Annotated in this window: 444 protein-coding genes, 17 pseudogenes and 2 riboswitches (2 of these 463 running past the window's edge); of the genes and pseudogenes, 169 read left to right on the plus strand and 292 right to left on the minus strand. The window is 47.1% G+C overall.

Features of this window, described 5'->3' with window-relative positions; genetic code table 11:
• The 4 genes from ACW9JV_RS12685 to ACW9JV_RS12700 all read right to left on the minus strand — a co-directional run.
• On the minus strand, positions 1-276 hold the beginning of the coding sequence (locus ACW9JV_RS12685) for a YeeE/YedE family protein (RefSeq protein ID WP_457335001.1). 975 nt of this gene lie to the left of the window's left edge; only the first 276 of its 1,251 coding nucleotides appear in the window; the start codon lies at positions 274-276; its stop codon lies off the left edge, out of view.
• A 189-nt stretch (positions 277-465) separates the two neighbouring features.
• Positions 466-1,995 carry an alkyl hydroperoxide reductase subunit F gene (gene ahpF / locus ACW9JV_RS12690; protein ID WP_457335003.1) on the minus strand — a complete coding sequence of 510 codons (1,530 nt, stop codon included), beginning with the start codon at positions 1,993-1,995 and terminating at the stop codon, positions 466-468.
• Between the two features lie 115 nt (positions 1,996-2,110).
• A complete protein-coding gene (ahpC, locus tag ACW9JV_RS12695) occupies positions 2,111-2,674 on the minus strand; it encodes an alkyl hydroperoxide reductase subunit C (RefSeq protein WP_457335005.1) in 564 nt (187 codons plus the stop codon).
• Between the two features lie 286 nt (positions 2,675-2,960).
• Positions 2,961-3,542, minus strand: a complete 582-nt coding sequence (locus ACW9JV_RS12700; protein WP_457335007.1) for a DNA-3-methyladenine glycosylase — start codon at positions 3,540-3,542, stop codon at positions 2,961-2,963.
• A gap of 114 nt (positions 3,543-3,656) precedes the next feature.
• A riboswitch (cobalamin riboswitch) is annotated at positions 3,657-3,846 on the plus strand.
• Between the two features lie 139 nt (positions 3,847-3,985).
• Between ACW9JV_RS12700 and metE the strand changes: the two genes are divergently transcribed.
• From metE to ACW9JV_RS12720, 4 genes are all read left to right on the plus strand, one after another.
• Complete coding sequence (metE, locus tag ACW9JV_RS12705; RefSeq protein ID WP_457335009.1) at positions 3,986-6,265, plus strand: 5-methyltetrahydropteroyltriglutamate--homocysteine S-methyltransferase; 2,280 nt, start codon at positions 3,986-3,988, stop codon at positions 6,263-6,265.
• Positions 6,266-6,298: 33 nt separating this feature from the next.
• A complete protein-coding gene (locus ACW9JV_RS12710; protein WP_457335011.1) occupies positions 6,299-8,596 on the plus strand; it encodes a ribonucleoside-diphosphate reductase subunit alpha in 2,298 nt (765 codons plus the stop codon).
• A gap of 24 nt (positions 8,597-8,620) precedes the next feature.
• A complete protein-coding gene (locus ACW9JV_RS12715; RefSeq protein WP_457335013.1) occupies positions 8,621-9,658 on the plus strand; it encodes a ribonucleotide-diphosphate reductase subunit beta in 1,038 nt (345 codons plus the stop codon).
• 80 nt (positions 9,659-9,738) lie between these two features.
• On the plus strand, positions 9,739-10,935 hold the full coding sequence (locus tag ACW9JV_RS12720; RefSeq protein ID WP_457335015.1) for a CynX/NimT family MFS transporter: 1,197 nt from the start codon (positions 9,739-9,741) through the stop codon (positions 10,933-10,935).
• A gap of 9 nt (positions 10,936-10,944) precedes the next feature.
• Here ACW9JV_RS12720 and ACW9JV_RS12725 read toward each other — a convergent pair whose 3' ends face one another.
• Positions 10,945-12,120: a DUF2515 family protein gene (locus ACW9JV_RS12725; protein ID WP_457335017.1), complete on the minus strand. Its 1,176-nt coding sequence runs from the start codon at positions 12,118-12,120 to the stop codon at positions 10,945-10,947.
• A 79-nt stretch (positions 12,121-12,199) separates the two neighbouring features.
• On the opposite strand from ACW9JV_RS12725, the gene ACW9JV_RS12730 reads away from it, so the two are divergent.
• A complete protein-coding gene (locus ACW9JV_RS12730; RefSeq protein ID WP_457335019.1) occupies positions 12,200-13,528 on the plus strand; it encodes a DUF2254 domain-containing protein in 1,329 nt (442 codons plus the stop codon).
• A gap of 166 nt (positions 13,529-13,694) precedes the next feature.
• Here ACW9JV_RS12730 and ACW9JV_RS12735 read toward each other — a convergent pair whose 3' ends face one another.
• Positions 13,695-14,201 carry a hypothetical protein gene (locus ACW9JV_RS12735; protein ID WP_457335021.1) on the minus strand — a complete coding sequence of 169 codons (507 nt, stop codon included), beginning with the start codon at positions 14,199-14,201 and terminating at the stop codon, positions 13,695-13,697.
• Positions 14,202-14,380: 179 nt separating this feature from the next.
• Between ACW9JV_RS12735 and ACW9JV_RS12740 the strand changes: the two genes are divergently transcribed.
• Positions 14,381-15,103, plus strand: coding sequence for a DUF421 domain-containing protein (locus ACW9JV_RS12740; RefSeq protein WP_457335023.1), 723 nt, complete (start codon positions 14,381-14,383; stop codon positions 15,101-15,103).
• Positions 15,104-15,139: 36 nt separating this feature from the next.
• Here the strand turns inward: ACW9JV_RS12740 and ACW9JV_RS12745 are convergent, their stop codons facing one another.
• Positions 15,140-15,808: a CAP domain-containing protein gene (locus ACW9JV_RS12745; RefSeq protein ID WP_457335025.1), complete on the minus strand. Its 669-nt coding sequence runs from the start codon at positions 15,806-15,808 to the stop codon at positions 15,140-15,142.
• A gap of 96 nt (positions 15,809-15,904) precedes the next feature.
• On the opposite strand from ACW9JV_RS12745, the gene ACW9JV_RS12750 reads away from it, so the two are divergent.
• Positions 15,905-16,513, plus strand: a complete 609-nt coding sequence (locus ACW9JV_RS12750; protein ID WP_457335027.1) for an RsiV family protein — start codon at positions 15,905-15,907, stop codon at positions 16,511-16,513.
• A 44-nt stretch (positions 16,514-16,557) separates the two neighbouring features.
• Positions 16,558-17,013, plus strand: a complete 456-nt coding sequence (locus tag ACW9JV_RS12755) for a hypothetical protein (RefSeq protein WP_457335029.1) — start codon at positions 16,558-16,560, stop codon at positions 17,011-17,013.
• A gap of 89 nt (positions 17,014-17,102) precedes the next feature.
• On the opposite strand, the gene ACW9JV_RS12760 is transcribed toward ACW9JV_RS12755, so the two are convergent.
• The 10 genes from ACW9JV_RS12760 to ACW9JV_RS12805 form a co-directional block, all read right to left on the minus strand.
• On the minus strand, positions 17,103-17,276 hold the full coding sequence (locus ACW9JV_RS12760; RefSeq protein WP_457335031.1) for a hypothetical protein: 174 nt from the start codon (positions 17,274-17,276) through the stop codon (positions 17,103-17,105).
• Positions 17,269-18,456: an MFS transporter gene (locus ACW9JV_RS12765; protein WP_457335032.1), complete on the minus strand. Its 1,188-nt coding sequence runs from the start codon at positions 18,454-18,456 to the stop codon at positions 17,269-17,271. The genes ACW9JV_RS12760 and ACW9JV_RS12765 overlap by 8 nt, the downstream gene beginning before the upstream one ends.
• Before the next feature lie 168 nt (positions 18,457-18,624).
• Positions 18,625-20,622, minus strand: a complete 1,998-nt coding sequence (locus ACW9JV_RS12770) for a sulfite exporter TauE/SafE family protein (RefSeq protein ID WP_457335034.1) — start codon at positions 20,620-20,622, stop codon at positions 18,625-18,627.
• A complete protein-coding gene (locus ACW9JV_RS12775; RefSeq protein WP_457335036.1) occupies positions 20,597-21,499 on the minus strand; it encodes an ABC transporter ATP-binding protein in 903 nt (300 codons plus the stop codon). The genes ACW9JV_RS12770 and ACW9JV_RS12775 overlap by 26 nt, the downstream gene beginning before the upstream one ends.
• Positions 21,492-21,875, minus strand: a complete 384-nt coding sequence (locus ACW9JV_RS12780; RefSeq protein WP_457335038.1) for a GntR family transcriptional regulator — start codon at positions 21,873-21,875, stop codon at positions 21,492-21,494. The genes ACW9JV_RS12775 and ACW9JV_RS12780 overlap by 8 nt, the downstream gene beginning before the upstream one ends.
• A 141-nt stretch (positions 21,876-22,016) precedes the next feature.
• Positions 22,017-23,417 carry a tetratricopeptide repeat protein gene (locus ACW9JV_RS12785; protein ID WP_457335040.1) on the minus strand — a complete coding sequence of 467 codons (1,401 nt, stop codon included), beginning with the start codon at positions 23,415-23,417 and terminating at the stop codon, positions 22,017-22,019.
• A gap of 75 nt (positions 23,418-23,492) precedes the next feature.
• Positions 23,493-24,479: a Gfo/Idh/MocA family protein gene (locus ACW9JV_RS12790; protein WP_457336048.1), complete on the minus strand. Its 987-nt coding sequence runs from the start codon at positions 24,477-24,479 to the stop codon at positions 23,493-23,495.
• A gap of 72 nt (positions 24,480-24,551) precedes the next feature.
• Positions 24,552-24,926, minus strand: a complete 375-nt coding sequence (locus tag ACW9JV_RS12795; RefSeq protein ID WP_457335042.1) for a YbaN family protein — start codon at positions 24,924-24,926, stop codon at positions 24,552-24,554.
• Between the two features lie 287 nt (positions 24,927-25,213).
• Positions 25,214-25,873 (minus strand): HAD family hydrolase, encoded by a 660-nt coding sequence (locus ACW9JV_RS12800; RefSeq protein WP_457336050.1) that lies wholly within the window; start codon positions 25,871-25,873, stop codon positions 25,214-25,216.
• Between the two features lies 1 nt (position 25,874).
• Positions 25,875-26,792: an aldo/keto reductase gene (locus ACW9JV_RS12805; protein WP_457335044.1), complete on the minus strand. Its 918-nt coding sequence runs from the start codon at positions 26,790-26,792 to the stop codon at positions 25,875-25,877.
• A 309-nt stretch (positions 26,793-27,101) separates the two neighbouring features.
• Here ACW9JV_RS12805 and ACW9JV_RS12810 point away from each other — a divergent pair, with 309 nt between their 5' ends.
• Positions 27,102-27,974 (plus strand): glycosyltransferase family 2 protein, encoded by an 873-nt coding sequence (locus ACW9JV_RS12810; RefSeq protein WP_457335045.1) that lies wholly within the window; start codon positions 27,102-27,104, stop codon positions 27,972-27,974.
• On the opposite strand, the gene ACW9JV_RS12815 is transcribed toward ACW9JV_RS12810, so the two are convergent.
• Positions 27,975-28,664, minus strand: coding sequence for a glycosyltransferase (locus tag ACW9JV_RS12815; RefSeq protein WP_457335047.1), 690 nt, complete (start codon positions 28,662-28,664; stop codon positions 27,975-27,977).
• The gene (locus ACW9JV_RS12820) at positions 28,661-29,947 is read right to left on the minus strand and encodes a nucleotide sugar dehydrogenase (RefSeq protein WP_457335049.1); all 1,287 of its coding nucleotides are present in this window, start codon (positions 29,945-29,947) and stop codon (positions 28,661-28,663) included. The genes ACW9JV_RS12815 and ACW9JV_RS12820 overlap by 4 nt, the downstream gene beginning before the upstream one ends.
• 165 nt (positions 29,948-30,112) lie before the next feature.
• On the opposite strand from ACW9JV_RS12820, the gene ACW9JV_RS12825 reads away from it, so the two are divergent.
• Positions 30,113-30,817 (plus strand): glycosyltransferase family 2 protein, encoded by a 705-nt coding sequence (locus tag ACW9JV_RS12825; protein WP_457335051.1) that lies wholly within the window; start codon positions 30,113-30,115, stop codon positions 30,815-30,817.
• Here ACW9JV_RS12825 and ACW9JV_RS12830 read toward each other — a convergent pair whose 3' ends face one another.
• Positions 30,818-31,759, minus strand: coding sequence for an SDR family oxidoreductase (locus tag ACW9JV_RS12830; protein WP_457335053.1), 942 nt, complete (start codon positions 31,757-31,759; stop codon positions 30,818-30,820).
• Between the two features lie 31 nt (positions 31,760-31,790).
• The gene (locus ACW9JV_RS12835) at positions 31,791-31,916 is read right to left on the minus strand and encodes a hypothetical protein (RefSeq protein ID WP_457335055.1); all 126 of its coding nucleotides are present in this window, start codon (positions 31,914-31,916) and stop codon (positions 31,791-31,793) included.
• Positions 31,917-31,970: 54 nt separating this feature from the next.
• Here ACW9JV_RS12835 and ACW9JV_RS12840 point away from each other — a divergent pair, with 54 nt between their 5' ends.
• Genes ACW9JV_RS12840 through ACW9JV_RS12860 form a run of 5 tightly spaced genes read left to right on the plus strand, consistent with a single transcriptional unit; the run spans position 31,971 to position 36,201 of the window.
• Positions 31,971-32,681 carry a galactosyltransferase-related protein gene (locus ACW9JV_RS12840; protein ID WP_457335057.1) on the plus strand — a complete coding sequence of 237 codons (711 nt, stop codon included), beginning with the start codon at positions 31,971-31,973 and terminating at the stop codon, positions 32,679-32,681.
• A complete protein-coding gene (locus ACW9JV_RS12845) occupies positions 32,678-33,460 on the plus strand; it encodes a polysaccharide pyruvyl transferase family protein (protein WP_457335059.1) in 783 nt (260 codons plus the stop codon). Before ACW9JV_RS12840 ends, ACW9JV_RS12845 begins: the two co-directional genes overlap by 4 nt.
• Positions 33,461-33,474: 14 nt before the next feature.
• The gene (locus tag ACW9JV_RS12850; protein WP_457335061.1) at positions 33,475-34,377 is read left to right on the plus strand and encodes a glycosyltransferase; all 903 of its coding nucleotides are present in this window, start codon (positions 33,475-33,477) and stop codon (positions 34,375-34,377) included.
• 19 nt (positions 34,378-34,396) lie between these two features.
• Positions 34,397-35,353 carry a glycosyltransferase family 4 protein gene (locus ACW9JV_RS12855; protein ID WP_457335063.1) on the plus strand — a complete coding sequence of 319 codons (957 nt, stop codon included), beginning with the start codon at positions 34,397-34,399 and terminating at the stop codon, positions 35,351-35,353.
• Positions 35,354-35,376: 23 nt separating this feature from the next.
• The gene (locus ACW9JV_RS12860; RefSeq protein ID WP_457335065.1) at positions 35,377-36,201 is read left to right on the plus strand and encodes a hypothetical protein; all 825 of its coding nucleotides are present in this window, start codon (positions 35,377-35,379) and stop codon (positions 36,199-36,201) included.
• 381 nt (positions 36,202-36,582) lie between these two features.
• On the opposite strand, the gene ACW9JV_RS12865 is transcribed toward ACW9JV_RS12860, so the two are convergent.
• Together ACW9JV_RS12865 and ACW9JV_RS12870 are read right to left on the minus strand one after the other, a co-directional pair.
• The gene (locus tag ACW9JV_RS12865; RefSeq protein WP_457335067.1) at positions 36,583-37,761 is read right to left on the minus strand and encodes a hypothetical protein; all 1,179 of its coding nucleotides are present in this window, start codon (positions 37,759-37,761) and stop codon (positions 36,583-36,585) included.
• A gap of 240 nt (positions 37,762-38,001) precedes the next feature.
• Positions 38,002-39,165, minus strand: coding sequence for a BMQ_0737 family morphogenetic spore coat protein (locus tag ACW9JV_RS12870; RefSeq protein ID WP_457335069.1), 1,164 nt, complete (start codon positions 39,163-39,165; stop codon positions 38,002-38,004).
• Positions 39,166-39,357: 192 nt separating this feature from the next.
• On the opposite strand from ACW9JV_RS12870, the gene ACW9JV_RS12875 reads away from it, so the two are divergent.
• Complete coding sequence (locus ACW9JV_RS12875; RefSeq protein WP_457335071.1) at positions 39,358-40,551, plus strand: hypothetical protein; 1,194 nt, start codon at positions 39,358-39,360, stop codon at positions 40,549-40,551.
• A gap of 299 nt (positions 40,552-40,850) precedes the next feature.
• Complete coding sequence (locus tag ACW9JV_RS12880; RefSeq protein WP_457335073.1) at positions 40,851-41,429, plus strand: hypothetical protein; 579 nt, start codon at positions 40,851-40,853, stop codon at positions 41,427-41,429.
• A gap of 235 nt (positions 41,430-41,664) precedes the next feature.
• Here ACW9JV_RS12880 and ACW9JV_RS12885 read toward each other — a convergent pair whose 3' ends face one another.
• The 4 genes from ACW9JV_RS12885 to ACW9JV_RS12900 form a co-directional block, all read right to left on the minus strand.
• Complete coding sequence (locus tag ACW9JV_RS12885) at positions 41,665-42,231, minus strand: nuclease-related domain-containing protein (RefSeq protein ID WP_457335075.1); 567 nt, start codon at positions 42,229-42,231, stop codon at positions 41,665-41,667.
• A gap of 82 nt (positions 42,232-42,313) precedes the next feature.
• Positions 42,314-42,532: a YdbC family protein gene (locus ACW9JV_RS12890; protein ID WP_457335077.1), complete on the minus strand. Its 219-nt coding sequence runs from the start codon at positions 42,530-42,532 to the stop codon at positions 42,314-42,316.
• Between the two features lie 200 nt (positions 42,533-42,732).
• On the minus strand, positions 42,733-43,077 hold the full coding sequence (locus tag ACW9JV_RS12895; protein ID WP_457335079.1) for a hypothetical protein: 345 nt from the start codon (positions 43,075-43,077) through the stop codon (positions 42,733-42,735).
• A gap of 1 nt (position 43,078) precedes the next feature.
• Entirely contained in the window at positions 43,079-44,794 is a 1,716-nt protein-coding gene (locus ACW9JV_RS12900) for a hypothetical protein (RefSeq protein WP_457335081.1), read from the minus strand.
• 302 nt (positions 44,795-45,096) lie between these two features.
• On the opposite strand from ACW9JV_RS12900, the gene ACW9JV_RS12905 reads away from it, so the two are divergent.
• Complete coding sequence (locus ACW9JV_RS12905; protein ID WP_457335083.1) at positions 45,097-45,276, plus strand: H-type small acid-soluble spore protein; 180 nt, start codon at positions 45,097-45,099, stop codon at positions 45,274-45,276.
• Between the two features lie 30 nt (positions 45,277-45,306).
• Positions 45,307-46,629 carry a LysM peptidoglycan-binding domain-containing protein gene (locus ACW9JV_RS12910; RefSeq protein ID WP_457335085.1) on the plus strand — a complete coding sequence of 441 codons (1,323 nt, stop codon included), beginning with the start codon at positions 45,307-45,309 and terminating at the stop codon, positions 46,627-46,629.
• 257 nt (positions 46,630-46,886) lie between these two features.
• Here the strand turns inward: ACW9JV_RS12910 and ACW9JV_RS12915 are convergent, their stop codons facing one another.
• Complete coding sequence (locus ACW9JV_RS12915; protein WP_457336052.1) at positions 46,887-47,396, minus strand: ferritin; 510 nt, start codon at positions 47,394-47,396, stop codon at positions 46,887-46,889.
• A 100-nt stretch (positions 47,397-47,496) separates the two neighbouring features.
• Positions 47,497-47,655 (minus strand): hypothetical protein, encoded by a 159-nt coding sequence (locus ACW9JV_RS12920; protein ID WP_457335087.1) that lies wholly within the window; start codon positions 47,653-47,655, stop codon positions 47,497-47,499.
• A gap of 179 nt (positions 47,656-47,834) precedes the next feature.
• Here ACW9JV_RS12920 and ACW9JV_RS12925 point away from each other — a divergent pair, with 179 nt between their 5' ends.
• Positions 47,835-48,776, plus strand: a complete 942-nt coding sequence (locus ACW9JV_RS12925; protein ID WP_457335089.1) for an L-lactate dehydrogenase — start codon at positions 47,835-47,837, stop codon at positions 48,774-48,776.
• Between the two features lie 277 nt (positions 48,777-49,053).
• On the opposite strand, the gene ACW9JV_RS12930 is transcribed toward ACW9JV_RS12925, so the two are convergent.
• From ACW9JV_RS12930 to ACW9JV_RS12945, 4 genes are all read right to left on the minus strand, one after another.
• Entirely contained in the window at positions 49,054-49,362 is a 309-nt protein-coding gene (locus ACW9JV_RS12930; protein ID WP_457335091.1) for a hypothetical protein, read from the minus strand.
• A gap of 60 nt (positions 49,363-49,422) precedes the next feature.
• The gene (locus ACW9JV_RS12935) at positions 49,423-51,138 is read right to left on the minus strand and encodes a putative ABC transporter permease subunit (protein ID WP_457335092.1); all 1,716 of its coding nucleotides are present in this window, start codon (positions 51,136-51,138) and stop codon (positions 49,423-49,425) included.
• Positions 51,135-51,914, minus strand: coding sequence for an ABC transporter ATP-binding protein (locus tag ACW9JV_RS12940; protein ID WP_457335094.1), 780 nt, complete (start codon positions 51,912-51,914; stop codon positions 51,135-51,137). The genes ACW9JV_RS12935 and ACW9JV_RS12940 overlap by 4 nt, the downstream gene beginning before the upstream one ends.
• 115 nt (positions 51,915-52,029) lie before the next feature.
• The gene (locus ACW9JV_RS12945) at positions 52,030-53,232 is read right to left on the minus strand and encodes a CHAD domain-containing protein (RefSeq protein ID WP_457335096.1); all 1,203 of its coding nucleotides are present in this window, start codon (positions 53,230-53,232) and stop codon (positions 52,030-52,032) included.
• A gap of 162 nt (positions 53,233-53,394) precedes the next feature.
• Here ACW9JV_RS12945 and ACW9JV_RS12950 point away from each other — a divergent pair, with 162 nt between their 5' ends.
• Positions 53,395-54,411, plus strand: a complete 1,017-nt coding sequence (locus ACW9JV_RS12950) for an LLM class flavin-dependent oxidoreductase (RefSeq protein ID WP_457335098.1) — start codon at positions 53,395-53,397, stop codon at positions 54,409-54,411.
• A gap of 693 nt (positions 54,412-55,104) precedes the next feature.
• Here the strand turns inward: ACW9JV_RS12950 and ACW9JV_RS12955 are convergent.
• Positions 55,105-55,935: a rhamnogalacturonan acetylesterase gene (locus ACW9JV_RS12955; RefSeq protein ID WP_457335100.1), complete on the minus strand. Its 831-nt coding sequence runs from the start codon at positions 55,933-55,935 to the stop codon at positions 55,105-55,107.
• Positions 55,936-56,218: 283 nt separating this feature from the next.
• Between ACW9JV_RS12955 and ACW9JV_RS12960 the strand changes: the two genes are divergently transcribed.
• From ACW9JV_RS12960 to ACW9JV_RS12975, 4 genes are all read left to right on the plus strand, one after another.
• Positions 56,219-57,073, plus strand: coding sequence for an AraC family transcriptional regulator (locus ACW9JV_RS12960; protein WP_457335102.1), 855 nt, complete (start codon positions 56,219-56,221; stop codon positions 57,071-57,073).
• Positions 57,074-57,266: 193 nt separating this feature from the next.
• On the plus strand, positions 57,267-58,907 hold the full coding sequence (locus tag ACW9JV_RS12965) for a hypothetical protein (protein ID WP_457335104.1): 1,641 nt from the start codon (positions 57,267-57,269) through the stop codon (positions 58,905-58,907).
• The gene (locus ACW9JV_RS12970; RefSeq protein WP_457335106.1) at positions 58,897-59,097 is read left to right on the plus strand and encodes a YwbE family protein; all 201 of its coding nucleotides are present in this window, start codon (positions 58,897-58,899) and stop codon (positions 59,095-59,097) included. Before ACW9JV_RS12965 ends, ACW9JV_RS12970 begins: the two co-directional genes overlap by 11 nt.
• Positions 59,097-60,128: an exonuclease domain-containing protein gene (locus ACW9JV_RS12975; protein ID WP_457335108.1), complete on the plus strand. Its 1,032-nt coding sequence runs from the start codon at positions 59,097-59,099 to the stop codon at positions 60,126-60,128. Before ACW9JV_RS12970 ends, ACW9JV_RS12975 begins: the two co-directional genes overlap by 1 nt.
• Positions 60,129-60,290: 162 nt before the next feature.
• Here the strand turns inward: ACW9JV_RS12975 and ACW9JV_RS12980 are convergent, their stop codons facing one another.
• Both ACW9JV_RS12980 and ACW9JV_RS12985 read right to left on the minus strand, forming a co-directional pair.
• The gene (locus ACW9JV_RS12980) at positions 60,291-60,710 is read right to left on the minus strand and encodes an RND transporter (protein WP_457335110.1); all 420 of its coding nucleotides are present in this window, start codon (positions 60,708-60,710) and stop codon (positions 60,291-60,293) included.
• Between the two features lie 93 nt (positions 60,711-60,803).
• Complete coding sequence (locus ACW9JV_RS12985; RefSeq protein WP_457336054.1) at positions 60,804-61,127, minus strand: RNA polymerase sigma factor; 324 nt, start codon at positions 61,125-61,127, stop codon at positions 60,804-60,806.
• Positions 61,128-61,379: 252 nt separating this feature from the next.
• On the opposite strand from ACW9JV_RS12985, the gene ACW9JV_RS12990 reads away from it, so the two are divergent.
• Positions 61,380-62,954, plus strand: a complete 1,575-nt coding sequence (locus ACW9JV_RS12990) for a cation:proton antiporter (RefSeq protein ID WP_457335112.1) — start codon at positions 61,380-61,382, stop codon at positions 62,952-62,954.
• 83 nt (positions 62,955-63,037) lie between these two features.
• Here the strand turns inward: ACW9JV_RS12990 and ACW9JV_RS12995 are convergent, their stop codons facing one another.
• Both ACW9JV_RS12995 and ACW9JV_RS13000 read right to left on the minus strand, forming a co-directional pair.
• Entirely contained in the window at positions 63,038-63,409 is a 372-nt protein-coding gene (locus ACW9JV_RS12995) for a DUF2512 family protein (RefSeq protein ID WP_457335114.1), read from the minus strand.
• Between the two features lie 263 nt (positions 63,410-63,672).
• Positions 63,673-63,852, minus strand: coding sequence for an H-type small acid-soluble spore protein (locus tag ACW9JV_RS13000; RefSeq protein ID WP_457335116.1), 180 nt, complete (start codon positions 63,850-63,852; stop codon positions 63,673-63,675).
• A gap of 2,490 nt (positions 63,853-66,342) precedes the next feature.
• Here ACW9JV_RS13000 and ACW9JV_RS13005 point away from each other — a divergent pair.
• Positions 66,343-66,528 (plus strand): hypothetical protein, encoded by a 186-nt coding sequence (locus ACW9JV_RS13005; RefSeq protein ID WP_457335118.1) that lies wholly within the window; start codon positions 66,343-66,345, stop codon positions 66,526-66,528.
• Between the two features lie 342 nt (positions 66,529-66,870).
• On the opposite strand, the gene ACW9JV_RS13010 is transcribed toward ACW9JV_RS13005, so the two are convergent.
• The 13 genes from ACW9JV_RS13010 to ACW9JV_RS13070 form a co-directional block, all read right to left on the minus strand.
• Complete coding sequence (locus tag ACW9JV_RS13010; RefSeq protein ID WP_457335120.1) at positions 66,871-68,058, minus strand: aminotransferase-like domain-containing protein; 1,188 nt, start codon at positions 68,056-68,058, stop codon at positions 66,871-66,873.
• Between the two features lie 84 nt (positions 68,059-68,142).
• Positions 68,143-69,195, minus strand: coding sequence for a galactitol-1-phosphate 5-dehydrogenase (locus tag ACW9JV_RS13015; RefSeq protein WP_457335122.1), 1,053 nt, complete (start codon positions 69,193-69,195; stop codon positions 68,143-68,145).
• On the minus strand, positions 69,192-69,356 hold the full coding sequence (locus ACW9JV_RS13020) for a hypothetical protein (protein WP_457335124.1): 165 nt from the start codon (positions 69,354-69,356) through the stop codon (positions 69,192-69,194). The genes ACW9JV_RS13015 and ACW9JV_RS13020 overlap by 4 nt, the downstream gene beginning before the upstream one ends.
• Complete coding sequence (locus ACW9JV_RS13025) at positions 69,353-70,408, minus strand: zinc-binding dehydrogenase (RefSeq protein ID WP_457335126.1); 1,056 nt, start codon at positions 70,406-70,408, stop codon at positions 69,353-69,355. The genes ACW9JV_RS13020 and ACW9JV_RS13025 overlap by 4 nt, the downstream gene beginning before the upstream one ends.
• Positions 70,409-70,429: 21 nt before the next feature.
• Positions 70,430-71,692 carry a PTS galactitol transporter subunit IIC gene (locus ACW9JV_RS13030; protein WP_457335128.1) on the minus strand — a complete coding sequence of 421 codons (1,263 nt, stop codon included), beginning with the start codon at positions 71,690-71,692 and terminating at the stop codon, positions 70,430-70,432.
• A gap of 132 nt (positions 71,693-71,824) precedes the next feature.
• Complete coding sequence (locus ACW9JV_RS13035) at positions 71,825-72,106, minus strand: PTS sugar transporter subunit IIB (protein WP_457335130.1); 282 nt, start codon at positions 72,104-72,106, stop codon at positions 71,825-71,827.
• Positions 72,103-72,591: a PTS sugar transporter subunit IIA gene (locus tag ACW9JV_RS13040; RefSeq protein WP_457335132.1), complete on the minus strand. Its 489-nt coding sequence runs from the start codon at positions 72,589-72,591 to the stop codon at positions 72,103-72,105. The genes ACW9JV_RS13035 and ACW9JV_RS13040 overlap by 4 nt, the downstream gene beginning before the upstream one ends.
• 20 nt (positions 72,592-72,611) lie before the next feature.
• The gene (locus ACW9JV_RS13045) at positions 72,612-74,669 is read right to left on the minus strand and encodes a BglG family transcription antiterminator (protein WP_457335134.1); all 2,058 of its coding nucleotides are present in this window, start codon (positions 74,667-74,669) and stop codon (positions 72,612-72,614) included.
• A gap of 174 nt (positions 74,670-74,843) precedes the next feature.
• Entirely contained in the window at positions 74,844-75,842 is a 999-nt protein-coding gene (locus ACW9JV_RS13050; protein WP_457335136.1) for a Gfo/Idh/MocA family protein, read from the minus strand.
• Between the two features lie 347 nt (positions 75,843-76,189).
• Complete coding sequence (atzF, locus tag ACW9JV_RS13055; protein WP_457335138.1) at positions 76,190-77,926, minus strand: allophanate hydrolase; 1,737 nt, start codon at positions 77,924-77,926, stop codon at positions 76,190-76,192.
• Positions 77,926-81,561 (minus strand): urea carboxylase, encoded by a 3,636-nt coding sequence (uca, locus tag ACW9JV_RS13060; RefSeq protein ID WP_457335140.1) that lies wholly within the window; start codon positions 81,559-81,561, stop codon positions 77,926-77,928. The genes atzF and uca overlap by 1 nt, the downstream gene beginning before the upstream one ends.
• Positions 81,562-81,584: 23 nt before the next feature.
• Positions 81,585-82,232, minus strand: coding sequence for an urea amidolyase associated protein UAAP2 (locus ACW9JV_RS13065; protein ID WP_457335142.1), 648 nt, complete (start codon positions 82,230-82,232; stop codon positions 81,585-81,587).
• Between the two features lie 22 nt (positions 82,233-82,254).
• Positions 82,255-82,962: an urea amidolyase associated protein UAAP1 gene (locus tag ACW9JV_RS13070; RefSeq protein ID WP_457335144.1), complete on the minus strand. Its 708-nt coding sequence runs from the start codon at positions 82,960-82,962 to the stop codon at positions 82,255-82,257.
• A gap of 45 nt (positions 82,963-83,007) precedes the next feature.
• Positions 83,008-83,107, minus strand: a riboswitch (guanidine-I (ykkC/yxkD leader).
• 326 nt (positions 83,108-83,433) lie between these two features.
• On the opposite strand from ACW9JV_RS13070, the gene ACW9JV_RS13075 reads away from it, so the two are divergent.
• Entirely contained in the window at positions 83,434-84,774 is a 1,341-nt protein-coding gene (locus ACW9JV_RS13075; protein WP_457335146.1) for an APC family permease, read from the plus strand.
• Between the two features lie 381 nt (positions 84,775-85,155).
• The gene (locus tag ACW9JV_RS13080) at positions 85,156-85,926 is read left to right on the plus strand and encodes a hypothetical protein (protein ID WP_457335148.1); all 771 of its coding nucleotides are present in this window, start codon (positions 85,156-85,158) and stop codon (positions 85,924-85,926) included.
• A gap of 56 nt (positions 85,927-85,982) precedes the next feature.
• Here the strand turns inward: ACW9JV_RS13080 and ACW9JV_RS13085 are convergent, their stop codons facing one another.
• Positions 85,983-88,313, minus strand: coding sequence for a CBM35 domain-containing protein (locus ACW9JV_RS13085; RefSeq protein ID WP_457335150.1), 2,331 nt, complete (start codon positions 88,311-88,313; stop codon positions 85,983-85,985).
• A 224-nt stretch (positions 88,314-88,537) separates the two neighbouring features.
• Positions 88,538-89,020 carry a metallophosphoesterase family protein gene (locus ACW9JV_RS13090; protein WP_457335152.1) on the minus strand — a complete coding sequence of 161 codons (483 nt, stop codon included), beginning with the start codon at positions 89,018-89,020 and terminating at the stop codon, positions 88,538-88,540.
• 143 nt (positions 89,021-89,163) lie between these two features.
• Between ACW9JV_RS13090 and ACW9JV_RS13095 the strand changes: the two genes are divergently transcribed.
• Entirely contained in the window at positions 89,164-89,823 is a 660-nt protein-coding gene (locus ACW9JV_RS13095) for a type 1 glutamine amidotransferase domain-containing protein (protein WP_457335154.1), read from the plus strand.
• 53 nt (positions 89,824-89,876) lie between these two features.
• Here the strand turns inward: ACW9JV_RS13095 and ACW9JV_RS13100 are convergent, their stop codons facing one another.
• The 4 genes from ACW9JV_RS13100 to ACW9JV_RS13115 form a co-directional block, all read right to left on the minus strand.
• Complete coding sequence (locus ACW9JV_RS13100) at positions 89,877-90,695, minus strand: carbohydrate ABC transporter permease (protein ID WP_457335156.1); 819 nt, start codon at positions 90,693-90,695, stop codon at positions 89,877-89,879.
• A gap of 13 nt (positions 90,696-90,708) precedes the next feature.
• Complete coding sequence (locus tag ACW9JV_RS13105; protein ID WP_457335158.1) at positions 90,709-91,584, minus strand: carbohydrate ABC transporter permease; 876 nt, start codon at positions 91,582-91,584, stop codon at positions 90,709-90,711.
• Between the two features lie 118 nt (positions 91,585-91,702).
• Positions 91,703-92,929, minus strand: coding sequence for an ABC transporter substrate-binding protein (locus tag ACW9JV_RS13110; RefSeq protein WP_457335160.1), 1,227 nt, complete (start codon positions 92,927-92,929; stop codon positions 91,703-91,705).
• A gap of 15 nt (positions 92,930-92,944) precedes the next feature.
• Positions 92,945-94,873 (minus strand): glycoside hydrolase family 127 protein, encoded by a 1,929-nt coding sequence (locus tag ACW9JV_RS13115; RefSeq protein ID WP_457335162.1) that lies wholly within the window; start codon positions 94,871-94,873, stop codon positions 92,945-92,947.
• Positions 94,874-95,115: 242 nt separating this feature from the next.
• On the opposite strand from ACW9JV_RS13115, the gene ACW9JV_RS13120 reads away from it, so the two are divergent.
• Positions 95,116-96,012, plus strand: coding sequence for an AraC family transcriptional regulator (locus ACW9JV_RS13120; RefSeq protein WP_457335164.1), 897 nt, complete (start codon positions 95,116-95,118; stop codon positions 96,010-96,012).
• An 80-nt stretch (positions 96,013-96,092) separates the two neighbouring features.
• Positions 96,093-97,202, plus strand: a complete 1,110-nt coding sequence (locus tag ACW9JV_RS13125; RefSeq protein WP_457335166.1) for a 5-methyltetrahydropteroyltriglutamate--homocysteine S-methyltransferase — start codon at positions 96,093-96,095, stop codon at positions 97,200-97,202.
• Positions 97,203-97,468: 266 nt separating this feature from the next.
• On the opposite strand, the gene ACW9JV_RS13130 is transcribed toward ACW9JV_RS13125, so the two are convergent.
• The 14 genes from ACW9JV_RS13130 to hisD (ACW9JV_RS13195) form a co-directional block, all read right to left on the minus strand.
• On the minus strand, positions 97,469-97,894 hold the full coding sequence (locus tag ACW9JV_RS13130; RefSeq protein ID WP_457335168.1) for a hypothetical protein: 426 nt from the start codon (positions 97,892-97,894) through the stop codon (positions 97,469-97,471).
• A gap of 52 nt (positions 97,895-97,946) precedes the next feature.
• On the minus strand, positions 97,947-98,429 hold the full coding sequence (locus ACW9JV_RS13135) for a hypothetical protein (RefSeq protein WP_457335170.1): 483 nt from the start codon (positions 98,427-98,429) through the stop codon (positions 97,947-97,949).
• Between the two features lie 412 nt (positions 98,430-98,841).
• Positions 98,842-99,600: an HpcH/HpaI aldolase family protein gene (locus ACW9JV_RS13140; RefSeq protein ID WP_457335172.1), complete on the minus strand. Its 759-nt coding sequence runs from the start codon at positions 99,598-99,600 to the stop codon at positions 98,842-98,844.
• Positions 99,587-100,300: an alpha/beta fold hydrolase gene (locus ACW9JV_RS13145; protein WP_457335174.1), complete on the minus strand. Its 714-nt coding sequence runs from the start codon at positions 100,298-100,300 to the stop codon at positions 99,587-99,589. Before ACW9JV_RS13145 ends, ACW9JV_RS13140 begins: the two co-directional genes overlap by 14 nt.
• Before the next feature lie 40 nt (positions 100,301-100,340).
• Positions 100,341-101,597: a histidinol dehydrogenase gene (gene hisD / locus ACW9JV_RS13150; protein WP_457335176.1), complete on the minus strand. Its 1,257-nt coding sequence runs from the start codon at positions 101,595-101,597 to the stop codon at positions 100,341-100,343.
• Between the two features lie 19 nt (positions 101,598-101,616).
• Positions 101,617-102,489 carry a carbohydrate ABC transporter permease gene (locus ACW9JV_RS13155; RefSeq protein ID WP_457335178.1) on the minus strand — a complete coding sequence of 291 codons (873 nt, stop codon included), beginning with the start codon at positions 102,487-102,489 and terminating at the stop codon, positions 101,617-101,619.
• Positions 102,489-103,367 (minus strand): carbohydrate ABC transporter permease, encoded by an 879-nt coding sequence (locus ACW9JV_RS13160; RefSeq protein WP_457335180.1) that lies wholly within the window; start codon positions 103,365-103,367, stop codon positions 102,489-102,491. Before ACW9JV_RS13160 ends, ACW9JV_RS13155 begins: the two co-directional genes overlap by 1 nt.
• An 82-nt stretch (positions 103,368-103,449) precedes the next feature.
• A complete protein-coding gene (locus ACW9JV_RS13165) occupies positions 103,450-104,808 on the minus strand; it encodes an ABC transporter substrate-binding protein (protein ID WP_457335182.1) in 1,359 nt (452 codons plus the stop codon).
• Positions 104,809-105,077: 269 nt separating this feature from the next.
• Positions 105,078-106,418, minus strand: coding sequence for an amidase (locus ACW9JV_RS13170; RefSeq protein ID WP_457335184.1), 1,341 nt, complete (start codon positions 106,416-106,418; stop codon positions 105,078-105,080).
• 30 nt (positions 106,419-106,448) lie between these two features.
• The gene (locus tag ACW9JV_RS13175; protein WP_457335186.1) at positions 106,449-107,717 is read right to left on the minus strand and encodes an ester cyclase; all 1,269 of its coding nucleotides are present in this window, start codon (positions 107,715-107,717) and stop codon (positions 106,449-106,451) included.
• A gap of 61 nt (positions 107,718-107,778) precedes the next feature.
• Complete coding sequence (locus tag ACW9JV_RS13180; protein WP_457335188.1) at positions 107,779-108,378, minus strand: cupin domain-containing protein; 600 nt, start codon at positions 108,376-108,378, stop codon at positions 107,779-107,781.
• A 41-nt stretch (positions 108,379-108,419) separates the two neighbouring features.
• A complete protein-coding gene (locus ACW9JV_RS13185) occupies positions 108,420-109,187 on the minus strand; it encodes an SDR family NAD(P)-dependent oxidoreductase (RefSeq protein ID WP_457336056.1) in 768 nt (255 codons plus the stop codon).
• 130 nt (positions 109,188-109,317) lie between these two features.
• Positions 109,318-110,340 carry a LacI family DNA-binding transcriptional regulator gene (locus tag ACW9JV_RS13190; RefSeq protein WP_457335190.1) on the minus strand — a complete coding sequence of 341 codons (1,023 nt, stop codon included), beginning with the start codon at positions 110,338-110,340 and terminating at the stop codon, positions 109,318-109,320.
• A gap of 140 nt (positions 110,341-110,480) precedes the next feature.
• A complete protein-coding gene (hisD, locus tag ACW9JV_RS13195; RefSeq protein WP_457335192.1) occupies positions 110,481-111,755 on the minus strand; it encodes a histidinol dehydrogenase in 1,275 nt (424 codons plus the stop codon).
• A gap of 182 nt (positions 111,756-111,937) precedes the next feature.
• Here hisD (ACW9JV_RS13195) and ACW9JV_RS13200 point away from each other — a divergent pair, with 182 nt between their 5' ends.
• On the plus strand, positions 111,938-112,945 hold the full coding sequence (locus ACW9JV_RS13200) for a LacI family DNA-binding transcriptional regulator (protein WP_457335194.1): 1,008 nt from the start codon (positions 111,938-111,940) through the stop codon (positions 112,943-112,945).
• A 2-nt stretch (positions 112,946-112,947) separates the two neighbouring features.
• Here the strand turns inward: ACW9JV_RS13200 and ACW9JV_RS13205 are convergent, their stop codons facing one another.
• Complete coding sequence (locus ACW9JV_RS13205; RefSeq protein ID WP_457335196.1) at positions 112,948-113,715, minus strand: TatD family hydrolase; 768 nt, start codon at positions 113,713-113,715, stop codon at positions 112,948-112,950.
• Positions 113,716-113,736: 21 nt separating this feature from the next.
• A complete protein-coding gene (locus tag ACW9JV_RS13210; protein ID WP_457335198.1) occupies positions 113,737-114,627 on the minus strand; it encodes a LysR family transcriptional regulator in 891 nt (296 codons plus the stop codon).
• A 145-nt stretch (positions 114,628-114,772) separates the two neighbouring features.
• Here ACW9JV_RS13210 and ACW9JV_RS13215 point away from each other — a divergent pair, with 145 nt between their 5' ends.
• The 3 genes from ACW9JV_RS13215 to ACW9JV_RS13225 all read left to right on the plus strand — a co-directional run bounded on the left by ACW9JV_RS13215 (position 114,773) and on the right by ACW9JV_RS13225 (position 116,999).
• Positions 114,773-114,940, plus strand: a complete 168-nt coding sequence (locus tag ACW9JV_RS13215; RefSeq protein WP_457335200.1) for a hypothetical protein — start codon at positions 114,773-114,775, stop codon at positions 114,938-114,940.
• Positions 114,941-115,140: 200 nt separating this feature from the next.
• Positions 115,141-116,523: an NADP-specific glutamate dehydrogenase gene (gene gdhA, locus ACW9JV_RS13220; protein WP_457335201.1), complete on the plus strand. Its 1,383-nt coding sequence runs from the start codon at positions 115,141-115,143 to the stop codon at positions 116,521-116,523.
• 119 nt (positions 116,524-116,642) lie between these two features.
• Positions 116,643-116,999 carry a DoxX family protein gene (locus ACW9JV_RS13225; protein ID WP_457335203.1) on the plus strand — a complete coding sequence of 119 codons (357 nt, stop codon included), beginning with the start codon at positions 116,643-116,645 and terminating at the stop codon, positions 116,997-116,999.
• Between the two features lie 9 nt (positions 117,000-117,008).
• On the opposite strand, the gene ACW9JV_RS13230 is transcribed toward ACW9JV_RS13225, so the two are convergent.
• From ACW9JV_RS13230 to htpG, 8 genes and pseudogenes are all read right to left on the minus strand, one after another.
• The gene (locus ACW9JV_RS13230; protein ID WP_457335205.1) at positions 117,009-117,335 is read right to left on the minus strand and encodes a nucleotidyltransferase domain-containing protein; all 327 of its coding nucleotides are present in this window, start codon (positions 117,333-117,335) and stop codon (positions 117,009-117,011) included.
• Positions 117,325-117,732, minus strand: coding sequence for a nucleotidyltransferase substrate binding protein (locus tag ACW9JV_RS13235; RefSeq protein WP_457335206.1), 408 nt, complete (start codon positions 117,730-117,732; stop codon positions 117,325-117,327). The genes ACW9JV_RS13230 and ACW9JV_RS13235 overlap by 11 nt, the downstream gene beginning before the upstream one ends.
• A gap of 482 nt (positions 117,733-118,214) precedes the next feature.
• A complete protein-coding gene (locus ACW9JV_RS13240; protein ID WP_457335208.1) occupies positions 118,215-118,439 on the minus strand; it encodes a hypothetical protein in 225 nt (74 codons plus the stop codon).
• Positions 118,426-118,956 (minus strand): annotated as a pseudogene (locus tag ACW9JV_RS13245) (transposase); the annotation flags it as partial. The gene ACW9JV_RS13240 and the pseudogene ACW9JV_RS13245, both read right to left, overlap by 14 nt.
• A gap of 691 nt (positions 118,957-119,647) precedes the next feature.
• Positions 119,648-120,916, minus strand: a complete 1,269-nt coding sequence (locus ACW9JV_RS13250; RefSeq protein WP_457335210.1) for a TRAP transporter large permease — start codon at positions 120,914-120,916, stop codon at positions 119,648-119,650.
• Complete coding sequence (locus ACW9JV_RS13255; RefSeq protein ID WP_457335212.1) at positions 120,913-121,428, minus strand: TRAP transporter small permease; 516 nt, start codon at positions 121,426-121,428, stop codon at positions 120,913-120,915. The genes ACW9JV_RS13250 and ACW9JV_RS13255 overlap by 4 nt, the downstream gene beginning before the upstream one ends.
• Before the next feature lie 63 nt (positions 121,429-121,491).
• Positions 121,492-122,544 (minus strand): TRAP transporter substrate-binding protein, encoded by a 1,053-nt coding sequence (locus ACW9JV_RS13260; RefSeq protein ID WP_457335214.1) that lies wholly within the window; start codon positions 122,542-122,544, stop codon positions 121,492-121,494.
• A 505-nt stretch (positions 122,545-123,049) separates the two neighbouring features.
• Positions 123,050-124,933, minus strand: coding sequence for a molecular chaperone HtpG (gene htpG / locus ACW9JV_RS13265; protein WP_457335216.1), 1,884 nt, complete (start codon positions 124,931-124,933; stop codon positions 123,050-123,052).
• A 222-nt stretch (positions 124,934-125,155) separates the two neighbouring features.
• On the opposite strand from htpG, the gene ACW9JV_RS13270 reads away from it, so the two are divergent.
• Complete coding sequence (locus ACW9JV_RS13270) at positions 125,156-127,372, plus strand: choice-of-anchor I family protein (RefSeq protein WP_457335218.1); 2,217 nt, start codon at positions 125,156-125,158, stop codon at positions 127,370-127,372.
• Positions 127,373-127,436: 64 nt separating this feature from the next.
• Here ACW9JV_RS13270 and ACW9JV_RS13275 read toward each other — a convergent pair whose 3' ends face one another.
• Positions 127,437-128,093 carry a FusB/FusC family EF-G-binding protein gene (locus tag ACW9JV_RS13275; protein ID WP_457335220.1) on the minus strand — a complete coding sequence of 219 codons (657 nt, stop codon included), beginning with the start codon at positions 128,091-128,093 and terminating at the stop codon, positions 127,437-127,439.
• 153 nt (positions 128,094-128,246) lie between these two features.
• Between ACW9JV_RS13275 and desB the strand changes: the two genes are divergently transcribed.
• A complete protein-coding gene (gene desB / locus ACW9JV_RS13280) occupies positions 128,247-129,302 on the plus strand; it encodes a Delta(10) desaturase DesB (protein WP_457335222.1) in 1,056 nt (351 codons plus the stop codon).
• Positions 129,303-129,348: 46 nt separating this feature from the next.
• Here desB and ACW9JV_RS13285 read toward each other — a convergent pair whose 3' ends face one another.
• From ACW9JV_RS13285 to ACW9JV_RS13320, 8 genes are all read right to left on the minus strand, one after another.
• Positions 129,349-130,419, minus strand: a complete 1,071-nt coding sequence (locus ACW9JV_RS13285; RefSeq protein WP_457335224.1) for an NAD(P)/FAD-dependent oxidoreductase — start codon at positions 130,417-130,419, stop codon at positions 129,349-129,351.
• A gap of 289 nt (positions 130,420-130,708) precedes the next feature.
• Positions 130,709-131,263, minus strand: a complete 555-nt coding sequence (locus ACW9JV_RS13290) for a TraR/DksA C4-type zinc finger protein (protein ID WP_457335226.1) — start codon at positions 131,261-131,263, stop codon at positions 130,709-130,711.
• Positions 131,264-131,408: 145 nt separating this feature from the next.
• Positions 131,409-132,098 carry a hypothetical protein gene (locus ACW9JV_RS13295; RefSeq protein ID WP_457335228.1) on the minus strand — a complete coding sequence of 230 codons (690 nt, stop codon included), beginning with the start codon at positions 132,096-132,098 and terminating at the stop codon, positions 131,409-131,411.
• Positions 132,067-132,888: an ABC transporter ATP-binding protein gene (locus tag ACW9JV_RS13300; protein WP_457335230.1), complete on the minus strand. Its 822-nt coding sequence runs from the start codon at positions 132,886-132,888 to the stop codon at positions 132,067-132,069. Before ACW9JV_RS13300 ends, ACW9JV_RS13295 begins: the two co-directional genes overlap by 32 nt.
• Positions 132,889-132,903: 15 nt before the next feature.
• The gene (locus tag ACW9JV_RS13305; protein ID WP_457335232.1) at positions 132,904-133,935 is read right to left on the minus strand and encodes a FecCD family ABC transporter permease; all 1,032 of its coding nucleotides are present in this window, start codon (positions 133,933-133,935) and stop codon (positions 132,904-132,906) included.
• The gene (locus ACW9JV_RS13310; protein WP_457335234.1) at positions 133,932-134,936 is read right to left on the minus strand and encodes a FecCD family ABC transporter permease; all 1,005 of its coding nucleotides are present in this window, start codon (positions 134,934-134,936) and stop codon (positions 133,932-133,934) included. Before ACW9JV_RS13310 ends, ACW9JV_RS13305 begins: the two co-directional genes overlap by 4 nt.
• A 23-nt stretch (positions 134,937-134,959) precedes the next feature.
• Positions 134,960-135,934, minus strand: a complete 975-nt coding sequence (locus ACW9JV_RS13315; protein WP_457335236.1) for an ABC transporter substrate-binding protein — start codon at positions 135,932-135,934, stop codon at positions 134,960-134,962.
• 317 nt (positions 135,935-136,251) lie between these two features.
• On the minus strand, positions 136,252-136,911 hold the full coding sequence (locus ACW9JV_RS13320; RefSeq protein ID WP_457335238.1) for an HAD family hydrolase: 660 nt from the start codon (positions 136,909-136,911) through the stop codon (positions 136,252-136,254).
• A gap of 104 nt (positions 136,912-137,015) precedes the next feature.
• Between ACW9JV_RS13320 and ACW9JV_RS13325 the strand changes: the two genes are divergently transcribed.
• Complete coding sequence (locus ACW9JV_RS13325; RefSeq protein WP_457335240.1) at positions 137,016-137,381, plus strand: thioredoxin family protein; 366 nt, start codon at positions 137,016-137,018, stop codon at positions 137,379-137,381.
• Positions 137,382-137,445: 64 nt separating this feature from the next.
• Here ACW9JV_RS13325 and ACW9JV_RS13330 read toward each other — a convergent pair whose 3' ends face one another.
• Together ACW9JV_RS13330 and ACW9JV_RS13335 are read right to left on the minus strand one after the other, a co-directional pair.
• On the minus strand, positions 137,446-138,066 hold the full coding sequence (locus ACW9JV_RS13330; RefSeq protein WP_457336058.1) for a thioredoxin family protein: 621 nt from the start codon (positions 138,064-138,066) through the stop codon (positions 137,446-137,448).
• A 15-nt stretch (positions 138,067-138,081) separates the two neighbouring features.
• Entirely contained in the window at positions 138,082-138,195 is a 114-nt protein-coding gene (locus tag ACW9JV_RS13335) for a peroxiredoxin family protein (RefSeq protein WP_457335242.1), read from the minus strand.
• 164 nt (positions 138,196-138,359) lie between these two features.
• On the opposite strand from ACW9JV_RS13335, the gene ACW9JV_RS13340 reads away from it, so the two are divergent.
• Positions 138,360-139,817 (plus strand): xylulokinase, encoded by a 1,458-nt coding sequence (locus ACW9JV_RS13340; RefSeq protein WP_457335244.1) that lies wholly within the window; start codon positions 138,360-138,362, stop codon positions 139,815-139,817.
• Here the strand turns inward: ACW9JV_RS13340 and ACW9JV_RS13345 are convergent.
• Together ACW9JV_RS13345 and ACW9JV_RS13350 are read right to left on the minus strand one after the other, a co-directional pair.
• The gene (locus ACW9JV_RS13345) at positions 139,801-140,688 is read right to left on the minus strand and encodes a DMT family transporter (RefSeq protein ID WP_457335247.1); all 888 of its coding nucleotides are present in this window, start codon (positions 140,686-140,688) and stop codon (positions 139,801-139,803) included. The genes ACW9JV_RS13340 and ACW9JV_RS13345 overlap by 17 nt on opposite strands.
• A gap of 28 nt (positions 140,689-140,716) precedes the next feature.
• On the minus strand, positions 140,717-141,322 hold the full coding sequence (locus tag ACW9JV_RS13350) for a CGNR zinc finger domain-containing protein (protein WP_457335249.1): 606 nt from the start codon (positions 141,320-141,322) through the stop codon (positions 140,717-140,719).
• A 172-nt stretch (positions 141,323-141,494) separates the two neighbouring features.
• Here ACW9JV_RS13350 and ACW9JV_RS13355 point away from each other — a divergent pair, with 172 nt between their 5' ends.
• The 4 genes from ACW9JV_RS13355 (at position 141,495) to ACW9JV_RS13370 (ending at position 144,486) form a co-directional block, all read left to right on the plus strand.
• Positions 141,495-142,265, plus strand: coding sequence for an SDR family NAD(P)-dependent oxidoreductase (locus ACW9JV_RS13355; RefSeq protein ID WP_457335251.1), 771 nt, complete (start codon positions 141,495-141,497; stop codon positions 142,263-142,265).
• Positions 142,266-142,534: 269 nt separating this feature from the next.
• A complete protein-coding gene (locus ACW9JV_RS13360) occupies positions 142,535-142,918 on the plus strand; it encodes a GntR family transcriptional regulator (protein WP_457335253.1) in 384 nt (127 codons plus the stop codon).
• Positions 142,908-143,816: an ATP-binding cassette domain-containing protein gene (locus ACW9JV_RS13365; RefSeq protein ID WP_457335255.1), complete on the plus strand. Its 909-nt coding sequence runs from the start codon at positions 142,908-142,910 to the stop codon at positions 143,814-143,816. The genes ACW9JV_RS13360 and ACW9JV_RS13365 overlap by 11 nt, the downstream gene beginning before the upstream one ends.
• Entirely contained in the window at positions 143,779-144,486 is a 708-nt protein-coding gene (locus tag ACW9JV_RS13370; RefSeq protein ID WP_457335257.1) for a hypothetical protein, read from the plus strand. The genes ACW9JV_RS13365 and ACW9JV_RS13370 overlap by 38 nt, the downstream gene beginning before the upstream one ends.
• On the opposite strand, the gene ACW9JV_RS13375 is transcribed toward ACW9JV_RS13370, so the two are convergent.
• The 4 genes from ACW9JV_RS13375 to ACW9JV_RS13390 form a co-directional block, all read right to left on the minus strand.
• The gene (locus tag ACW9JV_RS13375) at positions 144,458-144,727 is read right to left on the minus strand and encodes a hypothetical protein (RefSeq protein ID WP_457335259.1); all 270 of its coding nucleotides are present in this window, start codon (positions 144,725-144,727) and stop codon (positions 144,458-144,460) included. The genes ACW9JV_RS13370 and ACW9JV_RS13375 overlap by 29 nt on opposite strands.
• A gap of 74 nt (positions 144,728-144,801) precedes the next feature.
• Positions 144,802-146,397 carry a BCCT family transporter gene (locus ACW9JV_RS13380; RefSeq protein WP_457335261.1) on the minus strand — a complete coding sequence of 532 codons (1,596 nt, stop codon included), beginning with the start codon at positions 146,395-146,397 and terminating at the stop codon, positions 144,802-144,804.
• A gap of 134 nt (positions 146,398-146,531) precedes the next feature.
• Positions 146,532-146,810, minus strand: a complete 279-nt coding sequence (locus tag ACW9JV_RS13385; protein WP_457335263.1) for a hypothetical protein — start codon at positions 146,808-146,810, stop codon at positions 146,532-146,534.
• 212 nt (positions 146,811-147,022) lie between these two features.
• Entirely contained in the window at positions 147,023-147,187 is a 165-nt protein-coding gene (locus ACW9JV_RS13390; RefSeq protein ID WP_457335265.1) for a hypothetical protein, read from the minus strand.
• Between the two features lie 56 nt (positions 147,188-147,243).
• Here ACW9JV_RS13390 and ACW9JV_RS13395 point away from each other — a divergent pair, with 56 nt between their 5' ends.
• Positions 147,244-147,921, plus strand: a complete 678-nt coding sequence (locus ACW9JV_RS13395; protein ID WP_457335267.1) for a helix-turn-helix domain-containing protein — start codon at positions 147,244-147,246, stop codon at positions 147,919-147,921.
• Between the two features lie 190 nt (positions 147,922-148,111).
• Here ACW9JV_RS13395 and ACW9JV_RS13400 read toward each other — a convergent pair.
• From ACW9JV_RS13400 to ACW9JV_RS13425, 6 genes and pseudogenes are all read right to left on the minus strand, one after another.
• Positions 148,112-148,216: pseudogene (locus ACW9JV_RS13400) on the minus strand (AraC family transcriptional regulator); the annotation flags it as partial.
• A gap of 69 nt (positions 148,217-148,285) precedes the next feature.
• A complete protein-coding gene (locus ACW9JV_RS13405) occupies positions 148,286-149,635 on the minus strand; it encodes a TrkH family potassium uptake protein (protein WP_457335269.1) in 1,350 nt (449 codons plus the stop codon).
• A 279-nt stretch (positions 149,636-149,914) separates the two neighbouring features.
• Positions 149,915-150,358: pseudogene (locus tag ACW9JV_RS13410) on the minus strand (GyrI-like domain-containing protein); the annotation flags it as partial.
• Positions 150,359-150,433: 75 nt separating this feature from the next.
• Positions 150,434-150,712, minus strand: coding sequence for a DUF4181 domain-containing protein (locus ACW9JV_RS13415; protein WP_457335271.1), 279 nt, complete (start codon positions 150,710-150,712; stop codon positions 150,434-150,436).
• Between the two features lie 228 nt (positions 150,713-150,940).
• Positions 150,941-151,402 carry a UPF0158 family protein gene (locus ACW9JV_RS13420; protein ID WP_457335273.1) on the minus strand — a complete coding sequence of 154 codons (462 nt, stop codon included), beginning with the start codon at positions 151,400-151,402 and terminating at the stop codon, positions 150,941-150,943.
• A gap of 15 nt (positions 151,403-151,417) precedes the next feature.
• Entirely contained in the window at positions 151,418-152,380 is a 963-nt protein-coding gene (locus ACW9JV_RS13425) for an arsenic resistance protein (RefSeq protein ID WP_457335275.1), read from the minus strand.
• 336 nt (positions 152,381-152,716) lie between these two features.
• Here ACW9JV_RS13425 and ACW9JV_RS13430 point away from each other — a divergent pair.
• Positions 152,717-152,899, plus strand: a pseudogene (locus ACW9JV_RS13430) (hypothetical protein); the annotation flags it as partial.
• A gap of 359 nt (positions 152,900-153,258) precedes the next feature.
• Here the strand turns inward: ACW9JV_RS13430 and ACW9JV_RS13435 are convergent.
• Positions 153,259-156,144, minus strand: a complete 2,886-nt coding sequence (locus tag ACW9JV_RS13435; RefSeq protein ID WP_457335277.1) for a DUF3427 domain-containing protein — start codon at positions 156,142-156,144, stop codon at positions 153,259-153,261.
• Between the two features lie 21 nt (positions 156,145-156,165).
• Positions 156,166-156,564 (minus strand): (deoxy)nucleoside triphosphate pyrophosphohydrolase, encoded by a 399-nt coding sequence (locus tag ACW9JV_RS13440; protein WP_457335279.1) that lies wholly within the window; start codon positions 156,562-156,564, stop codon positions 156,166-156,168.
• A gap of 304 nt (positions 156,565-156,868) precedes the next feature.
• On the opposite strand from ACW9JV_RS13440, the gene ACW9JV_RS13445 reads away from it, so the two are divergent.
• From ACW9JV_RS13445 to ACW9JV_RS13460, 4 genes are all read left to right on the plus strand, one after another.
• On the plus strand, positions 156,869-157,711 hold the full coding sequence (locus ACW9JV_RS13445; RefSeq protein WP_457335281.1) for an STAS domain-containing protein: 843 nt from the start codon (positions 156,869-156,871) through the stop codon (positions 157,709-157,711).
• Between the two features lie 353 nt (positions 157,712-158,064).
• Positions 158,065-158,970, plus strand: coding sequence for a DoxX-like family protein (locus ACW9JV_RS13450; RefSeq protein ID WP_457335283.1), 906 nt, complete (start codon positions 158,065-158,067; stop codon positions 158,968-158,970).
• A 10-nt stretch (positions 158,971-158,980) separates the two neighbouring features.
• On the plus strand, positions 158,981-159,610 hold the full coding sequence (locus ACW9JV_RS13455; RefSeq protein ID WP_457335285.1) for a DUF4166 domain-containing protein: 630 nt from the start codon (positions 158,981-158,983) through the stop codon (positions 159,608-159,610).
• 222 nt (positions 159,611-159,832) lie between these two features.
• Positions 159,833-160,414: a hypothetical protein gene (locus tag ACW9JV_RS13460; protein WP_457335287.1), complete on the plus strand. Its 582-nt coding sequence runs from the start codon at positions 159,833-159,835 to the stop codon at positions 160,412-160,414.
• 91 nt (positions 160,415-160,505) lie between these two features.
• On the opposite strand, the gene ACW9JV_RS13465 is transcribed toward ACW9JV_RS13460, so the two are convergent.
• The 8 genes from ACW9JV_RS13465 to ACW9JV_RS13500 form a co-directional block, all read right to left on the minus strand.
• Entirely contained in the window at positions 160,506-160,871 is a 366-nt protein-coding gene (locus tag ACW9JV_RS13465; protein ID WP_457335289.1) for a DUF4181 domain-containing protein, read from the minus strand.
• Positions 160,872-160,968: 97 nt separating this feature from the next.
• On the minus strand, positions 160,969-161,562 hold the full coding sequence (locus ACW9JV_RS13470) for a DJ-1/PfpI family protein (RefSeq protein ID WP_457335291.1): 594 nt from the start codon (positions 161,560-161,562) through the stop codon (positions 160,969-160,971).
• Between the two features lie 40 nt (positions 161,563-161,602).
• Positions 161,603-162,343, minus strand: coding sequence for a type I methionyl aminopeptidase (gene map / locus ACW9JV_RS13475; RefSeq protein ID WP_457335293.1), 741 nt, complete (start codon positions 162,341-162,343; stop codon positions 161,603-161,605).
• A 1,287-nt stretch (positions 162,344-163,630) separates the two neighbouring features.
• The gene (locus tag ACW9JV_RS13480) at positions 163,631-164,041 is read right to left on the minus strand and encodes a hypothetical protein (RefSeq protein WP_457335295.1); all 411 of its coding nucleotides are present in this window, start codon (positions 164,039-164,041) and stop codon (positions 163,631-163,633) included.
• 39 nt (positions 164,042-164,080) lie between these two features.
• Positions 164,081-164,596 (minus strand): hypothetical protein, encoded by a 516-nt coding sequence (locus ACW9JV_RS13485; protein ID WP_457335297.1) that lies wholly within the window; start codon positions 164,594-164,596, stop codon positions 164,081-164,083.
• Positions 164,586-165,482 (minus strand): DUF4349 domain-containing protein, encoded by an 897-nt coding sequence (locus tag ACW9JV_RS13490; protein WP_457335299.1) that lies wholly within the window; start codon positions 165,480-165,482, stop codon positions 164,586-164,588. Before ACW9JV_RS13490 ends, ACW9JV_RS13485 begins: the two co-directional genes overlap by 11 nt.
• Positions 165,483-166,080: 598 nt before the next feature.
• Positions 166,081-167,253 (minus strand): acyltransferase family protein, encoded by a 1,173-nt coding sequence (locus ACW9JV_RS13495; RefSeq protein ID WP_457335301.1) that lies wholly within the window; start codon positions 167,251-167,253, stop codon positions 166,081-166,083.
• Positions 167,254-167,268: 15 nt separating this feature from the next.
• Positions 167,269-167,943 (minus strand): GDSL-type esterase/lipase family protein, encoded by a 675-nt coding sequence (locus tag ACW9JV_RS13500; protein ID WP_457335303.1) that lies wholly within the window; start codon positions 167,941-167,943, stop codon positions 167,269-167,271.
• Positions 167,944-168,737: 794 nt separating this feature from the next.
• Here ACW9JV_RS13500 and ACW9JV_RS13505 point away from each other — a divergent pair.
• From ACW9JV_RS13505 to ACW9JV_RS13520, 4 genes are all read left to right on the plus strand, one after another.
• Positions 168,738-169,424 (plus strand): response regulator transcription factor, encoded by a 687-nt coding sequence (locus ACW9JV_RS13505; RefSeq protein WP_457335305.1) that lies wholly within the window; start codon positions 168,738-168,740, stop codon positions 169,422-169,424.
• Positions 169,421-171,205, plus strand: a complete 1,785-nt coding sequence (locus tag ACW9JV_RS13510) for an ATP-binding protein (RefSeq protein WP_457335307.1) — start codon at positions 169,421-169,423, stop codon at positions 171,203-171,205. Before ACW9JV_RS13505 ends, ACW9JV_RS13510 begins: the two co-directional genes overlap by 4 nt.
• Positions 171,206-171,443: 238 nt before the next feature.
• A complete protein-coding gene (locus tag ACW9JV_RS13515) occupies positions 171,444-172,127 on the plus strand; it encodes an N-acetylmuramoyl-L-alanine amidase family protein (RefSeq protein WP_457335309.1) in 684 nt (227 codons plus the stop codon).
• Positions 172,128-172,320: 193 nt separating this feature from the next.
• The gene (locus ACW9JV_RS13520; RefSeq protein ID WP_457335311.1) at positions 172,321-173,121 is read left to right on the plus strand and encodes a polysaccharide deacetylase family protein; all 801 of its coding nucleotides are present in this window, start codon (positions 172,321-172,323) and stop codon (positions 173,119-173,121) included.
• A 25-nt stretch (positions 173,122-173,146) separates the two neighbouring features.
• On the opposite strand, the gene ACW9JV_RS13525 is transcribed toward ACW9JV_RS13520, so the two are convergent.
• Entirely contained in the window at positions 173,147-173,377 is a 231-nt protein-coding gene (locus tag ACW9JV_RS13525; protein ID WP_457335313.1) for an SOS response-associated peptidase family protein, read from the minus strand.
• Positions 173,378-173,537: 160 nt separating this feature from the next.
• On the opposite strand from ACW9JV_RS13525, the gene ACW9JV_RS13530 reads away from it, so the two are divergent.
• Together ACW9JV_RS13530 and nasC are read left to right on the plus strand one after the other, a co-directional pair.
• On the plus strand, positions 173,538-175,805 hold the full coding sequence (locus tag ACW9JV_RS13530) for an FAD-dependent oxidoreductase (RefSeq protein ID WP_457335315.1): 2,268 nt from the start codon (positions 173,538-173,540) through the stop codon (positions 175,803-175,805).
• 22 nt (positions 175,806-175,827) lie between these two features.
• Positions 175,828-177,963: an assimilatory nitrate reductase catalytic subunit NasC gene (gene nasC / locus ACW9JV_RS13535; protein WP_457335317.1), complete on the plus strand. Its 2,136-nt coding sequence runs from the start codon at positions 175,828-175,830 to the stop codon at positions 177,961-177,963.
• Between the two features lie 164 nt (positions 177,964-178,127).
• On the opposite strand, the gene ACW9JV_RS13540 is transcribed toward nasC, so the two are convergent.
• Together ACW9JV_RS13540 and ACW9JV_RS13545 are read right to left on the minus strand one after the other, a co-directional pair.
• Positions 178,128-178,541 carry an RDD family protein gene (locus ACW9JV_RS13540; protein ID WP_457335319.1) on the minus strand — a complete coding sequence of 138 codons (414 nt, stop codon included), beginning with the start codon at positions 178,539-178,541 and terminating at the stop codon, positions 178,128-178,130.
• Between the two features lie 16 nt (positions 178,542-178,557).
• Complete coding sequence (locus ACW9JV_RS13545; protein WP_457335321.1) at positions 178,558-178,845, minus strand: hypothetical protein; 288 nt, start codon at positions 178,843-178,845, stop codon at positions 178,558-178,560.
• Positions 178,846-179,171: 326 nt separating this feature from the next.
• Here ACW9JV_RS13545 and ACW9JV_RS13550 point away from each other — a divergent pair, with 326 nt between their 5' ends.
• Positions 179,172-180,146 carry a DUF4003 family protein gene (locus ACW9JV_RS13550; protein ID WP_457335323.1) on the plus strand — a complete coding sequence of 325 codons (975 nt, stop codon included), beginning with the start codon at positions 179,172-179,174 and terminating at the stop codon, positions 180,144-180,146.
• Positions 180,147-180,387: 241 nt separating this feature from the next.
• Positions 180,388-181,074, plus strand: a complete 687-nt coding sequence (locus ACW9JV_RS13555; RefSeq protein ID WP_457335325.1) for a DUF421 domain-containing protein — start codon at positions 180,388-180,390, stop codon at positions 181,072-181,074.
• Between the two features lie 61 nt (positions 181,075-181,135).
• On the opposite strand, the gene ACW9JV_RS13560 is transcribed toward ACW9JV_RS13555, so the two are convergent.
• The 4 genes from ACW9JV_RS13560 to ACW9JV_RS13575 all read right to left on the minus strand — a co-directional run bounded on the left by ACW9JV_RS13560 (position 181,136) and on the right by ACW9JV_RS13575 (position 184,782).
• Complete coding sequence (locus tag ACW9JV_RS13560; RefSeq protein WP_457335327.1) at positions 181,136-182,398, minus strand: hypothetical protein; 1,263 nt, start codon at positions 182,396-182,398, stop codon at positions 181,136-181,138.
• Positions 182,391-182,927: an RNA polymerase sigma factor gene (locus tag ACW9JV_RS13565; protein WP_457335329.1), complete on the minus strand. Its 537-nt coding sequence runs from the start codon at positions 182,925-182,927 to the stop codon at positions 182,391-182,393. The genes ACW9JV_RS13560 and ACW9JV_RS13565 overlap by 8 nt, the downstream gene beginning before the upstream one ends.
• A 343-nt stretch (positions 182,928-183,270) precedes the next feature.
• Positions 183,271-184,461: a chromate efflux transporter gene (chrA, locus tag ACW9JV_RS13570; protein ID WP_457335331.1), complete on the minus strand. Its 1,191-nt coding sequence runs from the start codon at positions 184,459-184,461 to the stop codon at positions 183,271-183,273.
• Between the two features lie 15 nt (positions 184,462-184,476).
• On the minus strand, positions 184,477-184,782 hold the full coding sequence (locus ACW9JV_RS13575) for a PadR family transcriptional regulator (RefSeq protein WP_457335333.1): 306 nt from the start codon (positions 184,780-184,782) through the stop codon (positions 184,477-184,479).
• Between the two features lie 121 nt (positions 184,783-184,903).
• On the opposite strand from ACW9JV_RS13575, the gene ACW9JV_RS13580 reads away from it, so the two are divergent.
• From ACW9JV_RS13580 to ACW9JV_RS13605, 6 genes are all read left to right on the plus strand, one after another.
• Positions 184,904-185,308 (plus strand): hypothetical protein, encoded by a 405-nt coding sequence (locus tag ACW9JV_RS13580; RefSeq protein ID WP_457335335.1) that lies wholly within the window; start codon positions 184,904-184,906, stop codon positions 185,306-185,308.
• Positions 185,278-185,610 (plus strand): TVP38/TMEM64 family protein, encoded by a 333-nt coding sequence (locus ACW9JV_RS13585; RefSeq protein WP_457335337.1) that lies wholly within the window; start codon positions 185,278-185,280, stop codon positions 185,608-185,610. The genes ACW9JV_RS13580 and ACW9JV_RS13585 overlap by 31 nt, the downstream gene beginning before the upstream one ends.
• A gap of 42 nt (positions 185,611-185,652) precedes the next feature.
• On the plus strand, positions 185,653-186,021 hold the full coding sequence (locus tag ACW9JV_RS13590; RefSeq protein ID WP_457335339.1) for a hypothetical protein: 369 nt from the start codon (positions 185,653-185,655) through the stop codon (positions 186,019-186,021).
• A gap of 395 nt (positions 186,022-186,416) precedes the next feature.
• The gene (locus tag ACW9JV_RS13595) at positions 186,417-186,743 is read left to right on the plus strand and encodes an ArsR/SmtB family transcription factor (protein ID WP_457335341.1); all 327 of its coding nucleotides are present in this window, start codon (positions 186,417-186,419) and stop codon (positions 186,741-186,743) included.
• A gap of 74 nt (positions 186,744-186,817) precedes the next feature.
• Positions 186,818-187,693 carry a permease gene (locus ACW9JV_RS13600; protein ID WP_457335343.1) on the plus strand — a complete coding sequence of 292 codons (876 nt, stop codon included), beginning with the start codon at positions 186,818-186,820 and terminating at the stop codon, positions 187,691-187,693.
• Between the two features lie 14 nt (positions 187,694-187,707).
• Entirely contained in the window at positions 187,708-187,860 is a 153-nt protein-coding gene (locus ACW9JV_RS13605; protein ID WP_457335345.1) for a hypothetical protein, read from the plus strand.
• A gap of 73 nt (positions 187,861-187,933) precedes the next feature.
• Here the strand turns inward: ACW9JV_RS13605 and ACW9JV_RS13610 are convergent, their stop codons facing one another.
• The 3 genes from ACW9JV_RS13610 to ACW9JV_RS13620 all read right to left on the minus strand — a co-directional run bounded on the left by ACW9JV_RS13610 (position 187,934) and on the right by ACW9JV_RS13620 (position 190,766).
• Positions 187,934-188,605, minus strand: coding sequence for a phosphatase PAP2 family protein (locus ACW9JV_RS13610; protein WP_457335347.1), 672 nt, complete (start codon positions 188,603-188,605; stop codon positions 187,934-187,936).
• Between the two features lie 80 nt (positions 188,606-188,685).
• Entirely contained in the window at positions 188,686-189,252 is a 567-nt protein-coding gene (gene cudC / locus ACW9JV_RS13615) for a choline uptake/conversion transcriptional regulator CudC (RefSeq protein WP_457335349.1), read from the minus strand.
• Positions 189,253-189,323: 71 nt separating this feature from the next.
• Positions 189,324-190,766, minus strand: coding sequence for an MDR family MFS transporter (locus ACW9JV_RS13620; RefSeq protein ID WP_457335351.1), 1,443 nt, complete (start codon positions 190,764-190,766; stop codon positions 189,324-189,326).
• Positions 190,767-190,935: 169 nt separating this feature from the next.
• Here ACW9JV_RS13620 and ACW9JV_RS13625 point away from each other — a divergent pair, with 169 nt between their 5' ends.
• The 3 genes from ACW9JV_RS13625 (at position 190,936) to ACW9JV_RS13635 (ending at position 191,799) form a co-directional block, all read left to right on the plus strand.
• Complete coding sequence (locus ACW9JV_RS13625) at positions 190,936-191,148, plus strand: DUF1659 domain-containing protein (RefSeq protein WP_457335353.1); 213 nt, start codon at positions 190,936-190,938, stop codon at positions 191,146-191,148.
• Between the two features lie 38 nt (positions 191,149-191,186).
• Positions 191,187-191,405 (plus strand): DUF2922 domain-containing protein, encoded by a 219-nt coding sequence (locus ACW9JV_RS13630; protein WP_457335355.1) that lies wholly within the window; start codon positions 191,187-191,189, stop codon positions 191,403-191,405.
• Positions 191,406-191,610: 205 nt separating this feature from the next.
• The gene (locus ACW9JV_RS13635; RefSeq protein WP_457335357.1) at positions 191,611-191,799 is read left to right on the plus strand and encodes a YvrJ family protein; all 189 of its coding nucleotides are present in this window, start codon (positions 191,611-191,613) and stop codon (positions 191,797-191,799) included.
• 251 nt (positions 191,800-192,050) lie between these two features.
• Here ACW9JV_RS13635 and ACW9JV_RS13640 read toward each other — a convergent pair whose 3' ends face one another.
• The 12 genes from ACW9JV_RS13640 to ACW9JV_RS13695 form a co-directional block, all read right to left on the minus strand.
• Entirely contained in the window at positions 192,051-192,737 is a 687-nt protein-coding gene (locus ACW9JV_RS13640) for a hypothetical protein (protein ID WP_457335359.1), read from the minus strand.
• A complete protein-coding gene (locus tag ACW9JV_RS13645) occupies positions 192,734-193,477 on the minus strand; it encodes a hypothetical protein (protein WP_457335360.1) in 744 nt (247 codons plus the stop codon). The genes ACW9JV_RS13640 and ACW9JV_RS13645 overlap by 4 nt, the downstream gene beginning before the upstream one ends.
• Positions 193,455-194,357, minus strand: a complete 903-nt coding sequence (locus ACW9JV_RS13650; protein WP_457335362.1) for an ATP-binding cassette domain-containing protein — start codon at positions 194,355-194,357, stop codon at positions 193,455-193,457. The genes ACW9JV_RS13645 and ACW9JV_RS13650 overlap by 23 nt, the downstream gene beginning before the upstream one ends.
• Positions 194,354-194,737: a GntR family transcriptional regulator gene (locus ACW9JV_RS13655; RefSeq protein ID WP_457335364.1), complete on the minus strand. Its 384-nt coding sequence runs from the start codon at positions 194,735-194,737 to the stop codon at positions 194,354-194,356. Before ACW9JV_RS13655 ends, ACW9JV_RS13650 begins: the two co-directional genes overlap by 4 nt.
• 252 nt (positions 194,738-194,989) lie before the next feature.
• Positions 194,990-195,229 carry a hypothetical protein gene (locus ACW9JV_RS13660; RefSeq protein ID WP_457335366.1) on the minus strand — a complete coding sequence of 80 codons (240 nt, stop codon included), beginning with the start codon at positions 195,227-195,229 and terminating at the stop codon, positions 194,990-194,992.
• 156 nt (positions 195,230-195,385) lie between these two features.
• The gene (locus ACW9JV_RS13665; RefSeq protein ID WP_457335367.1) at positions 195,386-196,402 is read right to left on the minus strand and encodes an alpha-amylase family protein; all 1,017 of its coding nucleotides are present in this window, start codon (positions 196,400-196,402) and stop codon (positions 195,386-195,388) included.
• 91 nt (positions 196,403-196,493) lie between these two features.
• Positions 196,494-198,374 (minus strand): family 20 glycosylhydrolase, encoded by a 1,881-nt coding sequence (locus ACW9JV_RS13670; RefSeq protein ID WP_457335369.1) that lies wholly within the window; start codon positions 198,372-198,374, stop codon positions 196,494-196,496.
• Complete coding sequence (locus ACW9JV_RS13675) at positions 198,371-199,387, minus strand: Gfo/Idh/MocA family protein (protein ID WP_457335371.1); 1,017 nt, start codon at positions 199,385-199,387, stop codon at positions 198,371-198,373. Before ACW9JV_RS13675 ends, ACW9JV_RS13670 begins: the two co-directional genes overlap by 4 nt.
• A gap of 32 nt (positions 199,388-199,419) precedes the next feature.
• Positions 199,420-200,184: a hypothetical protein gene (locus ACW9JV_RS13680; RefSeq protein WP_457335373.1), complete on the minus strand. Its 765-nt coding sequence runs from the start codon at positions 200,182-200,184 to the stop codon at positions 199,420-199,422.
• A gap of 21 nt (positions 200,185-200,205) precedes the next feature.
• Complete coding sequence (locus tag ACW9JV_RS13685; protein WP_457335375.1) at positions 200,206-201,036, minus strand: carbohydrate ABC transporter permease; 831 nt, start codon at positions 201,034-201,036, stop codon at positions 200,206-200,208.
• Between the two features lie 30 nt (positions 201,037-201,066).
• A complete protein-coding gene (locus tag ACW9JV_RS13690) occupies positions 201,067-201,984 on the minus strand; it encodes a carbohydrate ABC transporter permease (RefSeq protein WP_457335377.1) in 918 nt (305 codons plus the stop codon).
• A 72-nt stretch (positions 201,985-202,056) separates the two neighbouring features.
• Positions 202,057-203,406, minus strand: coding sequence for an ABC transporter substrate-binding protein (locus ACW9JV_RS13695; protein WP_457336060.1), 1,350 nt, complete (start codon positions 203,404-203,406; stop codon positions 202,057-202,059).
• Positions 203,407-203,557: 151 nt separating this feature from the next.
• Between ACW9JV_RS13695 and ACW9JV_RS13700 the strand changes: the two genes are divergently transcribed.
• Together ACW9JV_RS13700 and ACW9JV_RS13705 are read left to right on the plus strand one after the other, a co-directional pair.
• Positions 203,558-205,411, plus strand: a complete 1,854-nt coding sequence (locus tag ACW9JV_RS13700; protein WP_457335379.1) for a sensor histidine kinase — start codon at positions 203,558-203,560, stop codon at positions 205,409-205,411.
• On the plus strand, positions 205,386-206,435 hold the full coding sequence (locus ACW9JV_RS13705; protein ID WP_457335381.1) for a response regulator transcription factor: 1,050 nt from the start codon (positions 205,386-205,388) through the stop codon (positions 206,433-206,435). Before ACW9JV_RS13700 ends, ACW9JV_RS13705 begins: the two co-directional genes overlap by 26 nt.
• 314 nt (positions 206,436-206,749) lie before the next feature.
• Here ACW9JV_RS13705 and ACW9JV_RS13710 read toward each other — a convergent pair whose 3' ends face one another.
• The 3 genes from ACW9JV_RS13710 to ACW9JV_RS13720 all read right to left on the minus strand — a co-directional run bounded on the left by ACW9JV_RS13710 (position 206,750) and on the right by ACW9JV_RS13720 (position 210,945).
• Positions 206,750-208,783, minus strand: a complete 2,034-nt coding sequence (locus ACW9JV_RS13710; RefSeq protein ID WP_457335383.1) for an alginate lyase family protein — start codon at positions 208,781-208,783, stop codon at positions 206,750-206,752.
• Positions 208,784-208,857: 74 nt separating this feature from the next.
• Entirely contained in the window at positions 208,858-209,928 is a 1,071-nt protein-coding gene (locus tag ACW9JV_RS13715) for a dihydrodipicolinate synthase family protein (protein WP_457335385.1), read from the minus strand.
• The gene (locus ACW9JV_RS13720) at positions 209,929-210,945 is read right to left on the minus strand and encodes an NAD-dependent epimerase/dehydratase family protein (protein ID WP_457335387.1); all 1,017 of its coding nucleotides are present in this window, start codon (positions 210,943-210,945) and stop codon (positions 209,929-209,931) included. It lies immediately after the preceding gene.
• A 242-nt stretch (positions 210,946-211,187) separates the two neighbouring features.
• Between ACW9JV_RS13720 and ACW9JV_RS13725 the strand changes: the two genes are divergently transcribed.
• From ACW9JV_RS13725 to sdaAA, 3 genes are all read left to right on the plus strand, one after another.
• The gene (locus ACW9JV_RS13725; RefSeq protein ID WP_457335389.1) at positions 211,188-212,519 is read left to right on the plus strand and encodes a hypothetical protein; all 1,332 of its coding nucleotides are present in this window, start codon (positions 211,188-211,190) and stop codon (positions 212,517-212,519) included.
• A 107-nt stretch (positions 212,520-212,626) separates the two neighbouring features.
• Positions 212,627-213,307, plus strand: coding sequence for an L-serine ammonia-lyase, iron-sulfur-dependent subunit beta (gene sdaAB / locus ACW9JV_RS13730; protein WP_457335391.1), 681 nt, complete (start codon positions 212,627-212,629; stop codon positions 213,305-213,307).
• Positions 213,304-214,182, plus strand: a complete 879-nt coding sequence (gene sdaAA, locus ACW9JV_RS13735) for an L-serine ammonia-lyase, iron-sulfur-dependent, subunit alpha (protein ID WP_457335393.1) — start codon at positions 213,304-213,306, stop codon at positions 214,180-214,182. The genes sdaAB and sdaAA overlap by 4 nt, the downstream gene beginning before the upstream one ends.
• Before the next feature lie 1,001 nt (positions 214,183-215,183).
• On the opposite strand, the gene ACW9JV_RS13740 is transcribed toward sdaAA, so the two are convergent.
• Together ACW9JV_RS13740 and ACW9JV_RS13745 are read right to left on the minus strand one after the other, a co-directional pair.
• A complete protein-coding gene (locus ACW9JV_RS13740; protein WP_457335395.1) occupies positions 215,184-215,570 on the minus strand; it encodes a hypothetical protein in 387 nt (128 codons plus the stop codon).
• 15 nt (positions 215,571-215,585) lie between these two features.
• A complete protein-coding gene (locus ACW9JV_RS13745; protein WP_457335397.1) occupies positions 215,586-215,810 on the minus strand; it encodes a hypothetical protein in 225 nt (74 codons plus the stop codon).
• A gap of 343 nt (positions 215,811-216,153) precedes the next feature.
• Here ACW9JV_RS13745 and ACW9JV_RS13750 point away from each other — a divergent pair, with 343 nt between their 5' ends.
• Both ACW9JV_RS13750 and ACW9JV_RS13755 read left to right on the plus strand, forming a co-directional pair.
• Positions 216,154-216,345 carry a PspC domain-containing protein gene (locus ACW9JV_RS13750; protein WP_457335399.1) on the plus strand — a complete coding sequence of 64 codons (192 nt, stop codon included), beginning with the start codon at positions 216,154-216,156 and terminating at the stop codon, positions 216,343-216,345.
• Positions 216,346-216,410: 65 nt separating this feature from the next.
• A pseudogene (locus tag ACW9JV_RS13755) lies at positions 216,411-216,779 on the plus strand (DUF4181 domain-containing protein).
• A gap of 236 nt (positions 216,780-217,015) precedes the next feature.
• Here the strand turns inward: ACW9JV_RS13755 and ACW9JV_RS13760 are convergent.
• The 3 genes from ACW9JV_RS13760 to ACW9JV_RS13770 all read right to left on the minus strand — a co-directional run bounded on the left by ACW9JV_RS13760 (position 217,016) and on the right by ACW9JV_RS13770 (position 219,657).
• Positions 217,016-218,005 (minus strand): aldo/keto reductase, encoded by a 990-nt coding sequence (locus ACW9JV_RS13760; protein ID WP_457335401.1) that lies wholly within the window; start codon positions 218,003-218,005, stop codon positions 217,016-217,018.
• Between the two features lie 424 nt (positions 218,006-218,429).
• Positions 218,430-218,792, minus strand: a complete 363-nt coding sequence (locus ACW9JV_RS13765) for a hypothetical protein (RefSeq protein WP_457335403.1) — start codon at positions 218,790-218,792, stop codon at positions 218,430-218,432.
• A 295-nt stretch (positions 218,793-219,087) separates the two neighbouring features.
• A complete protein-coding gene (locus ACW9JV_RS13770; protein ID WP_457335405.1) occupies positions 219,088-219,657 on the minus strand; it encodes a CGNR zinc finger domain-containing protein in 570 nt (189 codons plus the stop codon).
• 93 nt (positions 219,658-219,750) lie between these two features.
• Here ACW9JV_RS13770 and ACW9JV_RS13775 point away from each other — a divergent pair, with 93 nt between their 5' ends.
• Entirely contained in the window at positions 219,751-220,887 is a 1,137-nt protein-coding gene (locus ACW9JV_RS13775) for an MFS transporter (RefSeq protein WP_457335407.1), read from the plus strand.
• Between the two features lie 201 nt (positions 220,888-221,088).
• On the opposite strand, the gene ACW9JV_RS13780 is transcribed toward ACW9JV_RS13775, so the two are convergent.
• Positions 221,089-221,958 (minus strand): PhzF family phenazine biosynthesis protein, encoded by an 870-nt coding sequence (locus tag ACW9JV_RS13780; protein ID WP_457336062.1) that lies wholly within the window; start codon positions 221,956-221,958, stop codon positions 221,089-221,091.
• Positions 221,959-222,363: 405 nt separating this feature from the next.
• Between ACW9JV_RS13780 and ACW9JV_RS13785 the strand changes: the two are divergent.
• Both ACW9JV_RS13785 and ACW9JV_RS13790 read left to right on the plus strand, forming a co-directional pair.
• Positions 222,364-222,651, plus strand: a pseudogene (locus tag ACW9JV_RS13785) (DUF4181 domain-containing protein); the annotation flags it as partial.
• A 72-nt stretch (positions 222,652-222,723) separates the two neighbouring features.
• Positions 222,724-223,182, plus strand: a complete 459-nt coding sequence (locus ACW9JV_RS13790) for a hypothetical protein (RefSeq protein WP_457335409.1) — start codon at positions 222,724-222,726, stop codon at positions 223,180-223,182.
• A gap of 40 nt (positions 223,183-223,222) precedes the next feature.
• On the opposite strand, the gene ACW9JV_RS13795 is transcribed toward ACW9JV_RS13790, so the two are convergent.
• From ACW9JV_RS13795 to ACW9JV_RS13815, 5 genes are all read right to left on the minus strand, one after another.
• Entirely contained in the window at positions 223,223-223,411 is a 189-nt protein-coding gene (locus tag ACW9JV_RS13795) for a hypothetical protein (RefSeq protein ID WP_457335411.1), read from the minus strand.
• Positions 223,408-223,683: a DUF2651 family protein gene (locus ACW9JV_RS13800; RefSeq protein ID WP_457335413.1), complete on the minus strand. Its 276-nt coding sequence runs from the start codon at positions 223,681-223,683 to the stop codon at positions 223,408-223,410. Before ACW9JV_RS13800 ends, ACW9JV_RS13795 begins: the two co-directional genes overlap by 4 nt.
• 174 nt (positions 223,684-223,857) lie before the next feature.
• The gene (locus ACW9JV_RS13805; RefSeq protein ID WP_457335415.1) at positions 223,858-224,310 is read right to left on the minus strand and encodes a VOC family protein; all 453 of its coding nucleotides are present in this window, start codon (positions 224,308-224,310) and stop codon (positions 223,858-223,860) included.
• 111 nt (positions 224,311-224,421) lie between these two features.
• Complete coding sequence (locus ACW9JV_RS13810) at positions 224,422-225,933, minus strand: FAD-dependent monooxygenase (RefSeq protein ID WP_457335417.1); 1,512 nt, start codon at positions 225,931-225,933, stop codon at positions 224,422-224,424.
• Positions 225,930-226,409, minus strand: coding sequence for a hypothetical protein (locus ACW9JV_RS13815; RefSeq protein ID WP_457335419.1), 480 nt, complete (start codon positions 226,407-226,409; stop codon positions 225,930-225,932). The genes ACW9JV_RS13810 and ACW9JV_RS13815 overlap by 4 nt, the downstream gene beginning before the upstream one ends.
• 132 nt (positions 226,410-226,541) lie before the next feature.
• On the opposite strand from ACW9JV_RS13815, the gene ACW9JV_RS13820 reads away from it, so the two are divergent.
• The gene (locus tag ACW9JV_RS13820) at positions 226,542-226,688 is read left to right on the plus strand and encodes a hypothetical protein (protein WP_457335421.1); all 147 of its coding nucleotides are present in this window, start codon (positions 226,542-226,544) and stop codon (positions 226,686-226,688) included.
• A gap of 122 nt (positions 226,689-226,810) precedes the next feature.
• On the opposite strand, the gene ACW9JV_RS13825 is transcribed toward ACW9JV_RS13820, so the two are convergent.
• The gene (locus tag ACW9JV_RS13825; protein WP_457336064.1) at positions 226,811-227,149 is read right to left on the minus strand and encodes a DUF4260 domain-containing protein; all 339 of its coding nucleotides are present in this window, start codon (positions 227,147-227,149) and stop codon (positions 226,811-226,813) included.
• 312 nt (positions 227,150-227,461) lie between these two features.
• Between ACW9JV_RS13825 and ACW9JV_RS13830 the strand changes: the two genes are divergently transcribed.
• The gene (locus tag ACW9JV_RS13830; protein WP_457335423.1) at positions 227,462-228,385 is read left to right on the plus strand and encodes a prenyltransferase; all 924 of its coding nucleotides are present in this window, start codon (positions 227,462-227,464) and stop codon (positions 228,383-228,385) included.
• Positions 228,386-228,500: 115 nt separating this feature from the next.
• Here the strand turns inward: ACW9JV_RS13830 and ACW9JV_RS13835 are convergent, their stop codons facing one another.
• The 3 genes from ACW9JV_RS13835 to ACW9JV_RS13845 form a co-directional block, all read right to left on the minus strand.
• Positions 228,501-230,267, minus strand: coding sequence for a methyl-accepting chemotaxis protein (locus ACW9JV_RS13835; RefSeq protein ID WP_457335425.1), 1,767 nt, complete (start codon positions 230,265-230,267; stop codon positions 228,501-228,503).
• 136 nt (positions 230,268-230,403) lie between these two features.
• Positions 230,404-230,766 (minus strand): DUF805 domain-containing protein, encoded by a 363-nt coding sequence (locus ACW9JV_RS13840; RefSeq protein WP_457335427.1) that lies wholly within the window; start codon positions 230,764-230,766, stop codon positions 230,404-230,406.
• A 29-nt stretch (positions 230,767-230,795) separates the two neighbouring features.
• Entirely contained in the window at positions 230,796-231,302 is a 507-nt protein-coding gene (locus tag ACW9JV_RS13845; protein ID WP_457335429.1) for a hypothetical protein, read from the minus strand.
• 154 nt (positions 231,303-231,456) lie between these two features.
• Between ACW9JV_RS13845 and ACW9JV_RS13850 the strand changes: the two genes are divergently transcribed.
• On the plus strand, positions 231,457-232,314 hold the full coding sequence (locus ACW9JV_RS13850; RefSeq protein ID WP_457335431.1) for an RDD family protein: 858 nt from the start codon (positions 231,457-231,459) through the stop codon (positions 232,312-232,314).
• Positions 232,315-232,322: 8 nt separating this feature from the next.
• Here the strand turns inward: ACW9JV_RS13850 and ACW9JV_RS13855 are convergent, their stop codons facing one another.
• Complete coding sequence (locus tag ACW9JV_RS13855) at positions 232,323-232,850, minus strand: DUF4178 domain-containing protein (protein WP_457335433.1); 528 nt, start codon at positions 232,848-232,850, stop codon at positions 232,323-232,325.
• Between the two features lie 147 nt (positions 232,851-232,997).
• Here ACW9JV_RS13855 and speD point away from each other — a divergent pair, with 147 nt between their 5' ends.
• The 3 genes from speD to ACW9JV_RS13870 are packed head-to-tail and all read left to right on the plus strand — an operon-like array spanning position 232,998 to position 234,653.
• Positions 232,998-233,390, plus strand: coding sequence for an adenosylmethionine decarboxylase (gene speD, locus ACW9JV_RS13860; RefSeq protein WP_457335435.1), 393 nt, complete (start codon positions 232,998-233,000; stop codon positions 233,388-233,390).
• Positions 233,378-234,400, plus strand: a complete 1,023-nt coding sequence (locus tag ACW9JV_RS13865; protein ID WP_457335437.1) for a potassium channel family protein — start codon at positions 233,378-233,380, stop codon at positions 234,398-234,400. The genes speD and ACW9JV_RS13865 overlap by 13 nt, the downstream gene beginning before the upstream one ends.
• A 13-nt stretch (positions 234,401-234,413) precedes the next feature.
• Positions 234,414-234,653 carry a hypothetical protein gene (locus ACW9JV_RS13870; protein ID WP_457335439.1) on the plus strand — a complete coding sequence of 80 codons (240 nt, stop codon included), beginning with the start codon at positions 234,414-234,416 and terminating at the stop codon, positions 234,651-234,653.
• Between the two features lie 265 nt (positions 234,654-234,918).
• Here the strand turns inward: ACW9JV_RS13870 and ACW9JV_RS13875 are convergent, their stop codons facing one another.
• The 3 genes from ACW9JV_RS13875 to ACW9JV_RS13885 are packed head-to-tail and all read right to left on the minus strand — an operon-like array spanning position 234,919 to position 237,499.
• A complete protein-coding gene (locus tag ACW9JV_RS13875) occupies positions 234,919-236,478 on the minus strand; it encodes a polyamine aminopropyltransferase (protein ID WP_457335441.1) in 1,560 nt (519 codons plus the stop codon).
• 45 nt (positions 236,479-236,523) lie between these two features.
• Positions 236,524-236,922: a DUF350 domain-containing protein gene (locus ACW9JV_RS13880; RefSeq protein WP_457335442.1), complete on the minus strand. Its 399-nt coding sequence runs from the start codon at positions 236,920-236,922 to the stop codon at positions 236,524-236,526.
• A gap of 31 nt (positions 236,923-236,953) precedes the next feature.
• Positions 236,954-237,499 carry a DUF4247 domain-containing protein gene (locus ACW9JV_RS13885; protein ID WP_457335444.1) on the minus strand — a complete coding sequence of 182 codons (546 nt, stop codon included), beginning with the start codon at positions 237,497-237,499 and terminating at the stop codon, positions 236,954-236,956.
• Between the two features lie 281 nt (positions 237,500-237,780).
• On the opposite strand from ACW9JV_RS13885, the gene ACW9JV_RS13890 reads away from it, so the two are divergent.
• Positions 237,781-238,455, plus strand: coding sequence for a PspA/IM30 family protein (locus tag ACW9JV_RS13890; RefSeq protein ID WP_457335445.1), 675 nt, complete (start codon positions 237,781-237,783; stop codon positions 238,453-238,455).
• Between the two features lie 195 nt (positions 238,456-238,650).
• Here the strand turns inward: ACW9JV_RS13890 and ACW9JV_RS13895 are convergent, their stop codons facing one another.
• The 3 genes and pseudogenes from ACW9JV_RS13895 to ACW9JV_RS13905 all read right to left on the minus strand — a co-directional run bounded on the left by ACW9JV_RS13895 (position 238,651) and on the right by ACW9JV_RS13905 (position 241,809).
• A complete protein-coding gene (locus ACW9JV_RS13895) occupies positions 238,651-239,235 on the minus strand; it encodes a DUF421 domain-containing protein (RefSeq protein WP_457335447.1) in 585 nt (194 codons plus the stop codon).
• Between the two features lie 69 nt (positions 239,236-239,304).
• Positions 239,305-239,499 (minus strand): DUF6366 family protein, encoded by a 195-nt coding sequence (locus ACW9JV_RS13900; protein ID WP_457335449.1) that lies wholly within the window; start codon positions 239,497-239,499, stop codon positions 239,305-239,307.
• A gap of 814 nt (positions 239,500-240,313) precedes the next feature.
• Positions 240,314-241,809 (minus strand): annotated as a pseudogene (locus ACW9JV_RS13905) (alpha-N-arabinofuranosidase).
• A gap of 407 nt (positions 241,810-242,216) precedes the next feature.
• On the opposite strand from ACW9JV_RS13905, the gene ACW9JV_RS13910 reads away from it, so the two are divergent.
• Genes ACW9JV_RS13910 through ACW9JV_RS13950 form a run of 9 tightly spaced genes read left to right on the plus strand, consistent with a single transcriptional unit; the run spans position 242,217 to position 250,527 of the window.
• The gene (locus ACW9JV_RS13910) at positions 242,217-242,954 is read left to right on the plus strand and encodes a GntR family transcriptional regulator (protein ID WP_457335451.1); all 738 of its coding nucleotides are present in this window, start codon (positions 242,217-242,219) and stop codon (positions 242,952-242,954) included.
• A gap of 15 nt (positions 242,955-242,969) precedes the next feature.
• Positions 242,970-243,836 carry a BtpA/SgcQ family protein gene (locus ACW9JV_RS13915; protein WP_457335453.1) on the plus strand — a complete coding sequence of 289 codons (867 nt, stop codon included), beginning with the start codon at positions 242,970-242,972 and terminating at the stop codon, positions 243,834-243,836.
• Positions 243,826-244,776 carry a ribokinase gene (locus ACW9JV_RS13920; RefSeq protein WP_457335455.1) on the plus strand — a complete coding sequence of 317 codons (951 nt, stop codon included), beginning with the start codon at positions 243,826-243,828 and terminating at the stop codon, positions 244,774-244,776. Before ACW9JV_RS13915 ends, ACW9JV_RS13920 begins: the two co-directional genes overlap by 11 nt.
• Positions 244,773-245,819, plus strand: a complete 1,047-nt coding sequence (locus ACW9JV_RS13925) for a substrate-binding domain-containing protein (protein ID WP_457335457.1) — start codon at positions 244,773-244,775, stop codon at positions 245,817-245,819. The genes ACW9JV_RS13920 and ACW9JV_RS13925 overlap by 4 nt, the downstream gene beginning before the upstream one ends.
• Positions 245,820-245,855: 36 nt before the next feature.
• Positions 245,856-246,599, plus strand: coding sequence for an ATP-binding cassette domain-containing protein (locus ACW9JV_RS13930; protein ID WP_457335459.1), 744 nt, complete (start codon positions 245,856-245,858; stop codon positions 246,597-246,599).
• Positions 246,599-247,612 (plus strand): ABC transporter permease, encoded by a 1,014-nt coding sequence (locus ACW9JV_RS13935; RefSeq protein ID WP_457335461.1) that lies wholly within the window; start codon positions 246,599-246,601, stop codon positions 247,610-247,612. Before ACW9JV_RS13930 ends, ACW9JV_RS13935 begins: the two co-directional genes overlap by 1 nt.
• A 13-nt stretch (positions 247,613-247,625) precedes the next feature.
• Positions 247,626-248,654 carry a phosphotriesterase family protein gene (locus ACW9JV_RS13940; protein WP_457335463.1) on the plus strand — a complete coding sequence of 343 codons (1,029 nt, stop codon included), beginning with the start codon at positions 247,626-247,628 and terminating at the stop codon, positions 248,652-248,654.
• On the plus strand, positions 248,654-249,778 hold the full coding sequence (locus ACW9JV_RS13945; protein ID WP_457335465.1) for a M28 family metallopeptidase: 1,125 nt from the start codon (positions 248,654-248,656) through the stop codon (positions 249,776-249,778). Before ACW9JV_RS13940 ends, ACW9JV_RS13945 begins: the two co-directional genes overlap by 1 nt.
• Entirely contained in the window at positions 249,775-250,527 is a 753-nt protein-coding gene (locus tag ACW9JV_RS13950) for a glutamine amidotransferase (RefSeq protein WP_457335467.1), read from the plus strand. The genes ACW9JV_RS13945 and ACW9JV_RS13950 overlap by 4 nt, the downstream gene beginning before the upstream one ends.
• A gap of 54 nt (positions 250,528-250,581) precedes the next feature.
• Here the strand turns inward: ACW9JV_RS13950 and ACW9JV_RS13955 are convergent, their stop codons facing one another.
• From ACW9JV_RS13955 to ACW9JV_RS13970, 4 genes are all read right to left on the minus strand, one after another.
• Complete coding sequence (locus ACW9JV_RS13955; RefSeq protein ID WP_457335469.1) at positions 250,582-251,691, minus strand: M20 family metallopeptidase; 1,110 nt, start codon at positions 251,689-251,691, stop codon at positions 250,582-250,584.
• Between the two features lie 266 nt (positions 251,692-251,957).
• The gene (locus ACW9JV_RS13960; RefSeq protein ID WP_457335471.1) at positions 251,958-253,289 is read right to left on the minus strand and encodes an apiosidase-like domain-containing protein; all 1,332 of its coding nucleotides are present in this window, start codon (positions 253,287-253,289) and stop codon (positions 251,958-251,960) included.
• Between the two features lie 129 nt (positions 253,290-253,418).
• Positions 253,419-254,279: an RNA polymerase sigma factor SigJ gene (gene sigJ / locus ACW9JV_RS13965; RefSeq protein WP_457335473.1), complete on the minus strand. Its 861-nt coding sequence runs from the start codon at positions 254,277-254,279 to the stop codon at positions 253,419-253,421.
• Between the two features lie 33 nt (positions 254,280-254,312).
• Positions 254,313-255,509 carry an NAD(P)/FAD-dependent oxidoreductase gene (locus tag ACW9JV_RS13970; RefSeq protein ID WP_457335475.1) on the minus strand — a complete coding sequence of 399 codons (1,197 nt, stop codon included), beginning with the start codon at positions 255,507-255,509 and terminating at the stop codon, positions 254,313-254,315.
• 467 nt (positions 255,510-255,976) lie between these two features.
• On the opposite strand from ACW9JV_RS13970, the gene ACW9JV_RS13975 reads away from it, so the two are divergent.
• On the plus strand, positions 255,977-256,774 hold the full coding sequence (locus tag ACW9JV_RS13975) for an aldo/keto reductase (RefSeq protein ID WP_457336066.1): 798 nt from the start codon (positions 255,977-255,979) through the stop codon (positions 256,772-256,774).
• 212 nt (positions 256,775-256,986) lie between these two features.
• Here the strand turns inward: ACW9JV_RS13975 and ACW9JV_RS13980 are convergent, their stop codons facing one another.
• The 8 genes from ACW9JV_RS13980 to ACW9JV_RS14015 all read right to left on the minus strand — a co-directional run bounded on the left by ACW9JV_RS13980 (position 256,987) and on the right by ACW9JV_RS14015 (position 265,991).
• Positions 256,987-257,700, minus strand: coding sequence for an ABC transporter ATP-binding protein (locus ACW9JV_RS13980; protein ID WP_457335477.1), 714 nt, complete (start codon positions 257,698-257,700; stop codon positions 256,987-256,989).
• 17 nt (positions 257,701-257,717) lie between these two features.
• Positions 257,718-258,482 carry an ABC transporter ATP-binding protein gene (locus ACW9JV_RS13985; protein ID WP_457335479.1) on the minus strand — a complete coding sequence of 255 codons (765 nt, stop codon included), beginning with the start codon at positions 258,480-258,482 and terminating at the stop codon, positions 257,718-257,720.
• Positions 258,479-259,453, minus strand: a complete 975-nt coding sequence (locus ACW9JV_RS13990) for a branched-chain amino acid ABC transporter permease (protein WP_457335480.1) — start codon at positions 259,451-259,453, stop codon at positions 258,479-258,481. The genes ACW9JV_RS13985 and ACW9JV_RS13990 overlap by 4 nt, the downstream gene beginning before the upstream one ends.
• Positions 259,450-260,301 carry a branched-chain amino acid ABC transporter permease gene (locus ACW9JV_RS13995; RefSeq protein ID WP_457335482.1) on the minus strand — a complete coding sequence of 284 codons (852 nt, stop codon included), beginning with the start codon at positions 260,299-260,301 and terminating at the stop codon, positions 259,450-259,452. The genes ACW9JV_RS13990 and ACW9JV_RS13995 overlap by 4 nt, the downstream gene beginning before the upstream one ends.
• 104 nt (positions 260,302-260,405) lie before the next feature.
• Complete coding sequence (locus ACW9JV_RS14000; protein ID WP_457335484.1) at positions 260,406-261,860, minus strand: ABC transporter substrate-binding protein; 1,455 nt, start codon at positions 261,858-261,860, stop codon at positions 260,406-260,408.
• Positions 261,861-261,915: 55 nt separating this feature from the next.
• Entirely contained in the window at positions 261,916-262,743 is an 828-nt protein-coding gene (locus ACW9JV_RS14005) for a phosphoenolpyruvate hydrolase family protein (RefSeq protein ID WP_457335486.1), read from the minus strand.
• A gap of 19 nt (positions 262,744-262,762) precedes the next feature.
• Entirely contained in the window at positions 262,763-263,980 is a 1,218-nt protein-coding gene (locus ACW9JV_RS14010) for a Tm-1-like ATP-binding domain-containing protein (protein WP_457335488.1), read from the minus strand.
• Positions 263,981-264,155: 175 nt separating this feature from the next.
• Positions 264,156-265,991, minus strand: coding sequence for a phosphoenolpyruvate hydrolase family protein (locus ACW9JV_RS14015; RefSeq protein WP_457335490.1), 1,836 nt, complete (start codon positions 265,989-265,991; stop codon positions 264,156-264,158).
• 554 nt (positions 265,992-266,545) lie between these two features.
• Between ACW9JV_RS14015 and ACW9JV_RS14020 the strand changes: the two genes are divergently transcribed.
• Both ACW9JV_RS14020 and ACW9JV_RS14025 read left to right on the plus strand, forming a co-directional pair.
• The gene (locus ACW9JV_RS14020) at positions 266,546-266,743 is read left to right on the plus strand and encodes a CBS domain-containing protein (protein ID WP_457335492.1); all 198 of its coding nucleotides are present in this window, start codon (positions 266,546-266,548) and stop codon (positions 266,741-266,743) included.
• Positions 266,744-267,454: 711 nt separating this feature from the next.
• On the plus strand, positions 267,455-268,285 hold the full coding sequence (locus ACW9JV_RS14025; protein WP_457335494.1) for an MBL fold metallo-hydrolase: 831 nt from the start codon (positions 267,455-267,457) through the stop codon (positions 268,283-268,285).
• A gap of 435 nt (positions 268,286-268,720) precedes the next feature.
• Here ACW9JV_RS14025 and ACW9JV_RS14030 read toward each other — a convergent pair whose 3' ends face one another.
• Both ACW9JV_RS14030 and ACW9JV_RS14035 read right to left on the minus strand, forming a co-directional pair.
• Complete coding sequence (locus ACW9JV_RS14030; RefSeq protein ID WP_457336068.1) at positions 268,721-270,964, minus strand: molybdopterin oxidoreductase family protein; 2,244 nt, start codon at positions 270,962-270,964, stop codon at positions 268,721-268,723.
• Between the two features lie 16 nt (positions 270,965-270,980).
• The gene (locus tag ACW9JV_RS14035) at positions 270,981-271,421 is read right to left on the minus strand and encodes a hypothetical protein (protein WP_457335496.1); all 441 of its coding nucleotides are present in this window, start codon (positions 271,419-271,421) and stop codon (positions 270,981-270,983) included.
• 328 nt (positions 271,422-271,749) lie between these two features.
• Between ACW9JV_RS14035 and ACW9JV_RS14040 the strand changes: the two genes are divergently transcribed.
• The 5 genes from ACW9JV_RS14040 (at position 271,750) to ACW9JV_RS14060 (ending at position 273,070) form a co-directional block, all read left to right on the plus strand.
• Positions 271,750-271,827, plus strand: a complete 78-nt coding sequence (locus ACW9JV_RS14040; RefSeq protein ID WP_457336070.1) for a hypothetical protein — start codon at positions 271,750-271,752, stop codon at positions 271,825-271,827.
• A gap of 63 nt (positions 271,828-271,890) precedes the next feature.
• A complete protein-coding gene (locus ACW9JV_RS14045; RefSeq protein WP_457335498.1) occupies positions 271,891-271,995 on the plus strand; it encodes a hypothetical protein in 105 nt (34 codons plus the stop codon).
• The gene (locus tag ACW9JV_RS14050) at positions 271,982-272,197 is read left to right on the plus strand and encodes a PH domain-containing protein (protein ID WP_457335500.1); all 216 of its coding nucleotides are present in this window, start codon (positions 271,982-271,984) and stop codon (positions 272,195-272,197) included. Before ACW9JV_RS14045 ends, ACW9JV_RS14050 begins: the two co-directional genes overlap by 14 nt.
• A 52-nt stretch (positions 272,198-272,249) precedes the next feature.
• A complete protein-coding gene (locus ACW9JV_RS14055; RefSeq protein WP_457335502.1) occupies positions 272,250-272,441 on the plus strand; it encodes a hypothetical protein in 192 nt (63 codons plus the stop codon).
• A gap of 215 nt (positions 272,442-272,656) precedes the next feature.
• Positions 272,657-273,070, plus strand: a complete 414-nt coding sequence (locus tag ACW9JV_RS14060) for a hypothetical protein (protein ID WP_457335504.1) — start codon at positions 272,657-272,659, stop codon at positions 273,068-273,070.
• Between the two features lie 183 nt (positions 273,071-273,253).
• Here ACW9JV_RS14060 and ACW9JV_RS14065 read toward each other — a convergent pair whose 3' ends face one another.
• On the minus strand, positions 273,254-273,808 hold the full coding sequence (locus tag ACW9JV_RS14065) for a hypothetical protein (RefSeq protein ID WP_457335506.1): 555 nt from the start codon (positions 273,806-273,808) through the stop codon (positions 273,254-273,256).
• Positions 273,809-273,959: 151 nt separating this feature from the next.
• On the opposite strand from ACW9JV_RS14065, the gene ACW9JV_RS14070 reads away from it, so the two are divergent.
• Both ACW9JV_RS14070 and ACW9JV_RS14075 read left to right on the plus strand, forming a co-directional pair.
• Positions 273,960-274,457, plus strand: coding sequence for a PH domain-containing protein (locus ACW9JV_RS14070; protein WP_457335507.1), 498 nt, complete (start codon positions 273,960-273,962; stop codon positions 274,455-274,457).
• Positions 274,454-275,950 carry a PH domain-containing protein gene (locus tag ACW9JV_RS14075; protein WP_457335509.1) on the plus strand — a complete coding sequence of 499 codons (1,497 nt, stop codon included), beginning with the start codon at positions 274,454-274,456 and terminating at the stop codon, positions 275,948-275,950. Before ACW9JV_RS14070 ends, ACW9JV_RS14075 begins: the two co-directional genes overlap by 4 nt.
• Positions 275,951-276,225: 275 nt before the next feature.
• Here the strand turns inward: ACW9JV_RS14075 and ACW9JV_RS14080 are convergent, their stop codons facing one another.
• The 8 genes from ACW9JV_RS14080 to ACW9JV_RS14115 all read right to left on the minus strand — a co-directional run bounded on the left by ACW9JV_RS14080 (position 276,226) and on the right by ACW9JV_RS14115 (position 284,775).
• The gene (locus ACW9JV_RS14080) at positions 276,226-277,905 is read right to left on the minus strand and encodes a dihydroxy-acid dehydratase (protein WP_457335511.1); all 1,680 of its coding nucleotides are present in this window, start codon (positions 277,903-277,905) and stop codon (positions 276,226-276,228) included.
• Between the two features lie 13 nt (positions 277,906-277,918).
• A complete protein-coding gene (locus ACW9JV_RS14085) occupies positions 277,919-279,079 on the minus strand; it encodes a UxaA family hydrolase (RefSeq protein WP_457335512.1) in 1,161 nt (386 codons plus the stop codon).
• Complete coding sequence (locus ACW9JV_RS14090; RefSeq protein ID WP_457335514.1) at positions 279,076-279,423, minus strand: UxaA family hydrolase; 348 nt, start codon at positions 279,421-279,423, stop codon at positions 279,076-279,078. The genes ACW9JV_RS14085 and ACW9JV_RS14090 overlap by 4 nt, the downstream gene beginning before the upstream one ends.
• Positions 279,423-280,538 (minus strand): UxaA family hydrolase, encoded by a 1,116-nt coding sequence (locus tag ACW9JV_RS14095; RefSeq protein WP_457335516.1) that lies wholly within the window; start codon positions 280,536-280,538, stop codon positions 279,423-279,425. Before ACW9JV_RS14095 ends, ACW9JV_RS14090 begins: the two co-directional genes overlap by 1 nt.
• Positions 280,539-280,563: 25 nt before the next feature.
• Positions 280,564-282,003 carry a Na+/H+ antiporter NhaC gene (nhaC, locus tag ACW9JV_RS14100; protein ID WP_457335518.1) on the minus strand — a complete coding sequence of 480 codons (1,440 nt, stop codon included), beginning with the start codon at positions 282,001-282,003 and terminating at the stop codon, positions 280,564-280,566.
• 27 nt (positions 282,004-282,030) lie between these two features.
• Positions 282,031-283,203: an alpha-hydroxy-acid oxidizing protein gene (locus ACW9JV_RS14105; protein WP_457335520.1), complete on the minus strand. Its 1,173-nt coding sequence runs from the start codon at positions 283,201-283,203 to the stop codon at positions 282,031-282,033.
• A 38-nt stretch (positions 283,204-283,241) separates the two neighbouring features.
• Positions 283,242-284,015, minus strand: a complete 774-nt coding sequence (locus ACW9JV_RS14110; protein WP_457335522.1) for a class II aldolase/adducin family protein — start codon at positions 284,013-284,015, stop codon at positions 283,242-283,244.
• A gap of 103 nt (positions 284,016-284,118) precedes the next feature.
• The gene (locus ACW9JV_RS14115) at positions 284,119-284,775 is read right to left on the minus strand and encodes a GntR family transcriptional regulator (RefSeq protein WP_457335524.1); all 657 of its coding nucleotides are present in this window, start codon (positions 284,773-284,775) and stop codon (positions 284,119-284,121) included.
• A 174-nt stretch (positions 284,776-284,949) separates the two neighbouring features.
• On the opposite strand from ACW9JV_RS14115, the gene ACW9JV_RS14120 reads away from it, so the two are divergent.
• From ACW9JV_RS14120 to ACW9JV_RS14140, 5 genes are all read left to right on the plus strand, one after another.
• Complete coding sequence (locus ACW9JV_RS14120) at positions 284,950-285,495, plus strand: CBO0543 family protein (RefSeq protein WP_457335526.1); 546 nt, start codon at positions 284,950-284,952, stop codon at positions 285,493-285,495.
• A gap of 147 nt (positions 285,496-285,642) precedes the next feature.
• Positions 285,643-286,416 (plus strand): hypothetical protein, encoded by a 774-nt coding sequence (locus tag ACW9JV_RS14125; protein ID WP_457335528.1) that lies wholly within the window; start codon positions 285,643-285,645, stop codon positions 286,414-286,416.
• A 3-nt stretch (positions 286,417-286,419) separates the two neighbouring features.
• A complete protein-coding gene (locus ACW9JV_RS14130; protein WP_457335530.1) occupies positions 286,420-286,794 on the plus strand; it encodes a GntR family transcriptional regulator in 375 nt (124 codons plus the stop codon).
• Positions 286,791-287,480, plus strand: a complete 690-nt coding sequence (locus ACW9JV_RS14135) for an ABC transporter ATP-binding protein (protein WP_457335532.1) — start codon at positions 286,791-286,793, stop codon at positions 287,478-287,480. Before ACW9JV_RS14130 ends, ACW9JV_RS14135 begins: the two co-directional genes overlap by 4 nt.
• Positions 287,481-287,813: 333 nt before the next feature.
• Positions 287,814-288,170 (plus strand): transposase, encoded by a 357-nt coding sequence (locus ACW9JV_RS14140; RefSeq protein ID WP_457335534.1) that lies wholly within the window; start codon positions 287,814-287,816, stop codon positions 288,168-288,170.
• A gap of 156 nt (positions 288,171-288,326) precedes the next feature.
• Here the strand turns inward: ACW9JV_RS14140 and ACW9JV_RS14145 are convergent, their stop codons facing one another.
• Both ACW9JV_RS14145 and ACW9JV_RS14150 read right to left on the minus strand, forming a co-directional pair.
• Positions 288,327-289,436 carry a DUF4179 domain-containing protein gene (locus ACW9JV_RS14145; RefSeq protein WP_457335536.1) on the minus strand — a complete coding sequence of 370 codons (1,110 nt, stop codon included), beginning with the start codon at positions 289,434-289,436 and terminating at the stop codon, positions 288,327-288,329.
• Positions 289,420-289,965: a sigma-70 family RNA polymerase sigma factor gene (locus tag ACW9JV_RS14150; RefSeq protein WP_457335538.1), complete on the minus strand. Its 546-nt coding sequence runs from the start codon at positions 289,963-289,965 to the stop codon at positions 289,420-289,422. Before ACW9JV_RS14150 ends, ACW9JV_RS14145 begins: the two co-directional genes overlap by 17 nt.
• A 332-nt stretch (positions 289,966-290,297) precedes the next feature.
• Here ACW9JV_RS14150 and ACW9JV_RS14155 point away from each other — a divergent pair, with 332 nt between their 5' ends.
• Positions 290,298-290,456 carry a hypothetical protein gene (locus ACW9JV_RS14155; protein WP_457335540.1) on the plus strand — a complete coding sequence of 53 codons (159 nt, stop codon included), beginning with the start codon at positions 290,298-290,300 and terminating at the stop codon, positions 290,454-290,456.
• A gap of 360 nt (positions 290,457-290,816) precedes the next feature.
• Here ACW9JV_RS14155 and ACW9JV_RS14160 read toward each other — a convergent pair whose 3' ends face one another.
• The 4 genes from ACW9JV_RS14160 to ACW9JV_RS14175 form a co-directional block, all read right to left on the minus strand.
• The gene (locus ACW9JV_RS14160; protein ID WP_457335542.1) at positions 290,817-291,662 is read right to left on the minus strand and encodes an SWIM zinc finger family protein; all 846 of its coding nucleotides are present in this window, start codon (positions 291,660-291,662) and stop codon (positions 290,817-290,819) included.
• 29 nt (positions 291,663-291,691) lie between these two features.
• Positions 291,692-292,366, minus strand: a complete 675-nt coding sequence (locus ACW9JV_RS14165; protein ID WP_457335543.1) for a YecA family protein — start codon at positions 292,364-292,366, stop codon at positions 291,692-291,694.
• Positions 292,281-292,859, minus strand: a complete 579-nt coding sequence (locus ACW9JV_RS14170; RefSeq protein WP_457335545.1) for a hypothetical protein — start codon at positions 292,857-292,859, stop codon at positions 292,281-292,283. Before ACW9JV_RS14170 ends, ACW9JV_RS14165 begins: the two co-directional genes overlap by 86 nt.
• A gap of 171 nt (positions 292,860-293,030) precedes the next feature.
• A complete protein-coding gene (locus ACW9JV_RS14175; RefSeq protein WP_457335547.1) occupies positions 293,031-293,306 on the minus strand; it encodes an HPr family phosphocarrier protein in 276 nt (91 codons plus the stop codon).
• Between the two features lie 172 nt (positions 293,307-293,478).
• Between ACW9JV_RS14175 and ACW9JV_RS14180 the strand changes: the two genes are divergently transcribed.
• Positions 293,479-294,372 (plus strand): AraC family transcriptional regulator N-terminal domain-containing protein, encoded by an 894-nt coding sequence (locus ACW9JV_RS14180; RefSeq protein WP_457335549.1) that lies wholly within the window; start codon positions 293,479-293,481, stop codon positions 294,370-294,372.
• Between the two features lie 57 nt (positions 294,373-294,429).
• Here the strand turns inward: ACW9JV_RS14180 and ACW9JV_RS14185 are convergent, their stop codons facing one another.
• The 7 genes from ACW9JV_RS14185 to ACW9JV_RS14215 form a co-directional block, all read right to left on the minus strand.
• Positions 294,430-295,188 carry an SDR family NAD(P)-dependent oxidoreductase gene (locus ACW9JV_RS14185; protein WP_457335551.1) on the minus strand — a complete coding sequence of 253 codons (759 nt, stop codon included), beginning with the start codon at positions 295,186-295,188 and terminating at the stop codon, positions 294,430-294,432.
• A 40-nt stretch (positions 295,189-295,228) separates the two neighbouring features.
• Positions 295,229-296,053, minus strand: coding sequence for a 3-keto-5-aminohexanoate cleavage enzyme (kce, locus tag ACW9JV_RS14190; protein ID WP_457335553.1), 825 nt, complete (start codon positions 296,051-296,053; stop codon positions 295,229-295,231).
• Positions 296,054-296,091: 38 nt separating this feature from the next.
• A complete protein-coding gene (locus ACW9JV_RS14195) occupies positions 296,092-297,648 on the minus strand; it encodes a sodium:solute symporter family protein (protein WP_457335555.1) in 1,557 nt (518 codons plus the stop codon).
• Complete coding sequence (locus ACW9JV_RS14200; RefSeq protein ID WP_457335557.1) at positions 297,636-297,803, minus strand: hypothetical protein; 168 nt, start codon at positions 297,801-297,803, stop codon at positions 297,636-297,638. Before ACW9JV_RS14200 ends, ACW9JV_RS14195 begins: the two co-directional genes overlap by 13 nt.
• 21 nt (positions 297,804-297,824) lie before the next feature.
• The gene (locus ACW9JV_RS14205; protein ID WP_457335559.1) at positions 297,825-298,871 is read right to left on the minus strand and encodes a ketopantoate reductase family protein; all 1,047 of its coding nucleotides are present in this window, start codon (positions 298,869-298,871) and stop codon (positions 297,825-297,827) included.
• Between the two features lie 82 nt (positions 298,872-298,953).
• Positions 298,954-299,754, minus strand: coding sequence for a TrmB family transcriptional regulator (locus tag ACW9JV_RS14210; RefSeq protein ID WP_457335561.1), 801 nt, complete (start codon positions 299,752-299,754; stop codon positions 298,954-298,956).
• A 182-nt stretch (positions 299,755-299,936) separates the two neighbouring features.
• A complete protein-coding gene (locus tag ACW9JV_RS14215; RefSeq protein WP_457335563.1) occupies positions 299,937-300,707 on the minus strand; it encodes an SDR family NAD(P)-dependent oxidoreductase in 771 nt (256 codons plus the stop codon).
• A 174-nt stretch (positions 300,708-300,881) separates the two neighbouring features.
• Between ACW9JV_RS14215 and ACW9JV_RS14220 the strand changes: the two genes are divergently transcribed.
• Complete coding sequence (locus ACW9JV_RS14220; protein WP_457335565.1) at positions 300,882-302,297, plus strand: sigma-54 interaction domain-containing protein; 1,416 nt, start codon at positions 300,882-300,884, stop codon at positions 302,295-302,297.
• A gap of 106 nt (positions 302,298-302,403) precedes the next feature.
• Here the strand turns inward: ACW9JV_RS14220 and ACW9JV_RS14225 are convergent, their stop codons facing one another.
• A complete protein-coding gene (locus tag ACW9JV_RS14225) occupies positions 302,404-302,919 on the minus strand; it encodes a hypothetical protein (RefSeq protein ID WP_457335567.1) in 516 nt (171 codons plus the stop codon).
• A 151-nt stretch (positions 302,920-303,070) separates the two neighbouring features.
• Here ACW9JV_RS14225 and ACW9JV_RS14230 point away from each other — a divergent pair, with 151 nt between their 5' ends.
• Positions 303,071-303,895 carry a metallophosphoesterase gene (locus ACW9JV_RS14230; protein WP_457335569.1) on the plus strand — a complete coding sequence of 275 codons (825 nt, stop codon included), beginning with the start codon at positions 303,071-303,073 and terminating at the stop codon, positions 303,893-303,895.
• Between the two features lie 216 nt (positions 303,896-304,111).
• Here ACW9JV_RS14230 and ACW9JV_RS14235 read toward each other — a convergent pair whose 3' ends face one another.
• Positions 304,112-304,363, minus strand: a complete 252-nt coding sequence (locus tag ACW9JV_RS14235) for a hypothetical protein (protein WP_457335571.1) — start codon at positions 304,361-304,363, stop codon at positions 304,112-304,114.
• Between the two features lie 370 nt (positions 304,364-304,733).
• Between ACW9JV_RS14235 and ACW9JV_RS14240 the strand changes: the two genes are divergently transcribed.
• The 3 genes from ACW9JV_RS14240 to ACW9JV_RS14250 all read left to right on the plus strand — a co-directional run bounded on the left by ACW9JV_RS14240 (position 304,734) and on the right by ACW9JV_RS14250 (position 306,363).
• On the plus strand, positions 304,734-305,120 hold the full coding sequence (locus tag ACW9JV_RS14240; RefSeq protein ID WP_457335573.1) for a hypothetical protein: 387 nt from the start codon (positions 304,734-304,736) through the stop codon (positions 305,118-305,120).
• A 53-nt stretch (positions 305,121-305,173) separates the two neighbouring features.
• Positions 305,174-305,356 (plus strand): hypothetical protein, encoded by a 183-nt coding sequence (locus ACW9JV_RS14245; protein ID WP_457335575.1) that lies wholly within the window; start codon positions 305,174-305,176, stop codon positions 305,354-305,356.
• A 146-nt stretch (positions 305,357-305,502) separates the two neighbouring features.
• Entirely contained in the window at positions 305,503-306,363 is an 861-nt protein-coding gene (locus ACW9JV_RS14250) for a PhzF family phenazine biosynthesis protein (protein ID WP_457335577.1), read from the plus strand.
• A 249-nt stretch (positions 306,364-306,612) separates the two neighbouring features.
• Here ACW9JV_RS14250 and ACW9JV_RS14255 read toward each other — a convergent pair whose 3' ends face one another.
• The 3 genes from ACW9JV_RS14255 to ACW9JV_RS14265 all read right to left on the minus strand — a co-directional run bounded on the left by ACW9JV_RS14255 (position 306,613) and on the right by ACW9JV_RS14265 (position 307,862).
• Entirely contained in the window at positions 306,613-307,128 is a 516-nt protein-coding gene (locus ACW9JV_RS14255) for a hypothetical protein (protein WP_457335579.1), read from the minus strand.
• A gap of 108 nt (positions 307,129-307,236) precedes the next feature.
• Positions 307,237-307,446 (minus strand): hypothetical protein, encoded by a 210-nt coding sequence (locus ACW9JV_RS14260; RefSeq protein WP_457335581.1) that lies wholly within the window; start codon positions 307,444-307,446, stop codon positions 307,237-307,239.
• Between the two features lie 170 nt (positions 307,447-307,616).
• On the minus strand, positions 307,617-307,862 hold the full coding sequence (locus tag ACW9JV_RS14265) for a hypothetical protein (protein ID WP_457335583.1): 246 nt from the start codon (positions 307,860-307,862) through the stop codon (positions 307,617-307,619).
• A 50-nt stretch (positions 307,863-307,912) separates the two neighbouring features.
• On the opposite strand from ACW9JV_RS14265, the gene ACW9JV_RS14270 reads away from it, so the two are divergent.
• The gene (locus ACW9JV_RS14270) at positions 307,913-308,200 is read left to right on the plus strand and encodes a hypothetical protein (protein ID WP_457335585.1); all 288 of its coding nucleotides are present in this window, start codon (positions 307,913-307,915) and stop codon (positions 308,198-308,200) included.
• Here ACW9JV_RS14270 and ACW9JV_RS14275 read toward each other — a convergent pair.
• Both ACW9JV_RS14275 and ACW9JV_RS14280 read right to left on the minus strand, forming a co-directional pair.
• The gene (locus ACW9JV_RS14275) at positions 308,197-308,601 is read right to left on the minus strand and encodes a rhodanese-like domain-containing protein (RefSeq protein ID WP_457335587.1); all 405 of its coding nucleotides are present in this window, start codon (positions 308,599-308,601) and stop codon (positions 308,197-308,199) included. The two genes, ACW9JV_RS14270 and ACW9JV_RS14275, sit on opposite strands and share 4 nt — an antisense overlap.
• The gene (locus tag ACW9JV_RS14280) at positions 308,588-309,031 is read right to left on the minus strand and encodes a MarR family winged helix-turn-helix transcriptional regulator (protein WP_457335589.1); all 444 of its coding nucleotides are present in this window, start codon (positions 309,029-309,031) and stop codon (positions 308,588-308,590) included. Before ACW9JV_RS14280 ends, ACW9JV_RS14275 begins: the two co-directional genes overlap by 14 nt.
• A gap of 730 nt (positions 309,032-309,761) precedes the next feature.
• Between ACW9JV_RS14280 and ACW9JV_RS14285 the strand changes: the two genes are divergently transcribed.
• The 4 genes from ACW9JV_RS14285 (at position 309,762) to ACW9JV_RS14300 (ending at position 312,401) form a co-directional block, all read left to right on the plus strand.
• Entirely contained in the window at positions 309,762-310,013 is a 252-nt protein-coding gene (locus ACW9JV_RS14285; RefSeq protein ID WP_457335591.1) for a hypothetical protein, read from the plus strand.
• A gap of 424 nt (positions 310,014-310,437) precedes the next feature.
• Positions 310,438-311,037, plus strand: coding sequence for a bifunctional transcriptional activator/DNA repair enzyme AdaA (locus ACW9JV_RS14290; protein WP_457335593.1), 600 nt, complete (start codon positions 310,438-310,440; stop codon positions 311,035-311,037).
• 1 nt (position 311,038) lies between these two features.
• The gene (locus ACW9JV_RS14295) at positions 311,039-311,590 is read left to right on the plus strand and encodes a methylated-DNA--[protein]-cysteine S-methyltransferase (protein WP_457335595.1); all 552 of its coding nucleotides are present in this window, start codon (positions 311,039-311,041) and stop codon (positions 311,588-311,590) included.
• 184 nt (positions 311,591-311,774) lie between these two features.
• Positions 311,775-312,401 carry a flavin reductase family protein gene (locus tag ACW9JV_RS14300; RefSeq protein ID WP_457335597.1) on the plus strand — a complete coding sequence of 209 codons (627 nt, stop codon included), beginning with the start codon at positions 311,775-311,777 and terminating at the stop codon, positions 312,399-312,401.
• A 159-nt stretch (positions 312,402-312,560) separates the two neighbouring features.
• Here ACW9JV_RS14300 and ACW9JV_RS14305 read toward each other — a convergent pair whose 3' ends face one another.
• The 6 genes from ACW9JV_RS14305 to ACW9JV_RS14330 all read right to left on the minus strand — a co-directional run bounded on the left by ACW9JV_RS14305 (position 312,561) and on the right by ACW9JV_RS14330 (position 320,293).
• Entirely contained in the window at positions 312,561-314,588 is a 2,028-nt protein-coding gene (locus tag ACW9JV_RS14305) for a beta-galactosidase (RefSeq protein WP_457335600.1), read from the minus strand.
• Positions 314,585-315,469: an ROK family protein gene (locus tag ACW9JV_RS14310; protein ID WP_457335602.1), complete on the minus strand. Its 885-nt coding sequence runs from the start codon at positions 315,467-315,469 to the stop codon at positions 314,585-314,587. The genes ACW9JV_RS14305 and ACW9JV_RS14310 overlap by 4 nt, the downstream gene beginning before the upstream one ends.
• 15 nt (positions 315,470-315,484) lie before the next feature.
• Positions 315,485-316,927, minus strand: a complete 1,443-nt coding sequence (locus tag ACW9JV_RS14315) for a glycoside hydrolase family 1 protein (protein ID WP_457335604.1) — start codon at positions 316,925-316,927, stop codon at positions 315,485-315,487.
• A gap of 33 nt (positions 316,928-316,960) precedes the next feature.
• The gene (locus tag ACW9JV_RS14320; protein ID WP_457335606.1) at positions 316,961-317,791 is read right to left on the minus strand and encodes a carbohydrate ABC transporter permease; all 831 of its coding nucleotides are present in this window, start codon (positions 317,789-317,791) and stop codon (positions 316,961-316,963) included.
• The gene (locus ACW9JV_RS14325) at positions 317,792-318,745 is read right to left on the minus strand and encodes a carbohydrate ABC transporter permease (protein ID WP_457335608.1); all 954 of its coding nucleotides are present in this window, start codon (positions 318,743-318,745) and stop codon (positions 317,792-317,794) included.
• Between the two features lie 78 nt (positions 318,746-318,823).
• On the minus strand, positions 318,824-320,293 hold the full coding sequence (locus ACW9JV_RS14330; protein WP_457335610.1) for an ABC transporter substrate-binding protein: 1,470 nt from the start codon (positions 320,291-320,293) through the stop codon (positions 318,824-318,826).
• Between the two features lie 487 nt (positions 320,294-320,780).
• On the opposite strand from ACW9JV_RS14330, the gene ACW9JV_RS14335 reads away from it, so the two are divergent.
• From ACW9JV_RS14335 to ACW9JV_RS14355, 5 genes are all read left to right on the plus strand, one after another.
• Complete coding sequence (locus ACW9JV_RS14335; protein WP_457335612.1) at positions 320,781-322,040, plus strand: ABC transporter substrate-binding protein; 1,260 nt, start codon at positions 320,781-320,783, stop codon at positions 322,038-322,040.
• 191 nt (positions 322,041-322,231) lie between these two features.
• Positions 322,232-323,122, plus strand: coding sequence for a carbohydrate ABC transporter permease (locus ACW9JV_RS14340; RefSeq protein WP_457335614.1), 891 nt, complete (start codon positions 322,232-322,234; stop codon positions 323,120-323,122).
• 2 nt (positions 323,123-323,124) lie between these two features.
• Positions 323,125-323,946, plus strand: a complete 822-nt coding sequence (locus ACW9JV_RS14345) for a carbohydrate ABC transporter permease (protein ID WP_457335616.1) — start codon at positions 323,125-323,127, stop codon at positions 323,944-323,946.
• A 33-nt stretch (positions 323,947-323,979) separates the two neighbouring features.
• Positions 323,980-326,316: an alpha-xylosidase gene (gene yicI, locus ACW9JV_RS14350; RefSeq protein ID WP_457335618.1), complete on the plus strand. Its 2,337-nt coding sequence runs from the start codon at positions 323,980-323,982 to the stop codon at positions 326,314-326,316.
• 5 nt (positions 326,317-326,321) lie between these two features.
• Entirely contained in the window at positions 326,322-328,694 is a 2,373-nt protein-coding gene (locus ACW9JV_RS14355; protein ID WP_457335620.1) for a glycoside hydrolase family 95 protein, read from the plus strand.
• Positions 328,695-328,755: 61 nt separating this feature from the next.
• Here ACW9JV_RS14355 and ACW9JV_RS14360 read toward each other — a convergent pair whose 3' ends face one another.
• Positions 328,756-329,346: a CGNR zinc finger domain-containing protein gene (locus ACW9JV_RS14360; RefSeq protein WP_457335622.1), complete on the minus strand. Its 591-nt coding sequence runs from the start codon at positions 329,344-329,346 to the stop codon at positions 328,756-328,758.
• Positions 329,347-329,470: 124 nt separating this feature from the next.
• Here ACW9JV_RS14360 and ACW9JV_RS14365 point away from each other — a divergent pair, with 124 nt between their 5' ends.
• Positions 329,471-330,331: an alpha/beta fold hydrolase gene (locus tag ACW9JV_RS14365; RefSeq protein WP_457335624.1), complete on the plus strand. Its 861-nt coding sequence runs from the start codon at positions 329,471-329,473 to the stop codon at positions 330,329-330,331.
• Positions 330,332-330,445: 114 nt separating this feature from the next.
• On the opposite strand, the pseudogene ACW9JV_RS14370 reads toward ACW9JV_RS14365, so the two are convergent.
• From ACW9JV_RS14370 to ACW9JV_RS14385, 4 genes and pseudogenes are all read right to left on the minus strand, one after another.
• A pseudogene (locus ACW9JV_RS14370) lies at positions 330,446-330,568 on the minus strand (YceI family protein); the annotation flags it as partial.
• 81 nt (positions 330,569-330,649) lie between these two features.
• A complete protein-coding gene (locus ACW9JV_RS14375; protein WP_457335626.1) occupies positions 330,650-330,856 on the minus strand; it encodes a hypothetical protein in 207 nt (68 codons plus the stop codon).
• A gap of 10 nt (positions 330,857-330,866) precedes the next feature.
• Positions 330,867-331,175 carry a hypothetical protein gene (locus ACW9JV_RS14380; protein ID WP_457335628.1) on the minus strand — a complete coding sequence of 103 codons (309 nt, stop codon included), beginning with the start codon at positions 331,173-331,175 and terminating at the stop codon, positions 330,867-330,869.
• Between the two features lie 238 nt (positions 331,176-331,413).
• On the minus strand, positions 331,414-331,734 hold the full coding sequence (locus tag ACW9JV_RS14385) for a hypothetical protein (RefSeq protein ID WP_457335630.1): 321 nt from the start codon (positions 331,732-331,734) through the stop codon (positions 331,414-331,416).
• Positions 331,735-332,127: 393 nt separating this feature from the next.
• Between ACW9JV_RS14385 and ACW9JV_RS14390 the strand changes: the two genes are divergently transcribed.
• The 3 genes from ACW9JV_RS14390 to ACW9JV_RS14400 all read left to right on the plus strand — a co-directional run bounded on the left by ACW9JV_RS14390 (position 332,128) and on the right by ACW9JV_RS14400 (position 333,650).
• Entirely contained in the window at positions 332,128-332,472 is a 345-nt protein-coding gene (locus tag ACW9JV_RS14390; protein WP_457335632.1) for an ArsR/SmtB family transcription factor, read from the plus strand.
• Positions 332,469-332,984, plus strand: a complete 516-nt coding sequence (locus ACW9JV_RS14395) for an SRPBCC family protein (protein ID WP_457335634.1) — start codon at positions 332,469-332,471, stop codon at positions 332,982-332,984. Before ACW9JV_RS14390 ends, ACW9JV_RS14395 begins: the two co-directional genes overlap by 4 nt.
• Positions 332,985-333,071: 87 nt before the next feature.
• A complete protein-coding gene (locus ACW9JV_RS14400; protein WP_457335636.1) occupies positions 333,072-333,650 on the plus strand; it encodes a dihydrofolate reductase family protein in 579 nt (192 codons plus the stop codon).
• A 157-nt stretch (positions 333,651-333,807) separates the two neighbouring features.
• Here the strand turns inward: ACW9JV_RS14400 and ACW9JV_RS14405 are convergent, their stop codons facing one another.
• The 9 genes and pseudogenes from ACW9JV_RS14405 to ACW9JV_RS14445 form a co-directional block, all read right to left on the minus strand.
• Positions 333,808-335,937, minus strand: coding sequence for an alpha-galactosidase (locus ACW9JV_RS14405; RefSeq protein WP_457335638.1), 2,130 nt, complete (start codon positions 335,935-335,937; stop codon positions 333,808-333,810).
• Between the two features lie 16 nt (positions 335,938-335,953).
• A complete protein-coding gene (locus ACW9JV_RS14410) occupies positions 335,954-337,969 on the minus strand; it encodes a beta-galactosidase (RefSeq protein WP_457335640.1) in 2,016 nt (671 codons plus the stop codon).
• Between the two features lie 18 nt (positions 337,970-337,987).
• Positions 337,988-338,971, minus strand: a complete 984-nt coding sequence (locus ACW9JV_RS14415) for a LacI family DNA-binding transcriptional regulator (protein ID WP_457335642.1) — start codon at positions 338,969-338,971, stop codon at positions 337,988-337,990.
• 26 nt (positions 338,972-338,997) lie between these two features.
• Positions 338,998-340,722, minus strand: coding sequence for a glycoside hydrolase family 35 protein (locus ACW9JV_RS14420; RefSeq protein WP_457335644.1), 1,725 nt, complete (start codon positions 340,720-340,722; stop codon positions 338,998-339,000).
• A 16-nt stretch (positions 340,723-340,738) separates the two neighbouring features.
• Positions 340,739-341,572: a carbohydrate ABC transporter permease gene (locus ACW9JV_RS14425; protein ID WP_457335646.1), complete on the minus strand. Its 834-nt coding sequence runs from the start codon at positions 341,570-341,572 to the stop codon at positions 340,739-340,741.
• The gene (locus ACW9JV_RS14430) at positions 341,569-342,420 is read right to left on the minus strand and encodes a carbohydrate ABC transporter permease (protein ID WP_457335648.1); all 852 of its coding nucleotides are present in this window, start codon (positions 342,418-342,420) and stop codon (positions 341,569-341,571) included. Before ACW9JV_RS14430 ends, ACW9JV_RS14425 begins: the two co-directional genes overlap by 4 nt.
• Positions 342,421-342,500: 80 nt before the next feature.
• Complete coding sequence (locus ACW9JV_RS14435) at positions 342,501-343,790, minus strand: ABC transporter substrate-binding protein (protein ID WP_457335650.1); 1,290 nt, start codon at positions 343,788-343,790, stop codon at positions 342,501-342,503.
• Between the two features lie 635 nt (positions 343,791-344,425).
• A pseudogene (fosM, locus tag ACW9JV_RS14440) lies at positions 344,426-344,854 on the minus strand (FosM family fosfomycin resistance protein).
• 50 nt (positions 344,855-344,904) lie between these two features.
• Positions 344,905-345,006 (minus strand): annotated as a pseudogene (locus tag ACW9JV_RS14445) (biotin synthase BioB); the annotation flags it as partial.
• 177 nt (positions 345,007-345,183) lie between these two features.
• Between ACW9JV_RS14445 and ACW9JV_RS14450 the strand changes: the two are divergent.
• Complete coding sequence (locus ACW9JV_RS14450) at positions 345,184-346,350, plus strand: DUF4317 domain-containing protein (RefSeq protein WP_457335652.1); 1,167 nt, start codon at positions 345,184-345,186, stop codon at positions 346,348-346,350.
• A gap of 151 nt (positions 346,351-346,501) precedes the next feature.
• On the opposite strand, the gene ACW9JV_RS14455 is transcribed toward ACW9JV_RS14450, so the two are convergent.
• Positions 346,502-347,485 carry a beta-ketoacyl-ACP synthase 3 gene (locus ACW9JV_RS14455; protein ID WP_457335654.1) on the minus strand — a complete coding sequence of 328 codons (984 nt, stop codon included), beginning with the start codon at positions 347,483-347,485 and terminating at the stop codon, positions 346,502-346,504.
• Between the two features lie 153 nt (positions 347,486-347,638).
• Between ACW9JV_RS14455 and ACW9JV_RS14460 the strand changes: the two genes are divergently transcribed.
• Together ACW9JV_RS14460 and ACW9JV_RS14465 are read left to right on the plus strand one after the other, a co-directional pair.
• Positions 347,639-348,577 carry an Rpn family recombination-promoting nuclease/putative transposase gene (locus tag ACW9JV_RS14460; RefSeq protein WP_457335656.1) on the plus strand — a complete coding sequence of 313 codons (939 nt, stop codon included), beginning with the start codon at positions 347,639-347,641 and terminating at the stop codon, positions 348,575-348,577.
• Positions 348,578-348,872: 295 nt separating this feature from the next.
• Positions 348,873-349,058, plus strand: a complete 186-nt coding sequence (locus ACW9JV_RS14465) for a hypothetical protein (RefSeq protein WP_457335658.1) — start codon at positions 348,873-348,875, stop codon at positions 349,056-349,058.
• Positions 349,059-349,362: 304 nt separating this feature from the next.
• Here the strand turns inward: ACW9JV_RS14465 and ACW9JV_RS14470 are convergent, their stop codons facing one another.
• On the minus strand, positions 349,363-349,830 hold the full coding sequence (locus tag ACW9JV_RS14470) for a hypothetical protein (RefSeq protein WP_457335660.1): 468 nt from the start codon (positions 349,828-349,830) through the stop codon (positions 349,363-349,365).
• A 421-nt stretch (positions 349,831-350,251) separates the two neighbouring features.
• On the opposite strand from ACW9JV_RS14470, the gene ACW9JV_RS14475 reads away from it, so the two are divergent.
• From ACW9JV_RS14475 to ACW9JV_RS14495, 5 genes are all read left to right on the plus strand, one after another.
• Positions 350,252-350,737 carry a hypothetical protein gene (locus ACW9JV_RS14475; protein WP_457335662.1) on the plus strand — a complete coding sequence of 162 codons (486 nt, stop codon included), beginning with the start codon at positions 350,252-350,254 and terminating at the stop codon, positions 350,735-350,737.
• A gap of 136 nt (positions 350,738-350,873) precedes the next feature.
• Complete coding sequence (locus tag ACW9JV_RS14480; protein ID WP_457335664.1) at positions 350,874-351,314, plus strand: MFS transporter; 441 nt, start codon at positions 350,874-350,876, stop codon at positions 351,312-351,314.
• Between the two features lie 131 nt (positions 351,315-351,445).
• On the plus strand, positions 351,446-351,622 hold the full coding sequence (locus tag ACW9JV_RS14485) for a hypothetical protein (protein WP_457335666.1): 177 nt from the start codon (positions 351,446-351,448) through the stop codon (positions 351,620-351,622).
• Complete coding sequence (locus ACW9JV_RS14490) at positions 351,622-352,146, plus strand: GNAT family N-acetyltransferase (RefSeq protein ID WP_457335668.1); 525 nt, start codon at positions 351,622-351,624, stop codon at positions 352,144-352,146. Before ACW9JV_RS14485 ends, ACW9JV_RS14490 begins: the two co-directional genes overlap by 1 nt.
• 361 nt (positions 352,147-352,507) lie before the next feature.
• Entirely contained in the window at positions 352,508-352,714 is a 207-nt protein-coding gene (locus ACW9JV_RS14495; RefSeq protein WP_457335670.1) for a hypothetical protein, read from the plus strand.
• Here ACW9JV_RS14495 and ACW9JV_RS14500 read toward each other — a convergent pair.
• The 9 genes from ACW9JV_RS14500 to ACW9JV_RS14540 all read right to left on the minus strand — a co-directional run bounded on the left by ACW9JV_RS14500 (position 352,684) and on the right by ACW9JV_RS14540 (position 369,948).
• Positions 352,684-353,109 carry a hypothetical protein gene (locus tag ACW9JV_RS14500; RefSeq protein ID WP_457335671.1) on the minus strand — a complete coding sequence of 142 codons (426 nt, stop codon included), beginning with the start codon at positions 353,107-353,109 and terminating at the stop codon, positions 352,684-352,686. The two genes, ACW9JV_RS14495 and ACW9JV_RS14500, sit on opposite strands and share 31 nt — an antisense overlap.
• 60 nt (positions 353,110-353,169) lie before the next feature.
• Positions 353,170-356,343: a helicase-related protein gene (locus ACW9JV_RS14505; RefSeq protein ID WP_457335673.1), complete on the minus strand. Its 3,174-nt coding sequence runs from the start codon at positions 356,341-356,343 to the stop codon at positions 353,170-353,172.
• Between the two features lie 18 nt (positions 356,344-356,361).
• Positions 356,362-358,857 (minus strand): BREX-1 system phosphatase PglZ type A, encoded by a 2,496-nt coding sequence (gene pglZ / locus ACW9JV_RS14510; RefSeq protein ID WP_457335675.1) that lies wholly within the window; start codon positions 358,855-358,857, stop codon positions 356,362-356,364.
• 52 nt (positions 358,858-358,909) lie between these two features.
• Complete coding sequence (gene pglX, locus ACW9JV_RS14515) at positions 358,910-362,437, minus strand: BREX-1 system adenine-specific DNA-methyltransferase PglX (RefSeq protein ID WP_457335677.1); 3,528 nt, start codon at positions 362,435-362,437, stop codon at positions 358,910-358,912.
• Positions 362,438-362,486: 49 nt separating this feature from the next.
• Positions 362,487-366,050 carry a BREX system P-loop protein BrxC gene (gene brxC, locus ACW9JV_RS14520; RefSeq protein WP_457335679.1) on the minus strand — a complete coding sequence of 1,188 codons (3,564 nt, stop codon included), beginning with the start codon at positions 366,048-366,050 and terminating at the stop codon, positions 362,487-362,489.
• A 13-nt stretch (positions 366,051-366,063) separates the two neighbouring features.
• Positions 366,064-366,612: a DUF1788 domain-containing protein gene (locus tag ACW9JV_RS14525; protein WP_457335681.1), complete on the minus strand. Its 549-nt coding sequence runs from the start codon at positions 366,610-366,612 to the stop codon at positions 366,064-366,066.
• Entirely contained in the window at positions 366,612-367,238 is a 627-nt protein-coding gene (locus ACW9JV_RS14530; RefSeq protein ID WP_457335683.1) for a DUF1819 family protein, read from the minus strand. The genes ACW9JV_RS14525 and ACW9JV_RS14530 overlap by 1 nt, the downstream gene beginning before the upstream one ends.
• Before the next feature lie 212 nt (positions 367,239-367,450).
• Positions 367,451-368,875, minus strand: coding sequence for a hypothetical protein (locus tag ACW9JV_RS14535; protein WP_457335685.1), 1,425 nt, complete (start codon positions 368,873-368,875; stop codon positions 367,451-367,453).
• Positions 368,876-368,958: 83 nt separating this feature from the next.
• The gene (locus ACW9JV_RS14540) at positions 368,959-369,948 is read right to left on the minus strand and encodes a hypothetical protein (RefSeq protein WP_457335687.1); all 990 of its coding nucleotides are present in this window, start codon (positions 369,946-369,948) and stop codon (positions 368,959-368,961) included.
• A 292-nt stretch (positions 369,949-370,240) separates the two neighbouring features.
• Here ACW9JV_RS14540 and ACW9JV_RS14545 point away from each other — a divergent pair, with 292 nt between their 5' ends.
• Both ACW9JV_RS14545 and ACW9JV_RS14550 read left to right on the plus strand, forming a co-directional pair.
• Positions 370,241-370,486: a hypothetical protein gene (locus ACW9JV_RS14545; protein WP_457335689.1), complete on the plus strand. Its 246-nt coding sequence runs from the start codon at positions 370,241-370,243 to the stop codon at positions 370,484-370,486.
• Positions 370,487-370,538: 52 nt separating this feature from the next.
• A pseudogene (locus ACW9JV_RS14550) lies at positions 370,539-371,163 on the plus strand (HD domain-containing protein).
• A gap of 40 nt (positions 371,164-371,203) precedes the next feature.
• Here ACW9JV_RS14550 and ACW9JV_RS14555 read toward each other — a convergent pair.
• Positions 371,204-371,731: a hypothetical protein gene (locus ACW9JV_RS14555; protein ID WP_457335691.1), complete on the minus strand. Its 528-nt coding sequence runs from the start codon at positions 371,729-371,731 to the stop codon at positions 371,204-371,206.
• 210 nt (positions 371,732-371,941) lie between these two features.
• On the opposite strand from ACW9JV_RS14555, the gene ACW9JV_RS14560 reads away from it, so the two are divergent.
• The 3 genes and pseudogenes from ACW9JV_RS14560 (at position 371,942) to ACW9JV_RS14570 (ending at position 376,860) form a co-directional block, all read left to right on the plus strand.
• On the plus strand, positions 371,942-374,797 hold the full coding sequence (locus ACW9JV_RS14560) for a UvrD-helicase domain-containing protein (RefSeq protein WP_457335693.1): 2,856 nt from the start codon (positions 371,942-371,944) through the stop codon (positions 374,795-374,797).
• A 430-nt stretch (positions 374,798-375,227) separates the two neighbouring features.
• Positions 375,228-375,704: pseudogene (locus tag ACW9JV_RS14565) on the plus strand (GNAT family N-acetyltransferase); the annotation flags it as partial.
• A 106-nt stretch (positions 375,705-375,810) separates the two neighbouring features.
• On the plus strand, positions 375,811-376,860 hold the full coding sequence (locus tag ACW9JV_RS14570; protein ID WP_457335694.1) for a DUF1835 domain-containing protein: 1,050 nt from the start codon (positions 375,811-375,813) through the stop codon (positions 376,858-376,860).
• Between the two features lie 456 nt (positions 376,861-377,316).
• Here ACW9JV_RS14570 and ACW9JV_RS14575 read toward each other — a convergent pair whose 3' ends face one another.
• The 3 genes from ACW9JV_RS14575 to ACW9JV_RS14585 all read right to left on the minus strand — a co-directional run bounded on the left by ACW9JV_RS14575 (position 377,317) and on the right by ACW9JV_RS14585 (position 379,740).
• Entirely contained in the window at positions 377,317-378,315 is a 999-nt protein-coding gene (locus ACW9JV_RS14575) for an alpha/beta fold hydrolase (protein WP_457335696.1), read from the minus strand.
• A 310-nt stretch (positions 378,316-378,625) separates the two neighbouring features.
• Positions 378,626-379,264 carry an NAD(P)-dependent oxidoreductase gene (locus ACW9JV_RS14580; RefSeq protein ID WP_457335698.1) on the minus strand — a complete coding sequence of 213 codons (639 nt, stop codon included), beginning with the start codon at positions 379,262-379,264 and terminating at the stop codon, positions 378,626-378,628.
• A gap of 59 nt (positions 379,265-379,323) precedes the next feature.
• Positions 379,324-379,740, minus strand: a complete 417-nt coding sequence (locus ACW9JV_RS14585; protein WP_457335700.1) for a DMT family transporter — start codon at positions 379,738-379,740, stop codon at positions 379,324-379,326.
• Positions 379,741-379,858: 118 nt separating this feature from the next.
• Between ACW9JV_RS14585 and ACW9JV_RS14590 the strand changes: the two are divergent.
• The 5 genes and pseudogenes from ACW9JV_RS14590 to ACW9JV_RS14610 all read left to right on the plus strand — a co-directional run bounded on the left by ACW9JV_RS14590 (position 379,859) and on the right by ACW9JV_RS14610 (position 386,092).
• Positions 379,859-381,203, plus strand: a pseudogene (locus ACW9JV_RS14590) (aminotransferase-like domain-containing protein).
• Between the two features lie 857 nt (positions 381,204-382,060).
• Entirely contained in the window at positions 382,061-383,590 is a 1,530-nt protein-coding gene (locus tag ACW9JV_RS14595; protein ID WP_457335702.1) for an MFS transporter, read from the plus strand.
• A gap of 70 nt (positions 383,591-383,660) precedes the next feature.
• Positions 383,661-384,329 carry a sensor histidine kinase gene (locus ACW9JV_RS14600; RefSeq protein WP_457335704.1) on the plus strand — a complete coding sequence of 223 codons (669 nt, stop codon included), beginning with the start codon at positions 383,661-383,663 and terminating at the stop codon, positions 384,327-384,329.
• On the plus strand, positions 384,326-384,988 hold the full coding sequence (locus tag ACW9JV_RS14605) for a response regulator (protein WP_457335706.1): 663 nt from the start codon (positions 384,326-384,328) through the stop codon (positions 384,986-384,988). The genes ACW9JV_RS14600 and ACW9JV_RS14605 overlap by 4 nt, the downstream gene beginning before the upstream one ends.
• Before the next feature lie 501 nt (positions 384,989-385,489).
• The gene (locus tag ACW9JV_RS14610) at positions 385,490-386,092 is read left to right on the plus strand and encodes a TetR/AcrR family transcriptional regulator (RefSeq protein ID WP_457335708.1); all 603 of its coding nucleotides are present in this window, start codon (positions 385,490-385,492) and stop codon (positions 386,090-386,092) included.
• An 83-nt stretch (positions 386,093-386,175) separates the two neighbouring features.
• Here ACW9JV_RS14610 and ACW9JV_RS14615 read toward each other — a convergent pair whose 3' ends face one another.
• The 3 genes from ACW9JV_RS14615 to ACW9JV_RS14625 form a co-directional block, all read right to left on the minus strand.
• On the minus strand, positions 386,176-387,087 hold the full coding sequence (locus tag ACW9JV_RS14615) for a glycine betaine ABC transporter substrate-binding protein (protein ID WP_457335710.1): 912 nt from the start codon (positions 387,085-387,087) through the stop codon (positions 386,176-386,178).
• 33 nt (positions 387,088-387,120) lie between these two features.
• Positions 387,121-387,867 (minus strand): deoxyribose-phosphate aldolase, encoded by a 747-nt coding sequence (deoC, locus tag ACW9JV_RS14620; protein WP_457335712.1) that lies wholly within the window; start codon positions 387,865-387,867, stop codon positions 387,121-387,123.
• 381 nt (positions 387,868-388,248) lie between these two features.
• Positions 388,249-389,373: an NADH-dependent flavin oxidoreductase gene (locus tag ACW9JV_RS14625; protein ID WP_457335714.1), complete on the minus strand. Its 1,125-nt coding sequence runs from the start codon at positions 389,371-389,373 to the stop codon at positions 388,249-388,251.
• Positions 389,374-389,481: 108 nt separating this feature from the next.
• Here ACW9JV_RS14625 and ACW9JV_RS14630 point away from each other — a divergent pair, with 108 nt between their 5' ends.
• From ACW9JV_RS14630 to ACW9JV_RS14640, 3 genes are all read left to right on the plus strand, one after another.
• Positions 389,482-389,697: a hypothetical protein gene (locus ACW9JV_RS14630; protein WP_457335716.1), complete on the plus strand. Its 216-nt coding sequence runs from the start codon at positions 389,482-389,484 to the stop codon at positions 389,695-389,697.
• Entirely contained in the window at positions 389,694-389,885 is a 192-nt protein-coding gene (locus tag ACW9JV_RS14635; protein ID WP_457335718.1) for a hypothetical protein, read from the plus strand. The genes ACW9JV_RS14630 and ACW9JV_RS14635 overlap by 4 nt, the downstream gene beginning before the upstream one ends.
• A gap of 102 nt (positions 389,886-389,987) precedes the next feature.
• Positions 389,988-390,527 carry a GNAT family N-acetyltransferase gene (locus ACW9JV_RS14640; RefSeq protein WP_457336072.1) on the plus strand — a complete coding sequence of 180 codons (540 nt, stop codon included), beginning with the start codon at positions 389,988-389,990 and terminating at the stop codon, positions 390,525-390,527.
• A gap of 151 nt (positions 390,528-390,678) precedes the next feature.
• Here ACW9JV_RS14640 and ACW9JV_RS14645 read toward each other — a convergent pair whose 3' ends face one another.
• Positions 390,679-391,323, minus strand: coding sequence for an SDR family NAD(P)-dependent oxidoreductase (locus ACW9JV_RS14645; protein WP_457335720.1), 645 nt, complete (start codon positions 391,321-391,323; stop codon positions 390,679-390,681).
• Positions 391,324-391,397: 74 nt separating this feature from the next.
• Here ACW9JV_RS14645 and ACW9JV_RS14650 point away from each other — a divergent pair, with 74 nt between their 5' ends.
• Both ACW9JV_RS14650 and ACW9JV_RS14655 read left to right on the plus strand, forming a co-directional pair.
• A complete protein-coding gene (locus tag ACW9JV_RS14650) occupies positions 391,398-392,039 on the plus strand; it encodes a YesL family protein (protein WP_457335721.1) in 642 nt (213 codons plus the stop codon).
• A 118-nt stretch (positions 392,040-392,157) separates the two neighbouring features.
• The gene (locus ACW9JV_RS14655) at positions 392,158-393,561 is read left to right on the plus strand and encodes a sulfatase (RefSeq protein WP_457335723.1); all 1,404 of its coding nucleotides are present in this window, start codon (positions 392,158-392,160) and stop codon (positions 393,559-393,561) included.
• Positions 393,562-393,646: 85 nt separating this feature from the next.
• Here ACW9JV_RS14655 and ACW9JV_RS14660 read toward each other — a convergent pair whose 3' ends face one another.
• The 9 genes from ACW9JV_RS14660 to ACW9JV_RS14700 all read right to left on the minus strand — a co-directional run bounded on the left by ACW9JV_RS14660 (position 393,647) and on the right by ACW9JV_RS14700 (position 402,713).
• Positions 393,647-395,026 (minus strand): sulfatase family protein, encoded by a 1,380-nt coding sequence (locus ACW9JV_RS14660; RefSeq protein ID WP_457335725.1) that lies wholly within the window; start codon positions 395,024-395,026, stop codon positions 393,647-393,649.
• Between the two features lie 18 nt (positions 395,027-395,044).
• A complete protein-coding gene (locus ACW9JV_RS14665) occupies positions 395,045-395,983 on the minus strand; it encodes a helix-turn-helix domain-containing protein (protein WP_457335727.1) in 939 nt (312 codons plus the stop codon).
• Between the two features lie 66 nt (positions 395,984-396,049).
• Entirely contained in the window at positions 396,050-396,412 is a 363-nt protein-coding gene (locus ACW9JV_RS14670; RefSeq protein WP_457335729.1) for a sensory rhodopsin transducer, read from the minus strand.
• Entirely contained in the window at positions 396,409-397,425 is a 1,017-nt protein-coding gene (locus ACW9JV_RS14675) for a Gfo/Idh/MocA family protein (RefSeq protein ID WP_457335731.1), read from the minus strand. Before ACW9JV_RS14675 ends, ACW9JV_RS14670 begins: the two co-directional genes overlap by 4 nt.
• Positions 397,422-398,249, minus strand: a complete 828-nt coding sequence (locus ACW9JV_RS14680) for a sugar phosphate isomerase/epimerase family protein (protein WP_457335733.1) — start codon at positions 398,247-398,249, stop codon at positions 397,422-397,424. Before ACW9JV_RS14680 ends, ACW9JV_RS14675 begins: the two co-directional genes overlap by 4 nt.
• Before the next feature lie 106 nt (positions 398,250-398,355).
• A complete protein-coding gene (locus ACW9JV_RS14685; RefSeq protein WP_457335735.1) occupies positions 398,356-399,249 on the minus strand; it encodes a carbohydrate ABC transporter permease in 894 nt (297 codons plus the stop codon).
• Positions 399,246-400,112, minus strand: a complete 867-nt coding sequence (locus ACW9JV_RS14690) for a carbohydrate ABC transporter permease (protein ID WP_457335737.1) — start codon at positions 400,110-400,112, stop codon at positions 399,246-399,248. The genes ACW9JV_RS14685 and ACW9JV_RS14690 overlap by 4 nt, the downstream gene beginning before the upstream one ends.
• Before the next feature lie 75 nt (positions 400,113-400,187).
• Positions 400,188-401,510 carry an ABC transporter substrate-binding protein gene (locus tag ACW9JV_RS14695; protein ID WP_457335739.1) on the minus strand — a complete coding sequence of 441 codons (1,323 nt, stop codon included), beginning with the start codon at positions 401,508-401,510 and terminating at the stop codon, positions 400,188-400,190.
• A gap of 150 nt (positions 401,511-401,660) precedes the next feature.
• Positions 401,661-402,713 (minus strand): Gfo/Idh/MocA family protein, encoded by a 1,053-nt coding sequence (locus ACW9JV_RS14700; protein ID WP_457336074.1) that lies wholly within the window; start codon positions 402,711-402,713, stop codon positions 401,661-401,663.
• 98 nt (positions 402,714-402,811) lie between these two features.
• Between ACW9JV_RS14700 and ACW9JV_RS14705 the strand changes: the two are divergent.
• Positions 402,812-403,307, plus strand: a pseudogene (locus tag ACW9JV_RS14705) (GNAT family N-acetyltransferase).
• A gap of 106 nt (positions 403,308-403,413) precedes the next feature.
• On the opposite strand, the pseudogene ACW9JV_RS14710 reads toward ACW9JV_RS14705, so the two are convergent.
• The 6 genes and pseudogenes from ACW9JV_RS14710 to ACW9JV_RS14735 form a co-directional block, all read right to left on the minus strand.
• Positions 403,414-403,631: pseudogene (locus ACW9JV_RS14710) on the minus strand (IS256 family transposase); the annotation flags it as partial.
• 111 nt (positions 403,632-403,742) lie between these two features.
• Positions 403,743-403,892 (minus strand): hypothetical protein, encoded by a 150-nt coding sequence (locus ACW9JV_RS14715; protein ID WP_457335741.1) that lies wholly within the window; start codon positions 403,890-403,892, stop codon positions 403,743-403,745.
• A 178-nt stretch (positions 403,893-404,070) separates the two neighbouring features.
• Positions 404,071-405,561, minus strand: coding sequence for an FAD-dependent oxidoreductase (locus ACW9JV_RS14720; protein ID WP_457335743.1), 1,491 nt, complete (start codon positions 405,559-405,561; stop codon positions 404,071-404,073).
• 59 nt (positions 405,562-405,620) lie between these two features.
• A complete protein-coding gene (locus ACW9JV_RS14725) occupies positions 405,621-406,055 on the minus strand; it encodes a MarR family winged helix-turn-helix transcriptional regulator (protein WP_457335745.1) in 435 nt (144 codons plus the stop codon).
• Entirely contained in the window at positions 406,045-407,013 is a 969-nt protein-coding gene (locus ACW9JV_RS14730) for a quinone oxidoreductase family protein (protein ID WP_457335747.1), read from the minus strand. The genes ACW9JV_RS14725 and ACW9JV_RS14730 overlap by 11 nt, the downstream gene beginning before the upstream one ends.
• Before the next feature lie 621 nt (positions 407,014-407,634).
• The gene (locus tag ACW9JV_RS14735; RefSeq protein WP_457335749.1) at positions 407,635-408,477 is read right to left on the minus strand and encodes an SDR family oxidoreductase; all 843 of its coding nucleotides are present in this window, start codon (positions 408,475-408,477) and stop codon (positions 407,635-407,637) included.
• Between the two features lie 147 nt (positions 408,478-408,624).
• On the opposite strand from ACW9JV_RS14735, the gene ACW9JV_RS14740 reads away from it, so the two are divergent.
• Both ACW9JV_RS14740 and ACW9JV_RS14745 read left to right on the plus strand, forming a co-directional pair.
• Positions 408,625-409,191, plus strand: coding sequence for a TetR family transcriptional regulator (locus ACW9JV_RS14740; RefSeq protein WP_457335751.1), 567 nt, complete (start codon positions 408,625-408,627; stop codon positions 409,189-409,191).
• 514 nt (positions 409,192-409,705) lie between these two features.
• Complete coding sequence (locus tag ACW9JV_RS14745; protein ID WP_457335753.1) at positions 409,706-410,767, plus strand: zinc-binding dehydrogenase; 1,062 nt, start codon at positions 409,706-409,708, stop codon at positions 410,765-410,767.
• Positions 410,768-410,898: 131 nt separating this feature from the next.
• On the opposite strand, the gene ACW9JV_RS14750 is transcribed toward ACW9JV_RS14745, so the two are convergent.
• A complete protein-coding gene (locus tag ACW9JV_RS14750; protein WP_457335755.1) occupies positions 410,899-411,423 on the minus strand; it encodes a hypothetical protein in 525 nt (174 codons plus the stop codon).
• Between the two features lie 126 nt (positions 411,424-411,549).
• Complete coding sequence (locus tag ACW9JV_RS14755) at positions 411,550-412,224, minus strand: FadR/GntR family transcriptional regulator (RefSeq protein WP_457336076.1); 675 nt, start codon at positions 412,222-412,224, stop codon at positions 411,550-411,552.
• 160 nt (positions 412,225-412,384) lie between these two features.
• Here ACW9JV_RS14755 and ACW9JV_RS14760 point away from each other — a divergent pair, with 160 nt between their 5' ends.
• Positions 412,385-413,539, plus strand: coding sequence for a trans-sulfuration enzyme family protein (locus ACW9JV_RS14760; protein WP_457335757.1), 1,155 nt, complete (start codon positions 412,385-412,387; stop codon positions 413,537-413,539).
• Positions 413,540-413,553: 14 nt separating this feature from the next.
• Positions 413,554-415,023: a Na+/H+ antiporter NhaC gene (nhaC, locus tag ACW9JV_RS14765; RefSeq protein WP_457335759.1), complete on the plus strand. Its 1,470-nt coding sequence runs from the start codon at positions 413,554-413,556 to the stop codon at positions 415,021-415,023.
• A 66-nt stretch (positions 415,024-415,089) separates the two neighbouring features.
• Here nhaC (ACW9JV_RS14765) and ACW9JV_RS14770 read toward each other — a convergent pair whose 3' ends face one another.
• The 3 genes and pseudogenes from ACW9JV_RS14770 to ACW9JV_RS14780 form a co-directional block, all read right to left on the minus strand.
• The gene (locus ACW9JV_RS14770) at positions 415,090-415,734 is read right to left on the minus strand and encodes a cupin domain-containing protein (protein WP_457335761.1); all 645 of its coding nucleotides are present in this window, start codon (positions 415,732-415,734) and stop codon (positions 415,090-415,092) included.
• A gap of 314 nt (positions 415,735-416,048) precedes the next feature.
• Entirely contained in the window at positions 416,049-417,131 is a 1,083-nt protein-coding gene (locus ACW9JV_RS14775) for an MDR/zinc-dependent alcohol dehydrogenase-like family protein (protein ID WP_457336078.1), read from the minus strand.
• A 41-nt stretch (positions 417,132-417,172) separates the two neighbouring features.
• Positions 417,173-417,294 (minus strand): annotated as a pseudogene (locus tag ACW9JV_RS14780) (SDR family oxidoreductase); the annotation flags it as partial.
• An 820-nt stretch (positions 417,295-418,114) separates the two neighbouring features.
• Between ACW9JV_RS14780 and ACW9JV_RS14785 the strand changes: the two are divergent.
• Both ACW9JV_RS14785 and ACW9JV_RS14790 read left to right on the plus strand, forming a co-directional pair.
• Positions 418,115-418,612, plus strand: a complete 498-nt coding sequence (locus tag ACW9JV_RS14785) for a hypothetical protein (RefSeq protein ID WP_457335763.1) — start codon at positions 418,115-418,117, stop codon at positions 418,610-418,612.
• Between the two features lie 64 nt (positions 418,613-418,676).
• Entirely contained in the window at positions 418,677-419,132 is a 456-nt protein-coding gene (locus ACW9JV_RS14790) for a hypothetical protein (RefSeq protein WP_457335765.1), read from the plus strand.
• 325 nt (positions 419,133-419,457) lie between these two features.
• Here the strand turns inward: ACW9JV_RS14790 and ACW9JV_RS14795 are convergent, their stop codons facing one another.
• The gene (locus tag ACW9JV_RS14795) at positions 419,458-420,921 is read right to left on the minus strand and encodes a spore germination protein (protein WP_457335767.1); all 1,464 of its coding nucleotides are present in this window, start codon (positions 420,919-420,921) and stop codon (positions 419,458-419,460) included.
• A gap of 395 nt (positions 420,922-421,316) precedes the next feature.
• Between ACW9JV_RS14795 and ACW9JV_RS14800 the strand changes: the two genes are divergently transcribed.
• Both ACW9JV_RS14800 and ACW9JV_RS14805 read left to right on the plus strand, forming a co-directional pair.
• Complete coding sequence (locus ACW9JV_RS14800; protein ID WP_457335769.1) at positions 421,317-421,763, plus strand: CHRD domain-containing protein; 447 nt, start codon at positions 421,317-421,319, stop codon at positions 421,761-421,763.
• Between the two features lie 180 nt (positions 421,764-421,943).
• Complete coding sequence (locus ACW9JV_RS14805; RefSeq protein WP_457335771.1) at positions 421,944-422,279, plus strand: hypothetical protein; 336 nt, start codon at positions 421,944-421,946, stop codon at positions 422,277-422,279.
• Between the two features lie 29 nt (positions 422,280-422,308).
• Here the strand turns inward: ACW9JV_RS14805 and ACW9JV_RS14810 are convergent, their stop codons facing one another.
• The 4 genes from ACW9JV_RS14810 to ACW9JV_RS14825 all read right to left on the minus strand — a co-directional run bounded on the left by ACW9JV_RS14810 (position 422,309) and on the right by ACW9JV_RS14825 (position 424,958).
• Positions 422,309-422,551: a hypothetical protein gene (locus tag ACW9JV_RS14810; protein WP_457335773.1), complete on the minus strand. Its 243-nt coding sequence runs from the start codon at positions 422,549-422,551 to the stop codon at positions 422,309-422,311.
• Between the two features lie 29 nt (positions 422,552-422,580).
• Positions 422,581-423,561, minus strand: a complete 981-nt coding sequence (locus tag ACW9JV_RS14815) for a Gfo/Idh/MocA family protein (RefSeq protein ID WP_457335775.1) — start codon at positions 423,559-423,561, stop codon at positions 422,581-422,583.
• A 138-nt stretch (positions 423,562-423,699) separates the two neighbouring features.
• Positions 423,700-424,269: a polysaccharide deacetylase family protein gene (locus tag ACW9JV_RS14820; RefSeq protein ID WP_457335776.1), complete on the minus strand. Its 570-nt coding sequence runs from the start codon at positions 424,267-424,269 to the stop codon at positions 423,700-423,702.
• 125 nt (positions 424,270-424,394) lie between these two features.
• A complete protein-coding gene (locus ACW9JV_RS14825; protein WP_457335778.1) occupies positions 424,395-424,958 on the minus strand; it encodes a DUF4256 domain-containing protein in 564 nt (187 codons plus the stop codon).
• A gap of 497 nt (positions 424,959-425,455) precedes the next feature.
• Between ACW9JV_RS14825 and ACW9JV_RS14830 the strand changes: the two genes are divergently transcribed.
• Positions 425,456-425,782, plus strand: a complete 327-nt coding sequence (locus ACW9JV_RS14830) for a putative quinol monooxygenase (protein WP_457335780.1) — start codon at positions 425,456-425,458, stop codon at positions 425,780-425,782.
• A gap of 68 nt (positions 425,783-425,850) precedes the next feature.
• Here the strand turns inward: ACW9JV_RS14830 and ACW9JV_RS14835 are convergent, their stop codons facing one another.
• The 8 genes from ACW9JV_RS14835 to ACW9JV_RS14870 all read right to left on the minus strand — a co-directional run bounded on the left by ACW9JV_RS14835 (position 425,851) and on the right by ACW9JV_RS14870 (position 436,834).
• Entirely contained in the window at positions 425,851-426,612 is a 762-nt protein-coding gene (locus ACW9JV_RS14835) for a sugar phosphate isomerase/epimerase family protein (RefSeq protein WP_457335782.1), read from the minus strand.
• A 5-nt stretch (positions 426,613-426,617) separates the two neighbouring features.
• Positions 426,618-428,462 carry a DUF2264 domain-containing protein gene (locus tag ACW9JV_RS14840; RefSeq protein ID WP_457335784.1) on the minus strand — a complete coding sequence of 615 codons (1,845 nt, stop codon included), beginning with the start codon at positions 428,460-428,462 and terminating at the stop codon, positions 426,618-426,620.
• A 10-nt stretch (positions 428,463-428,472) separates the two neighbouring features.
• Positions 428,473-430,026 (minus strand): response regulator transcription factor, encoded by a 1,554-nt coding sequence (locus ACW9JV_RS14845; RefSeq protein WP_457335786.1) that lies wholly within the window; start codon positions 430,024-430,026, stop codon positions 428,473-428,475.
• Positions 429,983-431,833 (minus strand): cache domain-containing sensor histidine kinase, encoded by a 1,851-nt coding sequence (locus tag ACW9JV_RS14850; RefSeq protein ID WP_457335788.1) that lies wholly within the window; start codon positions 431,831-431,833, stop codon positions 429,983-429,985. Before ACW9JV_RS14850 ends, ACW9JV_RS14845 begins: the two co-directional genes overlap by 44 nt.
• 20 nt (positions 431,834-431,853) lie before the next feature.
• The gene (locus ACW9JV_RS14855) at positions 431,854-433,608 is read right to left on the minus strand and encodes a hypothetical protein (RefSeq protein WP_457335790.1); all 1,755 of its coding nucleotides are present in this window, start codon (positions 433,606-433,608) and stop codon (positions 431,854-431,856) included.
• A gap of 63 nt (positions 433,609-433,671) precedes the next feature.
• Positions 433,672-435,009, minus strand: coding sequence for an ABC transporter substrate-binding protein (locus ACW9JV_RS14860; RefSeq protein WP_457335792.1), 1,338 nt, complete (start codon positions 435,007-435,009; stop codon positions 433,672-433,674).
• Between the two features lie 31 nt (positions 435,010-435,040).
• Positions 435,041-435,877 (minus strand): carbohydrate ABC transporter permease, encoded by an 837-nt coding sequence (locus ACW9JV_RS14865; RefSeq protein ID WP_457335794.1) that lies wholly within the window; start codon positions 435,875-435,877, stop codon positions 435,041-435,043.
• Positions 435,878-435,892: 15 nt separating this feature from the next.
• A complete protein-coding gene (locus ACW9JV_RS14870) occupies positions 435,893-436,834 on the minus strand; it encodes a carbohydrate ABC transporter permease (RefSeq protein ID WP_457336080.1) in 942 nt (313 codons plus the stop codon).
• 304 nt (positions 436,835-437,138) lie between these two features.
• Here ACW9JV_RS14870 and ACW9JV_RS14875 point away from each other — a divergent pair, with 304 nt between their 5' ends.
• Positions 437,139-440,909 (plus strand): S-layer protein, encoded by a 3,771-nt coding sequence (locus tag ACW9JV_RS14875; protein ID WP_457335796.1) that lies wholly within the window; start codon positions 437,139-437,141, stop codon positions 440,907-440,909.
• Positions 440,910-441,066: 157 nt separating this feature from the next.
• Here the strand turns inward: ACW9JV_RS14875 and ACW9JV_RS14880 are convergent, their stop codons facing one another.
• From ACW9JV_RS14880 to ACW9JV_RS14890, 3 genes are all read right to left on the minus strand, one after another.
• Positions 441,067-441,972, minus strand: coding sequence for a peptidoglycan DD-metalloendopeptidase family protein (locus tag ACW9JV_RS14880; protein WP_457335798.1), 906 nt, complete (start codon positions 441,970-441,972; stop codon positions 441,067-441,069).
• Between the two features lie 381 nt (positions 441,973-442,353).
• Positions 442,354-442,554 (minus strand): hypothetical protein, encoded by a 201-nt coding sequence (locus ACW9JV_RS14885; RefSeq protein ID WP_457335800.1) that lies wholly within the window; start codon positions 442,552-442,554, stop codon positions 442,354-442,356.
• Between the two features lie 36 nt (positions 442,555-442,590).
• A complete protein-coding gene (locus ACW9JV_RS14890; protein WP_457335802.1) occupies positions 442,591-442,962 on the minus strand; it encodes a hypothetical protein in 372 nt (123 codons plus the stop codon).
• Between the two features lie 112 nt (positions 442,963-443,074).
• Between ACW9JV_RS14890 and ACW9JV_RS14895 the strand changes: the two genes are divergently transcribed.
• The 4 genes from ACW9JV_RS14895 to ACW9JV_RS14910 all read left to right on the plus strand — a co-directional run bounded on the left by ACW9JV_RS14895 (position 443,075) and on the right by ACW9JV_RS14910 (position 445,876).
• Positions 443,075-443,887, plus strand: a complete 813-nt coding sequence (locus ACW9JV_RS14895; RefSeq protein WP_457335804.1) for a hypothetical protein — start codon at positions 443,075-443,077, stop codon at positions 443,885-443,887.
• A 73-nt stretch (positions 443,888-443,960) separates the two neighbouring features.
• Positions 443,961-445,118 carry an FAD-dependent monooxygenase gene (locus ACW9JV_RS14900; protein ID WP_457335806.1) on the plus strand — a complete coding sequence of 386 codons (1,158 nt, stop codon included), beginning with the start codon at positions 443,961-443,963 and terminating at the stop codon, positions 445,116-445,118.
• Positions 445,119-445,191: 73 nt separating this feature from the next.
• The gene (locus tag ACW9JV_RS14905; RefSeq protein WP_457335809.1) at positions 445,192-445,470 is read left to right on the plus strand and encodes an ArsR/SmtB family transcription factor; all 279 of its coding nucleotides are present in this window, start codon (positions 445,192-445,194) and stop codon (positions 445,468-445,470) included.
• 22 nt (positions 445,471-445,492) lie between these two features.
• Positions 445,493-445,876, plus strand: a complete 384-nt coding sequence (locus ACW9JV_RS14910) for a VOC family protein (RefSeq protein ID WP_457335811.1) — start codon at positions 445,493-445,495, stop codon at positions 445,874-445,876.
• Between the two features lie 47 nt (positions 445,877-445,923).
• Here ACW9JV_RS14910 and ACW9JV_RS14915 read toward each other — a convergent pair whose 3' ends face one another.
• From ACW9JV_RS14915 to ACW9JV_RS14930, 4 genes are all read right to left on the minus strand, one after another.
• The gene (locus tag ACW9JV_RS14915; RefSeq protein WP_457335813.1) at positions 445,924-446,160 is read right to left on the minus strand and encodes a hypothetical protein; all 237 of its coding nucleotides are present in this window, start codon (positions 446,158-446,160) and stop codon (positions 445,924-445,926) included.
• 219 nt (positions 446,161-446,379) lie between these two features.
• Positions 446,380-447,837, minus strand: coding sequence for a glycoside hydrolase family 32 protein (locus ACW9JV_RS14920; protein WP_457335815.1), 1,458 nt, complete (start codon positions 447,835-447,837; stop codon positions 446,380-446,382).
• A 36-nt stretch (positions 447,838-447,873) separates the two neighbouring features.
• Positions 447,874-449,280, minus strand: a complete 1,407-nt coding sequence (locus tag ACW9JV_RS14925; protein ID WP_457335817.1) for a sucrose-specific PTS transporter subunit IIBC — start codon at positions 449,278-449,280, stop codon at positions 447,874-447,876.
• 284 nt (positions 449,281-449,564) lie between these two features.
• Positions 449,565-450,551, minus strand: coding sequence for a LacI family DNA-binding transcriptional regulator (locus ACW9JV_RS14930; protein WP_457335819.1), 987 nt, complete (start codon positions 450,549-450,551; stop codon positions 449,565-449,567).
• A gap of 565 nt (positions 450,552-451,116) precedes the next feature.
• On the opposite strand from ACW9JV_RS14930, the gene ACW9JV_RS14935 reads away from it, so the two are divergent.
• Positions 451,117-451,812, plus strand: a complete 696-nt coding sequence (locus tag ACW9JV_RS14935; RefSeq protein WP_457335821.1) for a class I SAM-dependent methyltransferase — start codon at positions 451,117-451,119, stop codon at positions 451,810-451,812.
• Positions 451,813-451,828: 16 nt separating this feature from the next.
• Here ACW9JV_RS14935 and bioB read toward each other — a convergent pair whose 3' ends face one another.
• From bioB to ACW9JV_RS14950, 3 genes and pseudogenes are all read right to left on the minus strand, one after another.
• Positions 451,829-452,830 carry a biotin synthase BioB gene (bioB, locus tag ACW9JV_RS14940; RefSeq protein ID WP_457335823.1) on the minus strand — a complete coding sequence of 334 codons (1,002 nt, stop codon included), beginning with the start codon at positions 452,828-452,830 and terminating at the stop codon, positions 451,829-451,831.
• Between the two features lie 432 nt (positions 452,831-453,262).
• Positions 453,263-453,657, minus strand: a pseudogene (locus ACW9JV_RS14945) (DUF4256 domain-containing protein); the annotation flags it as partial.
• A complete protein-coding gene (locus ACW9JV_RS14950) occupies positions 453,642-454,145 on the minus strand; it encodes a phenolic acid decarboxylase (RefSeq protein WP_457335825.1) in 504 nt (167 codons plus the stop codon). The gene ACW9JV_RS14950 and the pseudogene ACW9JV_RS14945, both read right to left, overlap by 16 nt.
• Before the next feature lie 118 nt (positions 454,146-454,263).
• Here ACW9JV_RS14950 and ACW9JV_RS14955 point away from each other — a divergent pair, with 118 nt between their 5' ends.
• Entirely contained in the window at positions 454,264-454,836 is a 573-nt protein-coding gene (locus tag ACW9JV_RS14955; RefSeq protein WP_457335827.1) for a PadR family transcriptional regulator, read from the plus strand.
• Between the two features lie 21 nt (positions 454,837-454,857).
• Here the strand turns inward: ACW9JV_RS14955 and ACW9JV_RS14960 are convergent, their stop codons facing one another.
• The 6 genes from ACW9JV_RS14960 to ACW9JV_RS14985 form a co-directional block, all read right to left on the minus strand.
• A complete protein-coding gene (locus ACW9JV_RS14960) occupies positions 454,858-455,010 on the minus strand; it encodes a YcxB family protein (protein WP_457336082.1) in 153 nt (50 codons plus the stop codon).
• A gap of 488 nt (positions 455,011-455,498) precedes the next feature.
• Entirely contained in the window at positions 455,499-456,977 is a 1,479-nt protein-coding gene (locus ACW9JV_RS14965; protein ID WP_457335829.1) for an aldehyde dehydrogenase family protein, read from the minus strand.
• Between the two features lie 174 nt (positions 456,978-457,151).
• Positions 457,152-458,111 (minus strand): glycine betaine ABC transporter substrate-binding protein, encoded by a 960-nt coding sequence (locus tag ACW9JV_RS14970; RefSeq protein WP_457335831.1) that lies wholly within the window; start codon positions 458,109-458,111, stop codon positions 457,152-457,154.
• Between the two features lie 310 nt (positions 458,112-458,421).
• Positions 458,422-459,771 (minus strand): glucarate dehydratase, encoded by a 1,350-nt coding sequence (gene gudD, locus ACW9JV_RS14975; RefSeq protein ID WP_457335833.1) that lies wholly within the window; start codon positions 459,769-459,771, stop codon positions 458,422-458,424.
• 39 nt (positions 459,772-459,810) lie between these two features.
• The gene (locus tag ACW9JV_RS14980) at positions 459,811-461,304 is read right to left on the minus strand and encodes a tripartite tricarboxylate transporter permease (protein ID WP_457336084.1); all 1,494 of its coding nucleotides are present in this window, start codon (positions 461,302-461,304) and stop codon (positions 459,811-459,813) included.
• Between the two features lie 23 nt (positions 461,305-461,327).
• Positions 461,328-461,373 carry the final stretch of a tripartite tricarboxylate transporter TctB family protein gene (locus ACW9JV_RS14985; RefSeq protein WP_457335835.1) on the minus strand. The gene runs 359 nt beyond the window's last position, so only the last 46 of its 405 coding nucleotides appear in the window; the start codon falls outside the window, past its right edge; the stop codon is at positions 461,328-461,330.

A 461,373-nucleotide genomic window follows, 5' to 3' on the forward strand; every position in this document is an offset into this window, starting at 1 on the left:
CATGTGCGCCCGCAGCGCCTGCCCGTTGCCGACGGAGGCAAATCTACGGAACGCCGATGTGAATCCGAATCTGGCATGAAATAACGTATAGCCTAGTAAAAGTCCGAGAATTAAAAGAATCGGCTGAGCTGGCTGCTGTGTCACGGCCAGAAAGACCGTTAATACAGCAGCGACAATGAGTGCTCCGACAACAAGTGGTGTCTGGGCTTGATTCAGCGAAGGCTCTTTGGCGCCTTCACGTTGATGACCGGTAACAGCTTCTGCTTGAACCGCCATATTATTCACCTCTTTCTTATAATACCTATATTATTAGTAGGGATTTAGAACAATCATATTATATACCGCTGTGAATTATTTTGTAAAGCTATATGCTGAGTTTCATCGTTTCCCCGAAGTTCCGGGACATTCACCCGGATTTTATATGTTAAAAAAACCGGCGGGCATCATCCCGCCGGTTGCTGATCATTAATTCCGTATCAAGTAGTCAAAGGCGCCAAGGGCCGCGGAGGCTCCGGATCCCATGGACGTAATAATCTGCTTATACGGCATATCCGTGCAGTCGCCTGCCGCAAAGACGCCGGGAACATCGGTGGCGCCTGTCTTATCAACGACGATTTCACCGAATTTGTTCTTTTCTACGGTGTCTTCGAGCCACGCGGTATTTGGATCAAGGCCGATCTGGACAAACACACCGGCAAGTTCGATGCTGTGCTCCTCATCGGATCCGCGGTCGACATAACTCAGACCCTGTACCTTACTGTCCCCGTAAATTTCAGACGTGCGTGCATTGGTAATGACCGTCACGTTGGAAAGACTGTGCACCCGTTCCTGCAGCACGCTGTCCGCGTTCAATTCAGGAAGGAATTCAAGGATCGTGACATGCTTGACGATACCGGCCAAATCGATGGCAGCTTCAATGCCGGAATTTCCTCCGCCGATAACAGCCACGTCTTTTCCTTCAAACATCGGGCCGTCGCAGTGCGGACAGTAGGCAACGCCTTTATTTGTGAATTCCGCTTCACCGGGTATGCCTATCGTTTTCCAGCTGGCGCCGGTGGAAAGAACGATGGTTTTACTGTGCAGCGTGGCCCCGTTCTCAAGCTCCAGCTCGAAGTCGTCTTTTTTCTCGAGCGACTTGGCGAGCATGGAATCCATAATGTCGACGTCATAATCGCGGACGTGTTCTTCAAGACTCGCTGTCAGCTGCGGTCCTTCGGTATACTTGGTCGAGACGAAGTTCTCAATACCTTTCGTATCGGCTACCTGTCCGCCGAAACGGTCGGCTACGATGCCGGTACGGATCCCTTTTCTCGCCGCGTAAATGGCGGCGCTGGCGCCGGCGGGACCGCCGCCGACAATAAGCATATCAAAAGGATCTTTATCATTGAGAGCGTCCACATCCACAGCGGTGTTCCCGAGTTTTTCGAGAATGCTTTTCAGGGTCTGGCGGCCGTCCACGAAGGAACTGCCATTCAGGTAGACAGAAGGTACAGCCATGACGTCCCTATCTTCCGCTTCGTCTTTGAAGGCCGATCCTTCAATCATCGTGTGGGTGATATCCGGATGGATCACACTCATGAGGTTCAAGGCCTGTACAACATCCGGGCAGTTGTGGCAGGAAAGGCTGACAAATGTTTCAAAATGAAGCGGCCCCTGCAGCTGCCTGATTTGTTCCAGCACGTTTTCCTCTTCTTTCGGGGCGCGTCCGCTCACCTGCAGCAAGGCAAGAACCAGGGACGTGAATTCATGGCCCAGCGGTACGCCGGAAAACACCACGCCTGTATCTTCCCCGGAACGGTTGACACTGAAGCTTGGAATTCTCGGGAACTGACCCTCTTCCATAGTGATTTTATCGGACATTCCCGTGATTTCCCGGACCAGTTCCTCTACTTCTTTGGAAACATCATCGGATCCAAAATGCGCTTTAAGAACAATATCGTTTTCGAGCAGTTTCAAATACTCTTTAAGCTGTGATTTAATCTCTTGATCGAGCATAGGGGAACCTCTCTTTCGTTTTATCTCAACAGTAAGGAAGTTCGACGCCGTCCAGGCGTCGAACCCCCAAAATAACTATCATGTTTTTGTTTTGCTCCGAGTAACAGCGCTTCTCTTAAATTTTACCTACCAAATCAAGGCTCGGCTTCAGTGTTTCTCCGCTTTCATCCCATTTGGCCGGGCACACTTCGTCCGGATTTTCACGGACATACTGCGCAGCTTTGATTTTGCTGATAATGGTGCTTGCGTCACGGCCGATGCCGTCCGCGTTGATTTCAACGGTCTGGATGACACCGTCCGGATCAATGATGAACGTGCCGCGGTCCGCCAATCCTTCTTCTTCGCGCAGCACCTCAAAGTTACGGGAAATCTGCTGCGACGGATCGCCGATCATGGTATACTCGATTTTGTTGATGGATTCCGAGGCTTCATGCCATGCTTTATGCACAAAATGGGTATCCGTGGAAACAGAGTACACCTCTGTTCCGAGGTTTTTCAGTTCTTCATACTGCTCCTGCATGTCTTCAAGTTCCGTCGGGCAGACAAAGGAGAAATCCGCTGGATAAAAAACCACCACGCTCCACTGCCCTTTCAAATCTTCTTCAGATACGTTGACAAATTCACCTTGACGGAAGGCGGTAGCCTGAAACGGTTCTACTTCTTTACCTATTAATGACATAATGCATGTCCCCTTTTTGAAAATATGGATGTATACACACACACTAATTATAGTGTCATCATCATTGCGAACAATCATGATGTAATGTTTTTTTTCTAATAAAAATTATCAATAGTAATCAATAATTTGTCAACACATTCAATATACAAAACCTTCTTTGTCCCGCGAATTGTTAACAAAATATGAACAAATAAGGCGTTACGGCTTTCTGTTTACATTATTAATTGAACTCTGTAATTGATAATGGTATCCGCTTACATGACTGGCAGAGGCCGGTGATAACGCTTTATCTCGAGACATACCGATTCCCGTTTTCCCAAAATCTGTAGGGATAATCTCTAGCTTCCCCCGTATTCTCAATTCCTATCCGGGGACCGGAGGAAATATCTCCGGCGTCCCACCCCTTTGCGATATACAGCGTTTCTTCGGAAAAACGGCGGCCGTAGTCTTCCATTGTAATGCCCAGCGCTTTTGTTAACTTTCCGGGGCCGTTGGTTAGTTCCACATCTTTTCCCCGTTTCCGCCGGCATCTCATTAAATCGATGCCCTCCACCGGCTCAAGCGCCCGTATTAACACCGCCTGCGGCACCCCGGCCGGCGCGCTGACTACATTAACAAGGCAGTGCGTATGCATCTCAAACACATAGACATGTCCCGGTTCGTCAAACATTATGGCTGTCCGCTTGGTTTTTTTGTTTCCAAAACTGTGCGCCGCTTTGTCTTCCTTTCCTAAATAGGCTTCCGTTTCCACAATTCTTCCCGCTGCGGTACCCTGCTCTGTTTTTTTCACTAAAATAGAACCGAGCAGCTGAGAAGCCAATTCCAGGGTGGGCTGATAAAAAAATTTTTCTGGCAACGGATCTTTCATTTTGTGCTTCACCTCGTACATATTGGGCTTATATCAGTTATAAAATACAATATATGCTGTTTGAGCGCTCTTGACAGAATCACAGTACAAGCGATATAGTTTGTCTACAATCAACGGGATATGACGGAAACAGGCACCCTGAAAATTCCAGTTTTCAGGGTTTAAAAGGGAAGCCGGTGAAATTCCGGGGCGGTCCCGCCACTGTAACAGAAGAGCGTCATGAGAAAGCCACTGAATGTTTTCGGGAAGGCCATGACAGCGATAATACTAAAGCCAGAAGACCTGCCTGTTTTAACAGCACCGCGCGACCTACGGGAGATAGGAAGGTGTTTACGTTATATATATATCCATCCGGGTATTTTTACATGCGCCTCTCCCGTCCGCAGCATCGTAAAAATACCTTTTTTCACGGTCATCATTCATTTTATCAAGGAGGCAGCGATATGGGAACTACCTGGACAAACAGCAGCCCCGGCTACCCGCGGCTCGGGGAAAATCGTGAATGGAAGCGGACACTGGAACAGTACTGGTCGGAGAAAATCGACAGGGAGGAATTCCTGGAGACGATGAAAGAACTCCGGCTCCAATATCTTAAAAAGCAGAAAGACAAAGGCATTTCCCTTGTGCCGTCCGGAGACTTTTCCTATTATGACCACATTCTGGATACCGCCGTGATGTTCGGATTTATCCCGGAACGTTTCCAGGGCGGCGGCGATACGCTGCAGACATATTTTAACATGGCCCGCGGCACCGATGAGGCGCCTGCGTGCGAAATGACAAAATGGTTCAATACGAACTATCATTACATCGTACCCGAAATCGGCGGGATCACGCCGGAATTAAAACAAAACAAACCGCTTCAGGACTACCGGGAAGCCAAAGAGGAGCTCGGCATCGAAACAAAGCCTGCGCTCATCGGTCCCTTCACCTTTGTAAAATTGTCCAAAGGCTATGACGCCGCAGACTTTGAAACAAAGGTTGAGGAACTCCTTCCGCTTTATACGACCGTCCTGCAGCAGCTGCAGGAAGCCGGCGTCTCCTGGGTGCAGATCGATGAGCCTTCTCTCGTTCCGTCGATAACCGAAGAAGAAATCCGGGTGGTACAGAACATCTACGACACGTTCGCCAAGCACATTCCGGACCTTTCCATTTTGCTGCAGACATACTTTGAAGGTGTCCATTTTTACGAAAAGGTAACCGCCCTTCCGGTGGCCGGCATTGGTCTGGATTTTGTCCACGGGTATGACAAAAACATGGCCGCTCTCAAGCAGCACGGATTCCCGGCAGACAAAACGATCGGCATCGGGCTGATTGACGGACGCAACATCTGGCGCGCCGACCTGAAGGCAAAAGAGAATCTGCTTCAGGAGATCGATAAACTGACGCCGGAATCGGACAAAATCATTCAGCCGTCCTGCAGTCTGCTGCATGTACCGGTGACGAAAACACTGGAAACAAAATTGGATAACGTCCTTTACGGCGCGCTTTCCTTTGCCGATGAAAAACTGGAGGAAATCACTGTTCTCACCGACCGGATGAACGGACGGGCGGTCGATGAGGCGTTTGATGAAAACCAAAAAGCGCTGGAGACTTTTGCGGGCACCTTCCGGCAGCAGTCCGCGGACCTGACGAAAAAACGGGAATCCCTTCCGTCGAAGCGGGAACTTCCATTTGCCGAACGGAAAAAATACCAGGACGACAAATGGAACCTGCCGCTTCTGCCGACGACAACGATCGGCAGCTTCCCGCAGACCAAAGAAGTCCGGGTTGCGCGCCAGCAGTTCCGCAAAGGGGAAAAATCGCCGGAAGCCTATCAGGAATTTATCCGCGGCAAAATCAAGGAATGGATCGATCTTCAGGAAGACGTGGGGCTTGACGTGCTCGTTCACGGCGAATTCGAACGCAATGACATGGTTGAATTTTTCGGGGAAAAGCTGAACGGGTTTGCCTTCACAAGCTTCGGCTGGGTGCAGTCCTACGGTTCCCGGTGCGTGAAACCGCCGGTTATTTACGATGATGTCACTTTCGAGGAGCCGATGACGGTGGAAGAGTCCCGTTACGCACAGTCCCTGACCGATAAACCGGTAAAAGGCATGCTGACCGGTCCGGTGACGATTCTGAACTGGTCGTTCGAGCGCGATGACATCCCGAGAAAGGAGACCGCCTTCCAGATCGCTGTAGCTCTGAGTGAGGAAGTGCAGGCGCTGGAAGAGGCAGGCATTGACATGATTCAGGTCGACGAACCGGCCGTGCGGGAAGGACTGCCGCTGAAGCGGGAAGAATGGGACGAATACCTGGACTGGTCCGTGACTGCTTTTCGTCTCGCCACGTCCAATGTGAAGCCTTCGACCCAGATTCACACCCATATGTGCTACAGCGAGTTCCAGGACATGATCGAATCGATCCGCGCGCTCGATGCCGATGTGATTTCCATCGAAACGTCCCGCAGCCACGGCGAACTGATCGAATCCTTTGAAACCGCGGTATATGACAAGGGCATCGGTCTCGGCGTCTATGATATCCACAGCCCACGTGTTCCTTCTGTAGAAGAGATGAAAGACATGATTGACCGCGCGCTGCGCGTACTGCCTTCGGATCTGTTCTGGATTAATCCGGACTGCGGCCTGAAAACAAGAAATACGCCGGAAACGGTGGATTCGCTGAAAAACATGGTCCAGGCAGCAGAAGAAAGCAGGAAAGCAAGACAGACCTCAACCACGTAAGACGATGGAGGAACAATGTAAGACGATGGAGGAATGAAAGTGACAGTAATTACGAAAGACAACGGCAACCGGGAACTCACCTTTGACAGGGAGCGCCTCAGCCGTTTTATCGACGACGTAACAGCCGGGTTCTCCAATTTATCCGTCCTCGATTACAAAAATGAAGTGCTGACTAATATTGAATTCAAGGATTCCTATGCTTCCGAACAGATTACGCATCTTCTTGCACTGAATGCGTCGGAGCGGATCGACCGCAATGAACCGGACTGGACGTATGTCGCTGCGGGAATCTACCTGCGGCGTCTCTATAAAGAAGCATCAAAAAACCGGGCGTACGACACCGATCAGAAGTATGGCTCCCTCTACGGCCTGCTCAAAGTTCTCGGCTCCAAAGGCGTCTATGACCAGACTCTCCTTCGGGATTATTCCAAGGAAGAAATCATGGAGCTGGAAAAAGCAATCGAGCCGGAGCGGGACAAGCTGTTCACGTATGTCGGGATTCTGACACTTGCCCACAAATACCTTGCCACCGACAAAAACAGCCAGGTCTTTGAACTGCCGCAGGAGCGTTTCATGATTATTGCCATGAAACTGATGATCAATGAGCCGTCCTCCCAGCGGCTGGAACTGGTTAAAGAAGCATATTGGGCGCTGTCGAACCTGTACATGACCGTGGCCACCCCGACGCTTACCAATGCCGGCAAAAATACCGGCCAGCTCAGTTCCTGCTTTATCGATACCGTCGATGACAGCCTGCGTAACATTTTCGATTCCAACACAGATGTCGCCAACCTCTCCAAAAACGGCGGCGGCGTCGGCATCTACTTTGGCAAACTGCGCAGCCGCGGCTCGGACATTAAAGGCTACACAGGAGTGGCCGGCGGTATTATGGGCTGGATGAAACAGCTGAATAACACCGCTGTCTCCGTCGATCAGCTCGGTCAGCGTCAGGGGGCTTTCGCGGTCTACCTTGACGTGTGGCATAAAGATATTTTTGAATTTCTCGACGCGAAGCTGAACACCGGTGACGAACGCCTGCGCACCCATGATATATTCACCGGCGCCTGCATTCCGGACCTTTTCATGGAAAAAGTGGAAAACCGCGAAGACTGGTACCTGTTTGACCCTCATGAGGTAAAAACCGTTATGGGCTGGGCACTTGAGGATTTCTATGATGAAAAGGAAGGTGCCGGCTCTTTCCGGGAAAAATACCAGGAATGCATCGACCATCCGGAGTTAAGCCGTGAACGGGTTCCCGCCATCGAAATCATGAAACGAATCATGAAGTCACAGCTGGAGACCGGTACCCCGTACATGTTCTACCGGGATACAGTCAACCGGGACAATCCAAACAAACACGCCGGCATCGTCTACAGTTCCAACCTCTGCACCGAAATCATGCAGAACATGAGCCCGACGACGGTGAAAGAGGAATACCTGACCGAAGAAGGAACCATCATCACCGAGAAATCGCCTGGGGATATGGTCGTCTGCAACCTTTCCTCAATTTCACTTGCCAAGGCGGTCCGCGAAGATGTTCTGGAACGTCTCGTTCCGATTCAGGTACGTATGCTCGATAATGTCATCGACCTGAATACCATCGACGTCCTGCAGGCCCGCTGGACAAACGAGCGGTACCGCGCGGTCGGTCTCGGCACGTTTGGCTGGCATCACCTTCTCGCACTCGAAGGAATAACCTGGGAGTCGGATGAAGCAGTCGCTCTGGCAGACCGGCTGTACGAAAAAATCAACTACCTGACACTGAAAGCATCCCGTGATCTGGCAGTGGAAAAAGGGTCCTACCCGCTGTTTGAAGGCAGCGAATGGCAGACCGGTGCGTATCTTGAGCGTACATACGGGCCGGATGACAGCCAGTCCGCAGGCTGGACGGATGACGCTTGGCGGGAGCTGTCTGAATCCATTCAGGAAAACGGACTACGCAACGGCTATCTGATCGCGGTGGCCCCGAACGCCACTACATCCCTGATTGCCGGTTCCACCGCCAGCATTGACCCGGTCTTCCGGCAGGAGCACGTTGAAGAGAAAAAAGACTTCCGCTCTCCTGTCACCGCGCCGGACATCAGTGCCGAAACCATCTGGTACTACAAGTCCGCGTTCAACCTTGATCAGTCGTGGAGCATCAAGCAGAACGCTGCCCGCCAGAAGCATATTGACCAGGCTGTCAGCTTCAACCTGTACATCCACCGCAGCATTAAAGCCAAAGAGCTGCTGGATCTGCATACGCAGGCCTGGAAGTCCGGTTTGAAAACAACGTATTACACGAGATCCACTTCAACGCTAGTGGAAGACTGCGAAAGCTGCTCAAGCTGATTTTACCGGAAAGGGGTTTAAGACATGTCCACCATTCACAAACGCAAATTATATGACACCGAAGCTCCCAACCAGTCTACCGGGATTATTAACGGACGCAGCTCCAATATCCTCAACTGGGACGATACCGCCCGGAAATGGGCCTATCCGATGTACAAAAACATGCTCCGTAATTTCTGGATTCCGGATGAAGTCCCTCTGGGAAGTGACAGAAGCCAGTATGAAACCCTGACTGACGATGAACGGGACGCCTTTAACAAAATCATCGGCCTGCTCGCTTTTCTCGACAGCGTCCAGACCGACTTTTCCTCCAAAGTCGCCGATTATCTGACGGATTCCAGTCTGTCGGCGCTCATGTCCGTTCTGGCGTTTCAGGAAGTCGTCCACAACGAATCCTACACGTATGTGCTGTCGAGCGTGACCGACAGCCAGACTCAGGAAAAGATCTTTGAATACTGGAAAACCGATGAAGTGCTGCTTGAGCGCAACAAATTTATTGCTGACGGCTACACGGCGTTTACGGAAAATCCGACAAAAGAAAACTTCGTCCGCGCCATCGTCTATGACGTCATTCTTGAAGGATTATTCTTCTATTCCGGCTTTGCGTTTTTCTACAACCTCGCCCGGAATGAAAAAATGCTCGGCACCGCCAAGATGATCAACTTCATCAACCGCGATGAACAGCTTCACGTGCGGTTGTTCTGCAACATTCTGAAAGAGACGCTGGAAGAAAATCCGGAACTCAACACCGAGGAATTTGCCCAGTTCGTGCATGATACGTTCTATGAAGCAGCTGAACTCGAAATCAAGTGGGGCAATTACATCATCGGTAACAAGATTGAAGGCATCAACTCCAATGAGCTGGAGAGCTACATCAAGTTTATGGCTAACAAGCGTATCAAAGAGCTCGGATTTGAACATGTATTTGAAGGCCATAAAAAGAATCCGATGCGCTGGATTTCGGTGTATAATGACAATACGACCGGCAAAGCGGACTTCTTTGAAACGACCGTGACCGACTACAACCTCGTCGACTCCGACAATGATTTTGATTCTCTGTAAACAGTAACATCTGATATAATACAGAAAGAGGCCGGGCAGCTGCCGGCCTCTTTCTTTTTTTTTGAAAAGGGATGATACATATGACAGAACAAAGAAACCCATGGACCACGCCGAAAAACCTGATGCTGATCCTTGGCATTATTTTTGTAGCTTTTAATCTTCGTCCGGCCATCACGTCGGTCGGCCCATTAATCGGAATCATCCGGGAAGATACCGGGATCTCCAATGGAGCAGCGGGTCTGCTGAACACGCTGCCGCTGCTTGCGTTTGCTGCACTTTCACCGCTTGCTCCGGCTGCCGGGCTGCGTGTTGGGAAGGAAAAAATGATTTTTGCAGGGCTTTTGCTGCTGGCTTCCGGGATCGTAATGCGCGCAGCCGGGCTGCTGCCCTTGGTATACGCCGGAACGGCGCTCGCCGGCGGCGGAATCGCCATCTGCAATGTGCTGCTTCCCGGTGTCGTGAAAGAACGGTTTCCCCGTCATGTCGGAACGATGACCGGACTTTACACGACATCAATGGTGCTTCTCGCCAGCGCCGCCTCAGGGGTAAGCCTTCCTGTCACAAACGCTTTTTCTCTGGACTGGAATATATCTCTTGGCACGTGGGGACTTCTATGTGTGCCTGCCCTAACGCTTTGGCTGCCGCAACTCCGACAACAGACAGAACGCACCGGCAGCACAGAGCAGCACGAACACAGAACCTCGGTCTGGCGTTCTCCCCTTGCCTGGCAGGTAACATTCTTTATGGGCCTGCAGTCTTTTCTGTTTTACTGCCTGATCACCTGGATTCCGGAAATTCTGCAGGCACGGGGGATTGATCCGGCCACAGCGGGATGGCTTCTTTCCATCATGCAGTTCATCGGGTTTCCGCTGTCGTTTCTCATCCCTGTGTTTGCCGCCCGTCTTCCCCATCAAAAGGGAATTGTGGCAGGCATCAGCGGACTTTATCTGATCGGATTTGCCGGTCTTTTTATCCACGGGTCTTTTCTAGTACTTACCATCTGCGTCCTGTTATTTGGACTGGCCCAGGGAGCGGCGCTCAGCCTTTCCTTGACGCTGCTCGGGCTTCGGGCCCGCACGGCTGAACAGGCGTCCCGGCTTTCCGGCATGGCCCAGTCTTTCGGATATCTGCTGGCTGCCTTCGGTCCGTTTTCCACAGGGCTGCTGTACGACTGGTACCAGAGCTGGACCCCCGCTGTTATCATTTTTCTCATCGTCACGGCGGCGATGTTCTGGGCTGGAACCGGCGCAGGACGGGACCGTTATATATTGTCGTGACCGCTTTTGTTATTTCTTTTGAAGCAGCACCACCCGTTCCAGCTTATTTAAACCAAAGCAGTATTCGCCTGTCATATCAAAATGATAAGGGATGCGGGGCGTGCGCACATAACGCATCACATCTGTGGAGACAAACCAGTCTTTCCGCTGCACACTGCCGGGCTCCCGGTCTCTCCATACCATGTCGAGGCGGGGACTGTACAAGAGCGGCGCCTCTTTATTCATTTTTTCCGACACGATCCGCTCCTTCCGGTAAGGTACGCGGCCGGTACTTGTAAACAGTCCGGGCCAGTAATCCCGGCGCGATCCAGTATGAGACACGCCGCCGGCAAACGCCGCCGCGCCCTGAGAGACCGATTCAATACCGAAAAGCATGGCATACATCTGCCTGCCGGCTTCGATACGTTCCGAAAGCGCCGCAAAGTGTTCGAGAATCAGACCAGCCAGGCGGATCCCATTCTGCTCCCGGTACGGAAACACGACCTGCGTCAACTGCAGGAGCTCCTGCGCGATAAATGGAAGCGTGTGAAATACATCCTGCTGAAACGATTCGTCCTGAATGACCCGTTTTTCAATATAATGCTGTTCGTTGATGATCAGTGCCGTCGTTAACAGAACAGGCCGCCGGTGGTTCCAGAAGTGATCCCAGAACGGCCGCATAAACCTAGAGACGTGGAAGGCCGGAAGCAGATGGAACAGATTCCGCCCCTGCCGTCTGCTCTCCTCGTACAGCAGCAATTGCGGAAAGGCATCCTGAAAAATAAGGAAATTTGCCCTTTCATACATATCAAACAACCGCTCCCTCCGCTTTTCCGGGAGCAGGCGCGGCAGCCACTCCCCTTCCAGATCCGTCATGCACCATCCGCTGTTTCTCGATACCATATGTGCGAGAAACGCCCAGTGCAGCTCCGGATGCCTGAAATAGAAGCTCCGGTAACTTTCCGTCCGTGTCACATTATTCCGGGCTCCCTTCCTTGTCCGGTCTTTGATGGAAGCGACAATTTTCCTTTCCTCCGGCTGTATATTCAGCGGCTCTGTTTTCTGGTACCGAAGGCTTTGCCGGACGGCAGACACGTCTTTTTCCTCCATCCTGAATAAACCGGGATGCCTGAGAGCTTTGATATGCCGGAGCCTGCTTTGGGATTTTGATTCCATATGATAAGACAGACGATCCAATACCTTCATGGCTCCGCCTCCTTTTTCTATTTCTACCGGGATAAAGGACGGCCGGGCTGCAGAAACTACCAGGATGGAGGTGACAGGAGTGCTCTCTCTACGCAGTCTGTTTCACAACATCCGGTCCAATTTTCTCTATGTTCCTTCCCTTTATGGAATCGCTGCATTTGTCGTGGCAATAGCCAGCGTATACGTCGACACCCGCTTCCTCACGAATGCGGATACCGCAGGCTGGCTCCCCGCTTCTCTGTTTATGTCCATCGATCTGGCACGAACCATTCTCGGTTCGATTTCGGCGGCTTTATTGACGATGACAACGATAACGTTCTCTACGATTCTCGTCGTGTTAACAACATATCTATCCGAATTCTCTCCGCGCACCCTGCAAAATTTCATCAGTGATGCGAAAACACAGCGCGTGCTCGGTTTTTTTACAGCGGGTATTATTTACTCCATCCTGCTGCTGCTTTTTCTTCGCCCAAACGGGGAAGCGGTCTTTATTTCCCCGTCTCTCGCCGTATTTTTTGCGATTCTCTGTGTGTTTATGTTTGTTTTTTTTATTCATCATGTATCGAGCTGGATTCAGGTAAGCAGCCTGCTGCATTACATTACAAAAAATACGTTGGAAAAAATCGAGAAAGAGCTTCCGGACAAGCAGCATCCGGCCCCGCCGCCGGTTCCCTGGGAGGATTGGGAAGGAGAAGACATCAAACCGATAGAACCGGTTCCGGTGCGCGCCGCAGAGTCCGGTTATATTCAGCATATGGATATGAAAGGGTTGATAAGGCAGGCAGAACGGGATGACTGCATTATCCGGATTAATGCCCAAATCAGTGATTATATCGAGAAAGGTGCCCCGTTTCTTTCCGTCTGGGAACAGGGAAAAACGATCCAACCTCATCTGTACCTGCCGTTTATTACCCTCGGGGCGGAAAAATCGTCGAGTGACACGATAGAACTGGCACTCGTGAAAATTGTGGAAATTGCGCTGCGGTCTCTGTCTTCGGGTATTAATGACCCTAATACCGCAGTAGCCTGCATCAAGAGCCTCGGCAGCATTCTTGCCCGTCTCGGGGGAAAAGAACTGCCTCGGGCGTATCATTATGATGCAGAGCGAAACCTCCGCCTGATTCTCGCGCAGCCTGACTTTTCCGATTACCTGTACACGTCCTTTCATCAGATCCGCAAGTATGGATTTCAAGATCTGGAGGTGCTGGGAGCCGCAGTCGACGCTTTTATTCTTATTGCCCACTCCAATTCGGGTGACGTGAAACACACCGTATGGGAATTCACCGAATATGTGTTGGAAGGCCTTCACCGGGAACAGCTCCTGACCCTGGACCGGAAAAACCTCAACCGCAAATTCCACTCCCTCGCTTCCATCTGCGGCCGGAGCCGGGAGTTCCATCCGTTATAAAAAAGGAATCGACACAGTCTGTCCATAAACGAGGGTTTACAGCCAAAATCCCACGTTTGGCTTTGAAAAAGTCTCGAAAAAAAGAAAACGGGACATTTCAACCTTCATGCTGCAAAAACTGTCCACCAAACAGCGTTGGTGGACAGTTTTAGATACACAAGGTCTTTTATTTCACTTCCACCTCTACGGTGCCGAGGGTGGTCATGGTGTCTTTGTTTTTCTCATTCAGGTAGATCTTTGCCGCTCCCTCAGACTCTGCGAAGACGCTGATTTCGTGGGCGGCAGCCGGACCCTCAGGGGTTATGGTTTTTTCGGCCGTTTTTTCCCCTTCATCAAGGCTGGCTGTTTCCGGGTTGCTGACGCTGAGTACCAGTTCGCCTGACGCGTCATTGATATAGGATGGATCTTCCACATCGAACATTTCTTCCACCGTATAGGTGAGCGATGCCCTCTCGTCGTCAAATCCTTTGCTGCCTTCCAATGTATTCAATCCAATGTTCAGTGTTTCTGTCTCTTCGGAAGCTGTGTACTCGGTATCGGCGTAATAATTCTGGATAATGTGATTCATGGAAAACGATTCGGTACCGGTCTCTGCTGCGGCGGGGCTTCCACCTGCTGCCGCTGTAAGCAGGACTGCTGTTCCGATGAGAGTGTGTTTCATCTTAGTAAACATGATGGAATCCTCCTTATGATAACTGCGATCTCTCTCGTTCTATTCATCCCTTTCCTGTTCACTATCGTTCTCAAACGTAAAAATTAAAAAATATTACACTTTAAATACATTTATATTACAAAAGGAATGGAATAATGAAAGCAGGAAGGAGAAAGCTATATCAAAAAGGGGGAAAGGTTGTGGACACCATCGTTGAGTTGCTTATTGTAGCCGGACGCATCATTACCATCCTGCCTCTGCTGCTTCTGATGGCCCTCTTTATGGGCAAACGGGCGATCGGAGAACTGCCCGTCTTTGATTTCTTAATCGTATTGACGCTTGGATCCGTCGTCGGGGCGGATATCGCCGATCCCAAAGTTCAGCACCTGCATACGGCTGTTGCCGTGATTCTGATCGCTCTGCTGCAGCGCGGTGTGGCTTTGCTCAAAATGAAAAACCGAACAATCGGGAAGTATATTACGTTTGAGCCGACGGTTGTTGTTCAAAACGGCACCATTATCCGGCAGAACCTGAAAAAAATCCGCTATTCCGTCGATAATGTACTGGAAGCCCTGCGTGAAAAAGATATTTTCAACGTAGAGGACGTGGAAACCGCGGTCGTCGAAGCAAACGGCAGCCTGAGTGTATTGAAAAAGCCTGCCAAATCTACGGTGACGATCGAAGATACACCGTATATCAAGACGTCCTCTTCAATTGCTTTTCCGGTCATTATCGAAGGGGTTATCCAGCATCCAGTACTTCACAGTCAGAATGTCGATGAAGCCTGGCTGAACTCTGAACTTGCCGCACAGGGAATTACAGATATCGATCAGGTATTCTTTGCTTCCCTCAATCGGCAGAAGCAGATCCATGTTTCGTTAAAAGAGGCGGATACTCTCTTTTTACCCCCGATCACCCATTAAAAAACCACCTGCTTTACGCAGGCGGCGTCATTCTTCTTACTTTTCAATAAACATCTGTGTCCAGTATCTCCCATTTTCTTCATACCCGATGCCGATATGGGTCAGATCCTCATTTAAAATGTTTTTCCGGTGTCCTTCGCTGTTCATCCAGCCTTCCACCGCCTGTTCCGGCGTTGCCTGCCCTGCGGCTATATTTTCAGCTGCCGAGCGGAAGTCGGCCCCGTATTCTTTCAGCATGTTAAACGGCGATCCATAGGTGGGCGACTGATGGGCAAAATAATTATTCTCCGCCATATCCTCCGACTTCGCCTGTGCCGCTTTGGCCACTGTCTCGTCTTCTTTCAGGGAGTTAAGCCCCTGTTTTTCCCGTTCCTCATTTGTCAGTGCAATGACTTCCGCTTTCACACTTCTATTTTGCGTCTGTTGTCCGCCGCCGCTTTCCTGCTGCTTATCATTACCTTCCATCTCCGCTTTCGGACGAGGCTCCGCTTCTCTATCTGCATCAGGCTCCCGGTTCATTTCTTCATCAGGTTCCTGATCTGTTTCCGGCAGCAGGGAAAATGGAAAGCCCGTTCCTTCCTCTCCTTCTTCTTCATCGACAACCTTTAACGGTTCCTGCCTTCCCGCTCCCTGCTCTTCCTGCTGCTGGCAGCCGGTGTTCAACAGTAGAAGAACCGCCGCTGCACCGCCTAAAAAACCTTTCATGTTTGCCCTCCTTGTCTCATATCTTTAATGAACTACTATTACTATGGACCAGCCTGCCGATTTTTACTCGTGCAGGCCGGCAAAGGAGTGTTTTTTTTGAAATCATGTGATTTTCCAATTTCTGTACAGACATACCGGCTGATGGAGGAACCGGTTTTTTTTCCATGGCTCCTGCACCCCGGCACGGATGCGGTCAATCAAAAGATCTTCGGCCGGGTCTACGGGATGTTCAGGAAGCTGCAGGAAGACGGGTATTACGAGCCCGGGGTCACACAGCTGGACGGTTCCTACGCGATGAAGAACAATCAGCGCTGCATGGTGAGTTTTACTTTTTCCCTTTTTGCCAATGCCCCCGGCCTCGCGCATCCCGTCGAATACATGGAGTCGCTCACCGCAGATGCATCCCGTGATAAGACGTACACGCTCTCCGAACAGTTTAAGCCGGGAAGCGGCTGGAAAAAGAAAATCGAGGGCATGATTGAAGCACAGATCAAAGAGCGGGACATTCCGCTGCTGAACAGCTTTCCGGAGATTGGGACGGATCAGAAATATTACCTTGCCGATAAAAGCCTTGTGATCTATTTTGATAAATACGACATCACCCCGGGATACGTTGGATTTCCGATGTTTCCGATATCCGGGTACGCGCTTGGGGAAGATGTTGCACCATCATCTCCTCTCGGCGTGATGTTAAGCGGTGGATGACGTGATATAATAAGACGACACATCAACTATTACTTGGAGGTTCTATGCTTACATTCGAAGAAAAAATCGAAATACTTGATACGTTCCCGGAACTGACGCAAAAAGAAGTATCGCTCGGCCGGGTGAATTACCACTATGAAGACAGCGTGATTGATAAAAAGAATGTCGTCTATCACCTCCATCCGAACGGAAACGGCTTCGTCTATGCAGGACAGATCAAAGGCGTGAAGACGGATGAAAAAGGGATGGTCAACATCCGCGAATACAGTGCCGATGAGCTTCGGAATATTGTCAGAGAAGCGATTGATTCCATGTCACCGCAGGAAGATCCGGAAGAGATGACGATGGAAGAATGGATCAATTCAAATGACCAGATTCTTGTCATAATGAAAGAAGGGGATGGGTGGAACATCTATGCCGGCCTTGAACTCGAAGGGGCCTTCACGACATACCCTGAAGCGGCGGACTTTCTCGAAAAAGAAGGGTTTTCACGGGCATAAAGACCGGGCAGGAAGATTGGAGACGGACCTCTGTTCCGTTAACATACTAAATGGGCGGGATAATGGAGGGTGGGCGGACATTGGTGCCGTTAACCGGTGATTTTAACGCTCATTTTCTCTCCAGACAGCAGAATAACGGAATACAGGTCCGGAACCTCTGCGTAGTAAGGCGATTTTTCGACTATAACGGACCAGATGTCCGGCTGCTTTTCTTCCAGACAAAAAGAGGTACCGCACGCAGGCGGCACCTCTTTTTTATGCACGCACCTCTTTCATCCGGCGTACATTTTTCTCGCGGTCGTAAGATTTTCTGTTCACCACGAGACAGCAGGCACTGACGACCGCCAGCAAAACGAAGCCGATGGCGTAAGCCCCGGTCATGTCGCGCACGACACCGAGAATAATCGGCGGAAAAAAACCTCCGAGCCCCCCGGCCGCGCCGACTATACCGGTGACGGTCCCCGTTGCCCCCGGAAAGATGCTTGGCACGAGCTTAAAGACAGCACCGTTGCCGATTCCGGAGGCGGCAGCAAGCAGGAGACTGGCCCCGGTCATCATGATCATGCTTTCCCCGCCGATGGCAATCGCTGCTCCCCCCGCCGTAATGGCGAGAAAAACGGCTGTCAGAATCCGGCCGGGAGCGATTTTATCCGCGGCGTACCCTCCGAGCGGCCGGATGAATGTCGCCAGTATAATAAACCCGGCCGTCCGAAGTCCGGCGTCAACCGCCGAGAGCTCAAACAGATCGGTCAAGAGCGTCGGCAGATACACGCTGAACGCTACAAAGATGCCGAACGTGACAAAGTAAAACAGTGACAGCATCCACGTGTGCTTATAGGCGAGGACGGACAGTTCCCCTTTGACAGTGCGGGTCGTATCCGCGCTCGGCGTTTCCGGCGTAAAGAACCAAAGAAGGGCTGCCATCGACCCAATCGGAAGAATCAGCGACCAGAATACCCATTCCATCCCGGCCGCGAGTGCAATCGTCGGAAGCACCAGACTCGCCGCTGCCGTTCCCGCGTTCCCGAGCGCGTTAATGCCGAGCGCTGTGCCCTGTTTTTCTTTCGGTGTCCATTTCGATACGAACGTCATCGACACCGCAAACGATGTACCGGCCATCCCGAGGAAAAACGCACAGACGAGAAGGGCCGCATACGAATCGGCAAAACCAGCCGCCGTCAATGGCAGAATCAGAAACAAAAGCAGCAGCGTGTACACTTTTCGGCCCCCGTATTTTTCGGTTAGAATACCGAGCGGCACCCGCATGATGGAACCAAGCAGCACCGGCACCGCCGCAAGCACGCTTTTTTCGGTTGCTGAGAGGTTATACATCTCTCCAAACTGGTTAATGAGCGGAGAAAACGCCCCCCACACCATAAAGGCGGCCACCATACCAATCGTCGTCAGAAGCAGCAGACTGTTCCCTGCAGGTTTGTGTTCCAATTTCGTAAACCTCCTCGATTTGCTTTGTTTACCTGTAGAGTCTGCCACAGTCTGCGCAGGCTGTAAGGAAATGCGGAAGGTTTTCTATCATGAAAATATGTGCCGGCTCTGCTTATTTTAAACACGGACTGCTGAAAAAAGCCTGCCGGACATCCGGCAGGCTTTCCTTTACTGAAGCTGGGATACTATCTCTTCGGGCAGATCGTCTTCTTCCAGCACCCCAAACACTCTGTTTCCATTTGTCGTTTCCATCTGAACCATATAGGGGCCCTGTTCCTGGTGCGGCTGATAACTTTCAAAATGCTTCAGGACAGTGTCCATCTGTCCTTCTTCCGTTATGCTCACCTCTTGATCCTGCGCCGCTTCGGAATATACATCCTCCAGGAAGGCCTCCGGATTTCTAATTTCCGGAATCGTCGTCATCTTCATTGTCTCAATTTCCCCTGTAGTGAGGCGCGCCTGCTCGAGGTAGCCGTTATTCTCCAGCCACGTGTCGAGTTCCTCGAACGATTTCAGCCACGGAATATCAAATCCTAATTGTTCATCCCGGGGCTGCCCTTCTTCAGGCAGCTTCGAGAAAACGAGGTCCCCCCACGTTCTGTTTTGATGCTGGATCTCTTCATAGCTCAAGGAAGTAATTTCATAACTTAAGATATCTTTCAACTCTTCCAGTTCTTCCGGATCGGTAATAGAAAACGGCTCGGAATACCCCGGCTGCCGGTAAATATCAAACCGAACACGATCCACGTCTTTATTCAACTCCTCAAGATGAAATTGGCTGAGTTTATACGGTTCAGACTCCATGACTGCTGCGGCTTCTTCCTGCAGCTCTGCCGTAGAAATATTTTCATAGTTTCGTACTTTCATGGAGCCGTCCTCCATTTTATAGGCAAACACCATGTTCTGAGCCGCTCCAGTGACCGTCCGCTCCTCGGGCTGGACTTCCGTGACGGCTTCATGAAACTCCCGGACCTTCGCCTTATAACTGTCCGATTCATGGAACAACGAAGACTCATTATTTTCCGGACTGTTCAATTGATGCACATGATGGCCGAAATGGACACCTTGAATGTCCTCTTCCTCCGGTACAGACGTTTCATATCCGAATACGTCCATATTCACTGCCACTCCGGCAATCAGAATAACCACCGCATAGACGGCGTAGCCGACAGCCCGTTTCGGCTGAAAAATCCGCCACGTTTTGGCGAGAATCATTTCCGCCGCGCAGTATCCTGCCAGGGAACCAACCAGGTATCCGAACAACAGCCAGCTGATATCGTTGTACTGATAAAAATACAGTCCGCCGACCAGCATAAAGCAGAACGTGACGCCGTATTTGAAGATCGGCTGAAGCGGTTTAAAGGTGACCGCCTGGGTGGCGCTTTCCACGTGCCGGTACCGGTAAAGGAGAAAGGCAAGGGCCCCGCTCACAACCGCTCCGGCGAAAAATCCAATCACCTGGCCGGCAGACAGCTCTTCCCGCATCACTTCTTCTGCCATGACAAGCGGCGACCAATGGGCAATCTGTTCTGTGCTGGATGCATAGTTTGGGGCAAAACCGTACAGAAACACAGCCAGATTCTCATTGATCAGCGTAATAAGCCCAAGCGGAAGCATCAAGAGAATAAACGCCAGAATGCCCGCGGCAACAGAGATGCCGGTCATCATTCCGGTAAACACGGTGAATAGAAAGAAAAACAGCGCCATCAGCGTATGAAGTCCGGCCCAGCTCCAGATATCACCGGCACTGAGGTTCTCATACAGAGGATAGGACTCCGCTGCCAGCCAGGTGAGAAGCGCTGTCACGACCATCGGGATGACAAGCATGACCACACCGCTGATCATCTGGTTGGCGAGCAGATGATGACGTTTAATCGGAAGACTGTGCATCATATCCGCCGCATCCGGCAGCTGCAGATAACGCAGCAGAAAAATACCGGCTATAACCGGAATACCGACCGTGACAAACAACTGCGGGGTCTGAACGACATCATAGATATCCTTAATACGGGCCGCGTCCAGCTGGTCTTCCCCATCTACAAGCAGCAGCATCCGCAGCGGTACAATAAACAACCAGCTTAATAGAAAAATCATTCCGATCCAGCCGTGCTGCTTGGCGTTCTGTTTCTGGATGCCGGCATTAAAGAAGGACACTTTCGATTTCATAGCCGATGCCTCCCATCTCATAAATGAAAATTTCTTCGAGGGTCAGCGGCAGTAAGTCGAAAACGAGCGGTTCGTACGGTCTTATGTGCTTTTCGATCTCTCTGCGGTTTCCACGGACAATCAATAGATACACGCTGCCCCGTTTCTCTTCGTGCAGTATGTTCAAGCCGGCGGTCATACTCTCTTTCGTTTCTTCCGAATCAAAGGCGGTCTGGATTTTGTGGGTATCGGATTTCAGTTCATCCAGCTCTTTTTCGATCCGCAGGGTGCCTTCGTGCATGATCCCGACATGATCGCAAATATCTTCTATTTCTCTCAGATTATGGGAGGAAATAATAACCGTCACCTCCCGTTCCGCGATATCCTGAAACAGCAGATTTTTGATTTTCTGGCGCATCACCGGATCGAGTCCGTCGATCGGTTCATCGAGAATCAGCACGTCCGGCATCACAGACAGAGAGAGCCAGAATGCCACCTGTCGTTTCATTCCTTTGGACAGGCGCTGGATTTTACGTTTCGGATCGATCTGAAACACCTGCTGCAGCTTCGCGTAACGCTGCTCGTTCCAGTTCGGATAAAAGGAACGGTAATAGTCGGCCATCTGTTTAATCGAGGCCTGCGGAAGAAAATACGGCGTATCCGGAATGAACACAATGTCCTGTTTCAGCGGAACGTTTTCATAGACCGGCTCCCCTTTTATATGGACGTTCCCTTCATCCTGCCGGTAAATGCCGGCCAGCATTTTAAGTAGCGTCGTCTTGCCGGCTCCGTTCGACCCGAGCAGCCCGTAAATGGAGCCCTGTTTGACGGAAAGGTTCAGATCATGAACCGCCGTCTCGTTTTCAAATGTTTTTGTCAGATTCTGTACGTCAATCACCGCTGTCTCCCCCTTCCTCTTCTGCTTCTTCAAACCAGCGCATCAATTCGTCTTTCGTCAGTCCCATATAGATTGCTTCTTTCAAAAGCGGCTGGAACTGTTCTTTCATTTCCTCCAGTTTTCCCTCATTGGAAATCCAGTCAATGGGCGCCACAAAATACCCCTTTCTGCTTGCCGAATAGAGAAATCCCTGCCGTTCCAATTCGCGGTAGGCTTTCTGAATCGTATTCGGATTGATCGTCAGGTCTTTGGATACATGCCGCACCGACGGCAGCTTTTCATCCGGCTGCAGCACACGTGTCACGATCAGTTCCTTGATATTGTCGATCAGCTGTTCATAAATCGGCTTCCGGCTCCGCACATCAAGCTCAAACAAAACATCCCCTCCTCCGCTTGACCGCTTTCTGTATCATCTGTATTACATTTACTAATACAATATTCAGTGTAAAGAATCATTCAGTTGTTGTAAAGAGCAAAATAAAAATTCCCGACCGGAACGTTCCGATCGGGGGTGGGACTAGGCGTTGGCTTTCTGCATTTTTCTGTAAAGATCCTGGTATGCTTTTGATTCTTCGTCCCTGCCGAGGTCGAGGTAAATTTTTGAAAGCCAGCGTACCGGTTCGGGGTCGGTCGTGTTCATCTCCATTTCCCAGCTGAAGCAGTCAATGGCCTGATCGAGCTGGTTAAAGTCATACAGCATTTCACCAAGCTCCCGCTGTTTTTCCGGATCTTCGCGGTAGGTTTTCATTTTTTCGATCTGCTGAATGACCGGAGAGGCCTGTGTTTTCTCCCGTATCGGAGCAAGCCATGCCAGCACCTCCGGCAGCGGGCGCTCGGCCAGAAGTTCATTCACGCAGGTGTGAAGCACTTTTTCCGCTTTGCGGGGAGCCGTCTCATACATCGACGCGATATAGAAAGAAAGGTCATCAAGGGAGATATCCGCTGTTTTCAGGTCCACCGTATCAAGCATCTCCTCCAGCGCGTTCTCCTGTTTTTCAGTGAGCGTCAGTTCGTGCCGCTGCAGCAGCCGAAGGGTTTTTTCCAGGTCGTGGCGGCCAAGATAAAGGTGAAGCAGATCCTCGCGGAGACGCTCCGCCGACCCGCATTTTTCATATATATCTTCCAGAATCAGCTGCTGTTCCTCTTTATCATAATACAGGTTCAGCCACTGCATCAGCTCGTCGTAAGAAGCGCCGCCGTCTCCTTCCCGCCGGATCTGGTCGATCATAAGAGAAAAGGCGTCGACCCAGCGTTTTTCTTCTTTCAGAAAGCGGAGCAGCTGCGCCGCCTTATCCGGATCTTTGCGTTCATAATAGCAGGCCTTCTCCATAAAAAGGGGGTCCTTTTCCCATAATTCCGGCGCCATCCGCTGGTACATGTCTTTAAAGGTGGAAAACTCCATGTCGTTGGCGAGTTGTTTGACCCAGCTGTGTTTCGGAGTGAAGTCGAGCAGGACACGGAGTATCCGGTATCCCAGGAACAACTGGCCGCTGCGGCGGTGTTGATAGTAGTACGACTGAATATCCTGAAACAGGTCTTTCTTGGACGTGAACGTATCGAAAAAGGTGAGCATGCGGGCGGTTTCCTGGTAGGTATGCTGGCTCTGGAACTTGCCGCGGAGCTGGCTCAGGCTTCGTTTCGGAAAAGACGTCCGGCCGGACAAAATCTCATGGATGAAGGGATGGGGGGCCTTATATACAGCGCCATACCGGCTCCCTTTTTCCAGAAAGGAACGCCGCCGCACGCTCTCCGCCTTCATCGTAGTCAAGTATTCATCCTTGAAAAACATCATGTAGTAGACGTTTCCCGCTTTATCCCAGGCTTCCACCATCTTTCCCTGCAAAAATATCGTCATGGCTGACGGCTGCACGGTGATCTGCTTTTTTCCGTCGGTGATGGTACATTCGGTTTTTCTCATGAGTGAAGCCTCCTTGTATTTAGTAAAAACACGTACAAAAAGAAGCAGCCACGCGCTGGACTGCTTCTTTTTCCGTCACGCAAACGCCTGGTCCGCCTCAAACACGACACCCAGGTCCTTACGGATCCGGTCTGTCTGACGCATTACCATCTGCGAATCGTGATCATTTATTGCTGTTGTGTCCCTGTTTTCACAGGCTTCGATAAAATGTGCCGCTTCATAATACATGTCCGGGTGCTTCTGATCAACCGTTGTTGTTTCCATCTCCCCTTTTACCGGGACGAACGTCAGCTGCTGCATCTCATGGATCGTTTCGATATAAAGGGTTCCGGTTTCGCCCTGAATTTCACTTGTGCTCTGTGAGGCGGTGATTTTTGAGTACGAAACGACCGCATCCATGCCGTTATACGAAAGAAGGACATTCGTTTCCCCGTCCACGCCGCTTTCAAGCACGTGGCCGGACGCTTTCACCTCATTCGGTTCGCCGAAAAGGCGCTGCAGCGGATGCAGGCAGTACACGCCGATATCCATCGTTGCGCCGTTGGATAGGGAAGGCTTGAACGCATTCAGCACCTCTCCGTTTAAATAGGCGTCATAACGGCTGGAATACTGGCAGAAACTGAAGACTGCTTTTCTTATGGTTCCTGCTTTCGGCAGCCATTCCTTCACCTTTTGAAAACCGGGGGTGTAAAGATTTTTCACCGCTTCCATCAGCACCACGTTGTTGCGGCGGGCCGTCTCAAACAGGCGCCTGGCTTCGGTTTCATTACTGCAGAGCGGTTTCTCACAGAGAACATGTTTGCCCTGCTCCATCGCCGCTTCCGCCTGTTCGGCATGATAGCGGGTCGGACTTGCGATGTAGACGGCGTCAATCTGTTCATCGGCAAACATTGCATCGAGGCAGGAGTAATATGTATCGGCTTCATTTTTGGCCGCAAACGCCCGCGCACGCTCTTCATCCCTGGAGTAAACCGCATACAGCCGGAACGATGCCACACCACGGGCTGCTTCAATAAAAGCCTCTGTAATCCAGTTTGTTCCAATCGTTGCCATGTTCACCAGCAGCTTCCTCCTTTCCTCTGTTATTACGTATTATACTATATTCCCGATTAATTATCACTTTTCCTTCTTTATTCAGCGTAACGTATTTAAGGAAAAAATAAAATACGTAATATACAGCACCACTCCGGTGAGAAGAATCTGCACGAAGAGAAGCGGCACCAGAAAGAGTATCGAATAGGAGGCACTGCCCCACAGTACGAGCACCGCTGTCCATTTCGTTTTCATCGGAAGCGCCCGGTGCGATCGGTACTGCTCGATATAGGTACCGAGCCATTTGGTGCCAAGCAGCCGGTCGTACAGTTTCTGCGACGATTTCGCGTAACACCAGGCGGCGAGCAGCAGAAACGGCGTCGTCGGGAGCAGCGGCAGTACAATGCCTATAAACCCCAGGATCACTGATACCGTACCGCCGATCAAGAGCAATGCTTTTTTTGTCTGCCGGATCATGAGATCGGTCTCCTTTACTATGTATATGCATGACATAGTATAGAACGGGGGCTTCGATTCGTAAATGCATCCTCCTTAAGCGGAAACGGGACATTTTGGTTTTTAAGATGTCCATTACTATTTGATATTGGACCGTTTACAGCGCCGGCGCCGGTCATGTGGCTGGTATTTTCTTTTTCTTCCCACTTTCCCCGGATCCCGCTCTCAAATGTCCCGTATCCTCTGATTATGGACATTTTCAATGACAAAATGATCCGTAAAAAAACCTGCTGCGCTCAGGCAGCAGGTTAGAGGGATGCCAGGAGGTCACCGAGTGTCGCGTCTTCCATCGAAGCAAGGCGGCGGTCGACGCGGCCAAACTCCAGGCTTTCGGTCACTTTATTGGGTACAATCACGCAGCGCATGCCGGCACGTTCCGCGGCAAGCGCTCCGTTCGCGGAATCCTCAAAGACGAGGCATTCCGCCGGTTCCACCCCGAGACAGGCGGCGGTCTGATCGTACAGCGCCGGGTCCGGTTTTACGTGCTCCACATCATCAGAGGTCCGGATGCAGGTGAAATACTCAAACAGCCCCAGATGCTTCAGATGCCTCGAGACCCAGTCGTAATCGGAACTCGAGGCCAGACCAACCGCAAGACCCATATCCCGGGCCTCGCGAAGTCGGTCGTGCACGCCCGGCCGTGCCGCTTCGTGGGTGAGGCGTTCCAGAAAGCGCTCTTCCAGCAGTTTCAGAAACGGTTCCTGCTCCACGAGCTTCCCGGTGCGCGCAGCCAGATAGTCGGCCGGGGTAAGACCGGTGGAGGTGCCGATCTCCTGCTGCCACACCTCAAGCGGCAGGTCACTTCCGTGCTCGATAAACAATTCCTGCAGCACGTCGTACTGTCTCGTTTCGGTGTCCATAATCAGTCCGTCAAAGTCGAAGATTACAGCTTTCACAGCGTGCTCCATATTACACCGACTGCGGATGGCTGCCGCTGACCATCTCAAGATCCGCTGCCGCTGCGTTGGAAGCCACCTGGTCCGGGTTCTTGCAGCCTGGGATGACGGTTGTCACGGCTTCGTGTTTCAGGCACCAGGCGAGCGCCCACTGTGCCATCGGAACGCCTTCCGGCACTTCATTTTCCGCCAGTTCTTCGACCTTTTCAAGCGTCCGGCGCGTCTCGTCCTTGTCATGGCGGTGGCGCACATCATTGTCCGCAAATATAGCCCCCGGTTTGTATTTGCCGCTCAAATAGCCGCTTGCCATTGGAACGCGGGCCATCACCCCGAGATTCTGTTCTTCGCAGGACGGCAGCACTTCTTCTTCGGGCGAACGGTCCAGCCGGTTGTACACGACCTGAATGGTTTCGCCCCCCACCTCGGAAGCTTTTTTCGTCTGATAGCTGTCTTCTTTTTTTCCGATGGAAAGCCCGATGTGGCGGATTTTGCCTTCCTGCTTCTGCTTGTCAAGCATTGTCCAGAGTTCGTCGTTGTCAAACTCCTCCCCGACACCGGAATGAAGCTGATACAGATCGATGTAGTCGGTACGGAGCGCGCGCAGCGAATCCTCGAGCTGCTGCCGAACCTCATCCGCCGCGAAATGACGGGTCCGCTCATACAGATGATGAAACTTATGTCCGAATTTCGTCGCGAGCACCCAGTTTTCCCGGTCTCTTTCAATCGCGCGTCCGATAAATTCCTCCGACAGGTGATCCCCGTAGCATTCCGCTGTGTCAATCAGGTTGATCCCTGTCTCTCTTGCCTTATCAAAGATGGCGTCCACTTCGGGCTGGGTATAGTCCTTGCCCCACTCTCCGCCGAACTGCCACGTTCCCATACCGATAACCGAAACATCCATGCCTGTTTTTCCTAATGTGCGATATTTCATGCATAGTTCCTCCTTTTTACACTCTTACGGTTCCTATTATAAGGGAAAGCGATACGAAACGACAGTCACGGCTTCTGTCGTTATACCTATGAACAACTGCCAGCCGTTGGTGACGTTTGATCCCTGCGATAGATGCGAAATGGTACTATAAGCGCTGATTCGGTCTTCTCATCCGCCACCTCGCGTTTCCAGCGTATGCAGCAGCGAATACATGGAACTTTTATCGAACAGGCACAAAAAACGCTCCTCACATCCTTTCCACCGTGACATACGATGAATAGCGAAGGAACGTAAAGGAGCGCTGCACTTATGACTTCTCCCTTGATATCGGTTATATTCCCTGCGAAAAACGAGGGCCGGCATGTGAAGGATACGCTGGATTCGCTGGCTGCCTGCCGGACCCGGCAGACATATGAAGTGATTGTTGTCGATGACGGCTCCAGCGACGGCTGTTGTGATTTCCTTGCAGAAAAACCGGATCATGACCGGGTGAAAAGGATCCGCACCCGCGGGATCGGAGCAGCCAATGCCCGCAATCTCGGGGCGGACCATGCGTCGGGTACCTATCTCGCCTTCTGCGATGCCCATCTTTTTTTCCATGATTACTGGATTGATAAACTGCTTTTCCCACTGCAAAATGGGGAAACGGATGTCGTCTGCCCGGCGATTGCCGACACGGCCAACCTACGGTCTATTGGATACGGACAGACATTGAAACCCGATCTTTCCATCCAGTGGCTGACGAAAAAAGCAAAACTCACCGACATCCCCGTCGTTCCGGGCGGCTGCTTTCTTCTTTCCCGGCACGTGTTCGAGGATGTCAGCGGTTTCGATGAGGGATTAAAACGGTGGGGACTGGAGGACATTGAACTCTCCATCAAACTCTGGCTTTTCGGGTGGCGGTGCAGTGTGCTGCCTTCGGTCACCGTACAGCACGTATTCCGTAACACCCACCCCTACCAGGTGGAAGAAACAGATATTTCCTATAACCTTCTGCGCACCGCCTGCCTCCACTTTAATACGCGCCGTGTTCACCGCTGCAGAAAGCTGGCAGGGGGCGACGCCTATTCACTCGAAAAGAAAGTCCGGCAGGACGGAGCGGATGCGCTGAGAAAGGAATACAACGCACGCCGGACCTATGATGACAACTGGTATTTCCGGCGTTTTGCGATTCCTTTCTGATCAACGCCTTCGGGTGACACAGCTTTTCCAGCCGGTATGGCAGCGCACGCGGCGGGTTACCCGGAACAGATCGTGGTCCGCCACCTGCCACGTGTGATCACGGGGATTGCTGCTGCGGATAATCACATGATTCCAGCGGTCGGTGGAAAACAGACGGATCCCTTTTTTCCGGGCTTCCTGCTGAAATACTTGATCCGTGCCGGCGTCCTTTTCCCGAAACGGGATGCGTTTCCAAACGTCTTTCGTGAAAACAAGCGTCGAATCAGCCGTCCATTCCGTCCATCTGTTTTCGTTTCCGGTATCAAACAGCCTCAGTTTACCGGATGCAGCAAAATAGTAATAGACGGAGCTTTTGCCGATAATGTCCGGCTTCTTTTTCCGGTAAGCCCGCCACATATCCGGCAGATAATAGGGGCTGTAATAGTCATCATCATCCATTTTCGCAAGGAGTGGATAGGCAGCGTGGTCGATGGCGGTATTTTTGCACTCTCCGACTGTTGCCTTCTCCGGCAGCTGCAAAAGTTTCACCCCGGGATACTGTGCAGCTTTTTTCTTCCATTTCCTTACGTCCATATTGTCTTTATTCAGAACAATAATCAGTTCTTTGTGCTTCAGCTTCTGACCGGCGTAATTCTGAAACACCTGCTCCATCATGTGATCCCGGATCGTGCATGTGATAACAGAAATCAAGGCATACCCCCTCCTCCTAGAACCACCACTTCCGCGGTACCGTCCATGCCTTGCACGGCATTTCTTGTATCATAGACGAGCGGTACGCTATCCAGAATTTTTTTCAGCGGCAGGGTGGAATGTGGCTGCACAATGACCGCACAGTCGATGGCGGACAGGTTTTGACGGGTGAGTTCCATGCTCCGGCAGCTGTTGCTGTCTATGGTGACAGACGGCACGTAGGAATCCGTGTACGCCACCTCGGCACCAGTCTCTTTCAGGTGCTGAAACAATTGGATCCCGGGGGAGTGTCTGACGTCGGTCGAATCTTTTTTGTAGGAGATGCCGCAAATCAGGATGGAAGCTTCCGCCACCGGCTTACGTTTTTTGATATGCTGCTGGATGGACCGGCTGATGTAATCTGTGATCGAATCGTTGGTTTGTTCAGAAAGGGTGATAAACCGGCTCGGCAGCCCGTGATGGCGGCAGGCCCACTGCAGATACACCGGATCCACCGGAATACAGTGTCCGCCCGCTCCCGGCCCTGGATAAAACGGCTGGAATCCGTACGGTTTTGTACCTGCGGCATGAAGCGCGTCCCAAATGTTGATATTCATGCGGTCACACAGCACAGCCATTTCATTCATAAAAGAAATATTCAGGTACCGGTAGCTGTTTTCGAGCAGTTTGGACAGTTCCGCGGTTTCTACCGCTGTGACAGGGACAATCGTTTCAAAGATCGTCTCATAGAACGCCTCTGTTTTCTTGCGGCATGCTTCGGTCACGCCGCTGATGACTTTTGGTATCTCCTCGATTTTCATGTCTTTGTTTCCCGGATCCACCCGTTCCGGCGAATAACCGACATAAAAATCCGTCCCGGCACGCCGGTTCTTGTTCTCCAGGAGCGGTGTCAGAATATCCCGTGTCGTCCCCGGGTACGTAGAGCTCTCCAGAATCACGAGTTGGTTGTTCTGCAACCTGCTGCCGAGGGCGCGGCCGACATCCTTAATATAGCGAAGCTCCGGTTCCCCCGTTTCTGTTAACGGAGTGGGAACACAGATGATGACAACGTTGGTCTGTTTCAATGCATCATAATAATTGGATAATTGCAGCCTCCCGGACGTTACCGCCTTTTTCACTTCAGCGTCCGTAATGTCGGGAATATAGCTTTTATAACGGGACAAGGACGCGGTCTTTCCCTGGTCAATATCCACCCCGGTGACCATGCACCCTTTTTCTATCAGCAGCATCGCCAGGGGCAGGCCGACATATCCCAGCCCGATAATACCTGCATGTATCGTCATGATTGTTTTCTCCTCTCTCCTTTCTCCTGTTCCAAAAACAGGATCCATTCCCTTTCATCCTATGGCCCGCCGACTTCCCCGGAAACGGCTTTTATCCTGCGGGAAACGTTTAAGCTGCGGTCTGCATATCTATGAAGGAACACTTTTTAAAAAAAGGAGACCGCTATGAGTGCCTCCCTATCCATCATTCTTCCTTTCCAAACTGACAACGGCCCGAGAGAACGGGTGTTTCAGTGGGTAAGGTCCTTTTACCAACATCAGATAAAACATGCCGACGTCTGCATCGGCGAAAGTCAGGGATCTCCTTTCTGCAAAGCCGCTGCCGTGAATGACGGAGCGGACAAAGCCGGAGGGGATGTGCTGGCCATTATCGATTCCGACATCATCTGCCCTCCGGCTGTGCTTCAGAAAGCCGTCCGGCTGCTCACGCAGCATCCGTGGGTCATTCCCTATACCGAAGTCAGAAATTTGACCAGACCCCAGACCGATGCGCTGCTGAAGCGCCCCTCTTCCCGCCCGTTTCCAGTGCAGATGCGGGGCGGTTCCGTTCAGGATGGCAAGCAGCTCCCTTATGGCGGAATCAACGTGCTTTTAAGATCCTGCTTTTTTCAGGCGGGCGGATTTGATGAACGATTCATCGGCTGGGGCGGGGAGGATGATGCGTTCGCCTGCGCTGTCGACACCCTCTGCGGACCGCATGAACGAATCCCCGGAGCTGTCTTTCATCTTCACCATCCTTCCAGCAAAGGCGGCCGGCCGCTCCACTACAGGCGTAACGCCAAACTCGCCCACAGGTACTGCAGCGCGTACGGCAATACACATGAAATGAAAAAAATCCTCAACGAAAAAAGCTCAGGGAAACCGCAGTGATCACCCTGAGTTATTTTCTTTATACCATTCGACTGTTCGTTTTAAGCCCTCCTGAAACGATACGGTTGGCTGATAGCCAAGAAGCGACGATGCCGCATTCGTATCTGCAAGCGAATGCTTCACGTCACCGGGGCGGGCCGGTTCATAGCGGGGCGCTGTATTTTTCCCCAGGCAGGCGTTGACCGCTTCCGCCAGTTCATTCACCGTAATTCTCTCTCCGGTGCCGATATTAACGACCTGCCCTTTCAGTCCGTCAGCTTCAGCTGCCAAGAGATTTGCCAACACGACGTTGTCGACATACGTGAAATCTCTGGACTGCGTGCCGTCTCCATAAATGACGGGCCGGCGGTCGTTCAGCACTGCCTCTATGAAACCTGGAATCACCGCGGCATATTCGGAATGTGGATCCTGGGAAGGACCGAATACATTAAAATAACGAAGTGATATCGTCTGCAGACCGAATACCGCATGATACGCCCTGCAGTAGTGCTCTCCTGCATATTTCGCGACACCGTACGGCGATAACGGCTCTGTTTTCATTTCTTCGCGTTTCGGCAGCACTTCACTGTCTCCGTACGCCGATGAAGACGCTGCATAGATGACCCGATCGGCCTTGTTTTCAACGGCCGTCTGCAACACGTTCAGTGTGCCTGTAATGTTCACTTCATTTGTCCGAAGCGGGGCTTTGACCGATTTTGGCACGGAAGGAAGCGCCGCTTCGTGAAAGATGACATCTCCCTTCTGGATGACCGCTTCCAGGGTGCTTTTATCCGTAATATCACCCTCGATACATTCCACCTTTCCACGTAACTCTTTCCATCTATTTTTGTTTCCGGTACTGAAGTTATCCAACGCAGCAACATGGTCTCCCCTGTGTGCCAGCGCTTTTACGATATGAGAGCCGACAAATCCGGCTCCTCCTGTTACAAGATACCGTGTCATATTCTTCTACCTCCTGAACAAGGTTTCATGTTCACGGCATTCTATGTAAAAAAAAACTGCCGGCACCGGACAACTGCCGGCCGTACCGGAAAATTGGCGGCTGCACCGGCAGGTAAATGCCGTTTCCTTTTCTGCGGTTGAACATATTTCTGCTCATGAGGGGTCTGTCACCCCACGACAGCCCCGCATGAAAAAAAAGAGGTGGTATGACATGTCACGGTCCATTTCTCTCCTGATTCCCTACGAACCGGATAACGGGCCAAGGGATCAGGCATTTCAATGGATACTGGCGTTTTATCATAAATACCTTCCGGAGGCACAAATCTGTATCGGCCGGAGCCGCTCCTCCCTGTTTTCAAGGGCACAGGCGGTGAATGATGCTGCACGGAAAGCAACGCGGCCGATTTATTTCATTATTGATGCCGATCTAGTCTTTGATCCTTCGATCGCGGCATCAGCTGAAAAATTATTGAACAAGCACCCATGGGTCATCCCATACGACAACGTCTGTTATCTCAGCCGCACGGCCTCCGAACGTGTACGGAGCAGGGAACCTGTGCTGCCGCATCCCGGTCATGGAGACTGTGAAAGAATCAAGCAGCCGGCTCCCCGCACTCCATGTGTCGGGGGATTCAACATCGTCCCGCGGAAACATTTCGAAAGGATCCACGGATTTGATGAACGTTTCATCGGCTGGGGCGGGGAAGACCGTGCCTTTATGAGCGCGATGAACACGTTGTGCGGCCCTTACAAACGAATGAAAAAAACACTGTATCATTTATGGCATCCGCATGTCGGCGGCAAACGAAACCCTAATTATAAAAACAACAAAAAACGAAGAGATCTTTATCTGCAGGCAGAAGGCGATAAGAAACGAATCCAGCATTTGATCTCCCGTAACCGAAAGGAGGGACAGAAATGACCAAATTACCTGAAGGATTTGATTCGTTTCAGGAAGGGCTGGAGACAAGCAGAAAAAAACTGCGCCGGCAACTGGAGACAGCGGAGGATCTTACGTTCGTCAATCCCGGCGGCAATCTCGGGGATCATCTTATATGGGCCGGACTGCGCCGCTTATTATCAGGAATACCTTACCGGGAAATCCCCCGCAGCAGTATCGACAAGGCCGAGGGGGAGACCGCCGTCGTCGCAGGTCCGGGCGGCTGGTGCCGCGCCCACCATGCGATGCCGGAATTGCTGCCGATGATTGAAGAACGATTCGAGCACGTGATCCTGATTCCGTCGTCGTTTGATATCACGCTTCCTGCTGTCAAAAAAGCACTGGCCCGGACAAAAGCGCTGGTATTTGCACGCGAACTCCTTTCCTATAAAAAGATAAAAGATCTCTGCCGTTCGGATCTTGCCTATGACTGTGCCTTTTTTTACGACTATTCCAGCCATCTGAAAAAAGGAAAGGGAACATTGACGGCCTACCGCACCGACCGGGAACGTATTAAAAATGAAGAATTTAAAAGCAGGAAAAACAGGGACATCTCAAGAACCGCCGGAGATCTGGACAGTTTTCTGCGCGTGATCGCAGACCATGACACGGTTTACACGGACAGAGCCCATGTGATGATCGCCGGCGCCATGCTGAAAAAGACCGTGTACTACCAGCCGTCGAATTATCACAAACTGCCCGGTATTGCCGACTTCACGCTCCGCGGATTTCCAGTTTATCCGCTGGAAAAGAAGAAATAGAGAGGAGGGATGTTATGAAAGTGCTGCTCGTTCCCGCCATCCCGAAGTGGGCATTTGACAACCGCGCCCGGGACCTGGCCGGACTGGAATTCAAGCATGTACAGCTGCAACGGAAATACCTCCAGGACGTCACCGCCCGCGATCAGAAGCGTTACGACCTGATTTATCCGATGTCACTGAGTATTGCCCGGAAGCTTTACAGCAAAGGGATTCCGTACGACAAGATGGCCAGTGCCATTACCTCCGAACGGTTATATGATGGACAGAGAAATCCCGATGGATCGTTCAAAACCAGTTTCCACACGTACCTGAACCAGTTCCGCGGCATCAACGCCTGGTCCGGAGACATTATCCAGACACTGGCGCCCGTCCGCTCCATCTATAAAACTCGAATCGGCATCCATCATAAAAAGTTCCGGCCGGATCCGGTGAAAAAGAATAACACCTTCACTGTCGGATGGGCCGGCCGCATCGACAAGCCGAATTACCGGGAACTCAAAGGCTATGACATCGTGCGCAAGGCATTGAAAGACCTTCCTGTAAAGCTCGACATCCGGACCTTCAAAGAGCGGTTCGTGCCTCATGCACAAATGGTGCCGTTCTATCAGCAGCTGGACTGTTTCATCTGTTCCAGCCGCTCGGAAGGGCTTCCCAATCCAGTCCTTGAAGCAGCCTCCTGTGGTGTTCCGATCATATCCACCAAAGTGGGCTTCGTTCCGGAACTGATACAACATCAGCAGAACGGCATCATCGTGCCGAGAAACGCCGTGGCCATCCGGCGCGCGGTGCAGCAGCTACTGAACCATCCGGAAAAAAAGCAGGCCATGACAGAAAACATCCGCCGGACGGTGCTGCAAAACTGGACGTGGCGCATCTGTAAACACGACTGGGAACGTTTTTTCCTGTCATTACGCTGAAAGGAGGACACATCTCATCATGAAAAAACATCTGCTCGTCTACGATTACGACTGGTGGGTACTCGGCACGAAAGCTCGTATTCTCCAGAGTCGGCATCCTTCCCTGGAGATTGCCTCCAACCGGAAAATCAAAGAGCTGGTCAAGAAAAAAGGCGCTGCTTTCATCAACCGCACGTATACGGTCATAGCGACGCTGAGCCTGGGGCTGGCGCAGCTTTTGTACCGGCTCCGCGTCCGGGTCGATGCGTCCCAGATCGGATCGTACAACTATTTTATGAAAAACCATGACACATTCCGGGAGTGGAAGGATGCCGTCCTTCCCGATTCCCGGTTTATTCAGACGGTAATGAAGCCGATCCGGCGTTTCGGCGCGATCAATCCGAAATTGGCTCAGGAAGTCCAACGCCTTGTTCCTGACAGGAAGGTGGCCTATATCCGCCAGTTCGTGGATACGAACCGGTTTTATCCAGCTGCTTTTCGGGCATCTTCGGGCAATAAACTTGTCATCGGCTGGGCCGGTAACAATACAAGAGGCGTGAAAAACTATGAGACGCTGTATCAGCCGGTGAAGGCTTTTTTTCAGAAAGATCCCCGGGTGAAGTTCCGGGAAGCATCCCGCACCTCACGGGTATCTCCGGAAAAGATGCCGTCGTTCTACAGAAGTCTGGATCTCCTTATGATTACGTCTTCCAATGAGGGCGGTCCCGCACCAGCCATGGAAGCAAACGCCTGCGGCGTTCCCGTCCTTTCCACGAATGTCGGCTACGTGAAAAAAATTACGCCGCCACGCGGGAAGCCGTTTGTTCTGGATTCGCATCACCCGAAAGATTTCATTAACAAAATCAGGTGGCTCGAGCAGCATCCACAAACACTCGCCGCGATGAAACAGGACGCCGCCCGGAACATTCTCGAGCACTGGACTGTGGAACAGACGATCAACGATTGGCTTTATACCCTGTTCCGGTTAAAACATTAATACTTGGAAAGGAGGAGCAGTCATTGGATCCTTTATGTGTTTCCGTTACCGTTTTCGGGAGTTATACGAAGTATATTCCTTATTTCATTTACAGTGTGCTTAAAAGCTATCCATCCTACTACGTGAAAGTTTTTACCAACACCACGCTGTCTCCTTCGGAGCAACGCTGCCTCATGAAAGTGAGACAGAAATTATCCGGCCGCTTCACTGTCTATGAAAACTATTTTGCCCGGATCGATACGGATAACCGGCAGGTCGGTAAGATGATGAGATTTCTCGTGCCGTTCCACCAGTATAAAAACTTTGAATCTGTGTATATCGGCGATGTCGATTTTTTGATCGTGAACGAAACCCCGGGTCTCTTCGAAAGCCATAAACGACACTGCAAAAAGATCAATCTGCCTTACAGCAATCAGATCCGTTCCGGGGCGCAGCGTCTCAGCGGCCTGCATTTCTTTCAGACGAAACCTTATTACAAAAAAATGAACGAGGTTCTCAATTACTACCGGGAACATCCCCGCAAGCTGGCAGTACAAATTGAAAAGGGTGGAGGTAATGAACAGGTTTTGTATCAATGGATCAAAAAGCATATCGGTTTCGGGCGTATTGAAAAGTATCCTTACCGCCCTCATCACGGCTTTCATCTCGGCATCATCCGAAACGGCACCGAACGGTTTGACTCCTATGTCACGCACGGACCGCACAATCCGGTTCACCGGCTTCCGCCCTATCCTTCTTTGAAAAAGAAGCTGATGGTGTACTACAACGATCCGCTTTTCAAGACAATGATGCGCATCCACCCCGTCCGTGAGATTCAGCGGCTGCAGCAGCTGCTGCAGACAAACTGAATCATACGCGCCGGAAGTTTCGGCTCATTTTCCGGCCATTTACCATTCTTACCTGTCCACCAACATGATTTGGTGGACATTTTTCTTGAGGACGGCAAAATAGTGTCCCGTATCATAACGTTGTAGACATTTTTACTACCGAGGCCGAATAGGATGGTCGTTATCCTATCATTGCAGACAGACTGCACCGGGGTTTGTCTCTAAAAAAAGACCCCTCCAACACGGAAAAAGCAGCCTGCTCCTTCGAACAGGCTGCACTCATGATCAGCTTCCGCAGCCGCAGCCGCGGCGCTTGGTTCTCGTCTTTTTCAACGGCAGCTGTGCAGCGGCGGATTTCTTTTTTCGGTACAGACGTTTAACCTGATCCGGACTCATTTGGACTCATCCCCCCCTTTTGGCGTGATCTGCGTATTTGTAAGGATTAAACACCGTCGATCTCGATGTGGAAGACATCGGAACGCGGTACGCCTGTTCCTCTTGCGGAGCCGGCTGCTCAGAGGGAGCTGGCTGCCTGCTTCGGTCTTTTTTCTGCCGAAGGGCCTGCAGCATCTTTTCCTGTTCCGCTGTTTTTTTCTGGAGCATGCGGTTTTCTTTCTCCTGCTTTTTCAATGTTTCCTGCAGGGTTGGATCGACGTTCTTTTCTTTCTGCGATCGTTCCGCTCGAAGCCGTTCATTTTCCTTTTTCAGCTGCTCCCACTCTTTCTTTTCGTGAGCAGGCTGATCGTTCTGCTGCAGTTCCCGGATGATGCCGGTTCCTTCCTGCAGCAGTTCCCGCAGTTCCGCTTCTTTTTCTTTGTTGTCGTAAAGTTTCTTCTGCAGCTCATCGATTTTTTTATGCCATTCTTCGGTGTCGGCCTGCAGCCGTTTCACATCTTCTCCGAGCTTCTCCATTCGTTCCTGAGCCGCTTCCCATGTTTCAGGATCCATCAGCATCCGCAGCTGCTTCCACCAGCTTTTTTGTTCCTTCATGGCCTCTTCCCACCTTTCTTCCAGTTCTTCTGCCCGGTGACACATGTTCTGCGATTCAGTTTCCAGCCGTAACAGCGTCATACCGGATTCCAGGCCTTCATTTTTCACTGTTTCTGCTTCAGCAGTCAGCTGGTACTGCCTCCCGATACCATTCGACCGCTCCAGCGCTTTCTGTTCTGCAAGGAGGCCGGCCTGCATACCGCGGATATGTTCCTGAAGCAGCCGGCGCACCCGTTTATTTTCCTGATGAAGATGTCCGGTCATTTTCCGGGACGCATCCCATTTCCGGTGATAGCGGTCACGCTCGGCCTGCAGACGGGAGCGGTCCCTCCGGAGCATGGACTCCTTTTCTTCCAGGCTTCGAATCAGCCGGTGCTGCTCCTTCTTCTCCTGCTGCATCCCCTGGAGCGCTTCTTCGATATGCAAAAAGAGATCCGCAAGTTCTTTTGGCGGCTCCTTTTGAACCGAGGCGGCGTTTTCTACCGGATCCTGCCTGACAGCCTGCAGGCGCGGCAGCCGTGAACCAATCTTCTTTTCCACATGAACCAAGGTGTAAAATGGAAGCCTGCTCTCCTCCTGTCCAGTCGTCATACCAAGTCCCCTCTTTCTATACGTAATAATTTTTTATGTAAAAAGCTGTTCCAGACGTTGCTTTTTATATTGAAAATGATGGGCAGAAGCGGAAGGCGGCGACTCCAGCGGGAACAGCACGAGTCTCGAGACCCCGCAGAACGGGGACCGTTCGAGGAGGCTCGAGCCGTGCCCGCGGAAAGCGTCCGCCTGCAGCCAATGCCCTCTCTGCATTATCTAATTTGAAACAATTTTTTCGATTCAGCCGTTATTATTGTCATTGTTATTCAAAAGGTCGGCAAATGTGTCACATTCTGAATAACGGACCAGCGCATCCACGATGCCGCTGTCAAACACCTGCGTTCCGGCGCCGTTCCGGAGGATCAGCTGGAAGCTTTCCGGACTGTTAAAGATGCGCAGTTCATAGAACACATGCTCCGGAATACCGTTAAAGAACCGCTGTCCTTCCCCGAAGACCGTGACCGATTCCCCTTCAATATCACATTCAGCGGATTCAATTGAAGTCGGGTCAAAGGTGAAACTGAAATCGTTCGGCGACGGTGTCGGTGTCGGGCCGTTCTCATCATCATCCGTGTCCTTGAAGGAGTAGGAAAACTCACTGTCCGCGAGCGCACATTCCTGACAGATTTCTGCTTCAAGGGTCGATAGACCGGTGATCATCGTGCCGTCTGTACCAAACGTGGCGAGGGTTTCTTCCTTCTTCGCCAGCGCCGTGGCCTGGCATTCACAGTTATTCGGCGGGAAAATGTCCGGACACTGCGGCGGGAATTCAAACGCATCAAGCGGACATTCGAGCATATCAGGCGGCTTTGGAATATCATCAGGACGCGGGAAGCAGAACTTCGCCAGCACTTCCAGCTTAACCGGGAATTCCACCTGAACCTCTTTACAGAGCAGTACTTTCAGCGGAACCATTGGTCCGAACGGATCCGGTCCCATCAACGGACGGTTGCTGCGGCACAGCACATCCGTTGCACGGCAGTTGATGTTGTCATCGGTAATACCTTCCGGAACACAGAGCATGATTTCATCATCGAACTGTGTACGGACGGTAAAGGTACATACGTTACTGCCGTTGATACGCACCGTCACCTGGACGGGAACGGTCCAGACAATCGCCACCTTGCCGGGGTTCCCGTTTTTAACAATTGTGGCATTGCAGATTACATCTTTCGAATCGGGCGGCGTGCATGTTACATCCACATCCTCGCCGGCGATCAGTGCTTCATTGACAGCTGTACGGCATCCTTCATCCGGAATGAAGTTTTTGTTTTCATACCGGTTCGAGAAAAAGACCCAGTCATAGACTTTATCCACGCGGATACATTCAGGCGCCAGATCATTGGGATCAAGCGGGATCGGCTTTGGCGTCGGAGTACCCTTGATAGGCCTGCGTTTTTTCACTTCTATCCTTCCTTCCCCATGAGTATAGTGCTTTACACACTACAGAATATGGAGGCAGGTTCCTTTTGGTATAGGCAGGCAGTGTAGTTTTGCCGAAATCAGCAATCGTCCTGCCTGTAGTGGTTCTTGCCGCCCCCTTATCTTTCATATGCTGAAAAAGAATCCCATGGACGAAAGAAAGGTGGCAGGGCCATGAAACTGGACGTAAAGTTCCATCAGGAAAAAATAGGAGAGATCGAAGAATCGCAGCTTCTTCCCTTTCTGCATCACTGCCGGGACGCTGGATTTGAAACCCGGTGGAATCTGGAGGAAAAATCAATAGATATACAGGGAGGGTTAAGCGGAGGACATCTATCCGTGGTCCGGGAAGAAGAGAACCGTCCTTATGAACAGGATTTACGCAGACAGCTGAAGAAATGGTCCGCCTCTACGGGGCTCACCGTACATGAAACCGACCGGGAAACGCTCGGGCAGAACGACCATCTGCATCTGTTCCCGTTTTCGACGGAGTTCAGCGAAGACACGAATGAACCGCACGTCACGATTTTCTATTATCTGCCGAACGAAATGAAAGACATCAAGGCAAGAATCGAGAAACAAAACTCTCCCCTGCCCTTTCACGTAACCTGGAAGCGTGAAAAACAGCGCCTGCCCGCGCCGCTGCTGCGCATCGTCTGCCACCTGCCGGAAGATAACAGCCAAACCCAATGGCAGACGTTCAGCTCATCACTCAGTATATTTCTCGTCATGGGGATCAGCCGGTATTTTATGGAACGAAAACGAGTCACAGCCACTTCTCTCTCTGATGTGCACCTGGGTGGATTTTTTCGAAAGGAACCGGCTCCTCCAGAAAAAAAGAAAACCCCGGCCCCTGCAGAAAAAAAAGCGGCGCCTGCTCCGTCCAAGCAGCAGGCACAGGCCGATGTCTTTTTTGACTATACCGTGCACACCTCCAAAGAGAGCAGCTCGTTTCTCGTGACCGGCGAACTGATCATAAAAAATGCCGGAGACACGCCTCTCGACCAGCCTCGTTTCTGCCTGAAAACCAATCCGGTGGCGGGAGTGCAGATCGGCGGACAGATTCTTCCGCCGCAGCAGACGGAGGTTCTCGGCGTGCAGTCCGAAGCGGGGACAAAAGGATGGCAGTTTATGGAGGAGAACTGGCTCGAAACGGCCGAAGAACGCGGAGAATATTGGATCCGTCCCATTGACCGTGTCCGTATTCCCCCCGCCGGGTCCCTTGCGCTTCCCAAACTGCAGCTCATCATGGACCACCCCGCCGATTCCGACACGACGGTCATTCAAGCCGCAGCATATTTTGAAAATCACAATCAGTCTTTTCCCTCTAGCAATGCCATCCGCCTCTCGTTTGCAGACAAGGCATGAGCACGTTTTCCGGCGGCTTGGGTGAAACGATTGGCACCTCTTCTCCTGCTGCCATATGCTGATCGTGAAAGGAGGGATAACTCACGACCTCACGACCTGACTGACAAAAGCAACTGATTTTTCCATGGAACCCATGAGGTTCCCTGTTATCATATATGTTTTTTACCCCTCAACGTCCGTCCGTTCGTTCCCCCCATGAGTATGTTTCGGAATGGCCCGTGAACCCCGCCGGTTCACGGGCTTTTTTTCACGCCGCCCATCCTTTATTCATACATATACCAGAGACAGGAGGGATAAGGATGGAGGACAGACAACGCCCGTCTGCGGACACAGCGTCGGATGAACACTTCCACCTGCAGCAGCAGATCATTTATTACAAAGCGGAAGCGGCGAAGTACAGAAGCCGCCTGCAGGCGTTCGACAAAGACCCCGCCTATCACCAGATCAATACATTGACGTCGGAAAACAGCCATCTGAATGATAAGGTGGATCGTCTGACCCGGCATATGGAAGACCTGGAAAAAAGGCAGGTGAAAGACTTGCAGCACGCCAACCGCCGCCTCGCTGAAGATGTAAAGGAAGCCGTTACCGCCCGGGAAGAGTACCGTACGTCTCTGGATACAGCTAAGGCCGAAAACGCATCCCTGCAACGGCAGGTCGACCGGCTGAGAACCATATTAAAGGAAGAAGCAGAGAAGAAAGAACAGCTGCGGAAAGAGAAAGAACAATACAAGGAAGAACTCCAGTATGAACGCCGTTGGAGGGAAGAAACGACCGCGCTGATTGAAGAATGGAAACAGCACCTCAAACCGTATCTTCCGGATAGAAAAGAGGGCCGGCATACCGACCCTCTCGAGGACCCACAGACGGACATCTGATGCGCTATTTTTTCTTTTTCTGCGGTTTCAAAGGGCCGATCGGACATTCAGTACGCTATATCCTCTTTTTCAAGCAGTTTTAGAAGGAAAAGGCTATGATAACGAAACCAATGTCCGATTGACCACCATAAACGAAGATATAACAGCATATAACGGAACAGATGTCCGTGATGTATGTATGTTCGTCATCGCAATTGATAAAAAAAACTCCGCTTCCTGCTGGAAACGAAGGATTTTACCGCTGTTCTGCCGGAGTGGATGCTAAGGTATCATACAATGTCAAGATCGTTTCTTCACCCAGTAATGGTCTTTGATGCTGAAACCGTGTGATAAACATTTTGCGCTGGATATATTCGGATAGTTCTTTGTGATGCATCAGAATCCGGCTGGAACTGCTTTTCCGCCAAACCGGCGCGGTCTCAAAGGTAGAGGGGGCTAGAAAGGAAACGATGGAGATAAAATACTCATGATACTGCGGAGGGATCCTCGTCTGGATCGTCTCCCTCCATTCGTTCAGCCGGCAGAAGGGGTTCGCTATTGCCACCGTGTCATTTACGTACCAGGTTTTTTGTTCCATGTCCGCCTGAATGTGTCCGGTTTCGGTGCGCTGGTTTACTACAAATATACCGCAGGGGGACAGGATAATATAATCGATGGCTGCCGCACCGGAGGCGCTGTGTACAGGGACATCGCGCACATACTGTATCGGATGCGGGAGCTGCCGCAGTTCGTCTTCTATTTCCTTTATCATCGCGCGGCGTGCATCTTTCTTTTTTTTCTGAAAAATATCCCTGAACATCATCGTTAACCTTCCCCCTATGAGTTTCTTACTATTTACATCGTCACTTTTCTGCAATATTTTAGGGGAGGTTCGGCAGAAAACGTCATATTTTTTGTTGAAGCAGTTCTTTAAGCTGCTGGAGTTCTTCGTTTGTGAGGGTGACGCCTTTTCCCATTTTCTCCCGTCCGGGTGCCCAGTCTCTCAAATCGTATTTCGGCTCCCGGTTGTTCCAGGTGACCCGGTTCAATTCTTTCGTCCAGCCTTTCGGGGATTCCGACACCACTCCGATATGTTCCACGATTTCATACGTAAGATCTGCCATGTTTCTTCCTCCTTTTTTCTTCTATTATACTTGCTGGCGGAAGTTGTCGCTATATCGGCGGAAAACGAAATATTTCGGCGGAATGCTGGTTTTTATCGGCGGTTTCGGGTGAAATATCGGCGGGATTTCTATTTTATCGGCGAAACGGCCTGTCTTCCTTCATAAAAAGGACTGCTCCAACAGAGCAGTCCCATGTTGATCTATTTGATCCGGATTTCGGCGTTCACATTTCCGGCATTTTTTGATTTTACAGAGAGGCCTTTTCCTCCCTTAGTCTGTATCGCTTCAAATACGACTTTTCTCTTCACACCTGTTACATCAATAGTATACAGCTTCCCCTGTTCCGGTGTCAGAACGACAGATTTTGTTTTTTTCCCGTTGTGGTAGATGGGCAGTGGTTCTTTTTGATCATCATCTTTGTCATAAGCATTGACACGGAGCTGTCTCGTTTGATGATTGACACTATCATTCCGTAATTTTACTGTCATTTCATTTTTCCCGGGTTTTACAGGGATAGAGCTGCGCGACACATTTCTTTTTGCCACGTTATCCCTCCTGCTTATGGTTTAAAGCTTCCATCACATCGGATAGAACCTGGCTTTTGTTATTGTCTTCCCTGCTTAATACATGCAGCGTCTCTGTTAATCGATTGATCATGCTGTTCAGATCCGTTTCGTTTCCGCTCATCGCTTCCAGCAGAGCCAATGTTGAAATGGCAGTGGCTATGGTTGTAACTCCGCTGTTTGAAACATTCACCATCGTATTATTGCCGGTTTTCAGCGTATTGCCGCCGGCTTCTGCTTTTATCTCGTTATCATCAAAACTCGTTTGGGATTCGGACTCAGATTCTGCTTCCGCCTCGGCTTCTGCCTCTGCTTCCGCTTCGGCTTCTGCCTCCGCTTCGGCTTCTGCCTCAGCCTCTGCTTCTGCCTCGGCCTCTGCTTCTGCCTCGGCCTCTGCTTCTGCCTCGGCCTCTGCTTCCGCCTCAGCCTCTGCTTCCGCCTCGGCCTCTGCTTCTGCCTCGGCTTCTGCTTCTGCCTCCGCTTCGGCTTCGGCTTCCGCCTCAGCCTCTGCTTCCGCCTCGGCCTCTGCTTCCGCCTCGGCCTCTGCTTCTCCATCGATATCTGCTGCTGCATCAGCATCGGATTCTGCATCTGATTCCGCTTCAGATTCTGCCTCGGCTTCGGCTTCTGCCTCAGCCTCTGCTTCCGCCTCGGCCTCTGCTTCCGCCTCGGCTTCGGCTTCTGCTTCTGCCTCGGCTTCGGCTTCTGCCTCGGCTTCTGCTTCTGCCTCAGCCTCGGCTTCTGCCTCGGCCTCTGCTTCCGCTTCGGCTTCTGCTTCTGCCTCGGCTTCGGCTTCCGCTTCGGCTTCTGCTTCTGCCTCGGCTTCGGCTTCCGCTTCGGCTTCCGCCTCGGCTTCTGCTTCTGCCTCGGCCTCTGCTTCTGCCTCGGCTTCGGCTTCCGCTTCGGCTTCTGCTTCTGCCTCGGCTTCGGCTTCCGCCTCGGCTTCGGCTTCTGCCTCGGCTTCTGCTTCTGCCTCGGCTTCGGCTTCCGCTTCAGCTTCTGCTTCTGCCTCGGCTTCTGCTTCCGCTTCAGCTTCTGCTTCTGCCTCGGCTTCCGCTTCGGCTTCAGCTTCTGCTTCTGCCTCGGCTTCCGCTTCGGCTTCTGCCTCCGCCTCAGCAAATCCTATGATTTTGGAATCGACTTCGGATTCAGATTCTGCCTCGGACTCGGACTCCGCTTCAGATTCGGATTCTGCCTCAGCTTCCGACTCCGATTCACTTTCAGATTCCGCTTCTGCCTTTGACTCGGACTCTGCTTCAGATTCGGATTCTGCCTCAGCTTCCGACTCCGACTCACTTTCGGATTCCGCTTCTGCCTTTGACTCGGACTCTGCTTCAGATTCGGATTCTGCCTCAGCTTCCGACTCTGATTCACTTTCAGATTCCGCTTCTGCCTCGGATTCGGACTCCGCTTCAGATTCCGCCTCAGCTTCCGACTCCGATTCACTTTCAGATTCCGCTTCTGCCTCGGATTCGGACTCCGCTTCGGATTCCGCCTCAGCTTCCGACTCTGATTCACTTTCAGATTCCGCTTCTGCCTCAGACTCGGATTCAGATTCACTCTCTGCTTCAGCCTCTGCTTCGGCTTTAGCTATATTCTGAATAAGCAATTCCAATTCTGCTAATTTTTCCAATAAATCTTTTTTTCGTTTTTTTAAATGCTTCATATTTTTTTCATGCCGTGACATGAATTCAGACATACACGCTCTCCCTTTCTTACAATTTAATAAAAAAAACTACCGATTGGATTTGGATTCTTCTTCAGCAATCCTCTGTTCAATTTTTTTCAGCTTTTTACGCAAACTTTCCAGTTCCTTTTTCTTGCGTTCCAGCTTCCTGCTGTTCATTTAAAGCATCACTCCTTTCCAAGTGATACTTCATTATAATGAATACAGGTGTTTTTGTTGTGGGAGGTTACATCAAGCAATTCGTGGAATTATGGAGACGAATAGGAGAAAGAGGGAATCGTTATACTAAAAAGCATCAGAGGAGGTGATAAGCCATGGATGTGTTACGCGCCCAAGATATTGCCGCTTCTCCAGTCATGGCAGAGGTTACTTATGGCGGCACGTCTGTCTACATTCAGCATGTCGATGAAGACAGCCGTACCGCCCGTATTTATTCGCTTGAATATCCGGATGAAGAATTAACCGTCCCGCTCGATCAATTAGTGGAACACTAAGGGACAGGTTCAAAGAAAGGATCCTTCCATATGAAAATAATCATCTATGTAGTGGCTGCTGTGTTTTGTTTTTCCGTACCGGTATCAACCATGAAAGCCGCTGTCATATATACCGTAAACGAAAACGACAGCTTGTGGGAGATTTCCCGTAATTATGGGACATCCATGGAGCTCCTTCAGCGGATCAACGGCATCCGGGATCCTGACGTAGTCGTTCCAGGACAATCGTTACTGCTCCCCGGACAGGAATACATCGTCAGAGAAGGGGATTCCCTCTGGACCATCGCCAACCTGCATCAGACTTCCACAGACCGGTTGCAGCAGATCAACGGGCTGTCCTCTTCTGTCCTGCATCCCGGACAGACATTAACCATTCCAGAAAGCCGCCGCCAACGGATCCGCACAGGTGCTTTTTTCGAACCTTCCACTCCGGCGGAAAATGAACAGGCCTTGACCTTTTACCGCCGCTATTTAAGCTCGGTCGGTTTTTTTGAATACCGTCCGGACGAAAATGGTCAGTTAAGCCGCCTAAGCGGAGACGAGGCTGTGACCACCGCATGGAAAAAAGGAATGACACCATATGCCACCATCACAAATCTAACGGAAGAAGGTTTTGATGCCGCCCTTGCGCACACCCTTCTTTCCCATCCTGAAAAACGGCAGCATTTGATCGGTCAGATTGCCCATCTGGTGGATGAGAAACAGTATAAGGGTGTCATTATTGATTTTGAAAGCCTGGACGTTCAGGATCGTCGTTCCTACCAGACGTTTGTACGGGAATTGGGAAAGCGGATGGATGCGGTCGGGGGAAAAACAGGTCTTGCGCTGCCGCCCATGCAGGGAGCCCGGGAGCCGTCCCATCATGCTGCCTACGATTATGAAGGGCTGGGTACCCATGCTGACTTTGTTTTTTTAATGACCTATGACTGGAGCTGGCCCGGAGGTAAAGCAGGGCCGATTGCCCCGATAAACAAAGTAGATGAAACCATTCAATATGCTTCATCAGTTATTCCAGCGGATAAAATATATCTCGGATTTGCAATGTATGCCTACGACTGGCTCGTGTCGGGAGAAGATGGACAAAACACGGCCTATTCCCAGCAGGAGGCGTTAAATAAGGCATCCAAAAATTTCAGCACTATTACGTATCACGTGAACCGGGCCACACCGTCTTTCCGGTACCGGGACAATAACGGAGCCGTTCATGAAGTATGGTTTGAAGACGCCCGTTCGCTTCTCGCTAAATACCGTCTCGTCAAAAAGTACGATCTCAAAGGGCTCGGCGGCTGGAAAACCGGTCTCCGCTTTCCTCAGGCCGGCTATCTGCTCAAAGACGAATTCATGATCGAATAAACAGGTTGCCGATCAAAAAAAGGCCCCGCTGCAGCAGCGGAACCCTTTATTGAAGAAACAGTTGGACATGTGATCCGTTATATTTTCTATTTTGGCGTAAAAGGGGGAGCCGGCGGACATCCGGTACGTTATAATCCCCTTTTCGAGTAAATTCAGAAGAAATTTTATCGATTAACGGAACCAATGTCCGTCCCTCTAAATAGCTGTATTGCCGGCGTTTAGCGGAACAGATGTCCGCAAGCGGCGGCAGGCGGACCTTATTCCTGGGCGGATGCGTCAAATTTACGCTTGCCGAGCTCTTCTTCGAGCATGAAGAACGCATTGCTGTCGCTGTCAATGCGTTCCAGTTTCTGAATGAGATCGTCAAACAGCGACTCTTCTTCAATCTGTTCTTCAATAAACCAGTTCAAAAAGTTCATCGTCGCGTGTTCGCGCTCGTCAAGCGCCATATCAGCAAGCTTGTAAATCCGCTGGGTGACGTCTTTTTCCTGCTCCAGTCCTTTTTGAAACGTATCCAGGACGGAGAAAAATTCATTATTCGGGCTGTCAAAGCCGTGCACGTACGCACGCGCGCCCATGTCATTCAGAAAGTGATAGAATTTCATACCGTGAAAGCGTTCCTCTTCAGCCTGCACTAAAAAGAAATTCGCAAACCCGTCGAGGCTTTCCGCCGAGCAGTAAGCCGCTGCTGCCATATAGGCGTGGGCCGAATAAAACTCATAGTTCATCTGCTCAATTAATCCATCTTTCAGTTTCTCACTCATCATCGCGTATCCCGCCTTTCGATATGTTTCCACAATTTTCTCTTCTCTTTATTCATCATACCACGGCATTTCCTGCCTGTATAATCATATGGTACGTCTTGGATCAGTCCCGGGAGCGTTCTGCCTGCACTTCCATTTTGGCTTCTTCATGAATTTCTTTTTCCTCTTCTTCCCGGTAGTCCCAGAGAGTGTTATAGACCTCTACCAGGCTCTCTTCGGGGAGGCTGTCAATTAAAGCATGAATGTCGTCCCTTAGTGACATGTAAATGCTCCTTCCTGCTGCTGTCTTGAACTCCTGATTGTACTGTTACCTGCATCTTTCTACTCTAAACCAACAAGTACCATGTCACATGATTTTCATATTTCATGTGAAACATTTCACAACCGACATGTTATGATGTAAATGTGAAATCATTCACATGTTAAGAGGAGGGAGACGACATGAAACAAAGAGAACGCGTTGTTATTATAGGAGCCGGTGCCGTGGGGTGCAGCTACGCTTACTCCCTTCTGCATCAAGGCAACGCCGGAGAAATAGTGCTTATCGATGTGGATACGGATAAGGCGGATGGCGAAGCGATGGACCTTCGGCACGGCATGCCGTTTGCTCCTGCTCCCGTGACCATACGGACCGGAGATTATACGGACTGCCGCGACGCGTATCTGATAGTGATAACAGCCGGAGCTTCCCAGAAACCGGGCGAAACACGTCTCGATCTGGTCACCAAAAATGCGGGCATCTTCCGAACGATCGTTGGCGATGTCATGGCCCATGACTTTGACGGGATATTTCTTATCGCGACCAACCCCGTCGACATTTTAACGCAGGTGACGCGAGATGTTTCCGGGCTTCCGGCAGAAAGAGTGATAGGCTCCGGCACCGTCCTCGATTCCGTGCGGCTGCGGACGATGCTCGGGGAATATTTCAACATCGATGCCCGGAATATTCATGCCACTGTCATCGGCGAGCACGGAGATACGGCACTTCCGGTATGGAGCCGGGCCGCCGCGGGAATGAAAGACATCCAGACCATGGCCGAGGAAAAAGCGGAATCAGAAGATGAGCCGCTCGAGGCCATCTTTGAAAAAGTACGCACCGCGGCTTATGACATGATACAACGGAAAGGTTCCACCCACTTCGGCATCGGGATGGCGCTCGCCCGGATCACAAGCGCCATTCTTCGGGATGAGCAGGCCGTCCTGCCTGTATCCGCCTGCCTGAACGGGGAATACGGGGAAAAAGATCTTTATATCGGTGTTCCCGCCGTGATCGGACGAAGCGGCATCCGCGACATTGTCGAAATCAACCTGAATGACACCGAGCAGCAGCAGTTTGCCGACTCCGTCCTTACCCTTAAGGAAACCATGAACGCTCTGTCGTAAAGCTTCTTAAAAAATGCAGTGCCTGATACTCATGGTTACGTTTATAGGCTCGCTTCACTGCGCAAACGTAACCATGGATGCACCATAATTACGTTTGTTCTGCTTTTCAACGGCGTTTTGGCCGCATGAACCTTCCTATGTTACGTTTGCACCCATTTCCGATTACGAAAACGTAACATAAGCAAGCCTCCCAAACGTTCCCACAAAAAAATCCGGACGAGGACGTGCGCGCTGCTGGTCAGCGGACTTCCCATCCGGATATATGTTAGTTTCTTTATCAGTCGCTGGTCCGGCTGTGCTCCAGCTTCTTTTTCATTTCATATATGTCCTGTTCGTGGTGCCATCCTTTCATCGCAAGCAGGTCGACACCACTTTCCACTTTAGAGAGACGCTCCTTGATTTCGTCCTGGCCTTTATCCAGCTTATCTACTTTGACTTCCAGCTTGTCTACTTTGACATCCAACTTGTCAAACCGGTTTTCCATTCTTGTCATGCGGTCAACCAGTGATTTGACGCCGGCGGTGATTTCTTTCTGACCTTCCAGAAGAGCGTGCAGCAGCTGTGTCGTTTCTTCCGGCATAGCCATCGTTCCTTTCTTCGTGGTACAGCTATTATATCACAGAGCTGGTTTCCTCCCTACTATTTTTCACTCTCTGCCCTCCGGCATGCTTACCTGAATACCCTGTTCGATGCGGCGGCCGGCCAGGTACAGAAACGTCACACATGTGCCGGCGGTGAGAAAAAGAAACACGAGAATGCTGAGCGCCATCACGAGCGCGCCGTTTGCCAGTTTCAGCTGCAGAAGCGACGCGGCTACGGACGCACTGCCTCCTATGATACCACCGCCTGCAACCTGTTCAAACAGCCCGGCGCTTTCCGCGGGTACAACGACAAGCAGCACGGGGATCAGCGTCAGCAGCACGTACACATAGGACGAAACCATCATCAGGATGGATGGGGCTGTCTGCACGCGGTTCTGTGGATTAGCCGGATTATACTTTCCACCGACAGCGCCGATCCAGAGACCCATCGCACTAAGCGCCGGGCTGATGACAGCGTTTAGCAGAAGGCCGAAAAGGAAGAGATGGAAAGGCCAGTCGAGAAAAAGGCCTGCCGCGATCTGTATGAAAGATACAGGAAGATATGGCAGCAGCCAGCTCATCCACAGCTTTCCGCAAGCCGTCTGGATCCCTGTGACAGGGAGAACCTGCAGCATCCAGCTTGACACTCCTTCTCTGGCCACGAAGGACGCGGACAGACTTCCGTTAATAAAGGCAAAAACAGCAAGCGCCACCGCCTGCACGGCCGTCCAGGAAATTAGCGGATCGAGTTCCCGCAGGCCGGAAATTCCGGCACCGCTCGTTGAAGAACCAACGCCGAAGAAGATAAACAGAAACACAAACGGCATGAAAATGAGCCATTCTCGGACATCCCGCTTCATATAGCGCCATTCCTTCAACCCAATTTCGGTAACGGGACGCCGCACCTTGAATGTCCCGCCTTTCGCGCCGGCTGTCTTTTTCTTGTTTTTCCCTTCATTCAGTTGAATCCAGCCGCTCCGGAACCCTTTTTCCACAAGAGTGGAAGCAGCAAGAGACAACCCGGCGGCCGCGGCGGCGAGCAGCAGCATCGGCAGCAGAAACGATACGTTTCCTTCCATCGCATCGGTTAGAGCCGAGGCGCCCCAGCTCATCGGGAGCCAACCGGGGATCTCCGGAAGCATGCCTGCCTGAAAACCGCTCTCTGTTTCTCTGTCCATCATCAGATTAGGAAGCTGGATCATGGCGTAGACGAGCAGTCCGGACACCGCGCTCATGACTGTCATTAATTCATTGGCCCGTTTGGCCGGTATGATATGCACGAGCCCCATGTTGATAAAATACGCAAACGCCACACCGAGTGCTGGAATCGACAGCAGCACCACCAACAGGGCCGGGTAAAAATACCAATGCGCACCGACCTGGAAGCCGTAAAACAGACCCGGCAGAAAGGTAAATAGAAACAGGACGGCCGGAATGCCGATGAAACTCTGAATATATTTTACCCAGTAAATATGGCGCACCTTAATCGGAAGGGTGAACAAAAAGGCGAGATCCCCGGACGCATAAAGGTGTTTGAAAACCTGGGGAACGCCCATCAACAGAAGCAGTCCGAGCATCATCATGAATAAATAGGAAAAAATAAGATCAAGCCAGTTCAGCGCATATGTCTCCGGCAGCGATGTTACGATATTTAATGCAAGCAGCAGGAACCCTGCGAGTGCCAGCCCTGTAAACCCGTAGGCCAGGTTTGTACCGGTACGGTTCGTTTCGATTGTATGCTTCCATATCTTCCACTGCACCTGCAAAAGAATCCGGATCATGAGGATTCCGACCTCCCGCCGGAGAGCTCCCGGATTAATTCCTGCTGCTCCTCATCCCCGGTTAGCTCGAGGAAAATATCCTCCAGACTCGCGCTGCTTTCCCCTCGCAGTTCTTCCATCGTCCCAAGGGCCGCGATCCGGCCGTCGCGGATGATGCCGATCCGGTCACACATCTCTTGTGCGATCTCAAGAATATGCGTCGAGACGAACACGGTTGTTCCATCGTCACATAACTGCCGCAGCAGGTCTTTCAGCGTCTTGGCACTCTTTGGATCAAGCCCCACCGTCGGTTCATCGAGAAAAATAACATCCGGGTCGTGCAGCAAAGCGCCGGTGAGCGCCATCTTCTGCTTCATCCCGTGGGAATACCCTTCGATCAGTTCATCCACCCGCTGTTCAAGGGAAAACAGCTCAAACAGGCGTCCCGCTTTTCGCTCCGCTTCCCGTGCTGACAGCCCGAACACCGAGGCGATGAACCGTATGTACTCCCATCCGGTCAATTTCTCATACAATGCGGGCTGATCCGGAACATAGGCGATTTTCTTTTTGGCCTCGAGCGGCTGCTTCCATATGTCGACACCGTCGACCTCAATCGTGCCGCTGCTTGGTTCCAATAGTCCCGTCATCATTTTAATCGTCGTCGTTTTGCCGGCTCCGTTCGGTCCGAGAAAGCCGAACAGTTCCCCTTTTGGAATATCCAGTGTGATGTCCTCGGCAGCCGAAAACGAACCGAACTGTTTCGACACGTCTTCCAGTTTTAACGCTGATGATGTCACCTTACCACTCCTTTCTTCCTTTCTTCCTACGGATGCCTCGCAACCTCCGTTTCAGAAAGCATCAAAATCCGCCCGGTCAAAGCCGGGCGGAAGAGGGTTATCTCCTTATCTCCTGTTATTCAATGTGTACCGCGGCAGCTTTGGTTTCCAGTTCTTCCTGCAGTTTTTCCTTCACCGCATTTATATGCTCCGTGGACACCTCAAGTTTCTTTTCCGTATCTTTCAGCATTTTCAGCCAGTCCCTTATGTCATTAATGTCCCCGAACTGCCGCTGGTACTGTTTATACGCTTTTGCCTCTGAGGCGTAAACGGAACTGTAAATGCCGCTGACGTACGCGTATATATAGCGGAGCTTTTTGGATTCGATGCGGACGTCATGGAGTGCTTTCAGTGCAGCTTTGGATGCTGCACCTTTTTCGGCAGCAGCGGTCTGATATTGTTCCTTTTTCTCCTGAAACGCCCGTTCATGCGTCTGGAGTCGTTCTTCGAGCGTCATGGAGCGGACCAGGGCAGGGAGTTCCCTGCTGCAGAATGTCTCCCAGTGCTCCTGGAATTTCTGATTGATGATTTTCGGGAGGTTTTTCGCGAGCTTTTCCTGTTCTTTTTCCCGTTTCCTGTGAACCACTGCGGCCGCGTCGCGAAAGACAGCGGCCTCCTCGTCTATTGCTTCCTGTTCCGCCCGTTTCAAAAATGCGTCAATCAGCACATCCCGTTCCCGCACGCGCCCGAGCCGTTTGTGCGCATCGTCGAGTCTGTCCATCAGTTTATGATCCTCCGGGATGCCGAGAAAGGAAAGCAGCGTCTGGAGGCGGCGTCCTTTCACACGGGCCTGGTGGAGGTCTTCGATATCGGTGAACGAGACCGCTTTTTCACAGAACTCCACATACTCCTGAACGATCTCCTCGAGCACTGTCTGCCAGCGCTCTGTCCAAGCCGCGCCTGCGTTTTCCATACAGTCCCGGCATAGAAACAATCCTTTGACTTTCACGATCGAATCACGGGAGCCGCAGATGCTGCAGGAGGCGCCGGCGGCCTGAAGCCGGATGATGTCGTTCTCCACTTCGACTTCTATCTTGTCCCCCTGCTTCCAGTCAAACTCCTGCCGGAGCGCGGCCGGGATAAGGAGCCGCCCCTGATCGTCGAGGATTTTACAGTTTTCCTCGTTTTCGTTTGTTTTGGAAACAATCACAGCCAGGCGGTTGGTCTCATGATCCAATGTAAGCGGATGTTCCGTCAACGCCAGTTCTTCGCGGATATCTTTCGGGACGACCACCCGTCCCATCGCATCAACCTGTCTCGTCTGCGTCTTTCCTGCCATTTCACATTCCCCGCCTTTTCACCCTTTTTGTTCCTTATTCCCTTCTGTTTCGATTCCAAACCCCGTGACTCCTTCTTCTGCTTAGACAAATCATTTGGGCAGGTGCGGCATGATTGGTAAAATATAAATGATCTATTTTCTACAGAAAGAAGTGGAACATATATGAGTCATTTATTCGAAAACGTCCGCTATTCCGTCCTGGATCTTTCTCCGATCGTCGAAGGCGGATCACCGGCGGACTCCTACCGGAACACCGTCGATCTCGCCCGTTTCGCCGAAAACCGCGGGTATGAACGCTTCTGGCTCGCAGAACACCATAACATGCCGTTTATCGGAAGTTCTGCGACGTCCGTATTAATCGGCCATGTGGCGGGTGCCACGTCTTCGATCCGCGTCGGCTCCGGCGGCATCATGCTTCCAAACCATGCGCCGCTTGTGATCGCCGAACAGTTCGGCACACTGGATACCCTTTATCCGAACCGGATTGACCTCGGCCTCGGCCGCGCTCCCGGCACCGATCAGCCGACGATGCAGGCGCTGCGACGCAGCAGCAAGAGCGACGGCCATGATTTCCCGCAGATGCTCTCAGAACTCCGCCAGTACCTGGATTCCCATCTCGGCTCGGACAACCAGCGGATCCGTGCCGTACCGGGCCAGGGTTCGGATATCCCGATCTGGCTCCTCGGCTCGAGCGGCTTCAGCGCCCAGCTTGCCGGACAGCTCGGGCTGCCGTTTGCGTTTGCAAGCCATTTCTCCCCGGACAACACGATCCCGGCGATGAACCTGTACCGCGAATCGTTCCAGCCGTCGCACGTGCTGGATGAACCGTACGGCATGGTGTGCGCAAACGTCATCGCCGCCGATACCGATGAGGAAGCGGAATACTTGAGCTCGACGATGAAACAGCAGTTTCTCAATCTCGTCCGCGGCACGGAAATGAAAGTACAGCCGCCGGTGGCGGACATGGACCAGATCTGGACCGAGCATGAGAAATATTCGCTCCAGCGCCAGCTCGGCTCCTCCATCATCGGTGGTCCCGACACCGTGAAAACCGGTCTGCAGCGTTTTCTGAATGATACGAAGGCCGATGAAATCATGATCAACGCCCAGATTTACGATCATAACGCCCGTCTGCATTCCTATGACATCGCCGCCGACATTATGAACGGAAAGATGTAGTTGCAAAAGAAAGCTGCCGGCAATCGGCGGCTTCTTTTTTCATATGTAGCAGGCAGGCGGCTGGTTGGTTGGTTGACGGATAAGCCTGCTGTTTTGACGGATAAAAGGCTGAATTCGGCGTATAAAACGCTCTACTTGACGGATAACGCCGCATTGGGCGGATATTTCTTTCTTTTCGACGGATATTTGATGGGATTTGGCGGATAAACACTCATTCCGTTTCACCACCGGCATTCTGTGATGAAATGAGAAAAATATATGCAGTAAAAATTAAAGTTTTCACCCAAAAGAAGCGGTGCACAATCAACCCCCTTTGTAACTTCTCATCTCAGGATGTGGTTGACTACGACGCTCTTTCTACACCGTGACTCTCCTGCCGCGCTCTGCTTGGCTGCCTCGTCAGATAGCCCATTGCTGTAGAATGAGCGGTGTGCAATGCTATGGTTCCGGATGTCACCCGGCTGGTTTCTCAGATCGGATCTCGAAGAATGCCGGTCATCCGCACCATGTTGGCAAATTGACGTTGCTGCCTCACGGATCACGGCTGATCCCGATTCAGATCAGCTGCCCGCAGGGTTGAATCAGATCGCGGCTACCTGACGTGACACTTCTTGGTAATAAGGAAAAAGAGTCGGAACATATTCGTCCGACTCCTTTCTATTACCCTTGACTGTCTTTTAATAATTCCTTGTCTTAATAGGAAAATTCTTTTTTCAGTTCCTTTTCAATGTGACTGTGGAGAAGGTGAAGCTTTAATCCGTATACTTCTTCGGCCACTAACTTAGCAATCTTGACAGCACCTTTTTCTTGGAAATGGGTATTATCTTTTGATCCATCTGGATAGTTCGGGTGTTCTCCTGGTTCAAGCCACATGAATAAATCCTTGCTGTCTTCCGGACCGACCTCATTATACAATGCCATGCTTTTCTCCGTCATATCGATTACAGGGACATCTTCCTCTAATCCCAGTTCCTTCATTGCGCCTGGATACTTGCCATGGGAACGTTTTGCCTCACCATCAACTGTGAACCCTCTTCGTTCCACCGGTGTAAGCAGCACTGGAGTTGCTCCCTTCTCACGTGCTCCATCAATATACTCTTTCAAGTAACTTTTATATGTCGTATCTGGATCGGTATAACGGTCCGGGTCATCTGATTTAGAGTCATTGTGCCCGAATTGAATAAATAGATAGTCTCTCTTTTCAATCTCCGCAAGAATCTCATCTAAGCGGCCTTCATCTATAAAACTCTTCGAACTTCTGCCAGAGGCTGCTTCATTATGGACCTCGATTTTTTTATCAAACATACGATCAAGAACTTGTGCCCAACCCATACGCGGAGCGCGATCTTTTCCGTAGTAAGAAGCCGTAGAATCCCCTGCTACGTAAATCGATACGGTATTTTGGTTATGGTCCTTTCCTTTTTCGAAGGATGAATCAGAAGCCATGGCAGAATGACTGCCAAATACCATGCAGATAGAGATCAATGCGGTCATGAATAACCTTTCTTTTTGTGTTTTTTTCATTATATTCCTCCTTATTTTTTAAAATGATAAGGCCCTATCCTCTTTTCTCTTTAACACGTGTTACATTACAATATAGCATAATAAATGAACGAAATATTTTGTTTTCTTGTCTTATTTTTTTGTTTCTATGCTTTTCGTTCATTTTCTAAGAATAGTCTCAATGTACTAGTAAAAGGTGTTAAATTCGCAGCATGTACATGCAAGGTTTTTGTTTTATAATTCAAATGAGTATCTGAATTTTCTGACTTAAAACTTATTCTTTTATAAAGGATGGGACCTTCTCATGCCAGAGATCGAAGTGAAGAAATACGTGCTTGAGAATGAAGCTTTTTTCATTCAATATATGAATTTAAAAGGGTACTTTCAAATGAACAACAGCCATCAACATGACTGTTATGAGATTTTTTATTTATTAGAGGGAGAAAGGGTTTATTTTATCAATGGCCGGGAATTTACAGCTCAAAAAGGCGATATGGTAATTATCAACCCGTATGACCGGCATCACACAGCAAGTTCAGAAGCCGCGGGATTTAAACGTATTTTAATTTACTTCAAACCAGAATTTATATTTCCCTGCGACAAAGGCAGGATCCCATCTATTCTTCCGTTTACCCAGGGGTCACAATTATTAAAGTTTTCCGCCAAAGAGCAATATGCGATCGAACAGCATATTCATAAAATGTATAAAGAGTGTACCGAACAGTGGACGGGCTATGAAATTTGTGTTCAGTCTTTAATGGCCCAGCTTTTGGTTCATATCCACCGCCATCTCACTTTGAGAAAACAGTCTTCGGTTGAACATACTCATCCGATGTTCGGAAAAATAAAGGAAGTTATCGAGTATCTACATCAGCATTATGACGAAGACATTACCTTGGAAAAAACCGCAAAACAATTCTACATAAGCCCTTCCTATTTAAGTCGGTCCTTTAAAAGGGTGACAGGAGTTCCTTTCCGGGAATACTTGCTGGAGAAAAGAATAAAAGAAGCACAGCACCTGCTACGGGTAAAAGAGGAGAAGATCATTACAGTGGCTGACACCGTGGGATTTTCAAACATTTCCCATTTTCAGACGATGTTTAAAAAAGTCGTGGGAATGACTCCGCTTCAGTACCGGTTCAGTAGTGAACCTTGCTGATTCTCTACAAGCGTACCGTAAGGACTTTATTTAAAACAATGTATGACACCTCCATTTACAGGGTTCGGTATCAACTTTCCGGTTCCTGTGCCTTTCTTTTTTCATCACTCCTCCTCCTTCTTATGCCGGTTCCCGTTTCACCACCGGCATTCTGTGATAAAATGAAGAAAAACGCTTGAAAGGATACATAGACATGCTTCTCATCGAACCACAACTATACAACCTGCTGGCGGGCACCCCTCTGCCGGAGGAGGTGGACATGCCGGAGAGTGATCGTCTTCCCGGGACCTACGTGCAGCAGGCGGCTGCCAACCTTCACACGATGCCCCGCTTTTTCCGGCGCAATCGTCACACGCTGACGTGCCGGGCGTGCGGCCACCGGGCGAAATATAACATCGGCCAGCCCCTGCTCGTGCATGCATCCGTCGATACCGCCACCATCATTCAACAGGATATCAGCAACCTCGACGTGCAGTTCCCGCTTTATTTCCGGTGTGAGCACTGCAATGCCGCCGAAGGCTGGGAATGGGGAGAGCGGCTCGAACGCGCTCTCACGGAAGGATTGCTCGGGAATACGGCCAGTAAAAATGATCCGTCCATGCCCGTGAACGGCGAATCCCGCCTGTTTGACGGGTACAAGCCGGAATGGGCCGCCGACGGGGAAAAACGGCTTCTCGCCTACCTCGAAGAAGAGCCGGACAGCGCCTTTCTATGGTACAAACTCGCTGTGCTGTACTACCGGGGCCACCGCGCCGATCTCGCGGCCGCGGCGCTCGAGAAGGCGGTCGCTCTGGACCCGGCGCATACCGAAGCGCTGTATACCCTCGCCCAGCTCCTCGACACCGTAAACGCCGAAGCGTCGCATGACTTCTTCCAGCAGACGCTTTTCAGCATTGCGCATTACAGCGGCCTCGACGCGGAAACGCTGCGCGACGTCGCGGCGCACAGCCTGTGGGAGCTCGAAACGCTGCAGAACGACAGCAGCGCGGCCTGGCTTCCGTCCGCTGAAGCATCCCCAAAAGACGCGGACGCGGCCCTGCGTGACTTTCTAGCTCTGCCGGAAGACCAGCAGAAAGAACAGCTTCGCCTCGTACAGGGAGATGAAGAAAAGGATCTTTCTTCCTTTTATCCGATCGCGGAACTGTTTCTCGGGCGTCATACCGAAGAGCTGGATGAACTGGAAAAAACAAGCCATCACCTGCTGCAGCCCGAAGTGGTCAAGCAACGCAGGGAGCAGCGGGAGCGCTACCAGGAGCTCCGTCAGACCGGGGTGCAGCTGCACGGCGATATGTTTTCCTACTTAATCGAACAGCGCGGACCGCGGACGATGCGCGATATCGGAGACAGACTCGGAGTGCCGTTTGAAGACGATGCCGTGTTTGATAAAGACACGATCGCCGATACCGGCATTTATGACGAAGTGCTCGACGGCAAACCGGTCATCCGGCAGTACGACGCGCAGCATGGGGAAGACGGAGACCGGCGCGTTGTCCTCGAGGCGGGACTGCGGAGCCACGCATCGCTGTATGAAGTGGTCGGCGGCAGCCGTATCGACGGACTCGTCCGGCTCCGCGACCTCCTGGGTGAGGAAGAATGGACCATTATCGATACGAACTTCAGCGCCAGCGCCATCAAAGGAGACATACTGTTTGCACGCCTCTTGCCGTTTGACGATTTTTCGATGACCTCCGGGGTGTTCTTTCTGTTTCCGGCAGCCCACCGAAGCGTCATCGAACGCCGGATTGCGAGACACAACAGTACAGCGAAGGCATTTCAGGAAGCGTACCGGTTATACCGGAACGAAGGATACGGAGGGAACAGCAATGGCAGGTAACGGACAACACCGCGCCGATCTGAAGGCAGGCATGGAAGTCGATATCGTTCTAAAACGCGACCAGCGCTCCGGAAAGCGGACACGAGGTGTGATTCAAACGTTTCTAACCAACTCCCCGTCCCACCCGCACGGCATCAAAGTCCGGCTCGAAGACGGAAGCGTCGGCCGGGTGAAGGAGATTATCCGCTGATGAACACCGAAAGCCAGGCCCTTGAACAATGGAGCGCCGTGCAGGAATCGCTGCAGCATGCCCGCGCCCACAGTACGCCGCTGATGGAGTTGTGTGAAGAGGGCATGGCGCTCCTTCCGGATGTCCTGCCCCGCTTTCCCGAAACACCGCGTTCCATTGCCTGCCGCGACCTGTTGATTCAAGCTATGGCGGCCCGGGATGATTTTGAACGGGCACGCCGCGTCGTGGAGCGGGCCGCAGAAGCAGGCGCGTACCGGCCGGAACGGAAACAGGCGGCGCTCCACCGCATTGATGAGATGGAAAAAGCATGTGACGCCGTCCACACCGCCGTAGAACAGAACCCCGGTCTTTCCAGCCTGGAGGCGGCCGAGGAAGCCGCCCGGTTCAGCGACGCCGGTGCGGTGGATTGGTATATCCGGCACTCCCGCACGATCCGTAAAATTCCGGGGGTTTCTGGTTATACGCTGTCCTTTCCGTCTTCGTCAGGCAGCCGCACCGTGAAAGCAGCCGTCGTCGATGTGGAAACGACCGGGATGTCAAAGTCCAGCGATGAAATTGTAGAAATCGGCGTCATACTCTGCCGCGTGGACGAACAGACCGGAGAAATCGTGGAAGTGCTCGAAGAAGTAAACAATCTCCATGAGCCATCGTTTTCCATCCCGCCTGGTGTCATCAAAGTCCACGGCATCCGCGACCACGATGTCGCCGGCAAAGAAATGGACAGGACCCGGGTCCGCCGACTATTCGCCGAAACCGATATGCTGATCGCCCACAACGCCTCGTTTGACCGCGGCTTCGTGCAGAAGTATTTCCCGGAAACCGGCCGTATGACGTGGCGCTGTTCCGTGAAAAACATAGCCTGGAAACAGTACGGCTTCCCCACGAAAAAACTGCTCGACCTCTGCCGCCGCCACGGCCTCAGCAACTCCCAGAACCACCGCGCCCTCGACGACGTCAAACTCACCGTCCGACTGCTGCAGGAGCAGAATCCGGAAGGTGAGTATTACCTAAAAGAATTGCTGCAGCCCTGAGTCGTCCGGACCTAAGACAAAAACTCACTTTTTCAAAAGACGGAGCCTGGCGTGCTCCGTCTTTGTCTTGGCTGTCCTGGGGGTAGAGCACTTTGGCGGGTAAAGTCCCACTTTTGGCTTGTAAATTCCAAATGACATTCACTAGGATTTAAAGATAGCACCTTAAGTCCGTTCGTTATTGACTAGAAAATAAATAGAATAAGAAATTATTAAAATCACTCCTATGATCAAAGCGATGAAAAAGCCAAAGATGCCTTGTAAACCGCCCCATCCTATCGTAAATGTAAGAAAAGATAATGCATAACACAAACCTGTGAGAATGATGGCAACAGGAACATTAAACGGGAATATACGTTTCCATCCTATTGCTAAAAAAACGGAAAGGGTCAGTATAGCAGCCGAGATAATAATATGGAGTGTTCCCCAACGGAATGCTGGACGGGACTGTGCCTCTTCACCAAAGGCAGGAACAGGTGTATTGTATAGGTCACCCAGCGTGCTCTTTGCAGTAAAAATCGCCGTCAATAAAACGATAATGAAAATAATCCAGTTTATAGTTTTCAGGCTATGTTTATTCTTCATTTCATTCCTCCCATCCCCGTAATTTAAATTCATCCTTTTCTATGTCCCAACCTTCATTATTAAGAATCACAAACATTTGTAATTTATCAGTTTTTATATCGTGGATCTTGATACCTTAAGTCTATCATATGTTCCATATTCTATTTTAAATGGTCTTTCATGATGATCCCAATACTTGGAACGATAGTAATCAATGATTCGGGAGTTGGCTATCTTATAGAGCCATGTTCGAAAAGATGCCCTGCCATCATACCGGTAAATACTTCTCAGCATACTAACAAAAATTTCCTTGGTCAGATCTTTGGCCAACTCCGGATCATAGGTTTGTTTATATACGAATTCATATATTTCTGTGTAGTATTTGTGCACTAGGTGATTGGCAGCACCTTCGCTTGACCTTTTTTGTATCGCTTTAATCCTTGTTCATAACCCTCGTCCATTCACAACGAACTTTGGGTGGCCCCTCAGCTTCTTCATAAGCGCCATTGCCCGTATGAAGCGATCTTCGGCTGCTGCTTCGACGAACAGGTTCCTCCGTAGATGCAGACGATCACGAAAAAAGCGCGGGAAATTGGCGCTTTTTTTCTTATTTTATATGTACTTTTGGATGATCTGGTAAAAATATATGGTAAGAAAAAAATGTCGGTCATACAACACAGGAGGAACGTGATGGAGGAGCTGGATTTACACCATATCTTTTCACTGGGTCTGATTTTAGTGATGATTGCGGCGGGAACCACCGCCATCGCGAAAAAATTTAAACAGCCGTACCCGATTGTACTGGTTATTGTCGGGACTGTTATCGGTCTTATCCATATACCGGTTATGGAACCTTTAATTACCTTTATCACCGAGGGGGAGGTCTTTCACTTTATCGTGATCACCTTGTTTCTGCCGGCCTTACTCGGTGAAGCAGCGCTGAAGCTTCCCTCTTCCCAGTTAAATGAAAATAAAAAACCGATTATCGCGTTAGTACTTATTGGCATTCTGGTGTCCTTTGGAGTTATTGGGTTTTCTACCATGTGGGTGTTGCAGTTGTCGATTCCCGCTGCGTTTGTGTTTGCTGCTGTGATGAGCGCCACCGATCCAGTCAGTGTGCTTTCCATTTTCAAAACCGTTGGCGTGAACGAACGGCTGTCGACGGTGATTGAGGGAGAAAGTTTATTCAATGACGGGGTGGCTGTGGTTCTTTTTAATATATCCGCCTTTTCCCTGCTCACGTATACGGAACTGGGGATAGAAGGAGCGGCTCATGGATTGTGGGAATTTGTTAAAGTGGTGTCACTTGGTTTCATCATCGGCGGTGCCTTGGGATATGTTGTTTCCCTCCTAACCAAATATTTTGATGACTATCCGTTAGAGATACTATTCAGTCTCATTCTTTTTTACGGTTCCTTTATACTGGCGGAAACGATTCATGCCTCCGGTGTCATTGCCGTCGTGACGGCAGCGCTTATTCTGGGAAATTACGGGGCCGAAATCGGGATGAGCCCGGCCACCAAATTAAACATCAGCAGCTTTTGGGACGTGGCTGCCCTCCTTGCCAACTCGCTTGTCTTCTTAATGGTGGGACTCGAAATTACCCGAATCGACATCACGGACAAATGGGGCCTGATGTTTGCCGCGATTGTCATCGTCCTTCTTGCCAGAAGTGCTGCGGTGTACTCCAGCTTATTCTTTGTGAAAGAAGCCCCGCCGCGGTGGATGCACATTCTGAACTGGGGTGGTTTAAAAGGTTCGCTGTCCATCGCCCTGGTGCTCAGCCTTCCGCGGGATTTCACAGGCCGGGAAGAGCTGTTAATCATGGCGTTCAGCGTCGTTTTATTTTCCCTTGTCGGACAGGGGCTGACGATTAAACCGCTGATATCCCGGCTCGGAGTGAATAAAAAAGCGGAAGGCAACAAGGAGTTTGAAGCACTCCTCGCCCGTGTCTACCGGTATAAAAATGCCGCTGCCGAAATAACCAGAGTGAAGGAAAACTTGTTTCTGACCGACGCCGCAACGAGAGAAATTTTAGATGAATACGAAAATACACTGGAAACATTACAGGAAAAAATGGAACACCTTTTTCAAACACATCCCAACCTGAAAGAAAAGCAGCAAGGCACCCTGCTGAGGCATTCTTTGTATGCGCAGCATGAGGCAGTGGAGCGTTTGTTAAAAGAAGATATCATTTCAAATGAAGCCGCGGAACAGGAACTGGATATTATCACTAATAAGCTCGTGGAATTAGAAAGTGATTAGGACACTGAGACGCCGGTGGAACAGGTTCTGTCCTAAAAAAAAGCGCAGGCAGAAGGGGTAGTGCTGCCCGCGCCAAAGAGCGGTTACTGCGTGTCCATCATGAGGCGGTTGTTCGAAGGAAGAACGTGGGTGGCAAGATACATATGAAAATAATATTCGCAGAAGGCCAGAACGGCAGCAGCGATGGCAGCTCCTGCTACGGGGACGTCAACCCCGGGGAGAACAGCCCCTGCCCCCCACAACAGTATAAAAGCAAGAACGAAATCCGCCAGCACCGCGGGAACATTCTGGATTTTCGGCAGAATGAATATATCTCCAGGGTAGGACACAGCCCCGACAATGACGGTGAGAAAGAGTACTGGTAAGAACGAAACTCCGTATATAATGCCAAGGATCAGAAACAGCACAATAAGAGTGGTTATTCCTTTTATCAAAAGAGCCTTCGTATGCTTCATAGGAACCTCCTTTCGTCCTTTATAGTTTCCTTTTCCCATATCCTGTATTCGTTCAAACCGGGCGGCACGGATCTGGGTTACCCGTAATGTCTCACTCAATAATAAATTCTTCTTTTAAAAGGTGTCCTGCCTGAGGGAACCGCAGGCCGGTTTTCCAGCCGCCGAGTCCTTTCAAATCGTATTTTTGCCTATCCATTATTCTTTTCTTCCACCTTTTGGATCCCGCCCAGTAAAAAAAAAGACATTTCGCTGAAGAAATGCCTTTAATCTTCAATCAAATCGTGCAGGGGCACGGTCAGCTCATAGTCGGGATCATCCAGGGAATAGATCCTTGCTGTATTATCTTCATCATGGACGCGCTGAATATAGACCGGCGTACCGTCATAGGTGACGCCTGCCATAACGGGTGACTCTGAAATTTCCTTTGCACGTAATATATCCATCGTAGGCCCCTCCTTTATTCTTTCTGTCATTAGGATAAGCAGGCCTGGACAATTTATACGGCAGACTGATGTGAAGCATGATCACTCTCTGTTTTGAACCAAAAAACATGCGTATATTTATGGTACTTACAATTATGATTGTTTAAACAATCATAATATTCTTCTCCCATCAATACAAGAAATACTAACCCTTTCATGGCGGTCATAACGGACCCAGGAAAAACACTATGCAGCCATCATCAAAAAAGGATGAAATCCACACCGGATTCCATCCTATGTTCTATTAAGACTGTCCGATACTTTCTTCCACGCGCTGGATGCGGCCGCCGTCCATTTCGTACACCTCATCGCTCACTTCGTCGATATCCTCCTGGATATGGCTGGAAATCAGAACAGCGGCGTCTTGCCTAACGAATATTTTTCACCTGTTTGGTTTCCGCTCCTTCCAGGCCAACCAGAGAAAGGGTCTGCATATTTCCCTTCTGCTGGATATCCGCGAGAAACTTGAGGTTCTTGTAGCCGGAGTTTCTTGGGAGAAATCCCGAATTTTAATCAGGCAGCCGAGTCTTCCGGGAAGGTTCTTCTAAAAAAGAAAGAAAACTTACGTTTCGATTTATTGTTTTGATGTTATCATCATAATATGGTACAGAAAGGCAGGGACAGCGGAAACTGCCCCTGCCTCTTGAACGATGCAGACGGTCCTTCAAAGAGGGCAACAATTTTAGCGGGTATTTTAAAACCCCATCCTTTTTAGAGTTGCCGCTCTAATTTAAGGATGGGGTTATACTTTCTGCCTGAGACCATGATAAGCAATACCGTCAAGAGTATCATGATGATCTGAAAATCAGACATAGCCCCCCTTTTCTGCGGGGAGTGGCTGTGGCTGCCCATCCTTAAAGGGACATCCCGTCGCGAACCAGCTGATCAGCAGCCTCTTCACTTGAGCGTTTTTGTATCGCTTTGATCCATTTTTTCTCCTGATTCATAACCCCTTCGACCACTTCCATTCCCCGCGGACTTTCCTTGTCTGTGTATATATTCGTAAAACACCCGGTTTTAGTTTTGGTTATCCCAATTTTTTTGACAGTCGTACCATTTCTGCGTACAAGATGCCCGTTAGGGTCTTGCAGCGTTCCGAACGAAATTGGAGCCTCTGATACAAACTCTGCCCATCAGCTATATTGTCAAAACTAACCGATGCTTCGGAAAGGGGGTTTTGATTTTGCACCAAATCCACAGCAATACTCCCTCTCAGCTGCTCTTTCGTTAACCATACGGCTGTGGCTTGATATACAGATTTATTGTTTTTATAACGAGAAGGTAGCACGACGCTATTGGCATAAAGACTTTTATCCCTTAAGATGAAAACAATAAAAATGGGGGTGAAGAGATTGAGCCAAAAAGCGAAGGTTCTAATCGGCATTACCATAGCCATTGTTGATTTATCGCACCGCAGATTTAAAGATTCTGTATTTATATACACATTCATGGAATTTTTTCTATGGATTATGCAACTTCAGAGCAAATACACAAAGAGCAGTGTATATTGGGATTAATGTTATAATAATACAGCTGGGCATGTTCAGGGATGGAACTTTATGATGAACCAACTCTGCAACGAAACAGACGAACTTGACATGCCGATGAATGATAAACTGCAGAACCTGGGTTCATACCTTCTAACGTCTCCTTTGAGGTATAACGTTGACATCATTTTTTGAAGATTATTATTAATTGAAACCAGCTGCAACGAGGGATGATTATGTTAAGAACTACACAAAAAGTATTCATTATATCAACGATTATCATATCAGCGATTATCTTGTTTATTGATGTATTAACAAACTTGAATCTACATTTTTTCTTTCATACGTTACTGATTTCATACATAAGTATCGCATTCGGGGTTATTACGTTAAAGGAAGATTCAAAAATCCAGGGGTACATCTTTATGGGTATGGGTGGAATAGTGTTCATTGTATCTATTTTAGATATGATTAGTCAGGGGGGCTGAATCAACAATGTCTGCTGATACTGCAAGGATTTTGAGCTCTTATGTCGAACATAGATGCAGGGAATTTGCAGGGCATGATACCAAACCCCTTGCACGTGGCGGGGGCAGGAGCGGAAGGCGGCTTTTACAGCGGGAAGAGCAGCAGCCGAAAATCCTAACAGAACCAGTTTATCTGCATTACTTTAATCGATACTAATTTCACACCTCAAAGGCAACTCGAAGAAAAAATAACATTTATACCGATCTTTTTTTTCGGATATAATAATAAACTATCCAAAACATAACGACTACTGAAAATGAATATAGTTTATATTCTTCTGGAAGGGAAAAGAATAATACTAGCGTAATTAATAAAAATATCGGCATCATAAACCAATAAACCTTATCTTTTAACATAATGACTCTCCTTTTAAAATGCAGCCTCAATAAGTTTGTGTAAACCAGCGCAGGTATCACTCAGCACTGGAGGGGTGGAATTGACAACTTATCGTACATTACAAACCATCGCTGTAACTGTTTTAGTTCTTATGGCCATTGTACATTTCACTGGTATTTTTGTAATTCCCGGGTTGGTAATAACATTTGTAACTACTATCACGATACTCGGGTTTGGCGGTTACAGATTCTATCAATTAAAAAAAGAAGAAACGACTAAAAAATAAATTAGTAACGTTTAAGCCTTCTTGTGTTGTCATTGGGAGCACGACAGGATCCAATTTCTCCGTCAGGGTGGAAACAAATCACGGATTCCAAATCGGAATTCCTCACTTTGTCTTTTAGGTCGTCCAGATTTAGGCTAAGCTGTAAGTGGGACATTTTGCATTTCTCCTTTGTGTTTTTAATGAGTGTTAAAAACATTGTAGACGAAATGGAGATGTCCCATCTCTTTTTACACAAATGCTATGGACTTTATCCCTATCCATCACTTAGTGCCCCCTCCCCTGCTCTCCCTTCCTGCCGCAAAAAAAAGATGGAAAACCAACAGGCTTCCATCCTTTCTCATCTTATCTCTGCACCGGCGCGCTGTTCATGACTTCCACCAATCGTTTCATGCCTTCTTCGATCAACTCCGGTTCCGCGTTGGTGAAGTTGAGACGCATCGTGTTCTGCTGGGGCTGGTTCACGTAGAACGGAGCACCCGGTACGAAGGCGACACCGTTATCGACGGCGTCGTCGAGGAGTGCTTTCGTGTTCACGTATTTCGACATGGATACCCAGAAGAACATGCCGCCCTTCGGCTCATTATACTGTATGTCGATATCGTCGGCGCGGTCGAAAATGTCTTTCATGACGTGCATCCGCTCTTTGTAGGACTGGCGAAGCGTGCGGATGTGGGCGTCGAGGTCAAAGTCCTCGAGCAGCTTCACAAGCGCATGCTGGGAGAGCGAGTTCGTGTGCAGGTCGGTGGCCTGTTTGGCCTGTGCCATCATACGGATGATCTGGTACGGGCCGGTGATCCAGCCGGTCCGCATCGCCGGCACCACCGTTTTGGAAAACGTGCTCGTGTAGACCACGTATTTGTTTTCATCGAGCGAGGCAAGCGGCGGTACGTTCTGTGTTTCATCGAACTGGATGTCGCCGTACGGGTCATCCTCAAACACGATCGTGTGGTACTTTTCGGCAAGCCGGAGCAGTTCCTTCCTCCGTTCGAGCGACCAGACTTTGCCGTCCGGATTGGAATACGTAGGAACGATGTAGATACATTTCGGCTTCAGCTGCTGGATTTTCGTTTCGAGATCTTCTTTTGTCATGCCGTCGTCGTCCGCGTCCACCGGCACCACGTTGACTTCATAGGACTGGAACACCTGCAGCGCGGCGAGATACGTCGGGTTTTCGGTCAGAACGATGTCTCCCGGGTTGAACATGACGCGCGCGAACAGGTCAATCGCCTGCTGGGAGCCGGAGGTGACAAGCACGTTTTCCGGCATCCGGTGGATTCCCTTGTCCGCCATGCGTTCTGTCAGCTTCTTCCGCAGTTCGGGCACTCCTTCCGTTTCTCCGTACTGAAGTGCCTTCGCGTCGGTGTCGAGCGCCTTATTAAACGCTTCCCGCACTTCCTCAACCGGAAACAGTTTCTCGTCCGGCAGGCCGCCGGCAAAGGAAATGACGTCTCCGCGGTTCACCACTTTCAGAATATCGCGCACCGCCGAAGACTGCATATGATGGACCCGTTTTGCAAAACCGTATTTCATGAGCGTTAGCCCCTTTTTCATGGATTGTTACGCTCATTTATTATAACACAGCTTTCGGCCGAATCCGAGATGAAGACAGAATCTTCAGCCTTTAGGATAAAGCATGACTTTACTGAAAAATTCTTCCTGATTGATGATCCGTTCAAAAACGGCGGGGCCTTCTTCAAGAGGAAGGCGGTGCGAGATCATCGGGTTCATCTGCAGCGTGCCGCTTTCAAGGGCATCGATGGAAGCACTCCATTCGCGTCCCGGGAACGGCGACGATACGGCGTTCCAGCCGCCGAGTACGCGGAGCTCGTTGCGTACGATGCGTTCAAAGTAATAGCGTTCGAGGGTGATATCTTTGTAGGGAATGCCCATATAGATCACGTCTCCGCCTTTTTTCGGAAGGGCGAGGACCTGGGCGGATGTCACCGGAGAACCGGCGGATTCGATGGCTGCGTCCACCCCTTCCCCGTTGTCTTCCAAAACGGCTTCCTCCACGTCTGTCTCTTTTGGATTCAGGCAGACATCGGCCCCCAGCTGTCCGGCAAGTTCCAGTTTCGCCGGGTCGATATCGATGGCATAGACAGTAGAAGCACCGAATAGTTTCGCCCATTGGATAGCAAGCAGCCCGATATTGCCGCAGCCGAATACAGCAGCGGAGGCGCCGGGCTCAAGGGAAGAACGGTAGAGAGCGTGAAGGGCAACGGCCGACGGCTCGACCAGGGCGGCTTCTTCCATCGTGACTCCCTCCGGCACCGGCACAACATTGGCTGCCGGAAGTTTCGTCCGTTCGGCAAACGCTCCCGGCTGAAAAGCGCCGAGCACTGTTAATGTCGTACAGCGGGCCGGATTTCCTTTTTCACACTCGCGACACTGCCCGCACGGAAACGCCGGGCATCCGGACACGCGGTCACCCGGCTGCACATGTCTCACCTCTGTTCCGGTTTCCAGCACCGTGCCGGAAAATTCATGGCCAAACGTCATGCCTTTCACATAAGGACCGAGCTTAGCATAGCGGGACAGGTCCGATCCACAGATACCCGCGGCTTCCACTTCGATGATGACGTCATCTGCTGCTGTGACTTCCGGCACCGGCGCGGTTTCCATACGGAGATCTTTCTGTCCATGCAGATTCAGGGCCTGCATCATCATGACGACGATTCCTCCGTCTTTTCCCGCCCGAAGCGGCGCCGGAAGATACCGACGGAAGCCGCCGCCACAAGAATGGTGTTAATCCATGTCTGATTGGCGGTATACATATCCCGGAGCGGGCTCAACGGTCCGAGCATCATTTCCACCATGGCATCAATCATACGGTGTCACCTCTTTTGTCATTCTCCACCGGCGTTAAGGATACTTTGATCCCGCCGCCGTTTTTTATGGCATCGTAGGCTTCGTCCCACTGGGTAATATCAAATTCGTGGGTGATCAGGGCTTTCGTATCCACTTCTCCGTTCCGGATGAGCGCAAGGCTCGGCTCCCAGTCCGCCGCTTTCTGACTGCGGGTGCCGGTGAAGCGGATTTCTTTCTGGATGATATCGCTGACGTTCAGGGATACCTTTTCTTCCGGAAAAATACCGACCTGGACGTACTCCCCTTTTTTCGTCAGCAGATCCAGCCCCATGTTGGCTGCCGGAGGGGCTCCTGTACATTCAAAAACAAGATCGGCACCGTATCCGGACGTATGGGAATGAACCATCTCTTTGACATCCTGTTCTTCAATGTTGACGATCTCATCGATGCCGATCTCTTCCGCTTTGGCAAGACGCGCCGAATCGTGGCTCAACCCGGTGATGATAACGGAGGCGCCTCTACTTTTGAGCACCTGCGCGGTTAACAGACCGATCGGGCCGGGTCCGAGCACGACAGCGGTATCTCCATTGTTCACTTCCGCTTTTTCGACCGCATGGTACGCACAGGCGAGCGGTTCGGTCAACGACGCCGCTTCATAATCGACCTCTTCGGGCAGCACGTGGATGCTTTCTTTTCTTGCGATGAGATAGTTGGTCCATCCGCCGTCCTGCTTCGAGCCGAGACCGATGCGGCGGGGACAGAGGTTATAGTCCTCGGACAAGCAGTAACGGCATTCTCCGCAGACATCGTAGGTCGTCTCCGACGTTACGCGGTCTCCCGGGCTGCATTCGGTCACGTTCCTGCCGGTTTCCACAACGACCCCGGAAAATTCATGCCCGAGAATGACCGGGGTTTTTACTTTATAATGACCTTCGTACGCATGCAGATCCGACCCGCAGATACCGGCGTACTTCACTTCAATCTTTACCTGGTCCGGACCCGGGGAAGGCTCCGCCACCTCCTTTACATGGAGATGGCCGTACCCCTCTTCCTCTTTCACTAATGCCTTCATCTAAAGATGCCTCCTTTTTCGTTAATTAAAAAGGGCAAAGAATTTGTAAATCACGTAGTTGATCAAGTTGCCGCCCTGGTCGAGACTGGAGATCAGGCTCGTTCCTTCCGGCATGTCGAACTGCGCCGCCTGCCCCATCTGGGTGTGTACCTGGGCTACGTCGGTTGCCATATAAAGCGTGAGAGCAACCATGACGGTGCCGACAATGACGGAATGAATGATGTTTCCGCGGGCCGCTCCGACAATGAAAGCAACGATAAACGGAATGGTGGCAAGGTCGCCGAACGGAAGCACGGCGTTACCCGGCAGCAGGATCGCAAGCGCCACCGTGATCGGAACAAGGATGAGGGCGGTCGCAATAACGGCCGGATGACCGATCGCAACGGCGGCGTCCAGTCCGATGTAGATATCTTTAGCGCCAAACTTTTTCTGTAAAAGTTCCCGCGCCGACTGCGAAATCGGCATCAGGCCTTCCATCAGAATTTTTACCATCCGCGGCATCAAAAGCATCACCGCAGCCATCGTAATCCCGATATTGAAGACTTCTCCGAATGGGTAGCCGGCCAGAATTCCTAGGACGATGCCAAGAAACAGTCCGATGAAAATCGATTCACCGAATACACCGAAGCGGCGCTGGATCGTATCCGGATCGGCATGAAGATTCTTGATTCCAGGTATTCTCTGGACGAGCCATACGAGCGGAATGCCGATTGGTGCATAGGACGCGGTACTTCCTGTCGCGACGGAAACGCCCGGAAGCTCAAACTCCCGTTCCAGAATCGGCGCGGTCCAGTCGGCAATTTTCAGGCAGGCGATTTCAAATAGAATCGCTGCGATCAGGCCCTGGATAATGCTGTCGGTTGCAACATACACCATGCCGGCCATAAACGCGAAGTGCCAGAAATTCCAGATGTCCACGTTCATCGTCTTTGTTGTTTTCGTTACGAGCATGATAACGTTCACAAGTAATCCGAGCGGAATAATAAATGCCGCAATTGGAATGCCCCATGCAATCGTGGAAGCGGCCGGCCAGCCGATATCAATGACGTTCAATTCAACGCCGAGCCTTTCCACCATCGCTTCCGCCGCCGGGCCGAGATTATCGACGAGAAGCCCGACAACCAGGTTAATCCCGACAAAGGCCACCCCGATCGTCAACCCGGATCGAAAGGCTTTCCCAGGCTTCTGCCCAAATCCGAGACCTATTAGAAATATAACAACGGGAAGAATTACGGTTGGTCCGATATCCAAAAACGCCTGAAAACCATCTATAACTCCCTGCACGCTTGTTTCCCCCTTAAAATTGATTGATTATTCCAAAAATAGTAAAAAATGTATGTCGAACAAGCTAATATACACCCCTCCCGGATGAAACGGGTTTCCGGGAGGTTTCTATTTTCTATTATTTATTCCCCTTTATTGCTTTAGGGCATCGAGAATTTCCTGCTCCGTCTCCTCCGTGCCGATACCGGTTAAAAAGGAACGAGCATTGATGACAGGAAACGGATAATCTTTTTTCGTCACCGTTGTGGTGACAAGAAGATCGGCCGAATCTTCATACCCTGAAATTTCCGAGATTTTGCACTGAATGACTTCCGCCTCGATGTCATTGTTTTTGCACATCGTTTCAATAGCGTCGTTGACGACTGTTGATGTCGCGATTCCTGTGCCGCAGGCAACCAGTACTCTTTTTTTCATGTTGTTTCACCTCCTTGACGGGATAATGAGAGCGCCTCTATTAAGGCTTGTTTGCGCTCGGTCTTGTCTTTCGTATTTTTATAGAAAGCAAGCTGCGTTTCGTCCTGAAAAATTTTCATCAGCTGCTGCAGCATCGATAACTGCGAATGCTCATCATCCATAGCCAGCATGAAGACGAGTTCCACCGGGACAGTTTCTTCTTCCTCCCCCATGATGCCAAAGTCCACCGGCTCCTTTAACACGCCGATACTGAGTGTTTTCTGACGGACATGTTCTTTATTGGTGTGGGGGATTGCCACGGCCGGCCCCTTTGTCGGAAGCCCTGTAGCGTATTCTTTTTCGCGGTCGATTACGGCCTGAATATAACTTTCTTTCACCAGATCATGCTGGTATAGATTGTCTGCCATATTCCGGAGTACATCTTCCGCGTCTGAAGCTTGGATATCATCCAGTATTAAGGTTTCATCGATGTATAGATCACTCACGGCCGGCACTCCTTCTGCTATTATTCTTTGAAGGCATACTGCTTAAGAATGGATTGGATATCTTCGGTTGTTGCTGCATGCCTTAGTTTTTCGATATCTTTCGGGGTCTGGGACAGTTTCATAATCTGGCGGAGCGCCTGAAGATGATCATGTTTATCCAGAGCAGCGATGACAAAGATAAACTGAACGTGGTGGTCTTCATCAAACGGCACGCTCTGATCCAGTTTCAGAAGGCTCATCCCCAGCTGCTGCACGCCGTTTTCCGGGCTTGCATGCGGAATGGCCACCTGATTTCCCAGCACAAAGTACGGATCTTCCTGTCCCTGCGCGAGCATCGCGTCCACGTAATCCGGGGTGATGCTTCCGTCATCGAGCAGCGGCCTGGCGGCAGCCTGCAGCGCTTCCTGCCAGTCTCCGGCATCCGGAAGTATCCGGATCCGGTCCGGGCTTACCATTTCATATAACTGGGGCTTGCGCTGCACGGCTGGATCCGACGCCGCCTGCCCGGCATCCCGGTGCACGTATTTTTCCAGCTCCTGCTGCAGGGCGTCTTCGTTGTCGATGCGGGCGTATTTCTGCACGATCTCCATCATGGCATCCACGCTTAAATGTTCCGGCGTATACCCGTGCAGCTCGGACATGACCTGCTGGCGCAGCCGTTTTTTCTCATCCGGCCCCAGAATTTTGCTCACTAGAAACAGGGTGGCGTTCGTTTTGACAAATACCGGGGAGAACACGACATCATAATCGAGTTCATAATCACCGAAGTCGCGGACGCTCAATGCATCCAGAAAGACCAGTTCCGGAAACAGATCCCGCAGCTCCCCGAACAGAAGCCTTGACACCGATACACCGTGCGGGCAGACGACGAGCGCCTTCGTTTTGTCGTGGATGCTGTCTCCCTGCTTGGTAAGCCAGCCTCCGATCAGCATCGTTAAATACGTCGTTTCGCTGTCCGGCATTTTCTCCCCGATCAGGTTTTCAAGAGGCCCCGTCGACTGCTTCACGAGGTGATGCAGCTCCTGGAATTCTTCACTGATCCCATACTGCCATTCATTGATCTCGGTCAATTTGTATTTCACCCGGTAATAGGCGGGTTTGACATGAAGCATGAGCCGGTGGAGCAGCTGTTCTTTGTGGTGCAGGTGGATACAAGAATACTTTTCAAACAGCTGCAGCATATCCTCGAGCGCCTCCAGCAGATCCGGAATGGCATCTTCGGTCAGGTCTTCGGCCCAGTACACATTCGCGGTCAATAAATGGAGGGTGATAAACAGGCGTTCCTCCACCGGAACCTCCGTCCTGCCTTCGAGAATCAGTTCGGTGGCTTTCCATTCCTTCGTGTCCATCACTTCTTCATAATGAATATAAAATGGATCAATATAATGCGCCTGGCTGATTCTTCGTAAAAGAAGGGACAGCACATAAGGCATGGATTCGATTTTTTCATCGGTGAACTTCAGCTGCAGGGTTTCCTCGATTTCGTGAATCATGTTCTGAAAAAAGGTAATCTCCTCTTCCGGGATCTCCGTTGTTTCCAGAAACCGTCCCCGCGAGCCGGCATGCTCCATCATTCGCGATACGGTATGAAGCAGAATCTTGCGGATGGCGAATTCTTTTCCTTCAAGCTCATAGCCGGACCGCCTTGTGTAGGTGATCGTGATACCAAATGGAGCGAGCCGCTCCTGCACTTTTTTCAGATCATTTAACACGGTGTTCTTGCTGACATCAAGCGCGCTCGTGAAATGGATAAGCGACAGTTCCTCTGTTCCGCTGAGCAAAAGAAGCAGCAGAATGTCTTCTCTTTCTTTTTCTGAAAGAATGCTGTCTTCGCCCTGGTCTTCGGTGTCACTGCCAAGAAGCGTCGAGGAGACTACCGGATCGACAAGGAACAGGCCCTGCTTGGTGCGTTCAATCTTCGGCAGGTTTTTCGTTTTCAGCCAGCCGTTGATCTTGTCAAAACTGTATTTCAGCTGCCGGCGGTTGAGGTTGTATTTGATCTCGAGGTCTTTGCTTTTCAGCCCCGGATTGGCAGCCAGTTCATTCAGTAAATCACTGCTCCGCTGATCAAGCTGCATCGTCTCCCCCCCTTTCCACATTTTCATTCTATCACCGCACCAACCCATTTTGTATGCGTTTTCATCCCATTCTCTTGCCTGTCCCATTGTCACACGCTGTGATGCCCCCCTTACAAATCCCTGTATGGCGGCGCACAAAAAAACAGCAGAGCATGTCTGCTGTCTGTGCCGAAGTCATTCTTCCATATTTTCATCCTGATGGTTGTTGATCTCGACAATCTGGCCTGTTTTGGCTGATTTGAGCGCGGCGGCGGAGATTTTCTGGGTTTTCAGAGCGTCGCTGTAATCAGACTGGATTTCCGAGGTGTCGCCCGTTTTCACCGCTTCAATAAAGGTTTCGTTTTCCTTTTCGTATGGGTTGTCGCGGTCGTTGTACTCTTCCATCACCGTACCGCTGTCATGCTCGACGCGGTCCGGATGCCAGCTCAAGATGCCGTCATCGGTGTAAAACGTAATGCCGATATCATGCACATGCGGCGGCAGGACGCACGTGTTCGAGATGTTGGCGATAAGGCCGTTTTCAAGCGTTAAGGTTACCGTACCGACATCGGCGATCGTCAGGTTGTCTTCATTTTTGTCAAGTACCGTATTAGCAAATTTCGCATAGACTTCCTTCACTTCACCGGCGGTAAAACGGAGCAGGTCGACGAGATGGACCGTCTGTTCATTGAACTGCCCTCCGGATTTTTCCTGGTCGGCCCACCACGACGTCTGCGGGAGGCCGCTCATCCAGCGTCCGGTAATCATCCCGATCTCCTGAAGCTCGAGAAAGTTTTTCAGCGTCTGGGTGTTCTGCTTGTACCGGAAATGATAGCCGACGGAGGTAATAAGCGACTTTTCCTCAATCTGCCGGGCAAAATCGGCAGGCATGTCCGCCTCGTTGCTAAGCGGTTTTTCCACGAAAAACGGGATGCTGCGGTCGATCAGCTCCTGTTCAATCGATCCGTGCGCCATCGGAGGTACGCAGATATAGGCGGCATCGAGCTCTTCGGCATCCAGCATCTCCGCCAGATCCCCGTAACCGTGGGCGTCATACTGTTTTGCCATCCGCTCCGCTTTCTCCCGGCTCGTGCCGAAAAACGCAGCAATGTTCACGTCCCGGCGCTCGGACAGAATATCGGCGTGTCTTTTACTGAAGTTCCCGGTTCCCATGAAACCAATATTTATCGTCATGACCATTCTCCTTTACGTGCTTTATTCTCATTCTACCACTTCTTCACCCTTCCCTTCATCTCCTTTCCTGAACCTGTTTTTTTCATGTTGCGGGATGTGCGGGCTGGGTGATGGACATGTTTCTGTTCGAAATGTCCCGTATATTTGGTTTATGGATATTTTACACGCCGCCGGCTGCTGAAATGGGTCGAACGGGAACATAGCAGCCACCTTTGTCTCTTTTTTCGCTGAACCTGTCCCTTATATTCTGGTTATAGACAACTTTTCCATTGAAATGTCAAATAAGGGTGCTTCCCCGCTCAAAAAAAGCAGCGGACCGCCTGATCCGTTGCTTTTCCCATACATCCTTATTCTGCTGCCAGTGTCCAGCTTCCCGCTTCGGTTATATCTTCCGCTGCGGCTGCAGCATAACTCTCACAGAGAAAACCGGGTACAGACCCTCCGGATTCCAGTTCAAGAGTTCCGATCGTAAGCGGTGCGGGAACAGTGGCGGTAAACGGGCCCAGCTGATCCAGGGGTATTTCCCAGATTTCAACGTGGATGGAAGCGCCGCCTTCCTGCCGTCGCACCAGTCCCGGCTTGGCCGGCGGTCCCGGAAGTTTCAGCATTTGATAAACCGGGGCGGTCCGGTCTTCCCGGAGAAAAGAAGCCCCATGTTCTCTCATCTGGTATTCGAGCTCAAAACCCCGCATGTGAAGACCGCAAACCGCAACAGGCGTGCCCGGGCGCCGGTTCTGTGTCCGTTCCGGCAGCGAATATCCGCTGAAAAGCGCTGCTGCACCGGCAGCCAGTCCTTCCTGATCCGACCGGGCGAAAATGGTAATGCCAAACGGCAGATCTTTTGCCGCATCTCCCGCCGGAACGGCCGCGGCACTTAGATCGAGCAGGTTGCAGTGATTGGTGAAACGACCCATATCGCTGTTCGTCTGAACCGGATCTTCACGTACGTCTTCGCGGTACCAGGTGCCGCCGCATGTCGGCAGGACGAGCACGGCCTGTTCCAGAAGCTGCGCGGCCTGCTTTTTCAACCGTTGCAGACGGTGCATGGCGTGAAACACAGATGCCGCGTCATAGCTGGATCCGGCACCGGAACGAAGCACATCTTCCGTTACAGGAAACGTACTCCCTGGGTTTGATTCCACAAAATCTCCAAGCGCTGCCCATCGTTCAACAATCCACGGCCCTCCGTAAAGAATGGCGGCAGCTTCGGAAAACAGGGAGGTGTCGATATAGGATACAGGAACGCCGCTTTTCTTCCATTGTTCCACCGCCGTATTCCAGGCCTGGCGGTAGTCGTCGGCAAAGGGGCCGTAGAAGGCCGGTTCTTCCTCGGGGAGCAGTATCGTCTCCGGTGTTTCAGGCACCGGCAGCCCGCTTGTTTTCGACCAGGGATCTTCCGCTTCTTCGCCGCGCACCGCCTGATCTACGACCAATGCCTCCGAAAGCGTGCGGGCAAAGACCGTAACGCAGTCCAGGCTCTCGCACGCCGGAACAACACCTTTGACGGGCCAGGCTCCACAACTTGGTTTCCAGCCGGTGAGTCCATTTAAAGCCGCGGGAACCCGCCCGGACCCTGCCGTGTCGGTACCAAGAGCAAACACAACCTGTCCTCGTCCGACAGCTGCCGCAGACCCGGCACTGGACCCGCCGCTGATCAATTCCGGACGCAGGCTGTTATGTGTGTCCCCGTAAGGACTGCGCGTACCGACAAGTCCGGTCGCGAATTGATCCAGATTGGTCTTGCCGACCGGTACCGCCCCGGCCCGGATTAAACGCTCCACGACCGGTGCGTGTTTCTCCGGCATATAGGCGTAATCAGGGCAGCCGGCAGTTGTTGTCATACCGGCAGCGTCTATATTGTCTTTGATGGCAAAAGGAATGCCCCACAGCGGGAGCTCTTCCTGCCCCATCTCATTAAGCTTATCGAGATACGGACGGATCCTTTCCATTTTCGGCGGCGTGATCCAGATATTTTTTTCTTCTTCAGCCTTTGCCTGTCCGACCAGGTTTTCCATGACTTCTTCCAGGGTTGTGCGGCCGTCCCGGTACGCGGCTTGAAGCGATTCCACCGTCCATGCCTCCATCAGACCGACACCCCGCTCTGCTTTGATTCCTGCACCCCGGCAACCAACTGCCCGGCCTGAACTTCATCACCTGGTTCCACCTGCACCGACGTAATATAACCGGTACACGGCGCATGCTGCGGGAATTCCATTTTCATGCTTTCTTCGATGAGAATGGTTTCGCCTTCTTCGACGAACTGTCCCGGCTCGACAAGCACTTTCCAAACGCTTCCCGGCATCGAGGTACGAGCTGCGGTTTCTCCTTCCGGCAGTTCCTCTTCCATCACCGAAGCACCGCTGTTTTCTTCGCCGATGTGTTCGGCGATGCCTTGTTCTTTCCACCGTTCGCGCTCCGCGTTGAACGCGGCCAGCTGATTTTCTCTGAACTCGCGGGCGCTGTCTGTAATGGATTCCTGAAATTCAAGATAATCTCCTAGTTTAAATGTCGTTTCTTCCATGTCCGCTTCAAACCGTCCTCGCAGAAAGTCTTCCCGTAACTCATTCAATTCTTTATGGGATACCGGGTAAAACTGAATCTGGTCAAAAAAGCGGAGCAGCCATGGTTTGCCGGGTTCGAAGCTTTCGGTGGACTGCAGTTTATTCCACATCTGAATCGTACGTCCGACAAACTGGTAGCCCCCCGGGCCTTCCATGCCGTACACGCACATGTACGATCCCCCGATACCAACCGCGTTTTCCGGTGTCCACGTCCGGGCCGGGTTATATTTTGTTGTTACCAGCCGGTGGCGCGGATCGGTTGGCACGGCAAGCGGCGCACCGAGGTACACATCACCGAGACCAAGCACAAGATAGTTCGCGTCAAAGACAATCTTTTTTACATCTTCTATACTATCCAGTCCATTGATACGCCGGATGAATTCAAGGTTATCCGGGCACCACGGGGCATCCGGACGGACATTTTGCTGATAGCGCTCGGTGGCAAGCTGGACTGTCGGATCGTTCCACGAGAGCGGCAGCTTCACAATCCGCGACGGCACCTCAATCGACTCCAGCGGCGGCAGCTGTTCATCAATCCGGAGCACGATGGTGCCGGCTTCATGGACCGTCATCTCGAGCGGATCGATATGAATCTGCAGGGAACGCACCCCAGGTGTCATTTCAATGACCGGGATCGTCCCGTCCTTTTCCACCGCTTCCATCAGTACCTGTACCTGGAACCGGTACATTAAGTCGAGGGACATCTCCCCGTACTCCACGAGAAGATATTCATCACCGCTGCTGCGGACCGCAATGGGAAAACGTCGTCCGGTTTCTTCATATATAAATAGTGGATAGTCCGTATCAAAGGGTTGTTGTATCTGTGGCAGCCGCAGCGGTTCAAGGCGCTCATGGTCTCCGGCCGCGGCAGCTTTCAGATTCTCTTCCTGGCGGCTCCGCATGGCTTCGGCTTCTTCAATGGTCAAGAGCTGAAAACGAACGGTATCCCCCGGATGAAGCTGCCCGATTTTCCAGAATTCCGCCGAGGCCGTCGTCACCGGGCAGACAAAGCCGCCGAGACTCGGGCCGTCGGGGCCGAGCAGAATCGGCATATCCCCGGTTAGGTCAAGTGTCCCTACCGCATAGGCATTATCATGAATATTGGATGGATGAAGTCCGGCTTCCCCGCCGTCTTCCCTCGTCCAGTTCGGCGCCGGACCATTCAGACGTACACCAGTGCGGGAGCTGTTGAAATGAACATCCCAGTCGGTGCCGGTGAGCTGATCAAGATAATCCTGCTGCAGAAACTCCTCTGTGCAGTGAGGTCCCGGAATCACGCCGATTGTCCACGTATTTGATATGCCGGGACGCACCGACTGCGGAACCGGTGCGGCATTTTCCGGGACTGCTCCTTTCCGCACTCTCAGCACATCGCCCGGACGAAGCTCCCGGCCGCCGTGTCCTCCGAAACCACCCAGTGTGAATGTAGCGGAACTGTCCAGAATCGTCGGCATATCGAGGCCGCCGTCCAGAAGGAAATACGTCCGAATCCCTTCCGAAGCCTGCCCGAACGTAAGCACCTGATCTTTTTCCGCTTTTACCGGCGTATACAGCGGCACCACTTCTCCATCGAGCTCTGCTTTCATATCGGCACCAGTGAGACAGAAATACATGTTATCCCGGAAAAGGTACGACCCGCCGCGCAGCGTCAACTCCAGCCCCGCCGCATCGCTGTCATTGCCGAGAATGGCATTGCCGAACCGGAACGAGTACGGATCCATCGCTCCGCACGGCGGCACCCCGACATCCCAGTGGCCGGTACGGCCGGGCCAGTCCTGCACCGTCGTCTGCACTCCTGCCTCGATCACTTCCAGCGCCTGCTCCGGCGGGGAGAACTCTTTCAGCAGCTGCGTGTACACATCACCACGTGCGACTTCATCATCATAAAGCAGCAGTTCCAGATACTGAAGGTTCGTCGTTATGTCGTAAAAGCGGGTGGTGGACAGAGCGTCCGCCAGATTCCGGCGCGCCTCATCGCGGCTGCTGCCGTGGACAATGACCTTTGCCAGCATCGGATCATACAACGTGGTGACAGAAACACCATCCTTCACCCACGTCTCATTGCGGGCATCATCCGCCAGACGGACATGATCAACCGCGCCGGCACTCGGACGGAAATCATGCCGGCAGTCTTCGGCATACACCCGCGCCTGCATGCTGTGTCCCCGCGCTTCGGGAACAAGAGCGGACAGGTGATGAAGTTCTCCGGCTGCCTCCTTCACCATCCATTCCACCAGATCAATGCCGAGCACCTCTTCGGTCACCCCGTGCTCCACCTGCAGACGCGTATTTACTTCAAGAAAATAATAGGCTTCGGTATCCGGGTCATATAGAAATTCCACGGTGCCCGCGCTCCGGTATCCAGCTTCAGCCGCGAGGCGTTCGGCAGCCGCAGCCATTCCTGTGCGGACCGATTCACGAAGGTTCGGGGCTGGTGATTCTTCGATGACTTTCTGGTTGCGGCGTTGAATCGAACAGTCCCGTTCGCCGAGTGCCGTAACTTCTCCTACCGCATTGCCGAATATCTGCACTTCCACGTGCCGGGCTTTACCGATGTATTTTTCAATAAAGAGCCCGCCGTCGTTAAAGTTTGATTCGGCCAGATGTTTCACACTGTCATACGCTTCGTTAAGTGCTTCTTCGTCTTCACAGACGCGCATGCCGATGCCGCCGCCTCCGGCTGTGCTTTTCAAAATAACCGGATACCCGATGCGGAACGCTTCCTCTACCGCCTCCTGCCGACTGGTGACCAGATCCGTTCCGGGAAGGAGGGGAACATCTGCGTTCTCTGCCATCTCTCTAGCGGAATGCTTCAATCCAAACACTTCCATCTGCTCCGGGTCCGGACCAATGAAGGTGATGCCCTGCTCCGCGCAGGCTCTGGCAAAGTCTGCGTTCTCACTGAGAAATCCATACCCCGGATGGATCGCGTCAGCTCCGGTGTCGAGCGCGGTCTGCAGAATTTTTTCGGTATTCAGATAACTTTCCTGCGCCGGTCCTTCGCCGATCAACACCGCCTCATCCGCGTGATCGACGTGAAGGCTGTCCTGGTCGGCTTTCGTGTATACCACTGCCGACGCAATGCCCATCCGCCGCAGCGTTCGCTCGATCCGGACGGCAATGGCTCCGCGGTTGGCAATAAGTACTTTCCTGAACATAACAATCTCTCCTTCTTCTTTATTTATTCGTCCCAGATCAGCACGCGGAGCGGTGTTGGATTAAACCCGCTGCACGGATTATTCAGCTGCGGGCAGTTGCTGATGAGCGCCATCGTACGGGTGCGGGCTTTCATTTCCACGTAATGTCCCGGCCCGGAAATTCCGTCGTCAAACTCCAGACCGCCTTCCGGGCTGAGGGGCACATTCATAAAAAAATTGAGATTCGGGGAAATATCCCGCTTGGTGCCAAAACCATGGGTCGCCAGCTGCATCATGAATGTATCCCGGCAGTTGTGCATCGGCAGCCGGTCATGTGCATAACGAACGGTGTTACTCTGGGCCGAACACGCACCGCCGAGGGTGTCATGGCGTCCGACTGTATCGGCAGTCACTTCAAGCAGATCTTTTCCGGATTCGGCTTTCAGCACCGTACCTGTCGTGACGTATACATTCTGCTGGGCATTGATGGTCTGAACGGCACTGTAGTGATCCTCGGGATGCTCCGCGTCAAAGAACAAGGTATCGGCTGCTTCATTGCCTTCCACATCCTCTATCCGGAACACCTGGCCTTCCCTGATTTCACGCATCCAGCCTTCGCCGGCGGGAATCCATTCTTCATACACGGCATCTTCTTTACGGCGCGGGCTTTTGACTGTTGATATGGTTGTCATGATTTCGTCCTCCTTCTATGATTTAGACTGTTAAGGCATGATAGTTCCATGTATTTTCAAAGGCTCGTTTGTTTTCCGGCCGGAAGGTCACGCAGTAATCCGTTTCATCCGGCGCCCGGGTTTCAGACACTTCCATCTTTACCGGCACAGACGGATACAACAGCGCGGGGTCCTGCGGGTTTGGAGTGTTGGAAAGAATCAGCAGGGTATCCATTTCCATGCGCAGGGTGACGCTGTCTCCTTCTTTGGCATGCCCCTGTTCAAACTGCATCGTTCCGTCGGGAGCGGCGGCAATTTTCGAGAAAAAATTCACGTTCGGTACGATATCGCGCATCGTCAAACCGTTTCGGACCAGTTCCTTGATGATATTTTCCTCCCCGCTGCGGAGATAGTCATTCAATACTTCCTGAAAGCTCGTTTTTCCGAACTGCTCATCGACCTGGCCGCGCGATATCGCACCGCCGACGGGATCATGCCATCCGAGGGAGTCCTCCACGATACTGGCAAGGACCCTTCCGTTATCGCTCATTAATACGTTTCCTTTTGTCAGTTTTGATGTGTGCTGGGCTTTGAGAGTGTCCGGCATGTTGTACCGGTCCGTCGTATTACGGCTGTTATACAGGAGGGCAGACAGATTCGCCCCGTCCCCGAGTGCCGTAAAGCGGACCGCTTTTCCTTTCGCAATCACATTCGACCATTTCGCTCCAGGTTCGAGTATCGTTTCAAACATGAAAACTCCTCCTTCAATTCCTTGATAATAAAAGCCCGGGAGATTATCTCCCGGGCTTTTGTCCCTCCGTGTATACAGCCTCAGCTGCATGCTTTCTCTTGGACCAGACCCGGCTTATGCCGGCGGAACCCTAGAAAGCTTTGCGTTTCCGGTGAACGGAAAACCGTTATGAAGTTGTGCTGCTGTTAATTCACAGTCTAATCGGGAGGGAAGCTCCCCGGCAACACTTATGTTATGTTTTCTTACATACTTTCTCGCCATTTATTTTGATATCCTGGACTTCCTCCATTAATCCCCGCCAATACGGGATCTTAAGGTTAACAGTAAATAGTATGTTAGATTCGTTAACATCTTTGTTGCAATTCCAGATGTTTTCTCAACACAATGAACACTATCAAACACCAACGACAGAAGCCATTGTCTGAATGAAACAAATCATTATCCCAGAATAATAAAAAGGAGCTGTTTTGTATGAATGGTAGTGGACAGTTAAAGAAGACTTTAACGCTTCCCCAGGTGGTTTTTCTCGGCCTCGCCTGGAACACACCAATGATTTATTTTTCTGTATTCGGCGTGGCATATGATGGATCGAACGGATTCCTGACATCCGCCTATGCCATCGCCGTTCTGGCCGTACTTTTTACCGGGGGAAGTTACGCGGTAATGGCAAAGAAACTTCCGATTTCCGGGTCCGCCTATACGTTTGCCAAAAAAGCGATTCACCCGAACGTCGGATTTCTCGTAGGCTGGGTTCTGCTTTTAAACTACCTGTTTGCCCCGATCATCGCCGCGATCACATTCGGGACATTCATGCACGCGGAGTTCCCGGCGGTCCCCGCCTTTGCATGGATTATCGGATTGATTCTCCTGCTGGCAGTGATTTCCTCCATAGGCGTGAATTCCTCTGCTAACATCAGCAGCTTTTTCGTTATGCTTCAAATTATTTTCATAATCGGATTTACGGCGTTTCTGGCTTATGCCCTTGCCACCGGCGGCGGAGCAGCAGCACTTGTGTCGCCGGCTCCATTTCTCGCTGTCGACCTGGACCTGTCTGTAGCGCTGGCCGGTGCTTCCGTCGTTGTGTTTTCTTTTCTTGGGTTTGACACGATGACCACCTTATCGGAAGAAACGAAAAATGCTACCAGGACGATTCCAAGGGCGATTTTCATCATGATCGCGGTAGTCGGTGTGCTCCATGTCACAATGTCCTATTTTATTGAGCTTTCCTATCCCGGATTTACAATTCAGAATCCGGATTCCGCTGCCCTTGAGCTGATGGGACTGGTCGGCGGCAGCCTGCTCCGCGCCCTTTTCATGACTGTCCTCATCGCCGCTATCTTTACGCAGGGGCTGGCTTCTGTAACAAGTGTCTCCCGATTGATGTTTGTGATGGGGCGCGATGCGATTCTGCCGAAGAAAATTTTCAGCTACGTCCATCCGCGTTTCCATACACCAGTGCTCAATATCGGCATCGCTTCCGTTCTCTCGCTTGCTGCCATTTTCATTACCGTCGACGATGCAATCCGTTTCGTGAACTTCGGCGCACTGAGTGCTTTTTTCTTCGTAAATCTTTGTGTGATCAGTCTTTATTTTAAAAACGGCGGTGTAAAAACCATCTGCTATACCATGACAAACCTGCTTTCTCCTTTTATCGGAGCCGGATTTATTATCTGGCTGATCGTGCTGCTGGATGTCCCGACCTTAATCGGCGGATCCATCTGGGTAACCGGCGGCGGCCTTTACCTTCTATATTTGACGAACGTCTTCCAGCGTCCGCTTCCCGATTACAATGCAGAACAAAAAGCCGCCTGAATTATTATATTATTAAAACAAAAACACGGCATCTTCAATACGCGGGCGCCGTGTTTTTTTATAATCCGGACAAGCTCCTATTTAAATAGTCCAATATATTTGGTTTATGGACATTTTACACGCCGCCGGCTGCTGAAATGGGTCGAACAGGACAATAGCAACCATTTTCAGCGCTGTTCTCCACAAAAATGTCCCGTATTCTGACTTATGGGACACTTTCGGCACCGAATGGGACGATAGGAAGGTGAGAAAAAAGCACTACCCCTACATCGAATTTCCTGTTTTTATCTTTTTTTCCATTCCCTCTTTCCTCTTCCTTTTTCTTTTTGTATTCTTAATACCGTGTGGAAAATCGTAACAGAAGCAGCAGGAGGGATTACTATGAAACAGGTATTTTTCTTGGTTTTATGTACACTAACGGTAACCGTCATGGCTGCGTGCGGCAGTGATGGGGAAGATGCAGAGTCTTCGGCAGGTGCCGAAGAGAGCGGAGAAGCTGAAGAACAGCAGGAAGAAAACAAGGCGGAGGAAACAGCGGCATCAGCAGAAAAGGACAACGGTTCTGAAAGCACTGATTCGGAAGGAACCGGAGAAGACGAGGCTGGTGGAAGCGCCGACGGGGAAGATTACGAACCGTATGAATATGAGGAAGTGTGGGCGGATGTGGGGCTCGAAGTGGAGTCCTCCAAAGAAGCTCTGCAAAGCGATTATGATAAACTGCTCGAAGCCATAACAAGTGATAGCGGACTGCAGTATGATTCATATGTAAGTTTTTTTCAAACCGCCATTGATACTCAAACAACCATTGAATATCATTATAATAGTTTCATGGATGAAGTTACAGATATGGTTATGGACACAAAACGCGTGGAACTGGAAACAAAAGAGATCGATTTTGTCCGGCAGCAGTTTATTAAAGGAATGGAAAATATGATAGACACGATTGAGCCGATGGACACCGAAATGGAAGGGAAGACTGTGCAGGAAGTGTTGGACGAATTGAACAGCGCGGTCGACGAATCCAATCATTATCAGGCCTTAGGCCATGTCCAGCTTCAGCGCATTCTGGAGGAAACCGGCGCCCTTAAACCTGAAAACGAAGATGATTACCTTGATTTAATTGACGAACAACTGAATGAGGATAAACTGTAAACATAAAAAGGAGCTGCCCCGCATGGCACAGGGCAGCTCCTTTACGTGTTTTCTTCTTACCGCGTCATCTGTTCTGCATCCCTTAGTAATGAATCAGCGGCCTCTTTGGAAATATGCTTTCCCCGCTGCGCGTGAACATGATTGAGGAAAGGCTGCAGGTTATCCTGTTTCAGTTTCGCCTGTAAGCTGTCTGCTATTCCATTGTTTTTGATCAAGCCTTCGTCCGCAAATGTCGTTACATCTCGGCGGAGGGTGTCGAGGGTGATGGATCTGGTGAGGGAGATATAGTCTAGTTCGGCATAGCTGCTGCCTTTTTCGAACGTAATCGTATTATCCCCTTCGTTTAACTCGATTTCGGTCGTTTTCAGGTTTCTTGTACCGAAATTGGGAACATCGCTCATCCATCCACCCGAGTTCTCGTACGTTATCTCCGACGTTTGCCCGTCGTTCACCGAAAGAGAATGGGTGCTTTCAGCATCTGCTCCGTCGGCATAGCCGATTTCCATCGTGTACGCGCCGCCCGCCGGCACTTCGACATCAAAGGTCACGCTGCTGTTATCATAATCAATATTGCCGACGAACGCTCCATCTGAGGCATAGCTGGAATGATGTGTAACAGCATTTTCTATCTCAGCATCTTCTGCCTCCGCGCGGAGATGGAACGGCCCCTCCGGCTTCGTGCCAATCTGAAGGTAATCGACGTCCACCGCGCCGTCCGCCGATAGACGTATGGTGTTACTGCCAGCATCTAAATGAGCTGTCGTCCGGTACGTCTCGTAGCTGGAAGACCCTGTTTCCGAAAAAACCACATCCCGGGTGTCTCCATTTATCTCCAGCAGCTGGTTTCCGTTGTCCGTCGTTACGTTGGCGTACCGCAGCTCTATTTCATACTCTCCATCTTCTGGAGCATTCACCTGAAAATCAAGACTCTCATCCTGCAGCGCCACGTATTTGTTATTGGACGCATGGGCATCAGCATCTGCGTCCTGACCCGGATGTTCAACGGCATGTTCTGCTTCATAGCGTGACATACCGTCTCCAGAGGCAGTGATGGTCAGATTGTAGCCGGATGACTCTTCCATATCCGTCACCGGAATAGTCAGGCTGTCATCGGTGATCGTAAATTCTCCCTCAAACACGGTCGCCGGTTCGCTTAGCGGCGTGTCCACTCCGTGCCATGACGTTTCTTCCACCTTCACATGGGCGGTATCATCCAGAAACGCAGCCTCTTCCAACCCATCTATGGAAAGCACGCCGTCTCCGTCATGACCACCGAAGATTCCCTTTATTTCTTCTTTGTCCCAACTGATACTCACCGTCCCGTCGAGTCCGGCTTCGTCTGTGGCGGCAGGTTCAGTCATCACCATGTTTCCTGACATTTCCCCGTACCATTTGTACGTCCACCATGCACCGTTTGGTTCCATGTCACTGGTTAATAAATTACTGAGACGTCCGGGCCGGTACCAGAAAGCCATATTGGCCGTATCCACGCCAGCTCTTTCAAATGGTGCAATGTACTGGATCATCGCACCCGGCACCGCCTGCTCGGACTGGACACCGTACTCATTTATACTAATGCGGAGCGGCTCGATACCAAGCTCTTTCTCAAGCGCCCTGTAGTCCTCTACGTGCGATTCAATCGCCCATGGCGCCGGTCCGTTTTCATGATTCCCTTCCGGATTCCCGAGCTCATGCCAGCTCATTATATCGGGCAGGGTATTCGTATCTCTTGCATGAATTAAAAATTCCCGGAGCAGCGGTTCATCATACTGGGTGAAACTGGGGCCGATAATGTCTGTTTCTGTGTCCATTTCTTTTATCAGATTGTATGTCCGTTCCCAGCCTTCCAAAAAGGGCCCCGCCGCTTCTTCTTCCCACGTCCATTCCGGTTCATTCCATATTTCGTATCCATAAATATTTTCTGCTCCGGATTCCTTCGTATCCTGAACAATTTCTCTTACTTTCGTCTCCCAGTCCTTCCACCCTTCCCATTGATAAGGAAAGTCCGGGTAGATATCAGGCATCCGGATCGTGACAGATGCCCCGGCCTCTTCAGCAATAGGGGCTATTTCCAGCGCATCCCCCAATACCCTCGTTTCCCCGTTAGGAAAATGAGTGCCTCCCGGAGCCATCTGTGTAAACATTTTAGGCTTGGTCGGATTCACGAGCTCCTGCGGCGGATATCCTTCTTCGCCCAACCCGTAAAGAGCACCCGATGCCACCTGGGTAACCGGCCGGTATTCATGGCCGACATCCACCTGCAGCGTTTCTACATCACTGTTTTCGTTCTCCTCTGCCTGCACGTCTTCGGAATGCATCGGAACGCCTGCTCCTGTTCCACCGACTATAAAAAGTCCCGCTGCTGCCAACCTCAATTTTTCTTTCATTCAGCATTCCTCCCTAACAAAAATAAATTAGAATGATCGGCCTTTCCACTTACTGAAAAAAGTTAAATCCCCCTCACCTCCCTTTAATATTTTCATAATATTTAGAATATTAATTTTCTATTATAATTTTTTCTTTTATAGTAAAAGATTAACATCCTCCGCACACAAAGTCGGTAGTTATACCAAAAGAATAGGTGTAACATTCTTACGTCATTCCGTATGTATTACAAAAAAACATGTCCGGCTCGTATCGTGTCCTCCAGATGCAGGACTCCGAAGGAACAGTTCGGAACCCGGCGCCGGTAAAAGAGCGAGCCGGGATTAAACAGCAGTGTTTTTCCGCTGTACCGCAGCAGCGGCAGGTGGGAATGGCCGAAAACGAGAATATCGGGGAGCTCCGCGAAAGCTTCCAGCGCACGTTTTTCGGTTGTTTTTTTCTCTCCGTGGCCGTGAACAACGCCGATCGTCCATCCGTTTTTTTCCATCCATTGTGTTTCCGGCACAAGCTCCCGGACATCCTCCCCGTCTACATTTCCATAGACCCCTGTCACCGGTGCGTACTGCTTCAACGAGGGAAAAACGTCCGGAATCTGAAAGTCTCCCGTATGAATGATATGATCGGTGTCCGCAAGCTCCTGCAGCAGTCTCTCAGGAAGCGGTGTCCCTTCCTTTTTGATATGAGTGTCTCCAAGGACTGTTATTTTCACCGGAAACGCTCCTTTCCTATGTTTATCACCAGCCGGTAAGAGGATTAATTGGAGTGGATCCCGGGCCGTGAGCAATACTTTTTACATCCCCGGAAACGATAAGGTACGATAAATCCGCACATTGATAAAGGAGGCCGATTACCATGGCAGATAAAAAAGTATTGATGGTTGTAACCAACCATACCACCATCACCGACGATCACAAAACAGGATTATGGCTCGAGGAGTTTGCCGTACCGTACAATGTATTTAAAGATAACGGCTACGACATAAAAGTAACCAGTATCGAAGGCGGTGAGGTTCCACTCGATCCTAACAGCATCGAAGACCGCGCCGAATGGAAAGACGCGGAAGCTGTTCTGAAAAACACCGCACGTTTGAGTGAAGAAGACAAACACGGCTATGACGCCATCTTCCTTCCCGGCGGCCACGGCACGATGTTTGATTTCCCGGATAGTGAGGTTCTGCAGAACGTACTGCAGCATTTCGCCGAAGAAGGCAATGTCATAAGTGCGGTCTGCCACGGTCCGGCAGGTCTTGTGAACGCTACGTACGCCGATGGCACACCGGTCGTGAAAGACAAGCGCGTCGCAGCGTTCACCGACGATGAAGAAATCGAAATGCAGCTTGATACGCACATGCCGTTCATGCTCGAATCCAGGCTCCGCGAAAAAGGAGCCAACTTCGAGCGGGGCGAAAGCTGGAGTGATTTCTCCATCGCCGACGGCAAACTCGTCACCGGCCAGAACCCGCAGTCCAGTAAAAGCACCGCCGAAAAAGTCGTCGAAGTCCTCGAATCATAAAACACTTTCTCACCACGAACGAATCTGTTCCTCCCGCGGGAGGGACAGTTTTTTTATTCTTTCACGGCTCCGGCAGTTAATCCGCTGATAATATAGCGCTGCAAAATCACCGATATGAGAACAATCGGGATGGTTGCGATCACGGCGGCGGCTGTCATCTGACCCCAGTCGAGGGAGTGGACGCCCTGAAACTGCGAGATCGCAACCGGCACGGTTCTCGCCGATTCCGATGAGGTGAAAATCAAAGCAAACAGGAATTCATTCCATGCGAGCGTGAAGGCAATGATTCCCACCGTCAAAATACTTGGGATGGAAAGCGGCAGAAATATTTTCACAATCATTCTGAAAACCCCGCAACCATCCATAATCGCCACTTCTTCAATAGAAGGATGAATTGTTTTGAAAAAGCCGGTCAAAATCCATACGACAAGCGGCGTAAAATAAGCGACATACGGAAGAATCAACGCAAAGTACGTATCAATCGCACCAATGCTCCGCAAAAAATCAAACAAAGGACTTATAATAAATATCCCCGGAAAGATGGTAATAAACAGAACCAGCATAAACAAAGAATTTCTGAAACAGAAGCTCAGTCTTGCAAAAGAATAAGCAGCCGGTACGCCTATAAGAAGACAGATGATGGATGTCACACCAGACACGACAAAGCTGTTCCATATATTCGACAAAAATCCGCTCTCCAGAATGACTTGAACGTAATTATCTATGATGAAAGGATCCGGGAAAATAGCGGCGTCAAAAATCTGGTTTTGAGATTTGAATGAAGTCAGTACCGTCCATAAATACGGAGTAAGATTGATCAGCACAATGAGGATGAAAAAGATCCAGAATAACGGTCCCAATTTCTTGTTCATGTTTCCCCTCCTTTCAGGCATCCATGTTTTTGCTCATGCCACGGACATAAAACCCTATCAATATACCGACGACCACAACTCCAACCACAGCCATCGCTCCGCCTAATCCGAAGTCCAAATATTGAAAAAACACTTTGTAGTTATACAAGGTGAAAATTTCCGTCGCTTCTCCCGGTCCTCCACCGGTCATGACATAAACAATATCAATCACATTGATCGTCTGCAGCGTCGTAAAGATGAGTCCCAGCATGATAAACGGCTTGATCAGAGGCAGCGTAATATGAACATACTTCTGCCATGCACTCGAACCATCCATATCCGCGCTTTCATATAAGTCTTTTGATATAGTCTGCAGCCCTGATATGACGATTAACGTTAATAAAGGAGTGGTTTTCCAGATATTTGTCGTTACAACACTGAGCATCGCAAAATTATCCGAAACCAGCCATGGAATATTCCTCTCAATAAGACCGAGTGCCGATAACACCTGGTTTATAATTCCAAAATCAGCGTCATACATGAACTTCCAGGCCTGTGCTGCCACAACAGGAGCAACAGCCCACGGCAGCAGAATGGATGCCCGGAACAGGGACCGCCCTTTAAACGACTGATTCGCCAGCTGTGACGTGATAAGGGCGAGTAAAAGCATCCCTGCCACACTCCCCAGTATATATATCAGACTTGTCAAAACCGAAGAACGGAACCTTTCACTCTGAAACAGCGACATATAGTTTTCCAGTCCGGCAAAACCGCTGTCCGCATTCGGATCCGACAACTGATAAGACTGAAAACTGTACATCACCGTCGTCAGCAGTGGTATAAATACAATAACGATAATCATGACGAACATAGGTATCAATAAGATGTAGGGTAGATACTTATACCGCATGTTGCAACCCCCTTTCCCGCCGGATGCCGGACACCCGGCGATTTATTTTTCCCTTAGTTCAACTCTTTCAGTTCCGCAGCCAGTGCATCCAATGCTTCTTTTGGCGGCACATCTCCATTCAACGCTTCATGAATATGGGACTGCGCAATATCAGAAACCTGGGCATGGCATACTGTGGATGGGTCGGTCTTGTCGATGCATCTTCAAACACAGTCAGGTATTCTTCCAGATAAGGATTCGCTTCCAGAACCTCTTCATCTTCATACAAATCAAGGTGAGTGCCGACCTGACCGCCTCCCATTAAGACTTGTTTTTGATTTTCAAAGGTGGTAAACCATTTGATAACCTGCCAGGCTTCTTCTGCATGTTCGGTATGATCGGCAATCGCGAAATTCCATCCGCCTACAGCGTTGGCTTTCCGCCCTCCTTCAAAGCCGGGATTGCTCGCGACCCATGTTTTATCTTTAACCGGGGAATCATCCGCCTGGTTCACGCTGTACACATACCCCCAGTTCGGGTGGAAGACGGACTGTCCCTGTGTGAACGGAATGCGGGCGTCATCCGGCGTGGAATTACCTATCGCGGAAGGGGAAACCACTTCGTATTCCTCGATCATATCCACCATAAACTGAAGGGCTTCGACCGCTTCCGCACTGTTTACCGTTACATTCCCCTGATCATCAAAAAAGCTGCCGCCTTTGGCATGAAGAAATTCGGTGAAACTGACAATCAATTGCTCGGAACGTCCCCAGTGCATGGAGAATCCCTGTACTCCTTCTTCCTCTTGAATCAACTGTGCAGTTTCCACCGCTTCTTCATACGTCTCCGGCACATCGCGATCGTATTTTTCCAATAAGTCCTGCCTGTACCATAAAGGGTGGAGATCATTAAACCAGGGAACAGCCCAGATATTACCGTCATATTTCATCGCTTCCACCTGGCGTTCGATATAGTTGGACTGCATCTCCTCTGTGAATAATTCATCCAACGGTTTCAGCCAGCCTGCCTCGGCGAATTCCGCCACCCAGACAACATCAAGGTTCACAATATCCAGATTGTCGGACTTTGCTGTCAGCTGCGTGACGGTCTGGTCGTGCATTTCGGACGCATTGTTCGACATTTCCACGTATTCTACCTGAATATCGTCATGCTCTTCGTTGAACCGCTGCCGAGCTTCTTCCATCATGCCATTAGGATCGCTTTCCAATTTAGCCATGTGCAGCGTCACTGCGTTACTGCCGCTTTCTCCTCCTTCACTTCCTCCTTCGTTTCCTGCACTCGACGAACATGCTCCCGCCACCAAAACAATCGCAAGAATCAGGACAAGACCTTTCATTCGCTGCATGCTGAATCCTCCTTTTTAATAGTCCTTTGCTTCGCGGAGCCAGACTTTCATTTCGCCCGGTGTACGATTTGCCCATGAAAAATACGGAACAGCTTTAAATGTAATCGCCTCTTTCTCCGGTTGACGTGTGGTGTACAATTCATCCCCATGCAGCTTTTCCCGGTACGCTTCGCCGGTGATCACGGTGACGCCATCCAGCTCATCTTTTTCAAACGTCACGTCACACGGGCTTTGATCCGAAATAAGAACCTCCTGAAGTTCTTTGCCGTTGTCATGTTCTTCAAGGCAGTAAACGATCGGTCCCCTCTGCAGCGCTACTTTCCCGATATTTTCCCGCACCCTTGTGTCTGCGCGGATTCGTTCCACTTCCATTGGCAGAATAAGCGTAACCTCATCTTCTTTCCTCCAGAATCTGTTTACCTTGGCATACCCTTTTTCTGTGATATCCTGAAGCACAACCGATTCTCCGTTCACTTTTAATTCTGGATTCCGGCACCATCCGGGCAGACGTAAGGCAAGTGTCAGTTCAACACCCCCTTTGTCCGAATCTATCGTAAACGATACGTTTTCCTCCCAGGGATATTCGGTCGTCTGTTTAACACGGATGTTCTGATCATCCACTCGATATTCTGCCTCACCGGCGGCAAACAGATTGACCTGAAGTTCTTTTTTGGCTTCTTTCCAAGCGTAGACATAGTCCCCGAATGAACTGATAAAACGGGCAATATTAGGAGGACAGCACGCACAGACAAACCAGCCCTGCCGTTGTACCTCTGTGTCCGATAGGTCATTCCTTTTGGCTGCCGCTTCCGGCCATACTTCCACCGGATTCACATAAAAATATTTGGTTCCATCCAGGGACATGCCGGACAAGAGACCGTTATACATCGTCTTTTCCATGACATCCGCATAGGACGCATCCTCTGTCAGTTTCAGCATCCGATCCGCCCAGAAGACCAGTCCCACAGATGCGCACGTTTCTGTATAAGCCCTGTCGTTAGGCAGGTCATAATCAAACGAAAATGCTTCATGATAATGAGAAGAACCGATGCCTCCGGTAACGTACATCCGCTTATCCGTCATATTTCTCCAGACACGTTCACTTGCTTCAGCCAAATCTGAATCTCCCGTTTCCGCCGCCATTTCCGCAACAGCCGTATAGAGGTAAACCGCCCGTACAGCGTGTCCTTCTATGCTGGTCTGCTCTCTGACAGGCAGATGGGCCTGGGAATAAGAAGGCGGGGTCCCTTTTGTGTCTTTCCGCTGTTCGGCTTCCCATTCAAAGTAGTGCGGCTGCTTGCCTCTTTCATTAATAAAAAATTTGCTAATATTCAAATATTTATGGTTGTCCGTTATGTTGTACAGCTTTAACAAGGCCAACTCTATTTCAGGATGACCTGGATACCCTCGCACCTGGTGCGGATCAGGACCGAATATATCTGATATAAGATCTGCGAATCGACATGCAACGTTCAGCAGGACTGTTTTTCCGGTCGCGTTAAAGTAGGCGGCGGCGGCTTCTATCAAATGGCCGGCGCAGTACAGCTCGTGATCATCCCGGAGATTCGTCCACTTTTTATCAGGCTTCACGCACTGATGGTACGTATGAATATAGCCATTCTCCTCCTGCGCCGCTGCGATGAGATCTATTGCTTCATCTGCCTTACGTTCCAGTTCCTCCACCCTTTGTAAAGATAAAGAATATCCTACTGTTTCCAGCCATTTGTATAAATCGCTGTCCTGAAAAACCATACCGTAATATGTTTTATCAGAAAGACCCGCTGCAATTCTGAAGTTTTCCAGTGTATGGCTCGGTTCCACTCCAGGAACATTGTCATTCAGCGTATCCCACTGATAGGGAATAACAGATTCTCTTATAAGCTGCTGACGCTTCTTCCATAAATTATCTGAAAATGTTATATTTGATATTGATAGCGCTGTCATTTCGCTGATCTCCTTTCTATTATAGGTAAAAGAATAAGTGGAATATAATGACCCGGTTATTCATAACGTTCCACCTTCCCCCTTCAACGTTTTATTCCTGAAAGTACAACACAATACACTTGTACCGGCTTACGTGTCATTAAAAACTTATCCTTTAACGGAATCATATCACTACCCCGTGATGATGTCGGTAGTTAATATAAAAGAATAGGTGTATTTTTCTTACTATATACGAAAGGAGAATGCTGGTGCATATCAAAACAAGCACAAAAGAGCCCTTGGAGTTCATTTCTGCCGGACAGTTTATTGCAAGTAAACCGTGGACACATGAAAAAAGAGTCATAGACAGTTATGAGCTGATTATCGGTGTGAACGATACGTTATATATGGAACAGTCGGAACAGAAATACAGCATCGAACCCGGGCAGACGATGCTCGTTCTGCCGGAACTGGTCCATGGAGGTTTTTCCCCCTGCTCTCCCGGCCTCTCCTTTTACTGGGTTCACTTTTTATCTCCTTCTCCTGTTTATCACATCAGTAATGAAGAAATGGATCAGGAGATATCCCCCTTACGAAAGAATCCCCATACACAGAGTGCGATTTCCGATATTTACCTGCCGCGGTATTTTAACGGCGCAGTATCGGACCGCGTCAATATTCTCTTTCAACAGCTGCTTCACATTGATAATTCCAATTATTACACATCCACGAGCGTAAATTATTTACTGACTTCCCTGTTGATTGAACTATCCGAGCAGAATATAACGAATTTTTATTACGACCTGAACGAAAATCAATTGGATCATCACTTAGTGAGAATAATGGAATGGACAAGAATTCATGCATTTGAAGATATTACGGTAGGGAAGGTGGCGGAACAATTCAATTATAATAAGAATTATTTATCCAGGCTCTTCAAATCAAAAATAGGAATGAATTTAAGCGAGTACATTCATTTACTTAAAATGTCTAAAGCAAAAGAACTGCTCAGCCGTACAAACAGCAGTTTGAAAGAAGTCGCAGCAGCACTTGGCATGGAGGACGAAAAATATTTCATGAAAATGTTCAAAAAATATGAAAACATGACACCTACCGAATTCAGAAAAGCGTTTTACCGCACCCACATGAATAATAAATAATAATGAAGTTTTCGTTCATACAGAGAGCAGGGACGTGTTACAATTTAGTGGAATCTTTTCACCAGAAAGAAGGAATAGCCATGAGCACTCATTCACATCAGCCGCCTTTCCGCGCCGATCACGTCGGCAGCCTGCTTCGTTCGGAAGGCATCAAAGACGCAAGAGCGCGTTTTGAAAACAACGACATCGACAAACAGACGCTGCGTGACATCGAAGATAAAGAAATCACAGCGCTCGTCGAAAAACAGAAAGAAGCCGGTCTCCAGGCCGTGACCGACGGAGAGTTCCGCCGGGGCTGGTGGCACTTCGACTTTTTGACGGAGCTCGATGGGGTGGAGGAATATGAAGCCGACGCCGGCATTCAGTTTGAAGGTGTCGAAACAAAAGCCCGCGCCATCCGTATCACGGACAAGCTGGACTTCAGTACTCATTCCATGATCGATGATTTCCGTTTTCTGAAGAGTATTGCCGGGGATCACACCGCGAAAATGACGATTCCAAGCCCGAGCATGCTGCACTTCCGCACGGAATTCGCCGACGGTGTCTATGAGGACCGGGCGTCGTTTTTCCGCGATCTCGCCGAAACATACAAAAAAGCCATCCACGCTTTTTACGAGGAAGGCTGCCGCTACCTGCAGCTTGATGACACGTCATGGGCATATTTCTGCTCCGAAGAACAGCCCGAAGAAGTACTCGGCATCGGCGTGGACCCCGAGGAAATCAAAGGCTGGTACGCCAAAACCATTAATGACGCCATCGCGGACAAGCCCGATGACATGACGATCACGATGCACATCTGCCGCGGCAACTTCCGCTCCACCTGGATCGCGTCCGGCGGTTATGAGAAAGTCGCCGAAACCATTTTTCAGAAGCTGAACGTGGACGGGCTTTTTCTCGAGTATGATACGGACCGCGCCGGCGGATTTGAACCGCTCCGCTACGTAAACCGGCCGGACCTTACGATCGTGCTCGGCCTGATCACATCGAAGTTCGGCGAACTCGAAGACGCCGAAGATGTGAAGAAACGTATCCATGAAGCGGCGGAATACGTCAACCTGGACCAGCTCTGCCTCAGCCCGCAGTGCGGCTTTGCCTCGACCGAGGAAGGCAATATCCTGAGTGAAGAAGAGCAATGGGAAAAACTGCGCCATGTCGCGCGCATCGCGGATGAGGTATGGGGCAGCAAGTAAAGCACATAAATAGGGCAGGAGAAAGCACCGCGCTTTCCCTGCCCTTTTTTTATGCATTGGCCGTCGCGCGTGCGGCATGCGCTCTACGTTACGTTTGCCCGTTCATTTTTCCGCTGAACGTAACATAGAATCGTTCATGATGACGTTTAGGGGGGCGAGGGACACGCAAAAGTGCTTCATGAGCCATTCATAACGACGTTTGACCGCTTCCACAACGTTCTAAACGTAACGAACCCCTGCATTTTCCATTTTCTTCTTCCTTTCAGTTATCGTTCTTCTTCTACAATGCCTCTGCCTATACCAAATAGATTGATAAGTATTAAAATGATTGGGGAAAAAGCGAATACTCCAATTATAAGAAATCCAGCACCCGGCCCAGGATCAAGTCCTTCATTCGTAATTGGAAATACCAAACCAAAGATCCAGAGAATGATAAGACAATAGGGAAACCATAGAAGAACAGTACAGAAACTGATGACCCGGCCCTTAAGCCATATATCTGTAAGGTTTGTTCCTAAGACAGCTCCTAAAATAAATACAACCAAGGTAACTGCAATAAAAATGAGGTATATGTTAGAGCCCAATCCCATTAATCTATTAATCCGGGATATATTGAATATAAGAAGACTTGGTATTGCTATCATACAGCCATAAAGCAGGCTTAAGATATTTAATTTCAAAAAAGTCCGCATCCGCTGACATCCTTTCCAGCTTCGCTCCCCTCTAAGTCGAGGTGTTTACTGCTTAGGCGTCATTATTTAAATGTTCGATTTGTATCGAGCCGTTCCTGCCTTTTTTCACTACCAGCCATACAACTATTTTACCGCTTTTCCACCGGGATAAATCGACGGTCGTTTCTTTCTTCGTCATATGTACCTTTTGAATGTCACTTTCTATTAGATCGCCCTGGGTGATTTTCACCCACACATCTCCACTATCTATCGTGCGATGTATCCGTAAGCTGTCGTCCGGGGTAATAGTAAACGTTTGGGAAGCCGTGCTGTTCATATAACTGAAGTCTGTCGTCCAGAGCCCTTTATTCAAAGTCCTTTCATAGTTCTTCACAGCACCATGCGGGTCCTCTGTTCCTATTTCATTCTCTTCCATCACCGTGTACTCCACACCGATTCTTTCGTTACCAAGTTCCGCGTAGCTGATGATGTCTGAACAGCCAGCAAGAAAAAGTACCGTCAGCAGCATAATAGTAATAGGCAGGATTTTCACCATCACCATCCCCTCCCTGCTTCAGGTTATCTAACTTTCAATCATTTGCTAATAAATACAGTAATTAGTATCTCAACCGGGGTGACATTTGTAAAGAAATTCTTATGTGCACCAAAAAACAGCATGCCGATCACGATACGATTTGGCATGCTGTTTCGTTCGTCGATTGAGTTTTAACTTAAAAAGCTGCTTTATCCAGCGGCGTGCGCTCTATGTTACGTTTATCCGTGCGTTTTCAGCCTAAACGTAACTTAGAATCATTCATGATGACGTTTATGGAAGCACGGAACCACTAAAGTGCTTCATGAGCCATTCATAACGACGTTTGACCGCTCCCCTAGCGGCCTAAACGTAACGAACCCCGCGCCTATCCTGGCCTTTATAGAAAAAATGTATCCGAAAACAGGAGGGCTTCCTAATCTTGTGACTCGAGAACATCATTCAACGCCTTTTTCATCACCACCGTCATAACGACCGAAACAAAGGAGGCTCCATCGTGGTGAGCCTGCTGCACACCTTCCCGGCTCCCTGCAATCGTTCCGATTTTCACTCCAAGCTTGCGGCCTTTCTCATACAGCCCCCTTATCACCTGCTGCACTTCCGGGTGAGCCGGCCCTTCTTCTTTATAGCCCATGTTCACAGATAAATCCGCAGGGCCGATAAAAGCTATGTCCACCCCGGGAACCTGTACGATGTCTTCAAAATTATCCACAGCTTCCGGGGTTTCAATATGAACCGCAACCAGAGTGTTTGCATCCGCAGCATCCATATATTCTTTTCCCCCAAAAAAGCTGTATCCTGCCGCCCGCATCGAATAAGCTGTTCCCCGTTTTCCTCGCGGCGGATATTTCGCACGCTGCACGACTTGTTCTGCATCTTTTCTTGTATTCACCATCGGCACCTGCACTCCAAGAGCCCCGCGGTCCAGCACTTTCTGAATACTGGAGGCATTGTAATCCGTCCGGACGATCGGTACAAGATCAACGAGCAATGCGGTTTTGATCATTTCTTCCATATCCCGCCAACTATAGGCTCCATGCTCGTCATCAATGATTAAAAAGTCATAACCGGCATGCCCGATCATCTCAACGAATGCCGGAGAATGAATGCCCATGATCATTCCAGTCGTATTTTTTCCATGTACCAGCTTTTCTTTCACCTTATTGTCCAGCATGTCTGCCCTCCTCCTGCAGCCAGTACATGAGTACCGCTGTGACCGCTTCCGGCTGATCCACCGTGCTTAAATGCCCGCAGTTGTCAATATAGATCAACTTGGAATCCGGTATGAGATCCGCCATTTCCCGATGACTTTCCATGGAACTCAGCGCATCTTCCCGTCCCGCGAGAATTAAAACCGGACACTCTGCATAAGGGAGCATCTTTTTTGCATTGGGACGAGTCATATTTGCATGTACTTGATACATAAATCCTTCAGCCCCGACTCTTTCGGTCATTTTCCTGAGGTTATCCACGACATCGGCTGCGTATTTATGATGATGCAGAAGGGCAGGGATGAATTGTTCTTCCACCACATCATGAAAGCGTCCCTCTTCTACCAGTCTGAGCTGCTCCTGCCATGTGCTGATCTGTTGCGGAGACGCTTCCCCTGCGCTTGTATCAAGAAGTGCTGCTTTTGTAACTCGATGAGGTGCCCGTCTCATGATCTCCATCGCCGTGATCGCCCCTTGCGATATGCCGGCCAGAGCAAAGGTATCCGGCGCTGTCTGCAATACAGTCGAAGCCATATGTTCAATCGATGAGTCTTTAGTGATGTCAGCAACATATACTTCGGTATAGGTGGACAAGTGTTCTTTCTGGTGTTTCCAGACCCATTCATCACAGAGGGTGCCTGGGATCAAAACAACCGGCTCCATGTTTTCCGCTCCTTTCGCCCGTTTCTACAATACCCTGTCATTATTCCTTTACACGCACGGCCGCGGATAAACGATGTCCTTCCAGCCCCTCGATTTCCGATTGTCTTGAGGCATGCTCCGCCAACGTTTGCACTCCGTTTCCTGTAATCTCCTGATGGGTTACGACTTTCACGTAATTTCCCGCCCAAAGACCTCCGGTATAACGGGCCGCTTTCTGTGTCGGGAGGGTATGATTGGTACCTGATACTTTGTCGGAAAATACAACCGAACTGTCCGGGTTGATAAATATGGACCCGTAGTGGCGGAAAGATTCCATCCAATCACGGCTGTTTCTCACATGGACATGGAGATGTTCCATCGCATAGTCGTTGCAAATCTCTATTCCTTCTTCGAGACTGTCTGCTACGACGACTTCGCCCATTTTCTCCCAGGACTCATGAGCCGGGGAGGTGCTGCTGAATTCCTGTAACACCGTTTCTATTTCCCTTACGGTTTCTTCTGCATTCTGTTTTGATGTCGAAACAAGGATCGGGCGGGCTCCTGGATCATGTTCAGCCTGTGCCAGTAAATCAGCAGCACACGCTTTCGGATCGGAGAATTCATCAGAAAACACGAGCACCTCGCTCGGTCCTGCGATCAAATCAATCCCCACCCTGCCGAACACCTGCCGCTTCGCTTCGGCAACAAATCGATTACCAGGGCCTCCAATCACATCCACCTCCGGCACCGATTCCGTTCCACAGGCCATGGCAGCTACCGCCTGGGCACCTCCGATTGCAAAAATATCGGTAACTCCTGACTGCTTTAATCCATACAAAACAGCCGGGTGGATGCCGCCGTTATAATTGGCGGGACTGCAGGCCACAATACGTTCGGCTCCGGCTGCTTTGGCCGGCGCCGCTACCATCGGCCCTGATGATAGTAATGGGAACCTTCCGCCGGGGACGTATGCGCCGACTTTTTCAATCGGTACAATCCGGTGGCCCATACGAATACCCTCTCCGAATTCCTGATCCAAGGGGGAAAGACAATCCAGTTGAGCCTTGGCAAATCTCGTAACACGGTCCACCACTCTATCAATCATTGTTTTTACTTCTTCAGAGAGTGTATCAATGCTTTCCTTCAATTCCTGTTCTGTCACCCTGAGCGCACGGCTGGACTTACTGAAACGTTCTTCATATTTTTTGACAGCCGTATCCCCGTTCGTTTTCACATCCTGAATAACACCTTTCACGACATGTCCCACATCTTCTGACTGTTGATCATCTATTTGTTCTGCCCGTTTTACGTATTCCACTGCTTCCTCTCCTTCCTGTTCATTTAAGTCCGCCGGAGCTCATGCCGAGTACAAACTGCTTCCGCACAGCAAGCATAAAGATGATGGTCGGGAGAACATACACCAGCCCCGCGGCTGACATCTGGTTCCAGATGACGCCTTCCTGGCCGACAAAATACTGCAGCGCGACCGGCAGTGTGACGGCATCCTGATTCGTTAAAATCAAGGCGAACATGTATTCATTCCACGTGATAACAAAACAGAATACGGTGGCCGTGATGATCCCGGGCCTTGCCATTGGCAGCAGAACATGCCATATTACCCGCATTCTTCCTGCTCCATCAATATATCCGGCTTCTTCAATATCAATCGGGATACTGTCAATAAACCCTTTAATAAGCCATATCGCATAGGGAATGGTATGTCCCAGGTTTACGATAATGAGCGCGAGCGTGGTATCAAGAATACCCCAGCTGCGGAACATGATGAAAAATGGAATCACGTTCACTATCAAGGGGATAAACTGTGTTGCCAGAATCGTGAACATAAACATCTGTTTCCCTGGAATCCGGAAGCGGGAGATGCTGTAGGCAGCCAATACACTGACCGGAAGGGTGATGGACAGTGTTACAATTACAACAATCGCGCTGTTGGAGTAATATTTTCCGAAATTGTAACCGGAGCTGAAAACGGCTTTGAAGTTTTCAAGTGTCGGTTCAAATAGTAAACTTAAGGAGTAAATGTCCTGCTCCGGTTTGAATGCTGTGATAACAATCCAGAAAATCGGCAGGAACAGAAACACCACGATAAGGAGCACACCCATATTTTCCAGCACGCGGGGAGCATAGCGGGAGATGAGATTGTTTCCTGCTGCTTTCTCGTTGCGTTGATTTGAATCCGCTGATTGATTCATTAGTTCCACTCATCTCCTTTCACAAGCTTCCGCATGTAGATTAATACAAATCCGATCGTGATCATGGCAAGAATATAGCCGAGTGCCGCTCCGTAGCCCATATCAAAGTACCGGAACGATGTCTGATACACGAAAAAGTTCAACACTTCCGTAGCATCTCCGGGACCTCCCTGCGTCAGGGTAACAATCGGGTCAAACTGTTTAAGAGCAAACATGGTCATCAGAATGGAAGCAATCAGTATAATAGGCTGCAGCATCGGCAGTGTGATCCGGAATAATGTCTGCACCGCGGAAGCGCCGTCAATTTTCGCGGCTTCAAATACTTCCCGAGGCATCCCCATCACGCCGCTGATAAACATCAAACTCATGAACGGCAGCCAAATCCATACCGCGACCGATATCAGCGCCGCCATAGCAGTCGGCGCATTGCCGAGCCACACCATGTCCGACAGCGGCGGAATGAAAAAACCGATAATTTTATCGAATAAGCCATAATCCGGATTCAGCATAAAACGCCACGTATACCCTACCAACGCCGGACTTAGCGCAAATGGGATAATAAGCACCGCCCTCAGGTACTGAAGGTGTTTTTTCTCTTTGCTGAGCAGCAACGCAACAGCAATACCGCAGGCGACTGTAATAAATACCGTGCAGACAGTGAACACAAGGGTGACCTGAACACTGTTCCAGAATACTTTATCATTAAATGCCTTAAGGAAATTTCCAAGTCCCACAAATTCGCCGATTTCAATCGATTCGGTCAAATTCCATTCATGCAGACTGATCCAGAAGGACCGTATGAGTGGGTAAAGCGTTGTGGTCCCTACGAGAAGAAGGGCGGGAGCCAATAATATATATTTAAAATATTTACTTTCCATTGATGTTCCCCCTAAGACGTTGGGAGTATTGCTCCTCATTTCCTGCAACACTCAGGAAATGAGGAGACGGTACTATAAAGACTTAATCGTAGTAGCCTTCTTCTTCCAACAAGGCTTCTACATCTTCAGCTGCCTCATCCAGGTTTTCTTCAACCGATCCCCCGGTTGCCATATCATTGATTGCTGTGCTGAGGATGTCTGAAACCTGCGGCCATTCCGGAATGATCGGCAGCGGCTGCGCGTCTTCCAGGCCGTCAGCGGCTACATTGTAGAAATCATCCGAGAGCTCATTTAATTCATCATCACGCAGGTTTTCGCTCTGACTGATCACCGGCGAGTGCTGATCAGCAGGACTCTCCTCCTGCAGCGAATCTTTTACAATATCCAATTCAAGCTCCGGCTCGGTCAGCCATTTAAGAAATTCCCAGGCCGCTTCCTTGTTGTTCGACCCTTTCATCATGCCGATCGGGAACGTAGACACATTGGTTGCCCGCTCCTGTCCTTCCCAGGTCGGAACGGTGGAAAATCCAACGTTGCCGGCTACCTCTTCAGCGGAAGATTCGGTACTGTTGAATTCGGCGTAGACCCACCACCAGCCGATCCACATGGCCGAGTTTCCTTCCCGGAAGTCGGTTCGCGCATCCTGCTCTCCAAATGTTACCGACCCTTCCGGAGCCAGGTCGTCTCTCAATAAATCAATATAGCGTTCTGTCGCTGCGATGCCTTCTTCGCTGTTGAATACAGGCTTCATGTTATCATCGAAAATATTCCCGCCATTACTCCACAAATAAGATGTCCACATATAGAGGTTCTGTCCGTTGTTCCCACCCTGGTAATACGGTGTTATCGCTTTCAAATCTGTGTTCTGCGTAATTTCCTGACCGGCTTCTTCTAAATCAGCCCATGTTTTTGGTGGTTCAAGGCCCAGGTCTTCAAATACATCTTCCCGGTAGAATAACGTCTGAACGTTGGCACGGGCCGGAATGCTGCGAATCTTTCCGTCAAACGTGGACAGCTCCATCGATGCTTCGGGAAAACGGTCGAAACTGTAATCATCCGCTTCCGCGTATTTATCCAGTGGTTCAAGAAACTGCTGAATCGACGGCCCCATCGAATCCAGATAAGTCACCAGGTCAAATGTGCCGTCCCCTGAGATTCCTTCTGCTGTTATCCGATCCAATAGATTATTATAAGGAATACCGATAAACTCTACTTCAATTCCCGTTTCTTCAGTGAATTCTTCGCTTCTGGCTTCCCAGGCATTAAATTGACCAATATCGCCTTCTGTTACAGCCACGGTTACTGTCTGCCCTTCCGCAGACTCTGTGTTATTATTCCCTGGATCTTCTTCCGTGGAATCGGAAGAACCGCCGCATCCTGCTATCAACATGGTCAATCCTGCCGTTAATAGTGAGAGAGACCAGCCGGCTTTCACTTTCATTTTTTCATCCCCCTATTTTTTCATGTCATGAATCAAAAATATGCTGCATGGAGTTCCTGTTATTGTCTTCCGGGTGCTGCCGTGTAAAACGGAATGCCTCCTCCCTTTTATTTTGTATACGTATTCAAAAACCGAATAAAAATAAACGAAACCGGGAGAACATCTTCTTCATTTTCTTGCATACGTATTCAGTTGATAGTTTAAGGATATACCGTTCCTTTTCTATTGTCAATGAAAAATGATAACATTGACAATTTTCAGTTAAAATCTTACAGACCGTAATGTTCTATAGCATAAGCTTTATTGAGAAGCAGGTCTTCACGGTAACGACCAGCAATCAACTGTATTCCAAGTGGATGTTGAAACTTGTCTGTCCTGTATGGCACATTTACCGCTGGATGACCTGTCATGTTAAATAAACTTGTGTGCTGGATATAGGCGTCCGCTGTATTTTTTTCTTCCTTTGGCAGCTGCACCTTCTGTCCTGCTGTTTTATCCGGTAAGACCGGAATCGTGGGCATAGCAATAACATCTACCATGTTTAATACCCGCGATACGTGGGTGGTCAGGTGATCTTTTTTTTCCAAAGCCTGAATATAGTCATGCGCGCTCATCGTTTCACTGCGTTTTAAGGATGCTTTGACCGCGTCTCCATAATCTTCCCATCTATTTTTTCTGTTGGTTTTATGAACGCACCCCATTTCAGATGTCACAATGGTTTGTACGGTGTGGAGGATCTCCTCCATGGAAGGCAGCTCAATGTCAACAATGACCGCTCCCCACGCCTCTAAATCGTAAACCGCCTGATAAAATTGGTTCTCCACTTCTTCCTGGAGCTGTGCTTCTAAATAGGATACAGGCACCCCGATCTTCGTTCCTTTTAGATGGCATGGAGGATGAATGGAAATATTTCTATCCTGCGGTGTCAAAGCATTCAGAAAAGCCGCCGTGTCAGCGGTGGTGCGTGCGATCGGCCCAACATGGTCTAAAGAGTACGACAGCGGCGTGACGCCTTTTCGTGGTATTACATCGTAAGTTGGTTTTAAACCGACTACATTGCAGCACGAAGAAGGTACACGGATGGAACCGGCGGTATCCGTACCTATGGAGCCCACACACATTTTTGCCGCCACGCCGGCTGCCGAACCGCTGCTGGAGCCGCCGGCACTCCACGCTGCATTGGCAGGATTTTTCACATTTCCATAGTGAGGATTTTCCGGAAATATTCCTGCCGCGTATTCGTATAAATTTGCTTTCCCTAACGTGATGGCCCCCGCTTGTTCCAACATTTTGACAACCACCGCATTGTTTTCCGGGACGTTGTATTCATCTATTTTGGACCCGTTGGTCGTGCGGATGTCTTTTGTTTCTATGATGTCTTTATAGGAAACGGGGATTCCTTCAAGTGCGCCGAGTTCGAGCCGGGCCATCATTTTTCGTTCCGAAATGGCTGCCTGTTCAAGCGCATGCTCTGCAGCGACGGTAATGAAAGCATGGCAGTCATCGTTCATGCGCTCGATCTGTTCCAGATACGTCTGTGTCACTTCAACAGGGGAAAACTCTTTCTTCTTGTAACCATCATGCAGCCGCTCTATCGTCATATCCAACATACCGCTGCTCTCCCCTCATGACCTTAGTTGTTATGAAACCCCGGTGAAGTTGCCGTCATCACTCGTGAATCCTTCTTCCTCATGTTCCTGCTTTTCCTGTTCATGGGCATATATCTGTCTCAATACCTCTATTCCGTCAAACAGCATCCATTCTTCGCTGATCTTTTCATTCCGGATTTTAAAGTGATTCATGCCGTTAATTTCGATAGGATGTCCGCTCGGCTGACCGAAATACCCTATTCCTCCATGAATTCCCTGAATACGCCAACGCACAGCAACGTCCCAATTTTTATCGGAATCGCGCTTATTGCAGGTAACACGATCGACCATGACTTTCGCATTCGGGACAGATGCGAACAAATTGATCAGCATGCCCTGAATTTCACTGTGACCGACAAGGTCTTTGTTGCAGACATAGTGAACCACAGCATTCTCTTCATAAAACTCTTTCACATAATTGAAGGAGCGACGTTCCCAGATTTTATTAAACATCTCGAGCATGAAATCGCCTATTTCAAAACCTTGAAACTTAGGTGTGTATTGTTTCGGCGGCAGCCCCTCTTCTGCTGTCTCCGAAGCACCAAAGTGGATGGATGGAGCCAGTTTTGCGGTTTGCTTCGCGGTGCGTTTCGCTACTTCCACCGGATCAAATCCTAGCTGCTGAACGAGGTGATACGTATCCATCACCAGCCATTCTTCATAAATTTTATTGGCATGTATCAAACAGTCCGCGGTGGTTCTAAATACCACTCTTTTTCCCGTGGCCGGACCGTATAGTGTATCACCCAGGTTGGTGGCGACAGAACGGCCGCGGTGGGACGTGAAAAATCCGTCTTTATCATTTCCGGACCAAATGATGCTCCAGCCAAGACCCGTTCGGTCTGGAAATCCCTGCAGCGTCTGAAGGGTACCGGCAATCACTTCGTTTACTCCGTGACTATTGATCAGGCCGCGGTGGATCTGGATACCGTGACTGTACGTATCATAAATAAGTCCAATGTCTTTTTCTTTCCAGATCTGCCGGGTGATTTTCACAATATAATCCACAATATTTTTATAATCGCCGAACCCGTCCATGCTTTGCTTTTTCATTTGATGTTCCGGAATGTTTAAATAATCGTTATCATCTTTTGCATCCACCGGTGTTACTTCTTTTGAATCCGCATAAAAAACAACATGATCATGTGGATGCTTTTCTGCTGCAGACGATGATAGAGCGGGTGCCGCCTGTTGATTTTCCGGTGCTGGTTCCACGTGGTCTTCTTTTTTTGTTTTTTTGTTATTATTTTCGTCTGTCATGGAAATACCTCCTCTATTTCGGCCGGCGTCGGAGCCGTTATCTTTTTCTTCTCCGCCTGAATCAGGTTTCTCCCATTTTCATTTTCTCGGCCAGTTGTTTTTCCAGTTCTTTAAAATTGTCCGGGGGAACCATTTTGCCTTTTTCATCTGCATCAAAACCATGCTGTTCTGCTTTTTTCACGACTTCAGGCGCCCAGTAGGGATCTTTTCCTTCAAATACTTTATGCTGCTCAAGTACTGCAAACAGCCAGGCATCTTCTTCATCGACATTTTCGAATCCACGGTACAGTCCCGGCGGCAGGGTAATTAAATCCCACTCTTCGAGAATAGTCTCCCCATCAATTTCTTCAGGACTGTCCCCCCAGTAAAACCGCCATTTCCCACTCATAATAAAAAACGATTCAATATAGTCGTGCGTGTGATATGCCGGGCCGTTATAAGGTGGTGCTTTCACCATCCCGATCTGAAAATCGTGCGGTTCTGTTATGAGAGGGTTATAATCCGGGTTTTCACTTGCTGTATCGCCGATCACCGCATAATTGATCCGTTGATGACCGGGAAGAATACTGTCAATAAACATCAATGGAATTCCGTGTGCTTTCATGTCTTTAAACCGTACAATTCTATCTTCCATGTCGAAATCCTGCTTTTTTTCAGCCATTTACTCTGACTCCTTTCGAACTTCCTGCATAATTGTGTTCACTACCATATCGTCCATCCGCCATCGACCGGGATCGTCTGACCTGTCACCATATCGGACGATGAAGAAGCAAGAAACAGAACGGCTCCGTGAAGGTCTTCTGTTTTAGCAAGCCTGCCCAGTGGAATCCGGGACAGGACTTCCTGTCTGAATGCCTCATCTTCAAACATGGGTGCAGTCATCGGTGTTTCAATAAACGTCGGTGCCACGGCATTGACATGAACATTGTCAGCTGCCCATTCCACTGCAAGGGATTTTGTCAGCTGGGATACCCCTCCTTTACTGGCACTGTAGGCAGAACGATTATAATAACCGACAAGAGCCATTTGAGAAGACATATTAATAATTTTGCCGCTTTTCTGCTCTCTCATATATTTTCCGGCTTCCTGACTCATGAAGAACAGACTTTTCAGGTTTAAATCCAGTACCTTGTCCCATTCTTCAACTGTTATTTCCGAGGCGGGTTTGGCGATATTGATGCCTGCGTTATTAACGAGAATGTCTATACTGCCGAACGTTTTATGAATGCTTTCGAAAAGCGGATGAATGTTATCGGTTTCATATAAATCGAAAGAAAATACAGCTGCCCGGCGGCCCATGTCTCTGATTTCTTCTGCCGTTTCTTCCAGTTCGGACGAGGTTCTCGCAACAAGTGCCGTATCTGCCCCGGCTTCTGCCAACAGAAGGGCAGTGCTTCTGCCAATGCCTTTGTTTGCTCCTGTAACCACCGCTGTCTTTCCGTTGAGATTGAACAAACTGTTTATTATCAGTCCGTCCCCCCTTCCACAATTGAATGCGTATGCAAAATTGCTGAAAAAAATATTATTAGAAACGCAAAAGATTGTTTTTGAATACGTATACAAAAAGTATCACATTTTTTGAGCATTGTAAACACGGGTGTTAATTTTTTCTGTCTGCTGTCGTTCCGCGTACAATAAGCTCCGGCTCCAGCATGATCTGATCGGATAGCTGCTGTTTCCCGGCGGTCCCTTCCATTAAAGCCGCCAATTTCATCACAGCGGTGGATGACATACGGATGTGCTGCTGGGAAATGGTGGTCAAGTTAATAAAAGGGCTGGCCGACAAGGCGATATCATCAAATCCTATGATGGATAAATCTTCAGGAACACGAATAGTGTTGGTCCGGCAGTATTCCATCACTGACACCGCGAGCTGGTCTGAAGCAGCAAACACAGCGGTCGGCGGGTCCGGACTTTGCATTACCCTGTCCATAAACTGGGCTGTGGAGAATCTGGAAAATTCGCCTGTTAACACAATATCAGCATCAAAAGATATGTGATGGTGGTCAAGTGCCTCTTTATACCCTTTCATCCGGTCATTCATAGTGGAGTGTTTTAAGGGCAGGGTCAAGTAAGCGATCCTGCGGTGGTTCAGGTGAATTAAATGTTCCACAGCCATGGCAGCACCCTTTACATTATTGAGAACGACACTGTGCCCTGTGTTATCATCCACTTTTGTATTGTAAAGAACGACAGGAAAATCGGCTTTATAGAGTTTGTGTATTTCATCGTCAAACCGTTCCACGGAGCCGACGATAATCCCTTCCACTCTTTTGCCGACAAGGGTATCGATAGATTTTTCGAGATTTAAACTTTCATGATCCGTATTTGATAAAATGACATCATAGCCCCGTTCTCTTGCCTCGCTGATAATAACCTTGGCTGTTTCTGCAAAAAAGGAATTGGCAATATCACCGACGATCAGGCCGATCGTCGCCGTTTTCCGCTTATTTAAACTCCGGGCTACCTGATCCGGCGTAAATCCCATTTCCTCAATGGCATGCAGCACCTTATCCCGCGTCGACTGCCGGATGTAAGGATAATTATTAATGACTCTTGATACCGTAGCCTGTGAGACCCCTGCGTGCTTTGCTACATCATTGGATGTCACACGTTCTCTCATTTTTCTGCCTCATTTCACTTCCGTTCTGAATACGAATTCAATTCAGTTAAAACGTAGCACATATTTCCTGCTCTTTCAATGATAAACACGGAAAATCCAGACAGATAGAGCTGCGTGTGAAACCGTAGCATAAACAAAAGTTACCTGCTGTACCTGTTCACCCGCAGGGATGCCTGCTTTTTATGTCCCATGAATCCTTCCAACTCGCACAGGCGCTCCGCATAGTTGCCGATCTCAACACTCGCCTCTTCTGTCACCCTTTGATACGTGCAGTTTTTTAGAAACTTTCCGACCCACAGCCCTCCTGTGTAGCGTGCCGCTTTTTTCGTCGGGAGGGTATGATTGGTTCCTATCACTTTGTCTCCATATGCGACATTCGTTTCCGGACCTAAAAAGAGCGCACCGTAATTGGTTAGATGTTGGAGGAAGTACCCGGTATCTTCTGTCAATACTTCCACATGTTCATAGGCCAGTTTATCGGCTTCTTTCACAGCTTCCTCGTAACTATCCACGAGAATGATAGAGCCGTTGTCCCGCCAGGCTTGTCCGGCAACTTCTGCTGTAGAGAGGGTCTGCAGCTGCCTTGCGATTTCTTCTTCCAGACCTTCCGCCAACGGGCGCGATGTTGTAATCAAGGACCCAGGTGAGGTTGGCCCGTGTTCTGCCTGACCCAGAATGTCTGTTGCTATCATCTCCATGTCCGCACTTTCGTCCGCAATCACGAGCGTTTCCGTCGGTCCGGCGAATAGATCAATGCCCACTCTGCCAAATAACTGCCTTTTTGCTTCCGCCACAAATGGATTGCCCGGTCCGACGATCATGTCTACGTTATCAATCGTCTCCGTCCCGAGTGCCATCGCCCCCATCGCCTGAACACCACCAAGCACATAAATTTCATCTGCCCCGCCGAGGTGCATGGCAGCTACAGTGGCAGCGGGAATCTCTCCCTCTGACGGCGGTGTGCAGGCAATCACACGGTCCACCCCAGCCACTTTAGCTGTGACGATACTCATGTGAGCGGAAGCAACCATTGGATAACGTCCTCCCGGTACATAACAGCCGACACTGTTTACTGGAATATTTTTATGTCCAAGGATAACGCCGGGTCTCGTTTCCACTTCTATATCTGTAATAGATTCTCTCTGTTTCTCAGCAAAATACCGAATCTGCTCCTGAGCAAATTGAATATCAGACAGCACTTCATCCGACAGCGAATTCATGACATCTTTAATTTGTTCCGGAGATAAACGAAAATGTCCCGGCGTCCATTTGTCAAAATGATCGGACAATTCACGCACTGCTTCATCCCCTCGTTTTTCAACGTCCGAGAGGGCATTTCTTACGGCTTCCTGCACTTTCACATCCGCTTCCTGTAGTTCTTCTTCACTTTTCCCGCTTTTCAATACCTCAGCCATATCATTTACTCTCCTTTTCAATTAAGAATACGTATTCAAAAATCATTTTATCCCATCTTTTAAAAAAAGTAAATCTTAATTATTGAAAAACCCTCCCTACCAGTGATCATATGAATTGACAAATAAACCATCCGCAACGTAAAGTTTTTATTGATAAAGAATACGAATGCAAAGGAGATTGTATGGTATCTTCCATTGATGTAGCAAACAAAGCCGGTGTTTCCCAATCCACCGTATCACGGGTGTTGAACAACTCACCGGGTGTCAGTAAAACCAATATGGAAAAAGTAACCCGGGCCATGAAAGAACTGAATTACCGGCCCAATGCCATTGCCCGTTCTCTAGTAAATAAACAGACCAACACGATTGCTCTGATTTCCGGACCTCTGCATAATCCGTATTTTGCAGAAACGACGACGTCGATCGTCAACGAAGCAAATGCCCGAGGATATAATATCAATGTGTTTTTTGAAAATGACGGTGACAACATGTCTATTTATGAATCTGTCCTGTCGATGCAGCTAGACGGCATCATTCTATCTTCCATCTATATGAATGACCCGATCTTTGAAGAATTGCAGCAATTGGACCTGCCTTTCATGATGTTCAACCGCAGACATAACAAAGGCGGGCATTATGTAGAAATTGACAACGACAAAGCAGGAAGAATGGCAGCCCGGCATTTTCTTGAACTGGGACACCGGCACGCGGGATTTATAGGCGGACCTTTGTATACATCCACGTTTTACGGACGGTACAAGGGTTTTACAGAAGAAATGAATATCCAGGATTCGTCTCTTATACAGGAAACGGATACGAGTGAGGAAGAGGTAAGAAACGCTGTTCTTTTCATGATGGGACGAAAACATAAGCCTACGGCTGTCTTTGCTGCTACCGATTCTATTGCTTTTTTTGCTCTGGATGCTCTTATTGAGCTCGGCTACAGCATTCCGGAGGATGTCAGTGTCTGCGGGATGGATGACGTGAGAATGGCCGGCCACCGCTCGCTCGAATTAACAACGATCGGACATGACACGACCGAAAACCTTGGGGAAATCGGCATCAAGCGTTTAATCGACATCATTGAATCTGATACAGAGCAGCAGAGCCCCGTACAGCTTACGATAGACCCACTGCTCCATGAACGAAAAACAACAACGTCCCTGCAGCCGCATGACAACATCACGTGAATCTATGTTCTCATGCCGTAAAAGCGCTTGGCATTTGCCGAGGTTTTCTTTTTGAAAACTGCGCTGGAATCTTGATTCGTTTCGGAGAGTACAGGAAACATTTTCTCAAGTAAAAGAGGGGAGGTTTCTGTGTCTTTAAACGGCCCCTGAAACGGCCACGGGCCGTCGGTTTCCACTAGCAGCTGATCCTCCGGAACCATCGCCGCGAGCCGCTGATCCCGCTTTCGGTAACAGACTTCCGGGGTAACCGACACCATGTACCCTGCCTCCGTGATGCGCACAGCCACGTCCGGCGGTGCTTTCAGCCAATGAAAATGGACAGGAAGATCCGGCACCTTTTCCTGCAGAAGGTCAAAAACCAGCCCGGCTTTGTCATGAACGGCGTGAATCGCCGCAGGAAGCTCCATCTCCGCCGCCGTCGTGAGACATTCCGCCAAAAACTCCTGATACGCTTGAAGCGGGGATGACAGATTCTCCAGCTCATAATGCGGCAGACCGATTTCGCCGATACAGGAAATGTGCTCTCTTTCCAGTTTCACAAGCCGTTTCCATTCCTCCCAATCCGACATCTCCGGCAGCGGCTGTTCCGGATGAAAACCGCAGCCCGCCATCACAAAATCGGGATAACGCTCCTTGATTTCCAGCGTCCGGTAGGAAGAAGCGAGATCATTCGACACCGCCGTCACCTTTTCCACTCCCGCTTTCCACCACTTTGCAACCCGCTTGTCCAGATCATCGTACTGCTCCAGGTGAATGTGGGCATCAATCATATCCGGCGTCTCCTCTCGTTATTAGAAGGATGAGAAAAAATCATGCAGAAAGTTGAAGAAAATCCTTTCGGTCGGCAGAAGTTCCCGTTCCGTCGGTGTGATCAGGCCAACAGTGCGTGTAACATCCGGGTTCCGGATTTTCTTTTTCACAGTGTAGCGCGGGGTCGTATCCACCAGGGTAACCTCCGGGATCAGTGCAATACCGAGACCCGCCGACACAAGTCCTTTTAACGCATCCACGTCATCTCCTTCAAATGCCGTCCTCGGTTCGTATCCCTGCTTCCGGCAGGCTTCAATTACCAATTCCCGGAAATGCATCCCTTCCGGAAGCAGGATAAACGATTCTTCCCGGAGCTGATGCAGCGTGACATACGGTTCGTCGGCAAGCGCATGGTCCTGAGGAAGCAGCGCAATCACATTTTCGGTGAACAGCACGTGCCCGTATACTTTGTCGTGATCTTCGGGAACCGGAGCAAGCAGCCCCATATTGAATTCACCGCTGATGACTTCTTCAATCACATCATAGTAAATATTCTGTTTTAAATGAAAGTTTGCATTCGGATAGGTTTGGCGGAACGAGGAGATCGCGGTCGGCAGCGTATACGCCGCCATGCTGATCGGATACGTGATCCGGATGGTCCCGCGTTCCGGCTGCAGATACTCCTGCACTTCCTGGGTCGCGTTTTCCAGCATCTGAAGAGACTTTCTGGAGCTTTCCAGAAAAACTCTTCCCACCGGTGTTAAGCGCACCCGTCTTCCCTGCCGGACAAACAAATCGACGCCGAGTTCGGCTTCAAGATTGCCGATCTGGCGGCTCACCGCAGACTGCGCCACGTGCAGTTCTTCGGCTGCTTCTGTAATATGTTCCCGTTTGGCTACTTCCATAAAATATTTCAACTGTCGTATTTCCACGTTGGACTCTCCGTTCATCGCAGTTTGATATAGGTTCTATCTTTTATTTATATTGATTAGAACAATCCTACTCTTTTACAATACACCTGTATCGCCTGCTTTACAACGATTCAACATAGGACAGCACAGGAAAGGAGGAATCCTCGTGAACGAAGCAGCCTGGAAGTTATGGCAGAAACAGGTGATACGAGAAGATTACACCAAACCGGAAATGTCGGAGACCCTCCGCAGAAAACGGATGGAACAGGTGAACCGGAAATACCGGTCCAACCGTCTGCGTCCTGTGGTCCAACCGGCATCTGACAACCAGTAACCCATTCCCTCAAAGCCGGCCGGCTGTCTATTACATAAATACCCCACTCCCTTTATTCCACCCTTATCTCATAACGGCATGAAACCATTCTCTACTTCGTATTGTTTTGTTCAAGCTATCAATTATAAAATACGTCATAACAGATTTTTCAGAATCCACACACAATACTGCCTGTGTTGAAGAGAGGTTGGGATAGCGACATGGTGACTGCCGTAAATACGACGCAGACTGACATAAACCGTGCACAACAATACGTAGACAATGTATTTGAAACCGTGACAAACCGTAATCCGAATGAAGATGAATTCCACCAGGCCGTGCGTGAAATCGTTGATTCCCTCGTTCCGGTCCTTGCTGCTCATCCGTCATACATGGACCATGGAATCCTCGAACGAATGGTGGAACCCGAACGTACGATTTCTTTTCAGGTTCCCTGGGTCGATGATCAGGGGAATGTGATGGTCAACCGCGGGTTCCGGGTGCAGTTCAACAGCGCGATCGGTCCTTACAAAGGCGGACTGCGCTTCCATCCGACCGTAAACCCAAGTATTATTAAGTTTCTCGGCTTCGAACAGATTTTCAAAAATGCCCTGACATCTCAGCCAATCGGCGGTGGCAAAGGCGGATCTGATTTTAATCCGAAAGGAAAATCGGACGCCGAAATCATGCGCTTCTGCCAAAGCTTCATGACCGAACTGTCCCGTCATATCGGGCCGGATACAGACGTGCCGGCCGGCGATATCGGCGTCGGTCCCAAAGAAATCGGGTATATGTTCGGACAGTACAAAAAGCTCCGCGGACGTTTTGAAGCCGGTGCCCTAACCGGAAAAGGACTGCCGTACGGTGGGAGTCTCGGGCGAACGGAAGCCACCGGCTACGGTACGGTCTATTTCATGGAGGAGATGCTGAAAGATAACGGATTGTCCTTTGAGGGACAGACCGTCGTAGTATCCGGTTCGGGAAATGTATCCATCTATGCGATGGAAAAAGCAGCCCAGCTCGGAGCAGACGTTGTGTCATGCAGCGATTCGAAAGGGTATATTTATGATCCCCGCGGCATTAATCTGCAGACTGTCCGCGACATCAAAGAAGTCCGGAAAGAAAGCCTCGCCGAATATGTGAACGAACATCCCGATGCCGAGTACGGGGAAACAGTGTCCGACATATGGTGTATTCCCTGTGACATCGCCCTTCCGTGTGCGACCCAGAATGAACTGGATGAAGCATCGGCGAAGCTTTTGGCCGCCAACAACGTGAAAGCGGTAGGAGAAGGGGCAAACATGCCCTGCACCCTGAATGCCATTCATGTCTTCCAGGATAATCATGTATTGTACGGACCAGCCAAAGCCGTAAACGCAGGCGGCGTCGCCGTATCCGCACTAGAAATGGCGCAGAACAGCACAAGGCTTTCCTGGACATTTGAAGAAGTGGATGAAAAGTTACAGGATATTATGAAAACCATCTATCAGAACAGCGTAGAAGCTGCGGAAAAATACGGTCAATACGGAAATCTGGCCACCGGTGCCAACATCGCCGGTTTTCTCAAAGTCGCCGACGCCATGGTCGACCAAGGCGTGGTGTGATATTCAAAAGCATATAAAAAGCCGGCTGTCTATCAAAATGACAGCCGGCTTTTTTATGTATGTCAGGAATAGGCGGATTATTCTTTCATAGAATGGGAACAAAAAGGAGGGGACAAACCATGTCGGAATCACGATCGCTGCTTGATGTACCCCGTTTTCTCACAGCCTTTGTTTTCATCGTTTCCGGATGCATGAAACTCCTTAACCCCGGTATGCTGAGCAGCATGGAGCTTCCGTTTCCAACAGCTGTCATGATAGCTGCCGCATGGGTGGAAATCGGATCCGGGGTGCTTCTCGTACTCAACAAGCAGGTGAAAAACGCCTGTATTCCGCTGCTGGTCATTATCATAGGAGCCATTATTCTGACAAAAGTCCCTTTGATCGAATCCGGTTTTCTCCCTTTTTTATTTGAAGCCCGTCTCGACATCGTGATGCTCAGTCTTCTTGTGCTGCTTTTCTACAAACATCCAGGATGAGGCCCATCCTTATAAGACATAGGACTTTTCATAAAACACCTTTCCCTCTTGATCAATGTGCGCCTTCAGTGCAGATTCTACGATCATCTCATAATGAAGAACATCGACATAATAAGGGATTGGGATCTCTTCATTCAATACCGTACTCAACCGCCCTCTCACCGTTTCTGTCACCGCTTCGCCCGCCACAGCCAAATCAATATCCGATCCTTTTCTGTAATGGCCCATAGCGCGGCTCCCGAATATATAAACGGTTTCTATTTCCGGGAACTGATGCAGGGCATTCTGAATAAGAGTATAACTTTTGTCTGTAATGCCGAACGAATTATTCATCATATTTCTCCTCCAACATTCGAAATGTTTGAGTAATGGCAGGCGAAAATTCATTTTTAATTTTTTCTACAGCTAAATAAAATCGTTCTTCATTATACGTATGTGCCAGAATATTTCTGCTTTCCAGCATTTCCAGCCAAATTTCACCGTCATCAATCAAATTATATTGATAAGCCGTTTTCAGTACTTCTCTAGGAAATGGAACGTCTACTCCCTGCGCTTCTAAAAAGTCCTTCAGTGTTTTCCAGGCTAATTCAAATGTATATTCGAACCGTTGAATCATCCCTTCTTTTTCCAGAGTGCTTAACGCGGGATACTGTTCTACTGCCTCCATAAGCGTGCGATAAGCCCTGCTGAAATTTTCGAAACGCTGGCGCCATCTTACGTCCTTTCCTCTCATCATCATTCTCCTTCACGTTTTTCTGTTTCTTTTATTATAGACGAAATATCGTACAGAAAAAACGCCCCCTTCCGGACGGAACGGAAAGGGGGCGTTCTTATGCTGCTTTTCTATAAACATCCGGGATGAGGTCCTTCCCTGTAGTTGTTTTTTTCATATGCTCGGCTGCGCCCATCGTCATGGAATGAGGCCTAGGTTACGTTTGCCTGTTCATTTCCCCCGTAAACGTAACGTAGAACTCTTCATGATGACGTTTAGAAGGATACGGGACATGCAAAAGTGCTTCATGCGCCGTGCATAACGACTTTAGCCGCTTCCCGGCGGCCTGAACGTAACAATCTTCACCCGGCAGAAGGTTGTCCATTTCGTCTGTGTCCAATAACAGCTTGACATGAGTCAAGTCTTAATCTTGTGTAAAATACAATCTACCGTTTTTAACAAACACTTATGTTAAAAGCTGTATCAGAAACAGCCAAAACGTTTTACGCTGCGATTGGGGGCATGCGCTGCAGGCGGACGCTTTCCGCGGGCAGCGCCTCAGCTTCCTCAAAGGGGGTGAATCCCCCTTTGAGGTGATCTTCGGCTGCTGCTCTTCCCGCTGGAGTCGCCGCCTTCCGCTCCTGCCCCCAGGGTTGAAAGCTCTTCGCATAGAGAAGAAGCTGTATCTTTTGATACAGGGCTGATTCATAGATATCACAGTTTATCAATCAGCCGCCGTTTTTTATGATAGATGCCTGCGTCATCCATCAAAACAGCACCCAATAAACGAAATGCCGATTGACTGTTGGGAAAAATCCGGATGATCCGTTCCCGGCGGCGGAGTTCCTGGTTCAACCGTTCCAGCGAATTGGTGCTTCGAACATAAACATGGTACTTCAGCGGCTCGTTCATATACTGAATGGCGTCGTCAAAGCCGTCTTCCAGTTTATTAATAACGGTTTGAAGGTTGGGATGATCGTCATACTGTTTCACAAAGGCTTCTTTAAGCTGCTCCCTTGCTTTCTCGGGTGTATCGACATCAAAGATGTGTTTGAGTTCGTTTTTCACTTCCCCTGTAAGGGTGTCGGTCGGATTCGGAAAGATATCATAGGCAAGGGCATATTGACCTTCGGTCGCCAGTTGAAGGTTGTAGCCGGGTTTAAGCTGCCCATTTTTCATATAGTCTTCTTTCATCCGCATAAATGTGGCGTCGTGGTCCGTTTTAGAGTAACTATTTCGCTCCCCCGAAAATTTCCACATCCTGCCTGTATTTCTCTTTGCGGGCGATCATATCATCGAACTGTTTGCGGTAGTGTTTCGGTTCTTTCCTCGCTGCACGCAGGTCTTTGCGTTCTGTGCTACTGGAGCTTTCCTCAATGTGCTGATCGTACGTCTCCACTTCTTTATTCAATTGTTCCCGGACAGCTGTGAGCTCCTCGGTCGAAAGTTCGTCCGAACTTTCCCGGTCGATACCTGGAATGATTTCCTTTTCCAACAGTTCCTCGTACATACGATTGGACTTTTCAACCAGCTGTCGGCTATATCGTTCGGTGACTTTGCGCCAGACGAAGGTAAATTTATTGGCATTGGCCTCCAATTTCGTTCCATCAATGAAAATCGCTTCTTCTTCGATCAAATCTTCTTCCACAAGCTTCATTTATCATCTTCTGAAATCAGGAAAGTCTTCTTTTTAAAGAACAGTAACAGCTTGTTCCAGAAGCATAGTGGGTGTAAGCCATACACACTTACGACAATATCATCGCAAAACCTTCGTCCAGTAGTTTTTAACTGCTTTTTACGGCCACTATACATTCATTTTCGTCCTATATTATCCTTTAAATCATGTTTAAATCCATTTTCGTAAAAAAGTCCGTTACTGAAAAGAGCTTGTTCTTGCCAGGCCATCATACAGCCATATCTTTGGCGTATTTTATATTTAATCATAAAGCATACTTGGCAGGAAGGTGGACATTCCCGGTGTAAATGTAATCACCATTAGAGCAATAATCAGCACACATACAAACGGCAACGTTCCTTTAATTACCTGGGTAAGCGGCATTTCACTAATTCCCGATGCCACAAATAGATTGAGACCGAATGGTGGTGTTAGCATGCCTATCGCGAGGTTCACTATCATGATAATACCAAAATGAACCGGACTTATTCCAATTTCCATGACCATTGGTAGAAATAGCGGTGCCATTACAAGCACAGCAGCACTTGGATCCATAAACATACCTATGACTAATAACATCGCTGTAATTAATAATACGATCAAAATAGGATTGGACACTGTGTCCAGTATGCTTGAAGCTATTTGGTTAGGTATCTGTTCCATCGTTAAGTACCAGCTGAATACCTTAGCGCTGGATATAACAAGCATCACCATCGACGCAATAATGACAGAACGCTTTGTCACATCAAAAAGTACTTTCACCGTGAGTTCTCTATATACAAAAAAACCAATGATTATACTATACACAATTGCAATAACAGCTGCTTCTGTTGGTGTGAAGACACCGAAATAAATACCACCCAGCACAATAACCGGCATAAATATTCCCCAAACCGCATCTTTAGAGGCGAGAAGAACATCTTTGAAATACGGTTTTTTGTCAGGGGTGTGACCTTCTTTTCTTGCTATAAAATAGCTGACGACCATCAAGCTTAATCCAATAAACAAACCGGGAATAACCCCTGCCATAAACAACTCACTGATGGAAACTTCCGCTATTACTCCATACACGAGAAGTGTGATACTAGGCGGTATAATGATACCAAGAGATCCTGCTGCACACATGAGTCCAGCTGAAAATCTGCCGGAATATCCGGATTCACGCAATGATGGAATCATAATCCCTCCAATAGCGGCAACAGTGGCTGGACTTGATCCGGATAATGCCGCAAAAAACATGGAAGAGATCACCCCTGCTATCGGCAGTCCTCCCGTCGTCCATCCTACAAGCTTTCTTGCCATCTCAATCAACCGCTTCGATGTGCCTCCTGCCAGCATTAAATCACCGGCAAATATGAAAAAAGGAATGGCCATGAGGGAGAACGAATCTATTCCCGCAAACATAGTGCGTGCTACATTATCAAGAGAATTCCCTGACTGCAGAATGGCATAAATGCTGGTTAATCCCAAAGCCGCCGCAATGGGCGTGCTTATAAGCAGCAGTGCCACAAATACAATTACAATGATCACAATCGCTCTCCTCCTTTGACCGCCTGATTCGTACCATCAGAATGATCTTTTTTATAATCTTCAATAATCAGCTGTATGAAACGAACAGCCATCAATGTGCCTCCAATTGGAATAGCAAGATATGGAACATACATAGGGATCTGCAAGGCCGGCGTCACATTAGAATACTGTGTAACATTCTGAATCGTCTGCCACCCGGAAATTACAATAAGTATACAAAATAAGAGACCCATCATAGAAGCTGCAATAGACAAGATTCGTTTCGTATTTGCAGAGGCAATAGTAAACAGAACATCTACTTTTGCGTGAGCCCGTTCCCTGACCGCTATACTGCTGCCTATAAAAATAAACCATATAATTAAATACCTTGCCAGTTCTTCCGTCCATATCAAGGAAAAATTAAAAATATACCGCAGAACGACCTGCAGGAACACAAAGAATGTTGCTCCCATCAAAGTAATGGATCCAAAATATTCTTCCGTATGATTTAAAAAATGACTTACCTTACGCATCTTAAACGCTCCTATTCCTTTGCGTTGAATAAAAGGGAGCCTTTAGTCAGCTCCCTTTTTCTTTCACTCTACTAATTCAAGAATTTCATCAGCATCTTCCACTTCTTCCTTGTACACATCATATACACTTTGTGTGGCTTCCTTGAACTGCTGCTTCTGATCTTCACTTAGTTCCGTTACCTGCATATCAGAGTTTTCAACAACTTTACGATATTCTTCTTCATCTTCTGCTGCTTTTTCCCACTGCCATTCTGTTGTTTCAGCCGCAGCTTCATCTACAGCAGACTGGTATTCCGAAGGAAGATCTTGATAGAATTGATCGCTTATCATCAACACATAACCCATGTACGCATGTGCGCTGTAAGTCATATAATCCTGAACTTCATAGAATTTTTTTGTCACAATATTGGATAGTGGATTTTCCTGTCCATCTACGGTGCCTTGTTGCAGTGCGGTGTACAATTCTGAAAAATCTATAGATATCCCTCCGGCATTTAATGTTTCAAACTGTGCCGAAATTAACGGACTCTGCGATGCTCTCATTTTCAACCCATCCATATCTTCCGGCGTTTCTATCGGACGCTCCGAGTTGGTGAAATGCTTAAAACCACCGTCCCAGTAACCAAGTACCTTAACTCCGGACTCTTCCAGATAACTATTCAATTTGTCACCTAACTCACCGTTCATTGAGTTATAGGCATGATCCTTATCTTCAAATAAATAAGGCAGGTCAAATACCTGATATTCCGGAGCAAAAGAAGGAAGTACCCCTGTGAAAGGAGCGTTCATCTGCACCGTTCCACTTTGCATCTGTTCTATAATTTCTCTGTCACTGCCAAGTTGTGAGTCTGGAAGAACTTCCACTGATATTCCGCCATCGGTCTTTTCCTCAAGTAGTTCTCCAAAATGCTCTGCAGCTTTCCCTTTGGCTGTGTCTGCTGAAACAACATGACCGAATGTAATTTCATACTCACTATCCTCCGATGTCGATGAACCACCTTCATTCCCAGAAGCGGTGTCCCTGCTCCCTCCTTCTTCCGTACTTTGATCAAGTCCACATGCCGTCATGCCTGTCATCAATAAAGCACTAACAGTAAAAAGTTTAATTTTTTCCATGTTAACCCACCCTTTATAAAATCGCTTTCAAAAAACTATATTGCATGTAGATCATATAACTAAAAAATACGAGTGTCTTATCAATTATAGAAAATGTTTCTCATTTTTTGAAATTGTTTAAAAAATAGAGGTGTACCACTTAAATTTAAACAAAACTGAAATAAATTATGATTCAACATCCCCCCGCACGGACTTGTACTGCTTTTCTATAGGGGGTTGATGAGGAGACACCCCCTCCTGTTCAGACATGTAAGAAGTAGTGTCCTCCAGCCGTCGTTACGAGGACACTAGAGGACAAAAACAGTACATTAGTTGTTTCAAATGGACCCTGGAGAACTCTATCGACGTCTAATCGTGCGATAGTGTCTTTAAGAACACAAGTAGTAGACGTTACGAACCTCATTTCGGGCACCTACTGTCTACCACCGGCGCTGGAAGCCAAAACGACGCTGCCCTCCTATGAAAAAACCGCCCCTGCCTGCTACGCAGAAAGGGGCGGTTTTCGTTAGTCCATCACTTTGCACATGTCGTTCGTGAAGGCGACAGGATCTTCGACCGGCAGTCCTTCGATGAGAAGCGCCTGGTTGTACAGAAGGTTCGTGTACAGCTCCAGCTTATTCTGATCGTTGTCGTATGCTTCTTTTAGGGACTGATAGACGTCATGGTTGACGTTGATTTCAAGCACCTTGTCCGCCTTGATGTTCTGGTTGTCCGGCATCTGCTGCAGGATTTTTTCCATTTCAATGGAAACTTCACCGTCGGCGGCGAGGCAGACCGGATGGCTCTTCAGACGCTTGGAAGCGCGCACGTCTTTCACTTTGCCGTCGAGCTGGCTCTTAATTGCTTCAAACAGATTCTGGTTTTCTTCCTGTTCGTTCTTTTCCTGTTCTTCCTCTTCCGCGTCTTCAATGCCGAGATCGCCGCTCGCGACGGACTTGAATTCCTTCTCATCATACGACATCAGAGTCTTGATGGCGAATTCATCGATATCCTCGGTGAAATAGAGGATTTCATAACCTTTGTCGCGGACCATTTCGGTCTGCGGCAGTTTTTCGATGCGGTCGACCGAATCGCCGGTGGCGTAATAGATGTACTGCTGGTCTTCTTTCATGCGCTCCACGTATTCGGCGAGGCTGACCATTTTCTTTTCCTTCGAAGAATAGAACAGCAGCAGGTCTTTCAGGTCATCTTTATGGCTGCCAAAATCCATCTGCACGCCGAATTTCAGCTGGCGCCCGAAGGATTGGAAAAATTTCTCGTAGTTTTCGCGCTCGTTTTTCACCATGCTCTGCAGCTGGTTGCGGATCTTGCTTTTAATGTTCTTCGCGATCAGGCGGAGCTGGCGGTCATGCTGGAGCATTTCCCGGGAAATATTCAGCGACAGGTCTTCGGAGTCGACGATTCCTTTGACGAAGCTGAAATAGTCCGGCAGGAGATCCCCGCATTTTTCCATAATGAGAACACCGTTGGAGTACAGCTCCAGCCCTTTTTCATATTCGGCGGAATAATAGTCAAACGGCGGCTGTTCCGGGATATACAGAAGCGCCTGGTAGCGGACCTGACCGTCGACATCGAGATGAATATGCTTCAGCGGCTTATCAAAACCGTAGCGGCGTTCCGAATAGAACGCTTCATAATCTTCATCGGAAAGCTCGTCCTTGTTCTTTTTCCAGAGCGGGATCATGCTGTTGATCGTCTGCTCTTCGGTCACTTCCACCGTTTCTTCTTCGTTGTCTTCCTGCGGCTGTTTCTCGGTGACATCCATCTTGATCGGATAGCGGATGTAGTCCGAGTATTTCTTGATGATTGACTGAAGATGGGACTCATCCAGGTAGTCATCATAGCTTTCTTCTTCCGAACTTTCTTTCACCTGGATATAAATCTCGGTGCCGTGATTCTCTTTGTCCGCCGCCTCGATCGTGTAGCCTTCCGCGCCGTTGGACTCCCACTTGAACGCTTCGCTGCTGTCGGCGGACTTCGTGTAGACTGTCACCTTGTCGGCAACCATAAAGGCGGAATAAAAGCCTACGCCGAACTGACCGATGATGTCATGGCCGTCCTCGATCTCATTTTCATTTTTAAAATCCAGCGACCCGCTTCTTGCGATAGTTCCAAGGTTTTCCTCGAGCTCCTCACGGGTCATGCCGACGCCGGTATCCTCAATTTTCAGGATACGGTTGTCCGCATCGGTGCTCACTTTAATGTAGAAATCATCCGGGTTGAACGTGATGGAGTCATCGGTGAGCGCTTTGTAGTACATCTTATCAATCGCGTCACTGGCGTTGGAGATCAATTCCCTTAAGAATATTTCTTTCTGGGAATAAATCGAGTTGATCATGATATCAAGAAGTCGTTTCGATTCGGCTTCAAACTGCTTCGTAGCGGTCATTCGTACATTCCCTCCTGACAAATTCCGTCATTTTTTTAGCACTCTTTTCTTCCGAGTGCTAATTCATCCATTTTATATTGTAACGATTCACACGAACATGTCAAGCCGGATAAACAGCGTCAGAAGCCAGAATATTAACAGGAATATAACAATTCCTTCATACTGCCTTTATGTTCACAAATTAGAATGAAAGGTGATTATACATAAAAGGGTGGAATGATGATGAAAAAGACAGTACATGCACTGTTTGGAACAGGACTGCTGTTCAGCGCGGTCCTTCCGTACCAGGCTGCAGCAGAACAGCCTCCGTTTATCCAGCACGAAGGGGAACAGGTATTGAACGCCACGCAAATTGCCCAGTATGACAGCATGTCCGGGGAAGCCGGCACCGAAATTATGTCATACGACGCGGCTTCGGAAAAAGCGTTTGTCACCAACGGAGCTGAAAGCAGCATGGATATCGTTGATGTCAGTAAGTTGGGAGAGCAGGATTTTCAGGAGCTGGAAACGTCCAAACGCGTAGCGATGAGTGACTTCGGACTGAATAGCGTATCAGCTATCACGAGCATTGCCGCTCACCCAACCGACAATCTGGTTGCTGTGGCAGTGGTCAGTGATCCCAAAACCGAGCCCGGTCACGTCGTTTTTCTGACAAAAGACGGAGAATACGTCAATGACGTGCAGGTCGGCGCACAGCCGGATATGGTCACCTTCACGCCGGACGGTACCAAGGCGCTTACCGCCAATGAAGGCGAGCCTGCCTCCGATTACAACGTGGATCCGGAAGGCTCGGTATCCATGATTCATGTGGCGGACGGCGCCGCAGCGGAAGGTCTCGAGGCAGAGACATTGACTTTCTCCGAAGACATGCTCGATGACAAGGTCCGGACCGCTTCCGAAGGCACCGCGCTGCAGCAGCTCGAACCAGAGTATCTCAGCGTTTCCGAGGACAGCAGCACAGCCTATGCCGCCATGCAGGAAAACAACGCCATCGCTGAAATTAACCTGGAAACTGCTGAAATCACAAGCGTACAGGGGCTCGGCGTGAAAGACTATTCCGTGCAAGGCAATGAACTCGACGGAGTGGAAAACGGCGAGACAGAAATTGAAAAACTGCCGCTGCTCGGCCTTTATATGCCGGACGCGATTGACACGTACACCGTAGAAGGGCAGACTTACATCGTCACGCCGAACGAGGGAGATTCCCGCGACTACGATGCCTACTCGGAAGAAGCTGAGGTCGGGGATGTTGTAGATAACATAAACTTGAACGCTGATCATTATGAAGGCTATACTCAGGAAGAACTGGATAACCTTGTTGATAACGGCATACTGGATAAACTGGCAGAAACCAATATCACGACAGAAAACGGGCAGGTCGACGGCACATATGAATCTCTCTATACCTTCGGCGGCCGCAGTTTCTCGATTTTCAACGCAGATACGATGGAACGCGTGTATGACAGCGGCTCTGACATGGAAGAGATCACCGCGGAAGCCGTTCCGGAACAATTCAACACCGATAACGAAGAACTCGCGTACGACGGCCGCAGCGACTCAAAAGGGCCGGAGCCGGAATCATCGATCATCGGAGAAATCAATGGCAAAACGTACGCTTTCACCGGTATGGAGCGTTTCAGCGGAGTGATGGTGTATGATGTAACCAACCCGGCGCAGGCATCATTTGTGACGATGATCTCCAGCCGTGACTTCACGCAGGATATCGGTGGAGATGTGGCACCGGAAGGTCTTGCTTTCATCCATGCTGATGACAGCCCGACCGGCAACGCCATCCTCGGCGCGACCCATGAAATGACAGGCACTATCGCTTTCTATGAGTTCACCGCAGCGCCCGGCGAAGAGAACAATGAAAATGAAGACAACAATGAAGAAAATTACCAGGTATTCGACGATGTAAACAGTGACTACTGGGCGCAGCCGTACATCAAGAATCTTCATGACGCAGGGATCGTACAGGGTCACACCGACGGAACATTCGGACCATCCGAAGACGTGACAAGAGCCCAGTTTGCCGTCATGCTGAGCCGGATGCTCGGCCTCGACACGGCAGACGCCGAGCAGGCATTTGAAGACGTTCCGGCATGGGCCGCAGACGAGGTGAATGCCCTGCATGAAGCAGGCATTACCACCGGCAAAGAAGACGGCAGCTTTAACCCGCAGGCATCCATCACAAGAGAACAGATGGCAGCCATGGCGGTGCGCGCCTACGAGCATGAAACAGGCAGCGTGGAAACAGCCGCTGTCTCCTACGAAGACAGCGAAAGCATCAGTCACTATGCTCAAAACGCGGTCGAAAAGGCAGCGGCGCTGGAACTCATGACCGGTACCGAAAATAACCTCTTCCAGCCAAAAAAAGACAGCACCCGGGCGCATGCAGCCAAAGTCGTCTCCATGCTGCATGACACTCTGAAGCAATAAAAAACGATCTATCCCCCCCTTCCTTCTTGAGAGGGGGGGTTCATTCAGCTTCAGAAGATCCGGGTTATCCATGCTGCAAGACTTTCCGGACAAATCCCTCCAGATGTGATATATCGCTGATATTGTGGTTGCACTGTTCACTGTCAATGCAGATATGATGCCCGACCGCCTGGTAAAATTCCGGGTTGTTGTCATCGGAGGCATTCGTTTCGAACGTTACAAGCATGACCGGGGCCAGTTCCCTGCAGAAATAGCAGTAGTCCTGTCTTTTCGACGGGGTATAGCGTCCTTCCAGTCCGACCAGCTCCCCGTCAAGCTCATAGACAATGAATTTTTTCCGGTGGCCGGCGTCATTCCAGCCCAGATACGTTTTGTGGGTGAAATCCACCGCTTCAAGATCCGGGAGTTCCATTTTTTTGTGGTGGGAAAACAATCGCCTGATCTGGTCTTTGTCGATGGGAGGAAAGGACTGTACATAGGGGTAAACGGATCCGATGAAAGCTTCCACGCCGATACTGGTCGTCACATCGGAGATCGGATCAATGATGGCAGCTTCGTCTTCCTTCAACCGAGGAAAGGCCTGTTTCACGTGCTCTGCCGCCTGGCCTTTGACTGCCTGGACGACACTGGAATCCTGTACATCGCGGAAGCAGTACTGGATATACCTTGCCTGATTTTTTATGACATTTAAGTGATGATTTTGAATAAAAGGTTCTGTCATATCTTTGTCTCCTTCCTCATCCTCGTAAATTTATCGATTTCCTTCTGTATGCTTTCATAATCAATGATTAGGACCAGACATAATCTCCATTGCTTTTTGTTATGGATACCTGTAAGGTTAAGAGGCAGTATTTAAAAAGAAGGGGGCTTTCCCATGAGTGATCTGGAGAAGTTCGCCGTTTATGCCAAAGAACTGAAAAAACATTTACCGAAACAAGCTTTCAAACCAGCACCTGCCCGTTTATTGGGCGGTTTAGCATATCTAAGTGTCGTAACGGCCTGTTTCTTTATGATCAGCCTGTTTACGATTCATCCTTTCGTTAACCTTATTTTTTCCTTCATTATCGGCGCCAGTTTTGCCGCGCTGGGATTTCTGGGACATGAAATTCTGCACGGCACCGTGGTACGCAGAGCATGGCTGCGTGATATTCTTGGCGCCATCGCCTTTTGGCCGCTGAGTGTCAGTCCAAAAACCTGGAGAAAATGGCACAACCTCACGCATCACGTCCATACTCAGCACGAGGATCATGATCCGGATGCCTGGCCGACATTGGAGAAAATTTCAAAAATGAAAGGGTTCCGAAACGTTTACCGCCTCCCTTTATCCATGAGAGCTTTTTTTGCGTTTGCTTCATTAACGATTCAGTTCTCTGTCCACTCCCTGAAAATGGCGGTTATTTATCTGAAAGAATTCAAACCTCGTAAGCGGCCGGAAGTCTTATTACAAACGATTGTACCATGGGCAAGCTGGATCAGTTTACTGTTTTTCATTGGTTTTGAAAATTGGTTATTTTCCTTTCTTCTTCCGCTTCTCATCGCTAATTTCATCGTCATGGCCTATATTTCAACAAATCATCGTCTTAACCCTCTCGTTCCCGTAAATGACCCGCTCGCAAACAGTCTTACGGTGACTGTGCCGAAATGGGTGGATGTGCTGCATTTCAACTTTTCCTATCATACCGAGCATCATATATTTCCCGGTATGAGTTCTAAATATTATCCGCTTGTCAAAGCGCGGATTAAGCAGTTGTGGCCTGAACGATATCACGAAATGCCGATGGGGCGGGCGTTAAAAGCATTATGGCAGACTCCGCGCGTTTATTTCAACCAGAACGAATTAGTGGAACCTTACGGAAATGATTCATACGGCTCGCTCGGAAACGGACTGGACCCCAAAAACGTGAAAAGCCGTTTCTGGAGGAAAAAATAAAAACAAGCGGAAGAAAGAGAGGCTCTCTTATCTTCCGCTTGTTTTTTTATTGCATCATCTGTTTAACAAGCTGCTTGTTTTTCTCTTTGAACTTTTCGTTGTGCGAAGAAATCATGCCCGCAGCCGGAGCTTCCGGTTCAATGTACTGTTTCGCTTTGTTCACGGCGTTCGCCGCATCCTGGAAAGCACCGGCGATCAGGTTCAGTTTGCCGTCGTGTTTGAGGATATCACCGGCGGCGTAGAGACCGTCGACGGACGCTTCACTGTTTACCGACCCGGCGATAAACATCTCGTCTGCCATTTCGATGTTCAGCCGGCTGTTTTCGAGCAGCTCGGCGTCGCGCTCGAACCCATGGTTAACCACCACGTCATCCACGGCAAGTTCCGAAACGTCCCCTGTTTCGTGATTGGTCAATTCCACTTTCTCAATCGCTTCCTGCGCCCCGTCGGCGTGAAGCCTGCTGATGGATGTATGGAAGAAGCATTCGGCGGAACTGTTCAAGAGCTGGGACACCTGTGCTTCATGTCCTTTCAGATCGCCTTTGCGGTAGGTCAGATACACTTTTTCCGCCACCGGCTCCAGTTCATTCGCCCAGTCCACCGCCGAGTTGCCGCCGCCTGAAATGATAACGGTTTTTCCTTTGAAGCGCTCGAGCGATTTAATTGTATAATGCAGATTGGACATTTCAAACGTTTCCGCGCCTTCGACATCGAGTTTCTGCGGATTCAGAATACCGCTTCCGACAGCAGTAATGACCGTTTTGGAATAATGTTTGCGCCCGGATGCGGTATGAAGCACGAAATGTCCGTGACGGTTCTTCGTCATCGATTCCACTTTTTCTCCCAATACCGTTTCAGGAGAAAACGTCGCCGCCTGCTCCACCATCTGTTCGATGAGCTTGGCGCCCGGCGTCGGAAGCATGCCGCCGACGTCCCATATCATTTTTTCAGGGTACACATGAACTTTTCCGCCGAGATATGGCTGGTATTCAATAATTTTTGTCTTCATTTCCCGCAGCCCGCTGTAAAACGCTGAATACAGCCCGGCAGGTCCGCCTCCGATGATCGTTACGTCATATAGTTCGTCGTCATTCATGCGTGGTCCCTCCCGATCCATTCATTTCCTGTCTTCATTCTATCGCAATTGAAAATCATTATCAACAATTGATTGGGAATCAATATCAGGTGGGCATGAATCGGACATGTTCTGCTGTGATCTGTCCATATCCTGCGAAAACGAGACATTTTTTGACGCGTCACGGTTTCAACTGTCTACTACCTATATTTACCGGCCACTTTCACCCCCGGGGTGCCTTTTTCTGTCCCGTATCTTCCGATTACAGCCATTTGCAGCAGCAACATGTCCACAAAAAAGTGCCCCCTGTCTCCAGAGAACACCTCCGTCATTACGCTTTATCCGGTCCATCGTTCGTTTCCTTGTAGACGCGTTCCTCTTCCGGCACGTCCGACGGTGTCTGCGATGTGCCGTGACCGCTCACCGCTTCCCATGTATCTTCTTTGTCATAGCGGTCATCCTCTTCCCCTGATTCGGGGCTCACCGCCGTATCGAGCACCTCTTCTTCCGCCGTCGTCACATCGTTTTCAAGCTCGGTATCGGCATGCCTTGCACAACGCAGAGTTTCCGGAACGATCTCGAGCCGTTCATACGGAATTTCTTCCCCGGACACTTCACAGATACCATACGTGCCGTTTTTCATCGCTTCGAGCGCTTTGTCGATCTGCTCGTTCTGCTCTTCCGCCTGCTTGTTCAGCGCGGCGTCCGTTTCACGTTCAGCCATCTCCGTCGCTTCATCGGCGGGGTGATTGTCGACGCTGGACAACTCCCCTCTTCCATCGGGTCCCGCCGCTTCCCTGTTCTCTCCGCGCAGGACTTTATTATTTTCTTCCTTCTGCTTCAGCAGTTTGTTTTTTAATGTATGGAGTTGAGCTTCTGTCAGCATAGAGTATCCTCCTCGTTTTCATCCTCCCTCTTTTCATTCACAAATTCAGCCAAAACTAAACATAAGAGATGAAAGGAGAAACGGCTGCGCCTTTTTGCTGTCGAACTCACAAAAAAGCCCGGAATGGTTGCATCCCGGGGAAATGTTACAGCGTATGGTATTTCGGGCAGACCGAGCAGCAGGAGCGGCCGCCGCCGGTATCGTACAGAAAACAGCACGTTTTTCGGACACGGACGTCCTTGCCGTTCCTGGTTTCGGTGTCCGTTGTATAAAACGGACGGAGCGGATTGAACGAGCTGTCGAAAACATCTCCGGACGCTTCCTTTACGATGTAGAAAAAATCGGCTTCCAGCCGCGCGGCGTCCTCGGCGGAAGCGGATTTCGGCAGTTTTTTCTCATAAAGGGAAAAGACACGGACGGCTGTGTTTTCCCAGAGGATAGGCAATGGCACCCGGCTTATGCGGTTCATCGCGCGCCACATCGGAGCCAGATGCCCGGCAAAGACTTCACGCAAAACGGCTTTTCTGCCGCCCGCATATCCGCTTCGTTCTTGTATGTCAAACGACGGACTCCATTTTTCCGCGCTCCAGTCCGTCACCAGTTCCGCGTCATCCAGCGTGATGAGCGGATACCGCTTTTCGAGCGTCATCGGCGAAAACGCAGCTTCGGTCACAAACCGGGCGTAACGCTTGGAGAACTGGGAGGCCGCGACGAAGAGGGATGGCGCCTGCAGTTTTTTCTGTACGTTTTTCAGGTACTCCAGGCAGTACGTATCATCGGTTAACATCCTGGCGCTGATACGTTCATTCTGCGCGGACAGCAGAAACGGCTGCATGAGCTTTTCTCCCCTTTCCATGCGGAATCACCATCGGCGTACCGAACAACGGATCCACCGAGACGTGGCAGTTCATCTGAAACACATGCTTCACAAGAGACTCGGTCATAATATCTTCGGGACGCCCTTCGGCGTAAACGGTCCTATCCTGCATGGCCACCAGATGATGGGCGTATCGGCATGCCATGTTCATATCATGAAGCACCATCACAATCGTACGCCCTTCGTTTTCATTTAATTCATATAACAAATCCAGTACATCGATCTGATGGGCCATATCAAGGTACGTCGTCGGTTCATCGAGAAGCAGCGTATCCGACCCCTGCGCGAGTGTCATCGCGATCCAGGCGCGCTGCCGCTGGCCGCCGGAGAGAGCGTCCACCGATTGTGCAGCGAGGTCCTGCATCGAGGTGGCCGCAAGCGCTTCGCGGACCATCTTTTCATCGTCTTTGGACCACTGCTTCAGCCAGCTCTGATGCGGATACCGGCCCTGCCGCACGAGCTGTTCGACCGTTAACCCTTCCGGCGCGGACGGCCCCTGCGGCAGAATCGACATCTTTTTGGCGACCTCTTTCGTTTTCAATTGGGAAATTTCGGCCCCGTCGAGCAGCACCGTTCCCCGGTCCGGCTGCAGAATCCGCGCCATCGAGCGCAGAAGGGTGGACTTGCCGCAGCCGTTTCCTCCGATAAACACGGTGATTTCTCCTTCCGGCACAGCCACGGACAAATTATTCAGAATCGCTTCGTCCTCATAGGAAAACGTCAACTCTCTCGCTTCAAGCGTCCCCATGGACAACAACTCCTTTTAGAAATGGTTTCGGTTCCGGTACAAGAGAAACAGGAAAAACGGCGCGCCCACCGCGGCGGTAAACACACCAGCCGGTACATCGACCGGATAAAAGATCGTACGGGCGGCCAGGTCCGCTCCGAATAAGAGCAGGCCGCCGACCAGCGCCGATGCAGCAATGACAGGACCGAACGTGCGCCCGATCAACGTCCGCGCAATGTGCGGCGCGATCAATCCGACAAACCCAATCGCACCGGCGGCAGCAACCGCCGCGCCGGCAAGGACAACGCTGATAAACAGCAGAATAAACCGGTGGACCTGGATTCTTACGCCAAGGCCTGCCGCCGTATCGTCTCCGAACTGCTGCGCATTCAGGCTGCGGGAGAATACCAGCGCCGCCGGCGTCAGCAGCAGCACGACCGGAAGCATCGCAGTGATATCCTCCCAGGAAGCGCCGTAAATACTGCCGGTCAGCCATAAGTACGCCGACGAGGCGGTAACCTTGGAACTGACAACAATCATAAAAGTCGTAAGCGCGTTCATCACCGCCGCAATGCCGATACCGATCAAGACAAGGCGGATCGGTGTCACTCCTTTTTTCCAGGCGAGCGAGTACGTGAGCATCGCAACAAGCAGTGCTCCCGTCACCGCTGCAGCCGGAAGCCAGCCGATGCTGACACTGCCGGAAACGTACGTTAAAAACGCAACCGCTGCCACCGAGGCACCGCCGGTCACACCGATAATGTCGGGAGCTGCCAGCGGATTGCGGACTACCCCCTGCAGAAGCGCGCCGGACACGCCAAGGGCCGCACCGACGAGAAGCGACACGAGGGTGCGCGGCAGCCGGGAGTTCATCACAATAAATTCATTTGCCCCTTCTCCTTCACCGGCTATCGTCCGGATCACCTCAAGCGGCGAAAGCATCGTATTGCCAAGCGACGGTCCAACCATACAGGCGGCAGCAACAGCCAGAAAGAGGAGCAGAAGCACCCTGTTCGTCCTCGTCTTCAGAGAAAACGGACGCAGGGGAGCGTTCCCAACTGTTTTCATACGCTGGACACCCCTTTTCTGGCGATGAATACGAAGAATGGCCCGCCGATAATGGCGGTCATCACCCCGATCGGCACTTCCTGCGGCATGATCAGAAGCCGCGCCACGACATCCGCCGACGTCAGGAGCACAGCTCCGAGCAGGGCGGCGAACGGAAGCAGCCAGCGGTAGTCGTTGCCCGCAAAAAAGCGGGCGACATGCGGAATCACGAGGCCGATGAAACCGACCGCGCCGATGACAGCGACCGAACTTCCAGCAAGCAGCACAATTAAAATACCCATAAACGCTTTCAGCGCTCCCACATGCTGCCCCATGCCTTTAGCAATGTCGTCCCCCGTCACAAGCAGGTTCACCGCTCTGCCTATCAACATACTGGCAGCAAGGGCCGTCCCGATAAAAGGAAGCAGCGGCAGCAGCATCTCCAGTGTCCTTCCGCTGACAGAGCCGGCAAGCCAGAACAGCACATCCTGCAGCCCTGCTTCGTCCAGCACGAGAATACCCTGGGTGTAGGACTGAAACAACGCGCTGATCGCCGCGCCGGCCAGAACGATCTTCACCGGTGTGAGGCCGTCGCGCCCAAGCGACCCGAGAAAATAGACGATGACCGCTGCCGCAGCTGCTCCGGCAAATGCAAGCCCCATGAGAGGCAGAAGCGAAGAGACGGAGAAAAAAACGACTCCGATGACGACCGTGAAAATCGCCCCCTGATTGATGCCGAAAATACTCGGGGAAGCCAGCGGGTTTCTCGTGAGCGCCTGCATGAGCGCTCCCGCCACCGCAAGGGAAGCCCCGGTAACAGAAGCAATCACCGCCCGTGGCAGCCGGTCCGACCTTACGACGATGTGCTCCGTCGAATCTTCATTATAAGACAGAAAGGGCTGTGCCGCCTGTTCCATCGTTATCGGCGTCTGTCCAAACACCAGACTGGCCGCAAATGCCAGCAGAAACCCCATAAACAGGAGCAGTAAAACGAATCCCTTTCTGTCTTTTAAAACCGCCATCGCACGTCATCCTTTTTTCATCCTTACTCTTCTTCCACGTCAAAGATCTCGTACAGATCATCCACCATCCGGTTCGCTGCAATTACTCCGCCGCCGGCGTTCCATGTTTCTTCTTTCACCATGTGCACCTGGTCATTCTGAACGGCTTCGAGCTCCTGCCAGAGCGGGTGGCTGGTCCATTCTTCATACGTCTGTTCAATCTGTTCGGTCTCCGTGCCGGAATTGAAGTTGAAAATCACTTCGGCGTCGGCCTCAGGAATGCTTTCTTTGGAGGACAGTTTTACGCCCCACTCATCCGGGTTATCGTGTCCTTCCGGCCGTTCAAAGCCGGCATCTTTCAGCACCCGTCCGGCAAAACCCATGTAGAAAATCCGGGCATGATCGGCGCGGAAGTTCGTGATAGAGGCTTCAATCGGCAGTCTGTCCCCCATTTTTTCCTTAAAGGTATCAATGCGCTCGTTATAATCAGCGAGAAGCTGGTCGGCTTCTTCCTGCATATTCAGCGTCCGCCCCATCAAATCGAGCGTCTCTTTCCATTCGTACACTTCTTCTCCCACTACCGTTGGAGCAATGGCCGACAGATCTTCGTAAATGTCCTCATGACGGGTGGTTGTCGCAACAATCACGTCCGGATCCATCTCGGCGATTTTTTCCAGATTCGGCTGTGTTTCCTGGCCTACAATTTCCGTGCCTTCCAGGTCATCGCGTAAGTATTTATAAACCGGCTGCTCCGTCCAGGACTCGACGATGCCGATTGGTTCTATGTCAAGCGCGGCCGCGGTGTCATTGGCTCCCTGATAAAGGGTGACGACTTTTTCCGGTGTCCCTTCAATCTCTGTTTCGCCCATGGCGTGTTCCACCGTTCTGGTTTCTTCGGCTTCGGACCCGCTTTCCCCTTCAGCGTCCGATGCGTCACCTGACGTTTCTTCCTCCTCGGTCCCGCACGCTGCCGCCAGCAGCAGGAATAATAACGGAATCACCCGTATCATTGTTTTCATGATGTATCCCCCTCTAATAATTGATAATGATTTTCATTACTGTTTGTATTGTATAATTGATAATCATTCTCGTCAATAACATTCTGAAAAATATAGGCTGATCGCAGCACGGGATGAGATGCCGGGCGTTCTGATTCGATTCTCCGGATTTCTGCTTCGATCCGGGAGTTTCTGCATTGATTCTCCCCCTTTTTTCCGTTTTCTCTATCGATTCTCTAGATTTCTCTATCGATTCTCCGCATTTATCAATCGATCTGTTTCAGGATTGCCTCCATTAAAAAAACCGGACCTCAACGAAAAGGTCCGGTGCTTGCGGTTCAGATTTGTTTTTCTTTCAGCAGAGCCGGGATACCGGCAAATTCATCGACGAGTTCATCGGAAGCGGAGATTTCTTCTTCGCTTCCAAAACCAAACCGGCAGCCGATGACGGGAAGTCCGTTTTCTTTTCCGGCTTCGATATCGGAGGAACGGTCGCCGATCATGACCGCGTCTGTGCCGGCATCATCAAGAATGATCCGCACCAGGTTGATCTTGCTGCCGGCCTGATACTGCTGCACCGAGTAAACTCCCTCAAACAGCGCTGTCAATCCTTCGCGCTCAATCGCCGACGGAACATATTCGGCATTCCCGTTGCTTGCCACATACAGACGGTAGCCCTCGTCTTTCAGGTGCTGCAGCGTTTCGGGCACCCCTTCATACAAACTGCCGGCGCCGTTATCCATTTCATGCAGAATAAAACGGTCCAGCACCGCCTCCAGCATCTGCAGGTTTTCCTCGGAAGCGTCCGGCAGCAGCCAGCGGAACGCGTCATAGAACGGCAGGCCGATGACCGCCACGCGGTCGGCTTCCGTCCAGCCTTTATCCTCATGCATGCCCTGCTCCACCGCATACTGCAGGGTGTTCGCAATCGCCCGACTGAGCAGGTCTTTACTGTCAAACAATGTTCCATCCATATCAAAAATCAAAGCGTCTCTCATGTCCACTCCACTCCTCTTTTTACCCTGATTTTACCATAGTTTCGGTCAAAAAGAATTCCCCCGATAAAAGACTTTTTGTACCATTCCCTTTCATGTTCTCATCGATGCTGGTGTGTTACGATCAAAATAAAGGAGGAGCTATTACTATGACACAATCGATCCAGGAAATGGAACAGTTTCAGTCGACGATTTCATCTTCCGACAATGTAGTAATTAAGTTTTCCGCCGACTGGTGCCCGGACTGCAGGCGTATGGACGCGTTTTTCCCGGAAGTGGAGGAAGAATACAACCATCTACCGGTGTATGAAATCGACAAGGATCAATTCCCCTCGCTCGCCGAGCAGTATGAAGTCATGGGCATTCCAAGCCTTTTGGTATTCAAGGACGGCGAGAAAATCGGGCATCTTCACAGCGCGGATGCCAAAACACCGGAACAGACGAGCGAATTCTTATCCAACTACTTCAGCTGAAAAGATGCGCTCGGTATGTCTCTTCGTCATACCGGGCGCTTTTCTTCAGCGTGAATGAACGTTTTTATCGAAGGAAGCATCCGTCCGGACCGCATACCAGGCCCTGCTGCCTGCGCTGTTGTTCTTCTTCTTTTTCCTTCTGTAACTGTTTGTCCTGCCATTCAAAATCAATATCTCCTTCAAACTTTTCAGGAAAACGTATATACCAGCGCTGTTTGCGGATGGTAAAGTTATCAGGATCCAGCAGCACAGCATCATCCAGTTCGTTTAACGCTTCTTCTGTTCTGTCCTGCTTCACATATTCCATGCCGAGCTTGAATTTTGTCTGCGCAAGCTGCAGCTGCATATCGGACTCTGTGCTTCCCGTGTTCCCGTCATCAAATTCGACTTTTTCCACTTCTTTATTCAGCAGCTGGTGTACGGCTTTTACATGATCCGGATTATCCACCTTAAATCCTTCCTTGATCATCCGGACTGTCCCTTCTTCATCCACAAAAATTCCATTAGGAATCTTTTTAAACCCGAACATATTAACAAGCTTATTGTCTTCATCCACAACAGTCGAAAACGTTGTTCCTTCCGTGTAGGGTTTTACAACGTCAGGTCCCTGCCCGTCAACCGCTATGGAAAGAATATTAAAGTTATGCTGCTTGTTTTTTTCATACACTTCCTGCCAGCCTGGCAGTTGGTCACGGCAGCTTCACCAGGAAGCCCACATAAACAGCAACGTATTTGTCCCGCGGAAGTCTTGAATAGAAACGGTGTCCCCATTCAGGTCCCGCAACTCAAAATCGCTGATTTGTTCTAATAACATGTTTATCTTTCCTCCTTATCTCCATTGATTACCCTTATTATAACTCGGTTGGATTACCCTTATTATAACGCGGTCGTTATGGATGTGTCTGTAAAATGGCTTTCTTTTCGCGCGCGGATATATTACGATTTTCATAGAAACCGGGCACGAAGGAGAGAAGCGAGATGGAACGATTGGCGGTATTTGATATCGGTACGACGGCGGTGAAAGGAATGCTGATGACACAGGACGGCGCGGTCGAGGCCGAACATACTGTGCCTGTAACGACGTGGGAGACCGGGGACGGGTGTGTCGAGCAGAACCCGGAGGAATGGTGGTCCGGAGTGAAAACCATCACCGATGACTGGTTCGGCCGGTTTAAGATCCAGCCGGAAGAAATAAACGCTGTCACGATGACCGGACAGATGGAAGATGTCATTCTGATCCGTCCGCATCAGAAAACGGAGCTCGCGATTTTGTACTCGGATATGCGCGCCGCGGAGGAAGCAGCCTGGATTCGGGAACAGCTGCCGGAACTCGAAGAAATCACCTCAAACGCACCGGTCTCCTCGACCCCGGCTGCGAAACTGCGCCGGCTTGCTCTGCAGGAAGAAGCCGCAGCAGCGGTCGTGTTCAGCGCCAAAGACTATATTATCTACAAACTGACCGGAGCGATCTGCACCGATCCGGTCACCGGTGCCACCACCGGGTTGATGGACATCCGGAACAAATCGTGGCATCCCGGCGTGCTTCACGCCCTTGGTGCGGACCGTTTCACCCTGCCGGAACTGTATGCTCCGGAGGAAGCGGCGGGCCGGGTGACAGAAGAAGGGCCGGCCGGATTCTCACCCGGCACCCCAGTCCTGTGCGGCGCCGGGGATGCCGGAGCTGGAACGATGGGTGCGGCGGCCATTCAGGAAGGCGACGGCTATTTCTATATCGGAACGACCGGATGGACTGCGGTGCCCGCAACGGAACCTGCTACAACAACCACCGGCGTATTCACCCTGCCCCATCTCGTACCGGACCGCTATATTTCCATCGCCCCGCTTCTGAACGCCGGGAATGTGTACGATTGGGCAAAACAAACGTACATGCCGGATGCCTCCTATGACACGTTTGATGAAAGGATCGAAGCTGCGCGTCCCGGTGCCGGCGGCGTGCTGTTTCTGCCGTATCTGCACGGCGAACGGTTTCCAGTGCAGAACACGGAGATTTCCGGTGCCTATCGGGGCATCCGACCGGGTACGACATCAGAGGATATGGCGCGGGCCGTCGTGGAAGGACTCTGCTACTCGCTCCGCCATATCGCCGAAACACTTATCGGAAACAGCCGGGGACAATTCACCCTGATCGGAGGCGGTTCCCGCAGCGGCGCCTGGTGCCAAATACTCGCCGACGTCACCGGGCGAGCCGTCCGCGTGCCGGAACAGGGTGAATACCTGACCGCACTCGGCATCGCGGCATCAGGCTTCTGCTATCTCGGCTGGACCAGCGGATATGAAGCGTTCGCCGCGGATCAGCTGCGTCCCCGCCCCGCCGCTGTCTACGAGCCGGACCCGGCCGTGCGGACGCTCTATGACGATGCGTATGCACAATTTCTGAAGATCTCACCAGCCGCGCATTTCAGCTTTCTTTCTTAAACGACCGCATACTCAGCATTGTAATCGTCAGTAAAATGATGAACATTCCAACGACCTGCACAGGCGTCAGAAGCTGGCCGAGAATCAGATATCCGAACAGCGAGGCCGTGATCGGCTCCATCATCGCGACAAGAGAAGCATTGGTCGGAGACGTCCGGCTGATGCCGAACGTATAGAGAATAAAGGAAATACCGGCCCCGCATAACCCCAGAAGAATAAACCAAACGACATCCCCTGAAAAGGGAACAGCAATCAGTGCGCTGCGGTCCGTAAAGAAAAACAACAGCACACTCAGCGTCAAAAACGCGATAGGCAGAATGATTTGAGGGCGCCCATACGAACCGGCGTTTTTAAATCCAAAAATAAACAGAGAATAGGAAAGACCCGCCATCAATCCTGCAAGGAGTCCTATCACACTTATGCTTTCTGCCCCGGTGTCATAGACTTTCGTTAATAACACGATCCCTGTAATAACAAAAAGAACGGCCGTCATCTTGGAAAACGTAAATCGTTCGAGGCCGAATAAGAACGATACAATAAAAACAAATACCGGAGCCGTATACATGAGCGTGACGGCGACCGCTACACTCGATTGTTCAATACTGACTGCGTAAAACGTGAAATTCCCGGCCACCCCGATTCCAGCCGCTATGGCCCATATCACAAGCTTACGGTTCACGTTACGATTTTTTTCCGTACGGAAGATATACCAGAAAAAGAAACAGATAAATCCAATAAACCCACGGTAAAACGAAATCACCAGAGGATCCCAGCCTCGTTGCATCAACATGTCGGAAAGCCCTCCGGAAATTCCCCATAAAATAGAAGCTGAAATGATCAGAAATATACCAAGCATGACATTCTCCTTCATCGTCTACATTTTTTCTTCTTTTATCCCTTTATTCATCCTTATGCCTGGCATAATAACGTCTGGCTTTCGCGCGGTTTCCGCAGATTTCCGGTGAACACCAGCGTCTGCTTTTATTTTTCGTTAAGTCGAGAAACAGCCAGTCGCAATGTTGATTCCGGCATTGTTTGATCCTTTCCAGTTTTCCTTCGAGCAATAGGGTTTGGAAATGGTGCAGGATCGGCCAGAGCAAGGTATCAGCATCCGTATCATACATCTGCATAAATGCTGTCGGCGCCGTCTGCTTCAGGGTGAGATGCTGGTTGGCTTTTTTCAGTTCCTCATTCACAATGTCCATGCTTTCCTGGTCTTTTTTGCCCGCTATGGCTCTTGTGCAGATATCATACATCGCCTCCCGCAGCGTAAGGATTTTCTGCAATGCTTGTTCGTGTTCTTCGTGACCCCGGGGAGCCCTTTGTTGATCATCCACCCTCTCCAACAGCCCCGCATGCGCGGCCCAGTGAAGAAAATCGTCGTAACGTTGCAGCCATTCCTGCTGATTCGCCGCACCTTTACGATTCGACGTATTCACAAAATCCAGACTGACATCTCCTCCCCGCAGTCTCAACTCTTCAAAGGATTTCTTTGGACCGGTCATGTTCATCCCTCTTTCATTATAACTATCTAAACAAAAAATACCCGTTAAAATTATAACTGTCAATGAGAATGTTGAAACTTATTACGTCGTAACGGGGATCATCGTAATGTTTACGAAAAAAAGGTACAGGGAAGAATAGTCCCACCTTAGGAAGAAAGGATGGTCGTTACTTATGGGACGTCTGCAAGATAAAAAAGCGCTTATTACCGGCGGAAGCGGTGCCATCGGGAAGAAGACGGCGGAGTTTTTTCTGAAAGAAGGCGCCGACGTGGCGATTGTCGATGTGAATGAAGACGCGCTAAAGAAAGCGAAAGACGAACTGAAAGACGACGGCGATATCCTGACGATTGCCGCCGATGTATCCAACGAGAACGACGTATTGCATTACGTACAGAAAACCGTGGACACATTCGGCCGGATTGATGTTTTCTTTAATAATGCCGGTATTGAAGGCAAGGTCGCCCCGATTACCGAACAGTCCGTGGAAGATTTTGATAAAGTGATGGGCGTCAACGTCCGCGGCGTGTTCCTCGGGCTGAAGCATGTCATGCCGCACATGACCAAAGAGGAGAGCGGCAGCATTATCAACATGTCATCGGTCGCCGGCTTGATGGGGTCCCCGGGTGTGGCGCCGTACGTCACATCGAAACACGGCGTCGTCGGTATCACAAAAGTGGCCGCGCTAGAAGGGGCCTCTTCCGGCATCCGTGTTAACTCCGTTCATCCGTCCCCGGTGAATACACGGATGATGCGCTCGCTCGAGCAGGGATTCAATCCCGAAGACGCGGAAGCCGCGAAAGAAGAACAGACCCAGGCGATCCCGCTCGCCCGCTACGGCGAAAGCGAGGATATCGCCAATCTCTTGCTTTTTCTCGCTTCCGACGAAAGCAAATTCATCAGCGGCAGCCAGTACCGCATCGACGGCGGCATGGCAGCCACTTAATCGGAAAACCCCGATGCACACGCGAGCACGCGGCATCGGGGTTTTTTCTATCGATTCTCCCGATTTCTGCATCGATTCTTTCCTTTCTCTATCAATTCTGGAGACATTTCTTCGTTTCTCCATCGATTCTCCCGATTTCTCTATTGATTCTCCTCATTTCTGAATGGATTCTCCATAAAAATATTTACAAGGAACGTTTTTGTGTTATACTTATATACATAACTATATAACCATAATACAACAGGCTCTATAAAGGCGGTGAGTGTCGAGTGAGCAAAGGGCTTGAGGGCGGCAAACCGATTTTTCAGCAGATACGGGACCGCATCGAAGACCAGATTGTGAATGATCAACTTCAGGAAGAAGATCAGATTCCTTCCACCAATGAACTTGTCCACTTTTACAAAATCAATCATCTGACGGCAGCCAAGGGCATTAATTTACTGGTGGACGATGAGATTATCTACAAAAAAAGAGGGGTCGGGATGTTTGTGGCAGAAGGAGCCAAAACGAAAGTAACAGAAAAACGAAAGACAGCGTTTTTTGATGATTATGTTCTTCCGATGGTAGAAGAATCACGCAAACTGCAGCTCTCGGAAGAAGAAATAAATATCCTGATCCAGAAAGCGAAAGGAAGGAATACTGATGACATTTGATGTATTGCTCAACCATGTTTCCCTGAATTATAAAAGGACAGAGGCGCTGCAGGATATATCGTTTCATTTGGAAGGAGGAAAAATTTACGGGCTGATAGGAAGAAACGGAGCCGGAAAAACGTCGCTATTATCCCTGCTGGCGTCTTTCCAGCAACCAACGTCCGGAACGGTTCGGATAAATGGAGAAAACCCTTTTGACAATCCGCGGATCATGCCTTATGTCTCCTATATTTTTGATGAAGATGACAAGGAGAAAAAGGATAAAGCGAAACATCTTATAGAGCTGACCGCTCGTTACCGCCCTTATTTTGACAAGGACTACGCGCAGCACCTGGCTGCACGTTTTCAGCTCCCGCTGGATGCTTCGGTGCATCAGCTCTCGAAAGGGATGAAGGCTGCACTGCAGGTAATTCTCGGCCTTGCTGCGAGATCGCCGGTAACTATTTTTGATGAGGCCTATCTCGGCATGGATGCCCCGGCCCGGGAAATTTTTTACGAAGAAGTGCTGGAAGATCAGGCCCGGTTCCCGCGGACCATCATTCTTTCCACCCATCTCGTATCGGAAATGGACTATTTATTCGATGACATCGTGATGATTCACCGGGGCCGGCTGCTTTTACAGGAAACGAATGAGGAACTGCTTAACAGGGGTGCTTCGATTACCGGCGGCGCCGAATTGGTGGACGCGTTCACCCGGGACATGACGCAGCTGAACGCCCAGCGCCTCGGCGGGACAAAATCAGTCATGATCTACGGAGCACTCTCCGAGGAAAAACAACGGCAGGCGCAGGAACAAGGTCTCGACATCGGGCCGGTCTCCCTGCAGGATCTCTTTATCCATTTAACAAAGGAGGAAAACGATGAGAAAGGAAACCAATCAGTCGAAACTAATCGTTGATACGTTCGTGCAGCAGGGAAAATGGGCCCTTTGGCTGCTCGGTACTGTCGTTGCGTTGTATATCGCGGTAACAATCTTTGCCGCTCAAGGGGGTACCCTCGCAGCCTTCCTTACGTTTTCCTACGAGCCGGGTAAACTATTTATGCTGGTGATTGCGATTTTTCTCCCTTACTCGTTTCTGGATAAGTACATCAAGCTCGGCATCACACGCAAACAGTTTCTCACCGCCAACGGGATGACGGCTGTTTTCCTCGCGGCTGTGCTGACTGCTGCGGCCGGCATTCTTACGAGCGTTCAGCATGCTGTCATGGGACTGTCTTCCATTACAGAAACCGATACGATTGCAGGCCTGGATGTCAGCATAGCTGCCTTCCTCCCTATCTGTTTTCTCAGCTTGCTCACGTACCATTTCATCGGCTGGATGATCGGAGCAGGATTTCACCGGTACGGATGGCTTCCCGGCTTGGGATTTATTGTGCTGGGCATCTTTTTGATCGCCGTCTCTGATCTGTTATGGGGATTCGAAACCATCGAGCCGGCGGCCTTATTCCTGCCGAGGGAAGGGGGAACGATGCCGAATATCCTTTCGAGTACAGCCGCCGTACTGCTGCTCCCGCTTACTTTTTACCTCATCTGGCAGATTACCAGAAAAGCAGCGGTTCGTTCTTAGGAGAAAAATACAGAAAACCCCGAAGCACGCATATGACGCTGCGGCATCGGGGTTTTTTATATGGTTTCAGGGCGTGCTGCATCGATGGCGGGGATTTCTCGATCGATTCTCGGAATTTCTTGATCGATTCTATCATTTCTGCATCAATTCCCGGGCGATTTCTAATTTTCTCGATTAATTCTCCTGATTTCTCGATCAATTCTCCGCTTTTCCCGATCGATTCTCTGTCATTATGATTCAACCCCCGACTATACCTACCTTGATATCAGCCTGCTCTTCATAAAAGGAAAGCAGGTTTTCTTCTCCAAGTTATGATTATTTGGTTCCCCCGGGGTCAGGTTCGGGGTCCGTCTGTTCCGGTTGCTTTTTTTCTTCCGATCCTTCAATACCCTGTTCCACTGCCATCTGCTTTGCCACCCTTGGAGCCAGCCACAGCACAGGCAGCATAATGATCGATACCGGAATCGCAGCAATAACGACGAACGACTGCAGCGCATCAATCCCGCCTTCTCCGATATTAATCAGAATAACCGCTATGACTCCCATAATGAGGGCCCAAAAAACACGAACTGATTTCGGCGGATTTTCCTCCCCGGTCACTCCCATGGACATCGAGTACGACATCGAGTCGGCCGTTGTGACCACGAATAAAATCGTCATAACCAGAAAGACCGTCGGCATCAGCCACGCCAGCGGCATCTGCTGGGTCACCGCGATCATGGCAGCAGGGAGGCCGGCTTCATTTAACGGGCCGCTGACAGAACCGGGATTCTCCATTTCATAATGAATGCCGGAGCCTCCGACGACGGTGAACCAGAAGTTTGAAGTGACCGCTGTCAAAATAGATACAGCCACAAACACCTGACGGATCGTTCTTCCTCTTGAAATCCGCGCCACCAGAATCGCGACAAGCGGGCCGAAACCGATAAACCAGCCGAAGAAAAACAACATCCAGAAGCCGAGCCATCCCTGATCCTGCCGGTGGGTATGGATATTCATAAACTCGGTCAGATACGTGCCGTACGACGAAACAAAAGAATTAATGATAAATCCTCCAGCACCGAACACGAGCAGAAAGCCTGCGACAATAATGGCGGTCCATACATTCAGACGGCTCAGACGCTGAATTCCTTTATGAATCCCCGTCACCGCCGACATAATGACAATCGCGATCAACGCACCAATAACGATCATCTGGGTCATAAACACATCCGGAATCCCGTACAGTGCATTCAGGCCGTAACTGACCTGAAGGCCGAGAAATCCAATCGGTCCGATGGTTCCGGCGGCCGCTGCAATGATACAGAACGCGTCAATGACCGATCCCCATTTGCTCGTCTCAAGCTTATCGCCAAAAATCGGGTAAAGCATTGTCCGCGGCTTCAGGGACATTCCTTTATTGTAGTGGGCGTACATGATGATTAAAGCACTTACCGCCCCGTACAGGGCCCATGCCGTGAAACCCCAGGACATGTAGCTCTGCGCCAGCGCCGGTGCGATGGCATCCGGTGTTTTGGCCTCAATACCACTGTGCATCGGCGGTACTTCCATGAAATAATACATCGGCTCAGCTGCCGCCCAGAAGACGCCGCCCGCGCCCAGCCCCGATACGACAATAATAGACGTCCACTTAAACATGCTCATTTCAGGGGTCATTCTGTTCCCCAGTTTCACTTTGCCATACTTGGATATCGCCAGAGATACCCCAACGAAAAATGTAGCCAGCAGAAGAACCTGCCAGTACGCACCAAAATAATTAACAGAAAAATTAAACCCGGATGATACAAATTGCGCTACGGCGTCAACGTTAATGAGTGCAACAAGCACAAATACCATTAACAAACCCCCGCTGATTGAAAGAACGGACCAGTCTATCCGCTCTTTGACATGCTGCCAGGAATGATTGCTCATCTTTTCCTACTCCTTTATTTCACAATTATTTCGAACGGTTCTTTCACACGAAGAAACATTCTTTATGTTCAAACAATCCTGCATATATACCACTTCCCCGGCAGGATCACTTCATCTTGTCAGAATCTCTTCATCTACCAGCTCCTTTTTTCATTAAAATGGGAGTCATGCCTAAAGACATATCCCGGTGCAACATCGGCCCGGAAATAGCCTGCGATCGGTTTTAACTGATTTGCAATAACCAGGTAATGATGAAACAATCCCCCTATTGCGATAAATCCTATAACTTTGTGTAAGTTCAGAAATTCCACCTCGATATCCGAATCATGACATTTTACCAATTCCAATGTTTTCTGTACAGAAATTTCTGTTTCAGAGCCGGTAATCGTTCCCGAAATACCCAGCCGTTTCATATGGTTGCCATCTTTCTTCATCTCCATTTAGTAAGCTTTTTCAAAAAGAACGAAATAAAAAGATCGTAGGCATTTTTTGTTGATTTTTACCATGTTGCATGTACAGCGTAAGCGCTCTGGGCAGCCACGAGTGGTTCTGCGACGCACAAAAAATCTCAGCGCCTCTGTTCGTTCTTAGGTGAGAAATAAAGAAAACCCCGATGCCGCGATTGTCATGTGCGTACATCGGGGTTTTTCTCGATTGATTCTCCGGATTTCCTGATTGATTCTATTATTTCTGCATCGATTCCCGGGTGATTTCTGTTTTTCCCGATCGATTCTCTCGATTTCTCTATCGATTCTCCGAATTTCCTGATCGATTCTAATTCTTTTTGCATCACTTCCCCCCTTTTTGCCTGGGTCTCCTTATATAACAGGTAAAGGGGGAACCGCTATGGAACAGATTCAATCCGAGGCCCACATGGAAACAGCCGTACATTATTCTTATTTTTCCTCGATCGACCAAATGGACCGTCACGTCAAACAGCATCGCCGCACACTTACCTGGCAGTCGACGGAGGACGCCGTGCTCTGCCTGCTCGCCCGGCGCTCGCTCTCCTACCCCGGCACGAGTTGGATGAAAGTGAAAACGATTGCCGCCGCGGTCGGCAAAAGCCCGCGCACCGTAAACTACGCCCTCGCCGCCCTGGAAGAAAAAAAGATTATCCGCCGCATTCCGGTGATGCGCGAAAAAAACGGCGGAAGCAGCAGCAATGTCATCGCCATCCGTCCTTATACGGCGGATTGCAGTCCGTCTCCTGCAGACCGTCCAATCGCTGACACCCCTTCCCGCACAGGGGATGAGCATACGGAAACGTCCGGGGAATCTGTTTCTTTAGAATCACTTAAACAAGAAAAATATAAATATATGAGCTATTTGAATTTCTCCTGGTTAATTCATCACAAATGGAAAGACAACTGCGTGAAACACGGATCGGCATACATGGAAAAAGTCGTGGAATCATTGATCCGGGAATATGAATACCGACAGATCAAAGAACGGCTCCGACAACCCCGCCCGCGCCGCGTGCCACGACCTGCGTTTCTCGACTATAACTGGCTCGAGGATTAAAGCGGTGTGTATGGTTTGTGCAACATGTCCAGTACCAAGCGTCATGCTTACGTTTGCCGTCTTTTTTTCCCGACAAACGTAACCATTTGCGCCGTCATGATGACGTTTCTTCATCAAAAGCTGCTTCTAAACGTAAGTATGACACGTTCATGATTACGTTTAGACGTTAACGGACAGGCACAAACGTCACTTAAGAAGACGTCTGCTTGACCAAGATCCAGATTTCACTGCGGAAGTTAGCGGACGTCGTGTCACTGCTTTCATTCCAAAGAATCTCCGGCCCCTCTGCCGCTTCACTTATTATAAAAGTGCGGTATCCGTCGATCCGGACTATAATTCGCTCGAGGATTAAGGCAGCGGAACTTTATCCAATGATCACCCGTTCTTTTGGATAATGGTATCTGTCGCTTTCCACGCGGCCTCTTATAATAAACAAGAAAGAGAAAATCCCGATCCGCCCGATGAACATGAGAAAAATAAGAACTAATTTCCCCCCAGTACTTAAGTCAGCTGTGATGCCCATCGATAAACCGGTCGTTCCAAATGCCGATGAAACTTCAAAGATAATGGGCATCAATGGGAACGGCTCGATCGCGGATAAAAGAATGACGGCGCTGCTCGTCAGTGCAACGGATACTCCCAGTACGATAAAGGAGCGTTGGATATCATACGGATCCAGTTCCCGGCCGAATACTTTAGTCGAGCTCTTCCCTCTCGCGAAACTAATCGTGCTGAGCAGCATCATCGCAAAGGTAGTCGTACGTATCCCTCCCCCGACACTGCTTGGCGAGGCTCCGATGAACATCAGAATACACAAAAACAGCTGCGTCGGCGTCTGAAACGCGGCCACATCCATCGTCGCCAGGCCGCCGTTTCTCGTTGTCACCGATTGAAACAAGGCATAAAAAAGACTCTCGTGCCACGACTTATCCGCAAAAAAATGATTGTGTTCAAACATGAGGATGACCAAAAACCCAACCACTATTAAGCTGAAAAAGGTCGTTGTGGTCAGCTTCGTAAACAGTGAAAACTTGTAATAAGCCGGCGTCCGTTTTAACAGGAAGTTTTTCACCTCAATTAAAACCGGGAATCCGACCGCCCCTAAAATAAGTAAAAGCATATTAATAAACTGGACAAAATAGTCTGAAGCGAAAGGCTGCAGTGAACTTCCCGTTATATCAAAGCCTGCATTTGTCGTCGCACTGACAGATGCGAAAAAGCCCTGAAGAAACGCTTCCTGCCAGGTGTCAAAATACGTAAGAAAGTAAAGACTCAATACCAGAGCGCCAGCGGCTTCTATAAATAAAATCAGGATCAGTATCTGTTTCAGCAGTTGCACCAAACCGGAAAGGCTGCTCTGGTTCTGGTCCGTCATAATTAACTGGCGGTCCCGCAACCCGATCTTTTTACCCGCGATCATCCAGAAGAACGTGCCAAGTGTCATAATCCCGATCCCGCCGAACTGCAGGACAAATGCCAGCAGAATCGAACCGACGGGTGTAAAAGTGTCGGCTGTATTAACCACCGTCAGTCCGGTCACACTCACGGCGCTGACTGACGTAAACAGCGCTTCCATCACGCCCCATTCTACATCGGGATTTCTGGAAATAGGAAGACTGAGCAGCAACATCGCCACTATAACGGCGGATAAATAAAAGATAACGATTAACTGAACAGCGGATAGATTGTGAAAAAAAACGGAAATGCGCTTCATTCTCCAGGACTCCCTCTACACCAAACCTTTACATGAACGTCTATTTCTCCCTCTTGGCGTGCAATGGAAAGGTGCATATTTTCATTATGTATCGATCAATGTACGCTTACGGCACGGGTTTGTCAATATGCTTTTTTACGATGAGGAGTGGAGAAAGATGTATCATACCTTTTTCCACTTTTGACATACAATAAGCCGTTTTGATCCAGCCATAACTGCCTATTACGGGAATATATCCAGGAGGCACACGGGCACGATCATAACGGCTGTTTATAGGCGTCAGAACGATGGAGCGGGAACAACCGGAATCCAGATTTCACTGCGGAAGTCGGCGGATGTCGTGTCGCTGCTTTCATTCCAGAGAATCTCCGGACCTTCCGCCGCTTCATAGCCGGAGCCGGGAAACCATTCGGAATAAATCCGGCCCCAGACGTCCTGCAGCGCGTCCGGAAACGCGCCGGCGGCTTCAAACACCGCCCACGTGGTTGCCGGAACATGCAGTGTCTCCCATTTCGCGGGCACGTCGTTTGTCGTCGCCGCGCCGATGTAGTGATCAAACGTCCCGTTTTCCTCCATCCGTCCTTCGGAAAAATGGGTGGAAGCGCTGATCAGGCCGGAAGGTTCGGTGTTGGACAAGGCTTTCAGCTCCTGGATGTTCGTTGTATCAAGCGACTGCCACATCTCCTCAATCTCCGGGCTCACCCCGTGGAACTGCACAGCCACGATGACCTCCTTTCTCCTGTATCGTATCAACAACAGCGCCCGGCTTCCCGACTTTTTCTGCCCATTTCAGCAGGGTCATCCCATGGAGAAAAAGCCGTACAACCCCGTGCCCGTTAAAAACAGGGCACAGGGAACGGCGCTCAAGAGATACGTCTGCCGTCCTCCCGGGGTGTAACACCACATGACCGTGCGGAATGCAAACAGGAGAACGGGTACAATAAATATCACTATGCGGTAGGAATAAAAGTCATTTATGGTAGCAATGACAACGAAGAGCCACAGCACATAAAATGATTTATCCATATATCGGTGGAATTTGTTTATGTAGCCGGGATCAGTTTCCGGCAGCACCACGATGCCTTTGTCGGCGCAGTATATAGGTTATGACTTTACTTCCAATTACAATACTGAAGATAAGGATAATAGGCAGCAGCATGGTATTGATACTCCTCTTTTATCTATCGATTCTCCGGCTTTATGAATCGATTCTCAGACATCAACGAGTTTTCTGCATCGATTCCAGAAGTTTCTGCATGGATCCTATCATTTCTGCATCGATTCTCCTGATTTCTATCTCGATTCTTACTCCGTGTAAGGCACACTTCGCGCGTCGCACCACTGCCGCATAAAGGTTCGGTATCCCTCCAGCCAGTACGCATTCCAGTCATCCTGCAGGCCGAGTTCCACGACGCGGTCCTGAAAGCGGCGGAACATGCCGCTTCCCGACAGCTCCCGCTCCAGCATCGTCCGCATCATGGGATGGGAGAGATCACGGACAAACGCCTCCATCAGCTGCCGTTCATCGACCTCGAGCCGGTCCGGGAGCGGGAGATAGCTGTCCGCGCCGGCCGACACGACCGCATCCGCCGCTTCCCGCTGCCGCGCGTCCTCAGTGCTGTGCGGCGCCTGCATCTGCGCCCGCCGCAGCACAGCATCATCGATCTGTATCACCTCTCCGGATTCCCGGTGCAGAAACGATGTCACCCCGTCCGGCGAATAACGGACGGCTTCCATTAATGAATCAAGCTCCACAGGCTGTACCATCTGCATGCTCCTCTCTTATGATTCCCGCAGCAAAAAACGCGGAACGACGCGTATATAAACGAGTTCACTTAACAGTTCTATCATTGTCTGCGTGATGACAATGGCCGCCACCATGCTTCCTATCTCGGGCAAAGCCAGCGCAAGCGGCAGCACCACGAGGGAATTCCGCGTCGAGCAGCTGAAAATGAGCGCCCGTCCTTCCCCCGTTCCGAGGCGGAACCACCGCGCGGCGTATGCCGTCAGGATCGGCATCACCACCAAAAATACGATATATAAAGGAATCACCTTGACGATGTGCCCTCCATACTCCGGCAGTTTCGTGATTTGAGAAGCCACGACGACAAAAAGGGTAAGCGCCATAAACGGAACCGGCAGCCACGCAGAGCCGTCCAGCACCTTTTTTCCAACCGTCCTCCGCTTCGCCGCGAATTGCAGCAGTAAGGCCGCGGCCAGAGGAAGCCCGATCAACCCGAAAAACGCTTCAAAAAAGGGAGCCGGCTCCACGATGCCCGCCGCCTCCCGTCCCATAAACAGCCACAAATACACGGGAAGCAGAACCATCTGCACGACAAACAACAAAGGGGTGGAGGTTAAAACAAGCGATTCATCCCCTTTTCCAAGCGACGTAAACGCGATTACATAATCAATGCACGGCGTTAACAGCACCAGATAGAACCCGAGCAGCAGCACCGGATCTTCCGGAAGCAGCCGCGCCAGCAGCCAAGCCACCACCGGCACCACGATAAAATTAACCAAAAGCAGCGCCTTGATATACGTTCTGTTCCGGAAAGCCTGTTTCAACGCGCGAAAGGGAATCTGAGAGAACATGCTGTACATTAAGAGGGCAATTATGATGAAAATGAGAGCCCCCAGGCGTTCCGCGTATCCCGGAAGCAGCAAACCGAATCCCGCCGCTATGATGAAACTGATAATATAAATGCCCACCTGCTTCGTTTCCAGCTGTTCCTTCGTGACCAATATCCTTCCCTCCTCTACCGGGAATCAAAAGCCGTGCTTGAACCAGGCAAAAGACACCGCATTCAAACGTTTCTCTTTACATAAATCATAGAGAAAAAAATCCCTTTTTTCAGCCGGCAGCCAAGGAGCGTTACCCACATTTTAGTCTCTAGTACTATTCATGGTATAAAGAGAAAGTCATCTGACCATCAACCACTCTTGCAACATTTCCACAATGTTTTTTTATCTCAATAAATAATCAGCAGTATTGTACTCTGTGTCCTCATTATATCATCACGGAGAATAGCAGGTATGCTGCTCTTTTTTCCAATTGTTTATGGTTAGACTTGGCAGGAAGAGATTTGTAATTATCACAAACTTCGTTATACGAATGTAGCCGTCGAAGGCAAAAATAATAAAATAAAAGCTCTGCAGCGTCGGCTTCACTCGCAACCCCTAAGGATACAAACAACGCATTTTGCTGGAGTGCAATGTAGAGAAAGTTCAGTATTAAGCAGTCAAGAACATATTCTGATTTAGACCCGTTTAGACCCAAATAGATAAATGAATTGGGTGTTAAAGGCTTTCTGAATTAACAACTTTTAATAAATCTCTTTGTTTTTTCTATTGCGAAATATTCTTATAGCACTGTCTAGAATTATTATTAAACCAAGTATTCTATACATAACTACACTGCGACCAGCAAAAAAGGAAAAGAAAGTACTCATGAAAATGAATAAACCAATTATAATTAACGCCGTACTAAAAACATAAATGAAAGTTTTCATAGCCTCAACACCTACAAATTAGATTTAGATTTAATCAAAGCGGGGGTGGGAGAGCCCCAGCGGATGCTTGAGGCCCACCCCCAACCTGTTGGACCACTCCTTTAATCACTTTTAGGCCTCTATTAAATACCGATACAACTGATCATCGATGCTTTCCTTCAACTGCAAGTTCATGTGAACTACGGGGAGTTGCTTGCCTTTATCATCCTCCATCGTTGTTTGCGCGGCTTGATTCGTATCCGGCAGTGCTTGGCCGACATAGTAAAAGTCACTTCCTTCATCGTCATCTTTTTTCACAAAGATGGGAAGAAAGGTGTTATTTTCACGAGCTCGAAGAATCGCCTTCACTTCTGGAGACTCAAACGTCCGCTGGCTACGCGTAAACCAACGAATCACGTCTTTGCTGAGAAACTCATCATGATAGTTCACACTGGCTTCCACGTCATCGTCTTTATGGTACGTGATAAAAATCGGGCACGTATTATACTTCACTTTGTACCCAAATACCGTGGCTTTCTCATCATTCTCCCAATTCAGCAGCTTCATCGTGTCTTTGCGGGAGTATTTTTCGTGGAGCTGAAAGGGTTCTACACAAGAGTAATGCTGCATTTTCTGAAAGCCTACCGTTACGACATCTTGCACGAATGCGCGGAAGTTCTCATTTTGCTCCAACTGCCGTTTCACTTCGGCGGTCCACCGGTACGTACCGTTTTCTTTTACCACGATTGGCTTTTCCCCGTACTTCTTCTGGTCCTGCATCGTGAAAAATTCTAAGTTAAAGATGCGCTCCATTGATGTCAGCGTCGCTTCATCTGTACGGCACCCAGAAGCTTTTAACCGATCTATAAAGGCAGCATGCGTTACCGTTCCATATTGCAGCACCATGTCTAATAGCAACACTTCATGCCTGCGTTTTCCTGGCAGAACTTCTTGAGAAAGCATCGTCAGCACTTGACTTTCATGCTTTGTGTATAACTGGATTTCCTCTTTCATTTTCACCAAAAATTCATGGTAATTAAGCGTTTTGCCAACAATGACTTCTGGATCTATAGAGTAATGAGCCTGAAAATCAGCAAGATAAGGAATGCGACCCAATCTATTTTTCAATTCCTGATAAGCGTCTTTTAAAATAGACATCTGCATCAGGTTTTCTGTATTAATAGACTCAAAGATTTTCTTTTTCGCTACTTCTTCAAAATGAATCGACGACACACCGTGAATATAGCTCGTATCTTTCATACGCCGCCGGATGTTGTCTTTGTTTTGCGACTTATCTCCGGATAACGCGATAGGAATCAGATAGTTCTTTTTATAGTTGCCGATAAAATCAATCACCGTTAGAAAATCTTTGGAATCGTGTTTACGCAAACCACGTCCTAGCTGCTGAATAAAGATGATGCTAGATTCAGTTTGCCGTAGCATGACAACTTGGTTAATGCTTGGAATGTCGACACCTTCATTGAATATATCGACGGATAAGATGTATTCCAGCTCGCCGTTTTCCAACTCGTCAATCCTGCGCAGCCGTTCTTCCTGAGAATCCTCGCCTGTCAGAGCTACAGTACGGTATCCTTTGTCATTCATCGCAGCAGACAAATGATGGGCTTCTTCTTTTTGACTACAAAAGATAAGACCGCGCACGTAATCCCCCGACCATCCATAGTAATTGATTTTTTCCATAAGATGTTGAACTCGTTCTTCCGTCACTAAATCCGTCAGGCTGGTCGTATCATCAATGAGGCGACCGTTTTGTTCAAATTCGGTCACGCCAAAATACTGAAACGAGCAGAGCATGTCTTCCTCTAACGCTTCCTGCAAGCGAATCTCGTACGCTATTGTGTAATCAAATAGCTCATAAATGTTCACATCATCTGTCCGTTCAGGCGTTGCAGTCATACCCATAAAAAAGTTCGGCGTAAAATAATCCATGACTTTCTGGTAAGACGGCGCTCCTGCTTTATGTACTTCATCGATTAAAATGTAATCAAAGGCTTCGCGCGAAAAGTTCTGCAACTGTTCCTCTTTTGATAATGTTTGAATGGTCGCAAAAACATATCGCGCTTCTATGTCTCTATGATTGCCGGACAACAAACCGTAATCGTAATCTGGGCCACCTAGCACACGCTGAAAATCGTCTTTCGCCTTTTTCAAAATTTGTTCTCGGTGCGCGATAAAAAGCATACGTTTTGGCGCGTAGCGGCGCACATCAAACGCAGCTAAATACGTTTTTCCTGTCCCTGTTGCAGAAATAATAAGGGCCTTATCGTTTCCTTCGGCCCGCACCGTTTCAAGTTGCTGCATAGCATTTTGCTGCATCGTATTCGGTTCAATCGTGACAGCTTGCTGCCACGGGTTTGTCTCATAGGAGGTCGGAAGCTCCGCAACCTGTTCAGGTAGAGATTTGGCTTGATCATACGCTTTAGCATATTCTTCAATCCACGACGCTGTCACCGGTGTCGCTGTCTGCCACATCTCTTCAAATTGGTTGTAAAAATGGTGAATGATCTCTCCATTTTCATGAGAGGTCAACTTCACATTCCACTCATGATTTACTTGCAGCGCTGACGCTGTTAAATTCGAACTTCCAACAATAAGAGTATAGTGGGTCGGCTGCTCGAAAATATAGCCCTTCGCGTGAAATCCTTGAACATCTGTGACACGAACGTCCAAGTTGTCCATCTTCAATAACTCCCGAAAGACAGCAGGCTGGTTAAACGTTAAAAAGGTAGATGTAAGAAGGCGTCCGGAAACGCCTTTATGTTTCAAATCCAACAAGTGAGATTTCAACGTAGCTAATCCCTGTTCCGTAATAAAAGCTACCGAGAACAAAAACGACTCACAGTGATCCAATTCTTCGGTTATGGTCGATAGAACTTCTTGTTTCGCTTGTTTACTGTTCAATAATAATTGAGGTTGATGGTTCCCTTTATTCGGATGGGTTTGATCAATAAATCCGCGTTGTAGCGAGCTTTCTAAATCCTTGATGAAATCTTGCAAAAAAGCACCACCTATGTAAAATTAACCGTTAAATGTTGCTGCAATTTTTTCAATAGCTGGAATGTCGGCAGGTGCCCAGTCTAACGTGTGAAGGTCAGATGGCGTTAACCAACGGATGGCGACGTGCTCCGTCAATGATGGAGTTCCTTCAAGCACGTGGCAATAAAAAGTCGTCAAATGAACAATGCCAAAATCATAGTCATAGACCGTATGTTCAATTTGTTCACCAATCTCTATACGGCACTGCATTTCTTCGTCTATTTCGCGGCGCAGCGCTTCCTGTGGTGTTTCATCCTGTTCAATCTTGCCCCCAGGAAACTCCCATTTGTATGGAAGGGATTTCGAATCACCACGTTGCGCGCATAAAATTTGATCTTCTTCTACGATAACCGCTCCAACGACGTGTATATTTTTTTTCATGTCACCACTCCCAACTTTTCATTTTTTCAAATACTAGTCTTTTCTCTTCTCCTTCTTTATAACTAGCACTACACTCTATGCGACCACTCCTGTCAGATAAGCTGGTGCGGGCGGTAACGGCTGATATCGGCGAGATTCATTCGCTTCAGCCACCATGTAAAAATCGGTATCATACACATCTTACCAAATCACATGATTTGTGGCGATTCTTTTAAAAAAGATGTTTTAACTATGACAAAAGAGGGTATATTTAATTTGTTAAGTTTGGTTTCATACCTATTACCCTTATGTTGGAGTGACAGAAATGGATGTTGTATATCAGGAAGGACAGAATATTAAGGCATTTCTGGAGACTAACCAGAATATTTTTGAAGAGCAGCTGCTGCAGGAGGCGGTGAATGTCCGGGAAAAGATTAAGGAAATTCAGCGGATCGGCAATATTGATCTGATCGCGAACGCGCATAGACTCGTGTCCTATATTATCGATCAGCGCGAAGACGATTTGATTGCGTTTTCGGAGCAGGAAGGTGAGGCGTGGGCGAAGTATTCGTTGACGCTGACGTTCAAGCTGGAATGGGTGCAGGCGATCCGGCGCACGTTGTGGCGTTTTTTGGAGCGGTATGAAGAATTACTGCCGGAGCAGCGGGAGACGAAGGATTTTTTCGCGCTGGAGAAGCGGATCAATGATTTTGTGGACAAGTTCCTGAATTCGTTTTTCCTGACGTATTCGAGATACAAGGATCGGCTGCTGGAATCGCAGCAGAAACTCGTCGAAAACCTGTCGGTGCCGTTCATTCCGGTGAGCTCGTCGATGTGTGTGCTGCCGCTCATCGGCTCGCTGGATCTGGAACGGATGAATGTGATTGAAGAAAAGGCGCTGACCCAGATCGGCGACAAGGGCATCAAGACGCTCATTGTGGACCTTTCCGGCATTTCCGATATCGAAGCGGATGTGGCTCAGCGCCTCATCCGGTTGATTGACGGCATTCACATTATGGGAAGTCGGCCGGTCATCACCGGCGTCCGTCCGGAAGCGGCCCGGAAGATGGTGGAGATGGGAATCGACCTGGAAGACAAGGTCGAAACGAAAGGAGACCTGCAGCAGGCACTGTCTGCCTATTTCGCCGCTTCCTCTTCAGAAGAGTAATCCACATCAGACGGGATGGGCAGACAGCTCATCCTGCTTTTTTATCGATTACAGGAAGAAAACGACGAAGTATGTTATTAAAATAATCTTTGGTATTTGACGCGGAAGTGTAAAAACAGAAGAATGATGTGATATATATGCGACAAAAAATGGATAGGATTGTCGGTCGGTGATGACTGTGCTACAGTAAACGTACGACAGAACGCCTCTCTGTGCGTGTTTAGAACAGATGGAGTCGTTCTATTTTTTATATTCATACATGGAATTTTTTCTGCAAATTCATCAATTGAATCAGGCTTGCGGACATAGGTGCAAAACGTTAGATAGTTTATTATATTGGATGTGAAAAAGATATGAAGAATACCCCCATTTATGTTGAGATACCTATACATACGAACATGGACGCGTTATGGGAGGCCAGCCAGAATCCGGCTTTGCATACGCAGTGGGATCTTCGATTTTCTTCTATCACTTATTTGCCCAAAAAAGAATCGGAGCCGCAGTTATTTTCCTATAGAACAGGGATAGGTTTTGCAGCCGTAGAAGGATGGGGGAAGAGTGTCGGACGTTTTGACGGGGAAGATGGTTCACGGACATCGTCTTTGCATTTTGGAACGGACCAGACCCTTTCCCCTATCCGTGAAGGAAAGGGGTATTGGAAGTACCACCCCGAACACGATGATACGATCACTTTTTTAACGCAATATGATTATACCCCTGGATTCGGCCGCATCGGTGACTGGCTGGACCGTTTGATGTTCCGGCCGTTGATGGGACGTGGAACCGCCCTTAGTTTTGATGTGTTAAAAAAGTGGCTGGAAAAAGGAGAGACACCGGGCTCTCAATATGTACGGTTCTTTAGTCACTGGATTCTGACGTTCTTTTTCTTCTTTCTATGGATGTATCATGGCCTTCTTCCTAAGCTCCTTTACAGGCACCCGGATGAAATAGCGATGGTCCAGGCCTCCCTCCCCCTTTCGAACACGCAGGCACTATGGGTGGTGCTGATCATGGGCATGGGGGAAGTTGTATTTGGATTGATATGGCTGTTTTATAGAAAGAAACGGCAGTTATTTTTACTTCAACTGATTCTGCTGCCTTTCCTCACTGTTTCGGCCGCGCTGGCGGACCCGCGTTCTCTCGTTGATCCTTTTAACCCTTTCACCTTCAATCTGGCGTTGTTTGTTCTATCAGTGATCGGGTATGTCATCAGTACGACAGAACTGCCGACTGCAGCCAACTGTAAAAGAAAGAAATAAGGAGATTTTGATGACAATTTTCAAGCAGGTCCTGGGAAACGCATTTCATCGATTACATCCGGCACTGCAGAGAAGGTATGAGTCAGCAGACGGCGGTCGTTTTGAAGGAAAAGGCGTGATGCAGAAGATAGAGGGAGGTCCAACATGGTTACTTCCCCTGCTTAAACTGGGAGCCAGACGGAAGCTGCTGTTCCCGGAACGCGGGGAAAACATTCCTTTTACGATAAGGAACACCCGTAGAACAGGCGGTAATGGGCAGGAGGAAATCTATTGGGAAAGAATCTTTCATTTTGAGAAAAACAAAAGGTACTTCCATGCTGTCATGAGCCTTGATAAGAAAAGAAATATCATTAAGGATTATCTGGGGGAACCACCGATCGTCTACTCCGATTTGTCCTTTTCTGTTTCACAAGACGGTGGCTTACATATCACATCAGAGCGGCAGCGTTTGATACTCGGGAAAATGGAAATCCCTGTTCCAACACCCTTCCAAGGCTTAGCCGCCGTAACCGAAACATTTAATGAAGACCATCAAGCGTTTGAAATAAAAGTCGTGGTGAAAAACCCTGTCATCGGCAGGCTTTTCTCGTATGAAGGAGAGTTCACAAGTGATGACATTCCGCACAGTCGGCTGCTTTAATGTTTTATTATTTCTCATTATCATCCTATTTTCGGCCCACCCTCAATATTTTTTGATGTTAACAGCCGCTCAGCTCTTATTCGTTCCCTTTACGCTCCATGTGATCACGAAAAAGGATAAGAGCTGGATGGCAAAATATCTGCCGTTTCTTTGTGTTCCTGCATCTTTGGCGGTCTTTCTATTACATATAACAGATCAAACGGTACCCGGACACTATCTCCTGTGATTATCGATTTTTATGAAAATACCAATGATTACAGGTTATTTGCTGAGGTGACATGGCATACATGGTTCAAACCATTTGCCGTCGTGTACCGGTTGATCAGCCGATACGTTAAACAAATCAATCTTCCCCTGTCACGAAAACAGGTAGAAATGACCGGCGACATATTTTCAGTGAAGGATGCGTTAGACGGAAGATATCGTACAAGGGCATGGGTCCGCAAAATAAACGAAGACGTAACGTTTGTCGCTTTATATTCTTCGCATCAGGAAGAAGGCCTGACGTTTATGAACATTTCCCTTCCGCTTCCTTTTTCTGCAATGACGGGGATTTTAGAACTTAACCAATCGGGAAACGAATTAATGTTAACCAGTGAAAGCCAACAAAGAAAATCTGGTCCGGGTATTTATCTGGCTGTGAAACATCACTTAGTTGCATTGCCTATACACGAACGTTTTCATCTCAAAGAAAGGGAAAAAGGAACATTACTGGCCCATCACCGCATGACGATATTTCACCTGCCCTTCTTAACCATTGACTACCACATTTACAAAAAGGAACGAACGATAAAAGAAAGATAATGCCGGCAGGGTCAAGTTTTTGAACACAACACAAAGTCCCATTCCGCCGTTACAGCAGGGATGGGGCTTCATTCTGTATGCTGGATATCGTCTACAGCACAAAAAACTGAATGTACAACAGACCGATGGCAAGTGTCAGCAGGGAGGCTATGTAATATTTCGGCTCCTGGAGATAGATCCGCTCCATGGCCGCCTGATACAAAAGCAGGGCGATAAGAAACAGCGTCCAGAAGACGGGATCATCCATTTTTTCCAGCGAAACGTGGATGAAAAAGCTCGTCACCAATAACACCGTGAGTCCTGTATAATAAATCCGCTTTCCGGACGTATCCCCAACCGTTTGCCGTTCTTTCCCTGCCAACACACGGCCCATACCCTGGTGCACCGCCGTCATGACCGTCAGCATCAGTGTCAGATTCATACGTTTCATCCTTTTCCAGATGGTATCTACTTCCAATTGTTTCAACCCTCCTGGAAAAAGTCAATGACCTTTCTGAAGCTGCATAACTGCTGATGGGAAAGGGTATGGAGATATATTTATTGAAAAAAAGCCGCTATATCTCTATATCGTATTCCATTCTCTTGGCTGTTTTTTCCGCAGCCGGTTTCCCGTGAAGGCGGGAAAGGACGTGGAAGGACATATCCATTCCTGCTGAAATACCGCCGGACGTAATAACGGCCCCTTCATCCACGTACTTCACGTCACGCACGACCGATACGGCAGGAAACTCTTTTTCCATCCTGTGCGCGTCCATCCAGTGTGTAACGGCCCTTTTCCCATCCAGGATTCCCGCTTTGGCAAGGAGAAGGGCGCCTGTGCAGACAGATATCATCATTTCTGCCTTGGATTGCTGCTTCTGGATCCACTCGATAACGCTGGGGTTATCGATTTCAACGGCTTCCGCCCCGTATCCTCCCGGCACAATGACAATATCGAAGGCGGGGTGATTATCAAAACTGTAATCCGGCATCACCTTCAGCCCATTTCTGGTGGAAATCATGCTGCCATCTTCCGAAACGGTTTTCACATCAAATGCGTTACGGTCAGAATCAGGGAAAGCTGCCAATGAAAAAACTTCAAACGGTCCGGCAAAATCCAGGACTTCCACTTCGTTAAACAGGAAAATTCCCACTGTACGTATCGACATCCTCATCCTCCCCTTCGGCGTCTTTATCACGCAGATGTTTCTATAACGTCGTAATAACCGGACCTTCCTTTGTAAGGATAATGGTGTGTTCGTATTGTGCCACAAAGCTTTCATCTGTTAAAAAAGTCCATCCATCATCTGATTGATATACTTCTTCTTCATGGGTGGAAATAAAAGGCTCAAACGCGATAACCATACCGTCCGTCAGCAGTTCGTCATCCCAGCGCGAGAAGAAGTTAAATATGTGTTCCGGTTCTTCGTGAATCGATCGTCCGACCCCGTGTCCCGTCAGATTTTTAATAACAGTGAAGCCCTGCTGTCTCGCTGTTTTGTTGACCACTCTTCCGATTCCGTTTTTTTTCGACCCTGGTTTTGCTTTTTCCAGTCCCGCGTCAAAAGCTTCCCGGGCCGTGTCACATAACCTCTGCAGCATCTCTTCCCCGTCCCCTACAACAAAAGAGACGCCGGTATCCGCGAAATACCCGTTTTTTGAGCCTGAAATATCGACATTCACGAGATCGCCTTCCTGAATTACGCGTTCGGACGGGATGCCGTGCGCCACTTCTTCGTTCACACTGATGCACCCGTACCCCGGAAAATCGTATTCGTCTTTCGGCGCCGACAGCGCTCCTGCTTTTTTGAAAAGATCTCCGGCTATATCATCCAGCTCTTTGGTCGTGATGCCGGGTTGGGCGCGGGAAACCAATTCATCGCGGATCCCCCCGCAGATTTTACCGATCTCTTTCAGTCCATTAAAATCCTCTTCCGTCTTAGCAATCATTTGTTACCCCCACTTTTTCACACCATTGATTTTTACGAGTCGACCTCTCCCCTCAGTGTAACTCACCTGTGACATGGAATCATTTCATCCTGTTCATGAACGCGAACGTTCCGATCACGCAAGGTGTGGAAGCACTGAACAACGAGCAGCTATCATTCTGATTGGCACCCTGTTCCATCAAATAAAATCCATTTCATTTCTATGTCTGAACGAAATTGCATAACACACAGAACGATCTAATCATTAATGTTTAATATACATAGTAATTATTATTCTCTAAAAATTCAATTCAAATCCAAAATCCATCCCCGTACCACTTACTATATATGTAAACAAGAAGACACTTGGCCACCGCCCCCAGTGCTTCAGCCTCCGATCAACAGTACCCATGAGATCCATGCGTCCACCCGCCGGAGGTCACCGGGTGCGGAGCGGTCTCTCTACGGTGCACAATCACAGGAGGCGGACGAAATTTTGCATATCAGCTGGTGTGTAAAGAGTACAATCCAGTTCTGGAATGCCAAAAGAGCATTTTAGAATGACGCTGGAGGGCACATTTTACCATGTGGGCAGAAAGTGTACAGGTTAGAGACATTGTCGCCGGCATAATGTCTCTAAAATGGGGTTTGCAGACACTTTTATCGGTTTTCTATACGATATGTCCGGTAACATTTTTTACTGGACACTTCAGCCGTATCAGCCAGCAATATGTCTGTAAAACTCCGGTTCGAGACATTTCTCAGTAAAAAATGTCCCGAACCGCCGGAAAAAGACAAGACAAGACAAGAAAAGCAGCATCGAAGTTCTTGAATGGAAGAGATCATTTTAGAGAGCTGGAGAGCCCCCTTCCTGTTAACCATTTAAAAGATTGAGATAATTACATTGATACCAAATGCGACAAGGGATGAAACCTAAAAAAACTGAAGATTATAAAGGATAATCCGGTTGGTTAATAAAACAACTCCATATACAGTTCTCCGGCTAAGATAAGGAGAAACACGATCGCGTTTATTACTAGAAATATACTGTTTACCACTAATAAAATAGTACCGAACACGCGCTTTCCCTTTTTTATACTCACCACACTAAAAACAACCCCTGCCACCATAACCGGCAGTGACCAGATTGTATCCACGATGGTTAATAGAACAACACCAGCAATGGCACAAAATATTGCTACATAGTTATACAACTCTCTTCACTCCCGGCAGGATAGACTATGGCGGCTCAGCCTGTTCTTATCCCACTTTTATTTCTACAGAATTCACTCGTAATACAGTCGTTACATTAATTGCAATGTTCATTTACATATTTCTCCTTATTCACCATTTTTGATAGGCCTGGTGTTGCTTCATTGTTTTTAATATAACTATCTATGATTTTCTTTTCTGTATGGAGAACACCTGCTGATAATTCATTCTGAAAGTTAAAAGAAGTACATTGAAATGTTACCTCGTAGCGACTTATCGATATATCTTCCATTGAATAACCATCGAAGTTAAAACCAACTGCTTCAAAACCATCCTGTAATTCCTCATGTTTTTCAAAATTTGAAGGTTCATTCTCGGCAAGGGTTTTTTTGACTTCCCATCCATGTGACTCTATGGATTCTACATACCTATTAGAAGCTTCATCATTATTACAAGCAACAAATAACAAAATAAATATTGAAGCTGTAAAAACTTTAAATGAATGCATGATGAGTTTCTCCTTCTTCTAGATGCAATCTGCCTGTTTTTATCGCGCTTCTAATTCTACAGCCTCCACCCGCAATTTACTTTGGGCGGCGTTTTCAGGTATCTCTCCCATATCATCTGTTACAGCCTCTTCATTCCCTTTTCCTTCTATATATTCACCATTTACCTTGAGAGAGGTCGTGGAGGCGGAGACCTCCCCCGTTACCGTTTTTTCGACGTCAAAGGTTTCTTTTACTACCTTTTTATCGCCAGGCTGCCAAGTAGATTGTACGCCTACATCATTTCTTTCTTTTTTTCCCTGCTCCCCGGAATAAGACAACTCTATAATAGGTTCTCCGTAATAAAGGTCGATCTCCTCGTTGCCATGATACGTTAACACGGCTTTCACCTGCATCGTTTCTCCTGCTTCTACGGAGACGGGAGCATTCACTTCCAATGAGAAACCAGAAGCTTCCACGCTGCTCGTTTTCATTTCTTGAACGTTTTCCGTTTCCTTACCGCAGCCGGCAATAAGAAGCCCCATGCATAGGTATATGATATACGTTTTACTCTTCATGTTTTCTCCTTTTTCTATAGAAGAAAGCAACACCTGCTGCGAGAAGCAGCAGCGGCACGAGCACCGGTGACAGGCCGATGAGAAAGACGGCGATGCCGGATGCGGCGGAGACGATTCCGTTCAGGGTCCGCGTGAAGAGCTGCGTGGATCGTTCCCATGTGTTCAGGTCTTCCCCGCTCGGCAGCGATGAAGATCCGCGTTCCTGCAGGGTGATGTCGACGGTGGCGTTGGCGGTGTGGTTTTCCAGGTAATTCATCCGCCCTTTCAGCTGTTCGATTTCCTCCTGCACCGCGGACAGGTCTTCCGAGATCTGCAGGAGGGCGTCGGTGTTCCCGGCTTCTTCCATAAATGCCGTCAGCCGCTCTTCCTGGGTTTCTTTGGAGCGCAGCCGTGATTCGAGATCGACGTATTCTTCGGTGACGTCTTCGCCCTGGGTGGAACGATGCAGCACCGTGGTGCCGACTCCTTCCATATCCGTCATGAAAGTGGAGAACTGCTCCTGGGGAATCCGTACCGACATCGATCCCTCCCGTGCCCCGTCTCCGGAGCTCTGTACGCTGGATTCGACGATGTAGCCGCCCATCTCCTCCACCTGCGTCTCAATATCCGACCGGGCCGCGTCGTATTCTTCCACTTCAAGCGTCAAACTTCCACTGTGAATCACCATCCGCTCCGACGCGGCGTCTTCCTGCGCCGTGTCTTCCTGTGCACTATTGGACGCTTGATCCGATGCCTGATCGGCCGTAGACTGCTCCGTGTCCGCCGTTCCTCCCGCCGAACCTTCCGACGAGCGCTGCGCCTGACTGTCAGTAGATTCTTCATTGCTGCAGGCAGACGCCAAAAGCAGGACAACGCCAAGCAGGACCAGACCTGTCTTTTTTACCATGTCTTCTCCCCCTCTTTTCGTACTTTTTTTTGTTCTACACCTTTGGACGGGAGGAACGGGATTTTGTTTCAGGACAAAACCAACGAATGATACCCCGGCAACAACAGTAGAATGGGAAACACGAGCCCGCACGTTTGAAACCAAAAACGCGGAGCTGGAAGCGAAAGTGGCCTGGTATGAAAAACAATTCCGGCTCACCCGGCAGCAGCACACACATCCGGTTCTGGGTCCAGCGGTTAAAGACGGTTATCCAGCACATGATTTTATTTGCTTCACGCATGGTTCAGCATACACGTGAACAACGTCTTTCCCTATTTCACGGCCACCTCTGGAAAGCAACAATAACCCTCTTTATCACGGATTCAGGTTGATATTACTGAGGAAGATTATGACAGATTATTTACCATCAATACAAAGGGTGCATTTTTCACGATACAAGAGGCCCCAAACACGTGGGGCTTTGTACAGCAGCAGTAAACTGGAGCCGATATATCTGGTAGAGGTACTTGCAAAGGAAATTGGACAATACAAACAACTTGAAGAAATAGGAATGGATATCCAGCCCCTCCATCTACGAATCGTTTCCGTGACTCTTTTATCATCCTGTTGATCCTGAAACATCTTTGGAACGGCTATTTGTCTTCCCTATTCCCTTTTTCACTTTGTAACGGATTGGTTTTTCAACAAATCGCCAGGAAACGGCAGCAATCACGATAACAGCGGCCAGTTGTATAATGATCTGAAGTATGGACAGATTTTCCGCTGCTGTAGCCGAGAAAGTCAACACTAGAATCGGGTAATGCCAGATATAGATGCCATATGAACGAACACCCAGCCAACGAAGCGGCCCAAATCCCAGCACACGACCGATCCAAGTCGAAGGATGAACCGCAGCGGCGATGATGGCTGTTGTTGCGATACACTGAATCACCATTCCGCCCCTGTAAAGAAAAGTTTCATATTGATTAATCTGCCCAAACATCCAAATCAAGCACACGACGCCAGCAATCCCAACGATGTCCAAAGCGAAGCGCAAAGGTTTGTAATTAGCTATATGTCCCGTAAGTTTGTGGCTGGGCAAGCATAATGCCAGAGCTGCCCCAATCAATAAGGAAAACGCACGCGTGTCGGTACCGTAATAAACCCGGCTTGTATCCATTAATCCCGGTTGGTGAAGAAGAGCCATATTTAGGGCAGAAGCAAAGGCCAAAAGAACAATTGTCCCAATTAACCACTTACGCTTTGGCATAAAGGTGAACCCTAATATAAGGATAAATGGCCATAATAGATAAAACTGCTCCTCTACAGCCAGAGACCAAAGATGTAACAAAGGAGTAGGCTCACTGAATTGAGCAAAATAACCAACATCCGTGCCAATGTACCACCAATTCGATACATAAAGAAACGAAGCCAACCAATGCCCCCAAATATCGACAAATCGGGAAAAGTGAAAGACGACCATCCATCCTCCTACCACGATTAATAAAAGAAACAACCCCGGCAGCAGGCGGCGAGCACGGCGCAGCCAAAAATCTTTCAGATCGATTTTCCCTTTGTTTTTCCATTGCCTCATCAAAATGTCCGTAATCAAGTACCCGGATAAAACAAAAAATACGCCAACACCCAAAAATCCGCCAGGTGCCCATGCAAAACCAAAATGGAAAGCAATCACTGCACATACAGCAATTGCTCTTATCCCATCTAATCCCGGCATATAACGACCTTTTATCTCTTCGGGAGGGTTGTTAACCATTGGTTGTTTATGCCTCATGATAATGCACCCCCTTCATTGTTTTTGGATATAGCTTAATAAAAGAGAATCAAATTTCGATTTGTAATGCACACCATTTTCAGCATGTAAATTCTGGTGCTTTTCAGTTAGTGGAGATAAATCAATGTAATCAACCTTTACCTGTGATGCCATCTTTTGAAGTCTTTTATTATATTTCGGGATATTTTTATAACGCGGTTCATTCTCTAAAGCAGCTTGGGTCACGGGCGTTACCGATAAAACATGAATCTTCGTATCCGGCAATTTCTTCTTTATTTTTTTGATGAATTTCTTGTAATACTTCATCGAATGTTCCACAGGATGGTCAACAGGCATGAGGAGGTCATTCGATCCCAGCAGAATATAGATACTTTCAGGTGCTTGGTCTACAATTTTATTGACATTTTCCATGGCAAATTGAGTGGTGCCCCCCGCACTACTAATCACATGGTCATCATCTAAGTCATCGGATAGCCCTTTAAAAATGGAATCTCCATAAAACAAGCTGTTATCGTAAAACGATAAATCCTGGTTCTCCCCTTGCGAAGAATCGTTTTGACTTTCATTTTGACTTTCATTTTGATTTTCACCTTGACTTACGTTGTTCTTTTCATTTTGTTGATCACCACAGGCTGCAGCAGATATAGCAAAAATGATCATAAGCAAACTAAGAAATATTTTTTTCTTCATATCGATAGATACCTCCTGTATGTTGATTAAGACTTGCTGGTTTTCCCTACTCTTCGCAAAATAGATAGTTAACAAACATGGATTATGGCTCAGAGCTCAAGGCGTAAACTCCCCTTTCTGTAATGATCTCAATAAAATATGGTCCTAAGGGAATCCAAAGATCCCTTTCACTACAAAGGTTAAAAGAGGGGAATAAAGATTAGGTGAAGAAGAGATTGATATGAAATAAAGAATGAGAAAAATTATAAAGGAGCTTTTACGTCGCTAATATTTGAATTGGATTTTGACTCAAGTTGGTACCGCTAATGTTAATCTAATTTTTGTTTCAAAACTACGGTTTGCAGCAAACGGGAGCTGTTCTGGAATAAAGACAGCATCCGAATTGCCATCTTAGGGACATTTGTGGAATAAGGACAGCAGGCGCTTTCTTGGAAAAGCCATGAAAAAAGCTTAGACTACATTTCAGAAGAATAGCCTAAGCCTTTTTGTTTTGATACCTATAAACATTTCAAACGTTTGTTACAGACAGGAGGTGTTCAGGAGGACGGATGAACTAAAAACACTGTGTAACATGCTGCAACTTGCTCATCTACAAGAATGGATCGATCGAGTTCCCTTTGACAATTCACCCGGCATCTGAGATAACCACTATTAACAACAAATCATAGACCAGCGAGGGGAGCATAGATTCCTTTTTTCACACGAAACAGCGAAAAGCCGCATCTTTATCTAATCTTTACATCACTATGCTATCTTTTTAGGTAGTAATCATTTAGGTATTGTGGGGGAGACAAATGCAAAAAACAATATTAATTGTAGAAGATGAAGCCATTTTACGTGAAATAGTTAAGGATTATTTATTGAATGAAGGATATGAAGTATTAGAAGCAGCAGATGGGAATGAAGCTTTAGCTATTTTTGAAGAACATGATGTCCATTTAATTATTTTGGATATTATGCTGCCGGAGGTAGATGGATGGTCCGTTTGCAGAAAAATCCGCAAAACTTCCGATGTGGCGATTATTATGCTGACAGCACGTACGGATGAAGATGATACACTGCTGGGTTTTGAATTAGGCGCTGATGATTATGTCACAAAGCCATACAGTCCGCCAATATTACTGGCAAGAGTGAAACGATTAATGGATAGCCGGTATGCCCGGGCAGGTAAATTACCTGATGAAGAAACTTTAATCAGTAATGGTATCCATGTCCACTTTTCTACACGGATAGTGACTGTAGATGGAGAAAGAATCAGTCTGACATACACGGAATTTGAAATATTAACCTATTTAATGCAAAATCAAGGGATTATTATTACTAGGGAACAACTTATCACTAAAATCTGGGGCTATGAGTTTGACGGTGATGATCGTACAATCAATAGTCACATCCGCAATTTGAGGCATAAAATAGGCGCTAAAGCAAATTGTATTGTCACCGTTATTCGGGCTGGCTATAAATTCGAGGGAAAAACATGAAAAAAGGCATTGTATTAAAATTATTTTTGCTGACAACATTATTGTGTATGCTTATTCTTGCAACGATATATATTGGACAAACGGTATTTTTCAAGCAATATTATGCAGCACAAGAGGTAAATGACATTAAAACGAGTATTGAATCTTTTAAGAAGAAATACTTGAAGGCCGGGGAAAATGTACAGGAAATTAAAAGGCTGGAACAGAATTTCTATCAGGAACATTCGACGTGGATTACAACGTTAGATAGTGCAGGAAATATGAAATACACAAATGATTTTTCTGTGACAATTCATACAGATGCTTCTCTGAATAAGAACCTCGCTAATCGTGATATTACTATCCCTTTGTACAGTTTTATCGGCTTAGAGGACTTAGAAAGGATAAAGTTTCATTTAGAACAGGGAAAGCGTATTACGATAGATGGGATAATAGCAGATAATACAGTAGTTCCTACCATAATAACTAGACGGAACGGGAATTTTGGATTAGAGAATAAGCTGCTCTCGGAAGAGTTATATGGAAACAATACTGAAACAGACCCCGTTGGAGCAAGAGACTCGCAGGTATATTTAACGGGAAACATTAAGAAATTACAATCACCTGTAGGAACCGTACGTTCAACTATTTACACAAATCGTGTGTTTATCGAACAAATCAAACAATTTCAAGTAAAGCTGCTATTTAATGATAATTATAATAACCGTGCGAAAACAATGGATTATGAGAAAAATGATATTCAGTACAAAATATTCATCGAGCCGATGAAAGATGCGAATGGTGAAACTTCTTATATTTTTGCTATGACATCATTACAGCCAATTGATGAAGCTGTGCAAATGTTGGAAGATTATTATATATACCTAATTATATTTGTATTGCTCCTTATTATTCTGGCGTCCTTTTATTATTCGAAAAAAATCGCCAAACCATTGCTGCAGATCAACGATACGACAAGCCGAATTGCCAATTTGGATTTTTCCGAGACCATACCTGTCAAGTCAAAGGATGAAATTGGTACGTTATCACACAATATTAACAGCCTCTCTACCACGCTGCATTCGCATATTAATCAATTGCAGGAGGATATAGAGAAGGAAAAACAACTGGAACATACACGTAAAGAATTTATTTCCGGTGTGTCACATGAATTAAAGACACCTTTAAGTATATTGAAGAGCTGTATCTCTATTTTAGAAGATGATGTCGCTAAGGATAAAAAAGATTATTATTTTAACGCAATGGCAAACGAAGTCGATAAAATGGACATGCTTATTGTCGAAATGCTCGAATTGGCAAAATTTGAATCCGGCACGTACAAAATGGAAATGGATGTCTTCTATATTGATCAAGTCATCGAGTATATTTGCGAACAATTATCTTTAGATATCGCTGACAAGCAATTACATGTGCATAAACACCTTTCCGGGACAAGGGTCGTTGCAAATCAGCATCGCATAGAACAGGTTGTTACGAATTTCATTACCAATGCGATTCGCCACACCCCGGAAGATAAAAACATTATTATTTCTACTAAGAGTGAACGGGAACTTGTTAAAGTATGTGTCGAAAACAACGGGGCTCCTATTGCAGAAGAACATGTAGAAAAAATATGGGATCGTTTTTATCGTGGAGATACGTCTCGTCTCCGTTCAGAAGGCAGTACGGGATTGGGGCTTGCTATTTCAAAAAATATCTTGGAATTGCATGGTGTGCAATATGGTGTAACGAATACAGAAAAAGGCGTGCTGTTTTACTTCTATTTGAATAAAAAAGAGTAGCAAATTTTATTAAGCATATAAGCCGTCCGTTCAATAGAATTGAACGGACGGCTTTTTTGTATGGAGTGACCACAAAACCGATTCCATCAGGTTACAAATTTTTTATAAGGTATTGACCTTATATGCACCTAATCTTTACATCTATCTATTAATCTTTAAAACGCAGCTTTGAAAAAGAAAGGATAGATGAAAGATGGTATTTCAACAGAAAAATAGGATAAATCACAGGACACGAAATATGTTGGTTGTTACATTGCTTTTATTTCCCGTTCTATTATTATCGGCTTGCTCCGGCAATTCGGACAACGATAATAATATTAATGCCAATGGCAGCAATAACAGTGAAGACAAAAACACAGCCTTTAAGGTGGTAATCGATCCGGGACATGGCGGGAGAGATAGCGGGGCAACCGGCGCCAGCGGCCAATATGAAAAGAGTTTTACGTTAAGTTTATCGAAAAAAGTGGAAAAACGGCTGGAACAGGAACCGGAAATGGAAGTTTTCATGACGAGAACAAATGACAGCTTTATTTCCCAAGAAAGCCGAGAAAGGCCCAAATACGCCAATAGAAAAAACGCGGATGTATTTATATCTATTCACGGTAACACTTTTTCCGATCCCAATGTTTCAGGTACCGAAACGTATCATTATCACAAGACTTCCCGGCAGTTTGCTCAGATTTTACAGAAACATGTGGTTAAAGCTACCGAATTCAGGGATAGAGGAATCAAGAAGAAAGATCTTTTTGTCGTAAGGGATACAGAAATGCCGGCAGCTTTGCTTGAAGTAGGTTTTCTGACGAATTCCGCGAACGAATCCAAAATGCGTACGGACGATTTTCAATCACGTGTTGCCGCTTCCATTGTGAAAGGGATTAAAGAATACAAAGAAGAATCAGAAAAACAAGGTATTTTTAGCTGAATGTTTTAGGGGCCCGCCCAAAGATCTCTACGAAATGCAGGCTATCCAATTTTCTGACTTTATAAGTCAATAAATTGGATGGCTTTTTTCATTTTATCAAATCTTTAGCTCAAATCCATTTCATTTTCATTTCGTCTTTATCCCACGTTATTAATCTGTCTACAAGATTAATAAATGAAATAGAGGTCTTTATATGAAAAAGCTCATACTATTTATTTTCCTCGGCTGTTTGGTTATTTTTAATGCCTGTAGTACGGAGACAGAACCTGATAACGAATCATCTAAGATATATTCGGAATATAAAGGCTCATCCGATTCACAAAGAACTGAATCTGATAGGTCACAGGAAAAAAATATAGAAAAAAAGACTGTCTACTTAACCTTTGATGACGGTCCTACTTCAGCAACCACAGATATTTTAGATACTTTACACCAATTTAACGCCAAGGCAACCTTTTTTATGCTGGAACCTTCTATGAGGGAATTACCAGAAGTTGTAGACAAAATCGTAGAGCAAGATCATGCTGTGGGTTTACACGGTGTGACCCACGACATAAACCACTTTTATAAATCTGAACAATCTGCTCTTAAAGAAATAACTGCCGCACAGAAGACACTTCAACAAATTACAGGAGTCAGGTCCAATCTGATTCGGACACCTTATGGCAGTGTTCCGTATTTAACTAAATCATATCGGGAGGTTTTAGTCAGCAATGGTTTTAAATTGTGGGATTGGAATGTTGACAGCAGAGATTGGTCCTTATCCAGTGAGCAATATTTAGATAAAGTTATTGGACAAATAGAAGAATTAGTAAATGCAGGAGTGACACCAATTATTCTTATGCATGATAAACAAAATACAGCTGACCATTTGCCTAGTCTATTAACTTATCTATCGAAACATGGATTTCAGACTGAAAAAATTGAAGAAAACACAAAACCATATAACTTTAACTGTTATCAACGTTGTCATCGAATATCCACACAGGAATAGAGTAAACAAGAATTGAAGGAGAGCGTTAATGAGTCTTCCCCTGCCAGCAGTTAATTTGCAAGAACGCCCAAAATGGCACCAGTCCCCACTTCAATGTACCGAGACGTCGAATCCGGCCGTCTGAAATAACAGCAGCAATATTCTGGCCAGGGGCAATATTGTAACCGAGGTGATAATTCTGGATGGTCGTCGAATCGATATGAAACCGCTGCTCGATGTCCTGCAGGGGAAGTGTTAACGTAAAGCGACCGCACATGAAACTTGCACCTCTTCCACGGTTTTATTTCTCTCCGCTTGAGAAAATGCGCTTTCTGTTTCGTTTTTTCATTTTATAAAAAAGGTTGTGACATTTCCTATCGAAAAGATGGATGGCTGGTGCATTTTTCGTAAAAATGGAGACAGAGAGGAGGAAGAGCATGAGACAGCGTTTGATTGTGATTGGAACCGGGATGAGCAGCCTGCGCTTGATGGAGACCGTGGTGTCCGAGGCGCCGGGTGCGTTTGAGATTCACTCGTTCGGAGAGGAGCCGTTTCTGCCGTACAATCGGATCAAGCTGTCGAGCTACCTCCAGCAGGAGCACGAGGAGACGGCGCTGTACCCTCATACTCGCACGTGGTACGACGAAAACGGGATCACCCTTCACACCGGAGCGCACGTCACTAAGATTGATCCGAAGCAGAAAATTGTTTTTACCGAAAACGGGGATGCCTGTCATTATGATAAAGCAGTGCTTGCCACCGGGGCGTCCCCGGTGCGTTTGAACATACCAGGGGATGAAAAGGAAAACGTGCATACGTTCCGGAGCCTTGAGGATGCGCGGCTGCTGAAAAAGACCGCCTCCCGCGACGGACGGGCGGCGATAGTCGGAGGCGGTTTTCTCGGACTGGAAGCGGCGTACGGCATGGCAAAGGCGGGAACGGCCGTTGAGGTCGTGCAGCGCGGCGGGACCCTGTTGACGCCGCAGCTCGACGAGACGGCCTCCCTTTATCTGCAGCGGGAACTGGAGAATCACGGGATCTCGTTTCATTTTAACACGTCTGTTCAGGAAGTGACGGGAGGCAGTGAGGCCGATGGCGTGATTCTGGAAAACGGTACAGCGCTGCAGGCTGAAACCGTGCTGTTTGCCGCGGGGATCCGGCCGAACACCGGACCTTCCGAAAAAAGCGGCATCGCTGCCGGGCGCGGAATCCTTGTCGATGATTTCATGCAGACGAGCGCTCCGGGGGTGTATGCCGTCGGAGAATGCGCCGAGCATAACGGCATGACGTACGGGCTCGTGCCGCCGGTATACGAGCAGGCAGAGACCGCCGCCCTTCATCTTGTGGGAAAAAATCCCGCCCCCTACCAGGGTTCCGCGTCGTACAGCCATCTCAAAATCGCCGGCATCGATCTGTTCACCGCCGGTTCGATGGAGGAAACCGTGGACAGCCACGCGCTTGTGCAGGCGGACAGCACCCGGCCGCTGTACCAGAAAGTCGTCATGACACGCGACGCAATCCAGGGCGCGGTGCTTTTCGGCGACACCGCCACGGCCGACGACATCTCGGACAGGATCCGGAATCAGAAGCCCCTTTCTGCGAACGAAAAAAAGCACCTCTTTTCCGGGGAAGGAAAGCAGCAGAAGCTTGTGCAGTGCGCGCCGGAGACGACGATCTGCAAGTGCAACCAGGTGAACAAACAGACGATTCTGCGTCATATCGCCTGTACCGAAAAAGCCGACACCGCCACGATCCAGGAAGATACCAGGGCTTCCACGTCCTGCGGCGGCTGTGCCAACGATGTGAAAGGTTTGCTGCAGGTGTTTGACCAGTGCCGGGAGCAGGCGGCTCCGAACGTATTCTGCTCCTGTACGGAGCTTGAAGAAGAAACCGTACGGCACCGGATTTTTTCCGGTATGTGGCGGCACACCGGCGACGTATACCGGTCCCCGGACTGGCACGGCAGCGGCTGTGCCACGTGCCGGCCGGCGCTTTCTTATTACTTTTCGCTGACAGGACGCGCAGCATGGGAGAAAGCGCCGTGGATCACGGCCGACGGGGACGGAAGTCTTTCCGTCACCTCGCTGCCGCTCCGCGCCGGGGATGCAACGGAAGCGATGCAGCGCTGGATGGAGCAGCAGCGGGAGATCCCCGGCGCCCGGCTGACATTCGAAACGGATGCCCGCCTGCGTCTTGCCGGTGTGCCGGAGAACAGGGTGAACGAGGTCTGCCAAAAAACAGCCGTCCCTCGTTTCGTCCAGCCCGGTGCGCGCCTGCTTCCGTTCACGCTGGAAGCCGCGCCGCAGCAGACCATGCTCATCCGGCTGGAAGAGAAGCTCTTTCCCCTATCGTTTCCGGCTTCGTTTACGATCCGGAGCACGTCCGGTTTTCCAGAGGAATTGTCCCGGCATGAACTGGCGGTCGTCTGGAAAAAGGACATGTGGGAAATGCATGCAGAAGGCGCCGGCGGCCGGATGATTATCTATGCCGGTCCGGTGCCTGATCTCGAGGAGATGCTGAAGGCGGTTCTGCAGTATTACCGTGAAACCGCGTTTTACGGCGAACGATTTGCCGACTGGGCCGTGCGGCTTTCCCCGGCTGTCATCCGGGAAACGCTGCTGGATGAAGACAGCGCCCCGCTTGCCGGTATGCTGGAAGCCCATATGGATACGGCCGCGTCGGAGGACGGCGTGCTGCAGGCGTAATTTTTCAGGAGGAGGAAGACAGATGAGTGAACAAATGCTGGCGACATTCCGACAGCGGCAGCAGACCGCGGCCGAAGAAACAGTTTATCACACCCAGTGTCCATTCTGCAGCATGCAGTGCAAAAAGAAGGTACTGGAAGAAAAACAGGGCAGCCGCCTGCGTTACCGGACGATCGGAGTCGACAATCCGACGACGAAAGGACGGCTCTGCGTCAAAGGAAAAAACGCGTACCAGCATGCGGTTCACGCCGAACGGATCACCACCCCGCTCATCAAAGTGGACGGAGCATTTCAGAAAGCCGGCTGGGACGAAGCGCTTGATCTTATCGGGAAAAACTTCCGCGGGCTGCAGGAGGCCCATGGCAAAGACGCGGTGTCGCTGTACGGCGGCGGCTCGCTCACGAATGAAGAAGCGTACCTGCTCGGTAAACTCGCCCGTGTCGGCCTCGGCACGAAATACGTCGACTACAACGGCCGTTTCTGCATGTCATCGGCCGCGTCCGCCGGTACGAAAACATTCGGACTCGACCGCGGGTTCACGAACCGCATCGATCAGATACCGGACGCCAAATGCATCATTCTTGCCGGAACCAATGTCGCGGAGTGCCAGCCGACGTTTGTTCCGTATCTGGAAGAAGCGCGCCAGAACGGTTCGTTTCTGATCGTGATCGATCCGCGGGACACGGATACCGCCGCCATGGCGGATCTTCATCTGAAAGTGAAACCCGGGCAGGATAAACAGCTTGCGCTCCTGATGGAACAGTATATTGTTAAGAATGAGCTTCACGACGAGGCGTTCTGCCGGGAACGTACGAATGGATATGAAGAACTGCTGCAGCAGCTGCAGGACGCGGAGCTGGTTGCGGGGAAAACCGGGCTTCGTGCCGCGGACATTGAAGAAGCGGCCTACCGTTTCGCCTCCGCCCCCACCGGTATGATCCTGACCGCGCGCGGGATCGAGCAGCAGGTCGACGGCCACGATACCGTGCGGCACTTTCTGCATCTGCTTTTACTGACCGGAAAAATAGGAAAACACGCGTGCGGCTACGGGGCGGTGACCGGGCAGGCGAATGGTCAGGGCGGCCGCGAACACGGACAGAAAGCGGACCAGCTGCCTGGCTACCGATCAATCGAAAACCCGGAGCACCGCCGCTGGATGGCGGAAATTTGGGGAGTTCAGGAGTCAGACCTGCCGGGAAAAGGGGTGTCCGCCTACGAGATGATGGAGCGGATGGATGATGGGGAGATTCAGGCGCTGCTGTTGATCGGCTCCAATCCGGTCGTCTCCAACCCGAATGCCAATCTTGTGCACCGTGCCTTGTCCTCGGTGTCCTTCATGGTGGCTGCGGAGATGTTCATGACCGAATCGGCGGCGTACGCGGACGTCATTCTTCCGACGAGCTCGTACCTGGAGGATGAAGGGACGCTTACGAATGTGGAAGGCCGCGTTACCCTGCGCGAAGCATCACGGGAGCTGCCGGGAGAGTGCCGCCACGACTGGCAGATCATGATGGCTGTGGCAGAGGTGATGGGAAAAGGAGAGTATTTTTCCTACAGCAGCGCCGAGGATATTTTCAACGAACTCCGGCTCGCGTCCCGCGGCGGCAAAGCCGATTACTACGGCATCACGTATGAGCGGATCCGACGGCAGTCCGGCGTGTTCTGGCCCTGTCCGTCCGAGGACGCGGACCAAGCGGAAACGCTGTTCGCCGACTCCTTCGCGACAGAAGACGGACGCGCGCATTTTCTCAGCGAACCGACGGCGGAGGAAGGAGCGAAAGAAACTGTTGACGCGGCGTATCCGCTTTACCTCACCACCGGCCGCACGATGAGCCATTATTTAACCGGGGAACAGACGCGGCGGAGCTCCCGGCTCGCCGCGCGGGAATTCGAATCGTACGTCACGGTTCACCCGGACACCGCGCGGGACTACGGGGTGCGCTCCGGCGAACTCGTCACACTTACATCCCGCCGCGGCACTGCCGTCCTGCGCTGCGTAGTCTCCGCAGACGTGCGGCGCGACACGCTGTTTGCCCCGATGCACTGGGGCGGGCGCCAGAACATCAACCGTCTCATCGACCGCACCCTCGACCCCGCGTGCCGCATGCCCGGCTTCAAACGCGCCGCCGTCTCCCTGCATCCGTCCGCCGGGGGATGATGCGGCGGTTTAGCGGACACTTTGCCGGTGAAAATGTCTATAAGCCGCGGATATGAGACACTTTTCCTCAGATCTTGATAAAAATGTCCACTACCTGAATATAGTGGACATTTTCCTGCGCTTTCTGAAAAAAGTGTCCACATCCAGCTGGATTGTGGACACTTTTAACCTCTCCCTGTCTCCTTTTTCACATACGTTCCGGCAATAAAGTCATGGATTGCTTTGCGGTCTTCCCGGAGCCCGACCATAAATGCACTCACGATGAATCCGATGCCGAGCGTAAGCGCGTAAATCAACCCTGCCACGATCACCCGCAGCAGCATCGTGCCAAGCGTTACATCCTCCCCGGATTCCTTAACCATGCGGATCCCGACGAGCCGTTTGCCGATTACGTAGCCGTGCCAGAAGACCGGAACGAGAACAAGATATATCAGGCTGATAAAATCAGTGATATTCCATTCTTCCCGGTAAAACTCCCCATACATCAACCATGTAGTCATGCTGAATACAGGCCCGATAATCAATGAATCAAGCACAGTTGCCGTCAGCCTGTCCACGAATCCAGCTCTTTCTTCCATAACGCTCGCATCCTTTCTATTCCTCTCCGGCCGCGGTCTCTTTTTCCGCGGTCTTCTCTTCTTCTGCCGGTTGATATGGTACCAGCCCCGGCACCGCCACACACCAATTCACGACAAGAAAGAAAAGCAGCACTTTATGTATATCTCCGGCATATTGAATAACTTTAATATTCTGAAACCAATGGGGATCGACAAAAGGAAGAATCATGGAAACGACAGATCCCACTGCATGCCCCAGTCCGTCAAAATAGAAACAGCCGCTCAAGACAAGTACGAAACAGCTCCACGCGATAAAAAACGGCACCGCCTCCTGCCCCCCTTTTATTTTCTTACACTCCAAGCCGTAATGATAAAAATCGAAAGAAGAACCACACCGATTCCCAGTACCAATGGCACCATCATCTCTCCCTTCCTATCCCGGGTACGAAAAACTCTCTTTATTGTTTCAAAATTATGGTTTTTCTTCAATCATTTTATTATGATCCTCGAACGCCCGTGTTCGTCCCGCCACGCCACGGTGCAGGGTGAGCTCTGCGTGACGACGAATTACCGTTTTATCGTAAAATATGAAACCATTTCGGCATCCCTCCCGTAATATAGGAAAAGCAACATTCGAAAGGAGTCGAACCATTGCGTTCATCTAAAATAGAACAGTACACCGAGTACTATCAGACATTAAAAAAAGCGCTTCGCTGGAAAGTCTTCGATAATCTTGTCCTGATGACGACGGCGTCGATGTATGTCATGAACGGGCGCGAGCTGGATACGGATCGTTTTCTGCAGCTGGCCGACGAGCTGAAAAAGCGCGCCGGGTTGTTTTCTTCGATGCAGTCCCATCTTCGTTTCACGATGGCCGCGATGCTTGATGTGACGATGGAGGATCCAGAGGCGGCGGTGCCGGAACTTTTCCGCATCTATCAGACTCTGAAGGACCGCCATTTCAGAAGCGGCGCCTCTACGTACATGGCGGCGTTCACGATCATGAAAAACGAACGCCCCGCCGACGATACCGCAGTGCGGACGATGGATCTTTTTCAGAAAATGAAAAAGGAACACCCCATATTAACGGACGCGAATGATTATCCGCTGGCTGTGCTTCTGGCGATGGAAGAAGAAAATGATATGGTGACGCAAATTGAAACCTGTTACGATGCGTTGAAGCGGGAAGGACTGAAGTCCGGCAATCACCTGCAGTTTTTAAGCCATATTCTCACCCTCGGCAGTAACGGGCAGCCGCAGCAAACAGCAGGCCGGGCGGCATCCGTGCTGGAGAAATGGAAGCAGGCCGGACTGAAGCCAAAACCGATGTATTACCCGGTCATCGGGATGCTCGCTATGCTGCCGGAGGAACACATCGATCTCGGAGAAGTCCATGACATGGCAGAGCAGCTGAACCGTACGAAAGCCTTTAAATGGAGTAAAGAGATGAACGTGCTGGCCGCCGGCAGTTTTTGCGTGAATGATCACATGGAACAGGCCGGTCTCATCGCGGAAACGAGCCTGTTCCATTCGATGGAAGCGATGATGCAGGCCCAGCAGACGGTCATGATTGCCGCGGTGACAGCGGGTGCCGCCGCTTCCACCTCAGGCGGAGGCGGGAACTGATACCGGGCAAAACGCCGGCGGACGTGTCCACTATCTCAGCATAGGAGACACGTCCGCCAGCTTTTTCAATAAAATGTCCCCTTTCTGTATATATTGGACAATGTCACAGCTCATCCCGCTTCGAATGGGTCGTACCCGGATATAACAGACAGTTTCCCTCCGAACATGTCCACAACTTCCTTCTTCCCTGCATGGATACCATCCTCCGTCGCCATACTAAGAAAAAAAGGAGTGGGATCCATTGACTGTAACCGAAGTGCTTCTGCGCGTCGTGTGCGCGTTCCTTGCCCTGCTTATTCTGACGCGTGCCATGGGTCGCAAGGAACTGCGGCAGCTCACTTTTTTCAATTTTGTCTCCGGCATCGCGATAGGCTCAATTGCCGCCGACCTGATCGCCAGTGAGACATTCAGCCTGCCGCACGGGCTGACGGCACTCACAGCCTGGGCGGCCCTGACGATTCTGTTCGGGCTTCTTGATCTGAACTCCCGCCAGGCCCGGCATCTGATGGAAGGTGAGCCGGTGATCCTGATACAGAACGGCAAGATCCTGGAAGAAGGGCTGCGCCGCGTGCGTCTCGATGTTAATGCCCTGAAGGCGCTGCTCCGGCAGAAAAATGCGTTCGCCGTGTCCGATGTCGCCTATGCCGTTTTCGAGACCGACGGCAACCTATCAGTTATGAAAAAAGAACCGCGGCGTCCCGCTGTCAAAAAGGACGTCCTTCCCGCTGCTCCGGAGGCGCCGTCCATACTTCCGATCGAAATCATTTCCGACGGCCGCTGGAATACGAGAAATTTGGAAAAATGCAGCCTCACCCGGGAGCAAGTGCTGGAACAAATAAAAGAGGCCGGGCTGGAGAACGTGTCCGATGTATTCTATGCAGAACTGGAACAGGACGGCTCCATCTATATTTCTCCAAAAAGACAGTAAAAAGGGCTGCTCCATCTCTGAAACAGCCCCTTTTGTGCGCCTAACACCTGGTATTATCCGGTTAAATGGTCCATTCATCGTTGACGATCGCGACGACTTTCCATTCGCCGCTTTCGTCCTGTTTCACCACGACATTCAGGGCGGACCAGTTCATATCCGCGCTTTCGCCGGAGCCTTCCACGTAGAATTCAACGATGGTGGCTTCCGGAAAGACATCCTGAATGTTGTTCTGCATGCTGCCGCGCTGCGATGTTTCTCCGACATTGATTTCATCCGGGTCAGACAAGCCGGCGTCGTAAATATATTCTTCATAATACGCGCTCGGCGTCATCTCGATTGGACGGCCGCTTCCGTCCTGCGTGCCCCACGTGTACTGCTGTTCATCCTGGAAAAAGGTTTCGATTTCGTCGGGCTGGAAGACCTGAGCCTCATTTTCGTCCACATGAACGTACGGGGAAAAGAGAACTCCTTCCTCCGGATGGACGAGCTCGGAAAGCCGGGTCAGATCCTGGCTGATCAGATAATCCACGACAGACTGGGCAGCGGCTGCGGCGGCTTCATTGCCTTCGCCGGCGTTGTCTTCCGCAGTATTGCCGCTGTCGAGTTCATTCGTTTCGATCTCATCCACGATCCACTGGCTGCCGTCATAGACGGCGTGATAAATCATTTCAACATGTCCGAGCATTTCGTTATCCCGTTCCTGCACAATCCGGACATGGTCTTCGGCTTCCTGCTCCAGTTCAAACGACTGGTCTTGCTGAAGCCAGGTCGGAGCATCCTTGGCAATGACGTAGACTCCGTCATCCCCTTCCCGGAAATAGGAATCCGTCATCCACTCGGCCAGATCCGTCGACATTACGTCTTCGAAATGCTGCTGGACCTCGTCCAGTGTTTGGTACGATTCCACGCGCTGGCTGTCTGTTTCATTGACCAGGGTCTCAAACGATTCCCTGTACGCATTCATGACCTCGAGTGCCCGCTCTTCGGTCAGCTCCGGAATCGATGCCTCTTCCTCACCCTGTTCCGGCGGAGCGTCCTCGGCTTCTGTATCCGGCTGCTCGATTTGCTCTTCCTCTCTCTCATCTGTCGGAACGTCGCCGGATCCTTCCGTTCCGGGTGCAGCGCTCTGCTGGCTCATCACAAGAAGTGCCGCAATGCCCGCTGCCGCAAGGGTGCCGCCAAATGTATAAATCCGCTTCCAGGACGTCCGCTTTTTCGTCTTCTGTTCCACGTCCTGAATAATCTCATCCGGCGAAACCGAATCCGGCATGTTCTCATAGCCCTCTTCCAGCTCTTTCATACGCTCGTCAAACGACTTACTCATCGGACACTCCCTCCTTTTCTATCGCATATTTGAGCTTCTTTCTGGCCCGCATCACCTGGGATTTTACACCGGATTCCGACGTGCCGGTCACTTCGCTGATTTCAGCGTACGTCTGATGGTGAAAATAATGAAGCACGAGCGGCACGCGGTATTTCTCGTCCAGCTTTTGAATCATGTCATGGAGTTCCATCGCTTCTTCGCTGACATTCAGCGTGTCGTACGCATGATCCGGAGTGGTCTCCTTCATCTTTTCTATCTTCCGGTTCTGCCGTTTCTGTTTCCGCATCATATCGCGGGCGGCGTTCAGCGTGATCGAATACAGCCACGTCGTAAACGTCCCGCCGGAATAACTGTCGAGTGACCGGTATACTTTCAGAAAGACTTCCTGGGTCACATCATCTATTTCATCCGGCTTCACCCCGATCTGATAGGCGAACCGCTGCACGGTCTGGTAATACGTGTGCACAACGTCATGAAACGCTTCCTTGTTTCCGGTGCGGGCGAGTTCTATCGACTCTTCGCCGGCCATGGCTCTCCCCCCTTATTGGTTTTTCTATCTGTGATACGACACATAGGAAAAAAAGGTCCCATCGGTTCTCCTGTTTTTTTCATCTATTCCCGGTGGAAGGCCGGGGTATGCAAAAAAAGGACCCCTGTTCCGTGCAGGAGTCCTTCGGTATGAATGTTTTTGCTGCCCATTTTTGTTACCGATATGTCTCGAATCCTTATTTAGCAGACATTTCAGCGCATGATCCGCGGGTTTGTGTCCATTAAATAGAAATAGTAGACACTTTCACCTTGCAGCCTTGAACTGCTGTCTACTATTTTCAGATAATAGACAACCCGGCTTCTGAAATGTCTAGAAAACCTTACTAGAACCCGCCGAAGTGAAGCACATACCCGCCGGCGACACCGAGAATCACGATCATCCAGGCCGGCACCTTCCACACATTCAACAGCGCAAACAGAACGAGGCCGAGCGCGAAATCGGCGGTGTCAAAAATCGAGCTCTGCACGACCGGGTCATAAAACGCGGCGGCGAGAATGCCGACGACACCCGCGTTCACGCCCATCAGCACCCCCTGGAACGACGCGCGCCGGCGCAGCTCATTCAGAAACGGCAGTGCGGCGGTGACGAGCAGAAACGACGGCAGAAAAATGGCAATCGTTGCGGTGACAGCTCCTCCGATGCCCTGCATGATCGTACCGAGGTAACTCGAGAATGTAAACAGCGGGCCCGGCACCGCCTGCGCCATGCCGTATCCGGCGAGAAACTGATCAGCCGAAAGCAGCCCCTCAGGGACAAGTTCCCGCTCGATCATCGGCAGCACAACGTGGCCGCCGCCGAACACGAGCGCACCAACACGAAAAAAGATGTCAAAGATGCGCACGAACGGATTGTCCACCGCCCCGGCCAACACCGGCAGTGTAACCAGCAGTGCGACCAGAATACAGAGCGAAACGAGTCCCGTTTTTTTCGAAAGGCCTGTCTCAAACGTTTCCAGATTGGATTCGGCTTTGTCTTTAAATAACGTCCAGCCGGCCGCGCCCGCCGCAGCGATGACAAGAAGCTGCAGCCAAGCCGATGGAAACAGCAGCATCACAACCGCTGCAAAAAGAGCCATCGCCTGCCGCGCACTGTCAGGGGCAAGCTTGGCTCCCATGCCGAGAAGTGCGTGCAGCACGACAGCGGCCGCGACAACTTTCAGGCTCTGAATGAACACCGCGTCCTCGAGCGAAAAGGTCTGATACAGCAGCGCAAAGACGATAAGCACGATGACCGACGGCAGTGTAAATCCGAACCAGGAGACAACCCCGCCCCAGAATCCGCCGCGAAGCATCCCGATCGAAATCCCGACCTGGCTGCTCGCCGGGCCGGGGAGAAACTGGCAGACGGCGATCAGATCGGCATAGGTTCTGTCGTTCAGCCATTTCTTCCTGTCGATGTATTCATCCTTGAAATAAGCCAGGTGCGCGACCGGCCCCCCAAACGACGTCAGGCCCAGTTTCAGGGATGTCAGTAAAATCTCAAGCAGTGTCAGCAGCCGGTTTTTCTCTTTCACGGTTTCCTTCCCCCATTACTTGATTTCTTTGAATAATTCATAGGCTTTCGCACGGGCTTCCTCCATCACGTCCATCCCTTTGTCGGTTGCGGTGTAATACTTGCGGATATGGCCGTCCACATTACGTTCCTCTTTTTCCAGAAGGCCGTCCGCCTCCATCTGGTGAAGGATCGGATACAGCGTGCCCGCGCTGATGTCATAGCCGTGCTCCCGCAGTTCCTCCAGCATCCATGACCCGTAAATGCCTTCTTCTTTGGCGTGATACAGAACATGGATGTGAATGAACCCGAGAAACAGTTTCCGCAGTATTTTATTATCCAACGTGCCATCCCCTTTTGATATCGAAAACCGATATCGTTTTTCGATATTGATTATATATCTTTTCTCCCGTATCGTAAAGATGTTATAATACTTTCATTTATGTGGGAAGTAAGGTATATCCATGAACAGCAGCAAGCTCAAAAGTTTTATTATAAAAATCACGATTCTCATCAGTGTTGCGATGCTTCTGGCCGTCACCAACCAGCTTGTTTTCCAGATCAAACCGGAGGACATTAAAGCGGCGGTCGAAGAACTTGACGGAGCGGCTCCGTTTATCTTTCTCGGAGCGTTTATCATCCGCCCGTTCACGCTCATCCCGCTCTCCATCATCGCCGTTTCATGCAGCCTCGTCTTCGGGCCTGTGCTCGGGCTCGTGTATATCATTCTCGGCACGATCCTCGGAGCCGCAGCGTCGTTCTACGCGCTCCGGAAGTTTGCCGGCGGGGGTGAGCTGGAGGAAAACGGCAAGAAAAACCTGATGAAGATCAAAAAGAGATGGAGGAAAACGGGTTTAAATCCATTCTGATCCTTCGTCTGCTGCCGGTCCTTAATTTTGACCTTCTGACTTACATCTGCGCCAAAACCCGGGTGGAATTCTGGAAATACATCCTTGCCACTTCGATCGGAACGATACCCGGATCGATTATGTTTGGCGTCTTCGGGTCCAGTCTGTTATCGTTAAAACCGATAAACCTGCTTTTTATCGGAATAATGGCTGTTATCCTGTCGATTCTCGGTTATATTACCAAGAAGAACGTCGAGCAGGAGATTGATACCGAGACGCTGAAAGAAGAAGTTCAGGCGCTCCGGCAGGAAAGCCATGCTTAAAAAAAGAACAAACAGGGAAACTTTGTGGAGGGGGTGAAGACGATGGCAGACGAACAGCAAAATGAAAATCAGGAATTCGAAGAAAACCTGGAAGAAAACGAGCAGGATAATGAACTGCGAAACAATTATGAAGATGAAGAGGACGAAGAAGAACAGGAAAAAGATCCCGCTGAAGAGGAAGAAGAAGACGAAGAGGAAGAAAAGTCTTCCGAACCGGATGTTGGAAAATCTTTGTTCACCATCGGTCAGCAGGTATCCTATAAAGGCAAGGCGTGTACCGTCATTAATGAGTACGAGCGCAGCCTCTGTATAGAATATAACTACTTCCCATTCCCGGATGAATCCGAAGAGGACTTCCCGTACCGCCGGGAAATCATCCGTAAAGGCGAAGCGGAAGCACCAGTCGAATAAAAAAAAACGGATCCTGGGAAAAACCACCCAGGATCCGTTTTTTTATCCAAAAGAGCCGATTGTTGGCCTGAGATGCTGCAACAGTGTCCGTAAGACATCGTTTAGCGGACACTACACAACGAAAATGGAGAATCAGGGGTTTCCAATGGACGCCGGGGACCACTAATAACCTCCCGGGAAAGTCATAGTATCTCCAAGATCGGCCGTTGCGGACATTAATTTTATCATTCCGGCATCTACCGGCCACATCCGAGCGCTGGATTCCGAAACGTCAATATTTCAACTCTCTCCCCTATCCATTTAAAAAATCTGATAAATAATAACAGTTGCATGGTGAGATGATAATGATATAATGGCATTAAATCAAATAAATTTGATGGAAAAGGAGGGCAGTTGTGACCGTATCACATTCTATCACCGACGCAGATCAAAAAGAACTGTTTAAAACGTATGAAGCAAAGTTTAAAGCCCTGTCCGATCAGCTTCGTCTGAAAATACTATATGAATTAAACCAACAGGGACAGATATGTGTTTGTGACTTAACCGATATTGTCGGTCTGCCGCAGTCCAAGTTATCGTATCATTTGAAAATTCTGCTGGACGTCCATTTGATTGAAAGAGAAAAGATCGGCACCTGGAATTATTACCGCTTAAATGAAAAAGAAGTGAGAGCCCTGTTATCGGAAGAATTGTGCTGTATCTTTTACCCGGAAAACAAATAAAAATTTTTCATCTAAAAATCAATTTTTTTTGATTTATATATCAAAAATTATTGATGTTCAAAGGAGAGAATATCATGTATGGCTTTTTGCAGACATTTTTCACCCTTTTCATTGAGTTAACCGCATTATTTATTGTAATCAGCTTTCTCGTGAGTTTGCTGCAGCAGAAGGTGACAGAAGATCGTATTCAACGTATTCTGCACCGGCCGAATCCATGGAGCGGCTATCTTTACGGTACAGGATTAGGGGCGTTGACTCCGTTCTGCTCCTGTTCCACCATTCCTATTCTCGCCGGACTATTATCGTCAAAAGCGCCGTTTGGTCCGTCTATGTCCTTTTTAATCGCATCTCCCCTGCTGAATCCGGTCGTTCTTCTCTTGATGTGGACATTAACAGGTTGGGAATTAACGCTCCATTATGCCGTTATTACCGCCCTGTTTGCTATACTGATCGGTTTTGTCCTGGAAAAACTGGGATTCCAGCATTCTGTGAAACAAGTCAGAGTACGAAAAGGAGACCGTCCAAACGATGACACCCATGTTCCTTTATGGAAAACAGCGGTTCAAGACGCATGGTCCTTCTTTTATCCAATCCTGCCTTTTCTTATTCTGGGTGTGTTTATCGGATCATTCATTTATGACGTCGTGCCCCGGGACATGATTGCATCCTATGCAGGAAGCGATAAACCCTGGGCAATTCCGGCGGCATCGGTGCTTGGGATTCCGATGTATATCCGCGTCGAAGCGATGCTTCCTATCGGCGATGCTCTACTAAGCAAAGGAATGAGCGTTGGATCGGTAATTGCGCTTTTGATAGGCGGGGCTGGAGCAAGCATACCGGAAGTGGTGTTGTTGAGCAGGTTATTCAAAAGAAAACTAACCACTGCGTTTGTCGTATCGATACTCGCTGCCGCCATCGGTACAGGATTTCTGGTACAGATCATTCTGTAAAGGAGGTGACAGACATGGCTGAGAAAAAGTCCGGCTTGATAAAGCTGTTCTCAAAATCATCCAGCAAAGATTGCTGCAGTGTAGAGATTGAAGAAGTAAAATCGAGCGAAAAGAGTAGCAATCCTGCCACAGAGAAGAACAGCACCGGCAAGCGAAAAGAAGAATGAAACGTACGGCCTGTGGATCTGATAAAACGATCAGGTCCCAGGCCGTTGCTGTTTATATACAGGACGCCCCTCCCTATGCGCGGCGTCTTCTCCACAAGGTGAATTCAAGAATTAAAAGACAGACGACGAGCCAGCAGAGACCGAGAGCGAGACCGCCGATCACATCGGTCACATAATGGACATTCAGGTAGACGCGGCTGAATCCGACAAGCAGGATCAGCAGCACAAGCACACTGTTCAACAGCCATTTTGCAGTATGGGACAAGGCACTCCGGGCAATGAGATAGACGAGAAACCCGTAGAACACCATCGGTCCGGTGGAATGACCGCTCGGAAAGCTGAAGCCGGTGCCGTCGAACTGCTCCAGCAGATCCGGGCGCTCCCGTTCAAACGTAAGCTTCAGCACTTTCGTCAAAATGCTGATGCCGATCATGGCTACGGCAAAATACAGCAGGCGCCACCATTTTCTCCGGTACACCAAAAAAATAAGGACGCTTAACAGAATCGATGCGGTTGTCAACAGCGGTACCGAGCCGAGTTCGGTGAGCCATGCCATCAGCGTGTCCAGCCAGCCGGTCTGGATGGAAGACATCAGCTCCGCCGTCCTGCGGTCCACCGCGAATTTCTCATCCTCCAGCACTTCTTCGGCCAGTTCAGCAAAAAGAAAAAATGAACCCCCGACCGCAAACAGCGCGAGGATAATATAAACAAACGCCTTTACGGCCTGTCTGGAAAAAGATAACATCGATGGGTTCCTTTCTATGGCTGGGTGTTGATTTTCTCTTTCTGTTCCAGAACATATCCTTTTTCCCCGGCGTTAAACAGCTATTTCTCATTTATCTTATTCATGTCGTCATCTATCGGCAGCATGTTGAAAATTTCACCGGATTCCATGGCACCGACGAGCTTCTGCAGCCAGTGACAGTATGTTTGATAGTCATTCAGCTGCTCGAGATCTTTCTTTGCCCTGACTCTCATCTGTTCATCTATGTTTTCATCGTTTATGACGTCTCTTAGTTCCGCCTGCGCTTCGTGAATCGCACTGAGGTTCATGTCGGCTTCCCTTTTCCATTTAATTCCGAAAAAGCGGGTGAAATAGTTAAAGAAATCTTTTTCCGCCATGAAATGATCTTTTCGGGAGCCTTTCTGCCAGGTCTTCCGTACGATCTGTATATCCTGCAGGCTGCGCACCGCGGTGCTCATGCTCGGTTTGGTCATGCCGAGTTCATCTTTCATTTCATCGAGGGTCATCGGCTCGTGCTTAAAATACATGGTGGCGTAAAGCCGGCCGATGGACGGGGTGATGCCGTACAGATCCATCGTTTCGGCAATCGCGTCAATTACTTCATTTTCAGCATGGTTTAATTTTGCTTCCGTAGACTGTTGTGTCATCCAATCCCCCCACCCTTGTATTGTATCATCCCATTCGCTCATGTGAGTGTACCATTTTCACGGAAATCTTTTTATGAAGAGGTGCTGCTTCGTTGTGCCATTTCCGCATCCCACTCTTCATCGGTCGGCGGATAGGTGCGCTGCATCTTGAACGACAGCAGCAGCGCGCCTGCTGTCAGGACGAACAGGACGCAGAACGCCACTTTGGCGCCGAAAATATCGGTGTGTTCCACGATAGACCAGTTTTCCGCTGACTGGGCCGAGGTTGTCATGACGGTGACAAGCACCGCGGTTCCAATGGACGCCGCGAGCTGGCGCGTCGTATTCGTCACCGCCGCCCCGTGCGGAATCAGTTTCGGCGGAATCTGGTTGAGCCCGGCAGTATTGACCGGCATCATGACCATCGAAAAGCCGAGCATCCGCACCGCGTACAGCACGATTAAATAAGCCATCGTCGTCGAGGTTCCGATAAACAGAAAGCCGAACGTCGAGACCGCCATGAGAATAAAGCCCGGAATGGCGAGCGCTTTCGCCCCGATCCGGTCAAAAATGCGTCCTGTAATCGGCGACATGAGTCCGGCGATCAAGGCACCCGGGAACAGCACCAGCCCCGATTCCATCGCGCTGAATCCGCGCATGTTCTGCATATAAAGCGGAATCAGCGTTTCCAGACCGATCAGGCCGACAAATCCGACCATACAAATAATCGTCGAATACGTGAAAATACGCTGCCGGAACACCCGGAACTCCAGCATCGGATGCGCCTGCTTGAGTTGGCGGAGGATAAACAGGATAATCAATATGGTTCCGGCAATCAGTACGCCGACGGTCAACGGACTGCCCCAGCCGTTGTTGCCCGCACTCGTAAAACCGTACAAGAGACCGCCAAAACCGAGCGTGGAAAGGCTGATCGAGATCGGATCGACTTTTGGATGTTTGAGTTCCGTTACGTTTCTCATCGCAAAATAGGCGACGGCAATCATGATCAACGCCAGCGGGAAAATGCCCCAGAACAGAAGGCGCCAGTCATAATGGGACGTGACCCATCCGGACAGGGTCGGCCCGATCGCCGGTGCAAATGAAATAACGAGCCCGATGTATCCCATCGCAGCTCCCCGCTTTTCCACCGGAAAAATTAACAGGAAAATCGTCTGCATGAGCGGCAGCATAACACCCGCTCCGGCCGACTGAATCACGCGCCCGCTGATCAGAAACGGAAAATTCGTCGCCAGTCCGCCGAGCAGCGTGCCTGCGGCGAACACACTCATCGCTGTCATAAACAGCTGACGCGTCGTAAATTTCTCAATAAGAAAGGCTGAAACCGGTATCATAATACCGTTGATCAACATAAACACCGTCGTCAGCCACTGGCCGGTGTTCGCGCTGATATTCATTTCTTCCATGATGGGCGGAATCGCCGTTATCATCAGCGTCTGGTTCAGAATCGCCACGAACGATCCCGCAATTAACAGTCCTGCGATCAATACCCGGCTGTAATTCTCTCCCTCACTCATTGGTTGTATAGCTCCTCTTTTCTTTCATGATTTACGTGAATTGTAAATTATACGCTTGTTGAAAGAATCTGGCAAACTGGATGCCTGCCTGTTTCCGGCTGTTTTTTTCTGTCTCCCCCCTCTTTTTCCCTTTTTTCCTTATGTATAACGTGAAAGGAGGGGAGAGCCGATGGCTGAAATGATCAATTCCCGTCTTACGCTTGAATTCATTGCCGGCATGGATGAATTCGGCGAGACCATCTTCAAACAGAAAAACTTCAACAATGTCAAAACAGAAGCGGGAGATGCGTCTCTGTTGACCGTGGCCAATGCAGTAGGCGTGCTGCAGGAACATCCGGTAATTGCGGTCACTCGTACAAATGAGTACGACATCACCGAATAACCTGAACCGATATCAGGATTAGAAAGGAGGAAACACTCATGAGCAAACGCCTCGAAATGCGTTTTTCCAACGAGGAAGGCCGGAATGTCACGGTATCGCTGGATGCCCCGGTGGAACCGGCGGATCCGCAGGCGGTCGAAACCGCGATGGACGCGGTACTGAATGAAGACATCTTTTTCTCTTCCGGCGGCAGCATCACCGCCAAACGGGACGCCCGCATCGTGGAACGTACCGTGGACACGGTTTACGAAGGATAAGAAGCAATAAGGCATCCACTGCAGGCGGACGCTTTCCACGGGCAGCGCTTCAGCTTCATCAGACGGTCCCCCGTCTGATAGAATCTTCAGCTGCTGCTCTTCCCGCTGGAGTCGCCGCCCTCCGTTTCTGCCCATTTTAATTTCGTCAAAGGAGCTGTCAAATGGAGACAGCTCCTTTTTCACAAAAACAAAAGGAGGTGCCGTGATGGATGTGGGGCTGAACGCTGTCGGGGAGTACGGTATCAGCACGGTGATCGCGTTTTATCTCCTGCACCGGATGGAGAAAAAACTCGACACTTTGATTTATGTCGTACAGGTCCGTGAGCAGCCAGAAACTGCAGCCGTCCGCCCCGCTTCTATGGAGTCTCATGAACAAACAAAACCGCTTCAATGACAGGCGCTCCCGGTTGTCCGGCCGGGAGTGTTTTGCTTTGTTCTTCAGCTATGCTGATGTTGTGGACACTTTCCGCAGCAAAGTGTCCACGATTTATGGTTCACGGACAGGCTGCCTGAGAAAATGTCCGGTATTTTTACATTGCAGACATTTTCCGCCCGGCTCCCATGAAAATGTCTCTAATCCTCATTTACCGGCCATTTCACACACCAACGTGTTCATTATCTGCCGGGGAAGCAGCACCCCTGTTTTTATTCTTCTGTCCCTGCCTGCTGTACGAATCCTTCTCCCTCGACATCCAGCTGCTCCGGCACGTTCACGATCAGCACACCGTAGCCGAGATTCAGATTGTACGGATCGCCTTGATCAACGGAGGAGTCAAACGGCAGCATTGGGAATTCTTTCTTGTAGCCGGCGTAATTCCTCTCCTCCGTTACTTTCGGATCCGTATAGACCGAAAGAATGTTAACGTTCTGTTCGATCGTCGGCTGATATTCTGTCACCGCCTGCTCTCCATTGATGACCGACGGTGATTGGTAATAAGCCGCGGACGGTTGTTCGTAGGATCCCTTCACATAGTAGACGGGAAGCTCGCTTGTATCTGCTTTAAGAAGCAGCACCTCGTCTACCGGCTCCAGCGTCCATTCGTTGCGGAGGTAATCGTCTTCGATAGCATCCAGGCTGCCGCTTGCCGCCTGCTGCCGCAGCTTTTCCGCTTCCTCCTGAACGTGGGACGGCGACAGGGTCTGTTCCGACGACGCCGATCCGGTGAGAAAAAGGCTGTAATGAGCCGTTGAAAGAAGAAGCACCAGCACATATCCTCCGAACACCCAGAAGATTTTCCGTCCCGTGACCCATTTTTCAGAAACAAACCGCCGTTTGCTGAAAAACGACAAGACGGCAATCAGCAGCAAAACCATTACGATTACATTAATCATCCGTTTTTCACATCCAATCGATCCGCAAGCAGCAGCGCCGCTCCGAAGAGAAGCACCAGCATGCCGATAACTTTTCCTGCAAACAGAGGAAACGACGATTCAAGGTAAAAGAAGGCCCGAAGCTGTACCCCGATGTTCTCTGCCCCCTGAAGCACCGGAATCCCGATTACTAATGCCGGAAGAATCAGTTTAAACGAACGGTGCCACTGGATAATAATCCCCGCAAGATATCCCGCCGCCATAAATAGCAGCACGTAACCGACTGCCGCCGCTGCTCCCATGAGAAACAACCCCGGAGCCGGCGCAGCGCTTACGATGACGCCGTCGTGCAGGTAATAGGTAAGTACCCGTACGAGAAAGGAAGAAAATGCCGCTGTCACTCCTCCCAGGGTCCCCGCCGCACATAAAAACAGAATCGTGGAAGCATGACTCGTGAACCGGTTCGTCACAAACAGGAAATCATCTTCCCGGTACGCTCTGGTTGTTACGTTAAGCGCGCTGAACAGTGCCCACATCATCGTGAACGCGATCACGATATCGGAGGAATACGTGTCCATACTCACCCGGAATCCTTCCTGAAAACGTGAGCTCGTCACCGCGCTGAAAACCGTGGAAGCAAGCAGTACGGCAAACACCTGCAGCAGCAAAAGCGAACTGAGCATTTCCGCATACGCCCGCCACTTGAAAAGAAAAAGCCGTCTGATGGCCGTCGTTTTTTTAATCGCGTGCGAGGACATCATCAATGCTCCTTTCTGTTTTAGACGTCAGATAAACAGCCGCATGCACCGGCGGAACAGCAGAAAACGTAATACCGACCCGTTCCATCTGCCGGCGTTCGTCTTCGGAAAAATCGTTTTCCACCACAGCATAGTCCTCTTTTGCTCCCGCAGCTGCCGAATGCAGCACCCGGTGCCGTTTTGTCCATTCCGTCAGAAGCATGCTGTCTCCGGTCAGTCCGATCACTTTTTCACGAAGCGCCTCCATGGACAGATGCAGATGTTTCTGTCCCTCATCAAGCAGCAGCACATCTTCGAGAAGGTCTTCGACTTCCTCCATATGATGGCTTGAAATCAGGAATGTCCGCGGATAAGCTAGGTATTCTTTCAGAAGCGCCCGGTACATATCCTGACGCACCGCCGCGTCCATTCCCGTCATCGGTTCATCGAGCAGCGTGAGCGGACAGCGCGCCGCGAGCCCGAAAATCATGTTAAACGTGCTTTTCTTTCCTTTCGACAGCTGCCTGTGTATCTGTCTCTTATGCAGGCCGAAGTAATCAAATAACCGTTCCGGCAGCGTCTCATCCCAGTTTTCATAGAACCGCTTCCCTTCTTCGAGCAGTTCCCCGAGCCGAAGCGCCGTCGGCCAGTTCATCGTATCTTCGATGAAGATCGTCTCCGCCGACACCTGCAGGTTGTTGAACGGTTGTTCCGGGCCTACGTGCAAGCTTCCGCCATCCGGACGGACAAAACCGGCTATCATTTTCAACAGTGTCGTTTTGCCGGCGCCGTTTCTCCCGATCACTCCGGTCATCGTCTGATCCGGTATCGAAAAGGATATATCATCGACCGCCGCTTCCCCGCGGTATGTTTTCGTCAGATGTTCTGCATGGACCGCGCTCATGTTCCGTTCCCCCTATCGTTCATTTCCTCCCTGATCATCTGCATCAGTTCCTCCTCCGACAGCTCCAGCCGCTCTGCTTCCCGTACGAGATCCGATATCATTTTTTTCAGCGTATGGGACCGGCGCTTATGAATAACTCTCTCTCTGGCATCTTCCGCGACAAATTTCCCCATCCCGCGCCTGTCGTACAGGATGCCTTCCTCCGCCAGCTTCGTCAGGCCCTTCGCCGCCGTCGCCGGATTAATCGTGAAGCGCTCCGCCAGTGTGTACTGCGAATAGACGTGTTCATGCGGCGCCAGATGCTCTTTCAGAATTTCTGTCTCGATCCACTCCGCAATCTGTATATAGATCGGCCTGGAATCATCCGATGGAAAAATCACAGCCTCCCCTACTTTCTAAGTCAGTGCATTAGTCATGTAATGTAGTATATAGTATATGGAAAGAAACGTCAATCACCATTGACGCTTCGTTTTGCGGACAAGAACGCCGGCGCCCTGTCCATTATCCTGATTTTGTAGACAACATTTTCTGAAATACCTGGCGGATGTCTCGTAAATTTTTCTTTTGGACACTTCCCCCGGCGTTCCCCGGGAAAGTGGTCAATAAAATGATGTAGTGGACATTTTCTCTTTCTATATGGAAACAAACAGGAAGAGAACCGCGAAAGTTACGCACAGCACGGATGATACTGCCACCTTCGTTCGTGCCCGGCGGGGTTTTTCGTTCTTTCTGATGTCATGAATACCTTCAAACACTTGGTCAGCGGTTACAAGACACATCAAAACAAGCTCCGTCCCGTCCGTGTCACCAAACAGCACCCAGCACACCGTGATCACCATAATAATCACGATAAAAACGCGGTAGATCTTCATGTTATGCCTCCTGCACCATGTTGTAAGATGGAAACATTTTCATTCTATCAAAATTTCACATTACAATTAACGGAAAAAAGGACAGGGCATCGACCCTGTCCACCTGCATCCATGATAGGAGAGGGTGAAGCCAGATTGGCCACCCTCTTCCGGATTCTAAGGCTTCATCGACCGGTAACTCTGGTACTTGTGGATGGCCTGCCCCCCGTATCCCGGATGGTCTGCATAGGCTGCATCTACGATTTCCAGGTTGTCGTTCATATAAGCTTCTCCTTCTTCAAAATAGGACACCTTTTCATAATAGGGTTCCACGATGCCTTCTAAATTTTGTGTTTCGACTGCGATAACAGCAGTTTTTCCGTTTTCGTCCGCGTACTCCAGTTCATGTTCCGAGTGGTACATCATGGAATCCTTTCCCTCCGCTGAATCACGGTAGGCCATAATTGCAACCGTATCTACGGTGTCCATCGCATGATCCGATAATGGTTTGGTTACATTATTGTAATCGCTTACATATTCGTCCCCGTCAAACCAAAACGGCATCGCGATCATAAAATCCATATTGTGAGCTGCTGCAATACGATCAAGTTTATTCAGTCCGTTTAAATAATCCTGGATGAGCTGGCTGCGCTCTTCTGTTTCCCATTCGTCCAGTAAATAAGGTTCAATGTCCATTTGTATTCCGTCAAACTGCTCTTCTTCCTTTGAAAATTTATTATACTTCGCCACCTGGATCATACGTTTAATAGGTGTTTTATGGTTTTTTTCCTTGGCCCATTCCGAATTCCCATCCAACGCAATGACTTCGATATCATTTTCGTGAGCCAGTTTAATAAACTTTTGGTATTGTTTTGGATGCAATTGCAGATAAGGGATTCCTTCCTGTTTCCCAACACCGAATTTGGGATGCATATGGCGGTAAGGGAACGGTGGGACCTGAGGGACATCCTCCCGTACTCCAATATTGAGATAAATCACATTTATACCTTTTTCCTTTGAAAATTCAACCAGATCCTGACGCGCTTTTTCCGTGTTGATATCCTCATTCGGAAACCATGCCCACATTCCCTTGTCTTTGCCGGACGTCGTTTCCGCCAAACCCGTTGCCGGAACACTGCCAACGATCAGCGTTACAATCAACAGGATCCATACCTTCCTTCTGAATTTCTCCATACTTTCCACCTCTTTCATTTTAAAATGAATACTTAATATTATGAAAATTACAAATATTTTATATAACACCCCCTTTCAGGGCAGAGAATAATTAAAAGACATTGGGGGTGACAATCTGCTTATACATGTTATTTCTCACATACCCGCTTTGCTGCGTGGCGGAATACGGAAGCCGGTCTTCTTCCAGTTCCTCCAGAGATGCCTCGTTTCCATCCAAGTAGTCGGCCAATCTACGCTGCGTCGTATCAATTCTCGCGATTAAGCCGCCATATCGAATATCAAGCACTTCCCATCCAAACGGTTTATGGATCTTCATCCATTGCTCATAGTGCTGCTTCCTCAACGTTTCAATGCGTCGTTTCAATTCCGGCAGGATATCCTGTTCCATTATGCGTAACCGGTCTTTCTCGTTTTTTTCATAATCATGCTTCATCTTTACACCAAGTTCAGCTTTCAAGCTGAGGACCGAGCATATCCGGGAGGGTACATCAAACAGAAAAGCCCATTGTCCTGCCTTCTTTTTCATATGTTCCAAGTCGCCTTCGAGCTCCTGGTAAAAACGCGGAAGCCCCATTTCCCCCGCTTCTTTATCAAATAGCCCCATCAAGGGGTCCTGCCACAACAGAAACTTCGAAGGGTTATCCGGTTCGAGTTGTATTTCTTCCGCCGTTCCAGGAGGTTGATCCAACTCTCCTAACGTCATAAATGCCTCCATATCGGCTCCTGTGCAGAAACGAAACCGGTCTTTCACCTTCTTTTTTTCCACTTCCCTGACGTACCCGTGTTCTGCCATCAACTGTATTCCCGCGAGACTCGTAAATGGATCGGTTTCCTGACCGTCATCCCCCCAGATCGTGGCGAATACATCGGCCACCCCTTCCTTCTTGCAGGCCGCCATTGCAGCATCCGTGGTTTGAAACGCTTTCTTATAATTCACAGCTATTCCATTCCACGTCCACAATCCTCCTGCAAACAGCGGCGGCCGTCCAAAGGCTTTATGCTTTTGCAGAAAGCTTCTATACACTTCTTCTGTTTCGTGATAGTAGTCCCAATATACAAATTGGACATCTTTTGGCATATTCTCTATAACGTCCTGTGGAACGTTCGCATTTTCATCATAATAATGACCTTTAACGGAAGCCATTCTGAAATACATGTCACTCCAGATCATCGGCTGCAGCCCTTTTTCCCTCGTTATCTTCAATACTTCATGCAAATGTTCATTCATGATTTGAAAGCTTGGTCTCGGTCCGTTCTTTTTATAATACTCCCCCCGCCCCAAAAAATGGGCCTCATCCATGCCCAGATGGATGCGGGATGTGCGGAATAGAGAGCTGACAGACTCTATCAGCTGTTCGATAAACGTATACGTTTCGCCGGAGCCGGCCAGCAGAATATCCGGGGTATCCCTCAAACCTGCCGCAGCATCCCAGCGCAGGAACGTCGCTAAGTGGGCCAGGGTCTGTATCGCCGGGACCATTTCCACCCCGAACCGGCAGGCATATTCATCCAGCTGCTTCAATTCTTCGCGGCTGTATCTCCCGCGCATATAACCGAAATACAGCTGGTCTTTTACTTCATACGTATCTTCCATGTAAAGCATCAGCCTGTTCAGGCCCATCATGGACATTATACGGATCAGTTTCCTGACCTGCTCCGGTTTCATCACCGCATTCCGGGAACAGTCGAGCATGATTCCATTCGATTCAAACTGAGGATGTTCTTCAATCTGAAACGTGCTGCGCCTCCCGGCATGTTCTAAAAACAGTCCCAGTGCCCGGAAAAAGTGAATGGTTTGGCTGTAACGAATTTCACCTTTTCCTTCTTTCAAAGACACGCGCAGACTACTTGTATCTTCCCGTTTCACCGTGATAGGAATGCCTTCCTTTGAAAGAGAAAAGTCCAAAGCTTTCTCCCATTCCTCTATTCCTGACTGAAGACCTTGAATATCTCCTTTAAACCAACAATTCACGACTGATCCGCTCTCCTTTCTGATGGTAAGGAAACCATTCCTCCCTGCTCGTGGGATTTGTAGCCGGCCTCCAGGACCTCGATAATCGACTTAGCATACGGCCCGGACCTTTTTACTGTCCCCTCTCCTTTCACTGCACGGAGGAAATCCGTTAACTGCCTGACAAAGGGCGGGGTTTCCTTGGTAGATGCAACCTTTTCATACACTCCGCTTTTGCTCACCCAAACCCCTTTACCGATTTCCACTTTCATCATTCCCTTCGTAAAAATCAGCTCTGTCACCTGTTTTGGAACGACCTCATATCCAGACAAAGAAATGGAAGCCGCAATCCCTCTTTCCGTGTGAAGGAATAAAAGTCCGCTTCCCTCCACATCCGCTGCCACTCCTGCCTCATCGCCTTTATACGTCATCGCTGCCATCACCCGGGACACATTAGTATCCAGCAACCACTGGATCTTATCAATACAATGAGCCCCAAGATTCATCACAATGCCTCCGCCAGCTTTTGAACATTCGAAAAACCAGCGCGGACGCTCCCTGGTGAAATAAGGGAGATGCCGTGTTTCATTGATCATCACCAGCGAACCAAGCTCTCCTTGTTCCACGATTTGTTTTGCCGTTCTATTCTCATGAAAATATTGCTGAATATGCCCTACCATCAATTGAACGTGGTTTTCCCTGGCGGATTGTATGATTTTTTGACATTCGGCCACAGTCAATGCCATCGGTTTTTCCAGTAAAATATGACACCCCTGCTCCGCCGAAAACACGGCCGCTTCTTTGTGCAAATAATGAGGCAGGGTGATAATCACCATATCAGGCGTCTCCGTTTTAATCATGTCTTGATAATCGGTATAGCTCTTCGTGTTATACCTTTCTGCAAGCATTTCCGCTTTTTGTTCATTAATATCAGCAGCGGCCAGGGCATGCAGTCCTTCCACCGCTTCGACGGCCTGTAAATGTTCTTCCGCAATGATCCCTGCTCCAATAACGCCGACCGTAACGTAGTCCATGTGTATCATCCCCCCTCCCCGCTTTCAGCCCTTCATGCATAATGATGAAATAAAAAAGCAAGATCCTCGAGCGCGTGTTGATACAGTTTCTCCGGGGTTTCCTCCTCCGTTGCGGTTCCTTCTGTGAATTCCAGCGATAAGGTTCCCCCAAAGCCCGCTTCTTTCATGATGCGGATCCGTTCTTTCACAAAGTCAGGCCGCTTTTTCAGCTGAAAAAACGTACCGGCGTCGAACAAACTGACATGAGCATGGGTCACAGCAGAACCTAAATGCTGCAGCCATAATCCGGGGTCTGCCTCCACGTGGAAAGGATGAATAATGGCTCCCAGTCGTTCCAATGCCAGCTCTTTAAAAACGTTTTCCGCCTCTGCCGGATCCTCCAGTATGGTGCCAGGATGGCACTCACACAATAGTTCACAGTCCTGCGGCAATAAGCTTTTAAAGTGTAATACATTTCGAATGTACTCTTCTTTCCGCGCGACATCCTTGCCGAAATTGAATTTCACTCTTTTTGCACGAAGTCTATTGATCATCGCAGCAGCGGCTTCCCGCTCTTTCTCGTATTCGTCTTCCAAGCTAATATAGGAATTATAGATTTCAATCGGCAGGGGGGATTCGATGATGTGCCGGATTTCCGTTTCCGATGCCTGCAGGGCATGGTTTTCCCATAATTCCACTCCATGAAAGCCGTCTCTCTTAAAATCCCCGATCCATTCACTCACAAGAATGGAAGAAGGCCTGCCGGGCTCCCAGCGGTTTTTTTCCAGCAAGACCGTGTTTATGAAAATTCCCGCCATCCGCTCTCCCTCCTTTTCTTATTATTTCAATCCAGAAGAGCTGGCTCCTTTTATGAAGAATTTTTCGGTTAATAAAAAGACGATCAGAATAGGGATGAGCGACATTATCGCTGCGGCTACAAGGTATTGTTCTTTTCCAAACCATGCTCCGGACATCTGCAATACTCCAATAGGAAGGGTGTATTTTTCTGCGGAAGATAAATAAATAACTGGAGCCATAATTTCATTCCATTTTGTCATGAACGTGAAAATAGTGAGAGTGGCTAATTGCGGCTTACACATAGGGAGAAAAACTCTCCAGTATGTCTGAAAGGGGGTGCATCCATCCAACGTCGCTGCTTCCTCGTACGCCTTAGGTATGCCAAGAAATGCCTGCCGCATGAGAAAAACGCCAAACGGCTGGGCCAGCCATTCCAATATCCATAAGGGAACCAGTGTATCCAGAAATCCGAGATGGCGAAAGATAATAAACTGCGGAATGATCATGACAACCGGAGGAATCATTAATGTGCCAAGTACCATGAAAAATAACGAATTCTTAAAAGGGAACTCCAGACGCGCAAAAGCATAGGCCACCATGGAACAGGACAGGATCGCCCCAAGCACGGACATCACGGTGACAATCAGACTGTTCCAGCCGTACAGCGCAAAATCCGTCATCTGCCAGACATCCGAATAGTTTTCCCAGCGGATCGGATCAGGGATCCATTCCACCGGCACAGCAGTGTACTGGGCGTATGTCTTTAACGAATTCAACGTTGCTGTAATGAAAGGGGTAAACATAATCAGGGAACTTAGAATAATGACAATGTAACCGATTTTTTTTCTGTTTTTATGATAATTCTTCTTCATGAAAAGCACCCCCCTGTGTGACACAGCCATCTATTTCTCATAATGCACCCATTTCTTTTGCAATTTGACCTGAATCATCGTAATGACAAATAAGATGAGAAACAGGACCCAGGCAATCGCGGAAGCATACCCCATTTTCAGAAATGAAAACCCCTGCTGGAATAAATACAGCATTAATACCATACTTGCATTGTCCGGTCCTCCCGCGCTTGTCATATCACCGCCGTTCCCTGTCATTACATAAATCTGTTCAAACGCCTGGAAGGTTGTGATGGTACTGAGGACCAGGACAAGAAACGTGGTTCCCGAAATCAATGGAACGGTGACATGCCTGAACTTCTTCAACACGCCGGCTCCTTCTATTTCAGCCGACTCATAAAGGTCTTCCGGTACATTCTGAAGACCTGCCAAATAAATAACCATCATATAGCCGACGCCTTTCCACACCGCAACGGCAACCAAAACCGGGATGACCTGCTGCTCATCATTCAACCACTGCTGCGGCTGCAGCCCTATCTTTACCAGCAGATCATTTGCCAGGCCGAAACGCGGGTTGAAAATAGCATCCGCTACATACAGCACCACGGTCCAGGAAGAAATGACGGGAATAAAGTGCGCAATCCGAAATAACTTCAACCCTTTTAAACTTTGATTTAAGGCCACCGCCAAAATTAACGCCAATATCGTCTGGGTCGGGACGAATAAAACGGTAAAATAGAGGGTATTTTTTAAAGACTGCCAAAAAACAGGGTCCTGAATTAATTTGTTATAGTTTTCTAATCCCACCCACTCTGGAGGATTCAACATATCATAGGTGGAAAAACTGAAATACAAAGAAGCAAGCAGCGTAAACAGGATAAAAATGATAAATTGAAGAAGGTAAGGGGAAACCATCAGGAGTCCCCATTTCCCTTCATGATTTAATATAGGCCCTTTTCTTTTCTTCATCTTTCTCTGCGTCTTTACCGTCTCTGTATTCACAAGTATCACACTTTCTATCTTGATCTTATGAATCTAGGATCATTCTTCATAAAATTCGTCGAGGACCTGCTGCACATCTTTATCCGCACTCTCTAACGCTTCCTCTTCCTCCACTTCATCAAGGAACGTCTTATTCAAATTGTCCGTCATTTGATCCACCCATTCCGACCAGACAGCGTTTACATCCAATGTATCGGCAAATTCGAAACTGTCGAGAAAGGCCTGTTTGTTCTCCGGCATATCTCCGGAATTCAAAAACATATCGGAGTTCGCCACCGATTTTTTCACCGGTACCGCTTCTCCCAATTCCGCCCACTGTTTTTGCACATCATCTTCTGACACCCAATATTGAATCCATTCCCAGGCAGCTTCCGCTTTTGCATCCGTTGTATCATCATTAATAATCCAGGAGTTGGCGATGACCGGAGAAAACCGCTCTCCATCCGGCCCTTTCGGCAGAACCGTTACGTCATAATTAACTCCCGTTTCATTGGCAGCAAGCGTTCTCGCGTAAATTCCGATCCGCATGGCGGCCGTCTCACTTGGAAACGGTGACATCGGACTTTGGAAAGCCTGTAAATCGGATGGATCGGTAAAGATGCCGCGTTCCATGCCATCCGTGATATATTCAAGCGCTTTCAGATTTTCCGGCGTATCTATATCAGCAGTCTGCAGATCTTCATCAAGCACCCCGCCGCCATAAGACTTCAACACCGGCATCCAGCCTTCGGTAATATTGAAAAACGTCAGCCCGTATTGATTGATGTTATCGGCACTAAACTCTGCATTTTCCGCTGTGTTTCCATTCATGTCAATCGTCAGCTGCTCCCCGGCTTCTTTCAGATCCTCCCAGGTCCAGCTGTCATCCGGATATTCTACCCCTGCTTTGTCAAACATATCTTTGTTATAAAAGAGTGCTCCAATTTGAATGCCTTGCGGAACAGCCCAATACTTTCCTTCAGGGCCCTTATTAAATTCCAGCCCGTAATATTGGTCTGCCTGCAAATCGTTTTGGATCCACTCTGTTAAATCTTTAGCTGCGCCGCGCTCAGCGTACTTTTGTACAAACACACCGTCCGACAGCCAGACATCCGGCGCGTTGCCTCCCGCGATCTGGGTATCCAGCTTCTGAAAAAACTGCTGATAGGGTGAATTTTGTGTTTCAATGGTGATGTCAGGATGCTCTTCTTCGAATTGGGAAATAATATCATCCATTTTTTCATCGGCACTGCCTGAAGAATAATACCCAAGTGTAATGGTTTCTGAAGCCCCTTCAGAGTCGGAGTCCGCGCCGGCTTCTTCCTGATTTTCAGACGTATCGGAACATCCCGCCAATACAAGGACAATCATTCCAGTCATCAGGATGAACAACCTGGAAACATGTTTCATCGTCAATGATTTCTCCCCCTTTTTTGTAAATCTATATCATTTATCATAAAACCAAATATGGAAAGAAAAAATGAATATTTATTTGAAAATTTGTGTTTTTTTAAATAGAATGAAATTAATTATCTGCGTTTTTTGGGAGGGGGGCGGCCCAATGTCTTTCAGCATAGGATCCATTAACTTTAAACTGATTTTTGTCATCCTTGTTTTTGTTTGTATTCCGCTGTTGATATTTGGGCAGATCTGGTATGAAAAAACGACAGCCACTATCGAGAACAACGCGGTCCAGTACAGTCAGGATCTTTTAAAACAAACCAATGAATACCTGGATTTTTATATGAACGATTTGGAACAGGCAAGTGTCCCCCTTCTTTCCAAACCCCAGGTCCAATCGTATCTGGATCTGGAGGAGGAAACGTCCAGCCCGTATGATAGGTTTATCACTTCCCAGCGGATCCGGGAAGACGCGTTTGCGGGGATTCTCGATGGACGTTCTGAAATCTTCGGCATCTCCATGATCAATAAGCAGGGCATGCAGGTTCATAATTACATTAAAGCAGACGGGTATCTCAACATGGGGGAGATCAGGGATAGAAACAGGAAACTCTGGAGTGATGTGAAAACGCTCGAAGCTTATCAAGTGCTGGATATCGACGTCATCCAGGAAACGCCTGTGCTCACTATCGTCCGGAAAGTCTTTAATGAAAACACGTATGACACCTCAGGGTTATTGATCATCAACCTCCGTCTCGATAAAATTTCCGGCATTGTAAACGAAGTAACCTCCAGCCATTTTAACGATGTTTGGATTGTAGATGATCAGGATAAAATCATTTACCATCCCAACAAAAAGAAGCTGGGAAATACATTTTCCTATGAACATAAATCTGCCTATCACGAGAACAGCTTTTTCATCAATCGCAATGAAAGCTTAAAAACGCTGCGGGTCTACGACCATTCGACCCAGACCGGTTGGACGATGGTCGCAAGCGTCCCTTTAGGAAACATTATAGATTCCCTGATTACCCTGCGGAGTTCCACGATGTGGATCGGCTTATTGTTAATCGGGGTAGCTCTGTTGTTTGTCGGCGGTTTTTCCTTTTTTCTTACGCATTCGTTGACCAATCTCCAAAAACTGATGAAAAAAGTAGAGTCGGGAAACTTTGCGATCGAAAGGAAAAAACCCCTGCCATTTTACCGGGATGACGAAGTTTCCGGTCTTTACGACAGTTTTTATCAAATGACAGAGAAATTAAAACACCTCATCCAGGAAGTGAAGCATTCCAAAGTCGTGGAAAAAGAGCTGGAGCTTAAAAACAGGGAATCGGAGTTTCAGGCGATGCAGTCACAGATCAACCCGCATTTTCTTTACAACACCCTCGAAATCATCAACTCCTACGCCATCATAGAAAACCAGCCCATGATCAGCAAAATGACGACATCGCTGGCGGATATGTTCCGGTACAACGTGAGCAATTCAAAAAAAATCGTGACCTTATCCGAAGAACTGCAGCAGATTCGATCGTACCTGGAGATACAGGAAGAAAGATTTGATGACCTGACCGTGAGCATCCAATGTGAGGAAAAAACCGCTGGACACAACGTTCTAATGCCAAGGCTCACCTTACAGCCGGTTATTGAAAATGCCTTTGTCCATGGGTATGAAGAACATGAGTTAAATCCTGAATTCATTGGTATTTTCGGAGAAAAAGAATCTCATTTTTATAAGCTTTCGATTGTCGACCGGGGGAAGGGGATGCCTCCGGAAACAAAGAAGGAATTCAATGACGCATTTTATTATAACCACGACCTGTCCGACGGAAATAAAACGACAAAAAGAATCGGGCTGATCAACGTCCACAAACGTTTGCATGGCAATTTCGGCCCTCCATACCGTTTAACGATCAAACAGTCGGACGAAGAGGGAACCATCGTGGAAATCCTCTTGCCCTATGCGGACCATGTCGAAAAGGAGGAATCATATGTATACAGCCATAACGGTAGATGATGAGAAGATGATAAAAACCAGTATTTCCGTTCTCCTGCATTCAAATGATACTGGGTTTAAGATCGTCGGAGAAGCAAAAGACGGCCTTGAAGCTCTGCAGTTAAATGAACAGCTCACCCCGGACCTTATTATTACAGATATCCGCATGCCCAAATTAAACGGGTTAAAGTTTATCGAAAAAGTCAAAGAAACCAATGCCTGCTCTAAATTTTTAATCATTTCCGGATATGACGAATTTGAATACGCCCAGACCGCAATCCGCTACGGCGTCGTCGATTTTCTATTGAAGCCGCTGAAGCCCGATCAATTTCTTTCCTCTTTGGCAAAAGTCCACCAACAGCTCGAAGCCGATCAGTCCGCTTCGAAAGAACGATCCGAATGGCTTCCGATTCTCCGTTCCTCTGCCGAAGACCTTGTGCAAAAACTATGGCTGCTGGAAGAAGAACAGGCATCCCGCCTGGTACATGACCTGCACAGCCAATTAACAGTAAAAGAGGACGATCCGAACGTACTCCAAAACATTTATTTGGATCTTATCGTTTATTTGAAAGGGGAACTGGATAGAAAGAAAGAGGGACTCGCAGAAATCGAGGCATTCGATGGCGGGATTCCGGATGACACGACAAAAATGAAAGAAACGTTGGACGGCATCTGCAGGGCGGTGATGGACCATATCAAAAACACGAGAAATATCGGCCGCCGTCCCAAAATTTTGTCCGCCCTGGAATATATCGAAACCAATTATTCCGAAGAAACCCTTTCGCTTCAGGAAGTAGCGGAAACCGTTGATATGTCCACCGCCTATTTCAGCATAGAATTTAAAGCGGAAATGGGGATCAGCTTTATCCAGTACCTTACAAAACGGAGGATCGATCAGGCGAAAAAGCTGCTGCAGGACCCTTCCTGCAAAACGTATGAAATCGCCCACTCGATCGGCTACAAGGACTATCCCCATTTCACCAAGACGTTCAAAAAACATGTCGGCCTCACCCCCTCCCAATACCGCAAACGCGTTGGATCGTAACAGGCAGAGCTGCCGGGGGCAGTATCTGTCAGAAGGGAAGACCGGGCGGATATTTATTTCTTTATCTAAGAGAATGGAGCTGTATCAAAAGTCTACTATCAGCCAATAAATGTTTCGCTAACGTGCTGGGCATGCGCTACAGGCGGACGCTTTCCGCGGGCAGCGCCTCAGCTTCTTCATACGGTCTATCGGCCGTATGAAGGGATCTTCGGCTGCTGCTCTTCCCGCAGGAGTCGCCGCCTTCCGCTCCTGCCCGTGATTGTATTCTTTTTATCACAGACAGGGGGCTGTACCTATTGATACAGCCCCATTCCCTAGACTTTCACGACCCATGTCTGTTCCTGTTCCCCCTGTCTTTTCAGGAGCATCACGTCTCCTGTCATCTGCGTACCGGCGCATTGACAGCTGAACGGCCCCTGGTGGGAAAACATAATGACTTCTGCCTCCTTTTCTCCTCTTTTTACTTCGATCGCTGTGGCTTCATGTTCTGTCTGTTTTCGATTCCGGGAGTCGAACGTTTCGATCCTGTGGATAGAAAAGTCAGGGAATTCATTTTGTTTATAAGGCAGCAAAGCCGTCACAAATTTGGTGAACCCTTTTCCTTTTTGCTTCATGATGAGTTTTCTGGATGGTGCCTTTTGATTATAATGTTTTGAGATCCAGCATGCCTGCTCTTCGACTGTCACGTGCTCTTCCAATGGAATGATATTCAAAGCTGTCCCATTACCGGCCCGTGCGTTTATGGCAGAAGATGCTGCTTCCAACGCGATGTGTTCGTCAAAATGAAAATGTTGTTGGAATTCATGCTCCGCCTGGGAGTGAAAGGTATCGACGATAATCCAGTAGTGAGGTTTTACGAATAAAATCTGCCGGAGTACATCCACGGGATCTTCCAACCGCCGGTAGCCAGTGTGCCCGGCCTGCACATAATCAAATGCCTGGCTGCTGTTCCAATACACGTTCGTTGGCTGTGCTGCATCTCCCCAGCTCCAGGAATTTTCATAGACCGAAATACTAAAATCATCCACACTGGTCGTGTTATGCTGAAATGATTCTTTGAAATAACGTCTGTCCGGCGTTTCCATATACGTGTACCGGCCCGTATCTATCAGAAAATCCGTGCCAAACACCGTCAAATCGAAATGAAGAAAATCATCATGGCCGTGGGCGCGGATAATATCCATGTGCCCCCCGTCAAACAGCAGATAATGAGCATCATCGGACCAGTCCGTTCTCATCACGGAATAGCCGGCCTGACTCAGATGAGTGGAACAGAAAGCTGGTTCCATTTTTGTCAGCTCTTGATAGTTTTTCATGCCGTCTTCTCCGAAATACCAGATCCCTTCATAATCAAGCACGGAATAGCCCCGGCTCTTCAAATCGCCTCTTTGATACAGAACAGCCCCTTGCGTCAGAACATCCCGTATGTCTGTATGATCACTGTCGCTGATCATCGGCTGGCGGCCGTCCGGCTTCACCCAGAACAAGGATGCCGTAAACATGGTATTCAACGTATCTCTCACTTTTTTTGGAAGGGGGTGTTGATGAATGTCCGCCAGCAGTACCGGTTCAAACAGGCAATGGAGTACTTCGTGGTGATACATGGGACTTTGTTCATTATGCATGCCATCCTCAAACACCTGCAGTTCACACATGGTCTCGAGCCGCTCTTCAGCCAATCGCAGCCACTGGGACGATCCCTCTATTTCAGGAAACAGCAAAGCAATTTGAAATAAGCCATTGGTTTCGAGAAACCCCCAGTTGCTCTGCCTGTCATGGGGCGTATAAGCAATGCTCAAATAAAGGCCGTGACGTTCCAGAGCGCGGACGAACGTCTCCTGTTCCGCCTCCCCCCACTGTTCTGATTCCTGAATACAAAAGAAGCCCTTTATCCAATTGGTGATGCGGATGCCGCTGTCGAGCTTTCTCCACGTGTCTTTCACATTATATTGTCTTGATCTGCTTTGATGGATTTCTTCTTCCGTAACCGGATTTTGCCGGAGCCAATCGTTCATGAGCCGGATAAAAGAAGCTGCAAACCGTTCCTCCCCGGTCAGCCAGTAAGCCTGCCCCAGTTCCGCCATAAACCTGGCACGATTCAGGTTCACCGTCCACTCAAAATCCCCGTGGAAACGAAATGTCCAATCGATACCGTTTTTAAACGTGTACGGCTCTTCGCATCGTTCCATATCCCAGCGGTGCGTGAATACAAAGGTATTTTCACAGGCAAGGGCTGCTCGTTCGATTACTTCTTCCACTACGTGCGGCCAGTATCGTTTACAGTTTTCCCGAATGAAATCCCTATCGCCGCGGGAGTAGAAAAAACGCATTTTTTCCCTGTCTTTCATAAGCCTCCCCCCTCTTTTCGAATTCTTATCATTTCCCCGTTTTCCTGAATTTCGTTTTTTTTCTAGCTTTTCATCTACCCCAGCCATTTGGCCAGATTTTCCTGGACAAAATCATCATCATGCAGGTGGGGGTAATCATGATAGATGCGGTCGATTTCTTCGCTTTGTCCGGGAGACAGGGTGTGTTCCGGATTCAGGCACCAGGTTCCTTCCAGCAGCCCCTGCCTTCGCAAGACCTCGTGAATTCCTGGAATGCATCCCTTGAACTGGTTGGCCGCATCAAAAAATGCAGCATTGGCTTCTGTCACTTCGATATTCCGCTGGATCAACCCGGCTGGGATGGCCTCTTCCTTTTCTTTGACCGCTCTCTTTATTTCATGAAAATATTCCACCGCTTTTTTTGTCCAGCAGGACCAGTGCCCAAGCAGCCCGCCTGCCATCCGTTTCGTCACGAGTTCGCCATCCACATGAAACTGCCATGTTGTAAATAAATCGGCAACTATATTATCATCATTCCCGGTATACAAAGCGATATCGTCCCGCCGGGGAGAATGACAGACAGCCCTGACGACATCGATCGTTTTATACCGATTAAACGGGGCAATTTTGATGGCCATGACATTAGGAATACCGGCAAATTTTTCCCAAAAAGAATAGCTGAAGTACCGCCCTCCTGCAGCCGGCTGCAAATAAAACCCAAATACCGGCATAATGGCAGCCACCTGCTCTGTCCGCTTTAACAGATCCCTTTCGGAATAATCCACTAAGCCTCCCATGCTCAATAGTCCAATATCATAGCCTAACTCAACGGCCAGGCGGGCTTCCTGCTCTGCCTGTTCGGTGGGACCGCATATGCCTGCCACTTTTAGTATCGGAGAAGATACTTCGGCTTTATCGACTTCTTCCGCCGCCATCCGGAGCACTGGTTCAAAGAGGTTGACACCGGGATCCCGAATTTCAAATTGGGTCGAGTGGACACCGACCGCAACGCCCCCCGCTCCTGCCGCTATATAATACCTCGTTAAGGCACGCTGCCTTGCTTCGTCCAGCTGATACGAAGCATTCAGCGCCAACGGATGAGCGGGGATGACGATCCCTTCATGCAAAGCCTTCTTTTTTTCTTGTCCTAATTCCTGTGCAGCCACTTAAAACGCCCCATCTCTTACTTGAAAATGAGTAGGCTGGTTCCATGTTTCGGCGTCGGCGTCAAGCCATTCCGCTGTCCAGTCAATCATATCCCGCAGCGTGACGCTCGGATAGCCGAATAATTGATGCATTTTCGACGCATTTCGGATAAAGGAACTGTCCTGTTCCTCCCCTTCAAAAATCGGAGCGGTATCGAACTTTTCCGCAAACTGGTTCGCCGCCCAGCGGACAGAAAGAACTTCCGGTCCATTTACATTTAACGGCACAGCCGGAGAATCTGCCATCAACAGCGAACGAATCGCGATGTTATTGGCATCCCCCTGCCAAATACAGTTCGTAAATCCCATGTTTAGATTGATTGGCTTTTGCTCTTTTACGGCTTTTGCTATTTCCATCAGGACCCCGTAGCGCATATCTATCGCATACGTCAGCCGGAAAAGAACCATCGGGATTTGATATTTATGGGAAAAATGTTCAAAAACACGTTCTCTTCCGAGGCAGGACTGCGCGTATTCCCCGACAGGGTCCACGGGATCATCTTCTGTGACGCCCATCTGTTTGACAGGGATAAATGGATAAATATTTCCTGTCGAAAAAACAACCATCCGTGAATTTTTAAATTTCTCCGACACCCTTCCCGGCAGGTAGGAGTTCATCACCCACGTAAAATGTTCGTTTCCGGTCGTGCCAAATTTTTTCCCGGCCATAAAAATGACATTTTTTACTTCCGGCAGGCGCTGAAGCTGGTCATCATCCAACAAATCGGCGGCGAGGGTATGGACACCATGGGCTTCTAATTCTTCCTGTAATGTTCCCGACGAAAACCGGGAGACGCCATACACTCTTTTGTCCAGCCCGGCTGCATCGATGGCTTTTTTCGCTGTTTTGGCCAGACTCGGCCCCATTTTCCCCCCTACTCCTAAAATGATGAGATCCCCGTCCAGCTGACGAACCGCATCAATTAAATCATTAGAAGGCTGTGTTAATTTGTACTCAAGCTCCGCGGCAGTTTTCATGTCATTCTCCTTTCTTCCAAAGAGGCTTTTCGCAACAGTTGTCCCAATATTTCGAATTTTATTCTTGAACCATGAATGCAAGCCTCTCCCTGGTAATTTTTTCGATACGTTCATACTACAATACCCTTTTTAAAAAAGACAACGTCTATAATATGTCTTTAAAATACCGTCAAAAGATATGCCTGCGCCGCGAAATGTGTTTATAATAATATATAGTTTGCCGCGTATGGGAGGAGTAACCTATGTCTGTTCATCACCACCCTTCTCAGGAAAGTGTATCCATCGGTGTAATCGGCCCGGAAGCGATTCTTGAACATGTACAGGCTGCGTTAAGCTATTTCCCCTCGTTCTCCCCTTATCTAAAACCTTGTGAAAAGGAGGAGGAAGCGGCGGACCCGGCCTCTGCATTAGGAAGTCAGGTCGAAATTCTGCTCTTTTCCGATTATTACACGTATCATCAAACCAGTAACAAAACAGACCTTGATGTGTCCGCCCATTATATTCCATTGAGCACAGGAATTTACCGTTCGTTGTCCCGTGTAAAAAACGCATACGGCCTGCAGAACCTTTCCATTGACATGATCTCCAAAGAGTACGTGGAGGAAATCATGTATGATCTGGAACATACAACGTTTACTATTTATGACTTTCACGGTGTTTCCTCTACTTCCCCCCGGGAAATAGCGGCGTTTCACAAACGTTTATTCGACCAGGGTGTCACGTCGGCGGCATTAACAAGTATTAAGTCCGTGGCCGGGTATTTAACGAGCTGGAACGTTCCCAGCGAATGGGTCATTCCCACCCATCAGGATATTATGATCGCATTGGAACGGGCCTTACTGGCCACGGAAACAAGGCGGAATAAAGAATCTCAAATCGTGGTCGGACTGATAAAAGCAGATTTCCTCAAAGCCTTTACAGATAACGGACCGCTGGAGCATGAAGCCCAGAAATTAAAATTGGAAATCCAGGGGATGCTGCTTGATTATGTAAAACAATTAGACGGGCATTTAATTGATGTAGGGGAAGAATATTTGTTCTTTACGACCCGCGGTATTTTTGAACGGGAAACAAGAGGTTACAAGTTTATGCCTCTTTTGAAAGATATCCAGACAGCCGCAGGTATATCGTTAAGCATCGGTATTGGTTTTGGAAGATCGGCCACCAATGCCGGGACAAACGCCCGGTTGGCCCTGGGACAGTCTCAGGAGCATGGCGGAAATACTTGTTTCATCGTCCGAGAAGATAAAAGTGTCATAGGGCCGGTAGAAATGACGCATCCTATCGTGTATGATTTAACGATTAAAAACGCCGACCTAATAGAAAAAGCGCGCTCCGCCGGCATGTCTGCCGTTTACATGAACAAACTGCTGGCACAGGTCGACCGCCTCGGAAAAACCGACTATACCGCCCATGAACTGGCCGGCGTGTTAGGAATCACCTTGAGAAGTGTGCACCGGATTTTGGTGAAATGGATGGATGCCGGTCTCATCGAAATCATCGGAGAAGAAAAAGCGGCGTCAAGAGGAAGACCAAGACAGATATACCGGATTTCTATTCTTTCCCAGAACTAACCCCTGCCGCAAAAGTGAAAATGTTTACTCCATGATTTATAGACATTTAAGAGACTTGTCGGTACAGGGAATGAAACATACAATAATACGTAAGTGAGGTGAAGGGCATGAAATTTAAAGACGTGTTCTCCATCATTGGTCCTGCGATGGTTGGGCCGTCCAGTTCTCATACCGCCGGGGCCGTGCGTCTGGGAAGAATAGCGGGGCAATTATTAGGTGAGCTGCCGGAAAAAGCAGATATCACGTTTTACGGTTCGTTTGCAGAAACGTATCAAGGACATGGGACAGATATTGCGATAGCCGGCGGTCTTCTTGATTACGATACCGATGACGAAAGAATTCCAAATTCACTGAATATTGCTAAAAGAAAAGGCATAGATATTACCTTTTCCAAAGAGACAGGGTCTCGTCTGCATCCCAACACAGCCCGGCTCTGTTTAAGCTCCACCAGCCGGTACCTGAACGTCACAGGGTCATCGATCGGCGGCGGAAATGTCCAGATTGTAAATATAAACGGGTTTGACGTTTCCTTCACAGGGCTGTACCCAACCTTGGTGATTACGTATCGGGACCGGCCGGGAATGGTCGCTGAAATAAGCGGGCTGTTGTGGGATAAACAGGTCAATATCAGCCACATGGAAGTCGATCGGAAAGGACGCAGCGGCGAAGCCATGATGGTGATGGAAATAGATGATCATCTCCCGGAAGAAGTGGTTTCTAAAATGAGCTGTGTTTCAGGAACAGAAAGCGTGCGAAAGGTGGATATAACGAAGGAGGTCCTCTCATGAGATTTCAATCCATCGAAGAATTGGTAACGCTGGGAGAACAGGAAAATAAATCGATTGCCGAACTAATGATAGAAGAACAATCTACCGAAACGGGCCGCAGTACGACGGAAGAGTTTTCCCAAATGAAAGACCTTTACGTCGTGATGAAAGACGCCGTCCACAAAGGCTTGACCGAGGATACCACCTCCAAAAACGGCTTAACCGGAAAAGATGCGCAGCGCGTCATGCATTACACCGCTTTCCATGATCCTGTTGCCGGCGAACATTCTGCCAGAGCGATGACGTACGCCCTTGCCGTTTCCGAAATTAATGCCTCTATGGGAAAGATTGTAGCCACCCCGACCGCAGGATCGTGCGGCGTCATTCCAGGAGTATTCGTCAGCGCCCAGGAAAGGCACCAATGGCCGGACGATAAAATGGTTAACGGACTTTTTTGTGCCGGAGCATTAGGGTATGTGATGGCCAACAACTCCTTTGTTTCCGGGGCAGAAGGCGGTTGTCAGGCTGAAATTGGTTCCGCCGTCGGCATGGCTTCCGGCGCAATCGCTGAATTAAATGGCGCCTCTCCGAGAGAAGTGTCCCACGCCGTCGGAATGTCCCTTAAAAATATGCTCGGCCTGGTATGCGACCCCGTTGCAGGGCTGGTCGAGGTTCCCTGTATTGTCAGAAACGGGTTTGGCGCCGTCACCGCCTTAACCGCCGCCGATATGGCACGGGCAGGAATGAAAAGTGTGATCCCTGCCGATGAAGTCATTAAAACGATGTTTGATATCGGAAATGCGATGTCCTCCGATTACAAGGAAACAGCGAGAGGCGGCCTTGCCCAGACTCCAACAGGAAAAGCGATGATGGAAAGTATTTTTGGAAAAAGGTAGATTTTCTTCTTAGCGTTATTCGATGAAGCAAGGCTGCGAACGCCGCGTCCAGTGGCACCGTCGAACGGATCTCCACAATGAAAGGAAAAACACCCCCTACGTCATATGTGAAAGTAATCGTGTTCGCACATTATACGACCTTTTTCAAAATGAAATGGTTACAGCCCGTTGAATGCAGGACCATGGCAGTATAGGTGTTTTTTCTTGTCTCGTTTCACTGGGTCAGTTCTCGATGCTGGAGGGAACTTTTACGGACAAAACCGGCTGCAAAATGTCTATCATTCTATTTTAATGGACCATTTGTGCTGCTTTCTGCCGGTAAGTGTCTCCTATTTATCTATTATGGACTTTTTCCTGTCATGCTCCAGCATATTTTGGCTCTTATATTTATTTTATGGACATTTTTCAACCCGAATGTCTATGTTTATACGAAACTCAACACAAGGACAATGGCGGTACAAAAGCACAGCACAGACGATACAACAATTGATATCGGCTTGGTTACAGGATTATCGCTGTTTCTTCTCTCATTGAGACCTCTCATCAAACTGTCAGCACATACAATAAATACTAATAATGGTACAGGCCAGTTACCATCACCAAAAAATAGATTGAATAACGCGATAACGAGGAGAATCAATAAAATAAAACGTAACACCTTAACACCCCCTTCCAGCCAAACTGTCATATGAAGCACTCTATGTAAGAGTGGGAACATTATTATTCTATCAAAATTTTACATTACAATTAAAGGAAAAAAGAAGGACAGGGTATGAACCCCTGCCCATTTTTTTTACGGATTTTACTCTCATTCATAAGCCCCAAGATCCGGCGCGCTTCCTTTGTAGGAAAAACCGATGTCTGTGCCGGCGTCAATCAAATCGCTGCCGCTGTCCAGCTTCAGAAAGTCAGTCTCAGGCAGGCTTCCATCTCTGCTGCGCGGTCCGTCCGCATCATTGTCATTGAGGCTGATACAGTCGGAATCACTGACATTCCAGTTATCAAATCGGCGATAGTAGATTTCGCCGCCGGGCAGCAGCGGAGCGGATCAGAAAACGGATGACAAGGACCGCTGACAGAAAAATAACAGCTGTGCCGCCCACCATGAGGTTTCGTCCGAACGGCTTGAACCAGGAGCCGTCATCCGGAATCGCGGCACCGGCCAGCAGCAGTGACAGCCCACCGCCCAGCACCAACAGAAGCAGAACCCGGCGGAGGTCGGCATAAGCGGAGGCGCCTCCGGTGAGAAGAATATAAATGACAGCTGCCGGCATGAGAAGAACCGCATCGTCCTGCCGGACATGCTGTGTGTATTCATAGATATGAAAAAGGAACGAGGCCGGCACGGCGGCCAGCACCAGTCCGGTGATGTTCAGAAATCTCTTCAACCCCCATTCTCCTTTCTAATAAAACAACAGTGCTGCCCATGGGCTCAGGAGGAGCAGCAGACCGGCAACCACCAGACGCCAGCTTCGCAGTGTCACCGCGGCAATCGTGGAAAATATTCCGCTGATCAGCGTCACCGTGATGGTCATAGCAAACCCATAGTCCTGCGGCCAGAACCACCACGAGGCCAGTCCAGTGACGAAAATAATCCAGTACACAGCATAGGGAAACCATACAGCCATTTACCTTCCTCCTTTTATAAACCGCCTCCGGATACGAGCGTTTTATGGACAAGTGCATGGAAGAAATGGACGTTAACCCGGTGCATAAGACCGTTTTGATAGATTTCGGCCGGGCCGATGTCCTCTATCTTCCTTTACTGGACACAAACACTGCTTTCCCACACCGGTTGTGTCCCTTATATGCTTTTAAGAGACATAATGTGGCAAAAAGAGGCGGATAATGGGACTAATGAATGTTTGGCTCAACGGATCAGCCTTCATGTCTGCCGCTTATTTTCTATGTTATGATAAGTTTATCAGAATTTTACAGGAAAATGAAAGCTTGGAAAGGAGCTGCTCGACGATGCGTAATGGCTGGAACATTCAAAAGTCGCGGCACAACCGCTCCATCTCAGGGGTATGCGGGGGTATTGCGGTATGTTTTAACATTCCAGCGCTGCCGGTGAGGCTCGCCTTTCTGCTCCTCATCCCCGCCGGTCTCGTTCTTTATCTGATTCTTGCCAACGTCATGCCGGAAGAATCGGCACCGCTGTAAAAGGAGGGGACCTCATGCATGTTTACACGTATCCCGAAGGCTTTTGGCCGGAATTTCTCCTGCTGATGGGTGGATTGATCGTCCTCGTCGGTGTCTTTCCACCTTTTGTCCGCCGGTGGATGAAGGCAGATAAAAAAGAATGGTTTTCCTATAACCATATCAATGATTTCCATAAAAAAGGAGACTGGACCATCCGCATTGCTGCACTCATTTCTCTTCTGGGATGTGCTATATTTTTCCTGAATTAGTCCTTTTTTTCTCTAATTGTAGTAGGAATCTATGCTTTTCTCAGTACCGGCTTTCAGGCTTATGTAGAATGGAAATATGCCGAAAACCGCGCCAACTACAAAGCCAGCCTCGTGGAGGTTATTTTATTGAGCGCTGCCACCGTCTATGTTTTTGTGTGGATCAACATATCACCGACCTTCGCTTAAGCGGAGGAATTGCTGAAGGACTTTTTATGGACAAAACCGTCCGGAAGTTGTCTATGATTCTATGTTACCGGACATTTATTCAGCCATTCCCGGGAAAGTGTCTCCTTTTTTTATATAGTAGACACTTTTCACACGGGTCCCGTTAAAATGGTTCCAACTTTTATATTCTAGACACTTTCTCCAGTGAAATGGGCAAAAAAAGAGCTCCCGGCATGTACCGGGAGCCTCTGCTCCGATTACATCATATTCAACATCCACTGCGGATACGGCGTGCGCGGTTCGCTGATTTCGGTCAACGTGTCATATTCATCCTGCGACAATTCAATCTCGGCTGCTTTCAGGTTCGCCTGCAGCTGTTCCGTTTTTCTCGAACCGATCAACACCGACGCCACACCAGGGCGTTCCATCAACCAGGCGAGCGCCACTTCCGCCGGGCCGACGCCGTGGTTGCTGCCGATTTCGGTCAGGTTATCGACAATCTCATTGGCGGTCTTTTTATCCGGCACCGGCGGGAAGTCCTCTAGATCCGAAGTGGCAAAACGGCTGTCGCTCTCTTTTTCGTTTCTATATTTCCCGGTCAGGTAGCCGCCGTTTAACGGACTCCAGACAAGAATCCCCATGCCTTCTTCCTGGGCAAGCGGTACGACTTCATGCTCGATGTCGCGGTTAATCAGGCTGTAATGCATCTGCGCCGAGGCGTAACGCGGCCAGCCGTTCCGGTCGGAAATGCCGAGCCCTTTGGCGATCTGCCAGGCCGCATGGTTGGACATGCCGATGTAACGGACTTTGCCCTGATTGACGAGATCCTCCAGCGTCCGGAGCGTTTCCTCAAGCGGGGTATTCTCGTCAAAGGAGTGAAGCTGATACAGGTCAATATAATCCGTATCCAGCCGGCGGAGGCTGTTTTCCACCGAATTCATGATGTGGAAACGGCTGAGCCCGCGGTCGTTCACGTCATTGCTCATCGCCCCCATCACTTTCGTCGCGATCACAAGATCCTGGCGCCGGTTTTTCACCGCCTTGCCGAGCATTTCTTCGGACACACCGTAGCTGTACACGTCCGCGGTATCAAACAGGTTAATGCCGGCATCGATGGACATGTCGACCATCTCGTCCGCCCGTTTCTGATCCTCAAAACCTATGTTCCAGTCATCGCCGAATGTCATTGTCCCAAACGCCAGCGCACTCACCTTCAACCCGGTATTTCCTAAATTATTGTATTTCATGAAACAACCTCCTACTATGGGTTGGAAGCCATTCTTGTTTGTAATTCTCTATCAAAATTATCAGAAAATACCGGCCGTGCCAAAGATTCTGCTCAACATGGAATGAAGTGTCTGCTACGGTGAACATATAATAGAGACTTATTCATGCGTAACATAGACCCATTTGATGAAGGACCACGCGGGGTGGGTAACGATAGACGTCCAGGGTCGTTAATCTTAAGCAAAGTGTCTATAAAACTCAAATAGGAGACATTTTACGGGGCTTGCGGCGGTAATGTGTCTCGTATATATAAATAGTGGACAAAAAAGTGGCAGACGAAGCTTCTGGTGTCCAGTATATCGCGATAGGCGACATTTTACCTATCGTGTTGTCCGTTACCTAAAGCTTACAGCAATGCGATCAGAGAGACTTCTTCTTTCGCAGCTAATCCTCGTTATTGAAAAAAATCTCATATGCTTCCCCTTCTACCTCGACCAATAGTATGTTTCTCTTGTCCTGGGCAGCATAAATGGCTGCACCTTCTTCTGCGTAGTTGGAGGCGAAATTTTCTTTTATGGTTTCGTCCGGCGGCAGATTATACTTGACTTCTCCTATCTTTTCCTCTCGTGTATATGTCCCATTATTTTCGGTACCCTGGGATTGATACACCGTGCCGTTCACTCTGACCCATGCCTGATAGGATCGTCCTTCGGACGTTGTTACGTTTTCGCCGTTACTCTGGGATTCGAGGGAACAACCGGGGAGCAAGATAACAACAAAAGCAAGCAAGGATAATACATATTTCATTTCTTATCTTCCTCCTTTGATGATACAGCGTCACAAGTTTTGGGATTTATTTCGTTCGTTTCGATTCACATAAAAACCAAAAATGACCGAATTCAGTATAATAAAAAAGGCAGGTATGTAGCCAAGAGTCGTCATGTCAAAAAGAAAGGCATTCGGGAGAAAGAACAGGACCGTTAATAACGAAATCACGGTCCAGGCTTTCCAGTATTTTTTGAGAAAATAATTCCCGGTTTCTTTGCTGTAAGTTACCTTGAGACCTCCTTCTTTCCATCCGAGGCTACGCAGCCACTTGTCGTTATTTATTCACATTTTTATAATAGTGCTTTTTGACCTTCCTGCGATTTCCACATATCCCCATGGAACACCATTTCCGAGTCCCTTTTTGATTAACAAAGAAGGCTAAACATTTTTCATTCGCACACGCCGTCACCTTGTTCATATCACCGTTTTCATTCATTTTAAGAAGATCAAAGGCAAGCAAGGAAACGAGTCCATCCGTTCCACCATGTTGTGGCATAGCCACCAGGTTATTTTGAGAAAAGCTAAAATAAAGCGGCACACTTTGATTCTTTCCAGTCAACCATAACAAAAAAGCATCCTCATCGGTTATTCCTGATCCTTTAAAATATCGACGGCATGACTCCCGAAAAGATTGCAGGGTTTCCACGTTAAATGGACCATTTTCAATAATTGCTAATTGGTCTTTCGTTAAGATTTGGTGTTGAACCATAAACGTCAGCCACGCCTGTATATCTTTTTCTGTGCTTAAAAGGTTCAAGGGCCTATCCTCATGCATTTGGAGCGTATTGAAAAAATTAATGGATATATAGTTGGACAAGCATGAAAAATTCACTGTTTGGTTCATGATGGATCACATCCTTCTAATGCATCTTGATTAAAAGTATAACATAATGTAAACTAACTATTAAATTTCATTTTAATGGTTAGGTGGTTTAAAATGAACTATTTTCGTTTAGTATTGCCAGGAATAGCTATGGTTGCGATTATTTACGGACTTTCCAGATACACTTACGGTTTATTTGTTCCCTATATACGAAAAGACTTTGGCATTTCTACCGAGACAGTGGGTTTTATCGCCAGCAGTTCATATATTTCTTATATGGTAACAACGCTTGTGGTGCCGTTTTTAATTGCTAAATGTGGAGCCAAGTTGCCCTTAATTTTAGGAGGATGTACTGCGACCATAGGGATGATGGTCATCGGCTTATCGCAAACGATAGGGGTGCTGGCTGCTGGGGTAATGATTGCAGGCGCTAGTCCAGGATTATCCTACCCACCCGTGCCGGAAATCGTAAACAAGGGTATCAAAAAAAAGAAGCGAACACGAGCGTTGACGATTATTAATTGTGGTACTGGATTTGGTGTTCTCTTAGGAGGACCGATGGCCCTTTTTGCGGGAGAAGAGTGGAGGCTGGCTTGGATTGCATTTGGAGTCATCGCCCTTTGTGTCACAACCTGGAACCTGTGGGCCATCTCTCCTCTTTCCTTCCAAAACCAAAAAGGAGGTGCCTTGCCGAAAATCAAAGGGAAGTGGTTATTAGAGAAAGATAAACGTAATTTAATTCTTCTCACTTTGTTGATTGGAATAACAACATCTGCATACTGGACGTATGCCGTTGATTTTGTCGTCAATGTTGGCGGGTTTACGATGAACGAATCACAATTTTTTTGGTTCATCATGGGAGCGGCCGGAGTTCTTGGAGCATTTGGCGGTCATTTGATTGAAGCCATTGGATTAGCGAATATCCTGCGTATTAATATCTTTGGAATTGCATTATCACTAGCTGTATTAGCTGCCTTTCCTTCAGCTTGGGGGAGCATTATTATATCTGCTGTTCTCTTTGGTATATTTTTTATCATGATTACTGGGATATTCGCTGTTTGGAGTGTTCGAGTATTTGAAGATCAGCCTTCCATTGGATATGCGCTCGTCTTCTTTCTCATTACAGCTGGACAGTTCGTTGGTCCTTCCATTATGGGCATTATTGCGGGGCAGACGAACATGACATTCACATTTTACCTTTCAGCTATAATGACCGTTTCCATTACAATTTTGGGTCCATCTAAGGAATGATAAAAAACCTGTTCAGCTAAATGAAACTCGCGTCAAATATGAAGTTTCGTCATCAAGGAACAAAATCCCTGTTCCAAAAAGTTGAACAGGGATTTCTTTTCATTTTAAAGACTTTAGGAAAAGACTTAGAAAGATCTACTAGCATAACGATTCCTGATTCTGTTGTAATTCTCCCTCGTTTCACTTCTTTTGCGGTTGCTGCTACATCCAGCGGCCTTCTGCTGTCACGAATACCTGGCCGCCGACTTCGATGGAAAACGGCTGCTTGCTGCTTTCTTTTTCCGCATGAACATGAAGCAAAGACGGGCGTCCTGCAGGATAACCCTGTTCCACCGTGTAATTCAGATAACTTTTTTCAAAAAAATCATATTGCAGCAGGTACGCTGCCAGATTGCCGTTAGCACTGCCTGTAGCCGGGTCTTCCAAATGGCCGGAAGGGAACATAAACACCCTGGCATGCAGATCATTGGTGTCGTTTATGGTTTCCTGGGTGAAAACAAGTAAGTTGGCATCGCCGATCTCCTGCAGAATATTATCATAAAGATGATGATTCACTGTACAGCGATTTACGGCGTCCAGTGTTTTCAGGGGGACAATAATGCTTGGAAGTCCCGTCGATACCGACTGCACCGGGAATCCCGCCTCCATATCCGCCGGGGTGATCTGCAAGGTATCGGCAATGTCTTGGGCCTCCAGCTCTGCCTCAAACGACGGCTGATTCTGCACCATCCATCCCGTTTCTCCCTGAAAAACGACCGGTACCTGCCCCACGTGCAGGTTCAGCTTCACTTCTGCTGCCTCTTCTTTTTCCATAAACTGTTGAATCACATAGGCAGTGCCAAGCGTCGGATGACCGGCAAACGGGATCTCTGAATCCGGGGTGAAAATTTTCACATCGTAACCGCCATTCTCCCGCTTTCCCGACATGATAAATGTCGTTTCTGAAAAATTCATTTCCTTGGCAATCTGCTGCATTTCTTGCTGACTTATGTCGGAGTCCGGCTGAAATACCGCAAGTTGATTCCCCTGATATTTATCCTCCGCAAACACATCTACAATATGAAACTTCATCACTGTATTCCCCCTTTTTTCTTCAATACAAATGTTCATACATAAACTCTCTAATGTACTAATTTCTATTGCACGAATTATGTCCTCTATTCTGGTTTAGAGAACAGAAGCAGCTGCCGTCTCCCCGGCTGAAGGCCATATTAACCTATTTCTGAATAAAATTTCCTATGTTACAATGATTTTATCAGAATTTTACATAAAAATAAAAGCATAAATGCAGTAAAGATAACCCTTCCATCCCCTGCATCGACCCTTGAAAAAGGAGCTGTTCTGCATCCGATTTCAGTCGTTACCTGAAGGATTTTGGATCGAATTTGCACTCGTCATGGGAGGATTTATGCTTTTTCTCTGGCTTGTGCCGTTTCTTGCCCGCCGCTGGATGAAGGCAGATAAAAAAAGTGGCTCTTCCCTACCCACATCAACGCCTTTCATAAGAAATGGGACCATATCCTGCGTTTATTCCATCTTTTTGCCGTCGTAATCTGCAGCGCCTTTTTTATGTATCAGCCAATTGTCCTTATTACTGTAGTGGGCATTTTTGGAGTTATACAATCGGGTTTTCAAAGCTATGTGGAATGGAGATTTACCGAGAACCCTTCCAATTATAAGGTTGCGCTGATTGAAATGGTCACCATTTGCATATGTGTCGGCGGTCTGGCCTGCTGGATGCACATTTTCCCGCCACCTTCTTAAGTAATCGGTTCTGCCTGACAATACACAGCCAACGACAAGAAACCTGGATACAGATAATATGGAGGGGTGTATATGAAAAGAGGATTCGTGCAGGCGGGCTTCTTTCTCCTGTTGGTCGTCTTCGGCTGGTTTTCTTTCTTCATTATATTCGGCACCGCATTCACCGGAGACTTCCATGTTGGCGTCTTTTTATTTACAGGCATACTCAGTATGATCTGGACCAGCAGTTACCTTTCGATGTCTCTGTTTGACTTCACCTGGAAAAGGGCAAAGGATTTTCTTCTGCTTTTGACGGGGATTTCTATTATCTGGGGGGTACTATTGTCCTCCCTTTTTCTGACTCCCCTCGATGAAGCTCCCTGGATTTTCATCGGAACTCCGCTTCTTATGCTTATTCTGTGGTTTCTGCTGCTGTACCGTGGCAGGCAGCGTTGGAAGAGCTCCCATTTCACCAAGGGGACGGCGCTGTTGATCGTTTCGATCGTCTATGTGTTTCTGGTCTGCCGGTTTTATGTTATCCATGTGTTGTAACTCCAGCTTCGTTATCCCTATACCTATGTCCTGTTGCTACTTATCTTTTCTCCAGGCTTTTGATCAGCCTGATCAGCCAGTACAGAACAATCCAGGGGAGAATATACTTTGTCGCCCATTGTATAAGGGCTGGAACAACAATGGATACATCTACTCCTGCCAGTTCCATAACAAACCACAGTGCAGCTATGAGCACGATATCAATTATGATGGTAACAGCTTTTTTCATTTCCACATCCCTCTCGGTTTCACAGACTTCATCCATGTGCGCACCGCAATAAATAGATCAGCAAGATACCCTGCCAAAAAGGCGAGCACCGAATACACGATCATCCATACCGCAAAGGTGGAATTGTACCAAATGATCATCGCTGCAAAAGCCGTAATGAAAACGACAGCCGGCATAACGTAGATGTTTTTGAAAAGGAGGCGGCCCAGGATTCCCGCAGCAATGGAAGCCGCCGGAAAAACAATAACGATCTGTGCGATAATGTTCATCATTTCTCTCCCCTTTTATGTATGTCGAACGATCCGACCCATGACTCCCCTTATTCTCCAAGGGACAGGCGGTTCCCGTTAATGATGACATTGCCGCCGTCTTCCTATTACATCGTCCTTTAACGAGGACGGTGTGAAAATAAGCCGTTTAAAGTCAAAGATGGAAAATTCCACCATTCATTTTTCCCAGTTCTGTATCTCTATAATATTACCTTCGGGATCTTCTGCATAAACAATTGTTAATACTCCAAGGGACTCGAACTCTTTTTTCTCTAAAGCTCCATGTTTCTTTCCACCGTATTCCATTAACTTATTCAAAACTTCTTCAACGTTATCCACTACAAATGCAATATGTGCAAATCCTTGATTGCTAATATTTGATGGTTGCCTCTCAGGGTTTTCTGGATAATATTGAAAAATCTCTAAAGTTGGTCCTGCATCGTACCCAGGTAAGGTTAGATGGATGCCTTTAATACTAACATTGTCTATATTAGTTACGTTTTCTATCCATTTGCCTGAAAGGTCTCTTTCAGGCAATACGGGCTTACAATCAAAAACTTTAACATAAAAATCAGACAACCTACGCCAGTCTTTTGCAACAATGTTTGTGTGAGCATATTTAATTGACACAGAAATCTCCTGCCTTTGTTAAAAAATAGCACAGAATTAACACACGATTGCGGGCGAAATCATGTCGAATTCGAGCGAAAATGGGGCGGTTACGAGCGAAACCCCCGGCTCCTATACGTCCACCATGCCCCAGGAGTCCAGATACGAGCGCAGCGCTTCGGTATCCTGCCCGGAGTCGGCGAGGGCGATATAACCATCCGGCCGGATGAGAAACATCGCGTGTTTCGGGATGCCGGCTTCTTTCCCAGCCGACGTCCATGCCAGTTCATGAAGCGGAATTCCATGTTCCCCGGCTGCGCGGTGGAGTTCAGGTGAGGCGCTGCCGTACACATGCAGCTGCCAGTCCGCGTTCTGCAGCAGCCGGAAGTTGTCCCCGTTTTCTCCGGGAAGCCAGGGCAGCCGGTCTCCTCCCTGGACACGGCCCGCTTTTCCGGAGCTAAGCCGGCTGCCCTGGTAGTGAATCCGGATTTGCGATAGCGTTTTGAACATGAACCGTTTCACCGGCAGATTTTTTGTCACCCACGGCATCACGCGGGGAATCATCACGTTGCGGACGAGATCTGACGTCATCCCGTCTCCGGCCACGCCCTGAAACACTTGATCCGTCGTGGCAACCAGTCGTTTCGCAAAAGCCCTGCGTTCGGTGTCATACGTATCGAACACCGAAGCGTCTATCCTCCCCTCTATCACATCAGCCAGCTTCCACGCCAAATTCACGGCATCGCCGATTCCTGTGTTCATCCCCTGTGCTCCTGCCGGGCTGTGGATATGGGCCGCATCCCCGGCTAGAAAAACGCGGTCTTTCCGGAACTGGCTGCTGATACGGTGATGCACCGTGTATTTCGAAAACCAATGAACATGATCGATATTAATCACTGTCTGTTTTTCCAGAAATGGAATCAGTCTGTCTTTATCGACGTCGTTCCGCTCATCCAGAAACCGGTCCGGGATAAGGCCGATCAGGCGGATGGAAGCGGTCGTCCGGATCGGAAACACGAGGCCGAACGTATTTTCAAAAAGATGCATCTGCGCGCCTTCTGCCTCCGACGAACTTTTCACGTCGGTCACATAAAACACATGGTCATCCGTTTTCCCGGTAAACGGAAGGTCGAGCGCTTTCCGCACCGAACTATGAGCCCCGTCACATCCGCAGACATACGTGAAAGAGGAAGTTTCTGCTCCGCTCTCTTTTTCCATCACGACCTCGACGTGATCCTCGTGTTGCTGAAACGAGGAAAGCTCGGTGTTCCACTCCACTTCGATTCCTTTTTCCTTCAGCCTGTCAATCAAGAGACGCTCGTGTTCATCCTGGGGAAGAATCAGGACATACGGATACGGGCTAAGTCCTCTCCCCATGTCGTGAAAATTCAGGGCAGCACGCCGCTTTTGATTCCGGTAGATCTCGAGCTGCGGGAGAGGGTAACCGTTTTGAATCAGCAGATCGGCGGCACCGAGCTGATGATACCATTCAAGCGTCCGGGCATGAACCGCCACTGCCCGGGACTGCCGGCCGGGACCGCTCTCTTGGTCCATGATGCGAAACGATATGCCGTGCTTTTCAAGCGCAAGTGCCATCGCGAGCCCCGTCGGACCGGCACCGACAATCAGAACCTGTGATGTCATAGGGATTCTCCTTTATTTCTTATTTTTCTCTTCCGGTACAAACATCCGCCGGCGGCGCTGATGAGGTGAAGCAGCAAAAATGAATACCCGTTGAAATACAGCATATTGGTATATTGATTCAATTGGCCGAAACGATATATTCTCGACATTTCATTCTCCAAACCGTCGGCCAGTGCTTCCATTAATCCTGCAGCGTGAAGCCCCCATCCCAGGCTGAGTCCGATAAACGCAATCACGGCAAGGAGCAAAGCCATTTTTCCTTTATGACGCCGGACCAGCACCGGCAGCAGCTTTTCTCCCATTTTAAAAGTGTAGTACAGGCCGAGAATGAAAAACGGAGTGCCGACCATAATAAAAAGCAGGCCGATATTGCCGTTTCCCGATATCTGGTCCGGGCTGACCGTGAATTGTGCAATCACGTACAGGCATATGGCAGACGCAATTAGATTCAGCAGCCAAGCCATTTTCGTTGTCATATCCCTTCCCACGCTTCCTCTTTTGTACTCATTTTACCATAAAATGGAGGGCCATGGAGCATTCCATGTTAGAAAAACAGGATAAAAGGGAAGGCAGAAGCGTAGGATAGAAGAAGAAAGGAGAGGATGGATATGGATCCTCTTACGCTGATTATACTTATTGTGATGGTTATCTTTTTATTCCCGCTCATCATGCGCGGTGTCGGCTGTGTGCTGCGGATCATCGCAGGCGTCGTTCTCGTCATCGGTGCGATTATTTTACTCGGGGCGCTGTTATAACGATGCGGTGGATGCCATCTTTTGCGAGCGGAATGATGTCGAATACGAGCGGAAACACTTCGATTGCGAGCGAATCCGAAGATTATATGAAAAAAAGCCGGAGAGCGCATATCCGGCTTTTTCTACACTCTGTTCAAATGTGAGTCTTTAAAACCGGCGGGGTATTTCAACCCATAGCCCACCGCCCGGTCTATGGCGATGTGGGCGGTCCAGATCAGACCGAGGGCCGGCAGAAGCGGCTGGGACAGCAGCATACCGGCTGCTATCATGACAATTGGCAGACTGTATGTATGAAAGATATTGTAGATAACGGCCCCGGCTTTGTTCCCGGCCACGTACCCAAACATCGCAAGATCCGGGCTTAATAGTAAAAGGACAAACAGCACCCAGCTGTGTCCGTGAAGCGAATAAAGGTACAGACTTAACCCCAGAACAGCGGCACCTTCCACGTGTAGCAGCATTTTATTCAATGTTCTCATCTCCCCGCCGTGTATAGATTCTTTTATCTTACCACACATATACATATTGGTTTAGATCGTTTTATTTCCTTTTTGTATTGTGAGCGAAATGATGTCGAATACGAGCGAACCCCAAGATCACATATGAAAAAGAGCCGGAGATACACCGCCGGCCGCTACACCGCTGTATTCCCTCTTTCCAACAAGTTGGCACATTTCTTCCATACAGGAGGTATGATTACCAGCCGGAAGGCACAGACTGGTTTCCAGTACCTGAAAATCGGGAATGACGGATAGTGAAATGGGGGATTGGTGATGATGATCAACAAGGCTGGAACCGTTCTGAAAAACGGCATCGTGCTGCTGCGCTGGATCGCTGTCGTTTCGTCCAGTGTGGCGGCGATCATATCGACGATGCTTCCGTTATACGGAGAACTCGCCGGAAGCCGGTGGAGCGCGCTGTTTCTGCTGCTTCTGTTCAGTGCGTTTCTGATCCACGGCGTGCTGACACATCTGTTAAATGATTATACCGACCATATCTCAGGCACGGATGAGCACAGCCCTGCCATCCTATCCGGCGGCAGCCGCCTCATCCAGACCGGCGCGGTGCCGGTAGAGGTGATCGGCCGGATCGGAAAAGGGCTCGCCGCCTTCCTTGTGCTGCTTGCCGGCGCGCTCCTCGTTACCGGTTTTTTCCGCCTCGGTGTGCTGCTGGCCGTCGGGGTATGGGCGGCAGCCGCGTATTCAATGCGCCCCTTGCGGCTGAGTTATTACCCGTTCGCCGGGGAATGGCTCTGCACGTTCCCGTCGATCTTTTTCCTCGGCCTTGCCGGGCCGTGGCTGGCACTTGGAACCATACCGGAGTGGGCGTATCAGAACGCGACCGTAAATGCGCTTATCTGCATCGCCTGGGTGATGGTCCATCATGTTCCCGATCTAAACGCGGACGCCCGCGCCGTTCCGAAGAAGCAGACCTCCGTCGTATGGGCGGTGGAAAAACTGGGCCTGCCTTTTGTCCGGCTGCCGGCCGTCCTGTATTATGTTCTCGCGGGTGGCTGTGCGTTCTGGCTCGGGCTGGAGCGTCTGCCTGCCGCCCTCGGGCTTGCCGCCTCCTCCACGGCCGCTGTCATTCTGATTGTAAACATGGATGTGAAAGATCCAGAAGATGTCTCCAATGTAGAAAAATGGATGCTGCTGCTCGCCTTCGTGACCGCCGTCTGGCTCGGTGTCTTCGTGTAGACACCGGGCCGACGGTTTTTTACTGCTGCTCCCGTTTTTTACATTGATGCTGGAATTTCTGCATCGATTCTTCCTTCTTTTCTCTATTTCTGCATCGATTCCGGGAATTTCTCCATTAATTCTCTGATTTTCCGTCTCGATCTTCTTCATCAAAACGGAACGCGGCGATGCTTTCCTGCATGGATTCGGCGACATGGCTCAGGTTGTCGGCGGAGGCGCTGATTTCTTCCATGGAGGCGTTCTGTTCTTCAATGCCGCTTGCCACCTGCTCGACGTTTTCCGCATTCTGGCGGCTGATTTCTTTCATATCGCCAATCTGGCTGCCGGAAGACTGTGTTTTGTCTTCAATCGCGCCGAGGGCCTCGTTGATCGCATCCACATCAGAAGCAATCGAGGTGACAGCTTCTTCAATTTCATCAAAGGTGGCATCCGTTTCTTTTGCGCGCGTATTACAGTTGCCGGCTTTATCGTGGTTTTCGTTCATCGCTTCCGCCGATCGTTTCACCGTCTGCTGAATTTCCTGGATCAGCCGGTTGATGTCCGAGGCGGAGGCACTGGAGCGTTCCGCCAGTTTTCGGACTTCTTCAGCGACGACGGCGAAGCCTTTGCCGCTCTCGCCTGCCCGTGAAGCTTCGATGGCAGCGTTTAAGGCGAGCAGGTTTGTCTGCTCGGAAATTTCGGTAATGAGCGATACGATGTCGGTAATCTGCCCGGATTTCTGCTCGAGCTCCTGAATTTCAGCATTCGTCCGGGTCGTAAGCTCCTGCAGTTCCCCGACTTCTTGTTTTAATGTAGAAATTTTTTCCTTGCCGGCTTCGGTTTTTTCCTTGGCCGTCCCGGTGGATCGTTTCGTCTGGTCGACCCGCACATTCATATCCGACACCGTCGTCTCTATTCCTTCAATGGCCTCGTTCGATTCTTCCGCCGCAGCCGACTGGCGGAACGACTGGTCATTGACTTCCTGTACGGACTGCGCCATCATTTCGGCGGCTTTTGCGTTCTCGTCGGTCGTGGCATTCAGTTCTTCCGACATCGCCGACACCTGCTGCGCGGAATCGTTAACCGATCCGATAATCGAGCGGAGCGACGTTTTCATATGCTCGACCTGGGCAGCAAGTGATCCGATTTCATCTTTGCTGTTGATGTCCAGGTTCCGGCTGCTGAGATCTCCGGATGCGACCCGTTGAACTTCCTCATTCAGTTGTTCCACCGGCCGCGAAATTCTCCGCGCTACAAAGTAAACGACGACCGCCCCGATAACAAGAGCGCCGGCAATCGTGAAAAGCATGATGCTCAATACATTGGAAGCGCCTTCATTATAATCCATCATATAAGATCCGGCGGTGATGACCCAGTCCCATTCTTCATCGTATTCGGCATACACGATTTTCGGTTTACTGACGTCCTCATTACCCGGCAGTGGCCATTCATAATTGACAAATCCACCGCCGTTCCGGGCTTTCTCGACCGTTTCCTGAATAAAATATGTACCGTCATCGGACTGAGAATCCCAGATATTATCCCCTTCCTGGTTGGGATGGGCTAGCAGCGTCCCTTCGCTGTCCATAATGTAAAAGTAGCCGTTCGGCCCCAGATCTATGTCTCCGGTTACTGTCCGTTCACCATCCCCTTCAGACGGGCCGAGCAGACTTTCTTTCACCTGCTCCCGCGCTTCCTCTTCCGATATGGATCCTTCCTCTGCTGCCTGCTGCATCCGGTCGGTCATCTCCGCCGCCATGCCGACATAGTTCTCCAGACTCACTTCACTGGCGGCATTCAACTCATCTTTCGCTGTATCATAGCTGATCCATCCCAGTACAACTAAAGGAATGACGAGCAGACTGAGGCAGTACACCAACAGTTTAGCCTTTAGACTCATCATGACCCCTCCCCTTATTATATAACAATTGTTAAAACTAGTATAATAGATGGATAACAGGAAGGAAACAGAAATTTTTATTTTTGACGAAAAATCAGAAAAATAAAAGCATGAATCGGACGAACCGATTCATGCTTTTTCATGATTGAAACGCTGCTTCCGTTTTCGGATTGGCGCCGTATTCGTTGATCCCGTCCTGGCTGTCCAGGCACATAAACACGAGTAACACAATAGAACCTATCAACGGAATGAACCCGATAAGAATCCACCATCCCGTTCGTCCCGTGTCATGCAGACGCCGTACGACGACCGCCAGGGAGGGCAGCAAAATCCCCAGACCGTACAATGTTGAAGGGAGTTCCGGGATGTCTAATCCCACTTCCACCCCTGCCAGAATAAAAATGATAAGCGCATTAATCAGCGTAAACATCCAGTATTCTTCCCGCCTGGCCCTTCCGCTGAATGTTACATAGTTCGACAATACTTTTGCATACCAATGCACAACTATTCACCTCCTGATGCCCTTTTCTGCTACACCGCCGGAAATACAAAATAAGACAGAATAAAAACGCCCAGAACCACCCATACCGAATACGTCGCTGCCAGTTCCCCTGCTCTGGTCACCGGTTCGATCCGTTTCATCCGTTTGAAAAAAACGGCGAACACAAACATATAAAAAAGCAGCAGAAAATACTGATATAACAGGATAATCGCCCACTTTTCACCCCATAACACATCCTGAAAAAACAGCAGAAACAGCCCGGCCAGCGACAGGATGCCGGCAGCGCCGAACAGGACGGGCGCACGTTTCCAGATCCTACGGTAAAATATATGGTTGTCCTTATTCAGCTCAAACAGGATGAAAAAATAAAACGCAGTGATAGGAATCGTCACAGCGAGAAGAATGTCAAATAAAGAATTGACCGGCCCGGCGGTTTCCAGTCCGGACGCAGCAAATCCGCCGATCATCTGCGACGCCGCATATGTACAGAATGCCAGAACAACTAGCGTGATGACTTGATAGATGGTCCACAACACGTTATATCCCCTGCTTCCCTTTTCTTTCCAAACATGGTGTGACAGAATAAGTGTATATGTTAAAATCATACCAGAAAGTAAAAGGAAAAATAAGTATATAAATCAATTTAATAGAAATTGAGACAATGTTCGCAAACGTATGGAGGAATGCATCATGCCTGTGTCCAATCCCGGCGGAGTTTTACACCGGCTCGGCGCCGCCTTGATCGACAGTGCTGTTATCATGCTGCTCAACCTGTCCCTGGCCTTTGTATTATACGGGGATATTCTTGTTTCCAATACCATCTTTCTGCAAGTTTTCACCCTGTTGTACTGGGTTATGATCCCTTCGATCTGGCGGGGGCGGACGATCGGTAAATGGATGTTCGGTTTAACCATTGCGAGTGTCTATCGTGAGGGCGCGGGCTTTGGAACGATGCTGCTTCGTTATCTCGCGGTCGGTCTTATTTATCTGCTTACCTTCGGCATCGGTCTGATTGTGAGTATCGTCATGATGATCCGGCGGGACGACCGCCGTACGCTGCATGACCTGTGTGTCGGTACCTATGTCACCTGTGACGCGCCGGAGCCGCTCGATGCCCATACCATTTTTAACAACCGCAAAGCCCTTACCGCCGCGACCATCGTGCTGATTGCCGGCCTGTTCGCTTTCGACCGGTGGGAGCATACAACGTATGAAGACGCCTCTGCAGCGATGCTGGAAGACGTGGACGAACCAGTGGAGGACTTCACCATGGAAAGGGGCAGCTACACTCCGCAGGGACGCGCCTCTTATTCGCCGCAGTCGGAGGAGGGCATCGTTCAAACGTTGACTCACGCACCGGAAGAAACGGTCCTCCTCCGCAGAACCGACGATACGATTTACGATCAGTACCGCATGGACGTGGACGGTCATTCGCTTATTCTCGGCGAACGAAGGATATCCTTCGACGGGCAGGCGTATGAAGTCATCGGAGAAAATCCCGCCGAAGAAGTAGTCAACCGTTTCGATCCGGAATGGGAAGAGCACTGAACCATACCTTATGTACCTGCGATGATGGAAATTTCTTTCTCACTGATTTCATAACCGGTGCTCGCTTCGAGGCTGCCTCCCCACTTTTCCACGGACAACAGCTTCTCCTGCGACTTTGCATCAACGAGATCCCAGTATTCCACCGACTGCCCCGGTGATGCGCCGACCCGGCCTTCGGCTTCCTTGATGGAGGCCGTACCGTGTTCACTCACCTGATACGTCGTTCCTTCGTACTCAAACGTGCCGCTCCCGGGTTCTTCGGCCGGCACGCTTGTTTTATCATAGATACCGATCACCCATTCATCGTCTTCTTCAAACGAAAGCCAGCGGTTCGACGTTTCTCCTTCCAGATGGTAGACAGTCCATTCAAACCCGCCGTCTTCGTAAACGATTTTCCCTTTCACCATATAGTCCTCCAGATCGTACGACACAATATCCTCGAGTTCCAGCGTCTGGATCGTCCGGGTGACCGTCCCTTTCTCCTCCTCCACATTACGGGCCCGGAACATTTCTTTCATTCTATTAAAAACTCCCATCAGAGACTCTCCTTCTCACGTTACTGTATTTTCCATCAGTATAGCATACACGGTTATTTGGTTGAAATGAATAGCGAAGACAACCAGAGAATGGTAAAATGGGGAAAGACAAAACGGATGAGTGATGGAAAACGGAGGGAAACGTCCATGGAATACACCACCGAAGGAACGCATGACATCGCCGATTTCTGGGGATGTTCCTATGCGCTTCTGAACGACGAAGCATCCTTGACCTCTTACATAAGAGAAGCCGCGGCCCGGGCCGGCGCAACCATTCTTTCCATACAGTCCCACCGCTTCGAGCCGCAGGGCGTAACGGTGCTTGCGATGCTGTCCGAATCCCATATGAGCATCCATACGTACCCGGAAAAAGGATTTTGCGGGATTGACTGTTATACGTGCGGAGCCTCGATTGATTCGGATGCCGCTGTAGATTATCTCAAAGAACAGCTCGATCCGGTTGACATACACAGGAAGACGCTGGACCGCGGTAATGGGAAAATAACAGCAGCAGAGGATGCATCGGAATGTACATACTAAAACAACTGTATGAAAAAGTGATCCGTATCGGCAGCTGGTCGCTTCTGCTGTTCACCCTTCTTTTCATTGCGGTGTCTGTGATCGGCATCATAGCGATCGAACCGCAGACATTTACGCCGATGAGCGCACTCTGGTGGGTAATGACGACGTCCACGACCGTCGGATACGGCGACATTTCTCCCGTCACCGCCGGCGGCCAGTGGTTTACGATGCTGTTCGTCTATCCGCTCGGCATCGGAATCATCGGTGTTGTGATCTCCAAAATACTGGATTCCGTGCTTCATTATAAACAGGCGAAGGAGGAAGGACGATTGGCTTTTAAAGACTCCAACCACGCGGTGTTCATCGGCTGGGCCGACGGCAAGACGGAGAGCGCCGTGGAAGAAATGCTCACCAACGAACAGAAACAGGTCGTCCTGATCGACCGGAATCTCGAAAAAGCGCCGTACCAGCATGAACGGTTTCATTTTATCCGCGGCAGCGCGACCGATGAGAATACGCTGGAACAGGCGAATATTCTGGAAGCAAGAACGGTCGGCATTTTCGCACCGCAGGATATCAACGACCTCGATCTTGCCGACGGGAGAACATATCTGATCGCCTCCACCATCGAAGCATACGGCGAAAAACACGGCACGTCCATTTACACAATCGCCGAGCTTCTCTCGGACAAACATGAAGCACTGTTCACCCGCGCCGGCGTGAATGAATGCATTCCGTCGTATCAGTCCGTCTCCAACCTGATCGCGAAGTCCGCAGAGTACCACGGCTCCAGCACATTCTTCATGCAGCTCTTAAGCAGGCAGTACGGTGACGACCTCCATCTGATCCGCCCGCAAAGCAGCTGGAAGACGTACCGGGAGGCCCGCGATGCGCTGGAAAATCTGGGTGCGATTCTCATCGCAAACGATACGGCGTTTATTACTGAAGGCTGGGACGATACCATTCCAACCGGTACGCAGCTTGCCGTCATCTGCAGCCGCGATACCTATGAAAAGATAAAGAATTAAAGGAAGGTTTTTTGTGTATCAGTGGATAAAAAAACTGTTCACGAAAACAAGAACGGTGGTCATTCTTCATACGATATATCCAGGCGAAGCATTCAGGGCCGAACAAGCTTTGAAAAACAAAAATATATGGTGTGAAAAGGATATCGGCGGGGCCGGTGACTTATCTTATTCCACACGGAATGTGACGAAGCTTTCCGTGAAGGCTGAAGATGAACACAAAGCCAGGGACATTCTAAGAGAAATGGATGCCTGACCACCATGAAAACAGGGCGCATTGTATTGGTGCATTTAGAATGTCAAACTGTAAATTGCAGAACCCCTGCTGTTTCGAAGCATTCCCGTTCTCCGGGGATGTTTTTTTGTCACAAAAATTATTTAAGGATTCGGGGACACTATGCCTCCTGGATAAAAAATTAGCGTCCACCAACATAGCTTTCGTGGACACTGGAGCAGGCAGCCGGCGATATAGTGTCCACTCCACGCAACGAAGCCCGAACAGCAATAAAAAAGCACGGAGATCAGTAGTATCTCCATGCATCATTGTATAACTCCGTCAGAATCGGATGGTTGATCGTATTTTCCTGATAGGTGAAGCCTTCAATATCCCCGTTTTCATCTTTTCCGAACTGAAAGAGGGAAGCAAGCATGCCGCTCTCGAGATACTCGGTATCGGCCGCTTCCGGTATCGTGACGTCCGCCGCCTCAAACGGCCGTTTCGCTGCCATCGTAAATCCCCAGACCCCGAAGGACGGCACATCCACATGCATATTATCGACGAAAAATCCGGCGCCTTCGATCGTCTCCGAAATGGTCCAGTACGATTTTCTCGAAAAAACCGGACTCGTCGACTGGACGACCGCGACACCGTGCGGGGCAAGCCGTTCATACATCAAGCCGTACATTTCCCTCGTATACAGCTTGTTCAGCTCCAGCGTATTCGGGTCGGGCAGATCCGACAGGATATAATCATAGGAGGTGTCGGTTTCTTTCAGATACGAAAACGCATCGCCGTGCACGATCGACACCCGCTCATCTTCCAGGGAATGGTTGTTGATATCGGTCAAATGAGGATTCGTGCGGGCAAGCTCCGTCACTTTCGGATCGAGATCGACAAGCGTGATCGACGCTACGCTGTCGTAGGGAAGCAGTTCCCGGACGGCAAGCCCGTCGCCTCCCCCGAGAATAAGCACGTCCATATCACCGCCGTCCGCCATTTTCTCCTTTAACAGTCCCATACCTGGATGGACCAGCGTTTCATGATATCGGTACTCGTCCGATTCGGCGAACTGGAGGTTGCCGTCCAGATAAAAGCGGAAATCCCCGGGTGCCTGCGTGCCGACAATCCGCTGGTACTTGGTTTCTTCATTAATAACAACTGGATTGTCATACAGGTGCTGCTCGAGAATCTGCGCGTAACTGTTTCCGAAAATAAAACCGGAGCCGAGAAGCACCAATAACAGCACACCGATGAACTGGGAGCGCCTTGGCTTATGTATCTCATGCTTGAACGCAAACGTAAGCCAGAACGCCACCGCCACATTGATCAACCCGACAAAAAACGCGGTCTGAATAAAACCGAGCCATGGACTGAGCAGCAGCGCGAAACCAAGTGTTCCGATCAGCGATCCCGCGTAATCGCTGAAAAGCGTGCGGGCGGCACTCTTTTTCAGTTCATCGCCGCGTCTCTCCGCCTCACGGATCAAAATCGGAAGCTCCATCCCCGTCAGGCAGCCGATAAGAAAGATCAGCAGGCAGAAAAACACCGACGCCGTATCGCTGCCGGCCACGGAAAACATCATATAGATAAACAGGGTGGAGCAGGCCCCCACCGGCCCGATCAGATACTCAATCCCGATGATACGGTTAATGAGATGGCGGCGCAGATATTCCGACAGCATCGATCCGACACCCATGCCCGATAGACTGCCGCCGACCGCTATCGCATAGGACAGAATTGAACTTCCCATCAGGTACGATCCCGCCGCCCCGAGCATCATCTGGTAGATGATCCCGCATACGGACACAATAAATGATGATATATACAAAAGGTTCGTTGGTTTTTTCCACTGCTGCAGCAAGATCTATTCCCTCTTTCCAAAAGAAAAGGACGCCGCGCGCCCCTTTTAGATAATCGCGATGGCTACGGCATGGGCTATCACTACAGAGATCGCGAGTGACATGATCCCTACCGCTTTGTTGTCTTTCGCCAGCTCCTCATCCACTTTAAAAGATGGGGTCAAAAATTCAAACAGGAAGTAACCGATGATGAGAAATACAAACCCGATGACGCCCCAGCTTAGTGCTTCAACGAGGTTGTATGCATTTTCCCCCGACACTTTCATAATATAGCCGAGCGCGTATATTTTACCCGCCAGCGAAAGCGCCACCGAGACATTGCCGGCCTTGATTTCTTCCCGGTCTTTAAACTTGGTCACCTTTTCAAAAAGAAAGGCCGCAATGAAAATAAGCGCCATAATAAGTACAAACCAGATAATTGAGTCCACGATTACCGATAAATCCATCCATTATTCCTCCTTCTAATATGTATCGTTATTATTTTCCAAAACCGGAGCCGCCTCCGCGGGTTCCAGTCGATGTCACCGATCCAGAACGGTTGGATCCCCGTGTGGACGGATCGCGGTGATACTGTCCGTTTGTTCCGACATACCCTTCATATTCTCTGTCACGGTTCCGGCTTCCCATGTTGTACAAGTCCGACATGATCCGGAACATGGCATACGTTTCAAGCATGGAAGGGCGGTAGTTATTTTCCACGAATTCTTGTTCCGACACTTCGACGAGTGAATCTTCCGGCTGCTCCGCATCCTTCATGACCTGAATGGTTCTGTCTTCATAGACTAGAAACATCCGCTCCTCATCTTCTTCGGATACTTCCACCGGCTCGCTGTCCTCCCGGATTGTTTCCACCGCTTCAGGCACTGTGCTGTTTTCGGCACGGTAGACATGGGATTCATTGCCCGCCTCGTCTTCCATTACGTTTTCGAGTTCATAATGCTGCGACGCGACACCACCCTGGGAGAGGCAGCCGGTCAACAGGAGAATCAGAGCTGTAAAGATAATCAATACCTTTTTCCGCAAACGCTTTCCCTCCTTTCTTCCGCAGAATAACATTCCCTCTAGATGTACGATTCGGCGCGGCGCCTGTTTCATTTTCCCCGGCATCTTCTGAAATTTCCAGTTTTATCATGCGAACGTCTCTTATTTTACGAGACTCCCGCCGAAATGAAAAGGATATCGGTTCATTTCGATCGATGGAAATTTATTTTAAAAAATGAACAATGTCCAGTATAATATATCATGAAACCACACGTATCACTAAACCGTAGATAATGTGAGCCAAAGTTTTCAGGAGGGATCCCATGAGTATTTTCAAACGATTGAAAGACGTCACCCTATCCAACATGAATGCGCTGCTGGACCGGGCGGAAGATCCGGAAAAGCTCCTCGATCAATATTTACTCGATATGGAAAAGGATATGAAGGAAGCCGAAACAAACGTCGCACAGCAGATCAGCATTGAGAAGAAATTCAAGAAACAGCTTGATGATGCCGTCGAAATGCGTGACAAACGCCAGGAACAGGCGGAAAAAGCGCTCGAGAAAGGCGACGAAGATCTGGCACGCCGGGCGCTCGAAGACAAGAACAAACACCAGGAGAAAGTGGATGAACTCACGTCCACGCACGAAAATGCCAAGCAGTCCAGCCAGCAGCTCCGCGATCAGCTGCAGGATATGAAAGACGAATATGAAAAAATGAAAGCGAAGAAAGAAACGCTGAAAGCACGGGCCAGCTCCGCCAAAGCGCAGCAGAAAATCAACGAATCGATGTCAAGCTTCGGCTCGGAGAATGCCTCCGCCGGATTCGACCGCATGTCGGAGAAAGTGGATGAACTTGAAGCCCGCGCCGAAACGAGCAAAGAAATGCGCGATGACAGCTCATCCCTCGACGACGAACTCGACGAGCTTGATAAAAACGACGTCGATGATGAACTGGAGGCGATGAAAGCAAAAATGAAAGAAAAGAATAACGGGTAAAGAAAAGAGGCGGCCATGTGGGACCGCCTCTTTTTACTGCATCAGACAACCTGCCAGGTTCCTATCCCGGTTCCGCCGATAAATCAGCCGAAACCGCCGAAATAATCGTTCCTTCCGCCGATATCTGCTCTTCATCCGCCGATAAAGGGGACAAAACCGCCGATATTTCGGCAGCAGCTGCCGATATGTCAATTTTCAGCGGAGATGCTTTGCGTTCGACAGCGGGTGGCGTCCCTGCTTCACCTCTTCAAACACATCCGGCTCCCCACTTGTATCCCGCGGCAGCACGATGCGGCCGGCCATCATCTCCTTGAACTGCCCCACAGTCAGCGGCTTGGCGTCTTCGATCAGTTCATATCCAAGCTGCCCATTCGGTTCCAGCGTAGCCGTTTTGACGTCGGAAATTTTCGAAATCCCCTGCTGACGGAGGCGCATCTCCAGCGAATCGACCGTGAAGCGCATCTTACGCAGTGTCTCGTACTGCGGAATACCGTCTTCAATGACGAGTTTCGCTTTTCCCGTCACAAACCGCTCCACCCGGTTAGAGCGCAGCTGCAGGTACTCGATCAACACGAGCATCAACACAAACACGAGTGTTGCCACGGTGGTGTTCCATACGCTGTCTTCAATGATCGGCTGAATAATGATGGAACCGATCGAAATCATCACGACCGTCTGCGCCAGCGACATCTGTGAAATCGACTTACGCCCCGCAATACGGAGGATGAGAATACCCATAACGACAAGCAGCGCCGATTCCCAGATCACATGAACGTTCATATATCCATATCCTTTCCCGTTTTTGCTTAGTATGGAAAAGGATGCTTCTTTTTTATTCACCCACCGTCTCTACAAAAAGGAAACAATTAGAAAGACTATAAATAATACCACAAGAACCAGCAGAAATCCTTTCCAGCCCAATCCCCGCATCAACTCCGAAAGACCTCCGGATTCCGCCCGCTGCATACCGTCTTTCATCGTACCCGCGGGATTCTTCCGCCGCTCTTTTTCCGCCATCTTCTCCTGTCTCTGATCCGGTTTCATCGACTGCTCCCCCTTATCTTTTCCTGTCATTCTGCCACACAAGGAAAATAAATCCAAGCATGCAGACAAAAATTACTGTGTGAAGTTTGCTCACAAACATGTAGATGGAACGCATATTTGATGAGAAACTAAGATCAATCACAAAAACAGGAGGGAACAACGTGGGCAGGTACAAAAATCCCGGCATGCTGGCGATGATCAAACTGACATATGTTGTACTCTTTCGGTAAAACGTCAAGAACCATACCCGGACGCTTTCTACACAGAGTCGTCCGGGCTTTTTTGTGCCAAAGGTGCCGATGCGCGAAAAAGGTTCTCCGCTGCGGCGTCCGCTTGTAATCGTGTCTGTTTGGCATGTAAATGACCAGATTCGGCATGTAAAAAGATTACTTCGGCTTGTAAGTCCCTTTCTGTTCGGAAATCCGGAATACAATACAGCACTTTCTTTCCTTGATGAAAAATAAATACTTTTCGCACATATCGGACGACCCTCAAATTTAAAGAAAAAAAGAGAAAAAAGGAGATAAAGCGTTGTTTCATGCGCTTTCATAGGAAATGTTTTCGTTTTCATGGAATTTCCACAGCTTTGTCTATTTGCAATATCAGGAGTATTATGCAGATAGAACTTAAGATATAGGGGGTTTCCAAATGAAACGCGTATTTAAAACAGTCCTCCATTCTATTTACGAATCACAGGAAAGAAAAGCAAAACGAATCCTGGAAAACCGTCTGTTCATCGACTAATGCAGCTGACAGATAACAGATAATAGATAGAAGACTCACCCAACGCCCGGAAGCGCATCCGGGCGTTTTTTTATGATTGATCCTGCCCGGAAACGGTAATGACGACGACCGACATCGGCGGCAGATGCAGGTTTCCTGTTGTTCCGTTGCTTGTAAAATCATGATACGGCTGCGGCTGGACGCGTTCCGGCTCGTCGAAGGTATTATGGTCATTTTTCTGTTCCGCTGTCAACATCGTTCCGGACCATTTCTTCCCTCCGGCCGCTCCGCGGAGATCCAACGTCACATCAGCAGGTGCTTCCGCGTCCAGGTTGCAGAGGCTGACATGCACCGTGCCGTCGTCCTGTTTTGACGCCGAACCGTGGATGTGCGGAAAGGACCTCTGCTGCTCCTCCCGGCCGGAATCAATGTGAAGCGGCAGAAGCGATGCGTCCTGATGCACCTGGTACATATCAAACACGTGATACGTCGGGGTGAGAAGCATGTTCTCCTCATCGGTCAGTACCATCGCCTGCAGCACATTGACAGTCTGGGCGATATTGGCCATATGCACCCGGTCTGCGTGACGGTTGAAAATATTCAAGGTTACACCTGCCACCACCGCGTCCCGGATCGTGTTCTGCTGATAGAGAAAGCCGGGGTTTGTCCCGGGCTCGACGTCAAACCATGTCCCCCACTCATCTACTATAAGGCCGACCTTTTCTTCCGGATCCCAGCTGTCCATCACTGCACGGTGGCGCGAGATCAGCGTATCTATATGAAGAGCCCGCTGCATTGTGATGTCCCATTCCGCCTTGTCAAAATCAAGCGCCGACCCTTTTCCTTCCCAAAAATCACCGGGTATCGTGTAATAATGAAGACTGAGGCCGTCCATGAAAGGGGCCGCCTCCCGCATCAGCACTTCTGTCCAGCGATAATCATCGACGTTCGCTCCGCCGGCGATTTTGTACAGCTTATTGTCACCGTATTCTCGCACATACGTCTGGTACTGCCGGTACAGATCAGCGTAATATTCCGGGCGCATGTGGCCGCCGCAGCCCCAGTTTTCATTGCCGACGCCGTAATACGTGACCTCCCAGGGCTCCCGGCGTCCGTTTTCGCGGCGCCAGTCCGCCATCGGCGATTCCCCGTCAAACGTCATATACTCCATCCACTCCGACATTTCCTGTACGGAACCGCTTCCAACATTGCCGCATATGTACGGTTCCGCACCGAGCATTTCACACAGCATCAGAAATTCTTGCGTACGAAATGGTTGTTTTCCACGACACCGCCCCAATGCGTGTTCACCATCCGCTTCCTTTCCTTGCGCGGCCCGACGCCGTCTTTCCAGTGGTACTCATCGGCAAAACATCCCCCCGGCCAGCGCAGCACCGGAATGTTGATGTTTCTCAGCGCTTCCAGCACATCCCTTCGGATGCCGTTCGTATTGGGAATCGACGAGTCTTCCCCGACCCACAGTCCTTCATAAATGCAGCGCCCGAGATGTTCAGCGAAATGCCCGTAAATATGACGGCTGATCACCGCTTCCTCCTGATCCGTGTTCACTGTCACATTATGTTTCATACCTCCGCCTCCCATATAGTTGATAACTTATACGTACAAGTATCTAACTATTGTAAGGTGGAGGGAAAAATATGTCAACTGCACCTAGCCTGTACGGTGTTCTGGACATTTTCTGCCCCTGTCTGTCCATTATTCTCATTTACTAGACACTTTCCCCCTGACTCTCTATATTCTGTCTCATTAGAAAATTTAATGGACAGTTTACCGCGCCACCGCCCGAGAAACTGTCCACTATCCGACGGTACGGGACACTTCCCGCCACGATGTGTCCAATAAATCCTGCCTCCTTCTTATAACTAAATTTTAATTATTTTCTGAAAAATATATTGACGTCCTTCTCTTTTTTCTATAAAATTCGTTATAACAACACAACATAATAATATCATTACCGTGAAGGAGGTGAATCTATGATCGAAGTCGACCGTAAAAATCCTCTTCCTCTCTATGTCCAGCTGAAACAAATCATTCTGGATAAGATAGAGCTTGGAGACTGGCAGCCCGGCGATCTTCTTCCTACGGAACTCCGCCTGCAGAAAGACTATGATCTCAGCCGGACCACGGTCCGCCTTGCACTCGGGGAATTGGTGAATGAAGGAGTTCTGGACAGGCTGCAGGGCAAAGGCACGTATGTCGCGGAGCCGAAACTGGAACCGATCCGGCCCGAACTGACGGGTTTTACCCAAGACATGTCTGATCGAAATCATACGACATCATCCAAAGTACTCACATTCGAAGAAGTGGAACCGCCGGAGAAAGTGCTGCGGAAGTTTCAGCTCACCGCCGGCCGAACGGCTGTCGCCCTGCACCGCCTTCGAGCTGTCGATGATGTATATATCGGGTACCATGAAGTTTATCTAAATCAACGTGCCGTACCCGATGTATATAGCAAACTGCGGAACTATGATTTTTCTTCTCATTCTTTATATAAAGCGCTTGCATTGGAGGGCGTGGCGTTAGGAGGAGCAGAGGAAACGGTAGAAGGAATGGAAGCCGGCGAATTTCACGCCGACCTGCTGCAGATACCGGCCGGCAGCCTCGTTTTAAAATTAACAAGACACACGTACCTGGAGTCAGGGGACCTTTTTGAATTTGCGCAGATGGTGTACCGGGCGGACAAGTATAAGTATTCTATCAAACTGAGATGACAGGTGGAGGTAGAGATGTCAGACAAAATTTTTCCATCCAAACCCAATTATATAGAAACCATTTTTGGAACCGATCAGGCAGTGCTCGGCATGATTCACTTACAACCACTGCCCGGTGCCCCTCATTACGATGGTAACAGCCTCGATGCTGTCTATGACTTCGCGGCAAAAGATATAGAAGCCTATCACAAAGCGGAGGTCGACGGGCTGATACTGGAGAACGCCTGGGATCTTCCGTTTGCCAAGCCGGAAAATATCGGCATGGAAACGGTGGCGGCTTTAAGTTCTGTTGGTGCCCGTTTAAGACAGATTACCGATCTTCCCATCGGTGTCAACTGTCTGGCAAACGGTGTGGTGCCTTCTCTTGCCGTAGCCAGGTCCCTGGATGCCCCCTTCGTACGATCCAACCAGTGGGTGAACGCCTATATAGCGAATGAGGGATTCGTCGAAGGGGCATCCGCCGACGCCCTCCGTTACCGCTCCGCTATTAAAGGAGAGAACATTAAAGTGTTTGCCGACGTGCACGTGAAGCACGGAAGCCATTCCATTGTAGCCGACCGCAGTCTTGAAGAGCAGACCAGAGATGCCATATTCTTTGATGCCGACGTCTTAATCGCAACCGGGAATCGAACCGGGGACGAAACCGATACGACAGAAATCAAGACCATCAAGAACAATACAGAACTGCCGGTCATTATCGGCAGTGGCATGACAAAAGACAACGTCAGGAAAATCCTTCCCTTGTGTAACGGCTGTATTGTAGGAAGTTCCCTGAAAGAAGAGGAAAAATGGTGGCATCCGGTGTCGGTGGAAAAAGCATCATCCTTCATGGATGAAGTGAAAAAGGTCAGACATGGAGTGCCATCTTCCAATGAAGCCTAAATTGTCGGTTATGGGAACATTGAACATGGATCTTGTCGCCAAAGTTCCATACTTCCCAGCACCGGGAGAAACCATCGCTTCTCTTTCCTATCTGCGAAGTCTGGGAGGGAAAGCCGCCAATCAGGCCGTTGCCGCGAACCGTATCGGAATCAATGTCGCATTTATAGGAAAACGGGGAGGTGACGCTTTTGGCCATGAATTGAACGAACAGCTGTCAGTCGAAGGAATTGACACCAGCCAGTTAATGATTTCAGAAACCAAAGCCACCGGAACATCGTTCATTACGATTGATGAATCCGGAGAAAACATGGTCGTCACGAATCTCGAAGCCAACACAGACCTCACAGAAAAACAGGCCTTGGGTGCTCTTTCCAACCAGGCACCATCTGACGCCGTCCTGTTTCAGCCGGAAATGGAGCCTTCCATTTTTTTATCAATCTTAAAAGACACCAGCAATAAAAATATTCCGATTTTTGTTAATCTTGCTCCTGTTCCCAATATTCCTTTAACATTTTTATCCTGTATCGACGTTCTTATTCTGAATGAAATTGAAGCGTCCCAACTGACCGGCATTACAGTCAATGATCAAGAGACGGCGGAACAGGCGGTTGCTATCCTGAGAGAACACGGCGCGAACACCATCATTATAACGCTGGGAGCTGGAGGCGTGCTTGTCCATGAAAAGTCTGTACGTTCTTTTTTCCAGGCTCCTTCCGTGCAGGCTGTCGACACCACGGCGGCCGGTGACTGCTTCTGTGGTGCTTTAACCGCCTATTGGCTGCGGGAAAAAAACATTCACACAGCAGCCGAAAAAGCAGTATATGCCGCTTCATTGTCCGTCACCCGGTACGGAGCGATGCCTTCCATTCCTTACGAAGACGAGATCGAGTCGTTTAAACAGTCCACACAGTCCATTACTATAAAGGGGGATTTCCAATGAAAATAAGAAAACGATGGGTTGCTTCCGCTCTATTCAGTTCTCTTCTCCTGTTCACCGCTGCCTGCGGAGAGGTGGAAAACACAGGGGATACGACAAACGAAGAGGGCGGCGGAACGTCAGATTCCAGCGGCTCTAACAGCGGCGGAGAAGAAACATCCGTGGACAGCGGCAATGAAGATGCTCCAACTATCGGTATGACCGTCATCAACCAGGAAGCCTACTTTTTCACGGAAATGGTGGATGGCGCGGAAGAAACCGCGGAAGAACTGGGCGTTAACTTAACCGTGTTCAACGCAAACAATGACTCTGTCGATCAATATAACGGGGCTGAGGACTATATCAGTTCAGGCGTGGACGCGCTCGTCATCAATGCCATCGATGTGGAAGGCATGGAACCGATCGTCACCGAAGCGGAAGAAGCCGGAATTCCGGTCGTTTCGATCGATTCCGTCATTGATCATGAAGGGGTCGATGTTCAGGTCGGCGTGGACAACTATGAATCGAGTGTGAAACTGGGAGAATACTTCAATGATTATATGGAGGAAGAATGGGGAGATGAACAAGTCCGGTTAGGTTCTGTTTCCGCCCTCAATTCCCCTATTCAAGTGAACCGCGAGGCTGGTTTTCTGGATACTATTCTCGAAAATGACAATGTGGAACACGTGAATACTGTTGATGGAGAGAACGTGCAGGAGCAGGCATTAACCGCGGCGGAAAACCTGTTCACCGCCAATCCTAATATGAATGCCGCCTTTGCGACCGGTGAACCAGCATTTATCGGGATGACTTCAGCCGTACGTTCGCAGCAGCTCCAGGATTCTATTAAATTATTCGGCTGGGATTTAAGTCAGCAGGTCATCGAAGGTATTGACGAAGGCTACGTGGAAGCCGTGCTGCAGCAGCATCCGGATGAATATGGTTCCGAATCGATCCAGGCCGCGCAACGTCTTATTGAAGGCGAAGAAGTGGAAGAACAGATTAATGTACCCGGAACGGTTGTAACCGAAGATAATGTGGATGAGTTCCGTTCCCTGTTTGAATAATAGAAAGGTTTCCAACTGGAAAAAGGAGTGGACGTTATGACGTATCAAATTGAAATGACAGGTATTGAGAAAGCGTTCGGAGCCGTCAAACCCCTTCAGGGAGTGGACCTGCAGCTCAAACAGGGCGAATGCCTCGGTCTGCTTGGTGATAACGGGGCCGGAAAATCCACATTGATGAAAATATTGAGCGGGGTGCTGATGCCTGATAAAGGACACTTTTACTTTGAAGGAGAAGAAAAAACAGTAAACAACCCGAGGGATGCCAAAAATCTGCATATCGAAACCGTGTTCCAGGATTTATCCCTATGTGACACGCTTACTGTCGCGAGCAACATGTTTCTGGGACGTGAACCCGTTAAGGGTTTACGTCTCATTGACCAAAAAAGGCTTCACGAACAGGCACGGACCGAACTCGATAAGCTGGGAATCAATATCTCTTCCACAAAACTTCAGGTACAGAACATGTCCGGAGGGCAGCGGCAGGCTGTCGCGATTGCGCGGGCCATGATATTTGAACCGAAAGTGTTGATCATGGATGAACCGACAGCAGCACTCGGCGTAAAAGAGGTACAAATGGTGCTTGAACTGATCAACACGGTGAAAGCCCGCGGCGTCAGCGTCATTTTAATTACCCACAGGCTTCAAGATCTTTTCGAGGTCTGTGATCGTCTCATGGTGCTGTACGAAGGCAGATGCATTGACGACAGGAATATTGAAGAGTTCAATCTTGAGTCTGTCATTCAATCCATCATGGGAAATCCAAAGGAGGTGGGTGCCTGATGAGCCAGGAAAAAGTAGAAACGACAGGTCCAGCACCTGCCGGAAACTCGGAAAATACCCAAAAAATAAAAGACTTCATTTTAAATCATAAGCAGATTCTGAGTATATTCAGCATTTTAATTCTGATTTGTTTATTTTTCTCTGTCGCCACCGCTTCCTTTTTCAGCTTCAGTAACATGATGAATCTGGTGATGCAGCTGGCTCCCAACCTTATTGTCGCGGTGGCCATGACTTTTGTCATCACGACCGGAGGCATTGACTTGTCGGTAGGTTCTCAACTGGCCCTTGCCAGTGCGCTGACGGCTGTTCTTCTCAGTGCCGGGCTGGCCAGCCCGCTCGTACTTCTTATCGTAGTGGCTGCCGGTGTCCTTATGGGGCTGGTGAATGGATACGTCATTGCGTATCATTACATTCCTCCTCTCATCGTTACGCTGGCGGCAATGTTGTATGTGAGGGGGCTGGCCCTGCTTGTCACCGGCGGATATTCCATTGCCATCTCCAGTGACGCGGGACTGACGAATGTCGGGATCGGGGCCTTTCTCGGCATACCGGTTCCCGCTATTATCGCCGCCGTTATCACGGTTTTCGGCGTGATTGCGCTTCAGAACACCCGTTACGGCACGTATGTAACCGGGATCGGCGCCAATGAAGAAGCCGTCCGCCGTTCCGGGGTTAATACCAGGTTCGTAAAATTGATCACGTATATGTTCAGCGGCGGCGCTGCTGCCCTGGCCGGCCTGATTTTAGCCTCCCGCTTAGGCTCCGGCTCGTCCAATATCGGACTCATGTTTGAGCTGGATATTATCGCCGCGGTCGTACTGGGCGGTACTGCTTTATTCGGCGGGGCCGGCACGATTCTCGGCTCCCTGATCGGGGTCTCCATTATCGGGATCATCAACAACGGGCTGACGCTGATGCAGGTCTCCCCCTACATCATTCAGATCATGGAAGGCCTCGTGCTTTTGATCGCAGTCATCATCAACGTTCGCGTTTTCGGTAAACGACGCATATAAGGAGGCAGACCCAATGCAGACTGTAAAAACGGTCCGGGGCCCCCTGGACATCGAAGAACTGGGCATTACCTTGATGCATGAACATCTGTTTGTGGACCGGCGCCATCTTTGGAAAAAGCCGGCCCATGTTTCGGAATCCTTTGCCTACGCTGAGGTCTCCCTCCCTATTTTTAATGATTTAAAACACGAACCTTATTCAAACTATGACAACAATTTCTACCGGAACATGGATCTTGCCGTGGAAGAAGCGCAATATTATCAGCTTGCCGGCGGGGCCTCGATTGTGGATGTAACACCGACAGGCATAGGGAGAGACCCTTCCTCCCTGGAAACATTATCGGAAAAAACGAAAATGCCAATTATCATGGGATGCGGATATTATCTGGAGCCGACCCATCCTGACTTTATTTCCTCCCGTACAGAAGATGCCGTTGCCGATTTAATCTGCCGGGATGTATGGGAAGGCGCGGAAGGAACCGGAATAAAAGCGGGAATTATAGGCGAAATCGGCATCAGTCCGAATATGACTACTGAAGAAGTGAAAGTCCTGCGCGGGGCCGCCAGAGCCCAGAAAAAAACCGGTAAAATATTAACCATTCATTTGCCGGGATGGGAGCGGTACGGGCATGATATTCTCGATATTGTGGAAGACGAAGGGGTTCATCCTGAACAGGTGATCCTGGATCACATGAATCCCAGTATCATGGATCCTTCCTATCAGATTTCGCTGGCAGAGCGGGGCGCTTTTCTGGAATTTGACATGATTGGAATAGAATTGTTGTTTCCTGAAGGGCAGTCCCCTTCCGATCAGCAGACAGCGGAAGCCATCGTCCATCTTATGGATAAAGGATACGCCTCGTCGCTTCTGTTATCCCAGGATGTTTTTTTAAAGACTCTGCTGAAAAGATACGGGGGCGGAGGTTTTGCGCACATCCTCCAGCATTTTGTTCCCCGGCTGCAGCGTCTTGGTGTCCATGACAACGAGATTGACGGCCTCCTCCGGGACAATCCAAAACATGTCTTTCAAAGGGCGGATGGGTAATGGCGGACATGATGTATGAGCAGTGGCAGCGTATCACCGGCAGAAGCCCCCGTCCCGCCGGGAGCCGGGAGGAAACAAGGGTAAAAGAATTCATCACAGCAGCCGTCCAGCGGGAAGGGTTTGAACCGGATATTCATGCCTTTTCCTATCAACCGTGGCATCTCCACTCCTTTTCCGGTCTGTTCCAGCTGACACCGGAGCGAAAAGAGTTGGAAGCATGCCCCGCTGTTGGAAGCACCGGCGTTGAATATATCGAAGGAACGATACAGCGGATTGGTTTTACAAACGTCTGGGATATGTACAAGTGGCCGAGATATGCGGTCATGGACCAACATCATAAGGCAGCAGCCTATATAACGGCAAGGCCGGACGGCGGTGCACTCAGCCAGACCCTGCTGGAAAGCTGGGATTTCCCGCATCTGATCATCGGTTCTTCCATCTGGGAGCGTTGGGAAACGTATCTTACTCAAGGCCGGGAGATCACCGTTTCTTTTTCCTTGGAAGCGGGTGCCCTTGAAGAAACGCAGGGAGAAAACATCAGCGTGCAGATTCCCGGGAAAGACAAGACCAGAAGCATTCTCATCGGCGCCCATTATGACAGCATGTACAACACATGGGGTGCTTATGACAATGCTTCCGGTACCGCTGTCCTTCTTGAACTGCTGCGCCGGCTGCGAACCATTCCACCGGCGATCAATGTGGAACTTGTCTTTTTTACAGCCGAAGAACTGCTGCTGGCCGGAAGCCGTGCCTTTGCCGCTTCACGAAAGAAGGAGCTGCTTACCGGTTTCGAGGGAATGCTGAACATCGACGGCATCGGCAGAGGAAACACGCTCGAACATTGGTCTACGAGCAGAATGAACCAGAAGTTGTCTTTTGCCTCGGATAAGTTGAAGGAACTGTTTCCTGCATCGTCCGTCCTTATCCCGCCGCCGCCGGGATCCGATCACGATCCATTTGTGAAAGAGGAAGCAGCCATGCTGACGATTAACGATCAGGATATCATTCATACGTTTAAAGACAAGCCGGACATACAGATGTATGAAAATATGAAGAATACGGCTGATTATCTTCAATATATCGTGGAGAATTACCCGGAATCGAAAGGAGAAGATAAGGGATGAAATTACTGCTCATCGGCGAATCGTGGACGAAACACACCATACATGTGAAAGGATTTGACTCGTTTACAACGTCAGAATACGAAGAGGGGGCCGGATGGTTTCTGGATGCTATGAAAAAGGCGGGAATCGAAGTTACTTATATCCGGGCCCACGAAATCGATGAAACATTCCCGGAAACCGACGAAGCACTGCAGCAGTTTGATGTCGTGTGCCTGAGCGATATCGGCAGTAACTCCCTCCTGCTTTCCGCCAACACATTCAACGATATGAAGCGAAGTCCCAACCGGCTCGAGATGATCCGGACGTTTGTGGAAAACGGTGGAGGATTTGTGATGGTGGGAGGATACCTGTCTTTTCAGGGGATCGAAGCAAAGGGAAAGTTCAGGGGGACGGTCATTGAAGAGATCCTGCCGGTCACACTGGAAATCGGGGATGACCGCGTGGAAACACCGGAAGGAAAATACCCGGCTGTTCAAAACAGTGCCCACCCCGTTCTGAAGGGCATCCCTTCTTCCTGGCCGCATTTTCTCGGCTATAATAAGCTGACCGCGGATCAAAACAGCGATGTCCTGCTTTCGATTGGAGAAGCCCGTGATCCGTTTGTCGTCACAGGAACGTACCACAACGGCCGAACGCTCGCGTTTGCCAGCGATATGGCGCCTCACTGGGGCCCTCCGGCATTTGTGGAATGGGATCATTACGAGACGTTCTGGCAGCAGGCGGTACATTGGCTTGCCCGCGGGAATTGAGATACGAAAACGGTCCTTCCCGAAGAGAGGACCGTTTTTTCATGACATCCGTTGTCATGATTCGATGATATCTTTGAGGATCATTTTGTAATAATCAACCGCTTCCAGATACGCCTGGACATAGACGAATTCATCGGGCTGGTGGGCCTGGCTGACAGTACCGGGGCCCAGAATAACCATTGGAATATCTGAAGCAGCATTGAATACGGAGCCGTCCGTATAATACGAAACGGTCCTGGTTTCAGCGATGCCAGTGCATGCACGAAGCCTGGACACAAATGGATCCTTTTCATCCGTAAACACGGACGCGCGGTCCAGTATCACTTCCAGAGACATGCCCGGTAATGTTTCCGTGACCCGCTGAAGCTGTTCCACCAGTTCATGATGATGCTGCGGCGGTACCGTCCGGATATCCAAAACGGCTTCGCTGTAATCCGGAACGACGTTGGCCTGCGTGCCTCCCGCTATCTGATTCAGGGAGTACGTAGAGGTGCCGAGGACAGGGTGTTCCACCGCTTCCTGCTCCAGTGTGGTTTTACACGCGTTAAGGCACGCCTGCAGGTTTTCAATGGCATTGATCCCATGTTCGGGCATGGAACCGTGCGCCGTTTTGCCATAGGACGTCAACTTGACGAATAAGGCTCCTTTGTGACCAAGAGCCAGTTCATTGTCTGTCGGCTCCGCAATCAAAACCTGTTTTACTTTCGAAAAGTCCAGATCTTCCTGCAGCTTCTTTGCCCCGATGCAGTCCACCTCTTCCCCTGCCGTCAGCGCGAGCACTATTTTTTTATCCGTCCTTCCTATTTCTTCTTTTACCTGCTGCAGCGCAAGATACATCGCTGCCAGTCCGCTTTTCATGTCCGTCGTGCCCCGCCCGAACATCCTGCCATCCTCAATCTCTCCTCCGAACGGATCATAACGCCATCCATCCAATGAGCCGGTCTGCACCGTATCCATGTGCGCGGAAAGCAGCAGATCCACCTCTTCCCCCGTCCCCCATTCGATGATGAGATTCGACCGGCCGCTCTCAAGCGGTACCCTGTACCATGCGAGCCCCGCTTCAGAAGCCGCATGTTCCAGCACTTCCGCGATTTTGTTTTCATTACCCGGCGGGTTGGTTGTATCGAGCGCAACAAGTTTCTGTAAAAATGTCACCGGATCCATTCCCCCACTCCCCCCTGCCTTTTACGTTATTATACCAGATTCTTGAGAATGACTTCCCGTAAAAAATGGAGCAGCTCCCGTTTTGTGGACACTTTCTGCCCCCGTCTGTCCATTATCATCATTAACGAGACACTTCTCCGCCTGCCCTCCCTATTTTGTCCCATTAGAAAATGTAATGGACAGTTTGCCGCGCACCGCCCGGGAAACTGTCCACTATCCGGCGGTACGGGACACTTCACTCCGGCGCATGTCCCCTTCCGCAAAAATCATGATACTTTCGTTAAAAGAAGGAGCCAGTCGGTAAAATCCGTATCTTTGGGCGGCGGCGTGAATACGGCCGTTTCGTGAAGATGCACACCGCCGGCATAGCTCCTGCTGCCGTTCACCGGATCGATCCAATACGCGTCGTACACGCCGGGCTGATCCCGTAGAACAATAGAGAAACTCCGGCCGCTGTAATTATACAACACGATGTGGGAATCCGTGCCGAAAGCGGCGATCTTATTTTCTTTTTCAGCCCCGGTTTCTTCCGGGGTGAGAATGCAGGGCATCGGCTTTCCTTTTATAAAATCGATCTCCTCCATCAGCTCTTTCACGTACTGCATCTGGCTGCCGCCGCTGGCGTGAAGGGCTTCCTGCCACGTCTGGGCCACACTGAATTCTGCTTTGTAGCCGGTACCGTGAAACTGGAATAACGCGTTGTGACCGTACGTATGGCCCATGGCGCCTGAAAGGACGGACCAGTAGGCGTATCTCCGTACATGACGAGCCTGCCAGCAGGGCTCTGAGGGATTGTGAAGCCCCTGTGGAATCTGTTCATAGGATGGTTCCGCGTCGACAACCGGCCGCGCCGGGTCTCTGTCACGGTCCTGAAGCACATACCGCCAGTTATCTTCCCCGAACCACGGCTCTGATGAAGCCGCGTCATCCCAGGAGGTCAGGGTGTGCTGATCATACCGCCGGTGGCCGGACTGAAACATATGAAAATCCAGCCAGGCTCGGTCTGTAAACCAGTACGACGAAGATGTCCTGCCGAATGGATGATAACTGATCAACGTATCAGGCATCGCCGATTTCAACGCTGTCCCCATTGTATCCCACAACCCGGCATGCCTGTCTCCCCGGATGTCACCGCCGAGTACCCAGATAATGTTTTTCCTGTCTTTAAAATGATTGATCAGAAAATCAGCATAAGCAGCTACATTGTTCTCATGAAGATGCCCGTCCTCCACGACTTTTCCCCAGCACGGTAGAAGGGCGGCATACATGCCGAAGGATTCCATCGTCTCGACAATTCGTTTCACATGATCCCAGTACATGCTATTATCTTCATGAATCGTTTCGCTGATATCCTGATTTTCCACCCGCTGCCGGCTTGTTTTATCCCCGTCATGGCTGAAATTGATAAGTACACATTGAATTACGTTAAATCCTTTTTCCCGGCGGTTTTTCAGATACACATAGGCTTCTTCTTCATTCAGACGCTGAAAAAGATCCCAGGCCGTATCTGCCAGCCAGAAAAAAGGCACGGCGCCGTTCACCAGATTCCCGCCGTCAGCGCTGACTGTCAGAGTGCCACTGTCCCATGGTTTCTTCATCGTTCCTCCATCCTCCCTGTGAATCATTGTGAAAAAACGGCCGGTTGTTACTTTCAGCTTGCCATTGGTAATGAGCCTGTCTTTCTCTTCTATTCCTCCGCCGTCCTTTCCTGCCTGGGAGACAGAAGACTACACCCGGGTAAGCTTATCCGGGTTTCGTACGATGTAAATTCCGGCAAACTTTCCGCGCCGGAATTGTATAAAGATGGCCGCTGCCGTTTCGTCCCCTGCACGGAGTACGATACCGGTCTCCCCGTTCAGAGGGGCAGGCTCGAGGTGAAGTTTTTCCTGATAAAAGGGCTGCAGCCCCTCTAATGCTCCGGTGATAAATCGAGCCACTTTTTCGCGCGTTTGTACCGGACGCGCGGCCGCGATGACTTTCCCGCCTCCGTCGGAAACGAGCACGACGTCTTCGGTCAGCAGGGACAACACATCATCCACGTTCCCATGTTCGAGGGATGTGAGGAACCGGCTGACCCATTCCCACTCGACCTCTTCAGCCTCGACAGTATCCTTTTCTGATAGTTCCATCTTGCTTCTTGCCCGGCTTATCAGCTTGCGGCAATTCGTTTCCCGCCTGTCGAGCAATTCGGCTATTTCGGAATAATCGAAGGCAAGCGCCTCACGCAGAACGAAAACTGCCCGTTCCGCCGGCGTCAGCCGCTCCAGCAGCACGAGCATGGCATAAGACAGCAGCTCGCGCTGGACAACCGTCTCCAGCGTATCCGTCTCCGGCGTCCGAATCGGTTCGGGAAGCCACGGGCCGACGTACACTTCCCTCCTTTTCTGCGCCGACTTCTGCAGATCGATGCAGCGGTTGGTTACCATTTTACACAAATACGCTTTCGGCTTATCCAAACGTTCGGCAGGGACATGGTATACCTTAAGAAAAACGTCCTGTACCACATCTTCCGCATCTGACGCAGAGCCTGTAAGCTGGTAAGCAAGCGTAAACAGAAGCCCTCTATACTGATCGTACAGTTCTTCCATCACCGTCACTCCTTTCCACGGTTGTATGACACCCTATCGAAGCATACTGGCGCCATCCCAGGCCAGTTTCTTAAGTTTCCACGCCGCCTTTCCTGTGATGATCATATCAAGTCCCCACTTGCGTGACCACAACAACCCCCGGTCCTGCCCCAGGCCGATGCTGAAGACATCTATCACCGATCTCGTGCATTTGTGAACCGGCGCGGAAGAACCTTCAAGATCGGCCCTCACGATTTTCCCCAGCCGGCTGCCCTGCATCCCGGCTTCAAAACAAGTCATCTGATCTTCCTTTCCGGTTCTCGGATCGACGATTCTGGTACAATCACCAATGCTGTATACACCCGGCATCCCTTGGACGCGATAACACTCATCCACCAGCACCCGGCCATCAGAAGCAAGGGGCAGACCCATACCGCGGAGGACCGGATTTGGTATCAGTCCAATGGTCCAAATACACAGGGCTGCCGGCAGAAATTCCCGATTGTCCAGCGTTACCACTCCGGCTTCCTCCCGCATCGCCTTACGATTGTGAAGCACTGTCACACCACATTTCTTGAGCGCCTTCTCCAACTTCCGGCCAACTTTCTCCGGTCCCTCTGAAAACAGGCCTTCCTTTTCATTCAGTAAATAAACGGAGGCCTCGGATGAATCGAGCCCCAGCGACTCGGCTTCCTTCCGCATGGCGGCCGCCACCTCGGCGGAGGTCTCGATGCCGCTGATGCCCGCTCCCGCAACTGCAATGGTCATCAGCCTCCTCCGTTCTTCAGGGTTCGTCTCTCCGACAGCATGCCGCAGATTGTCACGCCAGCGCTCGCGGATATCTTCCGCGGCCTGCGGGTCAGTCAAGGCAATACCTCCCTGATCGGAATTCGGTCGTCGAACGATGCTGCCAACCGCCGTGATTAAAAGATCGTAATGAATTCGGGCATCCTTTCCTTGCGCATTCGTATATCGGATTCGTTTTTCCCTGCTCTCCACAGACTGAACCGTACCTTGCACGAATTCGAATTCTTCTACAGACAAATCCGTCCAGGGAATCCTAATGTCTTCCCCGTTCGCGGCCGGCCGGAACATCATCACCTTGCGAACATGACAGGGCTGCCTGTCGAACAGGATAAATCGAATCCGCCGTCCGCCCGCCTTCCCCCGGGTCTTTTCCTGTATCGCTTTGAGCGCTGCAAGCCCTGCATGACCGCCCCCGATGATAATGCATGTCAAGTCGTTCATCATGCTTCAGCTCCTTTTTACGTTTTACAAATAAAACGATGGAAGGTGCTGATTTGTGACAACGACAAAAAAAGACGTCTTATTACACAAGCACGTCCTTTCTATGTTGATTATTGCCAATGTCGCGAAGGGTGGCTAACTTTTCATCAGGGGTATTTTTAACAATATTCAAAAATTTATAATTTAACGTTTGAAAAAGGGTAACTATTTCATCGAGATTTCTATCTTGATAATTCTGAACCGCTACCCATTGGTCCTGATTATACGATGGAACCATATCCCCCCCACCCCCACATTTTTATTCCTTTTATCTTACCACCATTCTTGTTCCAGAAAAAGGTTAAAATCGGAACGTATATGTTTATGAACGAGGAAAGGAGGGAAATGATTCCATTGACTTTGAATCCTGAAGGAGGTATCACGACTTGTCATCCCCTATCCCAAACATACAGCTTCATGACGGCAATTACATGCCGGCGCTCGGTTTCGGCACGGTAAAGCTGAACGGCAGTAAAGGCGCCGGCGCGGTCGCCAGTGCCATCCGCAGCGGCTACCGCCTGCTCGATACCGCCTACAACTATGAAAACGAAGGTACGGTCGGCGAAGCCATCCGACGCACGTCCGTCCCGCGCGAAGACCTGTTCATTACATCCAAGCTCCCGGGCCGGTATCACAGCTACGATAAAGCTCTCGTGACCATCCAGGAATCCCTGTACCGCGCCGGTCTCGATTATTATGATCTCTACCTCATTCATTGGCCGAATCCGAGCCAGGATATGTACGTCGAAGCCTGGCAGGCGCTGATCGACGCCCAGAAATGGGGACTTATCCGATCCATCGGCGTGTCCAACTTTCTGCCGGACCATCTCGACCGTCTGAAAAACGAAACCGGGGTGCTGCCCACCGTGAACCAGATTGAGCTGCATCCTTTCTTCAACCAGAAAGAACAGCGGGCCTATCATGAGGAAAACGGCATCATCACCGAGTCATGGAGCCCGTTACACCAGGCCGCGGATATCAGCCGTAACGAAACGCTGCAGGGCATTGCCGGCAAACACGGCAAAACCGTTTCACAGGTGGTGCTGCGCTGGCACTATCAACTCGGGGCGGTACCAATTCCACGCTCTTCGTCGCCGCAGCGGCAGCTCGAGAATCTATCCATCTTTGATTTTGCGCTGGACGAAGAAGATATGCAGACCGTCAACGGACTCACCCGCGCCGACGGACGTATCTTTGACGGCGACCCGGCGGTGTATGAGGAATTTTAAAAAGAAAGGCTGCCGCCGCAGCCTTCTTTTTTTATAGGGAGATTTTTGCATCGATCCCAGCGGTTTATCCCTCAATCAGAATCATTTCTAAATCGATTCCCTGTTTTCTCTATCGATTCTTGTCCTTTTGCTGAGTTTCTGCATCGATTCTCCCCATTTCTGCATTGATCCAGGTCATTTCTGCATTGATTTGTTGTCATTCCTTTAAAAAATCATACACCTAAATACCGATTCTGTGTTTCTTTATCCTCTCTGAACTCCTCCACCCCTGCTTCATGAACAATTCTGCCGTTCACTAAAATATATACTTTCTGAGCAGCCCGTAGTGCCAACTCCAGGTTTTGTTCCACAAGCAGTAACGAAATATTGTGGTCCCCCATCTGCTGACAGACTTCGATGACCCGTTCGATTACCATCGTGGAAATGCCTTCCGACGGCTCATCCATCAGCATCAGCCGCGGATTGCGGACAAGCGCGCGTCCGATAGCGAGCATCTGCTGTTCGCCGCCGCTCAGCTTCGTTCCGCTCACGTTTTTTCGTGCTGCGATTTCCGGAAACAAATCATAGACAGCTTCAGCATCCCACCCTTTTCCGCCGGAAGGAGGCGTGTGTGCCATCTCCAGATGCTCTGCCACCGACAGGGAAGGAAACAGCTTCCACCCTTGCGGAACATAAGCGATTCCCATCTTCGCCGTCTGAAATGTTTCCTTTTTCAGGAGGTTTTCACCGTCCACGTTCACTTCTCCCTCCCGGCGGATGTTTTCCAGTCCCAGCACAGCCTTGATGAGGGTGGATTTTCCCATCCCATTGCGCCCCAGGATGGCCACCCTCTCAAGATTCTGAATCTGGAAAGATACATCCTGGAGAATGTGGGCTTTCTCATAATAGGCATTCAAGTCCTGCGCCGACAACAGCGTTTCTGCCATGGTTTTTCCTCCTATCATCAGGCATTCTGTAATTTATAGATCGTGCGGACATCTTCATTCTGCTTGATCGCCTCCGGGGTCCCTTCTGCCAGTATCGCTCCCCGGTGCAGAACGGTGACATCATTCGTCAGGCTCAAGGCAAAATCCATATCGTGTTCGATCGCAAGAATGATTTTTTCCGAAGCGAGCCGGGCAATCAATTTCTGCATAAACACTCGTTCATTCGGAGAAAGGCCGGCCATTGGTTCATCGAACAGAATAATGGCAGGATCCGGTGCCAGCGCGATGCCAAGCTCAAGCTGGCGCTGCTCGCCGTGGGACAGATTACGGACCGGCGTTCCCAGTTTTTCTTCCAGCGCCACACTTTCTGCCGTCGATTGAATACGTTCCAGCCTTTCTTTGTTTTTATACCAGGGAATAAAAACCGAAAACAGCGATGATTTCTCCCATTGCTTGCCCTGCAGCGCGAGATACAGATTTTCTTCCACGGTTAAGGCATGAAAAAGATTCGAAATTTGATAGGTTCTTGCCAGACCGAGCTCCCCCCTCCGCTGAACGGGGGCTTTTGTTACATTTTTCCCGTAAATATAGACTTCCCCTTCATCCGGAGGAATTTCACCGGTGATCAGATTAAACAGTGTTGATTTGCCGGCCCCGTTCGGACCGATCATCACCCGGCTCCGGCCGGCATCGATCCATACCGAGACATTATCAATCGCCTTGACTCCTCCAAACGATTTTGAAAGATTCTTCACTTCTAATGCCGGATACGATGGACTCATGAATCTCTCCCTCCTGTGTACCATCTATGGTAGAGACGATGGAGATAACTGTTTTTATATACAGCTCCCATCAGCCCGGTCGGTGCATACATGACGACGATCAGAAACATTAACCCGATTATGATCATATACCGGGACGTAAATCCGCTCAGCGTAATTTCAAACGATTGGATGATTCCCATCCCGACAATGGCTCCGATCACACTGTTTACTCCGCCGAAAATAACGGCAATTAACACCATCGCAGCCGAGTCCAGATTAATCGTACTCGGATGCATGACGCCGATGAAATACACCATGAAAATGCCGGCCGTTCCTGCAATAAACGCCGAGATCATAAACGCGGCCCACTTCAGTTTTGCAACAGGATACCCCAGCATGACCATTCTCGATTCACTTTCCCGGATCCCTTTCAGTTTCATCCCAAAGGAGGAACGGGTAAGAGCGAGGACGCCGAAGAAAATGAGAAGAAATGTGAACAGCAGCATAAAATAATATCCTGCCGGAGCCCCCGCGATCGAATACCTCATGATTTCCGGCGCGGTAATGCCGATAATGCCGTTTGCGCCGTTGGTAAGTGATGACCATTGTCTGGCAACCGCCCATATGATCTGTCCTAAAATCAATGTGAGCATTAAAAAATAAATACCTCTCGATTTATTCACAAACACTCCGAACATGGCCGCAACGAGCAGCACCATGACCATGGCTGCTATAACAGAAAGAGGAAACGCCAGAATGTCTCTCGTCTCCAGAATCGCCAGCGTATACCCGGATATTCCCAGAAATGCCGGAACGGCCAGTGAAATCAACCCAACCTGGCCGGCCAGGAACACAAACCCAATCGCCATCAGAGAATAATATAAAATCCGGATTGTCATTGTTGTAAAAAAATCACTCATGACAAACGGGATCACACAGAGACAGATCAGCACCAGTGCATACAGTATCCATTTGGAGATATCATTCATTCCAATCCCCTCCCAAACAGGCCTTTCGGTTTAAAAATCAATACAAGAGCAACAGGAGTGAACATAAAGAAGAGCTGAAGTTCAGGTATATAAAGACTTCCGAAACTGTAGATAAGCCCCATTACCACCGCAGCAATCATGGATCCTCCAAAACTTCCCATGCCGCCCAATATGATGATCAGTAAAGCATACGTGAGAATCCGCCAGTCATCCCCCGGTGACATCATTAATTGCGAGCCGCCTATTACTCCTGCCACGCCGGCCAGAAAACCTGCGATCACAAACATGGTCGTAAACACCAGCCGTATATTCGTTCCCAGTGAGGCAACCATTTCAAAATCATCCACCCCGGCGCGGATAATCATGCCCATTTTTGTCTTAGCCAGCAGCAGCCACAACAAGACACCAATCACGACTGCTGTACAAAAGATAAACAAATTCAGTCTGGGCACAATAACATCCCCAAATTGCAGCGGACCCTGCAGCACTTCAGGATACGGGATGGATTTAGGATTGCCTCCCCAGATGAAAATCATCAAATCTGCTAAAATAATAGCAACCGATAGGGTAACAAGTGTTTCTCTTAAATTATCGCCCCGTACTTTGCGAAGAAGAAAATACTCCAGTAATAAAGCCAGCACGGCGGTAACCATCCCCCCTGCCAAAATGGCGAGAAACCAGCTTTCCATCTGGTTCATAACGGTAAGGCCTACATAAGCTCCGAACAGATAAAAAGCACCATGAGCAAGGTTGGCCACCCGCAGCAGGGCAAAGGACAAATTCAGCCCGACTGCTATAATAAACAGGAGGGATGCCATCGCCAGGCCGTTTGTCAGTGTCATAATCATGTGATCACTCCTAAGTAAAGATGGGACTGCCGGGAGAGAAAAAGACTGATCCCGGCAGCATCCCTGATTGACAGCTCTTTACTTTTCTCTTTGGTTCCTTGTATTTATTCCCACCCGTCGTTTTCTTCCAGCTGATCAATATACTCTTGCCCAAAATATTCTTCCAGATCTTCAAAATACTGCTCCGCTGTATCAGCGGGAAAATCTCTCGAATTGGACGGCTGTGCCATATATTCTTCCTTCCAGTCTTCATAAGGACCGAACTGGCTGACATCTTCATACGTTTTGATGACTTCATTCTGCAGCTCGCCGTCAACCATCTTGACTTGTTTGATATAAATATCCTGAACCGCCTGGCCGTACTCATCAAAGTGGAAGGCTCCGCGCGGCGAATTTTCCACTTCCATATCAAGAATTGCTTCGCTCAGCGCATCCACATCATTGATATTACCGCCTGTTTCATCCAATGCCTGCAGGATGACGCGCATGGTATCGTACCCCTGCATAGCCACCGCATCGACTTCTTCCCCGGTTTCTTCCATATACGTTTCTCTGAACTGCTGATTCGCTTCATTATCCAACGCTTCAGAATAATGCATGGAAGAATAAACACCTTCAAAACTGTCTGACACCTGTTTCAGAATCGGTGTGTCTCCCACATTCGTGCCGCCGAGCAGCTGTGGATAATATTCCTGCATCCCGTATTGCTCCCAGGCCTCATAGAATGCAATCGCATCGGCACCGCCGCTGTTCAGAAGCACAGCATCATATTCATCCGAAATATTCTGCAGCTCATTCATGATGGAACTGAAATCAAGTGTATCGGTCGGATGCCAGATCGTATGCACTTCTTCGCCGCCGTTTTCATAAAACCCACGTTTGAAACCCCCGGCCTGCCCCCATGGGTACGCATAATCCTGCCCTACCATGGCAACTTTTTCATAGCCTAATTCATCCACGACATATTTTCCGAAATGAAAGATTGTCTGGCTTCCCGTCCAACCTGCGCGAATCAGATTTGGAGAGCGTTCTCTCATCGTCATATCTTCAGGAGCGGAAAAACCGGGCATCAATAAAATATCCCCGTTGTCCTGGGCCCAGTCCGCAGCAGCCATTCCTTCATCCCCTGTGGAAGGACCAATAATAACGTCCACTTCGTCCCTCTGCTTCAGACTGTCGAGCCTTGTTATAAGCTGTTCTGCATCCGCCTGGGAATCTTCCACATGGACAGAAATGTCTCTTCCTTCATAGCTGTGGTCCACTTCTTCCAGTGCAAGCTCAACGCCAACTTCCACTTTTTCCCCGTATTCGGCCAGTCCGCCGGTCATTGGACCGACAACACCTACACGGATTTCTCCTTCGTCTCCGCCTTCTGCACTGCCCTCACTTTCAGAATTTCCCCCGCTGTCTTCTTCTGAGCTCTCCCCTTCCAGACCGCTGCCTTCCATTTCTTCATTTCCTTCCCCTTCTGTACCGGTATTGCCTGAACAGGCCGCGGCAACCATCACAACGAATACCAAAAGCACCGTGAACAAACAGAATGCGCGTTTATTCAACATTTTATTTCCCCCTCTAAGATTTGGCTTTTGACAACGCTTTCAAAGCCTCCCTTTATTACCTGGATATACGCTTGAACTGCTCGACCTGTCCTTTAATCGCTGTTTCAGTCGGCAGCCGCTCGATGCTGGAAGCTCCAAAAAATCCGACAATGCCACTGGTGTGTTTCATGATGTATTCCGCGTCGTCCGGCTCCGCTACAGGACCGCCGTGGGAAATGATCATGATATCCGGATTCACAGCTTTTCCCGCATCGTGAATCGCCTGGATCCTTTCCACGCAGTCATCAAGGGTCAACGCGGTGTGAGCACCGATCGTTCCATTGGTCGTGAGTCCCATGTGGGCAACCAGAATATCCGCTCCGGCTTCCGCCATTTTGCGTGCTTCTTCTTCATTGAACACGTAAGGAGTGGTGAGCATATCAAGCTCATGAGCTTTGCGGATCATTTCCACTTCCTTATCGTAACCCATCCCTGTTTCTTCCAGATTTTTTCGCAGAACATCTCCAATCAACCCGACCGTCGGAAAATTCTGAACACCGGCGAAACCCATATCTTTTAATTCTCTCAAAAAGACATCCATAATCCGAAAAGGATCGGTGCCGCATACACCGGCAAGGACGGGGGTATTCTCCACGACAGGCAGTACTTCATCTGCCATTTCCTTCACAATTTTATTGGCATCCCCGTACGGCATCATCCCGGCAAGCGACCCGCGGCCCGCCATACGAAACCGGCCGGAGTTATAAATAATAATGAGGTCGATACCGCCTTTTTCCGCAGATTTTGCTGACAGTCCGGTGCCGGCGCCGCCACCGACAATCGATGTTCCTTCTTCCACCTGTTTTCTGAACCCTTCCATGATCTCTTTACGATTTGTCTTCATCCTGTTTTCCCCCGCTCTTCTATTTCTTATTTTCCATCAAGGCAACCAACTTACGTGCCGTCGCAACGGCAAACGTTTCGTCATTGATATGATTGTTCATTTCTATAACGTCTACCTGGTCATTCGTTACATGTTCCGACAGGGAGCGGAACAACGCATCGTTCTCTTCCGGTCCGTAAAACGGCTGTCCCTGCATATCAATTCCTGAAAGTCCCTGTAACGGCAGGAACAGCGCAGAAGGCACCTGAACTGCATTCATCTTGCCGGCAATGATGGACCCGAGCTGCCGGTTCTCTTCGGCTGTCGTACGCATCAGTGTCGTGTTTGCATTGTGTTTGTACAAGTTGCGTCCCCGGAACGTGTCAGGCACTGTTTCCATTCCTCCAAAATTCACCATGTCCAGCGCCCCCGTAGAAACAACCTGCGGAATCCCTGCTTTGGCCACGGCGTCGAGACGGTCCGGGCCGGCACTTAAGTTCCCGCCTACCAATTCATCACACCATTCCGTCGTCGTAACATCCAGCACACCTGAGAGATAACCTGATGCCGCCAGACTTTCCATCGCTTTACCGCCGGTTCCGGTCGCATGAAAAACCAGCACTTCATAGCCTTGGTTTTCCAAATACTCTTTGGCTTTTGTAACACATGGGGTGGTCAGCCCAAACATGGTCGCACCAATCAGCGGTTTATCTGAGGGGACTTTCGGCGTTTTTCCTTTCACCATTCCGGAAACCGCATAGGCAGCATTTGCCAAAATGCTCGAAGATAACAGATTGATGCCGGAGATATCTACCACAGAATACATCATCGTTATATCCTTCACACCAACATAAGGACGCGTATCCCCGGATGCCACCGTGGAAACCATCACTTTCGGAACGCCAATCGGGAGCGCCTGCATTGCGTGAGTCCCTATCGTGGTCCCCGCCGATCCACCCAGACTTATGACACCAGAAATGGTACCGCTTTCAAAAAGGCTTAAAGCGTAAGCAGCTGCTCCTTCCATCATGATGTCCACGGCAGCTCCTCTATCATCCTCTTCGATCAACTTCTCAAGCGGCGCTCCCCCTCGCTCTGCGACGTCCCCGCTGGAAATATCGGGCGGAAAGGTGGAAGCTCCCTTCACTCCCGTATTCATCGTTACCGTACCAACACCGTCTTCTTTGAGAATATCTTTGATGAACCGGCACTCGTTCCCTTTCGTATCAAATGTTCCTATCAGCAGAACTTTTTTCAACCCTCCCCCCCCTTTCTTTTGGATCTAACGTTTATTAATGCAAAAGCCATGCCAACTTTTTTCCACGCCTGTTTTCCCCCTTACACCGCTTTTTTGTTTTCCCATCATAAAAAAAGCGAGAAAGCATTTTCCCACTTCGCGTGATGCATTTCTCACTTTTTTCGGGAAACGTTTCTCACTTCTGTTGTTCAATCTCATATTTTTTCATCTTGTTGTACAGTGTACGTCGCGTGATGCCGAGCTGCTGTGCCGCTTTCGTCCGGTTCCACGCATAATGGTCGAGGTATTCTACAATCATCTGTTTTTCATTCGTTTCAGCGCTTGCCTGCGATACCCCGGCCAATGTGCTTCCCGCGTGAGAAACATCGTCCGGACCTTCCGCCTCCTCCTGGACGGAAGCAGGCAGGTCATGCAGGTAAATGAAATTTCCATCACAAAGAATCGCTGCCCGTTCCAATGTATGCTCCAGCTCCCTGACATTTCCCGGCCAGTCATAAGCAACGAGAGCATCGAGCGCCTGTCCCGACAATCTTTTTATACCCAGATCAAACTTTTCATTAATGCTTTTGAGAAAATAATTCACAAGTAGCGGAATGTCCTCTTTTCGTTTATGGAGCGGCGGGGTATAAATCGAAACAACATTCAATCTGTAATACAGATCTTCCCTGAAGGTTCCGCGTGACACAGCTTCCCGAAGGTTGGAATTGGTCGCACATACTATTCTCACATCGACTTTGATCGTTTCGTTGCCGCCGACCCGCTCGAATTCCTGCTGTTGAATAACCCGGAGAAATTTCGCCTGGATCTCAGGGTCGAGCTCGCCTACTTCATCGAGAAACAACGTGCCTTTGTCCGCTATTTCAAATTTTCCGAGGCGCTTTCGCTCCGCCCCTGTGAAAGCCCCTTTTTCATGCCCGAACAATTCGCTTTCCAGAATTTCTTTCGGAATGGCTGCGCAGTTGATTTTAACGAACGGCTCCTGATAACGGGAGCTGTTATAATGAACAGCCCGGACGACTAATTCTTTGCCTGTTCCACTGGCACCGTGAACGAGAACGCTGATATTTTTATCTGCCACTTTTCTAACCACATCATATATATCCTGCATGCTTCTGCTCTGCCCGACTATTTCATCAAAGCCCTTTTTTCGAACGAGTTCCTTTTTCAAATGCCGGTTTTCTACTTCGAGCATCTGATAGTTTTTAAATTCACTCGTGATTTCCTTAATACTGGCTTCAGCTGGAATACGTTCAAAACTCGAGCCCCCGATATAGCCGAGAGCATTTGTTTCCTGATATATATAACCCGCCTGTTCCGCATCCTTAAACGGACCACCGTATACCATGGTCAAAACGTTGGGCTGGACGCTGCGGGCTGCTTTAAATATACGGTTGATCAGAGAGATGTTCTCCTGCATGCTGGTCCGTTGTTTGACCCCCACCTCACCTCCGACGGTCCAGCCCAGATTGACACAGACAACGTCCACATTCACTTCTGCCATTTTCCTGGCCTGTTCTTCATCGTAAGCAAAAGCAATGGTAAAGAGCCCCTTCTCTACTGCTTTCTCCATTAACTGTACTTCCAGTTCAAACCCCATCCCATTCTCTTCCAAAGCTTCCCGGAATGTACCGTCAATCACCCCGACACTGGGAAAGTTATTGATCCCCTGAAATCCGCTTTTCATGACGTTGTTAATGAGCATGTTCGGACTTTTCGTTGGATCTGTCGCGCAGGCCCCAAAAATAACCGGGATATCGTGGACACGAGGAAGCACTTCTGTTCTGCCAAAATCCATCACCGTTTCATTACTGTTTAAAAAAGGCATCATGCAGGCAAGTGAAGAAACACCGGAAGCCCGGAACCGTCCCGCGTTCAATGCCAGAATCAGATCAGCGCCTCCTTCCTGTGCCTGTTTGGCCGAAAGGCCGGAGCCCACCGCCGCCCCAATAATAGGGGTATGATTCTCCACACTTTGATTTAAGGTATATACGATGTTTTCTTTGGTAATCATACGACTCCCCTTCCCTCTACGAATATCGTATGTTCTGTCAGCGCTTACACTATATTGCTTTCGAATTCCTTTTCCTACTATTTTACCACAAACGTTTTATGAGATGTCCCCATAAGAGAAACCGAGAGTTTTCCTAATAAGTAGGCGGCACTCCATCCCCTCTGGTGATCACAAAAACATGAAAGGACGCACAGAAGCAGAGCGGACAATGGGACAGAAGTTTCAATACGTGAATAATCAGGAATGGCCTGTTTAATCTCGGAAATCCTTCGGGAATCTTTCTCCGTAAGCAAGAAAAGAATGCCAGCGTTTCTTTTCTTACTACTGATAGGATGTATAAGAATGGCAGAGAATACGGTCAAAACCGGAGAGAAAGCACCAGAAAGCCACCAGAAAGCGGAAACTATGAGGTACAGAGCCTTGTTAGCGGAGGATCAAGCCAGTCAGTAATACCGAAGTAAATATGTGGGGGTTGTCACCGACAGAGATATCGTTGTAAACGGATTAGCTAAAGGATCCTCAGAAAACATACAAGCTTCCGGACAGAAGATGTAGTGACAGGTACCCCGGACATAAACGTGGACGAAACTGCCCAATTGATGCAGGAGCATCAGATTAAAAGATTGCTCGTCCTGGAGAATGATAATAACGTAAAAGGAGTCGCCTCCCTGAGAGATGTTGGCGTCGAACATGCTTCCGGCACAGCCGGCAATGTAGTTCCAGAAGTTCCCAAAAGAAAAGGGAACAATTAAGTCATAAAAGCTGTCCCATCATCCTGGGGGACAGCTTTTCTTTTAATATAATACGGTTTTTTGAGTGTGGAAGAGAGGATTACGATATTGCAACATTTTTTATACCGTTTGGTTCCTGATCTCGTAAAAGTTTTTATGAATATATATATGTCTACACGACAGCGGCGCGAACTACGAGCCAGCCTGTGGGTCCTTCCCCTGGTTTACATCAGCATAGCTGTGCTGTTAGCTCTTTTATCCAGTTGGATAGAATTCGGCCTTCGTTCCGATGGGCATCTTCGAAGCATTGACCACAGAATACGACCTCACTCAGACAATGTATAATACGATGCTTGGCAGGGTTCTGACATTAAACGCCTCTTAGAGAAATCCTACTACCCCGAAAAAACAGCTGGTCTTATCTTGATAAACAGTTTTCCTCTTGTTAACACGTGGTTGTTAACTGCCGAATTCAACCTTGGGATATGGACATATGAAGATTTTCGAGGTTTTCTCGGGAAAGGAAAGCAAAGTATTGCCCTGCAGCCCAATAAGGGTCCTGCCCTCCTATTCCCGGGTTGTCAAAAAATATGTATTCGTTTGGGGAAGCTTGGATAAAGGTATAGCTTTCCTAAACCATTCTAGGAAGAAGGAGTAAAAATCACGGCTGACGGGGTAGACTATCAGGAAAGAATCAACCGCAAAGAAGCCGTTCAGAAAGGAGAGTTAAAAATGGGGGAAAGATTTATTCCAGTCACTTCCGCTAAAGCAGGATCCGGAGAAGAAGTGGCCGCAGACGTTTATATATATACCAACCAAGTAGTAAACCTTTTCTTCGTCGGGCTCCCTGAGGGAAAATGGGTCATGGTTGATGCAGGGATGCCTAAATCTGCGGATAATATTCTGAAGGAAGTGGAGAAGCGATTTGGTGCCGGCAGCAAACCAGAAGCCATCATCCTTACTCACGGTCATTTCGACCACGTAGGAGGCATTAATGAACTGCTGGACGAGTGGGAGGTGCCGGTTTATGCGCATGAACAAGAGCTAGGGCATCTTACTGGGAAGCAGGACTATCCTGAACCAGATGCGACAGTAGAAGGCGGAATGGTAGCAAAAATGTCTCCCATGTTTCCAAATCAAGCCATTAATATAGAAAATTACGTTCATCCTCTTAAGGAAAACGGCAGCATACCCGAAATGCCGGGATGGAGTTGGATCCACACGCCCGGACATACGCCCGGACATGTTTCTTTATTTCGGGAAGAAGATCGATTTCTCATTGCTGGTGATGCTTTTGTCACCGTAAAACAAGAATCCCTTTATAAAGTAGCGACACAAAAACTAGAAATCAGCGGTCCCCCAAGGTATTTAACCACCGACTGGGAAAAAGCACGGGATTCCGTAAAAAAGCTGCAGGAGTTAAAACCCTGCACAGCCGGTACCGGTCACGGAAAAGAGATGCACGGGGAGCAACTGACCGAAAACCTGGATTATTTAGTGACCTATTTTGACGAGATTGCTATTCCAGACAAAGGACGCTTCGTGGACAACGATAAAGAGTAACTACCCTCTTTTATTGTAAAGCGGGCGCTGCCTCCATCAGCAGCCGGCAAAGAAGGAGTGTCCGCATCACGTCGTCTTGGAGACACTACACCGTTAAAATCAGGCAGTAGTGGTTTCAATCGAATGGGTCTGGAACCACTATGGGCCCGTTGTAGAAACACACTGGCTTCAAGACCCCCCTTGTGGACACTAAAAGCACCACGGTTGATATACAGTGTCCACGTTCCTTTATCCCCCTAAAAACGGTACATCCCGAGGATGCACTGTTCCCCCGCATGTTGCTGCTTTTCAGAATCCCTACGAGTCGGGCAATGTCACACACAAAACCCGGACGATGACGGTTTGTTTTCGTTGCATGGCAGCCCATCGTCCGGGTTTCTATATTATCCCTATTCTTTTTCCTACGGTGCTGCTTTGCTGAAAATCTCTATTCTACTAATCCGTGATTTTCTCTACTCTGCAGGATGCCTGCTTGAATATTGGCTGGTGGGAGAGGGGATCCACTACATCTATGGTTAATTGGTTAGCTGCTTGATTCTCCTCCCAATTTCCGTAGTGAAACGGCACAAAGACTTCTCCTTGATTCACCTCAGTCCCAAGGCGCGCAGGTACTTCTATAGATCCTCTGGGAGACGTTACACTTACCTTTTCTCCTTCCGATATATCTAAAAAGCTGGCATCCTCTTCATGTAAAGCCACATAGGCCTCCGGCGCTTTTTGATTCAGATCCGGGGAGCGGGCTGTCTTTGTTCTTGTATGCCAGTGCCAAAGGATACGTCCGGTATTCAGCCATAATGGAAACTCTTTTCTTGGTTTTTCCGGCGCACCTAAATGCCTGGTGGGATGGAAAATGGCTTTCCCATTAGCGTTCAATTGAGCGAATTCCTTTTCGGTTTTCGGACGCCCGGTGACCATATCCTTGCCAAAGCTCTGACAATATTCAACTTCTGTAGGAAAATGATGGTCTTCATATAAGCGGGTCGTACCTTCCGGGTTATTTTCAGTGGCAGGCCAGCGAATTCCGTTTTCTTTTTCAAGCTTATCATACGTCATCCCCGACATATCACTTGGACGCCCCTTTGAAACCTTTCTCCATTCATTAAACGCTTCTTCCGGGGTGGAATAGTCGACAAGTGGATTCCCATCTTTATCCTGAAGATCCATCCTCCTACTGAAATCAATAAGAATTTCCAGATCGGTTTTAACGCCTGCAGGTGGTTCTACTGCTTTTCGAAGTACATTGATCGTACGATCCGCATTTTCCATCGTTCCTTCCTTTTCTCCCCACATAGCAGGCGGAAGGACAACGTCGGCCACCTCCGTCGTTTCCGTCAGAAAAGGATCCTGCACGACGACGAACGTTTTTTCTAATGCTTTCTTTGCTCTCGGTAAATTAGGCAAAGATACTAGAGGATTGGTGTGAATGTTCCAGAAAAATCCTATTTTTTCTTTTTCCATAAGCTCTATTTGTTTTATGATTCCTTTTTCCGGTCCGACGGCCAGCGTAGACTCTTCCACATTCCATAGCTCCGCCACTTCGCGAAGGTGTTCAGGGTTTTCGGAGTTGCGATTCCCCGGATACGTTCCTACCCCGCCAACAGTACGGTTACCAGAAGAACTGGGCTGGCCGGCCATGTGGAGCGGCCCGCTTCCTGGTTTACCAATTAAACCTCTCATGAGATGAAGGTTGTTTATAGCCACGCAGGCACTTGTAGCATCGCTGCTTTGAAAAGCACCTTGGAGGGTGGTAGAGACAAGACTTTCTGTTTTGCCAAGCTTCTCCGCAGCTAACCGGAGAGTATGAACAGGGATGCCGGATTCGTTGCTGGCGTTTTCTAACGACCAGGGTTCTACGGATTCTTTCATTTCATTAAATTGAACGGTATGTTTTTCAATAAATTCTTCGTCCAGCCATCCTTCAGAAATGATTTCTCGGATAAGGCCGTTTAACAGCGCTGCGTTGGAGGCTGGCTTCAGCTGTAAATGGAGGTCCGCTTCTTTTGCGGTTAGGGTTTCTCTAGGATCTACAACAATTAAATAAGGGCTTCCGGTTTTTTTCTTTCTTTCCATGATTCGATCAAAGAATACAGTGCCGGTCTCAGCGGGGTTATGGCCGAAAAGCATTATTGTTTCTGCCTCATCCAGATCTTCAAACGATGCCGGAGCCCCGTCTGCGCCAAAGGATTGAAGCAGACACCATTCCGTTGTAGCCGTACAAAGCCTGGTGTTAGCATCAAGTAAGTGAGTGCCAAGGCCGGCTCTTCCAATTTTAGCGGTGGTGTAGTAATCTTCCAGGAATCCCTGTCCTGTAGAGTAAATTCCCACTCCGTCTCCGCCTTTTTCCTTCACCACTTCTTTCGCCTTTTTTACAATATAATTCATGGCTTCATCCCAGGATGCCTTTTCTAAGTTTCCTTCTTGGTTTCGGATGAAAGGGTGCAGTAAGCGGTCTTCGTGATTATTAGGCTCCCACTGATACTGGGCTTTCGGATCCAGTCTTCCTAGATTGATGGAATCTTCTTTTTTACCTTTAATTCCAACAATTTTTCCATCTTTAACAGCAATATCACATCCGCAGCCAATCGAGCATAAATTACAGGTACTGTGCACCCACTTTTCCACTTCTCCCTGGCTGTGTACGTGTATATCCTGTCTCTTCTCTCCCCAATCCACAATCATTACTCCTTTGTGCTGGTTATTCTCGATATAAGGTTGGAATGACATAAGGAATATGGTCTTCCCGCATGAAGTCTTCCTCTTCCGGCAAAGCGTCTTCTAAAAGTTCAGACATGTTATTAAATAAATGATTCATTTTCTCTAATTTATCTTCTTTTAGAAAGTTATTCTGCTGGCATATTCTTTTCCAGGCTTGAAAATGCAACTTTTCCACTTCATCATTTCGATAAATAATTTTAACCCATTCCACAAGGTTGGAATAATCCGGTACCTCTTCTTCTTTTAAGTAGGAAAGCAGTTTTTCTATCGTTGACTTTTTTTCTTCCAATACAAGGCGAAACCGTATCTCAAGAGGGTCATCCCGGAAATATTGGAGCTCGAGCAGATCAGATAATATGTGGTCCACCCGGGCGAAAGCCTCGTAGATGTGGTCTATCTCTTTTTGTTCGACTTTGTTCAACACTATTCCCTCCCTGTTTTTATGTCTATACCTTTTACTTTAAATAATCAAACCTCCTCCTTTAGTAAAAGGAAAAACTAACGCATGGAGCGACAAGTACGAAAGTATCAATACGAAAAAAATTGAAAAATATTCGTTTAGCTTCGAAAACAATGAGGAATTCTTTTTACTGGAAAGAATGAACAACCAATTATTCTTTCAAACTATATTTTGCAGGTATACCAATGGCAGACAATACGATCAAAACCGGTGAAATAGCACCAGAAAGCGGAAATTATAAAATGCAGAGTCTTGTCAGCGGGGCCCTTCCAATCAGGACAATACCGAAGTGAAAGTAGAGGAAGGAGAACAGCTGCCACCTTCTCCTTCAAGTAATGAAGCAGCTTATTGGGTAAAAGTATCATAATAACTCTTACGAGACAGTATCCTGTCGTGGACATTTTATGAAGAAACGAGTGTACCGGCGGATGTGACGGATGTGCTGGTGGAAGGGGAAGAAGCCGAAATTGCCTATAAAACGGTGCGGGATGTAGCGGTGGTTACGAACGAACGAACGGATCATGATTGCCGATAAGCAGGGGATTACCGGGAAAAAAGTGGAGGTCTATACGATTCCGTTTTCCTCGATTGTCATGTATTCCTCCGAAAACAGCGGCACGTTTGATTTGAACGCGGAAATCGAGCTGTGGACAAAAGTGGGGCGGATGAAGCTGCATCTGAACAAAAAAGTCGACATCCGCAAGCTGGACCGGCTGATCGGAAAATACATATTGTAAGGGAGAAGACTCGCCGCATTCGAAACAAGCTTGCTGCAGAAGGAGATTAACCTTGTCGAAAAGATGGATGGTCATGATGGTATGTTGGGCGATTGTAGTTCCCGCCATCGTAACCATTTTACGACTGGGTATAGATTATATTGTAGGAAATAATATGGAATGGTTATCCTATTCAGCTGTTTTCTTAGGCACAGCTGCGGAAGGATTGATTTTTACCGGGCCGCAGTTTCACGAACTCTTCTGAAGATAAAAAGAGGGGGATGGCTGAGAAGCAAAAAAACTGCCCCAGATGACTACTTCCGCCATCTTCCACCACGTCCTTTCTGGCTCCTCTTTTGTATCCATTCTACCTTTTATTATGAAAATTTAAAAAACAGTATGTTTACTTCAGCAAACAATGATAAAATCATGGCAGGATAAAACAGGAAAAATTAGTATGCCATGAAAGGAGATCTACCTATGTTTCGGCGGATGATTGGTTATGCCGCTGTGTGTTGTGCCATCCTGGGCTGTCTTTATGTGATGGTTCAGACCTATTACGACCTTCAAACGGCGGTGCAGCGGGGTGATCCGGGAACATTCCCCCTTATCCGAATGACGGTGTCCGCCATGGGAATCGGCATACTGCTCGAAGCAGAACGGATGGTATCCCTGTTCCACCGCGGCCCCGGCGCCAATTGGTTTCTCGTTCCGGCCTTTATCGCCGGCATCCTTGTTTTCATTCCAAGAGGGAATTGGCTGGCCTGGTTCGACGCTGACAGGCCGTTTTATATTGATATGTTTTTTCTTCCTGAAACACACGCCGTTCTCTCTATGGCGGCAGGTCTTCTTTTGATCAAAGGCCTCACCGGGTGGAAGAAGCCATCCGCATAACTTTTTATGGATGAAATGGAGTAAAGTAGATGATAGAGGATACCTGAGTGGTGAAAATATGTCCATAATGTCCTCATAATGCCGTTTGAGACCACTACCCGCCAGATTCGCTGGAATAGTGTCTTCTTTAATCATTTGGAGGCACTAACCCGTAGTTCTAAGCTTTTTAGTGTCCATAAAAAATCACTCTTCCTCGATCCCAACTTCCTCCCGGAAACGTTCAATCCGCTCCGCTTCATCAGACCGGAACGCTTCTACGATTTCTTTTCTCCGCGTGTTCCACGGTTTCGGCTCGTTTTCTTTCTCATGATCTCTCAGCTTCTCTTTCATCAGGGAATGTTTATAGCCGCTGATCACGTATTCGTTCCAGTATTCGTCTTCGGTCAGATTCTCTTTTTCCATTGTTTCCTCTATATCCTGCAGCGACGATTCCGTGTTAGGACCGTCTCCATTTTCCAGTGTCTTTCGGACGGACTGCGCTTCTTCCCGGGCCTCTTCATCCGTTACTTCAATCCCTTCATCCTGAGCTCTGTTCACGAGAGCCGCTTCCTGCACGATCAGATCGAATGCCTCCTGCTGTGCCTGCTCTTCCGGCATTCCATTATTATCCTGAAAGTTTTCACTCAGTCTCTCGTATTTTGTCATCAACGGTTCGTCATCGATTGGATTCAACGTCTCTTCTCCGCCGGAACAGGCTGTCAGGACGAGCGCCAGCAGCAAAAGCATGAACTTTCTCAAGCCTTTCACTCCTTTAGAAATTCCTGTATGATGATACTGCCATCTTATCACAGAGAGATCTGCCAATCTTTCATTTATGGAAAAAATGATATGAAACGGTGAACAGTAAGATTTCGTAACCATACAACAGCACAAAAAGGGGGTCTGCATCTTGGATTCATCATTGCAGAAGCCAGAGCGGCGGCTTTCAAAAAAAGCGGTACGCGTCTGGGTAATCACCAGTATCATTGAAGAATTCATCTTTTTTGTTATTCTCGGCGTGCTTTACTACCTGGATCAGCGGTTTTCGTGGCCGGAATGGGCAGGCTGGGTCATTACCGGACTTCTCATCATCGCCGTTCTCGGAGCGGTCTGGTCACTGTTTATCAGCCCTTGGCTCACGTACAGGCACTGGCGTTATGATGTAAATGACGAATTCCTCCAGCTGAAGCGGGGCGCGTTAAAGGAAGTGCTTCATGTCGTACCAATGACAAAAATTCAGTCCATCGCCACAAAACAGGGACCGTTTCTGCGGAAATACGGGCTGCTCACGCTTACCATCAAAACGTTGAACTCCGAACACGAGATTCCAGCGCTTCCGGAGGATACGGCCCTTGAAACACGGAACCTCATCGCGCGGTATGCGAAAATTAAGGAGGTGGAAGAATGACGCAGGCAAAGCGCTACCACCCGCTTGTTCTCGTGTTTCAGCTGAAAAACCTGATCCGCAACATGATTATTATCGGGGTTTACCTGTTTGTGTTCAACGCCGGTTCCGACGACACCTTCTACACGTATGCCCGTTACATATTTCTCGGCATTTTTGGACTTACTGCGTTATCGTATGTCTATAAATGGTTCACTCATACGTATAAACTCGATACCGGAGCGTTTCAGCTGTACAAAGGGCTTTTTGCCAAATCGAAACGGACCGTTCCTTTTTCCAAAATCCAGAACGTGCAGCACCATACGTCCTGGCTCCACCGCCTGCTCGGCATGACGTCGATCACGTTTAAAACGAATATGGAGGATCATGACGATTCCGTCACGTTCCAGGCTGTGACGCCCGGTGAAGCGGACCGGATCGAGGACTTCGTTAAACACCAGGAGATGGAAACAGAGCCGGAAGAGGCGGTTTCTCCGGATGACGATACGGAACCTGCCGCCCCGCCTCAGAAAACCGTTCATTTCCAACCTGGTACGAAAGATCATATCAAAGCATCGTTTTTGTCCATGAGCTTTTTTGCTTTGATACCGGTGATTGTTTCCCTCGTGTCAAACGTCGACTCCACCGACAAGTTCAATCAGGTGATGGAAAGCGGCTTTGTGTCCGCTCTTTTGGATGCCTGGTGGAAAATTGCGCTGCTCGCCGTGTTGTTCGCGGCAGCTGCGATTATCTTCGGCGCGGTGAAAACCATTCTTCAGTACGGCCGCTATGAAATTGCGGCCGACGACGAACGAATCTACATCACGAAAGGATTCTTCCAGACGTCATCGTTCTCCGTGCAGAAAAACAGGATACAGGCGGTGGAATACCGGCAGCCGCCCATTAACCGGTGGCTTGGCATGACAGAGATGAGACTGATCAGCGCAGGCGGAGCAGGTGCCGCAGACGGAACCGAGAACATTACGTCGCTGTATCCGTACATGTCCACCGCCCGCGCCGCCGCGTTGATCGAAGAACTGCTCCCGGCCTTTTCGTACACGGACACGATGCATCCGCTGCCGCGGCGCTCCCTTCTCGTGCGGCTCCTCCGGCCGAGCTGGGTATGGCTGATCGCGACAGGACTGCTTGTTTATTTCCAACCGGCTCCCTTTGACTTTGAACTGCCGTGGTGGCTGTTTTCCGCCATCCTTCTGGGGCTTGTCGTTACGTCGCGCCTGTTGGATTTCTTTCACACCCGCTATGCCGTGAACAACGAATGCATCCAGTGGAAAAAAGGCGGATGGACGACCTTCCTTTTTATCACGAAACGGGAGAAAGTAACAGAAATGGCATTCAAGCGCGGACCTCTCCAGAAAAAAACAGGCCTTTCTTCGATGGAAACCATCAACCGCGCCCAACCTGTGAAACATACGAACCTCGACGATATCCCCGCCGAATGGAGCCGGCAGATGCAGGGATGGTACAGCCGGCGCGGCCAGGAAATAACGGTAGAATAGAATCGAGTCTGGAACATCAGAGATAACAAAATTCCGAATGATTCTTTCATGAATCGTTCGGAATTTTTGTCATGCATGATATCCCGCTTCGTTAAAATGCTTTCCGCGGGCACGGCTCATGCCTTCTCGAACGCTTCCCGTTCTGCGGGGTCTTGAGACTCGTGCTTTTCCCACTGGAGTCAAAGCATTTTGACTGCGCTGGACAGCTGCCTTTCTGATTCAAACCGTCTAACATTCAATTGTTTTTGATTATATCTTCTTTTGTCCCAAGCTCGTTATTTTCTAAGAAAATCAAAATCTGCTCCTTTATCCGCCTGCGTGACGTGGTGGTGGTACAGCCATTCATATCCCCGTAAAGGCGGCTGCTTTTCGGCTGCGTTGGCGTCTGCTCTCTGTTCCAGTTCTTTTTGACCGATATCCAGATCTATCCGGCAGTTCACGGCATCCAGCTCGATCATATCACCGTCCCGGACCAGGGAAAGCGGCCCGCCTGCTGCAGCTTCCGGGGTGACATGAAGCACAACCGCTCCATCGGCCGTACCGCTCATGCGCCCATCCGAAAGGCGGAGCATATTTCTTATCCCTTTATCCCACATTTTTTTGGGTATCGGCATTTTGGCGGACTCCGGCATACCCGGGCCGCCTGCCGGCCCCATGCCGCGGAGGACTAATACACTGCCGGGTTCTACATCAAGATCGGGATCATTGATGCGGGCATTCATGTCATCCAGTCCTTCAAACACAAGAGCCGGCCCGCGGTGCTGCCACCATTCCCGCGGAACAGCAGAGCGTTTAAACACCGCTCCTCCAGGCGCAAGCGACCCCTGCAGAACCGCCAGACCTCCCCCTTCCTGCACTGGGTGATCCAGGGAACGCAAAGCCGGAGACTCCTTTCCTTTCGTTTTTTGAATCGTCTCCGCCCATGTTTCTCCTGTGATAACCGGACATTCCAGGTGCAGTAATGAGGTCATTTGGCTGAAAAGTCCCGGAATTCCACCGGCTTCATCCAATGATTCCAGCAGATAAGGACCGGATGGAATAACCGCGGCAAGTTGCGGAGTCGTTTCATTCCACTCCCTGAACCTCTCTACCCCGATACGTAATCCCATACGTCCTGCTATTGCTTCTAAATGAATGAGGGCATTCGTGGAACCACCCAGGGCACAGACCGTTCGATACGCATTTTCCAATGATTTTTCTGTGATATATGTATCCGGTGTCCGCCTTTCTTCTATCATTTGGACTGCCGTCTCCCCGGTCGACTCTGCAGCACGAAGCCGGGCTCCGCTGGTTGCAGGGAGAAAGGCTGTTCCAGGCAGTGACAGCCCAAGAGCCTCCACCATGGCAGCCATTGTCGAAGCCGTCCCCATGACATTGCATGTTCCGGCGCTTGGGATCAGATTTTTCGTGAATTCCCTCCATTCTTCATCATCCACTTCTCCTTTTTCCCGTTCTGCTTTTTTCCCCCAAAGGTTGTGAATCGTCATCGATTCTCCCCCGCAGACAGAAGTGTTACGGGGGCCGGCGGATAGAGACATCATCGGTTTTTCAGCACTTACAGCCCCCATAATCTGGGCCGGGACCGTCTTATCACAGCCGTTCAAAAGCACCACCCCGTCGATGGGACTGTGTTTGATCATTTCTTCTACATCCATCGACATGAGATTACGCAAAAACAAGGAAGAAGGATTGTTGACCTGCTCATGGACGGAAATCGTGGGAAATTCAACCGGAACCCCTCCGGCCGCAATGACCCCTTGTTTTACACGTTCTGCGACATCCCGGAGGTTATGATTACATGGGTTTAATTCACTCCAGCTGTTGCATATACCTACAACAGGGCGCTCCCGCATCTTTTCGTCCGAAAATCCGGCTCCCTGCATAAACGCCCGTGTGATGGAACTTTCCGTATCGTCTGATCGCAGGTTATTCCCATTATTATAAAATGAAGACATCGAATACTCCTTTCTACATCGTCTCCGCCATTCTCCAAATACTGAACTCCCTGTTTCTATGAGATTCTGAAGCCGTTACAGCACTATTTGCGACATCAATGAGTGTATGATAGATTTCTTCTCCCATATCAACAATGGAGTAGGTCCCCTCCAGTATCTTCCCGGCATTCACATCAATATGTTCAGGCATATTCCGGTACAAATCCGGATTCGTTCCTATTTTGACAACGGGGACAATCGGTGATCCTGTAGGAGACCCTTTCCCGGTCGAAAATAAAACAATCTGTGCCCCACCTGCTGCAAGACCTGCCACAGATTCCACATCGTACCCCGGCGTATCCATAAAGATAAATCCCTGTTCCTGCGGCTGCTGTGCATACTTGACTACCTCTTTTAAAGGCGATGTCCCCCCTTTTTTGATGCAGCCCAGCGATTTTTCTTCCAGCGTACTTAATCCACTTTTAATATTTCCCGGAGAAGGGTTGGCGGATCGGATATCTTCTCCTATATTTTCAGCCCGTTTTTCATAATTTCCAACAAGATCTAAAAATGCTCTGCTCACTTCTTCATTGACGGCCCGTTTTGCTAATATATGTTCGGCTCCTATCGCTTCCGGCGTTTCTGCAAGAATGGTCGTTCCTCCACGGTGAACATGGGAATCGGAAAAAGATCCAATGGAAGGGTTCGCTGTCACACCGGACCATGCATCAGATCCTCCACACTCCATTCCAATCATTAATTCCCTGATATCCGCCTTTTCACGTTTTTCAAGAAGACTGCCCTCCACGGCTTCGGTGAGCCATTCTTTTCCCTGTTTCATGACAGATGCGACGGGATTGTTTTTCGTTAACGTCATAAGATGGACGTTCCGGCCTTCCTCACGAAGTTCATCAACCATAGACGCTGCCTCGTCATTCTCTCCAAACCCTATAAAAAGGGCGGCACTGACGTTGGGATGGCCTGCCGTTCCTTTTAACGTCCGTCGTACCTGCTCCCGGTCTTCTTCCGAATGGGTTTTGCCTGTCTGGTGTGTCACCGGAATGACACCGGAAACCAGATCCGCCATTTTTTTTGCCAGACCCGCTAACTCTGCGTCTGTATTCATGACAATGACCAGATTTCTTACGCCAATCGTTCCGTCTGTTCTGCGGAATCCCTGGAACGTTTCTGTCATCTGTATTCCTCCCCGTTCATGGACAATCGCAGCGCCTGGCGCTCTTCTTCGCTTAATCCCCTCACGTTATCCGTATGAACATGAGACCCGGGCTCAATATCTTTTGTTGCGATGCCGGAACTTTCCCCGTACTTGATGATGCTTTTCCCTTTTGGAATAAATACTGCCGCAGCTTTATGCCCTTTGGGAACAGCATCGCGGACTTCCACCATTTTTGTATGATTTGATGAATAGAGCACGTCCCCTTCTTTTACATCCTTCGTCAAAACAACGATATTATCTCTTTCATCCAATATCAGCGCATTAAACTCATTTTCCTTCATATCAAGCATCTGCCTTTTCATTAAAATGTCGTGCCGGTATGGGAAATGGAAAACTCCCCGAGTTCCAGCTCCTCCACGCTTGTTTTTTCTCCAGAGCAGACCCGTAGCAGCTTCTCCATAAAGCGGGAGATCTGATTTTCTTCTGCTTCTGCATTCACTACGAAATCAACCAGATCCGTAAAATCATCACCCGGTGCCGCTGTCACACAAGGAAGAATGGAAGAGCCCGTAAAAATCCCGCGGCTGCTCACGATAACTGCGGCTGCACATCCGGCTGCCGCCATACCAGCCAGTGCTTCCACGATATTGGATGGAACACGCATAAGGTGCAGGCCTCGCTGTGAAGTAGCCTCTCCATAATTTAATAAACTGGTGATATTTTTTGTTCCGGTGATTTCTGCTTCCATCTCCGCTTTGGTTATTTCTTCGGCGGTCCATGGTACCGTTCCTGTACTGTTTTCTTCGACGTTCCCCCAGCTCTTCCGGGCGAGGCCTTCTGATAACAGTTCCAGTTTTCTTTTCATTTCTGTATTCTGCGCTCGATCAGCCAGGTTGCTTCCAGCCGGCTCCAACGTTTTTGAAAGCCCCGTGATGATATTGACATGGTTCTCCAGCAGATGATCCACCACCTTCCCCATCAGCGGCGCAGTCTGCCGAAGGGATTCCTCCTCCGGCTCAACCGTCAGTACACCGATCGTGAGAGAAGAAAGCGGGAGCTCCTGCCGCTTTTGTGCTCCCGCTTCTGCCGCCCATCTTCCAACGGTCTCCAGACCTTCTTCTACCGTGTTGTTATGTCCGCCCAGTTCCTGAATGGTCATTCCTTCTGTCTGTTTTGCTTCCGGGGCTTTTTCCAGCATTCCCCGGACTTGATTGTGTTCACATCCCAGTCCGACAAAAAGAGAAGCATACACATTCGGGTTTTCTCCCACCCCGGTCAGAATATCTTTTGTTACGTGAAAATCATCTCCCAACTGCGCGCATCCGTTTAAATGGGTAATGGCCACAGCTCTGGGGATCTGCTCTGAAATGTCACGAGCGGCTTCACTCGAGCATATGACCGAGGGAATGATTCCTACATGATTTCTGGTGCCGGCACTTCCATCTGCACGTGAAAATCCCTGAAACGTATAGGTCAAAACAGTTGCTCCTTTCCCTCACAGCTCAATACCTGACGTCTCCTGCAGCATCCTCTTGACGGCCTGTCTCTTCCTCTTCTTCCGGCTCGCTTCTATCTTCCAGTGATGTCAATGAAATACCGGTATATGCGTAAAAGAGAGCAATGACAGGCGTCGCGAGACTGAAGAAAACAAAGAATACATAATCCATTCCTACATTAAGTGTTGTCATCACAAAGGCTCCCGACACACCCCACGGTATAATGGGGTTTAACATCGTTCCCCCATCTTCAAGTGTGCGGCTCAGGTTTTTAGGGTGAAGGTTGTGTTTGCGGTAAGCTTCATCATACATCTGTCCTGGAAGTACAATCGATAAATACTGTTCTCCCGTAATGGCGTTCACTCCGAATCCGGAGGCCAGTGTGGAAGCAACGGTGTTCCCCCGGCTTCTTAAAGCTTTCTGCATTCCTTTAATTAAGGCCTGGGCAATCCCCACTCCCTGTATTAGTCCTCCGAACGCCAGCGCCACAATGATCAGGGATACTCCAAACAGCATGCTTTCCAAGCCGCCTAAGGAGAGAAGTTCATCAACAGAAGCATTACCGGTATCCACCGAGATACCTGAATGTGCAGCTGTCATAATATCGCCCATCGTACTTCCCGGTACGGTGATAAAGGTTGAAAACGCAGCAACGATAAGACCACTTGCGAGAGAAGGAAGCGGCTTCACACCTTTTACGGCCAAACCGAGTATCAATAAAGGAGACAACAGGGTTACCATGCTGATCGGGAACTCAGACTGCATCACCTGCATCATTTCGTTAATATCCCCCGTATCAGCTGAACCACTGTAAAATAGGTCAATAGAGCCGAATACAATTAATGCGATAACAAACGCCGGAATCGTTGTCCACAACATATGGCGGATATGTTCAAACACATCTGTATTGGTGGAAGCTGCCGCCAGGTTCGTCGTATCCGATAGAGGGGAAAGCTTATTGCCGAATATGGCACCGCTTACAATAGCGCCCGCAGCTAACGCCGGGTCTACGCCCATCCCATACGCAACTCCCATTAAAGATACCCCGATAGTTCCTATAGATCCAAAAGATGTTCCTGTGACCGTCGAAACAATAGATGTAATAATGACAGTAGAAACGAGGTAAACAGAAGGTGAAAGTACCTGTAATCCATAAAACGTAATGGTTTGCACGGTACCGTTTAACACCCAGACACCGATAAGGGTCCCGACAAAACTAAGAATGAGAATAGCGGGCATCCCCTGGGATATCACTTTCACAATACTTTTTTCCATATCCGCCCAGGTATAACCAAGCTTCACTCCGTATATGGCAACCACCATCGATCCAATGATCAAAGGAATCTGCGGAGCAACGCCATAATGAACGAAACATACCGTTAAAACGGCAACAATAATCAGCATAACAATGGCAGAGCCTTTTACTGTCGCTCGATAATTTTCCATTTATATACCTCCAAATAATATATTTCTTTATATATTTTTACATTCATACAATAAGGATCGATCCAAACCGTCTATGGATGTTCGACCTGAAAGAGCCAATGTTAAATCAATGTCTGCGGTTAGATTCCGAATGACCTGATCCACTCCTTCTTCCCCGCCCGCGGCAAGACCATAAACAAACGGTCTTCCTAACAGTACGGCATCCGCTCCTAATGATATCGCTTTCAAAACATCGGATCCTCTTCGTATTCCGCTGTCCATCAGCACAGGCATCTCTTCAGGGACAGCTTCAGCAATTCCGGGCAGTGCATCAATGGCTGCCACGGCGCCATCCACCTGCCGGCCGCCATGGTTGGATACGATAATACCATCCACACCCGTATGCACAGCTTTTTCCGCGTCTTCCACATCAAGAATTCCTTTTACCAATATTGGCAGATGCGTCTCTTCACGAAGAGCAGCAATATCGTTCCATGTCACACTGGTATCTCCGAAGATCCGGAGCCATTCCTGAACCGCTTCTTCCATATTCTCTTCAGGCGCTTGTTCCAGCCTTGCCCGAAACACCGGGTCACTCAAATAATTGCCCAGCCCTTCTCCCATTAGAAACGGAAGATAAGCATTGGAAAGATCTCTTTCCCTCCAGGCAACCAGCGTCGTATCGAGAGTGACAACAATCGCGGAGTACCCCGCTTTTTCTGCTCTTTTCACCAGGCTGACATTTATATCATGATCTTCATTCCAGTACAACTGAAACCATTTAGGTGAATTCTCTGAGACAGCTGCTACAGCCTCCATCGAATTGGAGGATAAAGTGCTTGTAACAAAAGGAACATTCAACCTGGACGCAGCTTTGGCTGTCGCTGTATCCCCTTCTGGATGTAAAATCGATTGAACCCCGATAGGAGCGAGCAGAAAAGGGACTTGAAGTGTCTCGTTAAATAAGGATACACTGATATCCCGGTTTGATACATCACGGAGCATTTTCGGTACAATGTGCCATTTTTCAAAAGATCTACAGTTGGCATGTACCGTTTGTTCAGTACCTGCTCCCCCCGCTACATAATCAAACGGCCCATCTTCCAATGTAAGTCGGGCTTCTTTTTCCCATTCTTCATACGATACCGGATATCTCTTGGTCTCCCGTTGAAACATATGGTCATATATCTGCTTTTGTCTTTCGTTACCGGATTTAAACATAGGCTCCCCCTCCATTGTATCCGTTTTCAAAAAATGACTTAATCGAGCAAATCAGGCTGCTCCCGCTTAATACGATCCCATAAAGGCTGATAACAGTACCATCCGTTTTGGGAGGAGCCTACCTTTTCGCAGGTATCTTTCGCTGTTGCTTCATCTATCAACTGCGGGGTTCCCACCGACTCCGCCATGATTTGTGCCTGGCAGCACCGTTCCATTGAAATAAACCACCACGCTGTTTCATCTACTGATTTTCCAACGGTAAGCAGGCCGTGATTAGCGAGAATCAATCCTTTTTTATCCCCGAGTGTGTGAGAAAGCTGCTCCCCTTCATTATAATCCAATACGACTCCGTTGTATTTGCCGAATACATCGTGATCCTCATAAAATGCGCATGCATCCTGGGATATCGGGTCCAGCTTTCGTGCCAGCGAAGCCCACGCCATGCCGTAAGTAGAATGTGTATGTGCAACCGCATTCACATCCGGGCGTGCCTGATGAATTTGGGAATGAATAACAAGAGCTGCTCCGTTCACAATCCCGTTTCCCTCTATAACGTCTCCCTGTTCATTAACAAGCACCAGGTCGGATACAGAGATTTGACTGAAATGCATTCCAAATTTATTGACCCAGAATAGTTCCGGCTCCTCCGGATCCCGAACGGTAATATGACCTGCCAGCCCATTATCAAATCCGAATTTTGAGAATAATCGGAATGCAGAAGCCAGCCGTTCTTTGCAATGTCTTCTCTCTTCTTCATAGGTCTTGAATGTCGGTGGTTCCGGATAACTTAATTCAGCCTTCATTTTATCCATCCTTTCTGTAATTTGATTATAGAGTATCACCTGCCGCGTTTTCAGTCAACTGTTAACTGTTAACTAAAAAGAGTCATAAAAAATCTTAACCTCTTTTTTCAGGTCAAGATAATTTATTATTGATATGGGACAAAACCCCGTCCAAACCTCTATTAATATGGGCTCTCATTTCATCCACTGCTTCTTCTTCATTTCTGTTCCATAATGCATTGTAAATGCGTTCATGATCATTGATAAAAGGCGGAAGGTAATCGTTGCCCGTCATCGTGTTACGCATATACATGATCTTTGTTTTTATGGTATCCATTAATTCGATTAACTGCTTATTTTTAGAGGAAGCAATCACTGTATTATGAAATTCCTGATCCAGTTCGCCCAATTCAGCATTCGAGTTATGGTTTACTTTTTCTTTCACTTTTTGAATATTTTCATCAAGACCGTTCAGTTCTTCCGTTGAAATATTTTTCACAGCAAGACGTACAGCCAGTTCCTCCAGGCTTTCACGGCATTGAAAAATTTCAACAATATCCTCGACAGCAGGATTATATACACGCACCTGTCCTTCATTGTAGATAAGAAGTCCATCCTGCACGAGCATACGTATCGCTTCCCTGACGGTTCCCCGGCTCACCCCGATATTCTCTGCGATTTTAGCTTCTACCAACCGCTCATCCGGTTTGTACTCTCCCTCCAGAATCGAGTTTTTCATAATATGGTACGTCTGCATATGGAGAGACTCCGATTTAACAATGCGAGTCATATGTCACACTCCTCATTCATTGCAATGATCTGCGTTGTTTCGTACATTATACATGGAATTTGCTGCCTGTCACAACTAAAGGAGGCACCAGCGGAATAGAATACCGGTGCATAAATACCTGATCCAGGCTCATGCTAAGTGTTAGACCATTTGAATGAGGAAGCAGGGATAACATTGAAGCAGTACCCGGAATTATCAAGGGAAATAAATCAGCAGCTGGTGAAGATACAGGAATATAAACTGGATCTGTGGAACGAGTTTGTCTTTCTGGACTGGCACTGGTGGTTCGGTGTCATCGTTTCCATTCTCTCCATCGCTGCATGGTGGTGGTTTCATGACCGTTCAGACAGGATGGAACTGCTGCTGGCGGGATTCACGACGGCCATCTGTGCCGCCACGCTCGATACGGCGGGGCATTTTCTCGGGCTGTTTGATTACCACTACGATGTCATTCCTCTGATTCCAAATTATATTCCTTGGGATTTTCTGTTTATCCCGGTTCTCGTCATATTTGCGATACAACTCTTTCCCACGGTATCCATTATCGTGAAAGGTCTTGTCCTGTCCGCGCTAATCGCTTTTGCCGGACTGCCGGTGTTGAGTGCCATGGGCATTTATCAGCTTATTAACTGGAATTATCTGTATTCTTTTGTATTAATCTTTCTCATCTTTATGGCGGCTTACGGAGTGAGCCGGGTGCAAAACCGGAACCCTCTGTAAGCCGCTCTCCTTCCCTCCAAATCAATCCTTGTTTCCCACCCTTCCATTTCCTATCCAAAAAATAGTATCTGCATGTATTGACTGTATTTACGTCTTAGTGTACTATTTAACTAGTACACTAATACAAGGGAAAAGGAGAGAAGAAACATGCAGGCTTGGAGGAGTTTATTGAGAAAAGAGTGCCGGATTGGAGTACCTGCATTCTGGATTGTGCTGGGAGCCCTTTTATTCATTGGGGGTGTCACAGCATTCATTGGGGAACGCCATGGTTATTTCATCGAAACGCTGCTCATTTTCAGTACATCAGCGTTGATCGGAATGACGTTGTATCTCAGCTTCTATTTTATTGTCAGTTTTACGTCGGATACGAAGCGGCTGCATCTATGGCTGCACCACCCGGGATCCGGGCTGCGGCTGTTGCTTGCAAAGTTAACGTCCGGCGTCATCTATCAGTTCATCACGATGGACCTTCTCCTGCTGGTAATTCTTATCACCGCACCTCAGTCCCAGGCGGAGGTGACGCAGGCAGGGTGGGATTTCTGGTTTAGTATGGTCATGATTATCAGCATTCATATCCTGCTTCTTTCGATCAGCATGAGTGTAGGCATTATCTTTTTCTGGATGATTTTTCTGCTGATGAAAAATTCCATGTCAACCATTCTGAGTGTATGTTTGACAGTGGTTACCGCTATCGTGCTTCTTACCGTTTTCGGCTGGTTTACCGAATCATCATTCTACGCCATGATTACGCAGTGGGGAGAAATTGATGTGACCGGAGTGTTGTTCTGGCTTGATCAACAGCTCCAGCAGTACGCCGAAATACCGGATGTGTATGCCGGAGCCTATCTGTTTAATGTACTTTTCACGATCGGGCTGTTTCTGTTGTCGGTCTGGATACTGGATCGAAAAGTTGAGGTGTAGCCCATGAGTCAGGAATTCGAATCGAATACGCCGATTTACATGCAGCTCGCGGACCGGATCAATCGTCAGATTCTACGCGGTGAATTACAACCGGGCGAGAAACTGCCGTCGGTCCGTGAGATGGGCATACAGTCGAATGTCAATCCAAACACGGTACAGCGGACGTATCAAATACTGGAGGGATCAGAAATCGTGGAAAGTCGGAGAGGACAGGGAACGTTTGTGACGGAGGATCCGGACATCCTCCAGTCAATGCGGGAGCGTCTGAAAAGAGAAGAAATAGCCTCCTTCGTCCGCGTGATGGAGGATATGGGCTATGAACCGCAGGAGATTCAACACGGAATCCAGCAGTTTTTAGAGGGGGAGAACGAATCATGATTGAATTGCAGGGAGTAACCAAACGATACCACGGAAAAAAAGCGCTCGACGCAGTAGACCTGACGCTGGAACCAGGTAAAATCATCGGACTTGTCGGAGAAAACGGAAGCGGAAAATCGACGACACTGAAACTGATTGCCGGGCTGAACCATCCGACAAGAGGGCACGTCAACGTCGATGGAAAAAAAGCCACGCGCCGGATCGCGGACCGGGTCGCCTACCTGTCCGAACTTGACGACTATTACCCCTTTTTCACGGTCGGCGGCATGATTGATTTTCACGCCTCGCAGTTTCCGGACTTTGACACGAAAAAAGCCGATGAAATGCTTTCGTTCATGAACCTGGAGCGCACGAGCAAAGTCAAAACGCTCTCCAAAGGAAACCGCGGCCGCCTGAAAATCGTGCTCACACTATCGAGAAACGTACCGGTACTTCTTATGGATGAACCGCTCTCCGGGCTCGACCCGATGGTGCGCGATTCCATCGTGAAAAGCCTGATTTCCTTTATCGACATCGAAAACCAGGTCGTGCTTATCACGACCCACGAAATAAAGGAAATCGAAGGCATTCTCGATGACGTCATCGCGATCAAGGACGGAGATATCATCGGCCACCACAACGTCGAGGATCTCCGCATGGAACAGGGTAAAGGAATCGTCGAATGGATGACCGAAGTGTATCAATAAGGAAGAAAGGGGCGCCGGCTCCTTTCTTTTTTTTGGTAAAGAAGGTAGGCTTCTCTATCAATTCTCGTGATTTCTCGATTGATTGGTGCATTTCTCTATCGATTCAAGCAGAAAATGAAGATTTCTGCATCGATGCTGCGGTTTTATCTATCGATTCTCATGATTTCTCGATTGATTCTCCCACATAACGCTTCGATGGCAGCAAGGAAATGGTGCTTGCTTTCCCGAACAGGGGGGACCTGCATTCTCCAACGCGCATTGCTTTCCAAAATGGGGTATAATGAAAAAGAGAGAGTACAGGTTAAGAAAGAATTTCTGCGTATGATGGTCCGTATGAATATAGATCGTGCAAAATTTACGTTGTTGACCGGTTTTTTTGAGACTTATTTAACCCTGACCCCGTCCGAGGAAGAAACATTAAGGGAAGAGGTGAAAGCGATGGAAAAGCAGGAAAGCGACAAAGTGATGGAAATCATGGTCTCTTATGAGAAAAAGGGGATGGAGAAAGGCTGGAAGCAGGGAAAAAAAGAGGGAAAAGAAAAAGGAAAGAAAGAGGGGATAGAGCAGGGGAAAGAAATAAAACAAATGGAAACGGCGTCGGCCATGCTGAAAAAAGACATGGATATTGATTTGATCGCTGAAATCACAGGACTCCCCACCGAAGAAATTCTTCGGTTAAAAGACAAATAAAAATGAAGCATGGAAAGCCGTTGTCTTGCACAGCGTCTTTTTTCAAGTAACAATTGCCCTTAGTTCCCGTTCATTTCGACGCCTCCATACAATTTTTCCCCGTAATATATACAACACGCACCCCAATTGTTAGAGCAACAATCAGGGTGCGATCTTCTAAGGTACTTCCACCGTGAACGGGGCAAACTCTACATTTTTAAGTTCGCTGATATCTCCATTTAACGTAGTTTTACTTCCAGATTGCTCCATTTTTACCCCTCCTCCATCACTCGGTAACTTAAGGTAGGGTGTTATCGTTAATTGTTGAACATTTTCTCCAATGGGATCAAATAACTTATTACCTGTTGAATAAATGTTGCCATTTTTCTTTGTTCCTGAGCTTCCGCCCGAATACGAGGTGACTTCTTCTCCATTCCTATCAGTTATACGAAATTCAAGGTACTGTGCCGGGATGCGTCCGATTCGACCACTTTCGGGTGCCGGTGAAACTGTTTTATAATTCAAACTGATACCAGATGGACTGATCGACATATCGGAAACATGTAAATCAATGTTTCCCGTTGTTTGGTTATGATTGACCGCGAATGTCTTTAAGCCTTCTATCGTTTCTACAGGAAAAGAAAATTCCCATTCTTTCCCATTATCTGCTTCCATGAATAGCTCAAAGTTAAATTGATCAGGAGCTTCATTTCCTATATTAAACTCCATTATCCCTGTTCGTGAGGTTGGTGAAAGAGTTGTGGCCTGGTGACCGCCGGAACTGCCGTCCGGAAATTCTCCGTTTATTTTATATCGGAAAGAATCTCCTGAAAAGTAGTGTTCCCCAATAGCATCCTCGGACTCTAGAAAATAACTAATCGTCAATCGTGAGTTATCATACAATACTTCCTTAATTGTAATAGTTGTCCCATCAATGGTCTGGGTTTCACCAATCGCATTTGTTAACTCCTTCTCGCTGGCCTGTTCCAAGCCTGTTCTCCCGTTATCACTAAAGATAGAACCGACAAACGGGATATTTGAAACGGCACTCGCAAACGCCGGGGAAAAATATGCAGTTCCCATAAATAAAGTAATAAAAACAGCTGCTGCGCCCGCCATGTACAGTATTTTACCCTTCACCGTTTTCGACATGGGAGGCTTCTCTATAGTTGTGTTCTGCTTGTTTTCCTTTCTGCTTTTTCCTTCCTGCATTCCTTTAGAAATAGCTGCAAATACTTCCTCTTTAGGAAAGTCCATTTCATTATGCTTATCAGGCCCATTCTTCATTTCTGCATTCTCCCCTTTCTATTTGTTTTTTCAGCCTGTCCTTCCCTCTGCGTAAGTACGTTTTCACCGTTCCCTCCGGTTTCTCCATCACTTCTGCAATTTGTTTGATCGGGAGGTCATGGTAATAAAACAGTAAAATTGCCGTTTGCTGGGAATGTTCGAGCTTATCCACCGCTTCGGCAAGGCGTGCTTCCCGCCTGGTTGTTCCCTTAAAGGAGTCAGCCATCCTCTCTTCAAACTTTTCTTCCTCAAAGGGAAGTGTTTTCTGCGCTTTCTTTAAAATTTTATAGCATTCCCGGATAAGAATCCTCACGAGCCACGTAGAAAAGAACTCAGGTTTTTTCAACTGATGAATAGACAAAAATGCCTGGCATGTTGCCTCTTGAATAGCATCGAGGGCATCATCCTTGTTTTGTACATAAGACATTGCAATAAAATACAGTTTTTCACTTTCGGATTGAAGCAGACTTTCAAAAGCTTCTTCCTCTCCATTCATGGCTTGTTGAACCAATCCTATATCAAGATTCATCTCTTCTCTCCCCCCTTTCACCAATTAGAGAAATTTCAGCGGGGCAAAAGTTTCAAAACAAGAAAATTCTTATGCAGATTTTGAAATATGGAAACCGATCCGTTCTCTATCACTTCTATAAGCCACTGACCGCTGCATGACTTTTGATAATGGGGTATAATGAGAACAGCATAGCAATTTGAATAAACGGATTTCGACTGTAAATGCCACATTCGGTGAGGGCGCCGAACGGTCCTCCCCAGCCTGTTTTACACATTTGCCTGTTTTTTTATGAAACTTATTTAAAACTAACTTCGTCCGAGGAAAAATTACTAAAAGAAGAGGTGAAAACGATGGAAAAGCCGGAAGGAGACAAAATAATGGAGATTATGGTGTCCTATGAAAAAGAAGGGCTGGATAAAGGGTTGGAACAAGGAAAAAAGCAGGGAAAAGAAATAAACAAAATCGAAACGGCGTCGGCCATGCTGAAAAAAGACATGGATATTGATTGATCGCTGAAATCACAGGACTCCCCACTGAAGAAATTCTTCGGTTAAAAGACAAATAAAGCGTAAATAGAAACCGCTGCCGTTTGATGCAGCGTTTTTTTTATTGATTCTCTAAATTTATGCATCAATGTAACCTATTTTCGATTCGGTTGGGAAAAGGCATGAACGAAAACAATATCCCTGCGTTTCTGCTTCCCTTCTCCCTGTTTGTTTATCAACCGGTTGCATTTATCTATCGATTCCCGCCGTTTCTGCATCGATCCGGTTATTTATCTCTCGATTCAAACGGGAAACAGAAATTTCTGCATCGATTCTGCAGTTTTCTCTATCGATCCGGAAGGTTTCTCTATCGATTCTCCCGTTTTATGACTCATCACTCACGTAAATGCGTGTCTCAAGCAGCGCGGCGTGCCAGGTGTCTTTTCCTTCATAGCGCAGATGTCCGGCTTCGCTGGTGACAGCATCATATATCCGCTGCTGCGCGTCTTCAGCCAGCATGATGGAGCCGGCGGCCGCAGCCTGTTTCAGAAGTTCGAGGCTGTTCTCGATAACGACTGCCGGTTCTGCGGCTGTTTCATCGATGCTGTCGAGGACATCGATGACTTCAGCAAGTACGACCAATGCCTGCTGCACCGCTTCTTCCGGTCGTCCCTCTGCCACATGTTCCTCCACGTTTTCAAGCACTTGATGCGCTCCTTCCAGCGCCTGCTGCACATCCTGCAGCGCGATGACCCCGTCTTTTTTCTGCGGTTCCATATGGCCTTGTACACGTTTCCGGGCTGATGCGGCGGGATCTTTTGTTTGGTGAAAAAGGGTGAACACCCGGTTTTTGATCTCCGGGTTTTCGGAGGCGGCCTCCCGCACCAGATTCATCAAATCGTTCTGATCGAGAGACGCGAGCGCCGTCTCCATATCCGGTCCAGCCAAATCCGGTACCGGCTCCTCGTCTTCTTTCTCCTCCCCGAGCGCCATCAGCGCCGCGGCGGTATGTTCGCAGTACCCGGTGTTTTCCAGGCAGTCGCAGAACGTGCGCACCACCTCTAGTGCCTCGTCCAACACAACATCCACGCTTACAGTCCCGGCTATTTCTACCACAAAATGATTCGTGTAAGGCTCCTGGATTTTTGTCACCTCATCCTCGGCGATATACATCATGCCGCGGGAAAACATGTCCTCATCGATCACGTCTTCGATATCGAACAAATGCATCGTTGCTGCCTCCTTATTTCCCGGGAAAACTACCGGCCACAACACTTTTTGTATTTTTTTCCACTTCCGCATGGGCACCGTTCATTCCGTCCAATCCGCTTACCGCCTGGAAACGGGATAACATTACTGCCGCGCTCCCGCTCCATCACTTCGTTCGGCGTATGTCCTTTCAGCACCCACTGGCGGGTGTTATTGCTGAGATGGACGAGCTGATCACCGACAACTTTCCGAACGTCATCCGAGGGGATTTCACACCATTGCTGAAACTGTTCTATCAGTTCCTCCATCGGTATGTCATCGTTGATCATCATCTCCATATGTTGAGTAATGTCATCGACTTCCATGATGTCAAGCTCATAATGCTCTTTTAAAAAGTCCTGGAAATCCGCAGCCGTGGGTGTTAATGTGTTTTCGCCCTCGATCCCGGCCTGCAGCAGCTGCTGTTTGCTGAACGGATAATACGGAAGCTCTGTGCGCACCTCGTGTTCGTCCTTTAATCCATAGGGATCAGACACCTCAATGTCAGCCAGAATCTCACCGGTGAGTACCAGCATATTGTCCTCATTCACTGCTTTCCAGATGAGTTTGAAGTACTCATAATCCCCCATCTGCTCGTCCTCATCCAGATACGCATTCACCGCTTCCGGCACATCGAATAAATGCAGTACACCATAATAAAAAAGCATGGTGGATGATCTCATCATTCAGACCCACCTGTTTCTGCAGTGCCTCTGTATCATGCTCTCTAAACACCGCCCGAATCTCGTCCGGCATGATCAGCACCGGCTTCCCGTCCTTAAGCGCCGGAAACGCTAACCCTCTTTTCAAGAGAGCTGAAATGGCGGAAAAAGAGATCCCCCCGGCCTCCATTACACCGTTCCGGTCAAGAATCTGCAGCCGCTCATACTGCTTTCTGCCCATCAGCTTGAGCTGCTCCAAAAGCGCATGTGGAATACGGTCGGCCAGTGCCTCAACCAGTTCCGCTTTCTTCAATCCGCTGATATTTTTCAACTGCAGTTCCGAACGGATATCATCCATCTGCTGTTTCGTCATCCCCTGAAGTGCGTCATGCAGCGAACAAGGATAAACCGCCGCCTGCTTCCATATCTTCTGCCTTTTTTTCTTTTCCGCGTCCTCGATATCTATCTGAATCTGTGCCAAAGCGTTCTTCATTTCATGAAGATGTTTGTCATCCATACCGATCCCGCCCTGTCATCTGTTTTCCTTCTATTTTATCAAAAAGGAAGACTCGGCGCAGATTTATCTATCGATCCGTTCCGTTGAATCTATTTTTAAACATTTTAAGCTGATTAAGTAACTACCTTTCGACCAAAAAACCAAAACCTGTTCATGTTCTGATTCATAAAATTAATGAACGATATTCATTCTGCTGAAATATTCTTCTATCGATTGAAAAGCCTTCTGCTCATCGGCTCCTTCCACTCGGAGTTGAAAACGGGAAGAAGGTTTGATTCCCATGGACATCACTTCCATCATGGACTCGGGAGAAGCATTGATTTCAATCGAACGCCCTTCATATTCAAGAATCAAGCTGGATGCATATTCGTTCGACACACTGACCAGCACACCTGCCGGGCGAGCCATTCCAGTACTCGATACAACACGGTATTGTTTTTCAATCATGCTTTACCCGCTCCTTCATCTTTATTACATGTGCGTAATTATAGTGTGAAAGATGAAAAGCATGATTGTTATCTGATTCCTATCAAGTTTTTGCCTGATCCTATCAAATACGTTTACAGAAATGGTGACTTTACTATAAAATATGACTACTATAAAACCGGAGGGATCCGACATGAATGAAACGATGCATAATCAGCAGCATGAACTTGCTTCTCTCATCCAACACCATTCCAATCATGACGGCGTTCATTCGACCTCGGTTCCTTCCTTATCTGTCATCCGCGAATCCATGAAGACCGAACCCATCCCAAGAGTAAATGAAACGTCCTTCTGTATTATCGTCCAGGGGGAAAAAGAGGTATTTTTAGGAGAAGAACGCTTCACGTACGGCTCCTCCCACTATATTGTGTCATCGGTGGACCTGCCGGTGACCGGACAAGTGGTTCAGGCTTCTCCCACCCGGCCTTATCTGGCGGTCAAGCTTGAATTCACCCCGGAACAGATTCTGGACGTATTAAGTGAGGCAGAGATTCAGGCAGGACAGAAGAAAAATCCGAAACGCGCGATGTATGTCAGCAGAATGGACCCCGCTATACTGGATTCCATCACCCGCCTCACACGGCTTCTGGACCATCCGGAACAAGTTCAGATGCTCGCGCCGCTGTACAAAAAAGAACTTCTTTACCGGATTGTACAGGGACCGCTGGGGGCGGCGCTGGAACAGATGGCTGTGGAAGGGAGCAAAGGCAGCCGCATCCGGGATGTAATCGATCATATCATCCATCATTATGACCATTCATTTCACATCGAGGAGCTTGCAGAGCAGGCAAACATGAGTCCGGCGTCGTTTCACCGGCATTTTAAAGAGGTCACAGCGATGAGCCCGATTCAGTTTCAGAAACAGTTAAGGCTGCAGGAAGCAAGAAGGAGACTGGCGGCGGATGGCTCTGATATCACGGAAACCGCCTTTCTGGTGGGCTATGAAAGCCAGTCGCAGTTCAGCCGGGAATACTCCCGAATGTTCGGTCTTCCACCGAGAGAGGACCTTCGTCAGATGAGAAAGTAACTCGATGCGGCATCCTCATCGTATAAAGGCTGGCCCATTCTTGAGACAGCCCCTCTTCTAACCGGCTACATATCCCCCGTCGATCACCAGCTCCGATCCCGTCATAAATTTTGACTCATCCGAAGCCAGATACAACGCGCCGTACGCTATATCTTTCGGTTCTCCTAAATAGGGAAGCGGGGTCTTCTCATGAATCATGGAGTGAAGCTCCTCGTTTTCCAGAAGACCTTCTATCATTGGTGTTTCCACAAAACCGGGATGGATCGAGTTCACTCTGATTCTGTTTTCTGCATACGTCCACGCGGCATTTTTCGTCAGTGAGCGTACCGCTCCTTTTGCAGCCGTATAGACCGTGGAACTGCTGGACCCGACCAGCCCGGCGATCGAAGAAACGTTCACAATGGAGCCGGGATTCCCGTTTTCGAGCATACTGTTCACGACATACCGCATGCCGAGATAAACTCCTGTGGCATTGACGTTCATCACGGTTTCCCATTCTTCCAGCGTAACATGGTGAACTTCGCGGTTTTTGCTCGTGATCCCCGCATTATTCACAAGGATGTCTATTTGGCCGAAGTGTTCCATCGTTTGATGGACAACGTCCTCCCAGCTTTGTTCAGACGTGACATCCAGAGATACCGCTATGACCCGCCCGTCGTTTCCTTTCATCTGCTTCACTTTGTTCTGGAGCACATTCAGCTGAATATCGGCAGCCACCACGACCGCCCCTTCTTCGGCAAATAACGCTGCCATTGCTTCCCCCATGCCGCTGGCGGCTCCTGTAATAACAGCCGTCTTTCCTTTCAGTCTGTTCATATGTCAACTCCTCTGCTTCTTCCTCCTAAGATTGAAAACATCATCCGCGCACGCCCTGAAGGCTGAGAATCTCTCTTGCTTCATCCGGTGTGGCAATCTCCCGGTCGTATTCCCGGGCTAAACGGACGATCCGCTCTACAAACTGGGCGTTGCTTTCGGCCAGTTCGCCTTTCCGGTAATACACGTTATCTTCCATTCCAACACGAACATGGCCGCCCATGACGATGCCCATCATATTCATTGCCAGCTGGTGCTTTCCGATCCCGATCACCGACCAGGTCGAATCACTTGGAATACTGTTTTTTAAATACAACAGATTATCAGGCGCGGCCGTCATACCGCCCGGTACCCCCAGCACAAACTGGAAATGAAACGGCGGCTCAATGAGGCCCTTTTTGGCCAGCATTAATGCATTGTTGATCATTCCGGTATCAAACACTTCAATCTCCGGTTTCACCCTGTATTTCTGCATATTGGTTGAAAGCTTTTCCAGAAAAGGCGGGGAATTCTCAAAAACGGCATTTCCAAAGTTGATGGTGCCCGCGTCCAGGGATGCCAATTCAGGCCGGAGTTCACATACTCTCAGCCGGTCTTCTTCTTTTAAATACAGGCCGCCAGAAGAAGTGAGATTAATAACGATATCACATTTGGCCTGAATCCGATCCACCGTCTCCCGGAATTTTTCAATATCCATCGTAGGATTTCCTTCGTCGTCCCTGACGTGAATATGGGCGATGGACGCCCCGGCTTTATACGCCTCATAGACATCATCAGCAATTTCTGCGGGGGTGATCGGAAGATTCGGCGAGTTCTCTTTTGTTGTTACGGCTCCGGTTGTGGCTACAGTGATGATTAGTTTTTCCATGATGCATCCTCCTCTTTCTTTCTACACATTCGAAACATTTATTCTACTTTTGCCTGATCCGGTTCTTCTGCTTTTATCAATTCACTTTTCTGGACATCATTTACGGTTTGCTGCGTGGATGAGCTGACATCTGCATGGAAGTAAGGCTCATAGGCTTCCTTCGGTGGTTTTTTCGTAAGAAACACGGCTATGACCACCCCTGCCAGGGAAGCGATTAACGCGAGCAGTAAAGGGTTGGTGGAACCGGCAATTTGAGCGATCATGTAGGCAAAAAAGCCGATAAGCATGGAAACGTAAGCTCCCGCACGGTTCATCCGCTTCCAGTACAGCCCCAGGATAACGACGGCGAAAAATACCGCGCCGAACCCGCCGTATACATAGGTGTATCCCATCGCCAGAAACCAGGGCGGTTCAATCGCGCTGATAACGGCAAATACCGCAATGACAAACATGCTGATCCGCAGGTTGATATTAAACTTCTTTTCTTTGACCGTTTTTTTGGAGAAAATGTTCAAGTACACGTCGTAATAAACGGACGTCGCACAGTGCAGGAGCATGGAATTCGCCGACGACACAGCGGCCGCGCATAACGCCACCAATGTGAAAGCTCCGACAATTGGAGGTGTATACTGCTGTACAATAACTGGTATAATGTAGTCAGTGGTCTGGTCTGCAGGTAAACTCGGAATTAATGCCTTTGCCCCTAACCCCATAATTATCAAAGGGACAAAGATCGCGATTAATACGAGGATGGATCCCATAATCTGCAGAACGGCCACTTTTACGTTTTTAGGCGCCAGCATTCTGGTCACCCAGTGCGGTGACACGATGGAACCAACAGCGTTGGACATAAATATGGCAAATAATGCACCCATCCCGAATGTCCCCACCGGTGATACCATCGATCCTTCCGGAATACTCTCTCCACCGGCATTTACCGGGCTGGTCGTTTCCGAAATCGCACTCATGATATTTTCCCAGCCCCCGGTCGCAGCGAGAACCGAGCCTCCTCCTAAAATGACACCTGTCACAATTAATACCGTATTTAATGTATCGGTGGCAGCCACTGACCAAAATCCTCCGATACTCGTGAACAACAGGAAGATCAAAAAGGCAAATATCGCGTATTTATAATCGATGCCGGTAATGGTGGAAAACACAATGCCGAACCCGGCCACCTGAAGATGAACAAAGAGAAAGTACCCGATAAACATGAAAATTCCCACGATACTCCGTAAGTGGCTCACCTTTCTGAATGGTTCAAATCTCATATGAATATATTCCGGAAATGTCCGTGCCGGTGTTTTCGGCCTTCGTATTTTGTACGCCACAACAGGGATCAGCCCGGTTGCCAGAAACCAGCCGGCCACCCACCCGATAATGGCGGATACTCCGTTACTGTACAGGTAACCGGGAACTCCCATGACAGACGCCACACTGACCCAGGTTGCCGTGGTCGTTCCTATCCCGAGCAAAAGACCCATCCGGTGGCCGCCGGTGGTAAAATCCGACATCGATTCAGCCTGCTTCAGACTCTGTATCGAGGCCCATATGACAAAGGCAATGTAGAAGCCAAGAACGATTAAGTATGCCATCTCCTTCCATCCTCCCTTTCTGGTTCATATTTAAATAAACTTCCTGTCGCTCCCCACCGTTTCACGCCGTGTTTTTCGATCCTCCAGCATAAATAAGTGCCGAGAACCAGCGAGAAAATAATGATAATCACCCAGATCAATAATGGTATAAACATCCTTTCACCCCCTTTATTGAATTAATTGGATGCGCTTACATATTTGCCTGCAAACTCACGAAATACGGCCATATTCTCGTGGAAATCCGGTGCATTCCCGGTTTTCTCCGCTTCCCGGACGAGCCGGCAGACGAGCTCATTAAACGGGGTGGGCACCCCGGATTCCCGGCCTTTTTTTACGACATAACCATTAATGTAATCAATTTCTGATTTTTTTCCTTTTTTCAGGTCCTGCAGCATGCTCGAACGAAGATTGGCATGCGGACCCCAGACGGCCTCATAAATGTCCATCTTATCCGCCGGCTGCTCTCCTCTTTTCAACTCCAGCATTTCAAAATCTTTCCCCTGCATTTTTTCCAGCTTTACCTGCCGGGCCCGCGCGACTCTGACCGTTTCATCGGCAATGTTTGCCACACACATCATCCCAACCTCGTCGTGAAGGATGTCGCCGAACGTACAATCAAGCGCTGCGGACATGCCACTGAACGTCGTATTCATTAATAATTTGGACCATCTCACCCCCTGAATATTGGTCGAAATGTCGCAGTTTCCGATCGTTTCCAACACACGCTGCACTTCCTGGATCCGGCTGCTCCTTTTACCATGTAATTCGCCGATTTCAAACGCGTATTTTTTTACAACGTCCGGCTCCGTCGTCAACTCCGATACTCCGGGACCCGCCCAGGTGGCGCCGAAACCGACCGCACCGCCTATCGTTCTGCCACTCCCGGCAATGTCGGCCACCTGTTCTTCGGGCACCCCGTTTTGAAGGGTACAGACGATACTGTCAGAATGGAGAAAGGGGAGCATAGATGTTAAAGACTCTTTTGTATACACCTGCTTTGTCAGTAACAGCACAAGATCATACACCCCCTCCAGCTCATCCGGATGAACGGCAGTCACAGGAATCGTTTTATCCACGCACCCCGTCAGCATCGCTCCGTGCCGGTTCAGAGCATCGACATTTTCCTGGTTCACATCGATTAAATCAACCTGGTACCCTCCTTCCTGTATCAATGCGCCGATAATGGTCCCCAGCGACCCCGCGCCTACCACTGCTATTCTCATACATTCCCACCTATCTTGTGTTTGTTTTACTGAAAACGCTGTCAAAAAACAGCTTTATTCAAGCCCGGTAAGACATTTCAGATTAAAAATCGTTAATCAGATCTTCCAGGCTGCTGCCGTAGTATTCCGTGACGGTATCCTTCAGATCATGGATGATTCGGTTCACATAAATGTCGTGACGGATGTAATTCCGCGTCGTGGATACCATGACAGGATGACTCGATACGACAGAATGAGGTGACTCATCGAGCGACTGCAGGAGAATGGCCTTTTTATCATCAACCACCACCGCAAATTCCCCCTGATGCCGCTCCAGTGCCAACGGTTCCTTACTGTGGGTGAAACTGTCCCAGGGAAGCTCCTCCTGATTATCATCAAAGATGAGGGTGACAATTTTGCGCCCCTGTTCATGGAGCTGAAACAGGGTTTCCTTCAGCTCATCGAACTCTCTTTTCCAGCAGCTGACGATCACTTTTGATTCACTTTCCAGCATAGCCGTTTTGACGACTTCGATGGAAGGCGAATACCCTTCGACGATAAATAACTCGGACCAGTGCACATCACTGTTGGATGCAACTTCCGCCAGCGAATCATCGAGAAATTCCAGGTTATCCATAAAGGAGTCCTTTTTTGTTTTCAGTAGTTCCTTATACGGCAGCGGACTGTACCGGACCTGCTTGCTGTTGCTGCCTCCGGAAACCGTAAATACCAGGCCTTTTTCTTTCATTTTCTGGAGCACGCCGTATACTTTCGGCGCCGGTACTCCTGACAATTTGGCAATAGTATTCCCATTGGAAAGCTGGTTGCTTAGTAAAGAGACGTATATCTTAGCCTCATATTCCGTCAAACCGAATTTTTTCAGCGTTTCAATGATATCTTCCACATGTCATCCCTCATTTACTACCTCAGTAGTGTATTAGATTAATTTGAATTTTACTACAATGGTAGTTAATTTGTAAAGATCTTTTATCAGGCAGCTCTGCTCAAAAAAAGTGCCCGGTATACAACAGGCACCTTCAAGGCAAAAGGGTTTGTATTCCTGCTTCGCTTTCTAGATCTTACAAATTAACCTGCTCCCATTCCGCCGTCGATACGGTACTGGCTGCCAGTGATGAAGCTGCTTTCCTCCCTTGCGAGAAACAGCACAAGATTGGCAATATCTTCGCTTTCACCGTAGCGGGCGAGTGGAATAGCCTGTGTCCGTTTTTCCCTGGCAGCCTCGGCATCCTCTGGATTGTAGCCTTTTTCCAGCGAACGCATCATACGTGTGTTCACAGGAGATGGGTGAACGGAATTGACACGTACGCTGGAGGAAGCTGCTTCGAGGGCTGCGACTTTGGTGAGTCCGACGACGCCGTGTTTGGAAGCCACATAGGGGGCAAGGCCGGGGACTCCCTCCAAACCGGATACCGAGGACATATTAATGATGCTGCCGCTTTCTTTTTCGGTCATCACAGGCAGAACGTGTTTTAATCCGAGAAACATACCGCGCACGTTTACACCCAGCACCTTATCCAGGTCTTCAACAGCCTGTTCTGTGATCGGCGCTACTCTGCCTTCTATTCCTGCGTTATTGACAAACACATCGATGGTACCGAAAGCGTCCAGTGTCTTTTGAACATACTCCTGCACCTGGGATTCCACCGTTACGTCGGCGGTGACGGTCAGGACATCCCCCCATCTTCTCAACTCTTCTTTTGCCTCCTGCAGCGCGCTTTCATCAAGATCCACAAGACAGACATTGGCTTCTTCTTTTAAAAACAGTTCCGCGGTCTTTTTTCCGATACCGCCGCTTCCGCCTGTGATAAGTGCTGTCTTATTCTCTAAACGACCCATGGAAAAATCACTCCTTTTTCCCAGCCTTCTATTGCAACTATCATGCCAAAAATAAAAAGCGCACATATCACCCACAAAGAGGTCAACTATCACATTTGCATATGCATGACTGCACATATATGATGAAAACTAAGCATCGGAGGATCAAAGGGCAAAGGAGGAGGCGGAAAAGTAATGTATAAAACACCATACTTCCACCTGCCGGAAACGGGAGAACTAATTGATTTACTCACCAGCATTTTTGACACGTCAAACGACGGACTGTATGTTTGCGACAAAAACGGCTTCACCATGCTGTACAATGAAGCATTTCTCCAGATCTCAGGCATTCCAAAGGATTTTATGGATGCTTACAGTACGATGGAATTACACCAAATGAACGTTGTGCCTGAATCCTGTGCCGGGACCGCCATTCAGAGCCGCCAGCCCCACAGCACGATTATCGATTATTATAACGGAAAAAAAGGAGTCGTTTCTGCCACCCCCATATTCGATGAAGAGCATGATATTCTTTTCGTTGTTTCGTATATTCGGGACATCACGGAAATTAATCGGCTGCACAAAGAATTAGAGGAAACCCGGCAGATTAATATACAGTTTAGAAAGACACTGGAAGAGATACAAAACAGTTCAAAAAAAGGTCATAACTTTGTATACCGAAGTAAACATATGGAGGAGATTATCTCCACCGCAGCCAAACTCGCGAAGAATGACTCCCCTATGCTTCTGTTGGGAGAATCCGGGGTAGGAAAAGATGTTTTAGCCCATTACATACATGATAAAAGCAACAGAAAGGGACAGCTGATTAAAATAAACTGCGGTGCCATTCCTGAACACCTCCTTGAATCGGAATTATTCGGGTACGAAAAAGGAGCCTTCACCGGAGCTGCGACGTCAAAAGAAGGACTCTTTGAAACGGCCGATGATGGGACGCTGTTTCTCGATGAGATAGGAGATCTTCCCTATTCCCTGCAGGTAAAACTATTAAATGTATTACAGGACTCCAAAATAAGAAGACTAGGGGCCACGCAAACCCGGGAAGTGAATGTAAGAATCATTACAGCTACCAATACGGAGCTGGAATCGTTAGTAGAACAGAAAACATTCCGTCTCGATCTGTACTACCGACTGAATGTACTTTCCATTACTATTCCTCCTCTTCGAGACAGACAGGAGGATATTCCAGCCCTGATCTTTTCATATTTAAAAAAGCTGTCCAATAAATACAAGGTGGAAAAACGGATATCCAATGAGGCGTTAGAGAAGTGTCTGGAATACTCGTGGCCGGGAAATGGGAGAGAGGTGGAAAATATAGTGGAACGAACATACCATATGTGTGAGAATACGATTATTACTGTGGAGGACCTGCCATCCTTCATTCAACATACAGAAACAGAAACATTCACTGAACATGAATCTCCTGTGTTTCACGCCGGTCCTTCCATGTCACTGAAAACAGCCGTCTCTGATTTTGAAAAAAATTACATTTTCAGCGTGCTGTCCCAGTCTTCCACGCTTCAGGAATGCGCCGATACCCTCGGCATCCATATATCTACACTCGTGCGCAAGAAAAAAAGGTGGGAAACATAATTCTTTACGAATCTGGTGATAAAGAGGTGGGCGTCTCAAAGGGATGGGGGTACAGTTGGGTAGAGGAGGGAAAACGTCTTTTGGGGGAAGGATCACATGTTTTTTCTTAGGAGCGGGTACTTTTTAAAAGCTGGATATCGGCTTCATGGCGGATAGACCGTTCCGACAACTTTTCCAACGTGCGCTGCTGACGGTCGATATAAACCTCAAGATTTTCGTAGTTTTCCGGAATACTCATTAACTTCATTTCCAGGCGTTTCTGCCCTTCTTTCACTTCCGTTATTTCATGTTTTAATTCCGCGCGGAAACTGCCTATTACTTCTATCAGCTCCATACGTACATTTCCTATTTCATCTTTAAATTCTGTACGCACCCCGGAAATATCCTCTTTCAGTTCTGTGCTTACACCTGTGATATCACCTTTCAGCTCTGTGCGTACTCCTGAGATATCATCTTTCAGTTCTGTACGCACGCCCCCGATATCATCTTTTAATTCCGCTCGGACACTTCCGATTTCTTCTTTCAATTCGGTTTCCATTGTCGACATGTCACTCCGGACACTCCCGATATCCCTTCTTACCACAGAAAGTTCCTCCAGAATCCGGTTCAGTTTCTCTTCCATCCTGACCCCCCCTTCTCATTCAAGTAATAACATTATAGCACATATCTTTTAGAAAAATAGAACCTCTTTTCCTACCTGCCGGAGAAGCCCGGGCCGTGCTATCATAGAATCAAGATGATTCAGTACACGGATACAAAGGACGGTCCTGCTTATGACGAAAAAACGCTGGATGCTTCTTATTCTCCTTACAGCTTCCGCAGCCATCGCGGGCAAAACTTATTACGATACGAACGTGTTCCAGACTGAACACGTCACGTTTGCGACCGAAAAACTGTCCGCAGGTGCGTCAATCCGCATGCTGCAGATCAGCGACCTGCATAACAAACAGTTCGGGGAGAATAACAAACCGCTCCTTCACGCCGCCGAAGAAGCCGATCCGGACATGATCGTCGTCACAGGGGATCTCATCGATGAAAGCACATCCAGCATGGAGCCGGTGCTCGAGCTGATGGAAAAGCTGACCGGGGTGACAGAGAAGATCTATTTTGTCACCGGCAATCACGAATGGGACAACCCGCGCACCCAATCCCTTCTCGATGGTCTTCGGGAACACGGTGTCACGATTCTGGACAACACAAATACCGAGGTGGCGGTGGATGATGCCGTGATCCATCTCGCCGGCATCGCTGACCATTACACGAACCATCACAACCTCGACCAGGCGTTTCAGGGCATGAACAGCGCGCATTACACTGTGCTGCTCTCCCACGCCCCGCTCGTCGTTGAAAATGAAGAAAGCGCCCGCGCCGACCTCGTTTTAAGCGGTCACACCCACGGCGGTCAGATCCGGTTCCCCTTCATCGGCGGACTCGTTTCTCCCGGTGAAGGCTTCTTTCCGCGATACGACAAAGGAACGTACCCGCTCGACTCCGGCAGCCGGCTCTACATCGACAGCGGCCTCGGCACGAGTGTCATACCCATTCGTTTTCTGAATCAGAGTCAGATGACCGTCGTGACGCTGGAAGGCAAAGAATAGTATCAAGCAAACGCAGAAAATGAGAAACAGAGAAGAGGTTAACGCTGTGTAGTGTTAAACGCACCCCCATTTCTTGTCTTCCACCATTGGTGAAAAATAAGGAATAAAACCCAACCCAGGATCAAACTGCAATGTAAGACAAAACCATATTGCAGTTGAACATAAGCAAGATCAATGCTGTTATCTTCATAGCCGGGCAAGTTAGTCCTCAATATATCAATATATATTCCGTCGACTGCAAAAAAAAACGACAGCTGTTATAATTCTTACAACGACGTTTTTAACTAAATACACACCAACAATAAACGAAAAAGTCGATATGAATAACAACGTTTGAATCACCATCATATCGCCCGTCGTATCCGTCACTACGGAATCTCCGATAATAATCATATAGTAAGAGAAACCTGCAACTGCAGCAGATAATCCGAATAAAAGAATAAGAACTTGAAATACCTTTTTAACCAATTGAATCCTCCTTCTTCAGACATTATCAGCACAATCTTAACATACAAATTTAACCATATATGTGTTATCATTTCCGGTGATGAATATGTTTTGAGAAGAACAGCACCCTGGAGGGGAAATCGGAGGAGTGCTTTGAAAAGAGTCATAGAAATGATTTTTGGTAAATCCGATAAAAGCAGAACATTTCTCTACATAGGATACTGGATATTTATAGCAATGTATACGGCAGTCCTTATTTCAGCTGTTCTGCAGCCCGTTCACTGGCTGACTGTCCTTTTCGCAGCCGTCTTATTTCCTTTGTTATTCCGACTCGTATACAAAGTGAACCATCTTATACTACAAAAGATAAACATGAAACGGTTTTTCATTATTGCATCGGTATTTACTCTTTATCCTCATCATTGGTGTGACAGCATTCCTGTATGTTAATGCTGACAATGTTACAGTAAATGCCAAAAGACAGATAGCAAACGGTACGGTTACTGTATCGATTGGTTCGCTGCGGGGGAGTTATGATGTAACGGAAACCGGAACGACCGGGGAAGGAATGATTTTCATTCCCTATACAGCATCGGTCGGCGAAGGAACGATCACCCTGTCCGCCGAAACAGAAGAGCAGGTGTTATGGGAACAGGAAATCTCCGAATCAAGAAACGGCACCATTCAAATCCAGGGATCGAACGTAGACGACACGTTTGATATACAAGTGACTGCAGAAAAAGCGAATGACGTTTCTATTAAGCTGAACGGCTCTTAAATCAAATGTCTTAAATGCTATATGATCGATAAAACGCGCCGAGGGGGGAAGGGATGATGAAACATTTTAAAAATAAACGCTACTGGATATTGATGCCCCCATTTTTTATCGTCACAGCTTCCATCCTGCTATTTCTCCCAGGCAAATACAGCGACTATGCGATGGTTACTATCATCGCATACTCTATGACATTAACGATCTGGAATTATGCTGCCAAAAGAAAAGAACAGAAATAGATAGAGATAATTGTTTCATCACTTTATACAACGCAATTGCCGCTTCTGTGCCCCCAGGCTGATGAACGGCAGGATTGTTAATAATTACCGCTTCATAGATGTTACAATAATATGGAAATGAATCTTTATCAGAGGAGCGGAATATCATGACAGCACAAATTCCTTTTCAGCAAGTAGACGTGTTCACAAATACTCCATTCAAAGGCAATCCTGTTGCTGTGGTGCTTGATGGAAATGATCTATCAACAGATAAAATGCAGGCAATAGCCAATTGGACGAATTTGTCAGAAACGACTTTTGTGTGTACACCGACAAATGCAGAAGCAGATTATAAACTGCGCATTTTCACTCCGAATAGTGAGCTGCCTTTTGCCGGCCATCCTACTTTGGGTTCCGCTTATGCTATTTTAAAAAATGGTCTTAAACCTAAGCAGCCTGGGCGTTTGATACAGGAATGCGGAACCGGATTGGTTTCCATTCTATTTGATGAGGATACAATGTTTTTTGAGCTGCCCGAATCCGACATAACCTCCATCGATCGCGGAGACATGGATGAGCTGGCCGATGCGTTAGGTACCGCAACAGACAATGTGAAAGCAGGTCTGACGATTGATGTGGGGGCGGTTTGGATGACGTTACACCTCCTAGATGCTGATATCGTGCGAAATGTACGCCCGAACCTGGAGAAACTGGCATCTTTGACTCCCGCAGGTGTCACAGGTGTCACGGTTTTCGGAACAACATCGGGGCATTCCGATACCGATTTTGAAGTACGGTCCTTCGCGCCTTCTGAAGGCGTACCCGAAGACCCTGTATGCGGCAGTGGCAATGGCTGTGTTGCAACGATGATCAGACAGTTGCAGCTTTTAGATGAACCAGTTTATGTTACTGGTCAAGGGCATTGTGTAGGACGAGACGGCCGGGTGGAAGTTCGTTATCAGGAAGACGGAAAGATACTGGTTGGGGGAAATGCAGTAACCGGTGTAGAGGGCCGGATCAATCTCTAAGTGAGTTAATAACATCATTTGGCGGTCTCCGCCGGGGATTCCTGTACAACATGCTCATGCGTTTTCCGTGGGATCAGCCGGCGGATTTCTCCGTGCTTGAAAAATGACAAAACAGATTGTTCAACGATTTGAAAGAAAAAATGGTGTGGAGGTGCAATAGAGGCTCAAAAGCGGCTTTTCTTCGATAAGGGGTATCTTCCTCAAGATGCAGTGGAGGATCAAATATACGTTCTGAAGAAAAAAAGAAAACTAGGAGCGGGCGCTTTTTAAAAACTGGATATCGGCTTCATGACGGATTGAACGCTCCGATAACTTTTCCATCGTACGCTGCTGACGTCCGATATAGACCTCAAGATTTTCATAGTTCTCTGGAATACTCATTAATTTCTTTTCAAGCCGGGCCTGTCCTTCTATTAATTCCGTGCGCACACTGCCTATATCTTCTTTTAATTCCATACGCACATTTCCTAAGTCTTCTTTTAGTTCCGTATGAACATTCTGTATATCTTCTTTTAATTCTGTATAAACATTCCCCATGTCTGCTTTTAATTCCATGCGTACATTTCCTATATCTTCTTTTAGTTCCGCATGAACATTCCCGATGCCTGCTTTCAGTCCAGTTTCCATGCCGCTCATTTCATTACGGACATTCCCCAATTCCACATGCATGAAATCGTTCATCTGTTCGATCTTTTGATCGGTAGATACCATTTGGGATTTCATCTCGGAAAGTTCCTGTAGAATTTTGTTCAACGTCTCTTCCAACACTCCAACCCCCTTCCTTTTTGAATAGCTTCATTATATCATAAGCATTTCGCAAATCTACAAACGCTTTTCGACAAACACCGGAGTGGTGTACCAGTTACTCTGCTATCAGTCATCCTCTACCAATCGTGCCACGTCGGCTCCGCACGTTTTACAACTTCCTTCCAGCAGCACACCATGCTCTTCATCTTTCAGCTCAATGTCCACCATCGTCGTTTCTCCGCAGTTAGCGCAGAACACATTCTGGATAAGTCGCTGCTGCGTGTCTTTTGGAATCCGGGACCATTTCTGATAAGCGGAAAAATCATGTGTTGACAAAATTTACCTCCTATTGTTGACAGGAATCATGATACATCTCTGCATACTATACCATTCCTGCGAAGGTATGGATATCCCTGCCTGTAAATACAATCAGGATTTATTAAGACGCCCATGTCCACAAGCACGGAAAACAGCCTACGAACATTGATATCATCTGCAAACCGCACCTAGATAAACATGCCTCCTTCGGGAATCTCCCATGTTGCAGCATCTGTTACTCTAACCATCATTATCTCTTGGATATGGATAGGAGAAACACCCATCCTTCTAACGATGGCGGGCGGTGTTATTGTTTTAGCCGGCTTTTCCCTTGCTGCTTTGTACAAAGAGAGAAACAATAGATGATTCATCAATGATTCGGCTTTATCTGAAGCAGCATGCTCCTGGTCGTATTTGCGTGCACCGGCTGCCAATAGGATGATACCTGCAATAAGAAAAGGCGGGTAAAGATAAAAGATAGTGAATGCCGCAAGTAGTGATAGGTTACGTATGTTTATTTCCCTCTTTATTTGAAGGGGTTTTTCATTACATTGTGCCGATTATTGATCCGGAAACGCTGGAGCTCATAAAAACAGGCTGTCTCGTATTAAGCACCGCACCAGCAGCGGTGGCGTGGCGGTGTGTGTATAAGGGACTGTGGATACGACGGGAAAAAACGTCTGTCGTTACTCTCGTTTCGTTCATCCGCCTGGCATCTGGGATCGTCGCTTCCACTCCGATTGGTGACCTATGTTGTGATAGAATATTCTAACATTCACAGTCGACACCACTGCCCTCGTTGGATGAGGCTGCTTCTGATAATCCTGACGTCCGGAAGTCGAGTGTTTTCCAAGCTGCCAACCCTCCATATAATTCCTTTGCATCAAAACCATTTTCAAGCAACAAGACAGCAGCTTTGGAAGCAAGGGTACACCAAGTATCCCAACAATATACTACAATCGTTTTATCCCTGGGAAGTTCCGGCATTCTGTCTTGTAATTCGTTTAAAGGAATAACCACCGCACCTTCTACTATCTCTTTCCTAACTGCGGCAGGCCCTACTCTTACATCAACCAGAACATAATTCCCGGGGTGTTCTTTTTTAACATTGCGGTATTCCATCGGACTCATGTTTGCTTCCAACCTTGCTTTAAAATAATCAAGTCGATTCATTCTTTTCCCCCTTCTGTATGGTTTCCCACACCTTTAATAAAATTGACTTTAGCTCTCTCTGCTCCTTATCTGTAAGACCTACAAGCACAGCCAATTCCGTTTTTTCAAGATAGCTGCGCCCAACTTCTAACTTTTCCCGACCTTGTTCTGTTGTTGTTAACCCAAAGGATCTCCTGTCCTTTGGGTTCCTTAATCGTTGAACACATTGAATGTTTTCCAGATAATCAATTTGTGACACTATGGTTGTTCGATCAATGTGCAGCGCTTCTCCTACTTGTTTTTGTAATGAATTGGGATGTTCCTCAAGGTACTGAAGAATCCCAAATTGTCTGGTATTCAATTTCAAAGGTGAAAGTATCTCTATAAATCGTGATTCCATTTCTTCTGCTGCTTTTGCAAGTAAAAAACCATATGACGTTTGAAGGAACAAAATAGACACCATCTTTAATCAGTTATTTATATAATCAGTTTAACTGATTATATTTAGAAGTCAACCATTTCCTCTATAGTCCAATTAAAAAGGACGCACTATTCAATTAGCACGCCCATTTCCAGAGGAATCCTTTTCATTGTCTAAAGTCTGCATTAAAGTGTAAAAATAAGCTGCGTCCCCCGTATTAAAGTAGTTATACCACGCCTCAAGGGTATCTTCAGAAAATACATCTAATTTCTTCAATACAATTCTAGCGAAAAGTAAACCACCTGCTGAACTACCTGTAATCTTGCTTTCACGTCTTTATAATATTGCCCCCTTTATAACTCCGATGTTGCATAATTACTAACAGGAATATCCAATAGAATGAATATTTTACTTTGAAGCTTGCATATCTCCTTAGGCAATCATCAACTCTTTTTCTAGAGTTTGCAGAGGTACGCCCTTTTGGGCTTTCTGATAAACATAGAACAGGAGGGAACGACGCCGTTCCTTGTTAGCCCGCCAGTAATCCTGTAGAGAATTCCTGCTGATAATGCTGCACGATGAACGTATAGGCAAGTTGAAGCACCAGCATGTAAAAGAAGCCGTAGGCTCCATTCATCGTTATTACCCATTGATGAGCGTAAACAGGTTTTCCTTGTTTATGATCAAAGGGATAGGAAACTCCTTCTGTTAGTTCCAGAGCCTGTGACAAGGCTTGGTTTTCGGACAGAGGAGGAGGGAGATGACGCGGAGAGAGAAGAAGACATTCTCTTCTCAAATTTCTTTTTCTAATACCGAACCTGGAGAACGGTGGCATCTTTCTGGGTTGCACACCACTGGGGGACGCTCAGGCCGCTTTCCTGAAATTCTGCAATACGGCGGCGCCATTTTTTCCGATATTCAATCGGATTCAAAAGCTGTACCTCCTTTTCTCCTTGATATTAGGTATAGTTTGGCAGAATCTCCAATGAAGAAAAAGGTGGGTTCTATTTGACGCTTACGAAGAATTCAGCGTTTCGATTTAAGAACAGTAGCGGAATTGGAAAGGATTACCGGAAATTGTCCGTTCTCAGAGAAGCCATGTCTGTGACAAAAGGTATCAGCAGTAGAAAAAAATCTATACGTTGCTTTATTACTCAATCCTCTTTCACAGGAAGGGATTGAACGATTAAGCAGTTGTAAGAATGAAAATAAAATATATCTAATCGAGGGCAGAGTACCTTTTATATCATAGTATTCGAAAATCCAAGCTGATGGAAAGTATAAGATATCTCCCTCCCCTATCCACTATACTGCCCATCGAGTATTGTATTCTTGCTCTCCCATTCCCAAAGACTTACATATCACTTATATCCGGGGTATACTATGCCCATGGAGGTGATTTTATAGCAACTAACAGGAAACAACCACGGAAGAACGTGCAGAAAGAGTTCAAATTCGATGAAAAAAAAGACCAAGAAATTTGGCAAGCGATTATACAAAATGATTCGACTTTCGATGGGACCTTTTTTTACGCTGTCGAAACCACTGGTATATTTTGTCGACCTTCATGTAAATCAAGGGTCCCGAACAAAGAAAACGTACGAATTTTTAAAAATGCTCAAGAAGCACTATCAGAACATTTTCGCCCCTGTAAACGGTGTAGACCGGATGGTATACAACTACCGGATGAGGAATGGATTGCGCAAATAGTGAAATGGATTGATCCCCACTATAGTGAACCCTTGACACTTGATAAGCTTGCAGAGCTTTTCCATGGTAGTCCTTATCATCTACATCGAACATTCAAGCGTATCAAGGGAATTACGGTTGCCGAATATGTACAACAGATGAGAATTTCTGAGGCCATGAAATCTCTCTCTTCTAACAACCAAACAGTTAGGGATATTGCCGTTTCGGTAGGTATTCCAAATGCTGCCCATTTTGCAACATTATTTCAACAAAAAATCGGTCTTACACCTACCGAATATCGTCAAAGAACCAAATCGAAGAAAAGAAAATCTGATGGGGGTGATTAGCATGAGACAAGATCATAATCAAATTGTGTATTGGACTATTTTCTTTCATCAATCATGGCATATGTATATGGGGGCAACTTGTAATGGATTATGCTATGTCGGATCTCCAATCCAATCATTTGATGAATTGGAAAGATGGGTTGATAACCAACTTCCGGGCTATGATTTACTCCAGGATGATTCACAATTAAAGCCCTATACGTCCCAATTCAAAGAGTTTTTTGAAAAACAACGTACAGACTTCGAGTTGTCCATTGATCTTCACGGCTCGCCGTTTCAACGATCAGTCTGGCGTGTAGTAAATAATATTCCTTACGGACAAACGTTTTCTTATTCGGATGTAGCGAAACATATGCAAAAGCCCAATTCGGTTCGTGCTGTGAGTAAAGCAATAAGCGCCAATCCTGTTCTTATTGCGATACCTTGCCATCGTGTCATAGGCAAAAATGACAGGTTGATAGGATACCGAGGTGGTCTCGAAATGAAAGCGAAATTACTACGGTTGGAAGATGATGAAGGGATTATGACAGAAAGAATTCAAAAGTTTAGTTGAGTCGCGAAATAGAATATTTTTCTGAATCTGACCATTTTGAATGAGCATGAGTTATAGAGATATCCAAATTGAACTGACATCTGGATAATTGTAAAGGTAATCTTGACAAATTTGTTAGTATATTGCTAGAAAAAAATAACAATTAACTAATATCAAAATCTCGAGTATGAAGGAAGTGCCAAATATGCATAAAACCATTGAACCTAACATTCTGTATTTTGGAACACCTGTCGTTCTTATCAGCACATTAAACGAAAACGGATCAGCAAATCTTGCTCCTATGTCTTCCGCATGGTGGCTTAATCAGTCATGCATGCTTGGAATGAGTTCCAAATCACAAACCATCCAAAACTTGCAACGGGAACAAGAGTGTGTCTTAAACCTACCATCTTCTGAGCTTGTTAGTGCTGTTGATCTATTAGCACTGCTTACAGGGAAAAATCCAGTCCCTGAATCAAAGGAGAAGATAGGATATCGCTATGAACCCAATAAATTTAGTGCGTGCGAACTTACCCCGGTTTCGTCAGATTTGGTAAATGCACCACTCGTTAAAGAATGTCCTGTTCAGTTAGAAGCTCAATTTGTAAAAACCCATTCCTTTGAAGAACCCAGTTCTTTGGTAGCCACCGAGGTAAGGATACTAAGAGTTCACATTGATGAGGAGCTTCTGATGGGTGAAGAGAAAAACTATATCAATCCCGAGGAGTGGAAACCGCTGATTATGAACTTTTGTGAGTTCTTCAGTCTAGGTTCAAAAATACACCCTTCTACATTGGCTAAACCTTTTATGGACGCACATTATAACAATTAAGTGCTTTTACAATAAACGAGTCTTCAAATGCGTTCTTTATTCCGTGAAAGCGAGAAAAACTAGGGCAGCAATGACAGCTGGGTAGTGAAAAACCCCATCCTTTTTAGAGTCGCCTCTCTTACTTAATTTACAGGACTGACAACTCTCTTTTTTTGCCCGCTAGTCATTTTTCGATAAAATCAAAAGATCTTTACCACAAAGTTCTATACTATTTTTAACCGTCTGTCCATTTAGTAAATTTCTTTTTTCTTCATTACCTATTTCTATGACTCTTTTTTCATTGGAATGGTTTAATATGAAATACATTCTAGTGTTATTCTTTTCTCTTACTGTAACTTCAACATCATCCACTGGAGGAAGACTGGGTTCTATATTCTTTTCCTGTGCCAGCTTTAACACTAATTCTGAAATAAAATCAGCATCTGCACTGGATCCTATATACCACGCTTCTCCTCTTCCATAATTATTCTTCGTTACAACTGGTGTTCCGGCATAAAAGTCTTCCCCATAATCTGCCACAGTCTCAGCTTCGTTAACACGAATAATATCATACAGTATATTACAGGTATATTCCTTTTTGCTAAATCCTTCCTTGTTTTTTAAAACAATTGTATTACTCTCCTCAGGAGGTAAAGCGTCAATTTCTTCCACCCATATCCCAAGCAGGTCTTTCAATTCCCCAGGGTATCCACCAGTGACCACTATATCATTTTCATTAACAATTCCACTGAAAAAGGTTGTAATGAACGTACCGCCGTCAGCTGTGAATCGTTTTAGTTTATCAGCAAAACCCTCTTTCACCATATAAAGAACGGGAGCAACAACTATATCATATGCACTTAAATCTTCTGATGGACTTATTAAGTCGACGGAGATATTTTGTTGAAAGAAAGCAGCGTAATAATTGTGAATTTCTTCCACATAATCCAGGGCAACTGTGGGGCCGCTTGATAACTCTATAGCCCAGCGATTTTCCCAATCAAAGACTATAGCTGCTTTGGATGTTATTGTAGAATCTATGATTTGGTCTGATAATTGGTAAAGTTCTTCTCCAAGTGCTGCTGTTTCTTTAAAAACACGCGTATTGTCATGACCTGCATGTTCAATGACAGCCCCGTGATATTTTTCCGTGGCCCCAATGGAACGTCTTAATTGAAAAAACATAACCGTATCTGCACCGTGGGCTACAGCTTGATAACTCCAGAGACGCATAACCCCCGGCCGCTTCAGGGAATTATATGGCTGCCAGTTCTGTTGGCTTGGTGTTTGTTCCATGAGCATGAAGGGTTGACCGCTTTTTAATCCTCTCATTAAGTCATGTGTCATAGCAGTCATACTGACCGGCGTATCGATGGAAGGATAATTATCCCAGGATATAATATCTAAATAGGGAGCCCATTTGAAATAATCCAATTCTGGATATAACCCCATAAAATTAGTAGTAATAGGAGTTTCAGAATCATGTTTTCTGATCGAATTGTATTCTGTTTGATAACTGGCTAAAAGACTATCCGACTGAAAGCGTCGATAATCCAGAGAAATTCCTTGGAAGTCAGAAATTTGTCCTTCTGTTTCCTCACTAAGATCATTAGGTGGAACAATTTCATCCCACTCATAAAAAGTATGTCCCCAAAACCTCGTGTTCCATGCTTTATTTAGAGTTGGCAGTTCTTTGTACTTTTCTTTCAGCCATACCCTGAAGTTTTTAGCACAATTTTCACAATAGCAGTATCCACCATATTCATTTGAAACGTGCCACATTAACACAGCCGGATGGTCCTTGTAACGTTCTGAAAGTTTCTCAGCCATTCGACCTGCAAACTTATTGTAAGTTGGACTGTTCGGACAAGAATTGTGTCTGCCGCCGAACTTTCTTTTCCTTCCGTAAAAATCCACCCGTAAAATATCTGGATATTTTTTGGCCATCCATGCCGGGTGTGCCGCAGTACTTGTAGCTAGACAAGTGTAAATTCCATTTTCATATAATTTATTCATGATCTCATCGAGCCACTCAAAGTTATAAGTAATTTCATCTGGTTGATTCAATGCCCAGGAGAAAACATTGAGTGTCGCCACATCAATCCCTGCCAATTTAAACATGCGGATATCTTCCGGCCAAATATCTTTTTCCCATTGTTCAGGATTGTAGTCTCCTCCGAACCAAATTTTAGATAATTGTTTTTTCACATCTCTCTCCCCTTTTCTTTAAAATGATAGAGAGCGCCCAGCATTCCTGCATCATTTTTGTGTTTACATGTTTCTATTGTCGTTGAAACATATTGCCACCATTCCAACTCTTCTATTCGCCGCATAATTTCTTGTTCTAACCCCTTCTGCTCGCTCACTCCGCCTCCGATTAATATTTTTTCTGGATTCAAAACAGCGGTGAGATTAAATATTCCGTGAGCCATTCTCCGCAGCCAATGATCCAGTAAATCATGTACCTTTGCATCGGTTTTTGCCTTTTCAAAGATTTCTTCCCCATCTATAGGAGTTTCTTCTGATATTTCAAGTATTTCTTTATATTCTTTTATCAAACTTTTCATAGAAGCATTCTCATGTAAATTTTTATTATTCCCTTCCGTTACCATGTATCCAAACTCTCCGCCTCTGAAGCTTGCACCGTGCCAAATGCTTCCATTGAGAAAAATGCCTCCCCCGATTCCGGTGCCTACGGTAAAGCATATAAAACTTTTACAATCTACTGCATTTCCATTAAATTTTTCCGCCAGGGCAGCACAATTTCCGTCATTCTCTATTTCTACTTTAATAGGAAAATGTTCTTCCATCATCGTTTTTAGGTTTTTTCCATTTAACTCTTTTATTGCTCCCGCAAATTCAGAGTATCCTGTTTCTGTATCAATGAAACCCGGCATACTAATAGCAATCCCATCTATTGCATACTTACGTAGATATACGTTAATAACTGAAAAAAGATCAGATTTAAAAATTAGAAATTCTTCAATATTTGTTTTATAACTTGATTTTTCCAAAAAAATGCCGTCTTCTTTTACAACACCGTGTTTCGTTGTCGTTCCTCCAAAATCGAAAACAATATATTGTTTCATCTCTGTCACCCTCAGTTATTCTATTAAGTTTTCTCCATTATTTTCTATAACGGATTTATACCAATAAAAGCTTTTTTTCTTTATTCTTCGTAGATCTTTTTCACTATCTTCATCCCGATTGATATAAACAAAGCCGTATCTTTTTTGATACCCGTTCAGCCAACTCAACAAATCCGTGAAAGACCAAGTGCAGTACCCCAACAATTCTACCCCATCGGTAATAGCTTCCTGACATTGTTTTAAATGTGATTCAATATAAGCAATTCTGTAATCATCGTTAATGGTGTCCCCTTTTTCAAGCTCATCAAATGCTCCTAATCCATTTTCCGTAATTAATACCGGGAGACCATAACGGCTCGTTATTCTTCTTAGAGCGATACGAAGACCCATTGGATCGATTTCCCAATCCCAGTTTGTGGTGTCTAAATATGTATTCCTTTTTCTTTTGTATAACCCCTTCACTCCGCTTTCCGTAAAGTTTCCTTTTTTGCCATCATGATTTTCTTTCGCTCCTTCTAATACGCCATCAGCATTTTTCTCGTATGCTCCCGTTTGATAATAATTCATCCCCATGAAATCGGGTTTTCCTTCCGCCAGCAATTCCATATCGTCTTCTTTTATTTCAGGAGCAAGCCCTCTTTCCTCTAAATATCTCCAAGCCGCCCCCGGATATTTGCCGAAGCAGTAAATATCCATCCACCAATGATTTTCAAATTCTTCCGCATTTTCCGCGGCAAGAACGGATTCAGGATGACAGCTGTATGGATAAGCAGGTCCATAGGCAAAGCTGGGCCCTATCTTCCCATCAGAAACATAAGACTTAAATGATTTAATAGCTTTTGCATTGGCAAGGTTGGCAATATGATTGGCCTGATACATTCTTTTTTTGTCTTGAACACCTGGTGGGTGAGATCCTTCTAAATATCCATGGCTGATAAAAATATTCTGCTCATTTAATGTGATCCAGGTTTTCACCCTGTCCCCAAATCTTTTATACAAAGTTATGCAATAGTTATTAAAATCTTCAATAATGTTCCTGGATTCCCATCCCCCGTATTCTTTCTGAAGGGCCTCGGGCAAATCCCAATGATAAACAGTAATAATGGGAGTGATATTATGCTTTATTAACTCATCAATAAGATTGTTGTAAAAAGCAATTCCTTGTTCATTCATTTCCCCACGTCCCTCAGGATAGATTCTGCTCCATGCAATGGAAAAACGATAAGCTTTAAGCCCCATCTCCCCCATTAATGCCACGTCTTCTTTGAAGTGATTATAATGGTCAACAGCAACATCACCATTTGTCCCTTTATACGTTTTCCCGGGAATTTTGGTAAAGCTGTCCCAAACAGAAGGACCCTTTGCATCCTGGTCCCATCCTCCTTCCATTTGGTATGCAGCGGAAGCGGAGCCCCATAAAAAATTCTCCGGAAAACGTTCTAATTTTGTATGAATCAATGACATCATCTCCTATATATTACAGTATTACTTTTATTGTTTAACGGCTCCAGCCACACCTTCTATGAAGTACCGCTGCATTAATATGAAAACAATAATTACCGGCAAAAGAGAAATGGTTGCGCCGGCAGCCATGCCTGACCAATCGGTCGAATGCTGTCCCACAAAGTTCTGCATGCCTACCGCGAGTGTTCTTAATTCTGGTTTTGAAATAGTAAGAACGGTTGGAATTAAAAACGAACTCCATGTCCAGATGAACTGCATAATAACTGTTGTCGCTATAATTGGCTTAGCAAGAGGCAGCATAACCCGGTAAAAGGTGCGGACAAAACCACAGCCATCCATGATTGCCGCTTCTTCTAATTCCTTTGGCATTGTTGCAAAATAAGAAGTGAACAACAGAATAAATAAAGTGTGCGCACCTGAAGCCTCTGCCACAATGACCCCTGCCAATGAGTTAGTCATCCCCAGCTGTTCTACTAATTGGTATAAAGGAATAATTGTATATCCTTTTGGGATAAACATGACACCAACCACAGCAATTATCACGGCTTTTCTTCCCGGAAAATCAACTCTGCCTAATGCGTATCCTGTTAATGCTGATAAGATGACAACGATGGCAACTGTGGCCACTGTCATAATAACGGTGTTCATAAAATAACCGCTGAAACTGGCATCAATCCAAGCTCTTGCATAGTTTTCCCAATTTAATGATTGTGGCAGCGGATTATTAGACATGATAAATTCATTATTGGATTTTACCGAAGCCAGTACCATCCAAATAAATGGATAAACCCAAATAAAACCACAAATCAGTAACAAAGCATGAATCAAGTATTTAACGGTCTTGTTTGTAATAATCATCTATTTCACCCTTCCCGCGGCCTGTTTATTATTTTTTCTCTGAGTGAGCATATTCAACCCGCCAATAATAATGCTGATAATGAGAGTGAAAATCCCCAGCATTACACCAGCAGCTGAAGCATATCCCATTCTGGAAATAGTGCCATCTGCACCTCCACCAAAAGCGTAATTAAAGACATATAGATCCAGTGTTTCTGTTGAATTGTAAGGATCTCCGTTGGTCAGCGTTTTGACCAAGTCAAACGCATGCATCCCGTTTACTATCGATAACAATAGTATTACTGCTAAAATAGGTTTTAACAATGGCAGCGTTACATGAAACAGGGTTCTCCAAAACCCAGCTCCGTCCAATTGAGCGGATTCATATAATTCCGTGGGTATGGACTGCAGCCCCGAAAGCCAGTAAATCATATTCATTCCGAGACTTTTCCAGGCTCCCACAGCAATTAATATAAGCATGGCTAAAAAAGAATCACTGAGCCAGGGAACAGGCTGCTGGACGATGCCAATCGTTTGGATGGTTTGATTCACCAGACCATTTACACCAAAGATGTTGTTCATAATGACACCAATAATAGCCGTTGTGGTAACCACCGGCAAAAAATAGATTGTTTTGTAAAAAGCTTTTCCCTTGAACTGTTTTGTATTTAAAATAATAGCCAATATTAAAGAAACACCAACGGCAATGATGGTGATACCAAACACATAGTAAATGGTGTGTAAAAAAGAACCCCAAAAACGGGGAGTTTGAAACAGTTCAACATAGTTTGACAACCCTACAAAATCATCAAGCGGACTTGCTCCATCCCATGAATAAAAAGAGTACACATAACTCATTATTATAGGGTAAAGCGATAGACCAAAGAAAACGATGGTCTGAGGCATGAGAAACACTACAGCCCATCGATTCCTTGATTTAGTCAAATTTGTTTTACTCGTTTTTGACGCAGCCATACTTTCATCCCCCTTTTCAAAAAGGAAGTGGGGACGGATGCTTTGAAAATGCAGTCTCGCCCCATTCCAATCATTAAATTATTCTAATTCTTCCATATCATCTCTTGTATATGGTTCAAAGGGAGTCCAATTCTCATAGATGAAATCCTCTCTCGAAACATTCTCGTTTTCTTCCATAGCAGATTCAAAAGAACCAACTGCTTCTTCCTCTGCTTTCATTAATTCTGCTTTCGGATCATTTATTTCTCCCTGCAGATAGCCTCGTAACATGGCTCCCACACTATAAGAAAGGCCGCCTTGATAATCTTGTATTGCTCCTATGGTGTCGTTATTTCGAAGATATGGATCTGGAACCTGGATACTTGTTTCATCTAAAATTGACGTTATATCATTGTATTGCGGAAACGGTGCGTCTTCTTCTGAAACTTCCACATCCAGTGCTGTTTGATGGGCACCAGAGCCCGCTACAACATCTGTATATCCATGTTCAATAAAGAAATGTAAGAAGGTTTGTACTTCCTCCCAATTTTCTGTATATTCCGAAACCATTAACCCTTCTTTCGTTAATGAATCAGCGTAGTAAGGATCCCCGTTTTTAGTTGGCATGGGAGCCACACCCCAGTTGTCAAAACCTGGTCCAGTTTCTTCATTCACCAGAATTGAGCCATCCCAGTTGCCTCCAAAGAAGAAGGCCGCTCTTCCTGCAGCAAAGTTAGAAATAGCTGTTAGTTCATCATTTTCTACACTTTGTGGATCCAATGCGTTCGACTCCTGTAGATCCTTCAGGTAATTCATGATCTCAATATTAGCATCCGTAGCGAGTTTCACTTCCCCGTTTTTATAATTTACATTTTTTGCAACTTCAATAGAGGTATGCATTTCCGGATTGATGGAGGTTCCCATTTGCTTCATAAACAGATCAGACAACCAGGATGCTTCCGCTCCAAGTGTTAAACCGTAAATACTTCCATTCGATTCTTCATTAATCTGCATACTAACCTGCTTTAATTCTTCCCATGTTTCCGGAACCTCATCTTCGCTTATCCCAAATTTTTCTAAAACATCTTTGTTATAATACATCATGACACTGGATTTCCCTGAATAAAGCGGCAGCTGATAAACATCTTCTCCCAGCACCGTGAAATTTTCCTGCCATACTTCATCCCGAAACTGATCTCTCACTTCCTCTGTAAACACTTCATTCAGATTTTTTATCTGACCCTGTTCTTCCAATTGCCGAACTGGCATAACGTTTGCTCGAACAAACATATCCGGCAATTCATCATTATTAATGGCTGTTTGAAACTGCTGATTTCCTGAGGCTCCCAGGTTTTCCATTTCTACAGCTATCTCCGGATGCTCCTCTTCAAACTCTTCAATCAAAGAAGAAAACTGTGACTCTAATTCCGGAAGCCTGTTCCAGAACGTTAATGTAGTTTCTGCATCATTATTGTCGGTTGCTTCTTCGTCTTCTCCTGCCCCATCAGCACAGCCCGTTAATAAAATGATTACCGCGGCAAACGTAATCCCCCATTTTTTTCTTTTCATTTAGTTATGTCCTCCCTCTACATCATAATGATTTAACACTTGCTTCCTCCTTTAATAATTCGCACTTAGTATGTTTATCGTTAAAACAAAGTATGAATTCGAATGAAATCGCTATCAATAAAATTGTTAATTATATAAATTTTCTGTTTGCACTTCTATGGCTTGTTAATTGTTTATATGACAGTTTTTGATCATGGTTTTTTCAATAATGCCCCAACAATATATCCTTATTCCTTTATTTCGATATCAATAACTTAATTATATGTGATAAACAAAGTTAAATATTTTTTAACATTTTTCCTTGATCACCAGTCTGCATTATTTTCCTTCAAACTTCGTTTACTTATTAAACACAGTGACATTATATTTGCTGGTTCATTATACATATAATTATCACAATATTATGTATCGTTTAATGAGTAAACAATCTGGACGTGATATTTAGCCCTTCTGAGGCTGAAAATATATTTTTTAAAGAGGTGGCAGAATGAAAAAATACTGGGGGCATATTTTAGGAGCAGGTTTGTTTATCTGTTTATCTGCATGCGGAGGAAGTAATGATTCGACCGAAGAAAGCGGACAATCATCAGAAAGTGGAAATTCAGACGAGCCTGAAGAAGTTTTGATATGGGATTACTTCACAGGCGTGGGGCAGGAAGTATTTTATGAGCAAGTGGAAGAGTTCAACGAGTCTCAGGATGACATTGTAGTAAAAACAGAATATGTACCGTTCGATCAAATTAAACAACAGTTATCTGTAGGATCTACCGGGGGTGAACTTCCTGACATTGTGAATATAGACCACGTCGATAATGCAGCCCTTGCTTCCCAGGGAGTCTTGGCAGATATCACTGATAAAGTGGATAAATGGGGAGAAGCGGAAAATTTTCTGGAAGGACCTCTGAATTCTACTGTGTATGAAGGCAGTCATTACGGTCTTCCTTATACCAGTAATACATTAGGTCTTTTTTATAATGAAGATTTACTCGAAGAAGCAGGGTTTTCAGAACCCCCTGAAACGTGGGAAGAATTAGAAGAAGTTGCGGGTGCCTTTTCAGAAGATGATGTAGATGGCTTCGGGATTGCCGGGGAACGTTCTGAAGAATCAACATTTCAATTTTACCCTTTTCTACGTTCTGCCGGCGCCGATTATAACAATCTCGACTCCCCTGAAGCTATTGAAGCAATGAGTTTCCTCGATGGCCTGCTGGAACAAGGATACATGAGTTCTGATGTAGTGAATACAGCTCAAGATGGCTTAACAAATAGATTTACCACAGGCGATCTAGCCATGATGATAAATGGTTCCTGGAATATTGAACGAATCAAGGAAGAAAACCCTTCTATGAATTGGCAGGTTGCTGAAATCCCGAGAGCTGAGGAACATGCTTCGGTTATAGGGGGCGCAAACCTTTCTATCGTGGAAGGGGCGAATGAAGAACCAGCATGGGAGTTTATGAAATGGCTGATGGATCCGGAACAGTTAGAAAGTTATGCTGCTGATTCCGGTGTCTTCCCTCCTCGTCAAGACATTCTGGATGAATCTGATCATTGGGATGAGGACGAATATTTGTCCAGCTTTGTACCTATGATGGAATATGCTGATGCACGCGGCCCTTCCCCTAACTGGCCTGATATTTCTGAATCTATTCAGTTAGCTTTACAAGAATCCTTCACTGACTCTAAAACACCAGAAGAAGCCATGAACGATGCTGCTGATAAAGTTTCAGAAGTAGTAGAGGAGTAGCTTCGACAGGGCCGCCTCGGGAAGAGACGGCTCCTTTTTCCTTAATGAGCTATTAGAAGACGGGGCCATACATTCTGATCTCATTAACTCTATAGCCGGACATCTCAGAGGCTGTGATGAAGCTGCGGATGCCAAGGGGGATTCCCTCATCTTTCACTTCAACTGCCTGGATAGAGAAGGAGGACATGAACATGTTAAAAAAAACAGCAAGCAGGTGGGAAGGATACTTCTTTGTTTTTCCAGCCGTTATCTTCATGCTGGCTCTCATAGGGTACCCTCTAATTTACAACCTCGTTCTAAGTTTTCAAGATATGGATTTGCAGGCATTAAACCTTGGAGAATCTTCCTTCCTTGGTCTGGAAAATTATAAAGCACTGTTTCGTGACAGCGTCTTTTGGATTTCAGTAAAGAATACACTTCTATATACAGTAGGCAGTGTTGTGTTTCAATTTATTATTGGATTTCTGCTGGCATTATTTTTCAGCTTAAAGTTCCGCCTTGCTTCCTTTTTACGTGGAATCACATTGGTCAGCTGGTTAATCCCTCTCACGATTTCCGCCTTGTTATTCCGTTTTATGATGGGGTCGGAAGAAGGGATCTTCAACCAATTATTGATGTCGATTGGGTTCATAAATGATCCGGTACCATGGCTTACAAGTCCTGAAATGGCACTATGGAGTATCGTGCTTGTAAATATATGGGTGGGTATTCCTTTTAATATGCTTTTACTTTCGACCGGATTAAGTAATCTACCGGAGGATATTTACGAGAGTGCAAGTTTAGATGGTGCCAATGTGTTTCAGAAATTCTTTCATATCACTGTCCCTCTACTCCGTCCTGTTATTTTAATTGTCATGATGCTTGGGTTTATATACACCTTTAAAGTATTTGATCTTGTATTTGTAATGACCGGCGGCGGTCCGGTGAATGCAACAGAAGTGCTTTCTACTTTAGCGTACCGTTACTCCTTTAATGACTTCGAATTCAGTATGGGAGCTGCAACTGCTAATATACTGTTTGCAATTCTATTTCTAGTAAGTCTGGTTTATTTAAGAATGATTAAAAAAGACGAGGTGATGTAAGGATGAGTAAAAGGCAGAAAGAATGGCTTTTAAATATAGTAGGCATCCTTATCGTTTTCATCTTTTTATTCCCGGTTTTCTGGATGATTGTCACCTCTTTTAAAACCCAGGCTGAAATTTTTCAAACTCCTCCAACATTTTTACCGTCGGAATGGCAATTTGGCAGTTACCAGGAAATTATACAAAATGACATTCTCCAACATTTCATGAACAGCTTACTCATTTCCAGCCTCACCACACTTCTTGTATTGGTGCTTGCTGTGCCTTCTGCCTACGGATTAGCTCGTTTCTCCATTCGAGGAAAAGAGTTGTTCATCCTGTTGTTTTTAGTTACTCAAATGCTTCCGGCCACTGTTATTTTGACACCTCTATTCATATTGTTTAATCAAATGGGGGTGTTGAATTCTTATATTGGACCCATTTTAGCTTGTGCTACATTGGGCATTCCCTTTTCTGTTTTAATTTTACGTACGTTTTTTCTTGGTATCCCCAGAGAATTGGAGGATGCTGCAAAAATCGATGGATGCAATCCACTAAGTGCTTTCCTTCGTATCGTGATGCCCTTAGCTATGCCGAGTATTATTGTCTGTGGAGCCGTGTCCTTCTTCTTTACCTGGGGCGATTTGATTTTTAGTATCACTTTCAATCGCAGTCAGGAATTATGGCCTCTTACCGCAGGTATTTACAATGCGATCGGTCAATACGGCATCGAATGGAATTCCTTAATGGCTTTTGCCACCATTTCTGCACTGCCGGTTTTGATTATCTTCATTCTGCTTCAAAAACGATTAGTAAAAGGGTTGGCCAGTGGAGCTGTGAAGTAACTCCCACATTATAATAATGGAGGATGGATGAATATGAAATTTTCAGATGGAAATTGGTTAACTCAGCCTGGTTACTCTATCTATACCCCTGAACTCGTATATGACATGCAGGAAAAGGAAAGCAGTGTCCTGTTTTATGCACCATGTAAATACATTACGAATAGAGGCGATACCCTTGATGGCCCTCTTATCACCGTGAAACTGTCTTCCCCGATAAAGAATGTTATTAGAGTTCAAGCCTGGCACTTTGAAGGACGTAAAGAACGCGGTCCTTCCTTTTCATTAAAAGAAGAGAACACCCAGCCCTCTATGGAAGATGAAGAATCCCGCACCATTTTCAGTAGTGGAGAATTACAAGTTGTGATTCATAAGGAAGAATGGGGACTGGATTTCTTTAATCAACACGGGAAATTGACGAACAGCTCACCAAAAAGTCTTGCCTATATCACTTCTGAAAATGGCTCGTCCTACATGAGAGAACAATTAAACATTGGTGTCGGAGAAAACTTATACGGCCTGGGAGAACGTTTCACCTCCTTTGTTAAAAACGGGCAGAGCGTAGACATCTGGAATAAAGACGGCGGAACCAGCACAGAACAGGCCTATAAAAATGTTCCATTTTATCTGTCGAATAAAGGTTACGGCGTTTTTGTCAATCACCCGGAGCACGTTTCCTTTGAAGTTGGTTCAGAAATAGTCTCCAAATCACAGTTCAGTGTGGAAGGCGAAAGTCTGGATTACTTTATTATCAACGGACCTACACCTAAAGAAGTGTTAATGAACTACACAGAATTAACCGGAAAACCAGCATTACCACCAGCTTGGTCTTTCGGTCTGTGGCTTACTACTTCCTTCACTACAGAATATAATGAAGATACTGTTAATCACTTCGTGAATGGTATGGAAGAAAGAGATATTCCGCTCAGTGTCTTCCATTTTGACTGCTTTTGGATGAAAGAATATGAATGGTGCAATTTTGAGTGGGACCAAAAATCCTTCCCGGAACCTGAAAAAATGCTGAAGCGTTTAAAAGAAAAAGGACTGAAAATCTCGGTATGGATCAATCCCTATATCGCCCAAAAGTCTAAGCTGTTTCATGAAGGCGCAGAAAATGGCTATTTATTAAAAAGACCTAATGGAGATGTATGGCAGTGGGACTTATGGCAGGCAGGACAAGGGATTGTGGATTTCACAAATCCAGAAGCCAGAGCATGGTACCGTAACAAACTGGAAACTCTCATTGATATGGGGGTCGACAGTTTTAAAACAGACTTTGGAGAACGAATTCCAACAGACGTTGTATACCATGATGGTTCTGATCCTTTTAAAATGCATAACTATTATGCCCAAATTTATAACAACGTTGTCTTCGACCTGCTGCAGGAGAAACTCGGAAAGAATGAAGCTGTTTTATTTGCCAGATCAGCCACTGCAGGCGGGCAGCAGTTCCCTGTACATTGGGGAGGCGACTGTTCTGCAAATTATGAGTCTATGGGAGAAAGCCTGAGGGGCGGTCTTTCACTGACTTCTTCCGGTTTTGGCTACTGGAGTCATGACATCGGCGGGTTTGAAAATACCGCGACTCCAGATGTTTTTAAACGTTGGACTGCTTTCGGTTTATTATCTTCCCACAGCCGATTACATGGAAGCTCTTCTTACCGAGTGCCCTGGTTATTTGATGAAGAAGCGGTAGATGTAACGAGAAAGTTTGTGAAGCTGAAGCACAAACTTATGCCTTATATTTTTTCAGGAGCATGCGAAACTTCTTCGAGCGGCATTCCTTTCATGCGGTCCATGATGTTGGAGTTCCCGGATGACCCAGCCTGTTCTGCCATAGAAACACAATACATGCTGGGAGACTCACTGCTCGCTGCCCCAGTATTTAATGAAGACGGGCTGGCTTCTTTCTACCTCCCGGAAGGCACTTGGACGAACATGTTAACCAACGAACGGGCAAAAGGAGGAAAATGGTTTACAGAACAGTATGATTATATGCATATTCCTCTCTTTGTAAAGCCTGGCACCCTGCTTCCGGTAGGAAACACAGAAGAAAAACCTGATTATGACTACTCTGAAGACATCACCTTTCATTTATTTGAACTGGATAATAACAGTGAAGCTTCAACCAATGTCTTCAATACTTCAGGAGAGAAAGTTTTAGAGGCAAAGGCTGAACGTGTCCAAAATACAATCACTATTTCCAATCACACTTTTCAGGAAGTAAAACCATGGCACATTTTACTGCGAAACATATTTTCCATTAAGAACACGAATAATGGTACATGGGAAGAAACGGCCCAAGGTATTTGGCTCACTCCTGAAAACACAGAAACATCAATAGTCATTGAACTATCTTATAAGGAAGGTTAAAAGAAATGAAACTTATATATAATCGACCAGCTGAAAAGTGGACGGAAGCTCTCCCTATTGGAAACGGGAAACTAGGTGCCATGGTATTCGGTCAAGTAACAGAAGAGCTTATTCAGTGTAACGAAGAAACATTGTGGTCGGGATATCCCAAGGACAATACAAATCATGCGGCACTAGATATCCTGCCAGAGGTTAGAAAGAAAATTCAAGAACATGAATACTCAAATGCCAGCGATGAAGCCAAAAACATGCTTGGGGCTTATACCCAGGCATATTTGCCATTATGTGATATCATGCTGGGTTTCCCACGTCACGAATCCTATTCCGATTTTAAGCGCGAACTGGATTTAAACAACGCTGTGGCAAAGACTTCCTATAACGTAGATGGTGTACATTATACCCGTTCCTTATTTGCTTCATTTCCAGATAACATTATTGCTATGCGATTGACAGCAGACCATCCTGCTTCCTTACATTTCAGTATTAGCATGAGCAGCAAATTGAAACATCATATTCAAGCAGAAAAAAAGGAATTACTTTTGAAAGGGCAATGTCCGGAACATGTTGATCCTATTTATTACGATACGGAAAACCCCGTTATTTATGGAGATCCTGAAACGACCCATGCCATGAGTTTTGAAGCAAGAGTTCATATTCTCAGCGATGGCCGGGTGACTACCAGCGGACAGACTCTTCACGTGGAAGAAGCTGAATCTGCAATCATTCTATTTACAGCTGCAACGAACTACAGTGGTTTTGACAGCATGCCGGGAAGCTGCGGCAAGGAACCTTCTGAAGTTATTGACAACGTTTTTGATAATGCCATTTTAAAAAGTTATCCAGAGTTGTTTCATAGGCATAAAGAAGATTACCAACTATTATTTCACCGAGTTACTTTTGACCTGAAGGATTCAAAAAAATACGAAAATACTCCAACTGATGAAAGAATTCAGAGATACGGGGCTCAAGATAAAGGATTAATAAAGCTGCTATTTCATTACGCCCGCTATTTAATGATTGCCAGTTCCCGCGAAGGAACACAACCAGCGACGCTGCAGGGAATTTGGAATAAAGATATACGTGCTCCCTGGAGCAGCAACTATACCTTGAACATAAATGCTGAAATGAACTATTGGGCTTCTGAACTATTAAATCTTCCAGAATGCCACCTCCCTTTTCTAAATTATATAGAGGACTTGGCTGCGGCTGGAAAATACACTGCAGCGGTTCATTATGGATGCAGAGGATGGACGGCTCATCATAATTCGGATATCTGGCGGCACACCGCTCCTGTGGGTGACTACGGGCATGGGGATCCAGTATGGGCATTGTGGCCAATGGGAGGGGTGTGGCTCACAAGGCATTTATGGGAACATTATTTGTATACAATGGATGAGACCTATCTAAAAAACAGGGCATATCCGATTCTTAAACAAGCAGCCTTATTTTGTCTTGAATGGGTGATAAAAAATAAAGATGGTTTTTATATAACTTCACCTTCTACTTCGCCGGAACATCATTTTATAGTCAATGGTTATAAAGCTTCCGTGACTAATGCTGCTACGATGGATATGGCTTTAATATGGGATGTTTTCACAAATACACTGAGTGCTCAGCATATCTTAGGAATCGACTACGAACTGCAAAAAGAAATCGAATCCACCCGAGCCAACTTATATCCATACCAAGTCGGCAGTTACGGAGAACTTCAAGAATGGGATCAGGATTTTATGGAGGAGGAACCTGAACATCGACATGTTTCTCATTTGTATGGGGTCTATCCCGGTGAACAGCTTACTGAAACGTTAACTCCGGAATGGTTTGAATCAGCCAGAGCTTCATTAAAACGGCGGGGAGATGGCGGTACAGGGTGGAGTCTTGTATGGAAACTCTGTTTATGGGCTAGATTTCAGGACGAAGACCACGCATTCAGGCTTATTGAAAATCTATTCCACCCTGCGGATCATGATGAAGAAGTTGATGAAAAGGGGGGTTTATATAACAACTTATTTGGTGCTCATCCCCCTTTCCAGATTGATGGAAATTTTGGTTATGCAGCAGGGATTATCGAGTTGCTGATCCAGTCCCATCAGAATTATATTCATTTTCTACCGTCGCTTCCCAGTCAACTTCCGGAAGGACAGATAACCGGGGTGAGAGTAAGAGGGGGATTTGAAGTATCTATAAAATGGAAAAACCACGAAATGATAGAAGCCTCATTACTATCCAACCATGGCAGCCGTTGTTATGTATATAATAATAAAGAATGGAAGGTTTCTTCAGAACAACAGAAAGTATCGACAACATCTCATAGTGATGGGATCCTTGCTTTTAATACGGATATCGGAAAAACTTATTATTTCAAACCCAAAGAATAGCAGATTTAATATTGATCTTACAACATATAATACAGCTCATTCCAGCCTGCGAAAATAACGTTTAGTCCTGCTTCTTCTTTTTCTTCGCATAAAATTCAGCTGCCTTTTTGCGGTTTCCGCACAATTCCATGCTGCACCAGCGTCTTTTTCCTGATTTTGATGTATCGACAAAGTAGAGCACGCATTCTTCATGCTCGCACTTTCTGATACGGCTGATCGAGGTGCTGTCCAACGTATGGATAATGGATTCCGCAATTTGGTACAGTACATGATCTTCCACTGTTAATCCTTCAGGAACCAATCTTAATTTTTCATTCCCAGCATCCATCGTCAGCCTGACATTCAGCCTTTTAACAAGCTTGTTTAGTTGACCGGCAGCATCTGGAGAGATTTCTTCCTTTTGTTCTACATCAGACAAAATCTTTTTGCAGAGGGCACGAAGCGAATGAAGATCGTTTATTAACGAATCCATCTGTTCTTCCTTTTCTAAAACCGGAGCATCTGACTCCCGTAACAGGTTATTTTCCTCCAGCCACTGGAACGTACGGGAGGCATCAGCTAATATATCAATCTCCTGTTTATGGGAGATATACGTCGTATTAACCAGATTGATCCATGCAGCGCCGCCTAGTACAAACAATGAGTTATTCATCCATTTTCACCTCAGCCCTTATTATAACCTTTAAAAATTATATTGAAAAGTTATAAAATGTACTGTAGTATGAAATTGTAACCACTAATTAGTATTTATAAAGGTTATAAAGAAAGGTGGGAATATGTTAGTGGAATACAAAACAGTAAGCATCAAGAATGTTACTATTTTTTACCGGGAAGTCGGTGACAGGGGAAATCCTACGATTTTACTGCTTCATGGTTTTCCTTCTTCTTCTCATATGTACCGGAACTTAATACCTGAGCTGATGGATCAATATCACATAGTGGCACCGGATTATCCAGGCTTTGGGAACAGCGATCAGCCGGACATGGATGAATTCAACTATACGTTTGATAACTTTGCTTCTCTGATGAATGAATTTGTAGAGGAATTGAAATTAGAAAAGTTCAGCCTCTATGTTCATGATTACGGCGCCCCCGTAGGATTCAGATTGGCAGCCGGACATCCTGAACGAATTCAAGCCATTATCACGCAAAACGGAAATGCGTATGAGGAAGGATTATTGTCTGCTTGGGATCCTGTTCGCGCGTATTGGGAAAATCCGTCGGAAGAAAATAAGAATAATGTAAAACCCCTTCTAACGGCAGATTTTACAAAGTATCAATACACCAATGGGACCCGTAACCCCAAACGAATCAGCCCAGATGCCTGGAATATGGATCAAATGGTGTTGGATCGTCCCGGCAATAATGAAATACAACTTGCGCTGCAATACGATTACAGAAACAATCTGAAAGAGTATCCCCATTGGCAGGAGTACTTTAGAACGCATCAACCTCCGACACTGGCGGCATGGGGAAAAAATGACATATTCTTTGGACCTGCAGGGGCGCTCGCTTTCCAAAACGACCTAAACGACTGCGACGTTCATTTGTTAAATACCGGCCATTTTCCTTTAGAAGAAGATTTGGAAACCAGTGCTTATTTGATAAAGCAGTTTTTGCAGGACCGTTTAACGTAACGCTCGAACGCACGTACCCATGTCCAATACACAAAACAAAAAACAGACGTGATCCATGAGGGGATCACGTCTGTTTTTCAGATTTCTTCAGGAAAAAAATGCCGCAGCTCCGCTCTACTCCTGCTTGTGCAGTTCGAGTTCAAGGTTCACTTTCACATCTTCCCCGACCAGGACGCCGCCGGTTTCCACTGCAACATTCCATGTCAGTCCGAATTCTTTGCAGTTAATCGTTGTTTCACCAATCTACTATGACAGGCATCTTATAATTCCGCGACAGCACCACCAACTCTTTTCGGCTGTGACATCCAGCGTGGTTGGTTACTGGGTTGTAAAACGTCGGATTGACGTATAACATAGACGATCTTTGTTTCTGGATAAATCGTCACGCAGGTAATCCATATCCAGCCTCTGCCTATCGATGGGGGGCGGTGTAATAGTTTTAGCCGGCGTTTCTCTTGCTGCTTTGTACAAAGAGAGAAACAAAAGATGATTCCTCAATGATTCAAGCTTTATCTGAAGCTGCATCTTCATGCTCCTAGTCATATTTGCGTGCACCGGCTACCAATAGAATGATGCCTGTAATAAGAAAAGGCGGGTAAAAATAAAAGATAGTGAATGCCGCAAATGCATTATGGGCACTTAATGCATAAATAACGGAAATCGTCCAACCAAGAAATGGACCTATCAAAAATATAAGACATATCCCCCACGATACAATCTTCCGCCATCTTGATTGCCCTCTGCCTGCTTGATAGGCAATAACGGTTCCTAAAAAAGCAATGAGCAGCGACAACATAAAATACATCTCGGCATTTGAAGTATAGCCCTCAGATCCAGAAAACATTGTCATGCCCCTTTGGGTTGTGAAATAAAGAATAACGCCAAAATACTCGGGTGACACCCTCTTCCGTGACCTCTGTAATCAGCGGGAAAGGATGAATTACTGTAATAGGTTGATAAATCTGATTATCTCTTTATCCTCCCCGGGGTTGATTCTTATTGTTTCGGTATTCTCGATAATTTTTGTATAAGCCTCTCTGCCGGCGGGGTTCTTTCCGTCCCAACGCAGCGGAACATTGTACTCATTTATCGTACCGTCTCAATGCTTCTATTTCCTGATTCGCGCCAAGCTGCCGCCACACGCGGGCATATTCGATTTCTGCCGCGGAATACCCTGACAGGGCATTGTCTTCTTCCGTTTCAGGTTGTTCCACTGCATCTTTAGCTGCTTCCATAGAGGCTTCCGTATTAACGTTTTCTGAGTCTGCGGCGACCGGCTCCTGCTGCTCTGTCGTTTCGTTATTATCTTCGTTCTCATTGCTTCTTTCTGCCTCATCGCTGCATGCCATAAGCAGCAATGCCATAATAAGCAAGGGCCTTCCTGCTGTTACAATTTTTCTCATTTCCATACACCTCGTATTGATTTGTGCTGGTTTATCGTTGACCATTCAGTTCCTTCAGGTATCTTTCAAAGGAATAAACGACTCAATTCAACAAATCCAGAAGAAGGAGAATAATGATAAACCAACTTCTCTTACTCAGATCCTCAATCTTTGTCTTTATCCTTTCATTTCCTATTTTATCATATCCTCCCTTTATTTTCTGAATTTCTTTATCGTGAGGTTATTTTATTGGCTCGTCTCTTTGCATAAAAGATTTGAAAAACTTTCGGAATCACCGATACTAACGCACACAGGTTTAACGTTATTAATTAAGTATTTAATTTATAAATAAACTGTTTTATAATTGACATGTAAGATAACAAGCAATGATTGAAAGGAGAAAAACTTATATGTATGTCCAATGACATCTTTTCAGCGATAGCTGATCCGACCAGGCGAAAGATTCTGGAATTGTTAGCCGCTCACAAGAAGATGCCGGCGTCCGAGATTCACAATTATTTTCAGGTCAGCCCCCAAGCGATTTCGCAGCATCTAAAAATTTTGCGGGAATCGAACATTGTCCATGTGGAGAAACAGGCGCAACAGCGGATTTATAGGCTAAACGTCGAGGCTGTGGAAGAATTGAGTGACTGGACCGGAATGATGCGGCAATTGTGGAACCGCCGCCTTGACACAATGGATGCTGTATTAAAAGAAGAGTTGCATGAACAAAAAAGAAAGGAAGAGGGTCCCGAATGAATCAAGAATCAAAGAAACAGGAACTTGTCATAACCCGGATATTTGACCTGCCGGTTGAGCTGGTATGGAAGGCTTGGACAGATCCAGAACTGGTGATGAAATGGTGGGGACCCGAACATTTCACCTCCCCATCCTGCAAGATTGATCTGCGGGAAGGAGGCAGATACTTGTTTTGTATGCGGTCACCAGAGAACCTTGGAGGGCAGGACAGCTTCTCTACGGGCACATACACAAAGATTATACCGCAAGAGCGTCTTGAATTTACCCATCACTTATGTGACAAAGATGGAAATATCTTAGATCCGGTCGAAGCGGGCATGCCCTCTGACTTTCCGTATAAAATTGATTACATTATCGATTTTAAAGCAGAGGAGAACAAGACAGAACTTGTTATTACGCAGTATGGTTGGTCACCTGGTGAAATGCAGAAACGTGCCATAACCGGGATGAATCAATCTCTCGACAAGCTGGCCGTTACAATCGGAGCAATGTATCAGTCGAAAGGTTCTTAATACCAAACTTGTATTTGCCGCAGCATCCTTGGGGGAATACAGCGTGACATGAAACCTTAATTTCCAATATGAAAAGAGGTTAGATGAATGGGAAAAATAATTGTATCAGTACACAGTACATTGGATGGGGTCTTCACAGGACCGCGTGAAAATGAAAACAATATGACAAGTTGGGCTATGCCTGGTATTAAAGATTCCATGAAAGACATCCTGACTATGGTCCAGCAGTCCGAAGCCATCTTGATGGGCCGAGTCACCTATGAAGGCTTATCACAGGTGTGGCCGTATCAGGAGGGGGACTTTGCTGATGCCATGAACTATACACATAAATATGTAGCTACCCGCAATATGAATTTACAGGAGGTGAATTGGGGTGATTATGGCAGCACCATTTCCCTGCTTGCCGGCGATTTGAGTCGGAATATTGTCAATCTTAAAAATAAATTCCACGGTGATATTATGGTTACGGCGAGTGCCGGTCTTGTACAGAGCCTGATAAATACCAGGTTGGCAGATAAGATTAGTATAGTCATCCATCCTGTGATCCTTGGAAGCGGCAGGCGATACCTTGATAACCTTACGGCCGGGAACGAATTGAAACTTTTAAATACTCAAGTATATGAAACAAGTGGTTCGATAAAACTGGATTACGAGGTTATGAAGTAACAGCTGACGTGTAGAAATATGTTATCACTATACAGGCATACCTGCGTAAAGATGCAGGTATGCCTGACACAGCACTTCTCTTCATAAAATACATGGGGGTTTTTGCCCCATTAATCCACAATCGTCGTTTCTAGCACAGCTCATTCGACAAAAGGCGTCAGTCTTCTACTTTCGAAAATTCGATGATCTCGCATTGATACTCTTCTTCCAATGGCCATATCACTCCATGATTCATCCAAAACGCACCGGTGGCCGTTGTACCATCAGAGGAGTAATATCGAGCGTTTTCGTCCAGACCTTTCACCTTCACCTGAACCGGATGAGGACCGAAGGATAAGCCGTTTTCCAACAGGAATACAATAGAACGACTGCCATCTTCACTCACGTACTGCATGATTTCCGTTTCCTTCTTTGGGTGAGAAGCCGTTAAACGGTAAGCAAGCCCTTCCTGAATCACCGGCCGGATGTGTTTGTAAAAAGTGATCCAGCGAGCGGCCTCTTCCTTTTCTTCCTTCGTCCATTCATGCAGATTCCCGCCAATACCAAGACCGCCCATCATAGCGGAATGAAACCAGTATTTCAAAGGAACCGTGCGCTGATTCAGCCAGTTCGGGGCATCCGTCACCCAGCACATCATGGCTTTCTGGTGATAGGCATAAGAACATCCGCGCTGAATGGAAAGCCGGTCCCGGGCATCGGTGTTATCGCTGGTCCAGAACTGGTCCGTCCGCTGCAGAACACCGAGATCAATGCGGCCGCCTCCCCCGGAGCAGGTTTCCACCAGCACGTGCGGATATGCCTTCTTGATATAATCAAGTACTTCGTAAAGTCCTTCCACGTGTTCATGCCATAACTGCTTCTGCTCTTCCACACCTGCGCCCATCCGGCCAACTTCAGACAACGAGCGGTTCATGTCCCATTTAACAAAGGAAATGTCACTGCTTCCCAGGAGCTGATCTAGCATTTTTTTTACATAAGTACGTACGTCTTCCCTACCAAACTGAAGCACCAATTGATTCCGGGCTGTCGTCTGATCCTGTGTCACAAAATGATACACCCACTCCGGGTGGTCCTGGAACAAGCGGCTGTCTTTGTTGACCATTTCCGGCTCCAGCCAGATACCAAAATCCATCCCTTTTTCTTTTACATATGAAATTAACGGGTCGAGGCCGTTCGGAAATTTGTCGTGATTCACTTCCCAGTCTCCAAGACTGGAATCATCCGAATTTCGTTTGCCAAACCATCCATCATCCACAACAAAAAGTTCGCAGCCGATAGCTGCTGCTTCATCTGCCAATGCTTTTTGGTTTTCTTCAGAAACATCAAAGTATGTTGCTTCCCAGGAATTATATAACACTTTTCGTTCCGCTTCCCTGTGCGGTCCCGGCAGTATGTTTTTTCTCTGAAAACGGTGCGCCTGGTGGCTCATACCTGTAAAGCCTTTCGATGTATACCCGAGATAAAACACCGGGGTTTGAAACAGCTCCCCCGGTTGAAGCACCTTCATAAAATCAAAATCATTAATACCCCCGCAAACATGAATAAATCCATGGGCGTCCTTTTCTACGTGAAGATCCCAGTTTCCGGAATAGGCGAGATGGCCGAACCAGACATTTCCACTGTCTTCTCCAGCTCCTTGATCAATCGCAAACCACGGGTTCGCGTGGTGGGACGTGTTGCCGCGGCGGCTGTCGATCGTTTTTCTTCCTTCCCGGATCTCTTCCTGAATAAGCTGAAACTCCCCCACCCATTTCCCTGCAAGATGGGAGAGGTTATACCACGCGGCAGGCGGCAAAGAAACCTGCATCGAGCGGGCTGCTTCTATATATAATGCTTCTCCATTTATGTTTGTAATGGTCTGACTTCTGGCAATCATGTCCTCCTGCCGAAAGACGTCATACGTTACTTCCACTTGATACCTGCCGAGGGACTCCCGAAGCTTGATAACCACCTGCTGCTTCCCTGAATCTTCGGTGTCTATATCCAGGCCGGCGTATTCCCATTTAAACCCTCGTTCACCCGTTGCAGAAGATGCTTTAAGCGTAGGTTCTGTATAGACCATTTCTCCCCACGGAATATAATCATACCCCATAACCCCGCGCGTTGCCTCAAAAGAGGAGTGGGAAAAGACAAGGGACTGCAGCGCCTCGTAATCTGCTTTTTCCGGAAATTTTTTCCCCCAATAGACATGCTGCAGGTGACCATGTTTATGAATATCAATGACATACGCCGTCTCTTTGGTTTCCAGTACGAGACGGTGTTCTTTCTTTAACTGAAAAATACTCATGTCCTCCACTCCCCATTTAATCTTCGCGATCTTGCACCAGCAGCGTACTTCCGAGAGCCGGCAGCATCATCCGCTCCTGAAACTCCACGCCCGTTGCTGGTTCCTTCCACGTCCCTGGCGGGAGCGTTATTTCGCCGGCTGTTTCTGTATCGTGATTCATAATAGAAATAAAATACTCGGACTTTCCTTCACGGCGGACCATCTCTACATTCTCCGGTGTCTCCATTACTGATATGCCGGAATCTTCAAACATATCGCGGTACAGCGTGTAAAGGAAATCCGTATTTACTCCACATCCAATATAATAGACCTTTCCTTCTCCAACGCTGTTTTTCGTAATGGCTGCCCGCTCATCCACCCATCCGCCCCGGTAAACGGCAAGCGTTTCCGCTGTATCAGGTACCAAATAATCACACCATACGTGCGCCTCAGCTTTTTCACCTGCCACGGCGCCTTTTACTCCTTCAATAACAGCACGATTATTCTCACGGATCGATTCATATTCGTGTATTTCCGCTCCAACCAGTGCGGCCAGAGATCCCGGAAGTGTCTTTTCCGTGACAATATTATCGGCATCTTTCACTCCAGTCCGATACGTAAATACAATCGTTCCGCCGGAGCGTACGTAATACTCCAGCTTCTCCTGAAAACCAGGCTTTGTCAGAAAGTAGAGTGGAACAATGATCAGGCGGTACCCCGAGAGATCTGTGTCCCCGCGTATCATATCTACCGGCGCGTTCCATGCGTACGCCGGCTCATAAAACCGCAGCGCTTCCTGTGCATAATCAAACTGATCGGACTGGGGCTGAATCTTCCATGCCCATTCGTTTTCCGGATCATGGTAAAAGCCGATGTCAGCAGTTAACTCCGCTGCTATCCAACGGTCTCCGACTGTTTGCAGAGACTGTATCACTTCTTTTGTTTCCTCAAACTTTCGGCGCGGAACACCGTCATGGTCCAAAATGCCGTGACAAAATTGCTCCGTCCCAAACCGTGCCGCGCGCCAGCGAAAATAAACAATCGCCTCTGCTCCCCGGGAAATCGCCTGGTACGTCCAAAGCTTCAAATGCCCGGGGCGCGGGAGGTAGCCAATCTGGCTCCAGCCCTGGGCACCGGACAGCTCTTCCATAACCCAGTAGCCGGTTCCCTGTTTGGTACCGCGGCACAAATCGAGCTGGCGGGCTGTTGCGGCCGGAGGTATCGGCTCCGCCAGCCCTCCCCAGACCGGATAATTATCAAACGAAATGAAGTCCAGCTTCTCCGCCATTTTTTTCTGATCCAGGGCCAGGCCCGAATAGACAAAATTATGAGTGATAAACTGAGAATCAGGAATCCATGTACGAAGGGCTTCCACCTGCAATTGGTTGTATATGTCATAAGCATCCGCACAGAACCGATCAAAATCCAGCAGCAGGCTTGGATTGTGTTCCTGATATACCGGAAGAGGAACAGGAATCTGCTCCCAGCTGGTGTACACCTGGCTCCAGAATACCGTTCCCCATCGTTTATTTACGTTCTCCAACGTGCCGTACTTTCTTTCAAGCCACTCCCGAAATGCGCGCGCATCTTCCCCGCCATAGCTCCTGTCGGAAGCTTCATGGCCGTATTCATTATCCACCTGCCAGCCTATAAGTGCAGGATGATGACGAAAATGCCGGCCCATCGCTTCTACAATCTGACGGGTCTTCACTTGATATGTTCGGCTGTTCACCGTGTAATGGCGTCTAGCACCAAAGGAAACGGTTCTGCCGTTGTTATCGACCGGCAGAATATCCGGATACGCTTCAACCATCCACGCCGGCGGAGTTGCGGTCGGTGTGCCCATTACTACAGCAATACCAGCTTCATCAAAACGATCCATCACATCTTCAAAGAGGCTGAAATCATAACTCCCTTCTTCCGGCTCCATCAAAGACCAGCCGAATTCTGCCATCCGGACGACATTGATCCCCAGTGTCTTCATTAACTGTATATCTCTATCCCATTGCGTCCTTGGCCACTGCTCTGGATAGTAATCGACTCCTATATACATATTCAACCCCCTGTTTTTTTACGTTTGCCGGAGCATCAATTCACTACTTAAATAAACTTTCTTCGGAACCTTCCGCTCTTCCTGGATGCGCTCCAGTACAAGATCTACCGCCGTTTCCCCCATGAGCTCGGTATAAATTTTAACGGAGCTGAGTGGAGGAAAGAGATATTTGGAAACCGTGATATCATTCACTCCGATCAGGCTGACGTCATCAGGAACGTTTATACCCGATTCATGCAGAGCACGCAGACAACCGACAGCCATCGGATCATTCGCTACATAAAAGGCACCCGGGAGCTCTTCTCCCAGCGTGTGTATTGCTTTTTTCATCTGCTGGTAGCCGGAGTCTACGGAAAAATCGGAGACAAAAATGAACTTCTCCTGGAGTAGACCAAGTTCGGCCATATAAGATCTGTAATACCGCTCCCTTAAATCTGTCATCGGTTCCGTCGTATCTTTGAATGTTTCATAGCCGCCGATAAATCCAATTTCTTTATATCCCTGTTTCACGTAATGATCGATAATCATGGTAGAAATACGTTCGAAATCTACCAAAACAGCGTCGGATGCTGTTTCATCGGGATTTGAATCTACAAACACGATCTTTTTCTCCAGCTTTTTCAAGGCTCGAACCTGATCTTGATTAAAGTGGCCGACCGCAATAATCCCTTCCACGTCCGTTTCAATCTGTTCCAGTTCGCCTTCTCCGTATTTCACCAATTTCACATTCGACATGTCGGCTCGTTTTTCAATACCAAAGCGGATAGCCATGTAATAGATATCATCGAGTTCTTCCTGATCATCCACCCAATGCAGAAACGCAATGGTACGAACCTCTGTCTTTTTTCCACGTACTTTTTGATAGGACAGTTCTTCTGCGGCTTCAAATATTCTTTTCTTCGTCGTATCTGCCACGGATAGAGCTTTATCATAGTTCAGTACTCTTGATACGGTGGAGGGAGATACTCCTGCTCGGTCTGCTATTTCTTTGATCGTGGCCATATTTTCTCCTTTCCATGCATCAGCATTTATCCGATATCCGGCTCGGGGACGAGGGACAGCAATGGTGTAGAATGTCCTTCCAATTCTAAAACCTGTATTTTATTATCTCCTTCCTGCAGCAATGGACCAGGAAGATACAAGGTTTTTTGAGGACCTATTTCCCAGTAGCGCCCCAGGTTGAATCCATTAATCAAGACATTTCCCTTTTTCCATCCGTCTAACCGGACAAAGGTGTCAGCCGGGGTCTCCACGGAAAAGCTCCCTTCAAAAAACTTTGGAAAACGTTCATCTTTCTGATGATGAAAGTCCAGCACGAGATCTTCCAGCTCCATGGAGTACATTTCCCAGTCAAACGTATACCTGTTTCCAATCCATACGTTTTGAATAAGCCCTTTTCTCTCAGATAAATACTTTCCATAGTTGACTCTTCCCATATTCTCTATAAAGATTTCGAAGGTATTGCTCTCCTCTGGAAAGAAGAGATCCACCACTTTTTTTGTATCGTTTCGGTAGTACGTATATTGATACACTCCGTTAATGTAGAGAAAGGCACGGTCCTGCATCGCATCCAGCTCCACGGAAAACATTCCTTTCCCATCAAACGTCGTGCGGTAAAGGACAAATCCGTAGGACTGATCCAATTCTTCCATCGTTAATGGAGTGACGTTCGTTCTCCTGGCAGCAATGCTGGGAAGGGTGTCAAACAGACTCACGGATTGGGACAGTTCGACCTTACGCTCCGAAAGCCGGGCTGGCTTTTCTTCCGGAACCTTTTTAACTTCCTGTCCTTCTTCCGCCAGGATACGCTGTACCGTTCTGAATTTTTCCGTAATCTCCCCGGACTCGGTCAGCAGCGCATCATAATCATAGCTCGTAATCGTCGGTTCGTATGTGTCGTAGTGATTAGCTCCGTTATAAAACTGAAAATTGGTGCCGCCGTGAAACACGTAAAAATTCATGGAAGCGCCCATGTTCAGCATCCGTTTCAATACGTCGCCGGTGCTTGCCGCGTCGCGGGTATGATGCGGGTGGCCCCAGGCGTCAAACCAGCCGATCCAGTATTCCATACACATGCGGGGCTCTCCAGTTTTCCACTTCTCCAGTTCCTGAAACGCTTCGTCGGGCCGGGAGCCGAAGTTTAACGTCGTCCACTCGTCACGAAGGGAACCCGCTTTTATCATATTCGGACCGTCTGACGTAAACAGCAGCTCCCGTATGCCATGCTCATGATACATGCGGCGGATTGCTTCTAAATATGTTTTGTCATCCCCGTATGCTCCGTACTCGTTCTCTATCTGAAACGCGATCACCGGGCCTCCCTCTGAGTACTGATATGTCCTGAGTATCGGAAGCAGGTAATCATAATACTCCTTCAAATGGGCTAAAAACACCGGATCCGAGCAGCGGAAACGCAGATCGGGATCTTTCAGCAGCCATGCGGGAAGACCGCCCATCTCCCATTCTGCGCAAATATAAGGCGAGGGACGTAAAATAACATACAGTCCAATCTCCTTCGCCAGCTGGATGAAACGTTCTACATTACGCATTCCTTCAAAGGTAAACATTCCTTTTTTCGGTTCGTGAAAGTTCCACGGAATGTACGTTTCCACCGTATTGAATCCGCCTGCTTTCAACTTTTCCAGACGATCCCGCCAATACCCCTCCACGATGCGGAAGTAATGGATGCTTCCGGAGATGATGCGCATCGGTTTCCCGTCCAAGTACAAACTTCCTTCTTTTGTTTCAAGCATTGGTCGAACATCCTTCCTACTTCACAGCACTTCCCAGCATGCCGGAAATAAAATGCTTCTGCAGTATAAGAAATACAATAATTATTGGTACGGTTGCTAAAGAGATTCCCATCATCATCTGGCCGTAGTCTGTGTAGGACACCCCGTTCAAGGTAGACAGCGCCACCGGGAAGGTGTACATTTCTTCCGTACGTATCGCTACAAGCGGCCACATAAAGTTATTCCACTGGTACATAAACAAAAAGATGGACGTCGCCGCAAGAGCCGGTTTCATGGATGGCAGCACTATTTGGGTGAAGATTTTAAACTCGTGCGCGCCATCCAACCGGGCGGATTCCAGCAGCGAATCCGGAAAAGCCAGAAAGTTCTGCCGCATGAGAAAGATGGCGAACGGATAGCACAACTGCGGCGCGATCAGCGCGAAATACGTATCCAATAACCCGTAAGCCGACATCATTTGAAACAACGGAATGATCGTCGCCTGATACGGAATCATCATAGAAAGAATCATGATAATGAATATCGTGTTCCGCCCTTTAAACGTAAATTTTGCAAAAGCATACGCAGCCGCTGTACTAACAATAAGGGCAATCACTACGTACAAACCGGCGACAAAAAGGGAATTGAACATCACACGCCAGATCCCCACCGTGTTATTCAGGTTCACCAGATTCTCCATGAACTGATTACCGAACGTAAGCGTAGGCGGACTTGAAATCATTTTATCCGAAGGATTCGTCGAACCGACAAGCATCCAGTAGAATGGAAAAACGGAAATAATCAAAAATATGGTTAACAATGTATACATGCCCAGTTTTCCTAGAAATCGCTTCGTAGTGGACTGTCTCATGATTTATCCCCCGTGAATTTAAATTGGCCATAGGAAAGGATGGCTACCAACACAACTACAACATAGGCGACAGCACTGCCATAGCTGAAATCAAAGTATTCAAAGCCGTTTTCGTAAATATATAGGCCAAGGGTCATGGTGGAATTTCCCGGACCACCGCCTGTCAGGTTAAACGGTTCATCAAAAAGCTGCAGCGTTCCGATCGTGGAGAGAATCCCCGCAAAAAGAATGATAGGCTTCAAACTTGGAACAGTGATAGAAAAGAACTGCCGGATTTTTCCCGCTCCATCAATGGAAGCAGCTTCATACATCTCTTCAGGAATATTCTGCAGCCCGGCCAGGAAAATAATCATGTTGTATCCGACCCAGCGCCATGTCATAGCCATGACAATCGAAAATTTTGCCCAGACGGAATCAGACAGCCACGGTACGCCGTCGATACCGATATAACCGAGCAGTTCATTAAACAGTCCGTTATCCTGCATCATAATAGAAAACAAAAGGGAATACGCCACGAGCGACGTAACGGCCGGGAGAAAAAAAGAAACCCGGAAAAGTGCCTTCAACCTCAGCAACTGACTATTCAGCACACTTGCAAGAATCATCGCAAGCATCAGCATAAGCGGCACCTGCAAAATGAATATAATGAAGGTATTGGATAAGGCGGTCCAAAAAATACTGTCATTTAAAAGACGGGTATAATTGGACAATCCCGCAAAAGTATAGACCCCATCTTCTTTCTGGTGAAAACTTAAGTAGAGAGAGGCAATAATCGGATAAGCCGTAAAGATCAAAAATAATATCACTGCAGGTGCGATAAAAAAATAGGGAGCTTTTGTCTGTTTCATTGTTCACCCAGCCTTCTTCGCAGATTGCGGAACAGGAAAGAATAAAGGGCAGGAACGCGCGCCCTTTATTCTCTTACCTTTTAATTGTTAATCCGGTTCGAAAGACGTTCTTCTGCACTCTCCAGTGCTTCCTGCACATCATTTCCTTCTGCAACTTCGGACTGCGCTGTTTCCGCTTCATCACGGGCTACACTATAATCACCAGTGTAGTTGGCCGGCGGAATCTCATCCATCATGCCGGCAAACATATCCCAAATCTGCTGATCGCCGAAATAAGCAACCGGCTCGGTGAACGCCTCTTCATCGTAAATCGTATTCAAAGATGGAAACAGACCGCCTTCCATCGCTGTCAGCTGTACGTCTTCGGAGGTGGAAAAGAACTCCATAAATTCATACGCCAGATCTGGATTCTTTGTATCGGCATTGATCATAAAGTTGCTTCCTCCAAGGTTCGCGGCCCGGTTTCCGCCTTCTTCAAATGCAGGCAGAGGGAACACGCCCCATTTTCCTTCAAGATCCGGTGCCTGTTCTATCAACGACCCAGTGAGCCATGCTCCACTCGGCGCCGTAGCAACTTCCCCATCAGCCAGACCGGCAAGCCAGGCGTCCCAACCGACTAAATTCTCATTCAACCCTTCTTCATCCAGCGTCTGAACAACTTCCATCGCCCGAACGGATTCATCGGAAGTTAAATGGATGTTATCTTCCTCATCAAAATAGAACGTTCCCTGCTGATTCAGCATCATCCGGTAAACACCATCATCGTTGTTTATATCGATCCCTGTCATCGCCACATCAAGTTCATCACGCAGAACATGTCCTGCTTCGATAAAATCATCCCACGTTTCAATCTCTTCGGCATCAATGCCTGCCTCTTCAAACAAATCCGTCCGGTAAAAAACGCCGCCCGGCCCCGCATCAAAAGGCATGCCGTAGGTGCTTCCATCTAAAGTGAGCAGGTCGTTCTTAAATTCAGGAAACTTATCGCTATGCTCTTCCTGAAATCCATACTCATCCAGATTAAGAAACGCATCCGAAAAAGCATTTAAGTACCCCTGCACACGATCGTCTTCGATCAGCATAATATCCGGAAGCCCTTCCCCCTGGGCCTGAAGCCCTGTGGTGATTTGTTCATAAACATCAGGAGTACCCTGCTCCCTGATATCCAGTTCAAATCCCGGATTCTCTTCGGCGAAACGTTCCGCTGCTTCTTCCATCACCGGGATGTTAATATTCCATGCCCACGCCGTCAGCGTCTTCGTAGAATCGCCGCCGTCATTCGCTTCTGAACTCGAATCTTCTCCGCCACTCCCGCTGCAGGCCGCCAGGACAACCGCAGACGACGATAAAGCCAGTAATAATCTTTTCAAAATAAATCCTCCCCTTTGATAATGAAAGCCCTTTCAACTATTGTAGTAAATACGTTGCGTAAATATGTCAATAAAATTTAGTAAATGTTTTATTTTATTTTTACCTTGTCCACTTTGCATTGCTTCCACGAACAAAAAAATGGATGAAACCAGTATATCCGCGGTTTCATCCATTTAAAACTTTTTTAAGATGTGACCATCAATCCTAAACCAGCAGCACCGACAACGGAATAAAAAGCATAATCGTACTGATTGCAGTTAAGACTTTACCTTTCATCAGATTATCTCCTTTCTTCCTGTCCGAAGCGAATGCAGGACACAGCCAAACAAATAAAGGAAATTACTCCATAAAATGGAAGTAATGGGATCAGCTGCATCTCTGCAGTCGAAAGATTAGCTGCCATTCTTCCGTATTCAGAATGATGGTGGAAGGATGACGATGGGACACAGTCCATATAACGGCTTTGCCGTCACGCTCGAATTTCCGAAGGAAGGAAACGTCAAATAACCCCCACCTCATCTCTCAAGGTGAAGGTTCTTTGACGCTTTTGGATTTCCCGACACTGTGTTTGTCTACCCGTGGACTTTCCCACCAAAAATGAACATCAGGGTGAACCCAGCTTTTTATCCTCATCTTATGTACTATCGTAAAATTCCATATGCGTTTTCTCCTGCTTGTAGTATTCCAGTCTCTCCTGCAGGGTGCCGGTATGAAATTCAAATTTATGACCATCAGGGTCTGTGAAGTAAATAGATTTTTTATCTTTTACGTCTCACTGGCGGCCCGGCAGGATGTTTACTCCCAGGTCTTCTAGTTTTTCATACATTTCATCAAACTCCACTTCCTCAATGGAAAAGGCGATGTGTGTGTATGAATCATGAATCTCCTGCCGGGGGATATCTTTTTCCACGTTGAGTGCCAGCCACATACCATTTAAGTCAAAATAAGCTGTATTTTTTCCCTTTACTAACAGCTTTGCATCGAAGACATGTTTGTAAAACGCGATGGACGTTTCTAGATCCGAAACGGAAAACAGAAAGTGATTTAATCCTTTTACCGGCACTTCAATCCCTCCTTTGTTTCATATCTTGTCTATTTACTGCCCTTTTTGTATGCCATATCTACAACATCCTGTTTTGATTCTTCCATTCTAATGATAACCCCGGAACAGGGAGAAATACCAGCCTGTTTCGCTGTGTCGACTGTATCTATTCTGGAAGCATGCAATAGCAAAAGAATATCCTCACCTGGACACTCCCTTTACTCTTTCTAGTATACTTACTTTTTCATCCATAAGGATTAATGGAATCACGACTATAATGAGCGTATGTTAAAATAGTAAAATCAAACAATGACAGCTTATACGCTAAAACAGCTCAGGAGTGAACGAACATGGACAAAAAAGATATAGCCGGGATACGCCGGCAATTTAAGATGGATAATGATTTACTGAAGATCTCTGACATCTTCAATGTATATATCATGAAGGAAACAACGGAGATATATCACCACCAGAGTCAGCCGTTTGAAATGCTTACCGAGGAGCAGCAGGAGCTTTTCATGGACAATTTCAAGAAAGTGCTGACAGGCCAGCTGGATGAAAAATTATTTGAATTAAAATTTAAGCGCGACGCAGAAAATTCCAGCCAGCTCATTCTACATAAAGGCCTTTTAAGCAGCGACACGGAAGACTGGAAAGAACAAATGCTGCATATGACGCAGAAAATGATAGAAGACCATCCGTCTGAAAAAGATATTGTCATTACCTTCATTCGTGCGGAGTACTTAAAGCCGACAAAACGTCGAAATGATGAAACGGAAGAAAGTGACCGCGATGCCGTTTACTCCAATCCCTTTATTCTATGCAGCATGAATAAAACAGAAGACCCGAAAAAAGAAATGCAGTTCGATTACATCGAGAAAGAGTTCAAGTACAAAATCGAAACAGATCCCGTCATTGATCTGAACCATCCAATATCCGGATTTCTTTTCCCGTCCATTAAGGATGGCACCTCTGATGTGAACCACGTTCTCTATGCTGCCGGAAAAGCAAATGAGCCGGACTATCGATTCATCGAAGAGGTGTTGAATGGAGAAGAAATCAAGACGGCCAAAGAGGATAAAGCGGTGTTCGAGGAAGTCATCAAAGACGTTGTGGGAGAGCAGGTTACCCCCGCCACCCTCGCAAATGTGTATGGAGAAATTAACCGCGTCGTCGAAGAAAATGAAGAAGATACGCCGCCAACCCTCGATTACAAAGACGTCGGGAATGTGCTGAAACAGAGCGGCGAACAAGTGGATCCAGAATACGTGAAAACAGCGTTTCAGCGGGCCGCCGATAATGAGACCCATGAACTGAAAGCAAGCAGCATCGTCCCTAAATACAACTCTAAATCCATCAAAATTAACACGAAAATCGCCAACATCTCCATCAGCCCGCAGGACCTTGAGTACGTGAGGCAGGTCAACTATCAGGGGAAACGCTGTATTATGATTGAAGTCGATGAAGACGCAGAAGTCGATGGTTTTAAAATGCTCCCTCAAGCATTTAATGAATAAATCTTAACCAGGAAGGATGAAGGAACAAATCCTTCCTGGTTTTTTTGATGTCACGTTAATCATCACAATCATTCTTCTCCCCTCACGGTAAAACTGCTTTTTCATTATTTTACAGAAAATATAAAAAACATGAAGACAATTAAAGATTAGATCAAAGCGTCCAATTAATAAGCAGCCCTGCGTGCGCTAAGCCCCCACCAAAACCATACAATAATACTTTATCACCGTGCTTTATTTCCCCATTTCTCACCCCTATATCCAAAGACAACGGAATAGTAGCTGAGGATGTATTTCCGTAATCAACTAGACTGTATAATGTTCGGTCCATAGGGAAATTGCACTTTTCACAAATAGACTCAACCATTCTTAAATTAGCACTATGAGGAACAAACCAATCAATCTCTTCCAAATTAATGCCTCCGTTTTCCACAACAGATTGCATTCCTGTTGGTACGGTCTTAACAGCCCATTTATAGACCTCCTTACCATTTTGAACGATCAAACCGCTATCAATTAACTTTTCAGTATTCATTCGTTTTGATAGATTGGTACCATATAAATACTGTCCACTCTCTCCTTCTGAACCCAAATGTGAAGAAATAAAACTTGGTTGTTCTTCATCATATTCTACAAGTACCGCTCCTGCACCATCACCGAAAAGTACACAGGTGGTTCTATCCGTATAGTCCGTCACTTTTGATAGCGTTTCAGCCCCAACAACAAGAACTTTTTTGTTCAAACCGGACGTTATCAATCCATTTGCTACATGTAATCCATAAGTAAATCCTGCACAAGCAGCGTTTAGATCGATTGCTCCAGTATTTTTTATTCCTAGTTTTGCTTGAAGGTTGGAAGCTGCACTAGGAGTTTTGAAGTCAGGAGTGAAAGTAGAAACAATTATTAAATCAACATCATCTATTGCCTTACCGTATCGTTCCATTAAATTTATTACTGATTCATAGCTAATATCACTAGTAAACTCTTGTTCATGAGCTAATCTTCGCTCTTTAATACCAGTACGTTTAACAATCCATTCGTCACTTGTATCCACCATCTCTTCTAAATCATAATTTGTTAATCTTCGCTCCGGAACATATGAACCTAACGCAGTAATACGTGCCTTGGAAATCGACATCAACACTCACCTCATTCGTTATTTACACTTATTTTATCACTTGTTATTAATATCTGGTACTAATTATTTGTAAAACAGTTCCACTTTCTTGCTTTTTATAACAGGAACAGGTATTCTATTGAGGAACACACGTTCTTTACAAAGGAGGATGTTATGGCTGTTGATCACGATCGATTGTTTAAAGAAGTGTTAACAACATATTTTGAAGAATTTATCCAATTGTTTTTTCCAGAGGTCCACGAAGCTGTTGACTTTTCCAACATCCAGTTTTTAGCAGAAGAAGTCTTCAGTGATGTGACACAAGGGGAAAAGTACAAAGTAGATCTCCTTGTAAAAACACGACGGAAAGAAGAAGAAACCGTTATTATCATTCACACAGAATCACAGAGTTATCCCCAGCCTGACTTCAATGAGCGTATGTTTATCTACTACGGACGATTATATGAAAAATACCGCTGCAATATTCTCCCGATTGCCTTATTCACCTATGATCAGAGACGGGAGGAGCCGGATCTTTTCTCCATTCAATTTCCTTTTCACGATGTGCTCCGTTTTCAATTTTTAACCGTCCAATTAAAACAGCAGAACTGGAGACACTTTATCCGCTCGGACAACCCTTTAGCCGCTGCATTCCTTTCGAAAATGGGGTATAATGAGAAGGAGAAAATACAAGTAAAAAAAGAATTTTTGCGCATGATGGTCCGTATGAATATAGATCCTGCAAGATCCAACCTGTTGACCGGTTTTTTCGAGACTTATTTAACGCTTACTTCTTGGGAAGAAAAGAAACTACAGGAAGAGGTGAAACGTATGGATGGAAGAGAAGGCGAAAAAGTGAGGGAATTTGTGGTGTCTTACGAAAAGAAGGGGATCGAAAAAGGCATAAAGCAAGGGATGGAGAAGGGGATCGAAAAAGGCATAAAGCAAGGGATGGAGAAGGGCATGGAAAAAGGAGAAAAAATGGGTGAAAGAAGGACAAAAATGGAGATTGCTGCAGCCATGCTGAAAAAAGACATGGACGTCGACACCATTGTTGATATAACAGGACTCTCCGCCGGGGAAATTCTTCGTTTAAAACATGAAGAACAATAGTAGTTATTCATCGCCGCCATTTTTTGAGCACCTTCCCACAATAAAACATATCCATTTTTACACATCCTCTTCAAGCCCGCTTCAGGATGGGACTTTATTTTTTGTCCGAAGTCACCATAACAAGTAATACTGTAAGGATCACCATGATGGTTTGATCATCAGACATCTCACCACTCCTTTTACGGGGAGTGGCCGCCCGTACTCAACAAAACATCGTTTTATATGAATTCTGTTATATTATGAGAACTGCTGGGTTTTTACTTCTTCGGAAGAAAAGCAGGAAGAGGTGAAACATATGGATGGAAGAGAAGGCGAAAAAGTGAGGGAATTTGTGGTATCTTACGAAAAGAAGGGGATCGAAAAAGGGAAAGAAGAGACAAAAACGGCGATTGCTGCAGCGATGCTGAAAAAAGACATGGATGAGGAAACAATAGCTGAAGTGACCGGGCTCACAATTGATGAAGTGCTTCAATTAAAATAACGTTATAATTGATTGAAAAGATGGATGAAATCCTTGATAAAAAGGGGTTCATCCATCTTTTCATCTATCGCGGCAGGCACCTTATGTTACCATGATGACAAGATGACGTAAGAGCAGAAGAGGAATACGAGAACATGTCAAACAGCAATGCCACAACGAAACAACTTATATGGTCACGTAACGCACTATTCATTATTTTCACGTTACCCGGAATCGCAATGGCCTCGTAGGTGGCAAGAACTCCGGAGGTGGCTCCATCTTCATTGGATAAAGGCCATGACTATTTTTCTTTATTAAAGTAGAGTTATTCTAACTGTACATTTACAGTTTTTCTTGAACCATTAGTTTCATATTTTACTTGAAAAGTATAATTCATTCGGTGAAATGATCTTGAACCCCAAGAGGATTCTATCGTTGTAGTCTCTCCCTCGTTCATACTATAACCGGAAACAGCAGGGCAACCTTGTGAATTATCGTTCGCAGGGGTACGACCGCTGAAATATAATGTTAATTCACAAGTATCTGGTACATAAGGAAGTGTCACATTAGTGTCGTCTGCAGGATTGGTAACGGATGCTCGAATCTCGTATTTATTGCTTTCATTCTTCTCAGCATCTGCTGTAATCTTAATTTGGTCATCTTCATATCCCCCTTCAAGGGATTCAGGAAGTTCTGGAAGGAAAAAATACCGGAAATACATGAACCACAAAAGAAGAGCCACGCACAAAATTGCTACTCCAATGCCAATCAACATCCTCATTTTTTTGTCCATAATTAATCCCCCATTTGATTAAAACTAATAAAATTTTCAGTTTACTCTGCAATGGCTAGAATCATCTGTGTAAATATCAAAGGATTGATTTGTAGTATAATAATCGACTACATCTGAAATTTTGGTAATATAGGACAACCCTGTCCCTTTATAAAATTGTTATCATTTTCATAGACAATTCCTCCACTATCTCCTGGTTGAGTGAAAGGAGCTGTTCCTATTCTATTCACTGTGGCAACCTCCAAAGTTCCATAGCCGTCTTCTTGATAATAGTTTAAGTTACAATTATTTCAAAGTCGTTTCCCTCAAACAATAGACATTGCTTATTATATTTCCTAACTCTATCCTGAGAGAAAGGAAGGTGCTATCGCCTGGGTATTTCCTTAGATTCAAATGATTAATAGAGAAAGGGAAGTGTGAGATGAAATACGTTCTGTTATTCGTTCTGATTTGCATATGCTCCGCGTGCGGAAGCAGCACCAACGGAGAAACACTGTCGAATACCGATTCTTTCCCCTCCGAAGAGGAAAAGATGGGATTTCTCCATATACAAAAAATCAGTGCCGACAACGCAACGACCGGCACGAAAATTATGGACGACAAAGAAAAAATACAGAACATCCTAGGGGCAACAGAAAATTTGAAGGTGCAGGAAACATCGAAAGATACACACACAGAAAAACAAACGGATCAACCCAGCTATCTATTTTCTTTTTCGGAGCAGCGTAACGTAAACGAACAAGCCGCATACAGTTTTTTCTTATATCAAGACGGCACTATCATTATCCTGACAGAACGCGACCATAATTATATCGTCCCTCCAGAAGATTCGAATGACGCATTTGAAAGAATACAGAGCATAGCAAAACTAATAAATGAGGACTGGAGCAATTTCTCAGCTTCTTGAAGCTATCCTGGAGTGTTCACTCTGATTATAGAAAGAAGAGCTGAGCTACCAGTCTAGCACCTTCCATCTGAACAACCAGCAAAGAGACAGCATTTCACCGCTTAAAGAAACGCATCCATCTGCCAGCGCATGGCAGGTGTGGAAAGAACTTATTGGTCTAGTTGTCTTTGGCATGGCTTTTGCGGAAGGGTCGGCCAATGACTGGGTGCCTCTCGCCATGGTGGACGGTTTCAACGTGCAGCCTATCCCCGGCATCGCCATGTTCACCCTGTTTTTAACAGCTATGTTCCTAGGCCGCACAGCAGGCGGCTTTTTCCTCGACCGATTCGGCAGAGTCCCCGTCTTTCGAACCGCCTCCTTACTAGCGTTCTCAGGACTCGCTCTTGTGATATTTACAGGATATCTGCCTGTAGAAGTTATGGGGCTCTTACATGCTTTTGTTTTTGTGCTTGTTGGAATCTTCCTCGCAGGGATGGCTTCTTCCTCTGTAAGAAAACGGCTTGAAGAAGTCCTGCCAACCTTTACGGAGCTGCTTTATTACATATCAGCTATGCCAGCCGTGAGTTACTTTTCTTAATAAACCAGAGACCCATCATTAAATTTTCTTTCTCGGGGCTTTATGGTATACTTTTAGAAAAGCCGGCATATACTAGTACCATTTCTAATGAAGGTGGTATCAGCATGTGCAGGGATGAGGAGGATAAGTCTTTGTCAATCCCAACAATCAAGCCGATGAAAGTTACCTTTGACAGTGAAGAAGAACGTCAAAACTTTATTGACTGGGCGGTAGGAAAAAATAAAAAAGAACCTGAAAACATGGAAGAAGTCCGTCAAGGTGTGAAAAAAGCAAGAGAAATGAGAAAACGCGGTAATTTTAACGACTAATGCATCTTGATATCATTTCTAATATGCCAGCTGACACCGTTCAATCCTTTTCTTGTCCAAGCCCCAATAATTTTATAGAATCATTTTTAAAAGAAAATGCCCTCAAATATCATCAGCAAAACCTTGCCAAAACGCATACCGTTCAGAATAACAGCGGCCATTTTATTGGTTTTTTCACTCTGTTTTCTGATTATGTTCCCATACCGAAATCTAAATTAAAAAAAGAAGACTGGACAGTACAATCAATTATAGGAAAGCAAATGTACCCAGCAATAAGAATTCATGCGATAGGCATTGATCATGCATTTCAAGGAAACGATCACGGGAAGTGGTTAATGTATATTGCACTTGATATATGCAGAGAAATCTCTGAGTCTGTGGGAGTGGTGTTTGTATCCGTTGAATCCTTCACAAATACTATCGATTTTTATAAAAAATGTGGGTTCACCTATTTAAACAGAATGAATCGGGATCTTCATAATATGGTTCTGAAAATCGATGATTTAAAAGAGAGCTCTCTATAATTGTAAATCCCCCACTACGGGCAGCATTTTTTGCTTGTCTTTGCACTTTTATCGAGTACCTTCTCCCTTTCTTCCTCATTCAACATGGCAATTTCCTTGATAATTTTTTCTTATGCACCTCTACTATACGATACTTTTATTATAACTGATCCCCGCCCCTTCCTATCCCCGAAACGGTTTTTTCTACAAAAAAGACCCTCTGAAGAAAGAGAGTCTTAAGATTATATACCAAGAGTTATATCCAATTTAATTCAGGTTGTAAACAGCTCTTTTCTATTAAGATACGGCTGCATTATACTAGTAGTATAATCCATATAAGCTGAAAAGCTCACGGTAAACAGCGAATAAAGCAGGTGACGATATGAATCCTTCTATTTCCCCGGCAGAGGCGAAAAGGCAGCTCGAACGAATCGCAGACATTTACCCCTACATAAAAGAAGAAGAGGTTCAAACCAATGACACGGTACTTACCATCCTGAACAAACAGTTTCATGGTGATAATGTTATCATAAAACTTAATATCTATGATTACCAAGATCACCAAAAGTCAATTTTAGACTTTGCATAATTGAATCCACAACCACAAGAATTATCGTAAGGGCATATAAGCCAATCACACTTAATACAACTTATATGAATATCAGAATACAACGCTCCCTTACAATAATAGCAGTGTTTTTCGTCACTTCTATTTGGTATTATACGAGGCGGTATATCTTCACGTTCATGAGGAGCGAATATAGGCCAGCCCTTTCTTTTGGCAATCTTTCGTTTTAAATATATCCAGTATTCTTGATTGTACTGTGCATTTTTATATACATTTCTCATCTGTTTTTTTAGTTGATCATTCTTTTCTCGTCTTCCGTATTCAATAAGTTTGTCCAGAAAAGATTCTTTCGTTATATTAGTAGCCAATTCTGTAATAATATTTTCTATCCATTGTTTTAGTTTAATGTTTCCCATTTATGTGATCTCCCACCCCGTGCTACTTTCAAAAAGTATGTTTCTTATTGTCAACATTTATTAGCGAAATAGTAATCCCCCTTCTAATCGATGTTCTATTATTCGTCCATCCCATATCTCATAAATAAATACCCGATTTTTAATTGATTCATAGTCTTCTTCAACAAGCTGCTGTTTAAATTGATACAAATCAGTTGTAGCGATAATTAACCGGCTTTCCCCGTCCACTTCTTCACTTGTGAAATCCACTAGCCCTAGAGCACTTCGTAATTTTACATTCACTCTCCCCCTACTCAATTCATAACTTTCAATTAATGAGAAAAAGTCTTCCGGTATAACCCGGGCACTAATCATACTGTTTGGTTCAATTTTAAATTGTGCTATTCGTTTTACAGGCTTCAATTGAATCGAACGTTCACGATCAATTTCATTCAAGCGTTCTTTGCTCCGGTCTTCCAACTCATCGATTTGAGCGTACGTTTGGTTAATTAAAGCTCTGTTCTTTTCATCTATATTATGATTTTGATAATGATGCATACGTTCCTGTAATGTTTCCATTTGTTCATCAAATGATTTCCTCAAAAATACACGTTTCCGATTGGCATAGTCTTCACGCTTACGCTGAATTACTTTTAACAATTTCCGCGCATATTGAATGACATAACGATGAACTTCTCGATCTTCCTCTGAGTATGTTCCGACTATTTCGAGTGACTGATTAAAAAGAAAATATGGGGAAATGTGAATAAATTCATCATTTTCTCGTTTACCAATTATCGTTAACTGCTGCTCTAGTTCGCGTCCATTACCATCTACAATCGTAACCTGATTCAACTCCATGATCATCGATTCTGACAAGGCCGATTTGACTTCATATAATGGTAAGATCACTTTTTGCATCTCATCCGCTGTCAATTTCATTACTAGACTAAATAGTGCATCATCGTTTTCAATCATTGGCAAATTTTCTGTTTCAGCCGTTAATGCAAATCGAGTAGAATCATCAAAATTAAACATCAATTTTTGATCACGGGCAAAATCACGAATTCGTTTTGGAAACCGGTCGATTCGTGCTGTGCTTTTATCAGAAGATACTTTTAAACGCGTTTTAGTATTCTGCAGTCCATTAACAACAAATTTCCCGTAAAAATGATTCGGAATACTGTTTATGGAAAGTTCATCAAAAGTGCGTTTTGCCCCGGGTAAATCAAAATTTTCATCCAGTCGCTCATTTTGTGCAAATTCCAATAAGCGTTGATGTTCTTCTGATAATGTCTTTTCCATACGTTCAATCACTTCATCTAAATTCTCTCTCCCAGTTACCGCTTGTTCCATCACCGTAGATAAGTCAGCTTGGTTATCTTCCAGAACTTCACCGATAAAATCATATATAAGCTCTTGTCCCAAATCATTACGCATTTGTTCCATCTTCGTTAGCAGCCGAATCAACACGTCTCCTTCTCGTGTACTCGTGGAAACCAGATTAAATACGAACACTTCATTCTTCTGTCCGATTCGGTGAATACGCCCCATACGTTGTTCCAGCCTATTTGGATTCCATGGAATATCATAATTGACCATTTGATTGCAAAATTGCAGATTGATTGACTCTCCACCAGCATCTGTGGCTACCATGATTTGAACCTCATGCCGAAACTTCTCCACTTCTTCCTGTCTTCTATTCATTGAAAAGTTACCCATGATTTTTGCAACATCAGGAACGTAGATTTTCAGTTTTTCTTCTAGGTAATGTAATGTATCTTTAGATTCTGTAAATATTAATATTTTTTCCTCTTGTGCTAATAAACCACCGGCACCAAATAGCGTTTTTTCTAACTCTAAGAATTTGCGTTCTTGTTCATATTGCCTAATTACATTAGATTTTCGGATAAGATTATCAAGCATTTCAATTTCCACTTGTAATTCATTAAAATTCAGTTCCTCAAATTCACCTTCGGCGTCCTCTTCCAACAATTCCTGTTCTTCTAAAGATTTATCGTCATACTCTTCCACATCCAACCCTTGTTGCAGCCTTCGTCCTGATTCCATCACTTCCTGCAAACGTTCTTTCCGTCGCAGAAGAGATAAATAAATAGCTTCCACTGATGAACTTAACCTTCTTTGTAAAATCATCATTGCAAACGCTACATTGGGTTTATTGTTTTGTTTTGCTCGATTAAAGTAATATCTCACGTAATAAGTTACTGCATCATACAAATCAATCTCTGCAGGACTCAGTTCAAATCCTAACGTTTTTGTTGTCCGTTTTGGAAAAAGCGGAGTGCCGTCAAAATTAACCATATTCTCTTTTAATCGACGTATAACATACGGATTACTTTTTTCAAAAATCGAATCTCCCCGGTTTAACTGTGAAAAAATGTCGTGGTCAATCAAGCTCATTAAATGACGGAAATTTTCCATGTCTCCTTTGTGCGGAGTTGCTGTTAACAACATACAGTGTTCCGTATGGCGCAGCAAATTTTCACCAAGCTGAAACATCTTTGTTCGTTTTATCTTTTGTTTCTTTTGACCAACTGTATAAGCTGCCATCTTATGAGCCTCATCAACAATTACAAAATCAAAATGTGAATTCAAAATCATATTCTTAATATCTTCTCTTGAGGCCCAATACATCGATGCAATGACTTGGTGATGCATGTCAAAAGGATTTAAGTCCCCGGTGGCATTTAAATATGACCGTGTGATAATAAAAAAGTCTTCATCAAATTTTTCTTTCAACTCAGCCTGCCACTGATTTAATACAATCGGAGGGACCAATATTAATGTCTTTCTTAGCATGTTTCTAGCTTTTAATTCACGTATAAGCATGCCAGTCATGATCGTTTTACCAGCGCCAGGATCATCCGCCAATAAGTAACGAACCTGGGGTGCCTGTAACATCTTGCTATAGACTGCTTCAATTTGATGTGGCAGTGGTATCAAGTTTTTATTCCCGCGTGCTCTTGCTTGAGAGTATTCCTTTTCCGTGCGCAGTACATGATATTGTAAATAATGTTGGAAACGATCTTTTAAATTGTCAGCAACATCTTCACCAGAATAGCGTTCCACTTCCTGAAGTTGATAAGTTTCTAAATAGTTCTCGAAAAATTGATTAGATTCCCGGCCAACAGCTTCAATCAAATACAAATCCTCATCAATGTTTTCTACATATTTCACTTGTACCGTCTCCGGCCAAAAAGAGGCCCCTACAATATCACCTTTTTTCAGCACCATAACACCTTCTCTTTAGCATTAATACAGCGCTTCATATAGACGTAATACAAATTCTTCTTCTGAATACAACACTTTGTCTTTTGTCGTTATTGTTTCTATTCGCAAAGTACACGTTTCTCCAATTTTATAGGGTTTCTCTATTAAATTGAATTCAACTTGAAGATTGCGATCACGGTTATTGCCTTTAAGATCAAAAATAACATCCATTTCATTGGAAATTCTTTCATCACCTTGATAAAACGCTGCTCGAACTTTTCGTGACGAATATTCATCCGAAATACTTTGTTCCTGATAAAAAGAAATCGGCACACGATAATTGGTTATGACTTTGTTGATGACCGCTACAGCAATCTCAACCGGTTGTGCTTTTTCAATACGCCGGTATTCAATTAATGGTACAACGGCTTCTTGTGGCAATGCTCCTCCATGAATGAATTGGAGTCCACCACCTGTTTTAAAACGATTCAAGCTTTTCGCTAATACGGTTTCGACATTTTTTAAAGGAGACTGCCGTGCAGATAATTTAATCGATCCTTCCGGAGTAGATAAATGATGACCGATAGCAAATCGGCGGTTTTTATCAAAAACGTCTCCTTCAACTGAGTCGATTTTGCCATGTTCTTGTATTTGTTTTAGCTGGAACAAGAAACCGTGATCTGCTGTAATAAAGATTTTTTTTGCCTGCAGACGAGACAAGCGGTCCACCGCATAATATAAATCGCGAATGGATTGATCTACAGCTCCATAAGTTTCACGTTCTGATTTCGATGAATCTCCAAGGGCATCAATATGGTCATGATATAAATAAACTAACCGTTTCCCTTTTAAGTATTGATCCGCTTGATGAGCCTTCATGTCTAAAAGATCCTTTAAGTGTAAAACTTCCGTTTTTGCCTCTACATTTTGCAAGATGTGACGTCGACTGTTGATCCCTTTTGTAGATTGATCATCAGCAAGAACTCCTTTTCGATCATCAGCTTTTAATTCACGATGCGGTAATAAACAGGCCATGCCTAATTGTGTATAGGTTGGATAACTTGCTGCCATCGCTTGAATACTAGATGTCCCATTTTCACGTTGAGCTAACTGTTCATGAAGTTCATAACCAGCTTCATAACGCAAGGCATCTGAAATTATCACAAACACCCTCGTTGCTTCTTTTTCTAGTATAGGTTGAATTGTTTTTTTAAAGAACAATCGTTGTGGCAACAATTTTGATACATAATCGTTTTCCATGACATCGTTCGTCTGTTGTGCCAAACGAAACAAATAATCATTTTCATACCAATTTGTCATACGTCCCGCTATATCTTCCAACATTTCCTTTTCGTCAAGTCGTGAAAAGAAATGCATAAAATGACGATAGGTCTGGTCGATGGAGTAGAGATGCTCAGCATATTCTTTATAAAAATCGTTTTCTTGAGATACCCGATGGATGAGGTTTTTTTGCTTCTCCATTCGAACAGCTTCATACAAGGTATTAAAAATATCTTGTATTTTCCCTTGGGATCCCCAATACGTTTTTAGACGCTTGGCAATGATCTCTAAACGATTATCCGTGTTAATGGTTTGATGCATTAATTCATCGATACATTTTTCAATGATCAAAACATCAACGATCGGAAATGTAATCACATCCTGGTAGTTTTCAAGATCATTGTCACTTAAAACCAGCCTTACCTGATACGTGTCTTCCCAATCTTTTATAAGTCTTTCCAGAACATATCGATCATCATGCTGCATCCATTCGTCAATAAACAACGCACAAATATTCGGGGAAGAAGACGGCCATTTATTTTCCCAATCCTCCACGACAAAGCCGGCATCTCGACGGAAATGATGATATATGAGGGTATTGCACAGTTGAATTAAAGGTTCCTCAGTCCATTCCAACGAAACACCGAAATAACGCCCGATTATTTCAAACGCCCGTCCCAGCGAGAAGTTACGCTGTATTTGCTTCACAAATTCATTATCTTCCATATACAATTCGTTTATAAGAAGTTGGCGTGTGATCATCCGAACATCAGGTACCGTTGCCTTTGCCAATACAGCCATCATACTGATTTCAAAGTCATTTTCGTCTGCTGATTGAGGTAAGACTTTTTCGAGCTTTTTTTTCCGTTCTTTACTCTCAAAAAACAGCGGATACTGTTCCATCATCGAGCGTAATACATCATCGGAAACTTGCAGCTGTTCTGATAAAAGAGCCGTTTCATCAGCTTTAAACTCTGTATTGTAGGATAAAATATCTAACAATACATTTTCTTTATCACTTGGCCTCGGTGCATCTGAATAAATAAGAAAGGATGTGTCCGGTTTTTGAATTTCTATTTCCACTTTTAATTGAAAAAAATTCCGATTCGATAAATATCTTATCTCAATGTCATCTAATTGTTTCTTTAATTCTTCTATGTTCACTTGGGCCTGTGGATCATACCAAAAAACAATCGCTCTTGCTTTTGTTTCTTTTTCAAGCTGTATTTTATCTTGTAATTTTTCAATGACATTCACCGAGGTCACCTCATTATGTAAAACGAAAGAGGAGTTTATCCTCCTCTTTCTTTTATTGAATCTTTGCTAGGACTTTATCAAATTTGGCATGGTTCACTTTGACACCATCATCTAAATCAATGTCAATTTGTTCATTCGCATATGTCGCTAAATACTTATCAAATTCCTGTAGTTCTTCCAACTTCTTTTGATAATCGGTTTTAGCTTTTTCCAAATTCCGTTTATCCGTTGCCGATAAACTAGGATTAACTAAACGTGTATCAATCATACTAATTTCGTTTTGATACTTCGATTGTATCTCTTGTAAGTGTTCAAAGCGAATCGTTGCCATCGTATCTGGTTGATAACGATGCATATAAATCAGTGTACGCAACCCTTTTTGCCTGCCTGAATCAACTAACCAGTAAATTGGTCGTTTCTGATACGTTTGACAGTGATCTTTGAAAAACTCATTTAAGAAATAACGACGCAACCGCTCCTCCGGCGACTCATTTTTCTTCATTGTTAACGATTCAGCTAACCATTGCATATTATCTTCTACTGTATCTGGACTAAATGCTACAGATAAAAACTCTCGTAAACGAACCATAATATCATTATCAAAGTAATGATCATCTGTTAACTGAATAAGTCCATTAGAATTGGGCTTGAATGTCTCATACTTCGATTCATCAAACTCTCCACCAGCATAAACGAGACCATCCATGTCTAATGAATAACGCCCCATTAAACAGCCAATGAAATAAGATAAAAAGGATTTAACTTCCCTATCGATACTTGGTTTTGAAATCGTCACATCATTATCCAAAACTTCAGACGATATTTCGTCTTCCAATTCATATAAATCTATAAAAATTTGATTTAATTTTTCTTCATTCGATTTTAGTAGATGAAAACAATACTCTAATTTTTGTTTCCAGTTTTCATAAGCCACTGAAACAATGTTTTTCTCATTTTCAAATTTTATAAATGGATGTACTTTAAAATCCCATGATGTTTCAAATGAATCCCACTCAAATTTTGAAATATCAATATTACTATGAATTAGCTTCCTTAAAGTAAGTAATTTTTCTCTTGATAAATTGTCACGAAAAGGTATTCTTACAATATCCGCAATTTGTAAGTTTATAGTTGGATTTAATATGTTCAATAATAATTGAGCCACTTTTGAATTAAGTAATCCTAAAATAAATACCCTCTCATCTTCAGAACCAAATATACCTGGCCCTCCTGAATCGTATATAAAACCTTCAGGTATAACTCTAGAACTGAACGGCCCGCTTGTTATATATGAAAAACCGGTTGATGGTTTAAAATAGTAAGACGTATTCACAATTGTTCTTGTATAAGATTTATTAATTGTTTTCGCATATTCTATAACTTCTTCCCCATCATTTTTCCAATTAACCACATCTTGGTAGTAACCATACCATTTTCGATATCCTCCACCTTTACTATAAGGGAACCACTTAGACTGAGATTCTAATGCTTCGTTTCTTGACTTTGAATTCCTATTCAAATCATAAATGTTAATCTCAAACCACAATCTTAAAAATCTAGCATTATCTGAAGTTGTCATTCCTCTTTTTACTTCTAATGAATCTCCTATTTTATTATCTAAAAACAACTCTTTAACTTTTTCACTTGCCCAATAAGATATTGGAGAACCTGGTATTGTAGAAAATGTTGATGAGTAACTAGTATATCGATAGTTTACAAATTTATTATTGACTGCTTCTTTAACTTTTATAGATTGGCTGCTTGATCCTTTAAAGTCTGTTAACCTTATATATTCTCCAGCTGTACGTTGTGATTGACGATGCAATACAAATGTACATATTGGAACTGTTGCCTCTTCAAAAGCAGAGTATTCCAACTGTATTAAGCTTGAAATAGTATTATTTTCTATAACAAACCTTCTCAAATTCTCATGCTTCGAAATAAACATCCAAGTAAATGGAGTCATCAATGCAGAATATCCAAATTTTTTAGTCATCAGAGAAGTTTTATAAATAAATGTGGAATATAAATCTGTCTTATACTCTTTATAATTTTGAAATATAAACTTTTTTAAGATTTCATTAAATTTACTGTGATATGGTGGATTTGTAACTACAACATCATACTTTTGATACAACAAATAGGCTTGTTTTAAAACTGGTAATAGTTTTTCTTTTAATTCCTTAGAATAAGACTCATCAATTAAATCTCTTTGTTGATTCCCTAAGTTATTGATTAAATCAATCCATTGTACATAAGGAGCTTCAATAGGGTCAATCAAAGAACCAAACTGTTTCCCATTCTCGAATTGATTTAATAACTCATTGATTGATGCCTTTTCAGTTTCATTCTCCACAAAATATTCTATAGCTTCTTCAGATAATGACAAATCTGCATCCACAATTTCATATACATTCAGTTTTGGCGTTACCCCTTTACGACTTAATTTTGAAATGAAGCGTGGTTGTTTTTCAGCAGCCTTCATGAGCAATGCAAAGTTTGCAATTTGTTGAGCACGTTTATCAATATCTAAACCGTGCAAGTTTTTTTCTAAAATCAACTGAGGTATCTCTCTAGTTGGATAGCCCGCTTCTTCATACATGTCATATAACATATCAAAGGCATAAAGTAAGATGTGACCTGACCCACATGCTGGGTCCATGATTTTAAGTTCTTCTAACGAATCAAATTCTGGGTATAGATGATGATTTTCTTCGTGTTTTAAGTAATATTCCCAATGCCGAGCTAATTGGTTGTTTTCATACTTTTCATCGTATAATTTTCCTAATGAGTTTTGTACCATATACTGTACAATCCATTTGGGTGTGAATAATTGCGTGACGACGGGCAGGTCTTCTTTTTTTACTGCATTGTTTCGTAAACCGCCCACCTGCTCTTTCTTCTCTGACATGTAATATTGATAAAGCCAGCCTAACACTTCTACATTGTCTTTTTGGGAGCCATCTTCTTTTATTTGATAAAAGTTTTCATCAGACAAATCGTTAACCAAATTACGAATGATAGATTCCTGGTCTAATAAATAATCAGGTAATAATAATTCGGTATAATCCTCAATTTTCTCAAATAAGAATGGTAGCAATTGATTTAAAGCATTGCATTGGGCAATAAATAAGTTGCGATAAGCTTGTTCATTATTACCTTTTTGTAGCCATTCATTTATGTGCTCACGATCTACGTCTAAGTTCATTGTTTCATATTGAAGTAAAATATCAGGTTCATTTTTATCTGTACTACTCGATAATACATTGACCCGATCAGGTAAATAGTTATTGACTTCCATATAACGAATCGCAATAATTCGGTTAAACCACGTGTAAGCAACTTCTTCGATAAGCTGGTCATAACCCACCTGGTTCAAACGTTGTTGTAACATATGAACAGCATGATTTATCTCTATTGGGAAGGACTTACCATTAACGATTAATTGTCCATAGTTTTCTTCAATATTTACTTCTTGATTATCCTGGGTAATTCCATACTGTTCAGCTTTAAGTGACACTTTATCAATTAAATCTCGTCTGGCTTCTACGGCAAATTTATTTAATTCTGCTTTATTCATTGTTTCACCTCTATTATGTAAAGGAGCAGAAGGTAAAACTGCCCCGTGTCTATGATTTTACAAAGTAATGAGTTTGTAATTCTTTAATCAAACTTCTCTTCAATGATTCGATGGCACGTTCTAAATCTTCTTCCGATTCAATCGTATTAACTTGACTAAAGAAGGAGTTATACAACTCTTGTTCTGTGATTGTTTTAGGCTCCCTTATAACTGTATCTGTATCTTTCCGTAATTCTTTTAGCATGTCACGTGCTTTTGATTTTGTTGAGTCAACGATGTCAATAAGTTGTTGTTGGTTAATACGAGCATTAGAAATTCGTTCGCTTTCTTTGATTTTATCGTAAAGTTGCTTAGCTTGTTCTTTCCTGGATTGAATATAATCCACTATTGTTTCATGTTGAGAATACTGATCCAGTAATGCTTCGATTGCTTCAATTGACTTATCGGATTGAACTAATACCGCTTGCTTTTGTTTTTCTGTTTCTTTTTGTATGAGATTCTGAAGATCATTTGTTAACTCTGGCAATCGGCTAATACCTTTTGTTGGTTCTTCCTCTAATAGAATGTGTTTTATTCGTTGAGTTATATCGCTTAATTCTTCGTTATGAATAATTTCTAGGTCATGTTGATGGTCTTTAAGTGCTTGTACGGCTTTATCAAAATTCTTTATAGGGTTACCATTATAAAAACCTTGCAGCTTTTCTAATACGTCATACCATTCTTCAATGTCATCTTCATATTGAACAAAAGTTCTACAGAACTCCTCTGGATCACGAATAGCCAGTAGTTTTTGTGTGTCATTGACAACCCTTCTGATATCACTTTCACCTGGATACGGATAGTCACTAGTGGGGTCTTGTTGACGTCGTCTATCTCTAATCTTTTCAAGCGGGTGAACGAACTCTTCTTCAATTTTATTGCGTATAATTTCTTCGTAAACTTCGTAAGTATCATAAGTTTGTGTAATGGAGAAGAAGTTACGGACTAATGCAATCAAATCTTGTTTGACTTGGCTGTCCATCTCAACGATTGGTATTACGACAATGCGATCACGTTCAGATACTTTTTCTAAGCGATCATAAAAATTACTGGAATTAGGATTGAATGGTTCTCCTGCATAAATAAACCGAACCTTTCCAGCATTCATTAATCCCAATAATATACCAATGGTATCTTGCTCGTGCCATCCGTAAGGAGCATCACTATACTTTTGAACCAATACTTTCAACGTTCGATTCTCATGGTTTCTTTCGAGTTCTTCAATGAAATGCTTCATCTCATCAAATGCATTTTTATTTAGGTCGGTCACCAGTCCCTGCTCTCCTAAACCTTCTGCAATATCCTGCCATTCTTTCTTACTATGTTTAAAAGATAGAGGAGTTTCGATATAGTGAAGCTTAAAGTAAGTATTGCGAATTAACATATCCATCGCTTGGCCTACTCTACTTTGGAAGTTCCCGTTAAACTCACGACGCTGTCCTTGTATATAAAAAGCTGCTTTTTCACTAGCTTTTGTAAGTAATTCTGATGCTTTTTGTGTATATTCATCTACTTCCTGAAGCTTAGCCTCATAAATTCGTCTTTGCTGAAGAGTTGACGTGGCTGATTGTTTTCGACGTACATAGCTGTCGACTTGCTGAATATAAGCCAGGGACCTTTCCGCTTCTGCAACTAAATCTTTGTCCAGCAATATAATTAAATGACCGGAGTTAGCTTGCAGAGTAGCTTCTGAATCTGTCAGTCCTTCAGCATACACCTGCATCGTAAGCTCATAATTCATGTGTCCCTTTATATAGTTGTCAAAACGCTTATTATAGTCGAAATGCTTCGATTGATCATTCTGTCTATATTCATGTTTTGGATGAGGGTACACTTCATCAAAAAACAGGTTCCCCAATTTTTCTTTGACAATAGTCGTGTTGTATTCTTCTGCTCGGATTTCACGATTAATTTCCTGCTCCTCATCGGACAAGAAGGAATAAGATCCGTCCGCATGCTGGTCTATAAACATAGCGGTTTGCAGTCTATGCAGTGATTCTTTTATTTTATATTCCAATGGCTGACGTTCATCATATACCGTCTCCACCATTAAAGTAGCAATATTTCCGGAAGTAGCCTTCACTTCATCTATGCCTTTAATTAAATAAAGCACTTCCAGAACTTGAACATCGTACACCTGCAAGCCTTCATTATTACTTGCACGGTCCTGTGCTCTTACGATCGTACTCGTAATAGAGGATTCCAAATAGTCACGAATAGACGGATAAAACTCAGCCATCGTTACCATATTATCAACATTCTCACCGGCATTTAACTGCGCCGCTTCCTGGAACGCTTTCAGCAAAGAGCGCTCCCCGCGCGAAGTATGCTGCCCTCCTTCTCCTAAATTACGGATTTTCGTGAATATCTTTTGTAACAACTCAATCTGATATGGAACAAAAGGATAAAATGATATAAATTCATCAATCGAACGATATCCGGAACGTAATTGTGTATGTGTTTGATCAAAAGCTAATCGATTATGAATCAATTTACCTTCCTGATCATAGATAGTTTTTAATGTATCCGCACCAACATCCGTTTTTTCTAGTAACCGTTTTTTTATAACTTCATCCGTGTTCGCACTGGAAAGGTTAATTTTTGTTTCAAAACGTCCCTGGATTTTTGAAAAATCTTTTGTACTGTCTAAATCTGTGACAGTAGCCTCTAATTTTTCTTGTGATGTTACAATTACCCAAGCCTGTCCTTGGCATAGGTCTCCAAGCTTTTCCGTGATTGTTTGTAGATTCAGCATCAAACTCGTATTATTACCAAGATACTGCCCGACTTCGTCCGCAAGAAAAACTATTCGATAATCCGGACCTTGTTTTTTGCAATAGTCAGCCACCAGTTGCGCTACTGTTAAAGCATCAATGGAAAACCATTCACGACTCATATTAAAAAAGCTTTCCGCTGTATCTTTATCATATCCGACACTTATTAAAGCCTGAATGACCTTTGTCTTACGTAATAGAATTTTTAATCGAAATTCTTCCCATGTTTTACCATGATTTTCATAAATGGCTTGTTTAAATGCTTCGTAATTCCCATCTCCATCCAATTGTCTCTCCATGTCTGCAACCCATAACGTATCAGAATAACCTAAGTGGTTATTAAATACACGTAAGAACACTTCAAAAATACGCTCTTTTTCTGAGTCATTGGATGAAGACGTTGATCTTGAATCAATATTAAACAGAAGTGCGTCTGTGTTTTTTTTAGACACTTGCTGCATCATGTTCAAGAGCTCTTGGTTCTGTGTTTTATCACTAAAATAATCTGCTGGTGTTCTTCCTGCAATCACCTTATTATGCAGCAAATAAGAGAGGATTTTTAAAAAGTGCGACTTACCTGATCCAAAAAAGCCTGAAATCCATACTCCAATTTTTGTTGATGGTTGATCATACATTTCTAAATAGTTATCATAAAAACGCTCTAAATAATGTTCACTTTCTCCCGTTAACACGTATTCTTCCAGTTCATTTTCAATTACTGATTCTTCCATGCTTTCCGCTTGCACAACATTGTTAATCGAACGATGGATATCTTTTTTAAATAGTTGTTCGATCTTCATTGATTATCCTCCCCTATGAAATCCTTGATAACTGATAGTCATCTTCATAATCAAGAATCCCAAATAATTTCAACCTTAATCCTGTAAACGATCCAGGGTAAAATAGAATGATTGGTTTTTTATACCCTTTACTTGAGATGGCTTTAAGTAGTTGACTCGATCTCAAAAAAGGATGAGCAGTCCCAACCCCCGTGATAAAGATGACATCGGCGTGCTTGGTAACATCCATAAACTGCTGTATTAACGAATTTTTCTCATTTAATATCGGTTCAAATACGTCATACAACCCTTTCAAGCCTTCATCTTCACACACTTCATATAATTCATCCATTTCTTCTTTATCAAAAAATGAAAGCAGAAATGAAAATAAATTCACTTCTTTTATATTAGTCGTGGTACGACTTAACATGTTCTTTATATATACGCGAATTTGCATTTCCTCTTCAGGTGGATAATCTAATACAAAGTGAGGAATATCGCTTCCGATTCCTTGTGGTTGTATAAACTCTTCTTTTGATATTAGGGTTTCCATTTCTTCCAAACGATGATATGTTGATTTCATTATTCATTCACCTTTTTCAGGTTTGTAAAAGATGCTAAAAGTGGCGCGGATTCTTTTGCATAATTTTTTAAAGACTGACTCATATGTATCGGCCTTACTTCATACTTTTTCTGATCGACCTTAGTAATCATTTCTGACTCCTTAAAAAATAATGTTAACGTTCTTATTAAACGAGTTATGGTTTCAGGCCGCCACAGTTGAACCTTCTCACTTTCCTTTGCCTTCTTTTCGAAGAAGTAATAGAAATCGTTATTATATAAATAATTCTGGTGTTCATAATTTAATCGAATAACTTCTGTATAGAATTCTAATGGCATTCTGTAAACTTTCAAAAATGAATATAAGGTCAATGCTTTACGATCAAATTGGCTGCCATCTAAAAAATACTGCTTTAAGTTATCATCTAATGTGGCAGCACGTTTATAGACCATGTTAAAACGATTATTAACACTTATTGGACTTCTTAATTGAAACAAGTTTTTTTCAGTAACTTCTTCAAGGATGTCGTTTTTCATTTTGCCCTGTAGTAACATTTTCAAGACAACGGCAATATCATTTTCCGACCACTTTTCTTTTGTGAACCCAGCCGAATATTCCATATTTAGCCCCTTCGCCCATTTATTCATCAAGTTTTCCATCCCCAATGAATTTAAAGTTTGCCTACCATAATATTAACACAGCGGCTATAGAAAGTTATATAACCCCCTTATGATTTCCATGTTTTGAAACGAGTTCACAATAAAATTAACACCACCCTAAATACCTCTTAAGTACAAGAGTGGTGGAGAATTAGAATTTATCCAGTGACACATGAATACACGTATTGCTTTCCAAACTTTTATAGATTTGACGCAGATGGTTTTTCGTCTGTTGCATCTATTAAAAAAACTTGAATATCTTTTCCGAGCTTTTCACTGATCTTTTTCGCTTCTTCCTTTAATGCATTTACTTTTGACCGTTCTTCATCTCTTTGAACGATTACCACATAGTACCCAATATTTACTTCTTCACTTTTTAAGTATTGAGGAAGTTGCTGTTCCAGTCCTTGGTCTAATTTGGAGCTACTAGCTCTTTTAACTTCAATTAAAACTCTAGAAGAATACCCATTAGAAAATTTAAAGTCTACTGGGCCCCGTCCAGCATCAACTTCACGTGACATATCTATATTATTAATTCTACAATGCTCTTTCGAAATACCATAGAATAACAGCTGGGAAATTTCTTCTTTTCGTGGAACTCTCGGCTTATCGTTCCACAACAACTTATAACCAGCATTATTCACTATATTATTATTAAAAGATTCAATAAGTTTGCACACAAAATCTTTTAGTTCTTTCTCCTCCCTTGGTATATCCAGTTTTATACTATATTCTTCACTGATTTTTTTTGAAAGTTCATACCATCTATAAACCAAATTTTTATCTCTTTCTAAATCATACGAACTGGACCCCTGTTGTTCTACATATGATATGAATTTTTCTACTAAATCAGTTCTTTGGGTTGCAATATCAATAATATTTTCTTTACTTATTTGACTTTTTATTTCAAAATTAAAATCGTTTCTTAAAATTTCATTCTCAGTTGACCATGCCCAGTCGATGAAATTATCTGGACCAATACTTGGCAAATCCTTTAAAATGTTTTGGGGTACAAGCAACAATGGTTTTTTATTATACGGGTTTTGAGGCAATAAATATTCTTTCTTTTGCCATATTAAAAATTTATAATTAAATGTTCTAACATTAAAGTTCTCAGTAGGGATAGAATATTTATAGCAAATATTTTGAGTATATTCTATCAATTCATCTTTTATTATATTGGCGCAGATATCACTAATTCTATCTCGTCCAATGCCTGACTCCAATATAGCTATTTCTTCAAAATGATTGAAGTTTTGTACACCTATATTAATAGCATTATGTATTGATGATACTATACTTTCAGAGAATCCTTCACCTGTACCACTACCTCCCGTACTATTTCCCGAATAACCAAGACAAATTTCATCTACTTCAGGAAATGTAACCATCCTTTGTAGCTTATTTTCGATGATACTACCCTTGCTTCTGCTAGATTTGGCACCCAATTTGAATGCTTCATTAAAAAAATGAATTATTTTATTATGGGTTTGGGTAAATGGAGCTTTTTCATATTCAAAAAGTAAAAAGGGATCAATAAAAAGTTCGGTATCCACATCTAATATTGGATCAAACCATGTATCCGTAGAATCTTTTTGTATCTCATGTATTTCAGAAAACAGCATGATGTTCACTCCTTTAGATATGGAAAACATATAATAAATGCTTGCCCTAAAAAAAGCTGTCTGATGCCTCAATGTTTCCATTATTATAGGTCAATTTTGAATGTCTTTTGCGAAAAACTTAAAGTCGATCCATCTTTGTTAATATCATTGACTATCCTAATTATCCTTTGATTATCGTAATTTTCAGCAGAAACCTTAATTTCAACCTTATTAGTACCTTCTACAAGATATTGACTTAAGTTTAATGACAAATTAAACTGTCTCAATGATTTATCTAAATTAAGCTTTTTATTTTTTGGGCTCACGTTTTCATAAACCTCAACAAAATTTTGATTAAAATCTTTTTCATTTAAATTGATTGTAGTATTCTTTTCACGTTCATTAATTATGTTAATAGACGCTTGTGGCTCCTCTATATTTTTTAATTGGATCTCTAAATTAGAATCTTTGTTGTTTCGAAATTCAGCTTCAACCACTTGATTTTGATTAATTGAAATTAGTGTTGTAGCAACTCCAAGAAAGAATACTATCAAGCCAAGGTATATTAAATAGCCAAATGGAGATATCTTTTTCTCGAATCGATCCACTACCTCTATTGCTTTCATTATCTTTTTATTGTTGAAAAATTTCAAAATAAAAAGAGTTAAGATGACAATACTTGCAGTTAATACTGAAAAAAATAAACCAAACTTCATTGTAAATTCTAATATAATGCTTAAAATCGCTATACCCATAGTTGCAATTGCACAGTGTCTTATTGTTTCAAATATAGAAACAAACTTGGTGTCTGCTAGTTTTTCAATACTTTTTCGTTCTTCCTCGTCATTAAAGGCTTGGTACGTTTTAAACTCAGTATAAGCATAATTTAACACTCTTATTGTTACCGCTATAATAAATGTAAGAATAATTACAGATACAATGTAGTCAAACGTGAAAAGTGATCTAGTGTAAGCATTTGTAGTAAATGTATTCAACCATAGGTTCATTCCACCTTTTAATAAAAACCATGTTCCACCAAAGATGGTTAAGGTTACTACTAATCTGGTGGTTCGATCTACATTATTTTTAGTCATATTATTAGACCACAACCTTCAGAGTACTTTTAATATTCATAGATACTTTACCCCAATCCTGATCCATATGATACAGAAAATCCTTCTTGCTGGCTTCGTAGACGATCATACTTTCCTCTCCAATATCGTTTGGATAAGTCTAAGTTCATGGTTATTTGTGTTTATATGCATCCATTTTAACACATCTTTCCATAGATGGAAGAGCCATAACGGAGAAATTTATCGAAAATTGGAATATCTCTGATGGTATATGATATTTTCTTTTATAATGGAAGGGCAGGAGGGATCAAGCATGAGCATGGATTGCTGCACACGTTTTCAACACATGAACATATTCGGGAAGGCGCTCTGGGTGATGTTTCTGCTTCTAATCACCAGTGTTGTCTGGTACTTTGGACTGCCGCTCCTTCTTCCGGGAAACCTCGGCTATGTGCTAATTTTGTTCACCCCCTATCTTCTCGGCGGATTGTTATTCGGCCTGCTCTTGTTTGGATTGGCTCTGGGTGTGGTAAAGGTGTCGGAGTTGTGGAATAGGTAAAGAACCCCACTGCAACCTAGGTTTCTAACAATAAGGTAGGAGGATGTTAGGTATGCGGCAGGAAATAGCAGGTATTAAGATTCCGGATTCCCAGTTGGCGAAGGATGCGGCAGATATTCTGCGGGAGCAGGAGAATGGTCTGCTGTGGAATCATTCCAATCGTGTGTTTTTGTTCGGTGCCGTTCAGGGGCAGCAGGCGGCGCAGCCTTATGATCTGGAGCTGCTGTATGTGAGTGCGTTATTCCATGATCTGGGGCTGACCAAAGAATACAGCAGTCCGGATTTGCGTTTTGAAGTCGATGGTGCCAATGCGGCGAGAAGTTTTCTGCAGCAGTATCAGATCCCCTGAGGAGTCGTTGAACCTGGTGTGGGATGCGATTGCTCTGCATACGACGATCGGGATTACAGAACATAAGACGCCGCAGGTTTCTCTGCTTTATTCCGCGGTCGGTCTGGATGTGATAGGAGACAACTTTGATCAGTTCCCGGCTGAGCAGCGGGAGGAAATTGTCGAGGCGTTCCCGCGTAATAACTTTAAACAGAAGATCATCCCTGCGTTTTATGAAGGGTTCAAGCACAAGCCGGAAACGACTTTCGGCAATATTAAAGTAGACGTCATCTCCTACTACCAGCCTGACTACAAGCACAAGAATTTCCAAACACTTAGAGTACCGTAATTATAATCATGATCCATTTTACAATTTATTTTCTACTAAATTACCAATCATAGCCCGAGTCATATCCACTATCAATATCCGAGTCGAATGAATCAAAAGAAGCACTCCCTCTATCGTTACTAGAGTTAAAATATGAATCAGACGAGTGAAAAGTTCCGCCATCGTTGAAACTGCTATCATATTCAGGATACTGGGTATCGTAAGAATGATCTTCCCATCCGGCGGAATCATATTCGGTGTCATAAGCACCGTATCCAGTATCATAGCTGGCATCGTCTCCAAAGTTGTAGGAATCTCTTGACCAACCAAAATCCATACCTGACTCAAAACTGCTGTTGTTATTATCATATGGTAGTCGGGTTCCTCTCTCTCCCGTGTAAGGATTTATGTTTCCATAACTACTATAGTTATTCCAAAAATTCCCGTCTCTATCACTTCGAAAATGTCCCTCTACATGCGTTCCATCATCTCTAAAGTAACCATCCACCCATGTATCTGCATCTACAGAATCAATCATATTAATTTGAAATATCAAAGAAACCACAACTGCGATACCACTTTTTCTCATCTCAATCTGTCCTCCATGATTCAATATTATGATTGATATCTATGCTATCATAGAAATGACTTATTTTGTTAAAGGATGGAAATAGCAGTGCGTGAATTATTTTTTAAAATAAAACGTTTTATTTTTCATTTGCGGCATAGACATACCTTTTTGCAGCTTAAACAAGACTTGGACAATTTGGAGAAAAACAGAACGTCTCTGCTGGCGGACATGGATAAGTTAAAAGGTGAAAAAGAACCGATCGCTGACAACTGTATCACTACCCTTTGTGATACATATGAAGAAGCCCTACTCCAGGGTCCATCCGTTCCAGAGTTTTATTCTTCCCGCCATAACTCCTCCGCCTATCAGGAACTTGTTGAAAAACGGGAGAAATTGATCAGCGTCATCCGTTCGCTTATAGAAGAGTTACCCTTGATACAAGAAGAGAGAAATAAGGTGATCTACTTCCACCTTCAGCACGCCAAAGAATTTCTACGGCAGGTGGATCAATTACGGTCTTCCTATATCACCCATTCCATTATGAAATCTTTAAAGAACAATCTGGCTCAGGAGGCATATGATTTCTTTTATCCGGATTGGCAGCAGCTGTCTGAAGCTTCTATCCACCAGTTCCTGGACATGTATTATCATTTGTCTTCCAGAACTGCCGAGTGGAACAAGGAATACGTGGAAGCAGAATTGAAGAATAACAAGCACTTTTTCAATGATATTGATGGAAAATCGCTGGATGACCAGCAGCGTCTGGCTATTGTCACCGACGAAGACAGCAATCTGATTCTCGCCGGTGCCGGGAGCGGCAAAACATTGACGATCTCCGGAAAAGTAAAGTACTTGATAGAACAAAAAGGAGTGCGTCCCGAAGAGATTCTACTCATTTCTTTCACGAGGAAAGCAGCGGGAGAAATGCGGGATCGGATCGCCGACAAGCTGAATGTCGACATCGACGTGAAAACTTTTCATAAGCTGGGCTTGGAAATCATCTCAAATACTCAACAGAAAAAACCCACCATCGATAATTCCATGAATGATACGATTCAGTCTTTCTTAGAAACACAGCTTTACTATCACAAGAATTATTTACAGCTGCTTATGATGTTTTTTGGGCAGTACATTAAAATCCCCAAGGGTATTGAAGACTTTGACAGCCTGGGGGAATATCATGAGTACCATAAGAATCTGGATCTTGAAACATTAAAAAGCAAGGCACATAAGCAGGAAGAATTCATGGAAGAGAATACGGCCCGGCTGGCTGCAGAAAGTAGAACCTATCAGGGTGAAATCGTGAAGAGTACGGAAGAGTTTCTCCTTGCGAACTTTCTTTATTTGAACGGTATTTCTTATACGTACGAGAAGCCTTATGCCATCCTTACCGCTGATGAAAAGCACAGGCAGTACATGCCGGATTTTTACCTGGACGATTATGACATATACCTGGAGCATTTCGGAGTAAATGAACACGGCCGCGCTCCTCATTTAAGTCCCGTTGAAGAAAAACGGTACCTAAATGAGATGAACTGGAAGCGGCAGATACATCAGGAACATGGGACAACATTGCTCGAAACGTACTCATATTATAACCGGCAGGGTATCCTTCTGCAGCAGTTGGAACACATGCTCCAAAACGAAGGGGTGGAATTTCAGCCCATCGACAGCGAAACATTGTTCTCCCGGATCTACGATCATATTCATAACACATACCTGCTGGATTTCAAAAAATTAATAGGCAGTTTTATAACATTATTTAAATCAAAGGGATATCAATATGAAGATTTTCACCGATTGGAGAAGGAGAACCAACAAACCCGCTCCCCCTTTTTCAAAAAGAGAAATAAGGTCTTCTTTGCGTTGATTAAGCCCATCTATCGTTATTACGAAGAACATCTGCAACAGAATAATGCCATCGATTTCAATGATATGATCAACCGCGCCACGACGGTGGTGAAGAACACAGGGATTTCTTTTCCCTATAAATATATTATTGTGGATGAGTACCAGGACATTTCACAAAGCCGGTTTCATCTGATTGACGCGATCCGCAGGAAGACAAACGCCAGAGTGATGTGTGTCGGTGATGACTGGCAATCGATTTTCCGCTTTGCGGGAAGCGACCTGGAATTGTTCACGAATTTCGGGAAGTATTTTGGCTATCATGAATTGCTGCGAATTGAAAAAACATACCGCAATTCGCAGCAGCTAATCGATACCGCCGGTTCTTTTGTCGTGCAAAATCCGGAGCAGTATAAGAAAAATTTAACATCGGATAAGACGCACGACTTCCCCATCCGATTATGTTTATTCAACCAGCATCAGATCACAAAAAGATTGAAGGAGATTCTCGATGAAATAGCAGACGGAACGGACTCAAAGGACTCAACGATCATGCTGTTGGGGAGAAATAATTATGATGTCAAAATATTGGAGAAAAGTCCCGATTTTACCCTTAAGAATAACAACAGTACCGTTGTTTATAAAAGACATCCCGGCTTAACCATTGAATTTATGTCCGTTCATAAATCGAAGGGGCTGGAAGCCGATTACGTCATCCTGTTAAACGCGAAAAACGGAAAAACAGGTTTCCCTAATAAAATGGAGGACGATCCGCTGCTGGAATGGGTGCTCCAGACAAGTAATACTTATTTATTTTCAGAAGAACGACGGTTGTTTTACACAGCCCTTACAAGAACAGAAAACGTGACGTACATCTTAGTGCCTGAAAAAAGCCCTTCTACCTTCGTCAAAGAGCTAAATGAAGATTATAATATTTCTTATGAAACAAATCACTATACTCCGCGCGAACAAGCCCTGAAATGCCCGCGCTGCAGAACCGGAGAACTGATGGTACGGAAGAACTCATTTGTGGGATGCAGCAACTACCCGCAATGCCATTATACGATCAATGACACATCTGTATTGAACCATCAGAAGAGATGTAAAAGCTGCGGCGGGTTTATGGTCATACGAAAAAATCAGAAAGGAGAATCTTTCTATGGATGCAGCAACTTCCCTCTTTGCGGGCGTTCAGAAAACATGCAGGAGACTGCTGCGGCCTACGAAGAAAACTGATTATTTTCTGCTCATAGTCGGTATTCTTTTTCTTACGGGTTTATGGTATGCCGCATCACCGCGTTTTGGTTTTGTGGTTATGGTGTTTGGTCCGTTTTTCATCGGAGGCCTGGTATTCGGTCTGCTTTTGTTCGGATCGGCACTGGATGCGGTCAATGTTTGCAGGGTTTTGAAAAGGTGATGCCATATTACAGTAGGTGCTGGTCAAATTGTGTTTTTTGCAAAAGAAATGATAGTACGGAGCTCGAAGCGGAGTATCGTGTCGTATTCCGGTCCTCCCGTTTTCGCCTGGCTGCTTAACAGCCTTTATGGCATTTTTCCCATCTACCCGCCCTGATAGATATGTAGATTTTTAAAATAACGAAACAGAGGGGAAACGGTCATGGCTATGACGATCAGGTAGGAGACCCCTGCAGACTACGGCGCGACGGAGGCGTTTGGGGATGAGACCTGCAGCGATCCGACGGAGCAGGTGCTCGTTGAGAACCTCCGGGAGTCGGAGGCGTTCATTCCGGAACTGTCGCTTGTGGCGCTCGACAGCGGAGAGCACATCGTCGGTCACATTCTGCTCTCCCGGATTACTATTGAGCATGGAGAAACCGCTGTGGATTCGCTGTCGCTTGCGCCTGTGTCGGTGGCGCCGGAACACCAGAATCAGGGAATCGGTACGCAGTTGATGCGTGATGCGCTGAAACGAACCGGAGAGCTTGGGTTTTCGTCGGTCGTGGTGCTCGGGCATCCGGAGTATTACGCCAAATTCGGCTTCGAGCGGGCGGATCAGTGGGACATTCAAGCGCCGTTTGTGGTCCCGCCCGAAGCCTTTATGGTGCTGGAGCTGACAGAACATGCCCTGGACAAGGTGCAGGGTGGCGTCGTACAGTACTCCCGGCCTTTTTGGGAGGAATAAAAAAAGACAGCTGCCGCAATATACGGAGCTGCCGAATGCTGTTTTCAACATCATAATCGCATATACAGTTTTTATCGTAATGTTATCTGTAAGGGGGGGCAATGAATTGATTGATGAATTAAAAAGAATGCTTGATAGTTCTACTAATGATGAAGTGAAATCCCTTTTATTTCAAATTCTTTTGCGAATTAATATGCTTGAAGAAACTGGCCGCTATACTGAGGGGCAATTTGTGGATGACTTGAAAAAAACATATAATGACTTTCTAAATTATAAAAGAAACCAAACTGTTGTAGAAGATAATAAAAGCTATAATGTTGTACATATTCTTTTTGGCGAAACAGCATCTGGTAGTTTAAAAAGAGCATTAGAAGAAATGGAATTGCAGGACAAAGAAAAAGTTATCTCCTTTTCGGATATGTTTTCTATTGGGCCGGTTTGGCAGCTGCATGAACAAGCGGGGCGTAACCATAGGTATGAATGGATAAAAAATCATCTAATCTATGAGGATGATGATATAGATGAATACCAGCATCGTTTCAATAACACAACTTCACTAATTCACGCTATTGCTAAAAATACACCAATTTTTATTTGGGTCGGAGAAAACTCTCACGAACAGACTGCTTTAAGATATGTTCTGTATTTATTAAAAGATAAAAATCATGACGTTTTCTTAATGAATACAACAGAGCAATATAAAAGTCAATTCAATATTCCAGCTGCTGATTGTTACCCGCTGCACACTGGAGAAATTGTACCCGAAAAATTAAGGTTCATTTATGAAAACGGTAGAAAGATTTCTTCTCCAGTAAGTCAAGAGCAACGTAAAGAATTGGAGGAGGAATGGCAGGAGTTATCCTCTACACAAGAGGTTCTACGGGTTTGGGAAAATAACAGAATACAGAGTGTAGATGAAGCCTATTATGATGACTATATAATCAATAAAGCCAAAAAGCTGCATAAAGAGCGAAAGAATAATGAATTTATGAAAGCAGCACGTCTTATAGGTGAGGTTATTGGCTATTTAGACCAATATATTGGTGATGTGTATTTTGAGTATAGAGTAAGACATTTAATCATGCATGGTGTTTTTGAAATAAAAGGTGTTCCAAAAGCCATGAGGTTTTATAGTGTAAAACTCAAAAACGAATAACCATATTGCATTAACGGTGGATTAGTTGAAGATTACACAACTAGAATTACAAGTGTAAACTTTGTGCGATAATCTCTAGTAACAAATAAGATTCGGTGCTGGACCCTCACAATAGAACCCCGGTGATACAGTTCTCCTCCCCTGTCATATATAATGTCATTAACCTTTTTTTACCCGGCCCCCAACGCCTTATCATAACACTCCGGCACACCACTAAAAATCAGCAATTTTATGGTATCGGCGGTTTGCCATGAAATATCGGCGCCATTCTGATTTATCAGCGTTCACTTCCACAATGTACCTGGTACCTGGTCCCCGCGATGGTACAAAAATAACAGCAAAAATGAGTGAGGTCGTTTTATATGGAAGAGCCTCTGTTTACAGGAAAAGTTAGAAGAAAAATTAGTATGGTGACTCCTGTTGAGCAAAAAAATATTACTTTTGACAGGAATGAAATTAATGTACTTCCTGAATTGTCTGAAGCAAGTTCCAGACGGCTTCGACCACTTCATCTGGACAATCTGTATGGATTGTTGTATGTCCAGCATTTTCGAGTATAAGGTGCTCCCCACGCGGTACTGAATTTGCTAATTTTGTATAGGTCGTATTTTTAGCATTATTAAACGGATCAATCATATCACGCAAGAATGATTCACTCGTCATTGGAATCATGAATGGGTCAATTCCCATCGCTGTAAAAACGATCAACGGGACATCTGGCATGTCTCCTCCTTCACGAACTTCGTTATAGAGCTCGGTGTTCAAGTTTTTCCTTTCTTTCATCGTTTTCATTAATGTCCTGAGATGATAGTTAATCAGCGGTTCACGTATCGAGTCTGGCCAGTTTGCAAGCATCTGGTCGAATATACCTCGAAAGGATTTCTTGTAAGTTAGGAATGTGCGAAGGATGGGAAAAATCTGCTGAAGTAAGTAACGTTTCTTTAACTTGGGTGTATTGGTGAGAAAATCCTCGTGAGCCGGTTCTAGCAGGAGCATCCCGGCCACTTCATCTGGAAATCGCTGTGCGTACCGGCGTGCGTATATTCCACCTAACGAGTGTCCGACGAACAGAAAAGGAGCTGGTACACCAGCGGTATGCAAAAGACTCCTTAATTCATCAGTGACTTCGTGGGCACTTCGGGGTAGCTTAACTTGATCGCTCCAGCCTGTTCCCGCTCGATCATAAATCACTGATGTTGTACGCTGACTAATTTTATTGTGAATATTTAGATAATCAAGTCCAATCATGCCGGCTGCCGGTAAAAATACTACTGTTGGACTTCCGGTCCCAGAACAGGCTAGTGACAAACGTCGTCCTTCCACGTTGTAGAAATTATCAATCGGCGCTCCACTGTCCAAGGGCTTATCACCTTGGTGTTTCTTTATATTTTCTTTCATCGTATCAAGACTAATGTCTTGAGTTTCCACATCGGCAACAATTCGTTTAACCTTCATTCTTACCACCTCCCAGTTGTCACTACTTTCTACCATCACTACAAATAATCCTTGTTAAATATACCTGATTTCTTTTGAAAGTTTAATTCAATAAAAATGAAAAAAAGAGCGCCACTCAATTTCAGAATCGCGCCCATTATTTAATGCCATAATGGCAGGATTGTAATCTGCATTATCTACAATTTCAGTATCAGCACGACACCAATGCTCAATCTAATTAATAAATCGCGGTTTTTGTTGACTTGATTTTAGAACATGAACTTATCACTCTCTCAAACAGGAAGTAATATTAGCCACAAATCATCAAGCATTACTGAGATTCAGAAACAGCTGTGAAGCGTTCATTTATATGCTGTGGATTTTCAATCTCATCTAACAATGCTACTGCATAATCGGCATAACTAATATAGCTATCTCCTTTAGAATTCACAAGTAAGTTGTCTTTCCCTGTTTGATAAGTACCTGTTCTTGGCCCTTTAGGATCGAATGAAGCTGAAGGACTAAAATATGTCCACGTTATATCTTGGGACGTTTTTAAATTTTCAAGGTTCCTCCCCTGCCCTTTTGCTGTTGACTTTACCTTATCCGGAAGATCGGATGTATCGAACAGCTTATTAGATTGTTTTTCATCCACATACAGGCTGCCTGCTCCTCCGACGATAATAGCCCTTGTCTTTGTACCTTTCAAAGCCTCAATTAACGCATTTCCTGCTGTAACATGAGGTTCTTCTTCACCAATAGCTACACCGAAAGCATTAACGACTACTTCAATAGGGGTTAGATCTTCTGAGGATAGATCATAGATATCTTTCTCTACAACTTTCACCTTTTTGTTTGTTAACTTTGAAGCATCCCTTACAATAGCTGTGACATCATGCCCCCGTTCAGTGGCTTCTTTTAAAATGGTGTTTCCCGCTTTACCGTTTGCTCCTATAATTCCGATTTTCATTTGCAATTCCTCCTAAAAATTTTTACGACACGTTTTGTTTTGTTTTTCCACTCATCGCACTATGTTTCAAACACACCAACCACTGATAAACTAATAAAGGCAATTTGTCTAAGTGTTGCTCTCTCTTTCAACATTAATCCCGCCAACATTAAAGTAAAAATCGGAACCGTTGCATGAATAACGCCTGCTTCCAAGGAAGAGGTACGAGCTAACCCAAACACTTGCAGTGAAAAGAACAACAGTGGATAAAATACAGCTAATGGTAAGATACTTGATAGATCCCGCCAATTGACCTTTAATTTGATTTTTTTCAATCGTATGAAAAAGATAACGCCGACCAATGCAATAGTAAATCGATGGGCGAGCACATCCATAGGACTTGCAACCATTAAGGCGGTTTTGACAAACATAAACGTAAGCCCAATAATGAATGCAAGGATAATTGCTGCAAAATACGCCTTCTTCTTATCTGCCATATCAACCAACTCCAATTATTATTTATCCGGCCGGTAATGTTAGCTTATAAAAGAATCACCATTTGCACGATATGAAAAATACGCATCTGTATCGGTACAGATGCGCGGGAGGCTTTGCATGCTCAAATATGAAACGATATACAACGAACTGCATGATCAAATTCAAACGGACAGCTTACCATCTGGTGCAAAACTACCCTCTATTCGATATTTATCACAACACTATTCTTGCAGTAAAAGTACAATACAGACAGCTTTAGTACAGCTTGAGGACCAACACATGATCTATGCCATTCCTAAAAGCGGCTATTATGTCGTAGATCACCAAAGCCCACATACTCCATCATCGACTCATTACATAGATTTTGCGACGTCATCACCAACGTGGCACCTTTTCCTTACAAGGATTTTCAACACTGCATTAACCAAGCGATTGATACTTATCAAGAGGACTTGTTTCGATATGGTACGCCAAAAGGTTTACCATCATTGATTGCAGAGGCAAAAAAATTGCTAGAAACGTATCAAGTCTTCATAATTGATGAGCAAATTTTTGTTACTTCAGGCATTCAACAAGCCCTCGCTTTATTAAGCATGATGCCGTTTCCAAATCGTTGCTCAACCATTCTTGTTGAACAGCCAAGCTATCACTTATACATGGACCTTATAAAAACACATCAACTACCAGCCGTTGGCATTCAACGTACAACCAAAGGAATTGATTTAGACGAATTAGAACATATCTTTTGTCATGGTAATATTAAGTTTTTTTATTCAATGCCACGGTTCCACAATCCCTTAGGATCTTCTTACAGTAAAAAAGAAAAGGAAACCATACTTCAACTGGCAGACAAATACGATGTGTATATCGTAGAAGACGATTATTTAGCTGATTTTGAACAAACTACGAAGCTGGATCCACTATTCACCTATGATGTGCATGACCGTGTAATCTATTTGAAAAGCTTTTCTAAAATTATGTTTCCTGGCTTACGAGTCGGATTCGCCATATTACCTAGAGTATTAAAAGACCGTTTCCAAAAATATAAATATACCACCAACATTGATAGCTCGATGATTTCACAGGCAGCCTTAGAGCTTTACGTGAAGAGTGGCATGTTTGAACGTTATCGAGCACAGGTAAGTGAGGCATATATTACGCGTGCCAAGACCCTTCAGCAATCCTTAAAAACACATTTACCCATGTATGAAACTCCATCGGAGACAAGTATGCACAGCCATATCGTTTTGCCAAAACAAGTAAATATGAACGTCCTTATTCATCACATCATTTGAAACAACAGAAGGTTTTACTAGATACCATTGACCGAAACTATTTAGATGATTTTTATCGTGAAAGAATATTAAAGTTAAATGTTTCAAAAGTAGAGAATCATAAAATTGAGAGCGGTATTAAAGAAATTGCCACCGCTTTGAGCAACGCCAAAAACTACTTTATTTAATTAAGTCAAACTCAAGAAAGAAGTTTACGAAGTAACGCCGCTATGATTTATTACTCCTGCCAAAAGGTGGTGAAAGTTGTCCGTCATACTCAAGCTCATAAACCAAATATCCGAATTTTTCGCGCCATTTGTAGAATGGCTGGAAATGCTGGTTTTGGAGGGTACCAAAATATAAAGAAGGGACATGATGGAGGTTTTAATGGTTGGCGGCGGTATTGCCGGTCTAACACTGGCTGATTGTCTGCTTGATTTTTTCTCTTCCCATTCGGGTTCAGAGACTTTAACGATTCGACTGGGTAGTGAATTTTCTCAAGTTCATACAGCAGCCCTATTTTTTCAGCGCTCTCATATCCGGGCCCGAAAAAAATCGATCATATAGCCTTCCGGGCGAAGTTCCGGGGATTTTTCCAAGATGGTCACGGTGTGTCCCGACTATGTGACCCTGTGGGTCCGGGAGATCGGCATGCGGTTGGCTCTCACTCCTCCATTCAGCCGGTTCATCAATCTGAACAGAGCAAAGCTCCCTAAATAACTGTTTAAAAAGATAGGTAGATATAGTATTTGATTTTCTATAGTATTGCTGTGAAATTAATTATTAAGGAATTTTCTCCTCCACTTTTACTGCAACATATACCTGCATGTCCCGATTGATGTACCAAACAGCAGTCGTTTCACACCGTGCCAAGCTGAACTCCGAACGCGCTAGTAATTTCACCATTCTCTTCTTCTATCCTGTATTCTTTACTAATACAACTATTTTCGTATGGCTTTCTCCAATCATAGCGTGATTTATTTTTCCATAACTGAAATTATAATAAAAACAACTTAGATAACACGCTTTGGAAGGAGTGCAGGATATGAGTTCTGCAACAAACTATAAGAATACAACGGAACATGCTGGTTTGAAGGAGTGGCTTGGACTTTTCATACTCACGCTCCCCACATTGCTCTTATCATTGGACGTCACGGTACTGCATCTCGCGCTTCCACATTTCGCGATGGATCTTCAGGCAAATAGCACCCAACAATTATGGATACTGGACATTTATGGATTTATGATTGCGGGATTTCTGGTAACGATGGGCTCACTAGGAGATCGGATCGGCAGGAAAAGGTTGTTGATTACCGGGGCTGGCGCGTTTGGAATGGCTTCCATTGCAGCGGCTTATTCTACCAGCGCTGAAATGTTAATCTTAACAAGAGCGCTATTAGGAATTTCCGGCGCTACGCTGATGCCATCAACGCTGGCGCTCCTCCGCAACATGTTCCAAAATCCGAAACAACGAACGTTTGCCATCAGTGTATGGATGATGAGTTTTTCCGGAGGGGCAGTATTAGGTCCGGTAGTGGGAGGGATATTGCTTGAATTTTTTTGGTGGGGATCTGTCTTCCTGCTGGGTGTGCCTGTCATGGTTCTTCTGCTTATAACAGGACCTTTCCTGTTACCGGAATACCGGGAAATGCATCCGAATAGATTAGATTTGTTTAGTGTGACACTATCAATTACTTCCACTTTATTCATTATTTATGGAATAAAGGAAATAACCAGGATCGGGTGGCAAGTCATTCCTTTGCTGTTTTTATTGCTCGGTCTTATCATAGGCTGGAGTTTTATCAAGCGTCAAGTCAAACTCCGCAACCCTTTGATCGATTTAAAACTATTTCGCAGCAAAGCTTTTAGCGGCTCGCTGGGGCTGATGCTGCTTGGGATGACCTTGAACGGTGGATTTGTGCTTCTGTTTGTCCAGTACTTACAAATGGTGCTGGGAATGACACCACTTGAAGCCGGGGTATGGATGATACCTTTGTCGACAGGAAGCATTATCGGATCGTTAATTACACCTTTGCTCCTTCGTTGGACATCTCGCACCAACTTAATTGCAATCGGGTTATCTATTTCGGCACTAGCATATTTGCTGATGATCTTCGCGACTGATTCCACCATGGCGGTCCCTATTACAAGCAGCGTTCTACTCACACTCGGTTTCGGACCTCTATTTGTTCTTTCTACTGATTTAATCATTGCATCGGCACCCCCTGAAAAATCAGGATCAGCTGCATCGCTGTCGGAAACATGCGGGGAACTTGGTATGGCACTTGGCATTGCGATTTTTGGCAGTATATCGATTGTCATCTATCGATTTCAAATTGAAATACCAAACGATATTTCGTCAGAATTTGCTGAAACCTCACGTGATTCCCTTTCAGGCGCACTAAGTGTGGTGGAACAAATGCCAGTAGATTCTGCTTCGAAAATTCTTATTCAAGCACATGGGTCATTTATGACAGCTTGGAATATAGTAGGGATAATAGGCTTCCTCCTGCTTATTGTCCTTGTTATCTTAACCTTCACCCTTATTCGAGAGGAAAAAGGGAACCAAGTTTAATTAAGGAGAATTTTATGAGATACTTGTTTTCTATAACCTCTCCTTAATATTTTAAAAATGAGGTGATTTCGTGTCAGAAGAGCAGATCAATGACAAGGAAGAGGACCTTCAAAAAACACTCATTCATGAAGAAAGAAAAAGATTTGCCCGGGATCTGCACGATTCGGTAAACCAGAAATTATTTTCATTATCCCTCCTCTCACGTGGTCTAAGTAATAATCTGAGCAATGAAGATGAAAATGTCAGAAAAGGAATACAAGACATCGAGAAATTGGCGCAAGAAGCTCTATTCGATTTGCGTAATCTTATATGGCAGTATCAGCCTGTTGATACTGAGCAGGACTTTCTTGATTTGTTGAAGGAATACGGAAAAAAAGTCGGGCTAAACGTTACGATCGAGTGTTATGGTGAAGACATCGACCTTTCGGAACATTATGTGGAGGCTATGCTGCGCATCGGGCAGGAGGCATTAAACAATGTAAGAAAGCACTCTGGAGCAGATCAAGCCTTCATCCAATTTGATATAAACCATCATGACTTTAAGCTGGAAATCGCCGATCAAGGATGCGGCTTTAAAACAAACTTTACGGAGAATCAACACACATTATTTGGGATCACCGGTATGATAGAGCGTGCCTCTCAAATAGGCGGTGAAATCCGTGTTTCCAGTTCACCGGGAAGTGGTACTGTAGTATGTTTGTTTGTTCCAATTCAAGCAGACAAACGGAGAAAGCCATGATCAAGCTATTGTTAGTGGACGATCATTTCATCGTCATTAATGGGCTGAAGTATTTTTTTCAAACGCAGGAGAATATTCAAATCGTCGGGCACGCACTTAACGGTGAAGACGCTATACAAAAAGTAGAAGCTCTGCGCCCGGATATCATCCTCATGGATATCGTGATGCCTGATATGAGCGGAGTGGAAGCAACCAAACGCATCAAGGAGAATTTCCCTGATTCTAAAGTCATAGTTCTGACAGGTTTTTCTGATCGAGACTCGATCGTTGAAGTTATTAAGGCAGGTGCAATCGGATATCAATTAAAAGATGTGGATCCCGATATATTAATGGAGACGATTATAACCGCAATGGAGGGTAAAAAAACAATACACCCCGAAGTGGCAAATAAATTAGTGACCCTGTTAGAAGATGATACAAAAGCACAACATCGGCTTCATAGTTTAACAAATAAAGAAAAAGAAGTCCTTTATCACATCACTTTAGGGAAAAGTAATAAAGAAATCGCTGCGGAATTGGGTATAACGTACATGACGGTAAAAACACATATTTCAAGAATCCTTGGAAAGATGGAAGTTCAAGATCGTACGCAAGCAGCCATATATGCTTTGAGGAATAAATGGTTTGATTCTCCAGGACCTTGCGATCAATCTGATTGACCTTCTTGCTGGCTTCGTAGACGATCATACTTTCCTCTCCAATTCCGTGAGGATAAGTCATCTCCCACTACCAGCCTGACTACAAGCACAAGAATTTTTGCGAATGCATGATCCACTCCCCGTGGCCGGATAACGAACAGTTAATAAACAGCCGATCGAGTAATAGCGCAGCTTTTGCGGTACCGAAACTTTCAGCATGATAAGAACAGAATCCTCTTACATTTCAACGGAGCTGACAAAAAAAAATCACGTTCCACCGCAGCTTAACTGCCTGGAACGTGATTGCATACATTTACTTCTTTTTCGATTTTCATTCTTCACCAATGTTACCTCCCTTCCACCTTCCAATGGTTCATTCCCAAACAAAACAGGAGACCTTTTCCCAGATCTCTTCTCTCACATTTATTTGTATATTTTCCAGCTTATCGTTAAACTCCTGTAAGTCATTTGACTTAATAAATGTTATAATAACAAAAAGATACCATTTTAAGGAGTAATCCCATGCCTAAAAAAATAGACCTTGCTGAGAGAAAAGAGCAAATTGTGAAAGCAACGTTTGATGTTATTTATCAATATGGGTTCGAAAAAACCACCTTACGTGAAATCGCGAAACATGCTGGATTGTCTTTAGGATCGGTTCAATATTTTTTCCCTAAACAACGCGACATCTATTCCTTTGCCATGGAGGTTATTTTTCACAGATTTGAAGTAAGAATGCAGCAGGTGGTCGATGTGGAAGAAGATCAGGATATCTTTGAAGCCGCTGTTCGCATGGGAAAACAAATTGTTCAGATTCATACAGAAGAAGGGCGGATCGAGAATGATATCTGGGTAAAATTCACCTTGATGGCTAGTATGAACCCCGAATATCAGGACCTGAGAGAAGAATACCGCAAAATCAATCTTAATTTTGCAGAGAGGATATTACGCATTCTGCATCAGCATGGATATATTAGGAATGCGAACAAGATCAAAGAGGAGGCGCATGCCTTCATTATATTTATTACCGGCCTGGTATTTGAATCGGTGATTTACGACTATTTGTATGACGAAGAACTCGTGGACAATAAAGTCAGAGAGTATTTAAAAAATATTTGTTATTAACACATGGGAAACAAAAGGGAAAAGCAAGACTCCAGAGGCTTATGCCCGAAGAGTCTTGCCATTCGCCCGCGGTATACGACAGACTATTGATTATTGTTCATCATTTCATCAAGTCTGTCTCGATTATCCTCGATCCATTCCTGCGCTACTTTTTCCGGATCTTCGCCGTCATCAATTTTAATAATCATCTCTTCCATGTCAGGAATGGATATCGTCAGCTCCTCTAAAAACTCATACGCTTCCGGTGCTCTCTCCTTGAGATCATGATAAGCGAGAGGGTGAATCGAACTTCCTGAAAAATACTCGGGGTGTTCCTTATTCGTCAGTATTTTCAACCCTAACTCATTAAACATGGAATGAGGTCTCCATCCGTACAATAAGATAGGTTCATTCTGATCGGTGCTTGCTTTCGCCGCAGAGATCATCGCACCTTCTGAAGAGTTCACCAGCTCCAGATCAAGATCATAGGCATCTATTAGTTCCTGCAGCTCATCCATAGCAGGATCCCCGTCTTGAATGGCGATTACTTCATTGTTTACCAAACTTTCGTTCCCAACCAGGTCTTCCACATCATTGATGTCTTCCATATATTCCGGAACAACCATTCCGGCATTCGCATCCTCATAGATCGGTGATAGCTGCTCAATGGAATCGGAATATTCCTCTAAATATTGGGTCTGCTGCGGATACCAGGAGTCCATATAGATATCAATATCGCCTTCCGCCATCGCAGCATAAATGGCAGAAAGATTCGCTTCTTCCACTTCAACAGGATATCCCATTTCTTCCAGAATGGCTTTCACAATCTCTGTAGGCGGTACCGTACTTGTCCAGTTTGTTAAGCCCAATACTAATTCTGGCTTCTCTTCATTATTCGCTTCCTTTGTTTCTTCTTCTGTGCCCTCTCCTGATTCCTCTTCGCTATCCGTTTGTGAACATGCAAATACAGCGATGGATGCTAATAGAAATATTATAAGCAAAACTATTTTCTTCATTTCAAAACGACTCCTTTTTGTATGCTGCTTGGTCTATTTATTCTTCCAGAAATTCTCCCCTGCTTCTTCAAGCCAATCAACAATATTGTCATTACCAATTCGGGATACACCCAATTCCTGAATATAATAGAGGCATTCTTCCAGGTTTTCCGGCGCACCGGAAGATTTGATCTTGATTCTGCCATTTACAAGGTCACTCATGGCTCTCACATTATCCATACCTGTATTTTCATACGTTTCTGCCCTATTGTCCTGATAATCGGCCTGCCCAGAGCCGTCGTAGCCCGCGGCAAATCCCGTAGCGTTCTTCACAAAATCCGCTCCGGATTCAATCACTAATTCACAAGCTTCCGCTAACTCCTTCCGGGTTTTTAGATGCGGGGTTTCAATGATGACTTTCACCATACAGTCCTTTTTTCTATTCTTTGCTGCCTGAACCACCTGCTTTAATTCGTCTAACACATATTCCTCATCGCCATCTTTAAAGCGTGCTATGTTCATGACCATATCAATTTCATCTGCACCATCATCGATGGCGGCTAAAGCTTCATGGACCTTGGTTTTGGTCGTTTCAAATCCAAACGGAAACCCAACCACGCCGCTAATACCGGCTTTGTCCCCTATCACTTTTTTTGCCACAGCCACATCTGTCGGATAACAACATAAGCAGGCAAGTCCATAGTCCAGCACTTCCTGACTTCTTTTTTCTATCGAATCCCTCGTTCTGTTCTGCCAAAGGATCGAGTAATCGATATGCGTGCAAAATTCTTCTCTTTTCATTTTTCAACCGCCTTTTTTCTTCTTCATGGCTGCCATGTTTCTCATTCCATACATTTAAATGTTTGTTGCTGGAGGGAAGTATTTAAATATTCCTGACCAAAAATTTTGGTAATACAAATGACTTAAAATGATTGTAATACATTTGACTTATAAAAACAAGGAGATTTCATTTGTTTCTTAAAAAGTAGATGTATTCAGGATACCGGGTACGTCCATATAAAAAAGCCCTCATTCCAGGGCTTTTTTTCAACGTTATGCTGCTTTTGATGTGTCCTGTTCTTTCGGCTTGCGGTCGTTTTTTTCAACGACGCGTATCATGTTCAGCGGGGATCATTTCCTTCATTTTTCAGCTGATCTGTATCTTAAGTCCAGGCATAGAGATTAGGCGTCACGTCTTGGCAGCGGATAGAATCCGTTGTAGAGCTGCTCCCATAGCGGTTCGGGGAGGTGATACTTCGTCGGCTCATTTGGATCAAAGGTGGCGTTGATTTCCTGGTCGCGGCCCTCCTGGATTTTCCGGACAAACTGGTAGTCGAGCAGCAGCTCCCGTCCGAGGCAGACTAATTCGGTGCCGGTCTCAAGAGCCTTTAGCGCATCCTCCGCTGTGAAAATGGAGCCAATACCGATTAATGGAACACGGCCGTCGATCCAGTCGTGGATCAATTGAATCCGTTTCTGTCCTGCATACGAACCTTCCCGTGTCTCGGAATGAATATCCATCAAGGATACGTGCAAATAGTCCAGTGGCTGCCCGGCTAATTGATCAATCAACTCTTTTGTTAAATCCATCGTTATTCCCGGGGATTCGGCTTCTTCCGGGGAGAAGCGGTAGCCGACAATGAAATCGTCGCCCCCATGCTCTTTCGCTGCGTCGGTTACTTCTTTCACCACAGCGAGAGGAAATTTAAATGGATCGGCCCATTCATCGTCCCGGCGATTATAATACGGGGAGACAAACTGCTGAATCAGGTAATGGTTGGCGCCGTGAATTTCCACGCCGTCAAAGCCTGCCTGAGCGGCACGTCTGGTTGCTTCCCCAAACGCCTGGATCGTTTCTTCAATTTCTTCTTGTGTAATAGGACGGGCCTGATGCTTTTGCGGCTCGCCAAAGCTTGCCAGCTCCATTTCGCTTGGCGCAGCCACATCGCCGCCCGGGGTCAATGCCGGGAGGGACTGGGCCCCGCCGTGATGAATCTGGGCAACAGCTTTTGCGCCGTGCTTTTTCATCGCAGAGGCCTGCTCGCGAAGGCCTTCAATGTCTGAATCTCTGGCGATGGACGGCTGCCCGGGGAAAGCTTTGCCTAAAGCTGTTACGTTGCTTGCTGCTGTGATGGCGAGCCCCACGTCCTCCGACCGTTTCTCAATATACGGGAGCTCGCGGTCAGAAATGGTGCCGTCTTCGTTGGAGGACACGTGGGTCAGTGGTGCCAGGACGAAGCGGTTTCTTAATGTGACTCCATTCGGCAATGGTAATGGTTGAAATAGCGGGGTGAATTTATCATTCATGGTTTATATCCTCCTTCTTCCCGTAAACTATAGCATGATGCAAAAGGCATCGCGAGTATACTGCTTATCAATATCCGGATTCACCATGCGAAATGGCAGGAACTAATTATGGCAACCGGACAAAAAGCGGAATCCGTTAACCAAGCTGTGCAGCGGCTCAAAATCAGGTTTAATGACGCTTTTTCGTCCATCTTTCCGATTTTTGTTGTAATGATGGTTGTTACGCCGATTCATCGCTTATTTATGGCTGGCTTTCCTTTCATGTGTTTCAATGTTTTTAGAAATGAACTCCGTTTACGAACGGGAATGGATGGTTTTATATGAGATTGCTGGGTATTATCATAGAGAAGATAGGCTTAGTTTTGTTAATTATTTATCAAATAATTCACTTGGCTCAAGGTTCGCCTGATGATTTTCCCATGCACTTTTTATGGGTTATAGCAGGGATTGTTATTGCAGGTGCATTGATTCAGTTTATTGACTATATAACGAAAAAGATCAAAAATAAGTAATACTCCTTATTTGGGACAAAGAGCTGCGGTATGTCCCAGGAGAATTCACGCGGTTATTGAATGTATAGATTTTTAAAATAATAAAACAGAGGAGAAACGATGATGGATATTACGATCAGGCAGGAGACGCCTGCAGACTACCGCGCAACGGAAGCTTTAGTGAAACGAACATTTGGGGACGAATCCTTCAGCGATCCGACGGAACACGTGCTGGTGGAGAACCTGCGGGAGGCGGATGCGTTCATTCCGGAGCTGTCACTGGTGGTATTGGACAGCGGGGAGCAGATCATCGGCCACATTCTGCTCTCCCGGATTACCATTGAAGATGACAGAGCCTCCGTGGAGTCACTCGCACTTGCGCCTGTCTCGGTGGCGCCGGAACACCAGAATCAGGGCATCGGCACGCAGTTGATGCATGATGCGCTGAGACGGGCCGGAGAGCTTGGGTTTTCGTCGGTCGTTGTGCTCGGGCATCCGGAGTATTATGCGAGGTTCGGCTTTGAGCCGGCGGGCCGCTGGGATATTTCCGCACCTTTCGACGTGCCGGAAGAATCCTTTATGGTGCTGGAGTTAACCGAGCATGCGCTGCTCGAGGTGCAGGGTGTCGTGCAGTATTCCTGGCCTTTTTTGGAGGAGGAATGAAACGAAGCGAGGTGCGGGGCTGATAAATCGGCGGATGTTTTGTAGATATCGGCGCTTTTCTCCATATATCGGCGGTTTCGGGCCGGAAATCGGCGGTTGGTCCGCATTTATCGGCGGTTTGAAACGAAATACCGGCGGATGCTTATGGTTTTCACCCGGATCCAAGCGTCATCCCGCCGTCGACCACAATTTCTGCACCTGTGCAGTACGAACTTTCATCTGAGGCGAGAAACGCAGCAGCTCTGGCGATTTCCTCCGGCTGGCCGATGCGTCCGAGCGGAACGGATTGGTACGATTCCGGAACGCCTTTGCCTTCGGTGGCCATGTCGGTCTCGATACCGCCGGGGTGAATCATGTTGACGCGTATGCCTTTCTTCCCCAGTTCCACGGCCGCGGCTTTGGACATCGCCACGACCGACGCCTTTGTCGCCGCGTAGGCGGATGATTGACTGATCGGCGCAAATGCCGAGACCGATACATTGTTAACGATAGACCCTTTCTGCTGTTTCTCCATGTACGGAATCACGGTCTGCATGCCGAGAAAGATGCCGAACTGATTTACATTAATCATCTGCTGGTAGTCATCCACGGTCAACGCTGGGCTGATTATGTCGGAAATCGGATTAATTTTTACTCCGTCTTCCAGAAGTGGTGGTACCGGATCAAAAATAAATAAGCGCTCACCTGAGCCTGGCTGATAAATCGCATCGGCGGCTGCCACCTGGATATCAGCGATTTTTCCATTATATAGGCGATACGTGCGAAAGTCCTGCCCGCCAATAAGCCGCGGCGGCAATCTTCAAACGATCCCAAACAAAATATTCCGAATATTAGTTATGTTTGATATACTTAGAACAAGGAGGGTACGTTATGCAATCAATGGGATTCGGAATTTTACGACTTCCGGAGTGGATGCTTAGATTTGCTTATTTGAATGTCTTATGGATCTTTTTCTCATTATCAGGATTAATAATATTCGGATTTTTTCCCGCCACCACAGCCATGTTTTCCATTGTTCGAAAGTGGCTTAAAGGCGAGGTTGAAACGCCGGTTTTTAAAACATTTTGGAACAACTACAAGACGGATTTTTTTAAAAGTAATAAGTTAGGACTTTTAATTACAGTTACAGGAGTTTCTCTTTATGTCTATTATATTTTGATTCAGCAGATTGACGGGACCATGTCTTATATTCTCCGTTACTTATCGTTATTGGTTTCTTTCATTTACATTTTAACACTTTTATACGTCTTTCCCGTTTTTGCTCACTATGAAACGAAAGTGATGTCGATGATAAAAACTTCTTTTTTGGTAATGATCGTCTCTCCTGTTTCCACCCTTATGACAATGGCAGGGATGACCCTTCTTTATTTCACGGCGTTTTATTTACCAGGTTTAATACCAGTTTTCGGTGGAAGTGTCTTGTCCTTTCTCCTCATGTGGTCAGGGGAAATCGCCTTTTTTAACATCACCCGTAAAAAAAGCAAATTATTTCGTTATACGAAACTGAGTTAAAAGGTGATCAGTTGGCTGGATTGACCATTGCATTGGCTTGATACGTATCGAAGGCGGTTTTTTTTTACTATAAAATAAAATTATATATTTAAAATTTAATGAGTTGGAGGCTGCAATATTGAAAATTATAATGATCTCCATTGATTCCCTCCGAGCCAAGAGATTAGGCAGTTATGGCTATACAAAACCTACAAGTCCTTATATTGATAAAATTGCTTCTGAAGGAGTCCTTTTTGAGAAAGCGTTCGCAACAGATATACCAACAGAAGTGGTGCACACCTCTATTTTCACGGGAAAAGTAGGCCTTCGAACCGGGGTTGTGTCTCATGGTTCCGAAATCACAGACCTGCCTAAGTCGGTGGAGTGGCTGCCAACAATGCTTCGTAAAGCCGGTTTTACGACGGGCGCTGTTGATAATTTATTTCAACTGAAAGAGTGGTTTGCCCGGGGTTTTCGTTATTATATTAACAGTGTCGGAAACAAGCGGTGGATTGATGGGGAAACGGTTAATGCATTGGCCAAACCTTGGCTTAAAGAACATAAAGAGGAAGACTTTTTCCTTTTTTTACACTACTGGGATCCCCACACCCCTTATTTGCCACCCGAAGAATATACAAACCAGTTTTATGATTCAAATAAAGACCCTTATGATAAGAACAACAAAAGCATGGAACAAGCGTACAATCATATGGCATACCCTTTTTTTAAATATTATCACTTTGACTTAATTGGTCCTGTCACAGATGCTGAATATGTTAATGCGCTGTATGATGCAGAAGTCCGTTATCTAGATGATAAAATAAAGGAATTGGATGAGTATCTTGAGGAACTTGGGATAAAGGAAGAAACAATGCTTATTGTTTTTGGAGATCACGGCGAGAGTCTCACCGAACATGATATTTATTGGGATCACTGCGGTCTCTATGATACTACTGTTCAGCTCCCCCTTATCATGAGATGGCCGGGTCATATTCCTGACGGTACACGTGTGAATGGAATGGTTTCTCAAGTGGATATGATGCCCACTATTTTGGAAGCCATCCGAGAAAATGCGGATAATATCGAAGCACCTCCTTCTCCTGAAAAGATGGATGGAAAAAGTTTGTGGCCTTCCATACAAGGCCAGGAAAATGGTACCCGGTCTCGAGTATATTTAAGTGAATGCGCCTGGCAGGCCGCCAGAGGTATACGTACCAATAGATATAAATACATTCGAACGAAAGACAGCGGTCCTTTTGAACGGCCGCCGCAAGAGCTTTATGACCTGAAGAAAGATCCCGCCGAAATAAATAACCTTGCCGAGCACAACAAGGAGCTCACCAAACAATTTGATGAGGAATTAGATGAGGAGATCCATCGTTTATTACAAGGCCAAGAGGATCCAATGATGGTGCAATTACAAGAAGAGGGGCTTCCTTTCCGAAAACGTATTGAAAAAATCTTAAACGAAGTAAACCTCACCTGGGACGAATGGCGCGAGAACCCATCTAAAGACAGACTAGAACAGAAAGCCCTTAAATAAGAGGGCTTTCTTTATTTGATTTACATCCTTTTCTAAACAGAAAAAAGGAAACCTGCCAATAAACAGATTTCCCGAGTATATCATGTTATTTTTCTTTTGCCTGCAACGATCTGGCTTTGGTAATAGAACCTAAATATAAGTTATCGTACGCCTCCTGAGACGATTTAAACGCTCCTCCCAGTCCATGATAATTGGTGTTGGTGTACATGGGATTGACTCTCCCTGTTTCCCTTTCCCGTTCACTTATATGAGCCTCCATTCGTTCCTGAAGCAGTGTTACTACTTCCGGTTCTTCCTCTGCTAGATTATGATTCTCTTCTGGGTCTTTCACTAGATTATATAACTCTGTCATAGGTTTAAAATGAAAATCGGGTTCCAATGCTTGAATTAATTTCCACTCTGGCGTCCGCCATCCATGTTTTCTCATCCACGTGCATTCTGTAATATAAAATTCAGAAACCCTGGAAATCTCCTCTCCTTCCATCATCTTCATCAAGTTTCTACCGGTACCATTATTACCGTTTTCGATATCAAGTATATCTAAAATGGTTGGCATAAGATCTTCAATTAACGTCACATCTGAAAACCTTTTTCCAGCCGGCAGCTTCCCAGGGTATTTTAAAATAAGCGGAACTACCAAACAGTTATCATACATTCCATGGTGATCAAAATAACACTCATGTTCATAAAGGGTCTCCCCGTGATCAGAAGTAACAATGATTAGCGTTTCTTCTTCAATTCCAAGATCCTCTACTGTTTGAAAAATGTTCTGAATGCACGCATCCATATAGGCAATCGAACCCTCGTATTGAGCGGAAACGTACTGTTCATCCGTTACTCCTTCAGGAATCCAGGATTTTAGAAAATCAGCATGAGGCTTGAAATTATAAACAGGCTCCATGGACGTATTAGAGGGATCTTTTTCATCGCGATCATAGAACATTCTTTCAAAAGGACGTGGCGGTAGATATGGGGAATGAGGATCCATATGACGGAGAAATAAGAAAAATGGTTCTTCTTCCTGCTCTAACCGTTTTAATTCTGGAATAGCAACGTTGTTTAAGTTTTCTGCTTTTGGACATCTTCCCGTTTCATCCGGCAACCACGCCTCATAATCTAAGTAGTTTTGAAATCCTCTCGAAGATGGATTATTAGTAAAACCTACACAAGTTGTTTGATAGCCATTTTCTCCTAGAATTTCTGCAAGAGTTTTTTTATTTTCATCACCAACGGGACCTTGATGTCTAAGACCAACAACATTAGTGTCAAAACAATCCCCACCCATCAGCATATTTGCATAAGCCGGGGTTGTAGGTATGCTTGGGCTGAAATGTTGTTCGAATAATACCCCTTCCTCAGCAAACCTATCAATGTGGGGCGTTGTCTGATGATGATACCCATAACTACTCATATAATCCCGTCGTAAACTATCTATTCCAAAAATAATAACATTCGGCTTTTTCATAAATCATGCACTCTCCTTTCATAACTTTTCTGCTTCTTTGAATATATTTTTTGTATCGAGTGTTTTTTTGCTTAAGTCTCGGTATTTTCCAGGCGAACAACCAACTTGGCGCGTGAACAACCGGGTGAAAAATGCAGGGTCTTCATATCCAACATCCATAGCAATAGATATTATTTTTTCGGAACTTTCTGATAATAATATCTTAGCTCTTTTGATACGAATATGATGTACCGCCTCTACGACCGTTTGCCCTGTTTCTGTTTTAAATACTCGATTCAAATGCCTTGAACTAATGTTATAAAGTTCTGAAAGACCCGCCAAGGACACCTTTTGATCATAATGGCGTTCAAGATATCCCCATATGCGCTGCACAAGAATTTTTCTTTCCTGATGGTTCACTTTTAAATGTTTTGTAGAGCTCTGTTGTTCTCGATAAATTCTAGATAGCTCCATCAACATTTGAATTAATTGAAGGCGTATTAAGGTGGAATATCCCGTTTTTTTGTTTTCAAACTCCTTCGACATTTTTTCAAATTGAATGTAAATATCATCAGCACATGAACCTCTTAAATTCAAACAATGATGGAATCGCTCTTTTTTATTTAAAAAGGGATGAATGTAAAAATAATCCATTGATTCTGAAATACCTAAATCACTCAGCCAAATGTCATCAATAAGTGTGGAAAGAAACAGACAATTTATGATTTTAAGTTCTTTTCCTGACAAGAGATTGTACGTATGAACTTCTCCGGGATTAATAATGAATACATCACCTGCACAGACTTCATAACTTTCCCCTTCAAAAATGTGCTCCGCATTTCCTTTGGTGACATAAACCAATTCAATAAAATCATGTACGTGAACGGGGGGGATATTTTTTTCCGTATGAACCTTGTGATTAATCCAGAAAGGAAATTTCTTTTCGCTCATAAATTGGCTACTTTTCAGTTTCTTCATAATCCATTCCGCCCTTCTTATTGATAACCGGACTTGTCGCGATTCTTATAACACTTTCAAAAACAATTATCCGGAGTAAGCCATTGTCGTAAATAGTGCTAACGGCTCCTGGGACGTATCGAGGCGACTGTGTTGTACCACAATTGGAACGGAACTATTCACTTCAATTGCATAAGGTATGTCCCTTGGCACTTCCTGGCCATTCTCATCAATCATTTCATCCAATCTAATATGGTGTGTTCTTTTGGGACTACATTTTGTTGTAAAGGTATTCATAGGAGCACGGTCTTCAAAATAAAAGGTGAGACGTATCAAAGCAGGCTCTTCTTCTAAGTTAAGAACACACACCGCTTCATGACTGATCTGCTCTCCTGAACTTTTAGGCTGTAGAAAGCCATCAGGAATAATCCATTTCTGGTTTCCTATCATTGTACTGCCCCTTTTACACTTGGAACTTCTATAACCGCACCGTTTTCCATTTGAGAGCGAATTGCTGCTTCTATCACCTCTTGACCAGCCAGGGCATGAGCTCCAGAGGCTTCCATATCACGGGGTTTCACTCCTTCTTTCACTTGTTTAACAAAATGATCCAATCTATTTTTAAATGTTTCCTGAAAATTTCCGACTCCTGTCATGATTGAGTTACGAAGAACGGTTAGTTCATCCTTATCATGCGGAAAGAAGGTTAAATTTTCATAGACATTATCAATCACAAACCTGCCTTTATTCCCTGCTACTTCGCAATATTCAATCGGATGACGTCCTGTCATGTCATAGCTTCCTGTTAAATGCCCGACAGCGCCAGTTGAAAACTCAAGATTAATAGAAGCAGTAGACCAGATTTCTCTTCCAGGCGCCTTAGTCATAAACGATTGAACTCGTTTAATATCTCCGGCATAGTAACGCATTACATCTATTGAATGGGGATGAAGCGCACGTAGATGAAACCATGGGCTTGTTTCCTTTGGATTCCGGATAGTAAGTTTCATGTTTAAAAATAAAAGCGTCCCCAGGCTCCCTTCCTCTATTAACTCCTTTCCTTTATAAGCCGCTGGTACAAATCGATGATTTAAATTGCTCACCAATCGCACATTCTTTTCTTTTGCCAAACGAACCATTTCTCTTGCTTCTTCAATATTATTAGATATGGGTTTCTCCACAAGCACGTCTTTTCCTGCTTCTATTGCCATAATTGCCGGTTCAAAATGGTCCCCGCCATTCTCCTCCCCAGCTGTTGCAATGCTTATCATATCTATTTCTTCATCTTCAAGCATCACCTTTATGTCTGGATACGCTTTACAACCATGCAATTCCGCCATGGCTTCCGCTCGTTCTTCTATAATATCGCAAGCTGCTACCAGCTCTGCCTCAGGGTTTTGGCTGTAATACCGACAATGAACCTTTCCAATATTGTTTACACCTACTACTGCTACTTTAATCATTCAATAACTCCCTTTCTTTGTTTAGATTCCTGAAAAAGTCTGCTCAAATAACCGTGGCTTTCCGCGGCAATCGCTGCTACGTTTGGCAGTTCATATTCTTTTGCTCCAATGATTTCTAAAACAGTCGCTCCTGTATATCCTGTATCGACCATTTTATCGACGACTGCTTTTAATGGAACCGATCCTCTTCCTGCAATCTGATATTCTGGAGGAGCAATCTTCAACTGCTCCATAAAAGTATCGCGGATATGGGTATGAATAATATAATTTTGAAGTGCATCAATAGCAGCAACCGGATCGTCCCCTACACGACCAACGTGTGTCGCATCAAAGTTCAATCCCAGTGCTGGGTCTTTGACTTCATTCACGAGCTGCAAAGCCGTTTTCGTATTATATATACTTTGACCGTAGTGCAGTTTTAAAGCATAACGAATACCAACATCGCCCGCGGCTTTCGACAGCTCTTCTATCGCTCGAATCGATTCTTCTGTTTTCTCCTCATTATCAGATTCTCCAGAGCTTCCTGAGGTTACCATTGGAATGCCAAGTTTAGCTGCTCTTTCAAACACTCTTTTTGTACGCTCGCGATTTTCGGGAACTAAAATATTTGTTGCCGCTTCCACACAGTAGAGTTCAAGCTCTGCTTCTTCTGCCATATTACGAATCTCCGCTAATTCATTATCATCAGCTGCATCTGTTAAATGTTCTGCCATTCCCACAATAGAAGCCAATTCAATACCCTCGTACCCGCTAAATTTTATATGCTCTATTGCTGTTCTTAAATCATAACCGCCAAACAATACAGAATTTACTCCTAGCTTCATTCATTTCTCCCCCTTTAATAATTTTAATATTAAAATAAATTAGAGAATTTTTCATTGTTAATTAAGCCATCAAAAGAGTCTATACAGTCTATATCTTCTTTCCGATTTAACCTTTTACCGCACCTGCCGTCATACCCGATACAATGCGTTTATTAAAGAAAATAAACAAAAGCAGCATCGGAATACAAATTAAGATGACATTGGCAAATAATAAATGATAAGAGGTGCCAAACATCCCGGTATAGTTATACAATGTCAGCTGTACCGTAGCATTTTCCGCACCCGGAAAGAAGTACAGCATGTTCTCAAAGTCGTTATACACTTGAATCGAGGATAAAACGATAATCGTAGCCGTTACCGGTTTAAGTAATGGGAAAATGATCTGAAAGAACAACCGAAGCGGACCACAGCCGTCAATCAAAGCCGCCTCGTCCAGCTCCTTTGGAATGGTAGCAACAAAGGCTCTGTAAAGAATACAAGCGAAAGAAAACCGCAACGCCGTTTCTAGAAAGATGATGCCCGGAAACGTTTTAAACAGCCCCAACCCTTGCAGTACCCAAATCGTCGGAACAATCGCCGGCGGAATCATTAATCCAATTAAGACTAAATAATTCAAATATCCCGCTATCCCTTCTCTCCGCGCCAATACGAAAGCAGCCATCGAACAAACGATAATTAATAGGCTGATGGTGAATATCGTAATGATCGCACTATTGAAAAAAGCAAGAAGCAACCTTCCATCGTTTGCTGTTATAACTTCTCTATAGTTAGAAAGAAACTCAAACGAACTTGGCCAGGACAATTTCAATTGTGCAGCTTCTGTTGACGTTTTCATTGAATTTATCAATACGAAATATGCCGGTACTCCAAAAAATAAAAGCGCAAACAAAGTGCCAAAGATCTCAGCAATAAGGGTTCTTTTGCTTTTTTTCTCCTTTTTTGTGTATTTAACTGTTCTTTTATCGGAGAGTTCACGGCCTTTTTCATATTCAACACTCATAAGTCCACCTCTTTTCGATTAATAAATTTAAAGACAGGAAAGGCAACGCATGCCACAAATAAAAATAAAATTACATTACCTGCAGTAGCCAGTCCATAAAAACCGCTGGCGTACTGTTTATAAATAATAGAAGCCAGCACATCGGAGCTAAAGCCAGGTCCTCCTCCTGTCATCGCCCACACGAGATCAAAATTTCGAAGTCCATCAATAAGCGCCAGAATAATAACCGTATTGATCGCCGGCCGCGATAAGGGAAGGGTGATGTGCCAGAATTCCTGAAACGCATTTCCCCCATCTATCTTCAAAGCTTCTTTATACTCCCCAGGAATGGCCATGATTCCCGCTATAAATATAACCGTAGCGATACCTACCCCACGCCAAATATCAGTAAAGGCAACAGAAAAGATAGCTAGATTCGGATTTCCGAGCCAATTAACCGCAGGTAGTCCGAATAAATTGAGCCCGTTATTAATAATACCGTCTGTTGGATGCATCATCACACCAAAAGTAGCCCCCACTGCAACAGCACTGATAAGTACAGGAAAAAAAACAATAGACCGAAGAATATCTTTATTTCTGATTTTAGAACAAAGAAAAACTGCTATTAATAAACCTAAGATGACTTTTCCTGTTACAGCTGTTCCTGCAAAAAATAAAGTGTTTCTAAAGCCTATCCGCAAGGACGGACTTTCAAAAAAAGTGACAAAGTTTTCAAATCCAATAAACTCCCAATCCGTAAGGGTCCACCACGTCATGCTGTAAAAAAAGGACATCAACGTTGGAAACAGAAAAAACACAAAATAAATAATGGCAGCCGGTAAGAGAAAGTAGTATGAATACATACGGCCATTAATGGCATTCATGGAAAACCCCTCCTTTTAGTTTGAGAGAACCTATTGTTCCCGAAAGATTCATAAGTTCTCTCCCGTTATTTAACCTTACCAGCCCTCAATTCCTAATTGATCAGCCTGCCTTTTCGCATCTTTATCATACGTTTCTGCCCCTTCTTCAGGAGAGGTGAATCCTCCCCCTACTTCAGATAAAATTTGCGGCAAGTTCGCTCCTTTGATTGGACTTACAAACTCCAATGCTGGAGCTGTTCTTTCTTCATCAAAATATGGCTGCATTTCTTTTACCGCTTCATAGGCATCATCTGGTATCTCTGCGCCTTCTACTACGTATGGGCCAACACTTTCAAACTCTTCAGCAAAAAGCGTTTGCCCTTCCTCTGACATATAAAACTCAAGCCATTCTTTCGCTGCTTCCTGTTTCTCAGAAGCTTGGCTGATTAATATAGCATTTGGCATCCAAACCGTAAAACCAGGTTCATGCTCCCCATCAGCAGGTTGAGGGAAAATACCAATATCCTCTATTTTCTCAGGATGATTATCTTCTATCGTTGGTAATACATTAGATAAATTTGCAAAATGGGCTGCTTCGCCAGTTGCCAGCATGGCCATTCCTTGTTCATGGGTTGTCGCATTAAAATCTTCATTGTAAAAATCTCTTCCTCCAGGGCCAAGTTCATAGGCTTTTTCGAACCCACGAAGTGCTGCTGGAGTATCTGCGAATTTTGCATCCCCGGCTGTATAATCTTCTGCAAAATCCGGCTCCAGTTTTTGTACATTATAATAATCTGCTAAAACCGGTATTTGTGTTCTTGAAATTTCATCAAACGATCCAACAGCTGCGGTATAACCTGCATCTTTTACAATCTCCATATTTTCCATTAATTCGTCCCATGTTTCAGGGATCTCTAAATCGAGCTCTTCGTAAATCGCTTTGTTATATAACCATCCTCCAACGTTACTGGATTGGCTGGGAACACCATATATCCCATCATCGAAATCAATGGTGGTTTTATAATCATCCATAATTTTATCCATATATGGTTCGTCTGATAAATCAACAAAATTTTGTGTAGGATTAATGGTTTCCAGCAGGGCTCCGGTATTAAAAATAATTAAGTCAGCAATATCGCCTGTAGCCAACCTCGTTTTAACCAAATTTTCTCCTTCCGGACCTCCTGGGCGTGTATCAAATGTCACGGAAATATTCAACTCTTCTTCTGCTGCTTCTGCTACAGCTTCAAGGCCGCTTGTATTAACCGAATCAGCGACTAAAAAATCTAATTCTACTGTTTCTTCTCCTTCACTTCCCCCAGCACTACTTGAATTTCCTCCATCACTACATCCCACCAGTCCCATAGACAACAGCAGGACACCACTCGTCAAAAACCATTTCGATTTGCACTTCCCCATTTTACTTCCTCCTTATTGGTACCGCTTTCAAAATTTTTGTGCCTGATTGACTTTATCCGTCACGGAACAATGTTGTATTTTAATTTATTATTTGAAAATTTAGAATTTTAATGACAATATGTGACATTGAAATACTCTCCAAGCCAACGTTTACACCCTTTCATTCTTTGCCGTGTGAACTTTGCATACCTCCATGACCCTGCCATTTTCTATTTGTGATTGGATAGCTGCTTCGATTATCTCCAGTCCAGCCAGTGCATCAGCTCCCGAAGCATCCATATCACCTGGTTCCACTCTATTTTTTACTTGATGGACAAAATGAGCCAGTCGGTTTGTAATTGTTTCATGAAAACGACCCACCCCCGTCATAATAGAATTTCGAAGGACTAATAGATCATTGCTGTCATGCGGATAAAAAGCAAAGTGTTCATAAACATTATCAATCACAAACCTGCCCTTGTCCCCTGCCACTTCACAGTACTCAATGGGATGACGTTTTGACATGTCATAACTGCCTGTTAAATGTCCTACAGCCCCTGAGGCAAATTCAAGATTGATAGAAGCAGTAGACCAACTATCCCTTCCTGGAGCTTTCGTCATAAAGGACTGCACTCGGTTAATCTCTCCTCCAAAATATCTCATGACATCAATTGAATGAGGATGCAGCGCACGCAAGTGAAACCATGGACTTCTATCTTTTGGATTCTGAATGGTAAGTTTCATGTTTAAAAATAAGAGATTACCTAATTTGTCCTCCCTTATTAGTTCTTTTCCCTTAAATGCTGCAGGAACGAAACTATGATTCAGATTACAAGCAAGACGTGTATTTTTGGCTGTAGCTTTTTGAACCATCTTTCTCGCTTCGTTTATATTATTTGAAAGAGGTTTTTCTACGATGACATCTTTTCCGGCTTCTATAGCTATCATGGCCGGAGTATAGTGATGGCTTCCATTTTCTTCACCAGCTGTAGCTATGCTGACAATATCAATCTCTTCGTTTTCCAACATAACTCTAACATCTGTATAGGAATTAGCATTATATTGCTTTGCTGCATTTTGTGACCGTTCTTTCAATAAATCACAGACAGCTACCAGTTCTGTATATTCATGGTTGTTGTAAAAATGACAATGAATGTTACCGATGTTATTTACCCCTACTACTGCAGTTTTGAAAATGATATCCCCCCTTTTTTTATTGATCAGTTATCTTAATATTAAAACATTTTAAAAGTGTTTTCATAGTTAATAAGGACAATTTTTATAAAGTGAAACCGTTGTCAACATCCTTGATCGCTGATATCATGTTCCATTACGCCAATTTTAAGCTCTATCTTGAATCCTTCAGCGATCCGACGGAACACGTGCTGGTGGAGAACCTGCGGGAGGCGGATGCGTTCATTCCGGAACTGTCACTGATAGCGTTGGACAGCGGGGAGCAGATCGTCGGTCACATTCTGCTCTCCCGGATCACCATTGAAGATGACAGGGCCGCTGTGGATTCTCTCGCGCTTGCGCCTGTCTCGGTGGCGCCGGAACACCAGAATCAGGGCATCGGCACGCAGTTGATGCATGATGTGCTGAGACGGGCCGGAGAGCTTGGGTTTTCGTCGGTCGTTGTGCTCGGGCATCCGGAGTATTACACCAAATTCGGCTTCGAGCGGCGCGGATCAGTGGGACATTCAAGCGCCGTTTGAGGTCCCGCCCGAAGCCTTTATGGTGCTGGAGCTTACAGAATATGCTTTGGACAAGGTGCAGGGTGGGATCGTGCAGTACTCATGGCCTTTTTGGGAGGAATAAAAAAAGATGACTGCCCTGCCGAATGCTGTGGGTACCGCCAATAAGTTTGAGCAAAACGGCAGGGTGGTTCTCGGAGGAGGATTAGGTCCCCCCCTTTCGGTCTGTATCCATAACGTTCCTCAAACATGGTGTGCAGTTCAGGACTTGCTTCTTTGAAACCACGAAGTTTACGTGTGTTGCCCACTTGGTGTTGCATTCGTCTGAAACCATGTAGATGACTTTCTCTACCGCCTCCTCAGAAGGAAGACTGTTCATTGTCTTCAAACGTTTCTTAAATTCCTTCATGGTGCGCTCAAAGATAATCGTCGTGTAAATCATCGGGCGTTCTCCTGGACGAAAGAACGGACCATATCGTCCAATTGATTTTCGAGGTTATTTTGTCCTATACTTGTAGACATGAGGTAGGGCATCTCCTTTTACTAGTTGATTTGGTCGTTAACTATGAGAATACCCTGCCTCTTTTTTTGTCTTCAAGAGCTTTACCTCGAAAGCTATTTCCTGCATTTCTTTTTCTGTTAGCTCATCTCCATTTATATTAGCTTCTTTACTAAACGCATCATAATGATGAACCTTTATGGACTTCAAAGTAAATCCCCCTTTGGTTGATTTGAAAGAACTTCTCTACTTTACAATTACTACTTTCTGTTCGCTCTAATTATCTTAATTACAATTACTTCAGTGATGTTTATATAATCGCTTATTCCAGAATATTGCCTGATTGTTGAACATCAAGGTTACATAGAAAAAACGAATTTGGTGTCTTCTATTTATCGAATGTTAACGAAAAGGAAGGAATCAGCTCATCTAATCTATCTTGTATTGGTTGTTCAACTACGTTTCCTAATTCAGCTGACAATTGCTTCTCCTCTGGAGATCCATCCCCCGTCAATAACGTGTCGAGCGTTCGCGGATTAATGATGTCACGAGGAGAAAGAACTAGTCCCTTCATCATAAAATACTGTTGGTACATAGAAGGATCGTTCTCCTCGATTGCCAATTTCACGGCCTGTTTGACATACAAATCGAAATACTTTTGTGCAAAGGACACCCCTTTTAATGGCTCAGCCCCCACATGTTCGACCCCTTTCCAACGTAAATCCGCAACAGAACTCAGCCACCATGCCGGTTCAATCACCTCTTGCATGCGCTGTAATACCTGGCGTTCGAAGTGGGGTTGAAAGGTATGACGATGTTCATGCAAACAAATGTCTAACATTTCGGCTTCAATCGCAGCTACGGTCATCCCTTGTCCATAGATGGGATCAAAGTTACAAAACGCATCGCCCAACACGAGTAATCCAGCTGGCCAATCTTCCATTTGTTCAAAGTGTTGACGAACTGATTCGGGTGTACGATAGCCTCGCGGAGCACCAATCGGTTCCAGCTCTTTAACTACTTCCGCTAGTCTAGGGGTAGGGAGTTCAAGCAATTCTTGTTCATATTCTTCCGCGTTAGTTGATGGATAGTGGGCACCACCTGCGCTAAACAGTAACGTTTGAGCCATGTTATCTTCGATATACCCTAGCATCCCCGCACCAATTCCTTTATCCGGTTGTGCTTCCGAAATTACGCTTCCCCATTTCTCTTTGACATGTGGGGGAACTCGATAATAGCGTGTACTATAGCCAAGAGATACCTTTAGACGTTCTGGTTGTGGCACTTCAAGTCCCATATCTTCAAGCCATTTAATAAGCTTGGAATAACGTCCACTTGTATCCACTACTAAGTCAGCAGCCACTGTTCGTTCTTGTTTTTGTCCACTTCGTTCTTTTATATGAACACCTGTCACTTGACTTTGATCAACCGATGTTTGTAGAGATGTCACTGCTTGCCTGGAAAGAAAATGAATATTTGAAATCCTTTGTACACGCTGGAGAAACGTCCACTCCAATAGTGCTCGACTGTTTTCTGCATTTTTTTCAGGAGGAGTCATTTGCAGAAGCCCGTACGAGGTGAATAGGCTCTTTTTTTCATTTTGTGTGGGATGAGCCCCTTGAGCTAATAAATCATCGACATAGCCAGGGAAAAAACGTTCCATAATCATACTTCCGCGTGGTAGTACACGATGAGGGTGAAAAGCTTGAGGCGTACCTGGACGAATAGACGGCTCTTGGGGTATCTCATTTTGTTCTATAATTATCACTTCCTGATAATAATCAGAAAGAATGCGGGCCGTCAGTAAGCCTGCAATGCCCCCTCCAATCACGATAGCTTCCCCTTCTTTTATTTGATGAGAATTTAACGGTTTTTTCATCTTAACGGTCTCCTTTTTCTGATTTCCCACCAAATGGGATTAAACTTGCAATAACAGTACTAGTCAAACCTTTGCAATGACTCGAATAAACGTCTTAAATGATGCAATAAGCTGGCTTTTTCCTCCGGAGTCCAATCAGCCAACGCTTCACGCATCACTCGCTCACGGGCAAGGCTGATCATTGCATTGATTTCTCCCCCGTATTTCGTCAATTCTGACACTCGAATGCGGGAATCGGAACTTGATGGATAGGTATGAACCAACCCGGCGGTCTCTAACTTATCGATTTGTCGACTCACGCTTGAATAGTTTTTCCCCATCATGGCAGCCAAATCACTAACGCTAGTCGTTTGGAGATGCGCGATGCCAACAAAGATGCGAAAGGTTGCCGGCTCCAAATTCACGCCTGCATTAGCAATCATTTTCTTGTCACGATCCGGCCGATTGATAATGGAAACCAAATCGATCAGCGCTTTAAAAATCTCATTTTCCATAATTATTCACCTTTACAACCGGACGGGGAATGAGCGGGGCATTCCAGGCCTCTTCGATCTCTTCCAGCGCATACTCTTTTGCGGCCATTTTTATCTCCCCCTCGGCTGCCATTTCAAAAACACCTTTAACAGCGGATAGCATATCAGCTTTAGAAACACTCTTATCTCCGCTCCCTACCAGTTCAATTGTTGATGAGCGCAAAATCGTTGAAGGTAAATTAATGCTTTCTTGTCCAGATGAAGTTCCAATGCTTACAAAACGAGTTGCACGATCCGTATTTGTCTTGGCAAGAGCTGCCATGATGGTGAACGCGCTATCGCCCCAAAGGTAATCCAATATAACATCTACACCATTGGTAATAACTGGAGTGATGGCTTTTTCAAACGTTTTTTGTCCGTCGGCGACTGTCATATCAAATGCAATGGCCTCATCGGCTTCAAGTGCTTGCAACTTTGATTCATTGCGTCCCGTTGCAATAATCTTCTTGGCCCCCAAACCCTTGGCAATCTGAACTGCTAAACCACCGGATGCACTAGTAGCGCCATTAATTAATACCGTTTGACCGGATTTGAAGCCTGCTCGAAATACTAATGCAGCCCATGACGACATAGCCGGGTTAGCAATTGCGGCAGCGGTGAGATCATCAATTCTATCCGGTAAACAGACAGTCAGCTTTTCAGTGACAATCGTTTGCGTAGCCAAGCTCCCATACGGTGCAACAGGCAGTGCAAAGTAAACACGAGTTCCATCTTCCAAAGTTCCAACCCCATCAATACCGGCTACAATTGGAAAATCTACTTTGGATGAGTAGTGCATGCCCATTGAACGGAACTTGCTAACCCGACTTAGTGCTGATGCCGTAACGTTAATTAATACTTGCCCATCTGTCATAACGGGAAAATCAAAATCACCCATTATGGGAATGGTCCCCTTATCCTTTACGATTGCTGCCTTCATAGTTATTAATTCCTTCTTCCGCTTTTTTGAAATTATGTGCGTATTGCACATAATATAGTATAACATCAGTTATGTGCAAAATACACGTTTTATTTCAAATTCATTTCCGATCAATTTTCATGTTAGCACTTATAAGGAAACGTTTGAGCGCAGTATATTTTTTAAATTTTATTCCATTAATTGGCCCTATAAATCAATAAAGAGCGCCATTCACTACTTCAGAATTGTGCCCGATGATTGAAGACTTGAAATTGAGATAAGATCCGCTCTTTATGAACCGATTTCGGAATAAAATTTGAGTTGAGTGCGGACGATATCGAACAAATATCCACCCTCCTTATGCGGAATTTCCCGAATCGGACTGAGCCGGCGTGCCGGGGAGCACGTTGACACTTTCACGCAAAACAGGCGCTTATTCCTTACTTAAGGAAAGCGCCCGATTCTTGAACAAAAAGTAATTCAATTCATCAAGGGGCAGTACCAGCGAAGCTGTCACCAGGGGGTTAATTAGATAGATGATAAAGTGAAGATTTGACTTAAACAAGGATTTGTTGGGCATAGCAATCCCAAACCGCTTTATCCGTATTGATCTCGGTTGTGGGAAGCCTGCCCTTCTCCCTGTTAGCCCTCTTCCGAATCATCCGTTGAGAAGGCTAGCTCCTTCTGGGACTCCAATTCCTTGAGCCGGTTCGAGTGGGCTTGATGGAGTACCTGATAAGAGTCGCTGCCGAGGGTTAATCTTTTCGGCGCCGGATGCTGATCGACGCTATCGATCATGATCTTCACCATCTTGGCTGGATCACCAATCGGAGGAACAGTACTGTCTTCAAGGCTCTTTCTTACTACTGCAGTCGGAGAAATATCGTAGGCATCCAATTTGGGAGCCATCTTTGCAGCCTGCTGTTTGAAATTCGTGCGTGCACCGCCCGGCTCTACAATCGTAAGCCCGATGTTAAACGGATCAACTTCCCCCATCACTGATTCGATAAAACCCTCGATTCCCCATTTCGTCGCGTGATAGAGGGAGCCTCCCGGATAAGCAGCTTGGCCGCCGACCGAAGAAAGCTGAATAATCCGTCCTCCGCCCTGCGTACGCAGGTGCGGCAGGGATGCTCGCACCAATTGAATGGGGCCGACCAGGTTGGTGTCAATCTGATGGGTGATCTGGTCGTTTATCAATTCTTCCGCTGCGCCGAATAGACCGTAGCCTGCATTGCTGACGACAACATCAATTTTGCCCAGTTGTTGGAAAGCTTCGGCGACGACCTTAAACACCTCCGGCGTGTCGGTCATGTCAAGATGGGTCACCCATAGAAGATCCCCGTACGCCGTTTTAAGATCGTCCACCGAATTCAAATTTCGTACAGTACCTGCTACGCGGTCGCCGCGCTCCAGAAGCTGTTCAGCCATATGCCGTCCAAAGCCGCTGTTGATTCCCGTAATTAACCATGTCCGTCGAGTCATTTTCCCATCCTTCTTTCTAAAAAGATTTCGGTCATATTTTTAACTAACCGGTTAATTAAATTATAAGCTTTTTTTAACCATTTAGTCAATGATATAATGTAAACAACCATTCACGAATCAACGAATTTGAAATGAAGGATGATGAGCATGGGAAAAGCCGAAGCAACACGTGAAAAAATTTTAAACGCCGCCCTGGATGAGTTCGCTGCATTTGGAATCGCCGGAGCCCGAGTGGGAAGAATATCCAAGAAGGCGGCATGCAATAAAAATTTGATCTATGTTTATTTTGAGAGCAAAGAAACACTCTTTGCCACTGTTCTACAAAAATATATTGATCGTGCATTCGAAGAGATTCCTTTCACGCCGCGTGATCTCCCCGGTTATGCGGTCAAAGTATTTGACTTTGCCATGACAAACCCCAAACTAATAAGGTTGATGAGGTGGGCCCACCTGGAGGAAGTATCGGTGAATCTCTCCGAACGAATGGCTATCTACAGGGAGAAGCTGCAGCAAATCACAGATGCTCAAAATTCCGGTCACATTAGCGATGTTTTTCCTCCCAGCGTGCTGTTAGCGACCGTCATGACTCTGGCTACTGCCTGGACGCCAACAAATCCTTTCGGTCCCGTACTTGATTCTGAGGTCACGGAGAACCTGGATGTGTTAAGAGAATCCATCTCCAGAGAAATCACGTTAATGGTTCAAAGGACGTAACACCTAAGACACGCGCTGATCAAGCGTTCTTGAAAAGTAAGCGTCAAATAAGCCCCACCTTGTTTTTCAAAGTGGGGCCTGTTTAACTTACAAAACAAGATGAAAGAAATTTACCATCTGGGACTGATGCGGAAGAGCGGTCTATTAATAATATATCATCTAAGATTTCCAAGATTAGAAAGTGGATGTCTTTTTATTTTAATCAAGGTACATGGGATGTGGTTGTCCCTGTTCCAAACGAGGGGAGGCAGGTTCTATATCAGGATGAAACGTGTAAAAACGATCATTTCTCATGTGAAAAGGATAGAAACTCAATGGACCTCTTCCCAATGGAGACTCAGTTTTTATGCACTCATTTCATTTATCGGAGGTTCCATTGGAGGTTATTTGGTTTCCCGCAGTATATACTCTGTATTAGGGTCATTAACCGGAGCCTTGATAATGGTTATCTTTAATATTTTTCAAGTGATAGTTACAAAGAAGAGAAACAGAACCAGGAAAGGAAGCGATGGAGTTGAGTGAAGTTATGGAGGCGGCCGTACTGACCGCGTTTGGCGGACCGGATGTTTTACATTTGCGCGAGGATGTTCCCGTGCCTGAAGTGCCGGCGGGGCAGGTGTTGGTACGCATGACCGCTGCATCCGTCAACAACACGGATATCTGGACCCGGGAAGGGGCTTACGGACTCCCCGGAAACCCCGATGCGAAAGCCGGGTGGCGCGGATCGGTAGAGTTTCCGCGGATCCAGGGCGCTGACATGGTCGGCCGCATCAGCCGTGTCGGGGAAGGGGTCGATGCCAGTCTTACAGGCAGGCGTGTGTTGGTCGATCCGGCTTTTTATGAGACAGCAAACGACGATGCCCACCCAATCGGGCTTTTAGGGAGCGAAAAAGACGGCGGATTTGCCGAATATGCTGTGGTGGACGCGGCGCAGGCCCATGATGTGAGCGATTCTCCCTTATCAGATGAACAATTGGCCTGCCTGCCCACAGCATACGGAACGGCTCTCGGCATGTTGGAGCGCGCCGGCGTCGGTCACGGAGAAACGGTCTTCGTCACCGGTGCCTCGGGCGGTGTAGGCTTAGCGTTAGTACAACTTGCCGCCGCGCGGAGTGCTTCCGTCATAGCCATGAGTAAATCGGCCAAAGCCGAAGAAGTCACCGCAGCCGGCGCCACCCACGTTATCGACCGTGATTCCGACAGTATCGCAGAAACTATATTGGATGCGGCCCCGGAAGGCCTGGACGTTATGGCTGATGTGGTCGGAGGAGAAACGTTAACCAGCATGTCACCGCTCCTCAAGGAAGGCGGCCGCTGGGTCATTGCGGGAGCCGTTGCCGGGCCCGTCGTATCTCTCGACCTGCGCCGGCTCTACCTGCACAATCGGAGATTAATCGGATCATCCATGCACACACCGGCCCATTTTCAGAAGCTGGTGGATGAAACGAACGCCGGCCGTATCAACCCCCGTGTGGCCGAAACGTTTCCGCTGAACAAGATTCATAAAGCGCAGCATTTCTTCAAACAACAACAGCATGTAGGCAAAGTTGTGATCCTGCCTTCAAGCAGGAATTAAGCAGGCGAATCGGCGGTTCCTGCCTGGATATCGGCGCTTTTTCCTATATATCGGCGGTAGGAGGTAATTTATCGGCGCTTTTGCTGCGGTTATCGGCGGCATGTTGATTTTTATCGGCGAAACCCGGAACACTATTCTATCTCCCAGTACACGGTGAAGTTTCCTTCCACCTCATTGCCTGTCACGACCAAGCGGTATTCGCCGTTATATGTCGCCTCAACAGCAGCTTTATCTTCTCCAATTCGGGGCATGGGAACAAGGTTGTTTTTCTCGTTCAATACGTGAAAACCGTGTCCGCCGCCGTTCGTGCTGGTGAAATCATGGGATATGGTGATCGTCTGCCCGGCTTCGGCATGAACGGGTATTTCGTGTTTTCCGTGAAAGTACTCAAAAGAAGCCGTATACGATGTACCATCTCGTGTGCCCGTCCACTGTTCTTTTTCAGTAAAATCGATTGGGATAAGAATGAGCAGAAAACACGGCACAAAGATGGCTAATCCGTATTTCAGCGGCGCTGCACGTCTCGAAATGGCGGTACCTGCGTAGAAGAGCAGCGCGCAGCCGGCGCCCACCGTCCCCGCCATCAGCATGTACATATTCCATCCTGCTGCGAGAAAACAGGCATACCCCGCAGCAATATAAAGCAGTCCTTTCACCAGACGACGCCGTATCCAAAAACACAGAGATGACCATCATGACGAAACCCGCGCCGGCTGCTTTTACTACGAGATATTCGAATCCACGCTTCATTCAGAAAGTCCCCTCTTTCCCGCCGAAACCTTTTAAAAACTTTCAATCGAGGTTCTGACAGATTCCATAATCTGCTGAAAAGCCTCGGCGGCTTTTTCTGCATTTCTTTCTTTCATCGCCTGCAACAGGGTTTCGTGATAAGGATAGCTCTGGTCAAAAATATCTTCCACGCCAAAGGGTTCGTTCCAGAATTCATGAAAGCTGTCGCCCACCGAATCGATGATACTTTTTAACAGCTCGTTATCCGCTGCTTCGTAAATGACTTGGTGGAATCCTTCGTCCGCAGCGTTTGCCTTCTCCCGTTCCCCATTCTGAATCGCTTCAACGTAGGCTTTCAAATAATCTTCCATTCGTTGTATTTCTGTTTCCTCTGCATGAAGAACGGCAAGATCTACTGCTTTTCCTTCGAGCGCTTTCCGTACTTCCAGAGCCTCAAGCAGAAATTGTTTTTTATTATCGGTTTCGATGGAGGTTTGAATGTGAAACGGCTTCATATCTTTCACAAAGGTGCCTTTGCCGTTCAACACGTGCAGAGCACCACGTGATTCCAATAGCTGCAGGGCTTCCCGGAGCGTGGAGCGTCCAATACCGAGGATATCCATTAATTCCGACACCGGCGGGAGCTTATCTCCCTTCTGCAGCTCGTTTCTTTTGATATAGTCTTTTATTTCTTTGGCGGCCATTTCAGAGAGCCGTTCTTTTTTCATCGTTTTCACCTTTATACACCCTCCTGTCTGGACACCTCCATTGTATCAAAGATTCTTGAAACAGATGACCTTGCATATAATTCTGAAAAATCTAACCTTTCATACAGCATGATAGTATGATAGGATAATTGCAATACATCATTAGAAAGTGTGTTGCGTTATGTTGCAGGTCGATAAGAAGATTTGTACCGATATCGATACCGAAAGCTATCATGGAGCGGCCTCCGTTCCGGTGTACCAGACCAGCCTTTTTACATTTCCGACATTCCGGGAGTTCACCGAGGCCCAGAAAAAAGAAAGAGAACAATATGTTTACACGCGCGGAGTTAACCCGACGGTGAACGTCTTGGAGCACAAACTGGCATCACTTGAGAGGGGGGAGCAGTGTAAGTGTTTTGGGTCCGGCATGGGGGCCATCAGCTCAATTTTTTTATCTCTTTTAAAAAGCGGCGATCATGTCATATTCATGAATCATATTTACGGCCCGACAAAAGAGCTGGCGGGCATGCTGGAGAAATTCGGGATTACTTCCGTTTTCATCGAAAATGATCCAAAGGAGCTCGAAGCCGCGATTCAGCCCGAGACAAAGTTGATTTATGCTGAAAGTCCCGGCACCATGCTGATGAAAGTACTGGACTTAAAAGAGACGGCCGCCATCGCCAAATGTCACAACATCACTTCTGTTATTGATAATACGTGGTCGACTCCCCTTTTTCAGAAACCGCTTACGTTCGGTTTTGATATAACCGTCCATTCGTTAACGAAATACATCGGCGGACACAGCGATCTGGTCGGCGGAGCTGTCATTGGGAAGGCCGAGATGATCGATCATATTTTCAAAGACGGCTTCCAATTAGGAGGTTCCGTGCTTTCGCCGCATGACGCCTACCTTGTGCTGCGGGGATTGAGAACGCTTCCGATTCGTCTGGAACAGCACGAAACGAATGCATCGCACATCGTAGATTATCTGCGCACGAAGCAAGCTGTCAAACAGGTATACCACCCCAGACTTTATACCGATTCCGCTCCCTTCCTGTCCGAGCAGATGCTTGGTTTCACAGGATTAATCAGCTTTGAACTGGAAGAAGGAGGGTTTGAGAATGTGTCCCGCTTTATTGACAGCCTCGACCTTTTCAAAATCGGGGTGAGCTGGGGAGGATTCGAAAGTCTGGTCACATCCCCGTTAAAAGATGATAATGCGGAGCAGTTGAAAGCCGGGGGCCTGCCTCCGGACTTGATCCGGTTATCGGTCGGTCTTGAAGACCACGAAATGCAGATTCAGGATCTGGAGCAAGCCTTCTCCACTATTTCTTAAAGGAGTGTTTCAAAATGAGTGAAGACAGTGTAAAACGCCCCTCCATCGTCATGGCTCTGATTCCCATCGTACTAACGGTTGCCATTTTCATCGCCGGAATCGGAGTGATGGAATACCCGGCCGAATTGATGCTTCTTTTTGCGGGAGTTGTGTTCGCCATTTTCGCTATGCTGAACGGAAACCGCTGGGATTCCATTATTGAGTTAATGGGAGAAAAAATAAAAAAAGCCCTGCCCGCCATCCTTATTTTATTCAGCATCGGGCTGCTCATTGGAACATGGTTTATTGCCGGTACGATTCCATTTTTTATTTATTACGGACTGGAAATGATTAATCCGAATTATCTCTACGTGCTCGCCTTTTTGGTAACAGCGATTGTTTCCACCTGCGTCGGCACGTCCTGGGGATCTGCCGGTACGATCGGGGTTGCCTTGATGAGCATTGCCCAGACGATGGATATCTCCCTGGCTGTTACCGCCGGGGCCGTGGTATCCGGCGCTTACTTCGGGGACAAATTGTCGCCATTATCCGATACGACGAATATGAGCTCTCTCGCCGCCGGAGCGAACATTTATGAACACATCAAACATATGTTATACACCGCCATTCCTTCATCTATCCTTGCTGTTATTGTGTTTTTCTTTGTTGGACTGAACATTGAAACCGACACAAGTCAGCTGTCAAGCATCCGGACGATGATCGACAGTATTGATCAGTTGTTTCAGCTTCATATTGTCCTGTTGATACCGGCCGTTATTGTGATCGCTGGTTCCATCATGAAAAAGTCTCCGTTAATTGTTCTATTTGCCTCATCGCTCTCTGCTATGATCCTTGCTCTGATTCTTCAGAATGTTTCATTCGGAAATGTCTTTGCTTCAGCTGTATCAGGCTTCAGTATTGACATGATCGCCGACTCCATCAGTGGATTGGGGGATGGAGTCGTAACGGAAGATATTCAATCCCTGCTCAGCGGAGGCGGCCTTTACTCTATGTACAATGCCACGTTCTTTGTATTCGTTGCCTTTTTCTTTGCTTCCGCCTTGGAGAAATCCCAGGCGCTGAATGTTATTCTGGAAAGGGTCATTGTGTATTTGAAAACAATCGGAAGCCTCACCTTTGCGTCTCTTTTAACCGGTTTTGCCGTAATTAACGGCACATCCAACGCGTTGGTGACTTATTTTCTCATACAGGATATTTACGGGAAAGCTTATCAGGAAAAGAACATGCACCCCGCGAACCTGTCCCGGAATATGGAAGACTCCGTTACAATCACTGAAGTATTGATGCCTTGGACGGTATCCGGTGTGTTTATGGCCACCACGCTGGGTGTGGGTAATTTTGAGTTCCTGCCGTGGGCAATCTTTAATCTTGGCGGCTTTGTATTCTCTGCGCTGTACGGTTTTCTCGCACCCTACACGAACGGCTTCGGTATTCGAAAGTTGGAAGAAAATCATAAAGATCATTCCGAATCGAAAATTTCATAATATTAACTTTCCATGTTAAATAAAGCGGTTCCCTGCTTCTTAAGGCAGGGACCGCTTTTCTTCTTTTCAATAAAACGGATAGCGTGGATGGGGATAGGCGTAGTAAGGCTCGTGATAAGGCAGGGACTGCGCGGGTTTGTTATTTTGCTGCATGGCACCCTGGACCTGCTGCTCGGCGCATTCATCGGTCGGGCCGATGATGATCGTCTCGCCCTGCAGCGGCGCAATCGCTTCTTCCCAGGTTTCCGGATCGACGCAGTACGTTTGCGCCATCACTTCCGCCGGCGTTTTCGTCAAAAGGTCGGAGTACAGAATGTATTCCGGGTACGGCGCGTCAAAAATGGCAAGCAGATGGGTGTTATTTTCCTCTGCAATGATCCAGTGCCACCAGCCCTGCGGAAGATTGCCCACTTCCCCCGGGGTGATCCGGAACGTGGTGACCTCATTGGTAAATGGATTAATGAGCGAAATCCGCGCGGCCCCGGATATACAGTAAACCACTTCCGACGCGTTCTGATGATAATGCGGCTCTACCACATGCGCATCGCTCAGGTAAATGTCGAGCAGCGACACATCCCCCAGCGTGTTTAAGTTATCCCGGCCCAGCCGGTTAATGTAATTCTGCGCGTTCCGCGTGAACAGGCGGTTCGTGTTCAGATTGAAAAAGTACTGCGGCTCCGCAGCGGGGTGTTCGGTATAAGGATCTCTCATCAAGTCAGCCCTCCTGTTTATTATCACCTTATGTGAAAAAGGAGGGAATGTGATACCCGCCTACCGCTGCGTGATTGATCTGTTTCTGGATTATGATATCATAAACGTAAAGAAATTCCATCGTATATCTGCACTTTTTCATGTGTTGTTTACTAAGGGAGGATACCGATGACCGTGCCCCTCCTCTTTTACAGATGAGCATCTTTACTGACTGCCACCTGGGATATCCATCATTGTTTTATCCCCGGCATCCTATTATCATAATATTCTGACTTAAATAAAAAAGGGAGATAACATCCCCCTTTTTTATTCCCTTACGGTTCAAGAATAATTTTGAGTGATTCCGTGCCTTTTTTCATTAAGTCAAAACCTTCCTGAAACTGTTCCAGCGGCATCCGGTGTGTGACGACGCCTTGTGTAGGCAGATCTCCATTTGATATACCTTTAATAACAGACGGGTAACAGTACGGTCCAAGGTGTGAACCTAATACATCCAGCTCTTTTCGATCGCTGATAATACTCCAGTCCACAGATACAGGCTCACTGAAGACACTGAATTCTACAAATCGCCCTAATTTACGAATCATATTCAAGCCTTGTTCTACGGATGCCGGCTGACCCGTTGCTTCAATATACGTATCACACCCATAGCCGCCGGTCATTTCCTTGATTTCTTTCACCACGTCCACTTCTTTTGGGTTCATTACGATATCTGCACCAAATTCTTTGGCCAGATTCAGTCTTGATTCCTGCAGATCCAGCACTACTAATGTCTCTGCGCCGGATTTCTTGGCAGCACCTACCATCCCAAGCCCGAGTGTTCCCGCCCCGGACAAAACGACAAAGTCCCCCAGTTGAATTTGAGCACGCTCTACAGCATGCATGCTGCAGGCATACGGTTCAATCAAGACAACGTCTTCAATCGGCATATCTTCAGGAACCTTGTAGTTAATGCCTTCTTTGGTGAATTTCATGTATTCCGCCATACCGCCGTTTACATTGTTTTGAAAACCGTATAAGTCATGTTTTTCGCACATCCAGTACTGTCCGCGTCCACAGAAACGGCAGTTCCAGCAGGGAACGATTTGTTCAGAAATAACCCGGTCTCCCACTTCATAACCTTCGACGTCCTCGCCCATTTCTACAATTCTTGCGATGAACTCATGGCCGGGAATGACTGGTGCTTTAATGTAAGGCGGCTGGGTTTCGTTCCCCCAAAAGCTGGGCGCTCCTTCGAATGCTTTAATATCTCCGGCACATATTCCACATGCTTCTACCTTTACGATAATTTCCTCACTGTTCTCAAGCTTCGGTGTCGACACTTCTTCAAATCGATAATCTCTTGGTCCATATGCAACAACAGCCTTCATTGTTTCTGGATATTTTGCTGTTTTCATTTGCTGTTCGTTCATCATTTTTGCCACATTACCCTCTCCTTTTACCAGATTGTATATCCACCATCAATCACAAACGTTGATTCCGTCACGAAACTAGAAGCATCCGATGCAAGATAAACAGCCAACCCCCCAATTCTTCCGGTTTGCCAAGTCGTTTCATTGGTACATAGTCCAGAACGTGAGCCAATTTCACCGAGCCCTCTGGCTCCATCAGTTACCAGAGCTGTCTTTTCCTCTAAATGGAAAAGATCATTTACACTCAAGTTTACACCCCTTTTCAAAGAAAGCGTTTGCAAAAAAATTTATATGTAAATAATACCACTTACTTTCGAATTGTCAATGACTTTTCTTATTTTTACTTTCGTTATTTTTTCTAAATTTTCGAACGTAAGTAAAACACTTTGCTAAAAACCGAATTTTCTTCTACTATTATTATTAGAATATAAGTAAAAAGGGTGTCTACATGGCTAAATTATTCGCTGCTGAACGACGACAGAAAATTACAGATTTTAACGTCTATGAAGTTGATTTATAATAGCTAATGGTGGCAAAAGCTTATAAGGTTGCAACCCTTACTGCCGTTTTGTCCGTTGAGACATGCGGTGATTTTTTAGATCGGGCAGATGCCCCCTGTACTTCCCATCTTTTTCATACTTGCGTTTAGCTTCTCCTGATTACAATAAACGTCGTTATGAATTATTGTATGTTACGTTTGACCGGCAGACGGCTGTCTCAAACTGTCTTATGAACGGTTTACCTTTACGTTTGCGGTATGTTTCCCCCGGTTTTTGGCCGCATGACGGGAATTGGTCAAGCGATAAAATAAAAACAGCTGGGAGTTCGCCGGCAGCCGCCTCGTTCCTCTGCCATACATGCCGTTTCCGGGCAGATACACGCCCAACGTTGTCGAATACATGCCAAATAAGCTCGAATACAAGCCGGAGCCCCTTGTACCAGCCAAACGAAAATGAAAGGATGGAAGGATGGGAAAATTGAAAAAAATCATTACGCTTTCTATTATAAGCATGGTAGTTATATTTGGTGGTATTTTTTCTTATATTACATTCAATCCCCCATTAGTTAAAGGATCTGTCGGTTCGATAAACAACTACAATGCCGTCCTCCTGGTAATCGGAAATAAAGGGTTCAGCGACGTACATATTGATGACGTGTCGGTCAATGGTGATGAAAAGCCATCAAAAGTAAAAATGCAGTTCAGTAACCCATCAAAGGGATTTATTGTAACTGACACATTTAATCAAGAGGCGGAAGACTTTAATCTGCACGATATAGAGAATGTGGCAATCAAGACGAATACTTCCCCTGTTAAGCAGCGGGAAAAAGCAGATAATGATACAGCTGCAACAGATGATAAAAGGTATGGAATTAGTGTTGTTCATGACAATCAGATCGAAAACGTAACGATTACATACAGTTATTTAGGAATACCCCTAGAAAAAACGGTGAAGTTGGATCAGTGATACCTGCTTTCGTTTCATAGGAATGGCATGGTACAACGGCACCTCCATAGAAAGGATGGATACGATGCATGAAACAGAATGGGATATACAGGAAGTGAAGCGTTTAAAAAAGAAGGAGTTAGTCCAGCACAATCTCGTGATGCTGTCGTTATTCGTATTGATTATTTTTTATGTTTACAATGCAGGATCAGCTTCTGTTCTTCTTGGGGTATGCTGCGTGCTTTTTTGGCTCACAGCAGTTCCACCCCTGTACACACTTAAGACAGGAAAGCCAATCGGTACAAAGACAAGCCGGTTCGTCCAGGCTTTTGACAAATACCACAAGGGTGAAAAGCGTTGGAAGCGGAGAACTATGATGGGGGCTGGCTTCATCATTATGATCAGCGTGGTTTTCACCGTGCTTTTTTTTGTTTGGGATGTTGACTCTGTAAGATTAGACTCTCCTATCGATGTTATCCCATTTATCGGAGGTTGGGTAGGTTTTAATGCAGGGCAGATTATAAGATTAAATAAGCTGTGAGGACTGGACGTGTTGTCCCGTCCTCTTTTTCTATCATTGATGTTCCGGCTTTTCTGAAATACCTGCCGTTTCCTGGCAGATACACGCCAAACGTTGTCGAATACATGCCAAATAAGCTCGAGTACAAGCCGAAGCCCCTGGTACCTGCCAAACTGGCGCATTTACATGCCGAATCAACCCCAATACATGCCAAACCCGGCCCTTTACGAGCGAAAAAGGGCACATCAAAAAACCGGAGCGCACTCAGTCTGCTGAGGTATGGGTTCAAGTTCTACGAATGGATTTCCTTATTGATATCATATACGTATGCCTGTTATATATTTGCTTACCGATCCGGGTCCTGGGGATCAGCGGCTGCAGGACGATCATGGTTTAAAGGAACCGGTGGTCTTAAAAAGGACCCTCTTATGGACTGGGCGGAAAATGGGATAAAGGGCCACAAATAAGGAAGATTTATTGACTTTAGGTGCAGAAGCGTTAGCATCCATAATGTGACCCCACCAACGTAACCTATTTGATTAAAAGCAGCAGTTAAAAGTAAAAGGACAAGTCGGAATAGTCTGTTCGCCAGACTTAATTCATAAGTCGGTGTTGCGAACGTGCCGATAGCGACAATAGAAATGTACAAAATGACTTCATTGGTGAGAAGTCCGACAGAAACAGCAATCTGCCCAATAACTACTGCCGCAACAAGGCCGAGTGCTGTCCCCATATTACTGGGAGTATGTATTGTTGCCATTCTAAGCATATCAATACCTACTTCAACAAAAAGAATCTGTAACAGCAGGGGAATGGAAGTTGGGTCTTTAACACCGATGAAACTTAATGCCTCGGGAGCTAAATCTAGATTATCGGCAAATAAAAACCAAAGCGGCAGCAAAAAAATGGCCATCCATACTGCCAAAAACCGTACATATCGAAAATAGGTTCCGACTACCGGTCTTTGCCGGTACTCTTCCATATGCTGCAAGTGATGCCAGAAAGTGATGGGTGTAATCAGCATACTCGGGGATCCATCAACCATGATCATGATGTGTCCTTCATACAAATACGCCGCAGCAGTATCAGGTCGTTCGGTGTAACGTACGGTAGGATACGGATTCCAATGACGACCACATATGAATTCTTCCACGGTTTTTTCTCCCATTGGCAGACCGTCTGTATCAATCTTATTTAAAGATTTTTTAACTTGTTTCACTATATCCGGATCAGCAATATCTTTAATATAGGATATGCAGATATCCGTTTGTGAACGTCTTCCTACTGACATATAGTTCATCCGAAGCGAAGGGTCTCTCACTCGGCGTCTTGTAAGTGCCGTATTGAAAACAATGGTTTCTACAAAACCGTCACGCGGCCCCCGGGTTACTCGCTCCAGGTCTGGTTCTGCAGGCGATCGGACGGGATAAGTTCGGGCATCAATAATAATGATCTTGTCAATGCCTTCTACAACAAGCGCAGAAGCACCGCTCAGTACCCAGAATACCGCTTTATCAAGATCATCTACTGTGTCTAATTCAATGTAGGGAAGATGGGTTTTCATCAGTTGTGACAAAGGATCCGGTTCCAGCTGTTCCGGTTCCAGTCTTGAAAGCAATTTCATCAGATAATGCATGATTTCATCTTTGGCAAAACCGTCAATCAAGAATAAGCCCATGTCTTTGCCGGCGTAATGCAAATCAAGATGAATGGCATCGAAACTTTCTTCAACACCCAGCTCTTCTTTCAAGTAGCCAATATTATCTTCAAAATTTCCATATACTGGTTCGTTTGATTGTTTATAACCCACCTTATTCACCTCTAACGGAAATCCTCATGTCGTTGATTTGAAAGTAATTTCGAAAATAATTTCAATTTATTTATGCTGATAGTATCTTCGTTAGATAGGTGAATTATTCATACCGGGGTCTCTGCAATACATGCCGTTTCCGGGCAGATACACGCCAAACGTTGTCGAATACATGCCAAATAAGCTCGAATACAAGCCGAAGCCCCTGGTACCAGCCAAACTGGCGCATTTACATGCCCAATCAACCCCAATACCTCATAGAACCCCCATTTTATTTTATCTAGACCCCTTATCCGTTACGACCCAGGCAGAGCCTCTATTATTTGCCTTTTTTCAGCTCTTCATCCTATTACCTATACAAAGTTATTTCGATTTACATACCGTATATTCAGGAGGTGAAATTTTTGGAGAAATTTATCGCGAAGTTAAGAGGGGAAAACGAAGTACCACCAGTAAAGACGGATGCTTTTGGAATAGCTGAATTTATCGCTAATAAGGATTGTACAAAAATTAAATTTGAACTGGAAGTCAACAATATCAGAAATTTCATTCAAGCGCATATTCACTTTGGAGCCCGCGATGAAAATGGGCCCGTTCTCGCCTTCCTCTTTGGGGCTGACCTAGCGACTTTAGAAGATCAAAATGGGATAACCACCCGCCGAGGAATAGTTACGGGAGTTATTACAGATAAGGATATCGTTCCTAATGACGCAGGTGTAAGAAATGTCCATGACTTACTAACACTGATGCGAAAAGAATTGACGTATGTAAATGCTCATACCGAACAAAATCCTGGTGGTGAAATCAGAGGGCAAATTAAACCCCTTCATAAAAGACGCTAGTGTCTATTGTGCCTGTCTGTTCCCCACGTCTTAATGGGTGACAGAAGGTCCGCAATATGGCCCTAAGGGTAAAAGGGACGCGATATTCAATAAACGCGTCCTTTTGCGGAAAATTAAAATCTTTAAAATATAAATCCTGACAGAATAAGCCTGACCAAGTATCCAGAAAAAATAAGTCTAATGGATTGCCTTTTTTTATTTATAGTCATGAAAGCCGCAGTCAGACAAGGGATCGACAGTTCTCATACATACCAGCTCATACAAAAGTATATAGAGCCCAACACACCGGAAAAAGCAGAAAGAGGATCTGTCGATCAAGAAACGTTCAACCGGATTTACGAAGCTTTAAACGAGCAGAGCTGCTCCCTGCAGGAAGTCATTAACACACCGTTCGACACCATTTACTTCGTCAAAACCAGCGAGGAGCATTTCTTCGTCGAAGTTGGAGAAAGTGTGACGCTGATTGATGAGAACGATGTGAAAGACGAATGGAAACAATGGATGGAGCGCTTATAACAAATACGGACTCACTCTATTACATGATGTCATTTTTTCTGGTCAAAATCATAATAAACGAGGATGACTCCCGTTATGATCTGAACAATACTTAATACATAGGGAAACCACCCTATACTGCTGTTCAGCACCGTGACAAACTTTCCGGGCGGAGTAGAATACCCTGGAATGTCAGTGATGCTGATTGCAATGGCGATATGCATCAGTCCTAATAAGATTGTACCCGATAATATGAAAAAGACTCCCGTGAATAAAAATTTACTGATTTTCATAGAATCTCCTTCTTTCAAAACATTCATTTTCAGCGGTAGAAATCTCTCACCAGTTCATCCATCACCCTGTTCGTGCGCAGAGCTGTTTCTCCGGTGCTCGGTGCCGTCGTTCCTTTTCCGGTCAGCTCTTCAACGACCGCCTGGATGAGGTAGCGCTGGATCGGGTTCGGCTGTTCTATGATATAGTTTTTGGTTTCGGTCCCGGTAATCAGCGTTACCGGTTTTTCGTCAAAGGAGGAGAAGACGATTTCTCCTTTTGTACCGACGATCCGGTTCACGTCCTCTTTTTTGTAGGAGGAAAAATTCCAGATGCCGGTGCCGGCCGCCCCGTTTTCAAAAAGAAATGTGCCGCTCACGGTATCTTCGACCGGATAGGCGCCGGCCTGGTTGCGGGCGAATCCGGTGACATCGCGAATCGGCCCGAGCAGATAATCGAACAAATCGAGCGTGTGTGAGGCAAGGTCGAAAAACAGGCCGCCTCCGCTCACCTCCGGCTGCAGGCGCCACGGCCATTCCCCGTTCTCGTCTTTGTCGGCAAGCGGCTGGGTATGCTGCATCGTGACAAAACGGACATCGCCGATAGCGCCGGCATCCAGCAGCTCTTTTACTTTAAGAAAACGCGGGAGCGTGCGCCGGTAGTACGCGACATAGAGCGGCACTTTCTTTTCAGCGCAGAACGCTGTCATTTCTTCACATTCCCGGGTGGTTCGCGCCATTGGCTTTTCCACGTAGACCGGTTTCCCCGCCTCCGCTGCCATGATCGTGTATTCTTTATGAAAAGCCGGCGGTGTGGCGATATATACCGCGTTCACGTTGTCATCCTGAATCAGATCCTCCGCCTTGTCATACCACACCGGCACACCGTGGCGCTCCGCGTAATCCCGCGCGAGATCTCCGTTTCTCCGCATGACCACCGTCAGCGAGCTGTCTTTTACCATGTTAAAAGCCGGGCCGCTTTTCACCTCTGTCACATCTCCGCATCCGATAATGCCCCAGCGCACTTCTTTCATAGGACTCTCTCTCCTTTTCTGTTTACTCTTCGTTTATGATATCACAACAGTTAGGAAATTCCAGTTTTGCTATTTTAATTTATCAGCGGTCTCATATAAAAGCCCCCTCCTTTTACCCAAGAAGGGGGCATTGTAGTGTTACAATAACGTAAATTGATATCCTTTGTTTCTTATTTCATCAATCAGCTGTGGAAGGACGGCCTGCGTTTGTTCCAGTTCATGCAGCAGGATAATGGAGCCGTCCCTGACATGGTTCACGACGTTGGAAACAATCGTGTCCGGATCTTTTTTGTGCATCCAGTCGTACGAAGAAATCTCCCACATGACAGGGGTGAGATCCATCTCTTCCAGAATTTCCAGCGTAGCCTCATCATACTGGCCGAACGGCGGCCTGAAAAAAGATACGCTGCTATCCGTTACGTCTTTTACGGTATCCACGCTGTTCTCGATCTGCTTACGCTGCCCGGCTTTGGGCAGTCCGTTTAGATTTTTATGAGTGTGGGTGTGGGAGCCGATTTGATGACCTTCCCCGATCACCCGCTTCCAGGGTCTTTCGTTATATAACAACCTCGTCTGCCAGAAAAAGGCCGCTGGAACGTTTTTTGCCTGCAGCACGTCCAATATGGCTTCGAGGTGGCGGCCCGGTCCGTCGTCGAATGTAAGAACCACTTCATTATCCGTGGATCGGACCTGGCCGATATTTTTCATCCATCTTCCATCCTGGAGATCGTACATGACCTCGTTGTTTACTACTCACGGACAAGGCATCGTTTCCACCTCCCTTACTCATAGTATACAAAACTATCTATGGATGATAAAGACAGAGGCCTCCTTCAGACGATCAGTGAGCCGCGGAATCCTCTGGCTCCGTAGTAGGATTCGGCTCCGCTGTGATACAGGAAAACGTGTCCGTAGCGGCGGTCACAGAACAAGGCGCCGCCGCGTTCCCTGATATCCGCGGGCGTTTGTATCCAGCTTGATGTCTTCTTATCAAATTCCCCCAGCTGCTGCAGCGCGCGGTACTCCTCTTCTGTCAAAAGGTCGATACCCATGGCAGCTGCCATATCCGCCGCGCTGTTTTCCGGCTTGTGTTTTTTTCTGGATTCCAGGGCTTTTCGGTCGTAACAGACACTTCTGCGGCCTTTCGGACTTTCCGCCGCGCAGTCTACAAACAGATAACCGCCCTTTTCTTGATCATACCCGATCACATCCGGTTCGCCGCCCGTCAGCTCCATCTGACGAAGCGATTCCCATTTTGCCGGATCCTCCTGAACCCTTTCCTCAATCTTTTTCCATTTCAGCCCTTCATGCCGGTGCATATTTTGTTCAAATCGATCTCGCAGCACGTCAAGCAGTTCTTCCCGCGACAGCTCCTGATTATTATCTTCCTTTGTCATCATTGTTCCTCCCTTTCTATCTGATGCTTCTTCGTATAGCCATGTTATAATAAGCATACACTATACCCACTATCTCTGTAAGGTCGGGAGAGCTTTGTTTGAAAACTAATAATATATTGTTAAGAATAGGGATTGTCCTCGTTGCAGGTATACTCATCTGGAATTTTATTAACATTATCAGCGACCTCAATCGTTTGTTCACCCTCCGATTTTTCGCTTTTATACTACTTCCAAGTGCTATTGGCGCCATTGTGTTAGGGTTTATTTATCCGAGTCACAATTGGAGTGCTAATTGAACATTTCCGCTGAAAAATTCAAAACCACGGCTTTTACCATCCAATGGATAATAGAATATGTCCTGTTATTATCACAACGCCCTGAGGCGGTACGCTACCGCGGTTATCTCAAAAAAAAAAAAGGGAATGTAAAAAAGGAATGTAAGGGTTGAAACTAGAAATAGTTGAGAGACGTACATATTATGAAACGGAGGAATAACATTGAGCAAATTCGGATTGCACAACAAGTTTACTGTGGTGGAAGGAGAACGTGATACGTTGGCGGATCTGCTGCTGGAAGCTTCAAAGGAAATGGATAAACTGGAAGAGTGCGAGTTATATGTTGTCAGTTTAGCTGATGATCACGATGACGTCCTTTATGTTTATGAAGTCTGGTCCAGCGAAGATGCTCATCAGGCTTCGTTATCGATGGAAGCAAATCAGACATTAATTAAAAAAGCCCGGCCGCTCCTGGCCGGGGTCGAGAAAATGGGCACTTTCCTTCCTATAGGAGGAAAAGGGATCTCAAGTGCACCAGATAACAGCTGATGAAAATATCAGCGGTTCTGTTTCATTTATCGGCGGTTGCGCCGTAGATATCGGCGGTTCGTCCCTTTTTATCGGCGTCCCGCTGATGCGAGCAGCTCGTGCAGGACGGCGGCGTCGCGGAGAAACTGCGCGGGGTCGTCGTCCTGGACGAATTCGAGCATGGCATAACGGGGTCCGCTGCCCGGCAGGTGCTGAAAGTAGGCGTCCCACTCGTTCCGCCCTTCCTCCAGCGGATAGCGGGACGTGCCGCGCCAGAAGAAGACGTGGACGTGCTGGATCCATGGCTTCACCGTTTCAATCGAGGCGAGCCTTTCTTCCAGGGACAGCCCCACAGCCGGCTGCCAGTAGAGCAGAACGTTCGGATGATCGATCTCTTCCATCAGCCGACAGGCGCTGTCCGCGGTATCGGTTAGGGTGCCGCCGTGGTACTCGAGGTGGACCCCGATGTGCTGCAGGGCGGCGAGGTCAGCTGTCTCCCTGATATCCCGGACAACGGCCTGCCGCTCCTCCGCTTCCATCTCTTCGGATCCTTTTTTTCCTGCCCAGATTCGTATCGAAGGAGCCCCCAGTGCGGCGGCTGTATCCAGAACGTCCTTAAACGGCGTCTCATGTTCTATACCTGCTTTGTAGTAAGATCCGTAGGAGGAAACCTCCAGTCCGGCTTCCTTCGTGTGCTGCGCGGTGCGGGCGGCCGCCGTGGTGTCGCCCGGCGGCACGTGCACATCGCCTCCCCATTCGATGCTGTGAAGTCCAGCTTCTGCCGCCAGCTCTATAATCTCATCCGTCGTTTTCTCCCGGAACGTTACCGAACACATTCCTGTTTTCCACATCACCTTCACTCCTTCAGCTTTGATGTCAGACGGGCTTCTGTTTGTCCGGCATACGTAATCATTGCTGTTCCGCCGGAAGGACCGTTCATTTCCGGTATGTCAGCGGGCATACGACTGCCGGCATACACGGCGGTGCCGTACCAGACCGGGCCGTTCTCTCCGGAGAGCCGTGACACGGCGGCGGGGAGTACGGCCGGCGAGGCAAACAGCAGGTTCGTATTCGGATCGGTCCTGCCTGTTTCAAGATGCCGCCCTCCGCTTATGTCCGCGACGACACTGATGCCAGCGGGCAGTTCTACGGACAGCACGCGGTCGTTTGGTTTTTCTATGTTGGGCTGGATGTCGGGCAACGGCGTTCGCCCATCCTGATCAACCGGCACGGAAAAGCCGCCTTCTCTCGCATCCAGCGGCCGCCGGGCATGAATCCGGTGCACCCGGACATGCCACGGCCATGCCGGCAGCAGCCATGTTTCGACGTCCACATCGCGCCACGGCCGCCAGTGCGAATACAACACGCCGTCTTCCCATTCGGTCACCTCGGTCCGCCGGCGTCCCCGGTAATAGCCGTCTTCCTCACTGAGCGCAAGCATCGAATCAAACGCGCCCTGCGCGGATCCGAACACCCCTTTTGGCACATGAAACCCAAACCGGGTCGAATAGGCGAATTTCGCGTACTTACTGTCATTGTGGGCGTGTTCGGTCGTGGAGTACTGCCCGGAGACAAGACTGGATACGTGGCTTCCTTCTCTCATGATCGTCATGCGGGGCGTGGAGAGTTTTTTCACACGTTCGAGTTCCGGCATCGGTTTTTCCGGCGTCTGCCAGAATGCATGGTCTTCCGGCAGAGCAAGCACGAGAAAGGTTTTCAGCGCCCAGTACGGCGAGCCGGGGGAATTATAACCTTCGGCCATGATCAAGTTCGGATACGTGTACCCGATCGTGAGCAGTCCGTCTCCGGAGAAAATCGGCTGCTTCATCCACCAGCGCATATGTCTCATAATGAGCCCTTTGGCTACCCCGACATCGACTTCCGGTACTTCCGCGTACACACAGGCACTCCAGAACGACACCTGCGCAAAACGGTACGTCAGGCTGCGTCCGAACGGCAGCGCCGAGCCGTCATTCGAAAACCAATAAATAAAATCATTGGCAAAACGCGCTGCACGCTTTTTATACCGTTCCGCCCGCTCCGGGTCCTTGTCTTTCTGCAGCGCCGCATACAACAAACCGTAAAAGTGGAAACCGAAGGAAATGTAATAATCCCACTGCTCGACGGGACCGTCCGCGTACCAGCCGTCCCCTTGATAATACGATTCGATCAAATCAAAGGATTCCTGCTGTTTCTCTTCGTTCACCGGCAGTCCGACGGTGTCAAACCCTGTATTCACGAGAATCCGGAAAAACTGCCAGTTGTTCTCGACCACATCGAACTGATTAATCTGGTCAAGCCACTGATACAGGTTATGGCGTTCGGTTTCGGTAAGAGGTGCCCACAGTTTTTCCGGGATCATGGCAAGAGCCAGCCCGAACGCGGCCATTTCCACCATGCGCTGATCAATGCCGTGCACCCATCCCCAGAATTCAGGATGCTCCGGGTTCGTTCCGTTGCGGATACCTTCCAGATGGCGCTCCCAGCGGCTGTTCATATCCCCGCCCGCAGCTGCCGGAACGAGACCCCAGAGCACACGGGAGAACGCTTCCATCTCCGCGATATTCGAACCGAAATGAGCGCCTGTATTTCCAAGCCGGAGTCTTGCTTTCCCTTTGCTGAAATAAGGATCCAGCGGCCTCAGCATGTCTTCGAGCAGATGCACCATATCCTTGCGGGACTCCAGTCGACTTTCTTTCATTTTCTTCACCTCACCTGTCTTTGCGATATTGTTTCGGGGAGACCCCGCTGAATTTCCTGAATAACTTGGCAAAATAGCTCGTATTGTCGTATCCGATGGATAACGCAACCTCGTCCACGGTGTGATTGGTATATAAAAGATCGTGCGCCGCCTGCTCCATCTTTTTCTTCGTGGTGTATTCCACAAAGGTTTCGCCGGTTTCCTGCTTAAACATGCGGCTGAAGTGGCTGGGGTTCAGATGAAGATAGTTGGCAGCACCCTCCATCGTAATTTTCTGATCGAGGTGGGTGTCTACATACTTTTTCGCTTCCCAGATTTCCCGACGGTCCGAACTTTCCCGGAGGTGGGCGGCAAGATCTATTTTCCGCTGCACATAAGCCTGGAGGTACGTCTTTAATTCTCCGATATGACGCAGCGCATGGATTTCACTGTACAGAATCGATGATGGTCTGTCACTGTAGTGCTGCAGCGACTGATACTTTAATTCAATATCGATGAGAATCTTATGAATCCAGCTTTTTACCTGTTCCGGGTGATAGATTTCCCCGGTGATACGAGCCATCCACGATTGTATCCAGGCTTCTGCTGCTTGTTTATCTTCTTCCGCGATGATTTTTTTAAGATCATACAAAGCCGTCGTATAATGCGTGAAAATATCGTCTCTGCCTGCCCTCAAACTCAGCTGATCCGGTGTACATACATCTGGTTCGCTGATATAGAACCATCCTTCCTGATTCCCCGTCAGCTCCTGCAGCGCAATCCGCAACGTTTCCCAACTGCTGCTCTGTTTCCCTATCATGAAAACAAGAGAGTCTCCAGTCTCCCGTTGAACCTGTCTTTGTATGTTGGTCAGCTCCATGGATGCATGATCTGTCGTCATGCTGCGGTCCACAGGGATAAACCAGTACATCTCATCAGGCGACCCGATGACGTAGTCCCCCCGCTCCCATTTGTTAAAAACAGAGGAACTGACTGATTCCACCACGGCTTCCGTCCCGTCCTGCCGACGGTCAAGAAACCGTCCGAACACCGGCACATAACCGGATCTTTCAAAAGAAAGAGACAGGACATCCAGTCGTTCTTCTGTGCCATCGATAAACGAATGCATCCACTCTTTTTTCAATGGCTTTCTCGAATACTCCACCAACGATTCCAGTTGGTCGATATGGTTCCGGCCGGCCTTCTGCTCCTCCACTTTCTTCTTCATCTGCTGCACGGCTTCCAGCAGCGTGCCCGGTTCGAGTGTTTCTTTTAAAATATAATCTTCCACGTACAGCCTTAAGGCTTTTCTTGCATACTCAAAGTCGTCGTGACACGTAATAATCAGGGATGCCGTGTCAGGGTTCACAGCGCTCAGCTTTTCAATTAATTCCAGGCCGTCCATCCCGGGCATACTGATATCGGTGATAATCATGTCGGGCATTTCTTCGCGTGCCGCCGCCCATGCTTCATGGCCTGTCTCGCATTTCGCCGTCACCTGCAGTCCGTGATCCTCCCATGGGATACATTGATACATGAACTCAAGCATCTGGTAATTGTCTTCTGCCAGCAGGACCTTCATCATCCACCATCCCCCTTTGTTCCCGCGGAAACCGCATCGATATCGTCGTACCTTCATACAGCCGGCTGTCCAGATCCATATAAAAATCATCCCCGTATGTCAGTTTCATACGATCGTACACGTTTTTCAGGCCGATGCCGAACATGCTGTTTTTTTGATTCATATAATCACGCACGATATCCTCTTTGTTCACAAACAGAGCTCTTTTTATCCCTTCCAGCTTTTCCGGTTCCAACCCCTTTCCGTTATCGTTCACTTCGATACAGAGCATCGTTCCTTCCGTCCACGCCTGCATCAGAATATGGCCCGGCGCGGCTGACAGACCGTGGTAGCACGCATTCTCAATCACAGGCTGCAAAATAAACTGCGGAACGTTCTGCCCGGCGGCTTCTTCTTCGAGTTGCTGCTCCAGCTCAACAGGGTGCTTTCTCATCGCATTGATCAGCTTTACGTATTCTTCCAGCTGACTGGACTCTTCTTCCAGCGTCACCCATTCCGACCCGCGGTAAATGGCTCGCAGCAGAGTGCTGAGCGAGGTGATTAATTTCGCGTTTTCGGTATTGCCTTCCTGCAGCATCTTAATCCGGATCGTGTTTAATATATTAAAGAGAAAATGAGGCTGGATTTTGGACTGCAGCACTTCCATTTCCGCTTTCCGCTTCATCGCCTGCTCTACTTCCGTCTGGTGAATGGTCTCCTGAATGCGGTCCAGCATATGATCAAAGGATGTCGACAGCCTGCCGATTTCGTCATTTCTAGAAAGGCCTGTCCGCGTATCCAGGTGTCCCTGCTCCACTTTTTCCGCTGTGTATACCAACTGTTGAATCGGCCGGAAAAAACGGTGAATGACAAAGATCATAATCATGATAAATAAAAGGAAAGCTCCGGCCTGTATAAAGAAATTCTGCTGATACGCACGGTCCAGGCTGCTTGCCGCCTGCTGGTACGGAACATAGCTGACAAGACTCCAGTCACGCTGCTCCAGCCCGCGCTTGACCAGCACATGTTCTTCCCCGTTTTCAAACGAGGTGATGAACGTCTCCGTCCCTTCATCGACGGTATCTCCATAAGGAAATTCTTGGCCGGGGGCATACTCTTCGTTTCCATACAACACGTTGCCTTCCCTGTCTAAGAGAAGGTTCCGGCGTCCTACTTCTTCATCGGTTAATAACACCCGGTCGAGCTCTGTGCGGCTGATGCCGGCGAATAAATGAGCAACTGTTTCTCCGTTATAGTCCGTCATCCGGCGCGCAAGCAGAATCGGGGAGTTCACAGACTGTTCTGGAAATTCCCCGTCAGCAAGCAGAGCAGCCGGACCGATCCAATACACTTCATACGAGGACAATGATTCCATCTTTTCCGTTATCTCATCATAGACAGGCCGGTCTTCGATAAATGCCGGACTCCAGCGGGTTCCTGACATCACCTGTTGATTTCCGGCGCTGACAATGGAAAGCGAGATATTCTGGTTTCGCGATATCGAGCTGAGCCGGTTATTAATCTCAAGAATCTGCCTCGCTCCAAGTTCCTCATGACGAAGGCTTGAGATCAGCGGTTGGATGTCATTGTTGAAGGTGGCGTCATTCATTGTCTGAATGACATTGTCTATCAAGTTGGAAACATTCGCCTCTGTGAGTTCCGACGCATTTTCTTCACTTTGAATGAGGCGTTCCCTTAAAATGTTGGAACTTGCAATGTTTAAGTTAAGCACACTGAAAAGCATTGGAAGCAGCATGCAGATGACAACCCATATAAATATTTTCTGCTTAAAAGAAAATCTCCTGCTGAACCATCGCACGAACTTCTTCATACCCATACCCCTCTATTTTCTCAAGAGAATGAAAACGTTACCTCCATTTTACCTGTTTCCCGAGGTTCATGGATATATAATTTCAACAGAGTGTACGGTTCTTTCCTTCCGAAATGATTCATGAAATAGTCGCGGGTGATGCGGGACGTCATCTGCTCCGGGTCATAGTGGATAACCATGTCATCTGTCGTGATGGCCCCCTTGGTTTCTTCCCGAAAAGACAGATCTCCCATAATAAATTGCCCCATCAGACTGGAAGGCCGCTCTCGCAGCTCATACGTATCCACAACGTCCAGAACAGGATGCTCTCCTTTCTTCCAGATGAACTGCCGGTGAAACGACGTCAATCCGGAAATAGAATACGCTTTTTTTAACTCCAGGCCATAGACAAGCTGCGCACCGTCTGATGTTATGATGGTCTCCTCCGCTTTTCTGTCCCTTCCTTCCACCTGACACTTTCCATTTATGACGGGCAGTGAATGGCCGAGGGCGTGATTCGTGATGAATTCGTACCGTTTTTCATCGAAATACCCTTTCTGGTATAACCCGGATCCAAGATCCTTCAGCATCATTCGGCCGTTCCTGCTTACGATCATATGACCGATATCATTGTGGTTATGAGGTTCATCATTATGTCCTCCTTTTGCCGCAAAGGCATAATGATTATCTCCGGAGCGGTACCGGGAGACCACCCACTGCGAGGAGGATAAAAAGTAGTCTCCTTCCTTCCATTCTTCTCCCTCCAGTTTTTCATCGGTCCAGATCCATTCGCGGATAAACGGCGCCCACCTTGCACAGTGATCCGCTGCATAGGGAGGTCTTAATGACGATACCGGAACGGTGACATCCGGAAATCGGTGATGCAGGTAATGACTGAGCCCTATGTGGACATACTGCCCGGGCACACAGTCTGAAAAATTCGCAACGATATGATGGTAAAGAAAAACCTTCTCCTGAAAACGCGAAATCTGGTGTACCTTTTCATCCTGCAGCAGGTCGATTCGTCCGTTTGTTTTCGCGCCCAGAAGATCAGCAAAATAAACAAAGAAGCCAAAGCCGTACTGCCAATACTGGTACCCTTCCCGGCACACCCCGTCTTCTTCAAAACCATTCAGAAAGTAATCCATCGTCCGCCGATTCCGCTCCAATATGGCAGTCAGAACGCCGTCATCTTCCAGCAGGTGCATCGCAGCCGCGCCTACGGAACCGGCACAGACAGCCGCCCAATTGTGGTCCACTGTTTCCCAGTGAAACGATTGCTGTAAAAAGGGCTGAAGCACACGTTCCTGTACATTTTCGTATATTTTTGATTGGATCCGGGGCTCCAGGTCATGCTGTACGATGCTTCTCAGCTCACTTAAAGCGAAAGCTGTCTCCGCCGCGAATAGATCAATCGTGTGCACATCGTTATTCTTTATATGGGCGGGCAGGCACCATGTATTCTCCTCGCAGACTGCTTCTATTTCGCGGTGCAGGGCGTCTTTATACCGCTTCTCTCCCGGATGAATCAATGTCATGACAGCAAACGTATTCAGCCTGTGTCTTTTCTGGAAATAAACCGCTTCATACTCTTTTCGGGACCCTGTCTCTTCGAATAAACGAAACAAAGCATCGGTTAACCGGGGCGTCTCTTGATGGATGAGCTTTTCCGCTTCTTCTTTCACTTCGGACACGAGCTGTTGATAAGCTGGATGGAAGGGACGCTCTTTCCACCAGCTGCTGTCTACAGCTTTGGCCGGAAGAAGCTGTGCTCCTTTTTTTGAAGATAACAGCATGAGTTCACACCCCTTCCTGGAACGAGGAAAGATCAGGACCATACGGCCCTAATCTTTTCTTCATTATTCAGCGTTGTTATCAATGATTTCCTGCACCGTTTCATCTGCATTCTGTATCGTTGTTTCCAGGTCCTGTTCACCAAGCAGGAAGGCGTCTGTTTCACTCATATAAGCATCTTCCACTTCTCCGATAAAGGTCGGAGGAATGTTGAGCGGGGATGCTTCGGATGCTTCCAGCACGTCAATGAGGGATTCTTTATTCACCATGTCCGGAGCGGCACTTCCCTCTACCAGATTATCAACGACCTGCTGGAGTTCCGCATCCTGGTAGGATGGCAGGTATCTTCCCTGTTCCTGGATGCCTTCTGTCGTGTACCAGCGGATAAACTCAAAGGCTTCGTCTTTATTCTGTGAGCCGGAATAGACAGAAAGGAAGTCGGCTCCGGCAGGCGTTGTGATCGGATCCTCTTCCGCGGCTTTCGGATACGGAGCAAAGGCAACTTCAAACGGTGCCGGACTGCCGTCAATTCCTCCTGATTCACTGATCATCCAGCTTCCTGTCATGATGGTAGCGGCAGATTGGTTAAAGAACTGGTCGCGGTAGTTGAGCTCCTGGGATATCGTTTCGTCATAAGGCACCGCTGATTCTTCTTCATGCCCGCGCTGCCGGATTTCGAGCGACTGCCGCATAATATCGCTGTCAATATTGGAGGTGACGCCGTCATCTTTTACCAGATTACTGTTCTCCATCTGGTTGAATGCCGCGAGTTTCACATAATCCACCCACGTATGAAAATACGTGCCATACATCTTGTCGGGGCCTTCCCCTTCCGACAATTCCGCGGCATAATCCATGAATTCATCCCAGGTCCATTCGGTTGGTATGTCCAGATCATTTTCTTCCAGTTTATCCTGGTTCATCATGACAAAGTTCATGTTATATTTTCCCGGCAGCGCATAATAATTGTCATCTACGGACGTATTAACCCGGTATTCCTCATCGTAATTGAACCCTGCTTCTTCGATGTAATCATTCAACGGTTCAAACATACCCTGGCTGACCCGCTGCGCATAATTGGAAGCATCGTTGACCATAATGACATCAAGCTGATCACCGGATGCCGCGGCCAGGTCAATCTGCTGCATCGTTTCATTCGCGTCATTGTTTTCCGGTGTGACCGACTCTACGTTAATATTTGGATGATCCTCTTCAAAGGAAGCGATGACTTCGTTCCAGTTATCCTGATCCTCGTTATACCAGTGATGCAGCCGGATGGTGACTTCATCTCCGGATGACCCGTCATCCGACGTATCACTGCTTTCGGACTCCTCCGCTCCGGAACAAGCTGCCAGCGCCGATAAAAGCAGAATTCCCGACAGCGTAATCCATGATTTTTTCATCATAAAACCCTCCTTGTATTTAATGAAAAAGTTACCCTTTGACTCCCCCGCGCGCAATGCCTTCGATGACATATTTCTGACCTATAATAAATATGATGATCAGCGGCAGAATGGCAGAGACAGATCCTGCCATGATCAAACTGTACAGTTCCCCGCTGCTCGTTGAAAATTTCTCAATCGCCAGCTGAATCGTCGACAGAGATTCTGAACGAAGAAAGATAAGCGGTCCCTGATAATCGTTCCATGTCCAGATAAACCGGAGAATGGCGTAGGTGGAAATGGCCGGTGTCATCATCGGAACGACAATTTTGTAAAAGATCGTGAAATGGGATGCTCCGTCCATCTTGGCAGCGTCGATATAATCGTCATTAATGCTCGCAAAAAACTGCCGGAGCAGAAAAGTTCCGAGAACACTGAAACTGTTCAGGAGCACTAAGCCGGTATGGGTGTCAAACAAGTTAAGAAACCGGTACATAATAAACTGCGGAACAAGAATGGCCTGGGCGGGAATGAGAAATGTAGCAAGGACGATGAGAAACAGCGCATTCCTCCCCTTAAAACGAATCTTGGAAAACCCGTAGGCCGCCAGCGCGGAAACGGTTACAGAAAGAAGCGTGGTCAGTACTGTTACTTTAATGGAGTTCCAGTAATAAAGAATAAAAGGCTGCTCCCCGAACCATACTCTGGCATAATTATCCCACTGCCAGTCAGAAGGAATCCACTCGATGGGATACGAAAATACATTGGCCTCCGCCTTTAAAGAGGCCGAAAGCATCCAGATAAAAGGCATCAAAAAGAGAAGTCCTATCGCAAACATAATGACGGTAATGATGACTTTCTTCGTGTTCCATGCTCGTATGCGGCGCATCGCTTATCACCTCCTCTAATAATTCACCCATTTCTTCTGGCCGAGCCACTGCACGGCTGTAATAATAAGCAGGATGCCGAGCAGGGTAATCGCAATCGCTGAAGCATACCCGGATTTCAGATTTTCAAATGCCTGTTCGTACAGGTAGTACACAATCACAGAAGTCGAATAGCCCGGACCGCCTTCTGTCAGCACCACAATCAGCTCAAATGATTTAAAGCTGTAAATGATGCCTGTAATCAATAGAAAAAAAGTCGTCGGAGAAAGCATCGGAATCGTGATGTTCCGAAATTTCACCAAGGCGGAAGCCCCGTCCATATCCGCCGCTTCATACAAATCCGACGGAATATTCTGCAAACCGGCGAGATATATGATGAGATTAAACCCTATCGACGTCCAGACGGTAATCATAATGACGGAAATCAACGCCCAGTTCGAGTCCGCGAGCCACTTCGGCGGATTATCGATGCCGACCGACATCAAAAACTCATTAATGGGGCCGTATGTCGGATGAAACAACAGTTGATACACGATCGCAATCGCCACAATACTTGAGATATAAGGCATAAAATACACAACTTTGAAAAATCCCTTGAAGTATACATGCTTATTGATAATAACGGCAAGTACGAGCGACAGAGCCATCGTTAATGGTACAGCCAGGATCAGCCAGAAGTTGTTCACCACGGATTGGATAAAAGGTTCATCCTGCACCATCGTCCTGAAGTTCTCCAGTCCTACGAAATTCAGGCTTTCAAATCCGCTGATAAAGACCCAGTCCGTAAAACTGACAACAAGAGCGATAATAATAGGAATAATTATCAAAATGGTCGTTCCAATCAGCATCGGAGCAACAAAAAGATAACCCGCGAGGTTTTCCTTGAATTTAATGCTTTTAAAGCGGCTCCCCTGCTTCACTTTTACTTTTTCCGCATATTCTGCCTGCGTTTCATTCACTGCCAACGTTATCACCCCCATGTCTTGGCAGACTGTTGAAACTGTATGTTTAGTGTATGCGCTTTCAGTATTGTGCACATGGAATATATTTGACTGAAAAGAAAAGAATTTTGCTTTTTTAACACGTCCGGTGATACAGTCAAATTCTTTTCAGAATGAGCAAAATTTTTATATGTAAGCGCATACAAAAAGAGGTAAAATGAGAACCATTATGGACTTTCATGAAAGGGGGACCGCAGCGCAACGGGCGGATACTATCCTATCAAAAGAAAAGGAGTTGTAAACTTTGATGCGGAGGAACCGATTGGCATGTGCTGCACTATTTCTTGTTTTACCAGGTCTGGCGGCTGTGGCAGCTGGTAACGATGTTCAAGCTGATGAAAACAGGGAAACGATCACCGTCAATGGAAATGATGTAGACGAACACAACCGGTTTAAAGGCTTCGGAACGGTATCGGCAAATAACACGTCCCGGTTGATGATGGATTATAAGGAAGAACATCCGGACGCTTACTGGGAGATCATGCATCAACTATTCGATCCCGAAACAGGTGCCGGACTGGCACATGTGAAAGTCGAGCTGGGTGCGGATGTCAACTCTTCATCCGGAACGGAACCAGCCACAAAACGATATGCGGATGAACCTGCCGATGTACTGCGCGGAGCCGGTTTTCAGTTTGCTGCCGATGCGAAATCCATCAATGAAAATATTACGACCGAGATCCTCCGCTGGGGAGAACCACGATGGACCTGGGAAGGCGCAGCGGACGGGAATTATGAAAACAGATATCAATGGTATAAACAAACCATCGATGCGGTGGAAGAAGAATATGGATTTAAACTTGATTATGTTGGTGTATCCCAAAACGAACGGGCCCAGAACGGCAACGGGAGAATCGATGAAGAGTGGCTGCAGTATTTCACCTCTGCTTTAAAAGAGGAGCCCAATTATGAGGAGGATTACGAGGACATCAAACTTGTCGCCGCCGACGGGTACCGGGATACATCTTCTATCAGCCAGGTACTGCTCGATCATGAAGACCTCCGGGAAGAGATCGATGTGATCAGCACTCATTATGAGATATCCGGCTCCGAAGAACTGGCGGAACTTCAGAACACTCTTACCAGTAATGGAAAAGAACCGAAAGAAATCTGGATATCGGAAGGAATTGCTCCCATGATTAATGCCCGTTACCGGGACAATATGGAACCCGATTACAAAGGGCTTGGTGGACAAGCCGGGATTGTAGATGTCACGTCCCGTATCATCTCTGCTTATACGTGGACAGGCGCCGGTGATTATTCACTGAATGCTGTCTCTTTTGACTTTCAGCCTTCTGTCGCTGCTTTTTACCAGGGAGCCACGTACAATCCAAAACAATTGATCGGTGCCATGGATCCCTGGTCTGGTTTTTATGAGGCCGATGGGGGCATTCAGGGCGTCCGCCACGTCATGAATTTCGTTGAACACGACGACCCCTCTACTTCACAAAATGAACGCTGGCAGTATATAAAAGACGCAACGTACAGCGACGGCGAATTTTTCGACGGTGGAGTGGACGTGGATACGAGCACGCATAATTACATGACCCTGAAAGATCCCGAAACGGATGATTACTCCACCATTTTCGCCAATAATACAGAGGACACACGACGCTATACGATTCAGGCGGAACAGTTAAACGGAAAAGAAAATGCTCCTGTTTACGTCTGGGAAACGAAAGGGCCGGAGGAAGGAGAAGCGATCGATGAAAACTGGTTCCAGCATGTAGATACCATCACCCCGGAAAATGGAGAGTATGATATTGAAGTCGGTCCTTACTCCCTTATTACTGTATCCACCCTGGACAAAGAAGCCGAAGTGGAAAACTTCGCCTATGAATCCAATCCTGTAGACATCTCAGAGGATTCGATTCTTCCGCTTCCCTATGAAGATGATTTCGAATACGAGGAGTACGGGGAAGATGAGGAAGGCAGAGATTATGTGGAACGGCGGAGCGGCACACCGCGTTACACGACCGATCAGCTCGGTGCGTTCGAGGTAGTAAAAAACGCAACGAAGCCCAAAGAACAAGGCAGCTCCGAGCGTATCGAACGTGACATTCCGGAAGCGGACAAACATGGGAACATGCTGCAACAGAAAATCACACCTGATATTATCGGAGCGGACTGGGCTGTTTGGGGCGGTACAGACGGTTCAGCTGCCGGCAGCAATCCCAATACGAATATCGGCGACCACCGCTGGGTCAATTATAAAGTGTCTTACGACTTTCTGCTCGACACCTATACTCCGGAAGCCGAAAACAGAAGAAACTATGCTCTCATCGGAGTTCGTCAGGTCAAGTCGGGCGGCGGTGACTCCCAGGCGCCCTACTATGCCAAAGTGTATAAAGATGGAAGCTATGAGATAGTGAAACTTGGAAACATTGTGGAAGAAGGCACTATAGATGGTTTTAATAACAAGGAATGGCACAATATCGCACTGGAAGCTAAAGAAAATGAATTCACGCTCTATCTGGACAATGAAGAAATTGCAACCTACACCGATGAAGATTACACCGTGATGGCGGGAAGAGTATCCCTTGGTTCCGGTTATTATCAAACACTCATTGATAACCTGAAAATAGAACCGGTCGATGGATATTCCTATGAGTCAAAAAAGTGGGACAATGCTCAAGGAAAAAGCTATGATACAAAAGAAGAAGCAGCCGCGGATAACGACGACCTGAACCCGATTGGGTATATCGGCGATTGGGAATACAGCCAGACCGGCTATGATCATTTTAACCGGACCCTGATGACCGCAGAAACCAACTTCCCTGTCTGGAATGGTATAACCGTCGGCCATGAAGATATAACGGAAACAGAGGGAACGTTAAACAAAGTATTCTACTCCGGAGACTGGTCCTCCAATGGAACAAATGCCTGGGGATCTGATGGGGATTCCTTTGAAATCACATTCGAAGGAAATGAGATCCGGTTATACGGCATAACGAATCCAGCCAACGGAACGGCCGATGTCTATCTGGATGGCGAACCGGCCGGGGAAGCAGACTATCTGAACAACAGTGAAATGGAGCAGATGGTATGGTCCGCCGATAACCTCGAAGAAACAACGCATACGGTAAAGGTCGTGGCGAAGGAAGACTATACCAGTTTCACACGGGCAGAAGTAGAAACCTCAGAAGAGCAGCCGATCACTGCTGTTGATACGTTAGCTCCGGATGATTTCACCGCTGTCTCAGAGGATTCGGAAATCGGAAACGAAGAAAATACCGTGTACGCCTATCGTGAAAACGGCAATACATGGGGGGCCAACAGTACCAACGCCTGGGCAGCTTTTGAAGACAATCCGTACATTCTTGTCCATTTCACAGGAACCGGGATTGATTATTTAGCCGGAACCGGGGAAGAAACCGCCTATGATGTGGAACTGGACGGAGAAGATATGGGCAGCCACACCGTAGATCCAGACACGGGCATCCGCTATTCCGTGAGAAATCTGGAGGAAGGGCAGCACACACTGAAAGTGTCTTTAGGCAGCAATGATGCAGAGGAAACGTACATGGATTACCGCGGCGTCAATATTCACAGCACCCCGGATCTGGATGAAGAGAAGAGCAGCATGGTATTTGACTTTGAAGGCTCTGGATTTAACTTGTTTGGAGCAACCCCGGACGCGTTAATTGATGTCTATGTAGATGACCAGCTTATCAAGGAGGATTACCGGATTCATGCCACCGGTGCCAGACAGACTTCCTATATGCTGCGCGGCCTTGAAAACAAAAGCCATACCGCCGAGATCGTTGTCAAAGGCGGAAGCTTTGAACTGGACGGCATCGACATCATTACGGGAGAAAGTACTGTAGAAGCAGATAAGACTGATCTGCAGGAGTTATTTGATGCCCAACAGGACAAAAGCCATAAAGAGTATACAAAAGACAGCTGGAAGTCATTCCACAAAACCCGGCAGCATGCCAAGCAGGTACTGAAAAATCCACAGTCCTCCCAGATTGAAGTGTATGCTGCAGAAATCTCCCTGCAGCAGGCAGTGGATGGTTTAGTAGAAGCATAAATAAGGATTCCATCGGGAACTTCGATCCGTTGACGAGGATCGAAGTTCTTTTTCTTATGAAATCATCGAATTGCTCGCAACATCTCCATTTTCGCTCGCAATCGACATGAAATCGCTCGTAAAGTCCAGCATTTCGCTCGCAACGCTTCCCCTTTCATCAACGCTGCCACACGACATCATTTCTCACGAGAAAGCGTCCGTTAAACTGAATCGGCACGCCTTTGCCGCCGCGCTCAGCGTGGATATGAAGGTGGGGTTCGGTCGTGTTGCCGGAGTTGCCGACAACACCGATCCGGCCGCCTTTCTGCACCTCGTCTCCTTCTTCCACCGCCACGCTGCCCTCCTGCATGTGCGCCATATGTACCTGAACGTCCTGGTCCGCGCACGTTATCTCTACGAAATTGCCTCTCGGCTGATCCGGATTGGTCTCGGGCGGCGTCAGGTCCGGCAGGCTGCTGCGGCTGGCGGCCACTTCTCCCGTACACGGGCTGTACAGGGTTTCCCCGTAGATGTGGTATGCCCCCAGATGCTCCGGATAAATCCCCGCGGCCCTTGCGCCTGCCGCGTTCAATTTAACGAGATCCACCGCGTACTCCTGGGCGGGGTGGGAGTTATGGTAATTGATCTGCGTGTGACTGCCGCCCTGCCCGACGTAATACAGGCCGTCCTGCATCGGGAAGGAGAGCTCCACCGCTTCTTCCTCCGCATTGTAACCACTGAAAATCCAGATATTGTACATTCCGAAAATCAGCAGCAGCGCCGCATTGATACCAATCGACCATTTCCGGCTCCGGGTGTATGTCACGCGGAACGGCTGCGGTTTTACTTTCCGCCAGGTGAAAAGAAGCGCCGCGGGCAGCACGAGCAGCCACGCGAAACGAAAGTAATAGCTGAACCAGTCCCACGGCTGGGCAAAAAAGATCCAGCTGATAAATGCCGTCGTGAACAGAGCCTGCATGATCCATTCGAGCTTACTCTCCTGTTTGGCCCGCCACAGCGAAATGAGAAATGCTGCCGGCAGCAGAAATTGAAACATCATTAATTGAATGATAGTCCCCGTCATGTTCTTCCTCCTCTATGATCAAGCGGCATAAGGGAAGAAAGCCTTATGCCGCCTGAACCTTTTTTTAATCTAGTGAAAACATCGGTCAAAACATCGAAGCGCATCCTGCACACAACATTCCAAACAGTAATCGTCGCAGGATCTGCATCGGGAAAGACACTTGTATAATTTATCGGTGCATGCCAAAAGGCATTCACGTTTCGATTCAAAGTCGCAATGGTGATATCTGTTTAATTTTCTTATACTGTCTTCACAGCCGCATGGTCTATGCCTGTGATGAGGACAACAGTCGTGTTCTCTCACTATCAGTCACCCCCTTTCCCAACAGACTATGCTGTAATAAAAGGGGGTGGTTGTATTCTTTCATTATGATATATTTTTCTATTTAATTATAGGTGAAACGACGCCGGCAAGAATGATCAAAAGTGATATGGAAGCCGTGATGGCAGGTCTTATCGATGCTTTATCGTCTTTAACTAAAGAAGTTATAGCATGAACGAGAGAAAACACAAACACAAACGGCCAGATAAACCAGGTCCAATAATAAAACATCGCTATCCCCTGCATCAGTTCAATCAACATTTTCTTTTCTCTCCTCTTCCTTTACTGCCACAGCCATCACCCTTCCACCATTTTCAAATAAGGAATTTCTTTCTCGCCTGCCACCGCCACATACACCTGGCTGTTCGTTTGATAGATGGTTGTGCCGACCGGCAGTTTGTTTGCCGTACCATCGTCAAATCCGCCCGGCCTGTCACTCTGTTTTGTGATGTTTCCCTTTTCTGCCTGTATCTTATAATCCGTATCTTCAACCCAGTCGACGCCTTCCGCGTTGGAATACACAACGCCGTCCAACATGAAAATGTCAGCGCCGTCTTCCTCCAGGTAGTCTTTTGGAGAGGGGTTCCCGAGCGCTTCGGGATCCATGCTTTTGCAGCCGGCTAACACCAGAAGCACCATCATCAAAGCAGTGATTTTTTTCGAAGCCATTCAACCGGGGCATCCTTCACACATGCCGCTTTTTTCCATTTTATCACAAGAATTTTCATTTTTTCGTGTTAAAATAAAGAGAAACATTTCCAACGGAAGAGGAGAACATCGTATGATTGCAGAAATGTATAAACGACGTGAAAAACTGGGGTATGTCTTTTTAGGATTGATGATACTGGTTTTTGCGGGATGGCCGTTGTTTCAGCCGCCGGAAACTACAGGAGACTGGCTGGAAATGCTCGTGTTTCTGTTACCGCTTGGATTTATTTTCTCCATCATTATGTCCAGCCGTTCCCACTACAACAAAGTCAGCAAGCTGGACATTCCCCCTTCCGACAAGCCGCTGTCCGACTTGAATCATGTCGTGATCAAAAAGGATGCGGCAGTCACCCCAAGGCTGCTCCTTTTTGAGAAAGACGGGAAGTTTATCGGCGTCGTGAAGCCGCAGCATGTCCCTTGGTGGCTGCTTCCGTTCAGCTTGTTTAACGAATCCATCGTTCACCTTTTTCCGTGTACGTATGAATTTCTCACTCACGACGGAGAAACGATCTTCACGTTCCGGAAAACAGGTTGGATCAAACAGGTAAGATTAACAATGTTTGACCGGGAAAACAGGGAGCTCGGCACGTACATACAAGAGGAGCTGAAGGGACTGTTTCGTATAAAGGGGCGGCTCTTTAACGAAAAGCAGGAAGAGATTCTCGACATTCACGCATCCGGCTTTTCCGGAGATTTCAGATGGCGGGATGAAGAAGGCACCGAGTGGGCTTATTTTTACAATGGAAAATTTCCTCACGAGTATACCTCCGTGTTCCGGGATTCGCAGAATGACATGGTTGAATTGTCGGACCAGCTTTCCTATCCCAATAAAATCCGGCTTCTCGCGGTGATTGGGTATTTGTTCACAGCCCGGGTGAAACAGTAATGCTCCGTTATAAATAATGACACTGTCACGTAAACTAAAAAACACGCTTTCCAGCCTGTAAAGGAGTGGGATAATGAATAGTTTAATTGTCGGCGGCGGAATTGCCGGACTGACATTGGCTGATGGTCTGCTCCGCTCCGGACACGCCGTGACCATCGTGGAAAAAGCATCGGAACTCCGTACGGAAGGCTATATGATCGATTTTTTCGGACCCGGGTACGCGGCAGCTGAAAACATGGGGCTGCTGTCTGAGCTGGAGAATATTCATTATCCAGTCGATTCATTGAAATTACTGAATCCGAAGGGGAAGGAGAAATCATCCATTCCCTACCAATCCCTGCGGAGTATGCTTCAGAACAGGCACTACAATTTCATGCGGGGGGACCTGGAACGTGTTTTATACGACCGCATCAAAGACCATGTCGATTTTCGTTTCGGTACCACCGTTCAATCGTTTACCCAGCGTTCTGAAGGCGTCGATGCCAAGCTCTCCGACGCTTCATCCTTCACCTGTGATCTGCTGGTGGGAGCCGACGGCATTCATTCCAGGGTCCGTTCCCTGACATTCGGAAACGATCCATCGCCCCTCCATTTCCTGGGGTACAACACCGCTGCCTTTATATTAGATGCGAACAGGTTGGATAAGAAATACCGTCAATCTTTCAATATGTTGATACGTCCCAATCGGCAGGTTTCGGTCTATCCGATCAGTGAAGGCAGAGCGGCCACTTTTTTCATGTACAAATCACCCCGCCTCGAGCATCCGATCACCAGAAAAACGATCGCCCGGGAGCTGCGGTCCCATTACAGCGATCTGGGGTGGATCATACCCGATTTGCTCGATTCGGCCGAAACAGCCTCGGATCTGTATTTTGACGAGGTGTCACAGGTACAGATGTCTGAATGGACGAACGGTCGTGTGACACTGGTAGGTGATGCCTGCCAAGCCGTTTCGTTGATTGCGGGACAGGGGGCGTCTATGGCCATGGCCGGCGCGTGGGTGCTCTCCTGCGAAATCGAAAAAGAACCGGATCTTTTCACCGCCCTCGAGCGTTATGAGCAGAGGATGCAGCCTGTCATTGCGGACATCCAACAATCCGGGCGGCGTTATGCAAAATGGTTTGCGCCGGAAAATCATATGACCCTTTGGCTCCGCGAGGCCGGCATGCGGCTGGCTGTCACTCCGCCATTCCGCCGGTTTATTCATTTGAATAGAGCTGAACTTCCATAGACATCCCCCGATGCAGAATATAATACGCAACCCTTTGGTTGACAGCAACCAAAAGGTTGCATATACTTGATCTATGAACGAAAACAAAGATGCTGTATTCAAGGCCCTTGCCGATTCCACCCGTCGGCTTATGTTAGACGAATTGTGCGAACGAAGCGAACTGACATTGTATGAACTGACGGCGCGTCTCATTATGAAGCACGATCTTTCCATTTCAAGGCAGGCGATTGCTAAACACCTTACCGTACTAGAAGATGCAGGTCTCGTCCATTCCAAGCGCAAAGGAAAATACCGTGTGCTTATTTTTCACAACGAACCGCTGAAAAATCTGCTCGAAGGATGGATAGAATAGAGCCAAAGGAGGCTGTAAAACGATGAACATTATTGTTACCAGCGTATTTGTGGAAGATCAGGAGAAGGCTCTGGAATTTTATACGGAGAAGCTGGGGTTTGTAAAAAAAGAAGATGTCCCCGCCGGTGAGGCGAGATGGTTAACCGTTGTCTCTCCCAACGATCAGAATGGTACCGAGCTTTTACTCGAACCGAACGGGCATCCTGCCGCCAAAGAGTATCAGGAAAAATTGACGGCTGACGGCATCCCGGCGACGATGTTCGGCGTGGAAGATATTCATGAAGAATACAAACACCTGCTGGAAAAGGGCGTCACCTTCACGATGGAGCCGACGGAAATGGGAGACGTTACCGTCGCTGTCTTCAATGATACATGCGGGAATCTTATTCAGATCGTGCAGCAGTAATAGGTGACGAGTTGGTCCGTTCTGTCCCTTTTTCCGGCCGGGGCGGGCTATCCCTGATTTTCCCTGCCCTGCAGATAGTTTTCGTACGCCTCTTTTGCTTTATCTTGTTTTGGCGCCACCTTGGACAACCTGTTATGGAGGTCATGCAGCAGGTACAGTCCTCTGAATAAGGATCCCGCCACAATGCCAAACGCTATGATGCCGCCAACGACAGGCCCCATCATAACCAGCAGAAAACCTGCTGCAACGGAAACCATAATGGATAGTATCAAATACAATGCCATTCCCCTTTTTCTTTTTTTGAAAATACACATCTTTTTATTACCTTATTCTAACATATCTAACATTTATATAACTTCCATAACTCTATATAGAGGTGAATCATAAATGAAGTATTCAAATAATATATACCCACCTCCATAAACAAACAGTTTTGCTTCCCAAGCTTCACAAGACTGTTTATTTTATTACTGCTTCATCTGCATTCCTCCTGACACTTTTGTCTATTCACAAACCTTTTTTAGATTCCAGTGTGTAACGGTGATCTCCGTGTTATCTCCCGCCTGAAAAGTTACATCTTCTTCCTTCTTATCATCAAAAATCCGTGCTGAAAATACCGCCTTGCCGTCATTAACGAACAATTCGATGGAAGATGTATCCTTATAAACCTTTAAATGAGTTAACTCGTCCAGGACACAATGCCGGGTTTCAAATCTTTCGTGCTCTGCAAAGCTTCGCCGTTTCAATGTCATGGTTTGTTCCGGCTTACCGTAGTGGATGGTCGTACTTCCAATAGTTAAGGTAAAATACTCCGCCTCACGTCCGTAAAAACTGAGATCCAGTTCAAACGCTCTTCCCATCGGGGATGGCAGAGTATAACTCTCATTATTGCTGAACATAAAGGATGTTTGGTGACCTTCCCCTTCCCGGAGAAGTGACATCTCATGTACCGGCCGCTGCCTTAGTCCGCCGTTTTCCCAGCTCAACTCACGCGGGATGGTCAGGGCGTGAACCCATCCATAATGTGTGGTAGGGTGGTATGCTTCCTCTTCTGCTGTTCCCATCCAGGCGGCCATAATCCGGCGGCCTTTATCATCCAGCATCGTTTGCGGCGCATAAAAGTCAAATCCTCTGTCCAGTTCGGTGAAATCCCCGTGCTGAAATTCGATTGTGTCATCGTCCATTTTCCCCGCTACAAACCCTGACTGATAAATATTATTGTACAGATACCCTTGAGAACTCAGCCCCTGCGGGGAAAAAATCAGAATATCCTGCTGATCCAATGGAAAAAAATCAGGACATTCCCACATATAACCAAAGGCGCCAAGGCCGTTTAAACCACTTCCCGCAATCGGTCCTTTATACACCCAGTTCTCCAAATCATCCGATGTATGCCAGACAACCGCTCCATTCCCTTTTTCGGTTTGTGCACCAAGCACCATATGCCACTCGTTATGCCTGTAAAACACTTTCGGATCACGGAAATGGGCAGTGTATCCTGCAGGAACATGAAGGACGACACCTTTCTTTTCAAAATTCAAGCCATCCTCAGAAACAGCTGAACATTGATACGAAAAACGATTGCCGGCATCATCCCTCACATTGCCTGTATAAAAGACATATAATTTGTCCTGATAAACAACGGCACTCCCGGAATAACAGCCGTCCCTGTCGTACCACTGATCCGGCGCCAGGGCCGGAGGGGCGCTTTCCCAATGAACCAGATCCGGTGATATATAGTGACCCCAGTATTTGCTGCCGTGATCAGCCGCAAATGGGTTCCATTGATAAAAAAGATGATAATGTCCGTTAAAAAAGACAAAACCATTTGGATCATTCAGCAACCCTGCCGGCGGCATTAAATGAAAATGCAGCCGGTAAGGATCACGTGATACGATATGTTGATATTCATCTGCCCGATGTTGTGCAAGTTCATGTAATTCCGAAGAGTTCTGTTTCATTTTCTTTCATTCTCCTAAATCAAAGAGGTTTGTGGTCTATTGTTCTATTTCATTACTTTGCAGTTTCTCATCAGAATAACCGAAGAACCAGGTTAATAAAAACGCAATGCCGATTGCCACCATATTAACGAGAAGATACAGAAAAATGGTCTCATTTAAATACAATAAGGTGCCTGGAATAACCGTGATCGCCATTCCTGTTCCTGCAAGGCCGCTTACGGATGCGAGAAATCCTCCGGCAGCACCGCCGATAATTCCCATAACAAACGGTTTAACATACCTCAAATTAACTCCATATATTGCCGGCTCCGTTATTCCCAGAAAAGCAGACAGGGAAGAGGGCAGCGCGAGTGCTTTTAATTTTTGTGATTTTGTTTTCAGCCCGACAGCTAAGGCCGCCCCGCCCTGGCCTGCAATGGAAGCCGTAATAATTGCGTTAAACGGGTTTTCTCCGGAATTTTCAAGAAGTTGAATCTCCAGCAAGTTAAAAATGTGGTGTACACCTGTAATGACAATAATCTGGTGAAAGAACCCAAGAACCAAACCGGATATGCCGAATGGAAGGTTTAATGCAGCCATCGTTCCTTGTAAAATATACTCTTCCACCGCATGGAAGATCGGGCCGATAGCAAACAGGGCCGCTACACTCATGACTAATAATGTTAAAAATGGCGTGACAATCAAATCAAGGGCTTCAGGCACCCATTTCCTAATCCGTTTTTCCAGTTTTGCCCCAATAATGCCGGCAAAAAAGGCTGGAAGTACAGCTCCCTGATACCCGACAACCGGGATAAATCCAAAGAATATCAACGGTTCAGCCCCTTCGGCCACTCCCCATGCATTCGGTAATGAAGGACTTACCAGCATTAACCCGAGCACGATACCAATAATCGGCGTTCCGCCAAAGACTCTGAATGTCGACCATGCTACAAGTGCAGGCAGAAAGATAAATGCAGTATCTGTCAGAATTTCGGTGTACAGCGTAAGATTTTCAGGAATATCTTCAGGGGTCAGGCCAAACATGCCCAGAATCTGTTCCTGCACCAACAGACCGCGTAATCCCATAAATAAACCTGTCGCGACAAGGACTGGAATAATCGGGACAAACACATCACCGAATGTTCTAATCCACCGTTGCAGCGTATTTCCTTGCTTGGATTGATCTTCTGATGATTCACTTTTTGATTCGCCGCCTATACCAAGTTTCTGTATTTCCTCATATACCCGGTTAACAATTCCGGTGCCAAGAATGACCTGGAACTGGCCGGAGTTGAAGAATGCTCCTTTTACTTTGTCGACTTCCTCCACTTTTTCCTTTTCAACCTGTGCCTCGTCGTTCACCTGGAATCGCAGCCTTGTAGCACAATGGACGACTGAATCGATATTGTCGTATCCACCTACGGCATCAATAATTTCCTTTGCGATCTTCTGATTCTCCGACACCTCTCGTCACTCCTTTATAGTTGATTGAAATATGATGGAATCGATCTCACATCAGATAAAATGAATATGTGGTATCGATTCCACATTGATAAAAAAATATATAATTCCCCTATAATTCGGTAATTACCTGCTCATGCGATACTGCTTCCATGATTTTCTTATTTTTCGAAGCTCTGGTACCTCCTTATAACTTTTTTAAAAGCGTTTTCATATTACATAAAAATAGTGATGTGGTACCGATCCCATGTTGATGAAAATGAATGGAATCGATTTCACATAACTAATCATACACTCTCACGAAAAATCAGTCTATAGTTGAGCACCATTTTTTTATGATTTTTTTGCGTCTGAAGCATTTCCATCATTTTCCTCCCTGCTTCCATTCCCGCTTCTTCATTTTGATAATCAACGGTTGTAAGAGGCGGATCCACGTATTGAGAAATTTCGGAGTTACCAATGCCCGTGACCGCTATATCTTTTGGTATATGATATCCTTGTTGCTTGAGATATGTCATCGCGCCGACAGCCAGCCTGTCCGTCACGGCAAAGACTGCAGTGGGCTGCTGATCAGCATACGCCAGTATCGCCTGCATCGCATCGTAACCAGAATCGATATCAAAGACTGCTTTCTGAATCCAGGCATCTTCAACAGGGATCCCGGTTCCGGCCATTTCGTCCAGATAGCCTTTTTTGCGTAGATAGCCGACAGCCTTGTCAGACTCGTCAACTCCAATAAAAGCGATTTTCTCGTGCCCTTTTTCAATCAGAGTGGACGTTACCTCCCTCGATACTTCATAATCATTATAAACAATACTGGTAATGCCTTCTGCTTCCTGCCCCAGAATTATAAGGGGAATGGAAAGTTGTCTTATCTTTTCCATCAAAGCGGGTTCCGTGTTGGTCGCTATCAGGACAATTCCATCCACTTGGCGGACTCTCAGCAGATCAAGGTACTCTATTTCCTTTTCCCTGTCCAGGTTCGTATTGGCAAGCAGAATTTCATAACCTTGCTCTGATAATACTTTCCCAAGTCCGGTAACAACCTTACTTGATGTTTCCGTCTGGATGGTAGGCAGAATAACCCCTATCACTTTGGTCTTTTTCGTTCTCAATGATTTAGCATATTCACTTGGCATATAACCGGTTTCTTCGATAACCTTATCGATTCGTTTTCTGGCATCTTCACTGACGTAACCGGAATTATTTAACGCCCGCGAAACCGTTGAACGTGATACATTCGCCATTTCGGCAATATCGCTGATCGTGATCAAATCGTATGTCCCCTTGTTGTTCGGTAAGATAGGTTCCAAAGATCTAATGAATAGGCAGCAAAATCAGCTGCTGTTCAGACTCAGGTACACCCTGAGATTACTCCGTTAAACACAGGATTGTAGAGTATTATAACATTTTCAATAACAAATCATAACTCTAATCGAACAAAAAGAGTCTGCGGAAGGTAGTGCCCGATTCAGCGTGTCATGGATGACGCGGAAGGAAAAATGGAAGAAACGTTGAAACAGCGGAAAATAGCTGATCTTGCAAAACAGACACCGTCCGTTCTTTAACTTCTCCATTGTCTTTTATAGATATTAACCATCTATAATATCCATTTATCACCCCATACTTACGTTTCGCTGCTCCTGTGTGCTGTAAACGTCGTTATGACCCATTTTACGTTACGTTTGACTGATACCCACCCGTCCAAAACGGTCTTATGAACGGTTTATACTTACGTTTTCGCTTATCTTTCGTCTCTTTCTGTCCGTATGACGAAAAAAAGTCCCCGCCGTCCGGGGCTGATTCTCGAAAACACCAAAAAAAATGGAGGAATTCACGATGAATGAAGAATATAGGTTCACTTCCGAAGCGGCCCGCGCCTATGATGAGAACACCCGCATCTCGCTTCCCACCTATGACAAGCTTTTTTCGATGGTACAGTCGTATTTCCGGTCTCACGTCAATGAAACGGCGTCCCTCCTGATAGCGGGAGCCGGCGGCGGCAATGAACTTGCCGCCTGGGGACCGTCCAACCCGGGATGGACCTTCACCGGCGTCGATCCGTCGAAAGATATGCTGGATACTGCGGATGAGAAAGCCGCACAGCTGGATATTAACAACCGGGGCCACCTCATGCAGGGGACCGTGGACGATCTGCCGCTGCAGGAACCGGCTTTCGACGCGGCAAGCTGCATCCTCGTTCTTCACTTTATTCATGATGAAAAGGAAAAACGGCATCTGCTCCAGTCCATCAGGAAACGTCTGAAGCCCGGTGCACCGTTCGTCCTCGTGAGCGCTTACGGGGAGGTGGACAGCAGCGAACTGCAGAACCGGCTGAATGTGTGGAAAAGCTTCGGCGTTGATGCCGGACGCGATCCGGATCATATGGACGAGATGACCGGCAAACTGAAAGAGCAGGTGTCGTTTCTGCCGGAATCGCAAATCGAACAGCTCCTCGCAGCATCCGGCTTCACGAATATCACCCGGTTTTATTCGACCGGGATCATGGGAGGGTGGATGTGCCACTCGGATTGATGGTGCGGAAGCGGCCTCACCGTTCCAGCGACGCTTTCATTTCCTCGACGCTTTCCACCTCAAAGCCAAGGTCGGCAAGCATACTCTGATCTTCCGAGTCTTCCTGTCCTTCGGTTGTTAAGTAATCGCCGATAAAAATGGAATTCGCCGCATACAACGCAAGCGGCTGCAGGGAGCGGAGGTTTTCCTCCCGTCCTCCGGCGACACGGATTTCTTTAGCCGGATTGATAAAACGAAAAAGTGCCAGTACTTTCAGGCAGTACAGAGGATTCAGTTCATGAACACCTTCAAGCGGCGTGCCGTCAATCGCGTGCAGAAAGTTCACCGGAATCGAATCGGCATCGAGTGCTTTTAAACTTTCCGCCATATCCACAAGATCCTGTTTTGATTCTTTCATGCCGGCAATGACTCCGGAACAGGGAGACATGCCGGCATGTTTTGCGGTATCGACGGTATTCACTCTGTCTTCATAGGTATGAGACGTGGTGATCGCGGAGTGGTTCTTTTCCGACGTATTCACATTATGATTATAGCGGTCCACGCCGGCTTCCTTGAGGCGCTGGGCCTGTTCCGGTTTCAACAGTCCGAGACAGGCGCAGATTTTCATGCCGTACGTGTTTTTTATGTCTATGACAGCTTCCACGAGATGGTCGATGTCTTTATTTGCGGGCCCGCGCCCGCTTGCCACTATACAGTATGTACCAATATCCCGTTCATAAGCCCTCCTGGCTCCTTCCAGCAGCGTCTCTTTTGTTACCATGCTGTACGTATCCACCGGAGCCGTCGACACAGCGGACTGTGCACAATATCCGCAGTTCTCCGGGCAGAGCCCTGATTTGGCATTCATAATCATATTCAGCTTCACTTTTTTCCCGAAATGCTTTTTTCTAATGAGAAAGGCAGCGTGCATGAGCGGCAGTATGTCGTCATCCGGGCATTCCAGCACCGCCAGGCTTTCCGTTGTAGTCAGGCTACCGCCCTCCAAGACCTTATCTGCAAGTTCCATCCACTGATTCATCTTATATCCTCCATTCTTCATGTTCATCGTAAACCTAATATACTATAAGGTTTACGATATAACAATACGAACAGCAGGAAAAATAACTGCAGCGTGAATGGATGCTTTCCCTCCTCTTTTATGAGCCGGGTTCCTTCTTTAATACATGCTGTTTCCGGCCAGATACATGCCAAACGTTGTCGAATACATGCCAAGGAAACACATATACAAGCCGGCGCCCCGTGTACCTGCCAAACTGGAGCATTTACATGCCAAATCAAGCTGAATACATGCCAAACTCCCCCTTACAAGCGGAACAAGTCACATGAAAAAGCCGGCTGATTCTACGTTCAGCCGATCTTTTGTTCTTTTTTCTGTATACCATGGATAGTCCTGTTATAATTGGGAGGGAATTTGCAAAACATCAAAAAGGAGAGGCAGGATATGGGTCTTTGAACGTCCTAGATCAAATTCGCCGAGCTGCTGCAGCGCCCGTACGCGTCTTCGGTGAGCATATCGATGCCCATCTCCTCAGCCATATCCTCCGCGCTGTTTTCCGGCTTGTATTTTTTTCTCGACTCCAGCGCCTTTCAGTCGTAACAGACACTGCGGCGCCCCGCCGGACTTTCCGCAGCGCAGTCTACAAACACGTAACCGCCTTCCTTCTCATCATACCACACAACATCCGGTTCGCCGCCCGTCTGATCCATCTGATGAAGCGATTCCAATTTCACCGGATACGCCTGGAGCTTTGCCTCAATCTCTTTCCAATCCAGCCCCTCGTGGCGGTGCATATGTTTCTCAAAACGCTGCTTTTTGATTAGGTTTTCTGTTATTTGAACGTTAATTTACCGGAGCGCATGTCATCAGTCATGCCTTCATACGGTGCTTCCGCGACAACACTCTCATTGTTGACGCCTTCGTTTTGGAAAAACGTAATGTCAGCGAATTCCGGCACGACGTGTTTTGGATACGTATCATATTTCTCACGGGATTCTTTCATGACGTCAATGTAATCATTCTGATAGCACGTGGTGATTTCCGGATGTTCATGTACCCATTTCGGAAAGAAAATGATGCCGTGCATACGTTTGTCATTTGGCATAAAGTTCAGGGAAACGTCAGTGCCGGTCGGCTCGGTCCATGATACTTTAAACACGCCGTCGACGATTTTTACGAGGTCGACTTTCTGGTCGCGGACCCAGCGCCCGCCCACCATACCACTGTGAATGCGGTAATCGATAGTGTCTTCATTTTTAATGTACATTTCATATTCCCAGCCGTTTTCGTACGTATAAATCAAATGACTTCCGAGAAACTCGTTAAGATCTTTCATTGACTGCATTCTCCTTTGTAACTTAAAGTATGTTAATATATACATGTTTAATTTTACATGATTTATTGTACACCTGTGGTATAATACCGTCAATACTAGTAGATACGGAGAGATATTCATGGCGGCCCGCAGAGTGCTGAAGTACGCTATTTTAGGACTTTTGAGAAAAAATGACAAAAGTGGATATGATATTACATCTGACTTCAAACAGGCGATTGGGCAGTTCTGGAGTGCCAAGCACAGCCAGATCTACACGGAATTGAAGAAGCTGCTGGAGGAAGAGCTGATTTCTTCCTACATAGAGTTGTCGGGAGAGAAACTCGAAAAGAAGATGTACACCTTAACGGAGCAAGGAAAAGATGATCTGCACACGTGGCTTTTGACCCAAGATGATCATCTCGAAACGGAAAAAGATGTGTTCGCGCTGCGGCTTTATTTTCTGAAAGACATCCCCTCCGCAGATCTTCTTGCGTTGTTTGAACATCAATTAAACCTGCGCACCGATAAATTAAACATGTTGAGAGAACAGTATGCTTATTACTTCGGGGAGGAAAACGGTCCTGTGGATTTGGATGCCGATGAATTGGGACATTATTTTGTCTTAACCAAAGCCGTTTCCCGTGAGGAGAATTATATCTTCTGGTTAATGGAAAGCATGGATATTATACGGCGGAGACAACTCGGAGAGTAACAGGCTGCGAAAGGGGGAATGTCAGCGCATCCTGACGTTCAGCAATTCTTTCTGATGACGGAGGATGTCCCGGAATTGCTGTACATCGGTTTCGCCTGCGAAGAAATGTTTCGGCACGACAACAGCCCGCTCCTTCGTAAGGTATAACTGAAAAAAGTCACGGCGCTCATGTATCCCGCGGAGCCGGCGCCATTCATAAAGGCCTGCTCCTTCGACCTCCTTTCATGAAAGCCGTCCTGCTGGAATATGTACGTTACCCCGTCTTCCATCATGGGATTGCTTTGATTCTGTCTTTTAAATTTATATCTTATGATCATCCATCCTGTAAGCATACCCGCCGTTTCACCCAAAAGAGTGATGGCAGCCGTACCTATTACTCCCATCGCAAACTGCAGGTGGAATACGATGTAAATAGGAATCAATGCAATGACGCCGATCACCGCCATTTTCCTCATCGTATGGAGACGAAAATGCTGCAGCGCATCATGAAGGCCAAGTCTCCCCTCCGCTGTGACAGTTGATTCTTCTGTTTTTTCGCTGAAAACGATTCATACTAAGCTGTATTCGTCGTTCAAGCTATCCCTGCAGGATACCGGTCGCATTCCTCCTCTTAAAAAAACTCCTGTGCTTGTCCAGCACAGGAGCGCTTTCTTTTTCCCAGGTTATTCCGGGATGTACGGCAGGTCGCCGTTGTTTGGGATGTTGATGACGTGGGTGTCGGTGTAAGCAAGCAGGCCTTCTTTACCGTATTCACGGCCGATGCCGGATTGTTTGACACCGCCGAAAGGATAACGCACATCGAGGCCCTGGACGGCGGCGGTGTTGATCATCGTCGTGCCGGCCTGGATACGGCGCGCTACTTTCACGGCGTGGTCTTCTTCTCCCCACACCGAGCTCGTCAGGCCGTAAATGCTGTTGTTTGCGAGCTCAATGCCGTGTTCATCCCCGTCGAACGGCAGAATCGGAACGGTTGGTCCGAACTGTTCTTTTTCCACGATCGGATCATCATAATCCACGCCGAGAACCAGCGTTGGCTGCATAAAATACCCTTCGTTGAATACATCCTCATCGAGAATGGTGCCAAGCTTGATGACTTCGGCTCCTTTATCCGCTGCCTGATCCACCAGGTTCTGCACGTGATCGACCTGCTGCTTGTTGTTGACCGGTCCGATCGTAACGTTTTCGTTAAACGGATCACCGACCCGGATCCATTGATCGGCCGCTTCTTTGTATTTTTCGACAAATTGATCGTAAATCGAGCGGTCCACATAGATCCGCTTGGCGATCATGCAGATCTGACCAGCGGTGAGAAAGTTGGAAATGACCATGCGCCGCATCGCCCGCTCATCGTTCACATCAAAATCGCTCAGCACGACCGCGGCATCATTTCCGCCTAATTCGAGCGTCAGATTCTTGATCGTGTCGGCGGCCGCTTTCATGATGTGTTTCGCTGTTTCGGTGCCTCCCGTGAACGCAATTTTAGCGACCTTGGCGTTCGAAGTTAATTCCTTCCCGACATCGGCATCCCCGTGAACGAGGTTCAGCACCCCGTCCGGCATTTCTTCGGCAATCATTTCCGTAACCTTGGTCACCGCAAGCGGCGCGTAAGGACTCGGCTTGAGCACCATCGTGTTGCCCGCGAGCAGAGCCGGCGCTACTTTTATCGTAGAAAGGGCTAACGGGTAGTTCCACGGAGAAATGGCGGAGACGACACCGATGCCGTCCCGGGCAATGATGGTTCTGCCGTTTTCGTCTTCGTTCACTTCGCTTTTCAGTACTTCCTGTATGTTATCACACGCGAATTCCATCCACGCGAGCGACACGCCGATTTCGCCTTCCGCATCATACAACGGCTTCCCATGTTCCCTCGATAACAGCTCCTTGATCTCCGGAGTGCGGTCTTTGATTTTCTGAATCGCTTTTCTCATCCGCTCGATCCGGTCCTCCACCGCCCGGTTCGTCCAATCGATAAATGCGTCATCTGCCGCATCAATGGCGCGGATGGCGTCCTTTCTCGTATTAACGGGAGAGAACCCCGCCGTCTGCGTTGGATGTGCAGGATTCTCCCGTGCCTCATAGGAATCTGCTTTTATTATCTCTCCGTTGATTAACGCATCCACGGTAAGTTCCTTTTCATACATGCCATGCCTCTCCTTTCCGTCATATAAAACTGTGTTGTTCTACTATTCCCTTTCTCCATTCTGGATATGAAGACAATCTTTTTCAAGCTGTGGAAGCTGCGAACGAAGGAATGGCCTGAAAAAACCTCCCCACCGCATCTGACACGGCGTGGAGGTTTTTTCGATACTATGCTTTTACTCTGCAGGTTCAAGGTCCTCGATGGAATCAATGTCCATATACGTTGGTACGGCGAGTCCTGTTTTGGCGCCCTCGAGGTTCGGACCAAGATCTACAATATCGCTTTCGTGCTTTTCATAGAAGCTGGCATGTGTGTTCGGCATCCAGGCCGCTGTCGATGCATCTGCATCCCCGTCGGCAACGGCTTCAAACACAACCGATGGATCGGCAGGTGTGAGAGTCACATCGTATCCTTTCTGTTCCAGTGCCAGTTTCAGGACTTCGGAAGATGCACGTTCGGAGTCCCAAGGGGTGAGAGCGAGCTCCACAGAAGTACCGTCAGCCGATTCGACACCGTCAATCCATTTATCTACAGTGTCCTGATTGTTATCCACCCACTTCTGGGCTACTTCGCTTATCTCACTTTCCTGGGCGTCGAGGAGGAACGATTCCGAGTCTTCCAGAGTCCACTTAAATCTGTCTATAATGGTAAAGGCACCCGGCTTATCCTCTTCCAGTCCTTTTCTTGCGATGGTTTTAATCACTTCTTCTTCCCCGTAAACACCCTGCGGATCTTCCAGATACTTCAGATCATACTGGGCGAACTTATAGTGCGGGGACCATCCGACAATAACGATCGGCTCCTCATTCTCATAGGCTGTGCCCAACTCCGACAACATCGCTGCTGTTGAAGAAGTCTTATGTTCCCAGCCGGCAAGATTATCATATTCGGATAACGCGTTATTGGTGGATTCGGTGACCCCGGCTCCAGGCTCGATACCAATAATTGTATAGTCTACCTTTTCTCCGACACCGGCGGTGGATTCACTCTCTTCACTGCCGCCGTCTCCTGAACTTTCGTCATTGCCGCCGCCTTCTGATTCATTTTCCGTATCTTCCTGACCACACCCGGCTGCCACAAGCGTAAACGATAATCCTGTCACAGCCATAAGCTTTTTCCAATTGAAATCAAACATCCTGTACGATCTCTCCTTCTATGCTGTAGAAAATCGAATCTTGTCTTATTATCTGTTATTGAACACCTTTACATTCTAATGAAAGGTAAACATTTCTTCAAACAGTGCATATAGGGAAATCTGAACGTTTGATACCCTTTAACGAAGCTTTACGAATTCTTTACAGAATATCTGTTTATTTCTTCATTTTAATTCCTCTAAGAAATGGACAGGGTGTTATGTATCTTCAATTTCTGAACATAGAGCAGTCATTCATAAAACATCCACCCAGGTATCATACCGGGTGGATTCATCTTCCAAAGCAGGACGTTTACCGTACAAGACATGGACGTTTGTTATCAAAAGTCCAATCGGGGATGAGGTATTGTATCGCAACGGAGTCGTCTCTTGCTCCAAGTCCTTCTTTTTTATATAACTCGTGTGCAGCTTCAATCTTCTCCATATCGACTTCAATCCCGAGTCCCGGCTTTTCCGGAAGGGTGATTTTTCCGTCTTTAATGGTAAATGGTTCCTTCGTTAAGCGCTGGCCGTCCTGCCAGATCCAGTGCGTATCAATGGCCGTTATTTCCCCGGGAGCTGCGGCCGCCACGTGCGTAAACATCGCTAAGGAAATATCAAAGTGATTATTGGAATGGGATCCCCACGTCAGGCCGAAATCATGGCACATCTGCGCGACACGGACCGATCCGCGCATCGTCCAGAAATGAGGATCAGCCAGCGGAATATCCACTGCGTGTAACTGCACAGCGTGACTCATCTGGCGCCAGTCGGTGGCAATCATATTCGTCGCTGTCGGCATACCGGTGGCTTTTCTGAATTCAGCCATCACTTCGCGGGCCGAGAAACCATCTTCAGCATTACAAGGATCTTCTGCGTAGGCAAGGACCTGATGCTTATCCCTGCATAAGTGAACCGCTTCGTTTAAGGACCATGCGCCGTTCGGATCCAGCGTGATACGTGCATCGGGAAACCGTTCAGCTAACGCCGTCACAGCTTCCATCTCTTCTTCGCCGTGCAGTACTCCGCCCTTCAGCTTAAAATCGCGGAACCCGTACCGCTCATAAGCCGCTTCGGCCAGCCGGACAATCGCTTCCGGAGTCAATGCTTCTTCATGACGCAGGCGGAACCAGTCATCCGCGGCATCCGGATCACTTACATACGGCAGGTCCGTTTTGTTACGGTCCCCGATATAGAATAAATACCCCAGTGTCTCCACTTCTTTTCTCTGCTGCCCGTCACCGAGCAAAGCTGCAGCGGGAACGTCCAGAAATTTCCCCAATACATCCAATAATGCTGCTTCCAGTGCGGTAACCGCATGAATGGTAACCCGTAGATCAAACGTCTGCGATCCACGACCGGAGGCATCGCGCTCAGCAAATGTTTCTCTCACATGCTTTACTATGTTTTTATAGTTTCCAATCGTCTCCCCCACCAACAGGGGTTTCGAATCCTCTATCGTTTTCCGGATGTCTTCTCCTCCAGGGACTTCTCCAACCCCTGTGTTTCCACTGCTGTCCTTTAAAATCACAACGTTTCTGGTGAAATACGGACTGTGCGCCCCGCTCAAATTCAATAGCATACTGTCATGTCCGGCAACGGTATAGACAGACAAATCAACAATGGATGGCGTGCTGTTACCGGTTTTTATAACGGATTCCATTCTATATCTACTCCTTCTTTTCCACATACGGGTCGTTTATCATGCTGCCTCCTGCTGATCAGCTTTTTTCGATCTGCGGTGATCCATAACCGCATACGTAAGCACGACAATGATCAAAATCCATAACACAATCGCTATCGGGCCATTTGTAAAGAAAGTGGTTAAATCCCCGTTACTGCCTTTTAAGCTGTCAATAAAATACTTTTCTGCCTGCCCTCCTAAAATAAAACCGATGAGAAAAGGAGGAATCTGAATACCGATTTTCATAAAAACATATCCAAGCAGCCCAAACAGCAGCAGGGTCCATACATCAAACATAACCCCGTTATTGATCGCATAGGAGCCGACCACACACATGGTGATGATAATGGGAAAAATAATGTACTTGGGAATAAACACGATCTTTGCAAAGTATTTAATCGAAAAAAACATAAACAGGAACATGGCAATGTTTGCAACAATCAGCGCATATACAATGCCGCTCCACAATTCCTGATTCGTAGGGATGAACAATGGACCGATCTCAATCCCCTGCAGCAAAAAGGCCCCCACAAGGATCGCTGTCGTACTGTCGCCGGGAATCCCCAGAGAAAGTAACGGAATCAATGCGCCGCCGATCAATCCATTATTACCGGATTCACTTGCAATAAGCCCTTCCGGTTCACCCTTGCCGAACTTCTCCGGTTTTTTGGAAAAACTTTTGGCCTGTGAATACGCGGTTATGGAAGCCGCACTGCCGCCGACACCCGGCAGCATTCCGACAAACGTTCCGAGAACGGATGAACGAATCACATTCACGATCTGGCCGTTGAACAACGTAAAGGAGAATGTGCTTGTTTTCCCCTTCTGCAGATCAATGTTCTGGTGCGGGGCTGCTTTCATCCCTTCTTCCGACTCTTTTAAAATTTGACCGATGGCGAATAAACCGATTAAAACAGGAAGGAGGGAAAACCCGTAAATTAACTGTTCTTCCAGCCCCGGGGGAACGAGCCGTATTTGGTTGTTGTCGCTGAATGTCCCAATTAAGCTCACAAAAATACCTAAGACGCCGCTGAACACTCCACCAAGTAAACTTCCTTTAGAAATGGAAGCAATGATCGTGAGGGCAAAGAGAATAATTAAAAACTTATCGACGGATGAAAAATCAATCGCAATAGATGCAAGAAGAGGGGCAAAGAAATATAATATGGTTAAACTGAAAAAACCGCCTATGATAGAGGCTGTAATGCCGACTTTCAGCGCTTTTTCCCCTTCCCCGTTCTGCGTCATCGGATAGCCGTCAAAGGTTGTACAAAGGGACGACGGGGTTCCGGGGATGTTTAATAAGATAGCCGGGACCAGGCCGCCGCTGATCCCTCCTACATATAAGCCGATCAATAAACCGATGGAGTTTATCATATCGATGGCATACGTCAACGGTAAAAAAATAGCAATGGCCATCGTTGCTGTCATTCCCGGAATCGATCCGAAAATAATGCCGATAAACACGCCCAGGATGCATAAAAGGATGGACATCGGTGTAAGTATTTCCATAAAAAACACGGGAATTCACCTCCTTACGGTAAAGTAATATCGAACATCTGACCAAAAACAAACCAGATA

Source organism: Salibacterium sp. K-3 (assembly GCF_054052005.1).

Coding starts and splice junctions, on each gene's coding strand:
- ahpF (WP_457335003.1), bottom strand. CDS start 1,995: ATGCTCGATCAAGAGATTAAATCACAGCTTAAAGAGTATTTGAAACTG.
- ahpC (WP_457335005.1), bottom strand. CDS start 2,674: ATGTCATTAATAGGTAAAGAAGTAGAACCGTTTCAGGCTACCGCCTTC.
- ACW9JV_RS12700 (WP_457335007.1), bottom strand. CDS start 3,542: ATGAAAGATCCGTTGCCAGAAAAATTTTTTTATCAGCCCACCCTGGAA.
- metE (WP_457335009.1), top strand. CDS start 3,986: ATGGGAACTACCTGGACAAACAGCAGCCCCGGCTACCCGCGGCTCGGG.
- ACW9JV_RS12710 (WP_457335011.1), top strand. CDS start 6,299: ATGAAAGTGACAGTAATTACGAAAGACAACGGCAACCGGGAACTCACC.
- ACW9JV_RS12715 (WP_457335013.1), top strand. CDS start 8,621: ATGTCCACCATTCACAAACGCAAATTATATGACACCGAAGCTCCCAAC.
- ACW9JV_RS12720 (WP_457335015.1), top strand. CDS start 9,739: ATGACAGAACAAAGAAACCCATGGACCACGCCGAAAAACCTGATGCTG.
- ACW9JV_RS12725 (WP_457335017.1), bottom strand. CDS start 12,120: ATGAAGGTATTGGATCGTCTGTCTTATCATATGGAATCAAAATCCCAA.
- ACW9JV_RS12735 (WP_457335021.1), bottom strand. CDS start 14,201: ATGTTTACTAAGATGAAACACACTCTCATCGGAACAGCAGTCCTGCTT.
- ACW9JV_RS12745 (WP_457335025.1), bottom strand. CDS start 15,808: ATGAAAGGTTTTTTAGGCGGTGCAGCGGCGGTTCTTCTACTGTTGAAC.
- ACW9JV_RS12755 (WP_457335029.1), top strand. CDS start 16,558: ATGCTTACATTCGAAGAAAAAATCGAAATACTTGATACGTTCCCGGAA.
- ACW9JV_RS12770 (WP_457335034.1), bottom strand. CDS start 20,622: ATGAAATCGAAAGTGTCCTTCTTTAATGCCGGCATCCAGAAACAGAAC.
- ACW9JV_RS12785 (WP_457335040.1), bottom strand. CDS start 23,417: ATGAGAAAAACCGAATGTACCATCACCGACGGAAAAAAGCAGATCACC.
- ACW9JV_RS12795 (WP_457335042.1), bottom strand. CDS start 24,926: ATGATCCGGCAGACAAAAAAAGCATTGCTCTTGATCGGCGGTACGGTA.
- ACW9JV_RS12800 (WP_457336050.1), bottom strand. CDS start 25,873: ATGGAGCACGCTGTGAAAGCTGTAATCTTCGACTTTGACGGACTGATT.
- ACW9JV_RS12805 (WP_457335044.1), bottom strand. CDS start 26,792: ATGAAATATCGCACATTAGGAAAAACAGGCATGGATGTTTCGGTTATC.
- ACW9JV_RS12810 (WP_457335045.1), top strand. CDS start 27,102: ATGACTTCTCCCTTGATATCGGTTATATTCCCTGCGAAAAACGAGGGC.
- ACW9JV_RS12820 (WP_457335049.1), bottom strand. CDS start 29,947: ATGACGATACATGCAGGTATTATCGGGCTGGGATATGTCGGCCTGCCC.
- ACW9JV_RS12825 (WP_457335051.1), top strand. CDS start 30,113: ATGAGTGCCTCCCTATCCATCATTCTTCCTTTCCAAACTGACAACGGC.
- ACW9JV_RS12830 (WP_457335053.1), bottom strand. CDS start 31,759: ATGACACGGTATCTTGTAACAGGAGGAGCCGGATTTGTCGGCTCTCAT.
- ACW9JV_RS12835 (WP_457335055.1), bottom strand. CDS start 31,916: ATGAGCAGAAATATGTTCAACCGCAGAAAAGGAAACGGCATTTACCTG.
- ACW9JV_RS12840 (WP_457335057.1), top strand. CDS start 31,971: ATGTCACGGTCCATTTCTCTCCTGATTCCCTACGAACCGGATAACGGG.
- ACW9JV_RS12845 (WP_457335059.1), top strand. CDS start 32,678: ATGACCAAATTACCTGAAGGATTTGATTCGTTTCAGGAAGGGCTGGAG.
- ACW9JV_RS12850 (WP_457335061.1), top strand. CDS start 33,475: ATGAAAGTGCTGCTCGTTCCCGCCATCCCGAAGTGGGCATTTGACAAC.
- ACW9JV_RS12855 (WP_457335063.1), top strand. CDS start 34,397: ATGAAAAAACATCTGCTCGTCTACGATTACGACTGGTGGGTACTCGGC.
- ACW9JV_RS12865 (WP_457335067.1), bottom strand. CDS start 37,761: ATGACGACTGGACAGGAGGAGAGCAGGCTTCCATTTTACACCTTGGTT.
- ACW9JV_RS12875 (WP_457335071.1), top strand. CDS start 39,358: ATGAAACTGGACGTAAAGTTCCATCAGGAAAAAATAGGAGAGATCGAA.
- ACW9JV_RS12880 (WP_457335073.1), top strand. CDS start 40,851: ATGGAGGACAGACAACGCCCGTCTGCGGACACAGCGTCGGATGAACAC.
- ACW9JV_RS12885 (WP_457335075.1), bottom strand. CDS start 42,231: ATGATGTTCAGGGATATTTTTCAGAAAAAAAAGAAAGATGCACGCCGC.
- ACW9JV_RS12890 (WP_457335077.1), bottom strand. CDS start 42,532: ATGGCAGATCTTACGTATGAAATCGTGGAACATATCGGAGTGGTGTCG.
- ACW9JV_RS12900 (WP_457335081.1), bottom strand. CDS start 44,794: ATGTCTGAATTCATGTCACGGCATGAAAAAAATATGAAGCATTTAAAA.
- ACW9JV_RS12905 (WP_457335083.1), top strand. CDS start 45,097: ATGGATGTGTTACGCGCCCAAGATATTGCCGCTTCTCCAGTCATGGCA.
- ACW9JV_RS12910 (WP_457335085.1), top strand. CDS start 45,307: ATGAAAATAATCATCTATGTAGTGGCTGCTGTGTTTTGTTTTTCCGTA.
- ACW9JV_RS12915 (WP_457336052.1), bottom strand. CDS start 47,396: ATGATGAGTGAGAAACTGAAAGATGGATTAATTGAGCAGATGAACTAT.
- ACW9JV_RS12920 (WP_457335087.1), bottom strand. CDS start 47,655: ATGTCACTAAGGGACGACATTCATGCTTTAATTGACAGCCTCCCCGAA.
- ACW9JV_RS12925 (WP_457335089.1), top strand. CDS start 47,835: ATGAAACAAAGAGAACGCGTTGTTATTATAGGAGCCGGTGCCGTGGGG.
- ACW9JV_RS12930 (WP_457335091.1), bottom strand. CDS start 49,362: ATGGCTATGCCGGAAGAAACGACACAGCTGCTGCACGCTCTTCTGGAA.
- ACW9JV_RS12935 (WP_457335092.1), bottom strand. CDS start 51,138: ATGATCCGGATTCTTTTGCAGGTGCAGTGGAAGATATGGAAGCATACA.
- ACW9JV_RS12945 (WP_457335096.1), bottom strand. CDS start 53,232: ATGGCAGGAAAGACGCAGACGAGACAGGTTGATGCGATGGGACGGGTG.
- ACW9JV_RS12950 (WP_457335098.1), top strand. CDS start 53,395: ATGAGTCATTTATTCGAAAACGTCCGCTATTCCGTCCTGGATCTTTCT.
- ACW9JV_RS12955 (WP_457335100.1), bottom strand. CDS start 55,935: ATGAAAAAAACACAAAAAGAAAGGTTATTCATGACCGCATTGATCTCT.
- ACW9JV_RS12960 (WP_457335102.1), top strand. CDS start 56,219: ATGCCAGAGATCGAAGTGAAGAAATACGTGCTTGAGAATGAAGCTTTT.
- ACW9JV_RS12965 (WP_457335104.1), top strand. CDS start 57,267: ATGCTTCTCATCGAACCACAACTATACAACCTGCTGGCGGGCACCCCT.
- ACW9JV_RS12970 (WP_457335106.1), top strand. CDS start 58,897: ATGGCAGGTAACGGACAACACCGCGCCGATCTGAAGGCAGGCATGGAA.
- ACW9JV_RS12975 (WP_457335108.1), top strand. CDS start 59,097: ATGAACACCGAAAGCCAGGCCCTTGAACAATGGAGCGCCGTGCAGGAA.
- ACW9JV_RS12980 (WP_457335110.1), bottom strand. CDS start 60,710: ATGAAGAATAAACATAGCCTGAAAACTATAAACTGGATTATTTTCATT.
- ACW9JV_RS12990 (WP_457335112.1), top strand. CDS start 61,380: ATGGAGGAGCTGGATTTACACCATATCTTTTCACTGGGTCTGATTTTA.
- ACW9JV_RS12995 (WP_457335114.1), bottom strand. CDS start 63,409: ATGAAGCATACGAAGGCTCTTTTGATAAAAGGAATAACCACTCTTATT.
- ACW9JV_RS13000 (WP_457335116.1), bottom strand. CDS start 63,852: ATGGATATATTACGTGCAAAGGAAATTTCAGAGTCACCCGTTATGGCA.
- ACW9JV_RS13010 (WP_457335120.1), bottom strand. CDS start 68,058: ATGAAATACGGTTTTGCAAAACGGGTCCATCATATGCAGTCTTCGGCG.
- ACW9JV_RS13015 (WP_457335122.1), bottom strand. CDS start 69,195: ATGATGATGCAGGCCCTGAATCTGCATGGACAGAAAGATCTCCGTATG.
- ACW9JV_RS13020 (WP_457335124.1), bottom strand. CDS start 69,356: ATGATTGATGCCATGGTGGAAATGATGCTCGGACCGTTGAGCCCGCTC.
- ACW9JV_RS13025 (WP_457335126.1), bottom strand. CDS start 70,408: ATGAAGGCATTAGTGAAAGAGGAAGAGGGGTACGGCCATCTCCATGTA.
- ACW9JV_RS13035 (WP_457335130.1), bottom strand. CDS start 72,106: ATGAAAAAAAGAGTACTGGTTGCCTGCGGCACAGGAATCGCGACATCA.
- ACW9JV_RS13045 (WP_457335134.1), bottom strand. CDS start 74,669: ATGCAGCTTGATCAGCGGAGCAGTGATTTACTGAATGAACTGGCTGCC.
- ACW9JV_RS13050 (WP_457335136.1), bottom strand. CDS start 75,842: ATGACGATAAATATTGGTTTCATGGGAACCGGGAACTTCAGTAAAAGA.
- atzF (WP_457335138.1), bottom strand. CDS start 77,926: ATGGAGGCATGGACGGTGGAATCGCTTCAAGCCGCGTACCGGGACGGC.
- uca (WP_457335140.1), bottom strand. CDS start 81,561: ATGTTCAGGAAAGTACTTATTGCCAACCGCGGAGCCATTGCCGTCCGG.
- ACW9JV_RS13065 (WP_457335142.1), bottom strand. CDS start 82,232: ATGACAACCATATCAACAGTCAAAAGCCCGCGCCGTAAAGAAGATGCC.
- ACW9JV_RS13070 (WP_457335144.1), bottom strand. CDS start 82,962: ATGTTTGAAACGATACTCGAACCTGGAGCGAAATGGTCGAATGTGATT.
- ACW9JV_RS13075 (WP_457335146.1), top strand. CDS start 83,434: ATGAATGGTAGTGGACAGTTAAAGAAGACTTTAACGCTTCCCCAGGTG.
- ACW9JV_RS13080 (WP_457335148.1), top strand. CDS start 85,156: ATGAAACAGGTATTTTTCTTGGTTTTATGTACACTAACGGTAACCGTC.
- ACW9JV_RS13085 (WP_457335150.1), bottom strand. CDS start 88,313: ATGAAAGAAAAATTGAGGTTGGCAGCAGCGGGACTTTTTATAGTCGGT.
- ACW9JV_RS13095 (WP_457335154.1), top strand. CDS start 89,164: ATGGCAGATAAAAAAGTATTGATGGTTGTAACCAACCATACCACCATC.
- ACW9JV_RS13100 (WP_457335156.1), bottom strand. CDS start 90,695: ATGAACAAGAAATTGGGACCGTTATTCTGGATCTTTTTCATCCTCATT.
- ACW9JV_RS13105 (WP_457335158.1), bottom strand. CDS start 91,584: ATGCGGTATAAGTATCTACCCTACATCTTATTGATACCTATGTTCGTC.
- ACW9JV_RS13110 (WP_457335160.1), bottom strand. CDS start 92,929: ATGCAGCGAATGAAAGGTCTTGTCCTGATTCTTGCGATTGTTTTGGTG.
- ACW9JV_RS13115 (WP_457335162.1), bottom strand. CDS start 94,873: ATGACAGCGCTATCAATATCAAATATAACATTTTCAGATAATTTATGG.
- ACW9JV_RS13120 (WP_457335164.1), top strand. CDS start 95,116: ATGCTGGTGCATATCAAAACAAGCACAAAAGAGCCCTTGGAGTTCATT.
- ACW9JV_RS13125 (WP_457335166.1), top strand. CDS start 96,093: ATGAGCACTCATTCACATCAGCCGCCTTTCCGCGCCGATCACGTCGGC.
- ACW9JV_RS13130 (WP_457335168.1), bottom strand. CDS start 97,894: ATGCGGACTTTTTTGAAATTAAATATCTTAAGCCTGCTTTATGGCTGT.
- ACW9JV_RS13135 (WP_457335170.1), bottom strand. CDS start 98,429: ATGGTGAAAATCCTGCCTATTACTATTATGCTGCTGACGGTACTTTTT.
- ACW9JV_RS13140 (WP_457335172.1), bottom strand. CDS start 99,600: ATGCTGGACAATAAGGTGAAAGAAAAGCTGGTACATGGAAAAAATACG.
- ACW9JV_RS13145 (WP_457335174.1), bottom strand. CDS start 100,300: ATGGAGCCGGTTGTTTTGATCCCAGGCACCCTCTGTGATGAATGGGTC.
- ACW9JV_RS13155 (WP_457335178.1), bottom strand. CDS start 102,489: ATGAATCAATCAGCGGATTCAAATCAACGCAACGAGAAAGCAGCAGGA.
- ACW9JV_RS13160 (WP_457335180.1), bottom strand. CDS start 103,367: ATGGAAAGTAAATATTTTAAATATATATTATTGGCTCCCGCCCTTCTT.
- ACW9JV_RS13165 (WP_457335182.1), bottom strand. CDS start 104,808: ATGAAAGTGAAAGCCGGCTGGTCTCTCTCACTATTAACGGCAGGATTG.
- ACW9JV_RS13170 (WP_457335184.1), bottom strand. CDS start 106,418: ATGTTGGATATGACGATAGAGCGGCTGCATGATGGTTACAAGAAGAAA.
- ACW9JV_RS13175 (WP_457335186.1), bottom strand. CDS start 107,717: ATGACAGACGAAAATAATAACAAAAAAACAAAAAAAGAAGACCACGTG.
- ACW9JV_RS13180 (WP_457335188.1), bottom strand. CDS start 108,378: ATGGCTGAAAAAAAGCAGGATTTCGACATGGAAGATAGAATTGTACGG.
- ACW9JV_RS13190 (WP_457335190.1), bottom strand. CDS start 110,340: ATGAGAGAACGTGTGACATCCAATGATGTAGCAAAGCACGCAGGGGTC.
- hisD (WP_457335192.1), bottom strand. CDS start 111,755: ATGGCTGAGGTATTGAAAAGCGGGAAAAGTGAAGAAGAACTACAGGAA.
- ACW9JV_RS13200 (WP_457335194.1), top strand. CDS start 111,938: ATGGTATCTTCCATTGATGTAGCAAACAAAGCCGGTGTTTCCCAATCC.
- ACW9JV_RS13205 (WP_457335196.1), bottom strand. CDS start 113,715: ATGATTGATGCCCACATTCACCTGGAGCAGTACGATGATCTGGACAAG.
- gdhA (WP_457335201.1), top strand. CDS start 115,141: ATGGTGACTGCCGTAAATACGACGCAGACTGACATAAACCGTGCACAA.
- ACW9JV_RS13225 (WP_457335203.1), top strand. CDS start 116,643: ATGTCGGAATCACGATCGCTGCTTGATGTACCCCGTTTTCTCACAGCC.
- ACW9JV_RS13230 (WP_457335205.1), bottom strand. CDS start 117,335: ATGATGAATAATTCGTTCGGCATTACAGACAAAAGTTATACTCTTATT.
- ACW9JV_RS13235 (WP_457335206.1), bottom strand. CDS start 117,732: ATGAGAGGAAAGGACGTAAGATGGCGCCAGCGTTTCGAAAATTTCAGC.
- ACW9JV_RS13255 (WP_457335212.1), bottom strand. CDS start 121,428: ATGCGTAAGGTAAGTCATTTTTTAAATCATACGGAAGAATATTTTGGA.
- ACW9JV_RS13260 (WP_457335214.1), bottom strand. CDS start 122,544: ATGGAAAAAATTAAACTTTTTACTGTTAGTGCTTTATTGATGACAGGC.
- htpG (WP_457335216.1), bottom strand. CDS start 124,933: ATGACCGCTACGAAGCAGTTTGAAGCCGAATCGAAACGACTTCTTGAT.
- ACW9JV_RS13270 (WP_457335218.1), top strand. CDS start 125,156: ATGAAAAAGACAGTACATGCACTGTTTGGAACAGGACTGCTGTTCAGC.
- ACW9JV_RS13275 (WP_457335220.1), bottom strand. CDS start 128,093: ATGACAGAACCTTTTATTCAAAATCATCACTTAAATGTCATAAAAAAT.
- desB (WP_457335222.1), top strand. CDS start 128,247: ATGAGTGATCTGGAGAAGTTCGCCGTTTATGCCAAAGAACTGAAAAAA.
- ACW9JV_RS13285 (WP_457335224.1), bottom strand. CDS start 130,419: ATGGATCGGGAGGGACCACGCATGAATGACGACGAACTATATGACGTA.
- ACW9JV_RS13290 (WP_457335226.1), bottom strand. CDS start 131,263: ATGCTGACAGAAGCTCAACTCCATACATTAAAAAACAAACTGCTGAAG.
- ACW9JV_RS13295 (WP_457335228.1), bottom strand. CDS start 132,098: ATGCAGCCGTTTCTGCTGTCCGCGCAGAATGAACGTATCAGCGCCAGG.
- ACW9JV_RS13300 (WP_457335230.1), bottom strand. CDS start 132,888: ATGGGGACGCTTGAAGCGAGAGAGTTGACGTTTTCCTATGAGGACGAA.
- ACW9JV_RS13305 (WP_457335232.1), bottom strand. CDS start 133,935: ATGAAAACAGTTGGGAACGCTCCCCTGCGTCCGTTTTCTCTGAAGACG.
- ACW9JV_RS13310 (WP_457335234.1), bottom strand. CDS start 134,936: ATGGCGGTTTTAAAAGACAGAAAGGGATTCGTTTTACTGCTCCTGTTT.
- ACW9JV_RS13315 (WP_457335236.1), bottom strand. CDS start 135,934: ATGAAAACAATGATACGGGTGATTCCGTTATTATTCCTGCTGCTGGCG.
- ACW9JV_RS13320 (WP_457335238.1), bottom strand. CDS start 136,911: ATGAGAGACGCTTTGATTTTTGATATGGATGGAACATTGTTTGACAGT.
- ACW9JV_RS13325 (WP_457335240.1), top strand. CDS start 137,016: ATGCTGGTGTGTTACGATCAAAATAAAGGAGGAGCTATTACTATGACA.
- ACW9JV_RS13335 (WP_457335242.1), bottom strand. CDS start 138,195: ATGTTATTAGAACAAATCAGCGATTTTGAGTTGCGGGACCTGAATGGG.
- ACW9JV_RS13340 (WP_457335244.1), top strand. CDS start 138,360: ATGGAACGATTGGCGGTATTTGATATCGGTACGACGGCGGTGAAAGGA.
- ACW9JV_RS13345 (WP_457335247.1), bottom strand. CDS start 140,688: ATGAAGGAGAATGTCATGCTTGGTATATTTCTGATCATTTCAGCTTCT.
- ACW9JV_RS13350 (WP_457335249.1), bottom strand. CDS start 141,322: ATGACCGGTCCAAAGAAATCCTTTGAAGAGTTGAGACTGCGGGGAGGA.
- ACW9JV_RS13355 (WP_457335251.1), top strand. CDS start 141,495: ATGGGACGTCTGCAAGATAAAAAAGCGCTTATTACCGGCGGAAGCGGT.
- ACW9JV_RS13365 (WP_457335255.1), top strand. CDS start 142,908: ATGACATTTGATGTATTGCTCAACCATGTTTCCCTGAATTATAAAAGG.
- ACW9JV_RS13370 (WP_457335257.1), top strand. CDS start 143,779: ATGAGAAAGGAAACCAATCAGTCGAAACTAATCGTTGATACGTTCGTG.
- ACW9JV_RS13380 (WP_457335261.1), bottom strand. CDS start 146,397: ATGAGCAATCATTCCTGGCAGCATGTCAAAGAGCGGATAGACTGGTCC.
- ACW9JV_RS13385 (WP_457335263.1), bottom strand. CDS start 146,810: ATGAAACGGCTGGGTATTTCGGGAACGATTACCGGCTCTGAAACAGAA.
- ACW9JV_RS13390 (WP_457335265.1), bottom strand. CDS start 147,187: ATGCAAAAAGAATTAGAATCGATCAGGAAATTCGGAGAATCGATAGAG.
- ACW9JV_RS13395 (WP_457335267.1), top strand. CDS start 147,244: ATGGAACAGATTCAATCCGAGGCCCACATGGAAACAGCCGTACATTAT.
- ACW9JV_RS13405 (WP_457335269.1), bottom strand. CDS start 149,635: ATGAAGCGCATTTCCGTTTTTTTTCACAATCTATCCGCTGTTCAGTTA.
- ACW9JV_RS13420 (WP_457335273.1), bottom strand. CDS start 151,402: ATGGTACAGCCTGTGGAGCTTGATTCATTAATGGAAGCCGTCCGTTAT.
- ACW9JV_RS13440 (WP_457335279.1), bottom strand. CDS start 156,564: ATGAAAAAAAATATACACGTCGTTGGAGCGGTTATCGTAGAAGAAGAT.
- ACW9JV_RS13445 (WP_457335281.1), top strand. CDS start 156,869: ATGGATGTTGTATATCAGGAAGGACAGAATATTAAGGCATTTCTGGAG.
- ACW9JV_RS13450 (WP_457335283.1), top strand. CDS start 158,065: ATGAAGAATACCCCCATTTATGTTGAGATACCTATACATACGAACATG.
- ACW9JV_RS13455 (WP_457335285.1), top strand. CDS start 158,981: ATGACAATTTTCAAGCAGGTCCTGGGAAACGCATTTCATCGATTACAT.
- ACW9JV_RS13470 (WP_457335291.1), bottom strand. CDS start 161,562: ATGTCGATACGTACAGTGGGAATTTTCCTGTTTAACGAAGTGGAAGTC.
- map (WP_457335293.1), bottom strand. CDS start 162,343: ATGATTGCTAAGACGGAAGAGGATTTTAATGGACTGAAAGAGATCGGT.
- ACW9JV_RS13480 (WP_457335295.1), bottom strand. CDS start 164,041: ATGCATTCATTTAAAGTTTTTACAGCTTCAATATTTATTTTGTTATTT.
- ACW9JV_RS13485 (WP_457335297.1), bottom strand. CDS start 164,596: ATGAAGAGTAAAACGTATATCATATACCTATGCATGGGGCTTCTTATT.
- ACW9JV_RS13490 (WP_457335299.1), bottom strand. CDS start 165,482: ATGGTAAAAAAGACAGGTCTGGTCCTGCTTGGCGTTGTCCTGCTTTTG.
- ACW9JV_RS13495 (WP_457335301.1), bottom strand. CDS start 167,253: ATGAGGCATAAACAACCAATGGTTAACAACCCTCCCGAAGAGATAAAA.
- ACW9JV_RS13500 (WP_457335303.1), bottom strand. CDS start 167,943: ATGAAGAAAAAAATATTTCTTAGTTTGCTTATGATCATTTTTGCTATA.
- ACW9JV_RS13505 (WP_457335305.1), top strand. CDS start 168,738: ATGCAAAAAACAATATTAATTGTAGAAGATGAAGCCATTTTACGTGAA.
- ACW9JV_RS13510 (WP_457335307.1), top strand. CDS start 169,421: ATGAAAAAAGGCATTGTATTAAAATTATTTTTGCTGACAACATTATTG.
- ACW9JV_RS13515 (WP_457335309.1), top strand. CDS start 171,444: ATGTTGGTTGTTACATTGCTTTTATTTCCCGTTCTATTATTATCGGCT.
- ACW9JV_RS13520 (WP_457335311.1), top strand. CDS start 172,321: ATGAAAAAGCTCATACTATTTATTTTCCTCGGCTGTTTGGTTATTTTT.
- ACW9JV_RS13525 (WP_457335313.1), bottom strand. CDS start 173,377: ATGTGCGGTCGCTTTACGTTAACACTTCCCCTGCAGGACATCGAGCAG.
- ACW9JV_RS13530 (WP_457335315.1), top strand. CDS start 173,538: ATGAGACAGCGTTTGATTGTGATTGGAACCGGGATGAGCAGCCTGCGC.
- nasC (WP_457335317.1), top strand. CDS start 175,828: ATGAGTGAACAAATGCTGGCGACATTCCGACAGCGGCAGCAGACCGCG.
- ACW9JV_RS13540 (WP_457335319.1), bottom strand. CDS start 178,541: ATGGAAGAAAGAGCTGGATTCGTGGACAGGCTGACGGCAACTGTGCTT.
- ACW9JV_RS13560 (WP_457335327.1), bottom strand. CDS start 182,398: ATGAGTAAGTCGTTTGACGAGCGTATGAAAGAGCTGGAAGAGGGCTAT.
- ACW9JV_RS13565 (WP_457335329.1), bottom strand. CDS start 182,927: ATGGCCGGCGAAGAGTCGATAGAACTCGCCCGCACCGGAAACAAGGAA.
- ACW9JV_RS13580 (WP_457335335.1), top strand. CDS start 184,904: ATGAACAGCAGCAAGCTCAAAAGTTTTATTATAAAAATCACGATTCTC.
- ACW9JV_RS13585 (WP_457335337.1), top strand. CDS start 185,278: ATGGAGGAAAACGGGTTTAAATCCATTCTGATCCTTCGTCTGCTGCCG.
- ACW9JV_RS13590 (WP_457335339.1), top strand. CDS start 185,653: ATGGCAGACGAACAGCAAAATGAAAATCAGGAATTCGAAGAAAACCTG.
- ACW9JV_RS13600 (WP_457335343.1), top strand. CDS start 186,818: ATGTATGGCTTTTTGCAGACATTTTTCACCCTTTTCATTGAGTTAACC.
- ACW9JV_RS13605 (WP_457335345.1), top strand. CDS start 187,708: ATGGCTGAGAAAAAGTCCGGCTTGATAAAGCTGTTCTCAAAATCATCC.
- ACW9JV_RS13610 (WP_457335347.1), bottom strand. CDS start 188,605: ATGTTATCTTTTTCCAGACAGGCCGTAAAGGCGTTTGTTTATATTATC.
- cudC (WP_457335349.1), bottom strand. CDS start 189,252: ATGACACAACAGTCTACGGAAGCAAAATTAAACCATGCTGAAAATGAA.
- ACW9JV_RS13620 (WP_457335351.1), bottom strand. CDS start 190,766: ATGAGTGAGGGAGAGAATTACAGCCGGGTATTGATCGCAGGACTGTTA.
- ACW9JV_RS13625 (WP_457335353.1), top strand. CDS start 190,936: ATGGCTGAAATGATCAATTCCCGTCTTACGCTTGAATTCATTGCCGGC.
- ACW9JV_RS13630 (WP_457335355.1), top strand. CDS start 191,187: ATGAGCAAACGCCTCGAAATGCGTTTTTCCAACGAGGAAGGCCGGAAT.
- ACW9JV_RS13635 (WP_457335357.1), top strand. CDS start 191,611: ATGGATGTGGGGCTGAACGCTGTCGGGGAGTACGGTATCAGCACGGTG.
- ACW9JV_RS13640 (WP_457335359.1), bottom strand. CDS start 192,737: ATGATTAATGTAATCGTAATGGTTTTGCTGCTGATTGCCGTCTTGTCG.
- ACW9JV_RS13645 (WP_457335360.1), bottom strand. CDS start 193,477: ATGATGTCCTCGCACGCGATTAAAAAAACGACGGCCATCAGACGGCTT.
- ACW9JV_RS13650 (WP_457335362.1), bottom strand. CDS start 194,357: ATGAGCGCGGTCCATGCAGAACATCTGACGAAAACATACCGCGGGGAA.
- ACW9JV_RS13660 (WP_457335366.1), bottom strand. CDS start 195,229: ATGAAGATCTACCGCGTTTTTATCGTGATTATTATGGTGATCACGGTG.
- ACW9JV_RS13665 (WP_457335367.1), bottom strand. CDS start 196,402: ATGGAGAAATTCAGAAGGAAGGTATGGATCCTGTTGATTGTAACGCTG.
- ACW9JV_RS13675 (WP_457335371.1), bottom strand. CDS start 199,387: ATGGACTACGTTACGGTCGGCGTTATTGGAGCAGGGATCATTGCGGAA.
- ACW9JV_RS13680 (WP_457335373.1), bottom strand. CDS start 200,184: ATGGCGGGAATTTTCATAAACACGGTCTTGCTGGAAAAAAACCGCTGG.
- ACW9JV_RS13685 (WP_457335375.1), bottom strand. CDS start 201,036: ATGAAGAAGAATTATCATAAAAACAGAAAAAAAATCGGTTACATTGTC.
- ACW9JV_RS13690 (WP_457335377.1), bottom strand. CDS start 201,984: ATGAAGAAAAGAAAAGGGCCTATATTAAATCATGAAGGGAAATGGGGA.
- ACW9JV_RS13695 (WP_457336060.1), bottom strand. CDS start 203,406: ATGAAACATGTTTCCAGGTTGTTCATCCTGATGACTGGAATGATTGTC.
- ACW9JV_RS13700 (WP_457335379.1), top strand. CDS start 203,558: ATGTCTTTCAGCATAGGATCCATTAACTTTAAACTGATTTTTGTCATC.
- ACW9JV_RS13705 (WP_457335381.1), top strand. CDS start 205,386: ATGTATACAGCCATAACGGTAGATGATGAGAAGATGATAAAAACCAGT.
- ACW9JV_RS13710 (WP_457335383.1), bottom strand. CDS start 208,783: ATGAAAGACAGGGAAAAAATGCGTTTTTTCTACTCCCGCGGCGATAGG.
- ACW9JV_RS13720 (WP_457335387.1), bottom strand. CDS start 210,945: ATGAAAACTGCCGCGGAGCTTGAGTACAAATTAACACAGCCTTCTAAT.
- ACW9JV_RS13725 (WP_457335389.1), top strand. CDS start 211,188: ATGTCTGTTCATCACCACCCTTCTCAGGAAAGTGTATCCATCGGTGTA.
- sdaAB (WP_457335391.1), top strand. CDS start 212,627: ATGAAATTTAAAGACGTGTTCTCCATCATTGGTCCTGCGATGGTTGGG.
- sdaAA (WP_457335393.1), top strand. CDS start 213,304: ATGAGATTTCAATCCATCGAAGAATTGGTAACGCTGGGAGAACAGGAA.
- ACW9JV_RS13745 (WP_457335397.1), bottom strand. CDS start 215,810: ATGGCTGTATGGTTTCCCTATGCTGTGTACTGGATTATTTTCGTCACT.
- ACW9JV_RS13750 (WP_457335399.1), top strand. CDS start 216,154: ATGCGTAATGGCTGGAACATTCAAAAGTCGCGGCACAACCGCTCCATC.
- ACW9JV_RS13760 (WP_457335401.1), bottom strand. CDS start 218,005: ATGAAATACAATAATTTAGGAAATACCGGGTTGAAGGTGAGTGCGCTG.
- ACW9JV_RS13765 (WP_457335403.1), bottom strand. CDS start 218,792: ATGAAATATGTATTATCCTTGCTTGCTTTTGTTGTTATCTTGCTCCCC.
- ACW9JV_RS13770 (WP_457335405.1), bottom strand. CDS start 219,657: ATGAACCAAACAGTGAATTTTTCATGCTTGTCCAACTATATATCCATT.
- ACW9JV_RS13775 (WP_457335407.1), top strand. CDS start 219,751: ATGAACTATTTTCGTTTAGTATTGCCAGGAATAGCTATGGTTGCGATT.
- ACW9JV_RS13780 (WP_457336062.1), bottom strand. CDS start 221,958: ATGAAGTTTCATATTGTAGATGTGTTTGCGGAGGATAAATATCAGGGG.
- ACW9JV_RS13790 (WP_457335409.1), top strand. CDS start 222,724: ATGAAAAGAGGATTCGTGCAGGCGGGCTTCTTTCTCCTGTTGGTCGTC.
- ACW9JV_RS13795 (WP_457335411.1), bottom strand. CDS start 223,411: ATGAAAAAAGCTGTTACCATCATAATTGATATCGTGCTCATAGCTGCA.
- ACW9JV_RS13800 (WP_457335413.1), bottom strand. CDS start 223,683: ATGATGAACATTATCGCACAGATCGTTATTGTTTTTCCGGCGGCTTCC.
- ACW9JV_RS13810 (WP_457335417.1), bottom strand. CDS start 225,933: ATGACATCACAGGTTCTGATTGTCGGTGCCGGTCCGACGGGGCTCGCG.
- ACW9JV_RS13815 (WP_457335419.1), bottom strand. CDS start 226,409: ATGACAACGAAAATGGCTTGGCTGCTGAATCTAATTGCGTCTGCCATA.
- ACW9JV_RS13820 (WP_457335421.1), top strand. CDS start 226,542: ATGGATCCTCTTACGCTGATTATACTTATTGTGATGGTTATCTTTTTA.
- ACW9JV_RS13825 (WP_457336064.1), bottom strand. CDS start 227,149: ATGCTGCTACACGTGGAAGGTGCCGCTGTTCTGGGGTTAAGTCTGTAC.
- ACW9JV_RS13830 (WP_457335423.1), top strand. CDS start 227,462: ATGATGATCAACAAGGCTGGAACCGTTCTGAAAAACGGCATCGTGCTG.
- ACW9JV_RS13835 (WP_457335425.1), bottom strand. CDS start 230,267: ATGATGAGTCTAAAGGCTAAACTGTTGGTGTACTGCCTCAGTCTGCTC.
- ACW9JV_RS13850 (WP_457335431.1), top strand. CDS start 231,457: ATGCCTGTGTCCAATCCCGGCGGAGTTTTACACCGGCTCGGCGCCGCC.
- ACW9JV_RS13855 (WP_457335433.1), bottom strand. CDS start 232,850: ATGGGAGTTTTTAATAGAATGAAAGAAATGTTCCGGGCCCGTAATGTG.
- speD (WP_457335435.1), top strand. CDS start 232,998: ATGGAATACACCACCGAAGGAACGCATGACATCGCCGATTTCTGGGGA.
- ACW9JV_RS13865 (WP_457335437.1), top strand. CDS start 233,378: ATGTACATACTAAAACAACTGTATGAAAAAGTGATCCGTATCGGCAGC.
- ACW9JV_RS13880 (WP_457335442.1), bottom strand. CDS start 236,922: ATGGATTTATCGGTAATCGTGGACTCAATTATCTGGTTTGTACTTATT.
- ACW9JV_RS13890 (WP_457335445.1), top strand. CDS start 237,781: ATGAGTATTTTCAAACGATTGAAAGACGTCACCCTATCCAACATGAAT.
- ACW9JV_RS13895 (WP_457335447.1), bottom strand. CDS start 239,235: ATGAACGTTCATGTGATCTGGGAATCGGCGCTGCTTGTCGTTATGGGT.
- ACW9JV_RS13900 (WP_457335449.1), bottom strand. CDS start 239,499: ATGAAACCGGATCAGAGACAGGAGAAGATGGCGGAAAAAGAGCGGCGG.
- ACW9JV_RS13910 (WP_457335451.1), top strand. CDS start 242,217: ATGATCGAAGTCGACCGTAAAAATCCTCTTCCTCTCTATGTCCAGCTG.
- ACW9JV_RS13915 (WP_457335453.1), top strand. CDS start 242,970: ATGTCAGACAAAATTTTTCCATCCAAACCCAATTATATAGAAACCATT.
- ACW9JV_RS13920 (WP_457335455.1), top strand. CDS start 243,826: ATGAAGCCTAAATTGTCGGTTATGGGAACATTGAACATGGATCTTGTC.
- ACW9JV_RS13925 (WP_457335457.1), top strand. CDS start 244,773: ATGAAAATAAGAAAACGATGGGTTGCTTCCGCTCTATTCAGTTCTCTT.
- ACW9JV_RS13930 (WP_457335459.1), top strand. CDS start 245,856: ATGACGTATCAAATTGAAATGACAGGTATTGAGAAAGCGTTCGGAGCC.
- ACW9JV_RS13935 (WP_457335461.1), top strand. CDS start 246,599: ATGAGCCAGGAAAAAGTAGAAACGACAGGTCCAGCACCTGCCGGAAAC.
- ACW9JV_RS13940 (WP_457335463.1), top strand. CDS start 247,626: ATGCAGACTGTAAAAACGGTCCGGGGCCCCCTGGACATCGAAGAACTG.
- ACW9JV_RS13945 (WP_457335465.1), top strand. CDS start 248,654: ATGGCGGACATGATGTATGAGCAGTGGCAGCGTATCACCGGCAGAAGC.
- ACW9JV_RS13950 (WP_457335467.1), top strand. CDS start 249,775: ATGAAATTACTGCTCATCGGCGAATCGTGGACGAAACACACCATACAT.
- ACW9JV_RS13955 (WP_457335469.1), bottom strand. CDS start 251,691: ATGGATCCGGTGACATTTTTACAGAAACTTGTTGCGCTCGATACAACC.
- ACW9JV_RS13960 (WP_457335471.1), bottom strand. CDS start 253,289: ATGAAGAAACCATGGGACAGTGGCACTCTGACAGTCAGCGCTGACGGC.
- sigJ (WP_457335473.1), bottom strand. CDS start 254,279: ATGGAAGAACTGTACGATCAGTATAGAGGGCTTCTGTTTACGCTTGCT.
- ACW9JV_RS13970 (WP_457335475.1), bottom strand. CDS start 255,509: ATGATGAACGACTTGACATGCATTATCATCGGGGGCGGTCATGCAGGG.
- ACW9JV_RS13975 (WP_457336066.1), top strand. CDS start 255,977: ATGCCGGCGCTCGGTTTCGGCACGGTAAAGCTGAACGGCAGTAAAGGC.
- ACW9JV_RS13980 (WP_457335477.1), bottom strand. CDS start 257,700: ATGGCAGAAACGCTGTTGTCGGCGCAGGACTTGAATGCCTATTATGAG.
- ACW9JV_RS13985 (WP_457335479.1), bottom strand. CDS start 258,482: ATGAGTCCATCGTATCCGGCATTAGAAGTGAAGAATCTTTCAAAATCG.
- ACW9JV_RS13990 (WP_457335480.1), bottom strand. CDS start 259,453: ATGAATGATATCTCCAAATGGATACTGTATGCACTGGTGCTGATCTGT.
- ACW9JV_RS13995 (WP_457335482.1), bottom strand. CDS start 260,301: ATGATTATGACACTGACAAACGGCCTGGCGATGGCATCCCTCCTGTTT.
- ACW9JV_RS14000 (WP_457335484.1), bottom strand. CDS start 261,860: ATGTTGAATAAACGCGCATTCTGTTTGTTCACGGTGCTTTTGGTATTC.
- ACW9JV_RS14005 (WP_457335486.1), bottom strand. CDS start 262,743: ATGAAGACAAATCGTAAAGAGATCATGGAAGGGTTCAGAAAACAGGTG.
- ACW9JV_RS14015 (WP_457335490.1), bottom strand. CDS start 265,991: ATGATTACCAAAGAAAACATCGTATATACCTTAAATCAAAGTGTGGAG.
- ACW9JV_RS14025 (WP_457335494.1), top strand. CDS start 267,455: ATGGGGGAAAGATTTATTCCAGTCACTTCCGCTAAAGCAGGATCCGGA.
- ACW9JV_RS14030 (WP_457336068.1), bottom strand. CDS start 270,964: ATGATTGTGGATTGGGGAGAGAAGAGACAGGATATACACGTACACAGC.
- ACW9JV_RS14050 (WP_457335500.1), top strand. CDS start 271,982: ATGATTGCCGATAAGCAGGGGATTACCGGGAAAAAAGTGGAGGTCTAT.
- ACW9JV_RS14060 (WP_457335504.1), top strand. CDS start 272,657: ATGTTTCGGCGGATGATTGGTTATGCCGCTGTGTGTTGTGCCATCCTG.
- ACW9JV_RS14075 (WP_457335509.1), top strand. CDS start 274,454: ATGACGCAGGCAAAGCGCTACCACCCGCTTGTTCTCGTGTTTCAGCTG.
- ACW9JV_RS14080 (WP_457335511.1), bottom strand. CDS start 277,905: ATGTCTTCATTTTATAATAATGGGAATAACCTGCGATCAGACGATACG.
- ACW9JV_RS14085 (WP_457335512.1), bottom strand. CDS start 279,079: ATGACAGAAACGTTCCAGGGATTCCGCAGAACAGACGGAACGATTGGC.
- ACW9JV_RS14090 (WP_457335514.1), bottom strand. CDS start 279,423: ATGAAAAGGCAGATGCTTGATATGAAGGAAAATGAGTTTAATGCGCTG.
- nhaC (WP_457335518.1), bottom strand. CDS start 282,003: ATGGAAAATTATCGAGCGACAGTAAAAGGCTCTGCCATTGTTATGCTG.
- ACW9JV_RS14105 (WP_457335520.1), bottom strand. CDS start 283,203: ATGTTTAAATCCGGTAACGAAAGACAAAAGCAGATATATGACCATATG.
- ACW9JV_RS14110 (WP_457335522.1), bottom strand. CDS start 284,015: ATGGATAAAATGAAGGCTGAATTAAGTTATCCGGAACCACCGACATTC.
- ACW9JV_RS14115 (WP_457335524.1), bottom strand. CDS start 284,775: ATGACTCGCATTGTTAAATCGGAGTCTCTCCATATGCAGACGTACCAT.
- ACW9JV_RS14125 (WP_457335528.1), top strand. CDS start 285,643: ATGCAGGCTTGGAGGAGTTTATTGAGAAAAGAGTGCCGGATTGGAGTA.
- ACW9JV_RS14130 (WP_457335530.1), top strand. CDS start 286,420: ATGAGTCAGGAATTCGAATCGAATACGCCGATTTACATGCAGCTCGCG.
- ACW9JV_RS14135 (WP_457335532.1), top strand. CDS start 286,791: ATGATTGAATTGCAGGGAGTAACCAAACGATACCACGGAAAAAAAGCG.
- ACW9JV_RS14140 (WP_457335534.1), top strand. CDS start 287,814: ATGAATATAGATCGTGCAAAATTTACGTTGTTGACCGGTTTTTTTGAG.
- ACW9JV_RS14145 (WP_457335536.1), bottom strand. CDS start 289,436: ATGAAGAATGGGCCTGATAAGCATAATGAAATGGACTTTCCTAAAGAG.
- ACW9JV_RS14150 (WP_457335538.1), bottom strand. CDS start 289,965: ATGAATCTTGATATAGGATTGGTTCAACAAGCCATGAATGGAGAGGAA.
- ACW9JV_RS14155 (WP_457335540.1), top strand. CDS start 290,298: ATGGAAAAGCCGGAAGGAGACAAAATAATGGAGATTATGGTGTCCTAT.
- ACW9JV_RS14160 (WP_457335542.1), bottom strand. CDS start 291,662: ATGCATTTGTTCGATATCGAAGACGTGATCGATGAGGACATGTTTTCC.
- ACW9JV_RS14165 (WP_457335543.1), bottom strand. CDS start 292,366: ATGATGAGATCATCCACCATGCTTTTTTATTATGGTGTACTGCATTTA.
- ACW9JV_RS14170 (WP_457335545.1), bottom strand. CDS start 292,859: ATGGATGACAAACATCTTCATGAAATGAAGAACGCTTTGGCACAGATT.
- ACW9JV_RS14175 (WP_457335547.1), bottom strand. CDS start 293,306: ATGATTGAAAAACAATACCGTGTTGTATCGAGTACTGGAATGGCTCGC.
- ACW9JV_RS14180 (WP_457335549.1), top strand. CDS start 293,479: ATGAATGAAACGATGCATAATCAGCAGCATGAACTTGCTTCTCTCATC.
- ACW9JV_RS14185 (WP_457335551.1), bottom strand. CDS start 295,188: ATGAACAGACTGAAAGGAAAGACGGCTGTTATTACAGGAGCCGCCAGC.
- kce (WP_457335553.1), bottom strand. CDS start 296,053: ATGGAAAAACTAATCATCACTGTAGCCACAACCGGAGCCGTAACAACA.
- ACW9JV_RS14195 (WP_457335555.1), bottom strand. CDS start 297,648: ATGGCATACTTAATCGTTCTTGGCTTCTACATTGCCTTTGTCATATGG.
- ACW9JV_RS14200 (WP_457335557.1), bottom strand. CDS start 297,803: ATGTTTATACCATTATTGATCTGGGTGATTATCATTATTTTCTCGCTG.
- ACW9JV_RS14205 (WP_457335559.1), bottom strand. CDS start 298,871: ATGAGAATAGCAGTGGTAGGCGCGGGGTCGCTGGGGACCATTATCGGC.
- ACW9JV_RS14215 (WP_457335563.1), bottom strand. CDS start 300,707: ATGGGTCGTTTAGAGAATAAGACAGCACTTATCACAGGCGGAAGCGGC.
- ACW9JV_RS14220 (WP_457335565.1), top strand. CDS start 300,882: ATGTATAAAACACCATACTTCCACCTGCCGGAAACGGGAGAACTAATT.
- ACW9JV_RS14225 (WP_457335567.1), bottom strand. CDS start 302,919: ATGGAAGAGAAACTGAACCGGATTCTGGAGGAACTTTCTGTGGTAAGA.
- ACW9JV_RS14230 (WP_457335569.1), top strand. CDS start 303,071: ATGACGAAAAAACGCTGGATGCTTCTTATTCTCCTTACAGCTTCCGCA.
- ACW9JV_RS14245 (WP_457335575.1), top strand. CDS start 305,174: ATGATGAAACATTTTAAAAATAAACGCTACTGGATATTGATGCCCCCA.
- ACW9JV_RS14250 (WP_457335577.1), top strand. CDS start 305,503: ATGACAGCACAAATTCCTTTTCAGCAAGTAGACGTGTTCACAAATACT.
- ACW9JV_RS14270 (WP_457335585.1), top strand. CDS start 307,913: ATGCCGCAAGTAGTGATAGGTTACGTATGTTTATTTCCCTCTTTATTT.
- ACW9JV_RS14275 (WP_457335587.1), bottom strand. CDS start 308,601: ATGAATCGACTTGATTATTTTAAAGCAAGGTTGGAAGCAAACATGAGT.
- ACW9JV_RS14285 (WP_457335591.1), top strand. CDS start 309,762: ATGACGCGGAGAGAGAAGAAGACATTCTCTTCTCAAATTTCTTTTTCT.
- ACW9JV_RS14295 (WP_457335595.1), top strand. CDS start 311,039: ATGAGACAAGATCATAATCAAATTGTGTATTGGACTATTTTCTTTCAT.
- ACW9JV_RS14300 (WP_457335597.1), top strand. CDS start 311,775: ATGCATAAAACCATTGAACCTAACATTCTGTATTTTGGAACACCTGTC.
- ACW9JV_RS14310 (WP_457335602.1), bottom strand. CDS start 315,469: ATGAAACAATATATTGTTTTCGATTTTGGAGGAACGACAACGAAACAC.
- ACW9JV_RS14320 (WP_457335606.1), bottom strand. CDS start 317,791: ATGATTATTACAAACAAGACCGTTAAATACTTGATTCATGCTTTGTTA.
- ACW9JV_RS14325 (WP_457335608.1), bottom strand. CDS start 318,745: ATGGCTGCGTCAAAAACGAGTAAAACAAATTTGACTAAATCAAGGAAT.
- ACW9JV_RS14330 (WP_457335610.1), bottom strand. CDS start 320,293: ATGAAAAGAAAAAAATGGGGGATTACGTTTGCCGCGGTAATCATTTTA.
- ACW9JV_RS14335 (WP_457335612.1), top strand. CDS start 320,781: ATGAAAAAATACTGGGGGCATATTTTAGGAGCAGGTTTGTTTATCTGT.
- ACW9JV_RS14340 (WP_457335614.1), top strand. CDS start 322,232: ATGTTAAAAAAAACAGCAAGCAGGTGGGAAGGATACTTCTTTGTTTTT.
- ACW9JV_RS14345 (WP_457335616.1), top strand. CDS start 323,125: ATGAGTAAAAGGCAGAAAGAATGGCTTTTAAATATAGTAGGCATCCTT.
- yicI (WP_457335618.1), top strand. CDS start 323,980: ATGAAATTTTCAGATGGAAATTGGTTAACTCAGCCTGGTTACTCTATC.
- ACW9JV_RS14355 (WP_457335620.1), top strand. CDS start 326,322: ATGAAACTTATATATAATCGACCAGCTGAAAAGTGGACGGAAGCTCTC.
- ACW9JV_RS14360 (WP_457335622.1), bottom strand. CDS start 329,346: ATGAATAACTCATTGTTTGTACTAGGCGGCGCTGCATGGATCAATCTG.
- ACW9JV_RS14365 (WP_457335624.1), top strand. CDS start 329,471: ATGTTAGTGGAATACAAAACAGTAAGCATCAAGAATGTTACTATTTTT.
- ACW9JV_RS14375 (WP_457335626.1), bottom strand. CDS start 330,856: ATGCAGCTTCAGATAAAGCTTGAATCATTGAGGAATCATCTTTTGTTT.
- ACW9JV_RS14380 (WP_457335628.1), bottom strand. CDS start 331,175: ATGTTTTCTGGATCTGAGGGCTATACTTCAAATGCCGAGATGTATTTT.
- ACW9JV_RS14385 (WP_457335630.1), bottom strand. CDS start 331,734: ATGAGAAAAATTGTAACAGCAGGAAGGCCCTTGCTTATTATGGCATTG.
- ACW9JV_RS14390 (WP_457335632.1), top strand. CDS start 332,128: ATGTCCAATGACATCTTTTCAGCGATAGCTGATCCGACCAGGCGAAAG.
- ACW9JV_RS14395 (WP_457335634.1), top strand. CDS start 332,469: ATGAATCAAGAATCAAAGAAACAGGAACTTGTCATAACCCGGATATTT.
- ACW9JV_RS14400 (WP_457335636.1), top strand. CDS start 333,072: ATGGGAAAAATAATTGTATCAGTACACAGTACATTGGATGGGGTCTTC.
- ACW9JV_RS14405 (WP_457335638.1), bottom strand. CDS start 335,937: ATGAGTATTTTTCAGTTAAAGAAAGAACACCGTCTCGTACTGGAAACC.
- ACW9JV_RS14410 (WP_457335640.1), bottom strand. CDS start 337,969: ATGTATATAGGAGTCGATTACTATCCAGAGCAGTGGCCAAGGACGCAA.
- ACW9JV_RS14415 (WP_457335642.1), bottom strand. CDS start 338,971: ATGGCCACGATCAAAGAAATAGCAGACCGAGCAGGAGTATCTCCCTCC.
- ACW9JV_RS14420 (WP_457335644.1), bottom strand. CDS start 340,722: ATGCTTGAAACAAAAGAAGGAAGTTTGTACTTGGACGGGAAACCGATG.
- ACW9JV_RS14425 (WP_457335646.1), bottom strand. CDS start 341,572: ATGAGACAGTCCACTACGAAGCGATTTCTAGGAAAACTGGGCATGTAT.
- ACW9JV_RS14430 (WP_457335648.1), bottom strand. CDS start 342,420: ATGAAACAGACAAAAGCTCCCTATTTTTTTATCGCACCTGCAGTGATA.
- ACW9JV_RS14450 (WP_457335652.1), top strand. CDS start 345,184: ATGGACAAAAAAGATATAGCCGGGATACGCCGGCAATTTAAGATGGAT.
- ACW9JV_RS14455 (WP_457335654.1), bottom strand. CDS start 347,485: ATGTCGATTTCCAAGGCACGTATTACTGCGTTAGGTTCATATGTTCCG.
- ACW9JV_RS14460 (WP_457335656.1), top strand. CDS start 347,639: ATGGCTGTTGATCACGATCGATTGTTTAAAGAAGTGTTAACAACATAT.
- ACW9JV_RS14465 (WP_457335658.1), top strand. CDS start 348,873: ATGGATGGAAGAGAAGGCGAAAAAGTGAGGGAATTTGTGGTATCTTAC.
- ACW9JV_RS14470 (WP_457335660.1), bottom strand. CDS start 349,830: ATGGACAAAAAAATGAGGATGTTGATTGGCATTGGAGTAGCAATTTTG.
- ACW9JV_RS14475 (WP_457335662.1), top strand. CDS start 350,252: ATGAAATACGTTCTGTTATTCGTTCTGATTTGCATATGCTCCGCGTGC.
- ACW9JV_RS14490 (WP_457335668.1), top strand. CDS start 351,622: ATGCATCTTGATATCATTTCTAATATGCCAGCTGACACCGTTCAATCC.
- ACW9JV_RS14495 (WP_457335670.1), top strand. CDS start 352,508: ATGAATCCTTCTATTTCCCCGGCAGAGGCGAAAAGGCAGCTCGAACGA.
- ACW9JV_RS14500 (WP_457335671.1), bottom strand. CDS start 353,109: ATGGGAAACATTAAACTAAAACAATGGATAGAAAATATTATTACAGAA.
- ACW9JV_RS14505 (WP_457335673.1), bottom strand. CDS start 356,343: ATGGTGCTGAAAAAAGGTGATATTGTAGGGGCCTCTTTTTGGCCGGAG.
- pglX (WP_457335677.1), bottom strand. CDS start 362,437: ATGAATAAAGCAGAATTAAATAAATTTGCCGTAGAAGCCAGACGAGAT.
- brxC (WP_457335679.1), bottom strand. CDS start 366,050: ATGAAGATCGAACAACTATTTAAAAAAGATATCCATCGTTCGATTAAC.
- ACW9JV_RS14525 (WP_457335681.1), bottom strand. CDS start 366,612: ATGAAATCAACATATCATCGTTTGGAAGAAATGGAAACCCTAATATCA.
- ACW9JV_RS14530 (WP_457335683.1), bottom strand. CDS start 367,238: ATGAATAAATGGGCGAAGGGGCTAAATATGGAATATTCGGCTGGGTTC.
- ACW9JV_RS14535 (WP_457335685.1), bottom strand. CDS start 368,875: ATGCTGTTTTCTGAAATACATGAGATACAAAAAGATTCTACGGATACA.
- ACW9JV_RS14540 (WP_457335687.1), bottom strand. CDS start 369,948: ATGACTAAAAATAATGTAGATCGAACCACCAGATTAGTAGTAACCTTA.
- ACW9JV_RS14545 (WP_457335689.1), top strand. CDS start 370,241: ATGAGCATGGATTGCTGCACACGTTTTCAACACATGAACATATTCGGG.
- ACW9JV_RS14555 (WP_457335691.1), bottom strand. CDS start 371,731: ATGAGAAAAAGTGGTATCGCAGTTGTGGTTTCTTTGATATTTCAAATT.
- ACW9JV_RS14560 (WP_457335693.1), top strand. CDS start 371,942: ATGGATAAGTTAAAAGGTGAAAAAGAACCGATCGCTGACAACTGTATC.
- ACW9JV_RS14575 (WP_457335696.1), bottom strand. CDS start 378,315: ATGAAGGTTAAACGAATTGTTGCCGATGTGGAAACTCAAGACATTAGT.
- ACW9JV_RS14580 (WP_457335698.1), bottom strand. CDS start 379,264: ATGAAAATCGGAATTATAGGAGCAAACGGTAAAGCGGGAAACACCATT.
- ACW9JV_RS14585 (WP_457335700.1), bottom strand. CDS start 379,740: ATGGCAGATAAGAAGAAGGCGTATTTTGCAGCAATTATCCTTGCATTC.
- ACW9JV_RS14595 (WP_457335702.1), top strand. CDS start 382,061: ATGAGTTCTGCAACAAACTATAAGAATACAACGGAACATGCTGGTTTG.
- ACW9JV_RS14605 (WP_457335706.1), top strand. CDS start 384,326: ATGATCAAGCTATTGTTAGTGGACGATCATTTCATCGTCATTAATGGG.
- ACW9JV_RS14610 (WP_457335708.1), top strand. CDS start 385,490: ATGCCTAAAAAAATAGACCTTGCTGAGAGAAAAGAGCAAATTGTGAAA.
- ACW9JV_RS14615 (WP_457335710.1), bottom strand. CDS start 387,087: ATGAAGAAAATAGTTTTGCTTATAATATTTCTATTAGCATCCATCGCT.
- deoC (WP_457335712.1), bottom strand. CDS start 387,867: ATGAAAAGAGAAGAATTTTGCACGCATATCGATTACTCGATCCTTTGG.
- ACW9JV_RS14625 (WP_457335714.1), bottom strand. CDS start 389,373: ATGAATGATAAATTCACCCCGCTATTTCAACCATTACCATTGCCGAAT.
- ACW9JV_RS14630 (WP_457335716.1), top strand. CDS start 389,482: ATGGCAACCGGACAAAAAGCGGAATCCGTTAACCAAGCTGTGCAGCGG.
- ACW9JV_RS14635 (WP_457335718.1), top strand. CDS start 389,694: ATGAGATTGCTGGGTATTATCATAGAGAAGATAGGCTTAGTTTTGTTA.
- ACW9JV_RS14640 (WP_457336072.1), top strand. CDS start 389,988: ATGGATATTACGATCAGGCAGGAGACGCCTGCAGACTACCGCGCAACG.
- ACW9JV_RS14650 (WP_457335721.1), top strand. CDS start 391,398: ATGCAATCAATGGGATTCGGAATTTTACGACTTCCGGAGTGGATGCTT.
- ACW9JV_RS14660 (WP_457335725.1), bottom strand. CDS start 395,026: ATGAAAAAGCCGAATGTTATTATTTTTGGAATAGATAGTTTACGACGG.
- ACW9JV_RS14665 (WP_457335727.1), bottom strand. CDS start 395,983: ATGAAGAAACTGAAAAGTAGCCAATTTATGAGCGAAAAGAAATTTCCT.
- ACW9JV_RS14670 (WP_457335729.1), bottom strand. CDS start 396,412: ATGATAGGAAACCAGAAATGGATTATTCCTGATGGCTTTCTACAGCCT.
- ACW9JV_RS14675 (WP_457335731.1), bottom strand. CDS start 397,425: ATGATTAAAGTAGCAGTAGTAGGTGTAAACAATATTGGAAAGGTTCAT.
- ACW9JV_RS14680 (WP_457335733.1), bottom strand. CDS start 398,249: ATGAAGCTAGGAGTAAATTCTGTATTGTTTGGCGGTTATGATTTAAGA.
- ACW9JV_RS14685 (WP_457335735.1), bottom strand. CDS start 399,249: ATGAGTGTTGAATATGAAAAAGGCCGTGAACTCTCCGATAAAAGAACA.
- ACW9JV_RS14690 (WP_457335737.1), bottom strand. CDS start 400,112: ATGAATGCCATTAATGGCCGTATGTATTCATACTACTTTCTCTTACCG.
- ACW9JV_RS14695 (WP_457335739.1), bottom strand. CDS start 401,510: ATGGGGAAGTGCAAATCGAAATGGTTTTTGACGAGTGGTGTCCTGCTG.
- ACW9JV_RS14720 (WP_457335743.1), bottom strand. CDS start 405,561: ATGAAAAAACCGTTAAATTCTCATCAAATAAAAGAAGGGGAAGCTATC.
- ACW9JV_RS14725 (WP_457335745.1), bottom strand. CDS start 406,055: ATGGAAAATGAGATTTTTAAAGCGCTGATCGATTTGGTTTCCATTATC.
- ACW9JV_RS14730 (WP_457335747.1), bottom strand. CDS start 407,013: ATGAAGGCAGCAATCGTAAAGGATAAGGGGACCATTCCCATAATGGGT.
- ACW9JV_RS14735 (WP_457335749.1), bottom strand. CDS start 408,477: ATGACTCGACGGACATGGTTAATTACGGGAATCAACAGCGGCTTTGGA.
- ACW9JV_RS14740 (WP_457335751.1), top strand. CDS start 408,625: ATGGGAAAAGCCGAAGCAACACGTGAAAAAATTTTAAACGCCGCCCTG.
- ACW9JV_RS14755 (WP_457336076.1), bottom strand. CDS start 412,224: ATGAAAAAAGAACGGCTCTCTGAAATGGCCGCCAAAGAAATAAAAGAC.
- ACW9JV_RS14760 (WP_457335757.1), top strand. CDS start 412,385: ATGTTGCAGGTCGATAAGAAGATTTGTACCGATATCGATACCGAAAGC.
- nhaC (WP_457335759.1), top strand. CDS start 413,554: ATGAGTGAAGACAGTGTAAAACGCCCCTCCATCGTCATGGCTCTGATT.
- ACW9JV_RS14770 (WP_457335761.1), bottom strand. CDS start 415,734: ATGAGAGATCCTTATACCGAACACCCCGCTGCGGAGCCGCAGTACTTT.
- ACW9JV_RS14775 (WP_457336078.1), bottom strand. CDS start 417,131: ATGAAAACAGCAAAATATCCAGAAACAATGAAGGCTGTTGTTGCATAT.
- ACW9JV_RS14785 (WP_457335763.1), top strand. CDS start 418,115: ATGGGAAAATTGAAAAAAATCATTACGCTTTCTATTATAAGCATGGTA.
- ACW9JV_RS14790 (WP_457335765.1), top strand. CDS start 418,677: ATGCATGAAACAGAATGGGATATACAGGAAGTGAAGCGTTTAAAAAAG.
- ACW9JV_RS14805 (WP_457335771.1), top strand. CDS start 421,944: ATGGATTGCCTTTTTTTATTTATAGTCATGAAAGCCGCAGTCAGACAA.
- ACW9JV_RS14810 (WP_457335773.1), bottom strand. CDS start 422,551: ATGAAAATCAGTAAATTTTTATTCACGGGAGTCTTTTTCATATTATCG.
- ACW9JV_RS14815 (WP_457335775.1), bottom strand. CDS start 423,561: ATGAAAGAAGTGCGCTGGGGCATTATCGGATGCGGAGATGTGACAGAG.
- ACW9JV_RS14820 (WP_457335776.1), bottom strand. CDS start 424,269: ATGAAAAATATCGGCCAGGTCCGATCCACGGATAATGAAGTGGTTCTT.
- ACW9JV_RS14825 (WP_457335778.1), bottom strand. CDS start 424,958: ATGACAAAGGAAGATAATAATCAGGAGCTGTCGCGGGAAGAACTGCTT.
- ACW9JV_RS14835 (WP_457335782.1), bottom strand. CDS start 426,612: ATGTGGAAAACAGGAATGTGTTCGGTAACGTTCCGGGAGAAAACGACG.
- ACW9JV_RS14840 (WP_457335784.1), bottom strand. CDS start 428,462: ATGAAAGAAAGTCGACTGGAGTCCCGCAAGGATATGGTGCATCTGCTC.
- ACW9JV_RS14845 (WP_457335786.1), bottom strand. CDS start 430,026: ATGATGAAGGTCCTGCTGGCAGAAGACAATTACCAGATGCTTGAGTTC.
- ACW9JV_RS14850 (WP_457335788.1), bottom strand. CDS start 431,833: ATGAAGAAGTTCGTGCGATGGTTCAGCAGGAGATTTTCTTTTAAGCAG.
- ACW9JV_RS14855 (WP_457335790.1), bottom strand. CDS start 433,608: ATGCTGTTATCTTCAAAAAAAGGAGCACAGCTTCTTCCGGCCAAAGCT.
- ACW9JV_RS14860 (WP_457335792.1), bottom strand. CDS start 435,009: ATGAAAAAATCATGGATTACGCTGTCGGGAATTCTGCTTTTATCGGCG.
- ACW9JV_RS14865 (WP_457335794.1), bottom strand. CDS start 435,877: ATGCGCCGCATACGAGCATGGAACACGAAGAAAGTCATCATTACCGTC.
- ACW9JV_RS14880 (WP_457335798.1), bottom strand. CDS start 441,972: ATGACGGGGACTATCATTCAATTAATGATGTTTCAATTTCTGCTGCCG.
- ACW9JV_RS14885 (WP_457335800.1), bottom strand. CDS start 442,554: ATGTTGATTGAACTGATGCAGGGGATAGCGATGTTTTATTATTGGACC.
- ACW9JV_RS14890 (WP_457335802.1), bottom strand. CDS start 442,962: ATGGCTTCGAAAAAAATCACTGCTTTGATGATGGTGCTTCTGGTGTTA.
- ACW9JV_RS14895 (WP_457335804.1), top strand. CDS start 443,075: ATGATTGCAGAAATGTATAAACGACGTGAAAAACTGGGGTATGTCTTT.
- ACW9JV_RS14900 (WP_457335806.1), top strand. CDS start 443,961: ATGAATAGTTTAATTGTCGGCGGCGGAATTGCCGGACTGACATTGGCT.
- ACW9JV_RS14905 (WP_457335809.1), top strand. CDS start 445,192: ATGAACGAAAACAAAGATGCTGTATTCAAGGCCCTTGCCGATTCCACC.
- ACW9JV_RS14910 (WP_457335811.1), top strand. CDS start 445,493: ATGAACATTATTGTTACCAGCGTATTTGTGGAAGATCAGGAGAAGGCT.
- ACW9JV_RS14915 (WP_457335813.1), bottom strand. CDS start 446,160: ATGGCATTGTATTTGATACTATCCATTATGGTTTCCGTTGCAGCAGGT.
- ACW9JV_RS14920 (WP_457335815.1), bottom strand. CDS start 447,837: ATGAAACAGAACTCTTCGGAATTACATGAACTTGCACAACATCGGGCA.
- ACW9JV_RS14935 (WP_457335821.1), top strand. CDS start 451,117: ATGAATGAAGAATATAGGTTCACTTCCGAAGCGGCCCGCGCCTATGAT.
- bioB (WP_457335823.1), bottom strand. CDS start 452,830: ATGAATCAGTGGATGGAACTTGCAGATAAGGTCTTGGAGGGCGGTAGC.
- ACW9JV_RS14950 (WP_457335825.1), bottom strand. CDS start 454,145: ATGAAAGATCTTAACGAGTTTCTCGGAAGTCATTTGATTTATACGTAC.
- ACW9JV_RS14955 (WP_457335827.1), top strand. CDS start 454,264: ATGGCGGCCCGCAGAGTGCTGAAGTACGCTATTTTAGGACTTTTGAGA.
- ACW9JV_RS14965 (WP_457335829.1), bottom strand. CDS start 456,977: ATGTATGAAAAGGAACTTACCGTGGATGCGTTAATCAACGGAGAGATA.
- ACW9JV_RS14970 (WP_457335831.1), bottom strand. CDS start 458,111: ATGTTTGATTTCAATTGGAAAAAGCTTATGGCTGTGACAGGATTATCG.
- gudD (WP_457335833.1), bottom strand. CDS start 459,771: ATGGAATCCGTTATAAAAACCGGTAACAGCACGCCATCCATTGTTGAT.
- ACW9JV_RS14980 (WP_457336084.1), bottom strand. CDS start 461,304: ATGGAAATACTTACACCGATGTCCATCCTTTTATGCATCCTGGGCGTG.